The organism is Pseudomonas sp. FP2309 (assembly GCF_030687575.1).
Lineage (GTDB): Bacteria > Pseudomonadota > Gammaproteobacteria > Pseudomonadales > Pseudomonadaceae > Aquipseudomonas.
This window is the reverse complement of sequence record NZ_CP117439.1, coordinates 749,729-1,211,101: the sequence shown is the minus strand read 5'-3', so window position 1 is coordinate 1,211,101 and position 461,373 is coordinate 749,729. Positions and strand designations below refer to the sequence as shown.

Sequence of the window (461,373 nt, the reverse complement as noted above, 5' to 3'; positions counted from 1 at the left end):
GGCCTGGGCAAACTGGCGATCAACAAGGAACGCCTGCCCATCGAGTTCCAGGCCCCGGTGGAGATCCTCAGCAATCACATCTCGCTGATTCTGCGCGAACAACCTGTGGTCAACAGCCTGCTCGAACGGATCGCGGCAGTGCCCGTGTCCGAGCGCCTGGACGACCTGACCAGCCACCTGGACCAGGACCAGCAAGCGGCCGACATGATCGAGCATCGATACCACCGCTACCTGCTGATTTTCTCGACCTTGCTGGTGGTGCTGTTGCTGTACCTGGCAGTGAGCCTGCTGCGCAGCTTTGCCGAGATCAACCGGGTCAACCGTGCTTTGCAGGCCGCCAACGAAACCCTGGAGCAGCGGGTGGAGCGGCGCACCCGGCAGCTCAAGGATGCGCAAAGCGAGCTGCTGGACAGCGCGCGCCAGGCCGGCATGGCGGAGATCGCCACCAACGTGCTGCATAACGTCGGCAACGTGCTCAACAGCGTGAACATTTCCGCCGAGCTGGTCACCCGCAAACTGCGCGGCAGCAAAGCGCTGGGCCTGGGCAAGGCCATGCAACTGATCAACGAGCATCAGAGTGACCTGGGGACCTTTCTCACCGAGGATGAAAAAGGCAAGTTGCTGCCTGGCTACCTCAACCAATTGGTCGAAGCGATTGCCGTCGAACAGCAAGGCATGGCCGACGAACTGGCGCAATTGAGCAAAAGCGTCGACCACATCAAAGACATCGTTTCCACCCAGCAATCCTATGCCGGCGCGTCCGCGCTCAAGGAGCCGGTGCACATCAGCGCACTGATGGAAGACGCGCTGCGCATGAACGCCGGCGCATTGAGCCGCCACAACGTCACGGTGGTCAAGGAGTACGGGCAGGTGCCGGAAGTGCTCGCGGACAAACACCGCTTGCTGCTGATCATGGTCAACTTGATCAGCAACGCCAAATACGCCATGTCCAACCTCAGCGACCGGCCACGGCAGATGACCTTGCGCGTGCAAACGCTGGAAGACAACACCTTGCAGATCAGCGTGAAGGACGAGGGCGAAGGCATCCCGGCCGAGAATATGACCCGCATTTTTACCCACGGCTTTACCACCCGCAAAGAAGGGCACGGCTTTGGCCTGCACAGCTGCGCATTGGCCGCCGTGGAAATGAATGGCCAGCTCAGCGCCCACAGCGATGGGCCAGGCCAAGGCGCGATATTCACCTTGACGATGCCCCTCACCCTTGCCGGAAGCCCCGCATGAACCAACCTCCCAACCGGCGTATCCTGCTGATCGACGACACCCCGTCGATCCATGACGACTTCCGCAAAATCCTCACCCCCGTGGTTGAATCGAACCAGGCGCTGGATGATATGGAGGCGGCACTGTTTGGCGATACCAGCGCCCCCACCGCTCAAGCCTTTGAGCTGCACTCGGCCTATGGCGGCGAAGAGGGCCTGCAGTTGCTCACCACCGCCATGACCGAGCAACGCCCTTACGCGTTGGCCTTCGTCGACATGCGCATGCCCCAGGGCTGGGACGGTGCCAGGACCATCGAAGCGCTATGGAAGGTCGACCCGGGCCTGCAAGTGGTGGTGTGCACCGCGTACTCGGATTATTCCTGGGATGACCTGCTGCATCGCCTGCACGGCTATGACCGTTTGCTGATCCTGAAAAAACCGTTCGACAACATCGAAGTTCAACAGATGGCCAACACCCTGGCCAACAAATGGGACATGGCGCGCCGCGCCTCCCTGCAAACCATTCACCTGGAGCAATTGGTGGAGCAACGCACCCAGGCGCTGCAAGTGGAAATCAACGAGCGCAAGCACCTGGAAAGCCAACTGGTGCAGTCGGAAAAACTCGCATCCCTGGGGCAACTGGCAGCGGGCGTGGCCCATGAGATCAATAACCCGGTGGGGTTTATCTCGTCCAACCTCAGCAGCCTCGACGGCTACTTCAGCCAGTTGCAAAAAATGCTGGATGCCTACCGGCAGGCCGAGGATAGCCTCGCACCGGGCGAGCAACGTGATCAGCTCAAGGCCTTGCGCAACGAGCTGGAGGTGGACTTTCTCAAGGACGACATTCCGGTGCTGATCCGCGAATCCAAGGACGGCATCGGCCGCGTGGCGCAGATCGTCAAGGACCTGAAAAACTTCTCGCGCGTGGACAACGGCCAGACCTGGCAGTTTGCCAACCTGCAACAAGGCATCGATTCGACGCTGAACATCGTCGCCAGCGAACTCAAGTACAAGGCCGATGTGGTGAAAAACTATGCACCGTTGCCGGACATCGAGTGCCTGGCATCGCAGCTCAATCAGGTGGTGATGAACCTGGTGATCAACGCCGCCCAGGCCATGGGCCCGGAGCGCGGCACCATCACCATCAGCAATGGCGTGGAGGGCGAAAACATTTGGCTGGAAATCGCGGACGACGGCTGCGGAATAAGCCCGGAGACCGTGAAGAACATCTTCGATCCGTTCTTCACCACCAAACCGGTGGGCGAAGGAACAGGGCTGGGGTTGTCGCTCTCCTACGGCATTATCAAGAAACACCGTGGCGATATTTCCGTGAGCAGTGAGCTGGGCAAGGGCACGAAATTTCGCGTGGTGTTGCCGATTCGGCAGACGGCGGCGTAGGACACGCCGCCGCAGTCATGCTCATGCGTCGGCTTTTTTCGGGCTGGAACCAAACGCCGCAAAACGCTTGTTGAACCCGGCAATCCGCCCTTCGGCCTGAGTCTTGCGCTGCTGGCCGGTGTAGATCGGGTGCGACGCGCTGGACACGTCCAGCGGGATGTAAGGGTAGGTGTTGCCATCGCTGTGTTTATGGGTGCGATCGCTGTCGGCGGTGGAGCCGATCAGGAAAAACACATCGGCGGCGGTGTCATGGAACAGCACGGTGCGGTAGTCGGGATGGATACCAGCTTTCATAGGGCCTCCGGGGCATTGGGTGTTTTATACATGTTATACAGTAACGCAAATCATGCGCCCAAACGAGAAACGATTGCAATAAGCCAAGCGCAGTCAGGTCTATACGCCCCTGTGAAAGCCCCCGGTGCAGGCGCTCAAGCTGTTTTCAATCGGCTGACAGGCGCAGAATGCGCGCATCGACCTGAAGAGTCCGAACCCAAGGAAACCGTATGAGCCTGTCCTTGCTAAGCCGCTACGCCTTCTTCGCTGTATGCGTCATGTTCACCCTCGCCAGCCTCCCCTTTATCGAACACGAATGGCTGTGGCCCATCACCCTGGTCACCGGCGTGCTCAGCCTGATCGGCCTGTTCGACCTGCTGCAAAGCCCCCATGCGGTACGCCGCAACTACCCGATCCTGGGCAATATCCGCTACCTGGTGGAAGCCATCCGCCCGGAGATCCGCCAGTACCTGCTCGAGTCCGACAGCGACGCCCTGCCCTTCTCGCGGGCCCAGCGCTCACTGGTGTACTCGCGCGCCAAAAACGAAACCGCCGACAAACCGTTCGGCACCCTCATTGATGTGTACCAGTCGGGCTTCGAGTTCATCGGCCACTCCATGCGCCCCGCGCCGTTGAGCGATCCCAGCGCGTTTCGCGTGATGGTCGGCGGCCCGCAATGCACCCAGCCGTATTCGGCGTCGGTGTTCAACATCTCAGCGATGAGTTTCGGTTCGCTGAGCGCCAACGCGATTCGCGCGCTCAACGCCGGCGCCAAGCTGGGCAACTTTGCCCACGACACCGGCGAAGGCAGCATCAGCCCGTATCACCGCGAAAACGGCGGCGACCTCACTTGGGAACTGGGCAGCGGTTACTTCGGCTGCCGCACCCGCGACGGCCGTTTCGACCCGGAACGCTTTGCCGTGCAGGCGCAAAACCCGCAAGTGCGCATGATCGAAATCAAGATGAGCCAGGGCGCAAAGCCGGGCCACGGCGGGATTTTGCCCAAGCACAAAGTGACCCAGGAAATCGCCGACACCCGCGGTATCCCCATGGGCGAGGACTGCGTATCACCGTCGCGCCACAGCGCGTTTTCCACCCCCATCGAGCTGATGCAGTTCATCGCTCAATTGCGCGAGCTGTCCGGCGGCAAGCCGGTGGGCTTCAAGTTCTGCCTGGGTCACCCGTGGGAATTCATGGGCATCGCCAAGGCCATGCTCGAGACTGGCATCCTGCCGGACTTCATCGTGGTCGACGGCAAGGAAGGCGGCACCGGCGCTGCACCGGTGGAGTTCACCGACCACATCGGCGTACCGCTGCGTGAAGGCCTGCTGTTCGTGCACAACACGCTGGTGGGGCTGAACCTGCGCGACAAGATCAAACTGGGCGCCAGCGGCAAGATCGTCAGTGCGTTCGACATCGCCAGCGTGCTGGCCATCGGTGCCGACTGGGCCAACTCGGCGCGCGGCTTCATGTTCGCCATCGGCTGCATCCAGTCGCAAAGCTGCCACACCAATAAATGCCCGACCGGCGTCGCCACCCAGGACCCATTGCGTCAACGTGCGCTGGTGGTGCCGGACAAAGCCCAACGTGTGTTCAACTTTCACCGCAACACGCTCAAGGCCCTGGCGGAAATGCTCGCGGCGGCAGGTTTGGATCATCCCTCGCAGCTGTCGGCCAAGCACCTGGTGCGGCGCATGTCAGCCACCGAGATCAAGCTGTTCTCGCAGTTGCACCTCTTCCTCAAACCCGGTGAATTACTCACGGGGGATGTGAACGGCCAGTTCTATTCACGCATGTGGCAAATGGCGCGCGCCGACAGTTTTGAACCCGCTGAGATTGTCGCCGCTTAAAGAACGTAGACGAGGGCACGGCCAGACAGAGATATTCAGTAATAACCGCTCTTTGCAATTGCTTACAAATACCGCCAACCTGCCCCCGCCCGACGCGCGGCGTACGCCACCGCGCGCGTACGCCGGTCATGACTAAAACTATTGTTCAAGAGCCCGCTGCCATGCTGAACGGACGCGACCCACGCATCGATTTTTTTCGGGGCCTGGCGTTGATCTTCATCTTTTGGGATCACGTCCCCCACAACCCACTCGGCCAGATCACCCTGCGCAATTTCGGCTTCAGCGATGCGGCCGAAGTGTTCGTATTTCTCGCCGGCTATGCGGCGATCCTGGCCTACGGCAAGATCCTGCAACGCGAGGGGTATTGGATTACCTGCGTGAAAATCCTGCGGCGCGCCTGGGTGCTGTACGTGGTGCACATCTTCCTGCTGGCGATGCTGATGGGCATCGTGTTCTACGCCAATAACCATGTCGAAACCCGCGACCTGGTCCAGGAAATGGGCCTGACCCACTTCATCACCCACCCCCAACAGGCCCTGACGGACGAGTTGCTGCTGCGCTTCAAGCCCAACCTGATGGACCCGCTGCCGTTGTATATCGTGCTGCTGGCCGGGCTGCCGCTGGTGCTGCCGTTGCTGGTGCGCAAGACGTGGGCGGTGGTGGCGGTGTCGATGACGGTCTACCTGCTGGCGCCGAAGCTGGGCTGGAACCTGCGGGCGATTGCCGACGGCGTGTGGTACTTCAACCCGATCACCTGGCAGTTTCTATTTGTACTCGGTGGCGCGGCGGCGTTGCACAGTCAGCGCCCGCAGACAACGCAGGACCGCCCGCTGTCACGCCAGCCGTTGTTCATTGCCGCGGCCGCCTACTCCCTGGCGGCGGGCATTATCACGGTGTCCTGGCGCTGGCCGGAGATTCACGATGCGCTGATGCCCGCGCGACTGAGCGAATGGCTGTACCCCATCAGCAAGACCGACCTGTCGCCGGTACGCTTGCTGCACTTCCTGGCCCTGGCCTACGTCACCGCCAAGCAACTGCCCGGTCGCGAGTGGACACACAACTGGCTGGCACAGCAAACCTGCCGCATGGGGCGCTACTCCCTGGAAGTTTTCTGCCTGGGCGTATTGCTGGCGCCGTTGGCGGACATGGTCAATGCCATGACCGGCGATGCCTTCGCCATGCAGGTGTTCACGGCGCTGGTAGGCGCCGGCTTGATGGCGCTGTTGGCGGCCTGGCTGGAGTACAACAAACAACTGGGGCGGCCGGCCCCTGCGGCCAACCCCTGAACCGCAAAAAGCCCCGATCACGGGGCTTTTTGTCGAACGCGGGGCAGTCAGGCTTCAGCACGCACCGCAGCACCGGTTGGCTGCAACTTGAACACGTAGAACAGCACCGTCAGCATCACCAGGAAGGCCGGGCCCACATACAGCGCAATGCGTGTGTCGGGGAAGTACGCCATCAGGCCCACCACCAGCACCAGGAACGCCAGCGCCAGGTACGAGCTGACCGGGTACAGCCACATGCGATATTTAAGGGCGCTGCGCTCGGCGGGGCTCAGGCCTTTACGGAACTTGAGTTGCGCCAGCAGGATCATCACCCAGGTCCAGATCGCGCCGAAGGTGGCGATGGACGTGACCCACACGAATACCTTTTCCGGCACCAGGTAGTTGAGCAGCACACCCAGCAGCAACGCAGCGATCGACAGCAGCAGCGCACGGCGCGGTACGCCATTGCTGGAAGTGGTGGCGAACGTCGCCGGGGCCTGGCCGTTCTGCGCCAGGCTGTAGAGCATGCGCCCGGTACTGAAGATGCCACCGTTGCACGACGACAGTGCCGCAGTGATCACCACAAAGTTGATGATCCCGGCCGCCGTCTTGATGCCCAGCCGCTCGAAGGTCATCACGAACGGGCTGCCCTGGGTGCCGATTTCATTCCACGGGTAGATCGACAGGATCACGAACAGCGCGCCGACGTAGAACAGCAGAATCCGCCAGAACACCGAGCCGATTGCATTGGGGATGGTCTTTTGGGGGTTCTTCGCTTCACCGGCGGTAAGGCCGATCATCTCCACGCCCAGGTAGGCGAACATCACCATTTGCAGGGACATCAACACACCGGTCACGCCGTTGGGCATGAAGCCGCCGTGGGCCCACAGGTTGGAGATACCCAGCGCCACGCCGTCGTTGCCGAAGCCAAAGGCAATGATGCCGATGCCGCCCAGCACCATGGCGATGATGGTGACGATCTTGATCAAGGCAAACCAGAACTCGAACTCACCAAAGGCCTTGACCGCGATGAGGTTGATGCTGCCCATGCTGATCAGCGCCGCCAGGGCCCAGATCCAGCGCGGTACGTCGGGAAACCACACGCCCATGTACACGGCCACGGCGGTGATCTCCGCGACGCACGTCACCAGCCACAGGAACCAGTAGTTCCAGCCGGTCAGAAAGCCCGCCAACGGGCCGAGGTAATCCTGGGCATAACGCCCGAACGAACCGGCGACCGGGTTGTGCACCGCCATCTCGCCGAGGGCGCGCATGATCACCAGGATCGCCAGACCGCCGAGAATGTACGAGAGCATGATCGCCGGACCGGCCATTTCGATGGCCTTGGCCGAGCCGAGGAACAGGCCCACACCGATACAGGCGCCAAGGGCCATGAGACGAATGTGGCGTTCGCCCAATTCGCGTTTGAGCGGGCCGCCTTGAGCGGCCTGGTCATGGGGCAGTGGAGTGCCAACTGGCATAGGAATACAACCTCATTTTGTTATTGATATAACCACCGAGCCTTGGGCATATCAGCAGATGGGCTCATACGCCGGCTGGACCGGCCTGCCTCGTGGGCAGACTCGCCTGGCACTCGTCAGCGGCCAGGTCAGCGGGCGTGCAGTATAAAAAGCTACCGACAGGGCTTTTCACTCAATAAACAGCAAAATTTGGCGATAAGCCCCGACAAACAGACATTCGACGGCGAGTGCGCCAGCTGTCTAGACCGGCCCTCCCGGCGCAAAACGGCGCGAAGTATACATAACACGCACAATCCGGTGGCTGCCCGGCGACAAACCTCGTGGCCGCAGCAATCTGCGTCTACGCTTCAGACAAGTCCGATCAATCTGTAGGATGGATCAATCGACTATGGGCGCACTGTGGCAAAAAGATCCCACCCAGGCTGAAGCCAGCGACAGCCCGTCACAGGCGCCTTTGCCCGCGAAAACCACCCCCTCACGCCCCTGGCGACGGGTCGGCGGATTGATTGTGCTGATGGCCCTGCTCGGGCTGGGTTACGCCACGCTGCGCGAACTCCACAGCGCCCGCTGGCAGGCCCGTGAGCTCAGCCAACTGGCGTCTCGGCTTACCTACCGCGTTGAGCCCGGTGCCAGCGACAGCATCGTCTATCCCGGCGCCGGGCCGTTCGACCAGCGCCTGGGCTACAGCGCCCTTGGCGAGTTCCTGCCACGCCTGATCAAGCGCAATTACCTGATCGCCGCCCAGTCGCGTTTTTCGCCCGCACTGATGGATTACAGCCGCCACGGCCTGTTCATCCCCTACGCCGAAAAGAGCCAGGCCGGGCTGACCATCACCGACTGTCGCGCGGCGCCGTTGTATCAGTTCAACTACCCGACGCAGTTGTATGCGCGCTTCAGCGACATACCGCCGCTGATGGTCGACAGTCTGCTGTTTATCGAAAACCGCGACCTGCTCGACCCCGACCACCCCCAGGCTAACCCCGCCGTCGACTGGCCGCGCTTTGCCAAGGCCGCGGGGTCGCAAGTCGCCCGCCAACTGCACCTGCCCGGCCAAACTGCTGGCGGCAGCACCCTGGCCACGCAGTTGGAAAAATACCGCCACTCGCCGGACGGCCGCACCCTGTCGGGCGGTGAAAAGTTGCGGCAGATGTTCTCCGCCAGCGTGCGTGCCTACCGCAATGGCCCCGACACCCTGCTGGCGCGCCAGACCGTGGTGCGCGACTACCTCAACAGCGTGCCGCTGTCGGCCGTGCCGGGACATGGTGAGGTGCACGGCATGGCCGAGGGGTTACGCGTGTGGTACGGCGCAGACTTCGAGCAGGTCAACCGGGCCCTGGCCGACACCGCCCCGGCCAACGCTGCGGCGCGCGGCCTGGCGCTGCGCCAAGTGCTGTCGTTGATGATTGCCCAGCGCCGTCCTTCGTTCTACCTGGCCAGAGGCCGCGAGGCGCTGGCGCAACTGACCGACAGCCACCTGCGCCTGCTCGCGCGGAACGGCATCGTCGATGCCACCACCCTCGAGGCCGCGCTCGTTGCCCGCCTCAGCTACCGCGACTGGCAGTTGCAGCCCACCGTGCAACGGGTCGAGAGCAACAAAGGCATCAGCGTGGCCCGCAGCCAATTGGGCAGCCTGCTCAACCGTCCACTCTACGACCTGGACCGGCTCGACCTGGCCGCCACCAGCACCTTGCAGGGCGACTTGCAGGCCCGGCTCACCGCGTACCTCAAGCAACTGGCCGACCCCGCGTTTGCCGCGCAGGTCGGGCTGGTGGGCGAACGCTTACTCACGCCCGGCACCACCGCGCAGGTGCGCTACAGCTTCACCTTGTTCGAGCGGACCGCCGACGGTGCGCGGGTGCGGGTACAGACCGACAACACCGACCAACCCTTCGACATCAACGAAGGCAGCAAGCTGGAACTGGGGTCCACCGCCAAGCTGAGGGTGCTCACCACCTACCTGCAAATCATCGCTGAGTTGCATCAGCGCTACGCCCACATGACACCCGCCGCGCTGCGCAGCGTCGACATCGCCGAGCAGGACCGCCTCAGTCGCTGGGCTGTCGACTACCTGCTGCAGGCGCGTGACAAAGGCCTGGCCCCCATGCTCGACGCCGCCCTCGACCGCACCTATTCGGCCAGCCCCGGCGAGGCGTTTTTCACCGGCGGCGGCGTACATCGCTTCAATAACTTTCGCAGCCAGGACAACGGCCGCAACCCGACCCTGCGCGATGCCTTGCGCGAGTCGATCAACCTGCCGTTCATTCGCCTGATGCGCGACCTGGTGCGCTACAGCACCTACGCCGGCCCCGACAACAGTGCGCAATTGCTCAAGGACGACAATGACCCGCGTCGCCAGGAATACCTGGCTGCGTTCGCCGACCGCGAAGGCAGCACCTTCCTGCGCAAGTTCTGGAAGAAATACCAGAAGAAAGACACCCAGGCGCGCCTCGAAACCTTTCTCGACAGCCTGCGCCCGACGCCGATTCGCCTGGCCGCCGTGCATCGCTACCTGTTCCCCGATGCCGACCCGGCCACCTTCAACCACTTCGTGCGCTCACACCTGACAAGCGCCAAAAGCCAGGAAAAGCTCAGCGACAAGCGCCTGGCAACGCTCTATGACAGCTACGGCCCCGGCCGCTTCGACTTGCCCGACCAGGGCTACATCGCCAAGGTCCACCCCCTGGACCTATGGCTGCTGGGCTACCTGCTGCAACACCCGGACGCCAGCCTCAGCCAGATCATCGAGGCCAGCCGCTTCGAACGCCAGGAGGTCTATGGCTGGTTGTTCAAAAGCCGGCATCAGAGCGCCCGGGACAGCCGCATCCGCACCTTATTGGAGGTCGAGGCCTTTCTGGATATTCATCAGCGCTGGAAAGCCGTGGGCTACCCCTTCGATCACCTCGTGCCCTCGCTGGCGACCGCCATCGGCAGCTCCGGCGACCGTCCGGCGGCATTGGCCGAGCTGATGGGCATCATCCTCAACGACGGCGTGCGCTTGCCGGTGTTGCGCATCGACAGCCTGCACTTCGCCGCCGACACCCCCTACGACACCCGGCTGATCCCCGACCCGAACCGCGCGCGCCGGGTGATGCCTGCCGAAGTCGCGGCGGCACTGCGCAACGCGCTGTCGCAAGTGGTGGACGCGGGCACGGCAAAACGGGTGGCCGGCAGCTTCAAACTGGCCGACGGCACGCCGTTAGCCATGGGCGGCAAGACCGGCACCGGCGACAACCGCATCGAAGCCATCGGCGCCGGCGGGCGGGTGATTGCGTCCAAGTCGATCAACCGCACGGCGACCTTCGTGTTCTACATCGGCGAGCATCACTTCGGCACCCTCACGGCCTTTGTGCCGGGCAGCTCCGCGCAGCACTTCACCTTCACCTCGGCGTTGCCGGTGCAGGTGCTCAAAGGCATGGCGCCGCTGCTCACGCCCTACCTGCAACAGGACGGACACAGCCTGTGCCAGGCCACCAACGCGCCCTGATGCGACGGGTGTCAGCCAGGTAGCGCACGCATCTGTAATTTCGTCCAGGATCACTACTTACTCCTTGAAAACCTTAAGTTTTTGAACTTTTTTTTGCGGTACTGCCGGCTAGGCTAAAGCGCTTGTTCATCAGCCCTGGCCCCGCCCATGCCCGACCTCCAAATACCCGCCCGCCTCTGCACTCCCCTGCGCACCGCCGACGGCGACACGCCACACCCTGGCCCGCACCATGCCCTGATCCAACAGCACATCCCCGCGTGGCTCTCCAGCGCGACGCCGCACCGGGTACAGGCCCTTAGCGCCGTCACACCGATGCTTCCCGCCTGGTACCTCGGCGCCAGCCAGGTCCGACACCAGGCGCTCAAGGCCGACAACGCCGAGAGCTGGCGCCGCCAGAACACGCTGGACCGACAACTGAGCACGCTCAAGGACGTCTACGCCTTCGCCCTGCCCTTGTTGAAACGCGCGATCAAGGACACATACAGCCTGGACCTGAACGTGCAGACCACCTTCCTGCGCCTGTATCTGCCTCGGCAATTGCCGTGGTACAGCAAGGATTTTTCCAATGGCGTGACCACGCGCACGCTGTCGCTGCTGGATGCGGCGCTGCACAACTTTGCCGCCGGTGAGCGGTTTGTGACGCCCTCGTGCTACATCAGCCAACCGGACGCGCGCGGCCACTTCGAGGTGCTTGAGCTGCACCGGCGCATGCCCATCGAGCAATTCAAGCAGCTGTGTCGCGAACTGGACCTGGGCAAGCGTTACCAGCAGCACCTGACTCAACACCTGCTGGCCGACGACCTCAACGCACGATATGCCTTGAAGCAACAGGTGATCGCCAGTCAAAAGGCCGCGCTCAAGGCTGCCGCCCAACTGGCCGTGATGAAAACCGACGCCAGCGGCACCCCAGACCTCAGCCAGGCGGCCCATCACATGCTGCTGCGAGCCCTGCGCGGGGAAGGCCTGATGCAGTTCTATCAGTTGAGCATCCTGGATGCGGTGCTGACCGGCGTGCTGCTGATCGCCGCCGATCTGGAGCAGACCGCCAGCGTGTCGCGGCTGATCGCCTACCTCCCCCACGACCCGGAAAGCCCGCTGAAAGAGTACGCGTCGAGCCTCGACTTCATGCGCGACCTGACGCGCAAGTTGCGCGCCAACGCCGAATTGCCCTCCAGCGCACGCATGCCCAGGCCCACCTATCGGCAGTTCTTCAGCCAGTTTGTCGACCATGCCCAGCGCGGCTATTTTTTCGCCGGCCTGGAGCAGCGGCTGTGCAAGGTGCAGTGGCATGCGCGGCAACCGCTTGACCCGCGCCCCGGTTGGCGCGACACCCCGGTGGAACAGCCGCGCCTGCAGTTCGAGGCACGCAAGATCAGCGGCGACGCCTGGGAGCACGGCTATCAGCGCGCCGTGGATAAAATCCTCAATGACGCGCGGCACATCGTCGTGCCCACGGCCGATGCCGACAGCCAGGCACGCCAGGCCTGGTGGGATAACGTCACGCGCATGCTGGCGGATATTTTCAATGCCGCGCTGATGGTTGCCGCGCCGTTTTTGCCGTTGGTGGGCGAGCTGATGCTGGCCTATACCGCCTACCAAGTGACCGACGATCTGTTTGAAGGCATCGTCGACCTGAGCCAGGGCCAGGTCGCCGAAGCGACGCGACACGTGGTCGCGGTGTTGACCGATATGGTCCAACTCGGCGCGCAGGCCGTCGGCGGCGAGCTTGCGCAGCAACTGCTCTACCCGCGCTCAGCCTTTGTCGATGGGTTGCGGGCGGTGCGGGTCAATGGCGAACCGCGCCTGTGGAACCCGGACATTACGCCCTACTCCCTGGCGCAGAATGCCCTGCCGGTCGATTCCCAACCCAATGCCCTGGGCCTTCACGCCCACCCGGACGGGCAGGTACTGCCCATGGCAAATCGGCTTTACCGCATCGACCACAACCAAGCGAGCGACACCCGTCGCATCACCCACCCGACGCGCGCCGACGCCTATTCACCAAGGCTCGAACACAACGGCGAGGGCGTCTGGGTACATGAAGGCGAGAACCCCAGAACCTGGGACGGCGCCACCCTGCGCAGCCGCCTGGGGCACAACACTGACGGCCTCAGCGTCGAACAGGTGCGGCAGGCCTGTGAGAGCAGCGGCACCGACGACGGCGCGCTGCGCAAGCTGTTCACCCGCCTGGAGCCCCTCCCGCCGCTGTTGGCCGACAGCCTCCAACGCCTGCAACTGATGCGCGAAGTGCAGGCGTTGCCGGGGCGCCTGCGCCGTGGCGAACCCATGGGGGCGTCCTATGACTGGTCGGCGCAACTGGCAAGCGAACTGCCCGGCTGGCCGGTGGGCAAGGCCATCCAGGTGTTCGAAAACAGCACGTTGAGCGGCGACCACCGCGTCTACGGCAGCAATGCGGCCGGCGCGGCCGACCGTCTCAAACTCAGCCGCCAGGGCCTGGCCGAGGGCGCACTGGCGCCGGGCCTTGTGGATTTTCTCGACGACGCCGAACTCCAGGCCATGCTCCCAGCGCCGCTGCCATCGCTGCGCGGCGAGCGAATCGCGGCGCTGCGCGGGCAGATCGCCGAGTCCCTCGAGCCACAACTGCCGGAGCTGTTCGCGCAGCTCTACAGCACCACACAGCAGCCCCCAAGCGCCCACGGCCAGAGGCTGCGCGAACACTTCCCACAGTTGCCCAGGCCGCTGGTGGAGCGCCTGGTCCGCCGCGCATTGCCCGAGGAACGTGCGCGGCTGGACGCGCAGGCATCCGTGCCGTTGCGCCTGAGCAACCTGGCTCGCGCGCTGCAACAGGAAACCCGTGCCTGCCACGCCTACGAAGGCCTTTACGCCGACGCCATGCCCACCGCGGACAGCGAACGGATGGTGCTCAACACCCTGCGCCTGCACAGCGACGCCCTGGGCGACCTGCGCATCAGCGTGCGTGATCAGGCACCGCACGGCACGCTGCGCTGCGAGGTCGGCGCGCAGGACGCCAGCGAACGGGTCCTGCTGCTGCGTGACGGCGACGGCCGTTATCAGCGCCACAACGCCAACCTGGCGCCGCAGGATTTTTTCGAGGCGCTGCTGCAGGCTATCGCGCCCGGCAAACTGGCCTTCCAACCCGGCCAGGGCCGGGCGTTCAGACAGTGGATCAAGGCGCACCTGCAGGCGCCGGCGCAGCGCCGTCAGGTGCTGGAACCGGCGAGCCTGCGCCAGGCAGACGAACCGACCACCCAGGCCCTGTTGCAACGCCCGATGTTCGGCAGCTTCTGTCGCTTGATGCAAGGCTTGGCACTCTCAGCCGAAGACCGTGTACGTGACCTCTACCCGCACATGAGCCGGGAACACGTCGAGGCCTACGCGCGCAACCTCGATTCAACCGAAGGCGAGCAGATTCTCAGCGACCTCGAAACCGAAAAACGCAACCTGCTGCAAGGCCTGGAAACCTGGCGCGACCACCCCACCCTCGCCGCCGCCCACAGCCAGGCCGCCGGCGACGAGCGCGTGCTGCGCGGCCACATCATCGGCCTGCTGATCGAGTGCTGGGAGAGCCGCTCGCGCGCCGCGCTGCTTTCCCACGGGGTGCGTGTGCAAGGCGAATTGCTCAGCCTGGGCGGCCTCGACCTGGGGCGTTACCTGCCCAGCCTGGGCCCGTTGCGCGGCGATTTCGGACACGTCTCGCGCCTGGACCTGCGTGGCACCCACTTCAATGCGCAGACCCTGGCATTCCTCGACAACTTCCCCAACCTGTACGCGCTGGACCTGTCCGCCAACAGCCTGGAGCACGTGCCCGCATCGTTGACGCAGATGCCGCGTCTGGCGCTGCTGGACCTGGAACACAACCCGATTACCTGGAGCGCCGAGGACTATCAGCGACTGGCTCAGTGCTCGCAGTTGCGTTCGTTGAACCTGTCTCGCCACCCCCAATTGCTCAGCGCCCCGGACCTCAGCCCCTGGCCCCGATTGCGTCGCCTGCAACTGCGCCGGACCGGGATCAGCGCGTGGCCGGCCGGGCTCGACAGCCCGCGCGCGCACCTGCCGGAACTGGATTTGACGCAGACCCTGGTCAACAGCGTGCCCGCCGTGGCCGAGGACTCCCAGGCCGCCCGCATCATTGCCCGCAGTTGGCTGAACCGTCATCACCTGCCCGCCGATGACGAACAACGGTTTGTCAGCTATCGCCGGGCGGCAGGTCTGGACCCCTACCGCACGGTGCCTGTGCGCGGTTCGACGGACAGCCGCTACTGGCTGGAAGGCCTGAGCGCGGAGACCCGGGCCACTGCGCAACTGATCTGGAACGACCTGGAAAACGAACCGGGTTCGGAGGGCTTTTTCAACATGATCAGATTGCTGCAACCCGAAGGCTTCCAAACGCTGGAAGACCACGCGTTGTTCGTGCGCGGCCGCGACGATCTGCGCAAACGAGTGTGGGACGTGTTGATCGCCGCCGACCGTGATACAGGGTTCCGTGAGCGCGTCTTCAGCCTGGCGGGCGCGCCCATCAACTGTGCGGATGCCGGCGCCAACACCTTCAACCGCATCGGCGTGGAAACCCTGCTGGAGACTGTCCTGCGCGATCACAGCCTCGAAGGCCTGGCCCAGCGCGAAAACCGCTTGCTGGGCCTGGCCCGGCAAACCTGGCGCCTGGAGCGGGTCAAGGAGATTGCCCGCGAAGCTATCCGCCACCGCACCACGCCGGTCAGCGAGGGGGGTTTAGGCCAGGACTACGGCAGCGGTGCCGACCAGGTGGACGACGTGGAGGTCTATCTGGCTTATCAAACCGGGCTCAAACGCCGCCTCGACCTGCCATGGCTGTCCGAGCACATGACCTATCGCACCGTGGCAGGCGTCAGCGCACAACAGTTGAAAAGCGCGTACACCACCGTGGCCGAACGGGAAGCCGGCGCCGGTCTGGTCAACGGCCTGCTGGAACAGCCGTTCTGGATCGAGTACCTGGAGCAGGCCCATGGGCCCGCGTTCGACGCCAGACGCGAGCAGCGCGAGCAGGCGGCCAGCCACGTGGAAGACCTGCGCGACGCCCATGAGCAATGGCGCAGCGCCGAGATCACGCCCAAGCGCAAGGCGCATCTGCAACAACAAATCACGCGCCTGGCCGACGCCCTCGGTGTCGCCCCTGAGGAGATCCTGGCAGAGCACGTGCTGCCGGACGCCATGCTCAAACGGCTCTATGAAAACATTCAGGACAGGTACAACGCCCTGCCCCTCAAGTTGACGCAAGAGGCGGTGGAAAAAGCGCGCTTCGGTCCGTTGCCGGCGTGGGAGGACGCAGCCCCATAGCGTATGCGTCAGTTATGTATCGATCACATTCAAATAACTGATTTCATTGAATAATTACCTCTTGATGCGCGGCGAATTTTGAACTTTTGTTCTGCCGGTTCAGGCATAGGCTAGTGCATTAAATCCAGCCACAAAGCCAACACCCATGTCTGAACGTCCACGATTAAAAACGGTTTCCGCCACACGCCTTGACTGGCTTGATTCCACCATGGCCCTCGCAGCAAAAGGCCCGCACTACGCCTGGATCAAAGCGCAGGCGCCAGGCTGGCTGACACAAGCCAGCCTGCACCGCCTGCATTCACTCAATGACCTGCTCGCGCGACGGCCGGCCTGGTACGCCTCGGCCAGCGCCTATCAACACCAAACCCTGAAACAGCTCAATGCCGAGGCCTGGCGCCTGCAAAATGCGCTGGATGCCAAGCTTGGGCCGGTGCAGGACGTGTACGCGTTTGCCGAGCCGTTGCTCAAACGCGCGATCAAAGACCAGTACAACCTGGACCTGGACGTCAAAGCCACGTTCCTGCACATCTACACGCCCAAACAGTTGCCGTGGTACGCGCTCGAATTGTCCAAGGGCGTCACGTCACGCTCGGTGTCGCTGCTCGATGCCGCGCTGCATAACTTCGCCAGCGGGGAACGCTTCGAACAGTACTCCTGCTACATTTCCAAACCCGACTACCGCGGTCACTTCCAGATTCTGCGTCACGACCGGCACATGAGCCTTGAGCAGTTCAAAACCTTGTGCCGCGAACTGGACCTGGGCAGCCTTTATCAGCGCCACCTCGAGGACTACCTGGCACCGACCGAACCGGTCGCCCAAGCGGTGCTCAAACCTCAGGTTATCGCCAGCCAGAAGGCCGCCTTCAAAGCTGCCGCGTTCATGGCACTGGCCAAGGAGGAACTGGGCGCGGGGGCCTACGCGGTCATAACCGGTGTGCTCGATGGCACGGAAAAACGCGCGCACTTTTATCAATTGGACCTGCTCGACACACCGCTGAGCGGCATTGTGCTGATCGCGCGGAATCTGGATCAGGTGTCCAGCGTGTCGAAGCTGATCGCCTATATTCCCCACGACCCAGAAGCCCCGGTGAAGGAATACGATTCCAGTACCGCGTTCATCCAGGACCTTACGCGCAAGCTGCAACTCAACCGGCCCCTGCCCTCCAGTAAAGAAGTGCCGCCCACTACCTACCAGCAGTTTTTCAGCCAGTTCGTTCCCCACGCCCGGCGCGGCGTGTTTTTTGCCGAGCTGACCGAGCGCCTGTACCGCGTGCAATGGCATGAACGCGACACCCAGGACCCGGCGCCCGCCTGGTGCGAAGAAGCGGTCAACACGCCCAAGCTGCAATTCAAAGGGCTGCCCATCGTCGGCGAGCTGTGGGAGCAGCTGTACCAGTCGGCCTTGAATAAAATCCTCAACGATGGGCGCAGCCTGGCCGTCTCCACCGCCGAGGCTGACGACAACCAGCGCTGGGCCTGGTGGGAAAATGTGCTGAAAATCGGTGCAGACCTGCTCAACGCAGCCCTGCTGGTGGTCACGCCGTTCGTGCCGTTGCTGGGTGAGCTGATGCTGGCCTACACCGCCTATCAACTGGCCGACGAAGTGTTCGAAAGCATCGTCGACTTCAGCGAAGGCCAGGCCCTGGAAGCCACTCAACACGTGATCGCCGTGGTCACCGATGTGCTGCAACTGTCGGCCATGGCCGGCGGCGGTATTTTGGCCAAGGAGCTGCTGTTCAAACCCTCGCCATTCGTCAACCGCCTCAAGCCGGTGCAGGTCGGGGACAAGACCCGCCTATGGAACCCGGACCTGAGCCCTTACGCGCGCAACGACCTGCAACTGCCGGCGCAGGCCAAGCCCGACAAGGCCGGCCTGTACGATCATCAGGGGCAAAAGGTGGTGCGCCTGAACGATCAGCAGTTTGTGGTCGAAGAGGACACCGAGCGCAACGCGCACCGGGTCAAGCATCCCACCCGGCCCGCTGCCTACGCGCCCACTATCGAAGCCAACGGCAGCGGGGCCTGGGTGCACGAAGGCGAAGATCCCTGGACCTGGGACGACGCGCAGTTGCGCAATCGCCTGGGCCACGCAACCGACGGGCTGAGCGCCGATGAAGTGGCCAACGCCTGCGACATCAGCGACACCCAACCCGGCGCGCTGCGCAAGATGTACCTGAACCTTGAGCCCACGCCGCCACTGTTGGAAGACAGCCTCAGCCGTCTGCGCCTGGCAGACGAAGCGCGCATGCTGCCGCAACAGGTACGCAGCGGCGCCCCCACCGCGGACTGGTTTACCTGGGCGGCGCAAATCACCACCGAACGCCGCGGCTGGCCAGCCGATAAAGCCATCCGGGTGTTCAATAACGCCGAACTGACTGGCGATCATTTGACCTTTGGCAGCGCACGCGGCGATGCCCAGACGCTGGACATCAGCCACCAGGACGTCGGCGCCGGCCAGTTGGCGCAAAGACTCCACGACTTTCTGTCACCTGCGCAGCTCGAAGCCTTGCTGCCCGAGCCCTTGCCTGACACCGCCGAGGCGCGTATCCAGGCGTTGCGCGACCAGATGGCCGATGACCTGGAGCGCAACAGGATCGCCACCTTCAACCACCTCTACAGCGGCCGGCAGGTGCTCGACAGTGCGCCCGGCAGGTTGCTGCAGCAGGAGTTCCCGCAGTTGCCCGCCGAACTGGTGCAACGCCTGATGCTGCGCACCTCGCCCAGGGAAGTCTTAGCGATGACCGAGGAGCAGCACATCCCCCTGCGCGTGAAAAACCTGGCCTGGGAACTGCAAAACGAAGCCATCGCCAGCCACGCCTTCGAAGGTTTTTACAACGACGACCTGCTGAGCGCCGAGACCGAACGCATGGCCCTCAATACCTTGCGCCTGCACAGCGATGCCTTGGGTGAGCTGCGGATCACCGTGCGCGACCAATTGCCCGATGGCGACCTTCGCAGCCAGGCCGGACCGTCGGACGCCGCCGAAAAAACCCTGCTGCGCCTGGACAACGGCCGCTACACAATTGACCCGCCTGGCGGCGCCGAATACGACTTTTTCGAAGCCCTGCTGCGCGCACTGCCGGAAGGCAAGACCGACTACGTACCCGGCCAGGGGCGGCTGTTCAAGGGTTGGCTCAAGGACCGGTTGCTCTCCTCGGAGGCGCGCCGCGAGGTGCTGGAGCCCGCTGCCCTGCGCCAGGTCGACAAGCAAGAAACCCAGACCTTGCTGCAAAAACCGATGTTCGGCGCCCTGCGCAGCCTGCTGGGCGGCAACGCTACGACGCCGCAGGCCCTGGAAACCCGGATGCGCCGGCTCTGCCCGTTGCTCACCGATGCGCAGGCGCAGAGTGTGCTGCTGGAACTGCAGACTGAACCGGGGCAACGCCAGTTGAGCCAGTTGGAAAGCGAGAAAAAAGTGCTTGAGCAGCATCTGGACGCCTGGCGGAAAAAGCCCCTCTTCGACCGCGAGAACGAACCCTACTATCGGCGCTATATCAGCGACCAACTGCGCAGCAACTGGGAATCGACCTGCCCTGGGCGCATCAGCGAATCGGCGGCCAATCCGGAGAGTTCGTCGCTGGACCTGAGTTTCAGCGTGCTGACCTTGTATATCCGCAGCCTGGAGTTGCCCCCTGGATTCTTCGACCACATCACGGAACTGGACCTGAGCACCACCCGACCGCTGCACCGTGACCTGGAGTTTCTGAAAAATTTCCCCAACGTGCGCGAGCTGAACCTGTCGGAGAACGAACTGGATGGCGTGCCCACCCAGCTGCGAAGCCTGCGCCATCTGACAAACCTGGACTTGAGCGCAAACCCTGGGATTCGTTGGGACGCCGTGGATATCAAGGACCTGTACGCCTGTTCGATGCTGGAAAGCCTCAATCTGCAAGGCAATACCGAGCTGCGCGCACAACTCAATCTCAATCGGCTGCCACGCCTGCGCAGGCTGAACCTGCGCCGCACCAGCGTCGACCAATGGCCCTCCGGGTTGAACACACCACGCGACAGCCTGATGGAAATGGACCTGCTCGATACCGCAATCAACACGGTTCCGGAGTATCCCGACGACGCGCCGGCCACGCGCATCATTGCCAACAGTTGGCTGGACCGCACCACCCTGGAACCCGAGGCCCAGCAGCGGTTCAGCCGTTACCGCCAGGCCAACGGCATCGACCCCGAGCGCACACTGCCCGCCAGCGACCCGCAGGACCGCGCGTTCTGGGTGCGCGGCCGCCCGCTCAACGAACGCAGCGAGGCCGAGACGATCTGGAACGAACTGGAAGCGGCGCCTGATTCGGAGGGTTTTTTCAGAATTTTGAAGATGCTCAGGCCGCCGGAAGAGTTTCACAACGCGGCCGAAAGAACCCGCTTCGAACAAGGCCGCAAAGACCTGATCGGCCGTGCCTGGGAGTTGATGATTGCATTGCACGGCGATGCCGAGTTGCGCGACCGGCTGTTCCACGAAGCCAGCGCTCCAACCAACTGCGCGGATGCCAGCGCGACGATTTTCAACAGCATGGGGGGTGAGGTGCTGAAGAAAAAAATCCTCACCGATACGTCGCCCCAAGGCCTGGCCACACGCACCCGCCGGTTGGCGAAACTGGCCCTGCAGAGATGGCGGCTGGATGAAGTCGGTAAAATCGCCCGCAGCGAAATAGCGCACCGAACCGATCCGGTGAGCGAAGGCGGCCTGGGCCAGACGTTCGGCAGCAACCCTGGTCAAGTGGACGAGGTGGAGGTCTACCTGGCGTTTCAGACCGGACTCAAACAACGCCTCGACCTGCCCTGGGTGTCCGAGCACATGGTGTACCGGCATCTATCCGGCGTCACCGATGCGCAACTCGACACCGCGTTTGAACTGATCAGCAGCAAGGCATCAGGCAACACCTTGCTCGACGGCCTGCTCGACCAAGGGTTCTGGAATGACCTCGTGGAACAGGACCCCGCCGTGACGCGCGCGCGGGAACAGTTTCAAACAGCCTTCAGCCTGCTGCACGACGACCTGCAACCCAAACAACTGGAGTGGAGCACCACCACCTCGCTTGAACCCAAGGCACAGCTGGAAACGGAACTGATCACACTGCTCACCGAATTGAACCGGCCGGACGGCGCCAAATTGGGTATCGAGGCAAAGGATGTACTGATCGAAACACCGCTGTCGCAGGCAACCTTGAACAACTTCTACCGACTGGCGGAGCTTCCCTACCGGGAGCTCAAACGCACCTTCACACAAAACGCCCTGAACAGCATCGAAGGCTGAACAGTAACGCTGAGTGGGCAGGCTTTGTGTGGTGGGCAAGACTTCTATGGTGAGTAAGCTTATGTGGTAAGCGGGCTTGCCCCGCGCTGGGCTGCGCAGCAGCCCCAAAACCAGCCGCCGCGCACCAAGAGGAAAACCTCACCGCCTGAAGGGGGGCCGCTTCGCAGCCCAGCGCAGGGCAAGCCTGCTCACTACAACGACCCCGCCCACCACAACAACCCTGTTCACCACAGGGGAGTGGTGCTTTCCAGAGGGGTGGCCCTTTTCAGAGCGTGCGCAGCTCCTGCCTTCGATGGGCCACCTAGACTTCCGAATCCCACACCACCGTCACCACGCCCGAGTAGGTAGAGCCTGGGTACCTGAGCATGTCGCCGACGTCATCGCGCTGAACCTCAAAATGCACAGTGCCCGGTCGATCGCTGATGTAGTGCGCCGGCTGGAACAGCTCAGTGCCCGCGCCATCCAACCGCAGGGCGCGCCTGTTCGCCGGTTGCCCGTATTGATCACTGATGCCTGCGGGCAAACTGACGGCGAGGTGCACCGGCACTTCGTCACCCTCAGCGTTGCGCAGGCCACAGGTGTTGCCGATCACCAGGCCGCACTCAAGCGACATCTTGAAGCGTGAGCTGGCATGGAGGCGGAACGTCTGGTCGCGAAACAGCCTGGCGGGTTGGCGCCCGCGATTGAGCCAGGCCTGCCATCCGCCCTCAGGCAGCAACTCAACACGATTGCCCCCCGGCGGGATCTCGACCTTGAGCACATGCAGCACGTCCAGCGTAACGTCAAGGGTGAGTGCGGAATCGTTGGGCAACATCACGTCGCCCATGTCGAAGTCCTGATTGGGGCCGATGCCGTAAGTCAGCGCGCCGGTGTACACGCCGGACGACATTCCCAACGGGTTGGGCGTGCGTAATTCGTAGGCGATATCCAGGTAGTCATAGCGCAGATAGGGAATTTCATATTGGGCCGTTTTTACACAAGCGCCCTCATCCGGCGTTCGCCAAAAGAACCTGAAATTGGCGACGCCGTAAGCCGCGACACCGCTGTAGCGACAGGGTGCCGGCGGATACACCCAGCTGGAGCCCCATAACCGCCCATGGGCTTGCAAGGCATTCTCTGCCGAGGGCACCAGCTCCATCGCTGGCCGGTCGAGCACGTAATTTGAGCCAAGGCCGCTGATGCGTATTTCCACGGTCTCCTGTTCGCCCAATGAATTGACTACCGTCAACGGGCGCCATTCGGACGGGACTTTCCACAGCGCGCTCTGGCGCGGGTCGCTTGGCGCAGCGGGCAACGGACCGCTGGACACGGCACCGACCGGCACGCGGATACTGAACATGTTGTAGAGCTCGCACTGGCTCGGGTAGGTTGCGCAATAACCACTCACCGGTGTGGTGTTGGTGAAGCGGTTGAGGCTCGGGTTAGTCGGATCGGGACGGAAATTGGCCGTAATGTCCTGAACGAATGCCACGGCAGGACTGCCCCATAGCACCCCACCCAGACCCAGGCACGCCATCATCATTCTGCTTTTGCTCATGGACAACTCCAACTCAAATCCCCGTTCCCACGTCGCCCTTTACCAATAACGCGTGGCTACTGAACACACACCGGCGCAGTGCAACTGCGGCCTAGACTTCCGAATCCCACACCACGGTCACCACCCCCGCGTAGGTGGAGCCTGGGTACTCGAGCATGTCGCTGACGTCATCACGCTCAACCTCAAAATGCAGAGTGCCCGGTCGATCACTGATGTAGCGCGCCGGCTGAAACAGCTCAGTGCCCGCGCCATCCAACCGCAGTGCACGCCTGTTCGCCGGTTGCCCGTACTGATCACTGATGCCCCCTGGCAAACTGACGGCCAGTTGCACCGGCGCTTCGTCACCGTCCGCGTTGCGCAGGGCACAGGTGTTGCCGATCTCCAGGCCGCACTCAAGCGACATTTTGAAGCGTGAGCTGGCGTGGATGCGGAACGTCTGGTCGCGAAACAGCCTGGCGGGTTGGCGCCCCCGATTGAGCCAGGCCTGCCACCCCCCTTGCGGCAGCAATTCAACGCGATCGCCCCCCGGTGGAATGTCGACCTTGAGCACGTGTTGCACGTCCAGCGTGAAATTCAGGGTCAGCGCCGAGTCATTGGGCAACATCACGTCGCCCATATCGAAATCCTGATAAGGCCCAATGCTGTAGGTCAGGGTGCCGGTGTACACGCCGGACGACATGCCCAACGGGTTGGGCGTGCGTAACTCGTAGGCGATATCCGTGTAGTCATAGCGCAGGGAGGGAATTTCAAATTGGGCGGTTTTTACGCAATTGCCCTCCTGTGGCGTCATCCAGAAAAACGAGACATAGGTCCACCCGAGCCCCGACGAGTTGGCCGCCCGACAAGGCGACGGCGCAGTCCAGAATCCTTCGCGCCATAACCTGTCGTGCGCGTCGAACATCCCAACCGGCCCAGGCACCACCTCATCAACCCGTCGGTCCAGGGTGTATCGTGAGCCGATACCACTGATGCGTATTTCCACGGTTTCCTGTTCGCCAAATGCATTGACCACCGTCAATGGACGCCATTGAACAGGTACGGTCCACATGGAAGTCTGGCGCGGATCGGTGGGAACAGCGGCCAGCGGGGCACTGGATTCGAACACCACCGGCATGCGAATACTGAAGATATTCAAGTATTCGCACACGGCCGGCGCATTTGCACAATACCCACTGACCGGTGTGGTGTTGGTAAAGCGGTTCACGTTCGGGTTGGAGGGGTCGGGGCGGAAGTTGGCAGTGACCTCCTGGACGAATGCCACGGCAGGGCTGTCCCAGAGCATCGCGCTGAGTCCAAGGCACGCCACCATCAATCTACTTCTTTTCATAAATCGCTCAATTTATCCATCGCTCGCGCAGGGCTGCGTGCAGTCGAATGCGGCGACAGCCAGGTAGTGGCAACGCACATCCGACGAGGCACCGGGCGTACCTTATGGCGCCAGAAAATCAAACACGATATGCACCGTGCCGTAGTAATCCCCACCCTGATAGCCGCCGACAGGTTCGATGGCGGCGATGTCGAGCAACGCGCGCCGGCCCGCTCGGGCCTCGTCGGCATTGACCACTTCGGTGGCGTCCAGGGTCAGCGGTACGCGGTTGAACAGCACCTGCAAGTCAATGCGGTCGCGGCCGCTGAACAGGTACGGTTCAGCCCCCAGACGCGCGGCGACGCCGCCGTTGAGGTTCTTCACGTCGAAGTTTTTGCGCAGGCTGCCCAGTTGCGCCGTTGCCAGGTTCCAGGCCAGTTGTTGCTCCTGGCCCATCCAGTCGGTTTCGGACGGCAGCACATAGGCTTCATGCACTGGAATCGTCACCGATACGTCGAAGCTGTGGCGTTCCTGAAAACTCAAGGCGTGGGTGGCGGTGAGTGTCAGCGCCGCCAACCCGGCGAGTCGTGTCAGTTGCTTGAACATCGTCATCACCCGTTGCTGTTGACCGTCATCAGTTTTTTGTCGCGGCCTTCAATCATCTGGAAGCTGTATTGACGGTCGGCTTTTATCTCGAATTTCAGCTCACGCCCCGGCAGGATGTGATGCTTGGTAGTGGGCTCGCAGTCGGTGGACTTGGCCTTGGCGCAGTTGCGGAACTCGTCGAGCACCACCACGCTGTTGCCGGCGTTGCGCAACCGGTACTGCTCAGTGCTCTCGATGATCTGCGTGTCGAAACGGGTGTCTTTGGGCCGCACGAAAAACACTGTGCCGTAGCCGGCCAACACATTGACCCCGGCCGCCAGGCCTTGCTTGTAATCAGCGCGCTCCTGGTCGGTGACGGCGAAGTCATCTTCCTTCTCCGGCACCACGGGGATAAACCGCACGCGGAAATAACGCTCTTTGTCGCGCTGCCCCATGTACAGCAAGCGCGTGCCCTGGCGCCCGTTCGCCGGCACGATCATCCGTGCCGGGCTGGCCATGAGGCCGTCACGGCTGGTGGTGGCGCCTTTGTTGTCGGTCAGCGAGGCCACCGGTACTTCACGGGAAGTGCCGTCTTCGTTGTAGAGAATTTCCAGCACATTGACCTTGATGAACGCGGTGGTGGTGCCGCCGTTGAAGACGCGCTTGAGGTAGGAACTGCGGTCCCCCTCCAGGTAGTCGTACACCACGCCCACGTTGATCGCCGGTCCGGCCTGGGCCGTGAGGGAGTACAGGAACAGCCCGATCCATAACACTGCATGTTTCATTGTTGATTACGCCTCGTTGATTGAACGCGCGCCCTGGGCAACCGTGCCCACGGCAGCACTAGACTTCCGAATCCCAGACCACGGTGGCCGTGCCACGGTAGGTGCTGCCGGGTTTTTCAAGCATGTCGCCCACGTCGTCCCTGGCCACTTCAAAGTGCAAGGTGCCGGGGCGCTGGTTCACGTAATGGGTAGCCTGGATAAAATCGGTGCCCGAACCGTCCAGGCGCAGTGGCCGTTTTTTCAGCGCCTGGTCGTACCTGTCGGTCAGGCCGAACGGCAGCGTGGTGGAGATCTGCAATGGCACCTGATCACCGTCACTGTTTTGCAGGCCGCAGGTGTTACCGATGACCAACCCGCACTCGAGCATCATCTTGAAGCGGTTGCTGGCGGCGATGCTGAACGTCTGGTCGCGGAACAAACGCGTCGGGCGTCGCCCCTGGTTGAGCCAGGCTTGCCAGCCTTCCTGGGGCAGCAGTTCGATACGGTCGCCGCCCGGCGGCAGATCGACTTTGAGGATGTGCTCCACCGTCAACGTGAAGTTGAAGGTCAACACCTCGTCGTTCGGCCTGTAGATGTCACCGAAATCGAAATCCTTGTAAGGCCCGATGCCGTAAGACATTGATCCGGTGTACTGTCCCGCCCGCATTCCCAACGGATTGGGCGTGCGCAGCTCATAGGCATATTCGAGCATGCTGAAGTTGGAGGTGGGGACCCTCTCCGGCGTCGGCATGCTGCAAGGCCCCGCGCCCTCCGGGACAATCCAGAACCACAACCGCAGCGTGCTACCCGCCGCCCACATACCCGTGTATTGACAAGGGGCAGGCGGATTGGTCCAGTTCGCCGGCAGCGGGCTCCAGATATGCACGCCGGGTGGGTTGGTCGTATTGAAACGGCTGCCAACTCCGGAAATACGCATCTCCACCACCTCGCGATCACCCTGGGCGGACACCACTTCAAAACTGCGCCACTCGGACGGCACCTTGAATGTGAGGCCCTGCCGGGGGTCGGCATGGTAGGGCTCGATCGGCGCAACACTGGCAAAGGTGATATCCGTGGTGCGGATACTGAATATCCCCATCGCCTCGCACCTTGCCGGCATATGCCCGGGGCATACCCCGCTTTGCGGGGTGGTGTTGGTGAACTTGTTGATCATCGGGTTGGTGGGATCAGGGCGAAACTCCGCTGTAATGTTTTGCACTGCCGCCGAGGCGAAGTGCGTCGCCAGGTACAAGGGCACGCCTAATAACGCTGCTCGCCAACCTGTGCCCGTGTTTCGAGTGTTCATACGCATAATTCCGTTTTAGCGCCCTGCCCTGACATTCAGCCAGCCGCCTTGGGCGCAGGAGTGAGTTCAGCCAAGGTGTCCGGCGTGCAGCGCAGATCACCAATCATCAACACATCCCTTTCCTCAACGACCTTGGAAGGGTCCAGACGGAACTGGCAGAGCAATTGGTTCTGGTAACGCACCTCCAGGGTCGGCGAGCTGGCGCTCATTTCCATGGAGAAGAACCCGTCGACTTCGCTGACGCCACGGCTGGCGTGGTTGATCACGTGGTGGCCCTTGAGCGGCGCGCCCTCGTTGTCGAGCAGGCGCCCGAGCACGGTGACGGTTTTCATCACGCTGATCTTGCGATAGTCCACGCCGCCCTTGTTCAGGTGGTAGCTGGACCGCGCCGGCTGGATGTTGGCCGCTGGTGGGTGGTTGCCGTCGAAGTCGAACGCCACGGTGCTGCTCTTGTAGGCGGACACCGGCACGTAGTTGCGCCCCGGACGCAGCACGCTGCTGCCGCCACTCAAGTCGTCGGCACGCAGGGCGATTTCGTCGAGGTCGGTTTCCACATCGATGATCATGCCGGCACCGTCGCCCTGGTATTGGCTGCTCAGCAGCATCTTGCCGGCGCCCACCACCAGGGTGCTGTTGAGGTTCAGGCCACCGGTGAGGTCGTTGTTGTAGGAACTGCGCTGCACAAAGCCGTCGCCGCTGACTGCATCGGTACTGAAGCTGGCCATGCCCGACAGGCCCACGCCATAGGTGTCGGTGATAGCGGTGGCCGAGACGCTTTGCAGCGCGTGATCCTGCAGGTCCTGGCGATAGGTGACCGAGGCGTTGTTGTCGCGCCCGCCTTCACGGGCCGTGCGGCTGCCGATGCTGCCGGAGATCTGCCGGCCATCGGTGCCCAGCGCCAGGCTGAGGGTGACGTCCACCCCACGGTTGCGCTGATCGTTGGTGCCGCTGGTACCGGGGCGGTCGAACAGCGAGAAGCGCCAGTTGGCATCGCTGCCCAGCAGCGTGTCGCGGCGGCTCCAGCCCAGGTCGACGCCGGCCCCTTCCACATTGCCTTCGCTGTGGGACAGGCGCAGGTTCCAAGAGTTTTTCGCATCGACCCGGTGGTTGACCGACAGCGCGGTGTTACTGCTTTCGCCGACGAACGTGTTGCGGCGCAGACGGGTGCCGTCCGGCAGGGTTTCGTAGGTGTCGCGAGTATCAAGCCAACTGCGGTTGTGGCTGAACACCAGGTTGGTGGCGCCAAAGGTATAGAGCCCCTGCAGATCCATGCCGGTGCCGTGATCCTGGGTCTGGAACACGTTGGCGTACAGGCTCATGTTGTTGGCCGCGTTCCAGTCGATCGAGCCACCGTATTGCAGCTGCTCGCGCACTTCACGGGCCGACAGGCCAAGGATCACACGCGGGTGCACCAGGTAGTTGAGCGACGCACCCGCCGTCATCGAACCGGAGGCTTGTTCTTCCCAGTTACTGAACAGTTTGGTCTCGCGCCCGGCAAATACGTTGTAGCGCCAGCGGTCTTCAATGTTGCGCCAGTTATTGGGCTTGTACACCAGTTCCTGGGTGGTGCTGACGGTCAGGCCGTCTTCGATCAAGCGCACTTCCACCTCATAAATACCGCCGGGTAACGGGCGGGTATCGAGGGTCTGCAGGCCGGCCGGCACGGCCTGGGTGTTGATCAGCAGGCCATTGCGGTAGATCTCGACGGCGGCCTGACGGTTGGCGGTCACGTAGATCGGGTACACGCTGGGCTTGGGGTTGTTGATGGCCAGGTTGTCGGAGCTGCCGTACATCACGCCCAGTGCGGTATCGGGGCTGGCACCGAAGCTGCGCAACTGGCGGGTCAGGCCGTCGGAATTGGGGGTGAAGTGGCCCAGGCGGAAGAATCGCCCTTCCAGTTCACGCTGGGTATACAGCTCATGGATGGCGTGACGCATCGGTTCATCGTCGCCACTTTGACGCGCCAACTGCAGGTTGAACACCTGACTCCAGTTGCCCACGCTGGAACTGGCTTGCAGGCCATAGCGCCCGCCCAGGTCCTGGTTGTCACCGCCGTTGAGGTTCAACTGGTTATTGACGATCAACCCCAGGCTGCCGCCCTCGGGTTGTTCATAAAATCGCGGGGCTTCGCCGGTGTGCTCCACGTTCTGGGTAATCACCGAGAGTTGCGAGCCTTCCAGGTTGTAGAACGCCGACACCATCTGCTGAGGACAGGACTGGGTGCAGGGGCCAAGGGCCACGCCGTCTTCCAGGATCGCCTGCCAGGTGTCGCGCGTCGCCGCAGGCACTTTGCTGTCGCCGGTATCGGTGAATTCGAGCAGGGTGACCCGATCATCTCGAGACAACACGATCAGCGCCTCACCCAGCAACTGCTGGTCAAGGTCCACACGTACGGCCAGCGGCACATCGAAGAAATGGTCGGAAAACCCGGCGGGCAAACCTTGGGACTGCGAGAGCAGACTGCCGGGCGTCGACGGAGCAGGCGCCGGAGCGGCCAAGGCACTCGTACAAATCAATAGCGCAAGCGCAGCCGCGATGGGGGTCATCGGGAACATGAACGGATACTCTGAATGCCAAGATGCAGGGTTGAAAACCAGGCCGACGAGGTGGGGGCCCCCGCCGACCTGCAAACAGCTACCCGTGAGCGCAACGGCTCAGCAGGCATCCACCAACATCAAGGCCCTACGGGCAGTACCGCGTCGAACACCAACGGCATGACGCTGGTGTAAGCGCCACGCTGGTTGGCCGTCGGCTTGGCGGCTGCAATGCGCAGCTCGGCACCGACACCCGGCGTGGAGTCAGCTTCGTTAACCACTTCCTGAGGGGTACCGGTGAGGGTGACGCCATTCAGGGTCGCGGTCAGGGGGATGTTCTGAGACGCGTCACCGTTGAACAACACTGCCGGGCCGCCTTCGATGTAGGCGTGGATCGAACCGTTGGTGTTGCGCATATCGTAGATAGCACTCAGCGGCGACAGCTCACCGTTCACCAGGTTGTAGCTCATGGTCTCGTCACGGCCCCAGTTAGGATCGCGTGGCTGCACATGAAACACGGTGGTCGGAATGGTCGCCTTGAGATTGACGGTATGGCTGGCTTCGCCGGCGGCGAACGCCCCCTGCGAACTCAGTGCAATAACAGCCAATGGAGCAGCAATCGCAAACTTCTTGAACATGATCAATACCTGTAATTTTCTAGCATGAGTTGGCTCGTTGTTAAGTTGAGTTAAAAGCCTGCGGCTTTAGGTGACTTACAACGAAATACGCCGCCAGTAAGTTGAACTACTGCAACGCCAGGCAATGATCCACCAACTAAAAATTCAGGTATGCAGGCAGCTTCCCACAGGCCTGTGGCCTAAGGAAACTGGGCTTGAGAGAAAAAGATGGCATTCTGCCAAAACTAACAAAGTATCCGTAAGAACGAGACTACACACAGACAAGTTAGTGTAGCGAAGGGAAGAAACTGTCAGAACAATACCACAAGGACAACACACCGACTCAACGCTACAGCTAATAACAATCGATTGGAGCTTTAACTCTAATTACTACTTATAGTCCTGTCTTTATAGGGACGTCCACGGTTTTTTTGCCGTGGGATTGTGCGACGCACCTGTCGAAGCCGGACCTGACCGTCGGTCGCCAGCCACTACACACGCCTTAAGATATATCTTAAGTTATGTCTAAATCTTTCACGGATCAGCGAACATGCGCGACCCTTCCCACCACCACGGCAATGATCCTGACGGCTTCGAGAAACGCCCCGGCCGCGAACGCGGTGGGCGCGGGCCACGCGTGTTCGCGCCGGGCGACTTGAAATTGCTGCTGCCGGCACTGATCGCCGAACAACCGTGCCACGGCTACGACCTGATCCGCCGCATCGAAGGTCTGTTCGACGGTGCCTACACCCCAAGCCCCGGTGTGATCTACCCGACGTTGACCTTCCTGGAAGAAAGCGAATTGATCAGCGGCGACGCCGAGGGCGGGAAAAAACGCTACACAATCACCGACGCCGGACGTCTCTTCTTAGGTGAGCAAACGGTGGCGCTGGACGGTGTGCGCATGCGCATCCAACTGAGCAAACGCTCGCTGCGCGGGCATGACCGCCCGCCGCAAATCCACGAGGCGGTGCACAACCTGCGCCATGCCTTGCATTCACACCACGGGCGCTGGAGCCCGGAAGAAATCGAACGTGTCGCGGCGCTGCTCAACGGCACCGCTCAAGCTATTGCCGACGGGAAATTTTCATGAATACACAAGCCATCCACCGTGTGACCCACGAGATCAAACGCCGCCGCCTCGAGGTGCTGCGCGTGGTCGACATCACCCCGCGCATGCGCCGCATCACCCTGGGCGGCCCGGAACTGGCCGGGTTTGTCAGCCTGGGCAGTGACGACCACATCAAGCTGCTGTTCCCACAGAACGCCGCCGAACAGGCCGCGCTGGAAAGCCCGACCTTCAGCATCAAAGGCGATGGCCCGCAACCGGCCATGCGCGACTACACGCCACGACGTTTCGACCTGAGCATCGGCGAGCTGGACATCGACTTCGTATTGCACGGCGATGGCCCGGCGTCCACCTGGGCGGAACAGGCCAAACCAAGGCAACACCTGTATATAGGTGGGCCACGGGGCTCGCTGATCGTGCCGGATATCTTCGACAGCTATTTGCTGATTGGTGATGAAACCGCGCTGCCGGCCATCGGGCGTCGCCTGGAGGAACTGCCGGCCGGGCGCAAGGTGCTGGCGGTGATTGAAATTGCCGATGCGGCCGAACAGCAAGCGCTGCACAGCGCTGCCGAGGTCGAGGTGATCTGGGTGGTGCGCGGCAAAGACGACCTGCTCGCCACGGTACAAGCGCTGACCCTGCCCGGCGGCACGCTGTACAGTTTCGTCGCCACCGAAGCCAAACTGTCGCGCCAGGTGCGCCGCGTGCTGCTGGACACTCACAAGGTCAACGAAGCGTTCCTCAAGGCCGTGGGTTACTGGCGCGCCGAGGGCAGTGAGGAAGAGTGAATCAAGGGTGGGGCTTGATGATTTTGTCCAGCCCCACCAGGACCAACGCGATCAGCACGAACCCCGCCAATATGCCCCCGGCGTTCACAAACACCTGTGGATAACCCAGCGTGCCGACATCGATGAACGGGTACTGATATTGCCCGAGCAAATCACCGCGCAGCAGCGCATAGGCGAAGTACACCAGCGGGTAGATCACCCACGCGCCGATGTGCCTGAGGCGCAAGGTGCCCTTGGGCACACACCGCCACCAGTAGATCAAAAACAGCAGCGGCATCACGTCGTGGAGCAGTTCATCGGCAATGAACTGGAAACCTTCCGGTTGCCACAAATGCCGCAACAACAGGCTGTAAGCCAGGCTCACTACCAGGATGCTCACGGTGATCCCGCTGCTGACGGCGGGCGCAAGGAAAAACCGCTTCGCCCTGCCATCGCGATTCACCACGGCATAGCTCAACACCACCACCGCCAGGGTGTTGGTGAGTACGGTGAAAAAACTGAAAAAGTTGATCAGCCCGCCCAAGAGGCTCGCACCGGTGGACCAGCGCGAATAGAAGATCAAGTACTGCTGAATCGCCAACCCTATCCAACCGGCCAGTGCCGCTGCCGCTACATACCGCTTCATGGGCTCAATCCAGCGGGCGTTTGGTGCGCATCAGCTTGACGTACAACGCTTCGACTTTCTCTCGCGCCCACGGCGTTTTGCGCAGAAACGTGAGGCTCGACTTGATGCTCGGGTCGCTCTTGAAGCAGCGCACATCAATGCGCTCGGCCAGGCCTTGCCATTCGTAATGTTCCACCAGGGTGGTGAGGACGTGTTGCAGGGTCACGCCGTGGAGGGGGTCGTTGCTTGTCGCGGTCATGCCGGGCCTATGAAAAAAGTGCGCAGAAAGGCGCACACCTTACCGCCCCGCTGCCCACGTCGCCAGCGGCGTGACAAGCGGACGTTGGCGGGCTGGCTTTTTTGGGGCGCGCGGACGTCATGGTGAGCAGGCTCAGCAAAAGAGCCGGGGTTCAGCGCCTGTTTTTGCAGCGACACTCTGTCACTGTTACCGGATCGGAAATGATGCATATCGCGATTTGCGCTTTCTCTGCGCCGCCACTCCCTTTATCCTTCGCAACAACCTGAAACGTTTCATCTCCGCGGTCGACCCCATCTTGCTGAAAATTCCCACCTGCCAAGACAGCGCTGTCTTACACCGAACCGCGCACGGGTATAAATCGCCCGCCTGTGGATAACCCTGGGCTATCCACAGAAAAACCGAATTACCGCTGAACCAAGCCCGCGTCGAATCGTCATCTACAGTGAGTGAAGCGCGGGGTTACATCATTATTCCAACGTCACGGAGAAACACACTATGAGCACTGATGGTGCTTCGAGCCCGAGCCGCCTGCTGCCCAGGCTGCTAGGCGTCTTGCTGCTGATCATGGGCCTGGCCTTGTTGGCCGGGGGTATCAAGCTGGCCCTGCTCGGCGGGTCGCTGTACTACCTGCTGGCCGGGATCGGCGTCGCCCTCACCGGCATCCTGCTGCTGGCCACGCGCCGCGCGGCGCTGGGCCTGTACGCGTTGGTGCTGTTCGCGAGCACCGTGTGGGCGCTGTGGGAAGTCGGCCTGGACTGGTGGCAGTTGGTGCCGCGCCTGGCGCTGCTGTTCGCTTTGGGCATCGTCATGTTGCTGCCGTGGGTTCGCCGTCCGTTGCTGCGAGGCCAGACCGCCCCGCTGGGCACCGGCGCGCTGAGCGTGGCCGTGGTGCTGGCCGGCGCTGCCGCACTCGCCAGCCAGTTCACCAACCCCGGTGAGATCAAAGGCCAACTGGACCGCGACGCGGTACCGGGCATGGCCAATGCCGCGCCGTCCCAGGCCGATGGCGACTGGAACTCCTACGGGCGTTCATCCTTCGGCGATCGCTACTCGCCCCTGGCGCAGATCACCCCGGAAAACGCCCACAAGCTGGTACCGGCGTGGACTTATCGTACCGGCGACATCCCAGGTCCGAACGATCCGGGTGAGACGACCGCGGAAAACACCCCGCTCAAAGTCAACGGCATGCTCTACGTATGCACTCCGCACAGCCAGGTGATCGCCCTGGACCCGGACACCGGTAAGGAAATCTGGCGTTTCGACCCGAAGCTCAGCACCCAGGGTGCCGAGAACTTCAAGGGTTGGGCGCACATGACCTGCCGTGGCGTGTCGTATCACGATGACGCCGCCTACGCCTCCGAACAAAGCCCAACCGGCAGCGCCAGCCCGGCCGCCGCGCCGACTGCCTGCCCCAAGCGCATCTTCGTGCCGACCGCCGACACCCGCCTGATCGCCCTGAACGCCGACACCGGCAAGATGTGCGAAGACTTCGGCGACAAAGGTCAGGTCGACCTGCGTGCCAACATCGGCAGCTTCGCCCCGGGCGGTTACTACTCCACATCGCCACCGGCCGTGACCAAGAACCTGGTGGTGATTGGCGGCCACGTGACCGATAACGTCTCGGTGGATGAGCCAAGCGGCGTGATCCGTGCGTTCGACGTGCATACCGGCAAGCTGGTGTGGAACTGGGACAGCGGCAACCCGGACGACACCACGCCGTTGGCCGAGGGCAAGACCTACACCCGTAACTCGCCGAACATGTGGTCCATGTTCGCCGTGGACGAAAAACTCGGCATGCTCTACCTGCCGATGGGCAACCAGATGCCCGACCAATACGGCGGCGACCGTACCGACGACTCCGAGAAATACGCCGCCGGCCTGACCGCTCTGGACATCGACACCGGCCATGTGAAGTGGACCTTCCAGTTCACCCACCATGACCTGTGGGACATGGACGTGGGTGGCCAGCCGTCGCTGATCGACATCAAGACTGACGCCGGCGTGAAGCAGGCGGTGATGGCGTCGACCAAGCAAGGCAGCATCTATGTACTGGACCGTGCTACCGGCCAGCCGGTGGTGCCGATCCACGAAGTGGCGGTGCCGCAAGGCGCAGTGGCCGGCGACCGTACCTCCCCGACCCAACCGAAGTCCGACCTGAACTTCATGCCGCCGCCGCTCAAAGAGCGCGACATGTGGGGCGTAACCCCGTTCGACCAGATGCTGTGCCGTATCGATTTCAAATCCATGCGTTACGACGGTGCGTTCACCCCGCCATCGCTGCAAGGTTCGATCGTTTACCCCGGTAACTTCGGCGTGTTCGACTGGGGCGGTATTTCCGTCGACCCGGTGCGCCAGATCGCGTTTGTGAACCCCAGCTACATGGCGTTCAAATCGAAGCTGATCCCCGCCGCCGACATCGCCAAACAAGGCCCACGCGTCAGCGAAACCGAAGGCGTGCAGCCGAACAAAGGCGCGCCGTACGGCGTGATCCTCGAAGCCATGCTGTCGCCAATGGGCCTGCCGTGCCAGGCACCGGCGTGGGGTTATGTGGCGGCGGTCGACCTGACCACCCACAAAACCATCTGGATGCACAAGAACGGCACCGTGCGTGACAGCTCGCCGGTGCCGATCCCCCTGAGCATGGGCGTACCGAGCCTGGGCGGAACCTTCACCACTGCCGGTGGCGTGGCCTTCCTCAGCGGCACTCTCGACCAGTACCTGCGTGCCTACGACGTGAAAAACGGCAAGCAACTGTGGGAAGGCCGCCTGCCAGCCGGCGCGCAGACCACACCGATGACCTACACCGGCAAAGACGGCAAGCAATACGTGCTGGTCGTGGCGGGTGGTCATGGTTCCCTGGGTACCAAGCAGGGTGACTATGTGATGGCGTTCAAACTGCCGGATTAAGCAAGACCGGCAGTAAAACCAAGGCGGCTACTCTCAACAGGTAGCCGCCTTTTTTAATGGACGACGAAGATCAAACCGTGGGTGGGGCAAGTCGAATCGTCGCACCGCCCCTCCCACGGTTGAAGGCAGTGTTCATGGGATCAGTGTTCGATCACGTCTGCGCGCATCACCGCCAACCTGGCAATCAACCGATTCTGCACCGGCACCGGAACCCCTTCGCGGTCCATCGCGTTGATCAGATCTTCCACCAGTGCATTGAAGTCGCTGCGGCTCACGTTCTGGCCCTTGTGACTCTCGGCCATGCTGTCACCGGTGTAGGTACAGGGCCCACCCGCTTCGACGCAGAACTGTTCGATCAATTTGTTGCGCAGGCGCTGGATATCGATGCGCCGGAAGCGCTCGACGATGCGTTCATCGCGGGCGATGTTGAGCAGCATGCCTTCGACAATACGAGTGATGCCAGGCAGGGCGCCGAGGTCGCGGTACAGGCTGTCGTCCTGCGGCGGTTGACCGGCGCAGGCGCTGAGGAGCACCGCCAGCGCGAAGGGGAGGATGCGCATCAGAAACTCCCCTGCACAGACAGGTAAGTGCCGTTCTGGTTGTCCAGCGTGGCGATTTCACCCAGGCGTGCGTAAGCCAATACAAACGACAGGTGCTTGTTGGGAAAGTAGCCTACAAACACATCCGCCCAATCGCTTTCACCGGCAAACGACAGGTTGTCAGGCTTTTCGCGGTATTCGACCCCCAGCGCCCAGCGCGGGTTGAACAGCAAGGCCACCGAGCCTTCCTTGAGCAGGCTGCGGCTGTCCCGGCGGTCGCCGCCAAAACCGAGCAACCCGGTTTCGTTGGCGCGGCTGTAGCGCACGCTGGCGTTCACCAGCACGTTGTAGCCAAACGCAGCGCCCATGAACAAACGGCTGGCGGCGAGGTAGCCTTCGACGTCACTGTCGCGCCTGGCCCCCACCAGGCTCGGAATATCGAAGTTGGTCTGGTGTTTGTACTCCACACCCAGCGACACCTGCGGCAGGCGCTCGTAAATCACATCGCCGAATACACGCACCTTCAGCCCCAGCACATCCTGGCCCAGGTTGTCTTCGGGCAGGTTGAGCGCGTGCACCAGGCTGCCGAGGTCGAAACGTTGGCGGGCGAAAGACACTTCGACACGGTTGTCGTAGGCCAACGCCAGACCGGCGACGTCCAGCCGATAGTCCGGCAGGTTGACCGTGGTGGCGAACGCCGTCGCGCCCCATTCGTGCCGTTCGCCGTAGCCGGCCAATACCGCCCACGGCGTGATGCCGCCGCCCGCCGTGCCCTCGAGGCTGCTGGCGCCGCCGGTGGCGATCAGACGACCGTTGTCGGCCCACGCCGTGTGCAGGGTCAGGGCCGCGACGCAGCCGATCAGAAGAGAAAGTCGCACGTCAGCTACTCAATGAACCAAGGAAGTGTGCGCACTGAGGGGCAACGCCACCCAGGCTTCGAAAGCGTCGGCACTCAAGGGCCGGCTGATCAGGTAACCCTGGGCCGTGTCGCACTGCCAGCGTTCCAACAACCGCAGGCTATGGGCATACTCGACGCCCTCGGCGACGACCTTCAAACCCAGGTTGTGGCTCATCTCGATGGTGGAGCGCACGATCACTGCGTCTTCGCTGGTCTCATCGAGGTTGCGCACAAAGGATTGATCGATCTTCAACTCTTGCACCGGCAGGCGCTTGAGGTGAGCCAGGGACGAATAGCCGGTACCGAAGTCATCCACCGACAGGCTGATGCCGCAATCGCGCAACAGATGCAGAACTTTGAGGGCTTTTTCGGGCTCGCGCATCACCGCGCTTTCGGTGATCTCGAACAGCAACTGCTCAGCCGGCAAGCCATAGCGCCGCAGCAGCGCCGAGACCCGATGGGCCAGTTCATCACCGAGCAGGTCGTCCGCCGAGATATTCAGTGACAGCTGTAAATACAGGCCGCGACGGTTCCATTCGCACAGTTGACGGATGCCCTCCTCGATCACCCATTGGGTCAGCAATTGAATGCTGCCCGAGCGCTCGGCCAGAGGGATGAACTCGGCCGGTGAAACCATGCCGAACTGCGGGTGCTGCCAGCGCAGCAAGGCTTCGGCCTGGCGTACGTGGCCTTGGCGAATGTCCAGTTTGGGTTGGTAATGCAGCAGCAATTGGCCTTGGATGGGCGCGTGGCGCAGGTCGCGAATCAGGGTGATCTGGCGGCGGTGCACCAGGTCGCGGCCCTGCTCATAAACCTGCAGGCGGCCGGGCATTTTCGCAGCGTCGTTCATGGCGATGGCCGCGCGTTCAAGCACCGTGTGCGGGCTTTCGCCGTCGGCTGGGTAGGCGGCGATGCCCAGGCGGCAATCCAGCGCCAGGTCGTGGCCGTTGATGCGCTGGGGGCGCAGCAGCAACTGTTGCAGTTTGTCGGCCATGCCTACCGCTTCGTCGCTGCCCGCGCCTTCGAGCAACAGCAGGAATTCATCGGCGATCAGGTGCGCCAAGGTATCGCCGGGGCGCAACACGGCCTCCAGGCGGCGGCTGACGGCCAGCAGCAACTGGTCCACCGCATCGGGCCCCGCGGTTTCGCTGGCGACGCGCAGGTTATCGATGCCCAGGTAAATCAACGCCACCGGCCGTTGCTGGGCGATGGCGCTGCCCAGGCGCTCCATGGCCAGCGCACGGTTCGGCAGGCCAGTGAGGCGATCATGCAAGGCGTTATGCGCCAACTGCTGCTCGCGTTCGGCGATGCCGCTTTGCATGGTGTTGAACGCCTTCGCCAGCAGCCCCAGTTCATCGCTGCGCGCCAGGGCCACCGGCGTGTGGTAATCGCCCTGGCCAATGCGTTCGGCCGCCTGCGCCAACGTCTGCACCGGGCGCGACACAGTGCGCGCCAGCAACAAGGCACCGATCAACGAGGCCAGCAAAGCGACCAGCGCGATGCCGAGGATCTTTTCGTCCAACGGCACAAACGCCTGCATCGCCGCATCCAGCGGGCTTTGCAGCAAGGCCAGGACCTTGCCGTTGTCATCGCTGGCCAACACCAGGGACTGGCTGAGAAAACGCTGTTCCAGATGATCGGTGGTGGACACCCCACGGCGGGCGGTGTTGCCCTGCATCAGGGCCAGAATGCTGTCGCGCAGGACCTGGGGCTGGGTGCTGACCAACTCGCCCGGTCGATCATGATCAATCGCCAGGAACGACACTTCCAGGTTGCTCAACGAACGCAGCTCGTCGGCAAATACGCCGTCCATGCTGAAGCCCATCACCACCCGCGCAATCGGCAACGGCGCCAGCACGGGGGTTTCCACCAGCAGGTGGGGTTTGCCCTGCAGCGGCACGATCAACATGGCCTGGCGCTTGTGCCGCGCTTCGCGCAATGACTGATCGTATTGGAAGATCGATCCCTCGGGCACCTCGATCAAGGTACTGGCCAGGACATTGCCGTCCATGCCCAGCAGGATCATGTCGCTGGCGTTGATGCGCTTGCCGTGGTTGAGCAGCACCGAGCGCATCGTTGCCGAATCGCCGCTGGCCACCGCATCACGAAACCCGAAGTCGGCGGCCAACAGTTGCACGCCATCGGCCAGACGACGGCCGCGTGCGTCCAGCAAGCGTTCAAACACCCGCGAACCGACCTCCAGCTGAGCCAGCGCCTGGCCGCGCACCGCAGAGCGGGTGGCGGCCTTGACGCTGAAATACAGCGCACCGATTACCACCAGCGACAGCAAGATCAGGACACAGGCGACCCGCGCCTGGAAGCTACTGCGCAGTTTCATGGGCGGCTCGATTGAACGCATCACCAAACGCACTCGGCGTCGGCGGGATATCGGCGGAGGTGGGTTCCAGACTCAGTACCACGTTGTGGCTGAGGCCGGCGGCAGGTACGTGCAAGGTGCCGCCATCCAGGGGCTGCATGTCTTTGAGTTGCGGGTGCCATAACGTGGCGTGGTAGTCGCCGGGCGGCAGCTGCTCCAGGCGCACGCGGCCTTGAGTGTCGCTGACGCCAAAGCGCGGGTCGTCGGTCACGAAGATATAGCCGAGCATCCAGTCATGGATGTTGCAGCCAAGCACCACGATGCCAGGCTTGTCGAACAACAACGGCTCGGTGGGCGTGCCTTCGTACAGGCGCAGCTCGAAACGCTTGGCGGCGGAGAAGGAATAGACCTGATGGCGGATGTTATCGCTGTTGGGAAAGCGCACCTGGGTGCCGGTGTGCACCGCCAGGACGTGGGGCGCGAAGCGTTGACCGCGCTGGTCCATATCGGCCTTGAGCCCGCCATTGAACGCACCGGCCGGGCCCTGAAGGGTCACGACGCCATCCGCCACGGGACTGCCATCGGCCTGGCGCATCAGCACCTCAAGGGTAGCGGCCGAAGCGGGGCCCGCCACCATCAGCGCCAGCGCTGCGAGAGAGAACAGATGAAGCATTTGGGCCATGGGAGATCCGCAGCAGGTGGAAAAAGAGCGGCCAGCCTTGGCACTGCGATGTGCGTCCATCATGCCGCAATCAAGGCAAAATGCCACCATCCAATAAGGACAGGCGCTCAACCGTCGGTCGGTAAAAACCTATGCAATCGGTCAAGCTGCGTAAAGGTTATCGACCCTGCGGGAAAATTCTGTAGCGCAGCGGCGGGTTTCTAGACCGGCGCGCGCTCGCGACGCATCCACCTCTCGAACGCCATGGCATTGAGCGGTCGGCTGATGAGGTAACCCTGGGCGGTGTCGCAGTTCCACTGTTTGAGCAGCGCAAGACTGGGCTCGAACTCCACGCCTTCGGCTACCACCTTGAGCCCCAGGTTGTGGCTCATTTCGATGGTCGAACGCACGATCACGGCGTCACCGCTGGTGCTGTCGAGGTTGCGCACGAAGGACTGGTCGATCTTCAACTCCTGCACCGGCAGGCGCTGCAGTTGCGCCAGCGACGAGTAGCCAGTGCCGAAGTCATCCACCGACAGGCTGATGCCGCAATCGCGCAGTTGCTCCAGCACGCTGAGGGCCTGCTGCGGGTTGTGCATGATCGCGCTTTCGGTGATCTCGAAAATCAGCTGCCGGGCCGGCACAGCGTAGTGCGCCAGTAAGGTGGTGACGCGTATGGCCAGGTCATCATCGGCCAAGTCGTCCACCGAGATATTCACCGACAGCTGGATCAGCAGGCCACGCTGCGCCCACTCACCCATCTGGCGGATGGCCTCTTCGATGACCCACTGGGTCAGGCCCGCCATGCTGCCGGTGCGTTCGGCCAGGGGGATGAATTCGCCAGGCGACACCAGCCCCAGCATCGGATGCTGCCAACGCAGCAACGCTTCGGCCTGGCACACGTGGCCGCGCTTGAGGTCGAGCTTGGGCTGGTAACACAGGTACAACTCACCTTCGACCACGGCACGGCGCAGGTCGCGGATCAGGGTGATCTGGCGCTGGTGAGCGAGGTCGCGGTCCTGTTCGTAGATCTGCAAATAACCGGGCAAGGCAGCCGCATCGTGACGGGCGATGGCGGCGCGGCTGATCAACTCTTCCACCTGCTGACCGTGGGCGGGGTAGGCAGCAATGCCGATACTCACCTCATGGCGCACTTCGTCATGGCCAATGCGCAGGGGTTCGGTGAGCAACGCATACAGGCGGTCGGCGCGGGCCACGGCGCGGTCGACCTCGGTGTTTTCCAGCAACATCAGGAACTCACTGCCGCTGATGCGCGCCGCCGTGTCGCTGGCCAACAGGCTCATGGACAGACAGCGGCTGGCTTCGCGCATCATTTCTTCCACGCCTTCAGGGCCAAAACCTTCGTTGATGACCCGGTAGTTCTCGATGCCCAGGTACAGCAGCACCACCGGCCGCCGCGCGCTGATCGCACTGCCCAGGCGCTCCATGGCCAGGGCACGATTGGGCAAGCCGGTGAGCGGGTCATGCAGCGCGTTATGCGCCAACTGCCGCTCACGCACGGCGATCCCGCTTTGCATGCCATTGAACGCCCGGGCCAGCAGGCCGAACTCATCGTGGCCGCGCACGCGAACCGGCGTACGGTAATCGCCGGCACCGATGCGCCCGGCCGCCTCCACCAGCGCATTGAGCGGACGCGACACCCGCCGCGCCAGAAACAGCGCACCGGCCAACGACACCACCAGCACCGCCAGGGCGATCCCGAGGAACTGCCGGTCCAGCGGCGCAAAGGATTCCAGGGCAAGGTCCAGCGGGCTTTGCAGCAACACGCGCACCTCATCACCCGCGCCGGTGTTGGCCAACGGCAATACCTGGCTGAGCACGCGCTCGCCATAAAACAGATCGATCCACGCCTCGGGATTGATCGCCTTATCGCGCAACAGGCTGACGGTGGCGGCCTGATACGCGTCGGGCTGGGTACTGAACAACGGGCCGGGCTTGCCGTCCTGCACGCTGAGGAACGACACCTCCAGGTTGCTCATCGAGCGCAGTTCATTGGCGAACAGGGTGTCCATGGGGAACCCCATCACCACCCGCGCGATGGGCTGCGGGTCTAGCACTTGATCCTGTACCAACAGGTACGGCCGCCCGTTCATGGCCACAATCAGCATTTGCAAGCCACTGCGCCGAGCCTGGCGCAGTGCGTGGTCGTAGGGGAAGGGTTGACCACGCGCGAGGATCGGCAAGGTGCTGACCATCACGTTGCCCTCGAGCCCGAGCACAAACATTTCGCTGGAGCGAATGCCGCTGCCGTGTCGGCGCAACGCGGTCAGGATCTTCGCCGGGTCGCCCTCCACCACGGCCTGTTTGAACGGACCGTCCACCGTCAGCCAGTACAGGCCGTATTGCAGACGGCGCCCGCGCAGATCGAGCAGGCGTTCGAACACCTGACTGCCGGTTTTCAACTGGACCCGCGCCTGATTCTCCACCGCGCGGGTGGTGGCGGCCTTGACGGCGAAATAAGTGGCGGCAACAACGACCAGCAGCAACAGCGCCAGCACCCCGGCGATTCGGGTTTGGAACGTGTGGCGCCACGTCATGGCAGTGCCCTCTGGCAGCGTTAACCTTCTTCTGCCACTGCGTCCCTTTGCCATGTGCATTCCCTGCGGCAGCTGACTCGGCGTCAAAAAAATATCCATAAGGACTGGATATTTGGTGTTAGCAGATTAGCTGGGAGCAGGGATAAGTAAACCCGATAAATACAGGGTTTTCAGCGTCACTTTGTTGGCGACAAGCCTTTGACTGCGACCTCAGCCGCGGGCGCGCATAAAGTCGCCCCAGCGCCGTACGAGGTAGTTGTGCTCATCCATCACCGAGTTCCACACGGCAATATGGCCCATGCGCTGCTCATAGGACCCACCATCGCGCACCTCACCCTTGTCGATCAGCGGCAACCCATCGCTGCCACATAACTGCTCCCGCGCAGGCAGCCCGGCGTACCAGTAGTCCCACTCGGCGCTGCTCAGGTGATCGCGGCTGCGCGCGGGGTTGCCGATGTAGTAACCCTGGCGCGCCATCACTGCTCCGGGCCAGCCGGACAGCCACCAGTTCAGGTACGCATAGGCCGCATCCAGCACCGGGCCTTTGGCGTGGCGCGACAGTGACAGGCCGCCAAACCAGGCGCGATAACCTTCACGCGGCACCGCCAGGCGGTATTTCACCCCGGCGCGGTGCAGGCGCATCAAGGTGGGCGACCACAGGCTCTGGATATCGATGCTGGGGCTGAGCATCAATTGCGCAGCCTCTTCATCGTCGGACCAGAAGGCCGCGAAATGGCCCTCCTTCTGTTTGCGCACCAGGATGTCGGCGAGCACGTCGATCTCTTCGATGCTCATATTGCCGATGTCCCGGAACTGCGCCAGCCCCGCGCCCTGCACAGCCAGCGCGGCATCCAGCGCGCCGATCGCAGCGTCGCTTTGCAGCGCCGTACGCGCGCGCCATGCCGGGTCCAGCAGCCAGCCCCAGCTCTCGTTGCCGTGGCAAAAGCCCGCGGGCAGGCGTTCGGGACGGTAGGCGAAACTGTCGGCGTTATGAGTCAGGGGCAACATGCTGATGCGCTCGGTGACGGTACTGCCCAGGCTGCCGTCGTGCTGCACGAACAGGCGCTCGCTGGGCACGCTGCCGCTGCCCAGACGGTCGTGCGGCGACAGGCGACCACGCTTGGGCAGGTCGTTGATCTCATGCCACAACGCAATACGCCGGGTGTCGATGGGCTGGATCGCCCGCGCCGGCCACACGAAATCGACGTTGTGAAACCACTGGTCGTAGAGGTCGTAGCTGTCGGGCTGCATCACCGCGATGCGCTGGGCCTGCTCGACGTCGTGCACTTGATACACCAGGCGAATACCCAGTTCCTGCTCGGCGCGTACGCGCAAGGTTTCGAGCAAGGTGACCGAGGTGCCGAGGACACGCAGTGTGATCATGCCGCGAACCGCCGCGAGAACGCCTCGAAGGAGCGGCGCAGCAGTGCCGGGTCGAGGCCGCGCAGGATAAACACCAGGCGCGATTGGCGGTCGGTGCCCGGCCACGCAGGCAAGTGCACCGGCGCATGCAGGCAATGCTGCACGCCATGAATGACGATGGGGGCGTTACTGGCGTTCACGTTGAGCAGTCCTTTGACGCGAAGGATTCGTTCGCCGTGGCATCTTAACAGCATCGACAGCCAGACCCCGAAGCCGACCCAGTCCAACGGTTGGTCGAACGTCAGGCTGCACACTTGCGCCGCGCCATGGCTGGCGCTGGTGGTTTGATGCAGTTGCCAGCGCCTGACTTCCACCGCCGGTTCGGCACTGCGCAGGCCTTCGCCAAGCAGCAGTTGATCGCCGCTGTGGATATCCTGGGTGGCGAGGACGGGGGTTCCGGCGTTGAGCGCCTGCAGGTGCGCGCGCAACGGTGCGCAATCGCCGGCCAGGTCGGTCTTGCTCACCAGCAAACGGTCGGCCGCCGCGACCTGGGCCAGCCATTCCGGGTGCAGGCGCTCCTGCAGCGCAGCGTGACTGGCGTCGACCAGGGTGACCACCAGGCAGATATGCAAGCGGCCGCGCAATTGCACATCATTGTTGAGCGTGGCGAGAATCGGCGCCGGGTCGGCCAGGCCGGTGGTTTCGAGGATGACGCGTTTGAACGCGGGGATTTCACCGCGCTCACGGCGTTGCAACAGGCCCAGCAGTGCGTCTTTGAGTTCGCCACGGATAGAACAGCAGACACAGCCGCTGGGCAGCAGCACGGTGTCCGGCGCGACCTCCTCCACCAGCAGATGGTCGATACCGACATCGCCGAATTCGTTGATCAGCAACGCCGTGTCGCCCAGGCTTTCACCTTGCAGCAGGCGTTTGAGCAAAGTGGTTTTACCGCTGCCGAGGAAGCCGGTGATGACGTTGAGGGCAATGCTCATGGGGCGGACTCCAAGTGATCCAGCAGGCGTGGGTCGAGGGGGTCCAACGGGCGACCGAGCAGGGTTTCGGCCGCCTGCCAGAGTTGATCCAGGCCGCTGGCCAGTGCCTGTTTGCCGGTGGCGCCGATCAGCAGGTACGAGGCGCCCTGAAAGTCGTCGACCTTGAGCCGGAACACCGCCAACACCTGATTGATCGCCGCGATGCGGCGCAGGCGTTCACGGCGCCGGGGCAATTCATCGCCCAGGGGATCGCTCCAGTGCAGGTCTTCGCCGAGCAGTCCACAGAGTCCGCACATGGTTACACCTCGCTCATGGCATGACATCGCCAGAGTTCGGGCCCAGGGTCTGGCCCACAAACAGGTTGCCCCCCGGTTCGCTGGCCAGCAGCACCGCGGTGGGTGCTACTTCATCGGCCAGGCCGAAGCGGCCCAGGGGCAGTTCGGCGGCCTTGGCGCGTTTCCACGACTCGCTGATGCCACCCACCAAAGGCGTCTCGATCGGGCCGGGAGCGATGGCGTTGACCAGCACATTGTCCCCGGCCACTTCCAGAGCCAGCGACTTGGTAAAGCCGATCACCCCGGCCTTGGCCGCCGCGTAGTGGGTCAGCTCGGCACCGCCCTTGATGCCCAGTTGCGAGGCGACGTTGATGATCCGCCCCCAGCGCTGCGCAACCATGTGGGGCAAGGCGCGCTGGCTGGCGACGAACACACTGGTGAGGTCGACGCGCAGCATGTCGTTCCACATCTCGATACTCAGGTCGACGCAACGCGCCTGGGTCAGCATGCCGGCGTTGTTGACCAGGATGTCGATGCCGCCAAAGTGTTCGACACACCGGTCGATACCGGCCTGGGCCCCGTCGACCGTGCCCACGTCAGCCAGGCATTCGAAGACCTCGGCCCCCAGGTTGCGGCAGGTGATCGCCGTTTCCGCAAGGCTGGCGGCGTTGCGGTCGGCCAGCACCAGGCGTGCGCCTTCGGCGGCGTAGGCACGGGCGATGGCGGCACCGATGCCGCTGCCGGCGCCAGTGATCACGGCGCGACGGTTTTCCAGTTGAGCCATAGAAAAATCTCCTGAAGCAAACACAGTTCCAATGCGGGAGGAGGCTTGCCCCTCGCGCATTTACCTTGAGTACAGCCGTCAGTCAGGCCAGCGCACGGTGAGGCCGCCGTCGATGACGATGCTCTGCCCGGTCAAGTAGCTCGACGCCTCACTTGTCAAAAACTGCACCAGCGACGCCACTTCGTCCGCCCGCCCGACCCGGCCCAACGGAATCGCCCGCGCGGCCTTGGCCAAGCCTTCGGGGCCCAGTGAGTTCTTGGCATCCAGCGATTGCGGCGTCTCGATCAACCCCGGGATCACCGCATTACAACGAATGCCCCGTGCGGCCAACTCCACCGCCAGCGAGCGACACAGCCCCGGCACACCGGCCTTGGCGGCGGCGTAGTGCGAGTGTTCCTGCCAGCCATACACGCCACCGGCAATCGACGAAATCGCCACCAACGCGCCGCCCTCGGTCATATGCCGCGTCGCCGCGCGGAAGGTGCGCATCACCCCGGTGAGGTCGACGTTGAGCATCTCGTCCCACAGCGCATCGGTCATTTCCAGCAAGGGTGCGCGGCGCAGCAGACCGGCGTTGGCCACGGCGTAATCCAGACGCCCAAAATGCTCCACGGCGCTTTTGGCCAAGGCGTCCACCGAGGCGCTGTCGCCCACGTCCAGCGGCACCATCAGGCACTCGCCGCCGGCCTGCTCGACCAGAGCAACGGTGGCCTGCGGGTCATGGGGATCGGCCGGGTAGTACCCGCCCACCACCGCCACTCCCACACGCGCATAGGTCACGGCCAGGGCTTGGCCGATGCCGCTGGCGGCACCGGTAATCAAGGCAACTTTACGGCTCATCAATCACTCCTTACTGAATGGTTTCCGGGCGCACATGGCGGGCGGCAAACATCAGCATCCCGGACAAAAAGCACGGCACGGCGCCGAACCACAGCGCGGCGGTCTGCCAGTCGCTGCCGGCCGACAACACCTGGGTGGCACCAAAGCCTGCGACCACGGCACCGATCGGGCCCATGGCGTGGATGATCGCGCCACCGGTGGCACGGATGCTGGTAGGGAAACTTTCACTGATAAAGAACAGCGCCGCCGAGTACGGCCCGATCAGGAAGAACAGGCCCAGGCTGTACAGCCCGACCACCATCGCCATGTTGCTCGGGCCAAACAGCATCCCGGCGAACGACAGGCCGCCGAGCATCCAGCCCAGGCCGATTACGTTGCGACGGCCGATCTTGTCACCCATCCAGCCGTGACTGAGGTAGCCGCAGTAACCCACCAGGTTCGACAGCACGAGGATGATCAGCGAGTTCTCGAACGAAATATGGTGCACGCTGACAATCACCGAGGTGCCCAGCACGCTGAACACCTGGATCGCCGCCCAGTTGAGCAACAGCGCCGCGCCGATCACCAGGGTGGCGCGACGGGCCGGGCCACGAAAGGCGGCTTTGAGGCCGGCCTTGCTGTGTTCGTCGTAGTCCACGCCGTAGGTCGCGGCGACGTTTTGCGCTTCACTCACCGCGCCGGTTTTGCGCAGTTGGGTGATGCGCTCGTGGATCTGAAACTGCGGGCTCTCCTTGAGCTTGCGCGCCATGATCGCGATCACGATCGCCGGGATCGCTGCGAAGATGAAGCAGCCCTGCCAGCCAATGATCGGCAGCAACAGCGCGGTCAACCCCGCAGCGATCAACGCCCCCACCGGCCAGCCACCCTGCACCAGGCTGTAGATAAAACCGCGACGCTTGGTCAGCCGCGGATCTTCCGAGGCGCCATACAACTCGGTCAGGTAGGTGGCGTTGACGGTTTCTTCGGCATAGCCCAGGCCACCCAGCGAGCGGATAAGAATCAGCGGTGACTTGCCCCACGCGCCGCCAATGGCGGTCAGCGCCGAGCACAGTGCGGAGCCGGCCACGGTGAAAATAATCCCTTTGCGCCGCCCCAGCTTATCGACGATCGGCCCAATGGCCAGGGCGACCACGGCGGTTCCGACCGCCACCCAGGTCGCGATCTCAGCTTGCTCCACTTCGCCCCAGCCAAAGTGCCGGCCGATCTCCGGCAGCAAGGTGCCGAACAGGATGAAGTCGTACACCGCAAACACCCAGGCGAAGAACGCGATCCAGGTGGCGAAACGCACTTCCTGGGACGTCAGTTGCCGGGGTTTCCAGCCAGTCAGGTCAAGCTTGTTGTAGATGGACATAGATCGCGCCTCAAGGGTGGGGACAGAGGGTCAGGAACGGGGTTGGCGGCGGATAAAGTCGTCGGCGATTTCGTCGAAGGTGACGAAGCGCACGCCGGCATGGCTCTGGATGTGTTCGATCAACCGCTCAAGCATCAACAGCACTTGCGGGCGGCCGGACACGTCGGGGTGGATGGTCATGGTGAACACCGCGTGTTCGTGTTCGCGGTAGACCCAGTCGAACTGGTCGCGCCACATTTCTTCAAGGTGACGCGGGTTGACGAAGCCATGGCTGTTGGGGGCTTTTTTGATGAACATCATCGGCGGCAGGTCGTCCAGGTACCAGTTGGCCGGGATCTCCACCAGATCGGTTTCCTCGCCGCGCACCAAGGGTTTCATCCAGGTGTCGGGGTGCTGGCTGTAATCGATCTTGGTCCAGCTGTCGCCCTTGCGCACGTAGTAGGGGTGGAAGTCGTTGTGCATCAGGCTGTGGTCGTACTTGATGCCTTTTTTCAGCAGCAGTTCGTTGGTGACCTTGCTGAATTCCCACCAGGGCGCGACATAGCCGGTGGGGCGTTTGCCGGTGACCTGGGTGATCAGCTCGATGGATTTATCGAGGACGATTTCTTCCTGCTCGGCGGTCATGGCGATGGGGTTTTCGTGGCTGTAGCCGTGCACACCAATTTCGTGTCCGGCGTCGGCCACGGCCTTCATCTGCTCGGGGAAGGTTTCCATCGAGTGGCCGGGAATGAACCAGGTGGTGCGCAGCCCATAGCGTTCGAACAGTTTGAGCAGGCGCGGCGCACCGATTTCACCGGCGAACAGGCCACGGGAGATGTCATCCGGCGAGTCTTCACCGCCGTAGGAACCGAGCCAGCCGGCGACGGCGTCAACGTCGACGCCAAATGCACAGAGGATGTCTTTAGCCATGGTGTGTCTCCTTAATTATTAAGTACGGATTCGACGGACAAGGCCGCGCGCAACAGGCGTGCGTCCTCCCCCGTCGGGGCGCTGAGCAGCAGCCCGGTGGGCAAGCCCTGGGCATCACGGCCGCTGGGCAGGCTGACGCCGGGCATATCCAGCAAACTGCCGGGCATGGTCAGGCGCAGGGTGGCGAGGTTGGTGCTGACGAACAGTTCGTCATCGGCTTCCAGCGGCGCCAGTGCCGGGGCGACATGGGCCACGGTTGGGGTGATCAGGATGGCGCCGTCGAGCTCATCGATCAGTTGCTGTTGCAGGCGCTGGCGGACATCGAGCACGTGGATGAGCTGGCTGGCCGGCAGTGACCGCGCGGCTTCAAGACGACGGCGTACACGCGGGTCCAGTTGTTCGGCGTCGGCGCTGTCGAGCAAGGGCTGGTGCAGGGCAAAGGCTTCGAAGGCGCCGAGCCAACCGTGCTTCTTGATCAGCGCCAGGGTGGCTTGGAACGTGGGGCTTTCACGGGTTTCCACCCGCGCGCCGGCGGCTTTCAGTTGTTCCACTGCGCGCAGCAGGTTGTTGCGCACAGCGGGGTCTACCTCGGCCAGAACACCGTGTTCCAGCACCAGGTGTTGGCCCTTCACGCTGCGGGCCACATGGCGTTGGCGGCGACCATGGAGCAGGTCGTCGATGGCCAGCGCGTCACGCACGCTGCGGGTCAGCGGGCCGAGGCTGTCGAGGGTGTGGGCCAAGGGGAACACGCCGTCGCGGCTGTAGCGGCGACTGCTGCTGCGGTAGCCCACCAGGCCGTTGAGCGCCGCCGGAATTCGGATGGAACCGGCAGTGTCGGTGCCCATGGCGATCGGCACGATACCGGCCGCCACCGCCACCGCCGACCCGGACGATGAACCGCCGGGGATGCGCGGCTGGTCGGTGCCATAGGGATTGCGCGGCGTGCCGAAATGCGGGTTCAGGCCCAGGCCGGAATAAGCCAGTTCGCTGAGGTTGGTTTTGCCGACGCTGACCATCCCGGCACGGCACAACAGGCCCACGCAGGATGCATCGAGCGAGGCTGCGGGGGCATGGCGGCGGTAGGCGGCGCCGGCTGTGGTGAGGCTGCCGGCCATATCGAACAGGTCTTTCCAGGCCAGGGGCACACCGTCGAATGCACTCAGCGGCTGACCGGCGCGCCAGCGGGCGGCGGCGGCTTCGGCTTCACGGCGTGCGCGCTCGGCGGTCAGCGAAATGAACACACTGGCTGAGCGGCTCGCTTTATCCAGGGCCTGTTCAAGGGCTTGCACCGGGTCCCTGCGACCGCTGGCGAAATCCTCGGCCATTGACGTGGCGTCTGACATCGGAAAGAACCTCTTAAAACGTACATATTAATAAAATGTACATTTTACAAAGGCAGCTTTCGTGCCAGTCTGTGCGCAGGTGATTGCGCCCGACAGGGGTTTTCTGCCGAGAGCTACGGGATAGATGGTTTTGTCGGACGGAAAATAATCCTGAGACGGCAACGCCTCACGCTCTCAATGAAATAATGTATCTTTTATTAATAAGTACATTTTGGTGCAGAAAAGTAACAGTTTTCCTTCGACGGCCCCAAAAAAGTGCCACCGCCGTGGCGCAGAGTGACAGGCGCATCTATGAGAGAATCCCCGGCCACCGTCCTACTTGCCTCAGGGAACGTAATGAAAGCAGTGTCCGCCTCGGCGTCTCGTTACGCGATGATTCACCAAGTGTTGCGTAATGCGATCGCCAACGGCACCGCCCGCCACGGGCTGGTCTTGCTCGAAGCACCGCTGGCCGAACTGTTCGGCACCAGCCGTGTGCCGGTGCGCAAGGCGCTGGACCTGCTGCACGCCGAAGGCCTGATCTGCCGCTTCAATGGCCGGGGTTATCTGATCAATCCCGACGGCCTGGCCATGGAACCGCTGCGTCTGCCCCTGAGCCATGCCCACCTGGGCCTCAACGGCGAAGCTGAGTTGGTGGACACACGGCCACTGGGTGAACGCATCGTCGAGGAAATCGGCGCGGCGCTGTCCACCTGCATCGCGTTCGGCCATTACCGCCTGGATGAACAAGCCGCCGCCGAGCACTACGGCGTCAGCCGCGCGGTGGTGCGTGAAGCGCTGATGCGCCTGCGCGACCGCGGCCTGGTGGAAAAAGAGCCCTACTCCCAATGGCTGGCCGGGCCGCTGACCGCGCGGGAAGTCACCGAAGACTACGAACTGCGCGCCTGCCTGGAACCCGAAGCCCTGCGCCAGGGTGCGCCGTCGCTTGATCGCGACATGCTCCAGGCCATGTTGCAGCGGGTGCTGGAGGCCCAGGACAGCCCCGAGTGCAGCCTGGCAGTGATCGAACAGATCGAAGAAGACTTGCACCAGCACTGCCTGGCCGGCTTGCAGAACCGCAAAATCGCCGCACTGATTCGCCAGGGCCAAAGCCCGATGATCATCAGTCGGATTTTTTACCGTTTGCTGGGGATCGGCGCAGATCCGGCGATGCTTGCCGAACATCGCCTGATTCTCGAGTTGCTGCTGCATGGCGCGTTCGACGCGGCGGCGTTGAACCTGCGTGAGCATTTGCAACGCGCCAGGCAGCGGATGTTGCAGCGATTGAAAGTGCTGTCGGTGTTGCCGGAGCAGCCGTTGCCGAGCTATCTGCATAAAATCAGCTGAATTCATGCAATTTGTTGCTAACTGCCTGCCGCCATTGAAACCACCACTGCCCTGCCCCATCTAAGCTGCATACTTCCTTATGCAGGTGCCCCATGAGCGACCAGCAAGAATCCCCTGATATCGATCTCAACGACTACGCCGACCCCGAAAACGCGCAAAACCCGTCGTCCAATACCGGCCTGGCCCTGCCTGGGCAAAACCTGCCGGACAAGGTCTATATCATTCCTATCCACAACCGGCCGTTCTTCCCGGCGCAAGTGTTGCCGGTGATCGTCAATGAAGAACCGTGGGCCGAGACCCTGGAATTGGTGAGCAAGTCCGACCACCACTCCCTGGCGCTGTTTTTCATGGACACGCCGCCGGAAGACCCGCGCCACTTCGACACCTCCAGCCTGCCGCTGTACGGCACCCTGGTGAAGGTGCACCACGCCAGCCGCGAGAACGGCAAGCTGCAATTCGTGGCCCAGGGTCTGACCCGCGTGCGCATCAAAACCTGGCTCAAGCATCACCGCCCACCGTACCTGGTGGAAGTCGAATACCCGCACCAGCCCACCGAGCCGACCGACGAGGTCAAGGCCTACGGCATGGCGCTGATCAATGCGATCAAGGAACTGCTGCCGCTCAACCCGCTGTACAGCGAAGAGCTGAAGAACTACCTCAACCGCTTCAGCCCCAACGACCCGTCGCCGCTCACCGACTTCGCCGCCGCGCTGACCTCGGCCACCGGCAACGAGTTGCAGGAAGTGCTGGACTGCGTGCCCATGCTCAAGCGCATGGAAAAAGTGCTGCCGATGCTGCGCAAAGAAGTCGAAGTCGCGCGCCTGCAAAAAGAACTCTCGGCCGAGGTGAACCGCAAGATCGGTGAACACCAGCGCGAGTTTTTCCTCAAGGAACAACTCAAGGTCATCCAACAGGAACTGGGGCTGACCAAGGACGACCGCAGCGCCGACGTCGAACAATTCGAACAGCGCCTGCAAGGCAAAGTGCTGCCGGCCCAAGCGCAAAAACGTATCGATGAAGAACTGAACAAACTGTCGATTCTGGAAACCGGCTCGCCAGAGTACGCGGTCACTCGCAATTACTTGGACTGGGCCACCTCGGTGCCATGGGGCGTGTATGGCCAGGACAAACTCGACCTGAAACACGCGCGCAAGGTGCTGGATAAACACCACGCCGGTCTGGATGACATCAAGAGCCGCATCCTTGAGTTCCTCGCGGTGGGCGCCTACAAAGGCGAAGTCGCTGGTTCCATCGTGCTGCTCGTCGGCCCGCCGGGCGTGGGCAAGACCAGCGTGGGTAAATCCATCGCCGAATCCCTGGGTCGGCCGTTCTACCGTTTCAGCGTCGGCGGCATGCGCGATGAAGCCGAGATCAAGGGCCATCGCCGCACCTACATCGGCGCCCTGCCCGGCAAGCTGGTGCAAGCGCTTAAAGATGTCGAAGTGATGAATCCGGTGATCATGCTCGACGAGATCGACAAGATGGGCCAGAGCTTCCAGGGCGACCCCGCCTCGGCGCTCCTGGAAACCCTCGACCCGGAGCAGAACGTCGAATTCCTCGACCACTACCTCGACCTGCGCATGGACCTGTCCAAAGTGCTGTTCGTGTGCACCGCCAACACCCTGGACTCGATCCCCGGCCCGTTGCTGGACCGTATGGAAGTGATTCGCCTGTCGGGCTATATCACCGAAGAGAAAGTCGCCATCGCCAAACGCCACCTGTGGCCCAAGCAGCTCGAAAAAGCCGGAGTGGCGAAAACCAGCCTGACCATCAGCGACGGTGCCCTGCGCGCGTTGATCGACGGCTATGCCCGCGAAGCCGGGGTACGTCAGTTGGAGAAACAGCTGGGCAAACTGGTGCGCAAGGCGGTGGTCAAGCTGCTGGATGAGCCGAACTCGGTGATCAAAATCGGCAACAAGGACCTGGAGAGTTCTCTGGGTATGCCGGTGTTCCGCAACGAGCAAGTGCTGTCGGGTACCGGCGTGATCACGGGCCTGGCCTGGACCAGCATGGGCGGCGCGACCTTGCCGATTGAAGCCACACGCATCCACACGCTCAACCGCGGTTTCAAACTCACCGGGCAGTTGGGTGAAGTGATGAAAGAGTCCGCCGAAATTGCCTACAGCTACATCAGCTCCAACCTTAAGTCGTTTGGCGGCGATCCGAAGTTCTTCGACGAAGCCTTCGTACACTTGCACGTGCCCGAAGGCGCCACACCGAAAGACGGCCCGAGCGCCGGCGTGACCATGGCCAGTGCACTGCTGTCGTTGGCGCGTAACCAGCCGCCGAAAAAAGGCGTGGCCATGACCGGCGAACTGACGCTGACCGGGCATGTCCTGCCGATTGGCGGGGTGCGCGAAAAGGTGATTGCGGCGCGGCGCCAGAAGATCCACGAACTGATATTGCCGGAGCCCAATCGTGGCAGTTTCGAGGAACTGCCGGAGTACCTGAAAGAAGGCATGACGGTGCACTTTGCCAAGCGCTTTGCGGACGTGGCGAAGGTGCTTTTCTAACGGATCTCCAGTGCCTCTGTTGTGGTGAGAGGGCTTGCGCCGCGCTGGGGGGCGAAGCGGTCTCCTCAGAAAAACACCGCGCTCTGCCAGGCAAAGCGCGGTGACTGGTTTTGGGGCTGCTGCGCAGCCCGGCGCGGGGCACGCCCGCTCACCACAAAAAGCGCGCTCCCTCCAGCAAACCCACACCACAACAAGCATGCTCACACTTGGCCTGGCATTCCCGCCTGTCACACGTTGTCTTATCTTCGGTTATGCTCGGCCTTCGTCGTCAAACAACGGAGCCCCCATGACCGCTGCCCGCCTGCTTCTCCCCTTGAGCCTCTCCCTGCTGGCCGCATGCGCCAGCACTCCGAAGCAAAACATCACCGTGGACAACCAGGGGGCTTGCCCGCTCCAGCTTAAAACCGGGCAAAACCTGATCCTGACTCTGCCCAGCAACCCTACCACCGGTTATCGCTGGGCCATCCAGGACTCCGCCGGCGGCGTGCTGCGCGCGCTGAGCCCCGAGGTTTACAGCAGCACAGAATCCGGCGTGATCGGTGGCGGTGGCCAATCGACGTGGCGCTTCCAGGCATTCACCACCGGCCAGGGCCGTTTGCGCCTGACCTCCCAGCAACCCTGGGAGCCGGAAGCCGAACCCGTCGAGACGTTCGACTGCGCCATTACGGTGAACTGATATGCCATGGCTGATTCTGGCGTTGATGGGCGCTGCGACCTTTGTCTACGGCCTGGCCACGCATGCGGCACTGCTTTGCCTGCTGGTCAAACCCTTGCCGGTGCTGGCGCTGCTCGGCTGGTTGCATGACGCACCGCCCACTGACTATCGACGCTGGATCAGCCTGGGGCTGATTTTTTCCCTGGTGGGCGATGTATTGCTGGCTTGGCCCGGCGATCTGTTTATCTTCGGCCTTGGCGCGTTTCTGTTTGCGCACCTGGCGTACCTCAAGGCGTACTTCAGTGATTGTCGGCGCCTGGCCTTGTTGCCGCTGGCACTGGCGCTGGGTGCGGGCGCGATCCTGTTGAGCATCCTGATAGCCCATGGCCTGGGCGACTTGCTGATTCCCGTGGTGGTTTACGCCCTGGTGATCAGCGCCATGCTCTGGCGCGCCCTCGCCCGCCTGGACAGCGCGGTGCCGAAACGCTCGGCACTGCTCGCGGCGGCGGGCGCGGTGTCGTTCGTGCTTTCCGACACGCTGATTGGCATCAATCGCTTCGTGGCGGCGTTCGAGGCGGCGCCCTATCTGTTAATTGCCACGTACTGGCTGGGCCAGTGGGGCATTACCGCGTCGGCTTTCCATCAGACAACCCGCGCACACGAGGGCCAACTTGGCTAAAATGCCGGCCTTTCCCCCTTCGTCGCCGGAACAACCGTGAGCAAAGAACCCGATCGCCTATTCGCCCAGCCCCTGCCCCAGGTGCCGGACTTCGCCTTTAACGAGGACGTGGTGCGGGTGTTCCCGGACATGATCAAGCGGTCGGTGCCCGGTTATCCGACCATCGTCGAAAACCTGGGTGTCCTGGCCGCGCAGTTTGCCCAGCCGGGCAGCGTGCTCTACGACCTCGGTTCGTCCCTCGGCGCGGTGACCCAGGCGTTGCGCCGCCATGTACGCACCGACGGTTGTCGGGTGATCGCGGTGGATAACTCGGCGGCGATGGTCGAACGCTGCCGCGAATACCTCAATGGTCAGGACTCGATGTTTCAGGAGTTGCTGCCGGTTGAGGTGATCGAGGGCGATATCCTCGCGTTGCAGTTCCAGCCGGCTTCGGTAGTGGCGCTGAATTTCACCCTGCAATTCATTGCTCCGCAGGAACGCCTGGCGCTGCTCGGGCGTATCCGCCAGTCGCTGTTGCCAGGCGGTGCGCTGATCCTCTCGGAAAAGCTGCGCTTCAACGATGCGCAAGAGCACGCGCTGCTCACCGACCTGCATATCGCGTTCAAACGCGCCAACGGCTACAGCGAACTGGAAATCGCCCAGAAGCGCAGCGCCATCGAAAACGTCATGAAGCCCGACAGCCTCGAAGAACACCGCGAACGCCTGCTGGCGGCGGGGTTCTCGACGGTCGTGCCGTGGTTCCAGTGTCTTAACTTTGCCTCGTTGATTGCCTTGCCATGATTGATTTATCCCCCCTCGCCCGCCATCTGGTCGGCACTCCCCTGGCCGTGTGGGCCCAGGGCCTGCAAGCGCAGCTCGACAGCAAAATGGAGAAAGGTCATGGCGACCTGGAACGTTGGCAGAGTGCGTTGGATGCGCTGCCGAAGATTCAGCCCAGCACCGTCGACTTGCTCAATGGCCTGACCCTGGACACCGATTGCGACGACGCGACTCGCGCCCAGATGCACGGCGCGCTGATGGGCCTGAGTCCTTGGCGCAAAGGCCCGTTCCATTTGTTCGGCGTGCACGTGGACACCGAATGGCGCTCGGACTGGAAGTGGTCCCGCGTGGCGCCGCATCTGGACTTGAAGGGCAAGCGTATCCTCGATGTCGGCTGCGGCAATGGTTATTACATGTGGCGCATGCTCGGCGCCGGTGCCGACAGCGTGATTGGCGTGGACCCCAACTGGTTGTTCTTCTGCCAGTTCCAGGCGGTGCAACGCTACCTGTGCGACCCCAAGGCATGGCACCTGCCGTTCCCATTCGAGGACTTGCCGGCAAACCTCGAAGGCTTTGACACGGTGTTTTCCATGGGCGTGTTTTATCACCGCCGCTCGCCGATCGAGCATTTGCTGGCGCTCAAAGACACCCTGGTCAAGGGCGGTGAGCTGGTTCTGGAAACCTTAGTGGTCGAAGGCGATCAGCAGCAGGTGCTGGTGCCGGAAGACCGCTACGCGCAGATGCGTAATGTGTGGTTCCTGCCCTCGGTGCCGGCGTTGATGCTGTGGCTGCGCCGTGCCGGTTTCAGCGATGTGCGCTGTGTGGATGTGAGTGTGACCACGGTTGAGGAACAGCGCGGGACGGCGTGGATGAAGTATCAGTCGCTGAGTGATTTCCTCGACCCTGAGGACCACAGCAAGACCATCGAAGGGCTGCCGGCGCCGATGCGCGCGGTGATCATCGCCAGGAAGTAATCCACTCTCCAGCGTCAATGGAGATCAAAAATGTGGGAGCGGGCTTGGTCCCTCCCACACCGGTCCTGCGTGTTTTTCAGGATGCGGGCCTGGCCCGGCGGGCTTTGAAAAACTCACTCAGGACAGCCCCGCACTCCTCGGCCAACACCCCGCCCTCATACAGCACCCGATGGTTGAGAAAACCCTGGGTAAAAAACTGCCCCTGGCTCTGCACGATTCCCGCTTTGGGCTCCAATGCCCCGTACACCACTCGCGCAACACGCGAATGCACGATCAACCCCGCGCACATGCTGCACGGTTCCAAGGTGACATACAGTGTGCTGCCCACCAGCCGATAGTTGCTGATGGCCTGCGCGGCGGCGCGGATGGCGACCATTTCGGCGTGGGCGCTCGGGTCGTGGGTGCTGATCGGGCAGTTGAAGCCGCGGCCGATGATTTCACCGTCCTGTACCAGCACGGCGCCCACCGGCACTTCGCCCAGCGCTGCGCCTTCGGCGGCGAGGGCCAGGGCTTCGCGCATGAAGTCCTGGTCGCGGCTGCGGTCAATAATCGCAGCGGGGCGAATCTGGCGCATCACGCCACCTCGATGGCGGCCATCAGGCCGGTTTCCATATGGTCGATCACGTGGCAATGGAACATCCACACCCCAGGGTTATCCGCCACCAACGCCACGCGGGCGCGCTCGTTCTTGCCCAACAGGTAGGTGTCGGTAAAGTACGGGATCACCTTGTGGCGGTTCGAGGCGATCACCTTGAAGCTCATGCCGTGCAGGTGGATCGGGTGCTGGTACTGGGTCATGTTCTTCAGTTCGAAAATGTAGCTCTTGCCCTTTTCGAGCTTGGCAATCGGGCGGTCGGCGCAGGTTTTGTCGGTAATGTCCCAGGCCTTGCCGTTGATCTGCCACAGGCTCGGCGGCTTGCCGTCATCGACCGATACGGTACCGACCCACTCGAAATTGAAGTTGAGCTTTTCGGCATTGGCCAGGTCCGGCTCGGCAATCGGGTTGGCGGGCAACGCCGGCGGCCACTCGGTGGGCGCGTCGGTGTTAGCCACCGAGCGGAAGGTGCCCAGGCGCACCGGCCCGTTGCGGATCGACAACTCTTCACCCGCCGGCGGCGCCTTGATCGCCAGGCAGATGCGCATGCCGGGGCCCAGCCAGTATTCCTTGCCCAGGGGGCGCGGCTCGATGGGGTTACCGTCCAGCGCGTAGATCTGCGCTTCGACATCCGGGATGTTGAGGCGATAGGTCAGGGTGTTGTCGAGGTTGAGCAACCGCACGCGGGTGATCTGCCCGGCCGGCAGGTCGATGACTGCCTGGGACACGCCATTGATCGTCGACAGCCGCCCTGCCGTGCCGCCGCGCGCCGCCTCACGGGGAATGCTGAAGGCCACGAAGGCGCCTTCCTCGTCCACGTGCCAGCTTTTCAGGCTGAGGGTGCGTTCGTACTTGAAGCCGGTGGGTTCGCGCTCTTCGATGATCAGCGGGCCGACCAGGCCGCGGCCAAGTTCTTCACTGCTGTTCACATGGGGGTGATACCAATAGCTCCCGGCGTCGGGTACGCGGAATTTGTAGTCGAAGTATTCGCCCGGCAGCACCGGCAATTGCGAGACATAGGGCACACCGTCCATCTCCAGCGGCAGACGGATACCGTGCCAGTGGATGGTGGTGGCGACCGGCAGGTGGTTGATGAAACGCACCCGCAGCCATTCGCCCTGGCGCACACGCAGCTCGGTGCCCGGTGCCGACGGGCCGAAGGCCCAGGCGGGGGTCTTGTGGCCCGGCACCAGTTCCACGTCCAACGGTGCGGCAATCAGCTCGTAGTCGTGCCCCGCCTCGGCGTCGGCGACTTTTCCCAGCCAGTAGCGGTAGGCGCCGCCAGCGCCGGCACCGACTACGGCCAGGCCCGCAAGGCCACCCAGGATTTGTCGACGGGAAAAGGATCGGGACACAACAACCTCACGTATCAGCCGCAGGCCAGTGGCCTGCAAAGGGCAGATACGATACACCTGCATCGGCTAAACAGTAAGGCTTCGCATTGCCGCAGTGGCCCGATCAGCCCTTGGCGGCCGCCAGAATCAGGGCCTTCATCTCGGCAACCGCGCCTTTGAAGCCGACGAACAGTGCATGGGCCACCAGCGCATGGCCGATGTTCAGTTCGTTGATGCCCTTGATCGCGGCCACCGCTTCCACGTTGTGGTAATGCAGGCCATGGCCGGCGTTGACGATCAGGCCTTCGCCAAGCCCGCAGTTCACACCGTCGATGATGCGCTGCAGCTCATCGGCCACTTCAGTGGGCGTGGTGGCATCCGCGTAACGGCCGGTGTGCAGTTCGATGGCTGGCGCGCCGACGCGACGCGACGCTTCGATCTGACGTTCGTCGGCGTCAATGAACAACGACACCTCACTGCCGATCTTCGACAGGCGCTCCACGGCCGCCTTGATCCGCGCTTCCTGACCCGCCACATCCAGGCCGCCTTCGGTGGTGAGTTCCTGGCGGGTTTCCGGCACCAGGCAAATGTGCGCCGGGCGGACTCGCTCGGCGAAGGCCATCATTTCTTCGGTGACGCCCATTTCGAAGTTCATGCGGGTTTGCAGCACGTCCTTGAGCAGCAGCACGTCGCGTTCCTGGATGTGGCGGCGGTCTTCGCGCAGGTGCACGGTGATGCCATCGGCACCCGCTTCTTCGGCGTCCAGCGCGGCCTTGACCGGGTCGGGGTAACGGGTTCCCCGGGCCTGGCGCAGGGTGGCGACGTGGTCGATGTTGACGCCAAGAAGAATGCGATTGCTGGTGGTCACGGAAGCGCTCCTGAAAAGGGAAAGAAACGCCGCACAGCATACACGGGGTTGTCAGGGCTTTCGAAACAACTCGCGACTGACCAGCGGCCGTCCGCCCAAATGCACCGCCAGGGCCTGGCGCATCAGGCGCTTGGCGGCGGACAACGCGCCGGGGGCGGTCCAATCGGCGTCACTCATGGCGAGCAATTCGGTGCCTTGGAACAAGCCCGGTTGCAGCAGGTAGACCCGCTCCAGACCGGCATCCACTTGCAGACGGTACATGCCGTCGGCGGCGATGGGCTCGCCGTGCAGGTCGTTGTTCAGTTCGAAGCCGTACCCCAGGTCATCGAGCAGTCGCCATTCGAAGGCACGCAACAGCGGCTCCAGCGGACGGCCTTCGGCCAGGGCCAGCAAGGTGGCGGCGTAGTGATCGAAGACAGCTGGGTGCGGGTCCTCGGCGGGCAGCAGGCGGATCAGCAGTTCATTGAGGTAGAGGCCGCTGAACAACGCATCGCCATTGAGCCAGGCGGACGTGCCGACGCTTTCCAGGCGTCCGACGTTCTTCAGCTCGCCCTTGCCGCGAAACTCCACGTCCAGGGCCACAAAGGGCCGCGCCAACGTCCCCGCCTTGCCGCGTGCGCTGCGCAAGACCGCACGCAGACGTCCTTGAGGCGTGAGGAAATCCACCAGTGCGCTGGTTTCACGGTAGGCGCGGCTGTGCAGCACGTAGGCGAGTTGGCTGGGGGGCGGGGATTGGGACATGGGTGCTCACTGCTGGAATGCAATTTTGAAAGCTACACAAACCTAATGTCGGAGGGGGCTTGCCCCCGATGGCAGCCGGTCAGTCACTGAGTTGTTAACTGACCCACCGCCATCAGGCACAAGCCCCCTCCCACACGTTCAGCCCTGCGGTGCGTTCACGTCCTTACAGGTCGCCATAGCCCAGGGAGCGCAGTGCACGCTCATCGTCGGACCAGCCGCCTTTAACTTTCACCCACAGGTTGAGCATGATTTTGGAATCGAACAGCAATTCCATGTCCTTGCGCGCTTCGGTGCCGATACGCTTGATGCGCTCGCCCTTGTCGCCAATGATGATTTTCTTCTGGCCGTCGCGCTCGACGAGGATCAGCGCATGGATATGCAGGGTCTTGCCCTGCTGCTTGAACTCTTCGATTTCGACGGTGATCTGGTACGGCAGCTCGGCGCCCATCTGGCGCATGATTTTCTCGCGTACCAGTTCGGCGGCGAGGAAGCGGCTGCTGCGGTCGGTGATCTGGTCTTCCGGGAAGAAGTGCTCGTTCTCCGGCAGGTGCCCGGCGATCACGCGCTCCAGGGCATCCAGATTGTGACCATGCTGGGCCGAGATCGGCATGATCTGAGCGTTCGGCAGTTGTTCCTGCAACCAGCTCAGGTGCGGCATCAGCTCGGCTTTGTCTTCGATACGGTCGGTCTTGTTCAACGCGACGATCAAGGGGCCGGTCACGTACTGCACACGCTCGAGAACCATCTGGTCTTCGTCGGTCCACTTGGTGCGGTCGACCACGAAGATCACCACGTCGACGTCTTTCAACGCCGCCGAAGCGGTTTTATTCATATAACGGTTAAGGGCTTTCTCGCCGCCTTTGTGCATGCCTGGAGTGTCGACATAGACCGCTTGCACGCTGCCTTCGGTCTTGATGCCCAGCATGTTGTGGCGGGTGGTCTGCGGCTTGCGCGAGGTGATCGCCAGCTTCTGGCCGAGGATGTGATTCAGCAGCGTGGACTTGCCCACGTTCGGGCGGCCAACGATGGCAACATAGCCACAGCGTGTTGCGGTTGTATCAGTCATGGCCATTCTCCACGCCCAGGGCAATCAGTGCTGCAGCGGCCGCTACCTGTTCGGCAATACGACGGCTCACACCCTGACCTCGGCTTTTTTCATTCAGTAAGGTGATTTCACATTCCACGAAAAATACGCGGCAATGGGGCTCACCCTGGATATCCACCACTTCGTAGCGTGGCAGGTCGCACCCGCGGGACTGCAGGAATTCCTGCAGGCGGGTTTTGGGATCTTTGTTGGTGTCGACCAGCGTGAGGCTTTCGATCTCGGAGGTCAGCCACGCGGTGACGCGTTCCTTGGCGGCTTCCATGCCGGCATCCAGGTAGATGGCGCCGATCAGCGCTTCAAGGGCATCGGCCAGGATCGATTCGCGACGAAAACCACCGCTTTTCAATTCACCGGAACCCAGGCGCAGGTATTCGCCCAAGCCGAAACCACGGGCCAGCACGGCCAGGGTCTCGCCTTTTACCAGGCGTGCGCGCAACCGCGACAGCTGGCCTTCACGGGCTTGCGGGAAGCGCTCGAACAGCGCCTCACCGGCGACGAAATTGAGGATGGCGTCACCGAGAAATTCCAGGCGTTCGTTATTGCGCCCTGCAAAGCTGCGGTGTGTGAGGGCAAGGATCATCAATTCCTGATCCTTGAAGGTGTAACCGAGCTGGCGCTCGAGACGACTGAGAGAAACGGTCACTGTTTAGCCATACCTGGTTGATGCATATCGAGTTCGTGGCACCGGCGGCCATCGACGATTGACGCAGTATTCAAATTCAAATCCTGAGTGGTGCTGCATGGGGCAGGACAAACATTTGTCGCCACCCCAGAAAAGCATTCGGCGCTGTGTTCACAGCGCCGCTTGTATTACTTGATCAGCCCGACCCGCGAGAAGTTCGGCAGGTGGCTGAGTTTGGGTTCCGGCCAGCTCATCCAGACCGCGAAGGCCTTGCCGACGATATTCTGGTCGGGAACCATACCCAGCAGCTCCTTGGGAATGCTGGGATCATCCCAGTAGCGGCTGTCGTTTGAATTGTCACGGTTGTCGCCCATCATGAAATAGTGCCCGGCCGGCACCTTCCACTGGCCATCAGGCATGGCCCGGTAGCGACTCATTTCCTTACGGATTTCGTGCTCCACCGCCCCGAGTTTTTCCTGGTACAGCTCGGCGCTGCCCAGGCTGTTCGGTTCGGAACCGAGCATTTTCTCGGCAACCAACTCACCGTTGATGAACAGGCGCTTGTCGCTGGTGTAGCGAATCACATCGCCCGGCAGGCCCACCACACGCTTGATGTAGTTGACGTTCGGGTCGCTCGGGTAGCGGAACACCATCACATCACCGCGCTGCGGGTCGCCGATTTCAATGACCTTCTTGTCGATCACCGGCAGGCGAATCCCGTAGGAAAACTTATTCACCAGGATGAAATCGCCGACGTCCAGGGTAGGTTTCATCGACCCCGAAGGGATCTGGAAAGGCTCTACCAGAAACGAACGCAGCACCAGCACGATGAACAACACCGGGAAGAACGACTTGCCGTATTCAACCAGCAAAGGCTCTTTGTTCAGCTTCTCGATCACCACGCCATCGGGCTGGCTGACGCTGCCCTGATAGGACGCGATAGCCGCCCGCCGACGCGGGGCGAAGAACACCAGATCGAGCAAGGCCAGAAGACCGCAAACGGCAACGGCAATGACCAGCAACAGCGGGAAATTTAGCGACATAGGACCTAACTATCCAACCTGAGCACCGCAAGGAAGGCTTCTTGTGGAATTTCCACGTTACCCACTTGCTTCATGCGTTTTTTACCGGCCTTTTGCTTCTCAAGCAGCTTGCGCTTACGGCTTACGTCACCGCCGTAGCATTTGGCCAGTACGTTCTTTCTGAGAGCCTTGACGGAGGTCCGCGCAATGATCTGCCCGCCGATGGCGGCCTGGATCGCGACGTCGAACATCTGGCGCGGAATCAGTTCTTTCATCTTTTCGGTCAACTGGCGACCTTTGTAGTGCGCGTTGTCCTTGTGCACGATCAGTGCAAGGGCGTCCACTTTGTCGCCGTTGATCAACACATCCAGTTTCACCAGATTAGCCGATTGGTAACGGTCGAAATGGTAATCCAGCGAAGCATAGCCGCGACTGGTGGATTTGAGACGGTCGAAGAAGTCCAAGACCACTTCGTTCATCGGCAAATCGTAAGTCACTTGCACCTGGGTACCGAGGAACAGCATGTCGTGCTGCACGCCACGCTTTTCGATACACAGGGTAATGACGTTGCCCAGGTGTTCTTGCGGCACAAGAATATTGGCGCGCACGATCGGCTCGCGCATGTCTTCAATGGAAGACAGGTCTGGAAGCTTGGACGGGTTGTCGACGTAAATCGTTTCACCGGTTTTCAACGCCAACTCGAAAATAACCGTTGGCGCGGTGGTGATCAGGTCCAGGTCGTATTCGCGCTCGAGGCGCTCCTGGATGATCTCCATGTGCAGCATGCCGAGGAAGCCGCAGCGGAAGCCGAAGCCCAGGGCGTCGGAGCTTTCCGGGGTGTACTGCAACGACGAGTCATTGAGCGTGAGCTTTTGCAGGGCTTCGCGGAAGTCTTCGAAGTCGTCGGAGCTGACCGGGAACAGGCCTGCGTAGACCTGCGGCTGGATGCGTTTGAACCCCGGCAGCACGTCGACGTCCGGGGTGGAGCTCAAGGTCAGGGTGTCGCCGACCGGCGCACCGTGGATGTCCTTGATACCGGCGATGATGAAGCCTACTTCGCCGGCTTTCAGATCAGTGGTCGCGGTGTGCTTGGGGTTGAAGACACCGACGCTGTCCACCAGGTGGATCTTGCCGGTGGACTTGACCAGAATCTTGTCGCCCTTTTTCACACGGCCGTGGCGCACGCGTACCAGGGAGACAACCCCCAGATAGTTGTCGAACCAGGAGTCGATGATCAACGCTTGCAGCGGATCTTCGATGTTGCCGGTTGGGGCAGGAATGGTTTTGACCAGGCGCTCGAGGACTTCGTCGACACCCAGGCCGGTCTTGGCGCTGCACTCGACGGCGTCGGTGGCGTCAATGCCGATGATTTTTTCGATTTCTTCTTTGACGCGTTCCGGATCGGCCTGTGGCAGGTCGATCTTGTTCAGCACCGGCATCACTTCCAGGCCCTGCTCGATGGCCGTGTAGCAGTTGGCCACGGACTGGGCTTCTACGCCCTGGCCTGCGTCCACCACCAACAGCGCGCCTTCGCAGGCTGCCAGGGACCGGCTGACTTCATAGGTGAAGTCGACGTGGCCTGGGGTGTCGATGAAGTTCAGCTGGTACCGGATACCGTCTTTGGCGGTGTAGTACAGAGTAACGCTGTGGGCCTTGATGGTGATCCCGCGCTCGCGTTCGAGGTCCATGGAATCCAGTACCTGGGCTTCCATTTCACGCTCGGCAAGGCCGCCGCACATCTGGATGAATCGATCGGCCAGCGTCGACTTACCATGGTCAATGTGGGCGATGATGGAGAAATTGCGGATATGACTCAAATCACTCACGGATCAACACTCAAAAAGGCTGCAGGCAGATTGCCCGCTGAAAAATAGCCGGGAATTGTACCTGATGCTCAGGCCAGACGTCATCTTTGCTGACAGGAACAAAAATGCCCCGATCGCTCGACCGGGGCATTTTTTGTTCATAAGCGCGGTATCAACCGGCGCGGCGCAACAGCCAGAACCCGGCCAGGGCGCAGATGGCGGTGGGCACCAGCACCGCAAACAGCGGCGAGAAACCGAACACCAGACTCGACGGGCCGAGCAGGTCCTGGGCGATGCGGAAAGTGAAGCCCACCAGCACACCGGTAAACACACGCTGACCCAGGGTCACGGAGCGCAGCGGGCCGAAGATAAACGAGATAGCCATCAGCACCAGCGCAGCGGTCACTACCGGCTGCAGCACCTTGACCCAGAACGCCAGCCAGTAACGGCCATTGTTCAAGCCCTGGTCCTTAAGGTAGTGGATGTAACCCCACAACCCGGAGATCGGCAGGCTTTCGGGGATCATCACCACGGTATTCAGCAATTCGGGCTTGAGGGCGATATCCCACTCTTCGCTTGGCACATTGATCACTTCGGTGCTGGCCTTGGTGCCTTGGCCGACATTGCGGAAGTACGTGGTGGTGATATCGGTCAGTTGCCACTTTTCATCGCTGTATTGCGCACGTTTGGCGAAGCTGGACGACAACATGTGACGCTCTTTGTCGAACGTGTAGCGGGTCACACCGATCAACAGGCCGCCGGGCTGCACGGCGTTGATGTGGATAAATTCGTCACCCTGACGGTGCCACAGGCCGTGCTTGGAGCTTTGTGCATCCCCCGAACCCTGGGCCAGGGCGCGATTGGCCTGGGCGGTGGTTTCGGCCGGCGGCGCAACGTATTCACCAATCAGCACGCTGCACAGCATCAGCAGCAGCATCGGCTTCATCACCGCCCAGACGATACGCCCGATGGACACACCAGCGGCGCGCATGATGGTCAGTTCGCTGTTGCTGGCCAGGCTGCCGAGGCCGATCAGGCAGCCGATCAGCGCCGCCATCGGCATCATGTCGTACAGACGACGTGGCGCGGTGAGCGCCACATAGCTCATCACGTCCCACACGGTGTAGGTATCGCTGACGTTGCCCACTTCGTCGATGAAAGCGAACAGCGAGGCCAGGCCGAGGATAATGCCCAGTACCGCCAGGATGGCGATCAGGACGCTGCTACCAATGTAGCGATCGAGCTTAGCCACGAGCCAACTCCTTCTGGCCACGACGGCTCATCATTTTCAAACGGATAGGTTCCCAGTAGAGCAGGCCCAGACCGATCATCAGGAAGATCCCGTGCACCCACCACAGGCCCAGAGTCGGCGACAGCTTGCCTTTCTCCAGCGAGCCACGGGCGGAAATCAGGATGGTGAGGTAGGCCATATATAGCAGGATTGCCGGCAACAGCTTGAGGAAGCGGCCCTGGCGCGGATTGACGCGCGACAGCGGCACGGCCATCAAGGTCACGATAAACACCAGCAACGGCAGGGAAATACGCCATTGCAATTCGGCGATGGAACGCAGCTCCTCACTGCCGAACAGGTCTTGCGTAGGGATAGCATCACGGTCGGTGACTTCGCTGCTGACGTCCGGGCGGGCAAGCATCACGCCATAGGTGTCGTACTTGATCGCGCGGTAGTCGGCCTGGCCGGGGCTGCCGTCATAGCGATAGCCGTTTTCCAGGATCAGGTAGCGACTGCCATCCGGGCGCACTTCCTGGCGACCGGAGTCGGCCACCAGCACGGAAATACCACGATCTTTCTTATCCTGGCCCAGGCGTTTTTCGGAGATGAACACCCCGCCCAGGTTGGCGCGGTCTTCGGTGAGGGTTTCGGTGTAGGTCACCCGGGTGCCGTCATTGAGCGCCTGGAAGCGGCCCGGCTCGAGGGTGTCGAACTCCGTCATCGCGTCCTGTTTGTTCAGCACCAGCTGAAACTGCATGGCGCCCTGAGGCGCCAGGCTCAGGCTCAGCCATGCGACGATGAGGGCAACGCCGGCGGCCGGGATCATGGTCATGCCCAGCAAGCGCTGCTGGCTCATGCCGGTGGCCGAGAGCACGGTCATTTCGCTTTCAAGGTACAGGCGGCCATACGCCAGCAGGATCCCGAGGAACAGGCCCAACGGCAGAATCAGCTGCAGGAACCCCGGCAGGCGAAAGCCCATGATCAGGAACAGCGAGCCTGGGTCCAGCGCGCCGGAAGCGGCCTGGGCCAGGTATTTGACGAAACGACCACTCATGATGATGACCAACAGCACCGCACTCACGGCACTCAGGGTCAACAGGACTTCGCGGGACAGATAACGGAAGACGATCAAACCAGACACTCCAGGGTTGTCAGGCTAAGGCGGCCAAACAAGCAAGCATACCGAGTCAGCCCGTTTACAAGGGCCGGCTAAAAAGATGGCGCATTATCCTGTGATTGGCCGCGCCTGTCACTGCGCAACCTCACCCACGCGCACAAAGCGTGCGCCAAGGGTTGTCAGGCTTCGCCTGCGCGGTTCAAACTGCGGCCTTTGTCGCTGGCGGTTTACACGCCTGCCACGCTTTAAAGCCTGGGTACAAACGCCAGGCTCTCAGACCTTTATAAGGGACCCGAAAATGGAATTGGTTGTAAAAAGCGTTAGCCCTGAAACGTTGAAAACCGCCACCCTCGTGGTCGCCATCGGCGAAGGCCGCAAGCTTGGCGTTGCCGCCAAACAACTCGATGAACTGAGCGGCGGCGCCATCAGCGCAGTGCTCAAGCGCGGCGACCTGGCCGGCAAGGTCGGCCAGAGTCTGCTGCTGCAAAGCCTGCCGAATCTCAAGGCCGACCGCGTATTGCTGGTGGGCGTGGGCAAGGACGACGAACTGGGCGACCGTCCGTTCCGCAAGATCATCAGCGGCATCCTCGGCACCCTCAAGGGCCTGGGCGGCGGCGATGCCACCCTGGCACTCGATGAAATCGTGGTCAAAGGCCGCGACAGCTACGGCAAGACCCGCCTGCTGGCCGAGACCCTGGTAGACGGCGTTTACATCTTCGACCAGTTCAAGAGCCAGAAAGCCGAACCCCGCGCGCTGAAGAAAATCACCCTGCTGACCATCAAGGCTGCCCAGGCTGAAGTCCAGCGCGCCGTGAACCACGCCACCGCGATTGCCAACGGCATGTCGTTCACCCGCGACCTGGGCAACCTGCCGCCGAACATCTGCCACCCGACTTACTTGGGCGAACAGGCCAAGGCCTTGGGCAAAGAGTTCAAGGGCCTGAAAGTCGAAGTGCTGGACGAGAAAAAGATCAAAGAACTGGGCATGGGCTCGTTCTACGCCGTGGGCCAGGGCAGCGACCAGCCGCCACGCCTGATCGTGATGCAATACAACGGCGGCAAGAAGTCCGAGAAGCCTTACGCCCTGGTCGGTAAAGGCATCACCTTCGACACCGGCGGCATCAGCCTCAAGCCGGGCGCGGGCATGGACGAGATGAAATACGACATGGGCGGCGCCGCCAGCGTGTTCGGCACCCTGCGCGCCGTGCTGGAGCTCAAGCTGCCGATCAACCTGGTGTGCATCCTGGCGTGTGCCGAAAACATGCCGAGCGGCGGCGCGGCTCGCCCCGGCGACATCGTCACCACCCTGAGCGGCCAGACCGTCGAGATTCTCAACACCGACGCCGAAGGCCGCCTGGTGCTCTGCGACGCCCTGACCTACGCCGAGCGTTTCAAGCCGCAGGCGGTGATCGACATCGCCACCCTGACCGGCGCGTGCATCGTTGCACTGGGCTCCCACACCTCCGGGCTGCTGGGCAACAACGATGAACTGATCGAGCAACTGCTCAGCGCCGGCAAGGCCGCCGACGACCGCGCCTGGCAACTGCCGCTGTTCGATGAGTACCAGGAACAGCTCGACAGCCCATTCGCCGACATCGCCAACATCGGCGGGCCAAAAGCCGGCACCATCACGGCGGCCTGCTTCCTGTCGCGCTTTGCCAAGAACCTCAACTGGGCGCACCTGGACATCGCCGGCACCGCCTGGACCAGCGGCGGCAAGGACAAGGGCGCAACCGGCCGCCCGGTTCCCCTGCTGACCCAGTACCTGCTGGACCGCGCCAAAGCCTGAAACTGAAGATGCCGGGGCGGCGAGCACGCCGCTCCGGTCTCAGGAACCGCAATGACCCAAGTCGACTTCTATATATTGCCCAGCGCCGACCCGCTCGCGCGCCTGGACTTTGCCTGCAAACTCACCGAAAAAGCCTGGCGCATGGGTCACCGCATCTACCTGCATTGCAGCGATGCCGCCCAACGCGACGAGCTTGACGCCCGCCTGTGGCGCTTCAAGGGCGAAAGCTTCGTGCCCCACGGTCCTGCCGAGTCAGAACCTGAAGGCCACGTCGTGCTGGGATTGGGCGACAGCTGCGGCGATCATCACGACCTGCTGGTCAACCTGGACCTGAAAGTACCGCCTTTTGCCAAAGCCTTTGCCCGCGTGGCGGAAGTGGTGGTGGAAGATCCGGCTATTCGTCAGGCCGCGCGGGAGAGTTTCCGTTTCTACCGCGAACAGGGCTATCCTTTGCAGGATCACCGGCTACAACGACTTTGAGCACACGATGGACACTTCCAAGCCTGTAAAAAAAGACGACCACCTGCTGGACGACCTCGAGTCGATCCGCCAGTTGCTGGGTGATGACGGTTTGCAGCCGCCGCTGTTGACCGAATCGGCCGATGGCGAAGTACAGATTCCGCTGCTGTTCGACATGGTCGGCGGCAAGCCTGCCCCGGCAGTTGTCGAGCCGCCTGTCCTGAACGCGGCGCCTGTGGCCGTTGCCGCCGAAAAAACCCAGGACGCCCTGCTGCTGCACCTGGACAACGAACTGCGCGCCGCCGCGCAACTGATCATGCAAGACGTGATCGATGACTTTGCCCCGCATATCGAAACCGAGATCAAGCGCCGGATGGATGCGCGCATGGAACGGCTGATCGCCGCAGCCACAAATAACTAGCCATAAGCTGCAAGCGCGAACACTGCGACCCGCTTGCAGCTTATAGCTTGCAGCTGCCTCACCCCTTATACTTGTCGGCTTTCCTGAATAAATGCCAACTAGGGTCCCGCCGCGCATGGATAAGACCTACCAGCCGCACGCAATTGAAACTTCCTGGTACAACACCTGGGAGTCCGAGAACTATTTCGCTCCGCAAGGTGCGGGCGAGTCCTACACCATCATGATCCCGCCACCGAACGTCACTGGCAGCCTGCACATGGGCCATGGCTTCAACAATGCGATCATGGATGCGTTGATCCGTTTCCGCCGTATGCAGGGTCGCGACACCCTGTGGCAGCCGGGTACCGACCACGCCGGTATCGCCACGCAGATGCTGGTGGAGCGTCAACTCGAAGCCACCGGCCAGAGCCGCCACGACCTGGGTCGCGAGAAATTCCTGGAAAAAATCTGGGAATGGAAAGACCAGTCCGGCGGCAATATCAGCCGTCAGATCCGTCGCCTGGGCTCATCCGTTGACTGGAGCCGCGAGCGCTTCACCATGGACGACGGCCTGTCCGAAGCCGTGAAAGAAGCGTTCGTGCGCCTGCATGAAGACGGCCTGATCTACCGTGGCAAACGCCTGGTCAACTGGGACACCAAGTTGCACACGGCGATTTCCGACCTCGAAGTGGAAAACCACGACGAGAAAGGCTTCCTGTGGAATCTCAAATACCCGCTGGCCGACGGCGCCAAGACCGCCGAAGGCAACGACTACCTGATCGTCGCTACCACCCGTCCGGAAACCATGCTCGGCGATGCCGCTGTCGCGGTTAACCCGAACGACGAGCGCTATCAGGCACTGATCGGCAAGTTCGTCGAGCTGCCATTGGTGGGTCGCCGCATCCCGATCATCGCGGACGACTATTGCGATCCCGAATTCGGTACCGGTTGCGTGAAGATCACCCCGGCCCACGATTTCAACGACTACGAAGTCGGCAAGCGCCACAACCTGCCGCTGCTGAACATGTTCGACAAGAACGCCGCCGTCCTGCCGGCCTGCCAGGTGTTCAACCTGGACGGCACGCTGAACGAGAGCATCGACGGGCAGATCCCGGCCGAATACGCCGGCCTCGACCGTTTTGAAGCGCGCAAGCAGATCGTGGCCGCATTCGACGCCATTGGTTTGCTGGTCAGCGTCGACGACCACGCGCTGAAAGTGCCCAAGGGCGATCGTTCCGGCACCGTGATCGAGCCGTGGCTGACCGACCAGTGGTACGTCTCCACCAAGCCGTTGGCAGAACCTGCGATTGCTGCCGTGGAAGACGGTCGCATCCAGTTCGTGCCTAAACAGTACGAAAACATGTACTTCTCGTGGATGCGCGACATTCAGGATTGGTGCATCAGCCGTCAACTGTGGTGGGGCCACCGCATTCCGGCCTGGTACGACGAGTCGGGCAAGGTCTACGTTGGCCGCGACGAAGCCGAAGTGCGTGCCAAGCACAACCTTGGCGCGGACGTGGTGCTGCAACAGGACAACGACGTACTGGACACCTGGTTCAGCTCGGGCCTGTGGACCTTCTCCACCCTGGGCTGGCCGCAGCAGACCGAATTCCTGAAGAAATTCCACTCCACCGATGTGCTGGTCACCGGCTTCGATATCATTTTCTTCTGGGTTGCCCGGATGATCATGCTGACCATGCACCTGGTGAAGAACGAGGACGGCACGCCGCAGGTACCGTTCAAGACCGTGTACGTGCACGGCCTCGTGCGTGATGGCCAGGGTCAGAAGATGTCCAAGTCCAAGGGCAACGTGCTCGACCCGCTGGACATCATCGACGGCATCGACCTGGAAACCCTGGTGCAGAAACGCACCTCGGGCCTGATGCAGCCGAAACTGGCGAAAAAGATCGAGAAGCAGACCCGCGACGAGTTCGCCGACGGCATCGCCAGCTACGGCACCGATGCCCTGCGTTTCACCTTCTGCTCGCTGGCGTCCACCGGTCGCGACATCAAGTTCGACATGGGCCGCGTTGAAGGCTATCGCAACTTCTGCAACAAGATATGGAACGCTGCGCGCTATGTGCTCGATAAAGGCGAAGACTGCGGCCAGAACGGCGAAGCTTATGAGTTGAGCCTGGCCGACCGCTGGATCATCTCGCAACTGCAACGCACCGAAGCCGAAGTGACCCGCCAGCTCGACCAGTTCCGTTTCGACCTGGCGGCGCAGGCCTTGTACGAGTTCATCTGGAACCAGTATTGCGACTGGTACCTGGAACTGTCCAAGCCGGTGCTGTGGGACGAAAACGCGCCAATCGAACGCCAGCGCGGCACCCGCCGCACCCTGGTGCGCGTATTGGAAGTGGCGCTGCGCCTGGCGCACCCGTTCATGCCCTTCATCACCGAAGAAATCTGGCAGCGCCTGGCGCCGCTGGCCGGTATCGAAGGCAAGACCATCATGCTGCAACCTTGGCCGGTGGCCAACGAAGCGCGCATCGATGAGGCGGCCGAAAGCGATATCGAGTGGCTCAAGACCCTGATGCTTGGCACACGTAACATCCGCGCCGAGATGAACATCGGGCCAGGCAAGCCGCTGGCGGTGTTCGTGAAGAACGCCAGTGCCGAAGACCAGCGTCGCCTGGCTGAAAACGAGGCACTGCTCAAGAAGCTGGCGAAGCTGGAGTCGATCACCGTATTGGCCGAAGGCGCCGAAGCACCGTTGTCCGCCACCGCACTGGTCGGCGAGATGGAAGTGCTGGTGCCGATGGCCGGCCTGATCGACAAGGGCGCCGAACTGGCCCGCCTCGACAAGGAAATCCTGCGCCTGCAAGGCGAAGTGCAGCGGGTCGGCGGCAAGCTGTCCAACGCGGCGTTCGTCGACAAGGCGCCGGCTGAAGTGATCGAGAAAGAACGCGCCAAACTGGCCGAGGCTGAGCAGGCCCTGGGCAAGTTGGCCGAGCAACATGCGCGGATTTCCAGCCTGTAAGGCTTGAACCGTGTGAAAAAAGAGACTTTCGAGTCTCTTTTTTTTGGCCCTGTGAACCCGATCAATGTGGAAGGCATGTAGGCCCCCAACCCACATTTGACCGGGTTACCCTCAAGATGTGTGACAATGCCCACCACTTTGAGCCAACACCAGAATCAACATGACCGCCCCCACTACGCCCAAACCTGCACGCAAGAAGCCTAAAACCGCCGCCACGGCCAAACCCGTCGCGCCGCGCAAAGAGGCTACCCTGCACCCGCGCAACCGCCACACGGGGCGTTACGACTTCCCGGCGCTGATCAAGACCACGCCGGAGCTGGCGAAATTCGTGATTCTCAACCCCTACGGCAAAGAGAGCATCGACTTCGCCAGCCCCGATGCAGTACGCGTGTTCAACCGGGCGTTGCTCAAGTCGTTCTACGGTATCCAGCACTGGGACATCCCGGCTGACTACCTGTGCCCTCCGGTGCCTGGGCGCGCGGACTATGTGCACTTCCTGGCCGACCTGCTGGCCGGCGTCAATGAAGGCAAGATCCCACGGGGTTCCATCGTCAAAGTGCTGGACATCGGCATGGGCGCCAACTGCGTCTACCCGCTGATTGGCTACATGGAGTACCGCTGGAACTTCCTCGGCTCCGAAGTCGACCCAATCGCGGTGGCGGCGGCCAAGGCCATCGTGCAGTCCAATGACCTGAGCAAGGTCATCCAACTGCGTCAGCAGGACAACCCCAAGCACATCCTGTTGGGCCTGCTGGAGCCGGGTGAGCGTTTTGACCTGACCATGTGCAACCCGCCGTTCCACGCCTCCATGGACGAAGCCACCAAAGGAAGCGAGCGCAAGTGGCGCGCCCTGGGCAAGGCCGATCCCAAGCGTAAACTGCCGGTATTGAACTTCGGCGGCCAATCGGCCGAACTGTGGTGTGAAGGCGGCGAAGCGCGCTTTGTGACGCAGCTTATCGCCGAGAGTGCGCACTTTGCCCACAAGGTGTTGTGGTTCAGCACCCTGGTGTCCAAAGCGTCGAACTTGCCCGCCATCGAGATCGCCCTGAAAAAAGCCGGCGTGCTGGAAAGCCAAGTGGTGGAAATGTCCCAGGGTCAGAAGCAAAGCCGTTTCGTGGCCTGGACCTTCCAGACCAAAAACGAACAGCAGATCTGGCGCCAGCGCTGGGTGCGCGACTAACCCTGTGGCGAGGGCGCTTGCCCTCGCCACAGTAAAAACGCAGGCAACAAAAAACCGTGCCCGGATCGCTCCGGAGCACGGTTTTTTTTGCTGCGTCTTACTTGTTAACAGCGTCGGTCAGGCCTTTGGCCACAACCAGCTTGATAACTTTCTTAGCAGCGATTTCGATGGCAGCGCCAGTCGAAGGGTTACGGCCAGTACGGGCTGGACGCTCGGTCACTTTCAGTTTGCCAACACCTGGCAGAGTGATTTCGCCGCCGTTTTCCAGCTGATCAGCAACAACTTGGCTCAGTTGGTCCAGCAGAGCGCGCACGGTAGTTTTCGGTGCGTCTACTGCTTCAGCCAGGTCAGCGATCAGTTGGTCTTTAGTAATAGCCATTGTGGTGTTCCTTCCCTATCAAATTCATATGGATTGCAGAGTGCAGTGTCAGCCGTCGAGCCCGACCGTCTAGGTCTGGCACCCCAGGCCATAACCTCGGAGATCGGGGTTATAGATGCTTGAAACGGGGATTGGTTCGACCTGACAGATGCTGAATGCACGCTTAACGCCGATACGTGGCGTAAGACGGGGCAAAACTAGCACAGAGACGGGGAAATATCCGCCTCTACCTACCCAATTGGTCAGCTTTATCGCTCTAAACCGTGAAAAAAGGGCATATGCCCCGTCGGACAGTGGTCAAAACCGCCTTCGACGCGTGTCTTGGCCAATGGGTGCGGTACACTGGGCGACTTTTTGGGGAGGCCGACCGCTCCCCTTCAACCAGCCGAGAAGCCTATGCCGATCCGTCATTGCATCGTCCACCTGATCGACAAAAAACCCGACGGCACGCCCGCAGTTCTGCATGCACGCGATTCGGAGCTGTCCGAATCGGCGGCCATCGAGAACATGCTTGCCGACCTCAACGAGAGCTACAACGCCAAACAAGGCAAGGCCTGGGGTTTCTTCCATGCCGAGTCCGGCGCGCACCCGTTCAGCGGCTGGTTGAAGGAGTATTTCGACGGTGGCCAGGATTTCACCACCTTCAGCCGCACCGCGGTCGAGCACCTGCAGAAGCTGATGGAAGAGTCCAACCTCTCCACCGGCGGCCACGTACTGTTTGCCCACTACCAGCAAGGCATGACCGACTACCTGGCGATCGCCCTGCTGCACCACAGCGAAGGCGTGGCGGTGACCGACGAGCTGGACGTGACGCCCTCCCGTCACCTGGACCTGGGCCAACTGCACCTGGCGGCACGGATCAACGTGTCCGAGTGGCAGAACAACAAACAGTCCAAGCAGTACATCTCGTTTATCAAAGGCAAGAACGGCAAGAAAGTCTCGGAGTACTTCCGTGACTTTATCGGCTGCCAGGAAGGTGTCGACGGGCCGGGCGAGACCCGCACCCTGCTCAAGGCCTTCAGTGACTTCGTAGAAAGCGAAGACCTGCCGGACGAGTCGGCCCGCGAAAAAACCAAGACTCTGGTGGACTACGCCAGCAGCCAGGCCAAGCTCGGTGAGCCCATGGGCCTGGAAGAACTGTCGGGCTTGATCGATGAAGATCGACCAAAAGCGTTCTACGACCACATTCGCAACAAAGACTACGGCCTGTCGCCGGAGATCCCGGCCGATAAACGCACCCTCAACCAGTTCCGCCGCTTCACCGGCCGCGCCGAGGGCCTGTCGATCAGTTTTGAAGCGCACCTGCTGGGCGACAAGATTGAATACGACGAAGCGGCTGGCACTTTGATCATCAAGGGCCTGCCGACCCAACTGACCGACCAGCTCAAGCGCCGCAACTGATGCTTGGCGGGGTCCTGAAAAAAGTCCTGCTGGTGTTGCTGGTTGTGGTGGTGATTCAGAACTGGGGCAAGATCGAGCGGCTGTTCAACCCCTCGCAGGTGGTATCGGAGCAGGTCCGCACGTCGGCGCGGGTGGTGCTCTATGCCACCGGGTGGTGCGGCTACTGCCAGCAGATCCGCCGCTTCCTGGACCAGAAAGGCATTCCGTACCAGGCGTTCGATATCGAGAAAGACGCCCAGGCGCGCAAAGCCTATGAGGCGCTGGGCGGCGGCGGGATTCCGTTCGTGGACGTCAATGGTACGCTGATTCGCGATTACGACCCTAAGGCGATCATGGCGGCGCTGAAGTAGTCAGCGCACCACGATCATCCGCCCCAGCACCGTGTGCTGCTCAAACCCAAGCACCGCCTGCAACGCGTTCAACACCGCCTGCGGGTCTTTGCTCGGGAAACTGCCGCTGACGCGCCTGGCGCCCATGTCTTCGTTGAGCAACAGGATGCGGCCTGGGTAGTAACGGCGCAGATCCTTGATCACATCGGCCAACGGCGCCTTGTAGTAGTTAAGCCATCCCTCGCGCCAGGCCAGGCGCGATTCGCTGTCCACCGCATGCAGCGGTTCAGCCACGCCATCGGCGTAGGCCACTTGCTGGCCGGCCGTGAGCACTTGCTGCGCGCCCTGGCTCGAAGGGGTCACACCCACCCGGCCGGACAACACGGTCACCTGCGCCCCTGCCGGTTGCAGACGCACCTCGAACTGCGTGCCGAGCACCCGTGCTTCGCCGCTGTCCGCCGTCACCACAAACGATTCACCGGTGTGGGTCACGCTGAAAAAACCAGCGCCACGGCGTAACTGGATATGCCGCTCGCCATGGCTGAAATCCACCGCTATCGCGCTGTCGGCGTCCAAGGTGACCTGGGTTTTATCCGCCAGGGTGACGGTCTTCACTTCCCCCGGTGCCGTGACGTAATCAGCGCCAAAATCATCGACCCAGCGCGACGGCTGCCAGCCGACTCCCATCGACACCATCACCAACAGGCAGGCGGCCATGGCCAAGGCGCCGGACCAGCGCAGCGCACGGGAGCGCTTCGAGGTGTTCATCGCATTGAGATAGCCCTGCAACGCCAGTGCGTCTTCGTCGGCCAGGGCGCGCGCCGGTACTTCGCTCAACTCCCACAGCACCTGGGCCTGGGCATAGGCCTCGACATGGGCGGGGTCGGCACGCAGCCAACGGCTGAAGGTGGCCTGGTCGCCGCTGCTGGGCTGGTCATGCAACAGGCTCAGCCAGGCCAGCGCGGCATGTTCCTGGTCGGGCGTGGGAGTGACGTTCACGGTGCTTTCCCTGGCGTGCGTGGGGGCGATGGCTCACGAAGGCTGGCCTTGCAGGCTTCGAGGGCACGCATCATATGTTTTTCCACGGCACTTTGGGACAGGCCCATGGCCTTGGCGATTTGCGCGTACTTGCGGCCGTGGATGCGGTTGAGCAGGAAAATCTGGCGGGTGCGTTCCGGCAGGCTGCGCAAGGCGGCTTCCACATGGCGCAAATCGTTGCCCGCTTCCAGCGCGGCCTGGGGTTCGGAGCCTTGGTTGTCCTGCTGCTCGGGCAACCAGCCTTCGCTGCTGCGCGCCCGGGCGCCTTCACTGCGCAGGTGGTCGATGGCGATATTGCCAGCACAGCGCAGCAGGTAGGTACTGAGCTCTTCGACTTGCACCAGCGGCCGACGCCAGAAACGCAGGAACAGGTCCTGTACCAGGTCGGCGGCCGTGGCGCGACAGCCCACACGTCGACTCACCAAGGCTTCCATTTGCGAGCGCTGGGACAAAAATACCTGCAAAAAATGCGCACGCCCACCCGCCGCTTCAGCCTGTGGGCTGTCCTCGGATTCGGGTGGGGTCATGGTCATCATGGCAGGGGCTCAGAGGGTGGCGAACGCCGCAACGGGACTTGCCAGCAGGCCGACACCCGCCAGGATCAAGGCCAGCCGTGGCCGATACGGCAACAACAGCACCAGCAGCAGCGCGCTGAGCATCAATACCGCGCACCAGTGCACCAGGCCCAGGCCCCAGCCGGCCGCGCTCACCGCCGGCCAGATCGCAACGGTCAGCAACAACCACCCCGCCGCTCGCAACCCCAGACGTCGACGCGGCGATGGCTTGCTGCGCAGCAGTTCACCATGGTGGCGATCGGTGCCCAGGCACAACGCGGTAAACCCGGCGTAGCACATCAGCAGCGCGAGCAGCATTCAGTGCGCCTCCTGCTTGAGGTTGAGTGCGTCCGCCCGGTGCGCCTTGGACCGAGGCGCCACGCGCTGCTGCATCTTCCAGGCGGCCCAGGCGAGGAACACGCCGCTGGTCAGGCATGTCAGGTCGAAACCGGCCATGGTCCAGTCCCCCCGGGCCAGTGAAACGCCCATGTGTTGATCGGTGGTCAGGGCATTGAGCACGGGCACCGCCATGAACAGCAGCGCACCAACACTCAATTGTTCGACCCACGCTCGGCGACCCCGGCGCAGCATCGCGTGCACCAGGCTCAGGCCCCAGACGATAAAGAAGCTCTGCACTTCCCAGTCGGAACGCGCGGCGAAGCTCTCCGGCAGCAGGCGGTTAGTCCAGAAGAACGCTGCGATGGCGATCAGCAGTCCAGACATGCTGGCGATGTTGAGCACTTCCACCAGCCGCAGCTCAAACGGCATCACTGCCGTTTTTGCGTGCTTGAGTTGACGTTTGCCCAGCCAGATCACCAGCCCGGTGCCGATCATCGCCGTGCCCGCCAGGCCGCAGATAAAGTACAGCCAGCGCAATACCGGCCCGGCGAAATGGCCCATGTGCAGGCCGAAGAAGCTGCCTGCGACGAGCGTCGGCAGCGATGCTTCACCGCTGATCCGCAACAACTCACCGGTGGTGCCGTTGAATTGCACCACGCTGCCGAAGTCATGCACCACGTTGTCGGATCCGGCGCGGGACACATTGACGGAGGCGTTCACATCACTCGGATTATTCACGGCGATACGCCCCACATGCCCACCCGCCCACTGCGCCCGCGCTTGCTCGTACATCGGCAGCAGCGGCAGCAACTTGCCCGGTGAACCCTGCGCCGGCGCATTGTTGCTGGCGGGGAAAAGCTCACTGAAGAAGGCGCGGCTATTACCGTCGTAGGCGGCGAGGATCGGCGCCGGCATCACCATTGTCATAAAGATCACCAGGCTGCTGAAGGTGATCATCAGGTGAAACGGCAGCACCAGGACGCCCACCGCGTTATGCCCATCGAGCCAGGAACGCTGGCCTTTGCGGGGACGGAAGGTGAAAAAGTCCTTGAAGATTTTCTTGTGGGTGATGATGCCGGTGATCAGCGCGACGAACATAACCATCGCCGCGATAGTCGATAGCCAGCGGCCCCAGGGATAGGGCATTTGCAGCTGGAAGTGGAAGCGATAGAAGAATTCCCCGCCCATGCTTGCGCGGGCTTCTACGGCTTTCCCGCTGACGGGGTCGAGGGTTTTACGCGTGAAATCACCGCGCTTGCCGGGGTCGACCTTGTTTTGCCACATCACCGACAGGCCAGGGTTACGTCTGTCCGGCAGGGTGATAAACCAGCGCGCAGCGCTCGGCGCAACTTGCTGCAGGTAGTGTTGCGCGACGCTGAGGCTGCGCGCATCGTCCAACGGGTGGGCGACCACTTCGGGCTGCATCCAATGGCTGGTCTCATCTTTGAAATAGGCCAGGGTGCCCGTAAGAAAAATCGCGAACAGCAGCCAGCCGAAGATCAATCCGGCCCAGGTGTGCAACCAGGCCATGGATTGGCGGAATCCCTCTTTCATGTGCGCGTCATCCAAAGACCGACACCCGCCAGGGTGGCGAACGCTGCGCTGGGCAACAGCACGCCCACCCAGGCGCGCCACGCCGTACGGCAGGCAAAGCACCACAACGCCGCCAGCAGGTAGAACACAAACGAACTCATCATCCCGATGATTACCGCGTCAACGCGTGCGGCCGGCAGCCACAGCGCCAGGCAGACACTGGCCAGGGACGCCATCAGGTAACCGCCAATCACCGCGGCCAACACGCGCGAGGTCACGGCGAAACGATAGGCAAGCGGCAGTGAGGGTTTGCTCTTCATGCGGGAGGCGCCAGGTTAATCAGCCCGCGATATTAATGATAAATATTCTCATAAGCAAAAAAGAACGGATGAATCACCTGCCTTGGCGCATTGCCGAACCGGACCACGCCCCCTACAATGCGAACAATTCTTGTTCTCTGAAGCATGCCGATACTTGCGGAGTGTTTGCGTTGAGCGTGTCCAACACCGTCGAAGTTTTGTACAACGACCATCACCACTGGCTCACCGGCTGGTTGCGACGCAAACTCGGCTGCCCGGAAAGCGCCGCAGACCTGGCGCAAGACACGTTCATCCGCGTACTCACCGCCCGCGAAGCGCCCACCTTGGTCGAACCGCGCGCCTTTCTCACCACCGTCGCCAAGCGAGTGCTGTACAACTTCTACCGCCGCCAGGATCTGGAGCGCGCCTACCTCGATGCCCTGACGCAGATGCCTGAACACGTGGCGCCGTCCGAAGAAGAGCGCGCGATCATTCTGCAAACCCTGGTGGAGCTGGACCAACTGCTCGACGGTTTGCCCATCCCGGTCAAACGCGCCTTCCTGCTGGCCCAACTCGACGGGCTGACCTACGCGCAAATCGGCGCCGAGCTGGGCATTTCCATCGCCACCGTCAAACGCCACCTGCATAAAGCCGCCATGCGCTGCTACTTTGCCCTATGAACATCTCGACCCAGGTTGCCGAACAAGCCGTGCACTGGCTGATGGAAATGCAGCAAGGCGCGCTCAACCCGCGCCAGCAGGCCGCCTGGCAACATTGGCTGAATGCCCACAGCGAACACCAGCGCGCCTGGGACCACATCCAGCGCGTCAACAGCCGCCTGCGTGGCATGCCCTCGCCCCTGGCTCACGCGGCGTTGAACGCGCCGACCACCACCAGCCGACGCCAGGCGCTGAAGTTGCTGCTGATCCTTGGCGCCGGTTCCGCCGCGGCCTGGAGCCTGCGCCAGCAACATATCCTGCCGCCGTTGACCGCCGACTACCGCAGCCCGGTGGGCCAGCGGCGCAAGGTGCAATTGGCCGATGGCAGTCAATTGCAGCTCAATACCGGCAGCGCGGTGGATGTGCACTTCGACGGCCGGCAGCGGCTGATCCGCCTGCTTGAAGGCGAGATCATGCTCAGCGGCATCGCCGGCACCGCACCGCTGCACGTGCTCACCGGGCAAGGCTTGCTGAGCAGCCAGGCGGCGCGCCTGAATGTGCGTCAGTTTCGCGATCACACGCAACTGGCGGTACTCGACGGCCACGTCGACGTCATGCCCAACACCTACAGCGGCCTGCCACTGACGGTCGAGGCCGCGCGCCAGGTCAATTTCACCCGCAAAGGCTGGGACACCCCGCGCCCCACCGATGCCAACAGCGGCGCCTGGGCCGACGGCATGCTCGTGGCCGCGCACATGCGCCTGGAAGACTTCCTCGGCGAACTCGGCCGCTATCGTCGCGGGCAGCTCAATTGCGACCCGCACGTGGCCAACCTGCTGATCTCCGGCAGTTACCCGCTGGACGACAGCGAGCGCATTCTTGACCTGCTGGAAGTCAGTCTGCCGGTGAAAGTACGGCGCTTTACCCGTTACTGGGTCACCGTGCAGGCACGCGCCTGAAATTAACTTTGAACAATGTGAGCCGTTTTCCAAACCTCGCGTGACAGAGAAGGAAAGCCACCTTGACCCTTCCTTCTCAGGACCGCTCTTCATGCCCCAGCAGCCGACCCTCATCGCCCGCACCTTGCGCCAACTGTTACTGGGCGCCAGCCTCAGTTTCGCGGTACTGCCGCCTGTGATGGCGGCCGATGCCAAGCCCTATCACATTGCGCCCACCACCCTCGAGGCCGCCCTGAACCAGTTCGGCCGCGAAGCTGGCGTGTTGATTTCCTTCGGCTCCGACGTCACGGCCGGCCTGCAAAGCCGTGGGTTGTCCGGCAATTACAGCGCCGCCGAAGGCCTGCAAAAACTGCTGGAAGGCACCGGCCTGCAAGCCCGCGCCGAAGGCGACAACGCCTACAGCCTGCAGCCGGCAAACGCGCCTGCCGCGGTCGAGCTGGCCACGTCCAGCGTGGTCGGCGACTGGCTCGGCGATGCCGCGCAAACCAATGTGTTCGAACACCCCGGCGCCCGCGATGTGATCCGTCGCGAAGCATTCGAACGCCAGGGCGCCACCCAGGCCCGGGACGTGCTCAACCGCATCCCCGGCGTCAACGCCCCGGACAACAACGGCACCGGCAGCCACGACATGGCACTGAACTTCGGCATTCGCGGCCTCAACCCGCGCCTGGCCTCGCGCTCCACGGTACTGATGGACGGCATCCCGGTGCCCTTCGCGCCGTACGGCCAGCCGCAGTTGTCCTTCGCGCCGATCAGCATGGGCAACATGGATGCCGTAGACGTGGTTCGCGGCGGCGGCGCCGTGCGTTATGGCCCGCAGAACGTCGGTGGCGTGGTCAACTTTGTGACCCGTGCGATTCCGGATGCCCCCACCGTCAAAGGCGGCCTGCAGACTGAAACCAGCCCATCCTCCAGCCATGACGGCTTCAAGACCACCGGTAACCTGTTGGCCGGCGGTACGGCCGACAATGGCCTGGGTGGTGCGATTCTGTACTCCGGCACCCGTGGCGGCGACTGGCGCGAGCGCAGCGACACGCGCATCGATGATTTGATCCTCAAGGGCAAATACCAGCTCGACGACGCCAACAGCTTCAACGCCATGGCGCAGTACTACGAAGGCCAGGCCGATATGCCCGGCGGCTTGAATGTGGCGGACTACAAAGCCGACCCTTACCAGTCCACCCGGCCCTACGACAAGTTCTGGGGCCGCCGCACGATGTTCAACGTCGGCTATCGCTATGAACAGGACCGCCGCGAATTCACCGTCAACAGTTTCTTCACCAAAACCCTGCGCAGCGGCTACCTGGACCAGGGCACATTCCTCTCGCTGTCGCCCCGCGAGTATTGGGTGCGCGGCCTGGAAACCCGCTTTGCCCAAGGCTTTGACCTGGGGTCGACCAGCCATGAAGTCGGCGTGGGCTACCGCTACATCAACGAGGCCGGGCACGAACTGCGCTACCGCGCGCCAATTTCGGCAAACAACCAGCAAATCCCCACGACTGACAGCCGCAACGACCGCGACACCCGTGGCGGCACCGAAGCCAATGCGTTCTTCGTCGACGACCGTATTGATATCGGCAAGTGGACCATCACGCCGGGCATTCGCTACGAGATGATCGAGTCCCAGCAGACCAACAACCTGAGCAACGTCAAATACAAAGGCGATTACAACACCGCCCTGCCTGCCTTGAACGTGCTGTACCACCTGACGGACGACTGGAACCTCTACGCCAACACCGAAGGTTCGTTCGGCAGCGTGCAGTACAGCCAGATGCCTAACCGCGTGACCAGTGGCGAAGTGAAACCGGAGAAAGCCCGCACCTGGGAACTGGGCACGCGATACGACGACGGCACCCTGCGTGCAGAAATCGGCGCGTTCCTGATCAATTTCGACAACCAGTACGAGAGCAACCAGACCAATGACTCGGTGATCGCCCGTGGCGAGACCCGCCATCAAGGCATAGAGACCAGCGTCAACTATGCGCTCGACGGCTTGAGCCCGGCATTGGCGGGCTTTGATGTGTACGCCAGCTACGCCTACGTTGACGCGACCATCCGCGAAGACGGCCCGAACAAAGGCAACCGCGTGCCCTTCTCGTCCAAGCACAAAGGCACCCTCGGCGTGGGTTACACCGAAGGCCGCTGGAAGCTCAATCTGGACAGCAGCTACCAGAGCAGCCAGTTCGCCGATAACGCCAACACCAGGGCTGAGAGCGCCGACGGTGCCAACGGGCGCATCCCCGGCTACATGCTGTTCAGCAGCCGCGCCGCCTACGACTTCGGCCCGCAGCTGTCGGACTTGAATGTGGCGGTGGGCGTGAAGAACATCCTCAACAAGCAGTACTTCACGCGCTCGTTCGACGACAACAACAAGGGCAAATACGTGGGTGAGCCGCGCACGCTGTATGTGCAGACGTCCATCGCGTTCTGATCAGTTCCCCGCCAGGCAAGACGGGGTGCCAGCCACCAACGCGTCGATCGCACAGCGCTGGGAGCGGGCGGGCTGGCGCTGGCGCTCGGGTACTTTTTCCCACGCCCCTGAACGAAAACGGGCCTGCATCTGCAGGCCCGTTTGTAGGGAGTGAAAAAGCGGTCAGCCGTTGATCACAGCGTTTTCGTTTTCCAGGAATTCCTCTTCCAGCGCGTCTTCATTCACTTTGTTGATGGGCTGATTTTTCCCGGCAGCGCGAGGCTTGCCTTGCAGTTTGCCAAACAGATGTTCCAGCGCGTGGTCCAGCTTGGTGGCTGCGCCGTCAATCGCCTGCTCCAGGGTATCGGCCTTGTGCAGGACCGAGATCGCTTGATGGCCCTTTGGCCGTGCTTCCAGGCGGCAACTTAAATCGTGGGGACCGGGCTTGTCGCCGTTCTCATCCCGCAGGTAGACCTCAACGCGGGTCAGGTCCTCTTCATAACGTTCGAGCGTGCTCTCAATGGTAGTACGTACCCACTCCTCCAGTCGGATGCTGCTTTCAATATGGTTATCGCTATTGACTTGGATTTGCATAGTTCTTCCCTTATTTCAGCTAGCTCGCGAGAGGTCACAACTGCGGCACCGGGACGGTGAAACCATGACCTCTTGATTACACAATTGAGCAGCCAGAGGAACAATTCAACCCCTTTGCAAAGATAAATCCTACATTACAAATTAAGCCTGACGACAAGCAAAAACGCTGTTAGGGTGGGGAGTTGGTTACATCTTCTTACGCCCCGCAAACCTTACAATTGCCCCTCTGCCAAGGGGTGCAAACCGCGAAAAATCCGCGCTTCCTCCACCAGCCAGTCATGCACCGCCCGCACGCCCGGATGGTTCAGCGCGCCCGGCGCATACAGCAGCACATAGCGTTTATGGTTGGGCACAGCGAGGCCAAACGGCACGATCAAGGTGCCGCGCTCCAGTTCATCGTTGAGCAAGGTACGGCGTGCAATCGCCACGCCCATGCCGGCGATCGCCGCTTCGATGGTCAGGTGATTGCGGTTGAAGGTGTGCCCGCGGCGCACGTCGGCGTCATGGTAGCCGATGGCATTCAGGTAAAACTCCCACTCGGCATACTCATAACTCCCACGCCAGGCGGTGATGTCGTGCAGCAGCGGGAAATGCGAGAGGTCGGCCGGACCATGCAATGGAGGGCGACCGCGCAGCAGGCTCGGCGCGCACACGGGGAAGATCTGCTCATCCAACAGGGCTGTGGATAACAGGCCGGGGTAGCTGCCGTCGTTGAGATCGATCGCCAGGTCGAAGTCGCCCTCATGCAGCGCAACGCTGCTGTCCTCGGCGACCATGCGCAACTGGATGTCCGGAAAGCGCTGCTGCAAGCGCGGCAATCTAGGGGTCAGCCACTTGCCCAGAAAGGACGGAATCGAGCGCAGGCGCAAGGTGCCGCTGATCATTCCCGCGTCGAGCCGCTGCAACTGCGCATCGATGCTGCCGTAGGCCTCGCCCACCGTTGCCGCCAACCGTTGCCCCTCGGCACTCAGCTCCACACCCCGCGCCCGTCGATGGAACAGGCGCAAGCCCAATCGCTCCTCCAATTGACGTATTTGCTGGCTCACCGCCCCCGGCGTGATGTGCAGTTCTTCGGCGCAACGGGTGAACGACAGATGCCGTGCGGCGCAGGAAAACACGTGCAGCCAGACATACGTCTGGCCATGAAGAGGTCGGGGCATAGAGTTTAGTCCTGCTAAAGGGCGACTTAGGATAAGTCGTTGGTCAGCGTCGATCCACCGGTCCAATATCGCCCAATTGCGCTCGCTCTACAAAAAATGGCAGCGATTCCTACTCCATTGCTTGTGAGGCTTTAGCATGGCTATCAGTGTTTTTGATCTATTCAAGGTGGGCATCGGGCCTTCCAGCTCCCATACCGTCGGCCCGATGCGGGCGGCGGCGACCTTTGCCAGCGCCCTGAGCGACCAGCAATTGCTGGGCGACACTCGCCGGGTGGAAGTGCGTTTATACGGCTCGCTGTCCGCCACAGGCGTCGGTCACGCCACCGACCGCGCCTGCGTCATGGGCCTGATGGGCGAATGGCCAGACCGCATCGACCCCACCTCTATCGACACACGCGTCCAGCACCTGCGCGAATCAGGCCGGCTGTTGCTGGGCGGCCAACAGGACATTGCCTTCAACTGGCACACCGACCTCCTGCTGCTGGACGCAAGCCTGCCCTACCACCCCAACGCCATGTCCCTGCACGCCTATGGCGATAGCGGCTTGCTCAGCGAGCAGACGTACTACTCGGTGGGCGGCGGTTTCATCATCGACGCGGCCGAAGCCGCGTCCGGCGTCGCGCCGGACAGCGATGTGCAGTTGCCGTATGACTTTTCCAGCGCCGTCGAACTGCTGACCCTGTGCAATAAACACGGCCTGCGGGTTTCGCAACTGATGATGGCCAACGAACGTGCCTGGCGCAGCGACGAAGAAATCCGCAGCGGCCTGTTGCATATCTGGTCAGTGATGCGCGAGTGCGTGGAGCAAGGCCTGCGTGATGAAGGCATCTTGCCGGGCGGGCTGGGCGTGCCACGGCGCGCGGCGAAACTGCACCGCAGCCTGTTGGAAATCGGCAAACCGAATGTGATCACCTCGACCTTGTCGGCCATGGAATGGGTCAACCTGTTCGCCCTCGCCGTCAACGAAGAAAACGCCGCCGGCGGGCGCATGGTGACAGCGCCCACCAACGGCGCGGCGGGAATCATTCCAGCGGTGCTGCACTACTACATGAAATTCAACGCCGATGCGTGCGATGACGACGTGGTCAATTTCTTCCTCGCCGCCGCTGCCGTCGGCATCCTGTGCAAGAAAAACGCCTCGATCTCCGGCGCTGAAGTGGGTTGCCAGGGTGAAGTCGGCTCGGCCTGTGCGATGGCGGCCGCCGGGCTCGCAGACATCCTCGGCGCCACCCCGGAGCAACTGGAAAATGCCGCAGAAATTGGCCTGGAGCACAACCTTGGCCTGACCTGCGACCCGGTCGGCGGCCTGGTGCAAGTGCCGTGCATCGAGCGCAACGCCATCGCTGCGGTCAAGGCGATCAACGCCACGCAGATGGCCCTGCGCGGCGACGGCAAGCACTTCATTTCCCTGGACCGGGTGATCCGCACCATGCGCGACACTGGCGCCGACATGCATGACAAATACAAAGAGACCTCACGGGGCGGCCTCGCGGTGAACTGGGTGGAGTGCTGATCGGCTGCGCTGTCTGCGATCGTTTTGCGCGTATTGCCCTGAAACGGATCACCGATCTCAAGAACACCGCAGAACAATGGCCGCAGGAGTTTGCGCCCCTTAGCGGGCTTTCAGTCGAGCATTTATTGGCTGACACACTGTTATCGAGCGCTGGCCATCTTCCACATTGATGTCACGTCGTCGGTCAGATCGTGGTACGGCACGGCACTTGCTGTACAGCCCATGAGGCAAACGGAATTTGTAAACCCTCAAAGACGAAGTGGCCGGCGGTCAGGAGATGCGAACTAATCCCGATACCGGTCGTCAATGACTGCATGTTCTTATCAGGCGGTAACGCACCATGGACAACCCTTTTCAGATCATCACGGACACCTTCACCCCGAAATATCGGGTCAATCTGAGTATTCAACGGCTGGATGGCAGCATCATGCTCACCCTGTCCAATGCCGATGGCGTGGTGGCCAAGCGCATGATCAGCGCCGAACAACGCAACGACCCGCAACGGCTCAAGCGCCTGGTGCAGAGCATCCAATTCGGCATTGCCATCGAGCAGGGGCACAGCGCCATGGAGATCCTGGCCGTGATGACCGATGGCGACGACAATCACAAATTGTTGCAACGGCCGCCCAGCCGCACCCTGCCCTTGAGCGTCGGGCTTTAAAGCTCGCCCTTCTCGGTTTCCAGGCTCGCCTCGCCCTTGCGACGCGGGCCTTCGACCTTCACCGAGGGGAACGCCGACGAGGCGTAACGCACCACCAGAATCGCAAACGCCAGCAGCAGAATCCCACCGCACAGGTAGATGATGCCGAGGTCGGGCGGGTTGTGGTGCGACACGTTGGAGATCAACAAGCGCGTCAACGCGGTGATCGCCACGTAGATCAGAAAGCGTACCGGCATGTGGTTGGTCTTGACGAAATTGCCGGGAGTTTTCTGAAAATAAATTTAATATTTTTGCTCATATTAACTTTCCCAAAACTGAGATGCAGATGATGTTCCTGGACCTCATCGTCAACACGCTCAATCCTCAATCGCCAAGCTTGTAGAGTTTTCTCCCTCACAACATATTGAGATGTCCTAGAGCAGATCCTTCGCGCCCTGGGCGTCATCCTTTGTTTTTACGAACTCGCTCAATGACTCACATCGCACAGGCAAAGAGCTGGATTCGAACTGGAAAGCTTCCAAGGACTCCCGTCACAGCGGTTATTGACAGCAATAGTTTTTGATCTATGCTGGCGTTTAGCCTGCCATCATGCCATTTGTCAAAATGACTTATGGAGTTAAAGCTCGCGCATGGACAGCAGATCAACTCAGGAATAAGGGAATAAAATGGCTGGAGGAGAAAGAGCTGGTATTGCCGCAATTGCTGGTAAAGTTGCGAACGAAATTATTCCTTGGTTGAAATGGAACACACATCCTCCATCAGACCAAAATTTCGAATGCGTATTACCCCAGAAACATAACCCACCTAAAGCCGAGCCCGACTCAGAGCAGAAAGCACACAATCATCCTACAGACGTAGTTTATTCTTATATTGATCCGTACACAGAAAAAACAATCGCTCTTAATACAGATCTTAAAAGCTACGCGACAGGAACAATAAAACAATTTGCTATTCGAAAAGCATTAAAGTCATTGGCACACTCAATAGATTGCGCTCGTTATAGCGATGAATGGAAAACCCGGTACTCATTAACCCAAGAAGATCTTGAAATTAGAGGCATGCTATTCGTATACAATCACGATGGCGGATGGGACAGCACTTTCTACGACATTTTCTATGGAAAAAAAAGCTCAAAAAAATCTAGTACTAGCGCGGAAAGCGAACAAGACATCAATATCTTGAACATAGATCTACAGAAAGACCAGCAAATACACATACTAGAACCAAGTAGCATAAAATATATAAAAACTGTAATAGATGACTTGGAAAAACTCGACTCCAGAGGAGAGTTCAATAGAGCAAACTATCAATTCTTCTACCCAGACCTAAACCTTCACAAAGCCAAAAACCTTCCAAGCTCCAGACCAGCGACCCTCGAGTTGATATCTGCTCCTTTCATGATCATTGAGTATCAAGAAGAACATTTATTTAACGCAAAGCAAGAGGCAATCAAATCCATCGATGCTGGGTACAAAATTTACTACAAAGCGAGAATAGATGATTGGAAAGACATGTTCTTCTTGCTTGACTCCCTATCTAACTACCAGATTTTAAATAGTAACAAAAAGATATCAATACGCGCAATTGCATCTGACCAAAGCGACATGGCAAAAAATTATTTTAGGACAGCCTCCCAAGAATATATAAAGAAATGGGGCAAATCGGAAACTATAGAAAAAATAGAGTTTGAGCTCATTCCTACCGTGAGTGATTTCTTTAGTAAAGAGGAGTTGGACTGGTGACCATAGAAAAACAAAGCATATATATGCCAAATGACAAAGCAATTTGTGATGCCGTAAACAGTTCAAAAGTCAGCAATCAAAGCCTAGCAGAAATATTTTTTAAGCGTGGCATTATTATCTCACCCAAAACAGAAAGAAAAAACCTTTCATTCTATTACTCCAGAATGTTCACTGGGTATAGAGACTATGACGAATTAACGTCGAATCTTCAGTCGATCACTCAACGAGAGAAAACCACCTCAAGATTTATCACCAACACAAGTTCTGGACAAGTGCTACAAGCTGCAAATGAATTAAAAAGCATAATAAACTCTAAAGACTATCCGAAAGACGCATCTGCCACCATTGCCAAACATCAAAACGAAATCAGGCTGACAATAACCTACACCGATATAAACCCTAATAAAAGTCAACTCCAACAGACAGTCACAAAAGAATCCACCATCGTAATCACAGAAGAAAAAGGAGAACTAACACTTCGCTCCCCTTATAATGAAGACTCTGAAAAGTGGGTAAACCATCTTATCGAAATTCTCAGTAGCGACAAAGAAACACCGCCAACGATAGAAACGATTTCGCTAGAGTTCTTAGACAACCCAAAGATCAGGTCACAATTCCTCGAGGAACTGATCAAAGCAATCAAGGGATACTCATTAAAAGACGTTTCAAAAGTTTCAGTATTCAACCCGGAAAAAATCAATAAATCCTCGGGAAGCTCAGATGAACAGGAGGCTGAAAATGACGATATCGACTCTGGCACTCATGTATTTCGTGCGTCATTGAATGGGAAAGGAGTACTAAATTCAAAAGAAGTAGACTCATTACATGAAAAAGGATTTTACACGTCCCACGTAGTATGGACATGTAGTGAAGATTCAGCGACACCGGACATTTATGAAATCGAGATAAAATTTGAAGATGCTGAAAATTGCAGACGATTCTCTCAAAAAGTAAAAGGTTTTTACAGATACATGTCATTGGAAAAGTATTCCACGAACAGGTTTCCACCTTCAGGAACCATAGAGCGAGACATTCACACAAAAATAGAAACCACCGCGAGAACTTTGATTTCAAAATTCATGCAATCGACTCTTCCAATGACAAAGGAAGCGGAGGCTGAAAGTGCGTAAACTTTTCAGCATAAAAATCGATCTTGATCAACCAACAATATTTGAAAGGATAAGCAATCATAAAAACAAACAATCTGACCATGGAATCTACGACATAATCGCGACAGGAAAATTTTTAACTGGAGCATTTTGGATAAGAGAGAAAATAGTTGTTTTTAACGAATTAAACATATACGAATCTGGAGAACCAGTTACCTTCTTCAAAGTTAGTAGATGCATATTTAGCATTCAGAGCATCACGAAAAAATCTTTATTACTGACTATTGACTCATCATCAAAATCTATAAAACCATTTCTAAAAAATTTAGAAGAGGCAATTAGCTCAAAAATCTTTATTTCGCAGATTAAGATATCTCTACTCGACCTGTCCAAACACATTCAAGACTCTGACAATTCGCGAGTAAAAATCACACACTCCTACTCTTCCAATCAGACCATTACAAGACACGACAAAATATCATTTTCAATTTACAGCAATGAAAATGCGATTCTATCGGCTCAAAGATTAATACAAGGTGTCCCAGTGGAGTTTGAAAGAGTGAAGATAGAGTCTTACCAAGATGGAATCCCGGTAATTTTGGACATCAAGTCAAACTGTCTTTATAGTATTTCCATCCCAAACTCTGAGTTAGAAAAATCACTCGTAGATTTCGTGATTAAAACAGAGGTAGGTGACTAATCACCATGAAGCAGATTGATATTCAGTTAAGAATATTTAGATGAAGAGCTTTCTATCGGAAGTACATTTAGAATACTTAACGGTTTTGCTTTGAAAATTCACCCGCCATCCACGGGAATGCCCCAAACCAAGAATCCATAAAGCAAAAGATGCACAAACGCAAAACATGTTAAAAAGTCCATTACCCTAGGCAAGATACGCTGGGCACTATTTCATGTGTATTAATTCCATTTTTTGATGTGCGCTTTTCTCTCTAAAATAGACACCCAATTAGGATAGATCTCCTCGACAAATCAACTGGAAAAGCTTATTCAAAGTCATAATCTGGTACATAGTATCTGTCCAAAGTGCCAAAAATCCTTACCCCATTAGCTAGAAAATATTCGGAGTCAAGAAGTGCTTTGCAAGCTGCTAATTTCCATTGATCAAACGTAAACTGCGCACATGAATAACTGACTGAGTTATCCTTAATCTTGTCAATTTCCAAAGTTACGATATCTCTTAACTCCTGCCCAGTTTTCTTAGCAAGAGCAACCAAACCTTTTAACTTTTTCAAAGCAAGCGCTTCATATAAAATGTCAAGACTATGAACTGTCATATGACTAGAAATACGAGAAAAACCGACAGACCCCTCCGGATAATTTTTCTTATTTGGACTAAACACAATCTTTCCTTCAGGTTCGGAATATAAAGCGTCCAGCCAGTCAGAGCGAAAAAACTTGTCAAACCTGGAGTGAATTGTCTGTTCCGACTCAGTTTTAGGTACATACGTGGACTTCTTACCGTTGCACGACATACAACTTGGAATCAAGTTATAAGAAGATATTGACAGGGACGGAAAAAACTCTTTGGGAAGGTAATGATCAAGACTATCCGCCCCTCCATACAAACATATCTGGCATTTATTATCTGGAGCTAACAACTTTAACTTATCATAATAAAATCTTCCTGCAACCTTCTTAGGCACAAGTTTTTTTCTCATACAAGGAAATCAAAGAATCCTTATTCCAGCCATACGCTACAGACTCGTCTTTAAACAAATAAAATATATTATAAAACCCATGAACTCGAAAAACCTTATGAGCCCCTCTGAGAAACTTGTTTAACTTTATCTCTTCCCTAAGAAGCTCTCTATTCTTATATCTTTTTCCCTTAACACAAGCAGCAAAGACCTCATCGAATTTATATACGATTTTTTTCATCAGATATCACCCCGAGGAATAGAAGCTATTACAACCGCCCTCCCCTCTGAACCAACCTGCCCCTTGTATAATTTCATAACCCCCTTGTAGCTTTTTAAAGCTTTAGCATCCGTCCCAACAAGAGAGTAAAATCCAGAATTCCTCATATCCAGATTAAAAACATCAGATGTAATCTCGCCAACCCCTTCACCAAATGTTTCAATACTTGGCCTAGCAAAGTCTCCTCCTCCATTAACGCACCAAACGCATGAACGTGGTATTTCTTGAAGAACTACAGGAGAGTGAGTGGCAACTATTGCAATACCGTTATTAGTAGACAATACTTCAGAAAGAACTCTTATAAACGCGGCAAGCAATGGTGGGTGAAGATGGTTCTCAGGCTCATCAAACAAGCATATGGTTTTATCTTCGACTAACTCAACCACGCTTGTAACGTAATAAAGAACGGCTGCATGTCCTGAACTCAGAGATGAAAAAGCTAAGGACGCCTCTTTCTTTAGCTCGCGTTCGCTCTTATGGAAAGCCAATGTGCTCAAATTTAAATTTTTAAAATTAACATCCGCTTCTAGTACCCCCACCGCCTTTAACCAGCGATCTCTTTTTACCTCTGATCCGAGCAGGCAGTTATAAATCGAAATAGAAAACTCATCAGACATTTCTACAGCGATGTCTTTCAATTTTTTCGTTTCTTGATTATATATACCTATATATTTCTTTTTAGTCCTATCAATTTTTATCTTAGAGTCGTTAAAATCAACACAATCAAGAGGACTACCAAATACGCCGAGAGAGAAATAAAGCAACTGCCCAAAATCAAAAGCGGTTACATTATCCCCATTTATTTTCACGACCTCACCATTTCTTTTATCAATAGACGACGCAATCGTCTGCAATATATAACTTTTGCCTACCCCATTCCTCCCAATCAAAGCATGCACATTTTTCGGCGGCTTAGAATCTGGTACAACTTGAAAATCAAGAGACTCTCCAGACTCGTGACAGTACAAGAAACCATATTTCTCCAACGAAACGCCTGTTGACAAAATCTCTCTAAACTGACCTTTAATTGTTGAAACACTTACAAACCGAGACAGCGACTCAACAAAAACTCTTTCTCTATATGACCTCTCAAATATATTTTCATTATAAACAACATCTTTTAGAGCGGAGAGGTAGTCACCTACGGTTTCATGCCCAAATACACGTAATAAATTTGAATAATAGTCCGGATTTTGGCCTAGAGAGAAGAACTCATCAGAGAGCAGGCGAAAATCTTTGTCGACAACTCTATATGTGTCGTCTTCAGTACTTTGACCAAAAAAACCAACTTTAACTTCCCCTACATCTTTAATGCCATCATCGCGAGAAACGTAGGCATGAAACCCAGTAACAAAAGAGTAGTCGTTCCATCTCGTGTTTGGTGTCAGATAGACAATTAATTCACCAGAGTACTGAACAGGCTGTCCAACTATGAAGCGCATAAATCTCTCCCTAAAAAACACCCAACTCCTAGTGAATTTGAGTAATCCTCACTTATCGCTAGAACTACTCACCTAATTTTTTGTGCTTTCCGCTAGCAAAACCATGCGATTAATCAAATAACTGCTATTTCCGCCTTCATTAAGACATCGATCTTTTAGTAACCTTTTCAAGAGCTGATCCTCCTTGATAAAAAGTCTAGTCTACTTTTTCTTTTACTGATGGATATTTAGAAGACGAATATCTAACCACTAAAATCGAAATCGCAAGCAGCATCACTCCACCACACACGTAAAGGATTCCGGTATCCGGCGCATTGTGATGAGAAACATCACTTATCAGCAGTCGAATCAATGCGGTCACGCCGATATACAACAAAAATCTCAGGGGCATGTGATTAGTTTTAAAATAAATGCCCGCCATGGCTAACAATTCTAAATAGATAAAAAGCAGCAAGATATCATCAACCGTTATTTTCGGCTGTTGAAGCATACCTATAAATGTAGACACTCCAGCCCAAACGGTGATTAATCCAATAGCGAAAAGGGCGAGGTAGTGAAACGTTTCTACGAATAAATTGCCAATCGAATCAGCACCACCATGCAGCTTTTTGCGCAGGCTTTCAGCCCATTTCACTTCTTGCGTCATCGTACCCACCACTGTTCATAAATTAAGCGAATCAAGCCATCCACACTGCGTATCAGAAGCGATTCATGCTCGCCATAGCCCCGCATTAGCGTGGTTTTCAAGCATCTGGTAGCCACTACTAGGAATGTTAGTAACGTATGCCTTCGTCTTGAAGTAAATCCCGACCATGGCGCCCAGTTCCAAGTAGATGAACAGCAGCAAGATGTCATCGATCTTGATGTGTCCGTTCTCCAGCATCCCCAGAAATTCCATCACCGCCGCCCAGGCGGTGACCGCACCAATGGCAAACAGCGCCAGGTAGTGGAACGACTCCACAAACAGATTGCCCAGCGACTCGGCCAGCCCATGGACTTGCTGGCGCAGCTTTTCGGCCCAGTTGATTTTCACGAAGGTACTTCCTTAGGTCGGTTCGACCGGATAATGCGGGTTGGACGTGACGGTTGTTCTGCATGCAGAAAAAAGGCCAGAGGCGCGTATAAGATGATGGCGGGGTGACATGAGGCACTGCAAACCTGTATTTACCGGCTACATTAAAAAACTGCTACCCAAACCCCACGGTTTGGCTTACCCTTTTAGCTGTATATAAATACAGTAGTCGCAAAAGACAACTATCGTGAAGGCATGTGAGGTGGTGAATGGCCGTCGAAGTGGTATACCGCAGCAGCCGAGATCTGGAGCGTTTGTTCATGGATAAAGCCGAAGCTGACCGTCATGACAAGATGCTTGAACTCGCTGAGTTGCTCGCAGAAGTGTTGCAAAAAGCCGTGCCGTCCCTGAGCGAGCAGCAGGTGGAAGAAGCCGGGATCTACATGGCGAAGAACCGCGATGTATTTGCCAAGGCGTTCAAGAGCCAGCCGGACGCGTTGTCCGAGTTGCTGAACCCGGCGGCGGAATAAAGCCCGAATTGAACAGGCCCTGAATCACCGATTCAGGGCCTTTTTAATGTCTGCTCATCGGTAAAGCAATCGCTCGGCCAGTTCGTCCGCCACCCGCGCGGGGGAACGTTTTTCGGCTTGGGCATGGGCGTAGATTTCGGTCAGGCGCATGCCGATGTTGGACAGGTGCGCAGTGATCGTCGCCAGTTCGGCGCCGCTGTGTTTGAGGGCGACATAGATCAGACCGCCGGAGTTGATCACGTAATCCGGGGCATAGAGGATACCGCGTGCTTCCAATTGATCGGCCACTTGCAGGTTGGTCAACTGCGCGCTGGCGGAGCCGGCCACGGCAGCGCAGCGCAGCTGACCGACGCTGGTACGGTTGAACACGGCACCCAGGCCGCAGGGTGCAAGGATGTCACAGGGGGTGCTGAGCAGGGCGTCGTTGGCGATGGGGTGTGCGCCAAGCTGTTCCATGGCCAGTTGCACCTTGCCATGGTCGATGTCGCTGACCAGCAGTTCAGCCCCGGCGGCGTGCAGTTGTTCGGCCAGGGCGTAGCCCACGTTGCCCAGGCCCTGGATCGCCACGCGCAGGCCTTCGAGGTTGTCGCTGCCCAGGCGGGCCATGGCGGTGGTGCGAATACCGGCGAACACGCCCATGGCGGCATGGGGCGAAGGGTCGCCGGCAGCCGTGGTGCTGGTGACGAAGCGGGTGTGCTGGGCGATGCAATCCATGTCCGCCACCGAGGTGCCGCTGTCGATGGCGGTGATGTAGCGGCCGTCGAGTTGCTCGACACACCGTCCAAACGCTTCAAACAACGCCGCGCGGTTTTCCACGTGGGCGGGCCGCAGGATCACCGCCGTGCCGCCACCCACCGGCAGCCCGGCCAGGGCTGCTTTGTAGCTCATGCCCTGGGCCAGCCGCGCAGCATCCGCCACGGCGCTTTCGTCGTCGGGATAGGCGATATAGCGACAGCCGCCCAAGGCGGGCCCCAGGCGGCTGTTATGGATGGCGATGATCGCCTTGAGCCCCGTGACCGGGTCGACGCTCAGGTGCAGCGATTCAAGGCGGGTGCTGTGCATGAGAGCAAACATCGTCAAGCTCCCGGATCACTTTCTTGTGTCGCCAAGTATAGGCTGGCGGCAGAAAACTGCCGAAGTACGCTGGAATAAGCCGCCCGATTTTGCGGGGCTTGCGACATAAGCGCGTGGGATATCGCTCAAGGCACTGGACGAACATTCACAGCAAGGCTAAAACGGGGCATACGTCGGAGAATGCAATGAAGCCCCGCCAAGCCTTTTTCGCCTGTTTGCAACGTTCGCCCCCGGCGCTGTTCGAAGCGGCGCTCTGGATCGCCGCCGAGCACGACGCGACCGTGCAGCCGCTGGAAATCCTGCAAAACCTGAGCGCGCTGCAACAACGGGTCAGCGTGAGCATGCCGATGCTGCCGGCTGATGAGCTGGGCCAACCGCTGCTGCGGTGCATGAACGACCAGGGCTTTGCCCAGGATGATTTCACCCCACTGCGCCCCGCCGCCGCCTTGCTGGACAAAGTGTTGCAACGCAAACGCGGACAACCCCTGGCCCTGGGGCTGATTGCCATGGAACTGGCGCGACGCTTGGACATCCCCATGGTCGGCGTGAATTTCCCCGGGCATTTCCTGCTGCGGGTGCCCGGCGCCGATCACCTGCTGGACCCTTGCGGCGGCCGGCGTCTGTACCCCAGCGACTGCCGCGAACTGCTGCAACGCCAATACGGCCCCAACCTCAAGTTGCAGGCCGACCACCTGCTGACGGCCGAGCCACGCTCGATCCTGCAACGGCTGTCGCGCAACCTGCGCCAGTTGCACCTCTCCAATGACAACCCCTTGGCCGCCCTGATCGACGCCGAGCGCGTACTGGAACTGGGCCATGCCAATGCCGCCGACTACCTGGCGCGGGCCAGCCTGTACCAACGCCTGGATTGCCCCAACGCCGAACGCTTCGATCTGGAGCACGCGCTGCTGCTCAGCGAAGACCCGATCCAGCGCCTGCGCCTGGCCGAGCGGCTGGGCCACCTGCCGCCGAACTCAGTGGTGCACTGAGCACACGCTATTGGGCGCCGGAGCCTGCTGCTACGCCGCCGGTGTGTCCGGCTGGTTGGAAGGATGGGCCTGCACAAACGCCGGATGCCGCGCCGCCAGCGCCACAACCCGCTCAATACGCGGGTACGCCGTCAACGGCACCTTGAAGCGCTGCGCCGCATACACCTGCGGGATCAGAAACGCGTCCGCCAGCCCCGGCTGTTCGCCAAAGCAAAAACCGCCGTCGCCAATCAACTGCTCCACCGCGCCCAGGCCCTGGCTGATCCAATGCCCGATCCATTCCAGCACCTTTGCCTCGTCGTGCCCCCATTGGCGCAGCAGGTTTTGGGTGCTGGAGTTGTGCAGCGGATGAATATCGCAGGCGATGATCGAGGCCACCGCGCGTTCATGGGCACGGGTAACCCTGTCGCTGGAGAGCAGCGGCACCTGTGGATAACGTTCTTCCAGGTACTCGATGATCGCCGGTGACTGAATCAACAGCTCGCCGTCATCGGTGCGCAAGGCCGGCACGCGGCCTTGCGGGTTGATCGCCAGGTAAGCCGGCTGACGATTGGCGCCGTCCGCCGGTACCAACAGGTTCACAGGCACCGCCGTGAACGCCAGGCCCTTGAGGGCCAGGGCGATGCGCACTCGGTACGACGCGGTGGAACGGTAGTAGGTATAGAGTTCCATCACCCCGCCCTCTTAACGTGCCGCAGTGACAGTGCCGCGGCATTCGCCGAAGCCGATGGAGGCAAAACCTTCGCGCTTGCAGCGGGCGCGCAGGATGATTTCGTCACCGTCTTCAAGGAACCTGCGCACTTCACAGGAAGGCAGCTCGATCACCTTTTTACCGCCTTCGGTCATCTCCAGCAGGCTGCCGAACTGCCCGACCTCGGGCCCGGACAAGGTGCCGGAACCGAACAGATCACCGGCCTGCAACTGGCAACCATTGACGCTGTGATGGGCCACCAACTGCGCCACGGTCCAGTACATATGCAGGCTGTTGCTCAGGGCCAGGCGATGGGCCGGCAGCTGTTGTTCGCGCATCGCGGCGGTGGTCAGCAGCACCTCCAGTTCGATATCCAGTGCGCCAGCCGCCTGGTCACGCTTATCGAGCAGGTACGGCAGCGGTTGCGGGTCGCCCTCGGGGCGTGCCGGTTGGGCCTTGCGGAATGGCGCCAGAGCCTCGGCCGTGATCACCCACGGCGAGATGGTGGTGATGAAGCTTTTCGACAAAAACGGCCCCAGCGGCTGGTATTCCCACGCCTGAATATCCCGCGCCGACCAATCGTTGAGCAGGCAGAAACCGGCGATATGCTCGGCTGCGTCGCCGATGGCGATCGAATCGCCCATGGCATTGCCCTGGCCGATCCAGATGCCCAATTCCAGTTCGTAATCCAGGCGTGCGCAGGGGCCGAAGGTCGGTTCGGTCTGGCCGGCCGGCAGGGTCTGACCTTTGGGTCGACGCACCTCGGCACCCGAGGCACGAATGGTCGACGCTCGGCCGTGGTAGCCGATGGGCACGTACTTGTAGTTGGGCAGCAAGGGGTTGTCGGGGCGGAACAGTTTGCCGACGTTTTGTGCGTGTTCAATGCCGACGTAGAAGTCGGTGTAGTCATTGATGCGCGCCGGCACATGCAGTTGGCAATCGGCGGCACGGTGCAGCACCTGCGCCTCGCGCGCTTGCAACGGGCTCCCTTCGGCAAGCAGTGCCAGCAGGCGTTCACGCAAGGCAACCCGAGGCCCGCGGCCCAGTTCGAAAAATGCGTTCAACTGGCCGCCAGCAGTGGCTTCAACCGCGCGCCGGGCCTCACCGTCAAACGTATCCAACGCAGCGTGCAAGTCGAGGATGTAATCACCAATGGCCACGCCACTGCGCGGTGCCGAACCGTTGATGCTGAACACGCCCAGCGGCAGGTTCTGCAGCGGGAAATCCGCGTGACCATTGGCGCTGGCGACCCAGCTGCGGGCGGAAGTGGGCTGAGTCATGGGTTATCTCCGGTTCGGGTTGAAGGTGGCGGGCAGCGAGGCCCAACACGCGTCGTAAGTGGGTTGCAGTTGCGCACAGTCCAGGGCGAACCGCGTGGGGCGCAGCACTTGGCTGGTCTCGAACATGAACGCCATGGTGTTGTCGATCTTGTGCGGCACCAGGTCCGCGTTGATGGCCTTGGTGCAGGTCTCGCCGTCCGGGCCATGGGCGCTCATGCAACTGTGCAGCGAGGCGCCGCCGGGCAGGAAACCTTCGGCTTTGGCGTCGTAGGCCCCCTGGATCAGGCCCATGTATTCGTTCATCAGGTTGCGATGGAACCACGGCGGCCGGAAGGTGTTCTCGGCCACCATCCAGCGCGGCGGGAAGATCACGAAGTCGAGGTTGGCCAGGCCGTGGGTGCTGGTGGGCGAGGTCAAGACGGTGAAGATCGACGGGTCCGGATGGTCGAAGCTCACGGTGCCCAGGGTGTTGAAGCGGCGCAGGTCATATTTGTACGGCACGTTATTGCCGTGCCAGGCCACCACGTTGAGCGGCGAGTGATCGAGCTCGCAGGCCCACAGCTCACCGAGGAACTTCTGTACCAGCGTGGTCGGTTGTTGCAGGTGTTCGTAATGGGCGACCGGCGTGAGGAAGTCGCGCGGGTTGGCCAGGCCATTGCTGCCGATCGGGCCCAGGTCCGGCAGGCGCAATGGGGCGCCATGGTTCTCGGCGACGTAGCCGCGGGCCTCGGCATCGAGCAGCTCGACACGGAACTTGAGGCCACGGGGCAGCACGACGATTTCCAGCGGTTCGACGTCCAGCACGCCAAGTTCGGTGGCGATGCGCAGGCGGCCTTGCTCAGGCACGATCAACCATTCGCCGTCGGCGTTGAAGAACACGCGCTCCATGGAACGGTTGGCGCCGTAGTGATAGAGGCTGATGCCTGACGGTTTTTCCGCCGTTGAGTTGGCAGCCATGGCGACCAGACCGTCGATAAAGTCGGTCGGCTCGCTCGGAATATCCAGCGGGTTCCAGCGCAGCCGATTGGGCGTCACGGCCCCCAACGGCCCACCGGCCAGTTGCCGCTCAAGCTTGATAAACGCCGGATGGTTGGCCGACGGCTGAATGCGGTACAGCCAGGTGCGCCGGGCTTCGCTGCGCGCCATGGTGAAAGCGGTGCCGGAGAACAGCTCGGTATACAGCCCGTAGGGCGCTTTTTGCGGAGAGTTCTGGCCAACCGGCAGCGCGCCGGGCAGGGCTTCGCTGGCGAATTCATTACCAAAGCCCGACAAGTATTCGAGGTGCATGGATCATCCTCTGTACGGAAGTTGTTTTTATCGTAATTGAGTTACGCATAACGTAATTTGATCACTATCGACCGTCAAGCTATAAAGACGCCCATTCATCTCTCGGATTCTCGCCCCTCCATGGAAAAGCCCCGCGACACCGGTAAACAGAAAGTCCGCTCGGCCGAAGTGGGCACCGATATCCTCAAGGCCCTGGCCGAACTGTCGCCGGCCACTTCGTTGTCGCGCCTGGCCGACCACGTGCAGATGCCGGCGAGCAAGGTGCATCGTTACCTGCAGGCGTTGATTGCCTCGGGGTTTGCCGAACAGAACCCCGCCACCAACCATTACGGCCTGGGCCGCGAGGCGTTGCGCGTAGGCCTGGCGGCGCTGGGAAGCATGGACGTGCTCAAAGTCGGCGCCCTGCCCCTGGCCGAGCTGCGCGATGAGTTGAATGAAACCTGTTTTCTGGCGGTCTGGGGCAATCAGGGCGCAACCGTGGTGCACATAGAACCGGCGGTGCGCGCGGTCACGGTGGTGACGCAATTGGGCTCCGTATTGCCGTTGCTCAGCTCGTCCACCGGGCTGGTGTTCAGCGCGTTCCTGCCCTCGCGGGAAACCGTGGAGCTGCGTGAGCGCGAGATCCAGGCCGGCATCGCCCACGCTCTGGCGGACGACGCGACCTACGCCAGCACCTGCGAACAGATCCGCAGCCGTGGCCTGCACTTTGTCCACGGCCTGTTGATGCCGGGTGTGGACGCGTTATCGGCACCCGTGTTCAACGCCGTCGGGCAGGTCGCAGCGGTGATGACGGTGGTCGGCCCCACCTCGCTGTTCCATGCCAATGAAGATGGCCCGGCGGCGCAGCGTTTGCTGGCGGCGACCCGGTCGGTGAGTTGGCGTATGGGCTATCAGCCCTGAATCAGTCGTGCCATTGCGTCAGGGCCACGGCCAGGCGATTTTCCAGGGCGCGGATCGGCGCGGCATCGCCCAGGTAGTTGTTGCTGACCATCGAAAACACCAGGCGCCGCCCCTCGGCGTCGGTGATATAACCGCTCAACGATGACACCCCGGCCATCGAGCCGGTCTTGGCATGCAGGTTGTTTTGCGCCGGTGTACCGCGCAGGCGATAGCGCAGGCTGCCACCGCTCATGCGGTCCGGGTTGCCGGCGATCGGCAGGGCGTTGTACCAGGCGTCGAACCAAGGCTGCTTGGCCGTGGCCAGCAGCAGGTCGGTCAGGTTCTGCGCCGACAGCAGATTGCGCCGCGACAACCCCGAACCGTCCACCTGGATCAGTGTGGCCGGGTCCATCCCCTGACGTTTGATGAAGTCCGCCACGGCCGCGACACCCGCCTGCGCCGTGCCCGCATTCGCGGTCTTGCGCCCCATGGCCTTGAGCAGGGCTTCGGACATGTTGTTGTTCGAGAGTTTCAGCAGCGGCGTGATCAATGCCTGCAACGGCGCCGACTGGTGCTCTGCCAACACCGTGGCCGTGGCCGGCGTCGCGCCGCCGATCACCCGTCGGCCCGCGACCTTGATGCCCTGCTGCGCCAGCGCCTGCTCAAACAGATTCGCCACCAGTTGCGTCGGCTCCCACACGCTCACCCACTGCCGGCTGTGCTTGCCCGGCGCCAACGCGCCGGTCAGTTGCAGCAGATTGGTGCCATGCTGGCGGGTGAGGCCATAGGTATTGCCAGGGCCGCTGACCGCGTGGTTGCTCAGTTGGACATAATCGGTAGCAGGGCTCACGACGACGCTCACCGGCTGGCCGGGCGTCTGCGGCGCGTTGGCCGTGACGATCAGCGTACCGGCATCAAAATCGGCATTGGGCGACACCGTCAGTGCAGAAATCTGCGCGCCGTAATAGGTGCTTTCGTCGTCCTGGGCCCAGTCCACGCCCAGACGTTCGGCGTCGAACCAGGTGTCGTCAAACACCAGATCACCTTGCACCAGACGCACGCCCTGGCTCGCCAGCTGTGCGGCCAGTGCCTGGTAATCGGCAAACTGCGTGGTCGGGTCGCCCAGGCCGCGCAGGTAAAGATTGCCGCTCAAACGCTCGCCTTGCTGGGTGCCGTTGCTCAGCAGTTGAGTGGAAAATCGGTACTGCGGCCCCAGCACATCCATCGCCGCGGCGGTGGTCAGTAACTTGAGGTTGGAGGCCGGCACCAACCGCGTACGCGGGTTGTGCTGGTAGAGGGTGTTGCCGCTGCGGGCGTCGCGCACCATCAGCGAGACGGTGGCGCCGTCAAGGGCCGGGTCGGCCATGAGACGGTCGAGGGTGATCGGGGTGGAGGTCGGCGAGACACTCGCACACCCGCCCAGCAAAACGCTTACGCACAACAGGTGTAGCCATCGTCCAAAGTGCATCCGTCACGTTTTCCGCAAAACTGTCATTGCCGGCAACGCTAACAGCTCCCTCCCCCTGTGGCGAGCGCAGCGGTTGTGGGTGGACAGCCCGTTCGCCAGGGCGATCAACCCACCACCACAAGCCGATGATCAGAATTGCAGCGTGCTGGACAGCGACACCTGCCGCGCATCGCCAACGGACACAAAGAACCGACTTGCCGCAGAGGTGTAGTAGGTGCGGTCAAACAGGTTCTTCACGTTGAGCTGGAATTTGACCTTCTGCCCTTCGATCTTGGTGTCGTAGGTGGCGAACGCATCCGCCACGGTGTAGCCCGGCAGATTGAAGTCATTGGCCGCATCACCGGCGCGCTCGCCGACATAACGGGCACCGGCGCCCACCCGCAGTTGGTCGCCGCCAAACACGTTGCCGAAGTCATACACCGCCGACAGCGAGCCGGTGTGCTTGGCCACGTTTTGCAGGCGGTTGCCTTGCAGGGTCGGGTCCTCGTCCTTGACGTCTTGCGCGTCGGTGAAGGCGTAGCTGCCAATCACGCTCCACTGGTCGGTCAACTGCCCGCTGGCGTCCAGTTCAAGGCCTCGCGAACGCACTTGGCCGGCGATGCTGTAGACCGTATTGGCGCCGGAACCGACCGATACAAGCACATTGCGCTTGTCGATAGTGAACAGCGCCGCGCTGGCGGTGATGCGTCCCGGAATGTCGAGCTTGGCGCCCAGTTCCCACGACTTGGATTCCTCCGGCGTCAGGTCGCCGGTCAGGGTGCTGCCATCGGCCAGGGCGGCGATGGTGGAGTTGGGTTTGAACGACTCGGTGTAGCTGCCGTAGAACGACAGTTCATCGGTGTAGCGATACACCAGACCCGCGCGCGGCACCCAGGCCTGGCCATTGCCGTCGGTGTTGGCCTTGAACGGCACGCCCTTGCCGGCGTACTGGTCATACATCTGGTAACGCGCGCCAGCGACAAAGATCCACTGGTCGGTCAGGTGAATCGCATCCTGGAAGAACAGCGAGTCGCTGCGCAACAGGTCGGTCTGGGCGCTGTCGGCGGCGCTGACGGTGGTGCCCGCCACTTCGTTGCCGTACACCGGGTTGTTGTAGTTGAAGGTGGTGCGCGAGGCCTGGCGAATCAGGTCGGCGCGGTAGATCTTGCGGTACTCGTCGTCCAAACCGAAGACCAGGTCATGTTGCAGGCCCAGTACGTTGACCTTGCCTTCCAGGCTGGCCGTTGCGAACCGGTCGGTGCTGATCGCCCCCTTGGTGCCGTCCATCCTGCGGGTCAGGGTGCCGTTGGTGTTCACCGCACTGACGCGCACTTGGCTGGCGTCATAGGTTTCGCGGTTCCAGCTGTAGCCGAAGTGGGCTTTCCAGTCGTCATTCAAATCGTGGTCGGCTTCGAAACGGTACAGGTCGGAACGGCCTTCCATGTCGTTGAACGGCTCATCCAGGCGCCGGGTGGACGGGATGTCCAACGGGTGGTTGGACTTGTCGATGGCGGTACCACGGTCGAACGGCGCGAGAAACTCGCGGTGTTCATAAGCGAACAGCAACCGGGTGCTGTCGCCGTACCAGGCCAGGGACGGCGCTACCAAGGTTTCGCGATGGGTGCCGAAGTTGCGCCAGTAGTCTTCGTCTTCATGGTCGACGATCAGGCGATAGGCCAGGCCCGAATCACCGATCGGCCCGGTGGTGTCGAGGCCACCGCCACTGCCGTTCTTGCCGTCGCCAAATGTCGAGCCGCGCACGGTCAAGGACGTGGATTGGGTCAATTCGGGCTTTTTACTGACGATATTCACCACACCGCCCGGATCCTGGATGCCATACAGCAGCGAGGACGGGCCCTTGAGCACTTCGACGCGCTCAGCCGTGGCGTTCAATGCGCGGCCCTGCACCACCGGCATGCCGTCGCGCATGATCGAGCCGTTACGGTTATCGCCAAAGCCACGCAACATCACGGCGTCCTGGGTGCTGGCCAAGGTGTTGGCCTGGGTAATGCCACTGATGTTGCCCAGGGCGTCATCCAGGTTGCGCGGGGTCTGGTCGCGCAGTACCTGGGCCGGCACCACGTTGACGGTTTGCGGGGTTTCGATCAGCAGCGCACGGGAGCGCATCACCGAACTGGTGAGCGGCGGCTGGTAGCTGGTGCTGTCCTGGGTTTGGCCGACGCCGCTGATGGTGGTGGCGCCGAGGTTGAGCGCGCCATCGGTGGGTAGCGGCTCCAGGGCCAATGTGCGGGCATCGATTTGGCGGAACGTAAAGCCGGAATCGCCCAGCAGGCGTTGCAAGGCCGCCGTGGCGCTCATCTGCCCGCTGACCGCCGGGGCGTTGAGGCCGTAAGGCGCTTCATCGGTGTAGATCACGCTGATCCCGGTGACCCGGCTGAAATCGCTCAGGGCCTGGGGCAGCGGTTTGGCTGCCAGGGCAAAGTTAAACTGCGCACTTTGCTGCTCCTGCGCGTGCGCGACGCTCAGGGGCAGCAACGCCAATCCCGACACCGCCAATACCGAGGCTCCCAGCCACTGTTTAACCAAACCGCCCGCCATCGACTTCATGCTGTAAGAACCCGTGTAGAAAACGCTGTTAATGCGAATAGATCGCAGTTTCAAGCACTACACGGATGGGCCGCCGTTTTACCTCACGTCTATTTGCAAATATTTTTATTTATTGCGCCTGAATGCTGAAACCGAAGCGCGGGAAGTGCACATGCACCGTGCCGCCGCGTGGGTCGGTGCGGCGCAGGATCAGCTCTTCGCGCCCGGCAAAGAGCAACTCCCCCGCGACCGCATCGGTGCCGTAATCGGTGGCGGCAATGGCCACCTGCTGGCCGGGCTGGAAGCCATTCAAGTCCTCGAACACCTCATCCGGCAGCGCAGCCGGCGTAGCGTTGCGCGCGATCTCCAATGCCTGTTCCGCGGTCATTTGGCTGGACGTGCCGTGGCCGAACCCCAACACACGCCCCAACCACGCGCACACGGCTGGATAGGCGTCCACTAACGGTGCCGTCACAGGCGTCGCCTTGAGGAACCACAGCGGGTGAGCCATGGAAAAATCGGCAATCGACGGCTCACCAAACAGGAAGTCTCCCGGTTCACGCTGCAATTGCTGCTCCAGTCGCGCCATGATTGCCGGCCATTGGTGCTTGGCCAACTCGGCCGGTAGCCTGCTGGCGGTGCCCCCGCTGAACAGTGCGGCGCGGTCGGCCAGAAACGCCTTGACCGCTTCCGGCGGCAATTTGCCGAAGCGCACCGCCACCGACTCAGGCTGGAACACCAGGCTCACGGCGTGGGCGAACACCACGCTGTCGGCCCAGGTGGCGAAGGTTTGGGTGATCATTTCCTGGCCCAGCGGGAACAGCGCCGGCGCGAATTTTTCCTGCTCCAGACGGCGGGCGATCAGGGCGGTGTCGCAATAGATATCGGCACCCACTTGCAGCACCGGGGTCTTGCGGTAGCCGCCGGTGAGGGCAGTCAGGTCCGGCTTGGGCATCACCGGCGAGATATGCACCGAGTGCCAGGACAGGCCTTTGAAGCCCAGCAGCAGCCGCGCTTTTTCCGCGAAGGGGGACGTGGGGTAGTGGTGCAGGATTAGCTCAGACATGCTGGGGGTCCACTGGACAAATGAACCCGCAGCTTAGCCTGCAACGGGCTCAGTGGGTGTGATAGCCGCCCATCAGTCAGATCAATGAACCACTGGCCGCCAGACACTCCTTGGCGCTCTTCTTCAATTTCTTGATCAACCGCTCCTGGCGCAACGCCTCGCCTTTGCTGGCGCAGACTTCGGTGTACACCAGCGCCACCGCCGGGCTGGACAGGAAAAACCGCGCGCCCTTGCCGCTCTGGTGCGAGGCAAACCGGCGCACCGGGTCATTGCTGATGCCGCAATACAACGAGCCATTGGCGGCACGCACCAGGTAGACGTACCAGGGCTTGGGTTCAACAGGATCAGTCACGGGTAGATTCAACAGTCCGCAGGAGCGCCAAGCTTATCAACGACTGGCCTGAAATGCCTTCAAGCCTTTGTTCGCCTGGGCGCGCACAGCGTTTTTCACCAGCGGTGTCCAGCCCAGCAGCAGGCCTTTGGTGCCCAAGGCCTGGCGCGACCAGCGCCACAGGTCGAAGCTGTCGTGGTGTTCGCAGATCTTGCCGTCGCGAAACACAAACCGCGCCTGGATATCGTTGACCACGGTGTTGCCGGTGGCGCTGAACAGGTAGGTGGCCACCCAATGCGCACCGCCGCTGCGATCATCGCTGCGCACGTTGTCGAACGTCAGGGAGAAGTCCTTGGCACGGGTGGTGAGCATGCGCCACATATCGCCGGCGTCTCGCCCGCGCAGCTCACCGAAGGCCGGGTCGCTGAACACCACATCGTCGGTGTAGCAGGCGGCCATGGCCTCGGCATCCAGACGCTGGAAGGCGGTGTAGAACTCGGTGATCAGGGCGTTATGGGCATCGCTCATGGGCAGGCTCCGCTGGCGTCGTAAAGGTAGGCGCACGATAAGCCGCCCACGCCGCTAACGCCACTGACATTCGCCACGCAAATGACCCAGTCTATGGCGACCGCTGCCACGCTAGACTTTCTCGCTGCTGGCGCCTACGTACAGCGCACGGCCAGCGCCAACCCCGGCGGCGATGGCCGCCAGGCCGATCACCGCGAAAATCCAGCCCGTTGCGCCCCATCCACCGGTCCAATCGTGCACCAGGCCAACCGCCAGCGGCCCCATGGAGGCCAGGGTGTAACCGATGCCCTGGGCCATGCTCGACAGGTTCGCGGCGACATGTGAGTCCCGCGAGCGCAGCACGATCAAGGTCAGCGCCAGGCTGAACGTACCGCCCTGCCCCAGGCCGAGCACGATCGCCCAGCCCCACAAGCCGTCGAGGGGCGCATACAGGCAACCGAACAGGCCACCCAACGTCAGCAACATCACGATCACGATGGCCAGGCGCTGATCTTTGCCCCGCGTGGCCAGCCACGGTGCGGCCAGGGAACTGAGCAGTTGCACAATGATGGAACCGGACAGCGCCAGCCCGGCTTCAGTGGCACTCAGGCCACGGCCGATCAGGATCGACGGCAGCCAGCCGAACACGATGTAGGCCAGGGACGATTGCAGGCCCATATACAGGGTGACCTGCCAGGCCAGCGGATCGCGCAACAGCCCTTTCACCCGATAAGCGACTCGGTGCGCACCATGTTTTTGCCCGACCTGCGGCAACCAGAACAGCGCCGCCACCAGCGCCGGCAGCATCCAGAAGCCCAGTCCCATCGCCCAGCTATCGCCGAAGTACTCACTCAGAGGCACCGCGGCCCCCGCCGCCAGCGCCGCGCCCAGGCACAACGCCATGGTGTAGACCCCGGTCATGGCGCCCGCCTGCCCGGCGAAATCCCGCTTGACGATGCCCGGCAGCAATACCCCGATAATGCCGATACTCGCGCCGGCGATCAGGCTGCCGAGGAACAACCCCACTTCCCCCGACACACTGCGCAGGATGATCCCCGCGGCCAGCGTCAGCAGGATGCCCAACACCACCCGTTCAGCCCCAAAGCGCCGCGCCAGGATCGGTGCGGTGGGCGCGAACAAACCCAGGCACAGCACCGGCAACGTGGTCAGCAGGCCGGCCTTGGCGGCCGACAATCCCAGGCTGCTGGAGACCTCGCTGAGCAAGGGCGACAGGCTCGACAATGCCGGGCGCAGGTTCAGCGCCACCAGCACCAGGCCCAGTAACAGCAACCACGGGCGGTTTACCGTCGGCGGCGTCTGCTGCACCACGTCGTCATCGGCTTCAGCGTCGATCAGCAGTTCAGTGGTGCGTTGCGGTTCAAGGTTCATTGATCAACTGCCGGCAAAGGGATTTGGCACGTTCCGGGTCCTGCTGTTCCACGGCGTCGAGCAGGGCGATATGCAGGTCGAACACCGCCTGGCGACGTGGCGAAATGCTCAGGGTCTGGCGCAACTGCGCGGCGACGATGGCGGAAAAATAGTGGTACAGCTCACTCAACGCCGGGTTATGCGCGGCGTCGACCAGGCGTTTATGGAACACCAGGTCTGCGCTGATATAGGCCTCCAGATCACCGTGATACAGCGCGGCGCTACCCTGCAGCGCCTCACGCAGGTGCTCCAGGTCTTGCTCGGTCCGCCGCAGCGCCGCCAGACCGATGGCCTCCACTTCAAGAATCTGCCGCGTCTCCTGCGCCTGCTCCAAGGTGCAATGGGACAGCGCACGCATCGCCCCCAGCGGATCAGTCATCGAACGCAAATAGCTGCCATCGCCCTGGCGGACCTCAATCAACCCGGAAAAGGCCAACACACGGATGGCTTCACGCACGGTATTGCGGCTGATGCCGAGTTCGGCGCACAACTCGGGTTCGGTAGGCAGGCGTTCACCGACCGCCCACACGCCTGCGGCGATACGCAGACGCAGTTGCTCCACAGCCTGGTCAACCAGGGAGCGTTTGATCAGAGGGGCAATGTCTGTCATGGGTTTTGCACTTTCGTCCAATCATAGGATGAATTTTCCTACAGGCTATTCAGAGTTGCCCACAAAGACAAGGCATTGGCCGAAGGCACTGACCTGCGCAGGCTCAAGTCATACCGTGAACACAGGGCATGAGGCGCCCAAGACCTATTGAACAGACAAAAATAAACCCGGCCAGGCCGGGTTTATTGTTTCAACCATCGATCAATGCAAAATCTGGCTCAAGAACAGCTTGGTCCGATCATTCTGCGGATTGTCGAAGAAGTCATTCGGCGCCGCCTGCTCAACGATCTCGCCTTTGTCCATGAAGATCACGCGGTTGGCCACGGTGCGGGCAAAGCCCATTTCGTGGGTCACGCACAGCATGGTCATGCCGTCTTCGGCCAGGCCGATCATGGTGTCCAGCACCTCTTTCACCATTTCCGGGTCCAGCGCCGAGGTCGGTTCGTCGAACAGCATGATTTTTGGTTTCATGCACAGCGCGCGGGCAATCGCCACACGCTGTTGCTGGCCGCCGGACAGTTGCCCAGGGAACTTGTGCGCCTGCTCCGGGATGCGCACGCGCTCCAGGTAATGCATGGCGATTTCTTCGGCCTTGCGCTTGGGCATCTTGCGTACCCACATCGGCGCCAACGTGCAGTTCTGCAGGATGGTCAGGTGTGGGAACAGGTTGAAGTGCTGGAACACCATGCCGACTTCACGACGGATCGCTTCGATCTGCTTGAGGTCGTTGGTGAGCTCCACGCCATCGACCACGATGCGGCCCTGCTGGTGCTCTTCCAGGCGGTTGAGGCAGCGGATAGTGGTGGACTTGCCCGACCCCGACGGCCCGCACAGCACGATACGCTCGCCCTGCTTGACGTTGAGGTTGATGTCTTTCAACACGTGGAACTGGCCGTACCACTTGTTGACGCCCTGCATCTGGATAATGCCTTCAGGGCTCACAGGCTGTTTGATTGCTTCGCTCATTAAAAGAACTCCTAACGCTTGTGGCCTGTGTCGAGCTTGCGTTCCAGATGCATGGAATAGCGCGACATACCAAAACAGAAAATCCAGAACACCAGGGCGGCGAACACATAGCCTTCAGTGGCCATGCCCAGCCATTTCGGGTCGGCGGCAGCTTGCTTGACGCTGTTGAGCAGGTCGAACAGGCCGATGATGATCACCAGGCTCGTGTCCTTGAACAGCGCGATAAACGTGTTGACGATGCCCGGAATCACCAGCTTCAGGGCCTGCGGCAGAATCACCAGGCCCATGCTGCGCCAGTAACCCAGGCCCATCGCCGCGGCCGCTTCGTACTGACCTTTAGGAATCGCCTGCAAGCCGCCGCGTACCACTTCGGCCACGTAGGCCGACTGGAACAGGATCACGCCGATCAGCGCCCGCAGCAGCTTGTCGAAGTTCATGCCTTCGGGCAGGAACAGCGGCAGCATCACCGAGGACATGAACAGCACGGTGATCAACGGCACGCCGCGCCAGAACTCGATGAAGGTCACGCAGACCACACGAATCGCCGGCATGTTCGAACGCCGTCCCAACGCCAGCACGATGCCCAGCGGCAATGCACCGGCGATGCCGACGGTGGCGATCACCAGGGTCAGCATCAAGCCGCCCCATTGACTGGTAGCCACGTTGGTCAGCCCGAAGATGCCGCCATGCAGCAGGAAGTAGGCAACGATCGGGTACAGCACCAAAAAGCTCAGGCCGTAGATCGCCTTGTGCTGGAAACGCGAGATGAACAACGGCGCCGCGCCCACAATGGCCAGCCACACGGTGAGGTCTACACGCCAGCGCAGGTCGACGGGGAAGTAGCCGTACATGAACTGCCCGAAGCGCTGCTGAATAAACACCCAGCAGGCGCCTTCCTTGGTGCAGTCGGCGCGGGTGGTGCCCACCCAGTTCGCATCGAGGATGGCCCAATGCAGGATCGGCGGCACCACCAGGTACACCAGGTAGATCGACACCAGAGTCAGCAGGGTATTGAGCCAACTGGAAAACAGGTTGGCGCGCATCCATGCCACCGGGCCGAACACTTTGCTCGGCGGCGGCATATCCGGTTTGAAAATATGAGAACTCATGTGCGTTTCCTCACCGCTCGATCAGCGCAATGCGCTTGTTGTACCAGTTCATCAGCAGGGAAATGCTGATGCTGATCGCCAGGTACACGCTCATGGTGATGGCAATGACTTCGATGGCCTGGCCGGTCTGGTTGAGCACCGTACCGGCAAACAGCGAAACCATTTCCGGGTAACCGATACCGGCGGCCAACGACGAGTTTTTCGCCAGGTTCAGGTATTGGCTGGTCAGCGGCGGAATGATCACCCGCAAGGCTTGCGGAATGATGACCTTGCGCAGCGTCGGCCCATTGCGCAGGCCCAGGGAGCGCGCGGCTTCGGTCTGGCCGTGGCTGACGGACTTGATGCCCGAACGCACGATCTCGGCGATGAACGCCGCCGTGTATACGGTCAGTGCCAGGGTCAACGCCAGCAGTTCAGGGATCAACACCCAGCCGCCGACAAAGTTGAAGCCTTGCAGTTTTGGCATTTCCCAGTGCAGTGGCGCGCCGAAGATCAACGCGCACAAGGCCGGGATCACGATGAACAACGCCAGGCCCGCCCAGAACTTATGGAACGGAACACCGGTGGCTTCAAAGCGCTTGTTGGCCCAACGCGCCATCAGCACGGTTGCCACAATCGCTACCACCACGCTGACCACAAACGGCCAGAACCCATCGGCGGCAAGCGCCGCGGGCATGTTCAGGCCACGGCTGCTGACAAAGAAGGTATCGCCGAAGTTATGACTGTTGCGCGGCCCCGGCATGGTCAGGAACACCGCGAAGTACCAGAACAGGATTTGCAGCAGCGGCGGGATGTTGCGGAAGACTTCCACGTACACCGTCGCCAGCTTGTTGATCATCCAGTTGGGCGACAGGCGCGCCACGCCGACGATAAAGCCGAGCAAGGTGGCCAGGATCACGCCGATGAAGGTCACCAGCAAGGTGTTGAGCAAGCCGATCAGAAAGACGCGGGCATAGCTGTCCGATTCGGTGTAGTCGATCAAATGCTGCGCGATGCCAAAGCCGGCACTGCGCTCAAGAAAGTCGAAACCCGAGGTAATGCCCCGGTGCTGAAGGTTGGTCTGGGTATTGTGGAAGAGGTACCAGCCCAGCGAGACCACCGCCACAATCGTGACGATCTGGAAGAGCCACGCACGCACTTTGGGATCGCTGAAGCTGAGCTTCTGCTTTGGTGCGCCGATTTGATTTTGCATGAAGTGCCCCGGAAAGAATGGAACAGAACATCACCCGGCGGTTGGCCCACCGGGTGACAGAACCATCAGCGATCAGCGCACAGGCGGTGCGTATTGAATGCCGCCGTTGTTCCACAGCGCGTTCAGGCCGCGGTCGATTTCCAGCGGAGTGCTCTTGCCGAGGTTGCGCTCGAACACTTCGCCGTAGTTACCCACTTGCTTGACGATCTGCACGACCCAGTCTTTCTTCACTTTCAGGTCTTTGCCGTATTCGCCGTCGGCACCGAGCAGACGTGCAACGTCCGGGTTCTTGGTGGACTTGGCTTCAGCTTCTACGTTTTTAGAGGTGATACCGGCTTCTTCAGCGTTGAGCATGGCGTAGCCAACCCAGCGCACGATCGCCAGCCACTCGTCGTCGCCATTACGCACGACCGGGCCCAGCGGCTCCTTGGAAATGGTTTCCGGCAGTACCACGTAGTCCTTCGGCGAAGCCAACTTGCTGCGCTGGGCGAACAGTTGGGATTTGTCGGAGGTCAGCACGTCGCAACGACCGGATTCCAGCGACTTGGCGCTTTCATCGGAGGTGTCGAAGGTGATCGGGGTGTATTTCAGACCGTTGCCACGGAAGTAGTCGGAAACGTTCAGCTCAGTGGTGGTACCGGCCTGGATGCAGATGGTTGCACCGTCCAGTTCCTTGGCACTTTTTACGCCCAGCTTGTTGTTAACCAGGAAACCGATGCCGTCGTAGTAGGTAATGAAACCCGGGAATTTCAGGCCCATGCCCGCATCACGGGAGCTGGTCATGGTGGTGTTACGGGACAGAATGTCGACTTCGCCCGACTGAAGCGCGGTGAAACGCTCCTTGGCGTTCAACTGGCTGAACTTGACCTTGGTCGCGTCGCCGAATACAGCAGCGGCCACAGCGCGGCAAACGTCAGCGTCGATCCCCAGGATCTTGCCGCTGGCATCCGGTACCGAGAAACCCGGCAGGCCGTCACTCACGCCACATTGCACAAAGCCTTTCTTCTGCACGGCGTCCAGGGTGGCGCCAGCTTGGGCGAAACCACTGACACCCAGTACAGCGGCCGCGGAAACGATGGCCAGGGTGGATTTCAATACCTTCATTCAAACCTCCAGTTTTGCTCTTGTTGTGTCGGAGCTCGAACCCCACCGCACCCTTTTGAGGCGATCTTGACCCGTGTTGGCTTTTTTTAGGGTCAAACGGTATGGGCCGTCGCTATAAGTCCAGTTGCTATCCCATAGGCGGCTGTCACTGATAGTGTTACCGCCAAGAGAGAGACCTGACATCGCCTTGTGCATAGCAAGCGCCGTACCAGAGTGGCGGCTGAGTCGTTTCAGCCAATGGTCAAGAGCAAAAGATTCAACGTTGCGACATCTAATTAACAAATCAACCGATGGCGCACCGTTCCGACGCACCCAATCGGAGCGCACGCACATTTATGGAGCAGACATGACCGAACCCTTGATTCTCCAGCCCTCCAAGCCCGCAGACGCCTGCGTTATCTGGCTGCATGGCCTGGGTGCCGACCGCTACGACTTCCTGCCGGTGGCCGAAGCCTTACAGGAAACCCTGCTGACCACGCGTTTCGTTTTGCCCCAGGCGCCCACCCGTCCGGTGACGATCAACGGCGGCTACGAGATGCCCAGTTGGTACGACATCAAGGCCATGAGCCCGGCTCGGTCGATCAGCCTGCAAGAGCTGGAAACTTCGTCAAAAATGGTCACCAACCTGATCGAAGACCAGAAGAGGACCGGAATAGAGGCCTCGCGGATTTTTCTCGCCGGTTTTTCCCAAGGTGGCGCCGTGGTGTTCCACACCGCGTTCAAGGAACTGGAAGGTCCTCTGGGTGGCGTGATCGCCCTCTCCACCTATGCACCGACCTTCGGCGATGAACTGCAATTGTCCGCCAGCCAGCAACGCATTCCCGCCTTGTGCCTGCACGGTCAATACGATGAGGTGGTGCAGAACGCCATGGGCCGTACCGCGTATGAGCACCTCAAGAGCCGTGGTGTCACCGTGACATGGCAGGAATACCCAATGGGCCACGAAGTGTTACCCGAAGAGATACGCGATATTGGTACCTGGTTGGCCGAGCGCCTGCGCTGAAACCCCGCGTTTATGTAGCCGTATGACAGACGCACTACGCCGCGCCCGATTCTTGCATTACACTGGCCGGCGTATATTCCTTAACCAATTAATGAGATCACCGTGCTCAAAGCACTCAAGAAGATGTTCGGCAAAAGCGAGGCTGAGCCGCTCGCGCCTGTTCCCAGTGCTCCTGTCCCCTCCTCCGGCAGCCGCAACGACGGCCAACAGCCAGGCCGCACTGCATCTGCCGCCGCCCAGCCGAAGACGCCGACGGTGACACCGCCCGAACAGGCAAAACCTGACGCTCAAGCCGCTCCCAAGCCTCGCCGGGAACGCGCGCCAAAGCCGCCGGTGATCCCGTGGAAACTCGAAGACTTCGTCGTCGAGCCCCAGGAAGGCAAAACCCGCTTCCATGATTTCAAACTGGCCCCGGAACTGATGCATGCCATCCAGGACCTGGGGTTCCCGTACTGCACGCCGATCCAGGCGCAAGTATTGGGCTTCACCCTCGCCGGTAAAGACGCCATCGGTCGCGCCCAGACCGGCACCGGCAAGACGGCTGCGTTCCTGATCTCGATCATCACCCAACTGTTGCAGACACCGCCGCCGAAAGAGCGCTACATGGGTGAACCGCGCGCGCTGATCATCGCCCCCACCCGCGAGCTGGTGGTGCAGATCGCCAAGGACGCCGCCGACCTGACCAAGTACACCGGCCTTAACGTGATGACGTTCGTCGGCGGCATGGACTTCGACAAACAGCTCAAGCACCTCGAAGCCCGCCATTGCGACATTCTGGTAGCCACCCCCGGCCGCCTGCTGGACTTCAACCAGCGCGGCGACGTGCACCTGGACATGGTCGAAGTGATGGTGCTGGACGAAGCCGACCGCATGCTCGACATGGGCTTTATCCCACAAGTGCGCCAGATCATTCGCCAGACCCCGCCAAAGGCCGAGCGTCAGACCCTGCTGTTCTCCGCGACCTTCACCGAAGACGTGATGAACCTCGCCAAGCAGTGGACCACCGACCCGTCCATCGTCGAGATCGAGGCGCTGAACGTCGCCAGCGAAAACGTCGAACAGCACATCTATGCGGTGGCCGGTGCCGACAAGTACAAGCTGCTCTACAACCTGGTCAACGACAACGGTTGGGAGCGCGTGATGGTGTTCGCCAACCGCAAGGACGAAGTGCGCCGCATCGAAGAGCGCCTGGTGCGCGATGGCGTCAACGCCGCGCAACTGTCCGGCGATGTGCCGCAGCACAAGCGCATCAAGACGCTGGAAGGTTTCCGCGAAGGCAAGATCCGCGTACTGGTGGCCACCGACGTCGCCGGGCGCGGGATTCACATCGATGGCATCAGCCACGTGATCAACTTCACCCTGCCGGAAGTGCCGGACGATTACGTGCACCGTATCGGCCGGACCGGCCGTGCCGGCGCTGCGGGTGTGTCGATCAGCTTTGCGGGGGAGGATGACTCGTATCAGCTGCCGTCGATCGAGGCACTGCTGGGCCGCAAGATCAGCTGCGAGACGCCGCCGACGCATCTGTTGCGGGCTGTGGAGCGCAAGCGGCCTTAAGGTTTGCACTGCTGTCACCATGAGGGAGGGGCGTGCCCCCCCTCATTTGATTTCCCTGCCGGCTATTTCCAGCGATCCGCCGCGGCGTGATCACTGCTGCGCCCTTCCACCCAACGCGAACCTTCAGGCGTGTTCTCTTTCTTCCAGAACGGTGCCCGCGTCTTCAAATAGTCCATCACAAACGCACACGCATCGAATGCAGCCTGGCGATGGGCACTGGCGGCCGCGACGAACACAATCGGCTCGCCCGGTTCCAGCGCACCGATACGATGCAGCACCTCAAGCTTGAGCAACGGCCAGCGCTGCTCGGCTTCCACGGCAATCCTGGCCAGGGCTTTTTCGGTCATGCCGGGGTAATGCTCCAGGAACATCGCTGACACATCACGACCGTCATTGAAGTCGCGCACATACCCGACAAAACTCACCACCGCGCCCACGCCCACGTTTGCCGCATGCATCGCGTTGACTTCGGCACCCGGATCGAACGCCGCCACCTGCACACGAATAGCCATGCTCAGCCTCCGGTCACGGGCGGAAAGAATGCGACCTCGTCGCCAGCCTGCAGTGGCTCGTCGAGGTTGCACAGCTCCTGGTTGCGGGCGCACATCAGGCTGTCCTCATTGAGCACCTTGAAAGCGGGATCGGCAGCCAATGCCAGACGCACCGCGTCGACATTCGCGAAGTCGCCTTCCATCTCCAGCGAATCAAAGCCCACCGCTTCGCTGTAGCGCGCAAAAAACAGTACGTTGATGCTCATTGTTCATCCGCCTTGAAATGCCCGCTCTTGCCGCCGAGCTTCTCCAGCAGGCGAATGGTTTCGATGGTCATGCCGCGATCCACCGCCTTGCACATGTCATAGATAGTCAGTGCCGCGACGCTGGCCGCGGTCAATGCCTCCATCTCCACACCGGTCTGCCCGGACAGCTTGCAGCGCGCCACGATGCGCACAGAGTCTGCACCCTCGGCACTGAGTTCGACCTTGACGCCCGTCAACATCAACGGGTGACACAGAGGGATAAGGTCACTGGTTTTCTTCGCGGCCTGGATCCCGGCGATGCGGGCCACGGCAAATACGTCACCCTTGGGATGGGCGCCGTCGACAATCATTTGCAGGGTTTCGGGCAACATGCGCACCCGCGCTTCAGCCACCGCCTCACGGAACGTCACGGACTTGTCGGTGACGTCGACCATATGGGCGCGACCTTGGGAATCGAGATGAGTCAGCACAGAGCCTCCTTGAGGCAGCAAAAAAGCTACAAGCTGCAAGCGGCAAGTGAAAAGCTCACTGGACCCACGTGCAACTTGTAGCTTAAAGCTTGCGACTCAGAGATGCGACTCTGCGTATTCGGCCAGAATCGAGCGCGGTACCCCTTGCAGCGCGATGTGCACGCCGTTCGGGAAGTCTTTGAAGCGTTCCGTCAGGTACGTCAGCCCGGAGCTGGTCGCGGACAGGTAGGGGGTGTCGATCTGCGCCAGGTTGCCCAAGCACACCACTTTGGAACCGGCGCCGGCACGGGTGATGATGGTTTTCATCTGGTGCGGCGTCAGGTTCTGACATTCATCGATCAAAATCAGGCTCTGCTGGAAGCTGCGACCTCGGATGTAGTTGAGGGATTTGAACTGCAACGGCACTTTGCTGAGGATGTAGTCGACGCTGCCATGGGTGTTTTCGTCATCCATGTGCAAGGCTTCGAGGTTGTCGGTGATCGCCCCCAGCCACGGTTCCATTTTTTCCGCTTCGGTGCCGGGCAGAAAACCGATTTCCTGGTCCAGGCCCTGCACACTGCGGGTGGCGATGATGCGGCGATAGCGCTTGGTCACCATGGTCTGTTCGATCGCGGCGGCCAGGGCGAGGATGGTTTTCCCCGAGCCTGCGGCACCGGTGAGGTTGACCAGGTGGATATCCGGATCGAGCAGCGCATACAGCGCCAGGCTCTGATAAATGTCGCGCGGTTTCAGGCCCCAGGCTTCCTGGTGCAACAGGGGTTCCTGATGCAGGTCGAGGATCAGCAGCTTGTCGACCTGGATCTCTTTGATCCAGCCCACGAAGCCCTGCTCGTCGACGATGAATTCATTGATATGCACGGCCGGCAGGTTGTCGATCAGTTGTACCTGGTGCCAGGTGCGGCCGTGATCCTGACGGGTTTCGACCTTGCTCACGCGGTCCCAGAACGAGCCGGTCATCATGTGATAACCACGGGACAGCATCGACACGTCATCGACCAGTTGGTCGGTGCTGTAGTCCTCGGCCGCGATCCCACAGGCTCGGGCCTTGAGGCGCATATTGATGTCTTTGGTCACCAGCACCACACGCAGGTCCTTGTCGCGCGCATGCAGGTCGATCAATTGGTTGATGATTTTGTTGTCGTTGAGGTTTTCCGGCAGCAGGCTGTTGGGCTCGCTGCGCTTGCTCATCAAAATCGACAGCAAGCCCTTGGGTCCGCTCTTACCGCGCTGGATCGGCACGCCGACTTCAACATCCTCGGGTGACGCTTCACCCAATGTCTTGTCGATCAACCGGATGGCCTGGCGGCATTCGGCGGCAACGCTGTGATGCCCGCTTTTGAGTTTGTCGAGTTCCTCCAGCACGATCATCGGGATGGCGACGTGGTGTTCTTCGAAATTGAGCAGAGCGTTTGGATCGTGGATCAATACGTTGGTATCGAGCACATAAAGGATTGGCTGGTCGGAAGAAGGGGTGCGTCCATGGTCATCCATACTCGGTCACCTTTTGTGGGAGCCAGTCGACGCAATACCACGACAGTGCTGCGCCTCGATTCGACCACCGAATACACCTGAGGGACGTCAAGTGCATTGCCCACCTGAGGAGTCTGGGAAGACGCCACCTGTGTTGCAGGTTTCGGCGATCTGACTTCGTAATACCGCAAAACCCATGACAGGAAAAAGCACTTTGACGCTTTTTTGAAGTTTATTTTTCAGGATGACGAATAGCACTAGCCGCGTGCCATGCACCTCGTTAAAGTCGGAAGTCCGCCTGCATCGAAATGTTGCAAAAAATCGCCCCAGAAATGCCCTAGACCCAACAGGGCCGGGCACTTCATCTTTTTAACGAAATGCGTCCCGGCAGTCCTGCCAACCGAGCCCACTTTGCGCCGTTGCCTGCAGCAACAGCGGCAATGCCACCCGCGCCTTGTCCTGGGTGTCGTGAAACACAATCACCCCTTTGCGCCACAGCAGCATCAACGTCAGCACTCGCTGCGCCGACTCATCGGCCTTGAGCTTGCCCGGTTCATCCTGGGAATCGATGTCCCACAACGCCACCTGCAAACCCTGGGACTGGAAAAACCCCTGGCTGTCAGCGCGTCGCTGGCCATAAGGCGGACGGAACAGCGGCACGTAGTTTTCCGGCATCAGGTTTTGCACCAGCGCCGCACTACGGGTGATCGAACTCTGCCAATCCACCCAATGGCTGTGGGAGCGGTACTGCCAGCCCTGGGTGCCGACGCACTGGCCTTGGTACAACGCCTCCACGTCGGCGGCGGAACTGCGCTCCACGCGGGTCTGCAGGCTGCTGCCGAGGGCAAAGAACGTGGCGTTCATCTTCTGCTTGCGCAGGTAGTCGGCGAGCCAGTCGGTATTACCGCTGACCGGTGCCGGGCCGCCGTCGAAGGTCAGCAGGAACAGACGGTCGTTGAACTCATCGCCATTGCGCTCGTGATCGCCAAAGCGCGCGACTTCGCTGCTGATCTGCGGGAACAGCGCGGCCTTGCGCAGCAGCTCGTCCAGGTAACGCTCATGGAAGGCATGGCTGGGGGCGGCCCAGCCTATATAGAAAGAGTCTTCGCTGACCTGGAACTTACCGACCTCCTCACGCAGGTCGTCCATGTTTTCCACCAGGTAACAGAACGAGGCATCGACCTCGCAGCTCTGCTGGGCGAAGGTGTAATTTTCCAGCAGGCGCTGCCAGAGCTGGCGGCGCAGGTCGTCGATGGCGGCCCGGTTGATGATCTTCAAGCCCAGGCGCTGCTTGAGCGCCGCGTCATCCAAGGCTTCGCTGGCCAGCAGGCTGTGGCCGAACATGAGGATTTCCGCCCGTGAGGCCACATCGAACAGCGCCGGGGTGCTGAGCTTTTCAGGCCAGGTGGCGCGGTCGAGGCTGGCGACATCCACCGGCGCCGCGTGCGCGCCCAGGCTTAACAGACACGCGGACAACAACAGCGCTATTCGCACGCAGGGTCTCCCTTTCCAGAGTCGTTCGGCACTATAACGGATCGCGCCTATCACCATCATAGGTGGAGTCAAAACGCCCTACCCCCTAGAATCGCGCACACGCTACACGCCACGATTCCAGGAGCCAACTTCATGCTGACGGTGATTTCCCCCGCCAAGACCCTCGATTTCGAGACCCCGCCCGCGACCCGGCGCTTCACCCAGCCGCAATACCTCGACCACTCCCAAGAGTTGATCGAGCAATTGCGCGAGCTGAGCCCGGCGCAAATCAGCGAGCTGATGCACGTGTCCGACAAGATCGGCGGCCTCAATGCCGCGCGCTTCGGCAGTTGGACCCCGGCCTTTACTCCGGAAAATGCCAAGCAGGCGCTGCTCGCCTTCAAGGGTGACGTGTACACCGGGCTCAATGCGCAAACCTTCAGCGATGCCGACTTCAGCTACGCCCAGGACCACCTGCGCATGCTGTCGGGCCTGTACGGCCTGCTGCGCCCCCTGGACCTGATGATGGCGTACCGTCTGGAAATGGGCACCAAGCTGGCCAACGCCCGTGGCAAGGACTTGTACGCCTTCTGGGGCACCCGCATCAGCGAGTGGCTCAACCAAGCACTGGCCGAGCAAGGCGATGACGTGCTGCTCAACCTGGCCTCCAACGAGTACTTCTCGGCGGTCAAGCGCACGGCGCTGAAGGCGCGGATCATCAACACCGAGTTCAAAGACCTGAAGAACGGCCAGTACAAGATCATCAGTTTCTACGCCAAAAAGGCCCGCGGCATGATGAGCCGCTTCGTGATCGAAGAACGCATAAACGATCCAGCCAAGCTCAAACAGTTCGATGTGCAGGGCTACCGCTTCAATGCGGAGCAATCGAAGCCGGACAACCTGGTGTTTTTGCGCGACCACGCACCGGAATAAGGCCGTACCGGCCTTTTTTCAGACCATTGACATCCAAATGTGGGAGCGGGCTTGCCCGATAGCGGTATTTCAGTCACGGCTATAACGGCTGATGCGCGGCCATTGAGGGCAAGCCTCCTCGCACATTTTTGGCGGATTTTCACGCTCCGAAATGTCATTTATTTGGCGTCAAAAAATATCTTGCCGCACACCTAACAATTGTTTCACTCGACATTCGTCATTTTTTTTCGTAGTGGCACTACTTTTTTTCATGAGTAGTGGCACAAAACTATCCCCGCGCGCCAACTACCTGCAACTACTGGCCCAAATAGCAAGTGCTATCAATATAGTACTAGTGCCATCTTTGACGATATTTCAAAAAATTTCGGGGAACAGGATGAGCGGCCAGGAACTTCACTCCAAAGCGCCGCTCATACCACCGGTAACGAAATTCTCTGTTCCTGTAAGAGATGACTTACATAGCGACCCAAGGAAGTAGCGAAGTTGCCCCATCAACTTTGACTCACGGGTCACATCATCAACTGATATGAGTTGAGGGCGGCGATAAGGATTAGTTGCTATGCCCTATAAGGCCAAGGCAGCGCTTACCCAAATGTGTCGGTGCCAATGCTTAAGAGGTTGATAACAAAGGGCTAACCGCCCCTGTCAACGCTCCACGGCGCCGGCGTCAGACCCTTCCCCCCGGAAGGCTGGCTGCATTTGAGGGCAAGCCCCAATAACAAGGCCATGTTGCGCACAACTTGAGTGCAATAGTTAGTCACTCGCTATTTAACATGCCTGTACGCGGTAAGTCGGCGTCTATTCGCCCAACTTCTGCGGCATCAGTGACGCTTGCAAACATGAACTCCGGCCATCTATTGGCAGAATTAACACCGTCTTTAATGACAATGAGGTAAATGCGATGCGCATCAGCATATTTGGTTTGGGTTACGTTGGCGCAGTATGCGCCGGTTGCCTGTCTGCACGTGGCCACGACGTGGTCGGCGTAGATATTTCCAAGGAAAAGATCGACCTGATCAACGCCGGCAAATCGCCGATCGTTGAACCGGGTCTGGGCGAACTGTTGAGCCAGGGTATCGAGACTGGTCGTCTGCGCGGCACTACCAACTTCGCCGAAGCCATCCGCGATACCGACCTGTCGATGATTTGCGTCGGCACGCCGAGCAAGAAAAACGGCGATCTGGAACTCAACTACATCGAAGCGGTATGCCGCGAGATCGGTTTTGTCCTGCGTGACAAGAGCACTCGTCACACCATCGTTGTGCGCAGCACCGTATTGCCGGGCACCGTCGCCAACGTGGTGATCCCAATCCTCGAAGACTGCTCCGGCAAGAAAGCCGGCGTCGACTTCGGCGTTGCGGTCAACCCGGAATTCCTGCGTGAATCCACCGCGATCGCTGACTACGACCTGCCGCCGATGACCGTGATCGGCGAGTTCGACAAAGCGTCCGGCGACGTCCTGCAATCGCTGTACGAAGAACTCGACGCACCGATCATCCGTAAGGACATCGCCGTTGCCGAAATGATCAAGTACACCTGCAACGTGTGGCACGCCACCAAAGTGACCTTCGCCAATGAGATCGGCAACATCGCCAAGGCGGTCGGCGTCGATGGTCGTGAAGTGATGGACGTGGTCTGCCAGGACAAGACCCTTAACCTGTCGCAGTACTACATGCGCCCAGGCTTCGCGTTCGGCGGCTCGTGCCTGCCTAAAGACGTGCGTGCCCTGACCTACCGCGCCAGCTCCCTGGACGTGGAAGCGCCGCTGCTCAACTCGCTGATGCGCAGCAACGAGTCCCAGGTGCAGAACGCCTTCGACATCGTGTCCAGCCACGACAAACGCAAAGTCGCCCTGCTGGGCCTGAGCTTCAAGGCCGGCACCGATGACCTGCGCGAAAGCCCGCTGGTCGAACTGGCGGAAATGCTGATCGGCAAGGGCTTCGACCTGAGCATCTACGACAGCAACGTCGAATACGCCCGTGTCCACGGCGCAAACAAGGACTACATCGAAGGCAAGATCCCGCATGTGTCGTCCCTGCTCAACTCGGACTTCGATGACGTGATCAACAACTCCGACGTGATCATCCTCGGTAACCGTGACGAGAAATTCCGCGCCCTGGCGCAGAACGCTCCGGACGGCAAGCAAGTGATCGACCTGGTGGGCTTCATGTCCAAGGCCACCTGCGCGACCGGCCGTACCGAAGGCATTTGTTGGTAACGGAAGAGCAGCGGCAAGTTTCGAGCTTCAAGCTGCAAGTAAAGGCACCTCCACTTGCAGCTTGCGGCTTGCAACCAGCCGCTTTCACCACCTTCGGATGACGCTTATGTCCAAGTTAAAACACGTACTACTGCAATCGGCCGGCTGGCTGTTCTTCCTGAGCCTGCTGATGGGTCTCGCCCTGCTGTTGCCGGCGAGTACGTTCGACTCCGAGTCGAAGAATTTTATTTTCCTGATTGGCGCCGTGGGTATCTGGCGCTACTCGATGGGTGCTACGCATTTCTTTCGCGGCATGCTGTTTTTGTATGTGGTCTACCCGCACCTGCGCCGCAAAGTACGCAAGCTGGGCAAGGCCGCCGACCCGTCCCACGTGTTCCTGATGGTCACCAGCTTCCGCATCGACGCGCTGACCACCGCTCAGGTCTACAGCTCGGTGATCCGCGAAGCCATCGACTGCGGCTTCCCGACCACCGTGGTCTGCTCGCTGGTGGAAATGTCCGATGAGCTGCTGGTCAAGAGCCTCTGGGAAAAGATGAACCCGCCTGAACGCGTGAAGCTGGACTTCGTGCGCATCGCCGGGACCGGCAAGCGCGACGGCCTGGCCTTCGGCTTCCGTGCCATCTCCCGCCACCTGCCGGATGACCGCGCAGTAGTCGCCGTGATCGACGGCGACACCGTGCTCGCCGAGGGCGTGGTGCGCAAGACCGTGCCGTGGTTCCAACTGTTCGGCAACGTCGGTGGCCTGACCACCAACGAGTTCTGCGAAGTACGCGGCGGCTACATCATGAGCGAATGGCACAAGCTGCGTTTCGCCCAGCGCCACATCAACATGTGCTCCATGGCCCTGTCCAAGCGCGTGCTGACCATGACCGGCCGTATGTCGGTGTTCCGCGCCAGCGTCGTCACCGACCCAGGCTTTATCGCCGACGTGGAAAGCGACTCGCTGCAACACTGGCGCCTGGGCCGCTTCAAGTTCCTGACCGGCGACGACAAGTCCAGCTGGTTCAGCCTGATGCGCCTGGGTTACGACACCTTCTACGTGCCGGACGCCGCGATCAACACCGTGGAACACCCGCCGGAAAAGAGCTTTATCAAGGCCAGCCGCAAGCTGATGTTCCGCTGGTACGGCAACAACCTGCGCCAGAACTCACGCGCCCTGGGCCTGGGTGTGCGTCGCCTCGGCGTGTTCACCAGCATCGTGCTGTTCGACCAGCGTGTGTCGATGTGGACCTCCCTGCTCGGCCTGACCGTGGCAATCATCGCCACGTTCAAGTACGGCGGCGCGTTCATCCTCGCGTACCTGCTGTGGATCGGCATCACCCGCCTGATCCTGACCCTGCTGCTGTCGTGCTCCGGTCACAAGATCGGTCCGGCATACCCGGCGATTCTTTATTACAACCAGATCATGGGCGCGCTGGTGAAGATCTACGTGTTCTTCCGCCTTGATCAACAGTCCTGGACCCGCCAGGACACCAAACTGACCCGCGATTTGGCCAGCTTTCAACGTTGGTTCAACACCTGGTCGTCTCGGACCATGACCTTCTCCGCCGGCAGCATCTTCGTTGCCGTGTTGCTGATGATGGTCTGACCCTGCCAAGCCTGAATTAACTAGGAAATCGACACTATGAACAGCCAAGTAAACGCCAACGTTGTCCACGAATCCGAAGCCCAGCGCCAGCATGCCCGGGTCAAAATCCCGGCCAAGCTGCGCTTCTTCAACACCGACCGCACGCAGACCGAAGCACGGGTGATCGACCTGTCCGCCGGTGGCCTGGCGTTCACCGCCACCCAGCCACTGACCGTGGGTGAAGTGCACAAGGGCCGCCTGCAATTTGTGATCGATAACCTGGGGCTGGCGATGGACGTGGAGTTGCAGATCCGCTCCTACGACCGCCAGACCGGCCGCACCGGTTGCCAGTTCCAGAACCTCGACGCCCAGGACATTTCCACCCTGCGCCACCTGATTACTTCGCACCTGTCCGGCGACATCGTGACCATGGGTGACGTGCTGGCCACCCTGCAGCGCGACAACTTCACCAAGGCGCGCAAGGTCAAGGACGGCGGCAGCGGCATGACCCCGTTCGGTCGCCTGCGCGCCGTAGTGTTCAGCGCCGGTATCTTCATCGTCGGCCTGGCGGCGTTCGGGTTTGTCTTCAAGTCGGTGTATGGCATGTACTTCGTCAGCCACGCCCAGGCCGGCCTGGTGAGTGTGCCCGGCATGAACGTAACCATGCCGCGCGATGGCACCGTGCAAAGCCTGCTCAAAGGTGACGCGGTTGCCGCCAAAGGCGCGCCACTGGCCACCTTCAGCACCAGCATGCTCGATGTGCTCAAGGGCCACCTGGACGAAGACCAACTGCAACCGGCCAAGGTTGAAGAACTGTTCGGCAAGCAAATGACCGGCACCCTGACCTCGCCTTGCGACTGCGTCGTGGCTCAGCAACTGGTCGCCGACGGCCAGTACGCCAGCAAGGGCGACGTGATCTTCCAGTTGGTGCCACGCGGCAGCCAGGCCAACGTCGAAGCACGCTTCACCTATCGCCAGTTTGGCGACGTGCGCCCAGGCACTCCGGTGACCTTCCAGGTCGCCGACGAAGAGCAAGTGCGCACCGGCACCATCGTCAGCAGCACCAGCCTGAACAGCGCCGACTTGTCCTCCGACATCCGTGTACAGATCAAGCCTGATGCACCGCTGGACAGCACCTACGCCGGTCGCCCGGTAGAAGTGACCAGCGACCGTGGCCCATCGCTGAACTGGCTGATCGATAAAGCCATGGCTGCAGGTCTTTAATCATGAGCGCCCTTCGAACCCTGCCGGTGCCCCTGGCGCTGGCCATCGCCCTCGCCGGTTGCGCAGGCCTGCCCGACCAACGCCTGGCCAATGAAGCGCTCAAGCGTGGTGACACCGTCACCGCGCAGCAGAATTACCAGCAACTGGCAGAGCTGGGTTACAGCGAGGCCCAGGTGGGCCTGGCCGATATCCAGGTAGGCACCCGTGACCCGGCGCAAATCAAACAGGCTGAAGCCACCTACCGTGCGGCGGCGGACACCTCGCCGCGCGCCCAGGCGCGCCTGGGGCGACTGCTGGTGGCCAAGCCCGGTTCCACCGAAGCCGAACACCATGAAGCCGAAGGCCTGCTGAAAAAAGCCTTTGCCAACGGCGAAGGCAACACCTTGATCCCGCTGGCGATGCTGTACCTGCAATACCCGCACAGCTTCCCCAACGTGAACGCCCAGCAGCAGATCAGCCAGTGGCAGGCCGCCGGTTACCCGGAAGCCGGCCTGGCCCAAGTGCTGCTGTATCGCACCCAGGACACCTATGACCAGCACCTGGCTGATGTCGAGCGCATCTGCAAAGCCGCGCTGAGCACCACCGATATCTGCTACGTCGAGCTGGCAACGGTCTACCAGAAGCAAGCAGCGCCGGAAAAACAGGCCGAACTGCTCAAGCAGATGGAAGCCGGTTACAGCCGTGGCACCGTCACCGCGCAACGCGTCGACAGCGTTGCCCGCGTGCTTGGCGACGCCACCCTCGGCACCCCGGATGAAAAAACCGCCCAGGCTCTGCTGGAAAAAATCGCCCCTGGCTACCCGGCATCCTGGGTCAGCCTGGCGCAACTGCTTTACGACTTCCCCGAACTGGGCGATGTCGACCAGATGATGAAGTACCTGGACAACGGCCGCGCCGCCGATCAGCCACGCGCCGAATTGCTCCTGGGCAAGCTCTACTACGAAGGCAAGTGGGTGCCGGCAGACGCCAAGGCCGCCGAAGCGCACTTCGAAAAAGCCGTGGGCCGTGAAGTGGCCGCCGATTACTACCTCGGCCAGATCTACCGGCGTGGCTACCTGGGCAAGGTCTACCCGCAAAAGGCCCTGGACCATTTGCTGACCGCTGCGCGTAACGGCCAGAACAGCGCCGATTTCGCCATCGCCCAACTGTTTTCCCAAGGCAAGGGCACCAAGCCCGACCCATTGAACGCCTATGTCTTCAGCCAGTTGGCCAAGGCCCAGGACACCCCGGAAGCCAACGACCTGGCCGCCCAGCTCGAAGCGCCGCTGACGCCGGAACAGCGCGCTCAGGGCCAACGCCTGGTGCAACAGGAACTGGCCGCGCGCGGCACCCTGGCCCAGAGCACGTTGCAACTGCACGCCCTGGATGAAGAAGAAGACGGCGAGGAATCCCTATGAAGCTCAATCCATTCGTCAAGGCCGGCATTGGCCTGACCTTCGCCCTGCTGTGGTCGTGTCCGACCCTGGCCGCGCTGACCGAAGCCAAGAACTTCGGCCTGGAAGTCAAAATCACCGGTCAGTCCGAGGACGACCGTGACCTGGGCACGCAAAAAGGCGGTGACGTCAACGGCGTCGGTATCGACCTGCGCCCTTGGATCTACGGCGAAAGCGGCAATTGGAGCGCCTATGCCATGGGCCAGGCGGTCGCCTCCAGCGACATCATCGAGACCGACACCCTTCAGCAGTCGGCCGATGACGAGAACCAGCAGACCAGCAACAGCGACCGCAAGACCAAGAAAAACTACCTGGCGATGCGCGAGTTCTGGGTCGGCTACAGCGGCTTTACGCCGTATCCCGGCGAGATCCTCAAGCTCGGTCGCCAACGTCTGCGCAATGACGACGGCCAGTGGCGCGACACCAATATCGAAGCGCTGAACTGGACGTTCGACACCACGCTGCTCAAGGCCAATGTGGGTGTCGCCGAACGTTTCAGCGAATACCGCACCGACCTCAAGGAACTGTCGCCCAAAGACAAGGACCGCCAGCACCTCTACGCCGACGCCGCCTACCAGTGGACGCCGGGCCAGTGGATCGGCATGCGCGGTCACCACACCCATGACAACGGCAAGCTCGACTACCCGGAACCGGGCGTGGCCACCGACTCCCTGGACAAGCGCGAAAACGGCGACCTGACCTGGCTCGGCCTTGAAGCCAACAGCGACGCCTACAACTGGCGCAACACCAACACCGTCAACTACTGGGCAAGCATCACCGGCATGCGCGGCGACCGCGACACCGTCAACGCGTTGAACGCCGACGGCTCCCGCCCCACCAACGCCAAGCGCAGCGATGACGTGAGTGGCTGGGCCACCGACCTGGGCATCCGCCTGCGTCTGGACCCGCAGTGGCAAGTGGGCGCGGCCTATTCCCGCGCCAGCGCCGAGTACGAGCAGAACGGCCTGCAAAGCAACCGTTCGAACTGGACCGGCACCCAGTCTCGCGTGCACCGCTTCGGTGAAGCGTTCCGCGGCGAGATGAACAACATGCAGTCCATGAGCCTGTTCGGTTCCTGGCAGCTGCGCGAGGACTACGACGCCAGCCTGGTGTACCACAAGTTCTGGCGTGTCGACGGTAACAAGCCGGTGGGCAGCAACGGCATCGATGCGGTGCAGAACAACACCGACGACGTGACCGGCGCGATCGTGTCCAGCACCTCCCTGCCGCTCGAAGACGGCAAGAAAGACCTGGGTCAGGAGATGGACCTGGTGGTCACCAAGTACTTCAAAAAAGGCCTGTTGCCGGCGGCGCTAAGCCAGTCGGTCGACGAACCGTCGGCCCTGGTGCGCTTTCGTGCAGGTGTGTTCAAACCAGGTGATGCCTACGGCAGCCAGGTCGACTCGTACATGCATCGCGCGTTTGTCGACGTGATCTGGAAATTCTGATGGGAGCCTGCGCAATGATTCCTCAACGCTTGCTGGTGACCGCGATGCTGATGGCCAGCGCCACAGCCTTCGCCGATACCGCGCAGCAGGTCAAGGCGCCGACTATCGCCAAAGAACTGCAACAGGCCAAGACCTACACCATTTCCAGCCCGCCGACCGCGCCGCTGGAAATGGCCAAGCCGGCCCTGCCTGACTTGTCGGGCTACACCGCCGCGGCCATCGAGAAAAAGATCGTGCGCGCAAAGCCGGGCAAAATCAGCATCCGCCGCATGATGCAGGAAGACGCCCTCAAGGACTTTATCGGCGGCGATAACAAGATGGCCGAATGGGTGGTGCGCCAGCACGGCATTCCCCAGGCCATCTTCATCGACGACGGCTACATGAACCTCAAGGACCTGCTGGGCAAGGTGCCCAAGCAGTACCTGAGCGAAACCTCGCCGGGCGTGTTCCTGGCCAAGTTGCCGATCGTGGTCGGGCGCAAGGGCATCCTGGAAATCGACAAGAAGACCCAGGAGCTGCGCCTGTCCCAGCAAGCCGGTTCGTTCCTGATCAACGACGGCCAGCTGTTTGTGCGTGACACCCGGATCACCGGCTGGGACGAGAAAGCCAACGGCCCGGCGCTGTTCAAGTCGCCCAAGGAATTCCGTCCATTCCTGCTGGCCTGGGGCGGCACCGAGACTTACATCGCCAACAGCAAGATGGCCAGCTTCGGCTACGCCAACAGTAAGTCGTACGGGGTGAGTATTTCCCAGTACACGCCGAACATGGCCAAGGTGCTCAAGCGCCCGGAACCGACCGGTTGGATCATTGACTCCGAGTTCTCGGACATGTGGTACGGCTTCTACTGCTACGAGACCACCGGCTTTGTGATCAAGGGCAACACCTACAAAGACAACATCGTCTACGGCATCGACCCCCATGACCGGTCCCATGGCCTGATCATTGCGGACAACACCGTCTACGGCACCAAGAAGAAGCACGGCATCATCATTTCCCGCGAAGTGAACGACAGCTTCATCTTCAACAACCGCAGCTACGACAACAAGCTCTCGGGCCTGGTGATCGACCGTAACAGCGTGAACAACCTGATCGCCGACAACGAGATCTACCGCAACCACACCGACGGCATCACGCTCTATGAGAGCGGTGACAACCTGTTGTGGGGCAACAAAGTGATCAGCAACCGTCGCCACGGCATTCGGGTGCGTAACAGCGTGAACATCAAGCTGTACGAGAACACCGCCATGGCCAACGGCCTGACCGGCGTGTACGGCCATATCAAGGATTTGACCGACACCGACCGCGACATCGCCCTCGACCCGTTCGACGCCAAGGTCTCGCTGATCGTGGTCGGCGGCGAGCTGGCGGGTAACGGCAGCGGGCCGCTGTCCATCGATTCGCCGCTGAGCATCGAGCTGTATCGCGTGTCGATGCTTGCGCCGACCAAATCCAGCGGCATCAGCTTCTCCGGCGTGCTCGGCGAGCGTCAGGAAGAAATTCTCGACCTGCTGGTACGCCAGCAGAAAGCCGTGCTGATCGACCCTGTCGAACGCCAGACCGAAATGCAGGACTGAGGATGACCCTTATGCACCCACACATGATCAAACTGCTGAGCCTCTCGGGTCTGACCCTCGGCCTGCTCGCGGCCAGCCAGGGCGTACGCGCTGATGAAGTCGCCGGTAAATTCAAGGCACCGACTTTCACCGCCGAGCCGTGCTGCAGCCTGTGCCCCGCCGCCCACGACGCGAAGAACTACACCACGCGCTACCAGCAGAACTTCACCACCCTGGTGCAAGCCCAGGGCGACTGGCTGTTCCGTACCCAGGAAGACCTGCGCACCGAATTCGACACCTCCCCGGCCGGCTACAAGCGCATGCAACAGTTGCACGATGCGTTCAAGAGCAAGGGCGTGGAACTGGTGGTGGTGTACCAGCCGACCCGTGGCCTGGTGAACCGCAACAAGCTCAACCCGGCGGAAAAAGCCTCGTTCGATTTCGACAAGGCCCTGGGCAACTACAAAACCATGCTCGGCCGTTTCGCCAAGATGGGCTATGTGGTGCCGGACCTGTCGCCACTGACCAACGAACAACTGCCGGATGAACTGCCCGCCCACGATTTCTACTTCCGCGGCGACCAGCACTGGACCCCTTATGGCGCCCAGCGCACCGCGAAAATCGTCGCGGCCAAGGTCAAGCAGATGCCCGAATACGCCGACATTCCCAAGCGCGAATTCGAGACCAAGCGCTCCGGGCGCATGGGCAAGACCGGCACCCTGCACAACATGGCCGGGCAACTGTGCGGCACCAGTTACGCGATCCAGTACATGGACCAGTTCACCACCGAACCCAAGGGCGAAGCCGGCGACGGCGACCTGTTCGGCGACTCGGGCAACCCGCAGATCACCTTGGTGGGCACCAGCCACAGCGGCAAGAACTACAACTTCGCCGGCTTCCTGGAAGAAGAAATCGGTGCCGACATCCTCAACGTCGCCTTCCCCGGCGGTGGTTTGGAAGGCTCGATGCTGCAGTACCTGGGCAGCGATGAATTCCAGAAGAGCCCGCCAAAGATCCTGATCTGGGAGTTCTCGCCGCTGTACCGCCTGGACCAGGAGACCATCTACCGCCAGATGATGTCGCTGCTGGACAACGGCTGCGAAGGCAAAACCGCGCAGATGAGCGCCAGCACCACGCTCAAACCCGGCAAGAACGAATTGATGGTCAACAGCTCGAACAAAGACCTGCGTAATGCCAATCACCAGGTCGATATCCGCTTCGCCGATCCGTCGGTGAAAACCTTGCAAGCCACCCTCTGGTACATGAACGGGCGCCACGAGGACATCAAGATCGAGAAACCCGAAACATCCGATACAGACGGGCGTTTCGCCTTTGAACTGCGCACCGATGAAGACTGGGCCTCGCAGAACCTGCTGGCCGTGGAAGTACAGGGTCCGGAAGCGGGCCAGGCCGCGCAGAAGGTCGAAGCGAAAATTTGCACACGCAACGTATTCCCAAGCGGCGGTCAGAAGACTGCCTCACTCGGGCAATGAGGTTACTTATGCAGAAGTTATGGATTCCATCGTTACTGGGCCTTGCGATCTTCGCAGGCTCCGTCAACGCCGCCGCTCCGCTGCGTCCGCCCCAGGGCTACTTCGCACCGATCGAAGCGTTCAAGACCGGCGACTTCAAGGAAAACTGCGACACCATGCCGACGCCTTACACCGGGCCTCTGCAATTTCGCAGCAAGTACGAAGGCTCCGACAAGGCCCGTTCGACGCTGAATGTGCAGTCGGAAAAAGCCTTCCGCGACAGCACCGCCGACATCACCAAGCTGGAAAAAGACACCAGCAAGCGTGTGATGCAGTTCATGCGCGACGGCCGCCCCGAGCAGCTTGAATGCACACTGAACTGGCTGGTGTCGTGGGCCAAGGCCGATGCATTGATGTCCAAGGACTTCAACCACACCGGCAAGTCCATGCGCAAATGGGCGCTGGGCAGCATGGCCTCGGCCTATGTACGCCTGAAGTTCTCCGACTCGCACCCGCTGGCCAACCACCAGCAGGAATCGCAACTGATCGAAGCCTGGTTCAACAAACTGGCCGACCAAGTGGTGAGCGACTGGGACAACCTGCCCCTGGAAAAAACCAACAACCACTCCTACTGGGCCGCCTGGTCGGTGATGGCGACGTCCATCGCCACCAACCGTCGCGACCTGTTTGATTGGGCGGTCAAGGAATACAAAGTCGGCGTGAACCAGGTCGACGACCAGGGCTTTTTGCCCAACGAATTGAAGCGTCAGCAACGCGCCTTGTCGTACCACAACTACGCCCTGCCGCCGCTGTCGATGATCGCCAGTTTTGCCCTGGTCAACGGTGTGGACCTGCGCCAGGAAAACAACAGCGCGCTCAAGCGCCTGGGCGACAAGGTGCTGGCCGGGGTGAAAGACCCGGAAATCTTCGAACAGAAGAACGGCAAGGAGCAGGACATGAAGGACCTCAAGGAGGACATGAAATATGCCTGGCTTGAGCCGTTCTGCACCCTCTACACCTGCGCCCCGGATGTGATCGAGCGCAAGCACGGGATGCAGCCGTTCAAGACCTTCCGCCTGGGGGGTGACCTGACCAAGGTCTACGACCCGGCGCACGAAAAAGGCAACAAAGGCAGCTGATACACAGCTGATCGTTCCCACGCTCCGCGTGGGAACGCAGCCAGGGGCGCTCCGCGTCCCAAAAGCGGACGCAGAGCGTCCAGTGAGGCATTCCCACGCAGAGCGTGGGAACGATCACATCACAACCTCCCTCGCATTCGTGGGGGGTTTGGGGGGGCCGTTGGCCCTTGACTGTTGGTTAAACATGGAGAGATCGGGATGGTTTTCTCGTCCAACGTGTTCCTGTTTTTGTTCTTGCCGATCTTTCTCGGCTTGTACTACTTAAGCGGGCAACGCTATCGCAATCTGCTGCTGCTGATTGCCAGCTATGTGTTCTACGCCTGGTGGCGAGTGGACTTCCTGGCGCTGTTCGCAGCCGTCACGCTGTGGAACTACTGGATCGGTCTCAAGGTTGGCGCAGCCGGCGTGCGCACCAAGCCTGCCCAACGCTGGCTGCTGCTGGGCGTGGCAGTCGACCTGTGCATCCTCGGCTATTTCAAGTACGCCAACTTTGGCGTCGACAGCATCAACGTGATGATGAAGTCGGCAGGCCTTGAGCCGTTCATCCTCACCCACGTGCTGTTGCCGATTGGCATCTCGTTCTACATCTTCGAGTCCATCAGCTACATCATCGACGTGTACCGTGGCGACACCCCGGCTACGCGCAACCTGATCGACTTTGCAGCGTTCGTGGCGATTTTCCCGCACTTGATTGCCGGTCCGGTGTTGCGTTTTCGCGACCTGGCCGACCAGTTCAACAACCGCACCCACACCCTGGACAAGTTCTCCGAGGGCTGCACGCGGTTCATGCAGGGTTTCATCAAAAAGGTTTTCATTGCCGACACCCTCGCGGTGGTGGCCGACCATTGCTTTGCCCTGCAAAACCCCACCACCGGCGATGCCTGGCTGGGTGCGCTGGCCTACACCGCGCAGTTGTACTTCGACTTCTCCGGCTACAGCGATATGGCCATCGGCCTGGGCTTGATGATGGGTTTCCGTTTCATGGAAAACTTCAAGCAGCCGTACATCAGCCAGTCGATCACCGAGTTCTGGCGCCGCTGGCACATCAGCCTGTCCACCTGGCTGCGTGACTACCTGTACATCACCCTGGGCGGCAACCGTAAAGGCACGCTGACCACCTACCGCAACCTGTTCCTGACCATGCTGCTGGGCGGCCTGTGGCACGGTGCGAACATCACCTACATCGTGTGGGGCGCCTGGCACGGTATGTGGCTGGCGATTGAAAAAGCCATTGGCCTGAACACCGCGCCACGCAGCTTCAACGTGTTGCGCTGGGCCTTCACCTTCCTGCTGGTGGTGATGGGCTGGGTGATCTTCCGCGCCGAAAACCTGCACGTGGCCGGGCGTATGTACGGTGCGATGTTCAGCTTTGGCGAGTGGTCGCTGTCGGAACTCAACCGCGCCAATCTCACCGGCCTGCAAGTGGCAACCCTGGTGGTGGCCTACGCAACGCTGGCGTTCTTCGGCCTGCGCGACTTCTACACCAACCGCCCTGCCGAGAAGACCAAGCCGGCCGACCCGAGCCTGATCAAAGCGGTACCGGGCGACAACCCCGGCAGCATCCACCAACCAGGCTTCACCGTTGGTCAGGAAGCCGCCGTTCAACCGGCCTACTGGACCGCTGACTGGCCACGCTACGCCATGCGCGCCGCCGTGCTGCTGCTGTTCGTGGCGTCGATTCTCAAACTGTCGGCGCAGAGTTTCTCGCCGTTCCTTTACTTCCAATTCTGAGGGAGCCGACCATGACCCGTTCATTACGCGTCCTCTATATCAGCCTGTTCATGGTGCTGCTGCTGGCCCTGGGCGCCTGGTCGCTGCGCAGTTTCTTTGGCTTCAGCACCAACGCCGATGCGACCGTGCTCAACGGTCGCTGGGCCAAGGCCGTGGAAACGCACTACGACGATGAGTTCCCGATCAAGCGCCTGGGCACCAACCTGTGGGCGGCGCTGGACTACAAGCTGTTCAATGAAGGTCGCCCTGGCGTCGTGCTGGGCCGTGATCACTGGTTGTACAGCGACGAGGAATTCAACCCCGCCGTCAACGAAGACCAGAACCTGCAAGGCAACTACGCGCTGGTCGAAGGTGTGCGCCAGAAGCTCAAGGCACAAGGCATTCAGTTGGTGATGGCCATCGTGCCGGCCAAAGTGCGCCTGTACCCGGAGCACCTGGGTGAGGTGAAACCGGCGAGCATCCACGCCAACCTGTACCAGGACTTCCACGCCCGTGTGGCGGCAGACCGCATCCCTGCCCCCGACCTGCTCGGCCCGCTGCAACAGGCCAAGCTCGCCGGCAAGCAAGTGTTCCTGCGCACCGACACCCACTGGACCCCGGACGGTGCGGAAATCGCCGCCAAGCAATTGGCCAAAGCGATTGCCGAAAAGACGCCCCTGAGCGGCGAGCCACAGCGCTTTGTCACCGAGGCGGAAAAAACCGAGCCGCACAAAGGCGACCTGCGTCTGTTCCTGCCCTTGGACCCGCTGTTCGAAAACCTGATGCCGCCCAAAGAGCCGCTGCAAAAGCGCGTCACGCACCTGGCCGAAACCAAAGGCGACGATGCGCTGTTCAGCGACAGCGAAACCCCGGTGGCTCTGGTCGGTACCAGCTACAGCGCCAACCCTAACTGGAACTTCGTCGGCGCCCTCAAGCAAGCCCTGGGCAGTGACGTGATCAGCTACGCCGAAGACGGCCATGGCCCGATCCTGCCAATGCTCAGCTACCTCAAAAGCGACGACTTCAAGAACAACCCGCCACAAGTGCTGATCTGGGAATTTCCTGAACGTTATCTGCCCGTAAACAACGAAATCGGTGACGCCGACCCCGCGTGGGTTGCGCAGCTTAAACAAGCCGGTTCGCGCCAACAAAACATGGCTATCAACACCCCTGCTTTTAAAAATCAGAAATCCGAGACGCCCGACCGGGCGCAAAACTGAAAGAGAGGTAACTCACATGACTTTCACTACAACTCCTCGTCGTCTCGCCAAGACTCTGGCCATCGCTGCCGGCCTGAGCGTCGTATCGATGTCAGCCTTCGCCGGTGGTGATGCCGCCCTGTACGGCCCTGTCGCGCCAAAAGGTTCGAGCTTCGTGCGCATCTATAACGCCAGCAACCAGGAAGTCAGCGCCACCGTCGGCAACACCAACCTCAGCGAGGTTGCGCCCCTGGCCAGCAGCGACTTCAGCTTTATGCCGGGCGGCGACTACAGCGCCAAGGTCGGCAGCCAGACCGTACCGGTCAAACTCGCCGCCGACCACTACTACACCCTGGTCAACAGCGGCAGCGGTCAGCCGCAACTGATCGAAGAACCGCCGTTCAAGAACAAACAGAAATCCCTGGTACGCGTGCAGAACCTCAGCGACAAAGCCCTGACCCTCAAGACCGCCGACGGCAAGACCGACGTGGTCAAGTCGGTGGCCGCCAAGGGCCGTGGCGAACGTGAGATCAACCCGGTGAAAGTGAGCCTGGCGTTGTATGACGGTGACAAGAAAGTCGGCGATGTGAAGCCGGTTGCGTTGGAACGTGGCGAAGCGGCGGTGCTGTATGTCACGGGCTCCGGTTCGAGCCTGTCGCCAGTCTGGGTAAAACGCCCAGTGTCGACCCGCTGATCGCGCGAGTAATGAGCGACAAGCTTCAAGCTGCACCCCAAGCGCTGTTACTTGCAGCGTGTGGCTTGCAGCTTCCAACTATCTTTTAAGGAGAAACACTCATGATTCCAGTCATCCTTTCCGGTGGTAGCGGCTCACGTCTTTGGCCGCTTTCGCGCAAACAGTTCCCCAAGCAATTCCTGGCCCTGACCGGTGAGCACACGCTGTTCCAGCAAACCCTGGAGCGCTTGGTATTCGAAGGCATGGACAGCCCGATCGTGGTCTGCAACAAGGATCACCGCTTCATCGTCAACGAGCAGTTGAGCGCGCGTAAGCTCGAATGCCAACGCATCCTGATGGAGCCGTTCGGCCGCAACACCGCACCGGCCGTGGCCCTGACCGCGATGATGCTGGTCAACGAAGGCCGCGACGAGCTGATGCTGGTACTGCCTGCCGACCACGTGATCGACGACCAAAAAGCCCTGCAACGCGCGTTGGCCCTGGCCACCGTGGCTGCCGAACGTGGCGAGATGGTGTTGTTCGGTGTACCGGCAACCCGTCCGGAAACCGGTTATGGCTACATCAAGTCCACCAACGATTCGCTGCTGCCTGAAGGCGTGAGCCGCGTGCAGCAGTTCGTGGAAAAGCCCGATGAAAAACGCGCCGTCGAGTTCGTCAAAAGCGGTGGCTATTTCTGGAACAGCGGCATGTTCCTGTTCCGTGCCAGCCGCTTCCTCGAAGAGCTGAAAAAGCACGATCCGGACATCTACGACACCTGCGTGCTGACCCTGGAACGCAGCGAGCAGACGGCTGACACCGTGTCCTTCGACGACGCCACGTTCGCCTGCTGCCCGGACAACTCCATCGACTACGCCGTGATGGAAAAAACCCAACGTGCCTGCGTCGTACCGCTGAGCGCCGGTTGGAGCGACGTGGGTTGCTGGGCGTCGCTGTGGGCCGTCAACGATAAAGACGCCAACGGCAACGTGAGCAAAGGCGACGTGGTGATCCAGGACAGCCGCAACTGCATGGTGCATGGCAACGGCAAACTGGTCTCGGTGATCGGCCTGGACAACATTGTGGTGGTGGAAACCAAAGACGCGATGATGATTGCCCACAAGGACAAGGTTCAGGGCGTCAAGCAGATGGTCAACACCCTCAACGAACAGGGCCGCAGCGAAACCCAGAACCACTGTGAAGTCTATCGTCCGTGGGGTTCCTACGACTCGGTGGACATGGGCGGGCGCTTCCAGGTCAAGCACATCTCGGTCAAGCCGGGCGCGTGCCTGTCCCTGCAAATGCACCACCACCGCGCCGAACACTGGATCGTGGTCAGCGGCACCGCCGAAGTCACCTGTGACGAGAACGTGTTCCTGCTCACCGAGAACCAGTCCACCTACATCCCGATCGCCTCGGTGCACCGCCTGCGCAACCCAGGCAAGATCCCGCTGGAGATCATCGAAGTGCAATCGGGCAGCTACCTGGGCGAAGACGATATCGAGCGTTTTGAAGATATCTACGGTCGCTCCACGCCGGTTGAACGTGGCGTGTCGGTGAAAACTATCGCGCAGTAAAACAGTCGTACAAAAAGCCCTCACCCAGCCCACTGCGTCCCCTATCCGCAGTGGGTTGGGTGGGGGCTGATCGTTCCCGCGCTCTGCGTGGGAATGCCGCCCGGGACGCTTTGCGTCCCGATTCACGTCCTGTGCATGGGTGACGCGGAGCGTCACGGGATGCATTCCCACGCGGAGCGTGGGAACGATCGACATATCTACGGTCGCTCCACGCCGGTTGAACGTGACGTGTCGGTGAAAACTATCGCGCAGTAAAACAGTCGTACAAAAAGCCCTCACCCAGCCCACTGCGTCCCCTATCCGCAGTGGGTCGGGTAGGGGCTGATCGTTCCCACGCTCTGCGTGGGAATGCCGCCCGGGACGCTCTGCGTCCCGATTCACGTCCTGTGCATGGGTGACGCGGAGCGTCACGGGATGCATTCCCACGCGGAGCGTGGGAACGATCGACATATCTACGGTCGCTCCACGCCGGTTGAACGTGGCGTGTCGGTGAAAACTATCGCGCAGTAAAACAGTCGTACAAAAAGCCCTCACCCAGCCCACTGCGTCCCCTATCCGCAGTGGGTTGGGTAGGGGCTGATCGTTCCCGCGCTCTGCGTGGGAATGCCGCCCGGGACGCTCCGCGTCCCGATTCACGTCCTGTGCCTGGGTGACGCGGAGCGTCACGGGATGCATTCCCACGCGGAGCGTGGGAACGATCGACATATCTACGGTCGCTCCACGCCGGTTGAACGTGGCGTGTCGGTGAAAACTATCGGGCAGCCCACTGCGTCCCCTATCCGCAGTGGGTTGGGTAGGGGCTGATCGTTCCCACGCTCTGCGTGGGAATGCCGCCTGGGACGCTCCGCGTCCCGATTCACGTCCTGTGCACTGGTGACGCGGAGCGTCACGGGATGCATTCCCACGCGGAGCGTGGGAACGATCGTGGTGCAACCGTCATCATTGACCCCTGCCCCCATCCTGCCTATCCTCGCGCCTGTCACGACTTATTCGTGATGAGGTTTGACGGCCTCGGACACTCATAGGACCAAGCACAGCGTTATGGCGACTGTGCGTGGGGCGCTTTCGAGCGCGCCGGGTTCCTATGACCGGTCCGTCAACCTGCGTACAGTTGCCACCCATTCGTTTGACGGCGATGCGTGGCAGCTCCGATTTCCATAGGAGTTTCACCATGTCCAAACAAACCACCCGCCCCACCACGTTCGGCCGCTGCGACCGCAGTGAAGAAAATCTGTTTGCCGTACAACCCGACATCCCCATCGAACATGCGCTGGTACATGCCAGTTATGTACTGGGCACAGCCCGAGTGCTCACCCTGGCGGCTCAAGACCTGTGCACCGAACACCTGAGCTACCTGAACTGGGCCAGCCTGCAATTGGCCGAAACCGGGTTGGCGTTGGTTGAGGCATCCATTGAAGGCTTGCAGGCAGGTGCTTGTGCTCAATAAGTAAGTCTTCGCGAGCAAGCCCCCTTCCACATTTGGCCCGGGTATAGCCATGGAATACGGTCAAACAGTGGGGAGCGGGCTTGCTCGCGAAGACATCCGAAAGCACGCCGGATAGTCAACCTGTCTTCCCCACAGTAGGATGACTGATCCATTCCTGAGGCAGCCCACATGTTCTTCGGCGTTCTCCTGATCATCACCTGGCTGATCCTCCTCCTGCGCTACCCCGCCAAGGCACTGCCGGTGTCGCTGGCTGCCGCCGTGGGCCTGGGCTTAGTGGCCGTGTGGGTGGTGTGGCTGGACAACCGCGAAGCCTCGCAACTGGCGCGCCTCGAGCTGCGAATCACCTACGCCCCGCAGGAATGCCCCGCCGACCGCCCGCTGAAGCTGACCCTGAACAACGGCAATGATGTACCGCTGACCGAACTGCGCTGGCGCGTTGCCGCGTATGCACCGGGCGACACGGTCAACCTGGCCGACAACGTCTACGCCGCACCCCGCTATCGCGGCCCCGGCGAGTTGCAGGCCGGCGCCACCTGGGACGACTGTCTGCCCACCCCACCGCTGCGCCCCGGCTACCGCCCGCAAACCCTGGAATTTCGTGCCGAGCACCTGCAAGGCAGTTTCGCGGACTGACAAAGGATTGATCCATGCCCAACGTACTCATCACCGGTTGCTCCAGCGGCATCGGCCGCGCTTTGGCCGATGCCTTCAAGGGGGCGGGCTATGAGGTATGGGCCAGCGCCCGCCGCCCGGACGACGTTGCCGACCTGAGTGCCGCGGGCTTCAACGCCGTGCAGCTGGACGTCAACGACGACACCGCCCTGCAACGCCTGGCCGAACAATGGGGCGAGCTGGATGTGCTGATCAACAACGCCGGCTACGGCGCCATGGGCCCGTTGCTCGACGGCGGCACCGAGGCGATGCAGCGCCAATTCGAGACCAACGTGTTTTCCATCGTCGGCGTGACCCAGGCGTTCTTTCCCGCACTGCGTCGCAGCAAAGGCCTGGTGGTGAATATAGGCAGCGTGTCCGGCGTTTTGGTCACGCCCTTCGCCGGCGCCTACTGCGCCTCCAAAGCGGCGGTGCATGCGTTGAGCGACGCATTGCGCATGGAATTGGCGCCGTTTGGGATTCGAGTCATGGAAGTCCAGCCCGGCGCCATTAATACAAGCTTCGCGAAAAACGCCGGAGCCCAGGCCGAATTGTTGATCAACGAGCAATCGCCGTGGTGGCCGTTGCGCGAAGGTATTCGGGCACGCAGCCAGGCGTCACAGGACAAGCCGACGCCAGCCAGTGTGTTTGCGGCGGATGTGCTCAAGGCCGTGCAACAGGCTCAGCCGCCAAGGCTGTTGCGATCGGGCAATGGCAGTCGGGCGTTGCCGTGGATGGCGGCGTTGTTGCCCAAGGGGTTGCTGGAGAAGGTGCTGAAGAAACGTTTTGGTTTGAATGGGAGTTTGTAAATGATCGACTACACCGACTTTTTCGAAGAAGTAATCCAGACCCACGTCGAGATCGAGCAATGGTTTGCCGGCGTTGCGCCTGAAGGCACCCTGCAACATCTACTGGCGCGCTTCTCGCCTGAGTTCAGCATGGTCGCCCCCGCCACCGGCACGCGAGTGAATGCGGCCGGGGTCAAAGCGCTGTTCACGCGCCTGGGTGGCATGCGGCCGGGGTTGAAGATCACCTTGAGTGAAATGGCCGGGATTGACCGGCATGCGCGCGGTGCCACGGTGACTTACCGCGAACGTCAGGTAGATGACAGCGGTACACAGACGGATCGGCGGGCCACGGTGGTGTTTGAAAAGCAGGCCAGTGGCGCGCTGTTGTGGCGACATTTGCATGAGACTTTTATAGCGCAATGAAGTAACTGACAGGCCGAATCCTACAAAAAACAGCGACCCGCCTGACATCATTACAAGTAACCAATCCCCAGGCTCTTTCACCTCTATTTACTCACAGGTGAAAGGATGCACAGCGATTTCCTGCAAAGTGGTGTACCGGATGCGCACACCACGACTCGCCAGCGACTGACCAGCCTGCTGGACTTGCCCAAGCTCTATCGAACCATCGATGCCGACCCGGCTATCGTCGGGGCCGGGGTGGTGCATATCGGCAGCGATTATCGTGTAACGGTGTTACGCGAGTTTGTACCGTTATGCAGTATCAAACCCAAGCGGGTGATTTTGCGGGAGGTGGCTGGGCCGATGATGACTGCCGATGACTATGCGGAACTGACGGCAAGCTCGCCGCGTGAGTCGCAGCTATGGCGAGAGGCATCGGGGATGGCTGCCTCCTGTGGAGGGGCCGTAATTGGCTACATCATTGCCAAATCAGGAATTGCAGCAGCGCCTTTCAGCGCGGGTACCAGCCTTGCATTAAGCTACGTCGCCTACAGCGCTGCGACTGCCAGTTCCCTCCAGTGTGTCAATGGTTCATGGAGAGTCGCCAACGAATTGACCAATCCCGCCACAAACGACTATTACGACAGCCTAAGCTGGTATCAGGCAATGACCGTCGCCCTGGATGGCATTTCATTGGTCGGCGCAGGTACCACCACCTTCGCCAGCGTCAAAACAGTAATGGCCATCAAGCGTGCGACTGGGCGTAGTTCGACAGACATCTTGAGACGCATGAGTCGCCAGGAACGTGCAAAGTTAACGAGCGAAGTGCTGCGACTGCAGAACCCCCGCCATCCCCGCGAAATGATTCGCCTGAAGCAGCTCGCGGGGCAGCTACCCAAACGCTACAGCAACCCCCAATTGCGTTTGGGCATTCTCACTCAAATAAAAGACCAGATTGGAGCGACCTTGAGCGTTGGAGGCAGCACCTACTCCGGAAATATCAATCACATAGTCATTGGTCTGTATGAGGAGTTTTCCGACTATGACTTATAACGTCGACCCCTTCCGTGAATATCGAATTTGGCGCCGTTACGCCTATCGGTTCTTACCGTCATGGGGCAGTGCTCTGCTGCTGAGCCTGAACAACATAGCGATCAACATGGCACTTAGCTTGTCGTATTACGCAAAGGCCAATCAGTTACCGACTGAGTTTTCTTTCGGGACAGGTATGACACTTTGTCTGACTTTTTTAGCAGGCCAGATAATGCTATTTGAAGGCTTCCGTCACGCATTTCGAATACTGACACCCGTCGCCATCGTTAATACCTGGCTAGCGATTGGCTACCTGGTCAATCACCCGGCGACGCTGTTCAACTTATTCCCTTTGTTCACATCCATGCTTTACATCCTAGTCCTCCACTCAAAGAACCACCGCCGCTATACCAGCATGCTCAGGGTAAAGCGCCGACGAAAAATCAGGTTTAAAGCACTATTTAGCTAGACCCACCTCTTCATTTTTGCACTGCACTGACAATCACCGTGCAAGTAATCCCCGCCGCCAACAACACCCCGTCCGGCACTTCATCGATACGAATCCGCACCGGCACCCGCTGGGCCAATCTCACCCAGTTGAAGGTCGGGTTCACATCGGCAATCAGTTCGCGGCTCTCGGGGTTATCACGGTCGTAGATACCGCGCGAGATGCTTTCCACATGGCCTTTGAGGGTCTCGCCGCTCATCAATTGCATATCGGCTTTATCGCCGACCTTCACATGGGGCAACTTGGTCTCTTCAAAGTAGCCATAGACCCAGAACGAGTTCATATCCACTACCGCCATCTTGGCTTCGCCGATACGCGCATAGTCGCCGCGATGCACATTCAGGTTGGTGACATAACCGTCCACCGCCGCCACCACTTGCGTGCGTTTCAGATTCAGCTCAGCCGCTTCCAACTGCGCCAGCGCGTGCTGGTAGTCGGCCAGGGCCGCGTCGGCGATGTTGCTGGCGTCGTCGCGGTTTTCCCTGGAGATCACCAGCGCATCAAGGTCGGCGCGGCGGTGGGCATTGACCTTGCGCATCTCCCATGTGGCTTTGCGTGAGGCCACCAACGCTTGCGCCTGCTTGACGGCGATGCGGTAGTGCTCGGGGTCGATCTGCATCAGCAGGTCGCCTTTTTTTACCAACTGGTTGTCACGCACCGGCACCTCGACCACTTCACCGGTGACATCGGCGGCGACGTTGATGATGTCGGCGCGCACGCGGCCGTCGCGGGTCCAAGGCGTCTCCATGTAGTGCACCCACAATGTGCGGCCAATCCAGATCGCCAATGCCAATACCAGCAAGGTCGCGAGCAGGCTGAAAAACTTTTTCATCGGGGCAGTCTCAACGGTAGACGGTCAGCGCCAGGGCGCCGAACAGGCAAACGAACAGGCTCAGGCGCAGCAACGCCGGGTGCCAGAAAAAACGGTACAGGTCGAACCCGGCCAGGCAGCGGTCCAGCGCCCAGGCCAGTCCCGCGGCAATCAAAAACATCAGCGTCATCGTGGGCATGTAGAGGCCGTGGAACGCGATTTCACGGGGCATGGGGGGATCCTTTGAGAGCCGCCAGCGGCGATTGCGGGTCGAGCAGCGAGGTGCGGATAAAGTGCAGGTAGCTTTTCACCCGGCGCAGGGCCGAGGTGTCGAAGTGCGGGGCGAAGGGTTCGTCGGTGGCCTGCACGCGACTGATCGCATGATCGACCGCGATCAAACCCCGCTCCAGGTTGCTGGCACTGGGTTGCAGGAACAGCCGCACCAACGAGCGGCCCATCACGCGGATTGCCTGGCGCCATGGCTGGGAGTCGGCGTACGCCGGGTGCACCGGCAGGATCGCCTGTTCCTTGCGCAACTCGATGATCGCGTGGCCGACTTCCAGCACCACGAACATCCAGCGCAGCAGGTCGCGTTGCACTTGCGGCTGGCCCACGGCGAGGCCATAGGCCTGGTGCAGCAAGTCACGGGTGCGGCTTTCGAAACTCGACGTCAGGCCCTTGAGCTTGCCGCTGATCGCGTACACCACTTGCTCGCGCAGGTCTTGCTCCAGCCGGCGCCACAACCAACGGCTGTTGGGCGGCAGGATGATCGCCCCGGCCGCCGCGCACACCAGCATGCCGATGATCATCGCGATGTAGTCGTTGATAAAGGTGTACGGGTTGTAGACCGTGAGGTTGTCCGGCACCGAGCCGGTGCTGAAGAAGATCAACAGGCCCACGCCGACCCCGGCGTACTGCGGGCGTGAAGCCAGGAAAGCCCCGAGGATGATCACCGGCGCGAGCATCACGCACAGCAGTGGGAAGCCGTCGATCCAGGGGAACACGAAAAACATCTCGACAAAGCCCACCAGCGCGCCGATCAAGGTGCCGCAGGCCATCTGGAACGCCATGCGCTTGGGGTTGGGCGTGGCGGCCGACAGCCCGACGGTGGCGGCGGCAATCAGGGTCATGGTGGCGCCGCTGGGCCAGGCCGTGGCCACCCAGTAACTGCCGAGCACGATCAGGATGAATGAGGCACGAATGCCCGACGCAGCGCAAGCCAGCCAGTTGGTTTTAGGTGTGTACGCCTCGTCCCAGTCTTCCCGCGCATGGGTGTGATCGGCCAGGGAGGCGTGGGTTTGCGCGTAGTTGTGCAGGTCGTCGACGAAGCGGTAGAGCAGTTCGTAGGCCGTATGAAAATCCAACTGCTCGGTGTCGCTCGGGTTGCCCTGCTGGAACGCCGTGCGCAGGCTGCGCACCGTGGCGGGCAAGCGGTCCTTATAGGCGCTGAGTTGGTTGACCAAGCACGCCGCATCGGGGCTGGTCAGGGCGCGGCCGGAGAAGCCGTCGAGCAGTTCGGCGAGGTCTTGCAGACCAGGTTTGATTGCGGCAACCACATGATCGGCGGCATCGGTGCGCAGGCGTTCAAGCAACTGGTGCAAGGCGTTGAAGCGCGTGGTGATGCTCATGAATTCGCTGTTGAGGCGACTGAGCCGCCCGTTACGCCGCCGCATGTGCGGGTCTTCAAACACCGTGAGGCTGCGCAGCCCCTCCAGGCCGACGGCTTCAGCAATAAAGCGCACGTTGCTGGCCTCAAAATCTTCACGCTGGCTGCGCCCGCGCAAGCCGTCCGTGACGAACAGCGCGAACACACCAAAGCGCTGGTACAAGGCGTTGCGCATGGCGGCGCTGGAGGTCTGCGGCAAAATCGCCGCGCTGACCAGGGTGGAGCAGATAATCCCCAGGGAGATTTCCAGCACCCGCCACACCGCCGCCATAAAGGCGCCATCCGGATGCGCCAGCGCGGGCAAGCCCACCATCGCCGCCGTATACCCCGCCAACACAAAGCCGTAGGCGCGAAAGTTACGGTTACGCGTCGCGCCGGCGGTGCAAATGCCCACCCAGATCGCCAGCGCGCCGAGGAACAGCTCGGTGTTCTGTGCAAACAAGGCGATCAGCAACACCATCACCGCCGAGCCCGCCAGAGTGCCGAGGAAGCGATAAAAGCTCTTGGCGAACACCTGTCCGCTCTGCGGCTGCATCACGATAAACACGGTGATCATGGCGGTGCGCGGTTGTGGCAGTTCCAGGCGCATGGCCAGCCACAGGGTGAGGAACGCTGCGATCAGCACCTTGAAGATGTACACCCAGGTCACGCCGTCACTGCGTGCCCAATCGAAAAAGCCACGGCGCCATTCAAGGGAACGCAGCCAACGCAGCGGTGCAGGCAAGGGAGTCATCGTAACCTGCTCAGTGATCGAACACGGCGAGAGTCGCCGGGGTTTTGCCAGGGAGTGTCTTGGTGTCCGGGGGAACGTCTTGGCCGGCGCCGAGGCCGCCGCCCAATGCGGTGACCAGTTCGGCGTGGGCGCTGAGGCGCGCGGCCTGAACCTGTTGCTCGACCTGTTGCTGGCGAAACAGCAGGGTCTGGGCGTTGAGCACATTGAGGTAATCGGTGAGGCCGCGCTGGTAGGCGATCATCGCGATGTCGTAGGTCTTTTGCGCCGAGGCCACCGATTGCGCGGCGAAGCCTTGCTGCTTGTCCATGGACTCGCGGCGGATCAACTGGTCGCTGAGGCTCTTGAGCGCATTGACCAGAGTCTGGTTGTAGCGCGCCACGGCGATGTCATAACCGGCGCTGGCTTCACCCAACTCGGCACGCAGACGCCCACCGTCGAAAATCGGCAAGGTAATCGCCGGGCCGACGCTGTAATTGAATTTCTGCCCCGCCAGAAACGCCAGCATGCCGCCGCCGGTGGCCATGTAGCCGAGGCTGCCGACCAGATCGACGTTGGGGTAGAAACCGGCATGCGCCACATCAATCCCGCGGGCCTGGGCCGCCACTTGCCAGCGGCTGGCAACCACGTCCGGGCGCTGGCCGAGCAATTGCGCGGGCAGGGTCGACGGCAGTTTCAGTGGCGTTGCCAGAGACAGGCTCGGGCGCCGCAACTGCGCGCCCTCTCCCGGTCCCTTGCCCGCCAACGCAGCCAGTTGGTTGCGGCTCAGGGCGATTTCTTCGTCGAGGGCGTCCAGTTGGCGATGGGTTTCCGGCAGCGGCGTTTCGGCCTGGCTCACGTCGAAATGGGTACCGATACCGGCATTCAGGCGTTTGTTGGCCAGGTCGAGAATCTGCTGTTGCTGGGCCAGGGTCGCCGCGACGATATCGCGGTTGGCGTACTGCAACGACAGCTGGATGTAGGCGCGCACCACATTGTTTTGCAATTCAAGCTGGGCCTGGCGTGCTTCGGCGGCACGCATATGGGCCAGGTCGACGGCACGCTCGGTGGTGTTGCGTTCGCGGCCCCACAGGTCGAGGGCATAGCTCAGGCCCAGGGTCGAATTGTTGTCCCAGGTGTTGGCCCCGCTCAACTCGCCAGGGCCATAAAACTGATCCTTGGGCCAGTTGTGGCGCTTGAGCGTGGTATCACTGTTGATCTGCAACGACTCGGCCGACTCGGCAACCCCGGCGATGGCCCGTGCCTCACGCACCCGCGCGGCGGCCACGGCAAGGCCTGGGCTGTCGCGGGTGGCAAGCGCGACCCAGCGGTCAAGTTGCGGGTCGCCGTAGGCTTGCCACCAGTGCGCGGTGGGCCAATGGGCGTCGCTGGCGGCGCTTTGGATGGCTTCGTCGGTGGCCAGGCTATTGGCATTGAGGGCCAGGCCTTGGGGGGCGATTCCTCCGGTTCCGATACAGCCGCTGATGGCTAACGATAAAGCCCAAACACTGAGAGTCTTCAGCTCTCTGCTGATGCGACGCGGCACGGCGAACGAATTCCTGAGGTGGGTGATGCACGGGAGGTGGCGCAATTCTAGGCGGCGTCAGGGAGGACGATAAGCTGGCATTCCTGTGAATCTTTGTTACCGTTCGGGCGATAATCCATTGGTAGGGATCACTGGTCGGCGTAACTTTCTGTCACAATTTGCCATCTCCCCTGAGAACACTCCATGGACACTTTGCAAAACATGCGCGCCTTCAGTTGTGTGGCCGAAGCCGGCAGCTTCACCGCCGCCGCCGCGCAACTGGACACCACCACGGCCAACGTCTCGCGCGCGGTTTCCAATCTGGAAGCCCATCTGCAAACCCGCTTGCTCAACCGCACCACCCGGCGTATTGCCCTCACCGAAGCAGGTAAACGCTACCTGCTGCGCTGTGAACAGATCCTTGCATACGTCGAAGAAGCCGAGGCCGAAGCCAGCGACGCGCATGCGCGCCCCGCCGGGCAATTGAAAGTGCACACCATGACCGGCATCGGCCAGCATTTTGTCATCGACGCCATCGCCCGCTACCGCCGCACCCACCCGGACGTGACCTTCGACCTGACCCTGGCCAATCGCGTGCCGGACCTGCTCGACGAGGGCTACGACGTGTCCATCGTGCTCGCCAGCGAATTGCCGGACTCGGGGTTTGTGTCCCAGCGCCTGGGCATTACCTACAGCATCGCCTGTGCCTCGCCCGATTACGTCAAGGCCAAGGGCTGCGCCCATCGCCCCCATGATTTGCTCAACCACGCCTGCCTGCGCCTGGTCAGCCCGGTGATCCAGTTGGACAAGTGGACCTTCAACGGCCCCGAAGGCCAGGAAAGCGTGGCGATCAACACCTCACCGTTTCTGGTGAATTCGGCGGACGCGATGAAAACCGCGATCACCAGCGGCATGGGTATCGGCCTGCTGCCGGTGTACGCGGCCATCGAAGGCCTGCGCAACGGCACATTGGTACGCGTGATGCCCAACTACCGTTCCCAGGAACTCAACCTGTACGCCATCTACCCGTCGCGCCAATACCTGGATGCGAAGATCAAGACTTGGGTGGAATACCTGCGTGGTTCATTGCCGGAGATTCTGGCGGCGCATCAGGCAGAGTTGGCGGCTTATGAGTTGAGCGGCAGCCTGGGCGGTGTGCGTCTGTCGAACTGATCTCTACCAAACGACAGACATCAATGTGGTTCGGCGCGATCCTGACAATCTCCATCAGGAATGTTAGCGTGCTTGGCATTCTTCCGTAGTCGATGAGCCCGCCTGCAATGAAAAAGACTGTCCTGGCCTTCAGCCGCATCACCCCGCCCATGATCGAACGCCTGCAACAGGACTTCGAGGTGATCGCGCCCAACCCCAAGCTTGGCGACATCAACGCCCAATTCAACGAAGCCCTGCCCCACGCCCACGGCCTGATTGGCGTGGGTCGCAAGCTGGGCCGGGCGCAGCTCGAAGGCGCGAGCAACCTGCAGGTGGTATCCAGCGTGTCGGTGGGCTACGACAACTATGACGTGCCGTACTTCAACGAGCGCGGGATCATGCTGACCAACACCCCTGATGTGCTCACCGAAAGCACCGCCGACCTGGCCTTCGCCCTGCTCATGAGCAGCGCCCGCCGCGTTGCCGAGCTGGACGCCTGGACCAAGGCCGGCCAGTGGAAAGCCAGTGTCGGCGCGCCGTTGTTTGGGTGCGATGTGCATGGCAAGACCCTGGGCATTGTCGGCATGGGCAACATCGGCGCAGCCGTGGCCCGTCGTGGCCGGCTGGGCTTCAACATGCCGATCCTGTACAGCGGCAACAGCCGCAAGGTGGCACTGGAAAACGAGCTGGGCGCGCAGTTTCGCAGCCTGCACCAGTTGCTGGCCGAGGCGGATTTCGTCTGCCTGGTCGTGCCATTGAGCGACAAGACCCGTCATTTGATCAGCACCCGCGAGTTGGCGCTGATGAAACCCAGCGCAATCCTGATCAACATCTCCCGTGGCCCGGTGGTGGACGAGCCGGCGCTGATCCAGGCCCTGCAGAACCAGACCATTCGCGGTACCGGGCTGGACGTGTACGAGCAGGAGCCGCTGGCCGAGTCGCCGCTGTTCCAGTTGAGCAATGCCGTGACCCTGCCGCACATCGGCTCGGCCACCCACGAAACCCGTGAAGCCATGGCCAACCGCGCCCTGGACAACCTGCGCAGCGCCCTGCTGGGCCAGCGTCCGCAGGACCTGGTGAACCCGCAGGTGTGGAAGGGTTGAATTGAATGGTCCATGTGGCTAAAGCATGGGCCGCTCACGTCGATAACCTTCCATAGAAGATCGTCATCCCTGGATCCACAGAAGGTTTTTATGTCCACCACCAAAGCCCGCGCAGACTCACTCTCGCTTCTGCTCTTTACCTTGCGTAGCGGCAAGCTGATGGCCATCAACCTGCTGAAAGTCAGCGAAATCATTCCCTGCCCGCCGCTCACCCGGCTGCCGGAGTCACACCCCCACGTCAAAGGCATCGCCACCCTGCGCGGTGCCTCGTTGTCGGTGATCGACCTGAGCCGTGCCCTGGGGGAAATGCCCCTTGAAGACCCCAACGGCGGCTGCCTGATCGTCACCGACGTGAGCCGTTCCAAGCAGGGCCTGCATGTGCAGGCCGTGAGTAAAATCGTGCATTGCCTGACCACCGACATCCGCCCGCCCCCCTACGGCTCCGGTGGTAACCGCGCGTTTATCACCGGGGTAACCCAGGTCGATGGCGGGCTGGTGCAAGTGTTGGACATCGAAAAAGTTATCCACGGCATCGCCCCGGCGCCGATTGAGGCAGCGCCGACCGACCTGACCATGGAAGAGGCCGAAGTCCTGGGTAACGCACGGATTCTGGTGGTGGATGACAGCCAGGTGGCGCTGCAGCAGTCGGTGCACACACTGCGCAACCTCGGCCTGACCTGCCACACCGCACGCAGCGCCAAGGAGGCCATCGACGTGCTGCTGGAACTGCAAGGCACCGCCGCGCAGATCAACGTGGTGGTGTCGGATATCGAAATGTCCGAAATGGACGGGTACGCCCTCACCCGCACCCTGCGCGAAACCCCGGACTTTAATAACCTCTACGTGCTGCTGCACACCTCTCTGGACAGCGCGATGAACAGCGAAAAGGCGCGCCTGGCAGGTGCCGACGCGGTACTCACCAAGTTTTCCTCGCCGGAGCTCACCCGGTGCCTGGTCGTCGCCGCCAAATCGGTCGCCGAAAAAGGCCTGTAAGCGGTGCCTGAGTATTTCCAACTGCTACGCCGCGACCTGCGCGGCAGCCTGCCTGCGCCGCAATGGCCGGCCGGTACGTGCCTGGATCATTACCGCGACGAGCTGGCTCCGGCGATCCACGCGGTGTTGCGCATGACCCAGGAACAGGGCGGCGGCCGCGTGCCCAACCTGGAAACCTGGCGGCACCAGTTCGTCACCGACGCCGAGTTCGACCCCACGCTGTGCCTGGTGGCCAGCAACGGCGACGGCATTCTGGGCGTGGCCCACTGCTGGACCAGCGCATTTATCAAGAACCTCGCGGTGCACCCGTGCGCCCAGGGCCAGGGGCTGGGCCGGGCGTTGTTGCTGCACAGTTTCCAGGTGTTCAAGCAGCGCGGCGAACCCTGCGTGGACCTCAAGGTACTGGAGAGCAACCTGCGCGCCCGTCAGCTGTACGAAAGCGCGGGAATGGTGTTTGTGCTGCGCGATGTGCTCGGCGACGGCTGACAGGCACTGGCGCATAACTTGCTTTCATGACAGCCGCAACGGTGTGAAGAGGCAAAAACCCGTCACCGTTCCCGCGTGCCCTCTGACCTAGCCTGGTAACAGATCCGCCATGAATACTCATTTTTGCTGCGTCGGCTGCGGCAAATGCTGCACCGACCACCATGTGCCCCTGACCCTCGACGAAGCCCGTATGTGGGCGGCGGACGGCGGTAACGTGATCGTGCTGGTGGAGGGGTTTCTCGGCAACGGTCTGGGCTTGCCCTTGCAGCAACGCGAGCACGCCAAGCGGCGTTCGGTGGTGGTGCCCAGCGGCAGCACCGAGGCATTTGTGGCAATCACCTTTGCCGCCTATAACGCCGGGCGCTGCCGGAATCTTGACGAAGACAACCGCTGCCGCATCTATGAGCGTCGCCCGTTGGTCTGCCGCATCTACCCGATGGAAATCAACCCGCACATCCCGCTCAACCCCGGCGCGAAGGACTGCCCGCCCGAATCCTGGGAACAGGGCCCGGCGCTGATCATCGGTGGTGAGTTGGTGGACCCGCAACTGGCCGAATTGATCCGCCACTCGCGCCAGGCCGACCGCGACGATGTGCAGATCAAAGAAGCGGCGTGCGCATTGCTGGGCATTCGCACCACAGCACTCAAGGGCGATGGATTTACCGCCTACCTGCCGGACATGGCCGCATTCGCCCAGGCGGTTGAGCAGGCCACCGAGGAGCCGAGCGCAGCCCATGAGTGGGTGTTCCATGTGTCCGGGCTGGATATCGCCGAGCAGGTGCTGAATGCGGGGGCGCAGATTGCCACCGAGGTGCCGGCCAATTATGCGTTTATCCCACTGCGCGCGGCGTAAGGGGCTGCGCACTCACCTGGTAGACCCGGCCACGCCGCGCGGTTGATTGGTCATCAAGGAGCTATCGGCACCGGGTCCAGGCGGTAGGGCAGGATAATCCGCTGGTACTCACCATTGTGGATAAGTTGCTCAAGGGCGCGGTTGAGTGCATTGCGCAAGGCTGTATCGGTCTTGCGCACCGCGATCGCCACACCATCGCCCAGCAGCGACGCCGAAATGGCGGGCCCCAGGAAGTCGAAATCCTCGCCGTACGGGGTGTCGAACAGGGCTTCACGAATTTCCACGGTGCCTTGCAACGTGGCGTCGATCTCGCCTGCCACCAGGCTGCGAACCAGGTCATCATTGAGCCAGAAACTTTTGATGATCACCCCCTTTGCTGCCCAGTGCGCGCGGGCGAAGGCTTCGCGGTTGCTGCCCAGCAACACGCCAACCCGTTTACCTTTGAGCGACGTTACGTCTGGCAACAGGCCGGAGGTCCTGCGGGCCACCAGCCGCGTGGTGAAGGGATAAAGGTTATCGGAGAAGCTCACCCATTGACGCCGTTTCGACGTAGGTGCCATGCCCATGATCGCGTCGAATTGCCTGGCTTCCAGGGCGCGGAAGTCTTCGGCGATCACCTGGTCGACCCAGATACAGCGCACATTCAACTGATCGCACAGGGCATTACCCAATTCGATGTTCAGGCCTACCAACTGCCCTTGTGGGTTGCGACTCTGGAAGGGGGGGAATTGCGCAGCAACGCCAAAACGGATTTCGTGCCGGTGTGGATCACCGGCTGCCACGGCATCCATGGAGAGCAACAGCGCAAGCACTGCACAGATGTGTATCTGGGCCACGGGAAACGTCCTTTTCCGGAAAGTGCAGCCTCACCACACCCTGCGCGGTAAACCGTGGGGGGTGCTGCAAAGGCTGTGCAAGCTTTCAAGAAACGGACGTAGACCTACAATCAGAAATCTCAGCGGGCGTTGTAGGCAATAGCCGACGCAGCGCAAGGCTGTTTAACCTCAGCGTTTACCCATGGAGCGGCGGGTACCCGGTGGAGCCATGCCCGGCGACTTGGTGTGACCGTTTTTCGCGCCGTTCTTGTACCAAGGCTGAGCTGCATTTTTGGCGCCGGCCAGTTCACCCGGCTTGAACGGAAACTTGAACGCGGGGATCTCGGCTTTTTCAACGCTGTCGGCGCTGGCCGGATCGACGAGGTCGGCCGCGTCAACAGGGGGTTGTGTCGGGGAAGTCATGGAAGCTCCGAAGCGTGCAAAAAATGAGGCGGGCCCGACTTGCGGGCCGCACTGGCGCGCAGTATACCTGCGAGCTTCGGATCTTTAACCACCGCCCGTAGGAATCGTCGGCGCTTGCTGACAGCGCTGTCAGTTTGCGGTCACCGTGCTGACCGGGTTGCAGCGCTATAAAGACCGTTCACTCTCCCCTTCCCTTGTCCCGGCGTCTCACCCATGCAGATTCAACGAAAAATCGCCCTGATCGTGGGTGTCCTCGTAGTAGTGGCTGTTGCGGCGTGGGCGCTGACCCGCCCAGCCAAAGCCAAACTGGCGGCACCCACCGCGATTCCGGTGCGAGTGGTGAGCGTGGCGCAGCAGGACATCCCGCGGTTCGTCAGTGGCATCGGCACGGTACTGTCGCTGCACAGCGTGGTGATTCGCCCGCAAGTCGACGGCATTCTCACCCAACTGCGGGTCAAGGAAGGCCAGTTGGTTAAGGCCGGCGACCTGCTGGCCAGCATCGATGATCGCTCGATCCGCGCCAGCCTCGACCAGGCCAAGGCACAACTGGGCGAGAGCCAGGCGCAGCTGCAGGTGGCACTGGTCAACCTCAAGCGCTACAAGGAACTGAGCGTCGACGACGGCGTTTCCAAGCAGACCTACGATCAACAGCAAGCCTTGGTCAATCAGCTCAAGGCCACCGTCCAGGGCAACCAGGCCGCAATCGATTCGGCTCAGGTACAGCTTTCCTACACTCAGATTCGTTCGCCCGTCAGCGGTCGCGTCGGTATTCGCAACGTGGATGAGGGCAACTTCCTGCGTGCCAGCGATGCTCAGGGCCTGTTCTCCGTGACCCAGATCGACCCGATCGCCGTCGAGTTCGCCCTGCCGCAGCAAATGCTGCCTACGCTGCAACGCCTGATCGCCGCGCCCGCCCGCGCCAGCGTCGATGCCTACCTGGGCGCCGACACCGACGGCCAGACCGGCGACCTGCTCGGCGCAGGCCACTTGAGCCTGATCGACAACCAGATCAGCTCCACCACCGGCACCCTGCGCGCCAAGGCCGAGTTCACTAACGCCTCGCAACGCCTGTGGCCCGGGCAACTGGTGACCATCAAGATCCAGACCGCCCTCGACAAAAACGCTCTGGTGGTACCGCCAACGGTGGTGCAACGTGGGCTGGATTCGCACTTCGTGTACCGGGTCAACGGTGACAAAGTTGAGGTCGTGCCGGTGCAAGTCACCTACCAGGACAGCGACGCGAGCATTATCAAAGGCGTGCAGGCCGGGGATGTGCTGGTCAGTGACGGCCAGTCACGGCTCAAGGCCGGCGCGCAGGTGGAGGTGCTCAAAGAGCCGCCCCAAGTGATCCAGACCGTCGATGCCAAGGTGCAACCATGAGCCGTTCGCCGTCAGCCTGGTGCGTCGACCACCCGGTCGCGACGTTGTTGCTGACGTTCGCGCTGGTACTGCTCGGAATCATTGCCTTCCCGCGCCTGGCCATCGCGCCACTGCCGGAAGCGGAATTTCCCACGATCCAAGTCAGCGCCGCCCTGCCCGGCGCGAGCCCCGACACCATGGCCTCATCGGTGGCCACGCCGCTTGAGGTGCAGTTCAGCGCCATCCCCGGCATGACCCAGATGACCTCCAGCAGTGCCCTGGGCTCCAGCCTCCTGACGCTGCAATTCACCCTCGACAAGAGCATCGACACCGCCGCGCAAGAAGTGCAGGCGGCGATCAACACAGCGTCCGGCAAGCTGCCCGGCGACATGCCCAGCCTGCCGACCTGGAAGAAGGTCAACCCGGCGGACAGCCCGGTGCTGATCCTCAGCGTCAGTTCCGACAGCATGCCCGGCACCGAGCTGAGCGACTATGTGGAAACCCTGCTCGCGCGGCAGATCAGCCAGATCGACGGCGTTGGCCAGATCAACATCACCGGCCAGCAACGCCCGGCCATCCGGGTGCAGGCCTCACCCGACAAGCTCGCGGCCATCGGCCTGACCCTCGCCGATGTGCGCCTGGCCATCCAGCAATCGAGCCTCAACCTGGCCAAGGGTGCGATCTATGGTGAAAACAGCGTGTCGACCCTGTCGACCAACGATCAGCTGTTTCACCCCGAGGACTATGCCCAACTGATTGTGTCCTACAAGGACGGTGCACCGGTTCAACTGCGTGATATCGCCAAAGTCGTCAACGGCTCGGAAAACGCCTACGTGCAGGCCTGGTCCGGCGACACACCGGGGGTCAACCTGGTGATTTCGCGCCAGCCCGGCGCAAATATCGTCGAGACCGTCGACCGCATTCAAGCCGAACTGCCGAGGCTGCAAGGCATGCTGCCGGCCTCGGTGCAGGTCAGTGTGCTGAGCGACCGCACCAAGACCATCCGCGCCTCCCTGCATGAGGTGGAAGTGACGCTGCTGATCGCGATTTTGCTGGTGGTGGCGGTCATGGCGCTGTTCTTGCGCCAGCTGTCGGCGACGCTGATCGTGTCCAGCGTGCTGGGGGTGTCGCTGGTCGCCAGTTTTGCGCTGATGTACGTGATGGGCTTCAGCCTGAACAACCTGACCCTGGTGGCGATCGTGATCGCCGTCGGCTTCGTGGTGGACGATGCCATCGTGGTGGTGGAGAACATCCATCGTCACCTGGAAGCGGGGCTCGACAAACGCGAAGCCGCGATCAAGGGGGCCGGCGAGATTGGATTTACCGTGGTGTCCATCAGCTTCTCGCTGGTGGCGGCGTTTATTCCGCTGCTGTTCATGGGCGGCGTGGTCGGGCGTTTGTTCAAGGAATTTGCGCTGACGGCGACCTCGACCATCCTGATTTCGGTGGTGGTGTCGCTGACACTGGCACCGACCCTGGCCGCGCTGTTTATGCGCGCGCCCACGCACCCGGCCCACGACAAGCCCGGTTTCAGCGACCGCCTGCTGGCCGGTTATGCACGCAACCTGCGCCGTGCGCTGGCCCATCAACGCAGCATGGCGGCGATTTTTATCGTGACCCTGGCCCTGGCCGTGGTCGGCTATGTGTTTATTCCCAAGGGGTTCTTCCCGGTGCAGGACACCGGTTTTGTGCTTGGCACCAGCGAAGCGGCGGCCGACGTGTCGTTCCCGGACATGGTCGCCAAGCACAAGGCGCTGGCCGAGATCATTAAGGACGACCCGGCGGTGCAGGCGTTTTCCCACTCGGTGGGCGTGACCGGCAGCAACCAGACCATCGCCAACGGGCGTTTTTGGATCGCCCTCAAAGATCGTGGCGATCGCGATGTGTCGGCCAGCCAGTTTATCGACCGTATCCGCCCGAAACTGGCGAAGGTGCCTGGTATCGTGCTGTACCTGCGCGCCGGCCAGGACATCAACCTCAGCTCCGGCCCCAGCCGTGCACAGTATCAATACGTGCTCAAGAGCAACGACGGCCCGACGCTGAACACCTGGACCCAGCGCCTCACCGAAAAACTGCGCACCAACCCGGCGTTTCGCGACCTGTCCAACGACCTGCAACTGGGCGGCAGCATCACCCACATCAGCATCGACCGCCAGGCGGCGGCACGTTTCGGCCTGACCGCCACCGACGTCGACCAGGCGCTGTACGATGCCTTCGGCCAACGCCAGATCAACGAATTTCAGACCGAGATCAACCAGTACCAGGTGGTGCTGGAACTCGACACCCGGCAGCGCGGCAAGGCCGAAAGCCTGAACTACTTCTACCTGCGTTCGCCGTTGACCAATGAGATGGTGCCGCTGTCGGCCTTGGCCAAGGTCGATCCGCCGAGCGTGGGGCCATTGTCCATCAGCCACGATGGGATGTTCCCCGCCGCCAACCTGTCGTTCAACCTGGCGCCCGGCGTGGCGTTGGGCGATGCGGTGATCATGCTCAATCAGGCCAAGAACGAAATCGGCATGCCTACTACCATCATCGGCAACTTCCAGGGCGCGGCCCAGGCGTTCCAAAGCTCCTTGGCCAGCCAGCCATGGTTGATCCTCGCGGCGCTGGTGGCGGTCTACATCATTCTGGGTGTGCTGTACGAAAGCTTCGTGCACCCGCTGACGATTATTTCCACCTTGCCGTCGGCGGGCTTGGGCGCACTGATCATGCTGACCCTGATGGGCCAGGACTTTTCGATCATGGCGCTGATCGGCCTGGTGCTGCTGATCGGCATCGTCAAGAAAAACGGCATTCTGATGATCGACTTCGCCCTGGAAGCTCAGCGCGTACGCGGCTTACCGCCCGAAGAAGCAATTTATGAAGCCTGCGTGACGCGGTTCCGGCCGATCATCATGACCACCCTCGCCGCGCTGCTCGGCGCGGTGCCGCTGATGCTCGGTGCCGGCCCCGGCGCAGAAATGCGCCAGCCGCTGGGCATTGCAGTGGTCGGTGGGCTGCTGGTGAGCCAGGCGCTGACGCTGTTCACCACACCGGTCATATACTTGTGCCTCGAGAAATTTTTTCACCGGCCCAAACCCGCCGCCACGCTGGCGACCACACACTGAGGCCAAGGCACCGCCCTGGAGCAAAAGGCTCATGCGCGTACTGATTGTTGAAGATGAAGAAAAAACCGCGGACTACCTGCACCGCGGCCTGACAGAACAGGGCTACACCGTCGACGTGGCCCGCGAGGGCATCGAGGGCCTGCACCTGGCGCTGGAGAACGACTACGCGGTGATCGTGCTCGATGTGATGCTCCCCGGCCTAGACGGCTTCGGCGTGCTGCGTGCGATACGTGCACGCAAGCAGACCCCCGTGATCATGCTCACCGCCCGCGAGCGCGTGGAAGACCGCATTCGCGGCCTTCGCGAAGGAGCCGACGATTACCTCGGCAAACCGTTTTCGTTCCTGGAGCTGGTCGCGCGCCTGCAGGCCCTGACCCGCCGCAGCGGCGGCCATGAGCCAGTCCAGGTCACCGTGGCCGACCTGTGGATCGATTTGATCAGCCGCAAGGCCAGCCGCAACAACGTACGCCTGGACCTGACCGCCAAGGAGTTCTCGCTGCTCAGCGTGTTGGCGCGGCGCCAGGGTGAAATCCTTTCCAAGACGGCGATTGCAGAGATGGTCTGGGACATTAATTTCGACAGCGACGCCAACGTCGTCGAAGTGGCGATCAAACGCCTGCGCGCCAAGCTCGACGGGCCCTTCGAACACAAACTGCTGCACACCATCCGTGGCATGGGCTATGTGCTGGAGAACCGCAGTGTCGGCTAACTCCATCGCGCTGCGCCTGAGCGGCATGTTCACCCTGGTGGCGCTGTTGATCTTTGTGTTGATCGGCGGCGCCCTGTACCAGCAGGTGGACCGGGGCCTGGGCCTGTTGCCGGGGGCGGAACTGGATGCGCGCTACAGCGTGCTGGAGTCCTCGGTAAATCGCTTCGGTACGCCGGAGCATTGGGTGAAGATCAAAGCCAAGCTCAAACTGTTGGGCGAGGAAGACAAGCGTATCCGCTTCTGGGTAGTCAGCAGTGACCCAAGCTACGAATACGGTGAGCCTGACGCGCAGATCCGCGCGTTTGCCCAGGGCGCCACCGGAAAACGCGACTTGCACCTGCCCGGCCACGATTATCCGTTCAAGGTGCTGGTGAGCCAGTTTGTGGCAAAGGAGCAACGCCCGCCGCTGCGTTTTATGATTGCCATCGACACCGAGAATTTCCGCGCCACGCAACACCATCTGCTGATGGCCCTGATCGGCCTGGCCTTTGTCGGCGTGGTGCTGGCGGCGCTGCTGGGCTTCTGGGTCTCGCGCATTGGCCTCAAGCCGCTGGAAAAACTCTCGCAGGAAGCGCAGAAACTCGCCCCGCCAAAGCTCTCCGGGCGCCTGCAGCTGTCACCGTTGCCGCCGGAACTCAGGCAATTCGTCAACTCGTTCAACGCCACCCTCGACCGCGTCGAGCAGGCCTACTCTCGCCTGGAATCGTTCAATGCCGACGTGGCCCATGAACTGCGCTCGCCGCTGACCAACCTCATCGGCCAGACCCAGGTGGCGCTCACCCGTGGACGCTCGGCCGAGCATTATCTCGAGGTGCTCGAATCCAATCTGGAAGAGCTGGAGCGGCTGCGCTCGATCATCAACGACATGCTGTTCCTCGCCAGCGCCGACCAGGGCAGCAAGGCCACCAAGCTGATCGAAAGCTCGCTGGCCGATGAAGTGGCAACCACCCTCGACTATCTGGATTTCATTCTCGAAGACGCCCAGGTGCACGTGCAGGTCCAGGGTGATGCCAGGGTGCAGATCGAAAAAGCCCATTTGCGCCGCGCCCTGATCAATCTGCTGAGCAATGCGGTGCAGCACACCGCGCCAGGGCAGGCGATCAACGTAAACATTGAAGTGAAAGAGCAGCAAGTGACCATCGGCGTGACCAACCCCGGCGAAGCGATTGCCCTTGAGCACCTGCCACGGCTGTTCGAACGCTTCTATCGCGTGGACGCTTCGCGCAGCAACAGCGGGGCCAATCATGGCTTGGGCCTGGCCATCGTCAAGGCAATTGCGTTGATGCACGGCGGGGATGTATTCGTGCGCAGCGAACACGGCGGCAATACGTTTGGTATCACTCTGCCGGTCTGAGGGGCCACTGCTGCGTTTTCGGCAATAGCCCTTATCTTGTTACACGCTGCATCGCACCGCTCGCCTGCGTTAAGTTGACGCATCGATGATGCGCGACGGTTATTCGGCGGTGGACCGCGACATGGATGAGCATCGGGGGATTGTCGACCATCCGCTGGACGTGTTCTGACCCGCGATCTTTCTTTACAGCGCAGTGTTTAATTTTCATCGGGTACAACTAAACTGCCAGTATTCACACCGCTGAAGTCTGCCCCATGAGTCAACGCCGTGCCCGTACCGTACCAGCGCACCCTGAACTGCTGTTGATTCTCGGCAGCAGCTTCACCGTCGCACTGATTGTGACCATCGTCGCGGCGTTGTTGAGCCGCGAACACACAAGCACGCTGCAAGCGGCTACGCGCTCAACCACCAATATTGCCCAACTGATCAATGCCGATGTGCTGCGTAACGTCGAGCTGTACGACCTGGCCCTGAAAGGGCTGATCACGGCGCAAAAACGTGAAGACTTGTCTCAGGTTAGCGCGGACATCCAACACCTGGTGCAGTTTGATTTAGCGGGTGCCGCGCCTTTCAAGGGTGAGGTACTGTTGCTCGACGCCAAAGGCACGGTGATCGCAGACTCTTCGACCCTGCAACCCACGCCGCGCAACTTTGCCGACCGCGATTATTTCCAGGTCCACGCCACGAACGCTTTGGCCGGTTTATTTATCAGTCGTCCGTTCAAAATCCGTTGCGACTGCGACCAGGTATGGCGCATGGCGTTCAGTCGGCGTGTGTCCGGGCCCAACGGTGAATTTGCCGGCGTGGCGGTGGCGACCATGCGTCTGGCGTATTTCGACCAACTGTTCAGCACGTTGACGATCGGCAATGGCAGCAGCGTCAACCTGCTCAACAATGATGGGATCCTGCTTGCACAGCAGCCGCTGCTTGAGCGGGACATGATCAACAAGGACCTGAGCGATCGACCCAATTTCAAACGCATACTGCGTGAAGGCGATGGCAGCTTCCAGGCCGTCTCTGCCCTCTCTGGCAAGGAGCGCTTGTATACCTTCACCAACGTCGGCGAGCTGCCGCTGATCGTGGTGGTGGCCCTCTCAAGTGACGACGTTCTGGCGCCCTGGCGACGCGCCGCGCTGCTGACCAGCGGCGCCACCGGTATCCTCTGCATCGGTTTGCTGTGGCTCACCTGGATGCTGCGCCGCGAACTGCGGCGCCGCTACCGCGCCGAACGGGTGCTGTCAGAACTGGCAGCCACCGACGCCCTGACCGGGCTGGCCAACCGCCGTCTCCTTGACGAGCGCCTGCGCCTGGAATGGGACCGTGCGCAACGCTCGACGGAGCCGTTGACCGTGCTGATGATCGACGTGGACCACTTCAAGGCATTCAACGATCGCCATGGTCATCAAGGCGGCGATGAAGCCTTGCGCACGGTGGCTCAAGTGATCGGCAGCAACATCCGACGACCCGCCGATCTGGCGGCCCGCTATGGCGGGGAAGAATTTGCCGTGGTACTGCCGCATACCGACGCCAAGGGCGCCTGGGTCATTGCCGAGCATATCCGCAGCAGTGTAGAGCAGCTGCCACGGGTGGCTGGCGATGAACGGCCAATCACCGTAAGTATTGGCATGAGCACGTGGGACAAGCACGGACATACGTCGCTGGAGGCTCTGCTGCTGAGCGCCGACCGGGCGCTGTATGAGGCCAAGCACACCGGCCGCAATCGGATTGTGGGTGCGCCAACCCGGTCATGAGGCAAGCTCGCCGCAGCAAGTCATCTGAACCGCAGACATAAAAAAAGGCCACCCGAAGGCAGCCTTTAAAACTAAAGAAAGAGAGTTGTTACTTACACCGCCGCAACGGGACGCATGTAAGAGATCGGTGCGGTGCTGGCATCTTCGAAGGTCACGACTTCCCAAGCGTCCGTCTGCTCAATCAACTTGCGCAGCAGCTGGTTGTTAAGGGCGTGGCCCGACTTGAAGCCTTTGAACTCGCCTATCAGGCTATTGCCCAGCAGGTAGAGGTCACCGATTGCATCGAGGATCTTGTGCTTCACGAATTCGTCTTCGTAGCGAAGGCCGTCTTCGTTCAGTACACCATCCGCGTCGACCACAATGGCGTTTTCAACGCTGCCGCCGAGTGCGAGGTTGTGCTTGCGCAGGTACTCGATGTCACTCATGAAACCAAAGGTACGGGCGCGGCTGACTTCTTTTACGAACGAAGTGCTGGAAAAATCCACGCTTGCACTTTGGGTGCGGTCACGGAATACCGGGTGATCGAAATCGATCTCAAAGCTCACTTTAAAGCCTTCGAACGGGACGAAGGTGGCGCGCTTGTCGCCGTCTTCAACTGTCACTTCCCGCAGAATGCGAATGAACTTCTTGGCTGCGTCCTGTTCTTCCAGGCCGGCAGATTGAATCAAGAATACGAAGGGTCCAGCGCTGCCATCCATGATAGGGACTTCGGACGCGGAGAGCTCGACGTAGGCGTTATCGATGCCCAAACCGGCCATGGCCGAGAGCAAGTGCTCTACCGTGTCCACCTTGACGTCACCGTTGACCAATGTGGTCGACATAGTGGTTTCGCCAACGTTTTCCGCGCGAGCAGGAATCTGCACCGCAGGGTCCAGGTCGGCACGCACAAACACGATGCCGGTGTCGACAGGTGCAGGCTTGAGGGTCAGGTATACCTTCTCCCCGGAGTGCAGACCTACACCTGTGGCACGAATAATATTCTTCAGGGTGCGTTGTTTAATCATGGCTTGGACCGCTTCAGCGCAAATTGCGAACTGGTATCAACAAAGGCTGGCGATAATAGCAGACCAGACCTTTGCTGAACACCAATCACCTTCATAGCCCTGATACATTCCATTAATCGGCCTGACGACGCAGGAATGCCGGGATGTCCAGGTAGTCCAGATCGTCTTGCGGATTCGGGCTACGGGACGCCGCAGCACCGGCCTGAGCCTGGTTGCGCATCACGGTCGGACGGTCCAGATCACGGTAGTTCACCGACGGCAGTTCCTGGCGCGAAGGCGCTGGAGCGGCAGCCGCCTGGCTGGCGTGGCTGGCTTGGCTGTTATGCAGCGTGTTGTCGATGACCTTCACAGGCTTCTCGATTTTCGCGCCCAGACCGGTCGCAACCACGGTCACGTGCAGTTCGTCGCGCATGTCCGGGTCGATAACGGTACCGACTTTGACCATGGCGTGCTCGGAAGCGAAGGCTTCGATGATGCTACCCACGTCGGAGTACTCACCCAGGGACAGGTCAGGACCGGCGGTGATATTCACCAGAATGCCGCGTGCACCTTGCAGGTTCACATCTTCGAGCAGCGGGTTACGGATGGCCGCTTCGGTGGCTTCGCGTGCACGGTTCGGACCGCTGGCGCAGCCGGTGCCCATCATCGCCATGCCCATTTCGCTCATCACGGTACGTACGTCGGCAAAGTCGACGTTGATCATGCCTGGGCGCTTGATGATGTCGGAGATACCACGAACGGCACCGGCCAGTACATCGTCAGCCTTGGCGAACGCGGACAGCAGGCTTGCGTCCTTGCCCAGGATGGTCAGCAGCTTCTCGTTGGGGATGGTGATCAACGAGTCGACGCTTTCAGACAGCAGACGGATGCCTTCGTCGGCGATCTGCATGCGCTTGCGGCCTTCGAACGGGAACGGACGCGTCACGACGGCAACCGTCAGGATCCCCATTTCCTTGGCCACTTCGGCAATGATCGGTGCAGCACCGGTACCGGTACCGCCGCCCATGCCGGTGGTGATGAACACCATGTTGGTGCCTTGCAGCACTTCGGCAATACGCTCGCGGTCTTCCAGAGCGGCCTGACGGCCGACTTCCGGATTGGCGCCCGCGCCGAGGCCCTTGGTCACGGCTGTGCCCAATTGCAGGATGGTCCGCGCGCCGATGCTTTTCAGCGCCTGGGCATCAGTGTTGGCGCAGATGAATTCAACGCCTTCAATGTTGCTCTTGACCATATGGTTGACAGCGTTGCCGCCGCCACCGCCGACGCCGATCACTTTAATGACCGGGCTGGCGGGGATGTTGTCTACGAGTTCGAACATGTTCCCTCTCCTTTCGTTTTCTCTAGTTTTTTCGCCTACTGCTTACATCAGCTCCAAGCTTCAAGCGATAAGCCGCAAGCCTGGAGCGCCGTACTCTTGAAGCTTGCGGCTTGTCGCTTGCCGCTAACTTTGTTAGAAGTTGCCTTTTACCCATGCCTGCAACCGCTCGAACAACGGCGCTTTGGCTTCGTCGTCGCTGCGGTAGCTGTCACGGTTACTCGGGCCCGACAGGGAAATGCCGTCGGTCTGCTTTTGCAGCCCGTACAACAGCAAGCCCACACCGGTGGAATAAATCGGGTTGCGTACCACGTCACCCAGGCCTTTGACGCCATGGGGCACGCCCAGGCGGACGGGCATGTGGAAGATTTCCTCGGCCAGTTCGACCGCGCCTTCCATCTTCGAGGTACCGCCGGTCAGCACGATGCCGGCCGGGATCAAATCTTCGTAGCCGCTGCGGCGCAGTTCAGCCTGGATCAGGGTGAACAACTCGTCGTAGCGTGGCTCGACCACTTCAGCCAGGGCCTGGCGCGACAGTTCGCGCGGTGGACGATCACCCACACTCGGCACTTTGATGGTCTCACCGGCGCCGGCCAGTTTGGCCAGGGCACAGGCGTAGCGGATCTTGATTTCTTCGGCGTACTGAGTCGGTGTGCGCAACGCCATGGCGATGTCGTTGGTCACCTGGTCGCCGGCAATCGGGATCACGGCAGTGTGACGAATCGCACCCTCGGTGAAGATCGCGATGTCGGTGGTACCGCCGCCGATGTCCACCAGGCACACGCCCAGTTCCTTTTCATCGTCGGTCAGTACCGAGTAGGCCGAGGCAAGTTGCTCGAGAATGATGTCGTCGATTTCCAGGCCGCAGCGGCGCACGCATTTTTCAATGTTCTGTGCGGCGTTGACGGCACAGGTCACCACGTGGACCTTGGCTTCCAGACGCACGCCCGACATGCCCAGAGGCTCGCGAACGCCTTCCTGATTATCGATCACGTAGTCCTGCGGCAGGGTGTGCAGCACGCGCTGGTCAGCCGGGATCGCCACGGCCTGGGCAGCGTCGAGCACGCGCTCAAGGTCGGCCGAACTGACTTCACGGTCGCGGATCGCCACGATGCCGTGGGAGTTCAGGCTGCGGATGTGGTTGCCCGCAACGCCGACAAATGCCGAGTGAATCCGGCAACCGGCCATCAGCTGCGCTTCTTCGATGGCGCGCTGGATCGATTGCACGGTGGACTCGATATTCACCACCACGCCCTTCTTCAGGCCCCGGGACGGATGCGTGCCAATACCGACGATCTCGATCGTGCCGTCTTCCCCGACCTCGCCCACCAGCGCCACCACCTTGGAGGTGCCGATATCGAGACCGACGATCATTTTGCCGCTTTGCACGTTTGCCATGGGTCCTGCCTCTTCTTAATTCTTCGCGACAGCGGGTTGCGCTGCCGTGGGCGCAGCCGGTTCACGCCAGCCGACGGCAAGGCCGTTGGCGTAACGCAGGTCGACGCTCGCAATGTTCGTAATCTGTTCTTTCAAGGTCTTGTCATAGATGGCGATAAAACGGCGCATCTTTTCCACCAAGCGGTCGCGTCCCAGCAACAACTGGATGCCCGGGCCGGAACTGCCTGCCCCGGTCGTCAAAAACCAGCTGCCCCGTTCACGCAGTTCCAGGCGTGCAATGGAGAAGCCCAGTGGCCGCAGCATCTGGCTCAAGGCCTGGTACTGCTGCATCACTTGCTGCTGCGCCCGCTGCGGCCCGAACAACTGCGGCAGGTGCTCGTAGTTGGCCAACTCACGCGGCGTGAACGCCTGGCCCTGGTTGTTCAACAGCGCTTCCTCGCCCCAACGGGCCACGGGCAGTTGTTCTTCCAGGCGGATCGTCACCTGATCCGGCCACACACGGCGGACTTCGGCGTGGGCGATCCACGGCATCTGTTCCAGCTCGCGACGCATCCCCGCCAGGTCGATGGTAAAAAAGCTCGCCGCCAGGAACGGGCCGATGCGCTGTTGTACCGCTTGCTGGCTGATGTAGCTCAAATCGCCCTGCACGCTGATTTTGGTAATCGGCCGATCGGCGTACGGCAGCAGACGCTGCGCGCCTTCATACGTGCCGAAGCCCAGCACCACCAATAACACCGGCCAGAACAGCGCCTTGAGGAAACCAAAGTTGGCTTTCGGCAGGCGCGCCGACATCGGCTCTTTAGCCACCATTCGGCTGGCACCCCGTGGCACCGGCTTGCGGCTCGGTGCTTGTGGGGGCTGATGACGAAGCGATGCGCCTTTCATGTCTTAGCCTCGGGACTCGATACTGGCCGCCAGAATCGCCAGCACCAATTGCTGGAAATCCAGGCCGGCCGCGCGGGCTGCCATAGGGACCAGGCTGTGGTCGGTCATGCCCGGTGCCGTGTTGACTTCCAGGAACCAGAAATTCCCTGCGTCGTCCTGCATCACGTCCGCCCGCGCCCAACCGGCGATACCCAGCGCCTCACAGGCTTTCGCCGTGAGGTCCATCAATTCCTGTTCCTTGGTTGCGTCAAGGCCACATGGGATCCGGTACTGGGTATCGGAGGCCACATACTTGGCGTCGTAGTCGTAAAACGTGTGGGGCGTGCCCAATGCGATGGGCGGCAATACCTGGCCACGCAGGGTGGCGATGGTGTACTCGGGACCCTGGATCCACTGTTCCACCAACACTTGCGAATCGTAGGTACTTGCCGCTTTCCATGCGTCGATCAATTCGGCGGCCGAGTTCACTTTGGCCATGCCGATACTGGAGCCTTCATGGGCAGGTTTGACGATCAAAGGCAGGCCCAGTTCCTCGGCTGCGGAAATACAATCGTCTTCGCTGCACAGCACGCTGTGGCGCGGGGTTGGAATGCCCAGGCTGTGCCAAACCTGCTTGGTGCGCAACTTGTCCATCGCCAGTGCCGAGGCGAGGATGCCGCTGCCGGTGTAAGGGATCCCGGCACACTCCAGCAGGCCTTGCATGCTGCCGTCTTCACCGCCGCGGCCGTGAAGAATGATGAACGCACGGTCGATCTTTTCAGCCTGCAAGCGCGCGAGGAAGTCATCGCCCACATCGATACCGAACGCATTCACACCGGCGCTTTGCAGCGCCTCAAGCACCGCGTTGCCGGACTTGAGCGACACTTCACGCTCTGCGCTCTTGCCGCCAAACAGCACGGCCACGCGACCGAAGTCGGCTGGCGCGATGGTCGAAAACAGGGAGCCGTAGTCAGTGGTCATTTCGACTTTCCCTGTGCGGCTGCGAACAACGGGCTCGCCAGCAATTTGGGGGCAAGGCCGCCGATATCGCCGGCGCCCTGGCACAACAGAATGTCGCCGGCACGCAGCAGTGGCTTGACGATGGGCGCCAGGTCCACGCCCCGTTCGATGTAGATCGGGTCCAATTGGCCACGCTGACGGATGCTGTTGCACAGCTTGCGGCTGTCGGCTCCCGGGATCGGTTCTTCACCGGCCGGGTAAACCTCCATCAGCAGCAGCACGTTGGCATCGGCCAGTACATTGACGAAGTCGTCGTACAAATCGCGGGTGCGGCTGTAGCGGTGCGGCTGGTAGACCATCACCAAACGACGCTCCGGCCAGCCACCGCGTACGGCTTTGATCACTGCAGCCACTTCGGTCGGGTGGTGACCGTAGTCGTCCACCAACATCACGTCACCGCCGTCTACCGGCAAATGGCCGTAGACCTGGAAGCGACGGCCCACACCGGCAAAGCGCGAGAGGCCTTCGACAATGGCCTCATCGCTGACGCCTTCGTCGGAGGCAATGCAGATGGTCGCCAGGGAATTCAATACGTTGTGGTTGCCCGGCATGTTCACCGACACATCCAGCGGCTCACGGTCAGGACGCAGCACGGTGAAGAAGGTTTGCATGCCTTCCTGGCGCACATTGATAGCGCGTACGTCGGCGTCTTCGCTGAAACCGTAGGTCACGGTTGGGCGCTTGACCTGCGGCAGGATCTCGCGCACCACCGGGTCGTCCAGGCACACCACGGCCAAACCGTAGAACGGCAGGTTGTGCAGGAACTCGACGAAGGTTTTCTTCAACTTGTTGAAGTCGCCGTCGTAGGTGGCCATGTGGTCTTCGTCGATGTTGGTCACGACGGCCACCAGCGGTTGCAGGTGCAGGAAGCTGGCGTCGCTCTCATCGGCTTCGGCGATCAGGTAACGGCTGGTGCCGAGCTGGGCGTTGGTGCCGGCTGCATTCAGGCGGCCACCGATCACGAACGTCGGGTCCAGGCCACCGGCGGCGAACACCGAGGCAATCAGGCTGGTGGTGGTGGTCTTGCCGTGGGTACCGGCAACGGCGATACCGTGGCGATAGCGCATCAGCTCGGCCAGCATTTCAGCGCGTGGCACCACGGGAATACGGCGCTCAAGGGCAGTGGCAACTTCCGGGTTGGAGGTGTTCACGGCACTGGATACCACCAGCACGTCAGCGTCGGCGGCGTTTTCGGAACGGTGGCCGATAAATATCTGTGCACCGAAGGACTTCAGGCGCTCGGTAACCGGCGATTCTTTCAAGTCGGAGCCGGACACCTGGTAGCCCAGGTTGAGCAGAACTTCGGCAATACCGCACATGCCCACGCCGCCGATACCGACGAAGTGGATACGACGGATACGGCGCATCTCGGGGTGCGGCATGGCTTTCTGATTCTCAACCATGGGCCACCTCCAGGCAGATATCGACCACGGTGCGGGTTGCGTCAGGTTTGGCCAGGCGGCTTGCGGTGCTCGCCATGCTGTTGAGTCGTTCCGGTTGCATCAAAACCTCGGTCAGGCGTGCGGCCAAATCGGCGGCGCCAGTCGTTCTTTGCGGCAGCAGGAAGGCAGCGCCCTCCCCGGCCAAATATTCGGCGTTGCGGGTCTGGTGATCGTCGATCGCATGGGGCAAAGGCACCAGCAAGGACGGCAGACCGGCGGCGGCCAGTTCACTGACGGTCAGCGCACCAGCGCGACAGACCACCAGGTCGGCCCAGCCATAGGCATGGGCCATGTCTTTGATGAAAGGCTGTACGTTGGCCTCCACACCGGCTTCGCGATAACGCGTGGCGGTGATTTCATCGTGGTGCTTGCCGGCCTGATGGAAGATCTCCGGACGCAACTCCACAGGGAGTTGCGCCACGGCGTCGGGCAGCAATTTATTCAACGGTTCTGCGCCCAGGCTTCCGCCCAGGATCAGCAGATGCGCCTTGCGCCCGGTCAGGGCCTGGCGCGCGATGTCCATAAACAGCTCAGTGCGCACCGGATTGCCGGTGGTACGGCGCTTCGCCGATGCGGCAAAGGTATTCGGGAACGCTTCACACACCCGCGCGGCCAGTGGCACCAGCAGGCGGTTGGCGGTACCGGCAACGGCGTTCTGCTCGTGCACGATCACCGGCACGCCAGCGAGCCTGGCCGCCACGCCGCCAGGACCGGTCACATAACCGCCAAAGCCCAGCACGCACACCGGCTGCAACTCACGGATGACTTTGCGCGCCTGCCACACCGCTTTGAGCAACACGAACGGTGCCTTGAGCAGGGACAACTTGCCCTTGCCGCGCAGACCGGTGACGTTGATCAGGTGCAGCGCCAAGCCGGCGTTAGGCACCAGTTCGTTTTCGATGCCACGCGGTGTACCCAGCCAGTGCACGGTATACCCACGGTTCTGGAACTCCCGCGCGCAAGCCAGGGCCGGGAACACATGGCCCCCGGTGCCGCCCGCCATGATCAGCACGTTAGCGCCCATGGGTCGGCTCCTCGGCGAAGTCGCTTTCGCTGAACTCCATCTCTTCGCTGCCCAGGTGGGTTCGACTCTCCCACTCGATGCGCAGCAACAAGCCAAGACAGGCGCAGCAAATCACCAACGAACTGCCGCCGTAACTGAGGAACGGCAAGGTCAGGCCCTTGGTCGGCAGCAGGCCGACGTTCACCCCGATGTTGATCAGGAACTGGCCGATCCACAGGAACGACAAGCCATACGCCACGTAAGCGGCGAAATACTGTTTGGCCTTTTCGGCCCACAGGCCGATGTACATGCCGCGTACACACACGAACACGAACAACGCCACGGTGCACAGCGAACCCACCACGCCCAGTTCTTCGGCCAATACCGAGAACACGAAGTCGGTGTGCGCCTCGGGCAGGTAGAACTGCTTCTGCACACTGTTGCCCAGGCCCACACCCAGCCACTCGCCGCGACCAAAGGCGATCAGCGCCTGGGTCAACTGGTAGCCGGAGCCGAACTGGTCGGACCAGGGGTCGGTAAAGGTGATCAAGCGCGCCATCCGATAGGGTTGCGCCTGCACCAGAACGGTCACGGCCGCCACGGCCAACACCACCATCAAACTGAAGCGGAACAGGCCTACGCCCCCCAGGAACAACATCGCGGCAGCGGCGCCCATCATCACGACGGTGGCACCAAAATCGGGCTCCATCAGCAACAGACCGGCCATGGGCAGCAGCACGATGAAGGGCTTGAAGAAGCCCATCCAGCTTTCGCGCACTTCTTTCTGACGACGCACCAGATAACCGGCCAGGTAGATCACCACGAACACCTTGGCGATTTCAGACGGCTGCACGTTGAACGCACCGAAGCCGATCCAGCGCATCGAGCCGTTCACCTCGCGGCCGATACCCGGCAGAATCACCATGATCAGCAGGCCGAACGCACCGATCAGCATCAACCAACCCAGGCGTTGCCAGGTGGCGATGGGGATCATCATGGTAACGATGCACGTGCCCAGCCCGATGATCAGGTACACCAGGTGGCGAATCATCATGTACAGGGTGTTGCCCGACTGCACGGCAGCCACTTCGGAAGACGCCGAGGTGATCATCACCAGGCCCAGGCCCAGCAACGCGAGGCAACCGGCGAGCATCGGGAAATCGAGGTCGATACCGCGACCGGTGATGATCGGCGACGGGTACGGCTTGATGATGTTTCTCAGATCAACGCTCATGCCAAGCCCTCCACGGCGCGGGCGAACAGCTGGCCGCGCTCTTCGTAGTTCTTGAACATGTCGAAGCTGGCACACGCCGGCGACAGCAGCACCGCATCCCCCGGCTGGGCCAGGGCTTTGCACTGGGCAATGGCGTCGTCCAGCGACATGGCGTGCACTTGCGGCACGGCATCACCCAAGGCGTCGGCGATTTTGTCGGCATCACGGCCCATCAACACCACGGCGCGGCAATGCGCGGCCACCGGGGCCTTGAGGTCCTTGAAATCGGCACCTTTGCCGTCGCCACCGGCGATCAGCACCAGCTTGCCATCAATGTCGGCGCCAAGGCCTTCGATGGCGGCCAATGCGGCACCGACGTTAGTGGCCTTGGAGTCGTTGTAATAGCTGACGCCGTTCAGGTCGCGCACCCATTGGCAGCGATGTTCCAGGCCACCGAAGGTGCGCAGGCTCGACAACATGGCGTCGAACGGCAGGCCCACGGCATGCCCCAGCGCCAATGCAGCCAAGGCGTTGGACTGGTTATGGGCGCCACGGATTTTCAACTCGCGCGCAGGCATCAGATTCTGGAATTCGAAGGCCAGGTATTTCTCGCCGTTCTCTTCGCGAATGCCGAAGCCCTTGAAGTCCGGTTTGCCCAGGCCGAAGGTCCAGCAGGGCAGGCCTTCACCCATCAACGGACGGCTAAGGGCGTCCTGACGGTTGACCACCACCTGCTTGGCGCCGCGGAAGATCCGATGCTTGGCCAAATGGTAGGCGGGCAAGCCGCTGTAGCGGTCCATGTGGTCTTCGCTGACGTTCAGCACGGTGGCTACTTCAGCGCCCAGGTCGTGGGTGGTCTCGAGCTGGAAGCTCGACAGCTCCATCACGTACAGCTCGACGTCATCGCTGAGCAGATCCAGCGCCGGCGTGCCGAGATTGCCGCCCACGGCCACACGCTTGCCGGCCGCAACCGCCATCTCGCCGACCAAGGTGGTCACGGTGCTTTTTGCGTTGGAACCGCTGATGGCCACGATCGGCGCCTTCGCGTTACGGGCGAACAGGTCGATATCGCCGGACAGCTTCACGCCGCGCGCCGCCGCCGCTTGCAGGGCCGGTGTGGCCAGGGCCAGGCCGGGGCTCACGTAGAGCTCGTCGGCACGGCACAGAAACTCGACATCCAGCTCGCCACAACGCACTTCCACGTGCGGGTAGTCACGGCGCAGCGTGACCAGCTCCGGTGGATTTTCCCGCGTATCGGCCACGGCAAACGACGTGCCCCGGTTCGCCAGGAAGCGAACCAGGGACATGCCGCTCTTGCCGAGGCCGACAACGATGCGGAAGTGGTCTGAAGCGATCAGGGACACTCGTTTCTACCTCAGTTTCAGGGTGGCAAGGCCGACCAGTACCAGAATCACGGTGATGATCCAGAAACGGACAATCACGCGTGGCTCAGGCCAGCCCTTGAGTTCAAAGTGGTGGTGAATCGGCGCCATGCGGAACACGCGACGCCCGGTCAACTTGAAGGATGCCACCTGGATGACCACCGACAGGGTTTCCATCACGAACACGCCGCCCATGATGAACAACACGATTTCCTGACGAACGATCACCGCAATGGTGCCCAGGGCCGCGCCCAGCGCCAGAGCGCCGACGTCACCCATAAAGACTTGCGCCGGGTAGGTGTTGAACCACAAAAAGCCCAGGCCCGCACCAATCAGCGCACCGCAGAACACAATCAGCTCGCCCGCGCCCGGCACGTAAGGGATCAGCAGGTATTCGGCGAATTTCACGTTACCCGACAGGTAGCAGAAGATACCGAGCGCACCGCCCACCATCACCGTCGGCATGATCGCCAGGCCGTCGAGGCCGTCGGTCAGGTTCACCGCGTTGCTGGAGCCGACGATCACGAAGTAGGTCAACACCACGAAGCCAATCCCCAGGGGGATGCTGGCGTCCTTGAGCATCGGGATGATCAACGTGGTTTCCACGGCGCTTGGCGCGGTGGTGTACAGGAAGATCGCGGCGGCAAGGCCGAACACCGACTGCCAGAAGTACTTCCAGCGGCTCGGCAGGCCCTTGGAGTTCTTCTCGATCACTTTGCGGTAGTCATCCACCCAACCGATGGCGCCGAACAGCAAGGTCACCAGCAACACCACCCACACGTAGCGGTTATGCAGGTCAGCCCACAGCAAGGTGCTGATGCCGATGGACGACAGGATCAGCGCGCCGCCCATGGTCGGCGTACCGGACTTGGACAGGTGCGACTGCGGGCCGTCATTGCGCACCGATTGACCAATTTGCAGGTTCTGCAGGGTGCGGATCATCCACGGCCCTAAAAACAGCGACAAAGACAGCGCGGTCAGCACACCCAGGATCCCGCGCAGGGTCAGGTACTGAAAGACCGCGAAGCCTTTGTGGAACTGTTGCAGATACTCAGCCAGCAGCAGCAGCATTAATGTTTCTCCGTACTTGAGCCACACAAGGCTGCGACGACGTTTTCCATCACCGCGCTGCGCGATCCCTTGATCAAAATGGTTGTGTGTGTGTCGTGTTCGGCGGCCGTCAGCGCCTGAATCAGCTCGGCCTGGGTGGCGAAATGCTGCGCACCGGGGCCGAAGGCATTGACGGCATGCGCCATGTTCGTGCCGACCGCGTAGAGGGCGTCGACTTTACCGGCGGCATACGCGCCGACTTCGCGGTGGCCTTGTTCAGCCCAGTCGCCTAACTCGCCGATATCGCCCAGGACCAGCACCTTGCGCCCGTCAAACCCTTTGAGCAGGTCGACCGCGGCGTTGATGGAGGACGGGTTGGCGTTATAGGTGTCGTCGATCACGCGCATGCCGTTGGTGGCCAATTGCGCCACGGTGCGCCCTTTGACAGGCTGAACCGCACCCAGCCCTGTCGCGATGCCGAACAGCGACACGCCAAGGGCGTAAGCGGCAGCGGCAGCGGCCAAGGCGTTCGCCACGTTATGGTGACCCAACAGGTTCAGTTGCACCTGCTCACTGCCCTGCGGGGTGTGCAAGGTGAAGGACGGGCAACCACGGGCATCGACGCTGATGTCGGACGCATGGAAATCGGCCGCAGCGTTCAGCACGGCAAACGTCAAGACCTTGCGCCCGGCGGCGCGTACACGCCAGGTTTCGAAGGCCTTGTCATCCAGGTTCAATACCGCCGTGCCCGACGCTGCGAGGCCTTCAAGGATTTCACCCTTGGCTTCGACGATCTTGTCCGGGCCACCGAACTCGCCGACATGGGCGGTACCCGCGTTGTTGATGATCGCAACGTGGGGCTTGGTCAACGCCACGGTGTAGGCGATTTCGCCGATGCGCGAAGCCCCAAGCTCGATCACCGCCGCCGTGTGTTCCGGGGCCAGTTCGAGCAGGGTCAGCGGAGCGCCGAAATCATTGTTCAGGTTGCCACGGGTCGCGAGCACCGGGCCGCGTGTACGCAGTACCCCGGCGAGCAGCTCCTTGACCGTGGTCTTGCCGCTGGAACCGGTGACGGCGGCAACGGGCTTGTCGAACGCGGCACGGTTCAACGCGCCCAGTTGACCGAGGGCCAGACGGGTATCGGTGACCAGCAGTTGCGGCAACGCACAGTCCGCCACTTCACGCTCGACCAACGCGCCGACGGCACCTTTGGCGGCAACCTCGTTGAGGTAATCGTGACCGTCGAAACGCGGCCCCGTCAGGGCAACAAACAGCTGCCCGGGTTTGATCGCACGGCTGTCGATACTCACGCCGCCAAAGCTGCAATCGCTCGACAGGATGCGGGCCGACAGGGACGGTGCCAGTTCGCTGAACGTCATCGCCTTAAGCATGGGCAACCTCCCAGGCGGTCAGGGCCCGATCGGCCTCGATCAGGTCGGAGAAGGCATGGCGCTCGCCGTTGATTTCCTGGTAGTCCTCATGCCCTTTGCCGGCCAGCACCACCACATCGTCAGCGCTGGCGCCGGCGATCAATTGGGCGATGGCGGCACCGCGACCGGCAACAAACGTGGCCTTGGACACGTCTTTAAAGCCGGCGCGGATGTCGTCGAAAATCAGGCGCGGGTCTTCACTGCGCGGGTTGTCATCGGTGACGAGCACGCCATCGGCCAGGCGCTCGACGATCTCGGCCATCAACGGGCGCTTGCCGCGGTCACGATCACCGCCGCAACCGAACAGGCACAGCAGCTTGCCCTTGGCATGAGGACGCAGGGCTTCGAGGACTTTTTCCAGGGCGTCCGGGGTGTGGGCGTAATCGACCACTACCAACGGCTGCGTGCCGCCACCCAGGCGCTGCATGCGACCGGCGGGCCCTTCCAGCTTCGGCAGGACCTTGAGGATTTCGTCGAGGGCGTAATCCAGACCGAGCAGCGCGCCGATGGCGGCGAGAACGTTGCTCAGGTTGAAACGACCGAGCAGGGTACTGCGCAGGTGGTGTTCGCCCTGGGGCGTGACCAACGTGGCACGTACGCCTTCGTCATTGAATTGAGCTTGGCGGCAATACAGGTACGCGCTGGAATCCAGCAGGCTGTAACTGATCAGCCGAGCTTCGCTGTCTTGGGCAGCCAGTTGGCGGCCGAATTCGTCATCCAGGTTCACCACCCGGCACTTCAGGTCATTCCAGGCAAACAGCTTGGCCTTGGCGGCGGCGTAGGCTTCCATGGTGCCGTGGTAATCCAGATGATCGCGCGACAGGTTGGTCATCACGGCCACGTCAAACGCCAGCGCCGTGACACGGCCCTGGTCCAGGCCGTGGGAGGACACTTCCATGGCAACGGCCTTGGCACCGGCCTTTTTCAGGTCGGCCAGAGTCGCCTGCACGGCAATCGGGTTCGGCGTGGTGTGCAGGCCGCTTTGCAACGCGCCATAAAAGCCGGTGCCCAGGGTGCCGACGATGCCGCAATGCTGGCCCAACAGGTCAAGAGCCTGGGCGACCAGTTGGGTCACGCTGGTTTTGCCGTTGGTACCGGTCACGCCCACCAGGTTGAGGTGGCGGCTCGGTTCGCCATAAAAACGCCCGGCGATGTCCGACAATTGCTTAGTCAGGCCCTTGACCGGAATCAATGGCACGTCGGTGATCGGCAGCACCGTGGCGCCTTCGGCCTCATAGGCTACCGCGGCCGCACCGCGCTGCAACGCATCGGCGATATGCGCACGGCCATCGACTTTGCCGCCCGGCACGGCCAGGAACAGGTCGCCGGGGCGCACATTACGGCTGTCCAGGGTCAACTCGCGAATCAGCAGATCGCGGCCGGCGTGAGCAAAAATCTTGTTCAAACTAAGAGACATCAGCCGCGCCCTCCGTTGGCTTTGACTGCAGCAACCGGTGGTCCGGCGTTCGCTTGTTCGGTCGGCGGCAGGTTGTCCGGCGTGACGTTCATCAAGCGCAGGGTGCCGGACATCACTTTGCTGAACACCGGCGCCGAGACCAGGCCACCGAAGTAACCGGCTTTGCTCGGCTCATCGATGACAACGACGATGGCATAGCGTGGATCGCTCATCGGTCCGAAGCCGGCGAACAGCGAACGGTAGGAGTTTTCGGCGTAGCCCTTGGTACCCACCGATGTCTTACGGGCGGTACCGGACTTGCCTGCCACGTGGTACGCCGGCACCTGGGCACGGAACACACCCCGTGGTGCTTCGATCACTTGTTGCAGCATGCCTTGCATGGTCTTGGCGACATTTTCCGGAATCACCTGGGTGGCTTTCGGCGCTTCGTCGACGTGGATGAGGCTCAAGGGAACCATGCGGCCATTGTTGGCCAGCACCGAGAACGCATGGGCCAACTGGATCGCGGTCACGGACAGGCCGTAGCCGTAGGAAAGCGTGGCGGTTTCGGCTTTTTTCCAGTCGCGGTAGTTCGGCAGGTTGCCGACGCGCTCGCCCGGGAAGTCGAGGCCGGTGGGTTGGCCAAGGCCGATTTTTTGCGCCAGGTGGTAGATGGTTTCGCCGCCGATATCGAAGGCAACCTTACTCATGCCAACGTTACTGGAGTTGATCAGGATACCTGTCAGATCCAGCACCGGACCTTCGGTGCGCGATACGTCACGAATGGTGTATTTACCCAACTGCAAGGTGCCCGGATACACCTCGACCTTGTCGCTGGGTTTCCAGCGCCCGGTTTCCAGGGCAGCACTCATGGAGATGGCTTTCATGGTCGAACCCGGCTCGAACACGTCGATCATTGCGCGGTTACGCATCATCGCCGGCTGCAGGTTACGGCGGTTGTTCGGGTTGTAGGTCGGCTGGTTGACCATGGCCAGGATCTCGCCGGTCTTCACGTCCATGATCACCAGGCTTCCGGCCTTGGCGCCATTCTCGATGATCGCGTTGCGCAGCTCGCGGTTGGCCAGGTATTGCAGGCGCAGGTCAATCGACAACGCCAAGGGCTTACCGGCCTTGGCGTTTTTGGTGACTTGGACATCCTTGATCAGTCTGCCACGCCGATCCTTGATGACTTGTCGCTTGCCGGGCACCCCGGCCAGCCATTCGTCGTAGGCCAGTTCCACACCTTCGCGACCGTGGTCGTCAATGTCGGTAAAGCCGACCATGTGGGCGGTGGTTTCACCGGCCGGGTAGAAACGACGGAATTCCTCAATGCCATAGACACCGGGGACTTTAAGATCGAGCACTTGCTGGCCCTGTTCCGGGGTCAGGCCGCGAACCAGGTAGATGAATTCTTTATTGGCCTGGGCTTGCAGGCGCTCGGCCAAGGCCTTCGGGTCTTGCCCAAGGGCGGCGGCAAGGGCCGGCCAGCGATCCTTGGCCGCTTGCAGTTCCTTGGCGTTGGCCCACAGGGTGGTGACCGGCGTACTGACGGCCAGTGGCTCACCGTTACGGTCGGTGATCAGGCCGCGGTGCGCAGGAATGGGGATATGACGCAGGCTGCGGGCGTCGCCCTGGCCGATCAGGAAGTCGCGGTTGACCACTTGCAGGTCGACGATCCGCCAGGCGATCGCACCCACCATCAATGCCAGCAAGCCGAGCATCAGACGGAAACGCCATGGGTAGAGTGCACCCTCAAGTTTCATCATGGCGCCACCATGCGAACTTCGGCCGCGCCCGGGATGTGCATTTTCAGCTGTTCGGTGGCCAGCACTTCGATACGGCTATGGGCCGTCCAGGTGCTTTGCTCAAGGATCAAACGACCCCACTCCGCCTGCGCCTTGTCGCGCACGCTCAGCTCCCCGTACAGGGTGTTGAGTAACTGGCGGTTGTAGTGGGCGCTGTAGGACACCGCGATTGCGGAGACCAATACGCCGACGTACAGCAGCATCATAAAGAAGCTGCCGCCCGGCAGGGGTTTGGCGAAAAGCTTGCTCACCGCAACTTCTCCGCGACGCGCATGACGGCGCTACGGGAGCGTGGGTTGGCCTTCAGTTCAGTTTCGGAAGCGAACTGCGCTTTGCCATGGATTTTGATTTTCGGCACAAACGCTTCGAAACGTACCGGCAGGTTGCGCGGCAGGTTATCGGATTCGCCCTTGACCAGGCGGCGCATGAACAGTTTGACGATGCGGTCTTCCAGGGAGTGGAAGCTGATCACCACCAGGCGACCGCCCACTTCCAGCGCCTCAAGGGCCGCCTCAAGGCCAGCCTCCAGGTCGCCCAATTCGTTGTTGACGTGGATACGCAGCCCCTGGAACGCACGGGTTGCCGGGTTCTTACCCTTTTCCCATGCAGGGTTGGCGACCTTGAGCACCTCGGCCAGGTCGGCGGTGCGCTCGAACGGCTGGATCTCGCGACGCTCGACCACCGCGCGGGCCATACGGCCGGCGAAGCGTTCTTCGCCGTATTCCTTGAAAACGCGAGCGATTTCTTCCACCGGCGCGGTGGCGATGAACTGTGCAGCACTGACACCACGAGTGGGGTCCATGCGCATATCGAGCGGGCCGTCGTTCATGAAACTGAAGCCACGCTCAGGGTCATCGAGCTGTGGCGAGGACACGCCCAAGTCGAGCAAAACCCCGGCCACCTTGCCCGCCATGCCGCGCTCGGCCACTTCGGCGCCCAGCTCGGCAAAGCTGCGCTGCACAACGACAAAGCGGCCGTCTTCGGCCGCTAGCGCTTGCCCGGTGGCAATCGCTTGGGGGTCCTTGTCGAACCCAAGGAGCTTGCCGTCGGGCCCGAGCCGGCTGAGGATCAAGCGGCTATGCCCGCCCCTGCCGAACGTGCCATCCAAATAGCAGCCATCCGCGCGTACGGCGAGAGCCTCAACGGCTTCGTCAAGCAGTACGGTGATGTGGTTAAAGCCGCTATCAATAGTCACAGGATCAAATCACGCAGTTCATCAGGCATAGCGCCCGGTTGTTGAATAGCAGCCAGGTCTGCTGCAGAAACAGCATCCCAGGCATCTTCGTCCCATAATTGGAACTTGTTCAGTTGACCGACCAGCATCGCGCGCTTATCGAGCTTGGCGTATTCGCGCAAACGCGGCGGCACCAGGAAACGACCGCTGCCATCGAGCTCGAGGTCGACGGCATTACCAATCAGCAAACGCTGCAGACGGCGGTTTTCTTCACGCAATGAAGGCAGGGCACGCAACTTGGTTTCAATCAACTCCCACTCATCGAGGGGGTAAACACATAAACAAGGGTCAACGGCGTCAATCGTGATGATTAACTGTCCGGAACTTCGCGAAATGAGCTCGTCACGATACCGGCTCGGCATGGCGAGACGGCCTTTTGCATCGAGACTGATAGCGTTAGCTCCGCGAAACACAGATGCGTTTCTCCAATTTTTAGCGTTTTACGTTCAAAAAACCCACTTTGTGCCACTTTCCGCCACTTGCGCACACTATAGGAATGCGCCCACCACACCGTCAAGGCACGGATTCAAGGAAAAGCCTTACAGAACGGAGATTTAGGAGCGTAAAGGGAGGAGAAACCAGAGTTCCGCGATGTTTTTGACCCAGCAAGCGCAAGCAGCTCAAAGCGCTACGACTCAAAGTTAAAGTGATTTATTAAGAGTAAGATTTTTTTGGTATTACGAAGATGCATCTGCCAATGATTTGGCAGGGAGGGATTCTTGCGTTACTACCGGGTTTCTGCCCGAGACTCGAGCAGAAGGAAAAAGGTGGAGAGTCGATCTGTAAGCCGGGTTCTGTCTTGAACAGTCATTCGTCTACGATGGCCATCACTGGACATCTTTAGCAACCTACCCGGTCCCAGCGCGGGCCACGCCTTGGGACCCTATTTGGTCTTGCTCCAAGTGGGGTTTACCTAGCCACGAACTGTTGCCAGACGTGCGGTGCGCTCTTACCGCACCTTTTCACCCTTACCGGCACCGAAGTGCTTAGGCGGTTATTTTCTGTGGCACTTTCCGTAGGCTCACGCCTCCCAGGCATTACCTGGCACTTCGCCCTATGGAGCCCGGACTTTCCTCCCCCCCCTAATTTTCATAGAGGGCAGCGACTGTCCAATCGACTCTCCGCCGCGCAGGTTAACGGCACGGCGGCCTCAGGACAAGTATTAAAAGTGCAGCATTGCCATCACGCTTAGACGCAATACCGCTATAACCCCGGAACTATTCGGCGTTCTGTTTATCCAGCGCCACCTGATACAACACATTCTTGCGCACGCCGGTAATTTCCGCCGCGAGGGCCGCCGCACGCTTGAGGGGCATCTCTTTGAGCAGCAGGTCCAGGACACGCATGGCTTCGCTGCCGACCGCGTCTTCAGCTTCCGGCGCCGTCCAGCCTGCTACCAGCACCACGCATTCACCGCGCTGCTGATTACTGTCGCCCTCGACAAACGCGCGCAGTTCTTGCAGCGGCAGCCCCTTGAGGGTCTCAAAGGTTTTGGTCAACTCACGTGCCAACAACGCCAGACGCTCGCCGCCGAACACCAGCTCCATGTCCTGCAGACATTCCAGGATGCGGTGTGGCGCCTCGTAAAAGATCAATGTGCGCGGTTCTTCCTTCACAGCTTGAAGACGCGCGCGACGCCCAACCGCCTTGGCCGGCAGAAAACCTTCGAAAATAAACCGATCAGACGGCAGCCCTGCCGCCGACAGCGCAGCAATCAACGCGCACGCCCCCGGAACAGGCACTACATTGATGCCTGCAGCCCGCGCCTGGCGAACCAAGTGATAGCCGGGATCGGAGATCAGCGGCGTGCCCGCATCGGAAATCAACGCCACATCGTCACCAGCCAGCAGGCGCAGGATAAAACGACTGCCTTCTTCGCGTTCATTGTGCTCGTGACAGGCGGCGAGTGGCGTACTGATACCAAAATGCTGCATCAATCGCTGGGAGTGCCGGGTATCTTCGGCAGCGATCAACTTGACGTCACGCAACACCTTCAGCGCGCGGGCACTGATGTCGTCCAGGTTGCCAATGGGCGTCGCCACGACAAAAAGCGAGCCTGCAGTGGAATTCAAAGGACCTGGAGCAGTCAAAACGCACACCTCGATGGTTGGCAAAAGCCACATTGTAGCGCGTAGGCGCCTTGAAAATATGCCATCACGGCCGATGCCTTATCGACCGCTGAGAAATAAAAGCAACAATTGCACGACCTAAATCGACGGTTTCACGCCAGTAACATCGCGCCTGGGCCAGTGCTTGGGTACAATTCCACGCTAATTTGATCGGTATCAGGAACACTTACATGATCGCTTGCCTGCGGCTGCTCTCCGCCCTCTGCCTCGCTGCCTTACTGGCCGCTTGCGCCAGCTCGCCCTCGTCCAGCCTTGGCGACCTTCCACGGACCCCGGACGCCAGTATCGAGCAACTGCTCGAACAGGCCACTACCGCCAAAACGCCGGAAAAGGCCGCATTACTGCGCCTGAGTGCGGCTGACATGGCCTACAAACAGAACAACCCTGGCCGCTCGTCGCAAATTCTTGCGCAGGTGCCCCTGGATGCCCTCAAGCCCGCGGCGCAAGTGTTTGCCAGCACCCTGGCCGCCGAACTCGCCATGGCACGCAACCAGCCCAAGGCAGCGTTGACGGCGTTGAACCACCCGAGCCTGCAAAGCCTCAAGGAGTTGCCGCCGGAACAGCAACTGCGCACCGGCAGCGTACATGCCCGCGCTTATGAAGCCGATGGCCAGACCCTGGCCGCTGCCCGCGAGCGTGTCGCCATGGCGCCCTTGCTCACCGGCGATGCGGCCAAAAGCAACCACGACGCCATCTGGGCTTTGATTGCCGCGCTGCCTGCTGAACAGCTACAGGCCACCGGCAGCCCGGTCCTGGACGGCTGGATCACCCTGGCTCAGGCAGTCAAAGGCGCCGGCACCCTGGAACAGCAACAGGCGGCGATCGACACCTGGCGCGCGCAGAACCCGGCCCATCCGGCTGCGCTGCAACTGCCGACACCGCTGATCAAACTCAAGGAACTGGCCAGCCAGCCCCTGACCAAAATCGCACTGCTGCTGCCACAAGAAGGCCCGCTGGCCGCTGTCGGCAAAGCGTTGCGCGAAGGTTTCATGGCGGCTCACTACCAGGCTGAACAAGCTGGACAGAAGCCGCCGGTCATCGAGTTCTACGACAGCTCGCGCGTGACCTCCATCGACGACTTCTACGCCAAGGCCCAGGCCGCCGGCGTGCAGTTGGTGGTCGGCCCGCTGGAGAAGCCGCTGGTCAAACAACTCAGTGCGCGCCCTCAGTTGCCTATCACCACCCTGGCGCTGAACTACAGCGAGACTGATCAAAGCCCGGCGCAACTGTTCCAGTTCGGCCTGGCAGCAGAAGACGAAGCCCGCGAAGTCTCGCGCCGTGCCCGTGCCGATGGCCTGCACCGCGCAGCCGCGATGGTGCCGCGTGGCGAATGGGGCGAGCGTGTCTACAAGGCCTTCCGCCAGGATTGGGAAGCCAATGGCGGTACCGTGGTCGGCGTCGAGTATGTCGATCAGCCGGTCGCCCTGGCCCAGCAGATTGCCGACCTGTTCCAACTGCGTAAAAGCGAAGGTCGCGCCAAGAGCCTGCAAAACACCGTGGGCACTGACGTAGCCGCGCAACCGTCGCGTCGTCAGGACATCGAATTCATCTTCCTGGCCGTTACTCCGCAACTGGCTCAACAGATCAAGCCGACCCTGAACTTCCAATACGCCGGTGACGTACCGGTGTACGCGACCTCCCACGTGTTCAGTGCCAGCGGCGACAAGAACCAGTACCTGGACATGACCAACGTGATGTTCTGTGAAACCCCTTGGCTGCTCAACACCACCGACCCGCTGCGTAACCAGGTTGCGGCCCAATGGCCTCAGGCCAATGGCAGCCTCGGTCGCCTGTATGCGATGGGTGTCGACGCGTACCGCCTGGCACCGCGCCTGGGTCAACTCAAGGCATTGCCGGATACGCGGATAGACGGCCTTTCGGGCAACTTGGGCGTCAGTGGTAACCAGCGCGTTGATCGTCAGATGCCATGGGCGAAATTCGTCGGTGGCGAGATCCAACGCCTGCCGGACACGCCGCGCTGATGCCCGAGCGGTCCAGCGCGCAGAGCGGCAAGGATGCCGAACTGCAAGCACTGAACCACCTGCAACAACAGGGTCTGCGCCTTCTGGCGCAGAACTGGTTGTGTAAACGCGGCGAGCTTGATCTGGTCATGCTTGAAGGCGATACAGTAGTATTCGTCGAAGTCCGCTACAGAAAACACGCACAATGGGGTGGCGCGCTCGCCAGTATTGATGCGCGCAAGCGTCAAAAGTTGATACTCGCCGCGCAGTTTTTCCTGCAAAAAGAGCATCGCTGGGCCGACTTCCCCTGCCGTTTCGACGTGGTCGCCATAGAAAGCACACCGTCAGGCAAAGCCGATCTGAACTGGCTGCAAAATGCCTTCGACAGCTGATTCGCCAGGCATCTTCACCCCACACTTTTGCTCTTTGCTTTGCGGGCTGCACATTCCTGTGCCGAACAGCCGCGCTACTTAAGGTCACACAGATGGACATGCAATCCCGAATTCGCCAGCTTTTCCAGGCCAGCATCGACACCAAGCAACAGGCGATGGACGTACTTGCACCGCACATCGAGCAAGCCAGTCAGGTGATGGTCAATGCCTTGCTCAATGAAGGCAAAATGCTTTCGTGCGGCAACGGCGGTTCGGCCGGCGATGCCCAGCATTTTTCGTCCGAGCTGCTCAACCGCTTCGAACGTGAGCGTCCGAGCCTGCCGGCGATCGCCTTGACCACCGACTCGTCGACGATCACCTCGATCGCCAACGACTACAGCTATAACGAAATCTTCTCCAAGCAGATCCGCGCCCTGGGCCAACCGGGCGATGTGCTGCTGGCGATTTCAACCAGCGGCAACTCGGCGAATATTATTCAAGCGATCCAGGCCGCACATGATCGAGAAATGATTGTCGTAGCATTGACCGGACGCGATGGTGGCGGCATGGCTTCGCTGCTGTTGCCCGAAGATGTGGAGATTCGCGTTCCGGCCAACGTCACTGCACGTATTCAGGAAGTCCACCTGCTGGCGATCCACTGCCTGTGCGATCTGATCGACAGCCAACTGTTTGGGAGTGAAGAATGACCGTTAACCGCCTCGGCCTCTTGGCCATTACGTTGTGCCTCGGCATCAGCGGCTGCAGCACGGCGATCACCGCGACACGTGACACCCCTATTCAGGATGACAAGGGCACCCGCACCTTCGGCAGCAAGATCGACGACTCGCTGATCGAAACCAAGGTTGAGGTCAACATCGCCAAGGCCGCCACGGACTTGGGCAATGGCGCCTCACGCATCGTCGTGACCAGCTTCAACGGTGTGGTGCTGCTGGCCGGCCAAACGCCGCGCGCCGACCTCAAGGCCCAGGCTGAACAAGCCGCCGCCTCGGTGCAGCGAGTCAAGAAGGTGCACAACGAACTGCAGGTGATGGAGCCGATCACCCTGCTGGCCATCAGCAATGACGCCCTGCTCACCACCAAGATCAAGGCGCAGATGCTGACTGACAACGCCATTCCCGGCTCGCGCATCAAAGTCGTCACCGACAACGGTATCGTCTACCTGATGGGCTTGCTGACCCAGGCAGAAGCCACCCGCGCCGCCAACCTGGTGCAGGGCGTGTCCGGCGTACAAAAGATCGTGAAGGTGTTCGAATACATCGACTGATGTAAGCGACAGCCACAAAAAAGGGCGCCGTGCATGACTTGCACGGCGCCCTTTTTAGTGGGCGGGATTTATTGGTACTGCTGGTACGGGTTGCCCTGGAACTGGTTGTTTTGCTGAGGCGCCTGCTGCTGACCCGCCGGTTGGCCATATTGTTGACCAGGGATGGGGCCGAGGTTGACCTCGACGCGACGGTTCTGGGCGCGGCCGTTGACGTCGGCGTTGCTGGCGATGGGATTATCCGGGCCGGCGCCGCGCGCACTCAGGTTGGCACCGTTGACGCCCTGGGAGGTCAGGTAGTTGGCCACGCTCTGCGCACGACGCTGAGACAGGTCCATGTTCAACTGCCGGCTGCCGGTGCTGTCGGTGTAGCCAACGATCTGGATGGTGTTCTGGTTGAATTGCTTGAGCGAGTTGGCCAGGTTGTTCAACGGCTGATAGAAGCTGCTGGAGATCGCGTCCGAGTTGGTGGCGAAGGTGATGTTACCCGGCATGATCAGCTTGATCTGATCGCCCTGGCGCTGCACTTCAACCCCGGTGTTGGCCATGCTTTCGCGCAGCTTTTTCTCTTGCTGGTCCGCGTAGTAACCGTAGCCGGCAGCACCGGCACCGGCAACAACAGCGCCGATCAGCGCCCCCTTGCCACGGTTGTTATGGTCGATGGCCGCACCGGCCAATGCACCGGCCAGGGCGCCGAGGCCGCCGTACTTGGCGGTCTTGCTCATACCGCTGGATTCATTATTCGCCTGCCCCTGGCTGCTGCCGTCATAAGGATTAGGTGAAGCGCAGCCGGACAACAGGGCTACGGCGGTGGCGACAACAAGCAGACGACGCGGAGTGAACATTAAGGGAGCTCCTACTTTTGCATTCTGAGGTGCAAAGGACATTGGCAATGGACCTGTGCCGAGTTTGGAACGCGACAACCTGCAAAAATTCCGCAGGGGCGCCCCAAGCTGTAACAAAACATGCGGGGCTTGCGTTGCTACAGAAACCGTAGCAGACGCAGGCTGAACGCTGCCTGAGTTTTGCGACAGCACGTCACCAACTATCCCCCTCACGCGCGTACGAAAGGGTTCTCGCGCATTTCATCGCCCAGACACGTATCCGGACCGTGTCCTGTCACCACGGTCGCGCCCTCATCCAGGGTATACAGGCGCTGCTTGATAGATCGCACGATAGTGGCCTGGTCCCCGCCCCACAAATCCGTGCGTCCCACGCCACGTCGAAACAGGGTGTCGCCGGCGATCAGCAGCTTGGCATCGGCAAACCAGAAGCTCATCGAGCCAGGCGTATGGCCGGGTGTGTGCAATGCGACGCCACAGCCGCAGGCCAGCGCTTCGTCATCTTCAAGCCAGCGGTCCGGCGATGGTACCGGGGTATACGGCACGCGAAACATCTGGCACTGCATTTCAAGGTTGTCCCAAAGAAACTGATCGTCCTTGTGCAGGTGCAAGGTCGCACCGGTTTTTTCTTTCAACTGGCCTGACGCAAGGAAGTGATCAAGGTGAGCGTGGGTATGGATGATGCTCACCACCTTCAAGCCCAGGGCGTCGAGGCGCGCCAGGATCAGCTCGTGATTGCCGCCCGGGTCAACCACGATGGCTTTCTTGGTGATGGGGTCGCCGATGATGGTGCAGTTGCATTGCAGGGGGCCGACCGGGAAGGTCTCGCGGATGAGGATGGGTGCTGCGGGTTGCATGGGCGGTCCTCGGGTGCAGATGGAATGACGCGGGTGTAAAGGCGCCATTAAAACAGAACGGGCGCGCTCGCAACCACACCTCAAGCGCTAGCCAATCAGCCTCAACTCCTGCGCCCGCGCCACCGCCTGGGTGCGCCGCTCCACTCCGAGTTTGCTGTTGATATGGCTGGCGTGAGTCTTGACCGTGTGCAGGGAGATAAACAACCGGTTGCTGATTTCCTGGTTCGAGCAGCCTTGGGCGATCAGTTGCAGGACCGCCAGTTCGCGCACGCTCAGTGTCTCCTGGTTAGACGACGTCTCAACCACCGCGACCGCCGGCAGTAACGCCAACAGGCTCTGATTCGGCAGGCCATGGGGCTCTTTGCCCAATTGCTCGCGCGTCCAGTCCGGGTAGCTTTCCAGCAAACGCTGGAAGGGTTGCAACGCCCCTCCGGCGCCGGCCTCCAGGGCCTGGGCAAAGATCGGACGTGCCTTGACCTCCTGGCCGCCGTCGAGCAGCAATTGCGCCTGCTGGGTCAGCGCCATCAGGGCGATCATCTGACGCCCAGTGGTTTGGGCCTGCTGCGCCAGCACTTTTAGCCTTTGCAGTGCCGCATCGGGTTGATGGCGCACGGCATCAAGCGCGGCCTGCTGCAAGCCGATATGAAGCGGCAAGTGCGGGTGAAACTCTGGCGCGGCGGCGGCATGGTCGCCGTTGTAGGTCTGGCCCAAGCGCGTCAGCCAGGCATCGGCCAGGTCCGTGCGGCCCTGGGCCAGCCACAACTCGCATTTGATCAAGGTGATCATCGCCAGGTAGTAGATCGGCGGCACATCCCAGATATGCATCAAACGCTCGGCCTCCGCCAGCTCGGCGAAAGCTTTGGAGAATTCACCGCGTCGCCCTTCGAAGCTGGCGATCACGCAGTGGCCGATCAACACGCTGATATCTCGGCAGGCCCGCGCTTCGGCCAACCCGGCGCGCAGATTTACGATGCCGACATCGGACTGGTTGCGCACCAACAGCAAATACCCCTCGTAAAGCAACAGCCGCGCACGCACCGCATACAGACGCTGCGGCGCCAGGCCCTGCAAACGTTGCAGGCCCTGGCGCACCTCGTCGAGGGCACGCAGGATCTCGCCACGCGCCTGTAGCGCCCGCGCGCGGTCGTAATGGGCCAAGGCTTCGAACAGCGGGTTGCCGACGCGCTGCGCCAATTCCAGGGATTCGCGGTTCAAGCCACGGGCGCGCCACAGATCGCCATCGGCGATGGCCAGATTGGACAGGGTCGACAGGCATACCAGCCGCTGACCATAACGCCGCTGCGGCAAGCTCTCCAGTGCTTCGCCGCAATAGCGCTGGGTCAACTCACGATCACCGCGGCCCCGAGCAATAATCCCGCTAAGCGCCAGCCACTGCGCCAGCATCGATTTTTGTGCCGTGGCCGACGGCGCCGGCAGGAAGCGGCTGAGGTAGCCGGCCAATTCTTCTGCCGCATCCAACTGACACGCCAACCCCAACGCCCAGCTGTACAGCACGATCAGGCGCGGCGTGCTGATCAGCAGGCTGTCGGGCAGGTCCATTTTCCAGCGCAGCAGCATGCCGACGTTTTGCTCGGCCAACAGTTGTTCTTCGGACAGGTTCTGCACCAGGTTGGCCGCCACATCGAGGTGACCGGCACGCAACGCCTGCTCCACCGCCTCGTCGATCAGGCCCTGGGCATTGAACCAACGGCATGCGCGCAGGTGCAGGCTGGCCGCCGGTAACACGTTGCTGCTGGCACGCCGGCTGCGCAGCAGGTCGGAAAACAGGTGGTGATAGCGATACCAATGGCCCTGCTCGTCGAGGGGCACCAGAAACACTTGATGGGCTTGCAGGTAACGCAGGATTTCGGCGCTGTCGTGAGCATCGCGCACGGCGTCGCACAGTTCGCTGCAAAAACGCTCCTGGGGCGCGGTGTCGAACAGGAAGGCCTGCACTTCGGGGGGCAGGCAGTCGATCACTTCTTCGAGCAGGTAGTCGCGAATCAGCCCTTCCCCACCGTGCAGGTTCTGCGGCAGCGCGCCTTCGTTACCGGCTTCGGACGCCGCCAGCAACCAGAAGCGCAGGCCCGCCACCCAGCCTTCGCTGCGGCGGATCAGGTTGTCGAGGGCTTCGCCCTTCAGGGAACTGCTGTGGCGGTCCAGCACCGCCAGGGACTCGGCGTGGGTCAGGCGCAGGTCGTGTTCGTGCAACTCGAGCAAATGCCGCGACAGGCGCAAACGCGCCAGATGCCAATCCGGGCGCTGGCGACTGGTCACCAGCACCAACAGACCGTCGGGCAAATGGTTGAGAAAAAATTGCAGGCAACGGTCAAGCACCGGGCCCTGGGCCAGGTGGTAGTCATCCAGCACCAGCAACAGCGGCGCGCGGATGGACAGATGAACCGTCAACTCATCGAGCAAACCGTCGAGCCATTCTTCAAAGGCGAAGGGTTGATGACGCTGGCGCATTTTCAGCAGGCCCAGGGACTGGCCGCCGAGTTGCGGGAAGTACTGCTGCAAACCTTCGAGCAGCCGCTCAAGAAAACGGCCGGGGTCGCTGTCTCGCGGGCTCAGGCCCAGCCACAGGCTTTGCCAGTGGGCCGGCAGGCTCTGGCAGAACTCCACCGCCAGCGAACTTTTGCCGAACCCCGCCGGTGCACTGACCAGCAACAGTCGTCCTTCCAGCCCCGCGCCCAGCCGTTCGCAAAGCCGCGGTCGCAGCACGTAGCCGTCAGGCAATGGAGGCCTGTAGAAGCGAGCTTCCAGTGGCGGGATTAGCGCACTGGCAGGCCCTTGGATTCGGGACAGATCAGTCATCGCCGGGCTCTTGTAGAAGGCTGTTGTCGGCACTGCAGATGTCCGCAGACTAGCGGTAAACACGGCGGGTTTGTAGATCTTTGCAACATTTGCCTGAAAAAGAACTGAGACAAAAAATCTCATACATAAAAAAGCCCCGAACCAGTCGGGGCGTCTTTACCGAGGATGCGGCCTCGATCAGTGCAGCTTAGCGGACACCATCCTGACGTAGAGCAGCCGGCGTGAAGTCGCTGGTGGAGGCGGTGAAGCCAAAGTCATAGGCCTGTTTCTCTTCGTTCTTCATGCCCAGGGCCAGGTAGCGGCCGGACTGCAGGTCGTAGAGGGTTTCCAGGGCGTACCACGGCACTTGCTTGTCGTAGTAGTTCTCGGCATGGGCTTCGGCAACGCGCCACAGTTGGCCACGACCGTCGTAGTGATCGATCACCGCGGCTTGCCAGGTGTCTTCGTCGATGAAGAAGTCACGCTTGGCATAAATGTGACGCTGGCCTTCCTTCAAGGTGGCGACCACGTGCCAGACGCGGCGCAGCTCGTAGCGCGTCAGGTCCTGGTTGATGTGACCGGCCTTGATGATGTCGGCGTACTTGAGCTTTGGATCATCGATCTTGTAGCTGTTGGCGGCGATGTAGATTTCTTTCTTGCCTTCCAGCTTCCAGTCGTAGCGATCCGGTGCACCGTTGTACATGTCGAGGTTGTCGGACGTACGCAGGCCGTCGGCGGCGGTCCCCGGCCCGTCGTAGGACACTTGCGGCGCCCGGCGCACACGGCGCTGGCCGGCGTTGTAGACCCACGCCGAACGCGGCTCCTTCACCTGGTCCAGAGTTTCGTGCACCAACAGCACACCACCGGCCAGACGTGCTGGCGCGGTCACTTGCTGCTTGAAGTAGAACAGCACGTTGCCTGGATTTTTCGGGTCGAAGTCCTTCATCTTGTCGCGGAACACAAACTGGTCACGGAAGTACACCAGGCTGTAGGAACCGTTGGTTTGCGGCGTAGCCTGGGTCACCAGACGGGTCACGCTACCCCCGCGATAACGGGTGATGTGGTTCCAGATCACTTCCACGCCGCTTTTCGGGATGGGGAACGGCACCGCGGTTTCAAAGTTCTCCAGGCCGTTGCCGCCGGACACCAGGTTGGTGGTGGTGGCGTTCTTCTTGATGGAGGCGAATACATCGGCCGGCACCGTGGCGCCGCGATGGGTCGGGTAGACCGGCATCTTGAAGGTTTCGGGGTAGCGCTTGAACATCGCGTACTGCCCCGGTGCCAGCTTGTCTTTGTACTGCTCGACGTTCTGCGCGGTGATGGTGAATTGCGGCTGTTCACTGGCGTAAGGGTTGGCGAGGAAACCTTTGGCATCCACCGCGCCGGCGTTGGTCGGCAGCGGCGACCATTTCGGAATGGTGCCGGCCGCGTTACCGGCCATTTCCGCGCCCATTGGGGTCAGGGACGTACCCAGCTTGGCGGCTTCATCCGCCGACACTGCCGCCATGACGTTACTCGCCAGGATCGACAGCCCAAGCACACCCACGTGCAAGAGACTTTTGGTTATTTTCATGTTCTTGTTCTTCCTGAAAATAAAGTGTGCTTAGAAGTTGGCGCCGAAGCTCAGGGCGACGAAGTCTCGGTCATTCACTGTAGTGAACTCACCACCGAAGAAGTTGGTGTAAGCCAGGCTGGCGGTGTAGGTGTTCTGGTATTCAGCATCCAGACCCAGGCTGACGGCTTTACGGCCCTCTTCGAAGTTGGCACCAGGGCCAGGAGCATAACCCTTGACGTCGTGAGACCAGGCCACGTTTGGCTTGAGGTTCACACCCGCGAAGACGTCCGGGTACTCCCAGATAGCCCGGCCGCGATAGCCCCAGGAAGTGGCGGTGGTGAAGCCATCATTGTTGCAGTTGGTGCTCAGGCCGTTGGCGTTGGCCAGTCCGGCCCCTTGTGCGGTGGAGGTGTTCAACGCGTTACAGGCATTGTTCGGAAGCGTACCTGGACCAAAGACAGGGTCACGGCCGTAGCGCACGTCCGACTTGCTTTCCAAACCACCTACGTGGGTAACGCCCACCTCACCCACCAGCGTCAAGCGGCTAGCGCCCATGACCTGATCGAAGAAATGCGTAAACGTGGTCTGGAATTGGCTGATTTCTTTACGACGATAACCGTGCAAGTCCTGGCCTGGCGCCCCATTGAGCAACGAGGCATTGCCCAGCACCGGGCCACCAAGCGGCTTCACGCCAGCAAACAGAATGTCGGTGGAGTTCAACTGCACAGGCGCGTTCGGACGATAGCTCAACTCACCGCTCCATGCGGTCCCTGTAGGCAAGGTGGTGGAAAAGCTCAAGCCATACAGACGAATATCTTCCGGGTACTCAATGAAGTAGTTGGAGTTACCCGCGACTACCAGCGGCGCTAATTGTCCCACCTGCGCAGCACTGGCAAACGCCGCCCGAGAAGCGCCTTGAGCACTGAAAATCGGCGCTCGGCTGTGATAATTCATGAAGTACGCGCCGAACTCGGTGTCGAGCGGCTCGAAGTTGTAATGCATCGCGGCGCCCCACTGACCACTGTCACGTGCATCACGATCAGGACCGCGTTTTACCAGTACACCCTCATTGTTGATGTCAACACCCCGGGATGTCAGTGCAGGCAAGAATGCCGCCGGGACTGCCGAGCGTTTATTCAGCACCCTCAGGTTGTCTTTACAGCCATCGGAGACGATATCCGGCTGCGAAAAGAACGTGCCGCAGTTATCGGTAACCGTCTGGTCCCATTCCAACTGATAGAACGCTTCCGCCGACAAGTTATCGGTCAGTGTTTGCGACACATAGAACATGTTGACCGGAATCAAACCTTCCTTGATTTCAGCCCCCGGACGACGGAACGCGGACACGTCGATCGGGTTGATGGAGTTGATACCGCCACCGATGAAGGTACTTTCACCCCAGCTCACCACTTGTTTACCGAACCGCACGTTGCCTGGCTGATCGGCAATGGAGTAGTTGTGGTAGATAAACGCATCGAGAATTTGCCCGCCGGAGGACTTGGCGCCCTCTTTGCGGTTGCTGTCGCTGATGTCCTTGAACTCGCGGCTTTCATCCTTGAGTTCGAAGTCATACCAGTACTTGCCACGCACAAACACACCGGTGTCGCCGTACTTCAGTTCCAGGTCGTGGATACCCTTGAAGATCTTCGAGAACGTTTCACCGCGCTTGAAGTTCAGATGGCCGTCATCGGAAGTTTGGGAAAGGCCGTTGCCACCGTTATTGGCACCGATCAGATCCTGATTAGGCTTGGCCGTACTCCAGCTCGCCCCCACAGAAAGCGACGAGTCAAAACTCCCTTCGATTTCACCGATATTAAAACTGACGCCGAATGCGGGCCCGGCGAGCGTAGAGGCGAGACTGACGGCCAGGGGCAGTTTTGCCCGGCGCCAGAACTGGTTTACTGAGGTCATCGACGCTACTCCATGTGCATTATTGTTATGGCAGTGAGTTCTTTCTGTGATGCTTGTAACGGCCGGAATACAACGATTCCAATGCCGTCCGGCAACTGAACCTCCATGGCCCGAAGCGACGCATCCTTGAAAAACTCGTGGTGAGACTATAGCCAGCAGGGGGTACTGCTTGATCCCTCTAAAGTGTGATTTGCATCACCGACCCGTCTGCCACAGTCCTTTCGCCATGTCGACGAAGGCCGACGCGGAGAGGATGGCTGAAAATCCGTAAATCACAAGTGAAGGCGCAAGATAGAGCATTGCCGTGCCCGAGCGGGCACGGCGAAGGGCGTCAAAGGGTGGACAGGAAGGTACTGTTGTTGGCCTGCCATTCAATGATGTCGATACGGATACGTTTCTTGTCGAGCTTGCCGACGCTGGTCTTGGGAATTTCCGTAACAACGGCGATCTGACTCGGGATCGCCCACTTGCTCAAATGGCCCAATTCGACAAAAGGCTTGAGGTGCTCCTTGAGCTCGCGGGCCCCTATCACATGGCCATCATGCACCACCAACAGCGCAAACGGGCGTTCGCCCCACTGCGGGTCGGCAATGCCCACCACCGCTACTTCGCGTACCGCCGGGTGACGGCTGACCAGGTCTTCGAGGGCCAGGGAGGAGATCCATTCGCCACCGGTCTTGATCACGTCCTTGATGCGGTCGCGAATATCGATCACGCCGAAGGCATCCAGGGTGGCCACGTCACCAGTGTGCATCCAGCCGCCGGCCCACAGCTCGGCGCCCTTTTGCGGCTCGTTGTAATAACCCTCGGTCAACCACGGCGCACGCAGCACCAGCTCACCCTGGGACTCACCGTCGGCGGGCAGGAAGTTGCCCTCGCTGTCGATGATCGCCGCTTCCACCAACGGCCCCGGCACGCCGGCCTTGATGCGGTAGGTGATGCGCTCATCTTCGCTGCCCGCCAGCAGCTCTTCGTTGAGGTGGGCACAGGACACCAACGGCCCGGTCTCGGACATGCCGTACGCAGCGGTCAACTGAATGCCACGGGCCTTGGACGCTTCATACAGCGAGCGGTTGAGCGCGCTGCCGCCGATCACGATTTTCCAGCCACCGAAATCCACGCCCTGGGCCGCCTTGGCATTGAGCACCATTTGCAGGATGGTCGGCACGCAGTGGGAGAACGTGACCTTCTCTTTGCGCCACAGCTCCACCAGGTATTCCGGGTCGTAGCGACCTGGGTAAACCTGTTTCAGGCCGAGCATGGTCGCCACATACGGCAGGCCCCAGGCATGTACGTGAAACATCGGCGTGATCGGCATGTACACGTCGTTGGTGCCCAGCAGGCGCACGCTGTCGACGCTGCCCATAATGGTCGCCACACCGATGGTGTGCAGCACCAACTGGCGATGGGTGAAGTACACCCCTTTGGGGTTGCCGGTGGTGCCGGTGGTGCCGGTGGTGTAGAAGGTGGTGGCGACGGAATGTTCGTCGAAGTCCTGGAAGTCGTACCGGGGGCTGGCAGCGGCCAGCAGGTTTTCGTACTCGCCCACCAGGTTTGGCAGGTCGGCGGTCTTGGCTTCGCCGTCGGTAAGCAACAGGGTCTTGTCGACGGTGGTGAGCTGCCCCGCAATCGCTTGATAAAGCCCCACGAACTCGCTGTTGACCAGCACAAAGCGGTCCTCGGCATGGTTCATGGTGTAGAGGATCTGTTCCGGCGACAGGCGCACGTTGATGGTATGGATAACCGCGCCAATCATCGGAATCGCAAACATGCATTCCAGGTAGCGATGGCTGTCCCAGTCCATCACCGCCACGGTGTCACCGGCCTTGACCCCGGCTTCGCTCAGCACATTGGCCAGGCGCGCGACCCGTTCGATCAGCGTCGGGTAGGTGTAGCGCAATTTGTCGCGGTAGACGATTTCCCGGGTCTTTTCGTAGCGAGCGCCGGACATCAACAGGCGCTTGATCAACAACGGGTACTGGTACGCACCTTCGGCGGGAGGAATAACACGGGTCTGCAACATATGAATCCCTTTTATGACTGCACGGTCTTGGCTGAACGTCCTGCACTGTAGAGCGCTTGTGTTTCAGCCAAATCAGCCAAAGGAATGATTTGCAGAGGGCAGTAAATGCTGGCTTTGCGCCATCCACCGTTTCGCCAATTGAGCAAATAACATCAGGAACCAACCTTCACGGAAAGGCGAACCTTCTGACATTCGCCACGGATAGCAACTCTTTACTCTCTGTGACGTTGCCAATCCAGGGACTTATGGATATCGCTGGGTTGCCCTATTGCAAATTTTGAGTGAAACACCATGGCGAATTTGTTTTCTCGGACAGTTGATCTCCTCAGTCCTGACAGGAAGGAGCCGATTTATGTGTCGGCCCCTCCGACACGGCAGACGTCGCCGGCTCCGTCGCAACCGCTTACGCAAACCAGCGATTCCGCACTGACGCCATTGAGGAACTGGAGTCATCCCTTCAAGGACAAGACCAACCCATTGCTGCAACTAACCCAAATGGCCAAGGCAGTTGCGGGTTATTACCCATTGGGCCGCAATGGCCTTTGGCACGCTGGGGTGCATTTCGACAGCGGCACAGCCGGTACCTTGGATCAATCCCGCGTGCATTGTCTGGCCGACGGAGAAGTGGTGGCCTATCGCATCGACGAGCTCTCGCCGACCACGACCTACTTCGTTGAAAAGCTGTGCGTATCCAAGCCATTTTCACGCAACTTTGTGCTCGTCCGCCATCGACTCGAAGCGCCCAGGATTGAGGGAAGCCCAGACGTCCCGCCGAGCCTGGTCTTTTATAGCCTGTATATGCACCTGCAGGACTGGGCGATTTACCGGAATGATCCCTCCATCCCCCGTCAGACATTCTGGCCCGAGGGGCGGACCCGCCGGGTCAAGACGACGGTTAGGGATGTACGCGCGGGCACACCTGAGCAACGGGGCTTGAATGTGCGTAACCAGGCACAAGGCGGCAAGGTGTTGGCACTGCTGCCACGCGGCGCGGAGGTGACCGTCAGCGGTCAGGGTGAATATCGCAAGCTGGAAAACACTAACGGGCCAGACGTACTGAAAAATACCGATGGCTCACTTCTCGGTTTCCTTTCGGTTGATTATCTGGTCCCCATCGTCGGAGATGAGTATCGGGTCAAAGCGGATCCCTCACTGCGCGTCCGCGCAGAAGCGAACACCAGCAGCGCCGTCCTTATGGAGTTGCCCGATGGCACGGAAGTTACCGTCAGCGGTGAAGGCAGGTTTCGCAAGTTGGAGCGTGTTAATCAGTACGTTCATTTCAATTCGCTGGAAGGCGCCCTGGAGCCGATAGCCGACCGCATCGTAGTGCTCGATCAACCCATCGCGATCAAGGCGGGCGATTTGATCGGTCACATTGGCGAGTACCAAGACGGCAATGCCGAGCACCCGGAAAAGAAGTTGCACCTAGAAGCGTTCAGTGACGACCACGTAGAGCCATTTGTCGAGGCAAGTCGTGCCTGGGCCCAGCGACTGCCTGCTGCCAGCAAGACCTGGCTGAAATTCTCCAAAGGTTCCGCTGTGGTGACGCATCAGGAGCGTTTCAACGCCACACAGCCACCCACGCTCAGCGCCGCCAGCACACCCAGTGATGCTGATCTACTGGTGCCTAAAAGCCTGATTGATGGCCTGCCGGCAGACAAAAAGATCGTAGTCACCGCAACGCCAGATCGAAGCGCCTGCAACTGGTATCGGCTTGATGGGCTATTCCACGATGCGAACCGTGTGCTACTCGATGGTTGGGTGCGTGAAGAAGTGGGTGTCACACCTTGGGTAAGTCCGTGGTCGTGGGAAGGCTACGACGTCATCTTCAACTATGACTCTCCTCAGCAAACCCTGGCTTCCTTTTTTCGAGCGGCTGGTCGTTTCAATGAAGAACAACTCGAACGCCACGGCCCGTGGGCCGACATGTCGGATAAGGGGCCGATGAAGAGTCGTCTGTACGACATTATTGACCGTGATCGTGATGGAAAAATGACGGCTAAAGAGTTGCAGGCAGCAATTGTTTTACCGGCACACGCGCAGTCCCTGTCGCAACTGATCATCCTCTACGAAAGCGAGTGGCGCCACGCCCCCCATAAGTGGGACGCGCTGGACGAAGTACTCGGGCATAGCAGCTCGACTCCACTTTTGAACTGGTTGGCGGAGAAGGAGCGGATCAAGGAGATCAGTTGGTGGAATGAAGTGGCGGCGGAAGTGGGGTTGCCGGTGGATGGTCGGGTTTATCACTTGCATCCAATCGGTTTGGCTATGAGATTTAACGCTGAGCGTCCTAAAGAGTGCGTTCCTGATGTTTATGAACTGGAAGGAATTACTGGCACACTTACCGTTTCAAAGGAGTCCTTCCAATTTATTTTAGATAAGGAAGGGTATAGCAGGTACCCCTACGTCCCGGCAGGTGCGAGCGGAGTTACCCTCGGGTTTGGATACGACTTAGGACAGCAAACAATAGCGCAAGTCCGTAACGACCTTGCACAAATTTATAGTCAATCAGACATTGATACTCTGATAGCTGCTATTGGGAGGCAAGGTATTCAGGCGAGGGACATACTGAGCTCTTTAAATCACATTTCAATCAGTAAAGAAAACGCCATATCCCTCGCAGTAAAAATGAAAAAACGTTATGCGCAACTGGTAATCGAAGCTTATCCGGGCGCAATGAATCTGCATCCACATTGCCAGGGGGCACTGTTATCCCTTGTGGTCAACAGAGGAACATCTTTTTCTCGGCCAGATCTCGATTCTCGCTTAGAAATGAAACAAATTAGCGAAGACTTGTTAAACCTTGCCCCAGAGAAAATCCCATCCAGGCTTCGTTCGATGAAAAGGCTTTGGGAAGGAAAAGCGGGGCTTGGAGGGGTAATAATTCGTCGCGAGGAAGAAGCAAAACTTTTTGAAAGAGGTCTGACATGCGATTGCTGGCAATAGTTATAAGCGCTTTAGGCTTTTTACTTACTTCACCAACCTTTGCTGAAGGTGATTGCGACAACACCAGTATGACAACGAAAGATATTCTGCAGTGTGCAACCATTCTGTACGAAAAAACTGACAAAAACCTTAACAAGCAGTATTCAAAAATGCTTGCATCGCGTGTTTTTTTTAACAAAAAATCTCTTATCGACATTGAACGCGCATGGATCAAATATAGAGATGCGCACTGCAGAGAAGTTTACGAGTCTACTTTTCCGGGTGAAGAGGCTGAAATCGAAAAAATGGGATGCTTGATTTCTTTAACTTCATCGAGACTGGTGGAATTATTTCACTTGGATACAGGAGTTAGTAGTGACGGCTTCTACAATGCGCTTCTATTCATAAGTAGTATTTCTTCAAAAAGCAGAGACGAAATACTCTTACACATTGAAAGCTTAAAAAAGCTGCCTGAAGAAACTGATTACCACAAGAAAAATTGCGAACTAACCAGAAGTGTTTACGATGAAGATGAGAGACTCTGTCGAGCCAGACTGAAATTTCAGTCACTATAGACCTGAGGACATGATTAAAAAAGAAAAGCGCAAATATGTGGGCTGCATCATGCAGCCCTATTTAACACCTACAACTCTAGAAAAACGCCCGTTCAAATCCTGCGGTAGCAATAAAACCTTTTTCTACGGCGTTTTCTTATTTCATGCTGGTAAACGCCAGCTTCACCCCAATCGCAATCAACACCGCCCCCATCATCCGATCAAACCAGTGCCCCATCCGCGCAAACCCGGCGCGTACACGCTGCTGGCTGAACAACATGGCCACCAGGCAAAACCACAATGCCGTCGCCACCGCCAGGTACACGCCGTAACCGGCCTGCACCGCCAGCGGTGTGTGCGGGTTGATCACCACGGTAAACAGCGACAGGAAGAACAGCGTGGCCTTTGGGTTCAGGCCATTGGTCACAAAACCCGCTGTGAACGCGCCGCGCGGGGTGCGCTCGCCCGCTTCTCGGTGCAACTCGCCTTCGGCGGAAGGCTTGGCCGGTTGCGCACGCAGGGCCTTGAAGCCGATGTACAGCAGGTACGCCGCCGCCGCCCATTTGAGCGCGTTGAACAGCACGATGGACTGGGACACGATCAAGCCGATGCCGAGCAACGAGTAGCCCACGTGCAGGAAAATCGCCGAACCCACGCCCAAGGCGGTCCAGGTGCCGGCGCGGCGGCCGTGGGTCACGCTTTCGCGGACCACCACTGCGAAATCCGGGCCGGGGCTGGCGACCGCCAACAGGTGGATCAAGGCCACGGTCAAAAACTCGGCGACGTACATACTCACTCCATTAAGTAACGGATTATTTCATCTGATAGGCTCGGGAGACTACGCCTTCGAACCCTGTCGCAAAAGGTACAGTTGATGACGAACAATCGCCGCGCCGTCTTCCTTGATCACCCGTCCCTGGACCTTGGGGACCTGGATCTGAGCCGCTTACGCAACTGCTTCAGTGACCTGCAGTTGTTCTCGGATACCACGCCGACGAATGTGATTGAGCGCCTGCAAGGCGTCGAGGTGGTCATCAGCAACAAAATCGCCTTGAACACCGAAACCCTCGCGGCATGCCCGGCGCTCAAGCTGATCCTGGTGTCGGCCACCGGCACCAATAACGTCGACCTGCAAGCGGCCCGCGCCCACGGCATCACCGTGAGCAATTGCCAGGGTTACGGCACGCCGTCGGTGGCGCAGCATACGATTATGCTGCTGCTTAACCTGGCGACGCGCCTGAAGGACTATCAACGGGATGTGGCCGCCGGCAAGTGGCAGGAAGCCAGGCAGTTCTGCCTGCTGGACCATCCTATCGTCGAATTGGAAGGAAAAACCCTTGGCCTGCTGGGCCACGGCGAGCTGGGCAGTGCCGTGGCGCGCCTGGCCGAAGCCTTTGGCATGCGCGTACTGCTCGGCGCGATTCCAGGCCGCCCTGCGCGCCCGGACCGCGTGCCACTGGATGAACTGCTGGGGCAGGTCGATGCGATCACTCTGCACTGCCCGCTCAATGAATATACCCGCGACTTTATCGGCGCCCGCGAACTGGCGTTGCTCAAGCCGGGCGCGTTTGTGGTCAACACGGCGCGCGGTGGGCTTATCAACGAGCAGGCCCTGGCCGACGCCTTGCGCAGCGGACATTTGGGCGGCGCAGCGACCGATGTGCTGAGCGTGGAGCCGCCGGTGAATGGCAACCCGCTGTTGGCCGGCGATATCCCGCGGTTGATCGTCACCCCGCACAATGCCTGGGGCAGCCGTGAAGCCCGGCAGCGCATCGTCGGCCAACTGGCGGAAAACGCGCTGGGCTTTTTCAGCGGTGCACCGCTGCGCGTCGTCAGTTGATAAACTGCGCCCCTTTTCAAGGAGCAGACCATGGATCCGCGCAGTGAAGTACTGCTTCGTCAGGCAGACCTTTTTCAAGGCAACCTGTTGCTGGTGGGCTTGCCCGCCGACGACCTGCTGGGCCGCCTGCCCAACGCCCACGGCTGGTGCTGGCACGCCGGCGACCAGGCTGCGCTCGACGCACGCTTTCCTGAGCGCAGCCAATTTGGCGTGAGTGTTCCTGAGCGCGAGTTCGATGTGGCGGTGATCTTCCTGCCCAAATCCAAGGACCTCACCGACTACCTGCTCAAGGCCGTGGCCGCGCGTCTGCACGGCAAGGACCTGTACCTGGTCGGTGAAAAACGTGCCGGCATCGAGAGCGCCGCCAAGCAGATGGCGCCGTTTGCCAAGCCACGCAAGCTCGACAACGCGCGGCATTGCCAGCTGTGGCAAGTCACCGTGGGCAACGCCCCGCAAGCGGTGACGCTGGAGAGCCTGGCACAGGTCTTCGACGTTGCGCTGGCCGAAGGGCCGCTCAAAGTGGTGAGCCTGCCGGGCGTGTTCAGCCATGGCCGCCTGGATCGCGGCACCGAATTGTTGCTGGAGCATTTGGACAAACTGCCCAGCGGCCATCTGCTGGATTTCGGTTGCGGTGCCGGCGTACTGGGCGCGGCGGTCAAACGTCGCTACCCGCATAACACCGTGACCCTGCTGGATGTGGATGCGTTTGCCGCTGCCAGCAGCCGACTGACCCTGGCGGCCAATGGTCTGGAAGCCGAGGTGCTGACCGGTGATGGCATCGACGCGGCACCGATGGGGCTGAATGCAATTCTGAGCAATCCGCCGTTCCATGTCGGGGTGCACACGGATTATTTCGCCACGGAGAACTTGCTGCGAAAAGCCGCCAAACATCTGGCAAAAGGCGGCGAACTGCGCCTGGTCGCTAACAGCTTCCTGAAGTACCAGCCGCTGATCGAAGAGCACTTGGGCGTGTGCGCGATCAAGGCCGAAGGTAATGGTTTTCGCATCTACCGCGCCAAGCGCGGCTGACAGGCGTTTGAAAAAGAAGGCTTGCCGAATGGATTTTGCCTAGGCAGAATCCGCTCCGTCCTAGGGGAGTAGTCTCCCACGAGCCGAACGCTCGTCCGGCATACGTCAACATACTTGGTCAGCAGACCATGGCGTATGCGACCCAGGAGTCCGCACAGACGGACCGGGGTTTGACAAGACCTATGACACGCACACCTTACCCGGGGCGGGAAGGCTGTACGTGTCATAGCCGTGTCGACCCGCCCCTGGAAACCTACCTGATGCTGGATTCATTGCTCGTTCCCACCGCAATCGTTGCCTTGGCCGAAATCGGCGACAAGACGCAACTGCTCGCCCTCATTCTCGCTGCTCGCTTTCGCAAGCCCTGGCCGATCATCGCCGGCATCGTTGCCGCGACCCTGGCCAACCATGCGGCCGCCGGTGCCGTGGGCGCCTGGTTTGGCAGCTTCTTCTCGGATGCGGTGTTGCACTGGATCCTCGCGGCCAGCTTCTGCGCCACGGCCCTGTGGACACTGGTGCCGGACAAACTCGATGACGACGAAGCCAGCACCACGCGCAAGTTCGGGCCGTTCCTGACCACGCTGATTGCGTTCTTCCTCGCCGAAATCGGTGACAAGACGCAGATCGCCACGGTGATGTTGGCGGCGCAGTATCCGGAGCTGTGGCTGGTGATTATCGGCACCACCCTGGGCATGTTGATTGCCAACGTACCGGTGGTTCTGGCGGGGAATTTCGCGGCGGAGAAACTGCCATTGACGTTGATTCGTCGATTGGCGGCGACGGCGTTTTTCGTGCTGGCGATCGTGGCGGTTTACAAGGCCATGCAGAGCAGTGGCTGGATCTAGATCCGAAAAAGTGGGAGCGGGCTTGCCCGCTTCCACATTTGGATCTTCACAAGACCGGAATGGTCAGGATTTTTTGGCCTGCTGGTACAACGGCATCACCTTGGGAATCGCCGCCTGCAACGAGGCGATTCGGCTGTCGGACGCCGGGTGAGTACTCATGAACTCCGGCGGCGCGCCTTCCGATGCCTTGGCCATTTTGTTCCACAGCGTAATGGCCGCGTTCGGGTTGTAGCCGGCGCGGGCCGACAGCTCAAGGCCGATCAGATCGGCTTCGTTTTCATTGCTGCGGCTGTTGGGCAAGGTCATGCCGTAGTTGGCCACGGTGTCGGCCAGTGCCAGGCTGTCCTGGCCCAGACCGAACAACGCACCGGCGCCCTGCTTGGCCATCTCGATCCCGTAGGCCTTGGACATGGCTTCGCGACCGTGCTCACGCAGGGCGTGGGCAATTTCATGGCCCATCACGGCGGCCAGTTCGTCATCGGTGAGCTTGAGGTTGTCGATCAATGCGCTGTACACAAAGATCTTCCCGCCAGGCCCGCAGTTGGCGTTCATCTCGTCGCTCTTGATGAGGTTCACTTCCCATTGCCACTGCGCCGCATCGGCACGGAAGGTCGGCGCCTGGGCGATCAGCCGCTTGGCAATGGCCTGCACGCGCTTGGCGTTGGCGCTGGTCTTATCCACCATGCCTTTGCTGCTGGCTTCACCCAGGGTCTGCTGATAGGACTGAGCATACATCTGGTCGACTTCCTGACTCGACAGCATGCTGAACATGTATTGCTTGCGCTCAACCCCAACGGCGCCACCGCTGGTGGTATTAACCGACTGACACCCCGCCAGCAGCACCGCTGCCGCCAACACGCTTATGGCCAATGATTTCTTCATCAACACACTCTCCCTGAAAAGACGCCCTTAAACATGGCGCGTATCGTAGGCGCTCATTTGTATCGACGCCAGATACACCAGACGTGTAGCGGTTAATTTTCAGATACATCCCACAGTCGCCAGGCTTAAGCCGGGGTCAGACATTCCGGCCCGTTGAGCTTGGGATCATTGACCATATTGGCCAGGACTCGCTCGCGCAAGGCGATGGGCTCACTGGCCAGCAGGCCTTGCAGTACATGTAACGGCGTCTCGGGGTCGAGCCAGGCCGCCTGCCCCGCCACGTCCAGAATCAGCGGTCGACGCTGGCTCTGTGCGGCCTGAGTCACCACCGCCGTGCTCAGCCAAACCTGCTCCTGCACCGGGTACGCCTCCCAGATCGCCGCGAAAAACAACGTGGAGCCTTCCCCCGGCGTCAGCCAGTACGGACGCTTGCGCTGGGTACCACGCCACTCGTAGAAACCATTGGCGGGCAGCAGGCAGCGACGCTGGCGGAACGCCTCGCGGAACATAGGTTGTTCGGCCAGGGTTTCGGCGCGGGCGTGGGCCGGGGTGCGGGACAGGTCGGTAAGCCAGGGCGGCGTGAGGCCCCAGCGGGCGCGGGCCAGGGTGCGCTGGCCGTCGGCGGCGCGCTGGATCAGCACCGAATCGTTCGGGGAGATGTTCCACTGGGCCTGCTGATCGGCCGGAAAGCCCGGCAAGGCAGCAAAGGAGGGATTCCAGCGAAACAGGGCATAACGTCCACACATGGGGCAACACGACTCTTGGATAAACCGACCGACAGCCTAACAGACCAGCACGCCGGGAAAGCTGTCGGGTTCATCGCCGGGCAAGGGTTGTGCGCCGATATAGGCGGTGATCAGCTCGCGCGCTTCAACTGCAAGGTCGTTATCCACCTCCAGCCCCAACAGGCCGAAGATCGGCAGCTCCCCCGTCCCCCCAAGCAAATGGCGCCCCACCAGGTGCGCCTCGATGCCCTCGCTGGCGAGCATCTGTTGCAACAGCTCGCCTTCCATCAGGTTTTCCGGTTCGTAGATTCGCTGCACGGGCGTACCTGTCAGTCGTTCTCACTGCGGGTTTCGAGCATCCACTCTTCACCATGCACCTGCAGATTGAAAATAATCGGTCGACAGCACACCTGACAGTCTTCTATGTACGTCTGATCACCACCGGATAAATCCACCGAGGTCTCTACCGCCTCACCACAATAAGGACAATCGTACAGCGCAGTTTCCAGCATCGCAGTCTCCCAGGTGACTTGTGCGTATAATCGCCGGTCTATTTACAGGGCTATTCTCCGGCCGGGCCAATTACCCGGACCGCACCCTGGTATTTCCTTTACTTACCCTAGCCGTTTCCAACAAGAGAGCATGATGGGCGAATTCGATACCATCCGACCTTACAACGACAGCGAAGTCCCGGCAGTGCTGGACCGACTGTTCAGTGACAAGGCCTTTCTGGACATCCTGACCCACTTCCGCTTCCCGCGCTTTGCCGGCGCCCTGGGCTGGCTGCTCAAGCCAATGATCGCCCGCAAGCTGCGCCGTGAATTCGCCGGTGTCACCACCGTGGCGACGCTGCAGGACAAAGTCGAGTACTACGTGGACCACACCATCGACCGGGCGACCGACGGCGTGACCTACACCGGCGTCGAGCAGCTCAAGTCCGGCACCGCGTACCTGTTTCTGGCCAACCACCGCGATATCGTGATGGACCCGGCCTTCGTCAACTATGCCGTATACCACGCCGGCCTGCCGACGCCGCGCATCGCCATTGGCGACAACCTGCTGCAAAAGCCGTTTGTCAGCGACCTGATGCGCCTGAACAAGAGCTTTATCGTGCACCGCTCGATCACCGGGCGAAAGGAGAAGATGGCGGCATTCAACCTGCTGTCGGCCTACATCAACCATTCGATCCGCAATGACTGCCAGTCGATCTGGATCGCCCAGGCTGAAGGGCGCGCCAAGGATGGTGATGATCGCACCGAGTCGGCGATCCTCAAGATGTTCCACGTCAGCCGCAAGGATGAGCCGTTTGCCGAGGTGATCCAGTCACTGAACCTGACGCCGGTGTCCATCAGCTATGAGTACGACCCGTGCGACTCGGCCAAGGCGCGCGAGCTTTACATCCGCGCAACCACCGGCACCTACGTCAAGGCGCAGGGTGAAGATGACGTGAGCATCGCCCTAGGCATCACCGGTTATAAAGGCCGCGTGCACATCAACTTCGCGCCGCCGATTACCGAGCGTTTCGAAGACACTAAAGTACTGGCCGTAGAAATGGACCGGCAGATTCTCGGCGGTTATCGGCTATTCCCGGTGCACTACCTGGCCTACGCCCAGTGGAGTGACGCCGACCCGCAATTGCAGGTGCCCAAGGCTGCCGAACTGTTCCCGGCCGATGAGCTGGCCAAGGCAAAAGCGGAATGGGAGCGGCGCCTGAACGACTGTCCGGCCGAGCACCGTCCGTTCCTGGTGGTGCAATATGCAACCCCGGTACGCAACCAATATCGAGTGAAGGCCGGAATCCCGCTGTAAACACCGCTCAAAAAATGTGGGAGAACGGACTCCCACATCGTTACTTCGGTGTTATTTACAGGTGGGTGCTGAGCCAGGAAATAGCCAGCCCGAGCCCAAGGCAGGCGAAGCCGATGCGGTACGCCAGACGATGCGCCCGCTCGGTGCGCACATCCAGAAACAGCATAGGCTGGTCGATCGCGCGATTTTCGCTTTGCGCGCTCAGGTCAGCCATGGCGCGCTGTTCACGCAGGCGGGTAACGAACAGCAGCGCGGCACCCGGGAAGGCCACCGCTAAAGCAACAGCATTAATCAACAGTGCGGGCAGCGCCATCGCAAACCTCAGTGAAACAGTGTCTGGGTATCGGTTCAGATACAAACCTGAACGATAGTGGCCTCCGGCGCCAAAAATGCTCCATCCCCCCTGGACGATTAATGTATCCAGTAATTTACGGCGTCACCTGAACGTCACCTTAACAGGCCACTCTGTTGCCCTTCGAACGTTCGGGAGCTTGTCATGTTGCACGCACATAACCAGGATCGGCTGTATCTGATTGCCCAAAGCGAAGAGCAGGAGGCGCTGATCGACAGCCTGGCGTTCAACGTGCAGGACCGCCACTGGCTGGTGTATTGCGCCCTTGGAGGGCATCAACATGCCGACCTGCCGGAAGCCGACCTGTTGACGGGGGTGAGCCTGCTGGACTTCTGTATCGACACCGCGGCATGAAATATCAGGCATAAAAAAACCGGACTCAACGGAGTCCGGTTTTTTTATGCGCAGGAATTACTGCGAGCTGAGCAACGAGCCAATGCTTGGGTCTTTGAACAGACGGGTCAAGGCGTCACTCAGGACGTCGCTGACCAGTTTGGTGTTGGTTTCCTGGTTTGGCGACATACCGAAGCGCTGGTTGAGCGAAGCGCCGTAACGGCCACTGTAGCGACGGGTGCCGGCGGTGACGTCGGACTTGAACGTGGCGCCAATGGCCGCTTCCGTCACGTACAGCCCTTCTTTAGGTGACTGATATTTGAGCTCGGCCAGGGTGATGGTCAACTGCGGCGCGCCGGGGGCGTTGGCGCTCGGCGTGAAGCCCAGCAGACGCACAGCCGCTTCTGCCTGGGCTTGCAGCTTGGGCAGTACGTCCTGGCCGGTCACCGAGATGAGCGCGGTTTCCGGGTACAGGCCGCCGCGCGAGCCGAGGGTCGGCGAAGGACGGCCGTCTACGACACGTACCGACACCGGCTGACCGTGACCTACCGGCGCCAGCTGTGTGGTGAGCTTGGGTTGCGGGCTGAGTTGTTGCGGGCTGTTGGCGCAGCCAACCAGGGTCAAACTGGTCACAGTGATCAAACCGAACAACAGGCGTTGCAACATGCGCTTCTCTCCAGAAATCAGATACCGACAGGCCGGCAGTATAACGGGGCGTCCCCGCAGGGAACTAGCGTCAGTTACAACCTATGACCCGGCGCGTTGATCGCGGTTCGCTGTCACTGATATGTAACCGACGTTACATCGGCCCGTCATCCGGCCGAGGCATGCTTGGTCCCAATCTCAGGAGGTGTGTCGCCATGCAATTTCTCTGGTCACTGTTCACGCGCAAACCCGCCCTTCGTCAGTTCGCCCGGCTTGATGCGCAAGGTCGTTGCCAGGCGTTCAAGGAATGCAGCCAGCCACCGGCGGGTGAAGGCTGGGTGGAAATCGACGAGATTCGCCTGAGCTGGATGCACCACCCGCTGCCGGCCCGCGCCCGCGTAAGCCCACGCACAGCGCGGTCAACCCGCCACCAGCCGTTGGCCGCCTGACCGAACACCTAATAAAAGTCATAAAACACGCCCATTTCCCTGGCGTTCTTCGCTACAATCTCCCCCCGATTATAAGGACGTCTCCTGATCGGGCCTCGCAACATCGTTAATGCCTCGGTATTAACCCCAAGAATCGCCCACAGAGAGCCGCCCACACAGATCGAGTGAAGCTGGCGCGCTTGCTGTTTCCTTTGCAAACCACCCGCCTTTACCGAATCTGCCAGAGCTGCCATTACGCTCGGCCACTTGTGTTGTTTGCCCGTTTTGCCGCTTGTCGGCAAAGGTATTACGGGCCAGGTGCCAGGCTGGGGCAGCCCTTTTTTGAGGTTCACGTCTTCAAAAGAGCGTGAAAAAACGGGTTTTCACAACTTCACAAGAGTGTGGCGAGCAAATGAATAGTTTGGCGTTTGTACAAGCACCATCAGCGTCTGGAACAGCCCAACCACACAGGACCGAGTACTCCTCAACAACCGGAGCTTGAGCCTGTCCGCTACGGATTGATTGCACGAATCGCACGCTTTGACCATAAGTCGAATTGCCACAGCCGCCCATGAATGCGTTCATAGGCAGATCAGGCTGGCAGGAAGCGTGCGCTGAAGTTGCAAAGAATTGCGAAACGGACATGGCGATCCTGGCCATGGGTTATCTGGGGCAACACGTGAACCGCCCCGTCACTCCTGGCAGCCATGCCGTCAATTTGGTGCTGCAGATTTTGGAGACGCGTTAAATGGCGCATAACGAAGCAGTCGACGTAGTTCTGGTAGGGGCCGGCATCATGAGTGCCACCCTGGCCGTACTGCTCAAAGAGCTCGACCCTGGCCTCAAGCTGGAAGTCGTTGAGCTGATGGACTCGGGTGCCGCGGAAAGTTCCAACCCGTGGAACAACGCCGGTACCGGCCACGCCGGGCTGTGTGAGCTTAACTACACCCCGCAGGCCGCTGATGGCTCCATCGACATCAAGAAAGCCGTGCACATCAACACCCAATTCGAGGTGTCGAAGCAGTTCTGGGCATACCTGACCAAAAAGGGCACCTTCGGCTCGTCCAAATCCTTCATCAGCCCGGTGCCGCACCTGAGCTTCGTGCAGGGCGAAAAAGGTGTGTCGTTCCTTAAGAAGCGCTTTGAAATCCTCAGCCAGCACCATGCGTTTTCGGACATGCACTACACCGAAGACCGCGCAGAGATGGCCGAGTGGATGCCGTTGATGATGCCGGGCCGCCCGCTCGACGAAAAAATCGCCGCGACCCGGGTAATGAACGGCACTGACGTCAACTTCGGCGCCCTGACCAACCAACTGCTCGGCCACCTGACCAGTTCGCCGGATGCCCAGGTCAAGTACTGCAAACGCGTGACCGGCCTCAAGCGCAACGGTGCCGGCTGGACCGTGAGCATCAAGGACGTCAACAGCGGCAATAGCCGTGAAGTGGATGCCAAGTTCGTTTTCCTCGGCGCCGGCGGTGCGGCCCTGCCGCTGCTGCAAGCCTCGGGCATCGAAGAGAGCAAAGGCTTTGGCGGCTTCCCGGTCAGCGGCCAGTGGCTGCGGTGCGACAACCCGGAAGTGGTCAAGCATCACCAGGCCAAGGTCTACAGCCAGGCCGCCGTGGGCTCGCCACCGATGTCGGTGCCCCACCTGGACACCCGCGTAGTCGATGGCAAGAAATCCCTGCTGTTTGGCCCCTACGCCGGTTTCACCACCAAGTTCCTCAAGTACGGCTCGTTCCTCGACCTGCCGATGTCGATTCGCGCCGGCAACATCGGCCCGATGCTGGCCGTGGCCCGCGACAACATGGACCTGACCAAGTACCTGGTCAGCGAAGTGCGCCAATCCATGGAACAGCGCCTGGAATCACTGCGTCGCTTCTACCCAGAGGCAAAAGCCGAGGACTGGCGTCTGGAAGTGGCCGGCCAACGGGTGCAGATCATCAAGAAAGACCCGAAGAAGGGCGGCGTGCTGCAATTTGGTACCGAGCTGGTGGCGGCCAAAGACGGCACCCTGGCCGCCCTGCTCGGCGCGTCCCCAGGCGCTTCGGTAACGGTATCGATCATGCTGGAACTGATCGAGCGCTGCTTTCCGGCCAAAGCGGCCGGCGAGTGGGCGGCCAAATTGCACGAGATCTTCCCGGCCCGCGAAAAAGTCCTGGAAACCGATGCAGAGCTGTATCGCACGATTAACGCTCAGAACAACATCAGCCTGGAACTGGTTGCGCAAAGCAACGAGGCCGAAAGCTACGCTTGAGGCCCGGCGCACCCAATAAAAAACGCCCCTCGGGGCGTTTTTTGTGGACTGGATAATCAGCCGCGAGCTTTTTCGATCAGTTCGATGTACTCGTCGGCGTTACGCTGGTCCCTGATCAGATCCACGAAGGTCTGGCCATGCTCGTCTTTGCCATCCAAATCCAGACCGGCTTCCTTGAAAAACCCCAGGAAGCGCCCGAAGTCGTCGATACGCAGGCCGCGGTAGGCCTTGATCAGTTTGTGCAGGGACGGTGAAATTGCGTCGACCGGTTCGAAGTCCAGGAACAACTTGATCTGATCGTCGCCGATCTCGTCGCCAATCACCTGTTTCTTATCTTTACGCATTACCGACTCCAGCCTGCAGACATTTACACGGGGTTTGAAGTCTACCTGCGGGGCGCGGACTGCGGAAGTCGCGCCGACGTCGCCCGATTACTTGGCGCGCACTGCTCCAGTATGCAAATCCGCCCATATATGCCCGTTGGCGTAACTGAGGAACTGCACATACACCGTGTCATTGCGCAGCAGGTCGACGATCACGCGGTACTGGGCAGTGGGATAAGACAAGGTGAGCGTCCTGCTCTTGTCATCGAACGCCGGTTTTTTCAGGCTTTTGCTTTCGGCATCAAAATTGAGCACCACCTGGTTGATGGTCGCGCCCTTGTTCAGGGATTTGCCCTTGAGACGGATCATCAACGGCGAGGTCACCGGGATCGGTTGCTGGTTGGATTGGCGCTGGTTCCCCACCACCACCGTGTACTCGGTGACTTGCAGCAATTGCTGCTGGTCGGGGGTTTCGGTGCGCAGGGTCAGGTCGTCGGGCGGCAGGAATTGGCCGTGCATCGGCGCCGGGGCGGCCGCCAGGGGCAAACTGAGGATCAGCGCCAGGGCGGCGCAGGTGCGTATCAACAGGCTCATGGGCCGCTCCGCAGGAGATGGCCCAGCACTGTAGCTCAATCGAACTGGGCAAGCATCCAGCGTTGATAGTCGGCAACGCCGGCATCGCCTTCGCGGGGCGCCCAAGTGGCCAGCTCACCCTCGCCGACCGGACGATAGGGCCCGGCCTTGCATTCGAACATCACCGTATCGGGCGCAAGCACTACCAGGCCATGGAAGACGCCCGGCGGCAGATCGACGCCCGAGCACTCGCCACCAGCCTGCATCACGCGCTTAGCGATCACTTCACCGGCGTCACTGAACACCAACAACCCCAGGCGCCCCTGGAGCACCAACAAGGTTTCTGCCTTATCCGCGCTCAGGTGCCGATGAGGCGGCACATAGGTGCCAGGTTGCAGGCCGACTGCCAGGCGATGGCACGGCTCGTCCATCTGGTGGAAGTTATGGTGATGCCGGCCACGAGGGCTGGCACCCGCTTTCTCGGCCAACTCGGCAAACAGTGTCTGATCAAGAAAGCGGGTCATGGCTTACATCCCTTTGACGGCGTAGATCCCATTGGCGTTGCGCCAGTAGCCTTTGTAGTCCATGCCGTAACCGAAGATATACCGGTCGATGCACGGCAGGCCGACGTAATCGGCTTTCAGGTCCGGACGGGCCTTGCGGTCGTGGTCTTTGTCGATCAATACGGCGGTGTGCACCTTACGTGCACCGGCGTGTTTACAGAAGTCGATGATCGCGCCCAAGGTGTGACCTTCGTCGAGGATGTCGTCGATGATCAGCACGTCGCGGTCAATGAACGAGACTTCCGGCTTGGCTTTCCAGAACAGATCGCCGCCGGTGGTTTCGTTGCGATAGCGCGTAGCGTGCAGGTAGGACGCTTCCAGCGGGAATTGCAGGTGGGTCAGCAATTTGCCGGCGAAGATCAGGCCGCCATTCATCACACAGAACACCACCGGGTTGGTGTCGGCCATTTCACGGCTGATGTGGGCGCCGACCTTGGCGATCGCTTCTTCGACTTGCGCTTCGGTGTACAGGCAGTCAGCCTCGCGCATGATTTGACGGATATGCTCGAGATCAGCGGACATGGCGCTCTCCAAGGGGGTGCTGTGGCAAGAAAAGCGGGCGAAGGTACGCTTCTCGTGCGCTCCGAGCAAGCCTTAATGGACTAACGTGCTAGATGTCTATAGGACAACACCCTCGGATAGATTAATCTAGGCCGGTTTTTTTGCCCGCCGCCGGAGCCTTTCCCATGCCCACTCGCGAGATCCGCCACCCGCTGATCCGACACAAGCTCGGCCTTATGCGCCGCGCCGACATTAGCACGAAGAATTTCCGTGAGCTTGCTCAGGAAGTCGGAGCGTTGCTCACTTACGAAGCCACCAAGGATTTGCCCCTGGAGAACTATGAGATCCCCGGTTGGGCCGGTCCCGTCCAGGTCGAGAAAATCGCCGGTAAAAAGATCACGGTGGTACCGATCCTGCGCGCCGGTATCGGCATGCTTGAGGGCGTACTCAGCCTGATCCCCGGCGCCAAGGTCAGCGCCGTTGGCGTGGCCCGTAACGAAGAGACCTTGCAGGCCCACACCTACCTGGAAAAACTCGTCCCGGAAATCGACGAGCGCCTGGCCATGATCATCGACCCGATGCTTGCCACCGGCAGTTCCATGGTCGCCACCATCGACCTGCTGAAGAAAGCCGGTTGCAAGGACATCCGTGCCATGGTGCTGGTGGCCGCGCCCGAAGGCATCGCCGCCGTCGAGAAAGCGCACCCGGACGTGCAGATCTACACCGCGTCCATCGATGAGCGCCTGAACGAACACGGCTACATCATCCCTGGCCTGGGCGATGCCGGTGACAAGATCTTCGGCACCAAGCAGAAGGACGCGTGAACATGCAGGATGAATTCAACGACCCGCTTTGGCGCCAGATCCTGTCTGGCGCACAAATGCTCTTCGTAGCATTTGGCGCGCTGGTGTTGATGCCGCTGATCACCGGCCTTGATCCAAACGTCGCACTGTTTACCGCAGGCCTGGGCACGCTGTTGTTCCAGGTGGTGACAGGACGCCAGGTGCCAGTGTTCCTGGCGTCGAGCTTTGCGTTTATCACCCCGATCATCCTCGCCAAGGGTCAGTTCGGCCTGGCGGCGACCATGGGCGGGGTGATGGCGGCCGGTTTCGTTTATACGTTTCTGGGCCTGGCGGTGAAGGTCAAAGGCACCGGGTTTATCGACCGGTTGCTGCCGCCCGTGGTCATCGGGCCGGTGATCATTTCCATCGGCCTGGCCATGGCGCCGATTGCCGCGAACATGGCGATGGGCAAATCGGGGGATGGCGCCGAGCTGATCCATTACCAGACGGCGATGATGATCTCGATGCCGGCACTGCTTACCACGTTGATCGTGGCGGTGTTCGGCAAAGGCATTTTCCGCCTGGTGCCGATCATCTCCGGCGTGCTGGTGGGTTTTGCCATGGCGTTTTACTTTGGCGTGGTCGACACGGCGAAGATCGCCGCCGCCCCCTGGTTCGCCCTGCCCCACTTCACCGCGCCAGAGTTCAACTGGCAGGCGATCCTGTTTATCGTTCCGGTGGCCCTGGCCCCGGCGATCGAGCATATCGGCGGTGTGATTGCGGTGGGCAGCGTGACCGGCCGCGACTACCTGAAGAAGCCCGGCCTGCATCGCACGCTATTGGGTGACGGGATTGCGACCACGGCTGCCGGCCTGTTTGGCGGCCCGCCGAACACCACCTACGCCGAAGTGACGGGCGCGGTGATGCTGACCAAGAACTACAACCCAAAAATCATGACCTGGGCGGCAGTGTTTGCCATCAGCCTGGCATTTATCGGCAAGTTCGGCGCGCTGCTGCAGAGCATTCCGGTGCCGGTGATGGGCGGGATTCTGTGCCTGTTGTTCGGCTCGATTGCGGCCGTGGGCATGAACACGCTGATCCGTCACAAGATCGACCTGGGTGAGGCGCGCAATCTGGTGATTGTATCGGTGACCCTGGTGTTCGGGATTGGCGGCGTGCTGGTCGGTACCGGTACTGGCCCGGATGACTTCGGCCTCAAGGGCATCGCCCTGTGCGCAGTGGTAGCGATTGGCTTGAACCTGCTGCTACCGGGCAATGATGGCTGGAAGAACAAGAAGCCGGATGAGCCACTGCTCTGACACACGGTAGAACCCAATGTGGGAAGGGCTTGCCCCCTCCCACATTTTTTTATCCTCAGTCTGGCTTAGAGCTCGCCGAGCCCCTCGATCAACGCCTGATTCTGCTCCCGCGTACCGATGCTGATCCGCAGGAACTGGGCAATCCGCTCCTGCTTGAAGTGGCGCACGATCACACCCTGCTCACGCAATTTGGCCGCCAGACCAGCAGCGTCGTGCCGTGGGTGACGAGCAAAGATGAAGTTGGCCGCCGACGGCAGCACCTCAAACCCCTTGGCTTCCAGTTGCGCGACAAGCGTGTTCCGGCTGTCGATCACCTGCTGGCAGGTTTTCTCGAAATACTCACGGTCCTCGAACGCCGCCGCCGCGCCGACAATCGCCAGGCGATCCAGCGGATAGGAGTTGAAGCTGTTCTTGACCCGCTCCAGCGCCTCGATCAGGTCCGGGTGGCCCACGGCCAGGCCCACACGCAAACCGGCCAGTGAGCGCGACTTGGACAGGGTCTGGGTCACCAGCAGGTTCGGGTAGCGGTCCACCAGGCTGATGGCGGTTTCGCCGCCGAAGTCGATATAGGCTTCATCGACCACCACCACCGAGTCCGGGCTGGCCTTGAGAATCTGCTCCACCGCGTCCAGTGCCAGCACGCAGCCGGTCGGTGCGTTGGGGTTGGGGAAAATGATCCCGCCGTTAGGCCTGGCGTAGTCCGCGACACGGATCTGGAACTGCTCATCCAGCGGCACCGGCTCGGACTGGATGCCGTAGAGGCCGCAGTACACCGGATAGAAGCTGTAGCTGATGTCCGGGAACAAAAGCGGCAAATCGTGCTGGAACAGACCGTGGAAGATATGCGCCAACACTTCATCGGAACCGTTGCCGAGGAACACCTTGCCGGCATCGATCGCGTAATACTTGGCCACCGCTTGCTTGAGCAGGTCGCTGTTGGGGTCCGGGTACAGGCGCAAGTTATCGTTCAACTCGGCCTGCATCGCGGCCAGCGCCTTGGGCGACGGGCCATAGGGGTTTTCATTGGTGTTGAGCTTGACCAGTTTGGTCAGCTTCGGCTGCTCGCCAGGCACGTAAGGCACGAGGTCCTTGACGAAGGCGCTCCAGAATTTGCTCATATCTCAGTTACCTTGCTTGTCGTCAAGAATGCGATATTCCGCGCTGCGGGCGTGGGCGCTCAGGGATTCACCACGGGCCAGTACCGAAGCGGTCTTGCCCAGCTCGGAAGCGCCCTGGGGCGAGCAGAAGATGATCGACGAACGCTTCTGGAAGTCATACACCCCCAGCGGCGACGAGAAACGCGCCGTGCCGGAGGTCGGCAGCACATGGTTGGGGCCCGCACAGTAGTCTCCCAGGGCTTCGCTGGTATGACGGCCCATGAAGATGGCGCCGGCATGGCGAATCGACGGCAGCCAGGCTTGTGGGTCCGCCACGGACAACTCCAGGTGCTCCGGCGCGATACGGTTGGCGACTTCGATGGCCTGTTCCATGTCGCGGACCAGAATCAACGCGCCACGGCCATTGATCGACTTCTCGATAATCTCGGCGCGGTCCATGGTCGGCAGCAATTTGTCGATGCTGGCGGCGACTTTGTCGAGGAACTCGGCATCCGGACTGACCAGGATCGCCTGGGCATCTTCGTCGTGCTCAGCCTGGGAGAACAGGTCCATGGCGATCCAGTCGGGGTCGGTCTGGCCGTCACACACCACGAGGATTTCCGAGGGGCCGGCGATCATGTCGATGCCGACCTGGCCAAAGACGTGGCGCTTGGCGGTGGCCACGTAGATATTGCCAGGACCGACGACTTTGTCGACCTTCGGCACGCTTTCGGTGCCATAGGCCAGGGCCGCCACGGCCTGGGCGCCGCCGATGGTGAACACCCGATCAACGCCCGCAATGCAGGCCGCCGCCAGCACCAATTCGTTGATTTCACCACGCGGGGTCGGTACCACCATGACCACTTCGGTCACACCGGCCACTTTTGCCGGAATCGCGTTCATCAGCACCGACGATGGGTACGACGCCTTGCCACCGGGCACATACAGACCGGCGCGGTCCAGCGGCGTGACCTTCTGGCCCAGCACGGTGCCGTCGGCTTCGGTGTAGCTCCAGGAATCCTGTTTCTGCTTTTCGTGATAGCTGCGCACGCGCGTAGCCGCCACTTCCAGGGCTTCACGCTGGGGCGCAGTGATGCGCGTCAGGGCCAACTCCAGGCGTTCGCGAGGCAGGATCAGGTCCGACATGGATGCCACGTCCAGGCCATCGAACTGGCGGGTGAAGTCCACCAGCGCCGCGTCACCGCGCTCACGCACGGACTTGATGATGTCGAGGACTCGCCCGTTGACCGAGTCGTCAGACACGCTTTCCCAGCTCAGCAGATGATCCAGATGATGGGCGAAATCCGGGTCGGCAGCGTTGAGTCGGGCAATTGCAGTGGACGTGGTCATAGCGAGGGCCTCAATAGAATTGGCAAAAAACTCAGGCGCCCGAAGGCGCGATTCGTTATTGAACGTCAGCGCACCTTCCCTGCAGTCGTTTCCGCTTGGGCACCCGAGAATTCTGGCTATGAGGCGGATAGACGGGCGCAGCCTTTCGGCTACGCAGGTGGGTCAACCGCGGTGTCGAGACTCCACTGCGGTGCGCAGGGTGTCGATCAACGCCTGGATACGGGCGTGCTGCATCTTCATCGATGCCTTGTTGACGATCAGGCGGGAACTGATGTCGGCAATAAAGTCTTGAGGTTCGAGACCGTTGGCACGCAAGGTGTTGCCGGTGTCGACCACGTCGATGATCTTGTCGGCCAGGCCGATCAGCGGCGCCAGCTCCATCGAGCCGTAGAGCTTGATGATATCGACCTGACGACCTTGCTCGGCATAGTAGCGCTTGGCGACGTTGACAAACTTGGTGGCCACGCGCAGGCGCCCTTTGGGCTCAACATCACCGACACGGCCGGCCGTCATCAGCTTGCACAGAGCAATACGCAGATCCAGCGGTTCGTAGAGGCCCTGGCCGCCGTATTCCATCAGTACGTCTTTACCGGCGACACCCAGGTCGGCGGCGCCATGTTCAACGTAGGTCGGCACGTCGGTAGCCCGCACGATCAACAGGCGAACGTCGTCCTGGGTCGTAGGGATGATCAGCTTGCGGCTCTTGTCCGGATTCTCGGTCGGCACGATGCCCGCTTCAGCCAGAAGCGGCAAAGTGTCGTCAAGGATGCGGCCCTTGGACAGTGCGATGGTCAACATGGGGAACGTCAGTCCTTCATCAGGCGATTGCTGTCCGGTCGCAGATGGCGCCAGACACAGATCGAGGCCATCACAGCCTCGATTTGAAACAAATTCAGCATACCGCTCAGCTAACAGCGAACACCGTGCGGCGAGCGAGCTTGCCCGCCCACCACACGGTGTTGGCAACCCGGGGATTAGCCCGGTACGCGGCGGATTTTTGCGCCGAGCATCTGCAGTTTTTCTTCGATGCACTCGTAACCACGGTCGATGTGGTAAATGCGATCGATCAGGGTGTCGCCTTCGGCGATCAACGCCGAAATAACCAGGCTGGCCGAAGCGCGCAGGTCGGTGGCCATCACTGGCGCGCCCTTGAGCTTCTCGGTGCCGGTGACGATGGCTGTGTTGCCTTCAACCTGGATCTTCGCGCCCATGCGGTGCAGTTCATACACGTGCATGAAACGGTTTTCGAAGATGGTCTCGATCACGGCGCCGGTGCCTTCAGCAATGGCGTTCAGGGAGATGAACTGCGCTTGCATGTCGGTTGGGAAGGCCGGGTACGGAGCGGTACGCACGTTGACGGCTTTTGGACGCTTGCCGTGCATGTTCAGCTCGATCCAGTCTTCGCCAGTGGTGATTTCAGCACCGGCTTCGCGCAGTTTTTCCAGGACCGCTTCCAGGATGGTCGGATCGGTGTCCTTGACCTTGACGCGGCCACCGGTAACGGCGGCGGCAACCAGATAGGTCCCGGTCTCGATACGGTCTGGCATGACCTTGTAGGTTGCAGAGTGCAGACGCTCTACACCGTCAATGGTGATGGTGTCGGTGCCAGCACCGGAGACTTTAGCGCCCATGGCGTTGAGGAAGTTGGCCAGATCGACCACTTCCGGCTCGCGCGCGGCGTTCTGCAGCACGCTGCGGCCTTTGGCCAGGGCTGCGGCCATCATGATGTTCTCGGTACCGGTCACGCTGACGGTATCAAAGAAGAAGTTCGCGCCACGCAGGCCGCCTTCCGGCGCCTTGGCCTTGATGTAGCCGCCTTCGACGTCAATGACCGCGCCCATGGCTTCGAGGCCACGGATGTGCAGGTCCACCGGACGCGAGCCGATGGCGCAACCACCAGGCAATGCCACTTCGGCTTCGCCGAAACGAGCAACCATCGGGCCCAGCACCAGGATCGACGCACGCATGGTTTTCACCAGTTCGTACGGCGCGATCAGGGTTTTGATGGTGCGTGGGTCGATTTCGACGGCCAGTTTCTCGTCGATGACCGGCTCAATGCCCATGCGGCCGAACAGCTCGATCATGGTGGTGATGTCGTGCAGGTGCGGCAGGTTGGCCACAGTCACCGGGCCATCGCACAGCAGGGTCGCTGCCAGGATCGGCAAGGCAGAGTTTTTCGCACCGGAAATGCGGATCTCGCCATCAAGGCGGGCACCGCCGGTAATAATCAATTTATCCATAAGAATCTCGACGCCTTGGGGGCTCAGGTGCGCTCGGCCCAGGCCGCGCGGCTGAAAAATTTCATAGTGACCGCATGGATGCTGCCATCGGTGATCCATGGGTTCAAATGGGCATAGATCTGCTGTTGACGCTTGACCGGGCTCAACGCCGCCAGTTCGTCGCTAATCACGTTCAGCTGGAAATTGCAGCCTTCGCCTTCAACTTCTACAGTCGTTTCCGGCAGCTTTCCTTCAAGGAAGCTCTTAACTTCTAGGGCCTGCATGCTCAACCTCTATCGGCGCCCAGTGCGCACGGGTCGCACATCATACAAAAAAGCCCCGCGCCTGCGAACCCCGCATAGCAGGACTCTGACGGGGGGCCTCATTGTTAATGTGTATTAAGGATGCGCCAACAGTTCGGTCAAACCGGAAACCTCGGCAATTTCGCGCATGTCTTCGGGCAGCGCGCGGATGCTGACCGTCTTTTTAGCCGCCTCGGCATCACGCATGAAGCACAACAATAACGACAAACCGACGCTGCTGGACTTGGTCACCGCCGAGCAATCCAGCACTAACGTCGGCCCGTTGCTGGCCTTGATCAGGGCCTGGCCCTGCTTGCGCAGGTCAGGCCCGGTGCGGTAGTCGAGCACGCCACTGAGGAACAACTCACCGGCGTCGCCAAGACGAACAGCCGATTCGGTCATTGCGCAGGCTTCCCGGCAGCTTTATCGGTTTCTTCCTTGGCCTTGGCAACCTCGCCAGCCCAACCATTGATGGTTTTATCCAGATCGTTGCCATTACGCTGCATGGCGTCGGCGAACTGATCACGGAAGAGCTTGCCGATGTTGATACCATTGATGATCACATTACGCAGTTTCCACTCGCCGTTGATTTTCTCCAGCGTGTACTGCACAGGGTAAATGGCGCCGTTGTTGCCCTTGACACTCATGTTGACGCTGGTGCGATCACCGGACTCATCACCGGCGGGAGCGACGGTAATGCCCTGGTTGTTGTACTCGAGCAAGGCGTTGCCATAGAACTGGAACAGGCCTTTTTTGAAGTTCTCCTGGAACGTCTGCATTTGCGCAGGCGTGGCCTTGCGCGAGTATTTGACCGTCATGATGCTGCGCGAAATGCCTTCGGCATCCACGACCGGGCCAACAATGGTGTTGAGCGCGTCATAGAACTGACTTGGATCTTGCTTGTACTTTTCCTTGTTGGCAGTCAGGTCAGCCAGCATCTTGGTGGTCGTGTCCTGCACCAGTTCGTGCGCAGAACCTGCCGCGTTGGCCATCAATGGCAGTGCAGCAAGCAGTACCAGCAGGCCACGTCGCAAGGTAGAGATCATGAACAGATTCCTCATTTGGCGTCTTTATTGACCGTATTGAGCAAAAATTTTCCGATCAGGTCCTCGAGCACCAGCGACGACTGCGTGTCGTGGATGGTCGAGCCATCCTTGAGCAGGGCTGTTTCCCCGCCCACGCTGATACCGATGTATTTCTCGCCCAGCAGACCCGCAGTGAGGATAGATGCCGTCGAGTCAGTCGGCAGATTATCTACCTTCTTGTCCAACTGCATCGTCACTCGACCGGTGAAGCTGTCGCGATCCAGATCGATTGCCGTGACCTTGCCGATGGTCACACCGGCCATGGTCACCTTGGCTCTGACAGTCAAACCGGCGATATTGTCGAAGTACGCGTAAAGTTTATAAGTATCGGCGGTGGGGCTGGCCGAAAGGCCGCTGACTCGCAGGGCCAGCAACAGTAAAGCCAGGATGCCAGCCAGCAAGAAAAGGCCGACACCGATTTCCACAGTGCGGTTTTGCATCAGAAATCTCCAAACATCAAGGCGGTCAAAATGAAGTCAAGGCCCAGTACCGCCAGCGAGGCGTACACAACGGTCTTGGTGGTGGCGCGACTGATCCCTTCTGAGGTGGGCTCACAGTCGTAGCCTTGGAATACGGCGATCCAGGTCACTACAAAGGCAAAAACGATGCTCTTTATGATGCCGTTGAGCACGTCACCGCTGAAGGTCACGCTGTTTTGCATGTTGGCCCAGTAGGAGCCGTCGTAGACGCCCAGCCAGTCCACCGCCACCCACGAACCGCCCCAGATACCCACCACGCTGAAGATCATCGCCAGCAATGGCAGGGAAATGAAACCGGCCCACAGGCGCGGGGCAACAATGTATTTGAGCGGGTCCACGCCGATCATTTCCAGGCTGGACAACTGTTCGGTGGACTTCATGTTGCCGATTTCGGCGGTCAGTGCGGACCCCGCACGCCCGGCGAACAGCAACGCGGTCACTACCGGGCCCAGCTCACGCAGCAGCGTCAGGGCGACCATCTGCCCTACCGCCTGCTCCGAACCATAGCTGGACAGGATATTGAAGCCCTGCAACGCCAACACCATACCGATGAACATTCCGGAGACCACGATGATCACCAGGGACATCACGCCCACCGAATGCAGTTGCTTGAGCAGCAGGCCAAAACCGCCGCCGATGCCTCCGCGGCCGAGCAATGCGTGAAACAGGAAAATGGTCGAACGACCGAGCACTTCGACGATGTCGATGCCGGAGCGACCGAAAAGGCGAACCTTCTCGATTAGAGATGTCTTGCGCATCAGCGCTTCCCCAGAAGATCTGAGCGGTAATCCGCTGCCGGAAAGTGAAAAGGCACGGGGCCGTCGGGATCGCCGGTCATGAATTGGCGGATACGCGGGTTATCGGCGTTCATCAGCTCTTCAGGCGTGCCCTGCCCCAGAACCTGGCCATCGCCCACTACATACAGGTAATCGGCAATGCTCGCGGTTTCTGCAAGGTCGTGGGACACCACGATGCTGGTAATGCCCAACGCATCGTTGAGCAGGCGGATCAGGCGCACCAATACGCCCATGGCGATCGGGTCCTGGCCAACGAAGGGCTCGTCATACATAAGGATCTGCGGGTCGAGAGCGATGGCGCGCGCCAGGGCCACGCGACGCTTCATGCCGCCAGACAGCTCATCGGGCATCAGGTCAATGGCACCACGAAGACCTACGGCCTGCAGTTTCAGCAACACAATGTCGCGAATCATTTCATCAGACAGCTGGGTATGCACCCGCAGCGGAAACGCCACGTTCTCGAACACATCGAGATCGGTGAACAGCGCACCACTCTGGAACAGAACGCCCATATGCTTGCGCGCATCGAACAGATCGCTGCGCGACAGCGTCGGCAGGTTCTGGCCGTTGACCCACACTTCGCCGGCACTGGGGCGCAATTGCATGCCCATCAGGCGCAACAGGGTGGTCTTGCCGCAACCGGACGGCCCCATGATGCCCGTGACCTTGCCACGGGGAATGCGAATATCGACGTTATTGAAGATGCTGCGCGTCCCGCGCTTGAAGGTCAGTCCCTTCAGCTCGACCGCGTAGGCGTTATCGGCACTCATCTAAACTCCTTGGGATGCAGCCTCTCACTCAGACACCATGTATGCGACAAACGTTTGCAACGGTTACGCAACAGATAGCCACATGGGCTGGGCGGACCGAACTGGCGGCGAACTATATCACTGCTGGCACAAGCCGCCCAAGGCCGGAACAGCGGTTGTTCAGATCCAGGACAGGGAAAAAACGTTGCAGGGCATGAATCTCAGTCACCGACTGAGTAAAGCCTGACGAACTTGCGTGAGGGAATTGATCATTACCGCTATAATCGCCGCCTTTTCGTCAGGCTATACGATTTCAGACATGAGCCAATCCAGCGACCTTATTCAATCCGCACAACGCACCATCCGCCTCGAACTGGAAGCCGTAGAAGGCTTGCTGGCCCATATCGACGCAGATTTCGTACGCGCCTGCGAGATGATTCTGGCCAGCAAGGGCCGCGTTGTCGTGGTCGGCATGGGCAAGTCAGGTCACGTCGGCAACAAGATCGCCGCCACCCTGGCCAGTACCGGGACCACCGCGTTTTTCGTGCATCCGGCCGAGGCCAGCCATGGCGATATGGGCATGATCACCAAGGAGGACATCATTCTTGCGCTGTCCAACTCCGGCACCACCAACGAGATCGTGACCCTGCTGCCGCTGATCAAGCGCCTGGGAATCCAGATGATCAGTATCACCGGCAACCCGGAGTCGACGCTGGCCAAGGCCGCCGAAGTCAATCTGAACGTGCACGTGGCCCACGAGGCCTGCCCGCTGAACCTGGCTCCCACATCCTCCACCACCGCGGCCCTGGTCATGGGCGACGCCCTGGCTGTGGCGCTACTGGAGGCCCGCGGCTTCACTGCCGAAGATTTTGCGTTTTCCCACCCCGGTGGTGCCCTGGGTCGCCGCCTGTTGCTGAAAGTGGAAAATGTCATGCATTCGGGCGATGAATTGCCCCACGTCCAGCGCGGTACCCCGCTGAAGGACGCGCTGATGGAAATGACCCGCAAAGGTCTGGGCATGACGGTGATCCTGGAATCCGACGGCCGTTTGGCCGGGGTGTTCACCGACGGTGACTTGCGTCGCACCCTGGACCGCACCATCGACATCCGCACAGCGACCATCGATGCGGTAATGACCCCTCACGGCAAGACTGCACGCCCTGAAATGCTCGCAGCCGAAGCATTGAAGATCATGGAAGACCACAAAATCGGCGCGCTGGTGGTGGTCGACAACCAAGACCGCCCGGTTGGCGCCCTGAACATGCACGACTTGTTGCGTGCGGGAGTGATGTAAATGACCAGCGACCTGCTGCAACGCGGCAAACACATCAAACTGGCGATTTTCGACGTAGACGGCGTGCTGACCGACGGTCGCCTGTACTTTCTCGAAGATGGCAGCGAATTCAAGACGTTCAACACTCTCGATGGCCAAGGCATCAAAATGCTGATGGCGGCGGGCGTGCAAACGGCGATTATCAGCGGCCGAAAAACTCCCGTTGTGGAACGCCGCGCACAAAACCTCGGTATTCCTCACCTGTATCAAGGCCGCGAGGATAAACTGGTGGTTCTGGACGAGCTACTTGGCCAACTCAATCTAAGCTACGAGCAGGTCGCCTATCTGGGCGATGATCTGCCGGACTTGCCGGTCATTCGCCGAGTGGGCCTGGGCATGGCAGTCGCCAATGCGGCGGAGTTTGTTCGCGAACACGCCCATGGCATCACCACCGCCCGTGGCGGCGAAGGTGCTGCACGCGAGTTCTGCGAGTTGATCCTGCGTGCCCAGGGCAGCCTTGAAGCGGCCCACGCCGCCTACCTATAGAGCGTTTTATGCTGAGCAAAAAGATTCGCAACTTCCTGTTATTCGGGGTCATCGCCGCGCTGTTTCTGGCGGTGGGCTACTGGAATATCAGCCCGGAGCGCTTCCTCGACCAGCCTGCCGCGCAGGTCGACGAAGGCGCTATCGACTATTACGCCACCAACGCCTATAGCGTGCAGTTCCTGCCCGACGGCAAAGTGCAGTACGAAATGACCTCGGACAAAGTCGAGCATGTGAAGGCCAGCGAGGTCACGCTGCTGACCAACCCGGACCTCAACCTGTATCGCGGCACCGAATTTCCGTGGCATGTCACCAGCAAGCGTGGCGAGGTGAACCCGGACGGCACCGAAGTCGAGCTGATCGACTCGGTGCGCGTTGCGCGCACTGACGCCAAGAACCGCGACACGGTGATTACTTCCAGCCGCATGACCGTATTCCCACAGAAGCAATATGCGCAGACCGAGCAAGACGTTAGAATCGACGGCGCTGGCGGAGTATCGACTGGCAAGGGAATGAAAGCGTATTTGAAAGAAAGCAGGATACACCTGCTATCGAACGTAAGAGGACAGTATGAGGCTCGTTAAAACTCTCCCTATTTTGCTCGGTTTGGGCGCAGCACTGGGAAGCGTGAGCGCCTGGGCTCTGCCGAACGATAGCCAGCAACCGATCCACATCTCGGCTGACGACGCGCAGCTCGATGACAAACAAGGCGTCGCCACCTACACCGGCGGCGTGATCATCACCCAGGGTTCGATGAAGATCACCGGCAACACGGTGACGCTGACGCGCACTGCGGCGGGCGATATTGATGTGGTGACCTCGGTCGGCAACCTGGCTTACTTCGAACAGAAGCAGGCAGCGACCGATACCGGCCCGATGAAGGGCTACGGCAAGACCATCCAGTATCACGCGCAACAGAATCGCATCGTGCTGATCGACCAGGCCAAGGTACTGAGCCCCGATGGAAACTCCACGGAAGGCGAGAAGATCACCTATGACACTGTGAAACAGATCGCCAACGCCGGGCGCGCCAATGGCAACAAGGTGACTGCACCACGCCCCCGTATCGACATGGTTATCCAGCCGAAGAAGAAGGCCGAGTAATGGCAACCCTGAAAGCCCAGCATCTGGCCAAGGCCTATAAAAGCCGTCAGGTCGTGCGCGACGTGAGCCTGTCGATCGACAGCGGCCAGATCGTCGGCTTGCTCGGCCCCAACGGCGCCGGCAAGACCACCTGCTTCTATATGATTGTCGGCCTGGTTCAGGCGGACCAGGGTCGCGTGCTGATCGACGACTTGGACGTCAGCCATCAACCGATGCACGGCCGCGCCCGTGCCGGTATCGGCTATCTCCCACAAGAAGCGTCGATCTTCCGCAAACTGTCGGTTGCCGACAACATCATGGCCATCCTCGAGACCCGCAAGGAACTCGACCGAGATGGCCGTCGCAAGGAACTGGAAAGCCTGCTGCAGGAGTTCCACATCAACCACATCCGCGACAACCTGGGCATGAGCCTGTCGGGCGGCGAGCGTCGCCGCGTGGAGATCGCCCGCGCCCTGGCGACCGCACCCAAGTTCATCCTGCTGGACGAGCCGTTTGCCGGCGTTGACCCCATTTCGGTTGGAGACATCAAGCAGATCATCCATCACCTCAAGGCCAAGGGTATCGGTGTGCTGATCACCGACCACAACGTGCGCGAGACCCTCGATATCTGCGAAACCGCTTACATCGTCAACGATGGCCAGCTGATCGCCGAAGGCGACTCCGCAACCATCCTGGCCAACGAACTGGTCAAGGAAGTGTACCTGGGTCACGAGTTCCGCCTGTAAATCCACCGGCTATTGAAGGTGGTGGCAGGTAGCTTGCCTTAAGCGCGGACATTAATAGAAAACCTCCGGATTTTTATTGTTACCGCGCTCTAGGCAAAGCCCTCGATATCAGGCATATAATTTGCTTATGTTTGGCGCTCACGCGCCCTGTCGTGGATGGCGCATTGCGCCGGCGAATAAGGTGTTAAGCCCCTGCCATGAAACCATCGCTAGTCCTGAGAATGGGCCAGCAGCTGACGATGACACCGCAGCTGCAACAGGCCATCCGCCTGCTCCAATTGTCGACGCTGGACCTGCAACAGGAAATCCAGGAGGCCCTGGAGTCCAATCCGATGCTCGAACGCCAGGAAGAAGGCGACGACTTCGATAATGCAGACCCGCTGGCCGACAACATCGAGCAAAAACCCAATTCCGACGTTCAGGAACCCTCTTACCAGGAAACGGCCCCGACGGTGGACAACCTCGAGGAAGGCGAATGGAACGAGCGCATTCCCAACGAACTCCCGGTGGACACTGCCTGGGAAGACGTCTACCAGACCAGCGCCAGCAGCCTGCCCAGCAACGACGATGACGAGTGGGACTTCACCACCCGCACCTCCGTCGGCGAGAGCCTGCAGAGCCATCTGTTGTGGCAATTGAACCTGGCACCGATGTCCGACACCGATCGTCTGATCGCTGTCACCCTGATCGATTGCATTAACAACCAGGGCTATCTGGACGAGACACTCGAAGAAATACTAGAGGCCTTCGATCCGGAGCTGGACATCGAGCTGGACGAAATCGAAGCCGTGCTGCACCGCATCCAGCAGTTCGAGCCTGCCGGTATCGGCGCCCGCACCTTGAGCGAATGCCTGCTGCTGCAACTGCGCCAGTTGCCCGCCAAGACGCCTTGGCTGGCCGAAGCCCAACGACTGGTCACTGACTACATCGACCTGCTGGGCAGCCGCGACTACAGCCAGTTGATGCGCCGCATGAAACTCAAGGAAGACGAACTGCGCCAGGTTATCGAGCTGGTGCAAAGCCTCAACCCACGCCCGGGCTCGCAGATCGAATCCAGCGAAGCCGAATACGTTGTACCCGATGTGATTGTGCGCAAAGACAACGAACGCTGGCTGGTAGAGCTGAACCAGGAGTCGGTGCCACGTCTGCGGGTCAACCCGCAATATGCCGGTTTCGTGCGTCGCGCCGACACCAGTGCCGACAACACCTTCATGCGCAACCAGTTGCAGGAAGCGCGCTGGTTTATCAAGAGCCTGCAAAGCCGCAACGAAACCCTGATGAAAGTCGCCACCCAGATCGTCGAGCACCAGCGCGGCTTCCTGGAATATGGCGACGAGGCAATGAAACCCCTGGTGCTGCATGACATCGCAGAAGCGGTGGGCATGCACGAATCAACGATTTCACGGGTAACGACGCAAAAATTCATGCATACCCCACGGGGTATCTATGAGTTGAAATACTTTTTCTCCAGCCATGTAAGCACCTCCGAAGGCGGCGAATGCTCGTCCACAGCGATCCGCGCGATCATCAAAAAACTGGTTGCCGCGGAAAATCAGAAAAAGCCGTTGAGTGACAGCAAGATCGCTGGTTTACTGGAGGCACAAGGCATTCAGGTCGCCCGTCGAACCGTCGCCAAGTACCGCGAATCCCTTGGGATCGCGCCTTCCAGCGAGCGTAAGCGTTTGATGTGACGGGCGGGCCACAGCGTTCCAGTGGTGGGTATTCCTGCCCACCGCTTTATGCACTGGCAACGAAGGAGAAGCTGTATGCAAGTCAACATCAGTGGACACCATGTAGAAGTCACCCCTCCACTACGCGACTACGTAGAGCAGAAGCTTAGGAAGCTTGAGGGCCATTTCGACAAGATCACCAACGTGCAGGTCATCATGAAGGTCGACAAGCTTCAGCAGAAAATCGAAGCGACACTTCAGATACCCGGCGGCGAAGTGGTAGCCAATGCCGAGCATGAAGACATGTATGCATCAATCGACTTGCTCACAGACAAGCTTGACCGCCAACTCAAAAAGCATAAGGAAAAGAATCTGAGCCTGCTTCAGGGCACAGGTCGTTAACTCCCCCCCCATGATCCGACTTGAAACCATCCTGACCCCCGGCCGTTCCCTCGTGAACGCGCCGGGCGGCAGCAAGAAGAAAGCCCTCGAACAAATTGCCAACCTGATCGCACGCGAAGTGCCGGATCTGGAGATGCAAGATGTCTTCGAGGCCCTGATTGCCCGTGAAAAACTCGGTTCCACCGGTTTTGGCAACGGCATCGCGATTCCTCACTGCCGCCTCAAAGGCTGCGAGTCCCCCGTAAGCGCCCTGCTGCACTTGGACGCCCCTATCGATTTCGACGCCATCGATGGCGCCCCGGTCGACCTGCTGTTCGTTCTGCTGGTCCCGGAAGCTGCCACCGATGCACACCTGGAACTGCTTCGGCAGATCGCCAGCATGCTCGACCGCAAGGAAGTACGCGACAAACTGCGCAGCGCCAACAGCAATGGGGCGCTGTATCAAGTTGTCCTGGATGAACAAAGCGGGCAGTAATCATGCGTTTGATCATCGTCAGCGGCCGCTCCGGCTCGGGTAAAAGCACCGCCCTCAATGTTCTTGAGGACAGCGGTTTCTATTGCATCGACAACCTGCCGGCCGGCCTGCTGCCTGAGCTGGCAGAACGCGCTTTGATCCACACCGAACTCGCACAACCGCTGGTTGCTGTTTCGATTGACGCCCGTAACCTGCCCAGCCATCTTTCGCGCTTCCCGGAACTGCTTGAGGAAGTGCGCGCCAAACACATTCATTGCGACGTGCTGTACCTGGATGCCGACGAGGAGACGTTGCTCAAGCGCTTCTCAGAGACCCGTCGTCGCCACCCCCTCAGCAGCCCGCATCGTTCCCTCGCCGAAGCCATCGAAGACGAAACCAAGCTACTGGGGCCGATCATTGATCTGGCCGACCTCAAGATCAACACCACCAGCCTCAACCTGTATCAGTTACGCGACGCCATCAAGCTGCGCCTGCTGAACCAGCCGGAGCCGGGCACGGCGTTTCTCGTCGAATCTTTTGGCTTCAAGCGCGGCATGCCGGTGGACGCCGACCTGGTGTTCGACGTGCGCTGCCTGCCCAATCCTTATTGGAAGCCCGAGCTACGTGACCAGTCCGGGCTGGATCAGCCCGTGGCCGATTATCTGGCCGCACAGCCGGATGTGGAGGAGATGTTCCAGGACATCTCCAGCTACCTGCTCAAATGGTTGCCGCGCTTTGCCGCGAGTAACCGCGCCTATGTCACCATTGCCATCGGCTGCACCGGTGGTCACCACCGATCGGTATACCTGACCGAGCGCCTGGGCCAGGTGCTGCAACAAACCCTCAAGAACGTCCAGGTTCGCCACCGCGACCTCAGCTGAAAGGAACACCCCCGCGATGCCCGCTCGTGAAATTCAAATCATCAACAAGCTGGGTTTACACGCCCGGGCCTCGGCCAAATTCGTCGGCGTCGCCGGGCAGTTCCCTTGCCAAATCCGCGCTGGGCGCACACCAGAGAGCATGGTCGATGGCAAAAGCATCATGGCGATGATGATGCTGGCGGCCGGCAAAGGCACCACGATTCATTTGAAGACCGAAGGCGAGCAAGAGCAGGAAGCGATGGACGCCCTAGTGGCGCTGATCAATAACTACTTTGATGAGGGTGAGTAAGCTCACCCTTTGAGACAGGCGTGAAGCCGCAACGGCTTCACCCCAATGCGGTATCCATCACCATCATCAAACAAAACCCGATGCACAGGCCCAGACTGGCGAGCTTTTCGTGACCATTGCGCCGCGATTCCGGGATCACCTCATGGGTCACCACCAACAACATTGCGCCCGCGGCCAATGCCAGACCCAACGGCAACAGCACCTCGGCCAGGGTCACCAACCAGGCACAAAGCACAGCGAATACAGGCTCTACCAAACCGGATGCCGCACCGATCAGGAACGCCTTGACCCGCGACATCCCCGCCCCAGCCAACACCAACGCAATCACCAGACCTTCGGGCACATCCTGCAGGGCAATCCCCATGGCCAGGCTGTCGGCATCCGGCATTACGCCACCGGCGGAGACGCCCACCGCCATGCCCTCCGGAATGTTGTGGGCAATGATGGCGAACACAAACAACCAGATGCGCGGTGGGATCACCGGTTTATCCGGTGTGCCCACAAGCATTTCCGGGCTGGCGCCGGAGACCTTGCGATCGACCAGGTACAACCCGAAAGCGCCCAGCATGATGCCAAAGCTGATCAGCCCGCCAGCGCCCCAGGACGAGAGCCCCAGGCTCTCAGCCGCAGCAATACCCGGCACAACCAGCGAAAAGGCCGTCGCCGCCAGCATCACTCCGGCACCAAACCCCAGCAGCGTGTCGCTCAGGGCGACCGGCATTCGCCGAATCACCAATACCGGAACCGCGCCCAACGCCGTGCCGAGCGCGCAAATTGCGCCGCCCTGCAAGGCGCGCAGGATGCGCGGTTCGAGATCAAGCCAGGCCAGCCCGTGGGCCACCAGCAATGCAATACCTGCCAATAACAGCAGCGAGCCAAACGCATAACGAAACAATCGCACGCTGCTGATCGCCAATGTGTCAGTGCCCATAGTCGACCTTAGATCTTGTTATGAAGGTGAATGTCAGGCCAAGGCGGCCTGATAGCGTGCAGCAACTTCCGGCCAGTTAATGACACTGTAGAAGGCATTGATGTATTCGGGGCGTCGGTTCTGATAGCGCAGGTAGTAGGCGTGTTCCCAGACGTCAAGGCCAAGGATCGGCGTGTTGCCGTTCATCAGCGGGCTGTCCTGGTTACCGCTGCTTTCCACCACCAGCGTCTTCTGTGGCGTAACGCTCAGCCAGGCCCAGCCACTGCCGAAACGAGTCAATGCGGCCTTGGTGAAGGCTTCCTTGAAACTGTCAAAACCACCCAACTGCTCTTCAATAGCCTTGCCGATCGCGCCGTCGGGCTTGCCTCCTCCTTCAGGCGACATCACGGCCCAGAAAAGCGAGTGGTTGGCATGACCACCCCCTTGGTTGATCACCGCCGCACGGAGTTTTTCCGGCAGTTGCTGAACGCTGGACACCAGTTTCTCTATCGGCCAACCGGCGAACTCGGTGCCTTCGATAGCGGCGTTGAGGTTATTGATGTAGGTCTGGTGATGCTTGGTGTAATGAATCTCCATGGTTTGCGCATCGATATGCGGCTCCAGGGCATCGTAGGCGTAGGGCAAGGCAGGCAAGGTGTAAGTCATATCAATGTGCTCCGTAGTGTGGAGTGATCGGTTGCGCCGCAGTACCGCCCAGCAAGCGATGAGTACGCGGGTACTCGCCGTGATCGCTGATGAAATTCAACAGTTCGACGTAGGTCTTGCTGCTTTGGCGCAGCGCTGCTTCACGCAATTGCGGGCTCAGGCGAGCGTCCTGCATGGTCTGCAGCAGACGCTGATGAATGGCACAGAGGTATTCGGCGCTTTCCTCGGGCTGGTTCAGGCGCAGGTGCAGGTCCGCCAGGTTGTGATGGGAAATGACACACGCCGCCACGGCTTCGTCGGCATCCGCCCAGCGTTCGAACAACACCTGAGCCAGCGCCAGTGCCTGCAAATAGGCCTCGCGGGCATCGACCAACTCGCCTTGCATAAAGCAGCGATTGGCCCGTTCGATCGTGCGTTTCCAGTGCTCCATGATGCACCTCCAAGGCAGAGTCGGATTACACGCCGCCGGCCGTGAGCTTTTCCGGATCCAGCAGGGCTTCCAGTTGGCTGCGGGGCAGATCGGTGTATTCAAGGGCCACATCAATGACTGGGCGGCCCTGCTGATAGGCCTTCTTGGCGATTTCAGCGGCCTTTTGGTACCCAATGATCGGGTTGAGTGCGGTGACGAGAATCGGGTTGCGCGACAGCGCTTCCTTAAGCTTGTCCTCGTTGACCTTGAAGCTGGCGATGGCCTTGTCTGCCAACAAGCGGCTGGAATTGGCCAGCAATTCAAGGCTACTGAGCAGGTTTTGGGCGATGATCGGCAGCATCACGTTGAGCTCGAAGTTACCCGACTGCCCGGCGACCGTGATCACCGTGTCATTGCCGATGACTTGGGCGGCGACCATGGCCGTGGCTTCCGGGATCACTGGATTGACCTTGCCTGGCATGATCGACGAGCCGGGCTGCAACCCTTCCAGCTCGATTTCGCCGAGGCCGGCGAGCGGCCCGGAGTTCATCCAACGCAGGTCGTTGGCGATTTTCATCAACGACACGGCGGTCGCTTTCAGCTGGCCGGAGACGGCGACGGCGGTGTCCTGGGAACCGATCAGCGCAAACAGGTTTTTGCCCGGTGTGAATTTCACGCCGGTGAGGCTGCTCAATTGCTGGCTGAAACGGGCTGCGAATTCGGGGTGAGCATTGATCCCGGTGCCCACGGCCGTGCCGCCCTGGGCCAAGGCCTGCAGGCTTGGCAGCAAGTCTTGCAAATGCCCAATATTGGCCTTGAGCTGTTGCGCCCAGCCATTGAGCACTTGGCTCATACGTACTGGCATGGCGTCCATCAGGTGCGTGCGGCCGGTCTTGATGAACGGATGAACTTCTTCAGCCTTCTGTTCGATCACCTGTACCAGGTGCAACAGAGCCGGCAGTGTTTGCTCATGCAACACCAACGCCGCGCTGACGTGGATGGTGGTCGGGATGATGTCGTTGCTGCTCTGCCCGCAGTTCACATGGTCGTTTGGGTTGACCGCCTCGCCCAGCAAACGGCTGGCCAGTGTGGCAATCACTTCGTTGGCATTCATGTTGGAACTGGTGCCGGAGCCGGTCTGGAAGATATCCACCGGGAAGTGCGGCATGAAATCGCCTTCCAGCAGGCCTTGGGCGGCGTCGACGATGGCCTTGCCCTGCGCCTCGCTGATCTGCTTGAGGTCGACGTTGACCTTGGCGGCGGCGGTCTTGGCCAGGATCAATGCGCGAATGAACTGCGCCGGCATGCGTTGATGGCTGATCGGAAAGTTGTTCACCGCACGCTGGGTTTGGGCGCCATACAGGGCCTCGGCAGGTACTTGCAGTTCGCCCATGCTGTCGCGTTCGATACGGGTGTTACTCATCGGAGGATCCTTGCACCAGGTCAGAAACAGAAAGGGAAGGCAGCAACTCGCACGTCGCCAATTGCCAGGCAAAGGTCTGCCAGCGCTTGAGGCGGCAGGCACAGTGGGAGAGTTGCTCCAGGTCACGCAGCGGGCGCCAGGCTTGGTCCATGCACATGGAACGCCAATGCCAGGGCAGCGCGATGTCGCTGGCGGTGTCGATCAACAAGCGGAATGACGTTTCTGCGATCGTCCACGGATGGGTCGCGGTGCAACACGCCAGGTATCGTCCCTCGTTGAGATAATGTTCGATCAGACGAGGCTCATTGGGATCCAGTCCGCAGCGAATCTGACGACTCATCCAGCGCCAGCTTTCCAGATACGGATCCTCATGCAGGACAGAACTCATGATCCACACTCATTCGGTAATGATATTTATTATTAAATGATATTGAGAATCAACGCAACGTCAACGTATCTCCCTTGCCTACCACGCAGACATAAAAAAGGCGCGCTATCCAAGGGATAGCGCGCCTTTCTCTAAGCGACAGGCCTGTCAGCTGCCAGCGACGGTCATTCGCTCGATCAGCACCGAACCTGTGCGAATGTTGCTGCGCAACTCCAAATCATTACCCACCGCCACGATCTGTTTGAACATGTCGCGCATATTGCCCGCGATGGTCACTTCCTGGACGGCGAATTGAATTTCGCCGTTTTCCACCCAGAAGCCCGCCGCGCCACGGGAATAATCACCAGTGACCATATTCAGGCCATGGCCCATCAATTCGGTCACCAGCAGGCCACGCCCCATACGCCGCAACAGTGCCGCCTGGTCTTCATCGCCATGGGTAACGAACAGGTTATGCACGCCGCCTGCGTTAGCCGTGCTTGGCAGGCCCAGTTTGCGACCGGCGTAGGTGCCCAGCACGTAAGACACCAACTCGCCGTTCTCGACGAACGGCTTGGCATACGTGGCCAGGCCATCACCGTCAAAGGCCGAACTGCCCATCGCACGCATCAAGTGTGGGCGCTCATCAATGGTCAACCACTCAGGAAACAGCTTCTGGCCGATAGCGCCTTCGAGGAACGATGACTTGCGATACAGGTTGCCACCGGAAATCGCCCCCAGAAAACTGCCGAACAAACCGCCGGCCAGCTCCGCCGAAAACAGCACCGGCACTTCACAGGTCGGAACCGGGCGCGCGCCCAGACGGCTCGCGGCACGCTGCGCAGCACGCTGGCCGATGCTCACCGGATCGGCCAGCAATTCGCCCTGGCGGCTTACGTCATACCAGTAATCACGCTGCATCTGGCCATCGGACTCGGCGATCATCACGCAGCTCAAGCTGTGGCGGGTGGACGCATATCCGCCAATAAAGCCATGGCTGTTACCGTAAACACGGCACCCCTGATGAGTGCTCAATGTGGTGCCATCAGCGTTCTTGATGCGGGCATCGGCATCGAACGCCGCGGCCTCGCAGGTCAGCGCCAGTTCGATGGCCTGCTCGGGAGTAATATCCCAGGCGTGGAATAAATCGAAGTCCTTCAAGTCCTTGGCCATCAGCGCCTTGTCAGCCAGACCTGAGCTTTCATCCTCGGAGGTGTGCTTGGCAATGGCCAGGGCAGCGGCCACGGTTTCACGAATCGCTTCCGGCCCACTGGCGGAGGTACTGGCCGAACCTTTGCGCTGGCCCGAGTACAAGGTGATGCCAAACCCTTGGTCGCGGTTGAACTCAACGGTTTCGACTTCCCGCTGACGCACCGACGTCGACAGCCCTTGTTCCAGCGACACCGCGACTTCACAGGCACTGGCCCCCTGGCGCTTGGCCTCGGCAAGGATCTGCTCGACTTGTTCCTGCAGTGCCGGTAACGCTTGAGGACCGACGCTTTGGGCTGCACTCATGGTTTTCTCCACTCAAATTCTGCTTTCGGTTAAGGCCATCGAGCGACCGGGCCGGACAAGCGGCCCCCGACTGGTTATCATGGCGGCGTTTCTTTGCGGACTGCCACCATGGTTGATTCTTACGACGACTCCCTCGATGGGGAGAAAAGCAAAACCCAGGTCAAACGTGAGCTGCATGCTCTGGTCGACTTGGGCGAGCGTCTTACAACGCTCAAAAAAGACTTGATTGCAAAACTGCCATTGACCGACGAAATGCGCCGGGCGCTTGCCGATGCACCCAAGCACACGGCAAACATCGCGCGTAAACGGCACATCATGTTCATCGGCAAGCTGATGCGCGATCAGGATACTGACGCCATTCTGGCCTTGCTCGATCAAACCGATGCCTCCACTCGCCAGTACAACGAACGCTTCCATAACCTGGAGCGTTGGCGTGACCGCCTGATCTCTGGCGATGACGCGGTGCTGGAGAAATTCGTGCTGGACTACCCGGCCGCGGACCGCCAGCAATTGCGCTCCTTGATCCGTCAGGCCCAGCACGAGCAGGCGCATAACAAGGCGCCAGCCACCAGCCGTAAAATCTTCAAGTACATCCGTGAGCTGGACGAGACTCAACGCGGCCTGCGTTGATGCCCTTCCCCGGGTGGCAAACATTGCCACCCGAAGCTCCACCCCTTACGACCCCGTGCCACCCACGGTGATCGCATCGATTTTCAGCGTTGGCTGGCCGACACCGACCGGCACCGACTGCCCATCTTTCCCGCATGTGCCCACGCCGCTGTCCAGCGACAGGTCGTTGCCGACCATCGACACCTTGCTCATGGCTTCCGGCCCGTTCCCAATCAACGTTGCCCCTTTGACCGGCGCGGTAATCTTGCCGTCTTCGATCAGGTACGCCTCACTGGTGGAGAACACGAACTTACCGCTGGTGATATCCACCTGCCCGCCACCGAGGTTGGCGCAGTAGATGCCGCGTTTCACCGAGGCGATGATTTCTGCCGGGTCACTTTCGCCACCGAGCATGTAGGTGTTGGTCATGCGCGGCATCGGCAGGTGCGCATAGGACTCGCGACGACCGTTACCGGTGCGCGCCACACCCATCAGGCGGGCATTGAGCTTGTCCTGCATATAGCCTTTGAGCACACCGTTTTCAATCAGCGTGGTGCATTCGGTGGGTGTGCCTTCGTCATCGACGCTCAGCGAGCCACGGCGACCGGCCAGTGTGCCGTCGTCGACGATGGTGCACAGCTTGGACGCGACCATTTCGCCCATGCGCCCGCTATAGGCAGAACTGCCTTTGCGGTTGAAGTCGCCTTCCAGACCATGCCCGACAGCCTCATGCAGCAACACCCCGGACCAGCCCGACCCCAGTACCACCGGCAAGGTGCCGGCGGGCGCGGGAATGGCCTCCAGGTTCACCAGCGCCTGACGCAACGCCTCACGGGCATAGCCCATGGCGCGGTCCTCAGTAAGGAAATAACGGTAATCGGTACGCCCGCCGCCGCCATGGCCACCCCGCTCGCGGCGGCCGTTCTGCTCAACGATCACGCTTACGTTGAAGCGCACCAGTGGCCGCACATCCGCCGCCAGACCACCGTCGGTGGAGGCCACCAGGATGCGCTCCCACACGCCGGCCATGCTCACAGTGACCTGCTGGATACGCGGGTCGAGGGCGCGGGTCGCCGCATCGACACGCTTGAGCAGCTCGACCTTTTCCGCACGGCTGATCACTTCCAGGGGGTTATCCGGCGCGTACAACTGGGCCACATCCTGCGTGCTGAACGCCTGCACCGTACCGTTCTGGCCGGCACGGGAGATCGAGCGCGCCGCCCGAGCGGCCAGACCCAACGCCTCCAGAGTGATCGCATTGCTGTAGGCAAACCCGGTTTTTTCGCCGGATTGCGCACGCACGCCGACACCCTGGTCGAGGTTGAAGCTGCCTTCCTTGACGATGCCATCTTCAAGGGCCCAGGACTCGGAAATCTGCCCCTGGAAATACAGGTCGGCGGCGTCGATACCCGGCCCGGCGAGATCGCCCAGCACGGTTTGCAAGCTTTCGATGGTCACGCCACCGGGTGCCAGGAGGTGTTCACTGACTGAGGACAACAACTCGCTCATAGGTTTGGCCTTAAATTCATCGTTCCGAAGCAGGTCGCTGTGCGCCCTGCGAGAAAAAGCGCCGATGGTTGACCACCGGCATGCGCGCCCGTATCGACGCCTGTTCACTGCTATCGCGTTCGGCCAATAACACCGCGGCGCCTTGATCCTGTTGTGCCAGTACTCGCCCCCATGGATCGACAATCGCCGCGTGACCATGGGTTTCCCGTGGACCCGGATGCACACCGCCCTGGGCGGCCGCCAGCACATAGCACTGGGTTTCGATGGCCCGCGCGCGTATCAGCACATCCCAGTGCGCGGCGCCGGTGACTGCGGTAAAGGCCGAGGGCGCGGTAATCAATTCAGCCCCCGCCGCACGCAGCTCGCTGTATAACTCGGGGAAGCGCAGGTCGTAACAGACCGTCAGACCCAAGCGGCCGACCGGTGTATCCGCCACGACCACATTGCTCCCGAAAGCATAGTCATCGGATTCACGATAGCGACCCCGCGCATCCGCCACATCCACGTCGAACAAATGCAGCTTGTCGTAACGGGCAATGATTTCGCCGCGATCATCGACCAGCAGCGAGCAGGCATTGGACTTGGCGTGCGGTTGACCCTCCGGCGGCAGCGGCAATGTGCCGGCGACTATCCATAAGGTGAGGTCGCGGGCGGTCTGTTTCAACCATGGCAGGATCGGGCCTTCGCCAAGCGCCTCGGCACGGCCAATGTCCGCCACGTCGCGGCGGCCCATAGCGGCGAAATTTTCCGGCAACACCGCGAGCTTCGCGCCGCCCGCCGCCGCTTGCTCCAGCAGGCGCCGAGCCTCGGCAAGGTTGGCCAGCACATCGCTCTGGCTGACCATCTGGATTACCGCAAAGGACATGGGCCGACACTCCGAAATGGGCATGCGGCCATGCTACTCCACACGCTGTCAGTTTGGTTTTTCAAATGGCTTATCGAAGGTGATCTTCGGGTCCTTCCACGGCCCTTCCACCTTGTATTGCACGCTGGCAAAACGCGATACGCGGTCGCCGATCAGCTTGTCGATCAGGAACAGCGCTCCACCAATGGCCGGAGCCCCCACGATCAGCGCGGCGATAGGCAGGTTATTGGTCACCGGCAACGTCACCAACAGCTTGGCATCCACACGATCAGCCACAAGGTCCAGGGTGCCATTGAGTTCGAGATTGCTTGACGGCCCGGTCAGGGTGATCGGCTCGCGGGTCACGAAAACGCCATTGCTGGCAGCGAGCAGACCTTTGACCCGGTCATAGCTCAAGCCTTTGCCAAGCAGGTCCGAAAAGTCCAGGCGCAGCCTGCGTCCGATGGAGTTGAAGTTGAGCAGGCCGAATACCCGTAACGCCTGGGCGCCACCTTCGACCTCAACGAACTGGCCTTTGCGAAAGGCTGCATCCAGGCTGCCGGAGAAGCGCTTTGGCCCGACCCACGCCGGTGAACCCGGCCAACGTCCATCCACATCCAGGTGGAAGTCTTCGCTGGTCACGGTGGGCGCATAGCCCCAGCCCTTGAGCACATCGCCGATGTTCTTGCCGTCCAGCCGCCCCTTGTACCAACTGCTGCTGTCGCCCGGCGAGCCTTCCCAGCCACCGGCGCCTTTGAGCTGCATGCCTTTGAGGCCCAAGTCCAGGTCACTGAACGCCAGGCCCTTGGTGGTCGGTCGAATTCTCAGTGACCAGGCGCCCACCAGGTCAGGTCCCTGGAACAACTGATCAATCGCGATATCCAGCGCTGGAATATCCTTGGGATCGATGCTGGCCAGCGGGTCCGGCGCGTTTTCATCCGCCTGTACGGTCGGGTCCACGGCCGGCAATTTTACGTATTGCAGGTTGATGCCGATCGGCGTGCCCTTGGCATCCGGCACATTCACACGCCCCTTGGCCTGCTGACTGTCGAGCTGCATGCTCCACGCGGCGGGTTTGCGGTCCAGCTGCAAACTCACCTGATCGAACTGGGTACCCAAGCCAGTGAGTCTGCCTATCTTGAAGTCGGCGCTGCTCAACAGCTGCTTGGCGCTGCCGCCCGGATCATTGCCGGCATACTGGTTGACCAGCTTGCGCCACGGGTCGATATCCAGTTCCGACAACACGCCTCGGATACGCAGGCCCTTGGCAGCCGGCAGCACGGCGTCGCCCTCGCCAAGGAACAGCTCACCACGACCTTCGCTGAATTTGTCCGGTGGCGCGGCAAAGGTGAAGTTCGCCAGCTCACCGTAACCGAACCAATAACGACGCTCAGCACCCTGCAAGGTCATGCGGAATACGCTGTCACGGCCCTGGCTGGCCGGCATGCCGAACGGCGCCGGCAAATCCAGCGCCACACCTTTGAGGTTGGAGCTGACCATCAGTTGACTATCCGCACCGGCCAGGTTCAGTTGCAACTGGTACGGAATATCGCCCGACACCGGCAACGGCTGGGTGATGTTCAACCAGTCGGTCAACCGTTTGACCGTGACCTGCCCTTTGGCGGCGACCCGGGTACTGATATTGCCTGGCTTGCCGTCGGCGAAGATCTGCGCGGTGATCGGCCGGTCGAACGCCTGGGCCGTGATTTTCTCGCCACTCAACCCCTTGGTGCTGTCGAAGCGGAAGTCGCCCTTGAGCTGCGTCAGTTCCAGCGTCGGCTCCGCCAATTGCAGGCGTGCCTTGTCCGTCTGGAAGTCCACCACGATCTTGGGCTCGATGCCCTTGGCCAACGGAATATCCAGGTCCAGCTTGCCTTGCAGGTCGCCCTCGCCTTTCCAGCCGGCAAAGGTCGAGGTCGTACCGATCGGCGCGTCCTGAAGGATCTTCAGGCCATCGCCCAGCCCACCAGCAAAGCTCCCGGTGAGCAGCAGATGGCTGTCCTTGCCCGTCGGCGCGTGGGGAATATTGACGTAGATGTCCTTGACCTTGGTGTCGAGCAATTGGCCCTTGCTGGCCAGGATGCGTACACCGCTCTCCTCGACAAACACTTCGCCATTGACCTTGCTCACATGGGGCCAGCCCGGCTGAAAGGCCAGTTCGGCATCATGCACCTTGAAGAACAGACTGATATTGCGCGAAGCCGGCACCGCATCGTGATTCAGCGAGCCCTGGTACTGGAAGAAACCTTGATCCACCGCGCCTTTGAGAATCGCGGTGCGCAACCACTCATCCAACGCCGGACTCAGCACGGCGGGCAGGTATTTGGGGGTAAAACGTCCATCACCTTCGATCATGCCGACCCGCAGGTCCATGTAGTCTTCCCTGGCGTCGTCGAAACTCAGGCGAATGAGGAAGTCGGCGGCAATCTTGCCCTCTTCCCCCAGCACCTTGATATACGGCGCGATCAAGGTGAAGCCCTGCTTGTCCAGCTTCCACGTCAGGCGCGCATTGGCCTGAAGGTATTGCCAGGGCTTGGCGAAAATCGGGTCCAGGTGCAAGGAGAAATCCTTGCTGTCCATGCGCAGTTCGCCATGGCCAAGGTCGCCGCTGATACTGCCGGAGACATTACGTGCTGCCGGGGCGCCGAAGTAGGCATCAAAGCCTACGCGCTCCAGATTGGCGGCAAAGCTGACTTTGTTATCGGTGGTGTCCTGCGGGCGGAAATCCACCAGCACATTTCGCAGCAGACCAGTGGCTTTGAGGTGTTCGACGGTTTTGGCAAAACCTTCCGGCAGCGGCGCCAGGGCGTTGAGCAGTGGCGTGATGGGCGTCAAGTCGAGACGATCGGCCTGCAGCTTCCAGACCTCCTGGTCTTTGTCGGTTGCCAGGCTTTGCTGCAATTGCAGGCGTGATTCCCAACGGGTGTCATTCAGGGTCATCGCAAGCGAATCGAACAGTACCTTCAGCCCACTTTCGCTGCGTTGCAGATATGCGGTGAGGGCCAGGTTTTCAATGTGCACCGGCTTACGCTCGGCGTAACTGCCCTGGACCTGCGGCGAATTCAAACGCACCACGGCGCTTTGCACGGCGCCGCGGCCCCAATTCATCCAGAACTCACCACCCGCCTTGAACTGCGTGAGCTTCCATTGCTGGGTCAGTCTGGCAGGAATCCACTTGGCCCAGTCACTTTGCGGCACGCTGAGGTAAGCCTGGACTTCAGCGTCTTTCCACTGGCTGGCACGAATGCGGCTGCGCAGGCTCACAGCGAGGGGCTGGCCGTCGGGCAGGGTCAGGCGTACGTCGAGACGCTGGCGGGTCATGCCGGTATGCAGGCTCAGGCCCACATAGGTGAGGGTCAGCGGAGCCTGATCAAGCGGCTGCAAGGTGACCTGGCTGTCGAGCAGCGACACGCGCTTGACCATTTGCATGCGCGTGAGCAGTTGCTCGGGGTCCAATGGCTGATCGTCCTGAATCGGCAGCCCTTGCAGTGCCCAATGGCCGTCTTTGTCTTCCTTGGCGCTCAGTTGCAGGCCACTGACTTGCAGGTGAGCCAGGCGCACTTCACGCGCCATCAGGCTGGCCCAGATATCCGGCACCACTTCCACCTGGTCCAGGCGCAAGGCATTGCTGCCCTCACCCACCATCACGTCATGGGCCAGCAGCACCGGTGCGAAGCCGCTCCAGCGTCCCTCCAGGCTGCCGATGTGCATAGGCATGCCCAGCGCCGTCTGGGCCTTGGTTTCGACTTGCGCACGGTATTCGGCCACCAGCGGCGTCAATTCGCGTCCCAGGCTTACGTAGACCGCCGCCAATACCAGCAGCAAGGCGCACAGGCCCAGGCCCCAACGGGTCAAAGCGGCAAAAAAGCGTATCAGACGCTCCATGTCAGGCGACCCTCAAGGCAGTAGGCGGACGGCAGCTCAAGGGCTGTCGATATCAAAAATGACACGCGATTGGGGATCAGAGCAGCACCACGTCGTATTGTTCCTGGGAGTACATGGTTTCTACCTGGAAGCGAATGGTACGTCCGATAAACCCCTCCAACTCGGCAACGTTACCGGACTCTTCATCAAGCAGGCGATCGACCACTTTTTGGTTGGCAAGCACTCTATAACCTTCGGCCTGGTAAGCCCGCGCCTCTCGTAAGATTTCCCGGAAAATCTCGTAGCAAACCGTTTCCGGGGTCTTCAACTTACCGCGCCCCTGGCAACTGCTGCAGGGCTCGCACAGTACTTGCTCCAGGCTTTCGCGGGTACGTTTGCGGGTCATCTGCACCAGCCCCAACTCGGTGATGCCGATGATATTGGTCTTGGCGTGATCGCGTTCCAGTTGCTTCTCGAGGGTGCGCAGGACCTGGCGCTGGTGTTCCTCATCTTCCATGTCGATGAAGTCGATAATGATGATGCCGCCCAGGTTGCGCAGGCGCAGCTGGCGGGCAATCGCGGTGGCCGCTTCAAGGTTGGTCTTGAAGATGGTTTCTTCAAGGTTGCGATGCCCTACGAACGCGCCGGTGTTGACGTCAATGGTGGTCATCGCCTCGGCCGGGTCCACCACCAGATAGCCACCGGACTTGAGCGGTACCTTGCGGTCCAGGGCCTTCTGGATTTCGTCTTCGACGCCATACAGGTCAAAGATCGGGCGCTCGCCGGGGTAGTGCTCCAGGCGGTCGGCAATTTCCGGCATCAGCTCGGCAACAAATTGCGTGGTGCGCTGGAAGGTTTCCCGCGAATCGATGCGGATTTTCTCAATCTTGGGACTGACCAGATCGCGCAGCGTACGCAGGGCCAGACCCAAGTCTTCATAGATGACACTCGGCGCGCCGATCGTCTGGATCTGCGCGCCGATCTGGTCCCACAGACGGCGCAGGTAGCGGATGTCCATCAGAATCTCATCGGCACCGGCGCCTTCAGCGGCGGTGCGCAGGATAAAACCGCCCGCTTCCTTGATACCCTCGGCGGCCACACAGTCGCTGACCACCTTCTTCAGGCGCTCGCGCTCGGCCTCGTCTTCAATTTTCAGGGAGATGCCGACGTGGGCAGTCCGCGGCATGTACACCAGGTAACGCGACGGAATCGACAGTTGCGTGGTCAGGCGTGCGCCTTTGGAACCGATGGGGTCCTTGGTGACCTGCACCACCAGGCTCTGCCCCTCATGCACCAACGCACTGATGCTCTCTACCGCCGGGCCTTCACGCAGGGAAATTTCCGAAGCATGGATAAACGCGGCGCGATCCAGGCCGATGTCGACGAACGCCGCCTGCATGCCTGGCAATACACGCACCACTTTGCCTTTATAGATGTTGCCGACGATCCCGCGTTTCTGGGTACGCTCGACATGCACTTCTTGCAGAACACCGTTCTCTACCACCGCCACGCGCGATTCCATCGGCGTGATATTGATCAGAATCTCTTCACTCATGGCTGGGTCTCGTTCAGGCGTTTTCACAATAGTGACCGATCGCTTAAGGCTGGGCGCTGGCGTCACGCGTTCAGCGCGCGGTAAGGTTTTGCCAACAGGGTATGCCGAATTGGGAGAGCAGTTGCGCGGTTTCGCACACCGGCAGGCCTACCACGGCGGAATAGCTGCCATTGAGCCCGGCCACGAACACCGATCCAAGCCCTTGAATAGCATAGCCGCCCGCCTTGTCCTGGGGTTCGCCACTGTGCCAGTAGGCTGTAGCCTCCTCGACAGAAATCCCGCGAAAAAGTACACGACTGCTTACACATCTCGTTTCGCAGCGCAGCCCATCGGTGACGGCAATCGCAGTGAGCACCTCATGTTCGCGCCCCGCCAGTGCCATCAACATAGCCAGGGCGTCGTCCTGGTCCACTGGTTTACCGAGAATCTGGCCGTCGATAATCACGGCAGTGTCGGCACCCAGCACACAGACGCCGCAAGCCTGGTCAAGCGCGGCGAAACCCGCCGTCGCCTTGCCGTATGCAAGACGCTCGACGTAGGCAACAGCCGATTCATTCGCAAGGGGTGTTTCATCGATAGTGGCGCTGACCACGGTGAAAGGCACACCGATCTGGGTCAGCAGTTCACGCCGCCTCGGAGAGCCCGAGGCCAGATAAAGCGAAGTCATTGCAGCCTCTCCCTGTTGGGTTCGATAACCAGGCAGAGCCTCGCAATCCATTCAATTGATTTTGTAACGACGACGCAGCCCGCGCAGGCCGAAACTGATCCACGGCCACAGCAGCGCACTGACCAGCGCCGGCAACACCAGCGCCAGGGTTGGCTGGCGGTTGCCGGTCAAGGCACTGAGCCACAGCTGTACCAATTGCGCCAGGCCGAAGATGACCAAAATCACCAGGCATTGCTGCCACATCGGGAACATGCGCAAGCGTTGCTGCAACGACAGTACCAGGAAGGTGATCAGGGTCAGGATCAACGCGTTCTGGCCTAGCAAGGTGCCATACAGCACATCTTCCGCCAAGCCCAGGAACATGGCCGTGACCATGCCGACTTTATGCGGCAGGTTCAGCGACCAGAACGCCAGCAACAGGGCCAGCCACAATGGGCGCAGGATTTCCATGAATTGCGGCAGCGGCGAAACGCTGAGCAGCAAGCCGATAGCGAACGTCAGCCAGATGATCCAACCGTTGCGCGGATGAGTACCGGCCATTATTCCTCCCTCTGCCGTGTTGCCGCCGGCGCTGCCGCCGCAGGTTTGACGACAGGCGCCGTGGCAGCAGGCGTGGTGGTCGGCGGCTTAGTAGCCGCTGGTTTTACCGGATGAGTGTTGTGGGCAGCCGGCTTGACCGGCGTGGCGACAGCCGCCGCCGGTGCAGGCGTGGTCGCCGGGACCGCCGGGGTCGTTGGCATTGGCTTGGGCACGATCGCCGGAATGATAGGCGCTGTGCCGTTCTTTCTGTCTTCTGCTTCCTGAGCCTTAGCGGCGTCGTTGGCGCGTTCTTCCGGGGTGCGGCTGTCGCTGAACACCAGCAGCAGGTAGCGGCTGCGGTTCAGGGCGGCAGTAGGCACGGCGCGCACAATGGCGAAGGGCTGGCCGGAATCGTGGATCACTTCCTTGACCGTCGCCACCGGGTAACCTGCCGGGAAGCGCTGCCCCAGGCCGGAGCTGACCAGCAGATCGCCCTCCTTGATGTCTGCAGTGTCGGCGACGTGACGCAGTTCCAGGCGCTCGGGGTTGCCGGTACCGCTGGCAATCGCGCGCAGGCCGTTACGGTTGACCTGTACTGGAATGCTGTGGGTCGTGTCCGTCAGCAGCAGTACCCGCGAGGTGTAGGGCATCAACTCGACCACCTGCCCCATCAGGCCTCTGGCGTCCAGAACGGGCTGGCCAAGGACCACACCGTCACGCTCACCTTTGTTGATGATGATGCGATGGGTGAACGGGTTGGGATCCATGCCGATCAATTCGGCCACTTCGACCTTTTCATTGACCAGCGCAGAAGAATTGAGCAATTCGCGCAGCCGAACGTTCTGCTCGGTGAGGGCCGCCAGCTTTTGCATGCGCCCCTGCAGCAGCAGGTTTTCGGTCTTGAGTTTTTCGTTTTCGGCGACAAGCTCAGTGCGGCTGCCGAACTGGCTGGCCACGCCCTGGAACAGACGTTGCGGCAGGTCGGTGATCCAGTAAGTCTGCATCAATACCAGCGACATCTGGCTACGCACGGGCTTGAGCAGTGCAAAGCGGGCATCGACCACCATCAGCGCGACCGAAAGCACGACCAGCACCAATAAGCGCACGCCCAATGAGGGGCCTTTGGCGAAAAGCGGTTTAATAAGCCGCTCCTCCCAGGCAAATGTTCTCTTTATTCATACGGCATCTAACCGGCCTGGATGCAGATTGAAGAAGATAAACGCCAACAGGCAGCACTGCAAAGTGCTGCCTGTTGGCGAAACATGGCGCCGCCAACGATCTTATTCGCTGGAGAGCAGGTCCATGGTGTGTTTATCCATCATTTCCAGTGCACGACCACCGCCACGGGCAACGCAGGTCAGCGGGTCTTCGGCCACGATCACCGGCAGGCCGGTTTCCTGGGCCAGCAGCTTGTCGAGGTCGCGCAGCAAGGCGCCACCACCGGTCAGCACCAATCCACGCTCGGCGATATCGGAAGCCAGTTCCGGCGGCGACTGCTCCAGGGCGCTCTTCACAGCCTGAACGATGGTGGCCAGGGACTCTTGCAGAGCTTCCAGCACTTCATTGGAGTTCAGGGTGAACGCACGTGGAACGCCTTCGGCCAGGTTGCGACCGCGAACATCGACTTCGCGAACTTCGCCGCCCGGGTAAGCAGTACCAATTTCCTGCTTGATGCGCTCGGCGGTGGATTCACCGATCAGGCTGCCGTAGTTACGACGCACATAAGTGATGATCGCTTCGTCGAAGCGGTCGCCGCCCACGCGCACGGATTCGGCATACACCACACCGTTCAGGGAAATCAGGGCGATTTCAGTGGTACCACCACCGATATCCACCACCATCGAACCGCGCGCTTCTTCAACCGGCAGGCCGGCACCGATCGCAGCAGCCATTGGCTCTTCGATCAGGAACACTTCACGGGCACCGGCACCAAGGGCCGATTCACGGATAGCGCGACGCTCCACCTGGGTGGACTTGCAGGGAACGCAGATCAGCACACGAGGGCTGGGCTGCAGGAAACTGTTTTCGTGAACCTTGTTGATAAAGTACTGCAGCATCTTCTCGCAGACGCTGAAGTCGGCAATCACGCCGTCTTTCATCGGACGAATGGCGGCAATATTGCCTGGTGTACGGCCGAGCATGCGCTTGGCCTCGGTGCCGACGGCAACGACACTTTTCTGATTACCATGGGTCCGAATGGCCACAACCGATGGCTCATTCAGAACGATACCGCGCTCGCGCACGTAAATAAGGGTGTTGGCAGTGCCCAGGTCAATGGAAAGATCGCTGGAAAACATGCCACGCAGTTTCTTGAACATGGGAAAGGGACCCTAGGCAACGCGTGGGTAAAAAAGTGCGGCAAACTCTAACAACGACAGGGATTTTGGGCAAGGCGCCAATGTGCTAAATTGGCCGACTTTCTGTGCACCTAACCCCACAATCGCGGCCGTAAGACCGTAGAAATGCGGTAGTGTTCCGACAATCTAACACACGGACAGCCTCCGTTCTGTTTTCCACTGGAGATTCCCATGGCGCTTGAACGCTCCGACGTGGAAAAAATCGCTCATCTGGCCTCTCTTGGCCTGAATGAAGCCGATCTTCCACAGACCACCGCAGCCCTGAACAGCATTCTCGGGCTGGTTGACCAAATGCAGGCGGTCAATACCGACGGCATCGAGCCTCTGGCTCACCCGTTGGAAGCCAGCCAGCGCCTGCGCGCAGACGTCGTGACCGAACGTAATAATCGCGAGGCCTACCAGTCCATCGCGCCAGCGGTCGAAAACGGCCTGTACCTGGTTCCGAAAGTCATCGACTAAAGGGAAAGAGCCTTTCATGCATCACATGACTCTGGCCGAGATCGCCCGCGGTCTCGCCGACAAAAAGTTTTCTTCCGAAGAGCTAACCAAGACCCTGCTGGCGCGTATCGCCGAGCACGACCCCAAGGTCAACAGCTTCATCAGCCTCACCGAAGAGCTGGCCTTGAGCCAGGCCAAGGCCGCCGACGCACGTCGCGCCAACGGTGAAAACGGCGCCCTGCTGGGCGCACCGATCGCCCACAAAGACCTGTTCTGCACCCAGGGCGTTCGCACCAGCTGCGGCTCGAAGATGCTCGACAACTTCAAGGCGCCCTATGACGCCACCGTGGTGTCCAAGCTGGCTGCTGCCGGGGCCGTGACCCTGGGCAAGACCAACATGGACGAATTCGCCATGGGCTCGGCCAACGAGTCGAGCTATTACGGCGCAGTGAAAAACCCATGGAACCTGGCACACGTGCCCGGCGGTTCGTCCGGCGGTTCGGCCGCGGCGGTTGCAGCGCGCTTCCTGCCTGCCGCCACGGCCACCGACACCGGTGGTTCCATCCGCCAGCCCGCCGCCTTCACCAACCTCACCGGCCTGAAGCCGACCTACGGTCGCGTTTCCCGCTGGGGCATGATCGCCTACGCCTCCAGCCTCGATCAGGGCGGCCCTCTGGCCCGCACCGCTGAAGACTGCGCGATTTTGTTACAAGGCATGGCAGGTTTCGACACACAGGACTCCACCAGCATCGATGAACCGGTGCCGGACTACAGCGCCAGTCTTAACGCCTCGATCAAGGGCCTGCGTATCGGCGTGCCGAAGGAGTACTTCAGCGCAGGCCTCGACCCGCGTATCGCCGAACTGGTGCACAACAGTGTCAAGACGCTGGAAAACCTCGGCGCCGTGATCAAGGAAATCAGCCTGCCGAACAACCAGCACGCGATTCCTGCCTACTACGTGATCGCGCCGGCGGAAGCCTCCTCCAACCTGTCGCGTTTTGACGGCGTGCGTTTCGGTTATCGCTGCGAGAACCCGAAAGACCTCACCGACCTGTACAAACGCTCCCGTGGCGAAGGCTTCGGCGCCGAAGTGCAGCGCCGCATCATGGTCGGCGCCTATGCGCTCTCGGCCGGTTACTACGATGCGTACTACCTCAAGGCGCAGAAAATCCGTCGCCTGATCAAGAACGACTTCATGGCAGCCTTTGAAGACGTCGACGTGATCCTCGGCCCAACCACGCCGAACCCGGCCTGGAAAATCGGCGCCAAGACCGGCGACCCGATCGCCGAGTACCTGGAAGACCTGTACACCATCACCGCCAACCTCGCGGGCCTGCCGGGCTTGTCCATGCCCGCCGGTTTCGTCGATGGCCTGCCGGTCGGCGTGCAACTGCTTGCCCCGTATTTCCAGGAAGGCCGCCTGCTCAATGTGGCGCACCAGTACCAGTTGAACACCGACTGGCACACTCGCACCCCTACCGGCTTCTGAGGAGAACACTATGCAATGGGAAGTTGTGATCGGGCTGGAGATTCATACCCAGCTCGCCACCCAATCGAAGATTTTCTCCGGTAGCGCCACCACGTTCGGCGCAGAGCCCAACACCCAGGCCAGCCTGGTAGACCTGGGCATGCCCGGCGTGCTGCCGGTGCTGAACCAGGAAGCGGTGCGCATGGCAGTGATGTTTGGCCTGGCGATTGACGCCGAGATCGGCCAGCACAACGTGTTCGCGCGCAAGAACTACTTCTATCCGGACCTGCCCAAGGGCTACCAGATCAGCCAGATGGAACTGCCGATCGTCGGCAAGGGCCACCTGGACATCCCGCTGGAAGACGGCACCATCAAGCGCGTCGGCGTGACCCGTGCTCACCTGGAAGAAGACGCCGGCAAGAGCCTGCACGAAGAGTTCCCAGGAGCCACCGGTATCGACCTGAACCGCGCCGGCACGCCGCTGCTGGAGATCGTGTCCGAGCCGGACATGCGCAGCGCCAAGGAAGCCGTGGCCTACGTCAAGACCATCCACGCACTGGTGCGCTACCTGGGCATCTGCGACGGCAACATGGCCGAAGGCTCGCTGCGTTGCGACTGCAACGTGTCGGTACGCCCCAAAGGCCAGGCCGAGTACGGCACCCGCTGCGAGATCAAGAACGTCAACTCGTTCCGTTTCATCGAGAAGGCGATCAACACCGAGGTACGTCGCCAGATCGAACTGATCGAAGACGGTGGCAAGGTGATCCAGCAAACGCGCCTGTACGACCCGAACAAAGACGAAACCCGCGCGATGCGCAGCAAGGAGGAAGCCAACGACTACCGTTACTTCCCCGACCCGGACCTGTTGCCGGTGGTGCTCGAGGACTCGTTCCTCAACGACATCCGCGCCACCCTGCCGGAATTGCCGCAGCAGAAACGCGAGCGTTTCCAGGCGCAGTTCGGCCTGTCGATCTACGATGCCAGCGTATTGGCCTCCAGCCGTGAACAAGCCAACTACTTCGAAAAAGTCGTGAGCATTGCCGGCGACGCCAAGCTGGCGGCCAACTGGGTGATGGTTGAGCTGGGCAGCCTGTTGAACAAACAGGGCCTGGAAATCGACGAGGCACCGGTGACCGCCGAGCAACTGGGCGGCATGCTGCTGCGCATCAAGGACAACACCATCTCCGGCAAAATCGCCAAGACCGTGTTCGAGGCGATGGCGGCGGGCGAAGGCTCCGCTGACGAGATCATCGAAAAGCGTGGCCTCAAGCAAGTCACCGACAGCGGCGCCATCTCGGCCGTCCTCGATGAGATGCTGGCAGCCAACGCCGAGCAGGTCGAACAGTACCGTGCGGCGGACGAGGCCAAGCGCGGCAAGATGTTCGGCTTCTTCGTCGGCCAGGCGATGAAAGCCTCCAAAGGCAAGGCCAACCCGCAACAGGTAAACGAACTGCTGAAAAGCAAGCTCGAAGGCTGATAACAACGGCCTGTCGCAGTGACCGGTTTGTGTGGGAGCGCGCTCCCACACACGCCGGTCCTGGATTAATTTCGGGGATCTCTGAATGAAGCGTCTACTCGGCCTCCTGGCCCTGTCTTCCCTGCTGACCGGTTGCGCCAGCGGCCTCATCGATCCCAATGGCTACGACGAAACCGGCACCGCCTCCTACTACGGCGCCCGTCACCACGGCAAAAAAACCGCCAGCGGTGAACCCTTCAACCAAAACGCCCTGACCGCCGCCCACCGGCAACTGCCGTTCGGCACCCAGGTCAAGGTGACGAATCTCGACAACGACAAATCCGTGGTGGTCCGCATCAATGATCGCGGCCCGCATACTCGTGGGCGCTTGATTGATCTTTCGCGCGAAGCAGCCGAGCGACTGGGCATGCTGCGCAGCGGCACCGCGCGGGTTCGCGTGCAAGCCTTAAGTCACTGACCCCCATCCCCTCTCAAAGGAGCCTTGGCTATCTTCGGATTAACCGCCCTCTCGCCCTGGAGCCTGCTCGAACTGGCCAGCGGCCTGTTGTTATTGATCGCCGGTGCCGAGATCCTGGTACGCGCCGCCGTTCGCCTGGCGGCCAGTCTCAAGGTGCGGCCATTGATCATCGGTCTGACCATCGTGGCCTTCGGCAGCAGCGCGCCGCAGATGACCGTCAGTTTGCAGGCGACCCTGGCCGGCAATACCGACATCGCCGTGGGCAGCGTGATCGGCAGCAGCATCTTCAATATCCTGGTGACCCTGGGCCTGTCGGCGTTGATCATTCCCCTGCGCGTTTCGCGGCAACTGGTGCGCCTGGATATCCCGGTGATGATCCTCGCGAGCCTGTTGGTGTTCAACCTGGCGGCCAATGAAGAGCTGACACCTGCCGATGGACTTTTCCTACTGATCGCCTTGCTGGCCTATCTCGGCGTGCTGCACTACCAGACCCGTCACTCGCGCCGCCCGCGCACCCTGCACACCGTCGCCCAGGCGCCGTGGCTGAGCAGTGTGCTGCTGATGCTCGGCGGTTTTTTGATTCTGGTGCTGGCCGGGCACTTGCTGCTGGGCGCGGCGGTGGAGGTGGCGAGCGACCTGGGCTTGTCGGAACGCATCATCGGCCTGACGCTGATCGGCGTCGGCACGTCCCTGCCCTGCCTGGCCACCTCGCTGATCGCCGCCCTGCGTGGCCAGCGGGACATTGCCGTGGGCAACGTGATCGGCAGCAACCTGTTCAACCTGCTCGGCGTACTGGGGCTGACCGCCCTGTTGGCGCCGTCGCCGTTATCGGTATCGCCCAACGCCCTGGACTTCGACCTGCCGGTGATGCTCGGGGTGGTGGTGTTGTGCCTGCCGGTGTTTTATACCGGCTACCGCGTCACCCGCGCTGAAGGCCTGGTGCTGCTGGGGCTGTACCTGGCGTATGGGCTGCACGTGATGTCATTCACCACCGGCATGCCCTTGGCCAACCAGCTTGAACAATTGATGCTGTATTACGTCCTGCCGGCGCTGGTGGTGTTCCTGGTGTTCACCTCGCTGCGCGCCTGGCGCCGCCAACATAAGAGGGAATCGCAATGACCGATCAGAAAAAGCCCGGGGTTGAAATGCGTCGCCAGGTCATGGGCGATGCGTTCGTCGACCGCGCCCTGGGCAATGCCACCGAGTTCACCCAGCCGTTACAGGATTTCGTCAACGAACATGCCTGGGGCAGCGTGTGGAACCGCGAAGGTTTGCCGCTCAAGACCCGCAGCCTGATCACCCTCGCCGCCCTCACCGCGCTCAAGTGCCCACAAGAGCTTAAGGGCCACGTGCGCGGCGCGCTGAACAATGGCTGCACCGTGGAGGAGATTCGCGAAGCGCTGCTGCATTGCGCAGTGTATGCGGGCGTGCCGGCGGCGATCGATGCGTTTCGTGCCGCTCAGGAAGTGATCGATACCTACCAGAAAGAAGGCTAGATCCAGCCACCCGCCTGCAGCACAAAAATACCGATATTCGTGGTCACCGCCGCCATCAGGGTGGTGATCACAATAATCGCCGCCGCCAGCTCGTGATTGCCCTCGGCCGCCCTGGCCATCACGAAGCTAGCGGCGGCCGTCGGCGCGCCGAAATACAGGAACAGAATCCCCAGTTCAGGCCCGCGAAAGCCCAGCAGCCAGGCACCCAAAGTGGCGACCACCGGCAACCAGACCATCTTCATCAAGCTCGCGCTCAACGCCATGTTGCCGCTTTTGCGCAGCGCCGCCAGGGACAGGGTGCCGCCGATGCAGATCAATGCCAACGGCAAGGTGGTGTCGGCCAGGTACTGCATGGATTTTTCCAGCCAGCCGGGCAGGCCAATCTGAAAATACGCGAACGGCGCCGCCACGATCACGCTGATGATCAATGGGTTGGCCGCCACGCTTTTGAAAATGCTCCACGGATCGGACTTGATCACCGGGCTGTACACCGCCAGCACGATGGTCGACAGCGTGTTGTAAAAGAGGATCACCAGTGCGGCGAGGATTGCACCCAATGAGATGCCGTAGTCGCCGTACATGCTGGCCGCGAGCGCCAGGCCGATCACTCCGTTATTGCCGCGAAATGCGCCTTGGGTATAAATGCCGCGGTCTTCACGCTTGCTACGAAAGATCGCCCAGCCCCAGGCCAGGGCAAAACTGACCAGCGTGGCGATGGAAAAGTAGATCAGCAACCCCGGCTTGAGCGCCGAGTGCAGGTCGGCATGCAGGATGCCCAGGAACAGCAGCGCCGGCATGGTGACGTTGAACACCAGGGACGAAGCCGTATGGATAAAGTTGTCGTTGATCCAGTTGATGCGCTTGAGCAGCACACCCAGAAACAGCATGGCAAACACCGGCGCGGTGATGGTGAGGGTGGTGAGGAAGATAGCCAGCATGCCGGGGAGAACCTTGGTGAGCGTCGTTAGGAGGCTAATGATAAGCCACTACGCCCCGTTTAGTCTGGTCCCCATCCCTGCAGTGAGCGGGCTTGCCTCGCGCTGGGCTGCGCAGGGCAAGCCTGCTCACAATCAGGTAATCGGCGCCGGGTTGAACAACGTGATGTCGTTATGCAGTTTGTGATGCTCCGCCCACGTTTGTTTCTTGCCGCTGGCCACGTCCAGGTAGAAGTGAAACAACTCCCAGCCCAGCTCTTCGATGCTCGCGCGGCCGGTGGCGATACGCCCGGCGTCGATGTCGATGAGGTCCGGCCAGCGTTGTGCCAATTCCGTACGGGTCGACACCTTCACCACCGGCGCCATCGCCAGCCCGTAAGGCGTGCCGCGGCCGGTGGTGAACACATGCAGGTTCATCCCTGCCGCCAGTTGCAACGTACCGCACACAAAGTCGCTGGCCGGCGTCGCACAGAAAATCAGGCCCTTGCCCTTGAAGCGCTCGCCGGGGCCCAGTACGCCGTTGATCGCGCTGCTGCCGGATTTGACGATGGAGCCCAAGGACTTTTCGACAATATTCGACAACCCGCCCTTTTTGTTGCCCGGCGTGGTGTTGGCGCTGCGATCCGCCTCGCCTTTGGCCAGGTAACGGTCATACCAGTCCATTTCCCTGACAAGCTCTTGGGCAACTTCCTTACTTTCGGCGCGCGATGTCAGCAGGTAGATGGCATCGCGTACTTCAGTCACTTCGGAAAACATCACCGTGGCGCCGGCTCGCAGCAACAGGTCGGAAGCGTAGCCCAGCGCAGGGTTGGCGGTGATGCCGGAAAACGCATCACTGCCGCCGCATTGCATGCCCAGGATCAGCTCGGACGCCGGTACGGTTTCCCGGCGGCGCTGGTCGAGTTTCTTCAGGCGGGTTTCGGCCAGCGCCATGATCTGCTCGATCATTTCGGTGAAGCCGTGGCTGGAATCCTGCAGCCGATACAACCACGGCTCGCTCAAGTCAACGGAGCTGTCGTTGTCATGCATCACCTGCCCGGCCTGCAATTTTTCGCAGCCCAGGCTGATCACCAGGGCTTCACCGCCCAGGTTCGGATTACGTGCCAGGTTGCGCACGGTGCGGATCGGAATGTAAGCGTCAGTGGCCGTGATCGCCACCCCGCAGCCGTAGCTGTGGGTCAGCGCCACCACGTCATCGACGTGGGGGTACTTGGGCAGCAACTCGTCCTTGATGCGCTTGACGGCGTGGTCCAGCACCCCGGTGACGCACTGCACTGTGGTGGTGATCCCGAGGATATTGCGCGTGCCCACGGTGCCATCAGCGTTGCGATAGCCCTCGAACGTAAAACCTTCCAACGGTGCCTGAGCCTGAGGCACCTCGGTAGACAGCGGCAAGCTGTCCAGCGGCGGCGCAGTGGGCATGCGCAGTTGATCTTCCTGGACCCAACTGCCGCGCGGAATCGGCTTCAATGCGTAACCGATGGTCTGGCCGTAGCGAATAATCTGACCGCCTTCGGGGATATCTTCCAGGGTCACTTTATGGCTCTGGGGGATGAAATCCACGGTCACCAGGCCGTCGGGGAACTCAGTCCCGGCTGGCACGCCCTGGTCATTGACCACGATCACCACGTTGTCGCGCTCGTGCAAACGAATGGAGCGCGGCGAGTCGGCATGTTCAATCAACTGCATCACGGTGCCTCTCAGGAATGCGCTTGGGTTAGGTTGGTCAACTCTGGCCCCTTGCTTGGCGGCTCTTTGAGTACTACGCGTTTGATCGGGCCGACGATGACCAGGTAGCTGAACACCGCCACCAGCGCGTTGGCGCCGACGAACACCAGCGCCCATTTGAACGAGCCGGTGGTGCTGATGATGTAGCCGATCACAATCGGTGTGGTGATGGAAGCGAGGTTACCGAAGGTGTTGAACAGGCCGCCACTGAGGCCGGCGATTTGTTTCGGCGAAGTGTCGGACACCACCGCCCAACCCAGCGCGCCAACGCCCTTGCCGAAGAAGGCCAAGGCCATGAAGCCCACCACCATCCATTCAACATCGACGTAGTTGCACGCGATGATGCTGCTCGACACCAACAGGCCGGCGATGATCGGCGCCTTGCGGGCGAACGTCAGGGAATGGCCTTTGCGCAGCAGGTAGTCGGAAATTACCCCGCCGAGCACACCGCCGATAAAGCCGCAGATCGCCGGCAACGAGGCAATGAACCCAGCCTTGAGGATGGTCATGCCACGGTCCTGCACCAGGTACACCGGGAACCAGGTCAGGAAAAAGTAGGTGATGCCGTTGATGCAGTACTGGCCCAGGTACACGCCGAGCATCATGCGATTGGTCAGCAACTGGCGAATGTAATCCCACTTCGGACCGTCAGTTTTCTTACCCTTGCCTTTGTCCTGGTCCATATCGACCATCGCGCCATTGGCCGCGATATGGTTGAACTCGGCCTCGTTGATCATCGGATGCTGGCGCGGACTGTGGATAACTTTCAGCCAAACCAGCGAGAACACGATGCCGATCACACCCATCACGATAAACACGTGCTGCCAGCCGAAGCGATAGACGATCCAACCCATCAGCGGCGCGAACAGCACCGTGGCGAAGTACTGCGCCGAATTGAAGATCGCCGAGGCCGTACCGCGTTCAGCGGTGGGGAACCAGGCGGCGACAATACGCGCGTTACCGGGGAAGGATGGCGCTTCGGCCAGGCCTACCATGAAGCGCAGCATAAACAGCGCAACGACTGCGGTGGAAACACCGAACTCACCGACATAACCTTGCAGCACGGTGAACAGTGACCAGGTGAAGATGCTCAGGGCGTAGACTTTTTTCGAGCCGAAGCGATCGAGTAGCCAGCCACCGGGAATTTGCCCGGCCACGTAGGCCCAACCGAATGCGGAGAAGATGTAACCGAGGGTGACCGCGTCAATGCCGAGGTCTTTTTGCAGGCTGGAGCCCGCGATGGCGATAGTGGCCCGGTCGGCGTAGTTGATCGTGGTCACCAAAAAAAGCATGAGCAGGATCAAATAGCGGACGTGGGTCGGCTTGGTCGCTTGCATGTAGCTGTACTCCCACTAATTATTTTTTTTGCGGGTAATGATGTGCGGTGTTGAGTGCGCAACCGCCGCCTGTTGGGGGCGGTTGCACGGGGTGCTGCGTGTTACGAACCGATGTAGCTGGTTTTCACCACGGTGTAGAACTCTTGCGCATAGCGACCTTGCTCACGCGAACCGTAGGATGAGCCCTTACGGCCACCGAATGGAACGTGATAGTCCACACCGGCGGTCGGCAGGTTGACCATTACCATCCCGGCCTGTGAGTGGCGCTTGAAGTGGTTGGCGTACTTCAGGGACGTGGTGGCGATGCCCGCCGACAGACCGAATTCGGTGTCATTGGCCATGGCCAGCGCCGCTTCGTAGTCCGCCACGCGCACCACGTTGGCCACCGGGCCGAAGATCTCTTCACGGCTGATGCGCATGGCGGCTTCGCTGTCGGCAAACAGCGTCGGCGCCAGGAAGTAGCCTTCGGTGTCACACGTGACCAAACCGCCACCGCTGACCAGCCGCGCGCCTTCGCTTTGGCCGAGGTCGATGTACTTCATGTCCTGGTCCAGTTGGGCTTGGGAAACCACCGGGCCAATGTCGGTACCACTTTTCAGCGCGTGGCCCACCTTGATCGACTTCATGCGCTCAGCCATGGCTGCGACGAACTGGTCGTGGATGCCGGCGGTGACAATCAGACGGCTGGACGCCGTGCAGCGCTGACCGGTGGAATAGAACGCGCTCTGCACCGATAACTCGACCGCCTGCTTGAGGTCAGCGTCGTCGAGAATGATCTGCGGGTTCTTGCCGCCCATTTCCAGCTGCACTTTGGCTTGACGCGACACGCAACTGACGGCGATCTGCCGACCCACACCGACCGAACCGGTGAAGCTGATGCCGTCGACTTTCGGGCTGTTGACCAGCACGTCGCCGACCACACGGCCGCTGCCCATCACCAGGTTGAACACGCCCGCAGGGAAACCGGCGCGGGAGATGATCTCAGCCAGGGCCCAGGCGCAGCCCGGTACCAACTCAGCGGGCTTGATCACCACGCAGTTGCCATAGGCCAGGGCCGGGGCGATCTTCCACGCGGGGATCGCGATCGGGAAGTTCCACGGGGTGATCAAGCCAACCACACCGAGGGCTTCGCGGGTCACCTCGACATTCACGCCCGGACGCACCGACGGCACGTAATCACCGGACAGGCGCAGGCACTCACCGGCAAAGAACTTGAAGATGTTACCGGCGCGGGTCACTTCGCCGATGGCTTCAGGCAGGGTCTTACCCTCTTCACGGGCCAACAGCGTGCCGAGTTCTTCGCGGCGCGCAAGGATTTCGCTGCCGACTTTATCCAACGCGTCATGGCGCGCCTGGATCCCGGAGGTAGACCAGGCCGGGAATGCGGCGCGGGCCGCGTCGATGGCGGCGTTGACTTGAGCGACGTCAGCCTTGGCGTATTCGCCAATGACATCAGACAACTCCGACGGGTTGAGGTTGACGCAATAGTCGGCACCGGCCACCCATTGGCCGTTGATGTAGTTTTCAAAACGCTGGGCTTGGGACACGAATCTTCTCCTGACGCAAAAGGCCGCTGATTACTCAGCGGCCTTATTGATGGGTTATTGCGGGCCTTGCTTGTCGATCAGCGCAGCCAGGGCTTCGTATTCTTCCGGCAGCAGATCGGTCAGCGGCGTGCGCACCGGACCTGCGTCATAGCCGACGATTTTTGCGCCTGCCTTGACGATGCTCACGGCATAGCCGGCCTTGCGGTTACGGATGTCCAGATAGGGCAGGAAGAAATCGTCGATGATCTTGGCGACGGTGGCGTGATCGTCCTTGGCAATGGCGTGGTAGAAGTCCATCGCGGTTTTCGGGATGAAGTTGAACACCGCCGAGGAGTACACCGGTACGCCCAGGGCCTTGTAGGCAGCGGCGTAAACCTCTGCAGTCGGCAGGCCGCCGAGGTAGCTGAAACGGTCGCCCAAACGGCGGCGGATCGACACCATCAACTCGATGTCACCCAGGCCATCCTTGTAGCCGATCAGGTTTGGGCAACGCTCGGCCAGGCGTTCCAGCAGCGGTGCGGTCAGGCGACACACGTTGCGGTTGTAGACCACCACACCGATCTTTACCGATTTGCACACGGCCTCAACGTGGGCGGCAACCCCGTCCTGGCTGGCTTCGGTGAGGTAGTGCGGCAACAACAGCAAGCCTTTGGCACCCAGGCGTTCGGCTTCCTGAGCGTATTCGATCGCCTGACGGGTCGAACCGCCGACACCGGCGAGAATCGGCACGCTGGTGGCGCAGGTATCAACAGCGGTCTTGATCACTTGGGAATATTCGCTGGCGGCCAGGGAGAAAAACTCACCAGTGCCGCCCGCGGCGAACAAGGCAGTGGCGCCGTAGGGGGCGAGCCACTCAAGACGCTTGATGTAGCCCGCTTGGTGAAAGTCACCCTGGGCGTTGAAATCGGTCACGGGGAAAGACAACAGACCGTGGGAGAGGATGGACTTCAGTTCTTGTGGATTCATTATTCGAACACCCTGGGTAAAGACTTTCTGGCGAAAGGTTGTTGTTGGTTTTAATGATGTCGTACGTCATCGTACAACTATAAAAGAATTCGTCAACTGCAATTCATCGTCCGTGACCTGCCGTGGGTGTTGAAACAAGGATTCTTGACGTAGGAAATTTATCCTCTATGCTCGCCATAGCTGTATATATGTACAGCAAAAAGGAAGATTCCTACGACATAGCAAGGAGCTAACATGTCAGGTCTTGAGCTCGCAGCACCCGAAAAAACCCCAACGATTCTGCGCTTCGAAGGCAGCGAACACACCGCGATCGGCGACGACACGCTGCTGCGCTTCGTTAAAGATGCCGCGCCGATTCCCGCACGTGACGTCCAACTGCACCTGCCCAACGGGCTTGCGCTGACCTACGGTCAGGTGATTGCTCTGGGCGGTGACTTTTATGGCATTCCCGGCCGGCCCATCAGCGATGGCGCCTCTGCGGCCGAGCGCGTGCAACGTTTCACCGCGGCCTTCAATACGCTCGCCGTACTGCCGGCGTCGCGGGAAGAGGCCGGCAAGATCCTCGCGGTAATGCAGAAGGAGATCAACGCGGTCAACGGGACCATCAAGGCTGGCAAACAACCCCATGAGGCCTATGACGCGCTTGGCGATACGTTGTCCGAAGAGTGGAACCGCATCACCGGCGGTGGCAGTGCGGTGTCGGCACTGTTTCCGCTGGGGCGCTACCTGAAACTCGCAGCAGACAACGCCGACCACTTCGGCGAATGGGCGTTGTCGGCCTACCTGGCAGGGCATACGGCGGCGCTGCAGCAGGCCGCCGTGGCCCATCAAACCGGCACAGACCAGGCGCTGGAACTGGCGTATGCCATGAACAGCTTCGCTGATCACTTTTTGACCGATCTGTTTTCCGCCGGGCACCTGCGGGTACCGCGCAAGCAACTGGCTGCCGTGGTGACACCCGACGAATTGGGTTCGCTGATCAGTCGCTTCATGCACGACGAAGACAGCACATTCGGGCTCAAGGTGCGCAATGCCATGGGGGATGAGTGGCATGCCTATGGAGATAAACGCTACTTCGATGCCAGTGACGCGGCGAATCGGACGCAGGTCAAACGCGCCGTTCAGGCTTCGGCGGACGAAATCTTCGACACGTTTATCAGCGGTGCGGCGCCCTCCCCGGCCCACTTCAAGGCACCTTTATACGTGCCGGATTTGAACGCGGCCCAGAACCCGGCGAACAACTTTTCGCCACTGTTCAGGCTGGAGGGGGACAAGGTACTCCGACGCAAAGACGTAAATGACCTTAACGACAAGCACTGGACCGCTGACTGGTGGGGGTGGAGTACGTATTTGCTGCTTAAGGACTACACACCCAATCAACCTGTCTGACTGATCGTTCCCAGACGACGCGTGGGAACGGCGAACCCGGGCAATTCAACCGCGCTGCGCTTGCGCCTCTTCATGGGCGTGGCGCAGCCGCTCACGGCTGTTGGTCAGGTGCAAACGCATCGCCGCCCGTGCCGCGTCCGAATCCTGGCGAGCAATCGCCTCATAAATTTCTTCGTGTTCGCGGCTCAGACGGCTCATGTAGTGCTGTTGATCATCGTGGGCCAGACGCGCCGAATTCAGACGCGTCCGCGGAATGATACTGGTGCCCAGGTGCGTCATGATGTCGGTGAAGTAGCGGTTGCCGGTGGACAGGGCAATTTCCAGGTGGAAGGCAAAATCCGAGGCCACCGCATCGCCGGCGTGGGCCGCGCTTTCGTTCAACGCATCGAGCGCGGCGCGCATCGCCGCCAGTTGTGCATCGCTGCGACGCAGTGCAGCGAGGCCGGCGGACTCCACTTCCAGGCTGATACGCAGCTCCAGAATGGCCAGCACATCGCGCAAGGTAACGACCGTCGCCGGGTCGATGCGAAAGCCGCTGGGGCTTGGCGTGTCGAGCACGAACGTGCCGATACCGTGACGGGTTTCCACCTGCCCGGCCGCCTGCAAACGCGAGATGGCTTCGCGCACCACCGTGCGGCTGACGCCATGGGCCTCCATGATCGCCGACTCAGTGGGCAACTTGTCGCCCCGCTTGAGCTCGCCGTCGCGGATCTGTTCGGACAACACCGTGACCAATTCCTGGGCAAGGCTGCGGCGCTTGCGGGGAAGACGAGGGGCGGTGTTGGCGTTTTCCATGAGGGGTCATCTATCTCGGCGGACTAAGGCAGCATCATAGCCCATGGCGGTTGTACGATCACCGTTCAGTCGCGACTTTCATCCATATCCTGCGCGCAAAAAAATGCCCCGACGCAGGTCGGGGCATTTTTTCCGGTTCGCCCAAGGGCTGAACCGCTTACTTCACCACTTTGAGGCTTGGCCGTCCGCTTGGACGCGGCGGTTCGGCATCCGGTGGCGGCACATCGCTACCGTCCTCGCTTTCGACCGCTTCGTCCTCCTCGAAAGGCGACTCCAGATCGAACACCATGCCCTGACCATTTTCCCGGGCGTAAATCCCGAGGATGGCACCAATGGGCACGAACAGCGTATGTGGCACACCGCCGAAACGCCCTTCGAAGCTCACAGCTTCATTGTCCATGTGCAGGTGGCGCACAGCACTCGGAGATACGTTCAACACGATCTGCCCGTCACTGGCAAACCCCTGCGGCACGTCAACCTTGGGAAATTCAGAGTTGACCAGCATGTGCGGGGTGCAATCGTTGTCCACAATCCACTCATAGAGCGCGCGGACCAAGTAGGGTCGACTGGAGTTCATCAGCGGCTCCTTAAGCCTTAGCGCATATCGCGTTCGACACCAGACAGACTCGCCTGGAAAGCCTCACGCGCAAACTGGCGCTCCATGTAATCAAGCAGCGGCTTGGCTGGCCGCGGCAGTTCAATGCCCATAATCGGCAAGCGCCAGAGTATGGGTAATAGGCAGCAATCCACCAAACTTTGTTCCTCGCTGAGGAAAAAAGGCTTGTCGGCGAACAGCGGCGAAACGCCGGTGAGGCTCTCGCGCAATTCCTTGCGCGCCACCACACGGGCGGCTTCTTTGCTGCGCGAATCCAGAATCACATCCACCAGCCCACACCAGTCACGCTGAATCCGATGGATCAGCAGGCGGCTGTTGGCACGCGCCACCGGATACACCGGCAGCAAAGGCGGATGAGGGTAACGCTCATCCAGGTATTCCATCACCACGGTCGACTCCCACAACGCCAGGTCACGATCGACCAGGGTGGGCAAGCTGCCGTAAGGGTTCACTTCGATCAGTTTTGGCGGATGACGGCCCGCCTCCACAGTGATGATCTCGGCGCTGACACCCTTCTCTGCGAGCACGATGCGTACTCGGTGGGAATAGTGGTCGGCGGGGTCGGAGTAACAGGCCAACCGATTGGTCACGCCCATGGCGGTCCTCCTCGCTTGTTGAAATTATCGAAAGCTCAAAAACGAGCGCGCCCAGAGAGCATCTCTGTAGGACCTGATGACCGGGTCGCTACGGGTCAGAGATGCCGCTGGGCGCGCAAGATTAACAGCAATTGCTTACGGTTGGATCAATGCACATCCTTCCAGTATTCGCGTTTAAGCAGATAGGCGAATACAAAGAAGAAAGCCAGGTACAGCAAGACATACGTACCGATGCGCTGGTGCTGCAATTTGACCGGGTTGGCCGAGTAGGCCAGGAAGGTCACGAGGTTCTTGACCTTCTCGTCGAACTGCTCTTCGTTCAGCGCACCGCTCTTAGGCACGATGGTCAGTTGGTCGCACGCTTCGTGAGTCAGAGGCGTACCGGTCAACGGATCATATTGTTTCTTGCCGTTCTCAACGACCTGAACCTGCTTGCATCCTACCACTTGGCGACCCTGCAGGCCGACCAGAACGTTAGGCATACCGACGTTCGGGAACACTTTGTTGTTCACACCCCACGGGCGAGCCGGGTCTTCGTAGAAGGACTTGAGGTAGCCGTAGAGCCAGTCAGTGCCACGCACGCGCGCTACCAGCGTCAGGTCAGGCGGCGCAGCCCCGAACCAAGCCTTGGCGTCTGCTGGCTTCATGCCGATGTTCATGTGGTCGCCAATCTTGGCGCCCGTGAACACAAGCTTCTCCAGCATCAACTCGTGGGGGATACCCAGGTCGTCGGCAACACGCTCATAGCGTTGGAACTTGGCGCTGTGGCAACCCATGCAGTAGTTGGCGAACGTGCGTGCGCCGTCCTGCAGGGCTGCTTTATCAGACACGTCGATATCGACTTTTTCCAATTCCGGGCCGCCGTGCTCGGCAGCCAATGACAGTAGCGGCAGCGCCGCAAGCATCAATGCAACGAATAATTTTTTCATCAGCCAGTCACCCTTTCCGGAACCGGTTTGGTCTTCTCTAGCCGGGTGTAGAACGGCATCAGAATGAAGTAGGCGAAATACAGGAAGGTGCAGACCTGCGACAGCAACGTACGCTCAGGCGTTGGCGCCAGTACGCCGAGTACGCCCAGGATCACGAACGAAATGCAGAACACCCACAGCCAGATCTTGCTCAGCCAGCCTTTGTAGCGCATCGACTTGACCGGGCTGCGGTCGAGCCAAGGCAGTACGAACAGCACGGCAATGGCCGCGCCCATGGCGATGACGCCCATAAGCTTGTCGGGGATCGCCCGCAAGATGGCGTAGAACGGTGTGAAGTACCAGACCGGGGCAATGTGCTCAGGTGTCTTGAACGCGTTGGCTTGCTCGAAGTTAGGCTTCTCGAGGAAATAACCGCCCATCTCCGGGAAAAAGAACACGATCGAGCAGAACACGAACAGGAACACGACCACGCCGACGATGTCTTTGACGGTGTAGTACGGGTGGAACGGAATGCCATCCAGCGGGATGCCGTTTTCGTCCTTGTGCTTCTTGATGTCAACGCCATCCGGGTTGTTGGAACCCACCTCGTGCAGCGCGAGGATGTGCAACACCACCAGGCCCAGAATCACGATCGGCAGAGCCACCACGTGCAAGGCGAAGAAGCGGTTCAAGGTGATGCCGGAGATCAGGTAGTCACCACGGATCCACTGGGTCAGGTCATTACCGATGACCGGAATCGCACCAAACAGCGAGATGATCACCTGGGCGCCCCAGTACGACATCTGGCCCCATGGCAGCAGGTAACCCATGAACGCTTCGGCCATCAGCGCCAGATAGATCAGCATGCCGAAGACCCATACCAGCTCTCGCGGTTTCTGGTACGAACCGTACAGCAGGCCGCGGAACATGTGCATATAGACCACGATGAAGAACGCCGAAGCACCGGTGGAGTGCAGCAGACGCAGGATCGAGCCGTACTCGACGTCACGCATGATGTATTCGACCGAGGCGAACGCCTCTTCCGCCGAGGGTGTATAGCTCATCGTCAGCCAGACGCCGGTGACGATCTGGTTGACCAGCACCAGCAGTGCCAGGGAGCCAAAGAAATAGAAGAAGTTGAAGTTCTTCGGGGCGTAGTACTTGCTGAGATGGTCTTCCCACATTTTAGTGGCGGGGAAGCGCGCATCGACCCAATCCATGAACTTGCTCATCACGCGTTCTCCTTATCGAGGCCAATGACAATAAGGTCGTCAGTTTCGTAGGTATGCGGCGGTACGGGCAGGTTCAACGGCGCGGGTTGGGACTTGTAGACGCGTCCGGCCAGGTCGTAGTGGGAACCGTGGCACGGGCAGAAATAACCACCGACCCAGTCCTTGCCCAGATCGACGGGAGCTACTTCCGGGCGGAAGGTAGGCGAGCAACCCAAGTGGGTACACAGACCGACCAGCAACAGAATCTCTGGCTTGATCGAACGTGCTTCGTTTTTGGCGTAGGCGGGTTGGTCGGATTTCTCAGATTTGGGGTCAGACAACTGGCCTTCGATCTTTTTCAGATTTCCCAGGATTTCCTCTGTACGACGAACAATGAACACCGGCTGGCCGCGCCACTCAGCAATCATCTGCTGGCCTGGCTCGATTTTGCTGACATTCACCTTCACCGGTGCACCTGCGGCTTTCGCCTTGGCACTGGGAAACCATGACCCCACGAACGGGACCGCAGCCCCCACCGCTCCTGCAGCACCCACCACGGATGTGGCTGCTACCAAGAAGCGACGCCGGCCTGCATTCACGCCGTCATTGCTCATTCAGTCCTCTCCCATCAGCTTTTTTGGCCTGTTAAATCAGGCGTCTACTAAGTGTTGAATCTTTACTTATAAAAATTTTGCCGAATGGTAATGAAAAGCCCCACGTATGACAAGGGAATTGCCCAGGGCTCAGCCTCCAGGCCTTGTAGTATAGGGGGTCTACGGATGTGGCAAGTTGTCACGGCGAAAAATGTGCATAAATCGCAGGCAATAAAAAACGCCCAGCTCCGTGAGGAGGCTGGGCGTTTTTGTGGAACGTAAAGCGAATTAACGCTTCGAGTACTGCGGACGCTTACGCGCTTTACGCAGACCGACTTTCTTACGTTCAACTTCACGGGCATCGCGAGTCACGAAGCCAGCTTTGCGCAGAGCGCCACGCAGGGTTTCGTCGTACTGCATCAGAGCGCGAGTGATACCGTGGCGGATTGCGCCAGCTTGACCACTTACACCGCCACCGATAACGGTGACGTAGATGTCGAACTTTTCAACAGTCTCGGTCAATTCCAGCGGCTGACGAACTACCATGCGGGCAGTTTCGCGGCCGAAGAAGTTGTCCAGGGTGCGGTTGTTGATCGAGATGTTACCAGTGCCCGGACGCAGGAAAACGCGTGCGGTTGCGGTTTTGCGACGGCCAGTGCCGTAATTTTGAGTCGCCGACATAATGAACTATTCCGTTAAAACTTCAGTTCTTGGGGCTGCTGAGCAGCATGAGGGTGTACAGCGCCCGCATAGACTTTCAGCTTGCGAAACATATCGCGACCCAGTGGGCCCTTAGGCAGCATGCCTTTGACCGCGATTTCGATCGGGGCTTCAGGCTTCTTGGAGATCAGGCCTTCAAAGTTGGAAGACTTGATACCGCCTGGGAAACCGGAGTGACGGTAGTACATTTTGTCTTGCGCTTTGTTGCCGGTAACACGTACCTGCTCAGCGTTGATGATCACGATGTAGTCACCGGTGTCAACGTGAGGGGTGTATTCAGGCTTGTGCTTGCCACGCAGACGGCTGGCGACTTCAGTGGCCAGACGACCCAGGGTCTGACCAGCGGCGTCGACGACAAACCAGTCGCGCTGAACTGTTTCCGGTTTTGCAGTAAAAGTTGTCATTCTTTAATAGCCTCAGGGGCCGCCCTGTAAATTAGACGGCGGATCTTACTGAATAGTGCGTACTTTGACAAGTCAAAGGCAGCCGGATACAGACGCTATCGGGGGCTCGGGTCGGCGCGTCCGTTCAACGGCAAGATTCTTCGGCAGGCGGCGCATCACTTCCACTGCAGAAAGAGGTGGGCAATTATGCAGATTGCGAAAAAAAATTCAACCTGCTTTTATGATTGTTTTCCCTGAAGGAGTACCCGATGGATTATCGACAGCTGGGCCGTACAGATCTGAACGTGAGCGCGATAGCCTTGGGCACCATGACCTGGGGCGAGCAGAACAGCGAGGCAGAGGCCTTCGCGCAGATCGAACGGGCCAAGGCCGCGGGGATCAACTTCCTCGATACGGCGGAAATGTACCCGGTGCCGCCCAAGGCCGACACCTACGCGACCACCGAGCGTTATATCGGCAATTACTTCAAAAGCCGTGGCGACCGTGCCGACTGGATCCTCGCCAGCAAGATCGCAGGCCCCGGCAATACCATCGATTACATCCGCGACGGCCACCTGCGCCACAACCGCAAGCACATCATTGAAGCCCTCGACGCCAGCCTCAAGCGCCTGCAGACCGACTGGATCGACCTGTATCAACTGCACTGGCCGGAACGCAGCACCAACTTTTTTGGCCAGTTGAGCTACAAGCACAAGGACGAAGACGACCTCACACCGCTTGAAGAAACCCTTGAAGCGCTGGATGAACAGGTCAAGGCTGGCAAGATCCGCCACATCGGCCTGTCCAACGAAACCCCGTGGGGCACCATGAAATTCCTGGCCCTGGCCGAAGCCCGTGGCTGGAGCCGCGCGGTGTCGATCCAGAACCCTTACAACCTGCTCAACCGCAGTTTCGAAGTGGGCCTGGCGGAAGTCGCGATTCGGGAACAATGCGGCCTGCTGGCCTACTCGCCCCTGGCGTTCGGCATGCTCAGTGGCAAATACGAAGGTGGCGCACGCCCGGCCAAGGCGCGCCTGACGGAGTACAGCCGCTTCAGCCGCTATTTCAACCCACAATCGGAAGCGGCGTGCAGCCGTTACGTGGCCCTGGCGCGCGAACATGGCCTGGACCCGGCGCAGATGGCCCTGGCGTTCGTGACGCAGCAGCCGTTCGTGACCAGCAACATTATCGGGGCCACATCGCTTGAACAGTTGGACAGCAACATCGCCAGTGCTGATCTGAAATTGTCGAAAGAGGTGCTGGAAGGGATTGAGGCGATTCAGAAGGATCATCCAAACCCAGCACCCTGATCAATCCATAGACCGTCTTCGCGAACACGCCCGCTCTCACATTTGGCTGTATTCTCAATCAAAACGTGGGGGCGGGCTCGCGAAGAGGCCTCAGCAGCACAGCCCCCCTAGAGCGCCCGCGCAATAATCTCCTTCATGATCTCGTTGGTGCCCGCATAAATGCGCTGCACCCGCGCATCCGCCCAGGCCCGCGCAATCGGGTATTCCCACATAAAGCCGTAACCGCCGTGCAACTGCACGCACTCGTCGAGCACCTTGCACTGCAGGTCGGTAGCCCAGTACTTGGCCATCGCAGCCGTAGGCACGTCCAGCTTGCCCTCCAGGTGCAATGCCAGGCACTTGTCGACGAATACCCGACCGATCTGAATCTCGGTGGCCATTTCCGCCAGTTTGAAACGGGTGTTCTGGAAATCGGCGATCGCCTTGCCGAAGGCCTTGCGTTCACGGGTGTACTCGAGCGTCCACTGCAACGCCGCTTCGGCTGAGGCCAGTGCGCCGATCGCCACGGTCAAACGCTCCTGGGGCAGTTCCTGCATCAGGTAGGCAAAGCCCATGCCCGCCTGGCCCAACAGGTTTTCCTTGGGCACACGCACATCCTGGAAGAACAACTCCGAGGTGTCCTGGGCCTTCATACCGACCTTCTCCAGACGCTTGCCCTTGGCGAAGCCCGGCGTATCGGCCTCCACCAGAAACAGGCTGGTGCCCTTGGCGCCGGCCTTGGGATCGGTCTTGGCCACCACGATTACCAACTCGGCAAGATAACCGTTGGTAATGAAGGTCTTGGAGCCGTTGATCACATATTCATCGCCGTCCAGCACGGCAGTGGTCTTGACCCCTTGCAGATCGGAACCCGCGCCTGGCTCGGTCATCGCAATGGCCGTGACCATCTCGCCACTAATCAATTGGGGCAGGTATTTGTGCTTCAGCGCCTCACTGCCGTAATGCAGAATATACGGCGCGACGATATCCGAATGCAGGGAGAACCCGATGCCGGTGAGACCCAGCCGGCCGATCTCTTCGATCACCACCGTGCTGTAGAGAAAATCCGCGCCCAGCCCACCGTATTCCTCCGGCAGATGGGAGCAGAGCATCCCCGCCTCCCCCGCTTTGCGCCACAGATCACGGTCGATGTAACCCTGTTTTTCCCATTGCCCATGGAACGGCGCGGCGTCTTTTTCGAGGAAGGTGCGCACGCTCTCGCGAAAGAGTTCGTGCTCCGGACTGAACAAAGTTCTGGGAATCATGGGTCACCTGCATGGATTGTCGGACAAAGACGAACCCACAGAGCCTATGCCGCGAAAGCCTTACGGGACACTGGACACATGCGACAAAAAATAAGACGATCCAGCCGTCTGGTGACCACTTTCCCCTATAAGAATAAATGAAATTATGTCTAACCAAATCTCCACGCCCCTGCGGCGCGTCAGCATTTTGGCCATTGATCGGGTATTCGCGTCCACCCTCATGCAAGCCAAGGATTTCTTCCACCTCGCCAGCCTGCGCTACGGCAAACAACAGGGCCTTGGCCTTACGCCGGCGTTTGCAACGCGCCTGGTGAGCCCCGATGGACAATCGGTGCGCAGCTTCAGCGATGTGATCATGCCGGTGGACGGCGGCCTGGAAGACGCCGACATCATCGTGCTGCCGGCTTTCTGGGATGACTTCGATGCTCTATGCACCCGCTATCCTCAAGTGCTGCCGTGGCTGCGCGAACAACACGCGCGCGGCGCCGTGCTCTGCGGTGAAGCCACCGGGGTGTTCTGGCTGGCCGAAGCCGGACTGCTCGATGGCAAGGAGGCGACCACCTATTGGCGTTTCTTCAATGCCTTCAGCGAACGCTTTCCCAAGGTCCAGCTTAACCAGGACAAGCACCTGACCGACGCCGACAACCTGTATTGCGCCGGCGGCACCACTTCGGCGTGCGACCTCTACATTTACCTGATCGAGCGCTTCTGCGGCGCCAATATCGCCCAGGCCGTCGCCCGCGACATTCTTTATGAAGTGCAGCGCAGTTACTCGCCGGGGCGTATCGGGTTCGGCGGACAGAAACTGCATCAGGACGTGATCATCCTGCAGATCCAGCAGTGGCTCGAAGAGCACTTTGCCGACAAGTTCCGCTTCGAGGACGTCGCCCGGGAACATGGCATGAGCATCCGCAACTTCATGCGCCGCTTCCAGACCGCCACCGGCGACAAACCGCTGCATTACCTGCAACGCCTGCGTATCGAAACGGCCAAGGGCCTGCTCTCGGGCAGCCGCAAGAGCATCAAAACCATCAGTTATGAGGTGGGTTACGACGATGCGAGTTTCTTTGCGCGATTGTTCAGGCAGCACACGGACTTGTCGCCGAACCAGTATCGGCAGCAGTTCCAGCAGGCGGCTTAAAATAAGACTTTACTCACGATAAATGTGGGAGAGGATTGCCCCCTCCCACATTTTTATTGTGTCGGCCTTAAGGCTTATGCCCACGCGACAGGAATTCGTGGGACTGCATCTCCAGCAAACGGCTGAGAGTGCGCTGGAATTCAAAGTTCAAGCGACCGCCAGTGTAGAGGTCCTTGAGCTCGACCTCAGCCGAGATGATCAGCTTGACGTTACGGTCGTAGAACTCGTCGACCATGTTGATAAAGCGCCGCGCGATGTCGTCGGTGGTGACGTTCATCTGTTCCACGCCGCTCAAAATCACCGCGTGGAAGATCTTGCCCAGTTCGATGTAATCGTTCTGGCTGCGCGGGCCGTCACACAGTTGGCGGAACTCGAACCAGGCCACGTCATCGCAGGTGCGCAACGCGATGATCTCGCGGTTCTCGATCATCAGCTTGTCGTTTTCCACCGCCTGGGTGCATTCCGGCGTCAGCGCGCGAAAGCTCTTTTTCAGGCTTTCGTGGGCCGCTTCGTTCAGCGGGAAGTGGAACAACTCCGCCTGTTCAAGGTGACGCAAGCGGTAGTCGACGCCGCTGTCGACGTTGACGATCTCGGTGTTCTGCTTGATCAGCGCGATGGCCGGCAGGAAGCGCGCACGTTGCAGGCCATCCTTGTACAAGCCGTCGGGCACGATGTTCGAGGTGGCAACCAGGGTCACGCCGTTCTTGAACAGTTCTTCCATCAGGGTGCCAAGGATCATGGCGTCGGTGATGTCGGAGACGAAAAACTCATCGAAGCAGATCACCCGTGCTTCGTCGGAGAAACGCTTGGCGATGATGGTCAGCGGGTTTTTCTCGCCCGGCAGGGTTTTCATCTCTTCGTGCACGCGCTTCATAAAGCGGTGGAAGTGGGTGCGGACCTTTTCCTTGAACGGTAGCGCTTCGAAGAAAGTGTCGACCAGGTAGGTCTTGCCACGGCCCACACCGCCCCAGAAATACAGGCCTTTAACCGGCGTGCGGTCTTTCTTGCCAAACAGCTTGCCGAGCATCCCTGGCTTGCTTTGCGAGGCCGCGACCAGGTCGTCGTACAGACGCTGCAAATGACGCACCGCCGTTTCCTGGGCCGCGTCGTGGAAGAACTCAGGGCGTTTCAGATCAGCTTGATATCGTTCTAGGGGCGTCATAATTTCGTTAGCAAGGCAACAAAAACGGGCCGTCACTGTAACGACGGCCCTGGTTAATGGCAATCAACCCTTGGTCGGGTTAATCCTCGAGTGGGGTCAGCGCAACGCGCAAAGCGGCAATGGCTGCATCGCGCGACGCCTCGTCGGCGAACGCGGCGCTGTCGGCCACTGCCGCACCGTCCAGCCACACGCTGAAGCTCAGGGCGTCAGCGCGAACGTCCAGCGCGTCACCGTTTTGCAGTTGCTTGGTGACCGCGCCTGCCGCTTTGCCATCGGCAAAGTTGCGCGACAGCAGCAGTTGTTCTCCATCGGCGGCCAACAGGCGGAAGCGGAAGCTGCCGTCGTCTTCGCGAAAGCTCACAAAGCGCGCGGCTTTCGCGGCTTTCTTCTTAGTGGCGAGCGGCGCCGCAGCCTGGTTGACGAACGAACGCAGACCCACCGCTTCGCGCAACTCGGCCAGGAATGGCGCGGCCACGGCGCGGGCTTTTTTGGCACCGACCAACAGCAGGTCTTCCATGTCCGAGGGGCGTGCCATCAGTTGGTGGTACCGCTCACGGGCTTCACCCAACTGACCATCGAGCAGTTGGAACAGACGGTTCTTCGCCTCCCCCCAACCCAGGCCTTGCAACAGTTCGGCACGGAATTCCGCCTCCTGGGCCTTGCTGGCAAACGCCTGGTACAAGGTGAACAGGTGCGAGTTATCCGGGTCTTTGGCTTCGCCGGGCGCACGCGAGTCGGTGACGATCCGCGAGATAGCGTCTTTCATGTCCTTGGCGCTGGTGAACAACGGGATGGTGTTGTCGTAGCTCTTGGACATCTTGCGGCCGTCCAGGCCCGGCAAGGTGGCGACGCTTTCTTCGATCAACGCCTCAGGCATGGTGAAGAACTCTTTACCGTTGCCGAACAGGTGGTTGAAACGCTGGCCGATGTCGCGGGCCATTTCCACGTGTTGGATCTGGTCGCGGCCCACCGGCACCTTGTGCGCGTTGAACATCAGGATGTCCGCTGCCATCAACACCGGGTAGCTGTACAAGCCCATGGTGATGCCCGCATCCGGGTCTTCGCCGTTTTCCACGTTCTTGTCCACCGACGCCTTGTAGGCGTGGGCGCGGTTGAGCAGGCCCTTGGCCGCCACGCACGTCAGCAGCCAGGTCAGCTCGGGGATCTCCGGGATGTCGGACTGGCGATAGAAGGTCACCCGGTTCACATCCAGGCCACCGGCCAGCCAGGTCGCGGCGATTTCCATGCGCGAGCGCTGGATGCGCTGCGGGTCGTCGCACTTGATCAGGGCGTGGTAGTCGGCCAGGAAGTAGAAGGAATCGGCATTGGCGTCCTGGCTGGCGAGGATCGCCGGGCGAATCGCACCGGCGTAGTTGCCCAGGTGCGGCGTGCCGGTGGTGGTGATGCCGGTGAGGATACGGGTACGAGTCGTCATGGGTAATCGCTTATCAGACTGCTATCAATTCGAGAGGCGTGGCAGCACCAGATCCTTGAGATCGGTGAGCTTGCCATGAAAAAAGTGCCCGCATTCTGCCACTTTCAGCAGCTCATGGGGGCGATTCAAGGCGGCGGACCAGTCATAGACGAGTTGCGGCTCGACCACTTCGTCGGTTTCCGGCTGGATCAGCGTCAATGGGCAGCCCTGGGGCAGCACATCCGTCTCGCGCAGGCGCATCACGGCCGCGGCGACCATGAACAGGTGCGCAAGCTTTTCGCCCTTGGCTTCCAGTCGGCCACCGAGGCTGGCGGCGACATAGCCACCGAAGGAAAAACCCAGCAAGGTGATGGGCAGGCCGGGGTGTTTTTCCCGCAGCCAGGTGGCCGCCGCTTCGGCGTCGTCGACTTCACCGGTGCCCATGTCATGGCTACCGGCGCTCGCACCGACACCACGGTAGTTGAAACGCAAAGTAATCAAACCCGCATCGCGGGCGGTGCGCTGCAGGGTCGAAACGACTTTATTGAGCATGGTCCCGCCCTGCACCGGATTAGGGTGGCAGATCAGCGCCAGGCCACGTGGCTCGGGCTGATCCAGGTACAAGGCTTCCAATTGACCCACCGGGCCATCGATCAAAACGGGGGTTTCACGCATGAGCAAGGATGAACTCCGTGACCTCTCAAAGGGTCGACTCGTCTAGCTAAAAGTCTGTGCATGGCATCATTGCGAGCTTAATCGCGGTATACAGCGCAGGTTTGAGCCGTTAACGTAAAGCAAAGCCGTTTATAGAGGAAGGACTCGTGGAACACTCGCTCTTAGTTTGGTTGTTGCCGACTCTTGCCCTGGTTGCCGGTGTCGCCATCGGATTCCTGGTTGCTCGCCTGCTGCCGAATGCCGCGCCTAACCGCACGCAGCGTCAGTTGGATGACATTCAGGAACGTTTTGACAGTTATCAGAACGAGGTTGTTACCCACTTCAACAGCACCGCGAACCTGGTCAAGAAGCTCACCCAGAGCTACCAGGAAGTACAGGATCACCTCGCCGATGGCGCTAACCGCCTGGCCCTCGACGACATCACCCGCCAGCGCCTGCTGGCAGCGCTGCATTCCGATGCGCCGCAAACACCCCGCGAACGCCTGACCCCACCCCGGGAAAACCAGGAACCACCACGGGACTACGCGCCAAAAACGCCGAACGCCCCTGGCATGCTGGATGAGCATTACGGCTTGAAGAAGTAAGTTTTTTCAAGCGACACAAAAAGCCCGGCTGATCGATGATCAGCCGGGCTTTTTTTGGGCTGCTGGCAACAAAGATCCAATGATCTGCACGCAGCCTTAAGCCAATTGTTGCTCCTGCAGCCAACCACCGTCGATGCGCACATGCCGCCCATGGAAGCGCTTGAGGCTGCTGCGGTGCCCGACACTGACGATGCTCAGCCCCGGCAATTCATCGATCAACGCTTGATACAGCGTCGCCTCATCCTCTTCGTCCATGGCCGATGTGGCTTCGTCCATGTACAGCCATTGCGGTGCGAACAACAACGCACGGGCAAACGCCAGGCGCTGTTGCTCGCCCGGTGAGAGCATACGTTGCCAGTGATTGGCTTCGTCCAGGCGTGTGACCAGATGCGGCAAGCGGCAGTTTTCCAGGACCTGTGCATAACGTTCTGCCGAGTAGACGCTGTCGTCCTGTGGATAACTCAACACGGCCTTGAGCGTGCCAATCGGCAAATACGGCTTCTGTGGCAGGAACAAGTAGCGTGACGCCGGCAAGCGGATACGTCCGTGCCCCGCCGGCCACAAATGCCCCATTGCCCGAAGCAGCGTGCTTTTACCGCTGCCGGACCGCCCACTGAGCATCAGGCGTTCACCCGGCTCCACGCTCATGTTGGCGTCCGTCAGCAAGTGGCGACCATCGGCCAGGTTCAAGCCCAATCCCTGCACCACCAGGCGCTCACCCTGTGCATTCACATCGATGGACACCGGGCGTTGCTCGTTTTCGGTCATGGCCTGCTGAAAGCTCAATAGACGATCACTGGTCGCGCGCCAGCCGGCAAGGTCCGAGTAGGCGCTGATAAACCAACTGAAGTTGCCCTGAACATTGCCGAATGCCGAGTTGATTTGCATCAGTTCGCCTAACTCGACCTTGCCGGAAAAGTAACGAGGTGCAGCGATGATGAACGCGAAGACGGTCGCAATCTGTTCGTAGCCGGCGGTAAAAAACGTCAGGCGCTTGGACACCTTCATGATGTCCCAGTAGTTATTCCAGACCTTGCCGAAGCGCGTAGTCAAACGCTGCTGCTCATTCGGCTCGCCGTTGTACAGGGCGATGCTCTCGGCATTCTCGCGCACCCGTATCATGGAGAAACGCAGGTCGGCTTCAAAACGCTGTTGCTGGTTGCTCAGGCCAATCAAACGACGACCGATCAGGTGCGTCAGCCAACTGCCGACTGCGGCGTAGAGCAATGCACACCAAAACATGTAACCGGGGATGGTAATGCCGAACACCTCAATGCCGCCCGACACGCCCCACAGAATGATGGAGAAGGACACCAGGCTGACGACATTGCGCAGCAGCCCAAGGCCCAGGCTCAACGTGCTCGAGGTAAAACTGTTGAGGTCTTCGGAGATCCGTTGGTCCGGGTTATCGGTGTAGCCACCCTGTTCCAGATGGTAGTAGTTCTTGTGTCCAAGCCAGCGCGCAAAGTGCTTTTCGGTGAGCCAGGCGCGCCAGCGAATGGTCAGCATCTGGGTCAGGTACAGGCGGTACACCGCGCCGAGAATGGCGACTGCCGCAATGCCGCAGAAATAGCCGATCAACTGCCAGAAAGCCGCAGTGTCCTTGTTCTCCAGCGCGTTGTAGAAATCCTTGTACCAATGGTTCATCCATACCGAAATCGCCACGCTGAACAGCGACAGACCGATCACGGCGATCAGCAGCAACCAGGCCTTGCCCTTCTCTTCACTGCGCCAATAGGGCGTGATCATCGCCCAGGTTCGACGGAAGAATTGCCCACGCACCGCGTCGTTGACCGCGGAGTACTCAGCGTTCTGATTCATCGTTCAGGCTCGGTAAGGAAGAGGTGACAGGCGTATGAACCGATCATAGAGGATCGGTTCACGGCTCCGTACGGCCTGAAGCGGGTTGTTCAGCTTAGGTTCAGCGACGTACCGGACGCTTCTGCAGCTTGCGTTGCAGGGTGCGGCGGTGCATGCCCAGGGCGCGGGCGGTGGCGGAGATATTGCCTTCGTGCTCGGTCAGTACGCGCTGGATGTGCTCCCACTGCAGGCGATCGACCGACATTGGATTTTCCGGCACCAGGGTGTCGAGGTCGGCATGCTCGGAGAGTAACGCAGCCAGCACGTCGTCGGCGTCCGCCGGCTTGCACAGGTAGTTGCAGGCGCCGCGCTTGATGGCCTCGACGGCAGTGGCGATGCTGGAGTATCCAGTGAGGATGACCACGCGCATTTCCGGGTCCAGCTCCAACAGCTTGGGCAGCAGCACCAGGCCGGAGTCGCCATCCATTTTCAGGTCGAGCGCGGCGTAGTCCGGCAGGTCGGCCTGGGCGATGGTCAGGCCTTCCTCGGCCGAACCTGCGGTGCTCACGCGAAAACCGCGACGGCTCATGGCGCGGGCCATCACGCGGGTAAAGGTGGCGTCGTCATCTACCAGCAACAGGTGCGGCAGTTCTTCGCCTTCGACTTGGATCTCGTCACTCATCGATATCTCCTCGTGCGACACGGGGCAGGCGCAGCTCGGTGAGCGTGCCGCCTTCCTCGTGACTATAGAGCTTCACTGAGCCGCCCGCGCGGGTCACGCTGGCCTTGCTCAAAAACAGGCCGAGGCCGAAGCCTTTGCCCTTGGTGGTAAAGAAGGGTTTACCGATCTGCTCGGCAATGGCCAGCGGCACGCCCGCGCCGTGGTCACGAATGCTGATGGTCACGTGTTCCAGATCCCAATCCAGCTGTACGCCCAAGCCCTCGGGGCAGGCGTCGGCGGCATTGTTCAGCAGGTTGAGCAACGCCTGGGTCAGGTCCGGTGGCGGCGCCATGCGCGGTACGCTGCCCTGCCCCAGCAGATGAAAACGGTAGCTGGCTTCGGGGCGCATCAGGTGCCAACGGTTCAAGGCCTCGTCGAGCCACTGGGTGACGTCCTGCATCTCGACCGCCAGGCGGCGATTGGCTTCGGCGGCGCGCACCAGTTGCTGCAAGGTCTGCTTGCACTGCTTGACCTGCTCGCGCAGTACGCCGAGATCCTCTTGCAGTGCAGGGTCGTGGTGGTCCTGCGTCATTTCGTTGAGCAAAACACTCATGGTGGCCAGCGGTGTGCCCAACTCATGGGCGGCACCAGCGGCCTGGGTCGCGACGGCCAGCAATTGCTGGTCACGCAGGCCCTCTTCGCGGCGAATGGCGCGCAATTCTTCCTGGCGACGCAGTTCTTCAGCCATGCGCGCGGCGAAGAAGGTGATCACCGCAGCAGACAGCGCGAAGCTCAGCCACATTCCATAGATCTGCAGGTTTTCCCGGGCGATGGGGAAGGTTTGCAATGGATAGAACTGCGCCAGCAACAGGGTGTAGAGGGTCAGGGCGATGCCCGACAGCACCACCGAGTAGCGCCACGGCAATGTCACCGCAGCAATGGTCAGGGGCACCAGATAATAAGAAACGAACGGGTTGGTGGAACCACCCGAGAAATACAACAACACACTGTGGATAAACAGGTCGCACGCCAATTGCAGGGCGTACTCCAGTTCGGTCACCGGCCACGTGGTGCGCAAGCGGATCGCAGTAAACGCGCACAACACGATGGAAAAACCCAGGGTCACACCCAGTTGCAGCCAGGGCAGCGGCAGCAGGTCGAACCAATAGGCAAGCCCGACTGAACCCGCCTGTGCGGCCAGTACCAGGGTGCGAATGAACGTCAGGCGCCAGAGGTTCTGGCGGGTGGCGGAAGTCAGTTTTACGGCGGCGAGCATGAGCTCTCCCGGTGGGCGCTGCTAGCAGATCGGCAGGAGTATAAACGAAGCAGGCCGGCCGGCACGGCGCGTGTGGCTCTTTGCCGCAGGCCGGGTAAATGACCGTCCGTCGGCGCCAGCACACTTTGTAGGTGATGTGTAAACCCGAAGAACCTGACACCACCGTCTACAGTCATACCGATACGCACAACCCCAAGGAGCTTCCATGTCTCGTTTCACTCGCAGCGCAGCCATCATCACCCTCGGCGTCGGCGCCCTGGCCAGCCTTCCGGCACTTGCCGCCGACGAACTGCATTACAACCAGATCTCCCTGCGCGCCGAAGTCAGCCAGGAAGTGGCCCGCGACAAGATGATCGTCACCCTTTACACCGAGTCCCAAAACAGCGACCCGGCCAAGCTTGCCGCGGAAATCACCACCACCATGAACAAGGCCCTGGGCCAGGCCCGTGAAGTCAAGGATGTCACCCTTCGCCAGGGCAGCCGTAACAGCTACCCGATCTACGATGACAAGAACCAGAAGATCACCGGCTGGCGCGAACGTGCCGAACTGCGCCTCGAAAGCGCGGACTTCCCGGCGCTTTCCAAACTCACCGGCGAACTGCTCAACACCCTGAAAATGGAAAACATGGACTTTGCCATCGCCGACACCACGCGCAAGGCCAGCGAAGATGCCCTGCTCAAGGACGCCGTCGCTGCATTCAAAGCCCGTGCGCAACTGGCCACCGATGCGCTGGGCGGCAAGGGCTACAAGATCGTCAACTTGAACTTCAACACCAACGGTTATCCGCAACCGTACGCCCGTGGCGGGATGATGATGAAAGCCGCCATGATGGATTCAGCGCCGGCGCCGGAAGTCGAGGCCGGTACCAGCCAAGTCAGCATGAGTGCCGACGGGGTGATTGAAGTGCTGCAATAAGCCTCTCGACGCACACGAAACGGCGCGGCCTGCAAAGGCATGCGCCGTTTTTTTTGCGACACAGACCCGCCGAGTGGCCGAGTCGAGGCAGGAGCAATCGGAAGGCGACATGCTGACACGTCACGCCGTCAACCTGCTCATAGCCATAACTAAGCAGGTAAATCCGGAGCCGCGATAAGGGGGCGAGCGTCCTCACGTAGGCTTTTTCCAAAACACGGTAAGCCCTCGTCTAATACCGGCATCTCGCACCGAGACGCGCACATTGAACGGGAACTGCCAAACCTTATAGAACCACCTACTTTCGCACCCCATAAAGGCGTCAACCGCACGCCTCGCTTCATTACGCCCCCGCGTAATTGATTTGCTGTAAAGCGGCCCATGCGTTTGGAAAGACGAATAATTTTTTGAACTCCACGTCAACATCGAGTCGATCATGAATATCAATGCTCCTCTTCATTCGCCCTCGTTAACCCCCCCACCTTCCGTTCACACTCGTCACGCTCGTTCGATCAGTGCTTCATCTTCCCCACAAAACAAATGGCCAGGAGAGGAGAGCGACGCAGAGTCAAAAAATATAGCGCTTGGACAAAAGCCGGCTGCAGGCACTTTCGCAGATCCTGAACGTGACGCCCTGACGACTACCATTTATGGGTCAGCGACCGCTTCTCTGCCAGACCCGAACTACACGCTTACGGAGCGAGCACAGCGCATCGACGCCTATGCCAATCGCGTAAAGACGCAGATCGGGCAAATAGAAAATGGAAGCGAAGGCGAACGAAACATTAAATTCCAGCGCGTGCGCCTGTTCATGGAACCCGCTGGGTACTTCAGTGGCGGCTTATTGTCCGCGGGATACGATCCGCACGAGAAGTTCACGGTCACGTTCAGTTCATATACAGGCAAGGGCAAACCCGAGGTATTGACCGACAGCCAGAAGCGCACCTACTGCGCGTGGGAGATTGCGGCGGGCGCTCTCGAACACGATAAAGTCGAACGTGGGGGGCCGATCAACTTCCAGGAAATGGAAATTGAGTCAAAGGACCGGGGCAAAATCAATAATCTGGAGTCCGTCGGCAAAAAGCTACAAGATCATTGGGAAAAAGAAATAGCCGGACCGATGCGGCACGCTTCCGGAGCACTGGCGAAGCGCTCGGGGAAAGCGGATGCCTATGTACTGAAGGGCATCTTGCAGAACCTGTCCAAGGACAGCGACAGCTTCAAACTATTAAGTCCCGACGCCCAAACAGCGATCAAGCGTACGCTTGAGCACAATGGGCAAGTTATCATCCCGAACGTTTATGGCTACCCCCTGGAAGGGTACGCATTTATTCCTTACACCCCCTATGAAGGTGATTATCACAACAGACCTAATAAGGGTCTGATGATCGATTTAAAGAACGGCACCGTCCATGAAATAAGAGGGGACGATGAGTTCGCCGAGTGGGCGAAAGCCAATCGCGACACCCTGCAAAAACGCTTCAACGCGAGTAACAGACAAGGCGGCTCGGATGCACATTGGCCCAAGACCGGCGAAGTGCTCGATAGTTTGATTGACGGCAATCGGGCCAGTTATCCGGGCTATCAAAACTTCCTCAAGGACCAGGCCATACCGGTTCGCCAAACATTCAACTACACGCGGTCGCGGGCGAGCGGTTATCGTCTCAAGTACGGCAATCTTAATGACGGTATTGCCGTGCAATACCAAGAGCTGAACGTCAACAATTCGGCATGGAACGACCAAACCCAAGTATTTGGCTCTTCACAGCAAAGCTGGAAGAAGGCGAAAGCGCTCTGGGGCGATACCTTCGGTTACCTTCCTGTCGTGGGCAACGTCGGTAATATTGTCTTCGGCGTGCATGACGGACTCTATGGCAAAACCGCTCAGGATCGTATTGGAGGCAATGCCGCAGCAGTTATATCGGGCCTGCAATTGGCGCATGAATTGGCGACGCTCGGGGCAGAAGGCGGTCTCGGTGAATTTTCCGACCCTTCTCCTATTACCAAGAATTACAGCTGGCGACTCAACGTCGAGACCAACGACTTTGAGTTGGTGCGATCACCCGATTTTTCATATATCCCGGAGAACGGTTCCCTTACGCCAGAAGAAACCCCGGCCAATAGCGGCATCATCGCCAAGCCCGATGAGGCGGACGGATGGAAAAACAAAGGGAATGCGGCTAACTCTAAGTTAACGTCGAGCGACGACCTTCAGAATGAAGTCCAGCCGCAACAACCTGGTGGCAACCGGTTGCGCCCCAGCCAGGCAGGGGATATCAGCAAACATGCGGTGCGCAACGGTGAGAAGCTCATTGAGCACGCGACGCCCAACAGCAAAGGCATTTATCAGGCCAAGGGCGAAAAACGCTGGTTTATCCGATATGTCGACGATACGGGTGTGAAAAAAGTGTATGAAATCAGAAGTGATTTCAAACTTAGCGATAACCATGTCCAGATCATTGATCCCCACACCAGAAAGCCCGTGCTGACCGTGTATGCCAACGGCGAAGGGCAATGGTCCAGCGGCAAGGTTCAGGGTGGCTGGCCTTGGAATCGTGCTCCGTCGGCCCCTCCCACGGAGGCCACCAAGATACCGCCAAAGTTTTCAGATGGCTTCGATGCGCTGGGTGATCCCACAGCAAGCGGCGCCGCCAGTTTTGATGAAGTGTTTAACTACAACAGCAATACGGCTTACCAGCAATCGGTCAACAACTTCGAAGAGGGGAACGTCCTTAAGCGCAAACTCAATGTGTCCTGGACCGTTCAGGAAGACAACTTCGAGGTTTATCCCAGTGAAAAGGCACAGACGAATGAGCACAGTACAACGCCCTACTCGCAGAATTTCCTAAAGGACTTAAACCGTGATCGCTATACCGTCCGCGTAAAACAACCTGACGGGTACACAACGCTGGAGTTGAATGCCTCAGGAGACGCAGAGGGTGAGACGCTGAGCAAGCGCCTCAAGCAGTTCGAAGACGCCATTCCCGACCCGCTCTTGCGCTCGCGCATCTCCGAAGTGGCTCATCAGGGCAGTGTCGCGCCGACGTCGGTCGAGTTGAAAATGAACCAATTGCAGGAACATGTGGGCTTCAAGGGCAAGGACACCCATTACGTCATTACCTATGATCCCGACACTCACACTGCGCAGGTTGAATTTGACGCCAAAATGACACTGCTCAATCTGGACAAGGACGCCACTGAAATACCCAACATGGAAGTCAACGCGCAACGCACCTTCCAGATTGGTGAAGGCAACGCCCTGAACGACGAGGCCAACCCTTACATCATCAGTAACAAGGCCCCCTTCACCATGACCGCGTCGAATGTCGTGGATGTGAAATAACACCGGCGCCTTTCTGATAAGACGTAACGGCGGTAACCTCGGTGACCGCCGTTTTCGTTTGGGCAGCGTCGATATACCTGCCACTTCAGGGGTCTCCATGGAAAGAATCGTCTTAAAACCACTCCTCCTCGCCGCCGGTCTGCTGGCCGTTATGCCGATGGCCCAGGCGGCCAGCACCCTGGTCTATTGCTCCGAGGCCAGCCCCGCCGGCTTCGACCCCAGCCAGTACACCAGCGGCACCGACTTTGATGCCTCCGCCGAAACCGTCTTCAACCGCCTCACACAGTTCAAGCGCGGCAGTACCGAAGTCGAGCCCGGCCTGGCGACCCGTTGGGAAGTGTCGCAGGATGGCCTGACGTATACCTTCCATTTGCGCGATGGCGTTGTCTTTCACACCACCGACTTCTTCACGCCGACCCGCGATTTTAATGCCGATGACGTGCTGTTCACCTTCAACCGCCTGTTGGACGCTGAAAGCCCGTTCCGCAAGGCGTACCCGTCCGAGTCGCCCTACTTCACCGACATGGGCTTGAACACCACGATCAAAAGCGTCGAAAAACTCGACGATCACACCGTGCGCTTCAACCTGAACAACGTCGATGCCTCGTTCGTGCAGAACCTGGCCATGAGCTTCGCCTCGATCCAGTCCGCCGAATACGCCGCGCTGTTGCTCAAGGAGGGCAAGGCAGAAGATATCAACCAAAAGCCGGTGGGCACCGGGCCGTTTGTTTTCAAGCGCTACCAGAAGGACTCGCAGATTCGTTACGCGGCCAATAAACAATATTGGAACCCCGAGGACGTGAAGCTCGACAACCTGATCTTCGCCATCACCCCGGATGCCGCGTCGCGCCTGCAAAAACTCAAGGCCGGCGAATGCCAGGTCAGCGGCTACCCGCGCCCCGCCGATATCGAAGTGATGAAACAAGATCCCAACCTGCGCGTATTGCAGCAAGCGGGGTTCAACCTGGGCTTCCTGGCCTACAACGTGACCCACCCGCCGCTGGACCAGCTCAAGGTGCGCCAGGCCCTGGACATGGCCATCGACAAGCCCGCGATCATCAAGGCCGTGTACCAGAGCGCCGGGCAATTGGCGCAGAACGCCCTGCCGCCGGCGCAGTGGTCTTATGACCCGAATATCAAAGATGCCCCTTACGATCCGACCAAGGCGCGGGCGCTACTAAAAGAAGCAGGGGTTGCACCGGGCACGACCATCAACCTGTGGGCGATGACCGTACAACGCGCGTCGAACCCCAATGCGCGCATGTCGGCCCAGATGATCCAGCAGGACTGGGAAAAGGTCGGCATCAAGGCCAACATCGTCAGCTATGAATGGGGCGAATACATCAAGCGCGCCAAAAATGGCGAGCACGACGCCATGATTTACGGCTGGACCGGCGATAACGGTGACCCGGATAACTGGCTCGGCGTGCTCTACAGTTGTGCTGCGGTCAAGGGCAGTAACTACGCCAAATGGTGTAACCCGGCCTACGACAAGTTGGTGCTGCAGGCCAAGGTCAGCAGCGACCGCGAACAGCGCATCAAGTGGTATCAACAGGCGCAAAAAATCCTTAAGGAACAAGTGCCTATAACGCCTATTGCGAACTCGACGGTTTTCCAGCCCATGCGCAAGGAAGTGCGGGATTTCAAGATCAGCCCGTTTGGTCTGACGCCGTTCTATGGCGTGAGTCTGGATAAGTAACAGGAACGCCCCAACCGAGTGCGCCAGACGCTTCGGTTGGGCTTTTTTGGTGCGCCAATTGCACCGAAAAAACCCTCAAAATATGCGCAATTATGTCGAAACTTTCATAATTGCGACATTCGTGTACGTTCGTACCACTCTTTGAGCCTTGCAACGGTTCAGCGTCTTGCAATGGGTATGGCGCCTGCATAAGTATCCGCAGGCCGACTCACGAGGTCGCCCTCACCACCAAAAATGACAACAAATCATGAGGCCAACATGCTTAAACACGCAGTCCTTCCGTTATTAGTGAGCGCTGGCCTTATGGCCGCAGCCCCCGTAGCCCTGGCGGCAACTAACCTGGTGTTCTGCTCCGAAGGGAGCCCGGCCGGTTTTGATCCAGGCCAGTACACCACCGGAACAGACTTCGATGCCTCGGCCGAAACCATGTTCAACCGTCTGAGCCAGTTCGAACGTGGCGGCACCGCCGTTGTTCCTGGCCTGGCCACCAGCTGGGACGTGTCCCCGGATGGCCTGACCTACACCTTCCACCTGCGCGAAGGCGTCAAGTTCCACACCACCCCGTACTTCAAGCCAACTCGTGAATTCTCGGCTGACGACGTACTGTTCACCTTCAATCGGATGATCAATAAAGACGATCCTTTCCGTAAGGCCTACCCCACCGAGTTCCCGTACTTCACGGACATGGGGATGGACACCAACATCAAGAACATCGAGAAGGTCGATGCCCACACCGTCAAGTTCACCCTTGGCACCGTGGACGCCGCTTTCATCCAGAACCTGGCCATGAGCTTCGCGTCGATCCAATCGGCCGAATATGCCGCCCAGCTTCTGAAAAACGGTACGCCGCAAGACATCAACCAGAAGCCGATCGGCACTGGTCCGTTCGTGTTCAAGAGCTACCAGAAAGATTCCAACATTCGTTACACCGGCAACAAGGACTACTGGAAACCTGAAGACGTCAAGATCGACAACCTGATCTTCGCTATCACCACCGACCCGTCGGTGCGTATCCAGAAGCTGAAGAAAAACGAATGCCAGATCACCCTGTTCCCACGTCCGGCCGACCTGAAAGCACTGGGTGAAGACAAGGACCTGAAGCTGCCGCACCAAGCCGGTTTCAACCTGGGTTATGTGGCTTACAACGTGATGGACCAAGTCAAAGGCGACGACAAGCCCAACCCACTGGCTGACCTGCGCGTTCGCCAAGCGTTGGACATGGCGGTGAACAAGCAGCAGATCATCGATTCCGTGTACCAGGGCGCGGGCCAACTGGCCGTCAATGCCATGCCGCCGACCCAATGGTCCTACGACACCACCATCAAGGACGCCAAGTACGATCCTGAAAAAGCCAAGGCACTGCTCAAGGAAGCCGGCGTGAAGGAAGGCACCGAGATCGTTCTGTGGGCCATGCCGGTCCAACGTCCGTATAACCCGAACGCCAAGCTGATGGCTGAGATGCTGCAGAACGACTGGTCCAAGATCGGTCTGAAGGTCAAGATCACCAGCTACGAGTGGGGCGAGTACATCAAGCGCTCCAAAGGCGGCGAGAACCAGGCCATGATCATTGGCTGGAGCGGCGACAATGGTGACCCGGACAACTGGCTGAACGTGCTGTTCGGTTGCGATTCGCTGAACGGCAACAACTTCTCCAAGTGGTGTGACAAGAAATTCGACGGCATCGTGAAAGAAGCCAAGGCCACTTCGGATGTCGCCAAACGCACCGAGCTGTACAAGCAGGCGCAACATATCCTCAAAGATGCAGTCCCGATGACACCTATCGCGCACTCGACGGTGTATCAACCCATGCGCAACACCGTGCAGGACTTCAAGATCAGCCCGTTTGGCCTGAACTCCTTCTACGGCGTGAGCGTAAGCGGCAAGTAAGGATCAATGGCGGCGACGTTTCCCAACGTCGCCGTTATTACATCCGCCTGACCTTGGGAAACGGACCACGCTCGAAGTCGCTGCTTCCTACAGCAACGAACTGCGATGCATGGCTCCTTTGCCTACAGGATCAATCTAATTTGGCGCATTTACTCTGACGTCCACGGCCCATAACGTCGTAGGACAGCAGAGGTACCAATTTAGGAAAGGCACTTGCTGTACGTGGGATCAGTGATGTCTCCATGGTCGAAAGCCGGGGGGGATTGCTCACTGATGACAACTACAAACAAGGATCGGGATCGTCATGCGCCATACCACCGTTCTATCCGCTATTTTTGGCACCAGCCTGCTGGCCGTGGCCACGATGGGCCAAGCCGCCGAAAAGAAGAGCCTGGTGTTCTGCTCCGAAGGCAGCCCGGCAGGTTTTGATACCGCGCAATACACCACCGCCACCGACAACGACGCGGCTGAGCCGCTGTACAACCGCCTGGTCGAGTTTGAAAAAGGCGCGACCAATGTCGTGCCGGGCCTGGCAACCAAGTGGGATGTTTCCGAAGACGGCCTGACCTACACCTTCCACCTGCGTGAAGGGGTGAAATTCCACAGCAACAAGGAATTCAAGCCGACCCGTGACTTCAACGCCGACGACGTGCTGTTCACCTTCAACCGCATGCTGGACCCCGACCATCCGTTCCGTAAGGCCTACCCCACCGAGTTTCCATACTTCAACGGGATGAGCCTGAACAAGAACATCGCCAAGGTCGAAAAAACCGGCCCCTACACCGTGGTGATGACCCTGAACACGGTGGACGCCGCGTTCGTGCAGAACATCGCCATGAGCTTCGCGGCGATCCTGTCGGCCGAATACGCCGAGCAGTTGCTTAAAAGCGGCAAGCCCAGCGACATCAACCAGAAGCCGATCGGTACTGGTCCGTTTGTGTTCCAGCGTTACCAAAAAGACTCGCAGATCCGTTACGTGGGCAACAAGCAGTACTGGGACCCGAGCCGGGTGCAGCTCGATCAGCTGATTTTCGCCATCAACACCGACGCGTCGGTGCGGGTGCAAAAGCTCAAGGCCGGCGAATGCCAGGTGACCCTGCACCCGCGTCCGGCGGATGTCGACGCGCTCAAGGCCGACCCCAACCTGCAATTGCTGACCAAGCCAGGCTTCAACCTCGGCTACATCGCCTATAACGTGCGCCACAAACCGTTCGACCAGCTCGAAGTGCGTCAGGCGCTGGACATGGCGGTGAACAAGCAAAGCATCCTCAACGCCGTGTATCAGGGTGCGGGGCAACTGGCGGTCAACGCCATGCCGCCGACCCAGTGGTCCTACGACGACACCATCAAGGACGCCGCCTATAACCCGGAAAAAGCCAAGGAATTGCTCAAGGCTGCCGGCGTCAAGGAAGGCACCGAGATCACCCTGTGGGCGATGCCGGTGCAACGGCCGTACAACCCCAACGCCAAGCTGATGGCCGAAATGCTGCAGAACGATTGGGCCAAGATCGGCCTGAAAGTGAAGATCGTCAGCTACGAGTGGGGCGAATACATCAAGCGCACCAAGAACGGTGAGCATGACGTCAGCCTCATCGGCTGGACCGGCGACAACGGTGACCCGGACAACTGGCTGGGCACCCTCTACAGCTGCGACGCCATCGGCGGGAACAACTACTCCATGTGGTGTGACCCGGCGTACGACAAGCTGATCAAGCAAGCCAAGGTCGTCACCGACCGTGAACAACGGACTGCTCTGTACAAACAGGCGCAGCAATTGCTCAAGCAGCAAGTGCCGATCACGCCTGTCGCCCACTCGACGGTCAACCAGCCGTTAAGCACCAAAGTCGAAGGGTTCAAAGTCAGCCCCTTCGGCCGCAACGTGTTCTCGGGCGTCAGTATCAACCCATAAGAAAATAACCGGATTGCAGGAGAGCGACGTTGGCTCTCCAGCAAACGCGCAGCCATTTATTAGGATTTTTCCTACGGCAAACGTTTGCATAGCTTGAAAAGAGTTACACACCCAATAGCCGGATCACCAAAAAAGACCGGCATTAAAAAGAGAACCAAAGGAGCTTCACACATGAAACTGAGCAGCAAAGCGCTTCTGGCCCTGGCCATCAGCAGCATCACGGCAACCGCCTATGCTGAACCCGCCAGCCAGGACTTCGTTCCGACCACACTGGCCGGCACCAGCGCGCAAAGCGAGGCCAAGGGCTTTATCGACGGTCAAAGCCTGGGCGGTACCACGCGTAACTGGTACTCCAGCGAACAACGGTTCCGTGGTCAAAAATTCAGCTATACAAAACATAATCAAACCCTTCAGGACTCGCGCCGCGAGAACTGGGTGCAAGGCACCATCCTGAACTATTCCTCAGGCTTTACCCAAGGCACCGTTGGCGTTGCGACCGAAGTTGCCGCCTACAACGCCATCGTGCTGGATGCCAGCCGGCGTGACATCAAGAACGGCTCCAACCGTACCCTGGCCGACTCCGACGGCGATGCCGTTAACCAGTGGAGCAAGCTGGGCCTGGCCAACGTGAAGTTCCGTGTCTCGAACACCACCTTGACCGCCGGTCGCCAGAACTTCAGCAGCGGCATCGTCGACACCATCGGCAACCGTGCCCTGCCTTCGAGCTTCGAGGGTGTGAGCTTCAACAGCGAAGAGCTGAGCAACCTGTCGTTCCAGGGCGGTATCTTCGATCGCGTTTCGCCGCGTACCGAACAAAGCCTGTCGAAATTCCGTTCCGAGTACGGCAATGGCCAGGAAACCGACAAGGTCAAAACCCTGGGCTTCAACTACCAGCCGTTCAAGAGCCTGAAGACCAGCGTGTTCGCGGCTAACGTCGAAGACTTCTGGAACCAGTACTACTTCGGTGCCACCCACGAATTGGGTGATGCACAGACCCTGGCACTGACCACTGGCCTGAACTACTACAAGACCACCGACACCGGCAGCAAGAAGATGGGCAACATCGACAACGATACGTACTCGTTGTCCCTGGGTCTGACCCACCAGGCTCATAGCCTGACCTTCTCGTACCAGGAAGTGAACGGTGACGAGTACTTCGACTACCTGCACGAAACCAACGGCATCTACCTGGCCAACTCCCTGACCTCTGACTTCAACAGCCCGAACGAGAAGTCCTTCCAGATCGCCTACGGCATCAACATGGCCGAATACGGTGTGCCAGGCCTGAAGTTCAACGTTTACTCGGCTCGCGGCTGGGGCATCGACGGTACTCACTACAACGGTACCGCCTACGGTACCGCGGGTGAAAGCCGCAGCGACCTGCGCCTGATGGACGGCGAGAAACACCAGGAATACGGCGTTGGTACGTCCTACGCGATTCAGAGCGGCCCACTCAAGGCCACTACCATCCGTGGCACCTACGTGACTCACCGCGCCAGCGCGCAACAAGCTGACGGCAACATCAAAGAGTTCCGTCTGGTCACCACCATCCCGTTCAACATTCTTTAATTAGCGCCAGGTAAACGGCGGGCTCAGGACGAGCCCGCCGTCTACGTTTTTACTGGTCCCATCGATTGCAGAGGGTTCCGAATGAAAATGCTCCCGCTACAAGCCGCCATGGCTGCCGCGCTGTTGAGCGTGGCGATCGGCGTTTCGGCCAAACCACTGGTGGTCTGCACCGAAGCCAGCCCGGAAGGTTTTGACCCGGTCCTGTACACCACGGCCGTGACCGCTGACGCCGCCGCCGAAACCATGTTCAACCGTCTGGTGGACTTCAAGCCCGGCACCACCGAAGTCGTTCCCGCGCTGGCCAAAGACCTGCCCGAGATCAGCGCCGATGGCCTGACTTACACCTTTCACCTGCGTGACGACATCAAGTTCCACACCACCGACTATTTCAAACCCACGCGCAACCTGAATGCCGACGACGTGCTTTGGAGCTTCCAGCGCCAGTTGGACCCGAAACACCCGTGGCACAACAAGTCCAACGTGGGCTACCCGTACTTCGAAAGCATGGGCTTCAAGGAACTGCTCAAGAGCGTAACCAAGACCGACGATCACACCGTCGTCTTTACCCTGACCCGTCCTGAAGCACCGTTCCTGGCCGACCTGGCCATGGCGTTTTCCTCGATCCACTCCGCCGAATACGCCGATCAGTTGCTCAAGTCCGGCAAGACCGATGACTTGAACGCCAAGCCGATCGGCACCGGGCCGTTTATCTTCACCCGCTACGCCAAAGACGCCCAGGTGCGCTTCAAGGCCAACCCGGAGTACTTCCGTGGCAAGCCGCCGGCCGATCCGCTGATCCTGGCGATTACCACCGACAACAACGTGCGCCTGCAGAAGCTCAAAGCCAACGAGTGCCAGATCGCGCTGTACCCCAAGCCCGATGACGTGCCGAGCATGAAGGCCGACCCGAACCTGAAAGTCGCGGAACTGGCGGCGATGACCACCGCCTATACCGCCCTGAACACCACCCACAAGTACATGAGCGACGCGCGGGTGCGCCACGCGATCAACATCGCGTTCGACAAAAAAGGCTATAACGAGTCCCTATACGGCAAAGGCAACGCGGTCGACGCCACCGGCCCGTATCCGCCGACCCTGCTGGGCTTCAACGATAAGCTGAAAAACCCTGAGCGCGACCTGGACAAGGCCCGTGCCCTGCTCAAGGAAGCCGGCGTACCGGAAGGCACCGAGTTCACCCTGTTCACCCGTAACGGCGGCGGCCCGACCAACCCTAACCCGATGCTTGGCGCCCAGCGCATGCAAGCGGACCTGGCGCAGATCGGCCTGAAGGTCAACATCAAGGTCATGGAATGGGGCGAAATGCTCAAGCGCGCCAAAGCCGGCGAGCACGACATGGTGTCTGCCGGCTGGGCCGGTGACAACGGCGACCCGGATAACTTCCTCACGCCAAACCTGAGTTGCGATGCTGCCAAAAACGGCGAAAACTACGCACGCTGGTGTAACAAAGAGTTTCAGGACTTGATCGACAAGGCGCGTGCCGATGCTGAACCCCAGGAACGCGCCGCACTCTATCAACAAGCACTGGATGTTTTCGCCAAGGACCAACCATGGATTCCCATGGCTTACCCGAAAATGTTCACCGCCATGCGTAAAAACGTCGAGGGTTATACCCAAAGCCCTCTGACCACTAATAACTTCGCCACCACCCAGGTGAAGTAAATAAGAGAAACGCTCGGCGCCGCCCACAGAGGCGGCGCCGAACCTGCCTAACCGGCTGATTGAGGTACACACCAAGATGTTTAGTTTTATTGCCCGCCGACTGGGGTTATTGATCCCCACGTTTTTCGGCATCACGTTGCTCACGTTTGCGTTGATACGCATGATCCCTGGCGACCCCGTCGAAGTGATGATGGGCGAGCGGCGCGTCGACCCCGAGATGCACGCACAGGCAATGGAACGCCTCGGCCTTAACAAGCCGCTGTATGCGCAATACCTGGATTACGTCGGCAAGCTCGCCCAAGGCGACCTTGGCGAATCGCTGCGCACGCGCACCAGCGTGTGGACCGAATTCACCGCCCTCTTCCCCGCGACCCTGGAACTGTCCATGGCCGCGCTGCTGTTCGCCGGCATCCTGGGCCTGTTGGCCGGGGTGATCGCGGCCCTGAAGCGAGGATCTCTGTTCGACCATGGGGTGATGGGTATCTCCCTGGCGGGGTACTCGATGCCGATCTTCTGGTGGGGCCTGATCCTGATCATGTTCTTCTCGGTCAGCCTGGGCTGGACCCCGGTTTCCGGGCGCATCGACCTGCTCTACGACATCGAGCCGCGCACCGGCTTCATGCTGATCGACACCCTGCTGGCTGACGAGCCGGACGCATTCTGGGACGCACTGCACCACCTGATCCTGCCGGCCATCGTGCTCGGCACTATCCCGCTGGCGGTGATTGCGCGGATGACCCGTTCATCCATGCTCGAAGTGCTGCGCGAAGACTACATCCGCACCGCCAAGGCCAAAGGCCTGTCGCCGGCACGCGTGGTGTTCGTACACGGCCTGCGTAACGCACTGATCCCGGTGCTCACCGTGGTCGGCCTGCAAGTCGGCACCCTGTTGGCCGGTGCGGTCCTCACCGAAACCATCTTCTCGTGGCCCGGCATCGGCAAATGGCTGATCGAAGCCATTGGCGCGCGTGACTACCCGGTGGTGCAGAACGGCATTCTGCTGATCGCCTGCCTGGTGATCCTGGTGAACTTCGTGGTGGATATCCTCTACGGCTTCGCCAACCCCCGCATCCGTCACCAGCGTTGAGATCATGACTATGACCACACCTACACAAGCGTCAGCAGTCGATCAAAGCCTGCTGTACCCGTCCCCGTACAAAGAATTCTGGCAAGCCTTCTCCAAGAACAAAGGCGCGGTTGCCGGCCTGGCGTTCATGTTGCTGATCGTGTTCTGCGCGATCTTCGCGCCGTGGGTTGCCCCCCATAACCCCAGCGAGCAGTACCGCGACTTCCTGCTGACCCCGCCGTCGTGGCTCGAAGGCGGGCAGATCCAGTTCCTGCTCGGCACCGACGAGCTGGGCCGTGACCTGCTGTCGCGCCTGATCCAGGGCTCACGCCTGTCGTTGCTGATCGGTTTGTCGTCGGTGGTGATGTCGCTGATCCCGGGCATCCTGCTGGGTCTGTTCGCCGGGTTCTTCCCGCGCCTGCTCGGCCCGACCATCATGCGCCTGATGGACATCATGCTGGCCCTGCCATCGCTGCTGCTGGCCGTTGCCATCGTCGCGATCCTCGGCCCTGGCCTGATCAACACCGTGATCGCCATTGCGATCGTCTCGCTGCCGTCCTACGTGCGTCTGACCCGTGCTGCGGTGATGGGCGAACTGAACCGCGACTACGTGACCGCCGCGCGCCTGGCCGGTGCCGGCCTGCCACGCCTGATGTTCATCACCGTGCTGCCCAACTGCATGGCGCCGCTGATTGTCCAGGCCACCCTGAGCTTCTCTTCGGCGATCCTTGATGCTGCGGCCCTGGGCTTCCTTGGCCTTGGCGTACAACCGCCAACCCCGGAGTGGGGCACCATGCTGGCATCGGCCCGTGACTACATCGAACGCGCCTGGTGGGTGGTGAGCCTGCCTGGTTTGACCATTTTGCTCAGCGTGCTGGCAATCAACTTGATGGGCGACGGTTTGCGCGATGCGCTGGACCCGAAACTCAAGAACGCCGCCTGAGGAGATTCCCATGTCACTGTTAGAAATCAAGAATCTCAATGTTCGCTTCGGCGACAAGACCGCCGTGCCGGTGGTCGATGGCCTCGACATTTCTGTCGACAAAGGCGAAGTGCTGGCGATCGTTGGCGAGTCGGGCTCGGGTAAATCCGTGACCATGATGGCGCTGATGGGCCTGATCGAGCACCCCGGCATCGTCACCGCCGACGCGCTGAACTTCGACGGCAAGGACATGCTCAAGCTGAGCAACCGCCAACGCCGCCAGATCGTCGGCAAAGACCTGGCGATGGTGTTCCAGGACCCGATGACCGCGCTGAACCCCAGCTACACCGTGGGGTTCCAGATTGAAGAAGTGCTGCGCCTGCACCTGAAAATGTCCGGCAAGCAAGCGCGCAAGCGTGCCATCGAACTGTTGGAAAAGGTGGAAATCCCAGGCGCTGCCAGCCGTATGGACGCCTACCCGCACCAACTGTCCGGCGGCATGAGCCAACGCGTTGCAATCGCCATGGCCATTGCCGGCGAGCCGAAACTGCTGATCGCCGATGAACCGACCACCGCGTTGGACGTCACGATTCAGGCGCAGATCATGGACCTGCTGTTGGCTCTGCAAAAAGAGCAGAACATGGGCCTGGTGCTGATCACCCACGACCTCGCGGTGGTGGCCGAAACCGCCCAGCGCGTGTGCGTGATGTACGCCGGCCAGGCCGTGGAAGTCGGCCAGGTGCCGCAACTGTTCGATATTCCGGCACACCCTTACAGCGAAGCGCTGCTCAAGGCGATCCCGGAACACAGCCTCGGCGCCACGCGTCTGGCCACACTGCCCGGCATCGTGCCGGGTCGTTATGACCGCCCGCAGGGTTGCCTGCTGTCGCCGCGTTGCCCGTACGTGCAGGAATCCTGCCGTGCCCAGCGCCCCGGCCTTGATCCCAAAACCAACAGCCTCGCGCGCTGCTTCTACCCCTTGAACCAGGAGGTGGCGTAATGGCCGTCGTTCTTACCGCCCGCGACCTCACCCGTCACTACGAAGTGTCCCGTGGCCTGTTCAAGGGCCACGCCTTGGTGCGCGCGCTTAATGGCGTGTCCTTCGAACTGGAAGCCGGCAAGACCCTGGCGGTCGTCGGCGAATCCGGGTGCGGCAAATCCACCCTGGCCCGTGCGCTGACGCTGATCGAAGAACCGTCCTCCGGCTCGCTGAAAATCGCCGGCCAGGAAGTGGCTGGCGCCGACAAGGCCCAGCGCAAGCAACTGCGCAAAGACGTGCAGATGGTGTTCCAAAGCCCGTACGCCTCGTTGAACCCACGGCAAAAGGTCGGTGACCAACTCGGCGAGCCGCTGCTGATCAACACCAACCTGTCCGCCGCCGAACGCCGCGAAAAAGTGCAGGCAATGATGAAGCAAGTGGGCCTGCGCCCCGAGCATTATCAGCGCTACCCGCATATGTTCTCCGGCGGCCAGCGCCAGCGCATCGCCCTGGCTCGCGCCATGATGCTGCAACCTAAAGTGCTGGTGGCGGACGAACCCACCTCGGCACTCGACGTGTCGATCCAGGCCCAGGTGCTCAACCTGTTCATGGATTTGCAGCAGGAATTCAACACCGCCTACGTGTTCATCTCCCACAACCTCGCGGTGGTGCAACACGTCGCCGATGACGTGATGGTGATGTACCTCGGCCGCCCGGTTGAGGTCGGCCCCAAGGAAGACATCTACGCCCGCCCGCTGCATCCCTATACCCAGGCGCTGCTGTCGGCGACACCGACCATTCATCCGGATCCGAACAAACCGAAGATCAAAATCGTCGGCGAGTTGCCTAACCCCCTGAACCCGCCGCCCGGTTGCGCTTTCCACAAGCGCTGCCCGTATGCGACGGCACGCTGCAGCACCGAGGAGCCGCAACTGCGCACCTTGGACAACCGCCAGGTGGCTTGCCACTACGCGGAGCAATTCGTCGCCTGATCTCGTTCCCACGCTCTGCGTGGGAATGCAGCACGGGACGCTCTGCGTCCAAAGCGTGACGCAGAGCGTCACAAGAGGCATTCCCACGCAGAGCGTGGGAACGATCAATGCGTTCTACAGCCCTTCCCGTCAGGTTGCGCATCAGCCTGGCGGGAGGGGTTTTCTTTTTGGCGACTTGGATACCGGATTCGCACCCATCCCATGGCTGCTTGAGACCAAAAAAAAGTGGGAGGGGATCACCCCTCCCACTTTTTTGTTCAGTCGCGCTCAGAAATCAGTGGTGTTCGCGCGTCGCACGGAATTTCACATCCGGCCAGCGCTCTTCCATCAGCGCCAGGTTGACCCGTGTCGGGGCCAGGTAGGTCAGGTGACCGCCACCATCGACCGCCAGGTTTTCCACGGCCTTGTTGGAAAACTCTTCCAACTTCTTCTTATCGCTGCAATCGATCCAGCGCGCGGAGTACACGGTGATCGGCTCGTAGGAGCATTCAACCTTGTATTCCTCTTTCAGGCGGCTGGCGACCACATCGAACTGCAGCACACCGACGGCGCCGAGGATGATGTCGTTGCTGCGCTCGGGGAAGAACACCTGGGTGGCGCCCTCTTCCGCCAACTGTTGCAAGCCCTGGCGCAATTGTTTGGACTTGAGCGGGTCACGCAGGCGTACGCGGCGGAACAGCTCCGGGGCGAAGTGCGGGATACCGGTAAAGCCCAGGGCCTCGCCTTCGGTGAAGGTGTCGCCGATCTGGATGGTGCCGTGGTTGTGCAGGCCGATGATGTCGCCGGCGTAGGCTTCTTCGAGCTGTTCACGCTCGGAGGAGAAGAACGTCAGGGCATCGCCGATGCGCACGTCCTTGCCGGTGCGCACGTGGCGCATCTTCATGCCCTTTTCGTAGCGGCCGGAGCAGATACGCATAAACGCGATACGGTCGCGGTGCTTGGGGTCCATGTTCGCCTGGATCTTGAACACGAAACCGGTGAACTTTTCTTCGACCGGCTCCACCGTACGTTCGTTGGCCACACGCGCCAGCGGGCGCGGAGCCCAGTCGACCACGGCATCGAGGACGTGGTCGACACCGAAGTTGCCCAACGCGGTACCGAAGAACACCGGGGTCAGTTGGCCGTCGAGGAATTCCTGCTGGTTGAACTCATGGCAGGCACCCTGCACCAGTTCCAACTGGTCGACAAAACGGTCGTACTCGTCACCCAGATGGGCGCGGGCTTCATCCGAGTCGAGCTTCTCGATGATTTTCACATCGGTGCGTTCATGCCCGTGGCCGGCGGTGTAGACAATGATGTAGTCGTCGGCCAGGTGGTACACGCCCTTGAAGTCGCGGTAGCAACCAATCGGCCAGGTGATCGGCGCGGCCTTGATCTTCAGGACGGCTTCGATCTCATCCAACAGCTCGATAGGGTCGCGAATGTCGCGGTCGAGTTTGTTGATGAAGCTGACGATCGGCGTGTCACGCAGGCGGCACACGTCCATCAGCGCGATGGTCCGTGGCTCAACGCCCTTACCGCCGTCGAGGACCATCAAGGCCGAGTCCACCGCAGTCAGGGTGCGGTAGGTGTCTTCGGAGAAGTCTTCGTGGCCTGGGGTGTCGAGCAGGTTGACCATGTGGTCGCGATACGGGAATTGCATGACCGACGTGGTAATGGAGATACCCCGTTGTTTTTCCATCTCCATCCAGTCGGATGTCGCATGGCGGTCGGATTTGCGCGACTTCACCGTGCCGGCCACTGCGATTGCCTTGCCCATCAGCAACAGCTTCTCGGTGATGGTGGTCTTACCGGCATCGGGGTGGGAAATAATGGCGAAAGTGCGGCGTTTCGCGACTTCGGCGGCCTGGTGGGTCATGGGAAATCGCCTGGCAGGTGAGTCAAAAAAGGGCGGCGAGTATAGCGCAAACCCCAGGCGCCGGACCACCGTTCACCCGATTGGGGGTGGCTAAATGCTCCCAAGTGTGGAACCTTTTAAAAGGTAGAGACGTCCACTCCCCTGCTACCGCACTCGGAACAGGGGCTGATAAATCAGCAAGTTAGCCTGACGAGGCTGCGCTCATGGCTCGATACATACCGCATTGCCGGTATCGACGAGCTGCTTTTCGCGAACCCAATCGCCGACAGCCAGGAATGGCACTGCCGCCGGAGAATGTGTTCGCCGACAAAAGAAAAAAGGAGTCCGCCTGTGGCTATTCGCTATGGCAAAGGGCTGATAGGAGGCGTGGTTGTCGTCGCGCTCCTGGCCCTGCTGGTCCACTGGATCGGCATCAACACGATCGAACTGTACCGCGACGATTTGTTGTTTTACCTGCAAGCACACCTGATCCTCGTTCTAGTCTCCATGCTGGCCGCCCTTGTTGTAGGGATTCCCGCCGGTATCCTGCTCAGCCGACCGAATATGGTCGGGCGCGCAGAACGCTTCATGCAGATCTTCAACATCGGCAACACCGTCCCGCCCCTGGCCGTACTGGCCATCGCTCTCGGCGTTCTTGGCATCGGCAGTGGCCCGGCCATCTTCGCGCTGTTCCTCGCCTCCCTCCTGCCCATCGTGCGTAACACCTACGAAGGCCTGAAAAACGTGCAGGGTTCCCTCAAGGAAGCCGCCACCGGCATCGGCATGACCCCGCGTCAGGTGCTGTTTCGCGTGGAATTGCCCAACGCCGTGCCGATCATCATCGGCGGCGTGCGCGTGGCCCTGGCGATCAACGTCGGTACCGCACCGCTGGCGTTCCTGATTGGTGCCAACAGCCTGGGCAGCCTGATCTTCCCCGGCATCGCCCTGAACAATCAGCCGCAACTGCTGCTCGGCGCCGCGTGCACCGCGTTGCTGGCGTTGCTGCTCGACGGTCTGGTGACCATGGCCAGCCGCCTCTGGCTGGAACGCGGGTTGCGTCCGTCCTAAGGCTTGGCCGCGTTTAAGGCCTGAAACAGGAATACACATGAAAAAACTGACCTTGATATTGAGCTGCGTCCTGCTGTTTGCAGGTATCGCGCAAGCCGCCGAAAAACCGGTAATCCGCATCGGCGCCCGGGTGTTCACCGAACAGACCCTGCTGGCCGAAATCACCTCCCAGTACCTGCGCACCAAGGGCTACGACACCCAGGTGACCGGCGGCCTGGGCAGCAACCTGGCGCGCAGTGCCCAGGAAAGCGGGCAACTGGACATGCTCTGGGAATACACCGGTGTGTCGCTGGTGGCCTACAACCATATCGACGAGAAGCTCGACAGCGAACAGTCCTACGCTCGAGTGAAAGAACTCGATGCGAAAAAAGGCCTGGTCTGGCTCGCTCCGTCGCGTTTCAGCAACACTTACGCCCTGGCGCTGCCCGAGAAAGTGGCCAAGGAACATCCTGAGATCAACAGCATCAGCGACCTCACCACAGCCATGGCGCAAGACACCAAGGAACACCGTCTGGTGGCCCTGGACACCGAGTTCGCCAATCGCTCCGACGGCCTGGCCGGCATGGTCAAGCGATACGACATGAACCTCACCCGCGAAAACACTCGGCAGATGGACGCCGGACTGGTGTACACCGCGCTGCGTAACGGGCAAGTGTTCGCCGGCCTGGTCTACACCACCGACGGTCGCTTGAATGCCTTCAAATTGAAGCTGCTGGCAGACGACAAACACTACTTCCCGGACTACACCGCCGCCCCCGTGATCCGCCAGGAATACCTCGACAAGCATCCGCAGCTGGCCGCCGAGCTCAAGCCGCTGGCCAATCTGTTCGACGACGAAACCATGCGCCAGTTGAACGCGCGGGTCGACGTCGGCCATGAAAGCCCGTCCGCTGTCGCCGCAGACTTCCTGCGCCAACATCCGATCAACTAACGAGGAGAAGACATGGAATTTCTGAACGCCTTTTCCCATCTTGATTGGGCCCAAGTTCTGCACCTGACCTGGCAGCACATCACCCTGGTCGGCATCGCCGTGATCCTGGCGATTTTCATCGGCGTGCCCCTGGGCATCCTGATGACGCGCTACCCGACCCTGGCGGGCCCGTTGCAGGCCAGCGCCACGGTGCTGCTGACCGTGCCGTCCATCGCGCTGTTCGGCCTGCTGCTGCCGTTCTACTCCAAGTTCGGCCAAGGCCTGGGGCCGATGCCGGCGATCACCGCCGTGTTCCTCTACTCCCTGTTGCCAATCATGCGTAACACCTACCTGGCGCTTACCGGCGTAGAGCCGGGCATTCGCGAGGCGGCCAAGGGCATTGGCATGACCTTCGGCCAGCGCCTGCGCATGGTCGAGCTGCCCATCGCCGTGCCGGTGATCCTCGCCGGTGTGCGCACCGCCGTGGTGATGAACATCGGCGTGATGACCATCGCCGCCACCATCGGCGCCGGTGGCCTGGGTGTACTTATTCTGGCTTCCATCAGCCGCAGCGACATGTCGATGCTGATCGTCGGCGCCGTGCTGGTCAGTCTCCTGGCCATCTTCGCCGACTTGCTTCTGCAGTGGTTGCAACGCTCGCTGACTCCAAAAGGATTACTCAAATGATCGAACTTCAAAACCTGTCCAAGACTTTTCAAAGCAACGGCAAAACCGTGACTGCCGTTAACGACGTAAGCCTGACCGTCAATGAAGGCGAAATTTGCGTGTTCCTCGGTCCCTCGGGCTGCGGCAAAAGCACCACGCTGAAAATGATCAACCGCCTGATCAAGCCCACCTCGGGCAAGATCCTGATCAACGGCGAAGACACCACCGACCTCGACGAAGTGACCCTGCGTCGCAACATCGGCTACGTGATCCAGCAGATCGGTCTGTTCCCCAACATGACCATCGAGGAAAACATCGTGGTGGTGCCCAAACTGCTGGGCTGGGACAAACAGAAATGCCACGACCGCGCCCGCGAGCTGATGAGCATGATCAAGCTCGAACCCAAGCAGTACCTGCACCGCTACCCGCGTGAATTGTCCGGTGGCCAGCAACAGCGTATCGGCGTGATCCGCGCCCTGGCGGCCGATGCGCCGTTGTTGCTGATGGACGAGCCGTTCGGCGCGGTCGACCCGATCAACCGCGAGATGATCCAGAACGAGTTCTTCGAGATGCAACGCGCGCTGAACAAGACCGTGATCATGGTCAGCCACGACATCGACGAAGCGATCAAGCTGGGTGACAAGATTGCGATTTTCCGCGCCGGCAAGCTGCTGCAGATCGATCACCCCGACACGCTGCTGGCGCACCCGGCGGACGAGTTCGTCAGCAACTTCGTGGGCCAGGACAGCACCCTCAAGCGCCTGCTGCTGGTGAAGGCCGAAGACGCGGCGGACAACGCCCCGTCGGTAAGCCCGGAAACCCCGGTAGCCGATGCCCTGGAACTGATGGACGAAACCGACCGCCGCTACGTGGTGGTCACCTGCGCCGAGAACAAGGCGCTGGGCTATGTACGACGCCGTGACCTGCACCGTCAGACCGGTACTTGCAGCCAGTACCTGCGCGAGTTCAACGCCACCGCGGCGTATGACGAGCACTTGCGCATCCTGCTGTCGCGCATGTACGAGTTCAACCGCTCGTGGCTGCCGGTGATGGATGCCGAGCGGGTGTTCCTGGGCGAAGTGACCCAGGAGTCGATCGCCGAGTACCTGAGCTCCGGTAAGTCCCGTGGGGGCAAGACCAGCATCGTCTCGCCCGCCGAAACCGCCCTCGCCTGATCTGACACGACGCCGTTCAAAATGTGGAAGGGGGCATGCCCCTCCCACATTGGGCCTCCCGTGTGTCAGGGAAATACCGTCGATTTGCCCCATCGGGGGAACATCAATCCGTCACACCGGTCGGTTACATAAGTAGCTGCACGCGGCCGCGCGACGAACGCGTGCAAAAACGCGACATTTTTAGTTGATCCCACGCCCATCAAGCCCTAAAGTTCGCGCCGAACGTCCATGCTGGAAACGATCCATCCGGCTCAAGTACTGACGACGAGACAGCAAGGCCAAGGGAAGCGGTAATTCCCATGGCCTTTTTGCTTTCGGCGACATGCCTTGGGAAGTAGGCGAACCAAAGTGGGGATACGGAGGACGTTCATTTGCACCCATTGCTAATTTCAGTTTGCCCTTAGGAGTTCCCAGCATGTCGATCAACGTCGAAGACTATTTCGCACGCGCCACTTTTGACAAAATGAAGGCGTTTGCCGACAAGCAAGAAACCCCGTTCGTGGTAATCGACACCGCGATGATCAGCCAGGCCTACGATGACCTGCGCGCCGGTTTCGAATTCGCCAAGGTGTATTACGCCGTCAAGGCCAACCCGGCCGTCGAGATCATCGACCTGCTCAAAGACAAAGGTTCGAGCTTCGACATCGCTTCGATCTATGAGCTGGACAAGGTCATGGACCGTGGCGTCAGCGCCGACCGTATCAGCTACGGCAACACCATCAAGAAATCCAAGGACATCCGCTACTTCTACGAGAAAGGCGTGCGCCTGTTCTCCACCGACTCCGAAGCCGACCTGCGCAACATCGCCAAGGCCGCACCGGGTTCGAAAGTGTATGTGCGTATCCTCACCGAAGGCTCGACCACGGCTGACTGGCCTTTGTCGCGCAAATTCGGCTGCCAGACCGACATGGCCATGGACCTGCTGATCCTGGCCCGTGACCTGGGCCTGGTGCCTTACGGCATTTCCTTCCACGTCGGCTCGCAACAGCGCGATATCAGCGTGTGGGACGCGGCGATCGCCAAGGTCAAAGTGATCTTCGAACGCCTGAAGGAAGAAGACGGCATCCACCTCAAGCTGATCAACATGGGCGGCGGCTTCCCGGCCAACTACATCACCCGCACCAACAGCCTGGAAACCTACGCCGAAGAAATCATTCGCTTCCTCAAGGAAGACTTCGGCGACGACCTGCCGGAAATCATCCTGGAGCCGGGCCGTTCGTTGATCGCCAACGCCGGTATCCTGGTCAGCGAAGTGGTGCTGGTCGCGCGTAAATCCCGCACCGCCGTCGAGCGTTGGGTGTACACGGACGTGGGCAAGTTCTCCGGCCTGATCGAAACCATGGACGAAGCCATCAAGTTCCCGATCTGGACCGAGAAAAAAGGCGAGATGGAAGAAGTGGTTATCGCCGGTCCTACCTGTGACAGCGCCGACATCATGTACGAAAACTACAAGTACGGCCTGCCGCTGAACCTGGCGATCGGTGACCGTTTGTATTGGTTGTCCACCGGTGCCTACACCACCAGCTACAGCGCAGTTGAATTCAACGGTTTCCCACCGTTGAAGTCGTTCTACGTGTAAGTAAGCGGCTCATAAAAAACCCATGACGTGTCATGGGTTTTTTTATGCCTCAGCAAAGGCTGGCAGCGCGCGCTTGATACGCCTCGGCCATCGCCCGAATCTGCGGATCGTTGGCCGAGGCGAGCGTCTGTTGCGCCACCCGCAAGAACTTCACATTGCCGCGAACGAGCGCCTGACGCAGCCACGCCAGCGCCGCCTCGGTCTGGCCGCTGTCCGCCAACACCGCCGCATAACTGAACTGCCCACGAAAATCCCCGCCCTCGGCGGAGCGGCGATACCAGTGCTCGGCCGCCTCCGGATCCCTCGGGCACCATTGGCCCTCTTCCAGATAACGCCCCAGCAGATTCATCGACTTGGCATGGCCCTGCTCCGCCGCCCGGCGATACAAGCTCAGGGCTTGCGGCTGATCTTCGGCGACACCGCGACCGGTCGCCAGTAAGTTCGCATAGTTGTACTGCGCCCAATCCAGCCCCGCCTCCGCGGCCAGTCGATAGTGCCGCGCAGCCGCCGCCGCATCCGGCGGGCAACCCCAGCCATGTTCCAGACAACGCCCGGCCATATTTCGCGCCATGAGTTGACCACCGTTGGCGGCGATGTGAAACCAGCGCAACGCCAAGGCTTCGTCGCGGGCGATGCCACGTCCATCGAGCAGGATTTGCCCAAGCAGCGCCTGGGCATCCACCACACCTTCCTTGGCTGCCAGCAGGATCGCCTGGGCGGCGCGTACCGGCGAGTCGTCGAGCATGGCTTGCAGTTGCTCGACGTTCAGCACTTCCTGGCGACGCAACAAGAAGCTCATTCAGACCTCGACCCAGCGACGCAGCAGGTTGTGGTAGGTGCCGGTGAGTTGGATCAGGGCCGGGTGGTCGGGTACGTCCGCCGTCAGTTGGCGGATGGCACCATCCATCTCGAACAACAAGGTGCGCTGGCTGTCTTCGCGCACCAGGCTTTGGGTCCAGAAGAACGAGGCGTAGCGCGCGCCACGGGTCACGGCGTTGACTTTGTGCAGGCTGGAACCGGGGTACAACACCATGTCGCCTGCGGGCAGTTTGACCCGCTGCAGGCCGAAGGTGTCCTGGATCTCCAGTTCGCCGCCGTCATATTCGTGGGGATCGCTGAAGAACAGCGTGGAAGACAGATCAGTGCGCACTCGCTCGTGACTGCCTTTGGGCTGGCGCACGGCATTGTCGATATGAAAATCAAAACTGCCGCCCGCGGTGTAGCAGTTGAGCAGCGGCGGAAAGACTTTGTGCGGTAATGCCGCCGACATGAACAGCGGGTTTTGCCACAAACGCTCAAGCATCGCCGCGCCGATTTCCTTGGCCAACGGGTGGCCTTCGGGCAATTGCAGGTTGTGCTTGGCTTTGGCGGACTGGTGCCCGGCGGTGATTTTGCCGTCGGCCCAATCGGCACCTTCCAGCGCCTGGCGGATGCGCTGCACTTCCTCGCGAGAGAACAGGCCGGGAATGTGCAGCAACATGGGGCAATACCTGTCAGCAAAGGGGCGCCAATGGTATTGATTCTTATCCCCCCTGTAAAACGCCGGAGACGAACGAGATCGTAAAATCCGTAAGCAAAAAGTGTAAAGAATGTAAATTCAGTGCAATTAGCAATGTATCGCAATTGATATGAATACTTGTTCACCCTATATTCCGCGGCCTCACATCCTTGGGGAAAGGACACGTCATGTCGCGCACCACGCTCAAAACAACTGCCGGTTCACCACGTTTACTGGCCTCGGCCATCGGCGTCGCCCTCGGTGCCAGCTCTGCGGCCCATATGGCGCAAGCGGCCGAAGACACTGAACAAAAAGGCCAGCGTGACAGCATCTCCCTGGGTGCGACCAGCATCACTGGGGAAGAGCAGGACACCACGGCCTACCAGGTCGAAAAAGCCTCATCACAGAAATACACCGCGCCACTGGTGGACACACCGCGCTCGGTCACCGTCGTGCCGCAACAAGTGCTCAAGGACACCGCCGCCACCTCGCTGCAGGACGCCTTGCGCACAGTACCGGGCATCACCTTCGGCGCCGGCGAAGGCGGCAACCCCCAGGGCGATCGCCCGTTCATCCGTGGCTTTGACGCCCAAGGCGACACTTACCTGGACGGCGTGCGCGACACCGGCGGCCAGAGCCGTGAGATTTTCGACATTGAGTCGATCGAAGTCAGCAAAGGCCCGAACTCCTCGTTTGGCGGTCGCGGTTCGGCCGGCGGCAGCCTCAACCTGGTGAGCAAGACCCCACAGGCGCGGGATTTCACCAACGGCGGCTTCACCTACGGTTCCGACCAGACCCGCCGCTACGTGCTCGATGTGAACCGCCAGTTCCTCGACGACAGCGCCGCGTTCCGCCTCAACCTGATGAGCCACGAGCAAAACGTCGCCGGCCGCGATGCGGTGAATTACGACCGTTGGGGTGTGGCTCCGTCGTTGACCTTTGGCCTGGGCACCCCGACCCGCGTCAACCTCAGCTACTACCACCTGGAAAGCAACGACCTGCCGGACTCGGGGATCCCGTATGGCTACGGCTCATCGACCGCCACCGCCCATGTGCATGACAAACCCACCGACGGCGGCGACAGCAATAACTTCTACGGCCTCAAGGACCGTGACTTCCGCAAGACCCGCGCCGACATCAGCACCTTCTCGATCGAGCATGACCTGAACGACAGCATGACCCTGAAGAACACCCTGCGTCATGGCAGCACCGGGCAGGACTACGTCCTGACCCAGCCTGATGACAGTCAGCGTAACGTCAACCGTTTTGGCACCGTCTGGCGTCGCGCCAACACTCGCGTCTCCACCACCACGACCACCACCAACCAGACGGATCTGTTCGGCAGTTTCCAGGCGCTGGGTTTCAAGCACAGTTACTCCACAGGCCTGGAATTTACCGGTGAAGAAACCCGCGTGAGCAGCTACACCGTCAGCCCGAACACCAACCCGATCTGCACCGTGGCCAAGGGCAGCCTGGGCGGCCAGTGCACCTCGCTGAGCAACCCGAACCCGGATGACGCCTGGACCGGCAGCGTCGCGCGCAACTACAACGGCACCAACACCAAGGCCACCAGCCGCGCGGCCTACGTGTTCGACACCATCGAACTCGACCCGAAATGGCTGCTGAACGTCGGCCTGCGCTACGACACCTTCGACACCGTCGCCAACACCAACGCCACCGCCGGGCGCACCAAGCTCAAGGAAGACAGCCAATTCTTCAACTGGCAGGCCGGCCTCGTCTGGAAACCAATGGAAAACGGCAGCCTCTACGCCTCCTACGCCACCTCAGCCACCCCGGCCGGTGGTCTGGTAGGCGAAGGCGCCGACGGCAACCCACTGTCAGCCGGCGCGGCGTCCAGCGACCTGCAACCGGAAGAAACGGTTAACTACGAACTGGGCACCAAGTGGGACCTGTTCCACGATCGCCTCTCGCTGACCGCCGCGGTGTTCCGCACCGAGAAGAAAAACACGCGCATCCTGGTCGACGCCCTCACCTACCAGAACGCCGGTGAATCCCAGGTCGACGGCCTGGAGTTGTCGGCCAGCGGCAAAATCACCGATCAGTGGCAAGTCTTCGCCGGTTACAGCTACCTGGACAGTGAACTGGTCAAGGCTGGCCGTAACGGCCGCAACGGGGTAATCAGCGCCGGCTCCAACGAGGGCAATCAAATGCCCAACACGCCGAAGAACACTTTCAGCCTGTGGACCACCTACGCGATCACCCCCAAGCTGACCGTGGGTGGCGGCGCGTTCTATGTCGACGACGTTTACGGCGATGCCGGTAACACCGTGTATGTACCGTCTTACACACGCTACGACGCCATGGCCAGCTACAAGCTCAGCAAAAACATCGACCTGCAATTGAACGTGCAGAACCTGACCGACAAGGTCTACTACGACAAGGCCTACGCTTCGCACTTCGCCAACCAGGCGGCAGGCCGCACAGCGCTGTTGACTACCAGCTTCCACTACTGACCAACAGCCGCAGCCAAAAGCCCCACGCATCGGATGCGTGGGGCTTTTGCGTGTAAAAAAGAAGGTTTCTCGACAAGCCACGGCATAATGCGCGCCGTGCCCTACATACCCGGATAGACGAGGCGGTCAGACGTGTTCAAGAAAACCCTGTTCCAGTTGCACTGGTTCTTCGGCATCACTGCCGGGCTGGTGCTGGCCTTGATGGGGATCACCGGGGCTGCGGTCTCGTTTCAGGATGAAATACTGCGCGCGCTCAACCCCAGCGTCCTGAGCGTCGAAAAACGCGACGCCGGCGTGCTGCCCCCCGCCGAACTGGTGCGCACCCTCGAAGCCACCGAAGGCAAGACCGTGTCCATGCTGTGGGTGGAGAGCGAAAGCGGCAACGCCGCGCGCGTGTTCTTCACCCCGCCGCCGGGTGAGCGCCGTGGCCAGATGCGCTACTTCGACCCGTACACCGGCCGCTATATGGGCGACGCCGTGGGTCAGGATTTCTTCGGCTTTGTCCTGCAACTGCACCGCTTCCTCGCCATGGGCGAAACCGGCCGGCAGATCACCGGCGCCTGCACGCTGATCCTGGTGTTCTTCTGCCTGTCCGGCTTGTATCTGCGCTGGCCGCGCCAAGTGGCGAATTGGCGCGTGTGGCTGACCCTGGACTGGCGCAAAAAGGGCCGCAGTTTCAACTGGGATTTACACTCGGTGTTCGGCACTTGGTGCCTGCTGGCGTACCTGCTGGCAGCGCTGACCGGCCTGTCCTGGTCCTACGATTGGTACAGCCGGGGCCTGACCAAACTGCTGTCCGATGCGCCGCAAAACGAGCGCATGCGCAAGCGCGGCCCGCCGCCCGCAGGCCCGGCCCCGGTGGCCAACTATGACGCGATCTGGAGCAGCATCTACAGCAACGCTGGCCCTGGCTTGAGCGCCTACAACATCCGCATGCCGGCGGTTGCCGGGCAGCCCGCCACCGTCTATTACCTGCTGAAAAACTCGCCCCATGACCGCGCGCTGAACCAGATCAACCTGGACCCGGCCACCGGTGAGGTCAAATCCCACGAGCAGTACGCCAGCAAAAGCTTCAAGGCGCAGGTGCTGACCAGCCTCTACGCACTGCACACCGGCAGCTATTTCGGCCTGATCGGGCGGATTATCCTCACCATCAGCTCCGTGCTGATGCCGCTGTTCTTTATCACCGGCTGGCTGTTGTACCTGGACCGTCGCCGCAAAAAACGCCAGGTGCGCGACGCCCGCAACGGCCTCGCGGCCAACCATAACGATGCCTCGGCCTGGCTGATCGGCTTTGCCAGCCAGAGCGGTTTTGCCGAACAACTGGCCTGGCAAACCGCCGGGCAATTGCAGGCGGCCGGGCTGGCGGTGAAGGTGCAGTCGCTGGCCAACGTCACGCAGGACGAACTGCGCCAGTCGCAGCACGCGCTGTTTGTGGTGAGCACGTTCGGCGACGGCGAGGCCCCCGACAGCGCCCGAGGTTTCGAGCGCAGCGTGCTGGCGCAGGAGCTGTCCCTCAAAGGCATGAACTACGCGGTGCTGGCCCTGGGTGACCGTCAGTACCCACACTTCTGCGGCTTTGCCCGGCGCTTGCATTTCTGGCTGACCAACCAAGGCGGCACACCGTTGTTCGCCCCGGTGGAAGTGGACAGCGGCGACAGCGTCGCCCTGCAGCACTGGCAGCAACAGCTGGGCCAACTGACCGGCCACGCGCCCACCGCGGCCTGGCCCACGGCGCAGTACGAGCACTGGATGCTCAGCCGGCGCAGCCTGCTCAACCCCGGCAGCAGCGGCTCTGGCGTCTACCTGCTCGGCCTGACCGCGCCCGCGCCGCACACCTGGCAGGCCGGCGATCTGGTCGAAGTGCTGCCACGCAATGCTCCCCAGGCCATCGAGCACTTCCTCGACGGCATGGGCCTGATGGGCAGTGAAGGCGTGCTGGTCGACGGCCTGGCCCAGCCGCTCAACAGGGCCCTGGCCGGCCGCCAGCTACCCGACAACCGCAGCCACATGGTCGGCCTGCATGCCCAGGCACTGGTGGATGCACTGGTGCCCCTCGGCATGCGCGAATACTCCATCGCCTCGATCGCCAGCGACGGCGCGCTGGAACTGATCGTGCGCCAGGAGCGCCACCCCGACGGCAGCCTGGGCCTGGGTTCGGGCTGGCTCACCGAATACGCGGCCATCGGCTCGGGCATCAGCCTGCGCCTGCGCCGCAACAGTGGTTTTCATCTGCCGGACGCGCCGGTGCCGTTGATTCTGCTGGGTAACGGCACCGGCCTCGCCGGGCTGCGCAGCTTGCTCAAGGCACGCATTGCCGACGGCCAGCAGCGTAACTGGCTGCTGTTCGGCGAACGCAACATCGCCCACGACTACCTGTGCCAGGACGAACTGCAAGGCTGGCTGGCCAGCGGTGATCTGGCCTTGCTGGACCTGGCGTTCTCGCGGGACCAGGAAGAGAAAATCTACGTACAGGATCGTCTGCGCGAATCGGCCAACGTCCTGCGTAAATGGCTGGCCGATGGCGCGGCGATTTATGTGTGCGGGAGCCTGCAAGGGATGGCGGCCGGTGTGGATCAGGTGCTGCATGAAGTGCTGGGCACTGAGACGGTGGAGCGTTTGATTGAGCAAGGCCGGTATCGCCGGGATGTGTACTGACTCGCCGAGCAACCGTCAAAGCAAGCATCGATCCAGCTGTGGGAGCGGACCTGCTCCCACAGCCCCCTGCCAAATCAGACCGGCTGTAGTTTTTGCTCGAACACGGAGACCCCATCCAGGTCGCGCAAGATCACGCTCAACTCCGCCGTCTGCCCATCAATGTTCACCTCACCAAAAAACTGAAACCCGGCAAACGGCGAGGTGTTCTGCGCCGGCGGTGCCTTCTCGAACACCACTTCAGGGCCAAAGGTTTTGTCCAGCGCATTGGGCCCGAAGCTTCCCGCATTCAGCGGCCCGGCGACGAATTCCCAGAACGGTTCGAAATCCTGGAAGGCTGCACGGTCAGGGTGGTAGTGATGCGCGGCGCAGTAGTGCACATCCGCCGTCAGCCACACGTGGTTGCGCACCTGTTGCGCCCTTAAAAAGCTCAGCAGCTCGGCCATTTCCAACTCGCGACCTTGCGGCGCGCCGGGGTCGTTGTTGGCAATGGCCTCCCAACGCGCCACACCGGGGCTCACCTCGCCGTCGGGCACGCCCAGGCCGATGGGCATGTCGGCAGCGATGACCTTCCATTGCGCTTTCGAGCCCGCGAGTTCGCGCTTGAGCCAGTCCAGTTGCTCACGCCCCAGGAAGGGTTTGGCGCCGCCCAGATTGTCGTCATTGCCGCCGCGATAGCTGCGCATGTCGAGCACGAATACGTCCAGCAACGGGCCGTAACTGAGCTTGCGATAAATCCGCCCGCCGCCGTCGGCTCGCTGCAAGCGCATCGGTGCATATTCGAGCCAGGCCTGGCGTGCGCGGCCGACCAAGGCATTGATGTCTTGGGTCTGGTAACGCTCATCGAGCTGCTTGCTCGGCGACCAGTTATTCACCACTTCATGGTCGTCCCACTGCCAGATCTGCGGCACTTGGGCATTGAAGCGACGCACGTTTTCATCCAGCAGGTTGTAGCGGTAATTGCCGCGATACTCATCGAGGGTTTCCGCGACCTTGCTCTTGGCCTCGGTGGTGATATTGCGCCAGATGCGCCCGCCTTCGGTGGCAAGCTGCGCCGGTACCGGGCCGTCGGCGTAGATGGTGTCGCCGCTATGGATAAAGAAGTCCGGCAGGCGCAGGCGCATGGCTTCATAGATGCGCATGCCACCGATGTCCGGGTTGATGCCAAAACCTTGGCCGACGGTGTCGCCGCTCCACACAAAACGAATGTCGCGGCGTTGCTGCGGCACACTGCGCAAGTGCCCGAACCAGGGTTCGCTGGCGATGCCGGTCTGGGCGTCTTCGAAATGCACGCGGTAAAAGATCGCCTGGTCGGCGGGCAGGCCGCTGAGCTCGACGCGGGCGGTGAAGTCGCTGCGGGCGTCGGCCAACGGCGAGACGAATCGACGTGGGTTGCTGAACACGCTACGCGTGTCCCACTCCACCACCATCCGCGCGGGGCGGTCGCTGCGGCTCCAGACCATGGCGCGGTCGCCCAGCAGGTCGCCCGATTGCACGCCATCGGTGAGTTGCGGCCGGTCCTTGACCGACGCGATCACCGCCGGGGCCAGGCCCGGCAGTAACAGGCCGGCGCCGACGACTTGCATCACACGGCGACGGCCAGGATCGAAGTGGCTCATGCAGGTGCCCTCTCAAGCATCAAAAGGGCACTACAGCATGCGCTTATGACACCGGTGCGACAGCCAGGTCCACAGCCTCCGGCCGCTTGATCAGCGCATAGACCAAACCGGTCACCAGACTGCCGGCCACAATCGCCAGCAAATACAACAGCGCATGGTTGATCGCATTCGGAATCACCAACACAAACAGGCCGCCATGGGGCGCCGCCAGGACGCAGCCGAAGTACATCGACAAGGCGCCGGTCAACGCGCCACCGGCGATGCAGGCCGGGATCACGCGCAACGGGTCTTTGGCGGCGAACGGGATCGCGCCTTCGGAAATAAAGCACAGCCCGAGAATCATCGCGGCCTTGCCGGCTTCGCGCTCGGTCTGGGCAAACTTACGCCGCGCCAGGAACGTGGCGATGCCCATGCCGATCGGCGGCACCATGCCGGCGGCCATGGTCGCAGCCATCGGCGCGCCGCTGGAGGCTGCCAGCAACCCCACCGAAAACGCATAGGCCGCCTTGTTGATCGGCCCGCCCAGGTCCACACACATCATGCCGCCCAGCAGGATGCCCAGCAGCACCGCGTTGGTGGTGCCCATGGTGCTGAGAAAGTCGGTCAGCCCGGTGAGCATGCGCGCCACAGGCGGGCCGACCAGGTAGATCATCGCCAGGCCGGTGAACAGGCTCGCCAGCAACGGGATGATCAGGATCGGCTTAAGCGCCTCCATGCTTTGCGGCAAACGCACCGCGCGGGTGATCAACTTGACGGCGTAGCCAGCCAGGAAACCGGCAAAGATACCGCCGATGAACCCCGCGCCCAAGGTGCCGGCCAACAGGCCGCCGATCATGCCCGGCGCGATGCCGGGGCGGTCGGCAATCGAGTACGCGATATAACCCGCCAGCAGCGGCACCATCAACGTAAAGGCGCTGTTGCCGACAGATTTCAACGCGGCCGCCAACGTGCCTTGCTGTTCAAATGCATGAATACCGAACGCAAACGACAAGGCGATCAACAGCCCGCCCGCCACCACCATCGGCAGCATGAACGACACCCCGGTGAGCAGGTGTTTGTACACACCGGTTTTTTCTGGCTTGGCCACGGCACCGCTGGCGGCGCTTTCCACCGCCCCTTCGGCCAGGGCTTTGTTGAGGGTCGCCTCGGACTGCTTGAGCGCAACGCCAGTACCGCAGCGGTAAATCTTCTTGCCGGCGAAGCGCTCAGTGGCCACTTCGATATCGGCGGCCAGCAACACCACATCCGCGTTGGCAATGGCCTCGGGACTCAATGGTGTACGGGCGCCTACCGAGCCTTGGGTCTCGACCTGCAAGTCGTAACCCAGGCGCTTGGCGGTTTGTTGCAAGGCTTCGGCCGCCATGAACGTGTGGGCGACGCCGGTCGGGCAGGCCGTGATCGCCACGATACGCGGGGCATTTTTTGTCGCCAGCGGGGCTTGGCTGGCCACATACACCTGGGCCTCTTCGGCGCCCCGGCGCAAGATCGCTTCGACATCCGCCAGCGCCACGGCCGGGGTGCTCTGGAACACGCGTTTGCCGACAAAACGCTGCATGTCCACCGGGGTGCTGCTCACCAGCAATACCCACTCGGCGGCCTCGAGGGTCGCTTGGGACAACGCACGCTCGGGATGCTGCACGTCCACCACTTCGACGCTGGTGCTCCAGCCCTGGCGTTGCGCGGCGGCGTCCAACAAGCGGGCGCACAGCACACTGGTGACCATGCCGTTGGGGCAGGCAGTAACAATGGCTAACTTCATCACAATCCCTCTTATTGTTCGGTCAGCGTGCGCACAGCGACGCCGCTTTCGAGACGCGCCAACTGCGCGTCATCGCTGATACCAAAACCGATCTGCGTGACCGCCATCGCCGCAATCGCAGTCGCGCGGCGCAGGGTCTGTTCGGGTGCTTCGCCGCTGAGCAGGCCGTGGAGCATGCCGGCCAGCAACGAGTCACCGGCGCCGACAGTGCTGGCCACCGTCACCTTTGGCGGCGTGGCATGCAGGGTTGCACCTGGGCTGTACCAGCTCACGCCGGCCGCCCCGTCGGAGACCACCACATGTTCCACGCCCTGTTGATGCAGTTGGCTGATGGCGTCGGTGGCGTTATGCAGCGCTTCGGCCAGTTCTTCAGTGTTGGGTTTGACCATCCATGGGCCCGCCTTCAACCCGGCGCGCAGCGCTTCGCCGCTGGTGTCCAGAGCGACCTTCAGGCCAAGGCTTTTCAGGGTCTGCAGCAGTGCCTGGAACCATTGCGGGCTGACGCCGCGCGGCAGGCTGCCGGCCACCACCACTGCATCGAACTCGGCAGCGATGCCAGCGAGCGATTCGAGCAACTGTGCCTGCGCCGCCTCACTCACCAGCGGCCCCGGCGCATTGATGTCGGTGATGCGCCCGTCCTGCTCGGCGATCTTGATATTGCTGCGGGTTTCACCGGGGACACGAATAAACGCGTCGCCAAACCCGCGACTGGCGATGAGCGCGTCGAACGCTTCGGGGTTCGCCTCACCCAGAAAACCACCCACGCTCACCTGATGGCCCAGGTCCGCCAAGACCTGCGCCACGTTCACGCCTTTGCCCGCGGCATGGGTCAGCAAGGTTTCGCTACGGTTGACTTCACCCAGTTGCAGGTGCGCCAGACGTACCGTGAGGTCCAACGCCGGGTTCAGCGTCAGGGTCAGAATCCTTGCCATTTACAAGGCCTCCACAAGGGCACGCACTTCGGCGGGGGAACCCACCGCCAGTGCTTTTTGCGCCAGGCCCTGGGCCTGGCTCAGACTGAATTCACGCACCCGCGCCTTCACTTCAGGAATGCTGCGGGCCGACACGCTCAACTCATCCACACCCAGGCCGACCAGCACCGGCACCGCCAACGGGTCCGCCGCCAGCTCGCCGCACACACCAACCCATTTGCCATGGGCATGGGCCGCGCGCACGGTGATGTCGATCAGTTGCAATACCGCCGGGTGCAGGCCGTCGGCCTGGGCCGACAGGGTCGGGTGACCACGGTCGATGGCCAGGGTGTACTGGGTCAGGTCGTTGGTACCGACGCTGAAGAAGTCGACTTCCCTGGCCAGCACCGGCGCCAGCAGCGCGGCCGAAGGCACTTCGATCATGATCCCCAGTTGCAGGTCAGCCACCGGAATTTCCAGGCGCAGGCGCTCGGTCATGTCCCGGGCCGCGCGCCACTCCTCCACGCTGCCGACCATGGGGAACATGATGCGCAGCGGGCGGTTGTCCGCCGAACGCAGCAGCGCGCGCAGTTGGGCTTCCATGATCTGCGGGCGTTGCAAGGTCAGGCGAATGCCGCGCACGCCGAGGAAGGGGTTTTCTTCCTCGGCAATCGGCCAGTACGGCAAGGGTTTATCGCCGCCCACGTCGAGGGTCCGCACCACCAGCGGACGCCCGCCGAGGCCGTCGAGGACGCGGCGGTATTCGGCTTCCTGGGTGGCTTCGTCCGGGGCCTGGGGGTGGGCCATGAAAATCAGTTCGGTACGCAGCAAGCCGATGCCTTCGGCGCCCTGCTCCACCGCACCGGCCACACCGGCGCTTTCGCCGATGTTGGCGAACACTTCCACGGCGTGACCGTCACGGGTCAGGGCCGGTTCGTGGCGTTGCGCGGACGCGGCCTGCAGGCGTTGTTCGCGGGTGTCGCGCTCGACGGTGGCGCGTTGCAGGGTCGCGGCATCGGGGTCCACATGCAGGCGGCCGCGCTGGCCATCGAGCAGCAAGGGTGTACCCGAGGCCAGCAGCAATACTGCCGAACCGGCACCCACCAGCGCAGGGATACCCAGGGCACGCGCAACAATGGCGCTGTGTGCGGTGGCGCCGCCACGGGCGGTGAGGATGCCGGCGACACGCGCCGGGTCGAGGCGGGCGACGTCGGACGGACCGACTTCGTCCATCACCAGGATGTAAGGCTCGCTGGGCTCCTGGGCGCTTTCGACGCCGCACAGTTGCGCCAGCACACGACGACCGACATCACGCAGGTCGGCGGCACGCTCGGCGAGCAACGCATCCTGCAACGACTCCTGCTGTTTGGCGGCGGCTTCGATCACGCTCATCCACGCCGCTTCGGCGCTTTCGCCTTGCTTGAGGCGGGTGTCGACGTCGTCGGTCAGTTCCGGGTCGTCGAGCATTTCCTGGTGGGTGATGAAAATCTCGCGGATCGCCTTGGCCGGATTGCGCTCGATCAGGCCCTGGATATCCCGGCGCACATCTGCCAGGGCAGCTTGCAGGCGCTGGCGCTCGGTGGCCGAGGACTCACCGCGCAGGGGGTAGTCGAAGACGTGCTGGACCTGGATGTGCGCAGGGCCGATGGCAATGCCCGGCGCGGCGGCGATGGCCTGCACCTGGCTGCCGGCCGGCGGCGCGCTGAGTACCGGCTCGGTATCGAGCACCTCGGGCTGGGCCGCTGCGGTCGGCAGCGGCTCGACTTCTTCGCCCAACCCCTCTTCTACCGACGCCAGCAGCGCGGGCAGTGCATCACCGGCAATCGTTGGCTCGGCGATAAACTCCAGCACCTGGCCGCGACGCGCGCCCAGGCTGAGCAACTTGCTCAGGCTTTTGACCGACACGGCGCCGGCCGGGCCATCAATGATGCGCACGCGAATATCGCCGTCAAAACTTTTCGCCAATTGCGCGAGAATCTTCGCCGGCCGTGCATGCAGGCCGTGGGCGTTGGCCAGGGTGATACGCGCGCTCGGCCAGTCTGGCGGCAGTTCGCCGCCGAGCACTTCGAGCACCGCGCGGCTGCTGGTGGCGCGGCCCAGTTCCTGGCCACGGCCTTCAATCAACAGGGCGCACAGGCGCTCCAACAACGCCTGATGCGCTTCGCCCAGGCTGGCCAGGCAGAACAGGCCATTGAGTGGCTGGCCGAGGTAACGCATGGGTTTGTCCGGTGTGACGAACGCAAGGCCGGGGCGCTTGACCGTCTGTTCACTGTGCAACCACCACAGGCCATCGCCCAAGGGCAATGCGTCCACCTGCTGCAACACCGCGGCAAACCCGTTGCTCACACAGTCGGCCTGACGCAGAAGGCGTGCACCGCGCCACACCAATTCCTCGAAGTCGTCGGCGGACACGCCCAGGCTGATCATCTGCGCGTCGAGTGCCAGCTCCTGTGGCGCGCCTTGCAGCAGTTTCAACAGCGCCTCGGCGGTCGCGGCACGGCGCAGGGCCTGACCCAGGTCGGTCTCACCGAGGGCACGGGTGAGCAGTTGCAGCAGGCGCAAATGTTCGTCGGATTGGGCCGCAATGCCGATTGCCAGGTAGACGATCTGACCGTCGCCCCAGTCCACCCCCTCGGGGAACTGCAACAGGCGCACGCCCGTCGAGAACACTTGGTCGCGGGTTTCAGGGGTGCCGTGGGGGATGGCAATACCTTGGCCGAGAAAGGTCGAGCCTTGGGCTTCACGGGCTTGCAAACCGCTGAGATACCCTTCGGCGACCAGGCCATCGGCCACCAGTTTGTCAGCGAGCAGGTGCAAGGCAGCAGATTTATCCACAGCCACCTGGCCAATGGATATCTGCTCTACAGTGAGCTCAAGCATGCCGTTCTCCTAGTTAGTGCAAGGTGTGCACTAGGTATTGTTTTGAATAAAACCGTGTAATGGCGTTCAGTAATAACTGACTGAGCAGTCAATGGCAGTCACTACTCAGTGGCGAACGTCGTAAAAATACGCTGGCTGAAACGTTTAATCTAGACTTTGTGGCAGATTACGCGTTAATTGAGCATCATTGAAGAACCACTCGGCGCTTGAGCTGGGACATGGGTCGTAAGCTGGAATCGGTTACGATTGCAAAAAATGTCGGGGCAAGCTCCAAAAAACAAGGAAATCCCGGTTTGAAACTCAGTGATATAGCACGCCTGGCCGGTGTATCCGTCACCACTGCCAGCTATGTGATCAATGGCAAGGCCGAACAGCAGCGCATCAGCAACGCCACCGTTGAACGGGTGCGTGCCGTGGTCGAGGCCCATGGTTTTACTCCCAACCCCCAGGCCGCAGGGCTGCGCAGTCGGCACACGCGCACCTTGGGTTTTATCCTGCCGGACCTGGAAAACCCCAGTTACGCACGTATTGCCAAGCTATTGGAACAGGGCGCGCGCGCGCGCGGCTATCAATTGCTGATCGCCAGCTCCGACGACAAGGCGGACAGCGAGCGCCAACTGCTGCAACTGTTTCGCGCGCGGCGCTGCGATGCGTTGTTCGTGGCCAGCTGCCTGCCCGCCGGCGACGACAGTTATTGCGAGTTGCAAGCCAAGGGTCTGCCGGTGATCGCCATCGACCGGGTGATGGAGCCGGGGCAGTTCTGTTCGGTGGTCAGCGATGACCGCCAGGCTTGCCAGCAATTGACCAGCAGCCTGCTGCAACCGCTGCCCAAGCAAATCGTGCTGATTGGCGCACGCCCCGAACTGAGCATCAGCGGGGAACGTGCCGCTGGTTTCCGTGAAGCCTTGCAGGGGTTCACTGGTGAGGTGATCGTCGAACACGGCGAGGCCTTCAGTCGCGACTGCGGTCGGCAACTGATGGAGCACCTCCTTCAGCAATTGGGGCATTTGCCCGACGCGCTGGTGACTACGTCCTACGTGCTGTTGCAGGGCGTGTTCGACGCGCTGCATGACTTCCCGCTCAAGTCGCGCCCACTGCGCCTGGGCACCTTTGGTGACACCCAGCTGCTGGACTTCCTGCCGCTGCCGGTCAACGCCATGGCGCAGCAACATCAGTTGATCGCCGATACCGCCCTGCGCCTGGCCCTGGCGGCCATTGAAGAAGAGCACTACCAGCCGGGCGTGCACGCCATCGGCCGGACCTTCAAGCAGCGCATTGTCGAGGCGTAAGGCGTGGAGCTGATCGACACCCACACCCACCTGGACTTTCCGGACTTCGATACCGACCGCCGCGAAGTCCTCGCCCGCAGTCGCGAAGTGGGTGTGCGACGTATGGTGGTATTGGGGGTGTATCAGCAAAATTGGCAGCGTGTGTGGGACCTGGTGCAGGCCGATGAGGGTTTGTTCGCCGCCTTTGGCCTGCACCCGGTGTACCTCGAAGAGCACCGTCCTGCCGACCTGACGGCACTGGGCGACTGGCTCAATCGCCTGCGTGGCCACCGGCAACTGTGCGCAGTGGGTGAGATCGGCCTGGATTACTTCCTTGAACACCTGGACCGTGAGCGCCAGCAAACCCTGTTCGAGGCCCAGTTGCAGTTGGCGCTGGATTTCCAACTGCCGGCACTGCTGCACGTGCGCCGCAGTCATGCGGCGGTTATCGCCACTCTCAAGCGCATCCGCCTGCCCCGAGGCGGTATCATCCACGCCTTCGCCGGCAGCCGCGAAGAAGCCCGCGAATACATCAAGCTGGGCTTCAAACTCGGCCTGGGCGGCGCCGCCACCTGGCCCCAGGCACTGCGTATGCACAAGGTGCTGGCGCAACTGCCGCTGGACGCGGTGGTACTGGAAACCGACTCACCGGATATGGCACCCGCCATGTATGCAGGCCAACGCAATAGCCCGTTGCATCTGCCAGCGATCTGCACGGCGCTGGCCGAACACATGGGCACCCACCCGTCATTGCTGGCCGAGGCGAGCACACGCAACGCGTGCGAGCTGTTCAATTGGTAAGGCTGGCGTGACCGCGCGCAGCTTCAAGGTCAGCCGTTGCTGGTGACGGGCGCAGCGCAACACCAGAAAATGCACCAGCACCACGACCAGTGAAATATTGAGCTGCCCCAGCATACTGATCAGCCCCACCCACTCCGCCACCAGCGCCACGATCAGCACCACGCAGGTCAGCACCACCATGCTCGGGCGCACCATCGCCCAGTGGTCCAGGGCCTTGAAATGGCGCAACTGCCGCGGACACGTGAGCGCCAGGACCCGCTGGCAATAAGGACAATCAAAGGGCTCTTCAATGGCGATGGCATTCACCTGCCAAGGCTTGAGTTCAAACGTGATATCGCAATGGGCGCAATGCCCTTTGATGCCAATGGCCTTGGTCATCGTCGTGCCTCCCTTGGATTGAGAGAAACAAATTCTCACATTCGCGCGGGCAAAAAAGACCCACGGGAAAAACCAGATCGGCACTACGCCAACGGACGATCCATCCTACTGCTGCGCCTTACACACGGAACGCCCCGATCAATTGCTTCAACTCGATCACTTGTATCGACAGCTGCCGACTCGCCGCCTCGGTCTGATCAGCGCCTTGGGCGGCGTGCTCGCCGGCGCGATTGATCTGGACGATATTTTGGTCGATGTCGTGGGCGACGGCCGTCTGTTGCTCCACGGCGGCGGCGATCTGTTGGTTCTGATCGACGATCATGCCAACGGCGCCGAGGATATTTTCCAGGGCCTGTTGGACTTTTTCCGACTGCCCCACGGTGCCACTCGCCATTTCATGGCTGGTGCCCATGGCGTGTACGGCCGCGCCCACGCCAGTGTGCAAGCGGCTGATCATCTGTTCGATTTCTTCGGTGGACTGCTGTGTGCGCCGTGCCAGGGTGCGCACCTCGTCGGCCACCACCGCGAACCCACGCCCCTGCTCGCCGGCCCGCGCCGCCTCGATCGCGGCATTGAGCGCCAGCAGGTTGGTTTGTTCGGCAATACTTTTGATCACTTCCAACACGCTGCTGATGGACTGGCTGTCGGTGGCCAACTGGTTGATCACTTGCACCGACAGGTCAATCTCCGAGGCCAGCCGCGCGATGCTGCTCTGCTGGGACTGCACCAGCCCACGCCCGCTGACGGTTTCATCGTTGACGCTATGGGCACTGCTCACCGCCGCAGCGGCATTGCGCGCGACTTCCTGGGCGGTAGAGGACATCTGATTCATGGCCGTCGCCACCTGTTCGATCTGCATACGCTGACCGGACACGGCCTGGTTACTCATGGCCGACACCGTTTGCACTTGGCCGGCCTGCCATTCGACCTGGCTGACCGTGTGTCCGACGCGCTCGATCAGATCATGGATTTTGCCCACGGTACCGTTGAACACCTGCCCCAAGTCACCCAACTCATCACGGCTTTGCGCGACGAACGTGACGGTCATGTCGCCCGCCGCCACCTTGTCCATCATCACCGCCAGATGCCGCAGCGTGGTGCGTGTGGAGGCATAGAAGCCGGCATACAGATAAAAAATCAGTAAAAACACCGCCGTCAACGCCGAGACCAACAGCACCATGTGCAAGCGGTTCTGCGCCAGGCGCTGTTCCAGTTGGTGTCCTAAAAACGTCAGGGTAGCCTCATCCAGCTGATAGGTCTGGCCCATCAATTGGCTGACAGCGTTGTAGAAATCCTGCCAGGGTGCATCGAGGGTTTCGGCCATGACCACCTGTTCTTCGAACAACTCGCTGCCTTGTTTGAGGCTGGCGTTACTGGCCTTTGCCAGACTGTCGAGCGCGTCGTGGGCGGTTTTGCTGGAGCCCAACGCGTCCTGCAACTTCAGGCCGTATTCGGCCTGGAGCTTTTCCAGTTGCTGAAGCAACTCGTCAAAGCGTGTACTGGACGATGAGTTGAGAAAGCCCTGGCCCAGAGAATAGGCACCCATGGCCCGCCCTTCGCCCAGGGTCTGGGTCACTTGCGGGGTGACACCTGTGATCAGTTCGCTGAGCTGACGCAGGTCGCTTTGGGGGTCGCGGCTCAAGCCGGACTGGCTGGCGATGATCTGGCTGAGCATCTGTGCCTTGTTGAGCAGCTTGCCGATCAGCGCACTTTTGCTGAGCAGTGAGGTTTCCTGTTGCTGGGCTTTGAAGGCGGCGATCAATTCGTCGCGCTTGCCGTCGAAGACGGCGATCTGCTCTGGGTCAGTGGCCATGGCGCTCAGCCCCTGCAGGCGACCGAGCACGCTTTTTTCCAGGGCGCCGATCTGGCCCTCCAGGTCACCGGCCTTGCCGGATTGACCGAGGGTCGCGTTGATCTGCACCTGATTGTTGAGGGTTTCCAGGTCTCGGCGCAGGGCCAGGCTGCTGCCGAGCAGGTCGAGGCTTTGCAGCTCAATCCGAGTGCCCTGGAATTCGCGCCAGGAATCGCGCACCAGGTAATAGTTGGTCGCCAGCATCGGCAGCAGGAACAGTACGCTGATCAAGCTGAACTTCATGCCGAAACTCAGGCGGTTCATCAACGCGACGGCGGGATAGAGCAAGCTCTTCACAGGTCAACTCCCTTTCTTTATTTTTATTGAGGCGCAGGGCGACGGCACAAAGCCACTATTTGGCGCTCTGTCTGTATAGCTCAATTTGAAAGGGAGTTTTGTAACTTAAGGTTAACGAGAGCCTGTGCCAAGGGCTGCAAAGCAGCCCTCACAGAAGGGGTTAAGGCAACACCGTCCAGATGGCGAACCCGGCGTACCACAACACTGCAGCACGCAGCAGCAGTTCCCATAGGCGATCCAGGCTGTTGATACCGTCTGCGCCCACAACGGGCGGCGGGATCTCGGCCGCCACCAGCCCAACCTTTTCCACCAATTGGGCGGCACTGATGTCCCAGCTCAGCAATTCGTGGAGCATTACGCGGCTGACCGCGACGAAGTTGCCCACCAAGGCAAAGCTGGCGGCCAGCAAGCGCACCGGCAACCAGTCAAACGCATGCCGCAGTTGCCCGGCGCGCTCGGCCACCAGGGGGTTCTGGCTGTGTTCACTGGCCAGCGCCAACAGGCGATAAGCCAGGGCGGCGACCGGACCCAGCAGGAAGTACCAGAAAATCACCGCGAAAAAACTTTGGTAGGCCTGCCACAGCAAATGGCCCTGAACACGTTCCAAAAGCTGCTCGCCGTTGTCGGCGCTGAGCTTCAGGTCGCGCTCGGCCACATGTTCGGCGGCCTGTAAATCACCGCGACGCCAAGCGTCGCGAAACGGACCGAGCCCAGCCAGCAGGTCGCCACGCCCCAGGCTGTAGATCACCACCAACAGGTGCACCGGCAGCGCCAACAGGCCATAAGCCACCGGCTCCAACACCAGCAGCAACAGCGCCAACAGCGTCACCGGCAACAGCACCAGGACGGTCAGAACCAACCACGGCTGCTTGCCCATGCGCGGGCTCGATTCCAGTTTGGCCAATTCGCGCAGCCAACCGCCATCACGCTGCAATCGCTGGCGCAGGGCAGAGAATTTCTCGATCCACACCGCCAGCACCAACACCAGAAAACTCATCGTACGTGTCCTCCATCCTGCAGGGCGCTGCGAAAGCGCGTCCAATCAAAAGCGGGACCGGGATCGGTCTTGCGTCCCGGGGCAATATCGCTGTGACCACAAATACGCTGCGCGGTGATGTCAGGGTAGGCTTCGAGCAATTGGCGGGCCAGCTCGATCAGCGACGCATATTGGGCGTCGGTGAACGGCAGGTCGTCAGTGCCTTCCAGCTCAATACCCAGGGAAAAGTCATTGCACGTTTCCCGCCCTTCGAACCATGAGACTCCGGCATGCCAGGCGCGGTCGCGGCAGGAGACAAACTGCGTCACCGCGCCATCGCGCTCAATCAGAAAATGCGCAGACACCCGTAAGTCGGCGATCCCCTCAAAGTAAGGGTGTTCCGTGACATCCAGGCGATTCTGGAAAAACGCCTGCACCTTGCCCGTGGCGAACTGCGCCGGTGGCAGGCTGATGTTGTGCACCACCAACAGCGAGATTTCGCCGGCGGGGCGCTCGTTGAAGTTGGGTGATGGGCAATGGCGAATGCCCTGGCACCAACCACTGGCGGGGTCCAACTGCATACCGAATCCTTGAGCGTGACTAAGTGTGTCCAGTATGCCGCGTTCGACCCCGTGGTTGCGATCACTTGCCGCGATTGAGTTGACGCAACCTGCCAATAACGGCCGTCAACGCACGCTCGAACAGCGGCCCATCGTCCAGGGCATGTAACGCGCCACGCTTGAACGCCTGCGCCAGTTGGCCAGCATTTTTCTCCGCGACCTTGAGGCCTGTGCGGCCAACGAAAATATAGGTATTGGCCGCAGGGATGATCGCCAACAGCTTGCAGCGCAGGGTGTCTGCGTGGTCTTGCTGGAACACGACCCACCCATCGATGCGCAGTTGGCGTGCCTTGAGCAGGTCAGGATCATCGTCCGACAAGCCGTCAAGGGAGTCGGGCGGTAGCGCGCTGAACACAAAGGGCTCGCGCACTTCGACCAACCCATCAACGCCTTCGGGTGTTTGGACATGCAAGGCCTGCAAGCGCACAAAAAAATCATGGGTGCTGAACGGGTCGAACGCGGCACCTGTCAAGCCGTCGCGCAAGGACTTGAGCAAGCCCGGTAACTGCTCCAGCAAATGCAGGCCGGCTTCGGTGTCTTGCGGCAGGCCGACGCTCCAGATCAGCTCGTCCATGGTGCGCAGCCCCGCTTGCCATTGGACCGACTGCTCGCCGTGCTTGAGGCAAGTGAGGAGCAACACCTGGCTCCAGGCCTGCTGCAGGAACTGCACCACCGCACGCGGTAATACCTTGCCCAGCAGGCGACGATTGAGCACCTCGGCCACTTGCTGGCGGGCTGCTTCGGTCAGTACGCGCCCGGCTTCGGCATCGCGGGTGTGCTGTTCCAGCAGCTCACTGCGCCGTCGCTCATCGGCGGTAAACCCACAGAATTCAGCGAGCAACTGGGAAAAAATCCGTGGATCTTCGACAAACTCATCGAGCAAACGCTGCACCACCCGCTCGATGTGCTGGTACAGGCCGTCGTGCTGATAATCATTGACGGGGCTCCAGCCCAGGGCCGTCGCCGCAATTTCATTGAACAGGCGCCGCGCCGGGTGACTGGCGCGACTGAAAAAGCTCTTGTCCTGCAATGCAACTTTCAATAGCGGGATCTGCAAGCGTGCAATCAACGGCTTGAAGGCATCGGGTACAGCACGGTCATCAAGAATGAATTCAAACAGCAGCGCGATCAGGTTGATCACGTCTTCGTCCGCCTCCTCCAACACCCGCGACTTGCCGCTCTTGACGCTGACACGGGTGAGCAACTGTTCAAGCTGGCTGCACAGGTCGAAATCGTCCTCGGCGTCAGGCTCGGGCACGTACTGCTGCAAATGGGACAGCAGCCGCAAGAGGTCACGGGTGGCGATGGGCTGGGGGTCAGCACTGGCTTCCAGGGTGGGGACCACACTGCCGCGTACCGGTTTGAGCAAGGCCTGCAAGGCGCCAAACGCTTGCTGACCGTTTTCATCGACGGGTTGTTCGGCTGGAGACGCGGCCTCTTCGCGTGGCTGATCACGGGCAGCACGCCCGCCGGGTCGACGGGAGGGTGGTGCTTTGAGTTCGGGCAGCACGCCTGTCGCTATCAGCAACTGATTGGCTTCGCCGTACAGGTGGTCGGCGTCAGTGAGCACGTATTTTTCAAACAGCTTGAGCATGATCAGTTTGACGCGGATCTCCACGCCCAGACTGCGACCCGCCCGCAGGAAACATTCGCACAGCAGCGCCGGCCCCAGAGGGTTCTCACGGTCATCCAGGCGATTGCCCAGTAAGGCACTCAAGCGTGCGGTGAGTTGCGACAACGCCAAACCGTCGCGGTGGCGTACCCGGTCAAGCATGGCCTGGAGCGCCACGGCTTTTTCCCGTTCATCCCTGCAGGTGCCTGGCACCGCGTCATAGGACAAAACCGGCGCCAGTTGCAGCTCGGCGCGCCCGGCCTGGTCCAGCCTGGCAAAGGCGTCGAACAGGCCTTCCATGAACACGCGCTCGAAATTCTTGCGCTTGAGGCGCAGGTCTCGCATGGCCTCGAAGAAAATATGCTGATCTACGTTATTGCGAGCTTTGTCGGCCATTTCGAACAACGTGTCATCGGCGTTATCGAACAGCTCTTGCAGGCCCTGCTGCAACTGTTGTGCGGCCTTGTCGCGAACCTGCAGCAATACCATCGGCAGACGAGCGAGCGGCGATGGCGTGACGTGCGCCTTTTTGATTGGCACCACCTTTCCGTCATTGTGCATCCTGGCCTCCTGAAACGGCGGTATTGATTTGGGGAAAAATCGGGTACAGGCCCGCTGGGGCGCTGCGAACAACCGGTTACCACCAGCACGTCAAAGCTATGACGCCAATTGCAAGGCGCGAGATTATCTTGCAAATGAGGGGGGTTGCGCCAGCAAACTCTGACATCACGCGGTAAATGAGTGGTGAGTCTGGGTTCGCACGCACACTGCCCCTATAATCGGGACACTTTGTTTGTGGAGCCTGTTATGCCGAACCTCCGTCTTGCCGACCTCACCGCCGAAATCGAAGCCAACGTGCGCCGCGCACTGCTCGAAGACATCGGCAGCGGCGACATCACCGCACAGTTGATCCCCGCCGAACGGCTGGCCACGGCTACCATCATTACCCGTGACAACGCAGTTATCGCCGGTACGGCCTGGGTGGACGCGGTGTTCCGCCAACTTGACCCACGCGTCGCCGTGCACTGGCAGGTGGCCGACGGCGAGCGCGTCAGCCCCAATCAAACGCTGTTCCTCCTCGAAGGCCCGGCACGCTCGCTGCTCAGTGGCGAACGCTCTGCGCTGAATTTCCTGCAACTGCTGTCCGGGGTGGCCACGCGCGCCCAATTCCTGGCGGACTTTGTCGCCAGCACTCAGGTCAAGCTGCTGGACACCCGCAAAACCCTGCCCGGCCTGCGCCTGGCGCAGAAGTACGCCGTCACTTGCGGTGGCTGCCATAACCATCGCATCGGTCTGTATGACGCGTTTCTGATCAAGGAAAACCATATCGCCGCGTGTGGCGGTATCGCCCAGGCCATCACCGCCGCCCACGAGATCGCACCCGGCAAGCCGGTGGAAATCGAAGTGGAAAGTCTGAGTGAACTGCGTGAAGCACTGGCGGCGGGCGCCGATATCATCATGCTCGACGAGTTGAGCCTGGAAGACATGCGTGAAGCGGTGCGCCTGAACGGCGGCAAGGCGAAGCTGGAAGCCAGCGGCGGGATCAATGAAACCACCCTGCTTCCCATCGCTGAAACCGGGGTGGACTACATCTCCATCGGCGCGATGACCAAAGATGTGAAGGCGGTGGATTTGTCGATGCGACTGAGCATCTGAGCCGAATATTCCGGGCTTATGTGGTGAACGGGCTTGTCCCGCTCACCACAAAGGTACGTTCGCATCAAACGACCAGGTTATTCATCTCGCAGTATTCTTCCCATTCGACACCCAGCACTTCGGCAGCCTCTTTGTGCAGGGCCAGCCGTGCCGCTTCGAACGCCTCAGGTGTCGAGGTGTACTTGAGGGTCAGCTCCCAGGGCTGAAGGCCCTGGCTCTCGGCCTCGTCCTCGAATGCCCACTGGATCTGGTCGCGCTGGTCATCGGCGCTCAGGTCCTTGATCTCTTCTTTAAGCTGCGGCGTGTCCTCAAGGTACTTCTTGAGCGCTTCTTCGTGCCGGGCCTGCTGGGTCATTTCAGTCGTGGTCATGTCTGTTCTCTTAGATCAAGGAATGGGGATGCATCTGGGTCATCAAGGTTGCGCAGATACAAAAGAACAGGCACCTATGCCGGTTCGTCTGGCCTTCAGAACCATTCTGGGATCATCTGAAAACGTTGCATTTGTAGCAGTGTTGCCCTTGTGCCCGAGACAGGAATCGAACCTGCGACCTTCGCGTTACGAGTGCGCTGCTCTACCAACTGAGCTACACGGGCGGTGGGCTAAAGCTAGCACCGCATTGGGCGTCCGGCAACTTGCACGCCTCAGCGAGCAATGACGCCCTGGGCCCAGAAGCGTGGCTGCAGGTGCCGACTCTCGCCACTCAGGTACTGCTGCTGGGCCTGACTGATATGGGGCACGTCGCGCAGGGCGATGTACACCAGCAGACCAACGGCCAACACACTCAACCCTGTCCATGCGCGCCACGCCAACGGTTGCGTCGCGGTCACCGGCGTGCGCCATACATGCAGCGCCATCAGCCATCCCACCACCAGCGCCAGCCACACTTGGGAGTTGGGCATCACGATCACACCATCGACCATCGCCTGGACCAGCGCACCGACCAACCCCGCAAACAGGCATAAGCGCAACAGGTCTGCGCGCGCGCCGGACTGCGCCCGCTCGCGCAACACCGCAACCGTGGCCCAGCCGGCACGCCACGCCAAAAACGTCACGCACAGGGCCGATGGCACACCCCATTCGCTGGCCCACTGCAGCATCGCCTGATGGGGATGGGCGGCAATCCTGTTGGCAAGATCGGCAAAATGCATCGGCCCGAAACCCAACCATGGGCGTTCCACGAGCATATGCCACGCCTGCCACCAGATCGGGCCGCGCCCCGACAGCGAGGTGGTGAGGCGTTCACTGGCAGCGTTGGCGAGCTCAATCCCCAGGTAATCCGCCAGCAGCGTAAATATCAGCCCATACAGCAACAACCCGCCCAGCATGGCCGCCAACTGCCAACCGAGCCAGCGCCGCCCCCAAGGACCAAGCACCGCCAATACGACGCCAGCCACGCCCATGCCGAGCCAGGTACCGCGCGTGCCGCCCCCGATTGCGATCAGCCACCACCCGCACAACAGCGCGAAGGTAGCCGCTCGCACAGTGCGGGAGACGGTCGGCATCAGCAGGGGCAACGCCAGCAACGGCAGGGTGAAGGTCTGGAACTGACCGTAGAAACGCTTGTTGGAAAACCCCGACAGCAGCAGATCAGGGTCCAGCGTGCGTGCGCCACTGGTGAACGCCAGCGCACCGGCATACAGGTATTGAATCAATTTGATCAGGCACAGCAGCGCCACAATCAGCATCAAGCCTCGATCCAAGGGCTCGCCTCCCCGCCGACGGAGCAAGGCAAATGCCAGGGAGATGGCCGCACAACTGACAAACAGCGCCACTTCGGTAAGTGCCCACAACGGTTGATGGGCCAGCACCGAAGACACAAGGCCCAGCCCCACAATCAGTGCCAGCCCCCAGGCCGTCACACGATCCACCTGGGGTTCGGCAGGGGCCACCGACAGCGCGTAAAGCACCGCGCACAGCGCGATGGCGATCTGCATGACGCGTTGCAGGTCGTGCCCACTGAACGGCGCGCAAATCCCGACCGTGAGCAGGCACGCCACGACTACCAGGAAAACACCGCCTCGCTGCGCTACGGATAACCCCATCGGCCCCTCTGCGTCCCTGTGGATGGCTCAGCCGTTACGCACCGTCGGCGCCGCAACCTTTGCCGACGTACTTGGCTTCAGCGCTGGTGGTACACGTCCAGCCAGTGGTGGCGCTGCGTGTCAGGCTGATGGTCTTGCCCAGCACCGGCGCCGGTGCGTCGAGGATTTCACACCGGATGGCGCCCGCGCCCGTGGCCACATCCCCGGTCACATCGATCTTGCAATTGGCGGTGGGGCTGGTACCACCGATCAACGCCAGCGTCGGCACGCTGCCCTGGTTGATCGTGTCTTCATAGCTCGCCTTCAAGGCGCTGATTTCAGCCAGGCCGGCGGTGAACTTGGCCTTGGCCTGGTGCGTGGTGTACATGGGCAGGCCGATGGTGGCCAAAATGCCGATGATTGCCACGACGATCAACAATTCGATCAAGGTAAAGCCTTTCTGACGCATCACATTCACTCTCCAGAATAGAACTCATGACAAGGCGCATCCTGCGCCCCGTGGTGTACAGCGGCGCCAGTGTACTCACCCGCAGGGGGTCGATCGCGCGCAAGACGCACATTCTGACATTTTATCGGCTCACATCATCGCGCCCGAGTCCGTCACCTGACTACGCTATAAATCTTCGACGACCTGTGTGCGGAACTGTGACATGAGCAATGCTTCGACGACATACGCCTGGGAAGGCATCAACCGCAAAGGACGCCGGGTGTCCGGGCAAACCGCCGGGCACAACCCGACCGTGGTCAAGGCGCAGTTGCGTCAGCAAGGCATTAGCCCTGGACGAGTGCGCCAAAAATCTCCGGTGCTGCCGAGCCTGGGCCCAGCGATCAAATCAGCCGATATCACCCTGTTTACGCGCCAACTGGCCACGCTGCTCAAAGCGGGGATCGCCCTTTTGCAGGCCTTCGACATCATCAGTGAAGGCTTTGACAATCGCCCTGCGCGCGAACTGGTGCAAAGCCTGAAGCAACAGATCGCCGCCGGTACCAGCCTGGCCGTCGCGCTGCGCAAACACCCACGCTATTTCGATGACTTGTACTGCAACCTGGTCGCTGCCGGCGAGCAGGCCGGGGCACTCGACTCCCTCCTCGAGCGCGTGGCGATCCACCGGGAGAAGAGCGAGCTGCTCAAGGCTCGGATCAAGAAGGCCATGACCTACCCCATTGCTGTACTGGTGATCGCCAGCGTTGTGACTGCCGTGCTGCTGATCCATGTGGTGCCGCAATTCCAGACTTTGTTCGCCGGGGTCAACGGCGAACTGCCAGGGTTTACCTTGCATGTCATCGCTCTGTCAGCGTTTATGCAGCAGGCTTGGTGGATATTGGCGCTGGGCCTGGGGACAGGCACGGTGGGGCTGCGCCATGCGTATCAAACCTCGCCGGGTTTTCGCTATTGGCTGGATGCCGGTTTGTTGAAAGCGCCGCTGGCAGGCAAACTGCTGACAAAATCCGCCGTAGCCCGCTTCGCCCGCACCCTTTCCACGACCTTTGCCGCCGGTGTCCCATTGGTGCAGGCGTTGGATTGCGTGGCGGGTGCGGCGGGAAACGGTCCGTTCAAACAGGCAATCGAGCGTATGCGTCGCGATGTATCTACCGGCATGCAGTTGAATCAATCCATGCTCGCCAACGGCCTGTTCCCTGGCATGGCGATCCAGATGACCGCGATCGGCGAAGAGTCGGGCACGCTGGAACGCATGCTGGAAAAAGTCGCCCACCACTATGAAACCGATGTGGACAACCTGGTCGACAACCTCACCAGCCTGATGGAGCCGTTGATCATGGTGATACTGGGGGGCATTGTCGGAGCACTGGTGATCGCCATGTACCTGCCGGTGTTCCAGCTGGGGAGCGCATTTTGAGCCTGCTGTTAAGCGAGTACCCGTGGGCCTTTGTCGCGATCGCGTCAGTGCTGGGGCTGATCGTCGGCAGCTTTCTCAATGTGCTGGTCTGGCGTTTGCCAAAAATACTCGAACGCGAATGGCGCGCCCAGGCCCATGAAGTGCTCGGTTTGCCCGCCGAGCCCCTGGGACCGACCTACAACCTGATGCACCCGAACTCCTGCTGCCCCCACTGTGGGCATGCAATACGCCCCTGGGAAAATATCCCCGTGTTCAGTTACCTGCTGCTCAGGGGCCGCTGCGCCCACTGCCAGGGGTCAATTGGTGCGCGCTACCCATTGACCGAACTGGGGTGCGGCCTGATCTCGGCACTGGTGGCCTGGCACTTCGGCTTCGGCTGGCAGGCCGCAGCGGTGCTGGTGGTGAGCTGGGGATTGCTGGCAATGAGCTTGATCGATATCGACCATCAGTTGCTGCCGGATGTGCTGGTGCTACCGCTGCTATGGCTGGGGCTGATCGTCAATGCTTTTGGGTTACTGACGACACTGCCCGATGCGCTGTGGGGAGCGGTGCTTGGATACATGAGCCTGTGGAGCGTTTTCTGGCTCTTCAAGCTGATCACCGGCAAGGACGGCATGGGCCACGGCGACTTTAAGCTACTGGCCCTGCTCGGGGCCTGGGGTGGCTGGCAGATAGTCCCCATGACACTGTTGATGGCCTCGCTGGTCGGGGTGATCATCGGCCTGATCCTGATGCGCCTGCGCAACGCCCAAGCGTCGACGCCCATGCCCTTTGGGCCGTATCTGGCAATTGCCGGCTGGATTGCATTGCTCTGGGGTGGTCAAATAACCGACTTCTATTTGCAGTCTGTCGGTTTCAGATGACCACTTCTGTTGCAACACCTTGGGTTCTTGGCCTCACCGGCGGCATCGGCAGCGGTAAAAGCGCCGCGGCTCAACACTTCATCGACCTGGGCATCGACCTCGTCGACGCCGACCACGCCGCGCGCTGGGTGGTCGAACCGGGCCGACCGGCACTTGCGCGCATCGCCGAGCACTTCGGTGCAGGCGTGCTGCAGCCTGACGGCCAGTTGGACCGCGCCGCGTTGCGCAAGCTGATCTTTGAAGTCCCCGAAAAGCGCCTATGGCTGGAAGGTCTGTTGCACCCACTGATCGGCGAAGAGATTCGCAGCCATCTGGCGCGTGCACGCTCGCCATACGCGATCCTGGTGTCGCCGTTACTGATCGAGTCCGGCCAGTACAGCATGACCCAGCGCATTCTGGTGATCGATGTGCCGCAATCGCTGCAGATACAGCGTACCCTGCAGCGCGACGGCATCAGCGAACAGCAGGTCCAAGCGATTCTCAACGCCCAATGCAGCCGTGAAGACCGCCTGAACCATGCCGATGACGTGCTGGTCAACGACAAAGACCTCGGCTGGCTGCACAGCGAGGTCGAGCGACTGCACCACTTTTATCTTACTTTGCGTGGAGGCCGATCATGAGCCAACCCTTGACCGTCGACTGCCCAACCTGCGGTGCACCCGTGGAATGGAAACCCGACAACCTCAACCGGCCGTTCTGCTCGGACCGTTGCAAACTCATCGACCTGGGTGCCTGGGCCGCTGAAGAACATAAAATTCCCGTGGCTCCGGATGCTGAAGACGAGCTGTTTTCCGAAGACCTGCCGCCGCGCCACTAAGGCCGCATAAAGGCATATTCCTGCTGGTCGTCGAGGTTCTCTGCAAGGTATTGCAGCTCGTCGGCCAGGTCTTCAAAGCTGCGCACGCCCTTGCTCTGCTGCACGACGGCGCTGAGCATCGCGCGCAGGGTCAAGCCAGGGTCAAAACCAATTTCCTGTGCCGCATCCTGGCTTCTGCGTAGCTCCTGCCGTGCCCATTCATACACACTCATGATCCGCGCTCCTCGCATTACTCATATTAGTTTTGCGCAGCATGGGCTCGCCACGACACACTGGATTTGATCTGGATCAAGGCTGCGAATCGTCGTCCTTCCAGGGCGCCGAGAGGTAGCGTGTACGGTTAAATGTCTCCAGCCATTCCGGGCAGAACACCACCAGAGCGCTGATCACCGTGCCGTTGATAAACGCCTCGGGGAAGATGATCAGCCAGAGGTAGCCGACGAAGTCTTCCAGCCATTGCGGCATGGCAAAACGCCCGTCGAACCACAGCAAGCCCAACCCCAGCAACAGGCAGAGCAAAGCCGACAACGCGGCGGCAAAAAAACCGGAACAGAAGATATACACAAAGGGATTGCGTGGTCGCGCCCGCTCTACCAGCAGTGCGCAGGCCTCGGTGACCAGCACCGGCAGCACGACTAGCAGCAGACCGTTGATGCCAAGGGCGGCCATGTCCTGACGTCCGAGCAACATCAGCCCCAACTGGGCAGCAAAACCGCCGACGATCGCCAGCGGCCAATCCAGCAGCAGGGTCACGGCGGTCATGCCAATAAAATGGTAGGAAACGCCGGTATCGAAATCGCGCCGCACCAACCACAACATAAACAACGCGAACACCGTACCGAACAGCAGATGCTGACGCCGCCGGTCGGCAAATACCTCAACCCAGGGCGAGCGCAGGATCGCCCAAATCACCACTGGCGCATACAACAGCCAGCCGATGCCAAGCGTCATTGGCGCCAGCACCGCGGCGCTGATCACGGCGCCGCCCGCTCCAACGCCTGGCGCAGGTCAGCGGCAGAGCCGTATTCGCGCTGGCCAACCAACTTGCCGTTCGCCAGTTGCAACCACAGCACTTTATCCACAGGCCCTGGGTAGCGAGGCGCAATACGTGCGTCACGGTCCAGCATCACCCGGTAGTTGTAAGCCCGCATGGCAGGCACGGCGAACAACGTGGCGACCAATCGGGGCATGCGCTGAATGTCCGCAACGAACACCGCATGTCGTGCTTCAAGATAGCCCTTGGGCTGCCCCTGCAATGCTGCGTCGACTTGCTTGGCGGCATCCATGCTACGGGCGACCAACAGGATCTGCGCCTGGTCATTCAAGGTGTAGGCCTGATCGTACTGATCCAGCAAGGTCCAGGGGGCCACGCGCTCGCCTACTTCGACAGCCTGCGCCAACAGGGGCAACACGCTGAGCGCTATTAATGCAAAATACCTCACCACACACTCCTCAGATCAAGGCTCGCTCACTTGGCGTGAGTATGACTGCAGTGATCGACCTTTCAAGCCCTATACAACTAAGGCCGGTAGCCAGCGTCGTTCAGTGACGGCGTGAATGCCGATGAAGCAGCGCGAACCAGGTGGAAAATCCCACGCAACTGAAGGAAATGCCCCCGCCTCTGTTTTTATCATCACATTTGAACGCTAAGCTGCTGGCTATGGATGACTCAGACTACCTGCGCCTGCTCACCGTAGCGGCCGAACAAGCCAACGCGTTCCTGTCCAATGCCCGCAAATGGGAGCGTGAGCGTTGGGTCTGCCAGCGCCTGTTACAGGGCTTGAATGTGTCTTATCGCGCCGAAGAGTTTCACCCGGCGGGGCAAGAGCCACCGGATGTGCTGTTCCGCGATGCCAGTTTCGAGGTGTTTTTCGTGCTGGATGAAGGCCGGCGGCTGAACGACGAATGGCGCGACGAGTTGCTACGCCGGCGCAATGCCTTCTCCCTTAGCCAACTGGTGCGGCGCGAAGCCAAGCCGCGGCGCATCCCCGCCCATGAGTTCCTGCTGCGCCTGGCGCCCACCTTGCGTAAAAAAGCGCACAACTATAAAGAGCGCGGGATGGACCTGGGCGAACTGGATATCGTCGCCTTCGCCAGCCTCAAGCGCGAAGTGCTCGACCTCAACAGTCACTTTCCACCGCCCACCGAATACCTGCGTCAGGGCTGGCGCTCGCTGTCACTGGTGGGGCCGACGTTTGCGCGGGTGCTGTTTGCCCACCCGGACGCACCCGATTTCTTGCGCAACAACCTGGGCCGCAGCATAGTGTTCGACGTGGGTATCAGCCTCTGATCCCGCGGACTGTAACGTGGCGCCCTTTTGCAACGTCTACCTGACGAGGCCTTATATGACCAGCCGCCTGAACCCCGACGACCAACAGCATGTCGAAGAGTACCTGCAACTCTCCCAAAACCGAGTCGAGCGCAAGCCTTTCAGGCCTTGGCTGCTCCTCGGTGTGGTGCTGACGGTGGTGATCGGGCTTGGCCTGCTGAGTCGCCTTTTGAGTTACCTGACGCTATGAGCCGCCTGGCGCTCGCGGGGGTAACTGCTCCGATTTCTTTTAGCCTTGCGAGATATCCCCATGACCCATCGTATTATTATCGTCGGCGGCGGTGCCGGCGGCCTGGAGTTGGCTACCCGCCTGGGTAAGGCCCTGGGCAAGCGCGGCACCGCCAGCATCACGCTGGTGGACACCAACCTGACCCATATCTGGAAGCCCCTGCTGCACGAAGTGGCCGCCGGCTCGCTGAACTCTTCGGAAGACGAACTCAATTACGTCGCCCAAGCCAAATGGAACCACTTCGAGTTCCAGCTGGGACGCATGAGCGGGCTCGACCGTGAACAGAAAAAAATTCAGCTGGCCGCCACCCTCGACGAAGAAGGCCGCGAACTGGTGCCTGCCCGCGTGCTGGGCTATGACAGCCTGGTGATCGCGGTCGGCAGCACCACCAACGATTTCGGCACCGAGGGCGCGGCGCAGCACTGCCTGTTTCTAGACACCCGCAAACAGGCCGAGCGCTTTCACCAGCAGTTACTCAACCACTACCTGCGCGCCCATGCCGGGCAGACAGACGTGGTGGAAAAGATCAGTGTCGCCATCGTCGGCGCCGGCGCAACCGGTGTCGAACTGGCCGCAGAACTGCATAACGCCGCCCATGAACTGGCCGCTTATGGTCTGGACCGCATCAAGCCGGAAAACATGCACATCACCCTGATCGAAGCCGGCCCACGGGTGCTGCCGGCCTTGCCGGAGCGTATCGGCGGGCCTGTGCATAAAACCCTGGAGAAACTTGGCGTCACCGTGCTGACCAACGCTGCGGTGAGTGAAGTCACCGCCGATGCTTTGATCACCAGCAGCGGCCAGGTGATTCCCGCCAGCTTGAAGGTATGGGCCGCCGGGATTCGCGCACCGGGCTTCCTCAAGGATATCGATGGACTGGAAACCAACCGCATCAATCAGTTGCAGGTGCTGCAGACCCTGCAAACCACCCGCGACGAGAATATCTTTGCCTTCGGCGATTGCGCCGCCTGCCCACAACCCGGAACCGACCGCAACGTGCCGCCCCGGGCCCAGGCCGCTCACCAGCAGGCGTCGTTGCTGGCCAAGTCGCTCAAGTTGCGGATCGAAGGCAAGGAGCTGCCGACCTACAAGTACACCGACTACGGCTCGCTGATCTCGCTGTCGCGCTTCTCGGCGGTGGGCAACTTGATGGGCAACCTGACGGGCAGCGTAATGCTGGAGGGCTGGTTGGCGCGGATGTTCTATGTGTCGCTGTACCGCATGCACCAAATGGCGCTGTACGGCTTCTTCCGCACGGCCATGCTGATGCTGGGCAGCAAGATTGGACGAGGCACTGAGCCACGCCTCAAATTGCATTAACACCACAACCTGATGCGGGAAGTGGGCTTGCTCGCTCCCGCATATGCTGCGGTACCACAAAAATCGCGGATAAAAAAAATCCCCGTATCTTTCGATACGAGGATTTTTAATATGGTCGGGGTAAGGGGATTCGAACTCCTGACATCCTGCTCCCAAAGCAGGCGCGCTACCGGACTGCGCTATACCCCGGAAAAAAAAGGCGACCTTTCAGTCGCCTTCTTCGATCAGCGCTTTTGGCCTCTGATCTTAAGATTCGATTCCAGCGTTAACTGGTCTCAAAAATGGTGGGTCGTGTGGGATTCGAACCTACGACCAATTGGTTAAAAGCCAACTGCTCTACCAACTGAGCTAACGACCCAAATATGGTCGGGGTAGGGGGATTCGAACTCCCGACATCCTGCTCCCAAAGCAGGCGCGCTACCGGACTGCGCTATACCCCGGTTTGAAATTGGCTCCGTGACCAGGACTCGAACCTGGGACCCAATGATTAACAGTCATTTGCTCTACCGACTGAGCTATCACGGAACTACATATTTCAAAGTACAACTTTTACTGCGGTGTAACCTTTCTCTTCGACCCTGTCCGTATCGCTACGTTAGCGTCTCTGAGGCGCGCTATTCTACAATCTTAAAAACCCCTGTCAACCCTTTAAATTGCTTTTAAGACAATGATTTGCGCTTCTTTCTGATTTCTTCTTAGGGAGAAGAAACCCGCGGGCTGACGTTGCTGCGGGGCGCACTTTACAAGCCTTTGCCTTACAGTTCAACGCCCTATCGAAAAAAAAGGCCCCGCGATGCGGGGCCTTCTCTTATTAGCTTGCTGTGTGAGCTCAGTGGAAGACGATTTCGTCGTTTTCCACCGTGGCTTCGACGCTCGTGCCCGGCATAAAGCTGCCCGACAGGATCAGTTGCGCCAGCGGGTTCTCGATCCAGCGCTGGATCGCACGCTTCAAAGGCCGTGCGCCATACACCGGGTCGTAACCGACCGCGATCAGCTTGTCCAACGCCTCGCGGCTCAGCTCCAGCGACAGCTCGCGCTCGGCCAGACGACCACGCAGACGGCCCAACTGGATCTCGGTAATACCCGCGATCTGATCCCGCGCCAATGGTTCGAAGATCACCACTTCGTCGACCCGGTTGATAAATTCCGGACGGAAGTGCGAGGTCAGCGCATCCATGACTGCAGCGCGCTGGGCCTCACGATCCCCCACCAGTTCCTGGATCTGCGCCGAGCCCAGGTTGGAGGTCATCACGATCACTGTATTGCGGAAGTCCACCGTACGCCCGTGGCTGTCGGTCAGGCGACCATCTTCCAGCACCTGCAGCAGGATGTTGAACACATCCGGATGAGCTTTCTCGACCTCATCCAACAGGATCACCGAGTAAGGCTTACGCCGCACGGCTTCGGTCAGGTAACCGCCTTCCTCGTAGCCGACATAGCCGGGTGGCGCGCCGATCAATCGAGCCACCGAATGTTTCTCCATGAACTCGGACATATCAATCCGCACCATGGCCTCTTCGGTGTCAAACAGGAACTCGGCCAAGGCCTTGCACAGTTCGGTCTTACCCACACCAGTCGGGCCGAGGAACATAAACGAGCCACTGGGACGGTTCGGGTCGGACAAACCCGCCCGCGAGCGGCGTACCGCGTTGGACACCGCCACAACGGCCTCTTCCTGGCCGATCACGCGCTGGTGCAACAGGTGCTCCATTTTCAGCAGCTTGTCGCGCTCACCTTCGAGCATTTTCGACACTGGAATGCCGGTCCACTTGGAGACGACTTCGGCGATTTCTTCCTCGGTCACCTTGCTGCGCAACAGCTGATTTTCAGGCTTGCCGTGCTGGTCGACCATCTGCAGGCTGCGTTCCAGGTCCGGGATAACCCCGTACTGCAACTCGGCCATGCGGTTCAGATCACCTTTACGGCGCGCAGCTTCCAACTCCTGGCGCGACTGCTCGATCTTTTGCTGGATCTGAGCGGAGCCTTGCACTTCAGCTTTTTCCGAGGTCCAGATTTCTTCGAGGTCGGAATACTCACGTTCCAGACGCAGGATTTCTTCCTGGAGTTTTTCCAGGCGTTTCTTCGCCGCTTCGTCCTCTTCTTTCTTGAGGGCCTGGGATTCGACTTTCAGTTGAATCAGGCGACGGTCCAGGCGATCGAGCACCTCCGGCTTGGAATCGATTTCCATACGAATGCGGCTGGCCGCTTCATCGATCAGATCGATAGCCTTGTCCGGCAGTTGCCGGTCGGTGATGTAGCGATGGCTCAATTTGGCCGCCGCAATGATCGCGCCGTCCGTGATGGCCACTTTATGGTGGACCTCATAGCGCTCTTTCAGGCCACGCAGGATCGCAATGGTGTCCTCTTCGCTCGGCTCTTCCACCAACACCTTCTGGAAACGCCGCTCAAGGGCTGCGTCCTTTTCAATGTACTGGCGGTATTCGTTAAGCGTGGTCGCACCGACGCAATGCAACTCGCCCCGCGCCAGGGCCGGCTTGAGCATGTTGCCGGCGTCCATGGAGCCCTCGCCTTTACCGGCACCGACCATGGTGTGCAATTCGTCGATAAACAGGATGATCTGCCCTTCCTGCTTCGACAGTTCATTAAGCAGGGATTTCAGACGCTCTTCGAACTCGCCACGGAACTTGGCGCCGGCGATCAACGCCCCCATGTCCAGGGACAGCAGGCGCTTGCCTTTGAGCCCATCCGGCACTTCACCATTAATGATGCGCTGGGCCAGGCCTTCGGCAATCGCGGTTTTACCCACGCCAGGCTCGCCGATCAGCACCGGGTTGTTCTTGGTGCGGCGCTGCAGGACCTGGATAGTGCGACGAATCTCGTCGTCACGACCGATCACCGGGTCAAGCTTGCCGTCTTCGGCGCGTTTGGTCAGGTCGACGGTGTACTTGTCCAGCGCCTGGCGCGACTCCTCATGATTGGGATCATTGACCGCATCGCCGCCACGCAGGTTGTTGATGGCGTTCTCCAGGGCTTTTTTGCTTACACCCTGGCCCAGCAACAACTTGCCGAGCTTGCTGTTTTCGTCCATGGCGGCGAGCAGCACCAGTTCGCTTGAAATGAACTGGTCGCCCTTCTGCTGGGCCAGGCGGTCTGCTTGATTCAGCAGGCGCGCCAGGTCCTGGGACATATTCACGTCGCCGGTCGGGTTTTGGATTTTCGGCAGTTGGTCGAGCTCTTTGCTCAACTCCTTGCGCAGGCTGTTGACGTCAAAGCCCACCTGCATCAGCAAGGGTTTGATAGACCCACCTTGCTGTTCCAGAAGTGCCTGCATCAAGTGCGCAGGCTCAATGGCCGGGTGGTCGAGGCCCACCGCCAAGGATTGGGAGTCTGATAAGGCCAACTGTAATTTGCTGGTTAAACGATCAATACGCATTAGTCACCTTCCTTTTGAGCAGGCCGGAGCTATAAACACATCCTGAATGAAGAAACCTGCCAGATACCCCTATAGATGGGGTGGATTCTGGAGGATTCAAGCGGGCAATGCTTGATATGGATCAGGGGAGTCTAGCGCTCGAGCCAGATAAGGGAGGCAAATCGACCGGTGCGCGGATTGCGCCGGTAAGAAAAGAAGCGAGGATCGGTCACGGTACACAAACCGCCACCGTAGACCGCCGTGACACCCCGAGCTGCCAGGCGCAGACGCGCCAGCTTATAGATGTCGGCCATGAACTTGCCGTCGTTGCGACTGGGCACAAACGCTTCGGCAGCTGCCGGCAATTGCTGCATGAAGGCACCGCGCACTTCCGGCCCCACTTCAAAGGCCTGCGGACCAATCGCCGGGCCGAGCCAGACCAGTACATCGGCAGGCGCGGTGTCCAGGCTTTCAAACGCCGCCTCCAACACGCCTGCCGCCAGCCCACGCCAACCGGCATGGGCTGCCGCGACGCGGGTACCGGCACGGTTGCAGAACAACGCAGGCAGACAATCGGCAGTCATCGCGGTGCAGGCGATGCCTGGGGTGCTCGTCCAACTGGCATCGGCTTCAGCGATGCAATCAGGATTGGCCTCGACCACGTTAACGCCATGAACCTGGCGCAACCAGGCTGGCCGAATACCAAACGCATCGGTAAGGCGACGGCGGTTTTCAAGGACGGCCTCGAGGCTGTCCTCAACATGATCACCCAGATTAAGGCTGTCGAACGGCGCCAGACTGACGCCGCCTGCACGGGTGGTGACGCAGGCCTTTACCCGAGCCGGCGCGGGCCAGTCAGGTATCAGCCAGTCACTCATCCGACAAATGCCTCGCGATCCTGCTTTAGCAACGACAGCAACCAGACAAAATCATCCGGCAACGGCGATTCCCAGCTCATGCGCTGACCGCTCGTCGGATGATCCAGCTCCAGGAAGCGTGCATGCAGCGCCTGGCGCGGGAACGTCTTGAGCGATTCGACCATGGTCTGGCTGGCCGCGGGTGGAATGCGGAAGCGACCACCGTAGGCAGGATCGCCGACCAACGGGAAGTTGATGTGGGCCATGTGCACACGAATCTGGTGGGTACGGCCGGTTTCCAGCTTGACCCGTACATGGGTGTGTGAGCGGAAACGCTCCAACACTCGGTAATGGCTGACGGCCTGCTTGCCGCCCTCCATCACCGCCATGCGCTGGCGTTGCTGGCCGTGGCGACCGATCGGCGCGTTGATCTTGCCACCGGCCACCACGACGCCGATCACGATGCACTCGTAGATCCGGCTGACGCTGCGGCTCTGCAATTGCGTAACCAGTTGCGTCTGCGCCTGAATGGTCTTGGCCACCACCATCAAGCCGGTGGTGTCCTTGTCCAGACGGTGCACGATGCCGCAACGCGGCACGTTGATGATGTCGGGAATATGGTGCAGCAGAGCATTGAGCAAAGTGCCATCAGCGTGCCCGGCCGCCGGGTGAACCACCAGGCCTGCGGGTTTATTGATGACCAGGATGTCGTCGTCTTCATAGACGATATCCAGCTCGATGTCCTGGGCGACCCATTCTCCCTGGGCTTCCTGCTCGGCAGTCAGCTCAAGAATCGCACCGCCATGAACTATGTCTCGCGGGCGGATAACCGCTCCATCCACAGTCAGGCGGCCGTCTTTGATCCAGGCGGAAAGGCGCGAGCGCGAGTGCTCAGCGAATAATTGTGCGGCGACTTGATCGAGGCGTTGGCCGCCCAATTCGGACGGCACCTCTGCGCGAAGTTCAATTTTATCGGACATGCTCAGACTAGGCGTGGCACAGCCTTTGGTTTCGGCTGCGCGCTTGTGGTTAAATACGGCGTCTTTTGCCCCGAGGCTTTCAACGGGGCGCTCATCATAACAGGACGGCCCCGCCCAAGACAGCGGCCGTCATAGGGACGCAAGCCGCCATGCAAGTGAAACACCTGCTGCTGATCGCCATCCTCGCCATGACTGCTGCTTGCTCGTCAACAAAGGAAGTCGTCGACGAAAACCTGAGCGAAGTCGAGTTGTACCAACTGGCTCAGAAAGACTTGGACAACAATAGCTACACCAGCGCCACAGCGAAGCTGAAAGCACTGGAGTCGCGCTATCCGTTCGGCCGCTACGCCGACCAGGCCCAACTCGAGCTGATCTACGCCAACTACAAGAACGCCGAGCCGGAAGCTGCCAAGTCCGCCGCCGAGCGTTTCATCCGTCTGCACCCACAGCATCCGAACGTCGACTACGCCTACTACATGAAGGGCCTGACCTCGTTCGACCAGGATGTTGGCCTGCTGGCGCGATTCCTGCCGCTGGACATGACCAAGCGTGACCCGGGCGCTGCCCGCGACTCCTATAACGAGTTCGCGCAGTTGACCAGCCGTTACCCCAACAGCCGCTACGCCCCGGACGCCAAGCAGCGCATGATTTACCTGCGCAACCTGCTGGCCTCTTACGAAATCCACGTAGCGCACTACTACCTGACCCGTCAGGCCTACGTAGCCGCCGCCAACCGTGGCCGCTATGTGGTGGAGAACTTCCAGGAAACCCCTTCGGTGGGTGACGGCCTGGCCGTCATGACCGAGGCCTACCAGCGTCTGCACCTGGACGAACTGGCCAGCACCAGCCTGGAAACCCTCAAGCTCAACTACCCGGATCACCCCAGCCTGAAAGACGGCCAGTTCGTGCCTCAGGTTGACGAAGCGGACAACCGTTCGTGGCTGAGCAAGTACACCCTGGGCCTGATCGAATCCCGCCCACCGTTGCCGCCGGGCGAAACCCGCGCCAACCAGGACGTGCAGAAGCAGTACCAGGACGCCAAGGATGCCATTCCTTCGGACCTCAAGCCCCACGACGAGAACGGCGACGTGATCGAAGAAGAAGCCCCACAGGCGCTGGGCGACAATCAGGACCGCTCGTGGTTCAGCTACATGACCTTCGGCGTGTTCGACTGATCCGTTGACGCAACGCAAAAGGGAGCCCTTCGGGGCTCCCTTTTTTGTGGGTACGTGTTATTGCGCTGTGCGCCTGTCGCGTCCTTGGCTAAACTGCCGCATTCCTTGTCGAGAAACTACCTGCCATGCTTCGTCTTCTGTTCTGGATTGCCGTTATTGCTGCCGCGGTATGGTTGTGGCGTAAATTCAAAAGCCCGGTCGCCAAACAGCAGCGTACCCGCGAGCCCGGCGCAGCGCTGATGGTACGCTGCGCTCACTGCGGCGTGCACCTGCCGCAGGACCGCGCGCTCAGCGTGCGCCAGGAGTGGTACTGCAGCCAGGCGCATTTGGAGCAAGGGCCAAAGTCTATCCAGCGTTGATCCGACCTTCGGGCGCGTAAGGCACCGGGTCGATGATCGGTGCACGGTTCAGCAACAAGTCGGCAAACAACTGGCAGGACGCCGGTGCCAACACCAAGCCGTTGCGGTAGTGCCCGCAGTTGAGCCACAACCCTTGATAACCCGGCACCTGACCGATATAGGGAATGCCTTCCGGCGAGCCTGGCCGCAAACCGGCCCAGTGCCCGACCACCTCAGCGTCTGCCAGGGCCGGAATCAGCTCCACCGCTGAAGCCTTCAGACTCTCCAACGCACTTGCTGTCGGCGTCTTGTCGAACCCCTGATGTTCCAGGGTGCTGCCGATCAGGATATGCCCGTCGCGCCGAGGGATTGCATAACGCCCCTTGGCCAGCACCATGCTCGACAGGAAGTTCGAAGCACACTTGTACAGGATCATCTGCCCCTTGACCGGCTCCACCGGCAGCACAAGCCCCAGAGTGCCAAGCAACTCACCGCTCCACGCTCCCGCCGCCAATACGACATGATCACCCTGGACCGGCCCTTCCGTCGTCTTCACACCGACGACATTGCCATCATCCAGAATAAAACCGTTCACTTGGCACTGTTCGTGGACGGTCACGCCAGGTAGCGCCAACAGCGCCGCCTTGAGGGATTTGACCAGGCGCGGGTTGCGCACGTTGGCCACGTCCGCCATATAGACGGCCTGAGAGTACCCGCCGCCCAGCGCCGGCACGGCATCATGGGCGACAGACACCTCGACCTTGCTCAGAGGTCGGCTTTCACGGGCGGCCCAGGCCAACGCCTCGGCTTCGTCGTCCAGGTCCAGCCAGTAAAGGCCGGTGGTGTGAACCTCCGGATCGACGCCCGTGGCGGCAAACAGCCGTTCAGCCAATTGCGGATAAAAATCCTGGGACCAATGGGCCAGCGCAGTCACCGCCGGGCTGTAGCGCCATGGATACAGCGGCGAAACAATGCCACCTCCGGCCCAGGATGACTCCTGCCCCACACCCGCGCGCTCCAGCAGCACCACCGCCTGACCTTGGGTTGCCAGGTTGTACGCCGTCAACAAACCGATGACTCCGCCACCGACGATCACAACTTGCTGTTGCTTAACCATCATTTGATCCAGCCGATAAATAGGAACGGGCACACCCGGCGCCCAATCGTCCAGCACTCTCATCATTGCCCCCAGCACATCTGGCGCGACATATCAGACGCCGCGCCCGGATTGCTACGCGCCCCGGCACTGGTCAGGCTGAAGTCACCGCAGGCATCGCCGGCCATACCTGCATCGGCAATCGGCGCGGCAATCAGATGGAAGTCCTGAGGGTTCAATGCAGCGGTGATTCTATAGCGATCATTGCCCGCGCTGACGCCACTGGCGTCAATATAAGTACCGTTGCGCGTATAAAAGCGCTCCAAGTGCTGGGCCTGCTCAGTCAGCAGCGCGACAATTTGCGCACGATAGACCTTATTCACGTAGCCGGCGTACCTGGGGTAAGCGATCCCGGCCAGAAACGCGATAATCGCCACGGCGATCAGTAACTCGATCAGGGTGAAACCCAGGCTGTCCTTGCCCATTTCGCTACTCCTTATTGAAGTTGCCGCCATGCCACTCGCCGAAATCGCGAGCCGCCCTCCTCTTCTACCCTCGCATACACGGTCTCCAACACTGCGCGCGACCGCCCACTGAGCCCGACGGCTGTCACGCGATATAACTCGACCGTCGCCTGTGGTGGAAAATTCGCCATGCCGGTACCAGCCCCCAGGGATTGAACACCGTAAACCCCGAAGTCGAAGGCAATCCAAGTGACTGCCGACGTTGGATTCGTCCCGGCACCAATCACTGAAAAGGCTTCGTCAGGCGGCGCACAGCGCGTGATCGACTGGCACCTCGGCATTGCCGCCCCCGTTCGCTGCACGTCCCGCTCTCCCAACCTCAAGCCACTCTCGGCACTCTGGTGTGACCTGTTGCGATGCCAGAGGCTGCCCGTAACTTTTTGCTGGGTCACCGCCTCCTGCATCGACGACACGCCAATCAACGACAACAGCAGCACAAAGACCAGGCTGATCAGCAAAACCATGCCCGCCTGCCGAGCAGAAAAGCCTTCAACGAGCATCATGAACGCCCTATCCCAGACGATTTCGCAGCGCTGCGACGACGCTGTAGGTTTGGTCTTTGACACGCCGCGCAGGGTCTTGCAGCGTCATGCGAATGCGCACGCTGCGGATCAAGCCTTCGTCTGCCGGGCTGGCGTCGTAGCGCACCACCTCGGCCGAGTCCGACTTAGCGGCCACACCGAAACTGATATCGAATGCAAGAACGTTGTCCACCAGCACCGACTTGGCGGGCGCAGCGGGGGTGCTCACCTTCAACTGACCGGTCTCGAAGATGTAGGTCAGTTGGCGTATCGCAAAACGAATCTGCCCAGGCATCGGTGTCGGCGAACTCCCAGCATAGGCGTGGGCGCTGCGGACGCAGTCGGACAGTACCGTCCAATCAGGCTTGCCACCCTGCCCGCCGATATCCGCAGTGACCAGCGTCAGCGAAGTCGATCCAGCGCCAGCACTCCAGGTCACGGGCCGATAAAACGCCGGCGGGGCGTTCTCGATAAAGGTCGGGGCCAAACACCCCAGCATTCCGACCTGCCGAATATCCTGGATCATTTTGCTCAGCACGAAGCGTGCATCGTCCTGCAGCAACATGGCCGCCTGCTGACTGGCGTGAGTCGCTCGGGAACTGATCAACACCTGACTCGCCCCAAGCAACAGCACCAGCCCTAAAGCCAGGGCGAGCAACACTTCCAGCAGACTGAAACCTCGAACCCGGTACGTCATTGCGTCACTCCAGGCTCGGCGGCAATACGACTGGTCAGGGTGAACGTTTGCCGCGCACCGGGGGTATTAGTGCCCCTGTCGTCGTCCCAACTGATGCTGACGGTGATTTCGTCGGCATGCATCGCCACCGCGCCTTTGGCGCTCTCTCCGGCGAAGCCTAGGAGATTGGCCTCGAAATCGTGCAGGTCGAGGTCACGCACGCTTGACGTGGCGGTACTGGCCGGAACTCGCTGAGTTCTCCCCCACTGGTAATCGGCGCCGGAATTGGCGCGGACGCGGTCAAGCATGTCGTAGGCAATGAAACTGGCCTGGCTGGTCATTCTCGAGCTGTCGGTGTACTTGAGCGCGTTGAGCTGAAGCACCGCTGAACCTAAAAGCCCCACGCTTAGAACCAGCAACGCCACCAGCACCTCTATCAGCGTCGCTCCGATCTGGTGTCGGGGCAATGGGCAGGCAAAACAAGTGTTGAGGCTGGCAAGCATTACCGTCGTCATCCGTGTCGAGGGCCAAAAAAACAGGCAAAGCCTGCTGTGCGACCCAAGACTAGCGTCGGTTTTTCGCCCGCGCTGTTCGCGGAACAAAGGGAAATACTTTGGACATGAAGGCCATCATTCAGCGCCTCAATCCAGGCGCTATACCTTTGACTGCGACGAATTTTGACCTGCGTCCACGGAGGGACAATCCATGCGCCAACGAGGCTTCACGTTGCTGGAACTGCTGCTGGGGCTGGTGTTGAGTGGCATTCTGGCGCATCTGGCAGTGCCCGGCTTCAAGCAGATGCTGGAGTCGCAACAACGACAGAGCGCAGCACAATCACTGGCGAGCGGACTGCGACTGGCCCGCACTGAAGCCATCGCGCGCAACAGAGCGGTGATCATTCATGCGCTCAATGATGATTGGAGCCAGGGCTGGCGGGTGATCGTGGATATCAGCGGGCGCGGTGACCAGGACGATGACAACCCAGTGGTGCTGGAGCATCAGCGCAGCAGTCGCGTACCGATAGTCGGCAATGGGCCGGTCAAGAGCCAGGTGCGTTTCAGTGGGTTGGGCGAGCCGGTATTTGCAGGTGGCGGCTTCCGGGCGGGGACGGTGCATGTGTGCGCGACGGACACGGCGCAGAGTGTCCACCAGATAGTGCTGGCACCCAGTGGGCGCATCAGCCTGCGCAGCGATAACGCGGAGCAGGCCTTATGCCGCACAGACGCCGACGCTCTGGCACTCAGAGCAGCGAACGAACCCGCAGCTCCTTGGGCATGGAGAACGTGATGTTCTCTTCACGACCGGCCAATTCATCGGCGCCGGTAGCACCCCAGGCATGCAACTGCTGGATGACGCCACGCACCAGCACTTCCGGGGCCGAAGCACCTGCCGTGATGCCTATGCGCTGAACGCCATCGAACCAGCTGCGCTGCATGTCTTCGGCGCCGTCGATCAGGTACGCCGGTGTCGCCATGCGCTCCGCCAGCTCACGCAGGCGGTTGGAGTTGGAGCTGTTAGGGCTGCCGACCACCAACACCACATCGCACTCATCAGCCAGTTGCTTGACCGCATCCTGGCGGTTTTGCGTGGCGTAGCAGATGTCGTCTTTACGCGGTCCACCGATCGCCGGAAAGCGTGTGCGCAGCGCATCGATTACGCGGCTGGTGTCGTCCATGGACAAGGTGGTCTGGGTCACGAAGGCCAGACGATCCGGGTTGTGCACCTGGAGGTTCGCGACGTCTTTTTCGTCTTCCACCAGGTAGATCGCACCGCCATTACTGGCGTCGTACTGGCCCATGGTGCCTTCCACTTCGGGGTGACCGGCATGGCCGATCAGGATGCACTCTCGGCCGTCGCGACTGTAGCGCGCCACTTCGATATGCACCTTGGTGACCAGCGGGCACGTCGCATCAAAGACTTTCAGGCCACGGCCCGCCGCTTCGGTACGCACGGCCTGGGAAACACCGTGGGCACTGAAGATAACGATAACGTCGTCCGGCACCTGGTCCAGCTCTTCGACAAAGATGGCACCGCGCGCGCGCAGGTCCTCGACCACAAACTTGTTGTGCACCACTTCATGACGCACATAGATCGGCGGGCCGAAGACTTCCAGGGCACGGTTGACGATTTCGATCGCCCGGTCCACGCCGGCGCAGAAGCCACGGGGGTTGGCGAGTTTGATTTGCATGCTGTGCCTCGTGTCTTTGTGGGAGCTGCAAGCCAGCTCCCACACAAGCCGGTACTGTTCGTCAGATCGCTTTAACGTCGATGATTTCAACGTCAAACGTCAAGGTTTTACCGGACAACGGGTGATTGAAGTCGATGGTCACCTGGGTGTCATCGAAGTTTTTGACGACACCCGGCAGCTCGGTATTCGCCGCATCGTTGAAGATCACCAACAGGCCTTCAGACAGGTCCATGTCCTGGAACTGCGAACGCGGGATGATCTGTACGTTTTGCGGGTTGGGCTGGCCAAACGCGTTTTCCGGCAGGATCTGCAGGGTGCGCTTGTCGCCCGCCTTGAAACCGAAGAGCGCGGCTTCGAACCCCGGCAGCAGGTTGCCATCGCCGACCTTGAAGGTCGCTGGGGCTTTGTCGAACGTGCTGTCGACCGTGTCGCCATTCTCCAGGCGCAGTGCGAAATGCAAGGTGACTTCCGTGTTCTGGCCGATGCGTTGCTCAACCAATACCTGATCAGTCATTGACGGTCTCTCCGGTTTTCTTACTTTTGAACATATCCAGCGCCAGCATGATTGCACCGACGGTGATTGCGCTGTCAGCAAAATTGAACGCCGGGAAGTAATGGCGGTTCTGCCAATGCACCAGAATGAAGTCGATCACGTGGCCCAGGGCAATGCGGTCGTACAGGTTACCCAGCGCACCGCCCAGCACCAGCGCCAGGGCGATGGCCAGCCAGGTGTCATCACGGCCCAGGCGCTTGAGCCAGACCACCAATACCGCGCTGACCACCAGCGCGATAACGGCGAACAGCCAGCGCTGCCAGCCACCGCCATCAGCGAGGAAGCTGAACGCGGCGCCGGTGTTGTAGGCCAGGGTCCAGCTGAAGTAATCCGGGATCACCACGATTTGCTGGAACATTTGCAGGGAGCCCTCGAAGTGAGCCTTGCTGACCTGGTCAATGACCAGCACCAGCACACTCAGCACGAGCCAGCCCAGACGTCCGAAACGACCGGCATTAGGCATAGTGGCGAACCTCGCCGTCACCGCTGATGTTGTCGACGCAACGCCCGCAGATTTCCGGATGCTCGGGGTTCACGCCAACGTCTTCACGGCAGTGCCAGCAGCGGGCGCACTTAGGGAAGGCTGACTTGACCACTTTGAGCTTGAGGCCCGGTACTTCGGTGACCACCGCATCCGCCGGTGCCTGGGCGAATGGCGCCAGGCTCGCGGTGGAGGTGATCAGCACGAAGCGCAGTTCATTGCTCAGCTTGGCCAGGTCAGCGGTCAGGCCTTCTTCGGCAAACAGGGTGACTTCGGCCTGCAGGTTGCCACCGACGGCCTTGGCCGCACGCTGGACTTCCAGTTCCTTGTTCACCGCGACCTTGACGGCCATCACGCCTTCCCAGTACTCGCGACCCAGTTCGAAGTCGGCCGGCAATTCGGTCAGGCCTTCGTACCAGGTATTGAGCATCACCGATTCGTTACGCTCGCCCGGCAGGTATTCCCACAGTTCGTCGGCGGTGAACGCCAGGATCGGTGCGATCCAGCGCACCAGCGCCTCAGAGATGTGATAAAGCGCGGTCTGCGCGGAACGGCGCGCCTTGCTGTTGGCTGCGGTGGTGTACTGGCGATCCTTGATGATATCGAGGTAGAAACCACCCAACTCCTGCACACAGAAGTTGTGGATCTTCGAGTAGACGTTCCAGAAACGGTATTCGCCGTAGTGCTCCTGCAACTCGCGCTGCAGCAACAGGGTGCGGTCCACGGCCCAACGGTCCAGGGCGAGCATGTCTTCGGCCGGCAGGATGTCGGTGGCCGGGTTAAAGCCGGTCAGATTCGACAGCAGGAAGCGTGCGGTATTACGGATACGACGATAGGCATCGGCGCTGCGGGCCAGGATCTGGTCCGATACGGCGATTTCGCCCGAGTAGTCGGTAGACGCGACCCACAGACGCATGATGTCAGCGCCCAGCGTGTCGTTGATCTTCTTCGGCTCGATCACGTTTTTCAGCGATTTGGACATCTTGCGGCCCGTCTCGTCGACGGTAAAACCGTGAGTCAAGAGTTCGCGGTACGGTGCGTGGTCGTCGATGGCGCAACCGGTCAGCAACGAGGAGTGGAACCAGCCGCGGTGCTGGTCCGAACCTTCCAGGTACAGGTCGGCACGCGGGCCGGTCTCGTGGCCCATCGGGTGCGAGCCGCGCAGTACGTGCCAGTGGGTGGTGCCCGAGTCAAACCAGACGTCGAGGGTGTCGCTGATCTTGTCGTACTGCGGTGCTTCGTCGCCCAGCAATTCGGCGGCGTCCAGCTTGAACCAGGCTTCGATGCCTTCCTGCTCGACGCGTTGGGCCACGACTTCCATCAACTCGACGGTACGTGGGTGCAGCTCGCCGCTTTCCTTGTTCAGGAAGAACGGGATCGGCACGCCCCAGTTACGCTGGCGGGAGATGCACCAGTCGGGACGGTTGGCGATCATCGAGTGCAGGCGCGCCTGGCCCCAGGCCGGTACGAACTTGGTGTCTTCGATGGCCTTGAGCGAGCGGACACGCAGGGTCTCGCCGCTGGCCGGTTCTTTGTCCATGCCGATAAACCACTGCGCGGTGGCGCGATAGATCAGCGGGGTCTTGTGGCGCCAGCAGTGCATGTAGCTGTGCTTGATGGTGTCGGTCTGCATCAGCGCACCGACTTCACGCAGTTTGTCGATGATCGGCTGGTCGGCTTTGAAGATGAACTGACCGCCGAAGAACTCCAGCGATGGCACGTAGACGCCATTGCTTTGAACCGGGTTGATGATGTCATCGTTGACCAGGCCGTACTTCTTGCAGATCACGAAGTCGTCCACGCCATAGGCGGGCGAGCAGTGAACCACGCCGGTACCCGAACCCAGCTCGACGTAGTCGGCCAGGTAAACCGGCGACAGACGGTCGTAGAACGGGTGACGGAAGTTGATCAGTTCCAGTGCCGCGCCAGTGGTGGTGGCGATCACCGAGCCTTGCAGCTCGTAACGCGCCAGGCACGCCTCGACCATTTCTTCGGCCAGCACCAGCAGGCGGTCGCCCACGTCGACCAGGGCGTAGGTGAACTCAGGGTGCACGTTCAGCGCCTGGTTGGCGGGGATGGTCCACGGGGTGGTGGTCCAGATCACGATGGCGGCCGGCTTGGCCAGGCTTGCCAGGCCGAACGCCTGGGCCAGCTTGGCGTCGTCGGCGATCGGGAAGGCCACGTCGATGGTCGACGACTTCTTGTCTTCGTACTCGACTTCCGCTTCAGCCAGGGCCGAACCGCAGTCGAAGCACCAGTTCACGGGCTTGAGGCCCTTGAACACGAAACCGCCTTTGACGATTTCGGCCAAAGCGCGGATTTCACCGGCCTCGTTCTTGAAATTCATGGTCTTGTACGGGTTGTCCCAGTCGCCCAGCACACCCAGGCGGATGAACTCGGACTTCTGCCCTTCGATCTGCTCGGTGGCGTAGGCACGGCACAGTTCGCGGGTTTTATCAGCGCCCAGGTTCTTGCCGTAGGTGACTTCGACCTTGTGTTCGATCGGCAGGCCGTGGCAGTCCCAACCCGGAACATAGGGCGCGTCGAAGCCCGAAAGGGTTTTCGAACGCAGGATCATGTCCTTGAGGATCTTGTTCAGCGCATGACCGATGTGAATCGTGCCGTTGGCATAAGGAGGGCCGTCGTGCAGGACGAATTTCGGACGATCCTTGCCAATTTCGCGCAACTTTCCGTACAGGCCAATACTGTCCCAGCGCTGCAGGATCTGCGGTTCGCGCTGTGGCAGGCCGGCCTTCATTGGGAAGGCGGTGTCCGGAAGGTTTAGCGTGGCTTTATAGTCGGTCATTTAAGGCTCTTCGGTTAGCGATGGGCGCTAGGTGCGGCTAGTGCACGGGCGGCGGCGACATCCGCATTGATCGCCGTTTTCAACGCCTCAAGGGAGGCGAAACGCTGCTCTTCACGCAGCTTCTGGTGGAAAACCACCGTCAAACGCCGGTCATATAAATCACCGGCAAAATCCAAAAGGTGAACTTCCAGGTGGGCCTTGCCATCACCTGCAACCGTTGGCCTGACGCCTATGTTGGCGACTCCCGGCCACGACTGGCCGTCGATGTCGACGCTCACCAGGTAAACCCCGGTCAGCGGCACACGACGGCGCTTGAGTTGCACGTTGGCGGTTGGCGTGCCCAATTGGCGCGCCAGCTTCTGGCCGTGCAATACCCGCCCGGCAATGCGGAACGGGCGGCCGAGCAAGCGCTCGGCACAGGCAAAGTCGGCAGCGGCCAGGGCGTTACGCACCTGGGTACTGCTCACGCGCAGACCGTCCAGTTCAACGGTTTGCGCGGCTTCGACGGTAAACCCCTGGGTGACACCGGCGCGTTGCAGGAATTCGAAATCCCCAACCCGGTCGCAGCCAAAACGGAAGTCGTCACCGACCTCCAAATGTTGTACGCCCAGGCCATCGACCAGGATACGGTCGACGAACTCGGCGGCGCTGAGGCTTTGCAGGTGCTGGTTGAAAGCCAGGCAGAGCACGCGGTCTACACCTTCTTCAGCCAGCAGTTGCAGCTTGTCGCGCAGGCGGGCCAGACGGGCCGGCGCCGTTTCCGGGGTGAAATATTCCCGCGGCTGCGGCTCAAAAATCACCACGCAGCTAGGTACGCTCAACTCGACCGCACGCTCGCGCAGCCGGGCCAGAATAGCCTGGTGACCACGGTGAACACCGTCAAAGTTGCCAATAGTGGCGACGCAGCCCCGATGCTCGGGGCGCAGGTTGTGGAGACCTCGAACCAGCTGCATAACGCGCTTCTTGCTCATAAAGTGGTCGATTATAACCACACCCGGCCCCGGACGACAGGCAACAGCGCAGGGCAAATGGATCGAATCGATAAAACTGCCGCTTTATCGCGGCAAACTCTCTAACCCAGCGACTTGCGATTGAAGTCCCGCAGGCGGAACCCCTGAAGCAGCAACATCCCGAAGTACACCACCACGCCGGCGACGACCAGTACGCCCAGACGCATGAAGCGCTCCAGCATGTGGCCCTCGTCCCAGGCGGGCATCAGGTGCATCAGGCCGAGCAACACGGCCAACATCATGCCCACCGCCACCAGCAGTTTCAGGGCAAACAGGCCCCAGCCCGGCTGCGGCTGGTACATCTGCTGCTTGCGCAACTGATAAAACAGCAGACCCGCGTTGATACACGCGCCGGCACTGATCGCCAAGGCCAGACCGGCGTGGGCCAGCGGACCGATGAACACCAGGTTGAGCAGTTGCGTGACGATCAGGGTGAAAATCGCGATTTTGACCGGCGTGCGGATGTTCTGCTGCGCGTAAAAACCTGGCGCCAGCACTTTGATCACGATGATCCCGAGCAGTCCGACGGAATAGGCGACCAGCGCGTGCTGCGTCATCAATGCATCATGGGCGTCGAACTGCCCGTACTGGAACAGCGACACCGTCAGCGGTTCGGCCAGGATCCCCAGGGCCAGGGCACACGGCAACACCAGAACGAAGCACAGGCGCAGGCCCCAATCGAGGATGCGCGAATATTCCTGGCGGTCCTTGCTCGCGTAGGTGCGCGCCAGGGTCGGCAGCAAAATGGTGCCGAGGGCCACGCCGAGCACGCCCGAAGGCAACTCCATCAGTCGATCGGCGTAGTACATCCACGACACCGAGCCCGACACCAGCAGCGAGGCAAACGCGGTGTTGATGATCAGGGAGATTTGGCTCACCGACACACCCAGGATCGCCGGCAGCATGTTGCGCATGACCCGCCAGACGCCGGTATCCTTGAGGTTCAGGCGCGGCAGCACCAGCATGCCGATCTTTTTCAGGTGTGGCAGTTGGTAAAGCAGTTGCGCCAGGCCACCGGCCAACACGGCCCAGCCCAGGGCCATCACCGGTGGATCGAAGTACGGCGTGAGGAACAGCGCAAAGATAATCATGCTGACGTTCAGCAGGGTCGGCACGAACGCCGGCACCGAAAAACGGTTCCAGGTATTGAGAATCGCCCCGGCCAGGGAGGACAGGGAAATCAGCAATATATAAGGAAAGGTCACCCGCAACAGATCGGTGGTCAGCGCAAACTTTTCCGGTGTATTGGCAAAGCCCGGGGCCGTGGCCCAGATCACCCACGGTGCGGCGAGCATGCCGATGAGGGTCACCAGCATCAATACCAGGGTCAGCAGGCCCGACACGTAGGCAATGAAGGTGCGGGTCGCCTCCTCTCCCTGCTGGGTCTTGTACTCGGCCAGAATCGGCACGAACGCCTGGGAAAATGCCCCCTCGGCAAAGATGCGCCGCAGCAGATTGGGCAATTTAAACGCGATAAAGAAGGCATCCGTGGCCATGCTGGCGCCAAAAATGCGCGCCAGCAGGGTGTCACGCACGAACCCCAAAACCCGCGAGATCATTGTGATAGAGCTGACGGCGGCCAACGATTTGAGCAGATTCATTGAAAGAGTTTGCGCCTATAGATAAAGAGCAGGCGAACAACGCGCCCACTTATGCGATACTGCGCGCCTGCAACAGCACAGAGCCAAAGCTCGCGAGTTTACAGGTCAAGCGCCGGAAATAAATCACCCGCCTCTTCAGATCGACCACTCAGCAGTTCGCATCAGCCGCCCTTGACAACACATCAAGTCATCGGCATGATTCGCGGCCTATTTTGTTTGCTATTTCCTAAAAAGTCTTTCGAGGAGCTCGACGGTGGCCAACACACCTTCCGCCAAAAAACGTGCAAAACAGGCTGAGAAGCGTCGCAGCCACAACGCCAGCCTGCGTTCCATGGTTCGTACCTACATCAAGAATGTAGTAAAAGCCATCGACACCAAAGACGCTGAAAAAGCTCAAGCAGCTTACGTTCTGGCTGTGCCAGTTATCGACCGTATGGCCGATAAAGGCATCATCCACAAGAACAAGGCCGCTCGTCATAAGAGCCGCCTGAATGGCCACATCAAGGCTCTGAGCGTTGCTGCTGCAGCCTAAGTGGTAACAACTGCAACGCGACCCAGGTTGCGAAACAGTTAAGAAATGCCCCGCACCGAAAGGTCCGGGGCATTTTTGTTTGGGCTCTGAAAGTACCAGCCTCTTCTAAGATGGCCGCCCGCCACAGAAAACAGGCAAAAAAAACGCCCCGAACAGGTCGGGGCGTTTTTGCTACCGCTTGATCAAAACATCGATCAATGGTGATGACCACCTTCACCGTGGACGTGGCCGTGAGCCACTTCTTCCTGGGAAGCGTCGCGAATGGCAACGATCTTAACCTGGAAGTTCAGGCGCTGACCTGCCAGAGGGTGGTTGCCGTCGACAGTCACGTCGTCGCCGTCCAGATCACGGATGGTGACGATCTGCATTTGGCCGTCCGGCGCGGAAGCGTGGAACTGCATACCCACTTCCAGCTCGTCGACGCCTTCGAACATGCTGCGGCTCAAAGTGCTGACCAGTTCAGCAGAGTATTCGCCGTAGGCATCTTCAGGTTCTACGGCAACAGTCAGTTCATCACCAACCACTTTGCCTTCCAGGGCCTTTTCCAGGCCTGGGATGATATTGCCTGCGCCTTGCAGGTAGACCAGCGGCGCGCCGCCGGCGGAGCTGTCGATGACCTCACCAGCGTCGTTGGTCAGGGTATAGTCGATGGAGACAGCCTTGTTAGCGGCGATCGTCATGGGGCGAGACCTTTTGCATAAGAATGAAGAACGGACAAGTCTAAACAAGGATTTGCCCGAAAGCGAACGGAACCCGGACAGACGGGGCCGATCAACGGTCACGATCGTCGGTTTTCATCAGGATGCAGATAAGCACTGGGTGGCCGAGCTGTCCTGTGGCCATACCCAGCACTTGCGCCACCAGCCGCCGTGGCAGTCTCGCGCCTGGGTGCTCGACCCCGCACAACGCCAGGAAAAAATAGGCCAGCCCTTTAACTGCGGCTGGTGTACGCAAGCGCGTGAATAGCGATAACCTTGGCGACTGATTCCCGGTAGGCACTCAGCCATAGAGTGCCACCGAAGCCATGCACCTCCAGAGAATTCGCATGCAGACTTTTTTTATCGCGCCCACCGATTTTGGTGTGGGTCTGACCTCCATCAGCCTTGGGCTGGTGCGTACCCTTGAGCGGGCCGGACTGAAAGTCGGTTTTTTCAAGCCGATTGCCCAGCCACACCCGGGCGATACCGGCCCCGAACGCTCCACCGAACTGGTGGCACGCACCCACGGCCTGAAACCTCCACAGCCCCTGGGCCTGGCCCACGTTGAGCGGATGCTCGGCGACGGCCAGCTCGATGAACTGCTCGAAGAAATCATCACGCTGTACCAGCAGGCGGCCGTCGGCAAGGACGTGCTGATCGTCGAAGGCATGGTGCCCACCCGCAACGCCAGCTACGCGGCACGGGTCAACCTGCACCTGGCAAAGAGCCTGGATGCGGAAGTGATTTTGGTCTCGGCGCCGGAAAACGAAGTGCTCACCGAACTCTCCGGCCGTGTGGAATTGCAGGCCCAACTGTTCGGCGGTCCAAAAGACCCGAAAGTACTCGGCGTGATCCTCAACAAGGTGCGCACCGAAGAAAGCATGGAAGCGTTCTCCGCACGCCTTAAAGAGCATTCGCCCCTGCTGCGCAGTGGTGATTTCCGCCTGCTTGGCTGCATTCCTTATCAACCGGAACTCAACGCACCGCGCACCCGCGACGTGGCCGACCTGATGGGCGCGCAGATCCTCAATGCCGGTGACTACGAAACCCGGCGCATGACCAAAATCATCATCTGTGCCCGCACCATGCGCAATACCGTGGAGCTGCTCAAGCCCGGCGTGCTGGTGGTAACCCCCGGCGACCGCGACGACATCATCCTCGCCGTCAGCCTCGCCGCGATCAACGGCGTGCCCCTGGCCGGCCTGCTGCTGACCAGCGACACCCTGCCCGACCCGCGCATCATGGACCTGTGCCGCGGCGCGTTCCAAGCGGGCTTGCCGGTGCTGTCGGTGAGCACCGGCTCGTACGAGACCGCCAATCTGCTCAACAACCTGAACAAGGAAATCCCCATCGATGACCGCGAGCGTGCCGAGATCATCACCGATTTCGTCGCCAGCCACCTCGATGCGCGCTGGCTGCACCAGCGTTGCGGCACGCCACGGGAAATGCGTCTGTCGCCGGCGGTCTTCCGCTACCAATTGATCCAACGTGCCCAGGCCGCCAACAAGCGCATCGTGCTGCCCGAAGGCAGCGAGCCGTTGACCGTGCAAGCCGCCGCCATTTGCCAGGCCCGTGGCATCGCACGCTGCGTGTTGTTGGCCAAGCCTGCAGATGTGGAAGCGGTCGCTCGCGCCCAGGGCATTGAATTGCCCGAAGGACTGGAGATTCTCGACCCGGACCTGATCCGCCAGCGCTATGTCGAGCCAATGGTCGCGCTGCGCAAGAGCAAGAGCCTCAACGCGCCGATGGCCGAGCAGCAACTGGAAGACACCGTGGTGATCGCCACCATGATGCTCGCGCTGGATGAGGTCGATGGACTGGTGTCCGGGGTTATCCACTCCACCGCCAATACCATCCGCCCTGCCCTGCAACTGATCAAGACCGCGCCGGGCTGCACCCTGGTGTCGTCGGTGTTCTTCATGCTGTTCCCCGAGCAGGTGCTGGTATACGGCGACTGCGTGATGAACCCGCACCCGAGCGCGGCGGAGCTGGCAGAAATCGCCCTGCAAAGCGCCGACTCGGCAGCGGCGTTCGGCATCATCCCGCGCGTGGCGATGATCAGCTATTCCAGCGGCGACTCGGCCAGCGGCGAGGAAGTGGAAAAAGTCCGCGAAGCCACGCTGCTGGCCCATGAACAGCAAAGCTCGCTGCTGATCGACGGCCCGCTGCAATACGACGCCGCCGCCAACGAAAACGTCGCGCGGCAGTTGGCGCCCAACAGCCAGGTGGCGGGCAAGGCCACCGTGTTCGTGTTCCCCGACCTGAACACCGGCAACACCACTCACAAAGCCGTGCAACGCAGCGCCGACTGCGTCAGCCTCGGGCCGATGCTCCAGGGCCTGCGTAAACCGGTCAACGACCTGCCGCGTGGCGCCCAGGTGGACGACATCGTGTACACCATCGCGCTGACTGCGATCCAAGCCGCCAACCGACCTATGGATATCTAAATGCTGGCTTTTCTACCTGCCGCCGTGCGCGGCGTGATCGCGTCGTTGCTGTTGGCGCTGAACACGATCCTGCTGTGCTCGTTCCTGTTTATTGTCGCGTTGTTTAAAGCGTTGCCGTTTGCCAAGCGCTTCAGCGAATGGCTGATGAACCACACCCACGAAGCCTGGGTCACCAACAACAAGGGCTGGATGAACCTGGTGCAACGCACGCGCTGGCACCTCAAGGGGCTTGAGGGCCTGGACTATCAGCACTCGTACCTGGTGACCAGCAACCACCAGAGCTGGGTCGACATCATGGTATTGCAATACGTGCTCAATCGGCGCATCCGCCCGCTGAAGTTTTTTCTCAAGCAGGAACTGATCTGGGTCCCGGTGATTGGCCTGGCGTGGTGGGCGCTGGGCTTTCCGTTCATGAAGCGCTACACCAAGGCCTACCTGGAGAAACACCCCGAGAAGAAAGGCAAAGACCTGGAAACCACGCGCAAGACCTGTGCGAAGTTTCGCGACAACCCGGTGGGCATTTTCAACTTTGCCGAAGGCACGCGGTTCACCCCTGGCAAGCATGCGCAGCAGAAATCGCCCTTTCGCTACCTGCTTAAGCCCAAGGCCGGTGGAATCGCGTTTGTGCTGGATGCCATGGGCGAGCAACTGAAGTCACTGGTCAACGTGACCATCCACTACCCTGCCGGGCGCCCAGGTTATTGGGATTTGCTGTGCGGCAAGGTGAAAGACGTGGTGGTGCAGTTTGAAGAAGTGCAGATCCCGGCCGAGTTCATTGGCAAAAATTATGAGCAGGATGGGGAATATCGGCTGGCGTTCCAGGGGTGGATTAACCGGCTGTGGGAAGACAAGGATGCGTTGCTGGACAGCCTGCACACGCAATACCCCGGCAGTCGCTGATCACCCCGCCCACATTTGAGCGAGTTACTTTCAAACTCCCGCAAAAAAGCCCGCCACCGAATAATCAGTGGCGGGCTCTCATCTTGTAGCTTGTAGCTTAAATCTTGCCGCTGACCCGCAACAGTTCCAGCACTTGCTTGACGCATTCGTCCAGCGACAGGGCCTGGGTGTCGAGCACCAGATCGGCAGTCAACGGCACGTCGTACGGGAAGGACTCGCCAGGAATGTTATCCCCGCCGGCCGCATACAAGCCTTGCGGGTCACGTTCGGCACACACCAGCGGCGACGCTTGCACGTACACGGTCAGCAGACGGTCGCTGCCAATCAGCGCCTTGGCCTGTTCACGGCCTTCGGCATCCGGGGCGACGAACGCCGCCAGCGTCAGCAGGCCGGCTTCGTTGAACTGGCGCGCCACGTGAGCGGCACGACGCCAGTTCTCGGTACGTCCGGCACGGTCCTGCGGCAGTCCCTTGTTCAGGTCGTGACGCAGGTTCTGGCCATCGAGTACGAACACGGCACGGCCCATGTCAAACAGCTTGCGCTCGACCGCATAGGCCAGGGTGCTCTTGCCGGCGCCCGACAGGCCGCTGAACAACACGGTGGCGGGTTGCTGGCCGAAGCGCAGCGCGCGCTCCTCGGTCGCCACATGGGCCAATTTGCCATGCTGCGCCGCGCCGCCGTGGGTCACCGGCGGTGCGATGATCATACCGGCGGCAACGGTGCCATTGGTCAAACGGTCGATGACGATAAACGCACCGGTGGTGCGGTTGCTGTCGTAACCGTCCAGCGCGATGGCGGCGTCGAGGCTGACCTTGACGCGGCCGATCTCGTTCAGTTGCAACGCACTCGCCGGGCCTTCGGCCAGGGTGTTCACGTCGACCCGGTGCACGATGCTGGTGATGGAACCCGGCACGTAGCTGGTGGCGCGCTTGATGTCGTATTTCTTGCCCGGCAGCATCGGTTCTTCGGCCATCCACACCAGCATGGCGTCGAACGCATCGGTCACTTGCGGCACATTGTCGGCATGCACCAACAGGTCACCGCGGGAGATGTCGATCTCGTCTTCCATGGTCAAGGTCACGGCCTGACCTGGACCGGCGTGCTCCAGTTCACCGTCGAAGGTGACGATGGATTTGACCCGGCTGCTCTTGCCCGACGGCAGCACCACAACTTCGTCGCCCTTATGCACGATGCCGCTGGCCAGGGTGCCGGCGAAACCACGGAAGTTCAGGTTCGGGCGGTTGACGTACTGCACCGGGAAACGCAGGTCGGTGTAGTTGCGGTCGTTGGCGATTTCGACGGTCTCGAGGATCTCCATCAGCGACTGCCCGGTGTACCAAGGCGAACGTTCGCTCTTGTTCACCACGTTGTCGCCCTTGAGCGCCGACATCGGCACGAACGCCATGGTGCTCGGCTTGAATGCGATACCGTCGGCGAACTTCAGGTAGTCGGCCTTGATCGCCTCGAAAACGCTTTGGTCGAAGCCATTGATGTCCATCTTGTTGATGGCAATCACGATGTGTTTGATGCCCAGCAACGAGGCGATATAGCTGTGGCGACGGGTCTGGGTCTGCACGCCGTAGCGCGCGTCGATCAGGATGATTGCCAGGTCACAGGTGGAGGCACCGGTGGCCATGTTGCGGGTGTACTGCTCATGGCCGGGGGTGTCGGCGATGATGAACTTGCGCTTGGCGGTAGAGAAGTAGCGGTAGGCAACATCGATGGTGATGCCCTGCTCACGCTCGGCCTGCAGGCCGTCGACCAGCAAGGCCAGGTCGATGTCGTCACCGGTGGTGCCGGACTTCTTCGAATCGCGGGTGATGGCTTCCAGGTGATCTTCGTAGATCATCTTGGAGTCGTGCAGCAGGCGCCCGATCAGGGTGCTCTTGCCATCGTCGACGTTGCCGCAGGTCAGGAAGCGCAGCATCTCTTTGCGCTCGTGCTGGCCCAGGTAGGCGAGGATGTCCTCGCTGATCAAATCAGATTGATGCGACATGACAGCCCCTTAGAAATAACCTTGACGTTTTTTATCTTCCATCGAGCCTGCGCCATCGTGGTCGATGACCCGGCCCTGGCGCTCGGAAGTTCGCGTCAGGAGCATTTCCTGAATGATGTCCGTCAGCGTCTCGGCGTCGGACTCCACGGCGCCCGTCAACGGGTAGCAGCCAAGGGTGCGGAAACGTACTTTCTTTTTGACGATCCGGGCTTTGTCTTCATCGGACAGGTGCTCGAGGATGCGGTCGTCGTCGATCATGATCAACGTGCCGTTCTTCTCGATCACGTCGCGCTCGGCGGCGAAGTACAGCGGAACGATGGGGATGCCTTCCAGGTAGATGTACTGCCAGATATCCAGCTCGGTCCAGTTGGACAGCGGGAACACACGGATCGACTCGCCCTTGTTGACGTTGCCGTTGTAGACGTTCCACAGCTCGGGACGCTGGTTTTTCGGGTCCCAGCGGTGCTTGCTGTCGCGGAACGAGTACACGCGCTCTTTGGCGCGGGACTTCTCTTCATCACGACGGGCACCGCCGAACGCGGCGTCGAAACCATGTTTGTCCAAGGCCTGTTTGAGGCCTTCGGTTTTCATGATGTCGGTGTGCTTGGCGCTGCCGTGGGTGAACGGGTTGATGCCCTGCGCAACCCCATCCGGGTTGACGTGGGTGATCAGGTCCAGGCCCAGTTCCTCGACCATCTTGTCGCGGAACTTGTACATTTCCTGGAATTTCCAGCGGGTGTCGACGTGCATCACCGGGAATGGCAGCTTGCCCGGGAAGAAGGCCTTGCGTGCCAGATGCAGCATCACGGCGGAGTCTTTACCGATCGAGTAGAGCATCACCGGGTTGTCGAACTCGGCGGCGACCTCGCGGATGATGTGGATGCTTTCCGCCTCCAGCTGTTTCAGATGCGTCAGTTTGTCGACCATGGTTACTCACGGAAAAACGATCTTATGGACGGCCAGCGGGCCGTGTTCGAGCGAGGCATGCTAGCACAGCACCTGCTTCTATTCAGGGAGCTGGCTAGATCGAAACGGTATATGAATATGCCTCCAGGTTTGGCCTTTCCCGCTCCCGCTTTTGCTTTCGCTGTGGCGGTTATATCGGGTTGGGGCAATCAATGAACAGATGCTCCAACGCGAAGCGTCGCGCCAGGTAATCGCCCAGCGCCTGCACGCCGTAGCGCTCGGTGGCGTGATGGCCGGCAGCGATAAAGCTGATGTCATTTTCACGAGCGCTATGGAAGGTTTGCTCGGAGGCTTCACCACTGATGAACAGATCGACGCCCGCGGCGATCGCGTTATCGATGTAGCCCTGGCCACCACCGGTGCACCAACCGACGCGGCGAATCATCTCGCTGCCTTCGATCAGCAGCGGCTCACGCCCCATCACATCCTGCACGCGGCGCGCGAAGTCACGCGGCGACAGCGGTTCGGCGAGGGAGCCGACCAGGCCGACGATTTTAGGGTTGCTCGGGTCCAGCGGGCCTTCGACGGTGATGTCCAACTGGCGGGCCAACTGCACGTTATTGCCGACGTCGGGATGCAGGTCCAGGGGCAAGTGGTAGGCCAGCAAGCTGATGTCGTGCTTGAGCAATGTCTTCAAGCGACGCTGCTTCATGCCGGTGATGCAGGGGTTTTCGCCTTTCCAGAAGTAGCCGTGGTGCACCAGGATCAAATCGGCCTGGGCTTCGACGGCGGCATCAAGCAGGGCCTGGCTGGCGGTCACGCCGCTGACGATGCGCATCACCTGGGGACGCCCCTCGACTTGCAGGCCATTGGGGCAGTAATCGGCAATTTTTGCACTGGCGAGGTAGCGGTCCGCTTCCTCGACAAGGGTGGTAAGGGAGACGGCCATAAAAGACTCCTAAATATCCCGTTCCGAGGCGCTCGCAGCCTCGTATAATGCGCGACATTATGGGCGCTCTCCCGCCCCCTGCAACCTGTCAGGACTTACTTGATGCTCAAGGCACTGCGTTTTTTTGGATGGCCATTGTTGGCTGGCGTGCTGATCGCGATGCTGATTATTCAGCGTTTCCCCCAGTGGGTGGGCTTACCAAGCCTTGATGTGAACCTGCAACAGGCACCGCAAACCAGCGCGGTGGTGCAAGGCCCGGTGACGTACGCAGACGCGGTGGTCATCGCCGCGCCTGCAGTGGTCAACCTGTACACCACCAAAGTCATCAACAAACCGGCGCATCCGCTGTTTGAAGACCCGCAGTTCCGTCGTTATTTCGGCGACAACGGGCCCAAGCAACGGCGCATGGAGTCCAGCCTGGGTTCCGGGGTGATCATGAGCCCCGAAGGCTACATCCTGACCAACAACCACGTGACCACCGGCGCCGACCAGATCGTCGTGGCCCTGCGTGACGGTCGCGAGACCCTCGCCCGCGTGGTCGGCAGCGACCCGGAAACCGACCTCGCCGTGCTGAAGATCGATCTCAAGAACCTGCCCTCGATTACCCTCGGCCGTTCCGATGGGCTGCGCGTAGGTGACGTCGCGTTGGCCATCGGCAACCCGTTCGGGGTGGGCCAGACCGTGACCATGGGCATCATCAGCGCAACCGGGCGTAACCAATTGGGGCTGAACAGCTACGAAGATTTCATCCAGACCGACGCCGCCATCAACCCAGGCAACTCCGGCGGTGCGCTGGTGGATGCCAATGGCAACCTGACGGGCATCAACACGGCGATTTTCTCCAAGTCCGGCGGCTCCCAGGGCATCGGTTTTGCGATCCCGGTGAAGCTGGCGATGGAAGTGATGAAGTCAATCATCGAGCACGGCCAGGTGATTCGCGGCTGGCTGGGGATCGAAGTGCAGCCGTTGACCAAGGAGCTGGCCGAGTCATTCGGCCTGACCGGGCGCCCCGGCATTGTGGTCGCGGGGATCTTCCGCGATGGTCCGGCGCAGAAAGCCGGCCTGCAGTTGGGTGACGTGATCCTCAGCATCAACGGCGAACCGGCTGGCGATGGTCGCAAATCGATGAACCAGGTGGCGCGGATCAAGCCGACGGATAAAGTGACGATCATGGTCATGCGCAACGGTAAAGAGATCAAGTTGTCGGCCGAGATCGGCCTGCGTCCGCCGCCTGCGCCGGTGAAAGAGGAAGAATAAGCGCCTCACCCAGGTGCCTGTTCGCGGGCACCTGAAGATGAATATTTAAAAGCAAGCCATTCTCATTAGACATGTTATATTGTTTCAATATCGCTATTGGAACGCTCTATCATGCCGTCTCGAAGAATCGCCCCCCTGGCTGGCCTGGCCCTGGGGTTGCTGCTCGACCCCGCCTTTGCCGAAGAAAATACCCTGGAGCTGGATGCCATCAGCGTCACCACCGACGCCTATGAATCCGCTACCGGCCCCATCAAAGGCTACCGTGCCACGCGCTCCGCCAGCGCGACAAAAACCGACACGGCCCTGCGCGACATCCCACAATCCATCAGCGTCATTCCCGCGACCGTTCTCAAGGACCTGGGCAGCACCAACGTGGAGCGAGCCCTGGAATTTGCCGGTGGCGTATCCAAGCAAAACAACTTCGGCGGCCTGACGCTCTACGAATACAGCGTGCGCGGTTTCACCACCTCGGAGTTCTACCAGGACGGTTTCAGCGCCAACCGTGGCTACCCCAGCACGCCGGACGCCGCCAACATCGAACGCATCGAAGTGCTCAAGGGCCCGGCGGCCAGTCTGTATGGGCGTGGCGACCCTGGCGGCACGGTGAACATCGTCACTAAAAAGCCCCAACCCGACGCCTTCACCACCCTGCAGACCAGCGCCGGCAGTTGGGACCGCTATCGCACCGCCCTCGACGTCAACACCCCGCTGGACAGCGACGGCCGCGTACTGTCGCGGGTCAACCTGGCGGTGGAAGACAACAACAGCTTTCGCGATCACGTCCAGAGCAAGCGCGTATTCGTAGCGCCTTCCTTCAGTTGGCAGTTGGACCCGGACACCAGCCTGTTGGTGGAAACTGAATTCGTGCGCCACAGCTCCACCTTTGATCGCGGCATCGTCGACGCGCCAGGTTTGTCGCGTTCAACCTTCCTGGGCGAGCCCAACGACGGCGACATCGACAACCACAACAACCGCATCCAGGCGACCCTCGAACACCACCTCAACGACGCCTGGAAACTGCGCCTGGCCAGCCATTACAAACAAGGCAGCCTGTGGGGCGACGCCTCGGAGAACCGGCCGCTCAGCGCCGACGGCCATACCCTCAGCCGCCGCTACCGCGAACGCTCCATGGGCTGGCACGACAGCATCACCCAATTGGAGCTGCGCGGTCTTTTTGACGTCGGCAGTTGGCAACATGAACTGCTGGTGGGCACCGAATACGAGGATTACCGCAAGAAGGAGCGCGTCACCGCCATTGCCGGCAGCGCCTATGCCATCGACATTTACAACCCGGTCTACGGCCAGCCCAAACCCACCGGCACACGTTCCGGGACTGACTTTTTCGAACAGACCAAGAGCCACGCACTGAACCTGCAAGACCAGATCATCTTCACCGACCGCCTGCGCGGCATGGTCGGCGCGCGTTTCGAGCATTTCGAGCAAAGCGTCGATGACTTCACCCGCAACACCTCACCGAGCCGGCAGACCCACGACGCCCTCACCCAGCGCGCGGGCCTGCTGTACCAACTCACGCCCGAAGTCGGCGTGTTCGCCAACGCCTCCACCTCGTTCAAACCCAACAGCGGTCTGGACGCCACCGGCAACACTTTCAAGCCTGAAGAAGGCGTGGGTTATGAAGTGGGGATCAAGAGCGAGTTGTTCGACGACCGACTGAGCGCCACCCTCGCGGCGTTCCATATCGATAAGGAAAACGTGCTGGCGCTGGACCCGGCCACCAACACCAACCGCGCCATGGGCAAGGCCCGCAGCAGGGGTGTGGACCTGCAACTGACCGGGCAGCTCACCGACGCGGTACGGGTGATCGGAGCGTTGGCCTACATCGACGCCGAAGTGACCAAGGGTGACAAGACGATCCCCACGGGAAGCCGCATTCTCGGCGTGGCCAAGCGCAGCGGCAGTCTGTTGGGGGTGTATGAGTTTCAGGACGGCGCGTTGCGCGGGTCAGACGTAGGCGCGGCGTTCACCTATGTCGGCGACCGCTCCGGTGAAGCCGGCGGCAGTTTTGAACTGCCCGCCTACCACACCGTCGATGTGCTGGCCCACTACAAGGCCACCGAAAACGTGACCGTGGGCCTGAACCTCAACAACCTGTTTGATGAAAAGTACTACGAGCGGTCCTACAGCAACTACTGGGTCAGCCCCGGTGAACCGCGCAACTTCACCGTGAGTTTGAGCCTGAGCCTATAGGGACAACGGCGCTCTTTCGCACAAGGTATTGAGCGCCGCCGCCCACTGCGGGTCGTCATTCAAGCACGGCACCAACACCAGCTCCTCGCCCCCCGCCTCGCGGAATTGCTCCCGGCCGCGATCGCCGATTTCTTCCAGAGTCTCGATGCAATCGGCGACGAACGCGGGGCACATCACCAGCAGCTTTTTCACGCCTTGCTGGGCAAGCGCGTCAAGGCGCGCTTCGGTGTAGGGTTCGATCCACTTCGCACGGCCCAGGCGCGACTGGAACGCCACCGACCACTTACCGTCCGGCAAGCCCAAGCGCTCGGCAACATCGCGTGCGACGCTGAAGCATTGCGCTCGATAGCATTGGGTGAGCACCTGCGGCGAGGCGTTCTTGCAGCAGTCGGCATCTTTGAAGCAATGCTGGCCGGTGGGGTCGAGCTTGGTGAGATGGCGCTCGGGCAGCCCATGGAAACTCAGCAACAGGTGGTCGTAGTCCTGCTCGATATAAGCCCGTGCACTCTGCGCCAGGGCATCGAGGTATTCCGGCTGATCGTAGAACGGTTGCAGGATCGAGAATTTCACATTGAGTTTCTTGTCGCGCACCACACGGCGGGCTTCATCGATCACGGTGGTCACGGTGCTGTCGGCAAATTGCGGGTACAGCGGCGCCAGCGTGACGTTCTGAATACCCTGAGCGGCCAGGCGCGTAAGGGTCGTTTCCAGAGAAGGTTCGCCGTAACGCATGGCCAACTCCACCGGTCCCTGGGTCCACTGCGCGGTCATCTGCTGTTGCAGGCGACGGCTGAGCACCACCAGCGGCGAGCCTTCATCCCACCAGATCGACGCATAGGCATGGGCCGACTGTTCGGGGCGCTTGATCAGGATCAGCGACACCAGCAAGCGCCGTACCGGCCATGGCAGGTCGATGACATAAGGGTCCATCAAAAACTGATTGAGGTAGCTGCGCACATCGGCCACCGAAGTGGACGCCGGTGAACCCAGGTTGACCAGTAACAACGCGTGATCCGTCATGCAACATCCTATCTCTAGAGGCGGCTGGACAAGTCGTCCAAAGCCGCAGGCAACTCAGTGAACTGGAAGGTGAAACCGGCGGCCAACAAACGTTCGGGCACCGCCTTCTGCCCGCCCAGCAACAGCCCCGACAACTCACCCAGGCCCACCTTCAGCGCAAAGGCCGGCATAGGCATAAATGCGGGGCGGTGCAACGCCTGCCCCAGGGCTTTGGCAAACTCGCGATTGCGCACCGGGTGTGGCGCGCACGCATTATAAGGACCACTGGCGTCAGGCTTGTGCAGAAGAAAATCAATCAGGGCGATTTGATCCTTGATGTGCACCCATGGCATCCACTGTCGACCATTGCCGATCGGCCCGCCCAGCGCCAGTTTGAACGGCAGCAACAGCCGCGACAAAAAGCCGCCCTCGGCCGCCAGCACCAGGCCGGTGCGCACCAGTACCACGCGGATGCCCAGGGCCTCGGCGCGCTGGGCGGTTTCTTCCCAGGCGATACACAACTGGCTGGGGAAATCGTCCTGCACCGGGCCACTGGCCTCGGTCAATTCACGCTCGCCACCGTCGCCATACCAGCCCACCGCAGAGCCGGAAACCAGCACCGCCGGTTTTTGCTCCAGACCCTCAAGCCAGGCCAGCAAGGTTTCCGTCAGGCTGATACGACTGCTCCACAACAGCGCCTTGCGCTTGTGGGTCCAGGGCCGGTCTGCAATCGGCGCACCCGCCAGATTGACCACCGCATCCACGGCGCCGATCACCTCTTCCAGACGCGCAACCCCCAGCACCTGCGCGCCGCACAGGGCTGCAACGCGTTCGGGGCGGCGACTCCAAACGGTCAGACGATGGCCTTGAGCAAGCCAGTGTTGGCAGAGTTGGCGACCGATCAAGCCGGTACCGCCGGTCAGCAAAATGTGCATGGGATCTTCCTCATGTAACGTTCGCCGCCGATCACTGGTCTATTTTATAAACAGGGATCAATTTTTAATCGGGCGCGACGCTGGTTTAACCCTCAGCTTTAACCTTAGGTCACGCCACACGTTCAGGCACGCCAAAACTTATACCAAAAAACAAGATTGTACAGCTATTGGTGTCGGCGTAGTCTGTACCCAACGGTAAAACGAGGCCTCCCATGACTGTCCCCATCGCGATCATCGGTACCGGCATCGCCGGTCTGTCCGCCGCTCGAGCGTTACGAGACGCTGGGCACGCCGTGCAACTGTTCGATAAAAGCCGCGGCAGCGGTGGCCGCATGTCCAGCAAACGCAGCGATGCCGGCGCGCTGGACATGGGCGCTCAATACTTCACCGCCCGCGACCGGCGCTTCGTCAACGAAGTGCAACGCTGGCAAAGCCATGGCTGGGCCGAACAGTGGAAGCCACAGCTGTACAACTTCAAGTCCGGCCAACTCACCCCCTCCCCCGATGAACAGATCCGCTGGGTCGGCACGCCGCGCATGAGTGCGATCACCCGTGCGCTGCTCGACGACCTGCCGGTGGAGTTCGGTTGCCGCATCACCGAGGTATTCCAAGGCACCCGGCACTGGAACCTGCTTGATGCCGACGGCGGCAACCACGGCCCCTTCAGTCATGTGGTGATTGCCACGCCGGCGCCCCAGGCGACACCCCTGTTGGCCGCCGCACCTAAATTGGCGAGCGCCGCCGCCGGGGTGAAGATGGATCCCACCTGGGCCATCGCGCTGGCGTTCGACACGCCGCTGGATACCCCCATGGAAGGTTGCTTCGTGCAAGACAGCCCCCTCGACTGGCTGGCGCGCAACCGCAGCAAACCTGGGCGTGACAGCAGCCTCGACACCTGGGTGCTGCACGCCACCAGCGCCTGGAGCAAAGCGCATCTGGACCTGCCCCGAGAGGCGGTGATCGAACACCTGCACGGCGCCTTCGCCGAACTACTGCACAGCGCCATGCCGGCGCCGTCTTTCAGCCTCGCGCACCGCTGGCTCTACGCACGACCGTCAAGCGCCCATGAATTCGGCGTACTCGCCGATGCCGACCTGGGCCTGTATGTCTGCGGTGACTGGTGCCTGTCCGGCCGAGTCGAAGGTGCCTGGCTCAGCGGCCAGGAAGCGGCGCGACGCCTGATCGAGCATCTGCAATGAACCGCATCAACCCCGCCAAATTGCTGCTGTCGAAGTGGACAGCGGCCCAGCCTCAGCACAAGGAAAAACACTTCCTTGTCACCGAGCTGTTTCGCGATGACGAAGGCACCGTGCTGGAAATCGAACTACAAGCGGTCATGACCCGCCGTGGCGAGCGCTTGCCGTGGCAAACCCTGCAGGACGCCGACGCCTGGAAAATCGGCTGGAAATAGCCCGCCCGCAAAAAGCTGTACAAATAATTTGACTTGTACAGCTTCAAACCTATGATGAGATTTAGTTGTACAGCGTATTTAGTTTGTACAGGAATCTTGCAGAGGTTTGCTTATGTCCAACCCCGCGAAACCGAAGATCGGCATCAGCGCCTGCCTGCTGGGCGAAAACGTGCGTTTCAACGGCGGCCACAAGCAGTCACTCCTGTGCACCCAGACCCTGGCCGACTATTTCGACTATGTGCCGTTATGCCCTGAAGTTGCGATCGGCCTGGGCATCCCCCGCGAGACCATCCGCCTGGTGGGCGACGCGGCCGACCCGCAAGCCGTCGGCACCGTGCATCGCGACCTCAACGTGACCCGGCCGCTGGATGAGTACGGGCGGCAGATGGCGCGTGAACACACCGACCTGTGCGGCTACATCTTCATGCAAAAGTCGCCGTCCTGCGGCCTGGAGCGGGTCAAGGTGTACCGCGAAAATGGAGCGCCGGTGGACGGCGGTGGGCGCGGCATCTATGCCCGGGCCTTCTGCGCCCGGCACCCGAATCTGCCGGTCGAAGAAGACGGCAGACTGAACGATCCGGTGCTGCGCGAAAATTTCCTGACCCGCGTGTTCGTCTACGCCAGCTGGCAGCGTTTATTGGCCGAGGGCCTGACGCGCCATCGCCTGCTGGCCTTTCACTCGCGCTACAAATACCTGTTGATGGCCCACAGCCCGGTGCATTACAAGCGCCTGGGCCACCTGTTGGGCAGCATGGAAAAAACCACCGACCTTGAAGCGCTGTCCAACGGTTATTTCAGTGAACTGATGACCGGCCTGACCAAGTGCGCCACCCGCGGCACTCACAGCAACGTGCTGCAGCACATCAGCGGCTACCTCAAGCAGGTCATCAGCGCCGACGACAAACAGGAAATGCAGACCGTCATCGGCCAGTACCGCCACGGCATTGTGCCGCTGGTGGTGCCGCTGACGCTGCTCAAGCACCACTTTCGCCAACATCCGGATCGCTACATCGCGCAGCAGGCCTACCTGCAACCGCACCCGGAAAACCTCAGCCTGCGCAATGCGATTTAAACCATGAAACCTGCCCTGCTGGACGAACCCGGCGAAGACATCACCCAGGCTCTCGAAGACGGCTGGTTGCCGATCCGCGAGGTGGCGCGACAGACCGGCGTCAATGCCGTGACCCTGCGCGCCTGGGAGCGCCGTTATGGCTTGATCGTGCCCCAGCGCACACCCAAGGGACATCGATTGTTCAGCGCCGACCACGTGCAACGTATCCACACCATCCTCACTTGGCTCAATCGCGGCGTACCGGTCAGCCAGGTGAAAAACCTGATCGACTCCGCCCAGGCGAGCCCCGACGACGCCGTCGAAAGTGAATGGCATGTTATGCGTCAGAATCTGGTGCAAGCCATCAGTGAGTTGGCCGAGCGCCGGGTCGACGATGCCTTTAACCAGGCCATGGCGCTGTACCCGCCGCGCACTCTGTGCGAGCAACTGATGCTGCCGCTGATCAAAGAACTGGAACTGCGTTGGCAGGGCCAGTTTGGCGCACAGATGGAACGGGTGTTTTTCCTGTCCTGGCTGCGCAGCAAGTTCGGCGCACGCATCTACCACAACAATCGCCAGTTGCACGGTGCACCACTGTTGCTGGTCAACCAGTCGGACCTGCCGCTGGAGCCGCACCTGTGGCTCAGCGCCTGGCTGGCCAGCAGCGCCGACTGCCCGGTGGAGGTGTTCGATTGGCCGCTGCCCACCGGCGAACTGGCCCTGGCGGTGGAGCACCTGCAACCACGCGCAGTGCTGCTGTATTCGAGCAAGGCCCTGAACCTCCCCGCGCTGAACAAACTGCTGGGGGGCATCGATTGCGCAAAATTGATCGTCGGACCGACGGTATGCATCCACCAGGCCGAGTTGGCGGTATTAACCCGTGACATCCCCGCATTGTTCGTCGCCGAGGACCCATTGTCGGCCCACCAGTTACTGCTCCAGCGTGGACTTCTGTAAATGCACCTGATCTGGCTGCGCACCGACCTGCGCCTTCACGACAACACTGCCCTGGCCGCCGCGAGCCAGCGCGGACCGGTGGCCGCCGTGTACCTGATCACGCCCGAGCAGTGGCTGGCCCACGACGATGCACCGTGCAAAGTGGACTTCTGGCTGCGCAACCTGCAGACGTTGAGCCAGGCGCTGACCACCTTGAACATACCGCTGCTGATCCGCACGGCACCGACCTGGGATCAAGCGCCCGGCGTGCTCAGCCAGCTGTGCCGCGAGCTGTCGGTGGAGTCGGTACACGTCAACGAGGAATACGGCATCCACGAAAGCCGACGCGACGCGGCGGTGGCCGAGGCCGTGCAGGACTGCGGCGTGACCTTCCACCGCTACCTGGACCAACTGTTCTTTCAACCGGGCAGCGTGCTGACCAAAACCGGCACCTACTTCCAGGTGTTCAGCCAGTTCCGCAAGGTCTGTTACGCGCGCCTGCACAGCGCCCTGCCGCCCATTGTCGCCACCCCAAAGGCCCAGGCAGTCCTGCAGTTGAAAAGCGACCTGGTACCGAATACGGTCGATGGTTTCGCCCCGCCCAGCGATACACTGCGTGCCCTCTGGCCCGCCGGCGAAGACGAAGCCCGACGCCGCCTCGACGCGTTCGCCGACCAGCAAATCAGCTACTACAAGGACGAGCGCGACTTCCCTGCCAAGCCCGGCACCAGCCAGCTGTCGGCGTACCTTGCCGCAGGCGTGGTGTCGCCGCGCCAATGCCTGCACGCGGCCTTGCAAGCCAACGGGGGCGAGTTCGACAGTGGCGACGTCGGCGCCATCACCTGGATCAACGAACTGCTCTGGCGCGAGTTCTATAAGCACATTCTGGTGGGCTACCCACGGGTGTCGCGCCACCGTGCGTTCCGCCCCGAGACTGAAGCCGTGGCCTGGCGCGATGCGCCCAAGGACCTGGCAGCCTGGCAAGAAGCCCGCACCGGCCTGCCGATCATCGACGCCGCGATGCGCCAATTGCTGGAAACCGGTTGGATGCACAACCGCCTGCGCATGGTGGTGGCGATGTTCCTCACCAAGAACCTGTTGATCGACTGGCGTGAAGGCGAGCGCTTCTTTATGCGCCACTTGATCGACGGTGACCTGGCGGCCAACAACGGCGGCTGGCAGTGGAGTTCGTCCACCGGCACCGACTCGGCACCGTACTTCCGTATTTTCAGCCCCTTGAGCCAGTCGGAAAAATTCGACAGCGAAGGTGTGTTCATCAAGCACTGGTTGCCGGAACTGGCCGCGCTGAACAAAAAAGAAGTGCACAACCCCGACGCCGTCGGCGGTTTGTTTGGCGTGGCGGACTACCCGCGCGCCATCGTCGACCTGAAAAAATCCCGCGAACGCGCACTGGCCGCGTTCCGCAGCCTGCCGTCGCGTCAGGAGGTGGCCGAGCATGAGTGACTTCCTGCGCCGCTTCGCCCACACCTTTGCCACGCTGGACAAGCACAACCTGCACCTGCTCGACAGCCTGTACAGCAAAGACATCACCTTCACCGACCCACTGCACGAAGTGCACGGTCTGACGGCGCTGCACGCCTACTTTGAATCGCTGTACAGCAACGTCAGCCAATTACGCTTCGACTTTCACGGCTTCGACCAAGTGGCGGAAGGGGAAGGCTACCTGCGCTGGAAAATGAGCTTCTGCCACCCGCGACTGGCCAAGGGCAAGGTCATCAGGGTGGAAGGCTGCTCGCACTTGATGTGGCGCGACAAGGTGTATCGCCACCGTGATTATTTTGATGCCGGCGCCATGCTGTACGAACACCTGCCTGTCCTGGGCCGCGTCGTCAGCTGGTTGAAAAGGAGAGTGGGATGAACGCAGTGCAGCCTCGACGTTATTGGCTGACCGGCGCCAGCAGTGGCATCGGTGCCGCCCTGGCCGTGGAACTGCTCGACAGCGGTGCCCATGTGGCCCTGAGTTCGCGCACCCAGGCGCCGCTGGACGCCCTCGCCCAACGTTATCCCGGCCAGGTGCTGGTGGTGGCCGGCGACCTGACCAACAGCCAGACCGTGCGCGAAATCGGCGAACGTATCACTCAGGTCTGGGGCTCGCTGGACACGGTGATCCTCAATGCCGGCACCTGTGAATACGTTGACGCGCGGCAGTTCGATGCCTCGATCATCGAGCACGTGGTGCGCACCAACCTGCTCGCCAGCAGCTACTGCATCGAGGCGGCCCTGCCGTTGTTGCGCGCCGGGGTTACCCCGCATTTAGTGGGCGTGGCCAGCGCCGTCACGTACCTGCCGATGCCCCGCGCCGAAGCCTATGGGGCGTCCAAGGCAGGTCTGCGGTATCTGTTCGAATCCCTGCGCATCGGCCTGTCGCCGGAGAACATCGACGTCACGGTGATCAGCCCAGGCTTCGTCGACACCCCGCTCACCGAGCGCAATGACTTCCCGATGCCCCTGAGCTGGCCGGCCGATAAAGCCGCACGGCATATCTTCGCCAAGCTGGATAAACGCCCGCTGGAAATCGCCTTCCCGGCGCTGTTCATCGCCACCTTGTGGCCGCTGTCGAAGTTGCCGAACCGCGCCCAACTGATCATCGGCAAACGCATGCTGCGCAGCCAGCCACCGAAAAAGGACGACCTGTGAAGATCGCCATCATCGGCAGCGGCATCGCCGGGCTGACCAGTGCTTACCTGCTCAGCCGCCAGCACGAAATCACGCTGTTCGAAGCGGGTGACCGCATCGGCGGGCATACCCACACGGTCGACGTCTCGGTTGACGGCAAGCACTACACCGTGGACACCGGTTTTATCGTGTTCAACGACTGGACCTACCCCAACTTCATTCGCCTGCTGGGGCAGATCGGCGTGACGTTCAAGCCCACCGAAATGAGCTTTTCGGTGCATGACGAAAACACCCGGTTCGAGTACAACGGCAACAACCTCAACAGCTTGTTTGCACAGCGGCGCAATATTCTGTCCCCTGGGTTCTGGGGCATGTTGCGCGACATCCTGCGCTTCAACCGTCAGGCGCCGCTGGACCTGCAAGAACAGCGCATAAGCCCCGAGATGACCCTGGGCGATTACCTCAAGGCCGGCGGCTACGGCGAGCGGTTCGTCCGGCACTACATCGTGCCGATGGGCGCGGCGATCTGGTCGATGTCCCTGGCAGACATGCTGGGCTTTCCGTTGCAGTTCTTTGTGCGCTTCTTCAAGAACCACGGGTTGCTCTCGGTGAACAACCGCCCGCAATGGTGCGTGATCAAAGGCGGCTCCAGTCGTTATATCGAACCGCTGACCCGCAGCTTTCGCGAACACATCCGCCTCAATTGCGCGGTACATGGCGTCGAGCGTGATGCAGACGGCGTGGTTATCCACAGCGCAGCCGGCACCGAGGCGTTCGATAAGGTGGTGTTCGCCTGCCACAGCGACCAGGCCCTGGCGCTGTTGGGCGATCCCAGCCAGGCCGAACAGGAGATCCTCGGCGCCCTGCCCTACGCCGACAACGATGTGGTACTGCACACCGACACCCGACTGCTGCCCGACCGCAAACTGGCCTGGGCCAGTTGGAACTATCGCCTGAGCGGCGCCACGCAGACCCAGGCGGCCGTCACCTATGACATGAATATCCTGCAAGGCATCGACAGCGAGACCACGTTTTGTGTGAGCCTCAACCAGACAGCCATGATCAACCCGCTGAAGATCCTGGCGCGCTACACCTACGCCCATCCGCAATACAGCCTGGCCGCGGTGGCCGCGCAGAACCGCTGGCAGGAACTGGCCGGCACTCGTCACACCTTTTATTGCGGAGCCTACTGGGCCAATGGTTTTCATGAGGACGGCGTGGTCAGCGCCTTGCGCGTAGCCCAGGCCTTTGGTGAAACCCTGTGAACAGCGCCCTGTACAGCGGCTGGATCGCCCATCGCCGGTTTGCGCCCAGGGCCCACGCCTTTCGCTACCGCATCGGCCTGCTGTACCTGGATTTGAGCGAAGAAGAGCAAGTACTCGGGCTGTCGCCCCTGGCCGGACGCAGCCGCCTGGCCCCCTTCGGCTTTCGCCAGCAGGACTACCTGCGTGAATTGACGCGCCACGGCATGAGCTTGAGCGATGCCGTGCGCCAGGAAGTCGGCAAGGCTCTGGGGCGTACACCCCAGGGCGTTATCTGCCTGCTAACCCAGGCCCGCAGTTGGGGCCTGGCTTTTAATCCCGTGAGTTTCTTCTACTGCTTCGAGGCCGACGGAAAACTGGCCGCGATCCTGTGTGAAGTGACCAACACCCCGTGGCGCGAGCGTTATCACTACGTGCTGCCGGCCCAACCCTTGAGCGCCGATGAGCACCAACACTTCGCCGTGGCCAAGGCCTTTCATGTGTCGCCGTTTTTACCCCGCGACCTGGAATACCGCATGAGCTTCAGCCCACCCGCCGCCAGGCTCGGCGTGCACATGGCCGACTGGCAGGGCGAAGTAAAAGTCTTCGACGCCACCCTGAGCCTGCAAAAGCACGCGCTGAACCGCGCCAGCCTGCACGGTTACCTGTGGCATTTCCCGTGGATGACCGCCAAGACCTGCCTGGCGATTTACTGGCAGGCCCTGCGCCTATTGCTCAAACGCACACCGATTTTTTCCCACCGCGCCGCCGATGGCGCCTCTCGCACAGCAGTTGGGTACACCAAGGATCGCCGCCATGAAATCCCCTAGCTTATCGGTCAAGGCTAACCGCCTGAACGTCAATGGCATGACCACCGCGCTGCTGCGCAAGGGCGTGCTGCGTCAACTCAGCCAATTGCGCCACGGCCAACTCGTGGTGATCGAGGATGGCGAACGGCAGGTCTTCGGCGCACGGGAAGCGCACCTGCTGGGAGAAATCCAAATCCTCGATCCGGCCGTGTGGGGCCTGGTGGCGGCAAACGGTTCCATCGGCGCCGGCGAGGCATTTATCCACGGCTACTGGACCAGCCCGGACCTGACCGCGGTGGTGCGTGTGATGGTCAGCAACCTGGATGTCCTCGATGCGATGGAAGGTGGCCTGGCGCGCCTGGCGCGGCCGTTCACCCAAGGGCTGCACTGGCTCAACCGCAACACGCGCAAGGGCTCGCAGAAAAACATTGCGGCCCACTACGACCTGGGCAACGACCTGTTCGAAGAATTCCTCGACCCGACCATGATGTACTCGGCGGCGCAATTTCTGTCGCCGGACGACACGCTGGAACAGGCGCAACTGAACAAACTGGAGCGCATCTGCCAGAAGCTTGCGCTAAAGCCCACCGACCACCTGCTGGAAATCGGCACCGGCTGGGGCAGCATGGCGCTGTATGCCGCGCAGCACTATGGCTGCAAGGTCACCACCACGACCTTGTCCAAGGAGCAATTCGCCTACACCGAACAGCGCGTCCAGGCCCTGGGTTTGCAAGACCAGGTCACCTTGCTGCTGAGCGACTATCGCGACCTTACCGGCCAGTACGACAAGCTGGTGTCGATCGAGATGATCGAAGCGGTGGGCCATCGGTTTCTGCCGACCTATTTCAAACAATGCGCGCACCTGCTCAAGCGTGACGGCCTGATGCTGCTGCAAGCCATCACCATTCGTGAACAGCGCTACGAACAGGCCAAAAACAGCGTCGACTTTATCCAGCGCTACATTTTCCCCGGCGGCGCACTGCCCAGCGTGCAGAACATGCTGCACATCGTCAGCCGCGACACCGACATGAACCTGTTGCACATGGAAGACTTCGGCCTGCATTACGCGCGAACGTTGCGTCTGTGGCATGAGAACTTTCGCCGCGCACACAGCCGTCTGACGGAATTGGGCTACGACGAATACTTCCTGCGGCTGTGGGAGTTTTACCTGTGCTACTGCGAAGGCGGCTTCATGGAGCGCACCATCGGCACCGCCCAGTTGTTGCTGGCCAAGCCGTCAGCCATTAACCCTCCGTTGCTCGGGCGCTTCAATGCTTAAAACCCTGGCCAATGCCGCGCTGTTCCAGTGCGCGTGGTTTGCCTGTGTGCTGGGCGGCGACAGCCCATGGCTGCTGGTCGGGCTGGCCGTACTGGCCGTTCACCTGCTGTGGATAAGTTCGTGGGCCGACGAAGGCCTGCTGATCATCAGCGTCGCGCTGGCAGGCACGCTGGTGGACACGGTGTTGCGTACCGTCGGAGTGTTCCAGTTCAGCGAGCCAGGGCCGTTGATTCCCTTTTGGCTGATGCTGCTGTGGGCCGTACTGGCGACCACATTGCGTCATTGCCTGGCCTGGAGCGCCCGGCCCTGGTGGCGCGCCGCCCTGCTTGGGGCGGTGGGCGGGCCGTTGTCGTATTACGCGGGGAGCCAATTGGCGGGGGTGCAGTTCGGCTATGCCCTGGGCCCGACGATGGCCGGGTTGGCGGTGCTGTGGGCGGGGCTTTTTGTCGGGCTGCACCGCTTGGCACGCTAACGTCCGTCAGAGCATTCATACGCCTATCACCGGCTTGCCTTACACTGCGCGCCTATGACCAATATCCCTCACACTCAAATCACCGAGCCCGCCGTCACCTGTTCAACGTGCGCCGCGTGCTGCTGCCAGCTGGAAGTGATGCTGATCACCGACACTGGCGTGCCGGAGCGCTATATCGATACTGACGATTGGGGCGGCGAAGTGATGCTGCGCCTGGACGACGGCTGGTGCGCGGCGCTGGATCGGGACACGATGATGTGTACGATCTATGAGCGTCGACCGCTGATCTGCCGGGAGTTCGAGATGGGCGCGCCGGAGTGCCTGATCGAGCGCGAAGGGATTGCGACCGCGTATCGCTGATACCAGACAGGTCAGCAACCGGCTGCTGTGGTGAGCGGCTTGCCCCGCGCGAGGCAAGCTCGCTCACCACAGCGTTGTGCATCAGAGATACGGTTACAACGGCATGGTGTAGTGCAGCGAGTAGCTCTCTACCCCGTCGTTGTTGCTGCTGATCCCGGCATTGGAATAGTGCGTGGCGCGAATGCCCACTTCATGTCCGCCGGTAAACCGCAAGCCGAAACCCAGGCGGTCTTCGAACTGAAAGGCCTGGCCGATGTTGTTGTCTTCCAGTTTGGTACGCGAGAACACCGCGACGCCGATCCCGGCCTCAATGTAGGGTTTGACCGACTGCCCGGCAAACTCATACACAAATACCGGCGAGAACGACAGGCTGCTGGCGCTGGCGCGCTCATCCCCATCCCAGTAGGTGTAGGCACCGCTCCAGTAGCCGGTCAACCGGCCCACATCGCTCTGCCACCAGCTTTTGTCCCAATCGGACGTCAGCCCCAACCGGTACGTCATGGTGGAGTCGCTGGTGCTGCCCACGCCAAATTCCAGGCCGGCAGCCTGGGCCGAAACCGAGTGTCCCACCACTACGGCCGCAAATGCGGCCAAACAGAACAAGCGCTTCATAAGAAACAGTCCTTTGAAAACGAGTATGTATGATTTTTTTACAGACAATCTCGCTATAGAAGCTGACTCACAGCCAGAAGTTCAGCGAATTTTCACGAAATTTTCACGCGCCAAAGCTTCGCACAACTCCGGGATGTTTCCATAGTGTCGGTAGGATATTTCTTAAGTGACACGCATCACCGCTGGTCCAGAACCGTGCAGGCTCAGGATTGCCATCGGCCAACAGGTCGCGTTCGCCGAGCAAACGCTTGAGCTGACGGGCCACGGCGGCGCCAGTGTCGATAAGAATAATGCTGGGGGGCAGCATCTGCGCCAGGAGCGGCTTGAGGAAAGGATAATGCGTGCAACCGAGAATGATGGTGTCGCAACCGGCGCTGAGCAGAGGGTCGATGTAGCCCTGCAATAACTGACGCAGGGCCGGGCTGCTCAGGTCGCCGGTTTCAATCAGCTCCACCAGTCCAGGGCACGGCTGGGTGATCACGCTTACATCGGTGGCGAAACGGTCGAGCAAGGCGGCGAATTTGGCGCTTTGCAGGGTACCGGTGGTGGCCAGCACCCCGACCACGCCACTGCGGGTCGCCGCCGCCGCAGGTTTGACGGCAGGCTCCATGCCCACCAAGGGCCAGTCGGGGTAGTCCTGGCGCAAATCGGCCACGGCCGCGACGGTGGCGGTGTTGCAGGCAATCACGAATGCCTTGGCGCCTTGGGCACGCAAAAACTGCGCGACGCAACGCGAACGCTCACGAATAAAGGCCGGGGTTTTCTCGCCATAAGGGATATGCCCGCAATCGGCGACATACAGCAGTGATTCGTGGGGCAATAGCCGCTGGATTTCATCGAGCACCGACAAACCGCCGACACCGGAATCGAACACACCAATCGGTGCATCCTTAACCATGCTGCGTCCCGCAGACGCTGCAACCGGGGTCGCGCTTGACGCGCAATTCGCGAAAGCGTGTGGTCAAGGCATCAATCAGCAACAAGCGCCCCACCAGCGGCTCACCGAAACCTGCCAGCAGTTTCAACGCCTCCAGGGCCTGCAGGCTGCCGACCAGCCCCACCAACGGGCCTACCACGCCGGCTTCGCTGCAGGTCAGTTCCGCGTCACTGCCGTGCCCATATAAGCAGTGGTAACACGGGCTGTCGGCGCGACGCGGGTCGAAGACCGACAATTGCCCCTCAAGGCGAATCGCCGCACCGCTGATCAACGGCGTGGCGGTCGCTACACACGCGGCGTTGACGGCCTCACGGGTGGAAAAGTTGTCGCTGCAATCGAGCACCACGTCCACGGCCTGCACGGCCGCCGCCAGCGAGTCGGCGTCCAGCGCGGTGCGATGGGGGATAAAGGTGATGTCGGGGTTGATCGCCGTCAGGCGGCGCAGGGCCGAATCGACCTTGGTCTGCCCGATGCTGTCGGTGTCATGGATGATCTGGCGTTGCAGGTTGGTCAGGTCGACGGTGTCGAAATCGGCCAAATGCAACTCGCCCACCCCGGCAGCAGCCAGATACAACGCAACCGGCGCGCCCAGACCACCCAGGCCAACGATCAATGCGCGAGCGTTTTTCAGGCGTAATTGGCCGTCGATGTCGACATGCTGCAACAGAATCTGTCGGCTATAGCGCAACAGCTCCTGATCGGTCAGCACGGGCGACGTCCCAAGGTGATGCGCTCATGGCCACCCAGATCAATTCGGCTGTGCACCTGCTCAAAGCCCTCGCCCAGTAACAGGTCACGCACAGCGTGGGCCTGGTCGTAGCCATGCTCGAGCAACAGCCAGCCGCCGGCATTCAAGTGGGCCGGGGCCTCTCGGCTGATCAAGCGCAGGTCATCCAGGCCATCGTGGCCGGCCACCAGCGCGCTGGCCGGTTCAAAACGAACATCGCCCGCCACCAGGTGCGGATCGTTGTCTGCAATGTAGGGCGGGTTACTGATGATCAAGTCGTAGGTGTGGCCGCCCAGGGCAGTGAACCAATGACTGTTGAGCACCGTGACGTTGTGCAAGTGCAGGCGCTGACGATTGCGCTCGGCCAGGGCCACGGCTTCCAGCACACGGTCGACTGCCGTGACCTGCCAGGTCGGGCGCTCGCTGGCCAGGGCCAACGCGATGGCGCCGCTGCCGGTGCCCAGGTCAAGCACGCTGGTGGCCGTGGCGGGTAACAATTCCAGGGCCGCTTCCACCAGCAACTCGGTGTCCGGGCGTGGGATCAGCGTGTGCGGCGCGACTTCCAGGTCGAGTTTCCAGAAGCCTTGCTGACCGAGAATGTACGCCACCGGCTCGCCGGCACGGCGACGTTGCAGGTAGCCGGCAAAGGTCAGCGCATCTTCGCTGCTGACGATTTTTTCGGGCCAGGTGTGCAAATAGCTACGGGATTTCCCCAGGGCCGCCGCCAGCAACAATTCAGCGTCCAGACGCGCAGTGGGCGAGTCCGGCAGGTCGGCGGCGCGCAACAGACTGGCGATGATGGTCATTTATTCACCTATCGCCGCCAATTGATCGGCCTGGTATTCGGCGAGCAACGGCTCGATCACCGCATCAACGCCCCCGGCGAGGATCTCGTCGAGGGAGTAAAGGGTGAGGTTGACCCGGTGGTCGGTGACCCGGCCCTGGGCAAAGTTGTAGGTGCGAATGCGCTCGGAACGGTCGCCCGAGCCCACCAGCAATTTACGCTCGCTGGCAATCGCATTGGCCGCCGCGCTGGTCTGCTGGTCATTGAGTTTGGCCGACAGCCAGGACATCGCCCGCGCACGGTTCTTGTGCTGCGAACGCTCTTCCTGGCACTCCACCACGATGCCGGACGGCAAGTGCGTGATGCGGATCGCCGAGTCGGTTTTGTTGACGTGCTGACCACCGGCGCCCGACGAGCGGTAGGTATCCACCCGCAGGTCGGCCGGGTTGATCTCGATGGCTTCCTGCTCGTCCGGCTCGGGCAACACGGCCACGGTACACGCAGACGTGTGGATGCGGCCCTGGGACTCGGTCGCCGGGACCCGCTGCACGCGGTGGGCGCCGGATTCGAATTTCAGCTTGCCGTAGACATTCTCGCCTTCGACCCGCGCGATGACTTCTTTATAGCCGCCGTGCTCGCCTTCGTTCTCGGACAGGATCTCCACGCGCCAGCCACGCCGTTCGGCATAGCGCGAATACATGCGGAACAGGTCGCCGGAGAAAATCGCCGCCTCGTCACCGCCGGTACCGGCGCGGATCTCGAGGAACACGTTGCGTCCGTCGTTGGGGTCCTTGGGCAGCAGCATGCGTTGCAGGTCGCCTTCCAGCGCGATCAGTTTGTCTTTGGCTTCGCGGACTTCTTCCACGGCCATTTCGCGCATGTCCGGGTCGCTGTCTTTGAGCAACGCCTGGGCACCTTCAAGGTCGCCCTGGGTTTTCAGCCATTGGCCGTAGGTGGTGACAATTGGCTCAACTTCCGCGTATTCCTTGGAATAGGTGCGGAACTTGGTCTGATCGGAGATGACTTCGCCATCGCCGAGCAAGGCGGTCAGTTCTTCGAAACGGTCCTGGAGCACGTCCAGTTTATTGAGCAGTGACGCTTTCATTGCGGTTTTTTATCCGAAGAGCTTTCTGACGCGCCCTCACCGAGGGCAAAGAGTTCCTGGGCCATGGCCAGCGCATCGAGGCGGCCTTCGGCAGTGAGCTTTTTCAATTGTACGCTGGGCGCGTGGAGCAGCTTGTTGGTGAGGCCGCGGGCCAGTTGCATCAGCACCTCCTCGGCGCTGCTGCCGTTGGCCAACAAGCGCTGGGCCTTGAGCAACTCCTCGTCGCGCAGGCGTTCGCCCTGCTGACGATACGCCTTGAGCACGTCCACCGCTGCCAGTTCACGCAGGCGCACCATAAAATCTTCGGCGCCAATGCTGACCATCTCTTCGGCCGCCTGGGCGGCACCCTGGCGGCTCTTGAGGTTCTCAGCGACCACTTCGTGCAGATCGTCGACGCTATAGAGGTAAACGTCGTCCAACTCGCCGACTTCAGGCTCGATATCCCTTGGAACGGCGATATCCACCATAAAGATCGGTTTGTGCTTGCGCAGCTTCAGCGCACTCTCCACCGCGCCCTTGCCCAGGATCGGCAACTGGCTAGCGGTGGAACTGATGACGATGTCGCTGCGCACTAACTCGGCCGGGATATCAGCCAACAGCACCGCGTGCGCGCCGAACTGCTCGGCCAGGATGCTGGCGCGCTCCAGGGTACGGTTGGCCACCACGATACGCTTGACCCCCAGGTCGTGCAGGTGGCGGGCCACGAGGGTGATGGTTTCACCAGCGCCGATCAGCAGCGCCTGGCTGCGCTGCAAGTCGCTGAAAATCTGCTTGGCCAGGCTGACGGCAGCGAACGCCACCGACACCGGGTTTTCGCCGATCGCGGTATCGGTGCGCACTTGTTTGGCGGAATTGAAGGTCGCCTGGAACAGGCGGCCCAACAATGGACCGACGGTACCGGCCTCACGCGCCACCGCGTAAGCCGACTTCATCTGCCCAAGAATCTGCGGCTCGCCCAGCACCAGCGAATCGAGACCGGACGCCACGCGCATCATGTGACGAACTGCCGCATGATCTTCGTGCACATAAGCACTCGCACGCAGGTCATCGAGGCTTAAATGGTGGTAATCCGCCAGCCAGCGCAAGACAACATCCGCTGAAAGATGCTCCTGCTCTATATAAAGCTCGCTGCGATTGCAGGTCGAAAGGATTGCAGCTTCGCGGCTGTCGGTGAGCCGGCAGAGCTGCTGCAAGGCCTCAACCAACTGCTCTGGCGTAAACGCCACGCGCTCGCGCACGTCTACGGAGGCAGTCTTGTGGTTAATACCGAGTGCGAGGAAGGCCATTCAATATCGCTGATGATGTCGGGAAGCCGACAATTGTCCTACTTCGATAGATTCAGAACAACCACCGTCGTCTATTGTCCTAATGCCTTGTGTCTATAAAGGCATCCATTGAGACTCGGTTATGTTTGGCCGAAGGCTTGTGTCATGATGATCCGACCGCAGGTTAGTCGTCCTCTTCCTATATGAATAGATCTTCCGCGTTGCTCCTTGCTTTTGTCTTTCTCAGCGGCTGCCAGGCCTTGGCCCCGGTGTCGCCGGACGGTACCCCGCCGGTGGAAGACAGCACCCCCGCCCCTGAAAAGCCCAAGGTTTATTCCTCGTTCAGTGAAGAAACGATCTTCAGCCTGCTGAGTGCCGAACTGGCCGGCCAGCGCAATCGCTTCGATATTGCGCTGGATAACTACGTGACCCAGGCCATCAACACCCAGGATCCGGGGATTTCCGAGCGGGCGTTTCGCATCGCCGAGTACCTGGGGGCCGATCAGGCCGCACTGGATACCTCGCTGATCTGGGCGAAAAACGCGCCGGACGATCTGGAAGCGCAGCGGGCAGCCGCCATTCAACTGGCGCGCGCCGGGCGGTATGACGACTCTATGGTCTATATGGAGAAGGTGTTGCAGGGCAAGGGCGACACCCATTTCGATTTTCTTGCGCTGTCGGCCGCCGACACCGACCAGGACACACGCAACGGGCTCATGAAGAGTTTCGACCGCCTGCTGCAAAAACATCCAAAGAACAGCCAGCTGATTTTCGGCAAGGCGTTGTTGCTGCAACAGGACGACGAAGCCCAGGCCGCGCTCAAGCTGCTTGAGCAGAACCCGCCGGATGAGGGCGAGATCGCGCCGATCCTGCTGCGCGCGCGCCTGCTGCAAAACCTCAATCGCGGCAAGGAAGCGATTCCTCTGCTGGAAAAAAGCATCAAGAAATACCCGGACGACAAGCGCCTGCGCCTGACCTATGCGCGCATGCTGGTGGAGCAGGACCGCATGGAGGACGCCAAAGTGCAGTTCGCCAATCTGGTCCAGCAGTACCCGGATGACGACGAGCTGCGCTATTCCCTGGCACTGGTATGCCTGGAAGCCAAGGCCTGGGACGAGGCCAAGGGCTATCTGGAAGAGCTGATCCAGCGCGAGAGCCACGTGGACTCGGCGCACCTGAACCTGGGCCGTATCGCCGAAGAACGTAACGACCCACAGGCCGCCCTGCTCGAATACGCCCAGGTCGGCCCGGGTAACGACTACCTCCCGGCGCAGTTGCGCCAAGCCGATATTCTGATGAGCAACGGTCGCACCGACGAGGCCGAAAAACGCCTGGCCGCCGCCCGCGATGCCGAGCCGGATTACGCGATCCAGTTGTACCTGATCCAGGCCGAGACCTTGTCGGCCAACAATCAGGGTGAGCGCGCGTGGAAACTGCTGCAGCAAGCCTTGCTGCAATTCCCCGATGACTTGAACCTGCTGTACACCCGCGCCATGCAGGCGGAAAAACGCAACGACCTGGCGCAGATGGAAAAAGACCTGCGCCTGATCATCAAGCGCGATCCGGACAACGCCATGGCCCTTAACGCCTTGGGTTACACCTTGTCCGACCGCACCACGCGGTACGACGAAGCCAAGGTGCTGATCGAGCAGGCCCACAAGCTCAACCCCGAAGACCCGGCCGTCCTCGACAGCCTGGGCTGGGTGAATTACCGCCTGGGCAACCTGGACGAAGCCGAACGGTTGCTGCGCCAGGCGCTGGAGCGCTTCCCCGATCAGGAAGTGGCGGCCCACCTGGGCGAAGTGCTGTGGGCCAACGGCAAGCAGCGCGAAGCACGCCAAATCTGGGAAAAATTCCTCAAGGAACAACCCGAAAGCCCTATTCTGCGCGGCACCATCAAGCGCCTGACCGGATCCGAGACCCTTTAAGCTTATGTTCTTGCGCCACGTTGTAGTGTTCAGTCTTATCGCCCTGCTCGCTGGTTGCGCGGGCATCGGCAGCCGAGAATCCGTTGAAGGCCAGGGCAATCCGGCGCAATGGAAACAGCACAAGGACCAGCTCAGCAGCATCGACGGCTGGCAGATCGAAGGCAAAGTCGGGGTGCGCGCGCCGAAAGACTCCGGCAGCGGCACCCTGTTCTGGCTGCAACGCCAGGACTACTACGATATTCGCTTGTCGGGCCCACTGGGTCGCGGCGCAGCACGCCTGACCGGGCGCCCGGGGCAAGTCAGCCTCGAAGTGGCCAATCAGGGGCGCTACGAAGCCACCTCGCCGGAAGCGCTGCTCGAAGAACAAATCGGCTGGAAGCTGCCGGTGTCGCATCTGGTGTGGTGGGTGCGTGGCTTGCCCGCGCCAGACAGCAAGAGTCGCCTGAGCCTCAATGGCGACAGCCGCCTGGCCACGCTGGAGCAGGACGGCTGGCAGGTCGAATACCTCAGCTACGTACAACAAAGCGGTTACTGGCTGCCCGAGCGCATCAAACTGCATGGCACCGACCTTGACGTCACGCTGGTGATCAAGGACTGGCAACCGCGCAAACTGGGGCAATAACGTGACCACAGAACGCCTGACCCTGCCCTCCCCCGCAAAACTCAACTTGATGCTGCACATTCTCGGGCGCCGCGAAGACGGCTACCACGAGTTGCAGACGCTGTTTCAATTTCTCGACTACGGCGATGAACTGACCTTCGCCGTGCGCGATGACGGTGTGATCAAGCTGCACACCGAATTCGAAGGCGTGCCCCACGACAGCAATCTGATTGTCAGGGCGGCAAAAAAACTTCAGGAACAATCGGGCTGTTCCCAGGGCATCGATATCTGGATCGATAAAATCCTGCCCATGGGCGGCGGAATCGGTGGTGGCAGCTCGAATGCCGCGACGACCTTGCTGGGTCTCAATCACTTATGGCAACTGGGTTGGGACCATGATCGCCTGGCAGCGCTGGGCCTGACGCTGGGCGCCGACGTCCCGGTTTTCGTGCACGGGCACGCCGCTTTTGCTGAGGGTGTGGGGGAGAAACTCACCCCGGAATACCCCGAAGAGCCGTGGTATGTCGTACTTGTCCCGCAAGTATCTGTAAGTACAGCAGAAATTTTTTCAGATCCGTTGTTGACACGTAACTCTTCTCCCATTAAAGTGCGCCCCGTTCCCAAGGGAAACAGTCGAAATGACTGCTTACCGGTTGTAGCAAGGCGTTATCCAGAAGTACGTAACGCTTTGAATTTGTTAGGTAAATTTACCGAAGCAAAATTAACCGGAACTGGAAGTTGTGTGTTTGGGGGCTTCCCAAACAAAGCTGAAGCTGATAAAGTCTCGGCCCTTCTTACAGAGACCCTTACAGGGTTTGTAGCAAAGGGAAGCAACGTTTCGATGTTGCATCGCAAGCTGCAAAGTCTGCTCTAAAAGGAATCGAGTACTGGGTACTCGTTGCAACAGATACAGGGGCGTCGCCAAGCGGTAAGGCAGCAGGTTTTGATCCTGCCATGCGTTGGTTCGAATCCAGCCGCCCCTGCCATTTTCTAATACTCATCCAGGTTACCCTCAGCCTCTAGGTACTGCGCGTGTCCAAGATGATGGTCTTTACGGGGAACGCCAACCCCGATCTGGCTCGACGTGTCGTACGTCAGCTGCATATCCCTCTCGGTGACATCTCTGTCGGTAAATTCTCCGACGGCGAAATTACAGCCGAGATCAATGAAAACGTTCGCGGTAAAGACGTCTTCATTATTCAGCCGACCTGCGCTCCGACCAACGATAACCTGATGGAACTCGTCGTGATGGCTGATGCCTTCCGCCGCTCCTCAGCGACTCGAATCACAGCTGTAATCCCTTACTTTGGTTATGCCCGTCAGGATCGCCGTCCGCGTTCCGCACGTGTAGCTATCAGCGCGAAAGTCGTTGCTGACATGCTGACCGTGGTAGGTATCGACCGTGTTCTCACGGTTGACCTGCACGCTGACCAAATCCAGGGGTTCTTTGATATTCCGGTAGATAACATCTACGGCTCCCCAGTATTGGTGGACGACATCGAAGACCAGCGCTTTGAAAACCTGATGATCGTGTCCCCGGACATTGGTGGCGTCGTGCGTGCACGTGCGGTTGCCAAGTCCCTGGGCGTGGACCTCGGGATCATCGATAAACGCCGTGAAAAAGCCAATCACTCTGAAGTGATGCATATCATCGGTGATGTCGAAGGGCGTACCTGTATTCTGGTTGATGACATGGTCGACACCGCCGGCACCCTGTGCCACGCGGCAAAAGCCTTGAAAGAGCACGGTGCAGCAAAAGTCTTCGCCTACTGCACACACCCTGTGCTGTCGGGCCGAGCGATCGAGAACATCGAGAATTCCGTGCTGGACGAACTGGTGGTGACTAACACCATCCCGTTGTCCGCCGCCGCTCAAGCCTGTGCGCGTATCCGTCAACTGGATATCGCACCGGTAGTTGCAGAAGCGGTTCGCCGCATCAGCAACGAAGAATCGATCAGCGCGATGTTCCGCTAAGGGTCAAACCTTTCGGAACACCTCACTGACGAAAAGCGCCCCGCCCCAACACTCTGTTGGGGCGGGGCTTTTTTGCCCATATCGCCTTTAGCGCTGGTCGCAAACGCTGGGGCGAATGTGGTTATTTTGGAGATACAACATGAACGATTTTACTCTGAATGCTGAAGTGCGTTCCGACCTGGGGAAAGGTGCGAGCCGCCGCCTGCGTCGTCTCGCAAGCCTGGTTCCAGCTGTAGTTTACGGTGGCGAAAAAGCCCCTGAATCCATCAGCATGCTGGCTAAAGAAGTTGCCAAACTGCTCGAAAACGATGCTGCCTACAGCCACGTTATCGAACTGAACGTTGGCGGCAAAAAGCAGAACGTTATCATCAAGGCTCTGCAGCGCCACCCGTCCAAGGGCCACGTACTGCACGCTGACTTCGTACGCGTTGTAGCCGGTCAGAAACTGACCGCTATCGTGCCTGTGCACTTCGTTGGCGAAGAAGCTCCAGTCAAGAAAGGTGGCGTTGTTTCTCACACCACTACCGAGCTGGAAGTAAGCTGCCTGCCGAAAGACCTGCCTGAGTTCATCGAAGTCGACCTGTCGGCTGCTGAAATCGGCACCATCATCCACCTGTCCGACCTCAAGGCCCCTAAAGGCGTTGAGTTCGTTGCACTGGCTCACAACGACGACAAGGCTGTTGCCAACGTCCACGCGCCACGTGTTGTAGCAGAAGATGAAGCCGGCGAAACCGCTGCAGAGTAATACACTCTGCAACGAAGGAGCTTGAGGAAACATCGCGGACCGAAACATAGCGAGAAAGCGGGCAACAACGCGAAGTTTATCTCTGGATAAGTGAGCTCCTGTCGTCCCCTTTCGCCGCACGCTGGTGTAGCGATGTTATCCACAACTCCAAAGGAAGGGCCCCTGTCGTGACTGCCATTAAACTGATCGTTGGCCTGGGAAATCCAGGCGCCGAATACGAACAGACCCGGCATAACGCGGGGGCCCTTTTTGTTGAGCGCATCGCCCACGCCCAAGGTATAAACCTTGCGGCCGATCGCAAATATTTTGGCCTGACCGGGCGCTTCTCGCACCAGGGTCAGGATGTTCGTCTGCTGATTCCCACCACCTACATGAACCGCAGCGGCCAGGCTGTCGCGGCACTTGCGGGCTTCTTCCGGATCAAACCCGAGGAAATCCTGGTGGCCCATGACGAACTGGACCTGCCACCTGGCGTTGCCAAGCTCAAGCTGGGCGGCGGGCATGGCGGGCACAACGGGCTGCGCGACATCATCGCGCAGTTGGGGAATCAGAATAATTTTTACCGTCTGCGGCTCGGCATTGGCCACCCAGGCGTCGCCAGTATGGTTTCAAATTTCGTCCTGGGTCGTGCGCCACGCGCCGAACAGGAAAAACTCGATGCCAGCATCGACTTTGCCCTCGGCGTGCTGCCGGATATCTTCGCCGGGGAATGGAACCGCGCGATGAAAAACCTGCACAGCCAGAAGGCCTGACTTTTTTCCGAGGGGAAACACCATGGGATTCAATTGCGGCATCGTCGGCCTGCCCAACGTCGGCAAATCCACCTTGTTCAACGCTTTGACCAAGTCCGGTATTGCGGCGGAGAACTTCCCCTTCTGCACCATCGAACCCAACAGCGGTATCGTGCCGATGCCGGACCCACGCCTTGAAGCGCTGGCGGCCATCGTCAATCCCAAGCGTATCCTGCCGACCACCATGGAATTCGTCGACATCGCAGGCCTGGTTGCCGGCGCATCGAAAGGTGAAGGACTGGGCAACAAGTTCCTGGCCAACATCCGCGAAACAGATGCCATTGCCCACGTGGTTCGCTGCTTTGAAGACGAGAACGTGATTCACGTCTCCAACAGCGTCGACCCGAAACGCGACATCGAGATCATCGACCTGGAACTGATCTTCGCAGACCTCGACAGCTGCGAAAAGCAACTGCAGAAAGTCGCGCGTAACGCCAAGGGTGGCGACAAGGACGCCGTGGTCCAAAAAGGCCTGCTGGAGCAGTTGATCGCTCACTTCACCGAAGGCAAGCCTGCGCGCAGCCTGATGAAAAGCATGGGCGCTGACGAGAAGGCCGTGATCAAGGGCTTCCACCTGCTGACCACCAAGCCTGTAATGTACATCGCCAACGTCGCTGAAGACGGTTTTGAGAACAACCCGCTGCTGGATGTGGTCAAGGCCATCGCCGACGAAGAAGGCGCCATCGTGGTTCCGGTGTGCAACAAGATCGAAGCGGAAATCGCCGAGCTTGATGACGGCGAAGAGAAGGACATGTTCCTGGAGGCCCTGGGCCTGGAAGAACCTGGCCTGAACCGCGTGATCCGCGCCGGCTACGAAATGCTCAACCTGCAGACCTACTTCACTGCCGGTGTCGAAGAAGTCCGCGCCTGGACCGTCAAGGTGGGTGCCACCGCGCCGCAAGCGGCCGGCGTGATCCACACCGACTTCGAAAAAGGCTTTATCCGCGCCGAAGTGATCGCCTATAACGACTTCATCCAGTTCAAGGGTGAGGCCGGTGCCAAGGAAGCCGGTAAATGGCGCCTGGAAGGCAAGGAATACATCGTCAAGGATGGCGACGTCATGCATTTCCGTTTCAACGTGTAAATAACACCCGCGGTTTACCCCGCATTTAAAAAGCCGATGCCTTGCATCGGCTTTTTTATGGGTAATTGTTTAACACCTCGCCTTAGCAATTAGGCACAACAAAATATAAAGCTGTCTAACTTCTCCTACATCATTCGCGTAAGTTCCTACTTCAAGGTCCGCGCGAGAAACCTATAATTTTCACGCCGGTGAAGGCGTGGCTGATCACGGCTTTCTCAATAGCAAAAATAATGGAGCACCCCGTCGATGTCGAATGCCTGTCATGGGGAAGTTGAAACGGATACGTCGTTCCTGAAAGACCCAGACATTGAAAATACGCTTCACAGCACCGCGAAACTCAACATAGATATTTTATTACTGGGAGAAACCGGTACCGGCAAGGACACGTTGGCCCAACGGGTTCATCGCTTATCGGGACGCCGCGGTAACTTCGTTGCCGTGAACTGCGCGGCGATCCCCGAAAGCCTTGCGGAAAGCCAGTTGTTTGGAGTCAACAGCGGCGCCTTTACGGGGGCGGTGCAGTCGCGGGCAGGCGTGGTAGAAGCCGCTCATCTGGGCACACTTTACCTCGATGAGATCGACAGCATGCCTTTGAACCTGCAGGCCAAACTGCTGCGGGTACTGGAATCTCGTGGCGTGGAGCGCCTGGGCTCAACCCGTTTCATCCCGGTGGATATGCGCGTCATTGCCTCAGCCCAGCAGTCGCTGCACCAGATGGTCGAATCGGGCACCTTCAGGCGTGACCTGTACTTTAGACTGAACATCGTCAGTCTCCAGCTTCCCGCCCTGCGCGACCAACGCGAGCGGATTATCCCGTTGTTCATCAACATGGTCCGGCAGGAAGCCGAACACTTCCAATGCCCTGCCCCAACCCCACCTGCCCAGTTGTTGCAACAACTGCTCTGCCATTCCTGGCAGGGAAACCTTCGTGAGCTACGTTCGACCGCCAAACGCTTCGTATTGGGCCTGGCGCCGCTCACAGTGCCGGTAAGCGACACACACGGTAGCGAATTAGGCCTCAAGACGCGCCTGCAACAAATTGAAAAAGCCCTGATTGAAGAATCACTGCAGCGCAATGACCACTGTGTCGATAGCGTGGCGATTGAGTTGGGGGTGGTAAAGCGCACGCTCTATTACCGAATGAAACAACTCGAAATATAACGCCGCAGCACACATCGAAATAAATTTAAATATTTATCGCGCAATAAAATGGAACGCTTCATTTGCAACAAACCACCTAAAGCCCGAGCAACTACGAATTCGCTCAACATGCACAGATAGCGGATGAATTGCTATCGGTCTTTATTTAAACTTTGAAAGGTGTTCTATGATCTCTAATCTTGGTGGTAGCGCTGGTAACCAAGCTCAGCTGGATGCAATCAACGCGGAAAAAGAACGCAAAGTGGTTGAAGAAGCTAAAAAAACAGCTGAGCAGGAACTGACCACTGCTAAAGCGGGCCGCACTAAATCCTTGCGATTCGCATAAGTAAAACAACCTCCCCGCCCCGTAAGGACTGGGGAGGTTTTTACGCTCACTGCAAGTACAGCACCTGATTCATTCGATGGAGGTTCACATGGATATCACCCATACCGGGTTGCGCAAAAACATGTCCATCGCTGCCCACGCCGACATGCCAGACGCGAACAACGCGGTTTCTGACATTAGTTTTTTCAACGCCCAGCTCAACCCCGCCGAACCGTCCGGTAACGGCGTTGCGCCCGTCACGGCCTCTGCTGCATCGCCCTGGGACGCCACTGAGTCGCAAACCCTATCCAGACGCGTATCCAAAGGGTTTCGGGAGGCCAGCCAGAACAAGAAGACCAAAGACGCGAACGAGTTTCCCCAGGCGCTCGCCGAGGCGCATATAGAAGTGATGTCACGCGTCAAGGTCATTGGCGCAATTGCAAAAGGCATCGACAAAATTTCAAACCTGGGGTAGCTGCATGTATCGCCACCTGATAGCCCTAGTGTTTCTGTCGTCGGCGTTGATGCTGACTGGCTGTGGTGAAAGCGTAGAGCTTCATCGCAACATCTCTGAGCAAGAAGCTAACGAAGTCATTGCAGAGCTGGCCAACAAACAGATTCGCGCTCAGAAAATCCCGGGTAAAGACGGCGTTGCCGTTCGCGTGAAGGCCAGTGACATAAGTCGAGCGGTTCGTACTCTGGACGCTGCGGGGCTGCCCAGGCTGGCCCGTTCAACATTGGGTGATGTATTTCGCAAGGAAGGCGTCATCTCCACACCACTGGAAGAGCGTGCGCGTTACATCTACGCACTGTCCCAGGAGTTGGAGTCGACCCTATCGAATATAGACGGTGTGATCGTCGCCCGTGTGCACGTGGTGCTCCCTGAGCGAGTCGCGCCAGGCGAGCCGGTACAGCCGGCGTCCGCCTCGGTATTCATCAAACATGACCCGCGCCTGGACCCGGACAAAATCAACCCGCGCGTGCGCAGGATGGTGGCCAGCAGCATCCCCGGCATGGCTTCAGCCATCGACAATACCGTCAAGCTGACCGTGATTTTCGTACCGGCCACTGCCTATAAGGAAGAGCAACAGCTTGTCTATTTCGGCCCCTTCCTGGTGCCGGAGCATGACCTTGGGTTTTGGCGTGCCAGCGTTTTATTACCTCTGATCGCCCTCATCCTGGGCGGCGCTGGCTGGCGGCTCTGGCGCCGCTGGAAGTTGTCCAACCTTGCAGAGCCTGCAATGGCACAGGCTCATGAGTGACGATCTGAGTTGGGTAAAATGGTGGGCCTTCCCGTGGAAAAATGCCCACATCGATTGGCTCACCCAAACGGGCTTTGTTGAAGCAGCAGCACTTTCACGCAGCCATCATCGCCGCGTGAGCGACCTGTTCGGCATTGAGCCCGGGCTGCCCCCGGCCGCTTCTTCGGCATTGTTACAACTCGTGCTGAGCAGCACGCAGCAACGGGACCTTGTGCTCATCCTTATCAATGAGGTGTACAAGGCGCCCCATGACGAGCGGCTGAATCAGGAACAGCTGCTTTGGTGCCAGCGCCTGGCCAAGGCGCTGCCACCTGGCCCGGCGTCGACGAACATCGACGATCCCTTGCAATATCTGCGCGCTTGGGTCGCTCCTGATATCTGGCAGCGACTGCGCTTGTGCTTTGCGCGTCCAAGGGTGCTCGAGCTGGAGCTGCATCCCAAACCGGCGGACCCCCACGGCCGCCTGGATACCCTCTGGCAAGCCACTGTCTGGCGTGCGACCTCTCCCACCGTCGATAACACCCTGCGCGCCTCCCAGGAGAATTCCCAGCATGTTTTGCGCCCACAAGATTGAACTGAAGACCCAGCCCCAAGAGTTGCCGACGGCGCTGATTCCCAGGCAAATGCTTGCTGAACACGCCCAGGCGCAACACTTGCTTGATCACGCTCAAACCCAAGCGCAAGTACTCATCCGCCAAGCCCAGGAGCAATGCGAGCAGATGCTCGAACGGGCCAGTGAAGCGTTCTGGCAGCGTGCCAACGCCCAACTGCATCGTTGGGAGTCTGAGCGCGAGATGATGATCAACCATCTGGAATACGCCGCGACCTCCGTCGTTAATACCGCCATTCGAACCCTTCTCGATGAGACCGTACCCGCCCAACGCCTCAGCGCACTGCTCAATAAGCTGGTGGCGGCCCAACTGCCTGCGGTCGAGGCGAACCTGATGTGCAACCCACAGGACCGCGAGCACGTCGAGCTATGGCTCAATCTGCACTGCAGTGTGCCCTGGACGCTTCAAGTTGAGGACGGGCTCGCCGCCCAGTCACTGCTGCTTGAGACAGACGAAGGTGGGTTTCATATCAACTGGTCTCATACCCTCGACAATCTGGTGACGATCCCGCCCAGGGCAAAGACCAGGTAACAACTTTTATCGGTGAAAGCCTTTCTTCTTTTAATAAGTCAGTCGGTCGATGGAACTGGCCATCACTCAGGCACCACACAGGAGCAGAACCCCACCGGAGATCAAGCGATGAATACCGACTCACGCATATCCAACAGTCTCTACAGAGAGCAAATACGTTCCGAAAAAAGGCTCGAGCAGATCGGTACCGAGGTCAGGTACAGCGAAGACAGCGCAGAGTTTGCACGGCTCTTCGAACAACTCAATGAGGAAAAGTCCGCCCTTGTGACCAACCTCGCGGTGAACTCGACCTATCTCAGCTACAAACACGAAACGCTTAAATCCGCCATCAATGTCGTCTAGCGCCTGGCAGCCAACGCCGGCTGCCTGGGCGAGTGGCCCACGAGCACACACTCCGCCGAAGCCCTGGTCTCAACTCGATCAGCCCAGCCTGACGAGTTCCCCGCGCCCACGGCCCTGGCGCACGTCAAACGCCACGCCCGGCGGGCGCAACGCCAGCCCTGGGATGGCATGAATACTCCCAAGCACTTTCCAACCACCGCGATACCTGGCGCAGCGTAACTGCGCGCAGAACAAGGCCGGGCGGGAATCTGCGCCCACCTCATTTCGTAAGCTACGGCACTGAAACAGAGAACCTGTCATGTATAGCAAAATTAACAAGCACACCGGCTTGCGTTTAAACCCGCCCCCCGCGCCAACAAAAAGCCCTCACTGGCGCTGCCTGCTCGCCCTGCCCTTTTTGTTGGCGCCGCTGCACAGCGCGCTTGCCGCCATTCCCGCCGAATGGAAAAACACCGCCTATGCCTATGAAGCCGAGCATAAGCCCCTGCAAGAAGTGCTGGAAGACTTCGCTCAAACCTTTGGGATACAACTGCAGATCGACGGCCTGCTGGACGGCAGCGTAAATGGCAAGATACGCGCCAATACCCCCCAGACGATGCTCGACAGGCTGGCGGTAGAGCACCGTTTCCAGTGGTTCCTGTACAACAAAACGCTCTATATCAGCACGCTGGATCTGCAGGAATCCGCGCGGCTGGAGGTGTCCGCCGAGACCGTTGCCGACCTCAAGAGGGCGCTGACCGACATCGGTCTGCTCGATAGCCGTTTCGGCTGGGGCGAATTGCCGGATGAAGGGGTAGTGCTGGTGTCTGGCCCCAAGCGTTACATCGACCAGATCAAGCAGTTCAGCAGCCAGCGTAAAACGCCCGACGAAAAACAGAGTGTGCTCAGCTACCCGCTGAAATTCGCCAACGCGGGAGACCGACAGATAGACTATCGCGGCGAAAAACTCACCCTCCCTGGCGTCGCCAGCATGCTGCGTGGACTATTGGAGCCTCGGGCCACGTCCTCCCTCTCCACCCTCAACCCGCGCCCCTCCTCATCCCAACCCTCTCCCATCACGCCGAACTTTCCCCGGCTGAGCAACCCTATGCTGGGGCAAATGCTCGGCCAGACGACGAACCCTCGAGAGTCGGGAACGGGAGCGACATTGACCCCCAGGGCTCCGGTTTCTGCGGGCAAAATCCGCGTCGAGGCCGATGTGCGCAACAACGCCGTGCTTATCTATGATGTTCCGGAACGCCAGGCGATGTACCGCGAGCTGATTGCCCAGCTCGACGTGGCGCGCAAAATGGTGGAAATCGATGCAATCATCCTCGACATAGAGCGCGAACAACTGCGGGAATTCGGGATCAACTGGGGCAGTCGTCATTTCAGCAGTGACATGAGGCTGGCACCGGGCAGCTCTTCGCAGCTTTCGATCGAAAACCGTGACCGGTTCTTTGCCAGGATACGTGCACTGGAGCAACGCGGACTGGCGACCATGGTCTCCAACCCCTCAGTGCTCACCTTGGAAAACCAGCCGTCCGTGATTGACTTCAACCGCACCCAATACCTGACGGCGGGTACAGAGGTCGCCACCGTGCTGCCCATCACAGTAGGCACCAGCCTGCAAGTCGTGCCCAGGGTGATTACCACCCGTGGCACTCATCAGGTGCACCTTCAGGTGGATATCGAAGACGGGAACTTCGACGAATCCAACCCTGACCGCCTGGGGCCCGATGTACGCCGCGGCAACGTCAGCACCCAGGCGGTCATGGCGGAAAAGCGCTCACTGGTGGTGGGTGGGTTTCATGTCACCGAAAGCATCGACAAGCGCAACAAGATTCCCCTTCTAGGGGATATACCGTTGCTGGGCAAGGCGTTGTTCTCTTCCAGCGAACGCCAGAACAATCGTCGCGAACGCCTGTTCATCCTGACCCCACGCGTGATTGGTGATCAAGCCGACCCTTCGCGCTACTTGCCACAGGACGATCAGGTCGAGCTTCAGGCCGCGCTCAAGCCATTGGCCAGGCGTTATGCCGAACACGAGCCGGTGATCAAGCGCAGTGACATCACCAGCACCCTGGCTCATCTGGTGACGGGGCAGGTGCCCCAGGCATTCAAGGCGGCCCCCATGCCGCTGGGGCTGGAGACCTTGTGCAGCACCCGCGAACTACTGGCCATGAATACCGAACACAGCCAGTGGTACGCCGGCCCGCAGTTCAACGTGGCCGTGGTCGTGCTGCGCAATCAGTTCAAGCGCAACGTGCGCATCGACGAAAAAGAATGCAGCAATTCGCAAACCCTGGCTGTGACCGTATGGCCGCGTGCCTGGCTCAAACCAGGTGAAGAAGCCGAGGTGTTCATCGCCATGCGCCCGATCGTCAAAGATGAACACCTGAGCGTACCCCGCCCCTCCTTGATCACTCCCGTTCAGAAGGCCACCCCATGAAACACCGCTCGTTGTGCCTCACCTTGATCAGCACAGTACTGCTCATCACCGGCTGCAGCCCCACTTGCAAAGGGGACTCCTGCTCACGCCCGCAAGCGACCAAAGATACCATCGTGATCTGGTGGCCACCGCAGATGCGAGTCGAGCCCGGCCCATCCGGCGAGCGCGCGGACTACCAGACGATCTCGCTGGAACGATGAGCGCTCAGTAGCGCTTCAATAGCCAACGCCCCTGGCTATCGGGTGAGCGCCGCTGCCGCTCACCTGCTCTCGACCCTGGGTATCCGAGCCTGACACAACGCGGACAGGGCGTTGATCAGCGTAACTCCAGCTCCGGCAACTCCAAGGTTTCACGCTTGGCCTCATCATCTAGCTCGCGCAACGTACGATAGATCAACGCTACAGCCTGCAAAGTCTCGCGGGGGATACCGGCCCCCAGTTTGTGCGTGTAGAGGGTACGGGCCAACCAGACACACTGAATCACCGGCACCTCGGCCGCCTTGGCCTGCCGGATCAATTCGCGGGCCTCATCGTCCGTGCCTTTGTTGACCAGCACAGGCAGCGGTGTGTTGCCGGGCCGGTAGTACAGGGCCACGGCAAAGTGCGTCGGGTTGACGACCAGCATGTCGGCCTCTTCCAACTTGGGCAGTTTGACCTTGGGTTCTTCCTGAGCCAATTGATAGGCCAACGAGCGGCGCTGGCTCTTTACATGCGGGTCGCCCTCCATGTCCTTGTATTCTTTGACGACCTCGACCTGGGTCATGCGCATGCTCTTGGCGAAAAAATGCTTTTGCATCGCCAGGTCAATGAGCGCCAGCACCAGCAGCAACCCCAGGCAGACATGCAGCAAATGGCGGAACAGCGTGATCAGCGCGACGATATACGTTTGCAGGTCACTGTTGGCCAGGTTGATCAGCGTGCCCAATGACGGCCTGATCACGACGTACAAAACCACACCCAGGAGCACTGCCTTGGCAATGCTCATCAGCAGATCCGTGATCGCTTTGGCCGAGAACATCTGCTTGAGTTGCTTGAGCGGGTTGAGGCGGTTGAAATCGAGCTTCAACGTCTCTGGAGCGAACAGAAATCCAAACTGCATCCAGCCGCTGATCAGCTTCATGAGGATCGCCGTTCCGGCCATTAACAGCGCAAACGAGAAAAACACCTTAAGCCCTTCGAACAGCACTTCTTCCAACGCCCGTGCGAAGGGCTGCGCCATGCTCGACACGGACAGTGCAATCAGTTGCTCAAAGCGTTGCATACTTGTTTCGGCAGTGAATAACGCAATCTCACTGATGGCCGTGAGCACCAGCAACTTGCCGACATCCTTGCTTTGCGAAACCTGACCTTTCTTGCGTTGATCGCGCAACTTTTTGGCGGACGCCGGGTGTTTCTTTTCCCCCGAATCACTCATGGCATCGAGACCTGAAACATCAGCCCGAGTAAGTGTTTGAGGTCGCCCAGCAGGGTCAGGCGCCCGACGATCAAGTCCTGCAGCAATGCAAAGTACAGCAACAGAACCGCAATACCCGCGAGGCTCTTGACCGGTGGCGCCAGGGTGCTCACCTGCAGTTGCTGACTGTAAACCCCCAGCAGTGCGATACCGAACTCCAGGAACAGGAGCACCGCAACAAAAGGTGCAACGTAAAGCATCATGTGGTTGAAGGTATCGCTGAGTATGCCCAGGAAAATGCCGAACCCATTGATGGCTGGCAGCGGCACCCAGGCCGTGGCCGGCCACAGCCGGTAACTGTCCCAGATCACTTGCGTGAGAACGCTCAGGCCAAGCACGGCGATCAGCAAGTAAATCACCAACTGCTTGAACAGGTGCCCAACGGGCGTTGCGTCCGGCCCCAGTGAAGGGTTGAGTTGCCCCCCCGCCAAGGCGCCACGCTGGTTGTCCAACAGTGCGCCGACTGACTCGAACATCCAGAAAGGCATCGCCAACAGGACACCCAGCAAACTGCCCAGGGCCGCCTCCTTGAGTATCAACCCGAGGATCATCAGCGCAGAGTAGTCCTGGCCCGCCAATACCGCGTGGATACCTGGCGCAGGAATGAACGCCAGGACCATCACGATGGCGTGCCGGGACAGGCCGCGAACATGCTGAAAACAGAACGCCGGCACCAGAATGGCGCAGGGATAGATACGCGCCATGGCGATCAGCAGGCTGGGCAAAAGCTCGAGATAAAGCGTCACGTGCAGGCCCTCAGTTGAGGGCCGAGCGGGCGATCATGTCGAACATCAGGTTGATCAGTTGAATCAACTCCACACCGATCCAGCGTCCCGTCAATATCAGTGTGACCCCCACGGCAACCAGCTTGATGCCGAAGGGCAGCGTCTGGTCCTGTATCTGCATCAGGGCTTGAACCAGCGACGTCAGCACGCCAACAATCACCGCCACGATCAACGGCGGTGCCGACAGCACCACCACCAACAACATGCCTTGCTTGAACAGCACGATCGGTTCCATGGGGCACTCAAAGGTAAGAAAGGAAAAGGCTGTCGAGCAATCGCGACCATCCGGAAACCATGACGAACAACAACAGCTTGAGTGGCAAGGAAATGGTCATCGGCGACACCATCTGCATACCCAGCGCCAATAGCAGGTTGGACACAATCAGATCGATGACGATGAACGGAATGTAGATCAGGAAACCGATCTCGAACCCGGCCTGTAACTGCGACACCACAAATGCCGGAATCAACAGGATCAAGTCTTCGCGCTGGGTACCTTGCGCCATCTCAGGCGGCCACATACGCACGCTGTTTTCCTGCAGATGGGTCAACACATCCGGATCAGTGTTGCGCTTCATGAATTCGCGTAACGGTTGCATGGCCCCCAGGCCGGTCTCTTGCATCGTCTGCACGCTGTTCATGTTCAGGGGCGTGCCCTGGAGGTTTTCGGCGATCTGATAGCCCACGGGCGCCATGACAAAGAGCGTTGCCGCCAGCGCTATGCCATTGATCGCCATGCTGGGAGGCACCTGCTGAACACCGATAGCGTTGCGGGTAATCATCAGCACAATGACAATCTTCAAGAAAGCCGTGCAGACCACCAACAGCATCGGCAGCAACGACAGCGCACCGAAAAACAGCGCCAGGACAACGGGGTCGACGCCCTGGAATATCATCGGGAGAACACCACGCGCGACAACTGCAAGCCGAGCCGACCGTTGACTTCCACCAACTGCCCCTGCCCAATCGGCCGGTCTCCGTAATACAGGCCGGCGATACCAGGGGCATAGCCGGTGATGCCCAGCACAGCTCCGGGCGCCAGATTGCGCAGTTCGCCCAGGGTCAGGTTCAAGACGCCACAGCGCACGGTCAGCGCCATACTCAAGTCATCAAAGGGTTCCCGGCCAAAGACATCCTCCATCGGCTGATCGACCTCTTCTTCTGCATATTCCTGTATTACAAACTCTTCGTTCACGCACGTTTCCTTTATCGCAATAAGGTTCAGGCACCACCGCCCGGATTCATCATCAATACGCCCTTGCAACCGATGACTGCCGATATGCAAGTGGCCATGGCCCTGTACATCGAAAAAGGGCTGCTCGAGTACCAACACATCACCCGCACGCAAGCCGCGCACTTGCGCAACAGGCAGGCTCAAGCGGCCCAGGGACGCCGCTATGACCAACGGAAAAGCCACAGGCAGCGGATCGCCCGCAGGCTCCCAGGCGCCGGCCGCATACGCAGCCAGCAAGCTCTCCGGAGCCATCCACAGGTAACCTGCGACCCTGGAAGGCCCCAGCGTCACCGTAAAACGACAACCAAAATTCAGTTTCCTGGGCGCGGACAGCAAACGCAGATACCCAAACAGCGCCAACACCTGCGGGCTAAGGTGATGCTGGAACAGCTCCCAGAACCAGGATGTGGGGTCGTTGCCGGCCTCTGCCAGGGTCACCGGGCATTCACCCATCAGACTGAACATCGCCTCCGGATCGGAGAACGCGAGCACACCCAGGGCGCTCTCGAAACACAACGGACTTGCATCGGCAGGGGCGCAGCCGGGCTCGAGCGTAAACGTGCCTTGCTGATCACCCAGCGCAAACGGCATGCGTAAGCCGCGCCCAAGCCGATGCAGTGCCGCCACCCTTGTTGCTTCAACCAAGGGCAGTGTTAACGCGGACAGGATCATGCCGGGGTCACGCACACATCGACAGCCTGCCCCAACGCTTCGCTCAGCCTGTTTTGAAGGCTTGTTCTCACCGCGCCGAGCCATCGTGTCGCGTGCTGTTCTTCAGCGTGCAGGCCGATGTTCCATACGCCCGATTGCCTCTGGACACACGCGTTGATTCGCCCTTTTCCTCGCAGGTAAAGCACCGCCAGCAGGGGCCATTGCACGCTTGCCTGTATTCGCGGCGCCAACTGCTCGGCCAGCCCCTCGATCATCAACCTGTTCGCCAACGACTTCGGCGCAGGAGCGCAGGAAACATAGCCGCCCACGCCACCGGGATTGACCAGCAGCCGGGCGAACACGCGCATATAGTCCAAGGACGGCGCACCGCCAATGCCGGGGTCATCATCTCCGCCATACCCGCGCGCACCCGGCCGCTCGGACTTGCCTTCAGATATTTTCCTCATGTCTCTTCCTGCTGCACTAACCGGGATAATTCCAAAAGCTTCTCGACCTCACGCAAGCGTTGGGTGACCTGCTTTTGCGCAGTGTCGACACGGGCCACCTGCTGCTCTTGCTGTCCGTGCAACCCACGCACCTGCGCTTCTTCGCGCAACGTGCTGGCGGACAACGAGCGTTCCTGCGTATTCCACGATTTGAGTTCCTGAAAAGAGATCACTTGCCCTTGATGCTTGCTCAAGAGCTGCGCCCCTTGCTGGGCTTCCTGCAGTCGCGTTTGCTCAAGAACCTGCTGCGCCTGCTCGACTTGCAATTGCAGCGCTCGCTGATGCCTTTTAGCCTCACCCAGGACGCGCTCGGCACGGTCCGCTCGATGCTTGCGCAGGCGCCGCAGGGTTTCCAACTCAGAAAGGGACATAGGCCGTCAGCTCCGTCAGTTGTTCCAGGGTCGTCTCTATTGCCGAGGGCCCGCGCAAGTCCTGACGCAGAAAACCATCCACCGCCGCGCGACTGTCCACCGCCAGGTCGGTCAGCGCGTCACTGCCGGCCTGATACTCACCCAGCTTGAGCATCAACTCGATCTGCTGGTACGCCGACAACAGGCGCCGCAGTGCGGTACCAGCATTAATATGCTCAGGCGTCGCGACATTGCTCAGAATTCGCGAAAGGCTGGCCAGAACGTCAACCGCCGGGTAGTGACCCCGCTCAGCCAGTTTGCGCGACAGAACAATATGACCATCCAGCAGCGAGCGGACTTCATCCGCCACCGGGTCACTCATGGAATCCTGCTCGATAAGCACGGTGTAGATCGCGGTGATCACGCCGTCGCGAGTCAACCCGGCGCGCTCCACCAACCGCGGCAGCAAGCTGTATACCGAAGGCGGCAAGCCGCCACGCCCCAAAGGCTCACCGGCCGCCAGACCGATTTCCCGCTGGGCGCGCGCAAATCGGGTCAAGGAGTCGATCAATAGCAGCACCCGCTTACCTTCACGGCGATAGCCCTCGGCCAGCGCCGTCGCAGTGAACGCTGCGCGGGCTCGCTCCATGCTGGACCGGTCGGACGTCGCGCACACCAGTACGGCCTTGGCCCGCAATTGCTCATCCAGCTCATGGTCGAGAAACTCACGCAGCTCCCGGCCGCGCTCGCCGATCAGGCCGAACACAATCACGTCGCACTCGACGTTCCGGGCAATTTCCGCCAGCAAGGTGGTCTTGCCACAGCCCGCACCAGCAAACAGCCCCACACGCTGGCCCTCGCCAAGCGTCAACAACCCATCGATTGAGCGCACCCCGGTCGCCAGGGCCCGATGGATCCTCGGCCGGTCGGTCGGCAACGGGGCCTCGCATAACACCATGCTGGCATCGGGGCTCTCGGTCTCGACAAACGCGCTGGGGCCAACGCCCGTAATCGGTCGCCCGAAGCCATCCAGCACCTGCCCCAACAACTCATCACTGACCCGCACCTGATGCGACACGCCCAGACGCTGCACACCAGCGCCCACGCGTACCCCTTCAAGATTGCCCAAGGCGCTGAGGACGGCGTCCTGCTGATCGAACCCGATGATCTCGGCCAGCATGTATTCGTCGACAGACTTTTCAACCTGGCACAGATCACCGATACGCGCGCCGGGCAACCGGCATTGCAGCAACATGCCGTTGACGCGCTGGACTCGACCGCGCATCGTCACCGGTAAAAGGTTGCTCAGTGACTGGGTCTGGCGCCGCTCCCAGGCCTCGAGGCGCGCCCGCAGTTCTTCACTCACCAATGCACCTCATAACGCTGCGCGCCATCGAAGACCACCTTGGTATTGTCGATCAGCACTAACCGCAAACTTTCCACCTCGTCACCGACAAACAGCCGACTGCCATCTTCCAGAACCACATGGCCGTTCGGCCCGCCGACGATCTGCACAATCTTGAACGGCAGCGTCCCATCGCGCGTACGCACGCGACTGATCACCGGCACGGCGTTGTCGAACAACTCACCAAAACGGTTGAGCATCCGCGACACCAGCTCCACATCGTCCACAGAAACCGCGCCGTTGAGCACGATCTGGCCGTTGATCACTTCCAGGCTGACCCTTTGGCTCAATTCACGCTCGGCGAGCATCTTCAGCAATTGCTCCCGCACTTCATACGCAGAGGCCAATAGCGGTTTGGCTGCCCCGGGCGCCATCAAGGAGGCCTGGGCATCCCGCTCGCCCGGGGAAATCATGCCGACGACCGCAACGATCACCGCAACCACCAGCACTGCACTGATCAGGCGTTTTTGCTGCACGTGGGAAAGGGACGACAACGGTAACGCCCGCGGCGCCTCATGGGTCCGTTGCGTTGGAGTGGAGGCAGGCCCTTCAGGCCATGGCTGATCGGCCAGGGCGACAGACAGACGAATGGCCCCGACTGAAAACGGCATGTTCAGGCTCAGGCTCGCGATCTGCGCCAGCACCTGCCCCCCGGCGTCATGCAGCAGCCCGGCTTCGGCCTGCACTGACCAATTCGAACCGATCAACCGCAACCGCGCGTGCTGCTCGGCAATGCCGGGATCATTCAGCACCAGGTCCGCGTCAGGCTGAGCACCAATGCTCCAGGTCTCACCAAACAGCGGCAACGCGGCCCCCTGACGCAGACCATTGAGCACTCGCAGCTCAAACATCAGCGAGCCCTCCCGCGCGCGGCATCGCCCAAGGGGATCATGCCGCCGTACCGCGCATCAGTTGATCCTGACTCAGATCAAAACGCCCCAGCACTTTTACCTTGGATGAACTCCCCAATTCCGCAAAGGACAACACCGGTACATGGTTGAACTCCTCCAGCAACAAGGTGCGCAATGGACTGCGCAGGTCCTGCGCAACCAACATCACACTTTTACGTTTGGCACGTAAGGTAAAGGCCTGGTTGAGAAGGTTGATCAACGCGGCACTGGTTTCGCTATCCAGTGCGAAGAACACCCCGGTCTGGGTCTGGCGCAAGGCATCGCGCAAGACGTTCTCGCTATGGGGAGACAACAACCAGGCATGCAGACCATCTTCTTCGCTGTACTGGTGGAAGATCTGCGCCTTGAGGGCAATGCGCGCATAATCGGCGAGTGCGTCAGGCTCGCGCTCATGCTGGCCGTACTCGACCATCGCTTCAACAATCAGCCGCACGGCTCGAAGCGGCACGCCTTCACTGGCCAACCGTTGCAACACCGCTGAAAACCGCGAGAGCGGCATGATGCGCTGCAACTCCTGCACCAGTTCCGACTGGTTGTGCTCAAGCCAACTGAGGATCGCCTTGCTCTCCTGAATCCCCAGGAACTGCGGCCCGCTAAGCATCATGGCCTGCCTCATGCGTTCGATGATCAGGCTCGTCGCGGTAAAGCGTTCCAACTGTGGGTCATCCAGCAGAGGATCATCGGCCGGCAACCAGAGCCAACCCTCTTCGTCACGCTCGGCCAGCCCCGGTATTGCGTGCGCAGGCTCTACGGTGAAGGCCTTGCGGTCAACGGCCAGATGGGTGACGACCGAGGCCTTGATCATCGGTACTTCATGCACGCAAAAGCGCATTTCGTCGGCGGCCAGTGCCTCATCGAGTTCGACCTCGAACGGCGGCAACGTCAGGCCGATATTGGCGACCAGCGAATTTCGTGCCTGGCGAATCCCGTGAATAAGATCCGTCACCTCAGGTGTGCCCCGCAAAGCCGAGGGAAACTGCAATAGATAAGGCCGCGATGGATCGAACCCACGCAGATCCTCTTCGCCGTTCTCTTCGGGGCGGACGGCGTGAGCGTCTTCATCCTCGGCCGGGGCCTTGCCCTGACGCTGACGCATCAAGTAATACCCCAAGGCACCGGTTGCCGCGGAGATCAGGATAAACACCAGGGTCGGCATGCCGGGCACCACTGCAAATGCGAGCATCCCTACCGACGCAATCATCCAGCTCTTAGGCTCGCTGGTCATTTGGCGGGCAATTTCGGCGCCCATGTTAGTGATGCCCTTGCCCCCGGCCGGCGCCACACGCGTGATGATCATGCCGGCCGTAAGGGAGATCAGCAGCGCCGGAATCTGCGCAATCAGGCCGTCGCCGATGGTCAGCACCGAATACAGTTGGATCGATTCGGCGGCGCTCAGATCGTGTTGAAACATTCCCGTGGTAAAACCGCCCAGCAGGTTGACCACCACGATAATCAAACCGGCGATGGCGTCGCCCTTGACGAACTTCATGGCCCCGTCCATGGCGCCGAACAGCTGGCTCTCACGCGATAACTGGTCGCGCTTTTCCCGCGCTTGGATGCCGTCGATAAGGCCGGCGCGCAAGTCGCTGTCGATGGACATCTGTTTGCCCGGCATCGCATCCAGGCTGAACCTTGCGGCTACCTCGGCGACCCGCTCCGAGCCCTTGGTGATCACCAGAAAATTGACCAGGGTCAGAATCAGGAAGATCACCATCCCCACCGCCAGGTTGCCCCCCACCACGAAATTGCCGAACGCCTCGACGATGTCGCCGGCGTCCTGTTCCAGCAGGATCAGGCGCGTAGTCGCGATCGACAGCGCCAGACGAAACATGGTGGTCAGCAGCAAGATCGAAGGAAACGAAGAGAACGCCAGGGGCCCCGGCAAATACAGCGCCAGCACGATCAATAGGCAGGAGATGCAGATGTTGACCGCGATAAGAATATCCACCAGCCAGGTGGGCAGCGGCACGATAAAGATAAACACAATGCCCAGGACAACCACGGCCCCGAGTACTTCGGCACGCTGCGCCGCTTTTAGCAGCACATTGTTGAGGGTAGACAGCACGGTCACACCGACGTCCCCAGACTACCGGCAAAGCGTATGGGGCCGCGCTCAACCCGGTCCAGCTCTCCCATGACCGCCAAAAAGCTATCCAGGGCGCTCTGACGCACTCGACTGTCCGGCCATAACGCCAGGGGCAACTGCCGAATCAGAGGGAAAAGCGCGTTAAGCAGTACCACCTGCTGGGTATCCGGCGCGCTGCCCAGATCATGCCCAAGCCGCAGGACTTCACCCGCATCAATCCCGCTGCCGGCGTAGCCCAGCAGGCGCTGCAACAGGCTCACGGCGTCACCATCCAAACCTAGACGCCCATTCAGCGCCTCGCAATCGGCCAACACACTGCTCAACTGACCACAACTTTGCAGGGCCAGCAGCAAGGTGCGCAGTCGAGGGGTCGCCATTGAAGAAACCCACACCGCGATGTCGTCAGCCAAGGCTTTACGCATGCTGCCGAGCCGCGCGGAAAACGTATCGCCACCGTATACACCCAGCAGCGCCTGCATCATCGTCGCCAGGGATTGGCGCGTGGCCACGCTGGCGTAGTAGAGCGCACGCAGCGCCTGGCGCTCTTGCGCATCACCGCCGGCCTCCAGCAACGCCGTGGCGAATTTAAGGCCCGCCTGGATTTCCCCTTTGAAGCCGATGCTCATCGTGGCAATGGCATCCCGCGCCTTGGCCGCTTCAGACGAGCGCGCCTCACTGTCCGCCTGGACCTCCAGATACCGGAGCACCACGAACGCACGCGCCGGGTCCCCCTCGACAAGCTCCAGCAACCTGTCGGCGCTGGGATTGTGCTGCAACTGCTGCCTGAAACGCCGAGAAATAGCCGCGAACGACTCCTGGGCCGGATGGCCAAGCTGATCATAAAGTTGCGCAAGTTGATCGACAGGCGGAACGCGTATCGACGTCGCCCGCAGCACTCGGTTATTGGCCACCACTTCCTGGTCGAAGAGCTGGGCAAGCTCCTCGACCTTGGCCGGCTCTGGCGTAGAGACGCGCGCAACAGCGGATTGATCCAGGCGTTGGGATGATGGCAAATCGTTAAGAACTTCGACTTTCATGAGCATGCCAAGACGGGAAGAGTGTGTCCCTATGTGGCAATGCCCGCCGATACGGTTCCATCAAAGTTTATCCGTCGATGGTCTTGAAAAGACCGACACAAATCATCGATGCCTTTTGCAAGAAGTTGCACAAAAACGCTCTATTTCAATATATTTTTTTATATAAATCAGTAAGTTGAAGGTTTTTTCCATTTGGCATAGCCAGTGCTAAAGGGGTTCTCGTCGAAAACTTTTCGACAGTGTCTACCCTGAGGAAAACACCGTGAATATCCCTATTGATGCTTTAGCGCACCTTGTTGGCGGCTCGCCTCAATTCATGCTCGAACTGACGGACGACCAACAAAAAAAGCTCCGCCGCTTTATTCACAAACGCGTGCTTAACCACGAGGATGCAGACGACATCCTGCAACTGACGTACCTGGAGGCATGGCGTAACAGGGAACGTTTCAGTGGCCAGGCCGCCCTCAGCACCTGGATGTGCGGCATCGCGCAAAACCTGATCCGCAACCACTTCAGACGCCTGTATGCCAAGCCGGTGCATTGCGAATTCGACGAGTCGCTGTGGCACGGCCAGGAAGAAAACAAAAACCTGGACTGGGAGTTCGAAATCAACCGCCGCCTGGAAAATACCCTGAGCGCCATTGACCACCTACCTGCGGAAATGCGCAAAACGCTGTACGCCTCACTGGAAACCGATGGCAGCTACCAGGACACTGCCGACGTGCTGGACATCCCCATAGGCACCGTTCGCTCACGCCTGTCGCGGGCACGCGAACAACTCAAGCGTGTCACTCACAACTCGATATACCCATAAGCAAAACCAAGTGTTGGGCGGCAGGGATATTGCCCAACTCGATCACGACTTTTGCGTACGCGGCTGCGAGACCGCAGCGACCCGAAGCCCCCCCCCGGCAATCATCCTCATATTGCCCGCCCCCACGCCTGCGCGCAGACCATCGACTGCCTGCCTCCATGCATCTCTCGTGACGACGGGTTCAACCCCTGAGGCGAGCGAGTAAGCTCGCGTTGGGCTATGCAGCCCCCAAAAACCGGCGTTTTCGGTTAAACAGTTGAAAGCGCAGATAAAAATTAAAAATAAACGCTTGACGCATTCCCGTTCTGCGCGAATAATGCGCGCCACTTGGCTACATAGCTCAGTTGGTTAGAGCATAGCATTCATAATGCTGGGGTCCGGGGTTCAAGTCCCTGTGTAGCCACCAAGTACTAAAAACGGCTTACCGAAAGGTAGGCCGTTTTTTTATGTCCGCAAAAAAGTCATCCCCCAGCGTTGCTCCAGACTGCTGTTAGTATCCCCCACTCCCCAACACTCAAAGGACTCAGTGTTCGATGCCCCGCCCCCACCTGATCGCCACCCTCGCACTCTGCGCACTGCCTCTCTTGGTACACGCGAATGAAGGTAAAAGCCCGATCGAAGGCGCCACGCTGGCCAGCATCGCGCTCCCCTTCCTGACGGTTTTCGCCACGCTGGGCACTACCAGCCATCCCGTCGAGATGCTCAAGTCCGCCAAAAGCGACGCGCTGGCCTTTGTCGGCTCGGACGGCGACATCCGCACCGCGCACTTTGAACTGGCCGTACGCACGTATCACACGGCCTACCCGGCGCCGCACATGAGTGACATGCAATTGGCCCAGGCGATTGCGGTGACGCATTGACAGATCCGCTCAAAAGCAAGGTGGCAAGCGTCGCGGCCAGTTACGCTGCGCGCTCAAGGGCGACCGGGTGATTATTTACCGCAAGGCGGTGCTGTTCCTCAAAGGCACGATTTACCTGTAAAAAAACAGTCCCCGGCCCAACAGATCATTCTCAAAACGAACGGAGTTCAGCGCGTGTTTTCGATTTCCCGCCGGCAGTGGTCGGTCATAGCCACAGCCCTCGTCCTAACGGCCTGCCACTCCCCGGTCAGCGAACAACCACCGGCACCGGAGCTGGGTTCAGGCTATCGCACGGACCTCACCACGCAACATGCCGAACGCCACATGGCCGCTGCCGCCAACCCACTGGCAGCCGAGGCCGGGCGTGAAATGTTGCGTCAAGGCGGCTCGGCCATTGATGCGGCGATTGCCATGCAGGCGGTACTGACCCTGGTGGAGCCGCAATCGTCCGGTATCGGTGGCGGCGCGTTCATCATGCTGTGGGACGGCAAAAAAGTGCATGCCTATGACGGTCGCGAAACCGCACCGGCCGGGGCGACCGAGCGGTTGTTCCTGAAACCCGACGGCACGCCGATGGCCTTCACCGATGCGCAGATTGGCGGGCGCTCGGTGGGCACACCCGGCGTGCTGCGAGCGTTGCAAATGGCCCACAAGAAGAGCGGCCGCCTGCAATGGGCCAAACTGTTTGAACCGGCGATCCGCCTGTCCGAGCAGGGTTTTGCGGTTTCTCCACGCTTGCACAGCCTGATTGCGGCGGACCGCTTTATTCCCAAGTCACCCGAAATGGCAGCCTACTTCCTGAATGCCGATGGCACGCCCAAAGCCACGGGCACGCTGTTGAAAAACCCGGCGCTGGCGGCCGTATTCAAACGCATCGCCAAGGAGGGGCCGGACGCGCTGTATCAGGGCCCGATTGCCGATGAAATCGCACGCAAGGTGCAGGGCCATCGCAATGCGGGCAGCCTGTCCCAAACGGACCTTAAGGGGTACGTCGCCAAGGAGCGCGAGCCGCTGTGCACCGATTACAAACGCTGGAGAGTCTGCGGCATGCCGCCACCGTCGTCGGGAGGCATTGCGGTTGCGCAGATCCTCGGCACGTTGCAGGCGCTGGAAGGCCGTGACCCGCGTCTGGCCATCGCCCCGATGACGCCGATCAAAAGCGCCTCAGTTGCCGGCCTGGAACCGGTGCCCGAAGCCGTGCACCTGATCGCCGAAGCCGGTCGCCTGGCCTTTGCCGACCGTGCGCTGTATGTGGCCGATACGGACTTTACGCCAGTGCCGGTGGCCGGCCTTGTGGCGCCAGATTACCTGGCCAGGCGCGCCTCGCTGATCGGCGAGCGCAGCATGGGCGTCGCAAAGCCGGGCCAACCTGCGGGCATTCAAGTGGCCTACGCGCCCGACCGTTCGCCGCTGCGCATCTCCACCTCGCAAGTGGTGGCGGTGGATGATTTGGGTGGCGCGGTGTCGATGACCACCACGGTGGAGGCTGCGTTCGGTTCACATGTGATGGTGCAAGGCTTTTTGCTGAACAACCAGATGACCGACTTTTCCTTTATCCCCGAAGAAAATGGCCAGCCGGTGGCCAACCGCGTGCAACCGGGCAAACGCCCGCGCTCGTCGATGGCGCCCACGTTGGTGTTCGACCGCCAGAGCGGTGAATTGCTGGCCACGTTAGGCTCGCCGGGCGGCTCGCAGATCATTGAGTACGTGAGCAAATCCCTGGTGGCGATGCTGGACTGGAACCTCGACCCGCAAGCCGCCATCAGCCTGCCCAACTTCGGTAGCCGCAATGGCGCGACCGAATTGGAAGCCGGCCTGTTCAGCCCAGGGTTGAAACAGGCGCTCAGGGACAAGGGTCACCGGCTCAGCGACATTGATATGACCAGCGGAATTCAGGCGATTGTTCGCACGCCAAATGCTCAGGGCAACGTGACGCTGAGCGGCGGTGCGGACCCTCGACGTGAAGGCGAAGCGCTCGGCGACTGAGCACTTGCAGAGGGCGCCAGGGCCGATCAGCGACTGATCTTCAGGCCCTTGCGCCCCGCATGCCGCTGCAGCGCCAGTTCGATCAAACGGCTGACCAACTCGCTGTAGCTCATTCCCGCCGCCTGCCACAACTTGGGGTACATGCTGATACGGGTAAAACCGGGCAGTGAGTTGATCTCGTTGATCAGTACTTCACCGTCATCGGTCAGGAACACGTCGACCCGCGCCAGACCTGCACACCCGAGCACCTCAAACGCCTCAATGGCCAACTGGCGAATCCGCTCGCTGGCCTCATGGCTGATAGCCGCCGGCACCACCACTTGAGCCGCCTGTTCGTCGATGTACTTGCTGTCGTAGGAATAGAAGCCGCTGCTCACCACGATCTCGCCGCAACCGCTGGCGATGGGGTCTTCATTGCCCAGCACCGCGCATTCAATTTCCCGGCCGCGCACGGCGGACTCCACCAGCACTTTTTTATCGAAGCCCAACGCCAGCTCAACGGCGGCGTGGTATTCAGCCTCGTTTTCGACCTTGCTGACACCCACCGAAGACCCCTGGTTGGCCGGTTTGACGAACATCGGCAGGCCAAGGGTGTTCACGGCAGCTTCAAAGGGGGTGCGCGCGGCGTTGCGGCGGGTCAGCGTGATGAACGGCGTGACGCCAATGCCTGCATCGCGCAGCAGGCGTTTGCTGACATCTTTGTCCATGCACACCGCCGAGCCGAGCACGTCGGAGCCGACGAAAGGCAAATCCGCCATGCGCAGCAAGCCTTGCAGGCAGCCGTCTTCGCCGAGCGTGCCGTGGACGATAGGGAAGATCACATCGATATGTTCCAGCACGCCCTGGCTGGAGGTTTCCACCACTTGCCGGTTGGCCTTGCCGGGCACGACTGCCAATTCGCGGTTGGACTGATTAAGGGCAATGAGCGCCGGGTTTTCCTGGTTGATCAGGAAGTTCGAGGTGTCGTTGAGGTGCCAGTGGCCGGCCTTGTCGATGCCGATCAGGATCGGCTCGAAGCGCGAACGGTCCAGCGCATCGACGATATTGCGCGCCGATTGCAGCGAGACTTCGTGTTCGGCCGAACGGCCACCAAAAATAATACCGACGCGCACCTTGCTCATGACCCGACCTCACTATTGAACGTAAGGCTTCTTACCACGGCCCCTCAGCGATTCGCCACCAGATGTGCGCCGAACAGCACATAGCAAGTGCCGGCAAAGCGGTCGATCCACTTGCGCGAACGGCTGTAAAGGTTGGCCATGCGCTGGCTGGAAAACACCAGCGCCACGCAGGCATACCAACTGAACGACAACGTGGCCATGGTGATCACGGCCAGGGTCAGCAACATCGGCGAAGGCGACAGCGGCATGGTGGACGCAAAGACGGTGGCGACGAACAACGCCGCCTTGGGATTCGACAGGTTGCCCAGTAACCCCAGGCGCCAGGCAGAGAACAGCGAACGCCGGGGCTCATCCGGCAACAGGCCTTGGCTCATGGCGGGGGCCGAGCGCTTGAACAGCTTCAAGCCCAGGTAAATCAGGTAGCAACCGCCGATGATTTTGAACGCCAGGTACAACATCGGCGCGGCGGTAAACAGCGACTTGATGCCCAGGCCCGCCGCCAGTCCCCACATGATGGTGCCAATGGCCGCGCCCGCTGAGGCCATCACGCCATGGCGGCGCGAACAGCTCGCAGCCAGTTGCGCCGTGTTGAAAAAGTTGGGCCCGGGCGTGACCACCGCGACGCTCCAGAGCAGGGCCAGGGAGACCAGCGGCGCCACATAGGCGGGGTTGAATAGTTGCATGGGGCTGCTCCATCAGGGCCAGGCACGAGCCAGGATAATAGGCCTCGCCCACCGCCTGCACAATCGTACAAGACCCCGGCAGACAAGGCCTGCAGACTGGGTTAACGTGTTTCCACTTCTTTTTGTGACAAGTCACCATGGGCAACCTGACCCACACCCTCGACTGGCTGCACCGCGCGCCCCATACCAGTGGCGTGGACCGTATCGAAGCGTACTTTTCCGGTTTCGCCTTCGATCCGCATCGCCACGACACCTACGCCATCGGGCGCACTTTGTTCGGCGTGCAGAGCTTTCACTACCGCGGCGCCATGACCCACAGCCTGCCCGGCGCGACCATGGTGATTCATCCGGATGAGACCCACGACGGCCATGCCGGCAGCGAGGAAGGCTTCAAGTACCGGATGATCTACGTCGAACCGGCGTTGATCCAGCAGATCCTCGGCGGTAAGCCGCTGCCGTTTATCCCCGCCGGTCTGTCCACCGACCCGAGGCTGTTTCGCGCCAGTGAAGTGCTGCTGCAAAGCCTGGATTGCCCCATCGACCCGTTGCAGGAACAGGACGCCATGTTCGACCTGGCCCAGGCGCTCAGTGATGCCTCGGGAGCGATCATCACCCGCAAGACCTTCGATTACGTCGCCGCCGAACGCGCCCGGGAATTTATCCACAGCGCCCTGGGCCGCAGCATCACCCTCGACGAAATGGCCAACCATGCAGGTCGCGACCGCTGGGCCCTGTCGCGGGATTTTCGTGTGCTGTTCGGCACCAGCCCCTACCGCTACCTGACCATGCGCCGGCTGGACCTGGTGCGAAGCCTGTTGGCTCAGGGTGTGTCATTGGTGGATGCGGCGATGACCGCCGGCTTCACCGACCAGAGCCACATGACCCGGCAATTTCGCAGCACTTACGGCATGCCACCGTCGCGCTGGGTGAAGATGCTCGGGCGCTGAGTGGCCAAGCCGAACGACCATCCTCCTGCAAACTTGCGCGGGCCAGGCTTAGAGTTGACGCCCGACCAGCGGCTGGCCGATGGTGAGAAAATTGCCGCCGGCGACATGGTGCAAGGTGCGCAACTCATCGTGGCCTTCGAAATGCCAGTGACCTTCGCTGAACACGCGCTCGTCGGCATAGGCCGCGACCACTTCGCCCAGGAACAGGTCATAGGTGTGCTGGTTGTGAGGCTCGGGCAGCAGGCGGCATTCCAGCCAGGCGACACACCCCTCCAGCAACGGCGCGTCGGTGTGTTCCCCGTTGAAGGTATGCAGGTCATAAGTAGCGAATTTGTCGATTTCGGCACCGCCCGTGTTGCCCACCGTTTGCACCACATCTGCCTGGGCGGCGCAGGGCACCTGGAGCACGAAGGTCCCGGCGCCTTCGAGCAGTTGGCGGGTCCAGGTGGCCTTGTCCAGCACCACCGCGACCTTCGGCGGTTCGAAGTCCAGCGGCATGGCCCACGCGGCGGCCATGATGTTGCGCCGGCCATCATGTGCCGTGCTCACTAATACAGTGGGGCCGTGATTGAGCAAGCGGTAGGCCTTGGACAGTGGAACGGGGCGGCAGTGGGCAGGGCGCATGGAGTGGCTGCTCGTCAATGAAAAAACCTACGATACCTCAAGCACGCGCCCTTCGGGCTCAGGTATGCTTTTCGAGCAGGAAACAAAAAGAAACAATTTCCTAAAATCTGTTCGATAAGGAGTCCCGCTTGGAGTTATCGACTGCTGCATGGGTAGTTCAAGACACCCGCCTTATGGGCTGCGTACTGCTGGCCATCGCCAGCATCATCGTGCTGATCAGCGCGACCAAGCTACCGCCGTTTCTGTCGATCCTGATTGGCACGTTTATCGCCGGTGTGGGCGCGGGGCTGCCCCCGGAAGAAGTGGCCAGGGCCTTCAGCAAGGGCGCCGGGGCGATCCTGGGTGAAGCAGGGATCATCATCGCTCTGGGCGCGATGCTGGGTGCGCTGATGGCCGAATCCGGCGCGGCCGATCGCATTGCCACGACCTTGCTCGGGCTCGGTAAGGGCAAGTTACTGCCGTGGGTGATGGCGCTGGTGGCAATGGTGATCGGCCTGCCGCTGTTCTTCGAAGTGGGCCTGGTGATGATGGTGCCGATCATCTTTGTGATGGCCAAACGGTCGAACCAACCGCTGCTGAAAATTGCCATTCCGGCCCTGGCGGGCATGACCACCCTGCACGCCTTGATGCCGCCGCACCCTGGACCGTTGATTGCGGTCGGCGCACTGCACGCCGACCTGGGCCTGACCATGTTGCTGGGCTTTTGCCTGGCGGTGCCGGCGGTGATTCTCGCGGGGCCGATCTATGGCAATTGGCTGTCCAAACGCTTGCACGTGGATGAACCGGCGGACATCGGCGCACTGTTCAGCGCCCCGCCAAAGGCCCCTCGCCAGCCGAGCTTTGGCGTGTCGCTGCTGATCATTCTGTTGCCAGTGATTTTGATGCTCGGCAGCACCTTGGCCAAAGTCGCGCTGCCTTCGCAAAGCACGGTCGGCCACACGTTGAAATTTCTCGGCGAACCACTGATCGCCCTCGGCCTGGCCGTGATCGCCGCAGTGGCCTGTCTGGGATGGGCCGCCGGCATGCCGCGCGCCGATGTCGGCAATACGCTGCGCAAAGCCCTCGCCCCCATTGCCGTGCTGCTGCTGACGATCGGCGCCGGCGGTGGCCTCAAGCAAACCCTGCTGGATGCCGGCGTCAGCCAGACCATCAGCAAGGTCGCCGAAGGCGCCCACATGCCCTACCTGCTGCTGGCCTGGCTGATCGCCGTGGCGTTGCGCCAGGCCACCGGTTCGGCAACGGTCGCCACGACCACGACGGCGGGTATTCTCGCGCCGATGATGGCGGGTTTGGCGGCCACGCAAAGCTCACTGGTGGCACTGGCGATTGGCGCCGGCTCGGTGTTCTTCTGTCATGTCAACGACGCCGGGTTCTGGATGGTGCGTGAATACTTTGGCTTGCAGCTCAAACATACCATCTGGGTCTGGTCGGTGTTGCAAACGATTGTGTCGATCGTCGGTTTGGTGGGGACGTTGCTGCTCTGGCACTTCCTGACCTGACGAGGACTAGGTCGCCAAGGTGTGGCGCTTACCAAACAGCGCCACACTCCCCACCCCAACTGCGCCCATCACCACGCAGTAGCCCACACAGATCCACGGGCTGGTCGGCATCAGCGCAATCAGCATCAGCGGCGTGGTGCTCGCCCACAGCGCATAGGCGATGTTGTAGGTGAAGGAAATCCCCGACACCCGCACCGGCGCAGGAAACAGCCCGACCATCACCGACGGCACCGCGCCCACCACGCCGCAACTCAGTCCCGCCACGGCGTACGCCGCGCCCAGCCACACGCCACCATTGATCAGGCTGGCATACAGCAGCGCTATCCCCATGGGCAGCAACAGGCTGTAGACCTGTACCGCGCGCCACGCGCCGATACGGTCCACCAGCAGACCGGCGAGGACGCAGCCAATGTTCAGGAAGACAATGCCCAAGGCGCTCAGGGCGAAGGTGTCGCTGGGGCTCATGCCGAAGGTTTTTTGCATCATGGTCGGGGTGATCACAACGAGCACCACCACGGCGGACGTGAGCACGCAGGTGAGGATCATGGCCGGCAGCAGCACCGCGCGGTGGTCGCGCAGTACCGTGCGCAGCGGCAGTTCGGCGGCGGCCTGGCGGCGCGCCTGCATCTCGAGGAACACTGGGGTTTCGCTGAGCCAGCGACGCAGCCATACGCCGATAACGCCGAACACACCGCCCAGCAGGAAGGGCAAGCGCCAGGCGTAATCGAGAATTTCGGCCGGGGTGAAGACTTGCGCGAGCAGCGTGGCGGTCAGCGCCCCCAACAGGTAGCCGAAAGTCAGGCCGGCTTGCAGGAAGCCCAGGGCATAACCGCGGTGATGACGTGGGGCATGCTCGGCGACAAACGTCCAGGCGCTGGGCACTTCGCCGCCCACCGCCGCGCCTTGCAGCACGCGCAGCACCAGCAGGATCAACGGTGCGAAATAGCCGATTTGCGCGTAGGTCGGCATGATGCCGATCAGCAGGCACGGCAGCGCCATCATCAGGATGCTCAGGCTGAACACGCGCTTGCGTCCCAGGTGGTCGGCAAAATGCGCCATCAGGATGCCGCCCAGCGGGCGCGCCAGGTAGCCGGTGACAAAGATGCCGAAGCTTTGCAGCAGGCGCAGCCACTCAGGCATTTGCGGCGGGAAGAACAGTTGGCTGAGGGTCAGCGCAAAAAACACGAAGATAATGAAGTCGTAGATTTCCAGGGCGCCGCCCAGAGCGGCCAGGCCCAGGGTTTTGTAGTCGGAGCGGGAAAAGCGCTGCGCCTGTGGGGAAAAGGTGGCAGTCATGTGCAAGCTCGGCAGACAGACAAAATGGCGTGCAGGTTATGAGCTGAGCCGGGGGATGGCAATCGCTGCAGATATATTTGTTTTCCTCATGGATCGATGAAAATAACTGCATTCCCATATCAATCCCCGAGGAGGAACATGCGCGAAAACTGCCGCCCCCCCTAATAAATACAAGAGGTACGACTCGTGGCCGATGCTATCGAAGAAAGCCGCTATGCCCGATTTGCCCTGCGCTGCTCCAACTTCGCCGAGCGTTGGTTCCCTGACTCCTGGGTGTTCGCCGCCCTTGCGGTGATCATTGTCGCTGTGGCGACCCTGGGCATGGGCGCAGCCCCCACCGAGGCAGCCAAGGCGTTTGGCGATGGGTTTTGGAGCCTGATCCCGTTCACCATGCAGATGGCCTTTGTGGTGATCGGCGGTTACGTGGTCGCCAGTTCGCCACCGGCGGTGAGGCTGATTGACCGCCTGGCACGTATCCCAAAAAACGGCCGCTCGGCCGTCGCGTGGGTGGCGTTGATTTCCATGGTCGCCTCCTTGCTCAACTGGGGCCTGTCCCTGGTGTTTGGCGGCTTGCTGGTAAGGGCACTGGCCCGTCGTACGGATTTGCGCATGGATTACCGCGCGGCCGGCGCCGCGGCTTATCTGGGGCTGGGCGCCGTATGGGCGCTGGGGCTGTCGTCGTCCGCCGCGCAATTGCAGGCCAACCCGGCCAGCTTGCCTGCATCGATTTTGTCGATCACCGGGATGATCCCGTTTACCGAAACCATCTTCCTGTGGCAATCAGGCGTGCTGTTGCTGGCGCTGATCGTGGTGTCGCTGATTATCGCCTATGCCACCGCGCCCGGCCCCAACAGCGCGCGTGATGCCAAGGCCTGCGGGGTCGATCCGGCCTTCAACCTGCCAAAACTGCAAGCACCGAGCCGCCCTGGAGAATGGCTGGAGCACAGCCCGTTGCTGACGATTTTGTTGGCGCTGCTGGCGGCCGGCTGGCTGTTCCATGAGTTCTCGACCAAGCCGGCGATCAGCGCCATCTCGGGGCTCAATACCTATAACTTCCTGTTCATCATGGTCGGCGCGCTGCTGCACTGGCGCCCGCGCAGTTTCCTGGATGCCGTGGCCCGCGCGGTGCCCACCACCACCGGCGTGCTGATCCAGTTCCCGCTGTACGGCTCGATCGCCGCGCTGATGACCGTGGTCAAGGGCGGCGACGGCCAGACCCTGGCGCACCATATCTCGACCTTCTTCACCTCCATCGCCTCCCATGACACCTACGCGTTGCTGATGGGGGTGTACTCAGCGGTGCTGGGCTTCTTTATCCCGTCGGGCGGCGGCAAGTGGATCATCGAGGCGCCTTACGTGATGCAGGTGGCCAACGACCTGCAATACCACCTGGGCTGGTCGGTGCAGATCTACAACGCAGCCGAGGCACTGCCCAACCTGATCAACCCGTTCTATATGCTGCCGTTGCTGGGAGTGTTGGGGCTCAAGGCACGGGACCTGATCGGCTTCTCGTTTGTGCAGTTGCTGGTGCACACGCCGCTGGTGCTGTTTTTGTTGTGGGCACTGGGGACGACGCTGAAGTACCTACCGCCCGTGATGCCTTAGAAGCAGCGAAAAGCCGCAGGGTGTCGGCTTCAAGCGTGCCGCTTGAAGCTTGCGACCTGCGGCTGCCTTAATTCCGTCACATTGCATTGCTACCGTCCTGCGAAATATCTTGCAACATATCGCCAAGGACTCCGCCGCAATGAGTGATAAGCCCGAAGACCGCCCTTCCGCCGACTCCATCACCCCGCCACCGGTAGACAGCAGCCGCCGGCGCTTCCTGGGCGGCGCGGCGGTGCTGGGGGTGGGCGCGACGTTAAGCGCTTGCGGCAATCCCAGCCAGACGCCGGGCAAACCGGAGCCGCGGGCACTCACCCCGCAAGAGCTGGATAAAGCCTTGCGCGACCAGGTGAAAACCGTGGTGGTGATCTACGCCGAGAACCGCAGCTTCAACAATTTGTTTGCAGACTTTCCGGGCGTCGAGAAACCGCTGTCGGCGTTGTCCGCTGCCGAGACTCAGCAACGCGACCGCGATGGCAGCGTCTTGCCAGCCCTGCCGCCGGCCTGGGGCGGCGTGCTGCAAGTCGGCCCGCAAACGGTGGATGGCGTGACCTACGCCAGCGAAGTGCAATTTCAAGACAACTTGCCCAACGCCCCCTACGCCCTCAAAGGCCCGAATGGCGAAGACCTGCCTCTGAGTCTGGTCACCCGTGACCTGTGGCACGTGTTCTATCAGAACCAAATGCAGATCAATGGCGGCAAGAACGACGGTTTTGTCGCCTGGGCGGACGCCGGTGGCTTGGTGATGGGGCATTACGCCCAGAGCCGCTATGCCCTGCGCCTGTGGGACGTGGCCAAGGAATTCGTGCTCTGCGATAACTTCTTTCAGGGTGCGTTCGGCGGCTCGTTTCTTAACCATCAATACCTGATCAGCGCCACCGCGCCGGTGTATCCGAATGCCGCGCAGTCAGTGGCCAAGGCGCAGATCGCCACGCTGCAAAGCGATGACCCGACCGACACACGCCTCAAGCCCCTGGGCACATCCCCGGCCAGCGCCATGAGCGGCCCACCGCAGTTCGGCCCCAGCGCGCTGACCCCGGACGGTTACGCCGTAAACACCCTGGCCCCGCCCTACTGGCCGACCTGGATCCGCGACCCGCAAAACCCGGATTACGCCAAGGCCGACCTGCCCAACGTGCTGGTGCCGCAGACCCACGAACACATCGGCGACAAGCTGTCGAAGAAAAACGTCGACTGGGCCTGGTACGCCGGCGCCTGGCAGGCGACGCTGGAGCAGTTCAAGGACTCGGGCGGCATCCCAAAGATCCCGAACTTCCAGTACCACCACCAGCCGTTCAATTACTTCAAGCAACAGGGTCCCGAGAACCGCACGGAGCGCGACAAACGCTTGCGTGATGGCGGCTTGGGCGATGAGTCCAGCACCAATAAATTCTTTGCCGATGCCCAGGCGGGCAAGTTGCCGGCCGTGACCTTCTACAAGCCTCAGGGCAACCTGAACATGCACGCCGGTTATGCCGATGTGGCCTCGGGCGATCGCCACATCGCCCGCGCCTTGAAGGTGCTGCAAGAAAGCCCGCAATGGAAAAATATGGTGGTGCTGGTCACGGTCGACGAAAACGGCGGTTGGTGGGACCACGTAGCGCCCCCTAAAGGTGATCGCTGGGGCCCAGGTTCGCGCGTGCCTGCGCTGGTGGTGTCGCCGTTTGTGCGCAAAGGCATGGTGGACCACACGGTGTATGACACCGCGTCGATCCTGCGCTTTATCACCCGAGTCTTTCAGCTTGAAACCCTGGACGGCCTCAAGCAGCGCGATGACGCGATGATCGCCCGCGGCCAGCAACCCATGGGCGATTTGAGCAATGCATTGCAGTTCAACGTGTAGGACGCTTATCCAATAGCGACATGCCTGGCGATTTCGCACGCGTTTTTCCTGGTCAACCGCTACTGTGTGCCAGTGGCTTTCAACCCGCGCAGACGGGCTTTCGCTGACAAGGAATTAACTATGTTCAAACCGACCAAGCTGTCCCTGGCCCTGGCCGCGCTGATGACCAGCGCGGTCGTACAGGCCGACCTCGAGGTGCCGCTGGGCAGCACGCAACGTGTCACCCAGCTGTTCGCTTACCCCAATAATTGCAACGTGATTTGCTTTCGGCCATGGACGCTGGAGCAGACCGCTGAGCACTATCTGAACCAGAGCCTGCAGCGTGACGGTTACAGCCGGGCCAAGGTCAGCGTCAAGCGCCACGACGACCAGGTAACGGCGACCTTCAGCGGCGTGCCGGACAGTTATGGTCACCCCCTGACAACGCTACTCAATACCGCCGACCTGGCTTATCAGGGCGCCAGCAAGCTCAACAGCGACGGGAAATGGGCCTTCAACTGGTACCTGTTCTTGCCGTTGGGCATGGCGCTGGAGAACCGCAAAAGCATTGAGTTGATGCACTTTCCGCCGGACTACTCACTGACCCAGGCCCAGGACTATCTGGAGTCGAAAACCACGGATCGCTGGGCCGACTTGCTCACCACCAACGGCGTGCCGGCCACCGAAACCCCGGCTTACCAGACCATGATCGACATCGCGCCGATTGCTGCGCCCGCTACCGCGGGTAAAGACCTGGAAGGCGTCTACAGCTATTTCACCGATTACCAGACGCGCATGGTCAAGGAGTTGAGCCTGCTGCCCAACGGCTCCCTGCCTATGGTCGCGTTCGGCGCGCCGGTCCGTAACTGGATCAAGCAGCAATACGGGCAGTCCGTGGCGGTGCTCGGGCTGGCACAGATCAGCCCGGCCGAGGGCAGGCGTGTTTCGGTACTGGGCTCCAACCACCCCAGCTACATCTGGTATGCAGCAGACCCAGAGAGCTATGGCGGCGACGAGCAGAAGGCCGACGAGGCCGGGTTGAAGGTCATGGGCCAGGACTTGAGTGCGGCCTGCTGGCAGGCCGGGATGGGCCAGAAACCGGCGAGCGACCCCAATGTATTGCTCAAGGCCTGCATGAATACTTGGCAGGTCACGCGCAAGGAACAAACCTGTGAGCTGTTCTACACCTCGGTGCGCAATCTGAGCGCCGAACAGGCCAACGCCAAATGCGCCACACCGACGATCAAAACTCAGTTGAAGCAGTTGAAGAGCGCCGCGCCAGCCCCTGCCATCATGGCTCCGGTACTGTAGGCGCACAAAACCCGGTCGGTTTCTACTGTCATATATGACAGTAGAAATCCCATCACACTTGATGCGAGCCTTGAGCTGTACCCATCCGCTGCAAGACTGGAAGTCAGCCATCACCCGCAGGTCGATGCAGCCTACCAAGGAGAGTTATGAAAACTCAGGCCATGGATAAGGCTAAGAACGCTGTGAGTGAATGCCTTTACCCGTTCCAGCTCGGCTCGGGCTACCCCACCACACAACAGTTTGCGTTGGTGCAAACGCCAGACGGCAAGGGCGCCGGCATCCAGGCACGCGTCGCGTTTGACAGCCGCGTGCGTATCGCCAAGGTGTCTGGCTACGCCCTGAGTGAGCGGCGCTTGCACACCTTGCAACTGTCGTCACGCATCCACTTGTATGATTGTTGGTTCAGCGGGATGTTCTTGCATTCCTGCACCCCTAACGTGTTCCTCGACCTGCATTACCTGGAAGTCTGGACGCTGCGCGAAATATGCGTCGGTGACCTGTTGACGATGGATTACGCCAACACCGAGGACGTGCTGTTCCGGCAGTTCGCTTGCCAATGTGGCGAGCTGAACTGCCGAGGGTGGATCACCGGCAGCCAGGAGCCTTTGAACGCCGAAGGGCAGGCGTTCATCGCCCAGTGGCGGCTGCGCAAACGCCCTTAGGCTTCGCCCAACGGGCGCAGGCGGTACTGCGGCGGCAACTGTTCGAACCCACTGATGGTGGTGTTCAAACTTTTCCAGCGGCCATCCTTGATGCCGTAGATGCAGCCATGGATCGACAGGTTCTGCCCCCGGTGCCAGGCGTTTTGCACAATGCTGGTATGACCGACGTTGGCCACCTGCTGAATCACGTTCAGTTCGCACATGCGGTCCACGCGCTCCTCTTCAGTGGGCAGTTGGGCCAGCACGTCACGGTTTTCGTAGTACAGGTCGCGGATGGTGCGCAGCCAGCCATCGATCAGGCCGAACTGGCGATCCTGCATCGAAGCACGCACACCGCCGCAGCCGTAGTGGCCGGTGACGAGGATGTGCTTAACCTTGAGCACGTCGACCGCGTACTGGATCACCGACAGGCAGTTAAGGTCAGTGTGCAGCACCACGTTGGCCACGTTGCGGTGCACGAACAAGTCACCGGGCAGCATGCCGACGATCTCGTTGGCCGGAACGCGCGCGTCGGAGCAACCGATCCACAGGTATTCCGGGGTTTGCTGGCGGGCGAGCTTGGCGAAGAATTCGGGATCTTCCTGTTTGATCGCATCCGCCCAGCGTTCGTTGTTATCAAGCAGGTCTTGTAATTCGTTCATCAGGGAAAGCCTCAGGAATGATGCGCAGGTGTGTGACTGTCGCGCCTTCGTCCAGGTCACGCCGAGCGTTAATTAGCTTGAATCTTTGGGTCGCCGTGCCTGTCCACACACTATAAGCCCCACAGTATGAGGATTGGCCATGACTGAATCACGACGTCCCTACGGTGCCGAACAGCCCGAACCGATCGATGACAACGAGGACCGCATGGGCTCGATGCGCGAGCTGGACTTTGACGAGCCCGACCAGACTGCGGAAATCGGCGATGAACTGCCGCGACGCGAGCGCGACCATCTGATGCCCGACGAGCGGGTGCGTGAGGCCGGGCTGACGGGCGCCTCGACCGATGATCATGAGTCGACCGACGACGATATGAGCCCGGAAACGCTCATCCATGAGGACGGCGCGCGGGATGCGCGGGAGGAAGGTGAGGAAAACGCCGCGGACTACGACTTGCGCGTTGTCGGTGAAAACGATATTGGCGGCGGCAATGGGTTGGATGAGGCGGAGTTGGCTGATCTGGATCCACTCAACGGCAAGCGCTGACACTACGTGCTTCCAGTGTGGCGAGGACAAGTGCCCGCCACATCGGTTCTGTGTGGTTAATCGACGAGCGTGCAGGCCATGACGACCGCATCTTCGCGACCACCGACTGCCGGGTAATAATCCCGGCGACGGCCAATCTCGTTGAAACCGTAGCGCTCGTAAAGGCGGAACGCGCCCGTATTGCTGTCGCGCACTTCCAGGAAGCACTCGCGGGCATTGGCGGCATACGCCCGGGACATCAGATGCTCCAGCAGCGCCAGGCCCAGGCCACGGCCCTGATTTTCCGGTTTGACGGTGATGTTCAGCAAATGCGCTTCGTCGAGGATGATCTGCACCACGCCGTGGCCGACTTGCTGCTCGCCTTCGAACATCAGCCAGATCTGGTACTTGCCCAGCCCGTCCAGGAAGATGCCGCGGGTCCAGGGGTGACTGAACGCCGCGTATTCGATTTTCAGCACGGCGTCGAGGTCGGCCTCGGTCATCGGGCGGAAGGATAAAGCCTCACTCATCGGTTGTTTTCCAGCGCGCCATCAGCCGGCGCATGGCTTGCCAGACATCAGCCTTACGCTGTGGCTCTTCCATTAATAGTTCCAGACCCGGCAGGGCCCATACCGAACCCAGGCCTTCGACCTGAAGTTCGCGGTACCAGGCTTCGGCGTTGGCTTCGCCTGCAAACCGCACGGCGGGCAGGCCGATAAGCCACAGGCACACACAGGGTTCGTCTTCCAGGCGTGCCGAGACAAAACCCTGGACAAAATCACGCGCCGCTTCCGGGCCCTGGTCCATGGTGCCGCGCACCAGTAACGGCCAGCGCACCGGGTCACCGACGATTTGCGGGCTGTCGGGCAGGCCGGCGGCGCGCAGCATGTCTTTGAGTAACATGTAGGCCGGATCGCGGGTCTGGAAGCGCTCGCCGGTGGGCAGTTCCACCAGCAGCAGGCAACGCCCGGCCCGCAGCAATTGCAAGGCAAAGCGCGGCGGTGGCACCACCACGGCCTTGGCCACCGGGGCCGCGACTTCGGCGGCGACAGGCTTGGCCATGGGCGTCGGGCGCGGGACTTCAACCTTGACCCGCTCGACCGCCGCACGCACCTGGGGCTCAGGCTTGACCACCGCCACCGGAGCAGCCGCTTCCTCGCCCGAGGTCTCGAACGCCTCATAGGGCTCAAGCGCCTCCAACAGCTCAGGCCGCGAGGGCGCGGCGAAGGGCAGTTCGGTGCGGGGCAACCAGTTGACCACCTGCATGGCGGCCAAGTAAGCGCGGCGTCGGGACTCGATAAGCACAGCTCGGTCACTTGTGGATAAGTTAAGAGCGGGGATTCTACCGCTGTTCGGTAACAATCGCCCACTGCGCACTGACCGGCTGTGGATAAATCCCGCGCCTGATGCAGTACAATCGCGACTTTTAATCGCCAACCAGCCGGCCATTCCCATGATCGAACCCAAGCGCGTCCTGCGCGCCCTCGCCGAACACTGGGCCTTACTTGAGCCACTGTGCGAACACTTCGACCAAGGCACCCTGAGCCTTGGCGAGCTGCGCGCTCAATTGGCCGCCCAACAATTGGACAGCACGCCCCAGGACATCACCAGCCTGTTGGACGTGTGGATTCGCCTGGATATCCTGGTACCTGTGGCCAAGAGCCCGAATCGTTTCGAGCTCAATGCGCAGATCCACGACTTCCTGGCCTATCTTCGCAAGGAGCACCGGCTTGGCCTGTGCCTGGAAATCGAAGCCTACCTGCGCCACCTCGAGCGTCTGGCCGGCTATATCCAGGACGCCTTCGACATCCGTGATGGCCACGACCTGGCCCGCCAACTGCGCCTGCTGGATATGCGCGTGCGGGATGTGCTGAAAAAGCTCGCCAACGACGAACAGGCCCTCGTGGCGGTGGCCGACCGGGCCAAGACCAGCGACCGGCAGATCCCGTTGCGCCAGCGTTACGCCGAAGTCCTTGCGACCTGGGACGAATACGTCGAACCGATGATTCAACTGGTGAACGCCGACGGCGCCTTCGAACAAGGCGTGCGCAAGGTCGAAAACGTGCTGCTGCGCCTGCTCACCGAGCAACAGCGCCTCGGCCACCTGGTGGACGACGATATGCTGCTGCGCACACACGCGCGCATCCTCGAGATGCAGACCAGCGCCCAACTGACCTTGCGTCATGCGCGCGAACTGCTGCTGCCGTTGCGTGAAGAAGCGCGTCGGCACAACGCCGTGACCCGTGGCGCGGCGCTGGCCCTGTCGGCCATCCGCCGCAAAGGCCTGGACGCGGTGCCGCAGGCGGCGATGCCGATGTTCACCCGGCCGCAAAGCACGTTCCTCGGCAGTGCCAGTCAGGTCGAGGCCTATGTGTATGCCCTGGCCAACTTCGAGCCCAAGCCGGCACGTTTCCCCAAGGCGCATAAATCCCACAAGGGCGAAGCCCAGCGTGCACCGCGTACGGTCAAGGAAATGCTCGAACGCTGCGAGGACGCCTTGCCGATGCCGGACCTGATGACCTGGCTGCTGGAGCAGGAACCGGACGGCGCCACCGACGAATTGCTGTACTGGTTCTCGCGCCTCTCGCGGGAAAAACGCTTTAAGCGCGAACGCCTGGAACGCCGCGATTACCTCACACACGAGCATCAGGTCAGCCTGCGCTCATTCGCCCTGCTCCCGGCCAAGTCTGACGTGGCCGAGCACTCTGCGAGTACACCCAATGCATCTTGATCTATCCGAACTGTCCCAACTGGCGCCGATCTTTCGCGAGCTGTTCAAGGGTTACCACGTCAGCCGCCGCGACCCGGAGCTGTACGCGCAACTGTCGAACTTCCAGGACCAGTACCGCACGCTGTTCAAGGCCCTGGGCTTTGAGCTGGTGTGCGACACGCGGGGTTTCTACTATTTCGTGCCGGATTCGGCCATCGCCAGCGCGCAGGTGAACAAAACCGCGCAACGCCTGGCGCTCTTCACCTTCATCATCGTCGAGCACCTGGCCGACCAGGGTCGCGACCCGATCGCCGTGCTTGACGGTGGCAGCCTGGGCCGCGATGAGTTGCCATCGCTGCTGGATAAATACCGCGACCTGTTTATCCAGGCCGAAGTACAGACCCAGGAAGAACTCGAAGAAAAAATCATGCGCCGTATGACCCAACTGGGTTTTGCCAGCGAAGACAACGGCATCTATCGCTTCCTCCCGCCGATGCACCGCTTCCTCGACGTGTGCCTGTCGGTGCAGCAGGACCGCGACCTGGCGGCCAGCGTGCACAGCGTGCTGCCACTGCCGGCACCGGTGATCATCGACGAAGACAGCGATGAAAAACTGCTGAAGACCGATGACCCGCTGGACCTGAGTGACTTTGCCGACGAAAGCGAAGAAGACGCCCTGGCTCGCGCCATTGCCGAAGAACAGGAGACCGATGCATGAGTCAGGAACGCTACGGCATCCGCCGCTTCGCCCTATTGAACACCGCCGGTTACAGCCTGGGCCTGTTCCCGCTGGAAGAACCACTGTCGGTGTATGGCGCCAACAACCTGGGTAAATCCGCGTCGATCAACGCCTTGCAGTTTCCGATTCTGGCGCGCATGTCGGACATGAGTTTCGGCAAGTACACCCTGGAACAATCGCGACGCTTCTACTTCGCCACCGACACCAGCTACATCCTGGTAGAAGTCTCCCTGCCCCACGGCCCCCACGTCATCGGCGTGGTCGGGCGCGGGCCAGGCGGCGGTTTCGGTCACCAGTTCTTTGCCTACGCCGGCAAACTCGACCTGGCTCACTACCAGAAAAACGACACCTGCCTGCGTCAGAAAGAGCTGTTCACCAACCTTGAGCGCGAGGGCCTGAAAGCCTACGAACTCAAGCCCGACGAGCTGCGCCGCTTGCTGGTGGGCGGCCACACATCGATCCCGCTGGACCTGACGCTGATCCCGCTGCGCTCCACCAGCGAACAGAGCCTGAAGACCTTCCGCGCGCTGTTCATCAACCTGCTGCACATGCGTGAAATCACGGCGGCCAAGCTCAAGCAACTGTTCCTGGATGCGTTCGAACACAGCCTGCGTTCGGGCAGCGTGGATTACATTGCAGCGTGCGAAGAAGCCTTCCGCGATGTACGACGCATGGAGCAGGACTACAACTCCCTGGTCGCCGCCGGCCCGCTGGTCGAAGCCCTGGCCAACGGCGTCAGGCAGCGCGACATCTTGCGCGGCAAATTGCATCGCCTGTCGCCACTGCTGGACTCATTGCTCGGCACCTGGTCGGACTACGCCAGTGCGCGCAAGGAAGAACTGACCGTCCAGGCCGAGCACTACCGCAACGAGCAGGACGCGCTGCAGAACGACCAGCGTGGCGGAACCCAGGAGCTGATGCGCCTGGAGCGTGAAATCAGTGGCATCCAGCGTTGGTTGGGCGAGCTGTCGGTGCTCAAGCATCGCTTTGCCCTGGTCGATGACGTCAAGGTGCTGGAGCAGCAACTGCTCGCGGCCAAGGATGCTCACGATGAACTGGCGGGCGCTTTGGCGCAGTCGCGCCAGTTCAGCGCCGAGGACCTGGACGAGCGTCTGCGCGATCTGGAAAAACGCCTGAAGTCGGTCAAGCAGCAACTGGATCACGCGGACAACAACAGCTACGCCAAACTGCGCGAAGAGTTTTCGCAACAGGATGTCGAGCGCCTGATGCGCTTGTTCAACAGCTCGTTGTTCAGCCTGCCGTTGGGCGAGCATGGCATCACGCTGGACGAGGACGGTCAGTGGGTAAAATCCCTGGAGCATATCCTCGATGGCTTCAAGGGTGAGCGCTTTGAAGTGCCGGGGCTGTCCATCGACATCTCCCACATCGAGCCGCCAGCGTTGCAAGCCTTGGCGGACCGCGCCGCGTTGCGCGACCAAAAGGAACGCCTGGAAAAAGAACTCAAGCAGCTCAAGACGCAGCAGGCCGTCGCCTCCGACCGCGCGGCGAGCAAGACCCAGACCGAAGCGCTGTACCAGCAGGTGCTGGACGCGCAGAAGGCTCTGGAAGATTTCCGCCGCGCGCAAACCCTGAGCGCGGAAGAAGGCGAGAAACTGGAAAACCTGGCGCAGATGGAGGCGGCGCAGGATGAGTTGAAACGCTCCAGCGATGCCTTCACCGAGCGCGTCCAGCAGCTGTCGGCCAAGCTGCAACTGGTCGGTCGCCAGATCGCTGATATGGAAGCCAAGCAACGCACGCTGGATGACGCCTTGCGCCGTCGTCAGCTGCTGCCGGCAGACCTGCCGTTCGGCACGCCGTTCATGGACCCGGTCGACGATTCCATGGACAACCTGCTGCCGCTGCTCAATGACTATCAGGACAGTTGGCAGGGCTTGCTGCGCGCCGATGGCCAGATCGAAGCGCTGTACGCCCAGGTGCGCCTCAAGGGTGTGGCCAAGTTCGACAGCGAGGATGACGTTGAGCGTCGCCTGCAACTGCTGATCAACGCCTATGCACACCGCACTGATGAGGCACTGACGCTCGGCAAGGCACGCCGCGCGGCTGTCACCGATATCGCGCGCACCTTGCGCAATATCCGCAGCGACTACGACAGCCTGGAACACCAGTTGGCGTTGTTCAACCGCGAGATCAACAAACGTCAGGTGTCCAACCTGCAGAGCTTCCGTATCGTGCTGGCTCCAAACAAGGAAGCCCTCAGGCATATCGACCAGATCATCCACAGTGCCGGTCAGTATGAAGAAGGCGAAACCCTGTCGGTGTTTGACTTAAGCCAAAGCGCCGAGCAAGACAACAAGAACGAGGAAGCCAAGGAGTACCTCGCCCGCCTGGTGGCCGCCAACCATAACCAACTGGGCCTCAAGGACCTGTTCGAGTTGGCCTTCGAGATCACCAAGGTGCATGGCCAGCCGGTGATTCACACGGACATCGATGGTGCAGCGTCCAACGGCACCACCATGACCATCAAGGCGCTGACCAACATGTATTTGTTGCTGCACTTGATGGACCGCGACCAGGCCGGGCGCGTACGTTTGCCGTATTACCTCGACGAGGCGGCGGACATCGATGAGAAGAACCAGGCTGCGTTGCTGGAAACCAGCTTGCAGCTAGGCTTTGTGCCGATTCTGGCGAGCGTGAAGCCGCAAGTGTCCGCCCAAGTGGCGATCGACCTCGAAGGCGGCAGTGGGCCGAACGGCATCTATATCGATGAGGCGGACTGGAAGTACATCCGTCGTCGCGATGTCGTAAAAGCTACCGTGAATGTGCAGGCGGATGAGCCGGAACTCGATGAGGTCTGAGTTTTTTCTCTGAAACGCAAAAGGCCGCGATCCTATGGATCGCGGCCTTTTTTGTTGGCTGGGTTTTGTGGTGCTTTCGGGTGCCTTATCGCGGGCAAGCCCGCGCTGGGCGCGCCTGGGTTTATTTACCCAGTGAAATCTTGGGCGCCCAGGTCAGCCACTCATCTTCAAATTTGTCGAACAACGGGAACGTCTGCTGCGGCCGTGCGGCGCTGCCCATCCGTTCACCGTCCGGGGTGGCGAAGGCGATGCCCCCGGCGACCAGGGTCTCCAGAGACTCAGTGCGCACAGTCGCGCCCTTGAACAGGCCGAAGTCCAGACCGAAGCCGCTGGTGTTCCAGAAACGGCTGCCCCCGCGCACCAGGGGCGCGTATTTGGGCTCGATCAGGATGTGGATCAATACACGGTCAGCGGTCTGTCCCAACTCATAGCCCGTGACCTTGCCCACGGTGACTTCCCGGTAGGTGACCGGCACGCCTTCTTTCAGCGAGCCACGACGGGCGGCGCTGAGGGTGAGGCTCAGGCCTGCTTCCTGGTGGACGGCTTCAGGTGGCTGGTCCAGCGCGACGAAACTCTTTTGCGGGCCTGCGTTTTTCGCCGCCGGCTGTACCTCAATATATTGCCCGGTAACCAGGGTTTCCAGGTTTGAGGTTTTCATCAGGCCCAGCTCGGGCTTGACCACCCAGAACTGACTGCCGACACGCGCAATGCGATCAGCAACCTGGGTGATACGCGCGCTGAGCAACACCGACTGCATGTCGGCACTCAGGTCGACGCTCTCGATCTTGCCGACGTCCAGGCCTTTGAAACGCACGGGCGTGCCGGGGCGCATGCCATCAGCGCGGTCGACCTTAATGGTCACCAAGGTGCCGTGCTGATTGGCCGCTTCGCGATCAGGGAACAGGCGGAAGCGTGGAATGCGTTTTTTCAGCGGTACGTTCGGTTGCGGGGTCTCGAAGGCAATACCGCCGGCCATCAAACTGGCCAGGGACTCACTCTTGACCTGGATGCCGCCCGTCAGGCCGCCGGTCAGGGTGACACCGCTGGCGTTCCAGAAACGCGTCGAACCGTTGACCAGATTTTCGTATTCTTTCTCGATGTGTACGCCGATCACCAGTTGCTTGTTTTTGCGCGAGAACTGGTAACTCTGCACCGAACCGACTTTGACCTGCTTGTAGAGAATCGGACTGCCGACATCCAGGGAGCCGAGGTTATCGGTGAACAGCACCATATGCAGGCCAGGGGAGCGCAAATCCAACGGCGGCGCCTTGGCACGGGCGACAAATTCACGTTGCGGAGCACTGCCTTTGTCGCCAGGGCGAATGGCGATGTAGTTACCTTTTACCAAGGCTTCCAGGCCGGTGATGCCTGCCAGGGAGATGGACGGTTTGACCACCCAGAACTGAGTGTCCTGCACCAGATAATCTTCGGCCAAGGGGTCGAGGGTCAACTCGGCGTTGGCGCTGGACAGGTCTGGATCAATCTTCAGGGTTTTCAGGCTGCCGACCTGAATACCTTTGTACATGACCGGTGTGCGCCCGGCTTGCAGGCCTTCGAAATCAGTGAGCTTGACTTTGACACGAATGCCAGCGGCAGCGGCGTCGAAGTCTTCATATAGACGGAAGGGCAGGCTCGGATCGGTTGGCGGGCTGTCCTTGCGATTTTCCGGCGTGGCGAAGGCAATACCACCGGCGACAATGCTGGAAAGGGACTCGCTGCGCACCTTTACGCCGGAGAGGTTGGCGTCAATGCTGATGCCGCTGGCATTCCAGAAACGTGTGTGTTTGCGCACCAGGCTGGCATACGTGGGCTCGATGTAGACCTTGATTTCGACCGTGCTCTGGTCCTCGGACAGCAGGTAGCTTTTGACCTGGCCGACTTGGATCTGCTTATAGAACACCGGGCTGCCACGGTTGAGCGAGCCGAGACGGTCGGCCTTGATCGTCAGGTGCAGGCCGGGCTTGGCGTCGGATAACGGTGGCTCTTCGGAAAGTGCCTTGAATTTGCGTGTGGGTTCACCATCGCCAGGGCTGGCGGCGATGTAGTTACCCGAGACCAGGGTTTCCAAACCGGTGATGCCAGCGAGGGTGACACTGGGTTTGACCAACCAGAAGCGCGTATTGGTCTTAAGGTATTGATCGACGTCCTTGTTCATCTCGATGGTGGCGATCACCCCGCGATTGTTTCCCTCGTCGTCCAGAGCGAGTGCCTTGACCTTACCCACAGGCATGCCTTTGTAGACCACCTCAGTCTTGTTGACCTGGATCCCTTCGCCGCTTTCAAAGCGTACTTGGATCTCGATGCCCTGCTGGGAATAGGCGCGCCATCCCAACCAGCCGCCGATGATCAGGGCAATCAGGGGTAATACCCAAATGGCTGACCAGTTGGAGGCTGGGCGGGTTTTAGCTTTAGGTAGGTCACTCATGGTCGTCATCCGACTCCGTGTTATCCCAAATCAGTCGGGGATCGAAAGTTACAGCGGCAAGCATCGTCAATATCACCACACTGGCGAACGCCGCAGCGCCGAGGTTGGCCTCGATACTTGCAAGTCGTCCAAAGTTAACGACCGCCACCAGGATGGCGATCACGAAGATATCCAACATGGACCAGCGCCCAATGAATTCGATAAAGCGGTACATCACAATGCGCTGTTGCGCAGAAAGCGGTTGGTGACGCTGCACCGAAAACAGTAGCAGACCAATGCCCACGAGCTTAAAGGTCGGCACCAGAATACTGGCGATGAATACCACGGCGGCGATGGGGTACATCCCATGCTGCACCAACTCTATGACGCCCGCCATGATCGTACTGGGAGAGCCCTGGCCGAGGGTGTTGATCGTCATGATCGGCAACAGGTTGGCAGGGATGTACAAAATCGCCGCGGTGACCAGCAAGGCCCACGTTCGCGCGAGGCTGTTGGGGCGACGGGCGTGGATCAACGCACCGCAACGGGTGCAGATTTGCTCATCGGTGTCCGGTTCCTGCTTGTTCAACTCGTGGCATTCGGTACAGATCAGAATACCCGCATCAATCGCCCGCATGATCATCGTCCCCTGACAGTGCTTGCCAGATCTGGTGCGGCGACATTACCACTTCAAGCAGAACCTGAACCATTAATAGACTGACGAAGCAGACCAGACCGAGACCAATCGTAATTGAGGCCATATCGGCTAGTTTTACGATCGCCACCAGCACGCCCATCAGATAGACCTCCAACATCCCCCAATCCTTCATATAGTGGTAGATGCGGTACAGCAACAGTCCGTAGCTGCGGCCAATCTTCCATCTAATACTGAGCAACACGGCTAGTTGGCAGAGCAACTTGAGCAAGGGAATACCCATGCTGCACAGAAACACTACCGCGGCGACTCCCTGCATACCGGTATCGAACAAGCCGACAACGCCACTCCATACGGTGTCCTCTGAGGACTGCCCGAGTAGATTGAGTTGCATGATGGGTAGAAAGTTCGCAGGGATGTATAGCAGCAGTGCAGCAAGTACCAACGCGAGACTGCGCTCAACGACGTTGTGGCGGTGAGCGTAGAGTTCGTAACCGCAACGCGGGCACTGGGCTTTTTCGCCGAGGGCAAGCACGGGTTTGCGCATCAGCAAATCACACTCGTGGCATGCCACCAGGTCTGCCAGTGGTAAATCCGACATCTCGAGGGCATCCACCGGATCGGACATAAATAGGGCTCTGGCTCTAAAAAAGGTTAGGTGCCTATTCTAGTGGTCTGGTTCAGAAATAACTGTGCAAATTTGTCGGTCACTAAAGGGTCGTTGCTTTCCGAGCGCCCAAAACAAAACCCCTGTCTGCGTGAGCAAACAGGGGTTCTGGAATTTAATCTTGACGATGACCTACTCTCACATGGGGAAACCCCACACTACCATCGGCGATGCATCGTTTCACTACTGAGTTCGGGATGGGATCAGGTGGTTCCAATGCTCTATGGTCGTCAAGAAATTCGGGTACTGACTCGTGACCAAACGGCCTCGCTTCAGCAAATTGGGTATGTGACAGCTTTCGGTGTTTTGCGATCTACAAACTTTCGGTTCGTCTCGTCTTCACACACCGCAATCTGATGCCTTTTCAGGTTCTCAAATTGCTTGGGTGTTATATGGTCAAGCCTCACGGGCAATTAGTATTGGTTAGCTCAACGCCTCACAGCGCTTACACACCCAACCTATCAACGTCGTAGTCTTCGACGGCCCTTCAGGGAACTCAAGGTTCCAGTGAGATCTCATCTTGAGGCTAGTTTCCCGCTTAGATGCTTTCAGCGGTTATCTATTCCGAACATAGCTACCCGGCAATGCCACTGGCGTGACAACCGGAACACCAGAGGTTCGTCCACTCCGGTCCTCTCGTACTAGGAGCAGCCCCTCTCAAATCTCAAACGTCCACGGCAGATAGGGACCGAACTGTCTCACGACGTTCTAAACCCAGCTCGCGTACCACTTTAAATGGCGAACAGCCATACCCTTGGGACCGGCTTCAGCCCCAGGATGTGATGAGCCGACATCGAGGTGCCAAACACCGCCGTCGATATGAACTCTTGGGCGGTATCAGCCTGTTATCCCCGGAGTACCTTTTATCCGTTGAGCGATGGCCCTTCCATACAGAACCACCGGATCACTAAGACCTACTTTCGTACCTGCTCGACGTGTCTGTCTCGCAGTCAAGCGCGCTTTTGCCTTTATACTCTACGACCGATTTCCGACCGGTCTGAGCGCACCTTCGTACTCCTCCGTTACTCTTTAGGAGGAGACCGCCCCAGTCAAACTACCCACCATACACTGTCCTCGATCCGGATAACGGACCTGAGTTAGAACCTCAAAGTTGCCAGGGTGGTATTTCAAGGTTGGCTCCACGCGAACTGGCGTCCACGCTTCAAAGCCTCCCACCTATCCTACACAAGCAAATTCAAAGTCCAGTGCAAAGCTATAGTAAAGGTTCACGGGGTCTTTCCGTCTAGCCGCGGATACACTGCATCTTCACAGCGATTTCAATTTCACTGAGTCTCGGGTGGAGACAGCGCCGCCATCGTTACGCCATTCGTGCAGGTCGGAACTTACCCGACAAGGAATTTCGCTACCTTAGGACCGTTATAGTTACGGCCGCCGTTTACCGGGGCTTCGATCAAGAGCTTCGCGTTAGCTAACCCCATCAATTAACCTTCCGGCACCGGGCAGGCGTCACACCCTATACGTCCACTTTCGTGTTTGCAGAGTGCTGTGTTTTTAATAAACAGTCGCAGCGGCCTGGTATCTTCGACCGGCATGAGCTTACGGAGCAAGTCCTTCACCCTCACCGGCGCACCTTCTCCCGAAGTTACGGTGCCATTTTGCCTAGTTCCTTCACCCGAGTTCTCTCAAGCGCCTTGGTATTCTCTACCCAACCACCTGTGTCGGTTTGGGGTACGGTTCCTGGTTACCTGAAGCTTAGAAGCTTTTCTTGGAAGCATGGCATCAACCACTTCGTTAACTAAAAGTTAACTCGTCATCAGCTCTCGGCCTTAGAATCCCGGATTTACCTAAGATTCCAGCCTACCACCTTAAACTTGGACAACCAACGCCAAGCTGGCCTAGCCTTCTCCGTCCCTCCATCGCAATAACCAGAAGTACAGGAATATTAACCTGTTTTCCATCGACTACGCTTTTCAGCCTCGCCTTAGGGACCGACTAACCCTGCGTCGATTAACGTTGCGCAGGAAACCTTGGTCTTTCGGCGTGGGTGTTTTTCACACCCATTGTCGTTACTCATGTCAGCATTCGCACTTCTGATACCTCCAGCAAGCTTCTCAACTCACCTTCACAGGCTTACAGAACGCTCCTCTACCGCATCACTTACGTGATACCCGTAGCTTCGGTGTATGGTTTGAGCCCCGTTACATCTTCCGCGCAGGCCGACTCGACTAGTGAGCTATTACGCTTTCTTTAAAGGGTGGCTGCTTCTAAGCCAACCTCCTAGCTGTCTAAGCCTTCCCACATCGTTTCCCACTTAACCATAACTTTGGGACCTTAGCTGACGGTCTGGGTTGTTTCCCTTTTCACGACGGACGTTAGCACCCGCCGTGTGTCTCCCATGCTCGGCACTTGTAGGTATTCGGAGTTTGCATCGGTTTGGTAAGTCGGGATGACCCCCTAGCCGAAACAGTGCTCTACCCCCTACAGTGATACATGAGGCGCTACCTAAATAGCTTTCGAGGAGAACCAGCTATCTCCGAGCTTGATTAGCCTTTCACTCCGATCCACAGGTCATCCGCTAACTTTTCAACGGTAGTCGGTTCGGTCCTCCAGTTAGTGTTACCCAACCTTCAACCTGCCCATGGATAGATCGCCCGGTTTCGGGTCTATTCCCAGCGACTAGACGCCCTATTAAGACTCGCTTTCGCTACGCCTCCCCTATTCGGTTAAGCTCGCCACTGAAAATAAGTCGCTGACCCATTATACAAAAGGTACGCAGTCACCCAACAAAGTGGGCTCCCACTGCTTGTACGCATACGGTTTCAGGATCTATTTCACTCCCCTCTCCGGGGTTCTTTTCGCCTTTCCCTCACGGTACTAGTTCACTATCGGTCAGTCAGTAGTATTTAGCCTTGGAGGATGGTCCCCCCATATTCAGACAAAGTTTCTCGTGCTCCGTCCTACTCGATTTCATGACTAAGAGATTTTCGCGTACAGGGCTATCACCCACTATGGCCGCACTTTCCAGAGCGTTCCGCTAATCTCAAAGCCACTTAAGGGCTAGTCCCCGTTCGCTCGCCACTACTAAGGGAATCTCGGTTGATTTCTTTTCCTCAGGGTACTTAGATGTTTCAGTTCCCCTGGTTCGCCTCTTGCACCTATGTATTCAGTACAAGATAACCATCTTATGATGGCTGGGTTCCCCCATTCAGACATCTCCGGATCAAAGTCTGTTTGCCGACTCCCCGAAGCTTTTCGCAGGCTACCACGTCTTTCATCGCCTCTGACTGCCAAGGCATCCACCGTATGCGCTTCTTCACTTGACCATATAACCCCAAGCAATCTGGTTATACTGTGAAGACAACATTCGCCGAAAATTTGTAATGAATCACAAATTTTACCTTAGCCTGATCCGTTACCAGTGAAAGTAACGTTCAGTCTATCTTTCTATCACATACCCAAATTTTTAAAGAACGATCTAATCAAAGACTAGAAATCAATATTCAGAATCGAATATTCATTTCTAAACTCTAACGAAATAAGCCGCCTAAACGCATACCTATCGTCTTCTTCAATGAATCAAGCAATTCGTGTGGGAACTTATGGAGCAGCTGATGTCGTCGATTAAGGAGGTGATCCAGCCGCAGGTTCCCCTACGGCTACCTTGTTACGACTTCACCCCAGTCATGAATCACACCGTGGTAACCGTCCTCCCGAAGGTTAGACTAGCTACTTCTGGTGCAACCCACTCCCATGGTGTGACGGGCGGTGTGTACAAGGCCCGGGAACGTATTCACCGCGACATTCTGATTCGCGATTACTAGCGATTCCGACTTCACGCAGTCGAGTTGCAGACTGCGATCCGGACTACGATCGGTTTTGTGGGATTAGCTCCACCTCGCGGCTTGGCAACCCTCTGTACCGACCATTGTAGCACGTGTGTAGCCCAGGCCGTAAGGGCCATGATGACTTGACGTCATCCCCACCTTCCTCCGGTTTGTCACCGGCAGTCTCCTTAGAGTGCCCACCATTACGTGCTGGTAACTAAGGACAAGGGTTGCGCTCGTTACGGGACTTAACCCAACATCTCACGACACGAGCTGACGACAGCCATGCAGCACCTGTCTCAATGTTCCCGAAGGCACCAATCTATCTCTAGAAAGTTCATTGGATGTCAAGGCCTGGTAAGGTTCTTCGCGTTGCTTCGAATTAAACCACATGCTCCACCGCTTGTGCGGGCCCCCGTCAATTCATTTGAGTTTTAACCTTGCGGCCGTACTCCCCAGGCGGTCAACTTAATGCGTTAGCTGCGCCACTAAGAGCTCAAGGCTCCCAACGGCTAGTTGACATCGTTTACGGCGTGGACTACCAGGGTATCTAATCCTGTTTGCTCCCCACGCTTTCGCACCTCAGTGTCAGTGTTGGTCCAGGTGGTCGCCTTCGCCACTGGTGTTCCTTCCTATATCTACGCATTTCACCGCTACACAGGAAATTCCACCACCCTCTACCACACTCTAGTCAGTCAGTTTTGAATGCAGTTCCCAGGTTGAGCCCGGGATTTCACATCCAACTTAACAAACCACCTACGCGCGCTTTACGCCCAGTAATTCCGATTAACGCTTGCACCCTCTGTATTACCGCGGCTGCTGGCACAGAGTTAGCCGGTGCTTATTCTGTCGGTAACGTCAAAACAATCACGTATTAGGTAACTGCCCTTCCTCCCAACTTAAAGTGCTTTACAATCCGAAGACCTTCTTCACACACGCGGCATGGCTGGATCAGGCTTTCGCCCATTGTCCAATATTCCCCACTGCTGCCTCCCGTAGGAGTCTGGACCGTGTCTCAGTTCCAGTGTGACTGATCATCCTCTCAGACCAGTTACGGATCGTCGCCTTGGTGAGCCATTACCTCACCAACTAGCTAATCCGACCTAGGCTCATCTGATAGCGCAAGGCCCGAAGGTCCCCTGCTTTCTCCCGTAGGACGTATGCGGTATTAGCGTCCGTTTCCGAACGTTATCCCCCACTACCAGGCAGATTCCTAGGCATTACTCACCCGTCCGCCGCTCTCAAGAGAAGCAAGCTTCTCTCTACCGCTCGACTTGCATGTGTTAGGCCTGCCGCCAGCGTTCAATCTGAGCCATGATCAAACTCTTCAGTTCAAACATCTTTGGGTTTTTAAGAAACCCTAAACTTGGCTCAGCAATCGTTGGTTACATCTTTGATTTCTCGCGGAGTAACTTGTGATGCTGATAATCTTGTTGACTATCAGTCTGACTCCACAAGCACCCACACGAATTGCTTGATTCAGTTGTTAAAGAGCGGTTGGTTAAGAGCTTTCGTCTCAACCGAGGCGCGCATTCTACAGCAGCCTCACTTGCTGTCAAGTGATTATTTTCAGAAGCTTTCGAAGATTTCTTCAACAACTTCAACCACTTGCGCTTCAGATCTCTCTTCAGCGGGAGGCGAATTCTACAGCGTTACACGCTGCTGTCAACACCTCTTTTTCAACTTCCTTTTGGCTTCGATGAACTGAAGCACCTTACTGCCGAAAACCGCTTAACTCATTGTTTACCAAAGAGTTTTCCGTTTCGACCGCGCCGGAAGTGGGGCGAATTATAGGCTTCCAGAATCTGGCGTCAACCTTCTTTTTCATATTTCTGTCATGTGGGTCAAAAAAGCCCCATAACGCGAAAAACCGGCCCCACAGGGACCGGCTTCTCAGTTGCCGAGCCTTATAGGCTAGGAAAGGCGAACTGCGACGCCTCATGGCTGGCACGCTGGGGCCAACGCTGGGTAATCGCCTTACGACGGGTATAGAAACGTACTCCATCCGGCCCATAAGCATGCAAGTCACCAAACAATGAACGCTTCCAGCCGCCAAAACTGTGATACGCCACTGGCACCGGCAATGGAACATTCACCCCGACCATGCCAACTTCAATCTCGTCACAGAACAGACGCGCCGCTTCACCGTCGCGGGTGAAGATGCAGGTACCGTTGCCATATTCGTGATCGTTGATCAGTTGCATCGCAGCTTCCAGGCTCTCCACCCGCACCACGCACAATACCGGCCCGAATATCTCTTCTTTATAGATGCGCATCTCAGGCGTCACACGATCAAACAAGCTACCGCCGAGGAAGAACCCCTCTTCATGTCCGGCAACACTCAAACCACGACCATCAACAACCAACTCTGCGCCCGCCGACACACCTTCTTCTATATAGCCACTGACCTTAGCCCGTGCCTGCCCCGTCACCAATGGCCCCATATCCAGGCCGCACGAAGTACCCGCGCCGATCTTCAGCGCCTTGACCTGCGGCACCAGCTTGGCGATCAACGCGTCCGCCACCTGGTCGCCCACGCATACAGCTACCGAGATCGCCATGCAGCGCTCACCGCAAGAACCATATGCTGCGCCCATCAAGGCACTGACTGCATTGTCCAGGTCCGCATCCGGCATCAGCACCGCATGGTTCTTCGCACCACCCAACGCCTGCACGCGTTTGCCACGCTTGGTCGCCTCAGCATAGATATACTCGGCAATCGGCGTCGAACCCACAAAGCTCAGCGCTTTGACTTCGGGCGCTTCGATCAAGGCATCCACCGCTCCCTTGTCTCCGTGCACCACACTCAGCACACCTTTGGGCAGGCCAGCCTCCTGCAGCAACTGCGCGATCAATAATGTTGAGCTCGGATCACGCTCGGAGGGTTTGAGGATGAAGCAGTTACCGCACACGATCGCCAGTGGATACATCCACAACGGCACCATCGCAGGGAAGTTGAACGGTGTAATACCGGCCACTACGCCCAATGGCTGAAAGTCCGACCAGGCATCAATGTTCGGCCCAACGTTACGGCTGTATTCACCTTTGAGAATTTCTGGCGCCGAGCACGCGTACTCCACGTTCTCGATCCCGCGCTTTAACTCACCCGCGGCGTCTTCCAACGTCTTGCCATGCTCTTCGCTGATGAGTTGCGAGATACGCGCCTCGTTCTGCTCCAGCAACTGCTTGAAACGAAACATCACCTGAGCACGCTTGGCCGCTGGCGTATTACGCCAGGCTGGGAAAGCCTCCTTGGCCGAGTCGATTGCACGCTGGATGGTTTCACGACTGGCCAATGGCACTTGATGAATGACCTGCCCAGTGGACGGGTTGTACACGTCGGCACTACGACCGTTATCGTTGACCAACTCACCGTTAATCAAATGCTGGATAAGGCTCATGCAGGGCTCCTGAAAAGTTGTTCTATATAGAAAGAGAAATCAGTCGATCTTGTTCAGCACTTCGCCGACCGCATCAAACAGGCGATCCAGGTCCTGCGCCTTGCTGTTGAAGGTTGGCCCGAACTGCAAGGTGTCGCCGCCAAAACGCACGTAGAACCCAGCTTTCCACAAGGCCATACCGGCCTCAAATGGACGCACGATGGCATCGCCGTCACGGGCGGCAATCTGGATTGCACCAGCCAGGCCGTAGTTACGAATGTCGATCACGTTCTTACTGCCTTTCAAACCATGCAGCGCATTCTCAAAGTGCGGGGCGACTTCAGCGACGCTCTGCACCAGGTTTTCTTTCTGCAACAGGTCCAACGCTGCGAGGCCTGCCGCGCACGCCACCGGGTGCGCCGAATAGGTGTAGCCGTGGGGGAATTCCACCGCGTACTCCGGCGTCGCCTGGTTCATGAAGGTCTGATAAATCTCGCTGCTGGCAATCACCGCGCCCATGGGAATCGCCCCGTTGGTGACTTGCTTGGCGATGCACATCAGGTCCGGGGTCACGCCGAAACTGTCGGCACCGAACATCGAACCGGTACGGCCGAAACCGGTGATAACTTCGTCAAACACCAACAGGATGTTGTGCTGATCGCAAATTTCACGCAGTCGTTTGAGGTAGCCCTGTGGCGGCACCAGCACGCCCGCGGAACCGGCCATCGGTTCGACAAACACCGCAGCGATATTCGACGCGTCATGCAGCTCGATCAGCTTGAGCAACTCCTCGGCCAAAGCGATACCGCCCTGCTCCGGCATCCCGCGGGAAAACGCATTGCTCGCCAGCAAGGTGTGCGGCAGATGATCAACATCCATCATCGCCTGACCAAACATCTTACGGTTACCGTTAACGCCGCCCAAGCTGGTGCCGGCGATGTTCACACCATGGTAGCCACGGGCACGGCCGATCATCTTGGTCTTGGTGGCCTGGCCTTTCAGGCGCCAATAGGCACGCACCATTTTCACAGCGGTATCGGCGCATTCGGAACCTGAGTCGGTGAAGAACACGTGGTTCAGGTTACCAGGGGTCAGGTCGGTAATTTTTTCCGCCAACTGGAAGGACAATGGATGACCGTATTGAAAGCCTGGAGAGTAGTCCAAAGTGCCCAGTTGCTTGGCCACGGCCTCCTGGATTTCCTTACGCGTATGCCCGGCGCCGCAAGTCCACAGGCCCGACAACGAGTCGTACACCTTGCGTCCCTTGTCATCGGTCAACCAGCTGCCTTCGGCGGCCACGATCAGACGCGGATCACGCTGAAAGTTACGGTTGGCGGTGTAAGGCATCCAGTGCGCGTCCAACTTCAGTTGGCTGGCCAGGGACGATGGGGCGTTTTCGGGCATGTTCATCAGCAAAACCTCGCAGGGCAAACGGCAGCGTCGGGATTGAAAAGCGTTCTTGCAGCTAAATTGCCACGACGATAAAGTCTGTGAAATTCAACTCTTCTAACCTTCAGTCAGGCCGTCACTAAACTATGAACAGCCGTCGACCCGATCCCCTGGCGCAAGTCAGCGACTTTGATATCCGCCTTTTGCGCATCTTTCGCAGCGTGGTGGAGTGCGGCGGCTTCTCGGCGGCCGAGACCGTTCTCGGCATCGGCCGCTCAGCCATCAGCCAGCAGATGAGTGACCTGGAGCAGCGCCTCGGCCTAAGACTCTGCCAGCGCGGCCGCGCCGGGTTCTCCCTGACCGAAGAAGGCCGCGAGGTCTACCAATCAGCCCTGCAGCTATTAAGTGCGCTGGAAAGTTTCCGCACCGAGGTCAACGGTCTGCACCAACACTTGCGCGGCGAACTGATCATCGGCCTGACTGACAACCTGGTCACCCTGCCCCACATGCGCATCACCCACGCCCTGGCGCAATTGAAGGAACGGGGCCCGGACGTGCAGATCCAGATCCGCATGATCGCGCCCAATGAAGTCGAACAAGGTGTGCTCGACGGTCGCCTGCATGTTGGCGTGGTGCCCCAGGCCAGCGCGCTCTCGGGGTTGGAGTACCAACCGCTGTACAGCGAACGCTCCCTGCTCTACTGCGCGGTCGGCCACCCACTGTTCTATGCCGACGACAAGCAACTGGACGACGCGCGCATCGACAGCCAGGACGCCATCGCCCCCACCTTCCGCCTGCCCGCCGAAATCCAGGCTCGCTACCAGGCGCTCAACTGCACCGCCAGCGCGTCGGACCGCGAAGGCATGGCGTTTCTGATCCTCACCGGGCGCTACATCGGCTACCTGCCCGACCACTACGCCAGCCTGTGGGTGCAACAAGGCCGACTGCGCGCGCTGAAACCGACTACACGCTTTTACGATTTAAGCCTGGCATCGGTCACGCGCAAGGGTCGTCGCCCTCATTTGGTGCTGGAAAGTTTCCTGGAAAGTTTGGCCGCAACCCGCTAACTCGCGGCTTACGCAAAAAGCTGAGCAATTGGACAGTTTTTTGCAGGAGCACAAGGACCTAGAACCGTCCGCCTCGAGTTTGCCCACCATGCCACCAGAATCTTCCAGCCCCAGCGACCTGATCTACGGCCTCAACGACCGTCCTAAACCCGCGCCGGCCTTCTTGGCCGCCCTGCAACATGTGCTGGCGGCGTTCGTAGGCATCATCACGCCACCGCTGATCATTGGCTCCACCCTGGGGCTGACTGCGCATTTGCCCTACCTGATCAGCATGGCGTTGATGGTCTCCGGTGTCGGCACCTTCATTCAGGCACGCAGGCCGTTTGGAATAGGCGCGGGAATGATCTGCCTGCAAGGCACCAGCTTTGCGTTTCTCGGCGCCGTTCTGTCGGCGGGTTTCCTGGTAAAGCAACGCGGCGGCAGCCCGGAAGACATCATGGCGATGATCTTCGGCGTGTGCTTTTTCGGCGCGGTGGTGCAGATCGTACTCAGCCGTTTCATCGGCCAACTGCGCCGTGTGATTACGCCGCTGGTGACCGGCATCGTGATTACGTTGATCGGTATCAGCCTGATCAAAGTTGGCATCACTGACCTGGGCGGCGGCTTCAATGCCCCTGATTTCGGCGCACCCACCAATCTGGCGCTGGGCCTGTTCGTGGTGTTGACGATCATCCTCCTCAATCGCTCGAACACGCCGTGGGTACGCCTGTCGGCCATCATCATCGGCCTGGCCCTCGGCAGCGTGGCCGCCTGGTTCAGTGGCAAACTGGTACCGCAGGCCCTGCCCGATCTGCCTCTGGTCAGCCTGCCGATCCCGTTTCGCTTCGGGTTCAGTTTCGACTGGAGCGCTTTCCTCCCCATCGCGCTGATTTACCTGATCAGCAGCATCGAAACCGTCGGCGACCTCACTGCCAACTGCATGATCGCGCGCCAGCCCATCAGCGGCCCCGCTTATATAAGCAGGCTCAAGGGCGGCGTACTGGGTGACGGCGTAAGTTGCATGATCGCCGCGACCTTCAGCGCCTTCCCCAACACCACCTTTGCCCAGAACAACGGCGTGATCCAACTCACCGGCGTGGCCAGTCGTTACGTCGGCTTGTATATCGGCGCCGTGCTGTTTTGCCTCGGTCTGTTTCCGTTGATTGGCGCAGTACTGCAGCAAATTCCCAAGCCGGTCCTGGGCGGCGCGACCCTGGTAATGTTTGGCAGCGTGGCCGCCGCCGGCGTGCGCATCCTCGCCCAGGCACCGCTGGATCGACGCAGCATGCTGATTATCGCGACCTCATTCGGCGTAGGCCTCGGTATCGCCGCGCAACCGAACCTGTTGCACCTGATGCCGACGCTGGTGCAGAACCTGTTCGACTCGGCCATCACCAGCGGCGGCTTGACCGCCATTGTGTTGTGCCTGTTATTGCCGGAGACCAAGGCTGCCCGCACTGACGCAATCCACGCGCCGGAAAGCGACACTCTGGAAACGCTTTGACGCTTTTATTGCATCGGGACTTGTCTGAGGCTTGAGGGTGGGTTATCTGTGCACACGTCGTCTCTATCGATCAGCACGGTATTCTCCATGAGCCTCGAAGTTCCTGCCCACAGCAACCACGCCGGTAAGCCCGCCAGTCGCATTCGGCAAAAGAACGAACAAGCGATTCTCCAGGCTGCTGAAGATGAGTTCGCGCGCCATGGCTACAAGGGCACCAGCATGAACACCATTGCTGCCAGCGCCGGGCTGCCCAAGGCCAACTTGCACTACTACTTCACTAACAAGCTGGGCCTGTATATCGCAGTGCTGAGCAATATCCTCGAACTGTGGGACAGCACCTTCAACACGCTGACCGCCGAGGACGACCCCGCCGTGGCCCTCACCCGTTACATCCGCACCAAGATGGAGTTCTCGCGGCGCCAGCCTCAAGCGTCGCGGATCTTCGCCATGGAGATCATCAGCGGTGGCGAATGCCTCACCGAATATTTCAGCCAGGACTACCGCGCCTGGTTCAGCGGCCGTGCCGCCGTGTTCCAGGCCTGGATCGACGCAGGCAAGATGGACCCCGTCGACCCCGTCCACCTGATTTTCCTGCTCTGGGGCAGCACCCAGCACTATGCCGACTTCGCCACCCAGATCTGCCGCGTCACCGGTCGCAGCAAGCTGACCAAGCAAGATATGGAAGACGCCGGTACCAACCTGATCCACATCATTCTCAAAGGCTGTGGCATCAAGCCGGCCCTCTAGACGAAGCAACTTATGCCTTTCACGCTTACCGGCCTGTGCGAGTTTCGCGAAGAAATACGCAAAAGCCGCTTTATCACCCTGGCCACACCGATCACCAGCACCCAGGACGCCCAGGCGTTTTTCGAACACCACAGCGACTTGAACGCCACGCATAATTGCTGGGCCTGGAAGCTGGCCGACCAGTACCGCAGCAATGACGACGGCGAGCCTGGCGGCACCGCAGGCCGGCCGATTCTGGCGGCCATTGAAGCCCAAGGGTTTGATCAGGTCGCCGTGCTAGTGATTCGCTGGTACGGCGGCATCCAACTGGGTACCGGCGGCCTTGCCCGCGCTTATGGTGGCGGTGCGAACAAGTGCCTGCAAAACGCCGAGCGTATCGAACTGATCAGTCGCGTGCCATTGAGCTGCGGCTGTAGTTTCTCGGAGCTGAACCTGGTGAAGCTGCGCGTCGCCGAACTGGGCGGACTGGTGGTCGAAGAAACCTTCACCGCCAACGGTGTCGAACTGCAATTGGCCCTGGGCCAAGCGCAAATCGACACCCTGCAAACCCAACTGGCCGACCTGAGCCGTGGGCGCATCCTGCTGCAACGTTGAAACTGCTACTGTTGCCCACCGCCCACCCTGAACCGCGACGTTAAAGGAAGCTTTTCATGCCTACGCCAAAAACCGCATTGATCATCGGCGCTTCACGTGGCCTGGGCCTTGGCCTGGTCAAGCAATTGCTTCAAGACGGCTGGGACGTGACCGCCACCGTGCGTGATCCAAACAAGGCCGACGCCCTTGAAGCCTTGGGCCCGACGCAGATCGAGAAGCTTGACATGGACGATCAGCAAGCCGTGATCGCCCTGGCCCAACGCTTGAAAGACCACACCTTCGACCTGCTGTTCGTCAACGCCGGCGTCAAGGGCCCGGCCAATCAGGAGCCTGGCCACGCCACCCTGGCGGAAGTCGGCCAACTGTTCTTCACCAATGCCGTAGCGCCGATCAACCTGGCGCAACGTTTTGTCGGGCAGATACGCAAGGACAGCGGTGTACTGGCGTTCATGAGCTCGGTACTGGGCAGCGTGACCATCCCCGACGGCTCCGACCTGGCTCTGTACAAGGCCAGCAAAGCCGCGCTCAATTCCATGACCAACAGTTTCATCACCCAATTGGGCGACCATAAACTCACCGTGCTGTCACTGCACCCGGGCTGGGTCAAGACCGACATGGGCGGCGAAAACGCGCACATCGATGTCGACACCAGCGTGCGTGGCCTGGTGGATCAAGTGAATGCCTACACCGGCAAAGGCGGCCATCACTTCGTGGACTACAAAGGCGATACGATCGCCTGGTAAGCAACCACGAGCGTTATCGACCGATTGCCGTCGATAACGCTGCGCGCGTAGACTGCCCCCTCGCCCTCCAAGGCGACCCTGGATCAGCAGACAGGGCAACACTGAGCTGGCAAACCTGAACCCATCATTCAGAGGAGCCGGCCAATGCCCGCGACCCGTATCTGGTTAAAAAACCCCCTCGCGATTTTCACGGCCAATGGCCTCGACGCCCGTGGCGGCCTGGTGCTGCAGGACGGCGTGATTCGCGAACTGCTCGCCCTCGGGCAAGCCCCCACGCAACCCTGTACCCAGGTGTTCGATGCTCGCGAGCATGTGGTCCTTCCGGGGTTGATCAACACCCACCATCATTTCTATCAGACCCTTACCCGCGCCTGGGCGCCGGTGGTCAACCAACCCTTGTTCCCCTGGCTGAAAACCCTGTACCCGGTATGGGCGCGGCTGACGCCCGAGAAGCTGGCCCTGGCGACTAAAGTGGCCCTGGCCGAATTACTGCTCTCTGGCTGCACCACCGCCGCCGATCACCACTATCTGTTCCCCGACGGCCTGGAAAATGCCATCGATGTGCAAGTCGCCAGCGTGCGCGAACTGGGCATGCGCGCCATGCTCACCCGAGGTTCCATGAGCCTGGGCGAAGCCGACGGTGGCCTGCCGCCGCAGCAGACCGTGCAACAGGGCCAGGTTATCCTCGATGACAGCCAACGCCTGATCCGCGCATACCACGAGCGTGACGATGGTGCGCAGATTCAGATTGCCCTGGCGCCCTGCTCGCCTTTCTCGGTCACCCCCGAAATCATGCGCGCCAGTGCCGATCTGGCCGCAGACCTGGATGTGCGCCTGCACACCCATCTGGCCGAGACCCTCGACGAAGAAGACTTCTGCCTGCAACGCTTTGGCCTGCGTACCGTGGATTACCTCGACAGCGTCGGCTGGCTCGGCCCGCGTACCTGGCTGGCCCACGGTATCCACTTCAACCCGGATGAAATTGCACGTCTCGGCAGGGCCGGTACCGGTATCTGCCATTGCCCAAGCTCAAACATGCGCCTGGCCTCCGGTATCTGCCCGACCCTGGATTTGCTCGCCGCGGGCGCACCGATCGGCCTGGGCGTGGACGGCTCCGCGTCCAACGATGCGTCCAACATGATCCTCGAAACGCGCCAGGCTCTATACATCCAGCGCCTGCGTTACGGCGCAGAAAAAATCACCCCCGAAGGCGTGCTCGGCTGGGCCACCCAAGGTTCGGCGCAGTTGCTGGGGCGTACGGATATCGGTGAGTTGGCCGTTGGCAAACAGGCTGACCTGGCGCTGTTCAAACTCGATGAACTGCGTTTTTCCGGCAGCCATGATCCGATTTCCGCGTTGCTGCTGTGCGGCGCGGATCGTGCGGACCGGGTGATGATCGGCGGCATATGGCGGGTCATCGACGGGCAGGTCGAAGGCCTGGATCTGAAAGGCTTGATCGCCGATCATAGTCAGGCCGCCCGCCAGTTGATCGCCGGAACCTGAGCCCACTAAAGTTTGGGCATAATTCCTATTTCAGAATTTTGCGTTGAGGAATGCTTGCTGCCCATGCCGTTCAGCCCTAACTGTTTCAGGCTGTTTAACCTCGCCACGGGGCATGGGCCAAGTGCTAATCTCTTACCTTTTAAGTGCCCCAAGGACATTGATGACCAATCATCAAGCTAAAGCTGAAACCCCTAGAGCCGCCGCGATTCTGGCTCGCTTCCTATCGTCGGAATCCGCTGGCGGTCTTGTGCTGATGGGCGCTGCACTCGCAGCCCTGATTGTGGCCAACTCGCCTCTCTCGCAAGGTTATTTCGCAGCCCTGCACAGTGTGTGGTTGGGCATGTCTATCGAGCACTGGGTCAATGATGGCCTGATGGCGATCTTCTTCCTGATGGTCGGACTCGAGATCAAAAGAGAGGTTCTGGCAGGCGGGCTCTCCACTTGGGGACAGCGCGCCTTGCCTGGGTTTGGTGCTGTAGGCGGCATGATTGTGCCCGCGCTGATCTACGTCGCCATCAACTGGGGTAACTCGCAGACCTTGAAGGGCTGGGCTATTCCTGCCGCTACCGACATCGCATTCGCCCTGGGCGTGCTGTCGCTACTAGGTAAGCGAGTCCCGACTTCGCTTAAGGTTTTTCTCGCCGCACTGGCGATCATTGACGACCTGGGGGCAGTGGTCATCATCGCCTTTTTCTACACCACTGGTCTTTCCATGCCGATGCTACTGGCATCGCTCGCGACCCTGGGGATTTTGATCGCAATGAACCGACTGGGGGTCAAACGATTGTTCCCGTACTTGCTGGTCGGTGGTGTGCTGTGGTTCTTCGTGCTGCAGTCGGGGGTGCATGCCACCCTTGCGGGTGTTGCCGTTGCACTGTGTGTCCCAATGGGTAAGCCGGAAGAGGAAGCCAGATCTCCACTGCTCTTCCTGGAAGAGAAGTTGCACATGTGGGTAGCGTTCGCTGTGGTGCCGATTTTCGGCTTCGCCAATGCTGGTGTTTCACTTGCCGGCATTTCCATGGAAAACCTGGTCGATCCGGTTCCGCTGGGTGTGGCGCTCGGCTTGTTGGTGGGTAAGCAGGTTGGCATTTTCCTATTGGCTGCTCTGGCCATTCGTATGGGCTTGGCCAAGCTCCCGGAAGGCAGCAGTTGGGCACAGCTTTACGGTGTTGCGCTCTTGTGTGGCATCGGCTTCACCATGAGTCTATTCATCGGAAACCTGGCGTTTGCTGGATCAGCTCACCTGATCGATGAGGTAAAAGTCGGTGTATTGATCGGTTCGACCCTGGCTGCAATCGGTGGTGTCCTGATTTTGCGACGCAGCGCTGCGCCTGCCGCCGCGCCCACTACGATTTCCAGTTAAGCGTAAGCGAGCCGGCCACAGGCTTTGTCCCTGATAGACATCCTGTGGCCGGAACATCGTCTGGTGAAATCGGTCATCGTGCTTTACGCCAACGCTACCGAGATGTCTTCTTAACCGCGAATCGGCACCCACAACTCGAGTTCAGGCAGACGACGTTGAGGCTTTACCAAAGATCGTGGTGAAGCCTTTGACGATAAGTACCGCAAGCATGCCTACGAACGCACCTACCAAGCAGTGGATACCTAGGGTTGCGACCGTTTCCCACGCCCCTGCCGCTTCGACCGCCCTCTCGGCAACATGCTGCATCGGCGCAATGCCTTCTGTGATAAACGCTCCGCCGACCAAAAACATCGCAACAGTCCCAATCCATGAAAGTGCTTTCATGAGCTTTGGTGCAGCGGACAGCAGCCATCCCCCGACGGTCCTCACCACAGAACCCCATGTACCGGTAGCTTTAGATTTTTGGAGAATAAGGCCTGCATCATCCAAGCGCACGATCCCCGCGACCAATCCGTAAACGCCCACTGTCATGACCACCGCGATCAGCGCTAACGTCAAAACCTGCTGGAGCATCGGGGCATCAGTCACGATATTCAGGGTAATAACGATGATCTCGGCGCTCAGAATGAAGTCCGTTCGTATAGCCCCTGCAATCTTGCGCTTTTCATATGCTGCAAGCTCTTCAGGTGTCTTGGGCTTGGGTTTCTTCGGTTGCCCAGTGCCATCGTCTCTACCAGTCGTGAGCTTGTCCTTGATAGCTTCAAACCCCTCGTAACAGAGATACGCGCCCCCAATCATGAGCAGCCAATGAACGGCCGCAGGCAACAGTGCATTCAACACCAAGGCACAAGGCACCAGGATTGCCTTGTTTCTCAACGACCCCTTGAATACAGCCCATACCACCGGCAGCTCTCGGTCTGCTTTCATGCCGGTAACCTGCTCAGCATTCACAGCAAGGTCGTCGCTCAGGACACTGGCCGATTTCTTTGCAGCGACTTTGCTCATGAGCGAGATGTCGTCCAGCAGTGTGGCAATGTCATCCAATAGTGCGAACAAGCTGCTGCCAGCCATCTAAGGCTCCTTGAGTTGATTAATTCTGTTCCCCGTCACCTCAGGCATACCGGGCCAATGCCCCCGTATACCGCCCCTGCGCAGGCGCAGGATTGCCCTGTCGTCATCGGGTTACGGGAAGCACCTTTCTAGACCATGGGCACATCCTGCCGTTCATCCTTGAATAGCCGTAGGCCTCAAGCAGTTCGCTGCCGACCTTGCGCGAATAAAACGAATACTCTCCTGCCGGTCAGGTTTTACCGATTATTTCAGCCATGCCCTGTAGAATGCCGCCATTGCACCTGATGAGATTTTAGCTATGTACGATTGGCTCAACGCCCTGCCCAAGGCTGAACTGCACCTGCACCTGGAAGGCTCGCTGGAGCCTGAGTTGCTGTTCGCCCTGGCCGAGCGCAACAAAATTGCGTTGCCCTGGAACGACGTCGAAACCCTGCGCAAGGCTTATGCCTTCAACAACCTGCAAGAGTTTCTCGACCTGTATTACAAAGGCGCCGATGTGCTGCGCACGTCCCAGGATTTCTACGACCTGACCTGGGCCTACCTGCTGCGCTGCAAAGAACAGAACGTGATCCACACCGAACCGTTCTTCGACCCGCAAACCCACACCGACCGTGGCGTGCCGTTCGAAGTGGTGCTTAATGGCATCGCGGCTGCGCTCAAAGACGGCGAACAGCAGCTGGGGATCACCAGCGGTTTGATCCTCAGCTTCCTGCGCCACCTGAGCGAAGACGAAGCGCAGAAAACCCTCGACCAGGCACTGCCCTTCCGTGATGCATTCGTGGCCGTGGGCCTGGACAGTTCGGAAATGGGCCACCCGCCGAGCAAATTCCAGCGCGTGTTCGACCGCGCCCGGCATGAAGGCTTCCTTACCGTAGCCCACGCTGGGGAAGAAGGCCCGCCGGAATACATCTGGGAAGCCATCGACCTGCTGAAAATCCAGCGTATCGACCATGGCGTTCGCGCCATTGAAGATGAACGTCTGATGCAGCGCATCATTGACGAACAGATCCCGCTGACCGTATGCCCGCTGTCCAACACCAAACTTTGCGTGTTCGACGACATGGCCCAGCACAATATCCTCGACATGCTCGAGCGTGGCGTAAAAGTGACAGTGAACTCCGATGACCCCGCGTACTTCGGCGGTTATGTCACCGAAAACTTCCATGCCCTGTATACCTCCCTGGGCATGACCCAGGACCAGGCCAAACGCCTGGCGCAAAACAGCCTGGATGCGCGACTCGTAAAACCCTGAGGCAATAGACCGGAACGGGCCGCAGTAACGTGCGGCCCGCGCCTATAGCCTGGCCAACCCGACGATCTGCTCCAGCCCAATGTCGGTGACCATTACCGCTTGGGACTCATTGACCAGACTGATCCAGTTCGACTGCAGGAACAATTGCAGCAACCCCGCACCAAGCGCACCGCCCAGATGCGGTTGCTGCTGACTCCAGTCAAAACAATCGCACACCAATGGCGGCACCAGCGCCTGGACATAGATACCCAGGCGCGCCAAGTGCTGCGCGCCCTTGACCGTCACGTCGATGCGACTCTCTTGGCGTTCGACCCACCCCGCGACCATCATCCGCTCATACAGCCCCGCCGCCAGTTCGCCGCCAAGGTGGCCGTGGCACAGACGCGCCTTGCGTAAAGAGGGAGGCGCCGATACGACCGGTGATGACACCTCCGGCGTGCTGCGTACCGCACTGGCCAGGGTCGTACTGGCCAGGGCGTCGATGGCGGCGCTGACATCGGCGGCCGCCACGCGAAACAGCCGCTTGCCACATCGCGCCTCGATCCGCAGCAAACCACTGCCCGTCAACCGGGCCAGATGCGCATTGGCCGAGGCCGCCGACAACCCGGCAACTGTCGCCAACTCCTGGGACGACTTGGCCGAACCGTCCATTAAGGACCAGAGCATGGCGGTACGTTTTGGCTCAGCGAGCAAGCTCGCGATCTGACTGATGCACGGTGCTTCTTCCATCTGTTCACTCCCTGTCGAGCTATTTTGGTACTGCAGTTGGGGCCAAAGTATAGGTGCCCCAACTGCCGGTTCCGTGGCGTCTGACACCAGGGATAGGGACAGGATGTGAGTGAATTTTCCTGAGATGTTGGAGGTTATTGCCCAACGCCCACACAAGCCGGCAACTGCGCGGTCAAGGTCGCACAGCGAGCCACGAGCATTTCCCGCAGCAACTTGACGGGTTTACTCAACTGAGCACGATGGGCACACAGCAGATTGAGCGGTGTCGGCTCCCCGCGCAGCTCCGGCAGGATCAAACGCAAGCGTCCGGCCAGCACATCGGTGCTCACATCCAACCAGGACTTATAGGCAATCCCCACACCCGCCACCGCCCAACGCCGAACCACGTCCGCATCGTCGCTGAAACGGTCGCCGGACACCGTCAGGCTGACTTCTCGCCTGCCGTCGTGGAACGTCCAGTGGTCGTGGACGCGGCTGGCCAGCATATACAGCAGGCAATTATGCTGGGCCAATTGCTCCAGATGCCGGGGCTCGCCATGGCGCGCGAGGTAACTGGGGGCGGCACACAGTACGCGAACGTTGCTCGGCGCCACCGATAACGCGATCAGGCTGGAGTCCTCAGGCTCTCCGTAGCGCAGCGCGATATCCACCGGCTGGCGGAACAGGTCGGCGATACGATCGCCAAGCAACAGGCGCACGTTGAGCTGGGGATGCTGCTGCTGAAATTCGTCCAGCCACGGCAACAACTGGTTGCGGCCAAAATCCGAGGGCGCCGACAGTTGCAGCACACCGCTGACGTGGTCCTGGCCGCTGGCCAATAAACGTCGCCCCTCATCCAGTGAACTCAGCGCGGCGCGGGCGTACTCCAAAAAGCCTTCGCCCTCCGCCGTCAGCCGCAGGCTGCGCGTGGAGCGTGCCAGCAAGCGCGTCCCCAGTTGCTGTTCGATGCGTTTGAGTGCGGCGCTGGCTACGGCCGGCGACAGGTCCATCACTCGCGCCGCAGCTGACAAACTGCCCAGGTCGGCAGCACGCACAAACAACTGCAAATCATCAAAACGCAGCATCCGCGCCTCCATTATCAAAATTCCGTTGAAACAGAGTGCTGTTTTAGCCGCTTTTATCGCGGGCGGAAATAGCCAATGATCTGCCCAACCTGCCCATTACGTGCCTGGAGTTGAATATGTCCACTGCCTTTAACGTCATTGCCACACTGATCGCCAAGCCTGGCCAACAAGCGACCCTGGAGCGATTGCTGCGCGGCCTGCTGGAACCGACTCGCCTCGAAGCCGGTTGCCAGCAGTACGACCTTTACCAGGACCAGCAACATCCCGAGACCTTCTACATGCTCGAACGCTGGAGCGACGACGCGGCGCTGGCCGACCACGACAGGAGCGCGCATATCCAGAGTTTTCGCGCTCAGGCGGCTGACGTGATCGAACACTTCGAACTCAAGCGCCTGACATTTCTTGCCTGATCACTGTCCTTTTACGGAGCCACCATGAAAGCCATCGCCTACTACGCATCCCTGCCGATCAACGACGAAAAATCTCTGCAAGACATCGAACTGCCGGAGCCGGTCGCCGGCCCGCGCGATTTGCTGGTGGACGTCAAAGCCATCTCGGTCAACCCCGTGGACACCAAGGTGCGCCAGAATGTCGCTCCGGAAAACGGCACCGCCAAAGTGCTGGGCTGGGACGTGGCCGGCGTGGTCAAGGCCGTCGGCAGCGACGTGAGCCTGTTCAAGGTCGGCGACAAAGTGTTCTACGCCGGCTCCCTGATACGCCCAGGTGGCAACAGCGAGCTGCACACCGTGGACGAGCGCATCGTCGGCCATATGCCCAAGAGCCTGGGTTTTGCCGAAGCCGCCGCACTGCCGCTGACCGCCATTACGGCCTGGGAACTGCTGTTCGAGCGCCTGCAGGTGCGCGAAGGCCAACAGGACGAAGGCCAGAGCCTGCTGATTGTCGGCGCCGCCGGTGGCGTGGGCTCGATCTTGACCCAATTGGCCAGCCAGCTCACCGCCTTGAAAGTGATCGGCACCGCTTCGCGCCCGGAAACCCAGGAATGGGCCAAGGCGCTCGGCGCCGACCTGGTGATCGACCACAGCCAACCGCTGAGCGAAGCCTTGAAACAGGCCGGCCACCCTCAAGTGACTCACGTCGCCAGCCTGACCCAGACCGATCAGCATCTGGACCAGTTGGTAGAGGCGCTGCAACCCCAGGGCAAGCTGGCATTGATTGATGACCCCAAGGTGCTGGACGTGAGCAAACTCAAACGCAAGAGCCTGTCGCTGCATTGGGAGTTCATGTACACGCGCTCGATGTTCGAAACGCCGGACATGATCGAACAGCACAACCTGCTCAATCGCGTGGCTGAGCTGATCGATGCCGGCACCTTGAGAACCACGGTGGGCGAGCACTTCGGTGTGATCAATGCGACGAACCTGCGCCGCGCCCATGCACTGCTGGAAAGCGGTAAGGCCAAGGGCAAAATCGTACTGGAAGGCTTCTGAAAATAACGTCTGTCAGTGTCGTCTGTTATTGATGTAAGTAACGGACGACACCGCTAGTCAGAGAGTTGACCTTTGTCATATTTGCCAGCGTATTCAGGTTTATATTGGCCGCCTTTGCCACGATTCTTTTACGTGAGGAAGTCAGCAATGAAGATCCTGATAAAAGCGTTAGCAAAATCGCAGTGGGAGGTCCGTCTGGACCAGAAAACCATCATTTTCCACACCGAGGCCGAGGCTCGCGCCTTTGCCAATACCCTGCAAGCGCGCATCCAGGCGCCGCATCGTTTTCCGATCAGCCAGCAACAATCCGCCGCTGGCTGACCCGTCCTTCAGACCTGCGCTTGCAGGGCCCTGGCCCGTTGCAGGCGCTGGGTCATCACGGCCACCGTCACCGCCAATACACCGCACAGGCTGATGACCATCGCCATCGGCATGGCTGTGCCATCGTGCAGCATCCCGACCAAAGACGCCGCCCCCGCCGCCACACCGAACTGGATGCACCCGAGCAATGCCGAGGCACTGCCGGCCCTGGCGCCCTGCCCGCTCATGGCGCAGGCAGAGGTGTTGGGCAAAATGCAGCCCAGACTGGCGATGCAGATAAACAGCGGCACCAACAACGGCCACAGTGCATCCGTGCGCAATGCCGTGATGCCCAGCAACGTCAGGCCCGCCAGCAGATACACCCACACCGAACGCGACAGCAAAAACGCCGGGCCACGCTTGGCCAGCAGACGGGCGTTGAGTTGCGCCACCAGGATAAAACCGGCGGCATTGGAGCCAAATACCCAGCCGTAATGCTCGGCGGGCACGCCGTAGAGTTTGATAAACACGAACGGCGAGCCGGCAATGTAGGCGAACATCCCGGCAATCGACAGCGCGCCGGTGAGGGCATAGCCGAGGTAAACCCGGTCCGACAGCAGTCCGAAGTAGCGGCGCAGCGAGCCTGACAAGGGCTGGCGCGGCTGGTGGGCCGGGAAGGTTTCCGGCAGGCCGAACGCCACGGCGACGGCGGCCATCACGCTGAAGAGGGTCAACGCCAGGAAGATCGACTGCCAGCCCCACAACCCAACCATCACCCCGCCGGCCAGCGGCGCGAGGATCGGCGCCAGGCCGGTCACCAGCATCAATTGGGAAAACACCTTGGCCGAGCCCACCGCATCACACTTGTCGCTGACCACGGCGCGGGAAATCACCATGCCCGCACAACCACCCAGTGCCTGTACGAAACGCGCGCCGATCAGCCAGTCCAGAGACGGTGCATAGGCGCAGGCGAAAGAGGCCAGGGTGAATAAGGTCACGCCACTGAGCAGCGGCCCGCGGCGGCCGAAACGGTCTGCCAGTGGTCCATAAATCAATTGGCCAATGGCAAGCCCTGCGAAGTACACCGCCAGGGTCAGCTGGATATGCTTTTCATCGGTGGCGAACGCCGTGGCCATCGCCGGGAAGCCCGGCAAGTAAAAATCGATCGCCAGCGGCGCGAAGGCGCTTAAGGCGCCCAGAATCAGAATTATGCGAAGGTTCATCAGGCACCCAAGTGAGTCGGCAGCCCGACAGTCTAGCCGGGGCTGGGTGCCTTGAACATTAAGATAGCTCGCTAACTATCAAAATCAGGCGAGCTTGGCGCTGTAACCTTCTTCGCAAATCAGGCGGATCACCTCCTCGGCAGACAAACGGCTCTCCACACCGACTTCCCTGGCGGCCAGATCAACCTTGACGCTGGCGGCCGGGTCCTGGCTTTGCACGGCCTGGGTCACCGCCTTGACGCAATGGCCGCAGGTCATCCCTTCTACGCTGAATACTTGCATGACATGACTCCTTTAATGAGGTTAAAACCAGTTTCGACCTTGCCACGATGGCAAGGTCAAGTTCTGAAAACATCGGCCGGGCTGGTATTCGGTGGCACTGTCGGCCAAGCTTGAGCCCTCTTTGATTCAAACTTGGAGCATTCACCATGCGCTGGTCGTTTTTTGGCCTTGTCGGCCTGATGAGTTTGTCTGCCATTGCCCCACAGGCCGGCGCCGCTGAAGACTATGCCGTGCTGATCATTTCCCGGGAGCGCCTGGAGGTGCCGACCAATTGTGAGATTGGTCTGTACCTCAATGACCAACTGGCAGGCCGGCTGTTCCAGGAACAAGCGACGTCATTCAACCTGGCGCCCGGTAACGTATCGTTGCGCCTCAAGCTGCTGCCGGGCCAATCGCCGGGCTGTCTGCCCGGCCTGCTCGCACCGCCTGCGCAGAACATCACACTCAAAGCGGGGGATGTGCGCAAGTTGCGTATCGCCCAGGGCCAGGACGGTATGTACCTCAAGCCCGCCGCACTGGAATACTGAAGGCACTTGACCTTACCCATAGGGCAAGGTTGATCCTAAGGGCCACTTCTCCTGGAGGACTGCCCCATGAATGGATCGACCACCTTCGACCTGCCCATCAGCGGCATGACCTGCGCCAGCTGTGCCGGGCGTGTCGAGCGCGCTCTGGGCAAAGTGCCGGGGGTGCAAAGCGTCAGTGTCAACCTGGCCAACGAACGGGCGCATGTTCAAGTGCTCGGCCAGATCGACCCGGCTGTCTTGATCGCCGCCGTCGACAAGGCCGGCTACACCGCCACCCTGCCCCAAAGCGAAACCGCCACCGACGCCAACCAGGCCCAGCGCCTGCACCGTGAACGTTGGGCACTGCTGCTGGCCATCGCGCTGGCGCTGCCGTTGGTACTGCCCATGCTGGTACAGCCCTTCGGCCTGCATTGGATGCTGCCCGCCTGGGTGCAATTCGCCCTGGCCACCCCCGTGCAGTTCATCTTCGGTGCACGCTTCTATATCGCCGCCTGGAAGGCCGTGCGCGCCGGCGCCGGCAACATGGACCTGCTGGTGGCCATCGGCACCAGTGCCGGCTACGGGCTGAGCCTGTATGAGTGGCTCACCGCCCCCGCCGGCAGCATGCCGCACCTGTACTTCGAAGCCTCGGCCGTGGTGATCGCGCTGGTGCTGCTGGGTAAATACCTGGAAAGCCGCGCCAAACGCCAGACCGCCAGCGCCATCCGTGCGCTGGAGGCCCTGCGTCCGGAACGGGCGATTCGTGTGCGGGATGGTCGTGAGGAAGACGTCGCCATCCATACCCTGAAGCTCGACGACCGGGTGCTGGTCAAACCCGGCGAGCGTTTCCCGGTAGACGGTGAAGTGATAGAAGGCCAAAGCCACGCCGACGAGGCGCTGATCAGCGGCGAAAGCCTGCCGGTGCCCAAACAACCCGGCGACAAAGTCACCGGCGGCGCCATCAATGGCGAAGGCCGCCTGCTGGTGCGTACCACCGCCCTGGGCGCCGAAAGCGTATTGGCGCGAATCATCCGCCTGGTCGAAGACGCCCAGGCGGCCAAGGCGCCGATCCAGAAACTGGTGGATAAAGTCAGCCAGGTCTTCGTGCCCACCGTGTTGGTGCTGGCGTTGATCACATTGCTGGGCTGGTGGCTGTATGGCGCATCCTTGGAGACCGCGATCATCAATGCCGTGGCGGTGCTGGTAATCGCCTGCCCCTGCGCCCTGGGCCTGGCGACGCCGACTGCGATCATGGCCGGTACCGGCGTCGCCGCCCGCTACGGCATCCTGATCAAGGACGCCGAAGCTTTGGAGCGCGCCCATGCAGTCAGCACCGTGGTGTTCGACAAGACCGGCACCCTCACCTCCGGCACGCCAAAAATCGCCCACCTGACCGCTGTCGATGGTCACGCGTCTGTGCTGCTGCAACAGGCCGGCGCGCTGCAACGCGGCAGCGAGCACCCGCTGGCCAAGGCCGTGCTGGATGCCTGCCGCGAACGGGGCCTGACGGTAGCGGATGTCAGCGCCAGCCAATCCCTGACCGGGCGCGGCATCGCAGGCACCCTCGACGGCCGTCAACTGGCCCTGGGCAACCGCCGCCTGCTCGAAGACAGCGGCTTGAGTGCGGGCGACCTGACAGGCTCAGCCCAAGAGTGGGAGGCCGAAGGCCGCACCTTGTCCTGGCTGATTGAAACAGGCGCGCACCCCAAGGTGCTCGGGCTGTTCGCCTTTGGCGACACCCTCAAGCCCGGTGCGCTGGAGGCGGTTGAACAACTCAAAGCCCGAGGTATCGGCAGCCATTTGCTCACCGGCGACAATCGCGGCAGCGCCCGCGTGGTGGCGCACGCCCTGGGCATAGCGGATGTTCACGCCGAAGTACTGCCCGCCGATAAAGCCGCCACCGTCGCTGAACTGAAAAAAACCGGGGTCGTGGCCATGGTCGGCGACGGCATTAACGACGCCCCGGCCCTGGCCGCCGCGGACATCGGCATCGCCATGGGCGGTGGTACCGACGTGGCAATGCACGCGGCCGGGATCACTTTGATGCGTGGCGACCCGCGCCTGGTGCCTGCGGCGCTGGAGATCAGCCGCAAGACCTACGCCAAAATCCGCCAGAACCTGTTCTGGGCCTTTGTGTATAACCTGATCGGTATTCCCCTGGCCGCGTTCGGCCTGCTGAATCAGGTGTTGGCCGGCGCCGCCATGGCGTTGTCCAGCGTCAGTGTGGTGAGCAATGCCTTGTTGTTAAAAACCTGGAAACCAAAGGACGTGGAGGATCAACGCCCATGAACATCGGCCAAGCCGCGCGCCAGAGCGGGCTGAGCGCAAAGATGATTCGTTACTACGAGTCCATCGGCCTGCTCAAGGCAGCACACCGCACAGACAGCGGCTACCGCGTGTACGGCCCGGAAGATCTGCACACGCTGGCGTTTATCAAACGCTCGCGAGATTTGGGGTTTTCACTGGAGGAAGTCGGCAAGCTGCTGACCCTGTGGCAAGACCGGCAACGGGCCAGCGCTGATGTAAAAGCCCTGGCGCGCCAACACATCGATGAGCTGAACCAGAAGATTCTGGAGCTGGGGCAACTGCGCGACACGCTGCAGGACCTGGTGGAGCACTGCCAGGGGGATGAGCGACCGGATTGCCCGATCCTCAAGGAGTTGGCTTCAGGCACTTGCTGTACATGACAGGGGTTGCACAAGGCAACCGAAGGCTCATGTGGTGAGCAGGCTCACCACAACAAGCCCCTTTCCATTTCAGCCCGTCACTGCATCCAGGGCGGCGGCGGTTCTTCGGCCGTCTTGGTGGTCGGTGCATCATCCGCCGCTCGAATCGCCTGCTTGCGCTCTTCATCCAACCGCGCCGCTTCGATCTCGCGGATCACGCCGCCCACATCGGCCAGCTCTTCCGGCTCGTCGAACTCGCCGGTCAATACGCTGGCCGGGTGCAAGGTGCCGGCTTCGTAGAGTGCCCACATTTCCTTGGCGTACTTGGTCTTCTTCAATTCCGGGGCGAAGCGACCGAAGTAGGAAGCCATGTTGCCCACATCCCGCTCAAGCATGCTGAATGCGTGGTTGTTACCCGCCGCATCCACCGCCTGGGGCAGGTCGATGATCACAGGGCCGGTCGGCGTGAGCAGCACGTTGAACTCGGACAAGTCGCCGTGCACCAGGCCGGTACACAGCATCAGCACGATCTGGGAAATCAGGAAGGCGTGGTATTCGCGCGCCTGGTCCGGCTCCAGTACCACGTCGTTCAGACGCGGCGCCGCATCGCCGTACTCGTCGGCCACCAGTTCCATCAGCAGCACGCCTTCAAGGAAGTCGAACGGCTGGGGCACGCGAACGCCCGCACCGGCGAGGCGGAACAACGCTGCAACTTCAGCGTTCTGCCAGGCGTCTTCGGTTTCTTTCTTACCGAACTTGGAACCCTTGGCCATGGCCCGGGCCTGGCGGCTGTTACGGACCTTACGGCCTTCCTGGTATTCAGACGCCTGACGAAAACTTCGTTTATTCGCCTCCTTGTAAACCTTGGCGCAACGCAATTCGTTGCCGCAGCGCACCACATAAACAGCTGCTTCTTTACCACTCATGAGTGGGCGCAGCACTTCGTCGACCAGACCGTCTTCGATCAGGGGTTCAATGCGTTTAGGAGTCTTCATCAGCTTTTATTGTGGGTCCTTTATTACCAAATACGCGTATGGCACTCGTTATACGGCAATCGGCTCGCCGGTGGGAGGGGCTACCGACCTCTGACCACTCAAGAATGCATCCTATATGCCAGTTTCGGCCGGAATCAACGTTCAATAATCGCCGTCACGCCTTGGCCGCCCGCGGCGCAGATCGAAATCAGCCCGCGCCCCTTGCCCGCCGCATCCAGCAATTTAGCCAGATTAGCGACGATGCGCCCGCCGGTGGCAGCAAAAGGGTGCCCGGCGGCCAGGGAACTGCCCTTCACATTCAGCCGGCTGCGGTCGATGGCGCCCAGTGGC

The 461,373-nt window shown here is 60.4% G+C and carries 416 protein-coding genes, 7 tRNA genes, 3 rRNA genes, 1 other RNA gene, 3 pseudogenes and 1 riboswitch (2 of these 431 only partly in view); of the genes and pseudogenes, 196 read left to right on the top strand and 234 right to left on the bottom strand.

Features of this window, described 5'->3' with window-relative positions; all coding sequences use genetic code 11:
* Positions 1-1,242: the 3' portion of a DAHL domain-containing protein gene (locus PSH59_RS05375; protein WP_305394491.1), read on the top strand. It extends 573 nt beyond the left edge of the window; only the last 1,242 of its 1,815 coding nucleotides appear in the window; its start codon lies beyond the left edge, outside the window; it ends in the stop codon at positions 1,240-1,242.
* On the top strand, positions 1,239-2,618 hold the full coding sequence (locus tag PSH59_RS05370; RefSeq protein ID WP_305394490.1) for an ATP-binding protein: 1,380 nt from the start codon (positions 1,239-1,241) through the stop codon (positions 2,616-2,618). Before PSH59_RS05375 ends, PSH59_RS05370 begins: the two co-directional genes overlap by 4 nt.
* A 21-nt stretch (positions 2,619-2,639) precedes the next feature.
* Here PSH59_RS05370 and PSH59_RS05365 read toward each other — a convergent pair whose 3' ends face one another.
* Positions 2,640-2,912: a type B 50S ribosomal protein L31 gene (locus tag PSH59_RS05365; RefSeq protein WP_305394489.1), complete on the bottom strand. Its 273-nt coding sequence runs from the start codon at positions 2,910-2,912 to the stop codon at positions 2,640-2,642.
* Positions 2,913-3,121: 209 nt separating this feature from the next.
* On the opposite strand from PSH59_RS05365, the gene PSH59_RS05360 reads away from it, so the two are divergent.
* Entirely contained in the window at positions 3,122-4,741 is a 1,620-nt protein-coding gene (locus PSH59_RS05360) for an FMN-binding glutamate synthase family protein (protein WP_248075602.1), read from the top strand.
* 161 nt (positions 4,742-4,902) lie between these two features.
* Positions 4,903-6,027 (top strand): OpgC family protein, encoded by a 1,125-nt coding sequence (locus PSH59_RS05355; protein ID WP_305394488.1) that lies wholly within the window; start codon positions 4,903-4,905, stop codon positions 6,025-6,027.
* Between the two features lie 47 nt (positions 6,028-6,074).
* Here the strand turns inward: PSH59_RS05355 and PSH59_RS05350 are convergent, their stop codons facing one another.
* Entirely contained in the window at positions 6,075-7,487 is a 1,413-nt protein-coding gene (locus PSH59_RS05350; protein WP_305394487.1) for an amino acid permease, read from the bottom strand.
* 388 nt (positions 7,488-7,875) lie between these two features.
* Between PSH59_RS05350 and PSH59_RS05345 the strand changes: the two genes are divergently transcribed.
* From PSH59_RS05345 to PSH59_RS05335, 3 genes are all read left to right on the top strand, one after another.
* Complete coding sequence (locus tag PSH59_RS05345; protein WP_305394486.1) at positions 7,876-10,971, top strand: transglycosylase domain-containing protein; 3,096 nt, start codon at positions 7,876-7,878, stop codon at positions 10,969-10,971.
* 147 nt (positions 10,972-11,118) lie between these two features.
* Positions 11,119-16,266, top strand: coding sequence for an NEL-type E3 ubiquitin ligase domain-containing protein (locus PSH59_RS05340; RefSeq protein WP_305394485.1), 5,148 nt, complete (start codon positions 11,119-11,121; stop codon positions 16,264-16,266).
* 208 nt (positions 16,267-16,474) lie between these two features.
* Positions 16,475-21,529: an NEL-type E3 ubiquitin ligase domain-containing protein gene (locus tag PSH59_RS05335; protein ID WP_305394484.1), complete on the top strand. Its 5,055-nt coding sequence runs from the start codon at positions 16,475-16,477 to the stop codon at positions 21,527-21,529.
* 301 nt (positions 21,530-21,830) lie between these two features.
* Here PSH59_RS05335 and PSH59_RS05330 read toward each other — a convergent pair whose 3' ends face one another.
* The 7 genes from PSH59_RS05330 to PSH59_RS05300 form a co-directional block, all read right to left on the bottom strand.
* Entirely contained in the window at positions 21,831-23,066 is a 1,236-nt protein-coding gene (locus tag PSH59_RS05330) for a hypothetical protein (RefSeq protein ID WP_305394483.1), read from the bottom strand.
* A gap of 91 nt (positions 23,067-23,157) precedes the next feature.
* Positions 23,158-24,393 (bottom strand): hypothetical protein, encoded by a 1,236-nt coding sequence (locus tag PSH59_RS05325; protein WP_305394482.1) that lies wholly within the window; start codon positions 24,391-24,393, stop codon positions 23,158-23,160.
* A gap of 102 nt (positions 24,394-24,495) precedes the next feature.
* On the bottom strand, positions 24,496-24,978 hold the full coding sequence (locus PSH59_RS05320) for a CS1 type fimbrial major subunit (RefSeq protein ID WP_248075591.1): 483 nt from the start codon (positions 24,976-24,978) through the stop codon (positions 24,496-24,498).
* Positions 24,979-24,983: 5 nt separating this feature from the next.
* Positions 24,984-25,742 (bottom strand): molecular chaperone, encoded by a 759-nt coding sequence (locus PSH59_RS05315; protein ID WP_305394481.1) that lies wholly within the window; start codon positions 25,740-25,742, stop codon positions 24,984-24,986.
* 58 nt (positions 25,743-25,800) lie between these two features.
* Positions 25,801-27,027 carry a hypothetical protein gene (locus PSH59_RS05310; protein ID WP_305394480.1) on the bottom strand — a complete coding sequence of 409 codons (1,227 nt, stop codon included), beginning with the start codon at positions 27,025-27,027 and terminating at the stop codon, positions 25,801-25,803.
* Between the two features lie 35 nt (positions 27,028-27,062).
* The gene (locus PSH59_RS05305; RefSeq protein ID WP_305394479.1) at positions 27,063-29,582 is read right to left on the bottom strand and encodes a CS1-pili formation C-terminal domain-containing protein; all 2,520 of its coding nucleotides are present in this window, start codon (positions 29,580-29,582) and stop codon (positions 27,063-27,065) included.
* A gap of 119 nt (positions 29,583-29,701) precedes the next feature.
* Positions 29,702-30,199, bottom strand: a complete 498-nt coding sequence (locus tag PSH59_RS05300) for a CS1 type fimbrial major subunit (protein ID WP_305394478.1) — start codon at positions 30,197-30,199, stop codon at positions 29,702-29,704.
* 529 nt (positions 30,200-30,728) lie between these two features.
* Here PSH59_RS05300 and PSH59_RS05295 point away from each other — a divergent pair.
* On the top strand, positions 30,729-31,271 hold the full coding sequence (locus tag PSH59_RS05295) for a PadR family transcriptional regulator (RefSeq protein ID WP_305394477.1): 543 nt from the start codon (positions 30,729-30,731) through the stop codon (positions 31,269-31,271).
* The gene (locus PSH59_RS05290) at positions 31,268-32,035 is read left to right on the top strand and encodes a siderophore-interacting protein (protein ID WP_305394476.1); all 768 of its coding nucleotides are present in this window, start codon (positions 31,268-31,270) and stop codon (positions 32,033-32,035) included. Before PSH59_RS05295 ends, PSH59_RS05290 begins: the two co-directional genes overlap by 4 nt.
* 1 nt (position 32,036) lies before the next feature.
* On the opposite strand, the gene PSH59_RS05285 is transcribed toward PSH59_RS05290, so the two are convergent.
* Both PSH59_RS05285 and PSH59_RS05280 read right to left on the bottom strand, forming a co-directional pair.
* Complete coding sequence (locus PSH59_RS05285; protein WP_305394475.1) at positions 32,037-32,660, bottom strand: Pr6Pr family membrane protein; 624 nt, start codon at positions 32,658-32,660, stop codon at positions 32,037-32,039.
* A 4-nt stretch (positions 32,661-32,664) separates the two neighbouring features.
* On the bottom strand, positions 32,665-32,898 hold the full coding sequence (locus tag PSH59_RS05280; RefSeq protein WP_248075576.1) for a VF530 family DNA-binding protein: 234 nt from the start codon (positions 32,896-32,898) through the stop codon (positions 32,665-32,667).
* Between the two features lie 495 nt (positions 32,899-33,393).
* Between PSH59_RS05280 and PSH59_RS05275 the strand changes: the two genes are divergently transcribed.
* Positions 33,394-35,805 (top strand): glucose/quinate/shikimate family membrane-bound PQQ-dependent dehydrogenase, encoded by a 2,412-nt coding sequence (locus PSH59_RS05275; RefSeq protein ID WP_305394474.1) that lies wholly within the window; start codon positions 33,394-33,396, stop codon positions 35,803-35,805.
* Positions 35,806-35,945: 140 nt separating this feature from the next.
* On the opposite strand, the gene PSH59_RS05270 is transcribed toward PSH59_RS05275, so the two are convergent.
* From PSH59_RS05270 to PSH59_RS05210, 13 genes are all read right to left on the bottom strand, one after another.
* On the bottom strand, positions 35,946-36,365 hold the full coding sequence (locus PSH59_RS05270) for a group 1 truncated hemoglobin (protein ID WP_305394473.1): 420 nt from the start codon (positions 36,363-36,365) through the stop codon (positions 35,946-35,948).
* A complete protein-coding gene (locus PSH59_RS05265; RefSeq protein WP_305394472.1) occupies positions 36,365-37,222 on the bottom strand; it encodes a DUF3034 family protein in 858 nt (285 codons plus the stop codon). Before PSH59_RS05265 ends, PSH59_RS05270 begins: the two co-directional genes overlap by 1 nt.
* A 9-nt stretch (positions 37,223-37,231) precedes the next feature.
* Positions 37,232-39,580 carry an EAL domain-containing protein gene (locus PSH59_RS05260; protein WP_305394471.1) on the bottom strand — a complete coding sequence of 783 codons (2,349 nt, stop codon included), beginning with the start codon at positions 39,578-39,580 and terminating at the stop codon, positions 37,232-37,234.
* Complete coding sequence (locus tag PSH59_RS05255; RefSeq protein WP_370694392.1) at positions 39,564-40,241, bottom strand: methylamine utilization protein; 678 nt, start codon at positions 40,239-40,241, stop codon at positions 39,564-39,566. Before PSH59_RS05255 ends, PSH59_RS05260 begins: the two co-directional genes overlap by 17 nt.
* Positions 40,242-40,441: 200 nt before the next feature.
* Entirely contained in the window at positions 40,442-42,778 is a 2,337-nt protein-coding gene (locus PSH59_RS05250) for a bifunctional diguanylate cyclase/phosphodiesterase (RefSeq protein WP_305394470.1), read from the bottom strand.
* A 210-nt stretch (positions 42,779-42,988) separates the two neighbouring features.
* Positions 42,989-44,161, bottom strand: a complete 1,173-nt coding sequence (locus PSH59_RS05245) for a PotD/PotF family extracellular solute-binding protein (RefSeq protein ID WP_305394469.1) — start codon at positions 44,159-44,161, stop codon at positions 42,989-42,991.
* Positions 44,158-45,132 (bottom strand): GTP-binding protein, encoded by a 975-nt coding sequence (locus PSH59_RS05240; RefSeq protein ID WP_305394468.1) that lies wholly within the window; start codon positions 45,130-45,132, stop codon positions 44,158-44,160. The genes PSH59_RS05245 and PSH59_RS05240 overlap by 4 nt, the downstream gene beginning before the upstream one ends.
* Positions 45,129-45,428, bottom strand: a complete 300-nt coding sequence (locus tag PSH59_RS05235; protein ID WP_305394467.1) for a hypothetical protein — start codon at positions 45,426-45,428, stop codon at positions 45,129-45,131. The genes PSH59_RS05240 and PSH59_RS05235 overlap by 4 nt, the downstream gene beginning before the upstream one ends.
* A gap of 13 nt (positions 45,429-45,441) precedes the next feature.
* Positions 45,442-46,191 carry an SDR family NAD(P)-dependent oxidoreductase gene (locus PSH59_RS05230; RefSeq protein ID WP_305394466.1) on the bottom strand — a complete coding sequence of 250 codons (750 nt, stop codon included), beginning with the start codon at positions 46,189-46,191 and terminating at the stop codon, positions 45,442-45,444.
* A gap of 78 nt (positions 46,192-46,269) precedes the next feature.
* A complete protein-coding gene (locus PSH59_RS05225; RefSeq protein WP_305394465.1) occupies positions 46,270-47,031 on the bottom strand; it encodes an SDR family NAD(P)-dependent oxidoreductase in 762 nt (253 codons plus the stop codon).
* Between the two features lie 10 nt (positions 47,032-47,041).
* Complete coding sequence (locus PSH59_RS05220) at positions 47,042-48,382, bottom strand: MFS transporter (protein ID WP_248075559.1); 1,341 nt, start codon at positions 48,380-48,382, stop codon at positions 47,042-47,044.
* 30 nt (positions 48,383-48,412) lie between these two features.
* A complete protein-coding gene (locus PSH59_RS05215; protein WP_053254585.1) occupies positions 48,413-49,291 on the bottom strand; it encodes a polysaccharide deacetylase in 879 nt (292 codons plus the stop codon).
* A gap of 11 nt (positions 49,292-49,302) precedes the next feature.
* Positions 49,303-50,634 (bottom strand): amidase, encoded by a 1,332-nt coding sequence (locus PSH59_RS05210; protein WP_305394464.1) that lies wholly within the window; start codon positions 50,632-50,634, stop codon positions 49,303-49,305.
* Between the two features lie 336 nt (positions 50,635-50,970).
* Here PSH59_RS05210 and PSH59_RS05205 point away from each other — a divergent pair, with 336 nt between their 5' ends.
* The 6 genes from PSH59_RS05205 to cmoB all read left to right on the top strand — a co-directional run bounded on the left by PSH59_RS05205 (position 50,971) and on the right by cmoB (position 57,540).
* Positions 50,971-51,960 (top strand): GntR family transcriptional regulator, encoded by a 990-nt coding sequence (locus PSH59_RS05205; RefSeq protein WP_305394463.1) that lies wholly within the window; start codon positions 50,971-50,973, stop codon positions 51,958-51,960.
* Between the two features lie 92 nt (positions 51,961-52,052).
* On the top strand, positions 52,053-54,473 hold the full coding sequence (lon, locus tag PSH59_RS05200; RefSeq protein WP_305394462.1) for an endopeptidase La: 2,421 nt from the start codon (positions 52,053-52,055) through the stop codon (positions 54,471-54,473).
* Between the two features lie 286 nt (positions 54,474-54,759).
* Entirely contained in the window at positions 54,760-55,149 is a 390-nt protein-coding gene (locus PSH59_RS05195; protein ID WP_305394461.1) for a protease inhibitor I42 family protein, read from the top strand.
* A 1-nt stretch (position 55,150) separates the two neighbouring features.
* Entirely contained in the window at positions 55,151-55,807 is a 657-nt protein-coding gene (locus PSH59_RS05190; RefSeq protein WP_305394460.1) for a lysoplasmalogenase, read from the top strand.
* 36 nt (positions 55,808-55,843) lie between these two features.
* The gene (gene cmoA / locus PSH59_RS05185; protein WP_248075548.1) at positions 55,844-56,587 is read left to right on the top strand and encodes a carboxy-S-adenosyl-L-methionine synthase CmoA; all 744 of its coding nucleotides are present in this window, start codon (positions 55,844-55,846) and stop codon (positions 56,585-56,587) included.
* On the top strand, positions 56,584-57,540 hold the full coding sequence (cmoB, locus tag PSH59_RS05180) for a tRNA 5-methoxyuridine(34)/uridine 5-oxyacetic acid(34) synthase CmoB (protein WP_305394459.1): 957 nt from the start codon (positions 56,584-56,586) through the stop codon (positions 57,538-57,540). The genes cmoA and cmoB overlap by 4 nt, the downstream gene beginning before the upstream one ends.
* Before the next feature lie 76 nt (positions 57,541-57,616).
* Here cmoB and tadA read toward each other — a convergent pair whose 3' ends face one another.
* The 10 genes from tadA to lptF all read right to left on the bottom strand — a co-directional run bounded on the left by tadA (position 57,617) and on the right by lptF (position 67,995).
* A complete protein-coding gene (gene tadA, locus PSH59_RS05175; RefSeq protein ID WP_248075544.1) occupies positions 57,617-58,114 on the bottom strand; it encodes a tRNA adenosine(34) deaminase TadA in 498 nt (165 codons plus the stop codon).
* On the bottom strand, positions 58,114-59,490 hold the full coding sequence (locus PSH59_RS05170; protein ID WP_248075542.1) for a multicopper oxidase family protein: 1,377 nt from the start codon (positions 59,488-59,490) through the stop codon (positions 58,114-58,116). Before PSH59_RS05170 ends, tadA begins: the two co-directional genes overlap by 1 nt.
* Before the next feature lie 103 nt (positions 59,491-59,593).
* Complete coding sequence (gene pdxJ, locus PSH59_RS05165) at positions 59,594-60,337, bottom strand: pyridoxine 5'-phosphate synthase (protein WP_305394458.1); 744 nt, start codon at positions 60,335-60,337, stop codon at positions 59,594-59,596.
* 51 nt (positions 60,338-60,388) lie between these two features.
* On the bottom strand, positions 60,389-61,078 hold the full coding sequence (gene recO / locus PSH59_RS05160; protein WP_248075538.1) for a DNA repair protein RecO: 690 nt from the start codon (positions 61,076-61,078) through the stop codon (positions 60,389-60,391).
* Between the two features lie 163 nt (positions 61,079-61,241).
* Entirely contained in the window at positions 61,242-62,144 is a 903-nt protein-coding gene (gene era / locus PSH59_RS05155; RefSeq protein WP_248075536.1) for a GTPase Era, read from the bottom strand.
* The gene (gene rnc, locus PSH59_RS05150) at positions 62,137-62,826 is read right to left on the bottom strand and encodes a ribonuclease III (protein ID WP_248075534.1); all 690 of its coding nucleotides are present in this window, start codon (positions 62,824-62,826) and stop codon (positions 62,137-62,139) included. The genes era and rnc overlap by 8 nt, the downstream gene beginning before the upstream one ends.
* Positions 62,827-62,993: 167 nt before the next feature.
* The gene (gene lepB / locus PSH59_RS05145) at positions 62,994-63,848 is read right to left on the bottom strand and encodes a signal peptidase I (protein WP_305394457.1); all 855 of its coding nucleotides are present in this window, start codon (positions 63,846-63,848) and stop codon (positions 62,994-62,996) included.
* 5 nt (positions 63,849-63,853) lie between these two features.
* A complete protein-coding gene (gene lepA / locus PSH59_RS05140; RefSeq protein WP_248075530.1) occupies positions 63,854-65,653 on the bottom strand; it encodes a translation elongation factor 4 in 1,800 nt (599 codons plus the stop codon).
* A 151-nt stretch (positions 65,654-65,804) separates the two neighbouring features.
* Positions 65,805-66,884, bottom strand: coding sequence for an LPS export ABC transporter permease LptG (gene lptG / locus PSH59_RS05135; protein WP_248075528.1), 1,080 nt, complete (start codon positions 66,882-66,884; stop codon positions 65,805-65,807).
* Positions 66,877-67,995: an LPS export ABC transporter permease LptF gene (gene lptF, locus PSH59_RS05130; RefSeq protein WP_248075526.1), complete on the bottom strand. Its 1,119-nt coding sequence runs from the start codon at positions 67,993-67,995 to the stop codon at positions 66,877-66,879. The genes lptG and lptF overlap by 8 nt, the downstream gene beginning before the upstream one ends.
* A 283-nt stretch (positions 67,996-68,278) precedes the next feature.
* Between lptF and PSH59_RS05125 the strand changes: the two genes are divergently transcribed.
* The 5 genes from PSH59_RS05125 to rlmF all read left to right on the top strand — a co-directional run bounded on the left by PSH59_RS05125 (position 68,279) and on the right by rlmF (position 74,791).
* The gene (locus PSH59_RS05125) at positions 68,279-69,769 is read left to right on the top strand and encodes a leucyl aminopeptidase (protein WP_305394456.1); all 1,491 of its coding nucleotides are present in this window, start codon (positions 68,279-68,281) and stop codon (positions 69,767-69,769) included.
* Positions 69,770-69,820: 51 nt separating this feature from the next.
* Complete coding sequence (locus tag PSH59_RS05120; protein WP_248075523.1) at positions 69,821-70,249, top strand: DNA polymerase III subunit chi; 429 nt, start codon at positions 69,821-69,823, stop codon at positions 70,247-70,249.
* A gap of 7 nt (positions 70,250-70,256) precedes the next feature.
* Positions 70,257-70,649, top strand: coding sequence for a DNA polymerase III subunit chi (locus PSH59_RS05115; protein ID WP_305394455.1), 393 nt, complete (start codon positions 70,257-70,259; stop codon positions 70,647-70,649).
* A 115-nt stretch (positions 70,650-70,764) separates the two neighbouring features.
* Positions 70,765-73,611 (top strand): valine--tRNA ligase, encoded by a 2,847-nt coding sequence (locus PSH59_RS05110; RefSeq protein WP_305394454.1) that lies wholly within the window; start codon positions 70,765-70,767, stop codon positions 73,609-73,611.
* A 160-nt stretch (positions 73,612-73,771) separates the two neighbouring features.
* The gene (rlmF, locus tag PSH59_RS05105; RefSeq protein ID WP_248075514.1) at positions 73,772-74,791 is read left to right on the top strand and encodes a 23S rRNA (adenine(1618)-N(6))-methyltransferase RlmF; all 1,020 of its coding nucleotides are present in this window, start codon (positions 73,772-73,774) and stop codon (positions 74,789-74,791) included.
* Between the two features lie 97 nt (positions 74,792-74,888).
* Here the strand turns inward: rlmF and PSH59_RS05100 are convergent, their stop codons facing one another.
* Positions 74,889-75,170, bottom strand: a complete 282-nt coding sequence (locus tag PSH59_RS05100) for an HU family DNA-binding protein (RefSeq protein ID WP_003188840.1) — start codon at positions 75,168-75,170, stop codon at positions 74,889-74,891.
* A 396-nt stretch (positions 75,171-75,566) separates the two neighbouring features.
* On the opposite strand from PSH59_RS05100, the gene yejK reads away from it, so the two are divergent.
* Entirely contained in the window at positions 75,567-76,571 is a 1,005-nt protein-coding gene (gene yejK / locus PSH59_RS05095; protein ID WP_003171997.1) for a nucleoid-associated protein YejK, read from the top strand.
* The gene (locus tag PSH59_RS05090) at positions 76,571-76,921 is read left to right on the top strand and encodes a glutaredoxin family protein (protein ID WP_305394453.1); all 351 of its coding nucleotides are present in this window, start codon (positions 76,571-76,573) and stop codon (positions 76,919-76,921) included. Before yejK ends, PSH59_RS05090 begins: the two co-directional genes overlap by 1 nt.
* On the opposite strand, the gene PSH59_RS05085 is transcribed toward PSH59_RS05090, so the two are convergent.
* The 5 genes from PSH59_RS05085 to PSH59_RS05065 are packed head-to-tail and all read right to left on the bottom strand — an operon-like array spanning position 76,922 to position 80,684.
* Entirely contained in the window at positions 76,922-77,899 is a 978-nt protein-coding gene (locus PSH59_RS05085) for a FecR family protein (RefSeq protein WP_305394452.1), read from the bottom strand. It abuts the gene before it with no gap.
* On the bottom strand, positions 77,896-78,471 hold the full coding sequence (locus PSH59_RS05080) for an RNA polymerase sigma factor (RefSeq protein WP_248076022.1): 576 nt from the start codon (positions 78,469-78,471) through the stop codon (positions 77,896-77,898). Before PSH59_RS05080 ends, PSH59_RS05085 begins: the two co-directional genes overlap by 4 nt.
* A gap of 12 nt (positions 78,472-78,483) precedes the next feature.
* Positions 78,484-78,810 carry a DUF3325 domain-containing protein gene (locus PSH59_RS05075; protein WP_305394451.1) on the bottom strand — a complete coding sequence of 109 codons (327 nt, stop codon included), beginning with the start codon at positions 78,808-78,810 and terminating at the stop codon, positions 78,484-78,486.
* Entirely contained in the window at positions 78,811-80,385 is a 1,575-nt protein-coding gene (locus tag PSH59_RS05070) for a PepSY domain-containing protein (protein ID WP_305394450.1), read from the bottom strand.
* Positions 80,382-80,684 (bottom strand): DUF3649 domain-containing protein, encoded by a 303-nt coding sequence (locus PSH59_RS05065; protein ID WP_305394449.1) that lies wholly within the window; start codon positions 80,682-80,684, stop codon positions 80,382-80,384. Before PSH59_RS05065 ends, PSH59_RS05070 begins: the two co-directional genes overlap by 4 nt.
* A 170-nt stretch (positions 80,685-80,854) precedes the next feature.
* Between PSH59_RS05065 and PSH59_RS05060 the strand changes: the two genes are divergently transcribed.
* The 3 genes from PSH59_RS05060 (at position 80,855) to fecA (ending at position 84,712) form a co-directional block, all read left to right on the top strand.
* Positions 80,855-81,343 (top strand): sigma-70 family RNA polymerase sigma factor, encoded by a 489-nt coding sequence (locus PSH59_RS05060; RefSeq protein WP_305394448.1) that lies wholly within the window; start codon positions 80,855-80,857, stop codon positions 81,341-81,343.
* Positions 81,340-82,281: a FecR domain-containing protein gene (locus PSH59_RS05055; protein WP_248075506.1), complete on the top strand. Its 942-nt coding sequence runs from the start codon at positions 81,340-81,342 to the stop codon at positions 82,279-82,281. The genes PSH59_RS05060 and PSH59_RS05055 overlap by 4 nt, the downstream gene beginning before the upstream one ends.
* A 91-nt stretch (positions 82,282-82,372) precedes the next feature.
* Complete coding sequence (fecA, locus tag PSH59_RS05050; RefSeq protein WP_305394447.1) at positions 82,373-84,712, top strand: TonB-dependent Fe(3+) dicitrate receptor FecA; 2,340 nt, start codon at positions 82,373-82,375, stop codon at positions 84,710-84,712.
* Between the two features lie 162 nt (positions 84,713-84,874).
* Here the strand turns inward: fecA and PSH59_RS05045 are convergent, their stop codons facing one another.
* Together PSH59_RS05045 and PSH59_RS05040 are read right to left on the bottom strand one after the other, a co-directional pair.
* Positions 84,875-85,285, bottom strand: coding sequence for an HPF/RaiA family ribosome-associated protein (locus tag PSH59_RS05045; RefSeq protein WP_017526248.1), 411 nt, complete (start codon positions 85,283-85,285; stop codon positions 84,875-84,877).
* Between the two features lie 212 nt (positions 85,286-85,497).
* The gene (locus PSH59_RS05040) at positions 85,498-86,445 is read right to left on the bottom strand and encodes a LysR substrate-binding domain-containing protein (protein ID WP_248075503.1); all 948 of its coding nucleotides are present in this window, start codon (positions 86,443-86,445) and stop codon (positions 85,498-85,500) included.
* Between the two features lie 136 nt (positions 86,446-86,581).
* On the opposite strand from PSH59_RS05040, the gene PSH59_RS05035 reads away from it, so the two are divergent.
* Entirely contained in the window at positions 86,582-87,958 is a 1,377-nt protein-coding gene (locus PSH59_RS05035) for an L-serine ammonia-lyase (protein WP_305394446.1), read from the top strand.
* Between the two features lie 340 nt (positions 87,959-88,298).
* On the top strand, positions 88,299-88,619 hold the full coding sequence (locus PSH59_RS05030) for a DUF3509 domain-containing protein (protein ID WP_248075500.1): 321 nt from the start codon (positions 88,299-88,301) through the stop codon (positions 88,617-88,619).
* On the opposite strand, the pseudogene PSH59_RS05025 reads toward PSH59_RS05030, so the two are convergent.
* Positions 88,616-88,879 (bottom strand): annotated as a pseudogene (locus PSH59_RS05025) (phosphate-starvation-inducible PsiE family protein); the annotation flags it as partial. The gene PSH59_RS05030 and the pseudogene PSH59_RS05025 overlap by 4 nt on opposite strands.
* A gap of 405 nt (positions 88,880-89,284) precedes the next feature.
* On the opposite strand from PSH59_RS05025, the gene PSH59_RS05020 reads away from it, so the two are divergent.
* Genes PSH59_RS05020 through PSH59_RS05010 form a run of 3 tightly spaced genes read left to right on the top strand, consistent with a single transcriptional unit; the run spans position 89,285 to position 92,170 of the window.
* Positions 89,285-90,361: a hypothetical protein gene (locus PSH59_RS05020; protein WP_305394445.1), complete on the top strand. Its 1,077-nt coding sequence runs from the start codon at positions 89,285-89,287 to the stop codon at positions 90,359-90,361.
* On the top strand, positions 90,358-91,491 hold the full coding sequence (locus tag PSH59_RS05015) for a hypothetical protein (RefSeq protein ID WP_305394444.1): 1,134 nt from the start codon (positions 90,358-90,360) through the stop codon (positions 91,489-91,491). Before PSH59_RS05020 ends, PSH59_RS05015 begins: the two co-directional genes overlap by 4 nt.
* Positions 91,484-92,170 (top strand): hypothetical protein, encoded by a 687-nt coding sequence (locus PSH59_RS05010; RefSeq protein WP_305394443.1) that lies wholly within the window; start codon positions 91,484-91,486, stop codon positions 92,168-92,170. Before PSH59_RS05015 ends, PSH59_RS05010 begins: the two co-directional genes overlap by 8 nt.
* Positions 92,171-92,477: 307 nt before the next feature.
* Here the strand turns inward: PSH59_RS05010 and PSH59_RS05005 are convergent, their stop codons facing one another.
* The 4 genes and pseudogenes from PSH59_RS05005 to PSH59_RS04990 form a co-directional block, all read right to left on the bottom strand.
* On the bottom strand, positions 92,478-93,137 hold the full coding sequence (locus PSH59_RS05005; protein WP_305394442.1) for an HNH endonuclease: 660 nt from the start codon (positions 93,135-93,137) through the stop codon (positions 92,478-92,480).
* Between the two features lie 234 nt (positions 93,138-93,371).
* The gene (locus PSH59_RS05000) at positions 93,372-94,853 is read right to left on the bottom strand and encodes an AAA family ATPase (RefSeq protein WP_305394441.1); all 1,482 of its coding nucleotides are present in this window, start codon (positions 94,851-94,853) and stop codon (positions 93,372-93,374) included.
* Positions 94,854-95,049: 196 nt separating this feature from the next.
* Entirely contained in the window at positions 95,050-95,499 is a 450-nt protein-coding gene (locus PSH59_RS04995) for a phosphate-starvation-inducible protein PsiE (protein ID WP_305394440.1), read from the bottom strand.
* A 144-nt stretch (positions 95,500-95,643) separates the two neighbouring features.
* Positions 95,644-95,886, bottom strand: a pseudogene (locus PSH59_RS04990) (phosphate-starvation-inducible PsiE family protein); the annotation flags it as partial.
* Between the two features lie 248 nt (positions 95,887-96,134).
* Here PSH59_RS04990 and PSH59_RS04985 point away from each other — a divergent pair.
* A complete protein-coding gene (locus tag PSH59_RS04985) occupies positions 96,135-96,395 on the top strand; it encodes a YebG family protein (RefSeq protein ID WP_003188807.1) in 261 nt (86 codons plus the stop codon).
* A 54-nt stretch (positions 96,396-96,449) separates the two neighbouring features.
* On the opposite strand, the gene PSH59_RS04980 is transcribed toward PSH59_RS04985, so the two are convergent.
* Positions 96,450-97,469: a Glu/Leu/Phe/Val dehydrogenase dimerization domain-containing protein gene (locus PSH59_RS04980; RefSeq protein ID WP_248075498.1), complete on the bottom strand. Its 1,020-nt coding sequence runs from the start codon at positions 97,467-97,469 to the stop codon at positions 96,450-96,452.
* A 185-nt stretch (positions 97,470-97,654) separates the two neighbouring features.
* Here PSH59_RS04980 and PSH59_RS04975 point away from each other — a divergent pair, with 185 nt between their 5' ends.
* Complete coding sequence (locus PSH59_RS04975; RefSeq protein WP_305394439.1) at positions 97,655-98,458, top strand: SirB1 family protein; 804 nt, start codon at positions 97,655-97,657, stop codon at positions 98,456-98,458.
* A gap of 30 nt (positions 98,459-98,488) precedes the next feature.
* Here the strand turns inward: PSH59_RS04975 and maiA are convergent, their stop codons facing one another.
* The 3 genes from maiA to hmgA are packed head-to-tail and all read right to left on the bottom strand — an operon-like array spanning position 98,489 to position 101,716.
* The gene (maiA, locus tag PSH59_RS04970) at positions 98,489-99,130 is read right to left on the bottom strand and encodes a maleylacetoacetate isomerase (RefSeq protein WP_305394438.1); all 642 of its coding nucleotides are present in this window, start codon (positions 99,128-99,130) and stop codon (positions 98,489-98,491) included.
* 12 nt (positions 99,131-99,142) lie between these two features.
* Entirely contained in the window at positions 99,143-100,429 is a 1,287-nt protein-coding gene (fahA, locus tag PSH59_RS04965) for a fumarylacetoacetase (protein ID WP_305394437.1), read from the bottom strand.
* Between the two features lie 3 nt (positions 100,430-100,432).
* Positions 100,433-101,716 carry a homogentisate 1,2-dioxygenase gene (gene hmgA / locus PSH59_RS04960; RefSeq protein WP_305394436.1) on the bottom strand — a complete coding sequence of 428 codons (1,284 nt, stop codon included), beginning with the start codon at positions 101,714-101,716 and terminating at the stop codon, positions 100,433-100,435.
* A 120-nt stretch (positions 101,717-101,836) separates the two neighbouring features.
* Between hmgA and PSH59_RS04955 the strand changes: the two genes are divergently transcribed.
* On the top strand, positions 101,837-102,616 hold the full coding sequence (locus tag PSH59_RS04955) for an IclR family transcriptional regulator (protein WP_305394435.1): 780 nt from the start codon (positions 101,837-101,839) through the stop codon (positions 102,614-102,616).
* 1 nt (position 102,617) lies between these two features.
* Here the strand turns inward: PSH59_RS04955 and dacB are convergent, their stop codons facing one another.
* The 11 genes from dacB to PSH59_RS04900 form a co-directional block, all read right to left on the bottom strand.
* Positions 102,618-104,063 carry a D-alanyl-D-alanine carboxypeptidase/D-alanyl-D-alanine-endopeptidase gene (gene dacB / locus PSH59_RS04950; protein WP_305394434.1) on the bottom strand — a complete coding sequence of 482 codons (1,446 nt, stop codon included), beginning with the start codon at positions 104,061-104,063 and terminating at the stop codon, positions 102,618-102,620.
* 129 nt (positions 104,064-104,192) lie between these two features.
* Positions 104,193-106,610 (bottom strand): TonB-dependent receptor, encoded by a 2,418-nt coding sequence (locus PSH59_RS04945; RefSeq protein WP_305394433.1) that lies wholly within the window; start codon positions 106,608-106,610, stop codon positions 104,193-104,195.
* A 109-nt stretch (positions 106,611-106,719) separates the two neighbouring features.
* A complete protein-coding gene (locus tag PSH59_RS04940; RefSeq protein WP_305394432.1) occupies positions 106,720-107,655 on the bottom strand; it encodes a glutathione S-transferase family protein in 936 nt (311 codons plus the stop codon).
* 76 nt (positions 107,656-107,731) lie between these two features.
* A complete protein-coding gene (locus tag PSH59_RS04935) occupies positions 107,732-108,007 on the bottom strand; it encodes a GIY-YIG nuclease family protein (RefSeq protein ID WP_248075478.1) in 276 nt (91 codons plus the stop codon).
* Between the two features lie 36 nt (positions 108,008-108,043).
* A complete protein-coding gene (locus PSH59_RS04930; protein WP_305394431.1) occupies positions 108,044-108,514 on the bottom strand; it encodes a nuclear transport factor 2 family protein in 471 nt (156 codons plus the stop codon).
* Positions 108,515-108,625: 111 nt separating this feature from the next.
* Positions 108,626-109,882 carry a CynX/NimT family MFS transporter gene (locus PSH59_RS04925; protein WP_305394430.1) on the bottom strand — a complete coding sequence of 419 codons (1,257 nt, stop codon included), beginning with the start codon at positions 109,880-109,882 and terminating at the stop codon, positions 108,626-108,628.
* Positions 109,872-110,531: a FadR/GntR family transcriptional regulator gene (locus tag PSH59_RS04920; RefSeq protein ID WP_305394429.1), complete on the bottom strand. Its 660-nt coding sequence runs from the start codon at positions 110,529-110,531 to the stop codon at positions 109,872-109,874. The genes PSH59_RS04925 and PSH59_RS04920 overlap by 11 nt, the downstream gene beginning before the upstream one ends.
* 201 nt (positions 110,532-110,732) lie before the next feature.
* Positions 110,733-111,497, bottom strand: coding sequence for an amino acid ABC transporter ATP-binding protein (locus PSH59_RS04915; protein ID WP_003171943.1), 765 nt, complete (start codon positions 111,495-111,497; stop codon positions 110,733-110,735).
* Between the two features lie 11 nt (positions 111,498-111,508).
* Entirely contained in the window at positions 111,509-112,606 is a 1,098-nt protein-coding gene (locus PSH59_RS04910) for an amino acid ABC transporter permease (protein ID WP_248075471.1), read from the bottom strand.
* A gap of 10 nt (positions 112,607-112,616) precedes the next feature.
* Positions 112,617-113,798 (bottom strand): amino acid ABC transporter permease, encoded by a 1,182-nt coding sequence (locus PSH59_RS04905; protein WP_248075469.1) that lies wholly within the window; start codon positions 113,796-113,798, stop codon positions 112,617-112,619.
* A gap of 72 nt (positions 113,799-113,870) precedes the next feature.
* A complete protein-coding gene (locus PSH59_RS04900) occupies positions 113,871-114,902 on the bottom strand; it encodes an amino acid ABC transporter substrate-binding protein (protein ID WP_017526224.1) in 1,032 nt (343 codons plus the stop codon).
* A 346-nt stretch (positions 114,903-115,248) separates the two neighbouring features.
* On the opposite strand from PSH59_RS04900, the gene PSH59_RS04895 reads away from it, so the two are divergent.
* Together PSH59_RS04895 and rhlB are read left to right on the top strand one after the other, a co-directional pair.
* Positions 115,249-115,905 (top strand): alpha/beta hydrolase, encoded by a 657-nt coding sequence (locus PSH59_RS04895; protein ID WP_248075467.1) that lies wholly within the window; start codon positions 115,249-115,251, stop codon positions 115,903-115,905.
* 96 nt (positions 115,906-116,001) lie between these two features.
* The gene (rhlB, locus tag PSH59_RS04890; protein ID WP_248076021.1) at positions 116,002-117,462 is read left to right on the top strand and encodes an ATP-dependent RNA helicase RhlB; all 1,461 of its coding nucleotides are present in this window, start codon (positions 116,002-116,004) and stop codon (positions 117,460-117,462) included.
* 62 nt (positions 117,463-117,524) lie between these two features.
* On the opposite strand, the gene moaE is transcribed toward rhlB, so the two are convergent.
* The 5 genes from moaE to PSH59_RS04865 all read right to left on the bottom strand — a co-directional run bounded on the left by moaE (position 117,525) and on the right by PSH59_RS04865 (position 121,653).
* Positions 117,525-117,974: a molybdopterin synthase catalytic subunit MoaE gene (gene moaE, locus PSH59_RS04885; protein ID WP_305394428.1), complete on the bottom strand. Its 450-nt coding sequence runs from the start codon at positions 117,972-117,974 to the stop codon at positions 117,525-117,527.
* Between the two features lie 2 nt (positions 117,975-117,976).
* Positions 117,977-118,219 carry a MoaD/ThiS family protein gene (locus tag PSH59_RS04880; protein WP_248075462.1) on the bottom strand — a complete coding sequence of 81 codons (243 nt, stop codon included), beginning with the start codon at positions 118,217-118,219 and terminating at the stop codon, positions 117,977-117,979.
* Positions 118,216-118,689 (bottom strand): cyclic pyranopterin monophosphate synthase MoaC, encoded by a 474-nt coding sequence (moaC, locus tag PSH59_RS04875; RefSeq protein ID WP_248075460.1) that lies wholly within the window; start codon positions 118,687-118,689, stop codon positions 118,216-118,218. The genes PSH59_RS04880 and moaC overlap by 4 nt, the downstream gene beginning before the upstream one ends.
* A 96-nt stretch (positions 118,690-118,785) precedes the next feature.
* Positions 118,786-120,180: a PhoH family protein gene (locus PSH59_RS04870; protein ID WP_032877681.1), complete on the bottom strand. Its 1,395-nt coding sequence runs from the start codon at positions 120,178-120,180 to the stop codon at positions 118,786-118,788.
* Positions 120,181-120,528: 348 nt separating this feature from the next.
* Positions 120,529-121,653 (bottom strand): polysaccharide deacetylase family protein, encoded by a 1,125-nt coding sequence (locus PSH59_RS04865; protein WP_305394427.1) that lies wholly within the window; start codon positions 121,651-121,653, stop codon positions 120,529-120,531.
* A 132-nt stretch (positions 121,654-121,785) separates the two neighbouring features.
* Between PSH59_RS04865 and yaaA the strand changes: the two genes are divergently transcribed.
* The 19 genes from yaaA (at position 121,786) to PSH59_RS04770 (ending at position 144,564) form a co-directional block, all read left to right on the top strand.
* Positions 121,786-122,565, top strand: a complete 780-nt coding sequence (gene yaaA / locus PSH59_RS04860; protein WP_305394426.1) for a peroxide stress protein YaaA — start codon at positions 121,786-121,788, stop codon at positions 122,563-122,565.
* 901 nt (positions 122,566-123,466) lie between these two features.
* Positions 123,467-124,783: a nucleotide sugar dehydrogenase gene (locus PSH59_RS04855; RefSeq protein WP_248075454.1), complete on the top strand. Its 1,317-nt coding sequence runs from the start codon at positions 123,467-123,469 to the stop codon at positions 124,781-124,783.
* Positions 124,784-124,889: 106 nt separating this feature from the next.
* Positions 124,890-126,371 (top strand): glycosyltransferase family 2 protein, encoded by a 1,482-nt coding sequence (gene alg8 / locus PSH59_RS04850; RefSeq protein WP_248075452.1) that lies wholly within the window; start codon positions 124,890-124,892, stop codon positions 126,369-126,371.
* Positions 126,372-126,407: 36 nt separating this feature from the next.
* Positions 126,408-127,574: an alginate biosynthesis protein Alg44 gene (locus tag PSH59_RS04845; protein WP_248075450.1), complete on the top strand. Its 1,167-nt coding sequence runs from the start codon at positions 126,408-126,410 to the stop codon at positions 127,572-127,574.
* Positions 127,575-127,576: 2 nt separating this feature from the next.
* On the top strand, positions 127,577-128,971 hold the full coding sequence (gene algK / locus PSH59_RS04840) for an alginate biosynthesis TPR repeat lipoprotein AlgK (RefSeq protein ID WP_305394425.1): 1,395 nt from the start codon (positions 127,577-127,579) through the stop codon (positions 128,969-128,971).
* Positions 128,968-130,455, top strand: a complete 1,488-nt coding sequence (locus tag PSH59_RS04835) for an alginate export family protein (RefSeq protein WP_305394424.1) — start codon at positions 128,968-128,970, stop codon at positions 130,453-130,455. The genes algK and PSH59_RS04835 overlap by 4 nt, the downstream gene beginning before the upstream one ends.
* Positions 130,455-132,029: a mannuronan 5-epimerase AlgG gene (gene algG / locus PSH59_RS04830; RefSeq protein ID WP_248075444.1), complete on the top strand. Its 1,575-nt coding sequence runs from the start codon at positions 130,455-130,457 to the stop codon at positions 132,027-132,029. The genes PSH59_RS04835 and algG overlap by 1 nt, the downstream gene beginning before the upstream one ends.
* Positions 132,030-132,040: 11 nt before the next feature.
* Complete coding sequence (locus tag PSH59_RS04825) at positions 132,041-133,501, top strand: alginate O-acetyltransferase (protein ID WP_248075443.1); 1,461 nt, start codon at positions 132,041-132,043, stop codon at positions 133,499-133,501.
* An 8-nt stretch (positions 133,502-133,509) separates the two neighbouring features.
* Positions 133,510-134,619 carry a mannuronate-specific alginate lyase gene (locus PSH59_RS04820; protein ID WP_248075441.1) on the top strand — a complete coding sequence of 370 codons (1,110 nt, stop codon included), beginning with the start codon at positions 133,510-133,512 and terminating at the stop codon, positions 134,617-134,619.
* 198 nt (positions 134,620-134,817) lie between these two features.
* On the top strand, positions 134,818-136,350 hold the full coding sequence (locus tag PSH59_RS04815) for an MBOAT family protein (RefSeq protein ID WP_305394423.1): 1,533 nt from the start codon (positions 134,818-134,820) through the stop codon (positions 136,348-136,350).
* 11 nt (positions 136,351-136,361) lie between these two features.
* A complete protein-coding gene (locus PSH59_RS04810; RefSeq protein ID WP_305394422.1) occupies positions 136,362-137,549 on the top strand; it encodes an alginate O-acetyltransferase in 1,188 nt (395 codons plus the stop codon).
* A 16-nt stretch (positions 137,550-137,565) separates the two neighbouring features.
* Positions 137,566-138,222 (top strand): alginate O-acetyltransferase AlgF, encoded by a 657-nt coding sequence (locus PSH59_RS04805; protein WP_305394421.1) that lies wholly within the window; start codon positions 137,566-137,568, stop codon positions 138,220-138,222.
* Between the two features lie 101 nt (positions 138,223-138,323).
* Positions 138,324-139,775: a mannose-1-phosphate guanylyltransferase/mannose-6-phosphate isomerase gene (locus tag PSH59_RS04800; RefSeq protein ID WP_248075433.1), complete on the top strand. Its 1,452-nt coding sequence runs from the start codon at positions 138,324-138,326 to the stop codon at positions 139,773-139,775.
* 1,171 nt (positions 139,776-140,946) lie between these two features.
* Positions 140,947-141,222, top strand: coding sequence for a DUF3077 domain-containing protein (locus PSH59_RS04795; RefSeq protein WP_305394420.1), 276 nt, complete (start codon positions 140,947-140,949; stop codon positions 141,220-141,222).
* 168 nt (positions 141,223-141,390) lie between these two features.
* On the top strand, positions 141,391-141,855 hold the full coding sequence (locus PSH59_RS04790) for a multidrug transporter (protein WP_248075429.1): 465 nt from the start codon (positions 141,391-141,393) through the stop codon (positions 141,853-141,855).
* Between the two features lie 14 nt (positions 141,856-141,869).
* The gene (locus PSH59_RS04785; RefSeq protein WP_305394419.1) at positions 141,870-142,682 is read left to right on the top strand and encodes an SDR family oxidoreductase; all 813 of its coding nucleotides are present in this window, start codon (positions 141,870-141,872) and stop codon (positions 142,680-142,682) included.
* Positions 142,683-143,084: a DUF4440 domain-containing protein gene (locus PSH59_RS04780; protein ID WP_305394418.1), complete on the top strand. Its 402-nt coding sequence runs from the start codon at positions 142,683-142,685 to the stop codon at positions 143,082-143,084.
* A 105-nt stretch (positions 143,085-143,189) separates the two neighbouring features.
* Entirely contained in the window at positions 143,190-144,116 is a 927-nt protein-coding gene (locus PSH59_RS04775) for an NAD synthetase (RefSeq protein ID WP_305394417.1), read from the top strand.
* Positions 144,106-144,564, top strand: a complete 459-nt coding sequence (locus PSH59_RS04770) for a hypothetical protein (protein ID WP_305394416.1) — start codon at positions 144,106-144,108, stop codon at positions 144,562-144,564. The genes PSH59_RS04775 and PSH59_RS04770 overlap by 11 nt, the downstream gene beginning before the upstream one ends.
* 10 nt (positions 144,565-144,574) lie before the next feature.
* Here the strand turns inward: PSH59_RS04770 and PSH59_RS04765 are convergent, their stop codons facing one another.
* Genes PSH59_RS04765 through PSH59_RS04750 form a run of 4 tightly spaced genes read right to left on the bottom strand, consistent with a single transcriptional unit; the run spans position 144,575 to position 149,335 of the window.
* Positions 144,575-145,435: an HlyD family secretion protein gene (locus PSH59_RS04765; RefSeq protein ID WP_305394415.1), complete on the bottom strand. Its 861-nt coding sequence runs from the start codon at positions 145,433-145,435 to the stop codon at positions 144,575-144,577.
* A 10-nt stretch (positions 145,436-145,445) separates the two neighbouring features.
* Entirely contained in the window at positions 145,446-145,646 is a 201-nt protein-coding gene (locus tag PSH59_RS04760) for a DUF1656 domain-containing protein (RefSeq protein ID WP_248075417.1), read from the bottom strand.
* A complete protein-coding gene (locus tag PSH59_RS04755) occupies positions 145,636-147,813 on the bottom strand; it encodes an FUSC family protein (protein WP_305394414.1) in 2,178 nt (725 codons plus the stop codon). Before PSH59_RS04755 ends, PSH59_RS04760 begins: the two co-directional genes overlap by 11 nt.
* Positions 147,814-147,823: 10 nt before the next feature.
* Positions 147,824-149,335: an efflux transporter outer membrane subunit gene (locus PSH59_RS04750; RefSeq protein WP_305394413.1), complete on the bottom strand. Its 1,512-nt coding sequence runs from the start codon at positions 149,333-149,335 to the stop codon at positions 147,824-147,826.
* 183 nt (positions 149,336-149,518) lie between these two features.
* Between PSH59_RS04750 and PSH59_RS04745 the strand changes: the two genes are divergently transcribed.
* From PSH59_RS04745 to PSH59_RS04725, 5 genes are all read left to right on the top strand, one after another.
* A complete protein-coding gene (locus PSH59_RS04745) occupies positions 149,519-150,487 on the top strand; it encodes a LysR family transcriptional regulator (protein ID WP_248075412.1) in 969 nt (322 codons plus the stop codon).
* A 107-nt stretch (positions 150,488-150,594) separates the two neighbouring features.
* Positions 150,595-151,569 carry a D-glycerate dehydrogenase gene (locus tag PSH59_RS04740; protein ID WP_305394412.1) on the top strand — a complete coding sequence of 325 codons (975 nt, stop codon included), beginning with the start codon at positions 150,595-150,597 and terminating at the stop codon, positions 151,567-151,569.
* 90 nt (positions 151,570-151,659) lie between these two features.
* Positions 151,660-152,562 (top strand): chemotaxis protein CheV, encoded by a 903-nt coding sequence (locus tag PSH59_RS04735; RefSeq protein WP_248075407.1) that lies wholly within the window; start codon positions 151,660-151,662, stop codon positions 152,560-152,562.
* A gap of 3 nt (positions 152,563-152,565) precedes the next feature.
* Positions 152,566-153,048, top strand: coding sequence for an N-acetyltransferase (locus PSH59_RS04730; RefSeq protein WP_248075404.1), 483 nt, complete (start codon positions 152,566-152,568; stop codon positions 153,046-153,048).
* A gap of 109 nt (positions 153,049-153,157) precedes the next feature.
* Positions 153,158-153,901 carry a YkgJ family cysteine cluster protein gene (locus PSH59_RS04725; protein ID WP_305394411.1) on the top strand — a complete coding sequence of 248 codons (744 nt, stop codon included), beginning with the start codon at positions 153,158-153,160 and terminating at the stop codon, positions 153,899-153,901.
* Positions 153,902-153,954: 53 nt separating this feature from the next.
* On the opposite strand, the gene PSH59_RS04720 is transcribed toward PSH59_RS04725, so the two are convergent.
* Positions 153,955-154,737, bottom strand: a complete 783-nt coding sequence (locus tag PSH59_RS04720; RefSeq protein ID WP_305394410.1) for a transporter substrate-binding domain-containing protein — start codon at positions 154,735-154,737, stop codon at positions 153,955-153,957.
* Positions 154,738-154,905: 168 nt separating this feature from the next.
* Complete coding sequence (locus PSH59_RS04715) at positions 154,906-155,139, bottom strand: hypothetical protein (RefSeq protein WP_248075393.1); 234 nt, start codon at positions 155,137-155,139, stop codon at positions 154,906-154,908.
* Positions 155,140-155,352: 213 nt separating this feature from the next.
* Here PSH59_RS04715 and PSH59_RS04710 point away from each other — a divergent pair, with 213 nt between their 5' ends.
* The 5 genes from PSH59_RS04710 to PSH59_RS04690 all read left to right on the top strand — a co-directional run bounded on the left by PSH59_RS04710 (position 155,353) and on the right by PSH59_RS04690 (position 163,419).
* Entirely contained in the window at positions 155,353-156,519 is a 1,167-nt protein-coding gene (locus PSH59_RS04710) for an efflux RND transporter periplasmic adaptor subunit (RefSeq protein WP_248075391.1), read from the top strand.
* Positions 156,516-159,605 carry a multidrug efflux RND transporter permease subunit gene (locus PSH59_RS04705; protein ID WP_305394409.1) on the top strand — a complete coding sequence of 1,030 codons (3,090 nt, stop codon included), beginning with the start codon at positions 156,516-156,518 and terminating at the stop codon, positions 159,603-159,605. The genes PSH59_RS04710 and PSH59_RS04705 overlap by 4 nt, the downstream gene beginning before the upstream one ends.
* Before the next feature lie 31 nt (positions 159,606-159,636).
* Entirely contained in the window at positions 159,637-160,314 is a 678-nt protein-coding gene (locus PSH59_RS04700) for a heavy metal response regulator transcription factor (RefSeq protein WP_248075385.1), read from the top strand.
* On the top strand, positions 160,304-161,668 hold the full coding sequence (locus tag PSH59_RS04695; protein ID WP_305394408.1) for a heavy metal sensor histidine kinase: 1,365 nt from the start codon (positions 160,304-160,306) through the stop codon (positions 161,666-161,668). The genes PSH59_RS04700 and PSH59_RS04695 overlap by 11 nt, the downstream gene beginning before the upstream one ends.
* 254 nt (positions 161,669-161,922) lie before the next feature.
* Positions 161,923-163,419, top strand: a complete 1,497-nt coding sequence (locus PSH59_RS04690; RefSeq protein WP_305394407.1) for a sensor domain-containing diguanylate cyclase — start codon at positions 161,923-161,925, stop codon at positions 163,417-163,419.
* 92 nt (positions 163,420-163,511) lie between these two features.
* Here PSH59_RS04690 and lpxC read toward each other — a convergent pair whose 3' ends face one another.
* From lpxC to rsmI, 18 genes are all read right to left on the bottom strand, one after another.
* A complete protein-coding gene (gene lpxC, locus PSH59_RS04685; protein ID WP_065900836.1) occupies positions 163,512-164,423 on the bottom strand; it encodes a UDP-3-O-acyl-N-acetylglucosamine deacetylase in 912 nt (303 codons plus the stop codon).
* A gap of 112 nt (positions 164,424-164,535) precedes the next feature.
* On the bottom strand, positions 164,536-165,741 hold the full coding sequence (ftsZ, locus tag PSH59_RS04680; protein WP_017526184.1) for a cell division protein FtsZ: 1,206 nt from the start codon (positions 165,739-165,741) through the stop codon (positions 164,536-164,538).
* Between the two features lie 132 nt (positions 165,742-165,873).
* The gene (ftsA, locus tag PSH59_RS04675) at positions 165,874-167,136 is read right to left on the bottom strand and encodes a cell division protein FtsA (RefSeq protein ID WP_025855584.1); all 1,263 of its coding nucleotides are present in this window, start codon (positions 167,134-167,136) and stop codon (positions 165,874-165,876) included.
* A gap of 15 nt (positions 167,137-167,151) precedes the next feature.
* Positions 167,152-168,021, bottom strand: a complete 870-nt coding sequence (locus PSH59_RS04670) for a cell division protein FtsQ/DivIB (RefSeq protein WP_248075379.1) — start codon at positions 168,019-168,021, stop codon at positions 167,152-167,154.
* Between the two features lie 3 nt (positions 168,022-168,024).
* The gene (locus PSH59_RS04665; protein WP_305394406.1) at positions 168,025-168,981 is read right to left on the bottom strand and encodes a D-alanine--D-alanine ligase; all 957 of its coding nucleotides are present in this window, start codon (positions 168,979-168,981) and stop codon (positions 168,025-168,027) included.
* Positions 168,978-170,423: a UDP-N-acetylmuramate--L-alanine ligase gene (murC, locus tag PSH59_RS04660; protein ID WP_248075375.1), complete on the bottom strand. Its 1,446-nt coding sequence runs from the start codon at positions 170,421-170,423 to the stop codon at positions 168,978-168,980. Before murC ends, PSH59_RS04665 begins: the two co-directional genes overlap by 4 nt.
* Positions 170,416-171,486 carry an undecaprenyldiphospho-muramoylpentapeptide beta-N-acetylglucosaminyltransferase gene (murG, locus tag PSH59_RS04655; RefSeq protein WP_305394405.1) on the bottom strand — a complete coding sequence of 357 codons (1,071 nt, stop codon included), beginning with the start codon at positions 171,484-171,486 and terminating at the stop codon, positions 170,416-170,418. The genes murC and murG overlap by 8 nt, the downstream gene beginning before the upstream one ends.
* Positions 171,476-172,699: a putative lipid II flippase FtsW gene (ftsW, locus tag PSH59_RS04650; protein ID WP_370694391.1), complete on the bottom strand. Its 1,224-nt coding sequence runs from the start codon at positions 172,697-172,699 to the stop codon at positions 171,476-171,478. Before ftsW ends, murG begins: the two co-directional genes overlap by 11 nt.
* Positions 172,696-174,042, bottom strand: a complete 1,347-nt coding sequence (gene murD, locus PSH59_RS04645) for a UDP-N-acetylmuramoyl-L-alanine--D-glutamate ligase (RefSeq protein WP_305394404.1) — start codon at positions 174,040-174,042, stop codon at positions 172,696-172,698. Before murD ends, ftsW begins: the two co-directional genes overlap by 4 nt.
* Before the next feature lie 6 nt (positions 174,043-174,048).
* A complete protein-coding gene (mraY, locus tag PSH59_RS04640; RefSeq protein ID WP_003171875.1) occupies positions 174,049-175,131 on the bottom strand; it encodes a phospho-N-acetylmuramoyl-pentapeptide-transferase in 1,083 nt (360 codons plus the stop codon).
* Complete coding sequence (gene murF / locus PSH59_RS04635) at positions 175,131-176,501, bottom strand: UDP-N-acetylmuramoyl-tripeptide--D-alanyl-D-alanine ligase (protein ID WP_305394403.1); 1,371 nt, start codon at positions 176,499-176,501, stop codon at positions 175,131-175,133. Before murF ends, mraY begins: the two co-directional genes overlap by 1 nt.
* Positions 176,494-177,957 (bottom strand): UDP-N-acetylmuramoyl-L-alanyl-D-glutamate--2,6-diaminopimelate ligase, encoded by a 1,464-nt coding sequence (gene murE / locus PSH59_RS04630; protein WP_305394402.1) that lies wholly within the window; start codon positions 177,955-177,957, stop codon positions 176,494-176,496. The genes murF and murE overlap by 8 nt, the downstream gene beginning before the upstream one ends.
* Positions 177,957-179,699, bottom strand: a complete 1,743-nt coding sequence (locus PSH59_RS04625) for a penicillin-binding protein 2 (RefSeq protein ID WP_248076005.1) — start codon at positions 179,697-179,699, stop codon at positions 177,957-177,959. The genes murE and PSH59_RS04625 overlap by 1 nt, the downstream gene beginning before the upstream one ends.
* Entirely contained in the window at positions 179,699-179,992 is a 294-nt protein-coding gene (gene ftsL, locus PSH59_RS04620; protein WP_017738702.1) for a cell division protein FtsL, read from the bottom strand. Before ftsL ends, PSH59_RS04625 begins: the two co-directional genes overlap by 1 nt.
* Positions 179,989-180,936: a 16S rRNA (cytosine(1402)-N(4))-methyltransferase RsmH gene (gene rsmH / locus PSH59_RS04615; RefSeq protein ID WP_370694390.1), complete on the bottom strand. Its 948-nt coding sequence runs from the start codon at positions 180,934-180,936 to the stop codon at positions 179,989-179,991. Before rsmH ends, ftsL begins: the two co-directional genes overlap by 4 nt.
* Complete coding sequence (gene mraZ / locus PSH59_RS04610) at positions 180,933-181,388, bottom strand: division/cell wall cluster transcriptional repressor MraZ (protein ID WP_003171868.1); 456 nt, start codon at positions 181,386-181,388, stop codon at positions 180,933-180,935. The genes rsmH and mraZ overlap by 4 nt, the downstream gene beginning before the upstream one ends.
* Positions 181,389-181,742: 354 nt before the next feature.
* Positions 181,743-182,096, bottom strand: an RNA gene (gene rnpB / locus PSH59_RS04605) — RNase P RNA component class A.
* Between the two features lie 96 nt (positions 182,097-182,192).
* Positions 182,193-183,098 carry a 16S rRNA (cytidine(1402)-2'-O)-methyltransferase gene (gene rsmI, locus PSH59_RS04600; protein WP_248075364.1) on the bottom strand — a complete coding sequence of 302 codons (906 nt, stop codon included), beginning with the start codon at positions 183,096-183,098 and terminating at the stop codon, positions 182,193-182,195.
* Between the two features lie 176 nt (positions 183,099-183,274).
* On the opposite strand from rsmI, the gene PSH59_RS04595 reads away from it, so the two are divergent.
* The 4 genes from PSH59_RS04595 (at position 183,275) to PSH59_RS04580 (ending at position 186,721) form a co-directional block, all read left to right on the top strand.
* Positions 183,275-185,086: a penicillin-binding protein activator gene (locus tag PSH59_RS04595; RefSeq protein ID WP_305394401.1), complete on the top strand. Its 1,812-nt coding sequence runs from the start codon at positions 183,275-183,277 to the stop codon at positions 185,084-185,086.
* On the top strand, positions 185,086-185,457 hold the full coding sequence (locus PSH59_RS04590) for a YraN family protein (protein ID WP_305395269.1): 372 nt from the start codon (positions 185,086-185,088) through the stop codon (positions 185,455-185,457). Before PSH59_RS04595 ends, PSH59_RS04590 begins: the two co-directional genes overlap by 1 nt.
* Before the next feature lie 92 nt (positions 185,458-185,549).
* Entirely contained in the window at positions 185,550-186,143 is a 594-nt protein-coding gene (locus tag PSH59_RS04585; RefSeq protein WP_007904374.1) for a phosphoheptose isomerase, read from the top strand.
* The gene (locus PSH59_RS04580) at positions 186,140-186,721 is read left to right on the top strand and encodes a BON domain-containing protein (protein WP_248075360.1); all 582 of its coding nucleotides are present in this window, start codon (positions 186,140-186,142) and stop codon (positions 186,719-186,721) included. The genes PSH59_RS04585 and PSH59_RS04580 overlap by 4 nt, the downstream gene beginning before the upstream one ends.
* Positions 186,722-186,789: 68 nt before the next feature.
* On the opposite strand, the gene PSH59_RS04575 is transcribed toward PSH59_RS04580, so the two are convergent.
* The 6 genes from PSH59_RS04575 to PSH59_RS04550 form a co-directional block, all read right to left on the bottom strand.
* Entirely contained in the window at positions 186,790-187,563 is a 774-nt protein-coding gene (locus PSH59_RS04575) for an OmpA family protein (RefSeq protein ID WP_248075358.1), read from the bottom strand.
* A 209-nt stretch (positions 187,564-187,772) separates the two neighbouring features.
* The gene (locus tag PSH59_RS04570; RefSeq protein WP_305394400.1) at positions 187,773-188,417 is read right to left on the bottom strand and encodes an MBL fold metallo-hydrolase; all 645 of its coding nucleotides are present in this window, start codon (positions 188,415-188,417) and stop codon (positions 187,773-187,775) included.
* Between the two features lie 87 nt (positions 188,418-188,504).
* Complete coding sequence (locus tag PSH59_RS04565) at positions 188,505-191,234, bottom strand: LuxR C-terminal-related transcriptional regulator (protein WP_305394399.1); 2,730 nt, start codon at positions 191,232-191,234, stop codon at positions 188,505-188,507.
* 187 nt (positions 191,235-191,421) lie between these two features.
* Positions 191,422-192,786: a DUF1329 domain-containing protein gene (locus PSH59_RS04560; protein ID WP_248075352.1), complete on the bottom strand. Its 1,365-nt coding sequence runs from the start codon at positions 192,784-192,786 to the stop codon at positions 191,422-191,424.
* Between the two features lie 30 nt (positions 192,787-192,816).
* Positions 192,817-194,679, bottom strand: a complete 1,863-nt coding sequence (locus PSH59_RS04555; RefSeq protein ID WP_305394398.1) for a DUF1302 domain-containing protein — start codon at positions 194,677-194,679, stop codon at positions 192,817-192,819.
* Between the two features lie 331 nt (positions 194,680-195,010).
* On the bottom strand, positions 195,011-196,702 hold the full coding sequence (locus PSH59_RS04550) for a fatty acid--CoA ligase (RefSeq protein WP_305394397.1): 1,692 nt from the start codon (positions 196,700-196,702) through the stop codon (positions 195,011-195,013).
* 291 nt (positions 196,703-196,993) lie between these two features.
* Here PSH59_RS04550 and PSH59_RS04545 point away from each other — a divergent pair, with 291 nt between their 5' ends.
* Both PSH59_RS04545 and PSH59_RS04540 read left to right on the top strand, forming a co-directional pair.
* Complete coding sequence (locus tag PSH59_RS04545) at positions 196,994-199,648, top strand: pesticin C-terminus-like muramidase (protein WP_305394396.1); 2,655 nt, start codon at positions 196,994-196,996, stop codon at positions 199,646-199,648.
* Entirely contained in the window at positions 199,630-200,202 is a 573-nt protein-coding gene (locus PSH59_RS04540; RefSeq protein WP_305394395.1) for a lysozyme inhibitor LprI family protein, read from the top strand. The genes PSH59_RS04545 and PSH59_RS04540 overlap by 19 nt, the downstream gene beginning before the upstream one ends.
* A 136-nt stretch (positions 200,203-200,338) precedes the next feature.
* Here the strand turns inward: PSH59_RS04540 and PSH59_RS04535 are convergent, their stop codons facing one another.
* Entirely contained in the window at positions 200,339-200,971 is a 633-nt protein-coding gene (locus PSH59_RS04535) for a LysE family translocator (RefSeq protein WP_305394394.1), read from the bottom strand.
* Positions 200,972-201,055: 84 nt separating this feature from the next.
* Between PSH59_RS04535 and PSH59_RS04530 the strand changes: the two genes are divergently transcribed.
* The 3 genes from PSH59_RS04530 to PSH59_RS04520 all read left to right on the top strand — a co-directional run bounded on the left by PSH59_RS04530 (position 201,056) and on the right by PSH59_RS04520 (position 203,895).
* Positions 201,056-202,021 carry a 2-hydroxyacid dehydrogenase gene (locus PSH59_RS04530; RefSeq protein ID WP_305394393.1) on the top strand — a complete coding sequence of 322 codons (966 nt, stop codon included), beginning with the start codon at positions 201,056-201,058 and terminating at the stop codon, positions 202,019-202,021.
* 30 nt (positions 202,022-202,051) lie between these two features.
* Positions 202,052-203,050 (top strand): class I SAM-dependent methyltransferase, encoded by a 999-nt coding sequence (locus tag PSH59_RS04525; RefSeq protein ID WP_248075337.1) that lies wholly within the window; start codon positions 202,052-202,054, stop codon positions 203,048-203,050.
* Between the two features lie 51 nt (positions 203,051-203,101).
* A riboswitch (yybP-ykoY riboswitch) is annotated at positions 203,102-203,221 on the top strand.
* 89 nt (positions 203,222-203,310) lie between these two features.
* Positions 203,311-203,895: a TMEM165/GDT1 family protein gene (locus PSH59_RS04520; protein ID WP_005784895.1), complete on the top strand. Its 585-nt coding sequence runs from the start codon at positions 203,311-203,313 to the stop codon at positions 203,893-203,895.
* 63 nt (positions 203,896-203,958) lie between these two features.
* On the opposite strand, the gene PSH59_RS04515 is transcribed toward PSH59_RS04520, so the two are convergent.
* From PSH59_RS04515 to PSH59_RS04500, 4 genes are all read right to left on the bottom strand, one after another.
* Positions 203,959-204,777: a M48 family metallopeptidase gene (locus PSH59_RS04515; RefSeq protein ID WP_248075334.1), complete on the bottom strand. Its 819-nt coding sequence runs from the start codon at positions 204,775-204,777 to the stop codon at positions 203,959-203,961.
* 125 nt (positions 204,778-204,902) lie between these two features.
* The gene (locus tag PSH59_RS04510; RefSeq protein WP_248075333.1) at positions 204,903-205,523 is read right to left on the bottom strand and encodes an SOS response-associated peptidase; all 621 of its coding nucleotides are present in this window, start codon (positions 205,521-205,523) and stop codon (positions 204,903-204,905) included.
* Positions 205,524-205,559: 36 nt separating this feature from the next.
* Positions 205,560-205,820: a putative signal transducing protein gene (locus PSH59_RS04505; protein WP_248075331.1), complete on the bottom strand. Its 261-nt coding sequence runs from the start codon at positions 205,818-205,820 to the stop codon at positions 205,560-205,562.
* Positions 205,821-205,831: 11 nt separating this feature from the next.
* On the bottom strand, positions 205,832-206,014 hold the full coding sequence (locus tag PSH59_RS04500; protein ID WP_305394392.1) for a CPXCG motif-containing cysteine-rich protein: 183 nt from the start codon (positions 206,012-206,014) through the stop codon (positions 205,832-205,834).
* Positions 206,015-206,147: 133 nt separating this feature from the next.
* Here PSH59_RS04500 and PSH59_RS04495 point away from each other — a divergent pair, with 133 nt between their 5' ends.
* Entirely contained in the window at positions 206,148-207,311 is a 1,164-nt protein-coding gene (locus PSH59_RS04495) for a 1-acyl-sn-glycerol-3-phosphate acyltransferase (protein ID WP_248075327.1), read from the top strand.
* A gap of 55 nt (positions 207,312-207,366) precedes the next feature.
* On the opposite strand, the gene PSH59_RS04490 is transcribed toward PSH59_RS04495, so the two are convergent.
* On the bottom strand, positions 207,367-207,624 hold the full coding sequence (locus PSH59_RS04490) for a hypothetical protein (protein ID WP_248075325.1): 258 nt from the start codon (positions 207,622-207,624) through the stop codon (positions 207,367-207,369).
* A 183-nt stretch (positions 207,625-207,807) separates the two neighbouring features.
* Between PSH59_RS04490 and PSH59_RS04485 the strand changes: the two genes are divergently transcribed.
* Positions 207,808-208,017, top strand: coding sequence for a hypothetical protein (locus PSH59_RS04485; protein ID WP_248075323.1), 210 nt, complete (start codon positions 207,808-207,810; stop codon positions 208,015-208,017).
* Positions 208,018-208,074: 57 nt separating this feature from the next.
* Here PSH59_RS04485 and PSH59_RS04480 read toward each other — a convergent pair whose 3' ends face one another.
* Positions 208,075-208,662: a YajG family lipoprotein gene (locus PSH59_RS04480; protein WP_032886297.1), complete on the bottom strand. Its 588-nt coding sequence runs from the start codon at positions 208,660-208,662 to the stop codon at positions 208,075-208,077.
* Positions 208,663-208,856: 194 nt separating this feature from the next.
* Between PSH59_RS04480 and PSH59_RS04475 the strand changes: the two genes are divergently transcribed.
* Positions 208,857-209,090, top strand: coding sequence for a hypothetical protein (locus PSH59_RS04475; protein ID WP_305394391.1), 234 nt, complete (start codon positions 208,857-208,859; stop codon positions 209,088-209,090).
* Positions 209,091-209,817: 727 nt separating this feature from the next.
* Entirely contained in the window at positions 209,818-211,326 is a 1,509-nt protein-coding gene (mqo, locus tag PSH59_RS04470; protein ID WP_248075319.1) for a malate dehydrogenase (quinone), read from the top strand.
* Positions 211,327-211,382: 56 nt separating this feature from the next.
* Here the strand turns inward: mqo and PSH59_RS04465 are convergent, their stop codons facing one another.
* From PSH59_RS04465 to PSH59_RS04450, 4 genes are all read right to left on the bottom strand, one after another.
* Complete coding sequence (locus PSH59_RS04465; protein WP_305394390.1) at positions 211,383-211,670, bottom strand: PA4642 family protein; 288 nt, start codon at positions 211,668-211,670, stop codon at positions 211,383-211,385.
* An 87-nt stretch (positions 211,671-211,757) separates the two neighbouring features.
* Positions 211,758-212,243, bottom strand: a complete 486-nt coding sequence (locus tag PSH59_RS04460) for a hypothetical protein (RefSeq protein ID WP_248075308.1) — start codon at positions 212,241-212,243, stop codon at positions 211,758-211,760.
* A 35-nt stretch (positions 212,244-212,278) separates the two neighbouring features.
* Positions 212,279-212,746, bottom strand: coding sequence for a WbuC family cupin fold metalloprotein (locus PSH59_RS04455; protein ID WP_305394389.1), 468 nt, complete (start codon positions 212,744-212,746; stop codon positions 212,279-212,281).
* A gap of 3 nt (positions 212,747-212,749) precedes the next feature.
* Positions 212,750-213,307 (bottom strand): hypoxanthine-guanine phosphoribosyltransferase, encoded by a 558-nt coding sequence (locus tag PSH59_RS04450; RefSeq protein ID WP_017526146.1) that lies wholly within the window; start codon positions 213,305-213,307, stop codon positions 212,750-212,752.
* A 164-nt stretch (positions 213,308-213,471) separates the two neighbouring features.
* Between PSH59_RS04450 and upp the strand changes: the two genes are divergently transcribed.
* Positions 213,472-214,110 (top strand): uracil phosphoribosyltransferase, encoded by a 639-nt coding sequence (upp, locus tag PSH59_RS04445; protein WP_135287439.1) that lies wholly within the window; start codon positions 213,472-213,474, stop codon positions 214,108-214,110.
* Between the two features lie 2 nt (positions 214,111-214,112).
* Positions 214,113-215,387 carry a uracil-xanthine permease family protein gene (locus PSH59_RS04440; RefSeq protein ID WP_017526144.1) on the top strand — a complete coding sequence of 425 codons (1,275 nt, stop codon included), beginning with the start codon at positions 214,113-214,115 and terminating at the stop codon, positions 215,385-215,387.
* Between the two features lie 65 nt (positions 215,388-215,452).
* Here PSH59_RS04440 and hisC read toward each other — a convergent pair whose 3' ends face one another.
* The 10 genes from hisC to PSH59_RS04390 form a co-directional block, all read right to left on the bottom strand.
* The gene (hisC, locus tag PSH59_RS04435; RefSeq protein ID WP_305394388.1) at positions 215,453-216,505 is read right to left on the bottom strand and encodes a histidinol-phosphate transaminase; all 1,053 of its coding nucleotides are present in this window, start codon (positions 216,503-216,505) and stop codon (positions 215,453-215,455) included.
* Positions 216,506-216,508: 3 nt separating this feature from the next.
* Positions 216,509-217,834: a histidinol dehydrogenase gene (hisD, locus tag PSH59_RS04430; RefSeq protein WP_305394387.1), complete on the bottom strand. Its 1,326-nt coding sequence runs from the start codon at positions 217,832-217,834 to the stop codon at positions 216,509-216,511.
* Between the two features lie 162 nt (positions 217,835-217,996).
* Complete coding sequence (gene hisG / locus PSH59_RS04425; protein ID WP_003171824.1) at positions 217,997-218,632, bottom strand: ATP phosphoribosyltransferase; 636 nt, start codon at positions 218,630-218,632, stop codon at positions 217,997-217,999.
* Positions 218,633-218,808: 176 nt separating this feature from the next.
* The gene (gene murA, locus PSH59_RS04420; RefSeq protein ID WP_017526140.1) at positions 218,809-220,074 is read right to left on the bottom strand and encodes a UDP-N-acetylglucosamine 1-carboxyvinyltransferase; all 1,266 of its coding nucleotides are present in this window, start codon (positions 220,072-220,074) and stop codon (positions 218,809-218,811) included.
* Between the two features lie 23 nt (positions 220,075-220,097).
* Positions 220,098-220,337, bottom strand: a complete 240-nt coding sequence (locus PSH59_RS04415) for a BolA family protein (protein WP_003188597.1) — start codon at positions 220,335-220,337, stop codon at positions 220,098-220,100.
* Positions 220,338-220,451: 114 nt separating this feature from the next.
* The gene (locus PSH59_RS04410) at positions 220,452-220,757 is read right to left on the bottom strand and encodes a lipid asymmetry maintenance protein MlaB (protein ID WP_248075300.1); all 306 of its coding nucleotides are present in this window, start codon (positions 220,755-220,757) and stop codon (positions 220,452-220,454) included.
* Positions 220,754-221,401, bottom strand: a complete 648-nt coding sequence (locus PSH59_RS04405; RefSeq protein WP_248075298.1) for a phospholipid-binding protein MlaC — start codon at positions 221,399-221,401, stop codon at positions 220,754-220,756. The genes PSH59_RS04410 and PSH59_RS04405 overlap by 4 nt, the downstream gene beginning before the upstream one ends.
* Before the next feature lie 11 nt (positions 221,402-221,412).
* Positions 221,413-221,880, bottom strand: coding sequence for an outer membrane lipid asymmetry maintenance protein MlaD (gene mlaD / locus PSH59_RS04400; RefSeq protein WP_017845975.1), 468 nt, complete (start codon positions 221,878-221,880; stop codon positions 221,413-221,415).
* Positions 221,880-222,677 carry a lipid asymmetry maintenance ABC transporter permease subunit MlaE gene (mlaE, locus tag PSH59_RS04395; protein ID WP_248075295.1) on the bottom strand — a complete coding sequence of 266 codons (798 nt, stop codon included), beginning with the start codon at positions 222,675-222,677 and terminating at the stop codon, positions 221,880-221,882. The genes mlaD and mlaE overlap by 1 nt, the downstream gene beginning before the upstream one ends.
* A complete protein-coding gene (locus PSH59_RS04390; protein ID WP_003171811.1) occupies positions 222,677-223,486 on the bottom strand; it encodes an ATP-binding cassette domain-containing protein in 810 nt (269 codons plus the stop codon). Before PSH59_RS04390 ends, mlaE begins: the two co-directional genes overlap by 1 nt.
* A gap of 298 nt (positions 223,487-223,784) precedes the next feature.
* Between PSH59_RS04390 and PSH59_RS04385 the strand changes: the two genes are divergently transcribed.
* The 10 genes from PSH59_RS04385 (at position 223,785) to PSH59_RS04340 (ending at position 230,806) form a co-directional block, all read left to right on the top strand.
* Positions 223,785-224,759, top strand: a complete 975-nt coding sequence (locus PSH59_RS04385) for a KpsF/GutQ family sugar-phosphate isomerase (protein ID WP_248075294.1) — start codon at positions 223,785-223,787, stop codon at positions 224,757-224,759.
* Complete coding sequence (locus tag PSH59_RS04380) at positions 224,760-225,284, top strand: HAD family hydrolase (protein WP_305394386.1); 525 nt, start codon at positions 224,760-224,762, stop codon at positions 225,282-225,284. It begins immediately after the preceding gene.
* Positions 225,285-225,292: 8 nt separating this feature from the next.
* Positions 225,293-225,865, top strand: a complete 573-nt coding sequence (gene lptC, locus PSH59_RS04375) for an LPS export ABC transporter periplasmic protein LptC (protein WP_248075291.1) — start codon at positions 225,293-225,295, stop codon at positions 225,863-225,865.
* Complete coding sequence (lptA, locus tag PSH59_RS04370) at positions 225,852-226,385, top strand: lipopolysaccharide transport periplasmic protein LptA (protein WP_305394385.1); 534 nt, start codon at positions 225,852-225,854, stop codon at positions 226,383-226,385. Before lptC ends, lptA begins: the two co-directional genes overlap by 14 nt.
* Complete coding sequence (gene lptB, locus PSH59_RS04365) at positions 226,385-227,110, top strand: LPS export ABC transporter ATP-binding protein (protein WP_003171806.1); 726 nt, start codon at positions 226,385-226,387, stop codon at positions 227,108-227,110. Before lptA ends, lptB begins: the two co-directional genes overlap by 1 nt.
* Positions 227,111-227,307: 197 nt before the next feature.
* Positions 227,308-228,801: an RNA polymerase factor sigma-54 gene (locus PSH59_RS04360; RefSeq protein WP_248075287.1), complete on the top strand. Its 1,494-nt coding sequence runs from the start codon at positions 227,308-227,310 to the stop codon at positions 228,799-228,801.
* Positions 228,802-228,876: 75 nt separating this feature from the next.
* Positions 228,877-229,182, top strand: a complete 306-nt coding sequence (hpf, locus tag PSH59_RS04355) for a ribosome hibernation-promoting factor, HPF/YfiA family (protein WP_027604812.1) — start codon at positions 228,877-228,879, stop codon at positions 229,180-229,182.
* A 10-nt stretch (positions 229,183-229,192) separates the two neighbouring features.
* Complete coding sequence (gene ptsN, locus PSH59_RS04350; protein WP_248075285.1) at positions 229,193-229,657, top strand: PTS IIA-like nitrogen regulatory protein PtsN; 465 nt, start codon at positions 229,193-229,195, stop codon at positions 229,655-229,657.
* Positions 229,658-229,659: 2 nt separating this feature from the next.
* Positions 229,660-230,517, top strand: coding sequence for an RNase adapter RapZ (gene rapZ / locus PSH59_RS04345; protein WP_248075282.1), 858 nt, complete (start codon positions 229,660-229,662; stop codon positions 230,515-230,517).
* Between the two features lie 16 nt (positions 230,518-230,533).
* Positions 230,534-230,806, top strand: a complete 273-nt coding sequence (locus PSH59_RS04340) for an HPr family phosphocarrier protein (RefSeq protein ID WP_248075280.1) — start codon at positions 230,534-230,536, stop codon at positions 230,804-230,806.
* A gap of 37 nt (positions 230,807-230,843) precedes the next feature.
* Here PSH59_RS04340 and PSH59_RS04335 read toward each other — a convergent pair whose 3' ends face one another.
* The 6 genes from PSH59_RS04335 to pmbA form a co-directional block, all read right to left on the bottom strand.
* Positions 230,844-231,737, bottom strand: a complete 894-nt coding sequence (locus PSH59_RS04335; protein ID WP_305394384.1) for a ZIP family metal transporter — start codon at positions 231,735-231,737, stop codon at positions 230,844-230,846.
* 33 nt (positions 231,738-231,770) lie between these two features.
* The gene (locus PSH59_RS04330; protein ID WP_248075276.1) at positions 231,771-232,382 is read right to left on the bottom strand and encodes a superoxide dismutase; all 612 of its coding nucleotides are present in this window, start codon (positions 232,380-232,382) and stop codon (positions 231,771-231,773) included.
* Between the two features lies 1 nt (position 232,383).
* Positions 232,384-232,812 (bottom strand): hypothetical protein, encoded by a 429-nt coding sequence (locus PSH59_RS04325; protein WP_248075274.1) that lies wholly within the window; start codon positions 232,810-232,812, stop codon positions 232,384-232,386.
* A 25-nt stretch (positions 232,813-232,837) separates the two neighbouring features.
* Positions 232,838-234,214 (bottom strand): aspartate ammonia-lyase, encoded by a 1,377-nt coding sequence (locus PSH59_RS04320; RefSeq protein ID WP_305394383.1) that lies wholly within the window; start codon positions 234,212-234,214, stop codon positions 232,838-232,840.
* Entirely contained in the window at positions 234,207-234,602 is a 396-nt protein-coding gene (locus PSH59_RS04315; protein WP_305394382.1) for a FagA protein, read from the bottom strand. The genes PSH59_RS04320 and PSH59_RS04315 overlap by 8 nt, the downstream gene beginning before the upstream one ends.
* 147 nt (positions 234,603-234,749) lie before the next feature.
* Positions 234,750-236,096, bottom strand: coding sequence for a metalloprotease PmbA (gene pmbA, locus PSH59_RS04310; protein WP_248075268.1), 1,347 nt, complete (start codon positions 236,094-236,096; stop codon positions 234,750-234,752).
* A gap of 108 nt (positions 236,097-236,204) precedes the next feature.
* Between pmbA and yjgA the strand changes: the two genes are divergently transcribed.
* The gene (yjgA, locus tag PSH59_RS04305) at positions 236,205-236,726 is read left to right on the top strand and encodes a ribosome biogenesis factor YjgA (protein ID WP_248075266.1); all 522 of its coding nucleotides are present in this window, start codon (positions 236,205-236,207) and stop codon (positions 236,724-236,726) included.
* Between the two features lie 45 nt (positions 236,727-236,771).
* Here the strand turns inward: yjgA and tldD are convergent, their stop codons facing one another.
* The 8 genes from tldD to mreB form a co-directional block, all read right to left on the bottom strand.
* Positions 236,772-238,214, bottom strand: a complete 1,443-nt coding sequence (tldD, locus tag PSH59_RS04300; protein WP_010170608.1) for a metalloprotease TldD — start codon at positions 238,212-238,214, stop codon at positions 236,772-236,774.
* 16 nt (positions 238,215-238,230) lie between these two features.
* Positions 238,231-239,079, bottom strand: coding sequence for a carbon-nitrogen hydrolase family protein (locus PSH59_RS04295; protein ID WP_305394381.1), 849 nt, complete (start codon positions 239,077-239,079; stop codon positions 238,231-238,233).
* A gap of 48 nt (positions 239,080-239,127) precedes the next feature.
* The gene (locus PSH59_RS04290) at positions 239,128-242,943 is read right to left on the bottom strand and encodes a YhdP family protein (protein WP_305394380.1); all 3,816 of its coding nucleotides are present in this window, start codon (positions 242,941-242,943) and stop codon (positions 239,128-239,130) included.
* A gap of 76 nt (positions 242,944-243,019) precedes the next feature.
* Positions 243,020-244,477, bottom strand: coding sequence for a ribonuclease G (gene rng / locus PSH59_RS04285; protein WP_248075252.1), 1,458 nt, complete (start codon positions 244,475-244,477; stop codon positions 243,020-243,022).
* 70 nt (positions 244,478-244,547) lie between these two features.
* Positions 244,548-245,144, bottom strand: coding sequence for a nucleoside triphosphate pyrophosphatase (locus PSH59_RS04280; RefSeq protein ID WP_305394379.1), 597 nt, complete (start codon positions 245,142-245,144; stop codon positions 244,548-244,550).
* 51 nt (positions 245,145-245,195) lie between these two features.
* Positions 245,196-245,684, bottom strand: a complete 489-nt coding sequence (gene mreD, locus PSH59_RS04275; protein WP_248075248.1) for a rod shape-determining protein MreD — start codon at positions 245,682-245,684, stop codon at positions 245,196-245,198.
* Positions 245,684-246,775 (bottom strand): rod shape-determining protein MreC, encoded by a 1,092-nt coding sequence (gene mreC, locus PSH59_RS04270; RefSeq protein WP_305394378.1) that lies wholly within the window; start codon positions 246,773-246,775, stop codon positions 245,684-245,686. Before mreC ends, mreD begins: the two co-directional genes overlap by 1 nt.
* Positions 246,776-246,943: 168 nt before the next feature.
* Positions 246,944-247,981 (bottom strand): rod shape-determining protein MreB, encoded by a 1,038-nt coding sequence (gene mreB / locus PSH59_RS04265; protein WP_002555108.1) that lies wholly within the window; start codon positions 247,979-247,981, stop codon positions 246,944-246,946.
* Positions 247,982-248,191: 210 nt separating this feature from the next.
* Here mreB and gatC point away from each other — a divergent pair, with 210 nt between their 5' ends.
* From gatC to PSH59_RS04235, 6 genes are all read left to right on the top strand, one after another.
* Entirely contained in the window at positions 248,192-248,479 is a 288-nt protein-coding gene (gene gatC, locus PSH59_RS04260) for an Asp-tRNA(Asn)/Glu-tRNA(Gln) amidotransferase subunit GatC (RefSeq protein ID WP_003171764.1), read from the top strand.
* Between the two features lie 16 nt (positions 248,480-248,495).
* Positions 248,496-249,947 carry an Asp-tRNA(Asn)/Glu-tRNA(Gln) amidotransferase subunit GatA gene (gene gatA / locus PSH59_RS04255; RefSeq protein WP_305394377.1) on the top strand — a complete coding sequence of 484 codons (1,452 nt, stop codon included), beginning with the start codon at positions 248,496-248,498 and terminating at the stop codon, positions 249,945-249,947.
* Positions 249,948-249,957: 10 nt separating this feature from the next.
* Positions 249,958-251,403, top strand: coding sequence for an Asp-tRNA(Asn)/Glu-tRNA(Gln) amidotransferase subunit GatB (gene gatB, locus PSH59_RS04250; protein ID WP_305394376.1), 1,446 nt, complete (start codon positions 249,958-249,960; stop codon positions 251,401-251,403).
* 85 nt (positions 251,404-251,488) lie between these two features.
* Positions 251,489-251,860, top strand: coding sequence for a septal ring lytic transglycosylase RlpA family protein (locus PSH59_RS04245; RefSeq protein WP_248075240.1), 372 nt, complete (start codon positions 251,489-251,491; stop codon positions 251,858-251,860).
* A 72-nt stretch (positions 251,861-251,932) separates the two neighbouring features.
* Positions 251,933-252,979, top strand: a complete 1,047-nt coding sequence (locus PSH59_RS04240) for a calcium/sodium antiporter (protein WP_305395268.1) — start codon at positions 251,933-251,935, stop codon at positions 252,977-252,979.
* Positions 252,976-253,356, top strand: a complete 381-nt coding sequence (locus PSH59_RS04235) for a carboxymuconolactone decarboxylase family protein (protein WP_065877292.1) — start codon at positions 252,976-252,978, stop codon at positions 253,354-253,356. Before PSH59_RS04240 ends, PSH59_RS04235 begins: the two co-directional genes overlap by 4 nt.
* On the opposite strand, the gene PSH59_RS04230 is transcribed toward PSH59_RS04235, so the two are convergent.
* From PSH59_RS04230 to kdgD, 5 genes are all read right to left on the bottom strand, one after another.
* A complete protein-coding gene (locus PSH59_RS04230; RefSeq protein ID WP_305394375.1) occupies positions 253,353-254,294 on the bottom strand; it encodes an AEC family transporter in 942 nt (313 codons plus the stop codon). The two genes, PSH59_RS04235 and PSH59_RS04230, sit on opposite strands and share 4 nt — an antisense overlap.
* 132 nt (positions 254,295-254,426) lie before the next feature.
* Positions 254,427-255,980 (bottom strand): galactarate dehydratase, encoded by a 1,554-nt coding sequence (gene garD / locus PSH59_RS04225; RefSeq protein WP_248075986.1) that lies wholly within the window; start codon positions 255,978-255,980, stop codon positions 254,427-254,429.
* 11 nt (positions 255,981-255,991) lie between these two features.
* The gene (locus tag PSH59_RS04220; RefSeq protein WP_248075236.1) at positions 255,992-257,356 is read right to left on the bottom strand and encodes an MFS transporter; all 1,365 of its coding nucleotides are present in this window, start codon (positions 257,354-257,356) and stop codon (positions 255,992-255,994) included.
* A gap of 101 nt (positions 257,357-257,457) precedes the next feature.
* Positions 257,458-258,903, bottom strand: a complete 1,446-nt coding sequence (locus tag PSH59_RS04215) for an aldehyde dehydrogenase family protein (RefSeq protein ID WP_305394374.1) — start codon at positions 258,901-258,903, stop codon at positions 257,458-257,460.
* A gap of 54 nt (positions 258,904-258,957) precedes the next feature.
* Positions 258,958-259,869 (bottom strand): 5-dehydro-4-deoxyglucarate dehydratase, encoded by a 912-nt coding sequence (kdgD, locus tag PSH59_RS04210; RefSeq protein WP_027604837.1) that lies wholly within the window; start codon positions 259,867-259,869, stop codon positions 258,958-258,960.
* A 234-nt stretch (positions 259,870-260,103) separates the two neighbouring features.
* On the opposite strand from kdgD, the gene PSH59_RS04205 reads away from it, so the two are divergent.
* Complete coding sequence (locus tag PSH59_RS04205; protein ID WP_305394373.1) at positions 260,104-261,258, top strand: phospholipase; 1,155 nt, start codon at positions 260,104-260,106, stop codon at positions 261,256-261,258.
* 45 nt (positions 261,259-261,303) lie between these two features.
* Here the strand turns inward: PSH59_RS04205 and PSH59_RS04200 are convergent, their stop codons facing one another.
* The 8 genes from PSH59_RS04200 to rplM form a co-directional block, all read right to left on the bottom strand.
* Positions 261,304-262,053 carry a FadR/GntR family transcriptional regulator gene (locus PSH59_RS04200; RefSeq protein WP_248075231.1) on the bottom strand — a complete coding sequence of 250 codons (750 nt, stop codon included), beginning with the start codon at positions 262,051-262,053 and terminating at the stop codon, positions 261,304-261,306.
* Positions 262,054-262,210: 157 nt separating this feature from the next.
* Positions 262,211-262,630 carry a ClpXP protease specificity-enhancing factor gene (locus tag PSH59_RS04195; RefSeq protein ID WP_305394372.1) on the bottom strand — a complete coding sequence of 140 codons (420 nt, stop codon included), beginning with the start codon at positions 262,628-262,630 and terminating at the stop codon, positions 262,211-262,213.
* Between the two features lie 17 nt (positions 262,631-262,647).
* Positions 262,648-263,265: a glutathione S-transferase N-terminal domain-containing protein gene (locus tag PSH59_RS04190; protein WP_248075227.1), complete on the bottom strand. Its 618-nt coding sequence runs from the start codon at positions 263,263-263,265 to the stop codon at positions 262,648-262,650.
* Positions 263,266-263,411: 146 nt separating this feature from the next.
* Positions 263,412-264,194 (bottom strand): cytochrome c1, encoded by a 783-nt coding sequence (locus tag PSH59_RS04185; RefSeq protein WP_305394371.1) that lies wholly within the window; start codon positions 264,192-264,194, stop codon positions 263,412-263,414.
* On the bottom strand, positions 264,194-265,405 hold the full coding sequence (locus PSH59_RS04180) for a cytochrome bc complex cytochrome b subunit (protein ID WP_032877803.1): 1,212 nt from the start codon (positions 265,403-265,405) through the stop codon (positions 264,194-264,196). The genes PSH59_RS04185 and PSH59_RS04180 overlap by 1 nt, the downstream gene beginning before the upstream one ends.
* Positions 265,405-265,998, bottom strand: a complete 594-nt coding sequence (gene petA, locus PSH59_RS04175) for a ubiquinol-cytochrome c reductase iron-sulfur subunit (RefSeq protein ID WP_034095877.1) — start codon at positions 265,996-265,998, stop codon at positions 265,405-265,407. The genes PSH59_RS04180 and petA overlap by 1 nt, the downstream gene beginning before the upstream one ends.
* A 267-nt stretch (positions 265,999-266,265) precedes the next feature.
* Positions 266,266-266,658, bottom strand: a complete 393-nt coding sequence (gene rpsI, locus PSH59_RS04170; RefSeq protein ID WP_003171743.1) for a 30S ribosomal protein S9 — start codon at positions 266,656-266,658, stop codon at positions 266,266-266,268.
* A 14-nt stretch (positions 266,659-266,672) separates the two neighbouring features.
* Positions 266,673-267,101: a 50S ribosomal protein L13 gene (gene rplM / locus PSH59_RS04165; protein WP_003171742.1), complete on the bottom strand. Its 429-nt coding sequence runs from the start codon at positions 267,099-267,101 to the stop codon at positions 266,673-266,675.
* 248 nt (positions 267,102-267,349) lie between these two features.
* Here rplM and PSH59_RS04160 point away from each other — a divergent pair, with 248 nt between their 5' ends.
* Positions 267,350-268,390, top strand: coding sequence for an NADP(H)-dependent aldo-keto reductase (locus PSH59_RS04160; RefSeq protein WP_248075223.1), 1,041 nt, complete (start codon positions 267,350-267,352; stop codon positions 268,388-268,390).
* A gap of 107 nt (positions 268,391-268,497) precedes the next feature.
* Here the strand turns inward: PSH59_RS04160 and PSH59_RS04155 are convergent, their stop codons facing one another.
* Positions 268,498-269,634 carry an acyl-CoA dehydrogenase family protein gene (locus tag PSH59_RS04155; protein ID WP_248075221.1) on the bottom strand — a complete coding sequence of 379 codons (1,137 nt, stop codon included), beginning with the start codon at positions 269,632-269,634 and terminating at the stop codon, positions 268,498-268,500.
* 220 nt (positions 269,635-269,854) lie between these two features.
* Here PSH59_RS04155 and PSH59_RS04150 point away from each other — a divergent pair, with 220 nt between their 5' ends.
* On the top strand, positions 269,855-270,775 hold the full coding sequence (locus PSH59_RS04150; RefSeq protein ID WP_248075983.1) for a GlxA family transcriptional regulator: 921 nt from the start codon (positions 269,855-269,857) through the stop codon (positions 270,773-270,775).
* Between the two features lie 67 nt (positions 270,776-270,842).
* On the opposite strand, the gene zapE is transcribed toward PSH59_RS04150, so the two are convergent.
* The 3 genes from zapE to PSH59_RS04135 form a co-directional block, all read right to left on the bottom strand.
* Positions 270,843-271,937, bottom strand: a complete 1,095-nt coding sequence (gene zapE, locus PSH59_RS04145) for a cell division protein ZapE (RefSeq protein ID WP_248075219.1) — start codon at positions 271,935-271,937, stop codon at positions 270,843-270,845.
* 79 nt (positions 271,938-272,016) lie between these two features.
* Entirely contained in the window at positions 272,017-273,372 is a 1,356-nt protein-coding gene (locus tag PSH59_RS04140) for a tryptophan--tRNA ligase (protein WP_305394370.1), read from the bottom strand.
* A gap of 24 nt (positions 273,373-273,396) precedes the next feature.
* The gene (locus PSH59_RS04135; RefSeq protein WP_248075215.1) at positions 273,397-274,026 is read right to left on the bottom strand and encodes an alpha/beta hydrolase; all 630 of its coding nucleotides are present in this window, start codon (positions 274,024-274,026) and stop codon (positions 273,397-273,399) included.
* Positions 274,027-274,172: 146 nt separating this feature from the next.
* Here PSH59_RS04135 and PSH59_RS04130 point away from each other — a divergent pair, with 146 nt between their 5' ends.
* Positions 274,173-274,610 (top strand): YhcB family protein, encoded by a 438-nt coding sequence (locus PSH59_RS04130; protein ID WP_032886236.1) that lies wholly within the window; start codon positions 274,173-274,175, stop codon positions 274,608-274,610.
* Between the two features lie 96 nt (positions 274,611-274,706).
* Here PSH59_RS04130 and PSH59_RS04125 read toward each other — a convergent pair whose 3' ends face one another.
* The 3 genes from PSH59_RS04125 to PSH59_RS04115 form a co-directional block, all read right to left on the bottom strand.
* The gene (locus tag PSH59_RS04125) at positions 274,707-276,431 is read right to left on the bottom strand and encodes an ABC transporter ATP-binding protein/permease (protein WP_305394369.1); all 1,725 of its coding nucleotides are present in this window, start codon (positions 276,429-276,431) and stop codon (positions 274,707-274,709) included.
* A gap of 100 nt (positions 276,432-276,531) precedes the next feature.
* Positions 276,532-277,092, bottom strand: coding sequence for a response regulator transcription factor (locus PSH59_RS04120; RefSeq protein ID WP_003171731.1), 561 nt, complete (start codon positions 277,090-277,092; stop codon positions 276,532-276,534).
* Entirely contained in the window at positions 277,085-278,347 is a 1,263-nt protein-coding gene (locus PSH59_RS04115; protein WP_248075211.1) for an ATP-binding protein, read from the bottom strand. Before PSH59_RS04115 ends, PSH59_RS04120 begins: the two co-directional genes overlap by 8 nt.
* A gap of 205 nt (positions 278,348-278,552) precedes the next feature.
* Between PSH59_RS04115 and PSH59_RS04110 the strand changes: the two genes are divergently transcribed.
* From PSH59_RS04110 to PSH59_RS04060, 11 genes are all read left to right on the top strand, one after another.
* Positions 278,553-279,263: an SIMPL domain-containing protein gene (locus tag PSH59_RS04110; RefSeq protein WP_305394368.1), complete on the top strand. Its 711-nt coding sequence runs from the start codon at positions 278,553-278,555 to the stop codon at positions 279,261-279,263.
* A gap of 433 nt (positions 279,264-279,696) precedes the next feature.
* On the top strand, positions 279,697-282,603 hold the full coding sequence (locus tag PSH59_RS04105) for a hypothetical protein (protein ID WP_305394367.1): 2,907 nt from the start codon (positions 279,697-279,699) through the stop codon (positions 282,601-282,603).
* Between the two features lie 97 nt (positions 282,604-282,700).
* Positions 282,701-284,302: an ABC transporter substrate-binding protein gene (locus tag PSH59_RS04100; protein ID WP_248075205.1), complete on the top strand. Its 1,602-nt coding sequence runs from the start codon at positions 282,701-282,703 to the stop codon at positions 284,300-284,302.
* A gap of 258 nt (positions 284,303-284,560) precedes the next feature.
* Positions 284,561-286,189 (top strand): ABC transporter substrate-binding protein, encoded by a 1,629-nt coding sequence (locus tag PSH59_RS04095; RefSeq protein WP_305394366.1) that lies wholly within the window; start codon positions 284,561-284,563, stop codon positions 286,187-286,189.
* Positions 286,190-286,553: 364 nt separating this feature from the next.
* Positions 286,554-288,098: an ABC transporter substrate-binding protein gene (locus PSH59_RS04090; protein WP_370694413.1), complete on the top strand. Its 1,545-nt coding sequence runs from the start codon at positions 286,554-286,556 to the stop codon at positions 288,096-288,098.
* 171 nt (positions 288,099-288,269) lie between these two features.
* The gene (locus PSH59_RS04085; protein WP_186688235.1) at positions 288,270-289,667 is read left to right on the top strand and encodes an OprD family porin; all 1,398 of its coding nucleotides are present in this window, start codon (positions 288,270-288,272) and stop codon (positions 289,665-289,667) included.
* 81 nt (positions 289,668-289,748) lie between these two features.
* Positions 289,749-291,347, top strand: coding sequence for an ABC transporter substrate-binding protein (locus PSH59_RS04080; protein WP_305394364.1), 1,599 nt, complete (start codon positions 289,749-289,751; stop codon positions 291,345-291,347).
* Positions 291,348-291,423: 76 nt separating this feature from the next.
* The gene (locus tag PSH59_RS04075; protein WP_003171721.1) at positions 291,424-292,434 is read left to right on the top strand and encodes an ABC transporter permease subunit; all 1,011 of its coding nucleotides are present in this window, start codon (positions 291,424-291,426) and stop codon (positions 292,432-292,434) included.
* Between the two features lie 10 nt (positions 292,435-292,444).
* The gene (locus PSH59_RS04070) at positions 292,445-293,356 is read left to right on the top strand and encodes an ABC transporter permease subunit (RefSeq protein WP_004372295.1); all 912 of its coding nucleotides are present in this window, start codon (positions 292,445-292,447) and stop codon (positions 293,354-293,356) included.
* Between the two features lie 10 nt (positions 293,357-293,366).
* Complete coding sequence (locus PSH59_RS04065; RefSeq protein WP_058423035.1) at positions 293,367-294,335, top strand: ABC transporter ATP-binding protein; 969 nt, start codon at positions 293,367-293,369, stop codon at positions 294,333-294,335.
* Positions 294,335-295,306, top strand: coding sequence for a peptide ABC transporter ATP-binding protein (locus tag PSH59_RS04060; RefSeq protein ID WP_248075197.1), 972 nt, complete (start codon positions 294,335-294,337; stop codon positions 295,304-295,306). The genes PSH59_RS04065 and PSH59_RS04060 overlap by 1 nt, the downstream gene beginning before the upstream one ends.
* A 274-nt stretch (positions 295,307-295,580) precedes the next feature.
* On the opposite strand, the gene PSH59_RS04055 is transcribed toward PSH59_RS04060, so the two are convergent.
* A complete protein-coding gene (locus PSH59_RS04055) occupies positions 295,581-297,164 on the bottom strand; it encodes a peptide chain release factor 3 (RefSeq protein WP_248075196.1) in 1,584 nt (527 codons plus the stop codon).
* A 330-nt stretch (positions 297,165-297,494) separates the two neighbouring features.
* Between PSH59_RS04055 and PSH59_RS04050 the strand changes: the two genes are divergently transcribed.
* The 5 genes from PSH59_RS04050 to PSH59_RS04030 all read left to right on the top strand — a co-directional run bounded on the left by PSH59_RS04050 (position 297,495) and on the right by PSH59_RS04030 (position 302,541).
* Positions 297,495-298,211, top strand: coding sequence for an ABC transporter permease (locus tag PSH59_RS04050; RefSeq protein WP_027604862.1), 717 nt, complete (start codon positions 297,495-297,497; stop codon positions 298,209-298,211).
* Between the two features lie 37 nt (positions 298,212-298,248).
* Positions 298,249-299,142 (top strand): glycine betaine ABC transporter substrate-binding protein, encoded by an 894-nt coding sequence (locus tag PSH59_RS04045; RefSeq protein WP_248075195.1) that lies wholly within the window; start codon positions 298,249-298,251, stop codon positions 299,140-299,142.
* 12 nt (positions 299,143-299,154) lie between these two features.
* Positions 299,155-299,808 carry an ABC transporter permease gene (locus tag PSH59_RS04040; RefSeq protein WP_078731538.1) on the top strand — a complete coding sequence of 218 codons (654 nt, stop codon included), beginning with the start codon at positions 299,155-299,157 and terminating at the stop codon, positions 299,806-299,808.
* On the top strand, positions 299,805-300,962 hold the full coding sequence (locus PSH59_RS04035) for a betaine/proline/choline family ABC transporter ATP-binding protein (RefSeq protein ID WP_248075194.1): 1,158 nt from the start codon (positions 299,805-299,807) through the stop codon (positions 300,960-300,962). Before PSH59_RS04040 ends, PSH59_RS04035 begins: the two co-directional genes overlap by 4 nt.
* A gap of 415 nt (positions 300,963-301,377) precedes the next feature.
* The gene (locus PSH59_RS04030; protein WP_014716890.1) at positions 301,378-302,541 is read left to right on the top strand and encodes a type III PLP-dependent enzyme; all 1,164 of its coding nucleotides are present in this window, start codon (positions 301,378-301,380) and stop codon (positions 302,539-302,541) included.
* 49 nt (positions 302,542-302,590) lie between these two features.
* On the opposite strand, the gene PSH59_RS04025 is transcribed toward PSH59_RS04030, so the two are convergent.
* Positions 302,591-303,340 (bottom strand): tetratricopeptide repeat protein, encoded by a 750-nt coding sequence (locus tag PSH59_RS04025; RefSeq protein WP_305394363.1) that lies wholly within the window; start codon positions 303,338-303,340, stop codon positions 302,591-302,593.
* Positions 303,341-304,021, bottom strand: a complete 681-nt coding sequence (locus tag PSH59_RS04020) for a Fe2+-dependent dioxygenase (RefSeq protein ID WP_305394362.1) — start codon at positions 304,019-304,021, stop codon at positions 303,341-303,343.
* Between the two features lie 206 nt (positions 304,022-304,227).
* Between PSH59_RS04020 and PSH59_RS04015 the strand changes: the two genes are divergently transcribed.
* Entirely contained in the window at positions 304,228-306,513 is a 2,286-nt protein-coding gene (locus PSH59_RS04015) for a TonB-dependent siderophore receptor (RefSeq protein WP_305394361.1), read from the top strand.
* Positions 306,514-306,645: 132 nt separating this feature from the next.
* Positions 306,646-309,171, top strand: a complete 2,526-nt coding sequence (locus PSH59_RS04010) for a sulfite reductase flavoprotein subunit alpha (RefSeq protein WP_305394360.1) — start codon at positions 306,646-306,648, stop codon at positions 309,169-309,171.
* 74 nt (positions 309,172-309,245) lie between these two features.
* Here the strand turns inward: PSH59_RS04010 and PSH59_RS04005 are convergent, their stop codons facing one another.
* From PSH59_RS04005 to ptsP, 4 genes are read right to left on the bottom strand one after another with little or no spacing between them, the layout of a single operon-like run.
* Entirely contained in the window at positions 309,246-310,787 is a 1,542-nt protein-coding gene (locus PSH59_RS04005) for an alkaline phosphatase (protein WP_248075187.1), read from the bottom strand.
* A gap of 43 nt (positions 310,788-310,830) precedes the next feature.
* Positions 310,831-312,546 carry a PTS fructose-like transporter subunit IIB gene (locus tag PSH59_RS04000; RefSeq protein WP_248075185.1) on the bottom strand — a complete coding sequence of 572 codons (1,716 nt, stop codon included), beginning with the start codon at positions 312,544-312,546 and terminating at the stop codon, positions 310,831-310,833.
* A gap of 11 nt (positions 312,547-312,557) precedes the next feature.
* Entirely contained in the window at positions 312,558-313,478 is a 921-nt protein-coding gene (pfkB, locus tag PSH59_RS03995; protein ID WP_305394359.1) for a 1-phosphofructokinase, read from the bottom strand.
* A complete protein-coding gene (ptsP, locus tag PSH59_RS03990; protein WP_305394358.1) occupies positions 313,479-316,337 on the bottom strand; it encodes a phosphoenolpyruvate--protein phosphotransferase in 2,859 nt (952 codons plus the stop codon). It abuts the gene before it with no gap.
* A gap of 293 nt (positions 316,338-316,630) precedes the next feature.
* Between ptsP and cra the strand changes: the two genes are divergently transcribed.
* Positions 316,631-317,626: a catabolite repressor/activator gene (gene cra, locus PSH59_RS03985; protein ID WP_248075179.1), complete on the top strand. Its 996-nt coding sequence runs from the start codon at positions 316,631-316,633 to the stop codon at positions 317,624-317,626.
* 3 nt (positions 317,627-317,629) lie between these two features.
* Positions 317,630-318,406 (top strand): TatD family hydrolase, encoded by a 777-nt coding sequence (locus PSH59_RS03980; RefSeq protein ID WP_305394357.1) that lies wholly within the window; start codon positions 317,630-317,632, stop codon positions 318,404-318,406.
* Here the strand turns inward: PSH59_RS03980 and PSH59_RS03975 are convergent.
* From PSH59_RS03975 to PSH59_RS03955, 5 genes are all read right to left on the bottom strand, one after another.
* Entirely contained in the window at positions 318,353-318,784 is a 432-nt protein-coding gene (locus PSH59_RS03975) for a hypothetical protein (protein WP_305394356.1), read from the bottom strand. The genes PSH59_RS03980 and PSH59_RS03975 overlap by 54 nt on opposite strands.
* A 118-nt stretch (positions 318,785-318,902) precedes the next feature.
* Positions 318,903-319,607: a methyl-accepting chemotaxis protein gene (locus PSH59_RS26225; protein WP_370694412.1), complete on the bottom strand. Its 705-nt coding sequence runs from the start codon at positions 319,605-319,607 to the stop codon at positions 318,903-318,905.
* A gap of 1,486 nt (positions 319,608-321,093) precedes the next feature.
* Positions 321,094-321,930, bottom strand: coding sequence for a regulatory signaling modulator protein AmpE (gene ampE / locus PSH59_RS03965; RefSeq protein WP_305394354.1), 837 nt, complete (start codon positions 321,928-321,930; stop codon positions 321,094-321,096).
* Positions 321,927-322,490, bottom strand: coding sequence for a 1,6-anhydro-N-acetylmuramyl-L-alanine amidase AmpD (gene ampD, locus PSH59_RS03960; RefSeq protein ID WP_248075170.1), 564 nt, complete (start codon positions 322,488-322,490; stop codon positions 321,927-321,929). The genes ampE and ampD overlap by 4 nt, the downstream gene beginning before the upstream one ends.
* Positions 322,491-322,551: 61 nt before the next feature.
* Positions 322,552-324,702, bottom strand: a complete 2,151-nt coding sequence (locus tag PSH59_RS03955; protein ID WP_305394353.1) for a DUF1631 domain-containing protein — start codon at positions 324,700-324,702, stop codon at positions 322,552-322,554.
* Between the two features lie 246 nt (positions 324,703-324,948).
* Between PSH59_RS03955 and nadC the strand changes: the two genes are divergently transcribed.
* Positions 324,949-325,797, top strand: a complete 849-nt coding sequence (nadC, locus tag PSH59_RS03950; RefSeq protein ID WP_248075166.1) for a carboxylating nicotinate-nucleotide diphosphorylase — start codon at positions 324,949-324,951, stop codon at positions 325,795-325,797.
* A gap of 64 nt (positions 325,798-325,861) precedes the next feature.
* Here the strand turns inward: nadC and PSH59_RS03945 are convergent, their stop codons facing one another.
* From PSH59_RS03945 to PSH59_RS03930, 4 genes are all read right to left on the bottom strand, one after another.
* Positions 325,862-326,167, bottom strand: coding sequence for a DUF6388 family protein (locus tag PSH59_RS03945; RefSeq protein WP_248075164.1), 306 nt, complete (start codon positions 326,165-326,167; stop codon positions 325,862-325,864).
* 151 nt (positions 326,168-326,318) lie between these two features.
* Positions 326,319-326,391: transfer RNA gene (locus tag PSH59_RS03940), tRNA-Thr, on the bottom strand.
* A 48-nt stretch (positions 326,392-326,439) separates the two neighbouring features.
* Positions 326,440-327,840, bottom strand: coding sequence for an O-antigen ligase (locus tag PSH59_RS03935; protein ID WP_248075162.1), 1,401 nt, complete (start codon positions 327,838-327,840; stop codon positions 326,440-326,442).
* A gap of 34 nt (positions 327,841-327,874) precedes the next feature.
* Positions 327,875-328,288, bottom strand: a complete 414-nt coding sequence (locus PSH59_RS03930) for a pilin (protein ID WP_305395267.1) — start codon at positions 328,286-328,288, stop codon at positions 327,875-327,877.
* 202 nt (positions 328,289-328,490) lie between these two features.
* On the opposite strand from PSH59_RS03930, the gene PSH59_RS03925 reads away from it, so the two are divergent.
* The 4 genes from PSH59_RS03925 to yacG are packed head-to-tail and all read left to right on the top strand — an operon-like array spanning position 328,491 to position 331,379.
* Positions 328,491-329,699, top strand: coding sequence for a type II secretion system F family protein (locus PSH59_RS03925; protein ID WP_248075158.1), 1,209 nt, complete (start codon positions 328,491-328,493; stop codon positions 329,697-329,699).
* Positions 329,696-330,562 carry an A24 family peptidase gene (locus PSH59_RS03920; RefSeq protein WP_248075156.1) on the top strand — a complete coding sequence of 289 codons (867 nt, stop codon included), beginning with the start codon at positions 329,696-329,698 and terminating at the stop codon, positions 330,560-330,562. The genes PSH59_RS03925 and PSH59_RS03920 overlap by 4 nt, the downstream gene beginning before the upstream one ends.
* On the top strand, positions 330,559-331,182 hold the full coding sequence (coaE, locus tag PSH59_RS03915; RefSeq protein ID WP_305394352.1) for a dephospho-CoA kinase: 624 nt from the start codon (positions 330,559-330,561) through the stop codon (positions 331,180-331,182). Before PSH59_RS03920 ends, coaE begins: the two co-directional genes overlap by 4 nt.
* Positions 331,179-331,379, top strand: a complete 201-nt coding sequence (gene yacG, locus PSH59_RS03910) for a DNA gyrase inhibitor YacG (protein WP_065887991.1) — start codon at positions 331,179-331,181, stop codon at positions 331,377-331,379. Before coaE ends, yacG begins: the two co-directional genes overlap by 4 nt.
* Here the strand turns inward: yacG and PSH59_RS03905 are convergent.
* The 3 genes from PSH59_RS03905 to PSH59_RS03895 form a co-directional block, all read right to left on the bottom strand.
* On the bottom strand, positions 331,376-331,591 hold the full coding sequence (locus PSH59_RS03905) for a hypothetical protein (RefSeq protein WP_003171680.1): 216 nt from the start codon (positions 331,589-331,591) through the stop codon (positions 331,376-331,378). The two genes, yacG and PSH59_RS03905, sit on opposite strands and share 4 nt — an antisense overlap.
* Positions 331,592-331,667: 76 nt before the next feature.
* Positions 331,668-332,357, bottom strand: a complete 690-nt coding sequence (locus PSH59_RS03900; protein ID WP_305394351.1) for an energy-coupling factor ABC transporter permease — start codon at positions 332,355-332,357, stop codon at positions 331,668-331,670.
* Positions 332,354-332,821, bottom strand: a complete 468-nt coding sequence (locus tag PSH59_RS03895) for an FAD/FMN-containing dehydrogenase (protein WP_248075149.1) — start codon at positions 332,819-332,821, stop codon at positions 332,354-332,356. Before PSH59_RS03895 ends, PSH59_RS03900 begins: the two co-directional genes overlap by 4 nt.
* 218 nt (positions 332,822-333,039) lie before the next feature.
* Between PSH59_RS03895 and PSH59_RS03890 the strand changes: the two genes are divergently transcribed.
* From PSH59_RS03890 to PSH59_RS03880, 3 genes are read left to right on the top strand one after another with little or no spacing between them, the layout of a single operon-like run.
* Positions 333,040-333,669: a DUF1780 domain-containing protein gene (locus PSH59_RS03890; protein ID WP_248075147.1), complete on the top strand. Its 630-nt coding sequence runs from the start codon at positions 333,040-333,042 to the stop codon at positions 333,667-333,669.
* 55 nt (positions 333,670-333,724) lie between these two features.
* Positions 333,725-333,898: a DUF3094 family protein gene (locus tag PSH59_RS03885; RefSeq protein ID WP_248075146.1), complete on the top strand. Its 174-nt coding sequence runs from the start codon at positions 333,725-333,727 to the stop codon at positions 333,896-333,898.
* 60 nt (positions 333,899-333,958) lie between these two features.
* Complete coding sequence (locus PSH59_RS03880) at positions 333,959-335,257, top strand: NAD(P)/FAD-dependent oxidoreductase (RefSeq protein WP_305394350.1); 1,299 nt, start codon at positions 333,959-333,961, stop codon at positions 335,255-335,257.
* Positions 335,258-335,369: 112 nt separating this feature from the next.
* Here the strand turns inward: PSH59_RS03880 and PSH59_RS03875 are convergent.
* From PSH59_RS03875 to rluD, 7 genes are all read right to left on the bottom strand, one after another.
* Positions 335,370-335,446: transfer RNA gene (locus tag PSH59_RS03875), tRNA-Pro, on the bottom strand.
* Positions 335,447-335,539: 93 nt separating this feature from the next.
* A tRNA-Lys gene (locus PSH59_RS03870) sits at positions 335,540-335,615 on the bottom strand.
* Between the two features lie 5 nt (positions 335,616-335,620).
* A tRNA-Pro gene (locus PSH59_RS03865) sits at positions 335,621-335,697 on the bottom strand.
* A 9-nt stretch (positions 335,698-335,706) separates the two neighbouring features.
* A tRNA-Asn gene (locus tag PSH59_RS03860) sits at positions 335,707-335,782 on the bottom strand.
* 304 nt (positions 335,783-336,086) lie between these two features.
* Positions 336,087-338,651 carry an ATP-dependent chaperone ClpB gene (clpB, locus tag PSH59_RS03855; protein ID WP_248075142.1) on the bottom strand — a complete coding sequence of 855 codons (2,565 nt, stop codon included), beginning with the start codon at positions 338,649-338,651 and terminating at the stop codon, positions 336,087-336,089.
* Between the two features lie 131 nt (positions 338,652-338,782).
* Positions 338,783-339,508: a peptidoglycan editing factor PgeF gene (gene pgeF / locus PSH59_RS03850; protein ID WP_248075140.1), complete on the bottom strand. Its 726-nt coding sequence runs from the start codon at positions 339,506-339,508 to the stop codon at positions 338,783-338,785.
* Positions 339,505-340,467: a 23S rRNA pseudouridine(1911/1915/1917) synthase RluD gene (gene rluD / locus PSH59_RS03845; protein WP_003171668.1), complete on the bottom strand. Its 963-nt coding sequence runs from the start codon at positions 340,465-340,467 to the stop codon at positions 339,505-339,507. The genes pgeF and rluD overlap by 4 nt, the downstream gene beginning before the upstream one ends.
* A gap of 149 nt (positions 340,468-340,616) precedes the next feature.
* Here rluD and PSH59_RS03840 point away from each other — a divergent pair, with 149 nt between their 5' ends.
* Entirely contained in the window at positions 340,617-341,642 is a 1,026-nt protein-coding gene (locus PSH59_RS03840) for an outer membrane protein assembly factor BamD (protein WP_248075138.1), read from the top strand.
* Positions 341,643-341,767: 125 nt separating this feature from the next.
* Positions 341,768-342,001, top strand: a complete 234-nt coding sequence (locus tag PSH59_RS03835; protein ID WP_248075136.1) for a PP0621 family protein — start codon at positions 341,768-341,770, stop codon at positions 341,999-342,001.
* On the opposite strand, the gene thiO is transcribed toward PSH59_RS03835, so the two are convergent.
* The 5 genes from thiO to pilV all read right to left on the bottom strand — a co-directional run bounded on the left by thiO (position 341,988) and on the right by pilV (position 345,300).
* Positions 341,988-343,097, bottom strand: a complete 1,110-nt coding sequence (thiO, locus tag PSH59_RS03830) for a glycine oxidase ThiO (RefSeq protein ID WP_305394349.1) — start codon at positions 343,095-343,097, stop codon at positions 341,988-341,990. The genes PSH59_RS03835 and thiO overlap by 14 nt on opposite strands.
* A 62-nt stretch (positions 343,098-343,159) precedes the next feature.
* Positions 343,160-343,561 carry a type IV pilin protein gene (locus PSH59_RS03825; protein ID WP_248075132.1) on the bottom strand — a complete coding sequence of 134 codons (402 nt, stop codon included), beginning with the start codon at positions 343,559-343,561 and terminating at the stop codon, positions 343,160-343,162.
* 11 nt (positions 343,562-343,572) lie between these two features.
* Entirely contained in the window at positions 343,573-344,103 is a 531-nt protein-coding gene (locus tag PSH59_RS03820) for a PilX N-terminal domain-containing pilus assembly protein (protein ID WP_248075130.1), read from the bottom strand.
* 7 nt (positions 344,104-344,110) lie between these two features.
* Positions 344,111-344,818, bottom strand: a complete 708-nt coding sequence (locus PSH59_RS03815) for a prepilin-type N-terminal cleavage/methylation domain-containing protein (protein WP_305394348.1) — start codon at positions 344,816-344,818, stop codon at positions 344,111-344,113.
* Positions 344,815-345,300, bottom strand: coding sequence for a type IV pilus modification protein PilV (pilV, locus tag PSH59_RS03810; protein ID WP_248075126.1), 486 nt, complete (start codon positions 345,298-345,300; stop codon positions 344,815-344,817). Before pilV ends, PSH59_RS03815 begins: the two co-directional genes overlap by 4 nt.
* Positions 345,301-345,502: 202 nt before the next feature.
* Between pilV and PSH59_RS03805 the strand changes: the two genes are divergently transcribed.
* Positions 345,503-346,084 (top strand): GspH/FimT family protein, encoded by a 582-nt coding sequence (locus tag PSH59_RS03805; protein ID WP_248075124.1) that lies wholly within the window; start codon positions 345,503-345,505, stop codon positions 346,082-346,084.
* Here PSH59_RS03805 and ispH read toward each other — a convergent pair.
* The 6 genes from ispH to murJ all read right to left on the bottom strand — a co-directional run bounded on the left by ispH (position 346,038) and on the right by murJ (position 353,436).
* On the bottom strand, positions 346,038-346,985 hold the full coding sequence (ispH, locus tag PSH59_RS03800) for a 4-hydroxy-3-methylbut-2-enyl diphosphate reductase (RefSeq protein ID WP_099583983.1): 948 nt from the start codon (positions 346,983-346,985) through the stop codon (positions 346,038-346,040). The genes PSH59_RS03805 and ispH overlap by 47 nt on opposite strands.
* 61 nt (positions 346,986-347,046) lie before the next feature.
* Positions 347,047-347,499 carry an FKBP-type peptidyl-prolyl cis-trans isomerase gene (gene fkpB / locus PSH59_RS03795; RefSeq protein WP_248075121.1) on the bottom strand — a complete coding sequence of 151 codons (453 nt, stop codon included), beginning with the start codon at positions 347,497-347,499 and terminating at the stop codon, positions 347,047-347,049.
* Positions 347,492-348,001 carry a signal peptidase II gene (gene lspA / locus PSH59_RS03790; protein WP_248075119.1) on the bottom strand — a complete coding sequence of 170 codons (510 nt, stop codon included), beginning with the start codon at positions 347,999-348,001 and terminating at the stop codon, positions 347,492-347,494. Before lspA ends, fkpB begins: the two co-directional genes overlap by 8 nt.
* A complete protein-coding gene (gene ileS, locus PSH59_RS03785; RefSeq protein ID WP_248075117.1) occupies positions 347,994-350,825 on the bottom strand; it encodes an isoleucine--tRNA ligase in 2,832 nt (943 codons plus the stop codon). The genes lspA and ileS overlap by 8 nt, the downstream gene beginning before the upstream one ends.
* A 14-nt stretch (positions 350,826-350,839) precedes the next feature.
* Complete coding sequence (gene ribF / locus PSH59_RS03780) at positions 350,840-351,778, bottom strand: bifunctional riboflavin kinase/FAD synthetase (protein ID WP_305394347.1); 939 nt, start codon at positions 351,776-351,778, stop codon at positions 350,840-350,842.
* A 119-nt stretch (positions 351,779-351,897) separates the two neighbouring features.
* Positions 351,898-353,436, bottom strand: coding sequence for a murein biosynthesis integral membrane protein MurJ (gene murJ, locus PSH59_RS03775; protein ID WP_305394346.1), 1,539 nt, complete (start codon positions 353,434-353,436; stop codon positions 351,898-351,900).
* Between the two features lie 253 nt (positions 353,437-353,689).
* Between murJ and rpsT the strand changes: the two genes are divergently transcribed.
* Positions 353,690-353,968: a 30S ribosomal protein S20 gene (rpsT, locus tag PSH59_RS03770; protein WP_016976313.1), complete on the top strand. Its 279-nt coding sequence runs from the start codon at positions 353,690-353,692 to the stop codon at positions 353,966-353,968.
* Positions 353,969-354,162: 194 nt separating this feature from the next.
* Here the strand turns inward: rpsT and PSH59_RS03765 are convergent, their stop codons facing one another.
* On the bottom strand, positions 354,163-354,648 hold the full coding sequence (locus PSH59_RS03765; RefSeq protein ID WP_048724224.1) for a peptidylprolyl isomerase: 486 nt from the start codon (positions 354,646-354,648) through the stop codon (positions 354,163-354,165).
* Between PSH59_RS03765 and PSH59_RS03760 the strand changes: the two genes are divergently transcribed.
* The 3 genes from PSH59_RS03760 (at position 354,617) to PSH59_RS03750 (ending at position 358,013) form a co-directional block, all read left to right on the top strand.
* Entirely contained in the window at positions 354,617-354,934 is a 318-nt protein-coding gene (locus PSH59_RS03760; RefSeq protein WP_348983782.1) for a DUF3565 domain-containing protein, read from the top strand. The genes PSH59_RS03765 and PSH59_RS03760 overlap by 32 nt on opposite strands.
* A 79-nt stretch (positions 354,935-355,013) precedes the next feature.
* Positions 355,014-357,113, top strand: a complete 2,100-nt coding sequence (gene pta, locus PSH59_RS03755; protein WP_248075104.1) for a phosphate acetyltransferase — start codon at positions 355,014-355,016, stop codon at positions 357,111-357,113.
* The gene (locus tag PSH59_RS03750) at positions 357,114-358,013 is read left to right on the top strand and encodes an acyltransferase (protein ID WP_305394345.1); all 900 of its coding nucleotides are present in this window, start codon (positions 357,114-357,116) and stop codon (positions 358,011-358,013) included.
* 97 nt (positions 358,014-358,110) lie between these two features.
* On the opposite strand, the gene cysN is transcribed toward PSH59_RS03750, so the two are convergent.
* The 3 genes from cysN to PSH59_RS03735 all read right to left on the bottom strand — a co-directional run bounded on the left by cysN (position 358,111) and on the right by PSH59_RS03735 (position 361,864).
* Positions 358,111-360,009, bottom strand: coding sequence for a sulfate adenylyltransferase subunit CysN (gene cysN, locus PSH59_RS03745; RefSeq protein ID WP_305394344.1), 1,899 nt, complete (start codon positions 360,007-360,009; stop codon positions 358,111-358,113).
* Positions 360,010-360,018: 9 nt separating this feature from the next.
* Positions 360,019-360,936 carry a sulfate adenylyltransferase subunit CysD gene (gene cysD / locus PSH59_RS03740; protein WP_248075097.1) on the bottom strand — a complete coding sequence of 306 codons (918 nt, stop codon included), beginning with the start codon at positions 360,934-360,936 and terminating at the stop codon, positions 360,019-360,021.
* A 169-nt stretch (positions 360,937-361,105) separates the two neighbouring features.
* Positions 361,106-361,864, bottom strand: coding sequence for a Nif3-like dinuclear metal center hexameric protein (locus tag PSH59_RS03735; protein WP_248075096.1), 759 nt, complete (start codon positions 361,862-361,864; stop codon positions 361,106-361,108).
* A gap of 102 nt (positions 361,865-361,966) precedes the next feature.
* Between PSH59_RS03735 and algW the strand changes: the two genes are divergently transcribed.
* Together algW and PSH59_RS03725 are read left to right on the top strand one after the other, a co-directional pair.
* Positions 361,967-363,121, top strand: coding sequence for a Do family serine endopeptidase AlgW (gene algW, locus PSH59_RS03730; protein WP_248075094.1), 1,155 nt, complete (start codon positions 361,967-361,969; stop codon positions 363,119-363,121).
* A gap of 111 nt (positions 363,122-363,232) precedes the next feature.
* Positions 363,233-365,329, top strand: a complete 2,097-nt coding sequence (locus PSH59_RS03725) for a TonB-dependent siderophore receptor (RefSeq protein ID WP_305394343.1) — start codon at positions 363,233-363,235, stop codon at positions 365,327-365,329.
* Here PSH59_RS03725 and hemH read toward each other — a convergent pair.
* Positions 365,324-366,349, bottom strand: a complete 1,026-nt coding sequence (gene hemH / locus PSH59_RS03720; RefSeq protein ID WP_248075091.1) for a ferrochelatase — start codon at positions 366,347-366,349, stop codon at positions 365,324-365,326. The two genes, PSH59_RS03725 and hemH, sit on opposite strands and share 6 nt — an antisense overlap.
* A 14-nt stretch (positions 366,350-366,363) precedes the next feature.
* Positions 366,364-367,263, bottom strand: coding sequence for a TIGR01777 family oxidoreductase (locus PSH59_RS03715; RefSeq protein ID WP_248075089.1), 900 nt, complete (start codon positions 367,261-367,263; stop codon positions 366,364-366,366).
* A 212-nt stretch (positions 367,264-367,475) separates the two neighbouring features.
* On the opposite strand from PSH59_RS03715, the gene PSH59_RS03710 reads away from it, so the two are divergent.
* The 12 genes from PSH59_RS03710 to PSH59_RS03655 all read left to right on the top strand — a co-directional run bounded on the left by PSH59_RS03710 (position 367,476) and on the right by PSH59_RS03655 (position 377,459).
* Positions 367,476-368,462 (top strand): NAD(P)/FAD-dependent oxidoreductase, encoded by a 987-nt coding sequence (locus PSH59_RS03710; protein ID WP_305394342.1) that lies wholly within the window; start codon positions 367,476-367,478, stop codon positions 368,460-368,462.
* Positions 368,459-368,674 carry a TIGR02450 family Trp-rich protein gene (locus PSH59_RS03705; RefSeq protein WP_305394341.1) on the top strand — a complete coding sequence of 72 codons (216 nt, stop codon included), beginning with the start codon at positions 368,459-368,461 and terminating at the stop codon, positions 368,672-368,674. Before PSH59_RS03710 ends, PSH59_RS03705 begins: the two co-directional genes overlap by 4 nt.
* A gap of 112 nt (positions 368,675-368,786) precedes the next feature.
* A complete protein-coding gene (locus PSH59_RS03700) occupies positions 368,787-369,746 on the top strand; it encodes a DUF523 and DUF1722 domain-containing protein (protein WP_305394340.1) in 960 nt (319 codons plus the stop codon).
* A 3-nt stretch (positions 369,747-369,749) separates the two neighbouring features.
* Entirely contained in the window at positions 369,750-370,682 is a 933-nt protein-coding gene (locus tag PSH59_RS03695) for a MerR family transcriptional regulator (protein WP_248075080.1), read from the top strand.
* Complete coding sequence (gene phrB / locus PSH59_RS03690) at positions 370,683-372,125, top strand: deoxyribodipyrimidine photo-lyase (protein ID WP_305394339.1); 1,443 nt, start codon at positions 370,683-370,685, stop codon at positions 372,123-372,125.
* A complete protein-coding gene (locus tag PSH59_RS03685; RefSeq protein WP_305394338.1) occupies positions 372,118-372,540 on the top strand; it encodes a nuclear transport factor 2 family protein in 423 nt (140 codons plus the stop codon). Before phrB ends, PSH59_RS03685 begins: the two co-directional genes overlap by 8 nt.
* On the top strand, positions 372,537-373,319 hold the full coding sequence (locus tag PSH59_RS03680; RefSeq protein WP_248075074.1) for an SDR family oxidoreductase: 783 nt from the start codon (positions 372,537-372,539) through the stop codon (positions 373,317-373,319). The genes PSH59_RS03685 and PSH59_RS03680 overlap by 4 nt, the downstream gene beginning before the upstream one ends.
* Complete coding sequence (locus PSH59_RS03675; RefSeq protein WP_305394337.1) at positions 373,316-374,563, top strand: NAD(P)/FAD-dependent oxidoreductase; 1,248 nt, start codon at positions 373,316-373,318, stop codon at positions 374,561-374,563. Before PSH59_RS03680 ends, PSH59_RS03675 begins: the two co-directional genes overlap by 4 nt.
* Positions 374,560-375,369: a DUF1365 domain-containing protein gene (locus PSH59_RS03670; protein ID WP_305394336.1), complete on the top strand. Its 810-nt coding sequence runs from the start codon at positions 374,560-374,562 to the stop codon at positions 375,367-375,369. The genes PSH59_RS03675 and PSH59_RS03670 overlap by 4 nt, the downstream gene beginning before the upstream one ends.
* On the top strand, positions 375,356-376,627 hold the full coding sequence (locus PSH59_RS03665) for a cyclopropane-fatty-acyl-phospholipid synthase family protein (protein WP_248075068.1): 1,272 nt from the start codon (positions 375,356-375,358) through the stop codon (positions 376,625-376,627). Before PSH59_RS03670 ends, PSH59_RS03665 begins: the two co-directional genes overlap by 14 nt.
* Entirely contained in the window at positions 376,620-377,099 is a 480-nt protein-coding gene (locus PSH59_RS03660; RefSeq protein ID WP_248075066.1) for a DUF2878 domain-containing protein, read from the top strand. Before PSH59_RS03665 ends, PSH59_RS03660 begins: the two co-directional genes overlap by 8 nt.
* 54 nt (positions 377,100-377,153) lie before the next feature.
* Complete coding sequence (locus PSH59_RS03655) at positions 377,154-377,459, top strand: YkgJ family cysteine cluster protein (RefSeq protein WP_248075064.1); 306 nt, start codon at positions 377,154-377,156, stop codon at positions 377,457-377,459.
* Between the two features lie 93 nt (positions 377,460-377,552).
* Here PSH59_RS03655 and PSH59_RS03650 read toward each other — a convergent pair whose 3' ends face one another.
* The 6 genes from PSH59_RS03650 to hemA all read right to left on the bottom strand — a co-directional run bounded on the left by PSH59_RS03650 (position 377,553) and on the right by hemA (position 382,910).
* Positions 377,553-378,071 carry an acyloxyacyl hydrolase gene (locus tag PSH59_RS03650; RefSeq protein WP_248075062.1) on the bottom strand — a complete coding sequence of 173 codons (519 nt, stop codon included), beginning with the start codon at positions 378,069-378,071 and terminating at the stop codon, positions 377,553-377,555.
* Between the two features lie 103 nt (positions 378,072-378,174).
* The gene (gene murI / locus PSH59_RS03645; protein WP_305394335.1) at positions 378,175-378,969 is read right to left on the bottom strand and encodes a glutamate racemase; all 795 of its coding nucleotides are present in this window, start codon (positions 378,967-378,969) and stop codon (positions 378,175-378,177) included.
* On the bottom strand, positions 378,962-379,717 hold the full coding sequence (locus tag PSH59_RS03640) for a molybdopterin-synthase adenylyltransferase MoeB (protein ID WP_248075058.1): 756 nt from the start codon (positions 379,715-379,717) through the stop codon (positions 378,962-378,964). The genes murI and PSH59_RS03640 overlap by 8 nt, the downstream gene beginning before the upstream one ends.
* Entirely contained in the window at positions 379,711-380,541 is an 831-nt protein-coding gene (gene prmC, locus PSH59_RS03635; RefSeq protein ID WP_248075056.1) for a peptide chain release factor N(5)-glutamine methyltransferase, read from the bottom strand. Before prmC ends, PSH59_RS03640 begins: the two co-directional genes overlap by 7 nt.
* The gene (gene prfA / locus PSH59_RS03630) at positions 380,542-381,624 is read right to left on the bottom strand and encodes a peptide chain release factor 1 (RefSeq protein ID WP_248075054.1); all 1,083 of its coding nucleotides are present in this window, start codon (positions 381,622-381,624) and stop codon (positions 380,542-380,544) included.
* Positions 381,621-382,910 carry a glutamyl-tRNA reductase gene (hemA, locus tag PSH59_RS03625; RefSeq protein ID WP_248075052.1) on the bottom strand — a complete coding sequence of 430 codons (1,290 nt, stop codon included), beginning with the start codon at positions 382,908-382,910 and terminating at the stop codon, positions 381,621-381,623. The genes prfA and hemA overlap by 4 nt, the downstream gene beginning before the upstream one ends.
* A gap of 182 nt (positions 382,911-383,092) precedes the next feature.
* Between hemA and PSH59_RS03620 the strand changes: the two genes are divergently transcribed.
* From PSH59_RS03620 to hrpT, 17 genes are all read left to right on the top strand, one after another.
* The gene (locus PSH59_RS03620) at positions 383,093-384,817 is read left to right on the top strand and encodes a tetratricopeptide repeat protein (protein ID WP_248075050.1); all 1,725 of its coding nucleotides are present in this window, start codon (positions 383,093-383,095) and stop codon (positions 384,815-384,817) included.
* Between the two features lie 4 nt (positions 384,818-384,821).
* Positions 384,822-385,439, top strand: a complete 618-nt coding sequence (gene lolB / locus PSH59_RS03615) for a lipoprotein insertase outer membrane protein LolB (protein WP_305394334.1) — start codon at positions 384,822-384,824, stop codon at positions 385,437-385,439.
* A 49-nt stretch (positions 385,440-385,488) separates the two neighbouring features.
* Positions 385,489-386,292, top strand: coding sequence for a 4-(cytidine 5'-diphospho)-2-C-methyl-D-erythritol kinase (ispE, locus tag PSH59_RS03610; protein WP_248075969.1), 804 nt, complete (start codon positions 385,489-385,491; stop codon positions 386,290-386,292).
* A gap of 37 nt (positions 386,293-386,329) precedes the next feature.
* A tRNA-Gln gene (locus tag PSH59_RS03605) sits at positions 386,330-386,404 on the top strand.
* A 46-nt stretch (positions 386,405-386,450) separates the two neighbouring features.
* A complete protein-coding gene (locus PSH59_RS03600) occupies positions 386,451-387,392 on the top strand; it encodes a ribose-phosphate pyrophosphokinase (RefSeq protein ID WP_003171603.1) in 942 nt (313 codons plus the stop codon).
* Positions 387,393-387,531: 139 nt separating this feature from the next.
* The gene (locus PSH59_RS03595) at positions 387,532-388,137 is read left to right on the top strand and encodes a 50S ribosomal protein L25/general stress protein Ctc (protein ID WP_032886113.1); all 606 of its coding nucleotides are present in this window, start codon (positions 387,532-387,534) and stop codon (positions 388,135-388,137) included.
* A gap of 167 nt (positions 388,138-388,304) precedes the next feature.
* Complete coding sequence (pth, locus tag PSH59_RS03590) at positions 388,305-388,889, top strand: aminoacyl-tRNA hydrolase (protein ID WP_248075046.1); 585 nt, start codon at positions 388,305-388,307, stop codon at positions 388,887-388,889.
* A 22-nt stretch (positions 388,890-388,911) separates the two neighbouring features.
* Positions 388,912-390,012: a redox-regulated ATPase YchF gene (ychF, locus tag PSH59_RS03585; protein ID WP_248075044.1), complete on the top strand. Its 1,101-nt coding sequence runs from the start codon at positions 388,912-388,914 to the stop codon at positions 390,010-390,012.
* A 246-nt stretch (positions 390,013-390,258) separates the two neighbouring features.
* Positions 390,259-391,173, top strand: coding sequence for a sigma 54-interacting transcriptional regulator (locus PSH59_RS03580; protein WP_248075042.1), 915 nt, complete (start codon positions 390,259-390,261; stop codon positions 391,171-391,173).
* 166 nt (positions 391,174-391,339) lie between these two features.
* The gene (locus PSH59_RS03575) at positions 391,340-391,498 is read left to right on the top strand and encodes a hypothetical protein (RefSeq protein WP_248075040.1); all 159 of its coding nucleotides are present in this window, start codon (positions 391,340-391,342) and stop codon (positions 391,496-391,498) included.
* 88 nt (positions 391,499-391,586) lie between these two features.
* Positions 391,587-391,952, top strand: a complete 366-nt coding sequence (locus PSH59_RS03570) for a hypothetical protein (RefSeq protein ID WP_248075038.1) — start codon at positions 391,587-391,589, stop codon at positions 391,950-391,952.
* A gap of 4 nt (positions 391,953-391,956) precedes the next feature.
* Positions 391,957-392,739 carry a type III secretion system inner membrane ring lipoprotein SctJ gene (gene sctJ, locus PSH59_RS03565; RefSeq protein WP_248075036.1) on the top strand — a complete coding sequence of 261 codons (783 nt, stop codon included), beginning with the start codon at positions 391,957-391,959 and terminating at the stop codon, positions 392,737-392,739.
* Positions 392,732-393,313, top strand: a complete 582-nt coding sequence (locus PSH59_RS03560) for a type III secretion protein (RefSeq protein WP_305394333.1) — start codon at positions 392,732-392,734, stop codon at positions 393,311-393,313. Before sctJ ends, PSH59_RS03560 begins: the two co-directional genes overlap by 8 nt.
* Positions 393,291-393,881 (top strand): type III secretion system stator protein SctL, encoded by a 591-nt coding sequence (gene sctL, locus PSH59_RS03555; RefSeq protein ID WP_305394332.1) that lies wholly within the window; start codon positions 393,291-393,293, stop codon positions 393,879-393,881. Before PSH59_RS03560 ends, sctL begins: the two co-directional genes overlap by 23 nt.
* 108 nt (positions 393,882-393,989) lie before the next feature.
* A complete protein-coding gene (locus PSH59_RS03550) occupies positions 393,990-394,223 on the top strand; it encodes a hypothetical protein (RefSeq protein WP_305394331.1) in 234 nt (77 codons plus the stop codon).
* Between the two features lie 298 nt (positions 394,224-394,521).
* The gene (sctC, locus tag PSH59_RS03545) at positions 394,522-396,654 is read left to right on the top strand and encodes a type III secretion system outer membrane ring subunit SctC (RefSeq protein ID WP_305394330.1); all 2,133 of its coding nucleotides are present in this window, start codon (positions 394,522-394,524) and stop codon (positions 396,652-396,654) included.
* Entirely contained in the window at positions 396,651-396,854 is a 204-nt protein-coding gene (gene hrpT, locus PSH59_RS03540; RefSeq protein WP_305394329.1) for an HrpT family type III secretion system protein, read from the top strand. The genes sctC and hrpT overlap by 4 nt, the downstream gene beginning before the upstream one ends.
* A gap of 115 nt (positions 396,855-396,969) precedes the next feature.
* On the opposite strand, the gene sctU is transcribed toward hrpT, so the two are convergent.
* Genes sctU through PSH59_RS03485 form a run of 11 tightly spaced genes read right to left on the bottom strand, consistent with a single transcriptional unit; the run spans position 396,970 to position 407,071 of the window.
* Positions 396,970-398,067, bottom strand: coding sequence for a type III secretion system export apparatus subunit SctU (sctU, locus tag PSH59_RS03535; protein WP_305394328.1), 1,098 nt, complete (start codon positions 398,065-398,067; stop codon positions 396,970-396,972).
* The gene (gene sctT / locus PSH59_RS03530) at positions 398,064-398,852 is read right to left on the bottom strand and encodes a type III secretion system export apparatus subunit SctT (protein WP_305394327.1); all 789 of its coding nucleotides are present in this window, start codon (positions 398,850-398,852) and stop codon (positions 398,064-398,066) included. Before sctT ends, sctU begins: the two co-directional genes overlap by 4 nt.
* A gap of 10 nt (positions 398,853-398,862) precedes the next feature.
* The gene (gene sctS / locus PSH59_RS03525; RefSeq protein WP_017529928.1) at positions 398,863-399,126 is read right to left on the bottom strand and encodes a type III secretion system export apparatus subunit SctS; all 264 of its coding nucleotides are present in this window, start codon (positions 399,124-399,126) and stop codon (positions 398,863-398,865) included.
* Between the two features lie 7 nt (positions 399,127-399,133).
* A complete protein-coding gene (sctR, locus tag PSH59_RS03520) occupies positions 399,134-399,787 on the bottom strand; it encodes a type III secretion system export apparatus subunit SctR (protein WP_305394326.1) in 654 nt (217 codons plus the stop codon).
* The gene (locus PSH59_RS03515; protein WP_305394325.1) at positions 399,784-400,797 is read right to left on the bottom strand and encodes a FliM/FliN family flagellar motor switch protein; all 1,014 of its coding nucleotides are present in this window, start codon (positions 400,795-400,797) and stop codon (positions 399,784-399,786) included. The genes sctR and PSH59_RS03515 overlap by 4 nt, the downstream gene beginning before the upstream one ends.
* Positions 400,794-401,243 (bottom strand): type III secretion system HrpP C-terminal domain-containing protein, encoded by a 450-nt coding sequence (locus tag PSH59_RS03510; protein WP_305394324.1) that lies wholly within the window; start codon positions 401,241-401,243, stop codon positions 400,794-400,796. Before PSH59_RS03510 ends, PSH59_RS03515 begins: the two co-directional genes overlap by 4 nt.
* The gene (locus tag PSH59_RS03505; RefSeq protein ID WP_305394323.1) at positions 401,240-401,653 is read right to left on the bottom strand and encodes a YscO family type III secretion system apparatus protein; all 414 of its coding nucleotides are present in this window, start codon (positions 401,651-401,653) and stop codon (positions 401,240-401,242) included. The genes PSH59_RS03510 and PSH59_RS03505 overlap by 4 nt, the downstream gene beginning before the upstream one ends.
* Positions 401,640-402,998 (bottom strand): FliI/YscN family ATPase, encoded by a 1,359-nt coding sequence (locus PSH59_RS03500; RefSeq protein WP_305394322.1) that lies wholly within the window; start codon positions 402,996-402,998, stop codon positions 401,640-401,642. Before PSH59_RS03500 ends, PSH59_RS03505 begins: the two co-directional genes overlap by 14 nt.
* A complete protein-coding gene (locus tag PSH59_RS03495) occupies positions 402,995-403,888 on the bottom strand; it encodes an FHA domain-containing protein (protein ID WP_305394321.1) in 894 nt (297 codons plus the stop codon). Before PSH59_RS03495 ends, PSH59_RS03500 begins: the two co-directional genes overlap by 4 nt.
* 37 nt (positions 403,889-403,925) lie before the next feature.
* Positions 403,926-406,019, bottom strand: coding sequence for a type III secretion system export apparatus subunit SctV (sctV, locus tag PSH59_RS03490; protein ID WP_305394320.1), 2,094 nt, complete (start codon positions 406,017-406,019; stop codon positions 403,926-403,928).
* Positions 406,016-407,071 (bottom strand): TyeA family type III secretion system gatekeeper subunit, encoded by a 1,056-nt coding sequence (locus PSH59_RS03485; protein ID WP_305394319.1) that lies wholly within the window; start codon positions 407,069-407,071, stop codon positions 406,016-406,018. The genes sctV and PSH59_RS03485 overlap by 4 nt, the downstream gene beginning before the upstream one ends.
* 262 nt (positions 407,072-407,333) lie before the next feature.
* On the opposite strand from PSH59_RS03485, the gene PSH59_RS03480 reads away from it, so the two are divergent.
* From PSH59_RS03480 to ggt, 5 genes and pseudogenes are all read left to right on the top strand, one after another.
* A complete protein-coding gene (locus tag PSH59_RS03480; RefSeq protein ID WP_248075024.1) occupies positions 407,334-407,885 on the top strand; it encodes an RNA polymerase sigma factor in 552 nt (183 codons plus the stop codon).
* Positions 407,886-408,214: 329 nt separating this feature from the next.
* Positions 408,215-408,291: transfer RNA gene (locus PSH59_RS03475), tRNA-Met, on the top strand.
* 127 nt (positions 408,292-408,418) lie between these two features.
* Positions 408,419-408,745 carry a DUF2388 domain-containing protein gene (locus PSH59_RS03470; protein WP_248075023.1) on the top strand — a complete coding sequence of 109 codons (327 nt, stop codon included), beginning with the start codon at positions 408,419-408,421 and terminating at the stop codon, positions 408,743-408,745.
* Positions 408,746-408,758: 13 nt separating this feature from the next.
* Positions 408,759-408,866: pseudogene (locus PSH59_RS26220) on the top strand (isomerase); the annotation flags it as partial.
* A gap of 53 nt (positions 408,867-408,919) precedes the next feature.
* The gene (ggt, locus tag PSH59_RS03465; RefSeq protein WP_305394318.1) at positions 408,920-410,731 is read left to right on the top strand and encodes a gamma-glutamyltransferase; all 1,812 of its coding nucleotides are present in this window, start codon (positions 408,920-408,922) and stop codon (positions 410,729-410,731) included.
* A 26-nt stretch (positions 410,732-410,757) separates the two neighbouring features.
* On the opposite strand, the gene ddlA is transcribed toward ggt, so the two are convergent.
* Positions 410,758-411,852 (bottom strand): D-alanine--D-alanine ligase, encoded by a 1,095-nt coding sequence (gene ddlA, locus PSH59_RS03460; RefSeq protein ID WP_305394317.1) that lies wholly within the window; start codon positions 411,850-411,852, stop codon positions 410,758-410,760.
* A 44-nt stretch (positions 411,853-411,896) separates the two neighbouring features.
* The gene (locus PSH59_RS03455; protein WP_305394316.1) at positions 411,897-412,535 is read right to left on the bottom strand and encodes a LysE family transporter; all 639 of its coding nucleotides are present in this window, start codon (positions 412,533-412,535) and stop codon (positions 411,897-411,899) included.
* A 137-nt stretch (positions 412,536-412,672) separates the two neighbouring features.
* On the opposite strand from PSH59_RS03455, the gene PSH59_RS03450 reads away from it, so the two are divergent.
* The gene (locus PSH59_RS03450) at positions 412,673-413,482 is read left to right on the top strand and encodes an AraC family transcriptional regulator (protein WP_305394315.1); all 810 of its coding nucleotides are present in this window, start codon (positions 412,673-412,675) and stop codon (positions 413,480-413,482) included.
* A gap of 48 nt (positions 413,483-413,530) precedes the next feature.
* On the opposite strand, the gene PSH59_RS03445 is transcribed toward PSH59_RS03450, so the two are convergent.
* Positions 413,531-414,106 carry a flavin reductase family protein gene (locus tag PSH59_RS03445; protein WP_305394314.1) on the bottom strand — a complete coding sequence of 192 codons (576 nt, stop codon included), beginning with the start codon at positions 414,104-414,106 and terminating at the stop codon, positions 413,531-413,533.
* A gap of 128 nt (positions 414,107-414,234) precedes the next feature.
* Between PSH59_RS03445 and PSH59_RS03440 the strand changes: the two genes are divergently transcribed.
* A complete protein-coding gene (locus PSH59_RS03440) occupies positions 414,235-415,605 on the top strand; it encodes a gluconate:H+ symporter (RefSeq protein WP_305394313.1) in 1,371 nt (456 codons plus the stop codon).
* 6 nt (positions 415,606-415,611) lie between these two features.
* On the opposite strand, the gene PSH59_RS03435 is transcribed toward PSH59_RS03440, so the two are convergent.
* On the bottom strand, positions 415,612-416,901 hold the full coding sequence (locus PSH59_RS03435) for an MFS transporter (RefSeq protein ID WP_305394312.1): 1,290 nt from the start codon (positions 416,899-416,901) through the stop codon (positions 415,612-415,614).
* A gap of 186 nt (positions 416,902-417,087) precedes the next feature.
* Between PSH59_RS03435 and PSH59_RS03430 the strand changes: the two genes are divergently transcribed.
* From PSH59_RS03430 to PSH59_RS03415, 4 genes are all read left to right on the top strand, one after another.
* Positions 417,088-418,506, top strand: a complete 1,419-nt coding sequence (locus PSH59_RS03430) for a short-chain fatty acid transporter (protein WP_248075007.1) — start codon at positions 417,088-417,090, stop codon at positions 418,504-418,506.
* 139 nt (positions 418,507-418,645) lie between these two features.
* The gene (acpA, locus tag PSH59_RS03425) at positions 418,646-420,346 is read left to right on the top strand and encodes an acid phosphatase (RefSeq protein WP_305394311.1); all 1,701 of its coding nucleotides are present in this window, start codon (positions 418,646-418,648) and stop codon (positions 420,344-420,346) included.
* A 120-nt stretch (positions 420,347-420,466) separates the two neighbouring features.
* Positions 420,467-421,636: a hypothetical protein gene (locus PSH59_RS03420; protein ID WP_248075004.1), complete on the top strand. Its 1,170-nt coding sequence runs from the start codon at positions 420,467-420,469 to the stop codon at positions 421,634-421,636.
* A 146-nt stretch (positions 421,637-421,782) separates the two neighbouring features.
* A complete protein-coding gene (locus tag PSH59_RS03415; RefSeq protein WP_248075002.1) occupies positions 421,783-422,298 on the top strand; it encodes an SET domain-containing protein-lysine N-methyltransferase in 516 nt (171 codons plus the stop codon).
* Here PSH59_RS03415 and can read toward each other — a convergent pair.
* Positions 422,295-422,939: a carbonate dehydratase gene (gene can / locus PSH59_RS03410; protein ID WP_159958797.1), complete on the bottom strand. Its 645-nt coding sequence runs from the start codon at positions 422,937-422,939 to the stop codon at positions 422,295-422,297. The genes PSH59_RS03415 and can overlap by 4 nt on opposite strands.
* A gap of 139 nt (positions 422,940-423,078) precedes the next feature.
* Here can and PSH59_RS03405 point away from each other — a divergent pair, with 139 nt between their 5' ends.
* Positions 423,079-423,483, top strand: coding sequence for a serine kinase/phosphatase (locus tag PSH59_RS03405; protein ID WP_248075000.1), 405 nt, complete (start codon positions 423,079-423,081; stop codon positions 423,481-423,483).
* Between the two features lie 56 nt (positions 423,484-423,539).
* On the opposite strand, the gene rimI is transcribed toward PSH59_RS03405, so the two are convergent.
* Entirely contained in the window at positions 423,540-423,992 is a 453-nt protein-coding gene (rimI, locus tag PSH59_RS03400) for a ribosomal protein S18-alanine N-acetyltransferase (RefSeq protein WP_003188286.1), read from the bottom strand.
* Positions 423,985-424,728 (bottom strand): energy transducer TonB, encoded by a 744-nt coding sequence (locus PSH59_RS03395; protein ID WP_305395266.1) that lies wholly within the window; start codon positions 424,726-424,728, stop codon positions 423,985-423,987. The genes rimI and PSH59_RS03395 overlap by 8 nt, the downstream gene beginning before the upstream one ends.
* Before the next feature lie 187 nt (positions 424,729-424,915).
* Here PSH59_RS03395 and mksB point away from each other — a divergent pair, with 187 nt between their 5' ends.
* Genes mksB through mksF form a run of 3 tightly spaced genes read left to right on the top strand, consistent with a single transcriptional unit; the run spans position 424,916 to position 429,727 of the window.
* The gene (mksB, locus tag PSH59_RS03390) at positions 424,916-426,193 is read left to right on the top strand and encodes an Mks condensin complex protein MksB (RefSeq protein WP_248074999.1); all 1,278 of its coding nucleotides are present in this window, start codon (positions 424,916-424,918) and stop codon (positions 426,191-426,193) included.
* On the top strand, positions 426,183-426,890 hold the full coding sequence (gene mksE / locus PSH59_RS03385; protein WP_248074997.1) for an Mks condensin complex protein MksE: 708 nt from the start codon (positions 426,183-426,185) through the stop codon (positions 426,888-426,890). Before mksB ends, mksE begins: the two co-directional genes overlap by 11 nt.
* Positions 426,887-429,727 (top strand): Mks condensin complex protein MksF, encoded by a 2,841-nt coding sequence (gene mksF, locus PSH59_RS03380; RefSeq protein ID WP_305394310.1) that lies wholly within the window; start codon positions 426,887-426,889, stop codon positions 429,725-429,727. Before mksE ends, mksF begins: the two co-directional genes overlap by 4 nt.
* Before the next feature lie 121 nt (positions 429,728-429,848).
* On the opposite strand, the gene PSH59_RS03375 is transcribed toward mksF, so the two are convergent.
* The 8 genes from PSH59_RS03375 to PSH59_RS03340 all read right to left on the bottom strand — a co-directional run bounded on the left by PSH59_RS03375 (position 429,849) and on the right by PSH59_RS03340 (position 442,028).
* Complete coding sequence (locus PSH59_RS03375; protein ID WP_248074993.1) at positions 429,849-432,152, bottom strand: PqiB family protein; 2,304 nt, start codon at positions 432,150-432,152, stop codon at positions 429,849-429,851.
* Positions 432,145-432,768, bottom strand: coding sequence for a paraquat-inducible protein A (locus PSH59_RS03370; RefSeq protein ID WP_248074991.1), 624 nt, complete (start codon positions 432,766-432,768; stop codon positions 432,145-432,147). The genes PSH59_RS03375 and PSH59_RS03370 overlap by 8 nt, the downstream gene beginning before the upstream one ends.
* Positions 432,755-433,414, bottom strand: a complete 660-nt coding sequence (locus PSH59_RS03365; RefSeq protein WP_305394309.1) for a paraquat-inducible protein A — start codon at positions 433,412-433,414, stop codon at positions 432,755-432,757. Before PSH59_RS03365 ends, PSH59_RS03370 begins: the two co-directional genes overlap by 14 nt.
* Positions 433,415-433,572: 158 nt before the next feature.
* A 5S ribosomal RNA gene (gene rrf, locus PSH59_RS03360) occupies positions 433,573-433,688 on the bottom strand.
* A gap of 157 nt (positions 433,689-433,845) precedes the next feature.
* Positions 433,846-436,737, bottom strand: a 23S ribosomal RNA gene (locus PSH59_RS03355).
* A gap of 299 nt (positions 436,738-437,036) precedes the next feature.
* A 16S ribosomal RNA gene (locus PSH59_RS03350) occupies positions 437,037-438,572 on the bottom strand.
* The 16S, 23S and 5S rRNA genes sit together here, the layout of an rRNA operon.
* A gap of 573 nt (positions 438,573-439,145) precedes the next feature.
* On the bottom strand, positions 439,146-440,639 hold the full coding sequence (locus PSH59_RS03345) for a CoA-acylating methylmalonate-semialdehyde dehydrogenase (protein ID WP_248077708.1): 1,494 nt from the start codon (positions 440,637-440,639) through the stop codon (positions 439,146-439,148).
* Between the two features lie 39 nt (positions 440,640-440,678).
* Positions 440,679-442,028, bottom strand: coding sequence for an aspartate aminotransferase family protein (locus PSH59_RS03340; RefSeq protein ID WP_305394308.1), 1,350 nt, complete (start codon positions 442,026-442,028; stop codon positions 440,679-440,681).
* Positions 442,029-442,153: 125 nt separating this feature from the next.
* Here PSH59_RS03340 and PSH59_RS03335 point away from each other — a divergent pair, with 125 nt between their 5' ends.
* The 7 genes from PSH59_RS03335 to nhaA all read left to right on the top strand — a co-directional run bounded on the left by PSH59_RS03335 (position 442,154) and on the right by nhaA (position 449,507).
* On the top strand, positions 442,154-443,074 hold the full coding sequence (locus tag PSH59_RS03335) for a LysR family transcriptional regulator (protein ID WP_305394307.1): 921 nt from the start codon (positions 442,154-442,156) through the stop codon (positions 443,072-443,074).
* Positions 443,075-443,162: 88 nt separating this feature from the next.
* A complete protein-coding gene (locus tag PSH59_RS03330) occupies positions 443,163-444,557 on the top strand; it encodes a uracil-xanthine permease family protein (protein ID WP_305394306.1) in 1,395 nt (464 codons plus the stop codon).
* Between the two features lie 87 nt (positions 444,558-444,644).
* Entirely contained in the window at positions 444,645-445,304 is a 660-nt protein-coding gene (locus tag PSH59_RS03325) for a TetR/AcrR family transcriptional regulator (protein WP_248077703.1), read from the top strand.
* A gap of 12 nt (positions 445,305-445,316) precedes the next feature.
* On the top strand, positions 445,317-445,898 hold the full coding sequence (locus PSH59_RS03320) for a YigZ family protein (RefSeq protein WP_305394305.1): 582 nt from the start codon (positions 445,317-445,319) through the stop codon (positions 445,896-445,898).
* Between the two features lie 56 nt (positions 445,899-445,954).
* Positions 445,955-446,641 carry an SDR family oxidoreductase gene (locus PSH59_RS03315; RefSeq protein ID WP_305394304.1) on the top strand — a complete coding sequence of 229 codons (687 nt, stop codon included), beginning with the start codon at positions 445,955-445,957 and terminating at the stop codon, positions 446,639-446,641.
* Positions 446,642-446,785: 144 nt separating this feature from the next.
* Positions 446,786-448,144 (top strand): 8-oxoguanine deaminase, encoded by a 1,359-nt coding sequence (locus PSH59_RS03310; protein WP_305394303.1) that lies wholly within the window; start codon positions 446,786-446,788, stop codon positions 448,142-448,144.
* Positions 448,145-448,304: 160 nt separating this feature from the next.
* Positions 448,305-449,507, top strand: coding sequence for a Na+/H+ antiporter NhaA (nhaA, locus tag PSH59_RS03305; RefSeq protein WP_248077694.1), 1,203 nt, complete (start codon positions 448,305-448,307; stop codon positions 449,505-449,507).
* Positions 449,508-449,648: 141 nt separating this feature from the next.
* On the opposite strand, the gene PSH59_RS03300 is transcribed toward nhaA, so the two are convergent.
* On the bottom strand, positions 449,649-450,578 hold the full coding sequence (locus PSH59_RS03300; RefSeq protein ID WP_248077692.1) for a DUF808 domain-containing protein: 930 nt from the start codon (positions 450,576-450,578) through the stop codon (positions 449,649-449,651).
* Positions 450,579-450,876: 298 nt separating this feature from the next.
* Here PSH59_RS03300 and PSH59_RS03295 point away from each other — a divergent pair, with 298 nt between their 5' ends.
* Positions 450,877-451,830 carry an adenosine deaminase gene (locus PSH59_RS03295; protein WP_032887105.1) on the top strand — a complete coding sequence of 318 codons (954 nt, stop codon included), beginning with the start codon at positions 450,877-450,879 and terminating at the stop codon, positions 451,828-451,830.
* A gap of 42 nt (positions 451,831-451,872) precedes the next feature.
* On the opposite strand, the gene PSH59_RS03290 is transcribed toward PSH59_RS03295, so the two are convergent.
* Entirely contained in the window at positions 451,873-452,559 is a 687-nt protein-coding gene (locus PSH59_RS03290) for a helix-turn-helix transcriptional regulator (RefSeq protein ID WP_248077689.1), read from the bottom strand.
* Between the two features lie 134 nt (positions 452,560-452,693).
* A complete protein-coding gene (locus PSH59_RS03285) occupies positions 452,694-453,623 on the bottom strand; it encodes a LysR family transcriptional regulator (RefSeq protein WP_305394302.1) in 930 nt (309 codons plus the stop codon).
* 116 nt (positions 453,624-453,739) lie between these two features.
* On the opposite strand from PSH59_RS03285, the gene PSH59_RS03280 reads away from it, so the two are divergent.
* The 3 genes from PSH59_RS03280 (at position 453,740) to PSH59_RS03270 (ending at position 455,392) form a co-directional block, all read left to right on the top strand.
* The gene (locus PSH59_RS03280; RefSeq protein ID WP_248077686.1) at positions 453,740-454,033 is read left to right on the top strand and encodes a putative quinol monooxygenase; all 294 of its coding nucleotides are present in this window, start codon (positions 453,740-453,742) and stop codon (positions 454,031-454,033) included.
* A 24-nt stretch (positions 454,034-454,057) separates the two neighbouring features.
* Positions 454,058-455,071, top strand: a complete 1,014-nt coding sequence (locus tag PSH59_RS03275) for a zinc-binding alcohol dehydrogenase family protein (RefSeq protein WP_305394301.1) — start codon at positions 454,058-454,060, stop codon at positions 455,069-455,071.
* Positions 455,072-455,218: 147 nt separating this feature from the next.
* Positions 455,219-455,392, top strand: a complete 174-nt coding sequence (locus tag PSH59_RS03270; protein ID WP_248077684.1) for a hypothetical protein — start codon at positions 455,219-455,221, stop codon at positions 455,390-455,392.
* Positions 455,393-455,400: 8 nt separating this feature from the next.
* Here PSH59_RS03270 and PSH59_RS03265 read toward each other — a convergent pair whose 3' ends face one another.
* Complete coding sequence (locus tag PSH59_RS03265) at positions 455,401-456,594, bottom strand: Bcr/CflA family multidrug efflux MFS transporter (protein ID WP_248077682.1); 1,194 nt, start codon at positions 456,592-456,594, stop codon at positions 455,401-455,403.
* Between the two features lie 84 nt (positions 456,595-456,678).
* Entirely contained in the window at positions 456,679-456,876 is a 198-nt protein-coding gene (locus PSH59_RS03260) for a heavy-metal-associated domain-containing protein (RefSeq protein WP_305394300.1), read from the bottom strand.
* Positions 456,877-457,022: 146 nt separating this feature from the next.
* Between PSH59_RS03260 and PSH59_RS03255 the strand changes: the two genes are divergently transcribed.
* The 3 genes from PSH59_RS03255 (at position 457,023) to cueR (ending at position 460,069) form a co-directional block, all read left to right on the top strand.
* A complete protein-coding gene (locus PSH59_RS03255; protein ID WP_248077680.1) occupies positions 457,023-457,403 on the top strand; it encodes a hypothetical protein in 381 nt (126 codons plus the stop codon).
* Positions 457,404-457,469: 66 nt separating this feature from the next.
* Complete coding sequence (locus tag PSH59_RS03250) at positions 457,470-459,671, top strand: cation-translocating P-type ATPase (RefSeq protein ID WP_305394299.1); 2,202 nt, start codon at positions 457,470-457,472, stop codon at positions 459,669-459,671.
* Positions 459,668-460,069 carry a Cu(I)-responsive transcriptional regulator gene (gene cueR, locus PSH59_RS03245; protein ID WP_248077678.1) on the top strand — a complete coding sequence of 134 codons (402 nt, stop codon included), beginning with the start codon at positions 459,668-459,670 and terminating at the stop codon, positions 460,067-460,069. The genes PSH59_RS03250 and cueR overlap by 4 nt, the downstream gene beginning before the upstream one ends.
* 77 nt (positions 460,070-460,146) lie before the next feature.
* On the opposite strand, the gene PSH59_RS03240 is transcribed toward cueR, so the two are convergent.
* Entirely contained in the window at positions 460,147-461,043 is an 897-nt protein-coding gene (locus PSH59_RS03240) for a PA4780 family RIO1-like protein kinase (RefSeq protein WP_248077677.1), read from the bottom strand.
* 134 nt (positions 461,044-461,177) lie between these two features.
* A protein-coding gene (locus PSH59_RS03235) for an acetyl-CoA C-acetyltransferase (protein ID WP_305394298.1) crosses the window boundary here: on the bottom strand, positions 461,178-461,373 show its 3' portion. It continues 1,082 nt past the right edge of the window; only the last 196 of its 1,278 coding nucleotides appear in the window; its start codon lies beyond the right edge, outside the window; the stop codon is at positions 461,178-461,180.

What these genes read in the sequence shown, in the direction of transcription:
- lspA (WP_248075119.1), bottom strand. Translation starts at nt 348,001, where the DNA reads ATGCCTAATGCCGGTCGTTTCGGACGTCTGGGCTGGCTCGTGCTGAGT.
- PSH59_RS04490 (WP_248075325.1), bottom strand. Translation starts at nt 207,624, where the DNA reads ATGGCGCTGCCCGCACTGTTGATTAATGCTGTTGCTTTAGCGGTGGCC.
- sctC (WP_305394330.1), top strand. Translation starts at nt 394,522, where the DNA reads ATGTATAGCAAAATTAACAAGCACACCGGCTTGCGTTTAAACCCGCCC.
- PSH59_RS05080 (WP_248076022.1), bottom strand. Translation starts at nt 78,471, where the DNA reads ATGACCATGACCCCACCCGAATCCGAGGACAGCCCACAGGCTGAAGCG.
- PSH59_RS04000 (WP_248075185.1), bottom strand. Translation starts at nt 312,546, where the DNA reads ATGAAGTTAGCCATTGTTACTGCCTGCCCCAACGGCATGGTCACCAGT.
- mksB (WP_248074999.1), top strand. Translation starts at nt 424,916, where the DNA reads ATGATCGAACCCAAGCGCGTCCTGCGCGCCCTCGCCGAACACTGGGCC.
- PSH59_RS03450 (WP_305394315.1), top strand. Translation starts at nt 412,673, where the DNA reads ATGGGCAACCTGACCCACACCCTCGACTGGCTGCACCGCGCGCCCCAT.
- PSH59_RS04065 (WP_058423035.1), top strand. Translation starts at nt 293,367, where the DNA reads ATGTCACTGTTAGAAATCAAGAATCTCAATGTTCGCTTCGGCGACAAG.
- moaE (WP_305394428.1), bottom strand. Translation starts at nt 117,974, where the DNA reads ATGGCTATTCGTGTGCAGGTGGCGGCGTTCGATCCGGGTGCCGAAGTC.
- PSH59_RS04325 (WP_248075274.1), bottom strand. Translation starts at nt 232,812, where the DNA reads ATGGAGCACTGGAAACGCACGATCGAACGGGCCAATCGCTGCTTTATG.
- PSH59_RS04770 (WP_305394416.1), top strand. Translation starts at nt 144,106, where the DNA reads ATGACTTATAACGTCGACCCCTTCCGTGAATATCGAATTTGGCGCCGT.
- PSH59_RS03935 (WP_248075162.1), bottom strand. Translation starts at nt 327,840, where the DNA reads ATGGGGTTATCCGTAGCGCAGCGAGGCGGTGTTTTCCTGGTAGTCGTG.
- PSH59_RS05270 (WP_305394473.1), bottom strand. Translation starts at nt 36,365, where the DNA reads ATGCGCATCCTCCCCTTCGCGCTGGCGGTGCTCCTCAGCGCCTGCGCC.
- PSH59_RS03485 (WP_305394319.1), bottom strand. Translation starts at nt 407,071, where the DNA reads ATGAAAGTCGAAGTTCTTAACGATTTGCCATCATCCCAACGCCTGGAT.
- murC (WP_248075375.1), bottom strand. Translation starts at nt 170,423, where the DNA reads ATGGTTGAGAATCAGAAAGCCATGCCGCACCCCGAGATGCGCCGTATC.
- PSH59_RS04340 (WP_248075280.1), top strand. Translation starts at nt 230,534, where the DNA reads ATGCCCGCTCGTGAAATTCAAATCATCAACAAGCTGGGTTTACACGCC.
- dacB (WP_305394434.1), bottom strand. Translation starts at nt 104,063, where the DNA reads ATGCACTTTGGACGATGGCTACACCTGTTGTGCGTAAGCGTTTTGCTG.
- PSH59_RS04665 (WP_305394406.1), bottom strand. Translation starts at nt 168,981, where the DNA reads ATGACCACTGACTACGGCTCCCTGTTTTCGACCATCGCGCCAGCCGAC.
- ptsP (WP_305394358.1), bottom strand. Translation starts at nt 316,337, where the DNA reads ATGCTTGAGCTCACTGTAGAGCAGATATCCATTGGCCAGGTGGCTGTG.
- murJ (WP_305394346.1), bottom strand. Translation starts at nt 353,436, where the DNA reads ATGAATCTGCTCAAATCGTTGGCCGCCGTCAGCTCTATCACAATGATC.
- PSH59_RS03270 (WP_248077684.1), top strand. Translation starts at nt 455,219, where the DNA reads ATGAAGATCCTGATAAAAGCGTTAGCAAAATCGCAGTGGGAGGTCCGT.
- hemH (WP_248075091.1), bottom strand. Translation starts at nt 366,349, where the DNA reads ATGACGGATCACGCGTTGTTACTGGTCAACCTGGGTTCACCGGCGTCC.
- PSH59_RS04155 (WP_248075221.1), bottom strand. Translation starts at nt 269,634, where the DNA reads ATGATTCCCAGAACTTTGTTCAGTCCGGAGCACGAACTCTTTCGCGAG.
- PSH59_RS03655 (WP_248075064.1), top strand. Translation starts at nt 377,154, where the DNA reads ATGACCAATATCCCTCACACTCAAATCACCGAGCCCGCCGTCACCTGT.
- PSH59_RS04120 (WP_003171731.1), bottom strand. Translation starts at nt 277,092, where the DNA reads ATGAGTGACGAGATCCAAGTCGAAGGCGAAGAACTGCCGCACCTGTTG.
- PSH59_RS05240 (WP_305394468.1), bottom strand. Translation starts at nt 45,132, where the DNA reads ATGAGCATTGCCCTCAACGTCATCACCGGCTTCCTCGGCAGCGGTAAA.
- PSH59_RS05280 (WP_248075576.1), bottom strand. Translation starts at nt 32,898, where the DNA reads ATGACCGCGACAAGCAACGACCCCCTCCACGGCGTGACCCTGCAACAC.
- PSH59_RS04380 (WP_305394386.1), top strand. Translation starts at nt 224,760, where the DNA reads ATGACCAGCGACCTGCTGCAACGCGGCAAACACATCAAACTGGCGATT.
- PSH59_RS04290 (WP_305394380.1), bottom strand. Translation starts at nt 242,943, where the DNA reads ATGGAGCGTCTGATACGCTTTTTTGCCGCTTTGACCCGTTGGGGCCTG.
- PSH59_RS03495 (WP_305394321.1), bottom strand. Translation starts at nt 403,888, where the DNA reads ATGTTTGAGCTGCGAGTGCTCAATGGTCTGCGTCAGGGGGCCGCGTTG.
- murA (WP_017526140.1), bottom strand. Translation starts at nt 220,074, where the DNA reads ATGGATAAATTGATTATTACCGGCGGTGCCCGCCTTGATGGCGAGATC.
- PSH59_RS05040 (WP_248075503.1), bottom strand. Translation starts at nt 86,445, where the DNA reads ATGCCCCGACCTCTTCATGGCCAGACGTATGTCTGGCTGCACGTGTTT.
- PSH59_RS03320 (WP_305394305.1), top strand. Translation starts at nt 445,317, where the DNA reads ATGCCTTTCACGCTTACCGGCCTGTGCGAGTTTCGCGAAGAAATACGC.
- PSH59_RS04190 (WP_248075227.1), bottom strand. Translation starts at nt 263,265, where the DNA reads ATGGGCGTGACCAATCGGTTGGCCTGTTACTCCGACCCCGCCGACCAC.
- PSH59_RS03570 (WP_248075038.1), top strand. Translation starts at nt 391,587, where the DNA reads ATGGATATCACCCATACCGGGTTGCGCAAAAACATGTCCATCGCTGCC.
- PSH59_RS04075 (WP_003171721.1), top strand. Translation starts at nt 291,424, where the DNA reads ATGTTTAGTTTTATTGCCCGCCGACTGGGGTTATTGATCCCCACGTTT.
- PSH59_RS04880 (WP_248075462.1), bottom strand. Translation starts at nt 118,219, where the DNA reads ATGAGCATCAACGTACTGTTTTTTGCGCGCTACAGCGAAGCGGTGGGC.
- PSH59_RS03330 (WP_305394306.1), top strand. Translation starts at nt 443,163, where the DNA reads ATGCCACCAGAATCTTCCAGCCCCAGCGACCTGATCTACGGCCTCAAC.
- PSH59_RS05320 (WP_248075591.1), bottom strand. Translation starts at nt 24,978, where the DNA reads ATGTTCAAGCAACTGACACGACTCGCCGGGTTGGCGGCGCTGACACTC.
- PSH59_RS04545 (WP_305394396.1), top strand. Translation starts at nt 196,994, where the DNA reads ATGGCGAATTTGTTTTCTCGGACAGTTGATCTCCTCAGTCCTGACAGG.
- PSH59_RS03595 (WP_032886113.1), top strand. Translation starts at nt 387,532, where the DNA reads ATGAACGATTTTACTCTGAATGCTGAAGTGCGTTCCGACCTGGGGAAA.
- PSH59_RS04280 (WP_305394379.1), bottom strand. Translation starts at nt 245,144, where the DNA reads ATGACTTCGCTTTATCTGGCCTCGGGCTCTCCGAGGCGGCGTGAACTG.
- rluD (WP_003171668.1), bottom strand. Translation starts at nt 340,467, where the DNA reads ATGTCCGATAAAATTGAACTTCGCGCAGAGGTGCCGTCCGAATTGGGC.
- PSH59_RS03700 (WP_305394340.1), top strand. Translation starts at nt 368,787, where the DNA reads ATGTCCAACCCCGCGAAACCGAAGATCGGCATCAGCGCCTGCCTGCTG.
- PSH59_RS04025 (WP_305394363.1), bottom strand. Translation starts at nt 303,340, where the DNA reads ATGAGCTTCTTGTTGCGTCGCCAGGAAGTGCTGAACGTCGAGCAACTG.
- PSH59_RS04055 (WP_248075196.1), bottom strand. Translation starts at nt 297,164, where the DNA reads ATGACCCACCAGGCCGCCGAAGTCGCGAAACGCCGCACTTTCGCCATT.
- ptsN (WP_248075285.1), top strand. Translation starts at nt 229,193, where the DNA reads ATGATCCGACTTGAAACCATCCTGACCCCCGGCCGTTCCCTCGTGAAC.
- PSH59_RS04815 (WP_305394423.1), top strand. Translation starts at nt 134,818, where the DNA reads ATGGTTTTCTCGTCCAACGTGTTCCTGTTTTTGTTCTTGCCGATCTTT.
- PSH59_RS04995 (WP_305394440.1), bottom strand. Translation starts at nt 95,499, where the DNA reads ATGACGCAAGAAGTGAAATGGGCTGAAAGCCTGCGCAAAAAGCTGCAT.
- PSH59_RS05045 (WP_017526248.1), bottom strand. Translation starts at nt 85,285, where the DNA reads ATGCAAATCCAAGTCAATAGCGATAACCATATTGAAAGCAGCATCCGA.
- PSH59_RS04570 (WP_305394400.1), bottom strand. Translation starts at nt 188,417, where the DNA reads ATGCAACCCGCAGCACCCATCCTCATCCGCGAGACCTTCCCGGTCGGC.
- PSH59_RS03665 (WP_248075068.1), top strand. Translation starts at nt 375,356, where the DNA reads ATGAAATCCCCTAGCTTATCGGTCAAGGCTAACCGCCTGAACGTCAAT.
- mlaE (WP_248075295.1), bottom strand. Translation starts at nt 222,677, where the DNA reads ATGCGCAAGACATCTCTAATCGAGAAGGTTCGCCTTTTCGGTCGCTCC.
- ftsA (WP_025855584.1), bottom strand. Translation starts at nt 167,136, where the DNA reads ATGGCAAACGTGCAAAGCGGCAAAATGATCGTCGGTCTCGATATCGGC.
- PSH59_RS04230 (WP_305394375.1), bottom strand. Translation starts at nt 254,294, where the DNA reads ATGCTGGCTATCTTCCTCACCACCCTCACCATCACCGCGCCGGTGTTT.
- PSH59_RS04510 (WP_248075333.1), bottom strand. Translation starts at nt 205,523, where the DNA reads ATGTGTGGACGTTATGCCCTGTTTCGCTGGAATCCCTCCTTTGCTGCC.
- PSH59_RS05300 (WP_305394478.1), bottom strand. Translation starts at nt 30,199, where the DNA reads ATGTTCAAGAAGTTTGCGATTGCTGCTCCATTGGCTGTTATTGCACTG.
- PSH59_RS04135 (WP_248075215.1), bottom strand. Translation starts at nt 274,026, where the DNA reads ATGCGTGAAACCCCCGTTTTGATCGATGGCCCGGTGGGTCAATTGGAA.
- PSH59_RS04870 (WP_032877681.1), bottom strand. Translation starts at nt 120,180, where the DNA reads ATGGATGACCATGGACGCACCCCTTCTTCCGACCAGCCAATCCTTTAT.
- fecA (WP_305394447.1), top strand. Translation starts at nt 82,373, where the DNA reads ATGCCCCAGCAGCCGACCCTCATCGCCCGCACCTTGCGCCAACTGTTA.
- murF (WP_305394403.1), bottom strand. Translation starts at nt 176,501, where the DNA reads ATGCTTAAGGCGATGACGTTCAGCGAACTGGCACCGTCCCTGTCGGCC.
- PSH59_RS04700 (WP_248075385.1), top strand. Translation starts at nt 159,637, where the DNA reads ATGCGCGTACTGATTGTTGAAGATGAAGAAAAAACCGCGGACTACCTG.
- PSH59_RS04515 (WP_248075334.1), bottom strand. Translation starts at nt 204,777, where the DNA reads ATGAAGAAATCATTGGCCATAAGCGTGTTGGCGGCAGCGGTGCTGCTG.
- PSH59_RS05315 (WP_305394481.1), bottom strand. Translation starts at nt 25,742, where the DNA reads ATGAAACATGCAGTGTTATGGATCGGGCTGTTCCTGTACTCCCTCACG.
- PSH59_RS04015 (WP_305394361.1), top strand. Translation starts at nt 304,228, where the DNA reads ATGTCGCGCACCACGCTCAAAACAACTGCCGGTTCACCACGTTTACTG.
- PSH59_RS05125 (WP_305394456.1), top strand. Translation starts at nt 68,279, where the DNA reads ATGGAATTGGTTGTAAAAAGCGTTAGCCCTGAAACGTTGAAAACCGCC.
- PSH59_RS04805 (WP_305394421.1), top strand. Translation starts at nt 137,566, where the DNA reads ATGACTTTCACTACAACTCCTCGTCGTCTCGCCAAGACTCTGGCCATC.
- rimI (WP_003188286.1), bottom strand. Translation starts at nt 423,992, where the DNA reads ATGAGTGAGGCTTTATCCTTCCGCCCGATGACCGAGGCCGACCTCGAC.
- PSH59_RS04595 (WP_305394401.1), top strand. Translation starts at nt 183,275, where the DNA reads ATGATCGCTTGCCTGCGGCTGCTCTCCGCCCTCTGCCTCGCTGCCTTA.
- PSH59_RS03820 (WP_248075130.1), bottom strand. Translation starts at nt 344,103, where the DNA reads ATGATGCTCGTTGAAGGCTTTTCTGCTCGGCAGGCGGGCATGGTTTTG.
- PSH59_RS03725 (WP_305394343.1), top strand. Translation starts at nt 363,233, where the DNA reads ATGCCGTCTCGAAGAATCGCCCCCCTGGCTGGCCTGGCCCTGGGGTTG.
- nhaA (WP_248077694.1), top strand. Translation starts at nt 448,305, where the DNA reads ATGACCAATCATCAAGCTAAAGCTGAAACCCCTAGAGCCGCCGCGATT.
- nadC (WP_248075166.1), top strand. Translation starts at nt 324,949, where the DNA reads ATGCCGAACCTCCGTCTTGCCGACCTCACCGCCGAAATCGAAGCCAAC.
- ampE (WP_305394354.1), bottom strand. Translation starts at nt 321,930, where the DNA reads ATGAGTTTTCTGGTGTTGGTGCTGGCGGTGTGGATCGAGAAATTCTCT.
- murG (WP_305394405.1), bottom strand. Translation starts at nt 171,486, where the DNA reads ATGGGCGCTAACGTGCTGATCATGGCGGGCGGCACCGGGGGCCATGTG.
- PSH59_RS04580 (WP_248075360.1), top strand. Translation starts at nt 186,140, where the DNA reads ATGACCGTTAACCGCCTCGGCCTCTTGGCCATTACGTTGTGCCTCGGC.
- PSH59_RS05235 (WP_305394467.1), bottom strand. Translation starts at nt 45,428, where the DNA reads ATGTGCGGACTCTGTGGACTGCTCGGCGAAGACCTGCACTGGAGCGAT.
- PSH59_RS04835 (WP_305394424.1), top strand. Translation starts at nt 128,968, where the DNA reads ATGAAGCTCAATCCATTCGTCAAGGCCGGCATTGGCCTGACCTTCGCC.
- PSH59_RS04335 (WP_305394384.1), bottom strand. Translation starts at nt 231,737, where the DNA reads ATGGGCACTGACACATTGGCGATCAGCAGCGTGCGATTGTTTCGTTAT.
- PSH59_RS04525 (WP_248075337.1), top strand. Translation starts at nt 202,052, where the DNA reads ATGGATCCGCGCAGTGAAGTACTGCTTCGTCAGGCAGACCTTTTTCAA.
- PSH59_RS05090 (WP_305394453.1), top strand. Translation starts at nt 76,571, where the DNA reads ATGCTTGGCGGGGTCCTGAAAAAAGTCCTGCTGGTGTTGCTGGTTGTG.
- PSH59_RS03315 (WP_305394304.1), top strand. Translation starts at nt 445,955, where the DNA reads ATGCCTACGCCAAAAACCGCATTGATCATCGGCGCTTCACGTGGCCTG.
- PSH59_RS04755 (WP_305394414.1), bottom strand. Translation starts at nt 147,813, where the DNA reads ATGACTCCCTTGCCTGCACCGCTGCGTTGGCTGCGTTCCCTTGAATGG.
- PSH59_RS05350 (WP_305394487.1), bottom strand. Translation starts at nt 7,487, where the DNA reads ATGCCAGTTGGCACTCCACTGCCCCATGACCAGGCCGCTCAAGGCGGC.
- PSH59_RS05355 (WP_305394488.1), top strand. Translation starts at nt 4,903, where the DNA reads ATGCTGAACGGACGCGACCCACGCATCGATTTTTTTCGGGGCCTGGCG.
- PSH59_RS04555 (WP_305394398.1), bottom strand. Translation starts at nt 194,679, where the DNA reads ATGACCTCAGTAAACCAGTTCTGGCGCCGGGCAAAACTGCCCCTGGCC.
- murI (WP_305394335.1), bottom strand. Translation starts at nt 378,969, where the DNA reads ATGGTTAAGGATGCACCGATTGGTGTGTTCGATTCCGGTGTCGGCGGT.
- PSH59_RS05255 (WP_370694392.1), bottom strand. Translation starts at nt 40,241, where the DNA reads ATGGCCCAAATGCTTCATCTGTTCTCTCTCGCAGCGCTGGCGCTGATG.
- PSH59_RS03510 (WP_305394324.1), bottom strand. Translation starts at nt 401,243, where the DNA reads ATGAGGAAAATATCTGAAGGCAAGTCCGAGCGGCCGGGTGCGCGCGGG.
- lptC (WP_248075291.1), top strand. Translation starts at nt 225,293, where the DNA reads ATGCTGAGCAAAAAGATTCGCAACTTCCTGTTATTCGGGGTCATCGCC.
- pgeF (WP_248075140.1), bottom strand. Translation starts at nt 339,508, where the DNA reads ATGAGTGACTGGCTGATACCTGACTGGCCCGCGCCGGCTCGGGTAAAG.
- era (WP_248075536.1), bottom strand. Translation starts at nt 62,144, where the DNA reads ATGACTGATACAACCGCAACACGCTGTGGCTATGTTGCCATCGTTGGC.
- PSH59_RS03300 (WP_248077692.1), bottom strand. Translation starts at nt 450,578, where the DNA reads ATGGCTGGCAGCAGCTTGTTCGCACTATTGGATGACATTGCCACACTG.
- garD (WP_248075986.1), bottom strand. Translation starts at nt 255,980, where the DNA reads ATGCAGTTGATTGAACATGCCGACTCGCCGCGCTCCATTCGTTTGCAC.
- PSH59_RS03280 (WP_248077686.1), top strand. Translation starts at nt 453,740, where the DNA reads ATGTCCACTGCCTTTAACGTCATTGCCACACTGATCGCCAAGCCTGGC.
- gatC (WP_003171764.1), top strand. Translation starts at nt 248,192, where the DNA reads ATGGCGCTTGAACGCTCCGACGTGGAAAAAATCGCTCATCTGGCCTCT.
- PSH59_RS04295 (WP_305394381.1), bottom strand. Translation starts at nt 239,079, where the DNA reads ATGTCCTTTGCGGTAATCCAGATGGTCAGCCAGAGCGATGTGCTGGCC.
- PSH59_RS03325 (WP_248077703.1), top strand. Translation starts at nt 444,645, where the DNA reads ATGAGCCTCGAAGTTCCTGCCCACAGCAACCACGCCGGTAAGCCCGCC.
- PSH59_RS05210 (WP_305394464.1), bottom strand. Translation starts at nt 50,634, where the DNA reads ATGTCAGACGCCACGTCAATGGCCGAGGATTTCGCCAGCGGTCGCAGG.
- yejK (WP_003171997.1), top strand. Translation starts at nt 75,567, where the DNA reads ATGCCGATCCGTCATTGCATCGTCCACCTGATCGACAAAAAACCCGAC.
- PSH59_RS04480 (WP_032886297.1), bottom strand. Translation starts at nt 208,662, where the DNA reads ATGTTGCAACGCCTGTTGTTCGGTTTGATCACTGTGACCAGTTTGACC.
- ddlA (WP_305394317.1), bottom strand. Translation starts at nt 411,852, where the DNA reads ATGAGCAAGGTGCGCGTCGGTATTATTTTTGGTGGCCGTTCGGCCGAA.
- PSH59_RS03265 (WP_248077682.1), bottom strand. Translation starts at nt 456,594, where the DNA reads ATGAACCTTCGCATAATTCTGATTCTGGGCGCCTTAAGCGCCTTCGCG.
- PSH59_RS05330 (WP_305394483.1), bottom strand. Translation starts at nt 23,066, where the DNA reads ATGAGCAAAAGCAGAATGATGATGGCGTGCCTGGGTCTGGGTGGGGTG.
- lptA (WP_305394385.1), top strand. Translation starts at nt 225,852, where the DNA reads ATGAGGCTCGTTAAAACTCTCCCTATTTTGCTCGGTTTGGGCGCAGCA.
- mraY (WP_003171875.1), bottom strand. Translation starts at nt 175,131, where the DNA reads ATGCTGCTGCTGCTGGCTGAGTATCTGCAACAGTTCCACAAAGGCTTC.
- PSH59_RS04790 (WP_248075429.1), top strand. Translation starts at nt 141,391, where the DNA reads ATGTTCTTCGGCGTTCTCCTGATCATCACCTGGCTGATCCTCCTCCTG.
- kdgD (WP_027604837.1), bottom strand. Translation starts at nt 259,869, where the DNA reads ATGAATCCACAAGAACTGAAGTCCATCCTCTCCCACGGTCTGTTGTCT.
- tadA (WP_248075544.1), bottom strand. Translation starts at nt 58,114, where the DNA reads ATGCGCCAGATTCGCCCCGCTGCGATTATTGACCGCAGCCGCGACCAG.
- PSH59_RS04940 (WP_305394432.1), bottom strand. Translation starts at nt 107,655, where the DNA reads ATGTCTGAGCTAATCCTGCACCACTACCCCACGTCCCCCTTCGCGGAA.
- thiO (WP_305394349.1), bottom strand. Translation starts at nt 343,097, where the DNA reads ATGGTTAAGCAACAGCAAGTTGTGATCGTCGGTGGCGGAGTCATCGGT.
- gatB (WP_305394376.1), top strand. Translation starts at nt 249,958, where the DNA reads ATGCAATGGGAAGTTGTGATCGGGCTGGAGATTCATACCCAGCTCGCC.
- PSH59_RS04220 (WP_248075236.1), bottom strand. Translation starts at nt 257,356, where the DNA reads ATGCAAGCGACCAAGCCGACCCACGTCCGCTATTTGATCCTGCTCATG.
- PSH59_RS04410 (WP_248075300.1), bottom strand. Translation starts at nt 220,757, where the DNA reads ATGACCGAATCGGCTGTTCGTCTTGGCGACGCCGGTGAGTTGTTCCTC.
- petA (WP_034095877.1), bottom strand. Translation starts at nt 265,998, where the DNA reads ATGAGCAATGACGGCGTGAATGCAGGCCGGCGTCGCTTCTTGGTAGCA.
- PSH59_RS05305 (WP_305394479.1), bottom strand. Translation starts at nt 29,582, where the DNA reads ATGTTCCCGATGACCCCCATCGCGGCTGCGCTTGCGCTATTGATTTGT.
- PSH59_RS04765 (WP_305394415.1), bottom strand. Translation starts at nt 145,435, where the DNA reads ATGAAAAAGTTTTTCAGCCTGCTCGCGACCTTGCTGGTATTGGCATTG.
- mreB (WP_002555108.1), bottom strand. Translation starts at nt 247,981, where the DNA reads ATGTTCAAGAAACTGCGTGGCATGTTTTCCAGCGATCTTTCCATTGAC.
- PSH59_RS04670 (WP_248075379.1), bottom strand. Translation starts at nt 168,021, where the DNA reads ATGAAAGGCGCATCGCTTCGTCATCAGCCCCCACAAGCACCGAGCCGC.
- PSH59_RS03515 (WP_305394325.1), bottom strand. Translation starts at nt 400,797, where the DNA reads ATGATCCTGTCCGCGTTAACACTGCCCTTGGTTGAAGCAACAAGGGTG.
- PSH59_RS05000 (WP_305394441.1), bottom strand. Translation starts at nt 94,853, where the DNA reads ATGCGCTTCATAGTTGGACAGCCTGTTCAGTACTCTGGTGAATTAATT.
- hisG (WP_003171824.1), bottom strand. Translation starts at nt 218,632, where the DNA reads ATGTTGACCATCGCACTGTCCAAGGGCCGCATCCTTGACGACACTTTG.
- PSH59_RS05215 (WP_053254585.1), bottom strand. Translation starts at nt 49,291, where the DNA reads ATGGCTAAAGACATCCTCTGTGCATTTGGCGTCGACGTTGACGCCGTC.
- PSH59_RS04080 (WP_305394364.1), top strand. Translation starts at nt 289,749, where the DNA reads ATGAAAATGCTCCCGCTACAAGCCGCCATGGCTGCCGCGCTGTTGAGC.
- PSH59_RS03815 (WP_305394348.1), bottom strand. Translation starts at nt 344,818, where the DNA reads ATGACGTACCGGGTTCGAGGTTTCAGTCTGCTGGAAGTGTTGCTCGCC.
- ileS (WP_248075117.1), bottom strand. Translation starts at nt 350,825, where the DNA reads ATGACCGACTATAAAGCCACGCTAAACCTTCCGGACACCGCCTTCCCA.
- PSH59_RS04705 (WP_305394409.1), top strand. Translation starts at nt 156,516, where the DNA reads ATGAGCCGTTCGCCGTCAGCCTGGTGCGTCGACCACCCGGTCGCGACG.
- PSH59_RS05220 (WP_248075559.1), bottom strand. Translation starts at nt 48,382, where the DNA reads ATGTCCATCTACAACAAGCTTGACCTGACTGGCTGGAAACCCCGGCAA.
- PSH59_RS03420 (WP_248075004.1), top strand. Translation starts at nt 420,467, where the DNA reads ATGTTCAAACCGACCAAGCTGTCCCTGGCCCTGGCCGCGCTGATGACC.
- PSH59_RS05275 (WP_305394474.1), top strand. Translation starts at nt 33,394, where the DNA reads ATGAGCACTGATGGTGCTTCGAGCCCGAGCCGCCTGCTGCCCAGGCTG.
- PSH59_RS04810 (WP_305394422.1), top strand. Translation starts at nt 136,362, where the DNA reads ATGACCCGTTCATTACGCGTCCTCTATATCAGCCTGTTCATGGTGCTG.
- PSH59_RS04440 (WP_017526144.1), top strand. Translation starts at nt 214,113, where the DNA reads ATGCAGGATGAATTCAACGACCCGCTTTGGCGCCAGATCCTGTCTGGC.
- PSH59_RS03735 (WP_248075096.1), bottom strand. Translation starts at nt 361,864, where the DNA reads ATGGCCGTCTCCCTTACCACCCTTGTCGAGGAAGCGGACCGCTACCTC.
- PSH59_RS04540 (WP_305394395.1), top strand. Translation starts at nt 199,630, where the DNA reads ATGCGATTGCTGGCAATAGTTATAAGCGCTTTAGGCTTTTTACTTACT.
- PSH59_RS04035 (WP_248075194.1), top strand. Translation starts at nt 299,805, where the DNA reads ATGATCGAACTTCAAAACCTGTCCAAGACTTTTCAAAGCAACGGCAAA.
- PSH59_RS05115 (WP_305394455.1), top strand. Translation starts at nt 70,257, where the DNA reads ATGGACACTTCCAAGCCTGTAAAAAAAGACGACCACCTGCTGGACGAC.
- PSH59_RS03335 (WP_305394307.1), top strand. Translation starts at nt 442,154, where the DNA reads ATGAACAGCCGTCGACCCGATCCCCTGGCGCAAGTCAGCGACTTTGAT.
- PSH59_RS03925 (WP_248075158.1), top strand. Translation starts at nt 328,491, where the DNA reads ATGAGCAATGCTTCGACGACATACGCCTGGGAAGGCATCAACCGCAAA.
- PSH59_RS05070 (WP_305394450.1), bottom strand. Translation starts at nt 80,385, where the DNA reads ATGAAAGAGGGATTCCGCCAATCCATGGCCTGGTTGCACACCTGGGCC.
- PSH59_RS05360 (WP_248075602.1), top strand. Translation starts at nt 3,122, where the DNA reads ATGAGCCTGTCCTTGCTAAGCCGCTACGCCTTCTTCGCTGTATGCGTC.
- PSH59_RS04585 (WP_007904374.1), top strand. Translation starts at nt 185,550, where the DNA reads ATGGACATGCAATCCCGAATTCGCCAGCTTTTCCAGGCCAGCATCGAC.
- PSH59_RS03680 (WP_248075074.1), top strand. Translation starts at nt 372,537, where the DNA reads ATGAACGCAGTGCAGCCTCGACGTTATTGGCTGACCGGCGCCAGCAGT.
- PSH59_RS04045 (WP_248075195.1), top strand. Translation starts at nt 298,249, where the DNA reads ATGAAAAAACTGACCTTGATATTGAGCTGCGTCCTGCTGTTTGCAGGT.
- PSH59_RS04820 (WP_248075441.1), top strand. Translation starts at nt 133,510, where the DNA reads ATGCAGAAGTTATGGATTCCATCGTTACTGGGCCTTGCGATCTTCGCA.
- PSH59_RS04315 (WP_305394382.1), bottom strand. Translation starts at nt 234,602, where the DNA reads ATGAGTTCTGTCCTGCATGAGGATCCGTATCTGGAAAGCTGGCGCTGG.
- PSH59_RS05065 (WP_305394449.1), bottom strand. Translation starts at nt 80,684, where the DNA reads ATGAAGAGCAAACCCTCACTGCCGCTTGCCTATCGTTTCGCCGTGACC.
- PSH59_RS04205 (WP_305394373.1), top strand. Translation starts at nt 260,104, where the DNA reads ATGTCAGGTCTTGAGCTCGCAGCACCCGAAAAAACCCCAACGATTCTG.
- PSH59_RS03260 (WP_305394300.1), bottom strand. Translation starts at nt 456,876, where the DNA reads ATGCAAGTATTCAGCGTAGAAGGGATGACCTGCGGCCATTGCGTCAAG.
- PSH59_RS03880 (WP_305394350.1), top strand. Translation starts at nt 333,959, where the DNA reads ATGACCCATCGTATTATTATCGTCGGCGGCGGTGCCGGCGGCCTGGAG.
- PSH59_RS26225 (WP_370694412.1), bottom strand. Translation starts at nt 319,607, where the DNA reads ATGTCCTCTACCGCCCAGGAAGTCGCGCGCAATGCCGCTGCGGCGGTG.
- PSH59_RS04715 (WP_248075393.1), bottom strand. Translation starts at nt 155,139, where the DNA reads ATGACTTCCCCGACACAACCCCCTGTTGACGCGGCCGACCTCGTCGAT.
- sctS (WP_017529928.1), bottom strand. Translation starts at nt 399,126, where the DNA reads ATGGAACCGATCGTGCTGTTCAAGCAAGGCATGTTGTTGGTGGTGGTG.
- yaaA (WP_305394426.1), top strand. Translation starts at nt 121,786, where the DNA reads ATGCTGACGGTGATTTCCCCCGCCAAGACCCTCGATTTCGAGACCCCG.
- phrB (WP_305394339.1), top strand. Translation starts at nt 370,683, where the DNA reads ATGCACCTGATCTGGCTGCGCACCGACCTGCGCCTTCACGACAACACT.
- PSH59_RS04800 (WP_248075433.1), top strand. Translation starts at nt 138,324, where the DNA reads ATGATTCCAGTCATCCTTTCCGGTGGTAGCGGCTCACGTCTTTGGCCG.
- PSH59_RS03930 (WP_305395267.1), bottom strand. Translation starts at nt 328,288, where the DNA reads ATGCGTCAGAAAGGCTTTACCTTGATCGAATTGTTGATCGTCGTGGCA.
- PSH59_RS03255 (WP_248077680.1), top strand. Translation starts at nt 457,023, where the DNA reads ATGCGCTGGTCGTTTTTTGGCCTTGTCGGCCTGATGAGTTTGTCTGCC.
- PSH59_RS04795 (WP_305394420.1), top strand. Translation starts at nt 140,947, where the DNA reads ATGTCCAAACAAACCACCCGCCCCACCACGTTCGGCCGCTGCGACCGC.
- PSH59_RS04855 (WP_248075454.1), top strand. Translation starts at nt 123,467, where the DNA reads ATGCGCATCAGCATATTTGGTTTGGGTTACGTTGGCGCAGTATGCGCC.
- PSH59_RS04780 (WP_305394418.1), top strand. Translation starts at nt 142,683, where the DNA reads ATGATCGACTACACCGACTTTTTCGAAGAAGTAATCCAGACCCACGTC.
- sctR (WP_305394326.1), bottom strand. Translation starts at nt 399,787, where the DNA reads ATGATATTCCAGGGCGTCGACCCCGTTGTCCTGGCGCTGTTTTTCGGT.
- PSH59_RS04710 (WP_248075391.1), top strand. Translation starts at nt 155,353, where the DNA reads ATGCAGATTCAACGAAAAATCGCCCTGATCGTGGGTGTCCTCGTAGTA.
- sctU (WP_305394328.1), bottom strand. Translation starts at nt 398,067, where the DNA reads ATGAGTGATTCGGGGGAAAAGAAACACCCGGCGTCCGCCAAAAAGTTG.
- PSH59_RS03835 (WP_248075136.1), top strand. Translation starts at nt 341,768, where the DNA reads ATGCTTCGTCTTCTGTTCTGGATTGCCGTTATTGCTGCCGCGGTATGG.
- PSH59_RS04690 (WP_305394407.1), top strand. Translation starts at nt 161,923, where the DNA reads ATGAGTCAACGCCGTGCCCGTACCGTACCAGCGCACCCTGAACTGCTG.
- sctJ (WP_248075036.1), top strand. Translation starts at nt 391,957, where the DNA reads ATGTATCGCCACCTGATAGCCCTAGTGTTTCTGTCGTCGGCGTTGATG.
- rplM (WP_003171742.1), bottom strand. Translation starts at nt 267,101, where the DNA reads ATGACAACTTTTACTGCAAAACCGGAAACAGTTCAGCGCGACTGGTTT.
- algG (WP_248075444.1), top strand. Translation starts at nt 130,455, where the DNA reads ATGGGAGCCTGCGCAATGATTCCTCAACGCTTGCTGGTGACCGCGATG.
- PSH59_RS03840 (WP_248075138.1), top strand. Translation starts at nt 340,617, where the DNA reads ATGCAAGTGAAACACCTGCTGCTGATCGCCATCCTCGCCATGACTGCT.
- PSH59_RS03760 (WP_348983782.1), top strand. Translation starts at nt 354,617, where the DNA reads ATGGAGACAGCCTTGTTAGCGGCGATCGTCATGGGGCGAGACCTTTTG.
- cmoB (WP_305394459.1), top strand. Translation starts at nt 56,584, where the DNA reads ATGATTGATTTATCCCCCCTCGCCCGCCATCTGGTCGGCACTCCCCTG.
- PSH59_RS04125 (WP_305394369.1), bottom strand. Translation starts at nt 276,431, where the DNA reads ATGAATCAGAACGCTGAGTACTCCGCGGTCAACGACGCGGTGCGTGGG.
- maiA (WP_305394438.1), bottom strand. Translation starts at nt 99,130, where the DNA reads ATGGAACTCTATACCTACTACCGTTCCACCGCGTCGTACCGAGTGCGC.
- pta (WP_248075104.1), top strand. Translation starts at nt 355,014, where the DNA reads ATGCAGACTTTTTTTATCGCGCCCACCGATTTTGGTGTGGGTCTGACC.
- mreD (WP_248075248.1), bottom strand. Translation starts at nt 245,684, where the DNA reads ATGGCCGGTACTCATCCGCGCAACGGTTGGATCATCTGGCTGACGTTC.
- PSH59_RS04900 (WP_017526224.1), bottom strand. Translation starts at nt 114,902, where the DNA reads ATGAAGGTATTGAAATCCACCCTGGCCATCGTTTCCGCGGCCGCTGTA.
- PSH59_RS03375 (WP_248074993.1), bottom strand. Translation starts at nt 432,152, where the DNA reads ATGAGTGACCTACCTAAAGCTAAAACCCGCCCAGCCTCCAACTGGTCA.
- hpf (WP_027604812.1), top strand. Translation starts at nt 228,877, where the DNA reads ATGCAAGTCAACATCAGTGGACACCATGTAGAAGTCACCCCTCCACTA.
- PSH59_RS04180 (WP_032877803.1), bottom strand. Translation starts at nt 265,405, where the DNA reads ATGAGCAAGTTCATGGATTGGGTCGATGCGCGCTTCCCCGCCACTAAA.
- PSH59_RS05035 (WP_305394446.1), top strand. Translation starts at nt 86,582, where the DNA reads ATGGCTATCAGTGTTTTTGATCTATTCAAGGTGGGCATCGGGCCTTCC.
- PSH59_RS04005 (WP_248075187.1), bottom strand. Translation starts at nt 310,787, where the DNA reads ATGAGCCACTTCGATCCTGGCCGTCGCCGTGTGATGCAAGTCGTCGGC.
- hrpT (WP_305394329.1), top strand. Translation starts at nt 396,651, where the DNA reads ATGAAACACCGCTCGTTGTGCCTCACCTTGATCAGCACAGTACTGCTC.
- PSH59_RS03415 (WP_248075002.1), top strand. Translation starts at nt 421,783, where the DNA reads ATGAAAACTCAGGCCATGGATAAGGCTAAGAACGCTGTGAGTGAATGC.
- PSH59_RS04185 (WP_305394371.1), bottom strand. Translation starts at nt 264,194, where the DNA reads ATGAAAAAATTATTCGTTGCATTGATGCTTGCGGCGCTGCCGCTACTG.
- prmC (WP_248075056.1), bottom strand. Translation starts at nt 380,541, where the DNA reads ATGACCATCATCGCCAGTCTGTTGCGCGCCGCCGACCTGCCGGACTCG.
- PSH59_RS04530 (WP_305394393.1), top strand. Translation starts at nt 201,056, where the DNA reads ATGACGAACAATCGCCGCGCCGTCTTCCTTGATCACCCGTCCCTGGAC.
- algW (WP_248075094.1), top strand. Translation starts at nt 361,967, where the DNA reads ATGCTCAAGGCACTGCGTTTTTTTGGATGGCCATTGTTGGCTGGCGTG.
- ychF (WP_248075044.1), top strand. Translation starts at nt 388,912, where the DNA reads ATGGGATTCAATTGCGGCATCGTCGGCCTGCCCAACGTCGGCAAATCC.
- PSH59_RS04450 (WP_017526146.1), bottom strand. Translation starts at nt 213,307, where the DNA reads ATGTCCGCTGATCTCGAGCATATCCGTCAAATCATGCGCGAGGCTGAC.
- PSH59_RS04920 (WP_305394429.1), bottom strand. Translation starts at nt 110,531, where the DNA reads ATGACAGACATTGCCCCTCTGATCAAACGCTCCCTGGTTGACCAGGCT.
- PSH59_RS04775 (WP_305394417.1), top strand. Translation starts at nt 143,190, where the DNA reads ATGCACAGCGATTTCCTGCAAAGTGGTGTACCGGATGCGCACACCACG.
- PSH59_RS05250 (WP_305394470.1), bottom strand. Translation starts at nt 42,778, where the DNA reads ATGACGTGGCGCCACACGTTCCAAACCCGAATCGCCGGGGTGCTGGCG.
- PSH59_RS03345 (WP_248077708.1), bottom strand. Translation starts at nt 440,639, where the DNA reads ATGAGCCTTATCCAGCATTTGATTAACGGTGAGTTGGTCAACGATAAC.
- PSH59_RS03505 (WP_305394323.1), bottom strand. Translation starts at nt 401,653, where the DNA reads ATGTCCCTTTCTGAGTTGGAAACCCTGCGGCGCCTGCGCAAGCATCGA.
- PSH59_RS05055 (WP_248075506.1), top strand. Translation starts at nt 81,340, where the DNA reads ATGAACATCTCGACCCAGGTTGCCGAACAAGCCGTGCACTGGCTGATG.
- acpA (WP_305394311.1), top strand. Translation starts at nt 418,646, where the DNA reads ATGAGTGATAAGCCCGAAGACCGCCCTTCCGCCGACTCCATCACCCCG.
- can (WP_159958797.1), bottom strand. Translation starts at nt 422,939, where the DNA reads ATGAACGAATTACAAGACCTGCTTGATAACAACGAACGCTGGGCGGAT.
- PSH59_RS03250 (WP_305394299.1), top strand. Translation starts at nt 457,470, where the DNA reads ATGAATGGATCGACCACCTTCGACCTGCCCATCAGCGGCATGACCTGC.
- PSH59_RS03805 (WP_248075124.1), top strand. Translation starts at nt 345,503, where the DNA reads ATGCGCCAACGAGGCTTCACGTTGCTGGAACTGCTGCTGGGGCTGGTG.
- PSH59_RS04160 (WP_248075223.1), top strand. Translation starts at nt 267,350, where the DNA reads ATGGATTATCGACAGCTGGGCCGTACAGATCTGAACGTGAGCGCGATA.
- ampD (WP_248075170.1), bottom strand. Translation starts at nt 322,490, where the DNA reads ATGCAGTTGGACCCCGCCAGTGGTTGGTGCCAGGGCATTCGCCATTGC.
- lpxC (WP_065900836.1), bottom strand. Translation starts at nt 164,423, where the DNA reads ATGATTAAACAACGCACCCTGAAGAATATTATTCGTGCCACAGGTGTA.
- PSH59_RS04520 (WP_005784895.1), top strand. Translation starts at nt 203,311, where the DNA reads ATGCTGGATTCATTGCTCGTTCCCACCGCAATCGTTGCCTTGGCCGAA.
- rsmI (WP_248075364.1), bottom strand. Translation starts at nt 183,098, where the DNA reads ATGTGGCTTTTGCCAACCATCGAGGTGTGCGTTTTGACTGCTCCAGGT.
- PSH59_RS04465 (WP_305394390.1), bottom strand. Translation starts at nt 211,670, where the DNA reads ATGCGTAAAGATAAGAAACAGGTGATTGGCGACGAGATCGGCGACGAT.
- PSH59_RS05335 (WP_305394484.1), top strand. Translation starts at nt 16,475, where the DNA reads ATGGCCCTCGCAGCAAAAGGCCCGCACTACGCCTGGATCAAAGCGCAG.
- PSH59_RS03765 (WP_048724224.1), bottom strand. Translation starts at nt 354,648, where the DNA reads ATGACGATCGCCGCTAACAAGGCTGTCTCCATCGACTATACCCTGACC.
- PSH59_RS04475 (WP_305394391.1), top strand. Translation starts at nt 208,857, where the DNA reads ATGCAATTTCTCTGGTCACTGTTCACGCGCAAACCCGCCCTTCGTCAG.
- PSH59_RS03285 (WP_305394302.1), bottom strand. Translation starts at nt 453,623, where the DNA reads ATGCTGCGTTTTGATGATTTGCAGTTGTTTGTGCGTGCTGCCGACCTG.
- PSH59_RS05020 (WP_305394445.1), top strand. Translation starts at nt 89,285, where the DNA reads ATGGCTGGAGGAGAAAGAGCTGGTATTGCCGCAATTGCTGGTAAAGTT.
- PSH59_RS04575 (WP_248075358.1), bottom strand. Translation starts at nt 187,563, where the DNA reads ATGTTCACTCCGCGTCGTCTGCTTGTTGTCGCCACCGCCGTAGCCCTG.
- PSH59_RS04925 (WP_305394430.1), bottom strand. Translation starts at nt 109,882, where the DNA reads ATGAACCTTGAACCGCAACGCACCACTGAACTGCTGATCGACGCTGAA.
- PSH59_RS04825 (WP_248075443.1), top strand. Translation starts at nt 132,041, where the DNA reads ATGCACCCACACATGATCAAACTGCTGAGCCTCTCGGGTCTGACCCTC.
- PSH59_RS04955 (WP_305394435.1), top strand. Translation starts at nt 101,837, where the DNA reads ATGGAAAAGCCCCGCGACACCGGTAAACAGAAAGTCCGCTCGGCCGAA.
- PSH59_RS05290 (WP_305394476.1), top strand. Translation starts at nt 31,268, where the DNA reads ATGAATACACAAGCCATCCACCGTGTGACCCACGAGATCAAACGCCGC.
- PSH59_RS04760 (WP_248075417.1), bottom strand. Translation starts at nt 145,646, where the DNA reads ATGCCCCGTGAAATCGCGTTCCACGGCCTCTACATGCCCACGATGACG.
- PSH59_RS04725 (WP_305394411.1), top strand. Translation starts at nt 153,158, where the DNA reads ATGAATACTCATTTTTGCTGCGTCGGCTGCGGCAAATGCTGCACCGAC.
- PSH59_RS04320 (WP_305394383.1), bottom strand. Translation starts at nt 234,214, where the DNA reads ATGAGTAACACCCGTATCGAACGCGACAGCATGGGCGAACTGCAAGTA.
- PSH59_RS05345 (WP_305394486.1), top strand. Translation starts at nt 7,876, where the DNA reads ATGGGCGCACTGTGGCAAAAAGATCCCACCCAGGCTGAAGCCAGCGAC.
- PSH59_RS03750 (WP_305394345.1), top strand. Translation starts at nt 357,114, where the DNA reads ATGCTGGCTTTTCTACCTGCCGCCGTGCGCGGCGTGATCGCGTCGTTG.
- PSH59_RS05310 (WP_305394480.1), bottom strand. Translation starts at nt 27,027, where the DNA reads ATGAACACTCGAAACACGGGCACAGGTTGGCGAGCAGCGTTATTAGGC.
- PSH59_RS03290 (WP_248077689.1), bottom strand. Translation starts at nt 452,559, where the DNA reads ATGGAAGAAGCACCGTGCATCAGTCAGATCGCGAGCTTGCTCGCTGAG.
- PSH59_RS04485 (WP_248075323.1), top strand. Translation starts at nt 207,808, where the DNA reads ATGTTGCACGCACATAACCAGGATCGGCTGTATCTGATTGCCCAAAGC.
- PSH59_RS04910 (WP_248075471.1), bottom strand. Translation starts at nt 112,606, where the DNA reads ATGAGTTCTCATATTTTCAAACCGGATATGCCGCCGCCGAGCAAAGTG.
- PSH59_RS05195 (WP_305394461.1), top strand. Translation starts at nt 54,760, where the DNA reads ATGACCGCTGCCCGCCTGCTTCTCCCCTTGAGCCTCTCCCTGCTGGCC.
- lptB (WP_003171806.1), top strand. Translation starts at nt 226,385, where the DNA reads ATGGCAACCCTGAAAGCCCAGCATCTGGCCAAGGCCTATAAAAGCCGT.
- PSH59_RS05370 (WP_305394490.1), top strand. Translation starts at nt 1,239, where the DNA reads ATGAACCAACCTCCCAACCGGCGTATCCTGCTGATCGACGACACCCCG.
- PSH59_RS03975 (WP_305394356.1), bottom strand. Translation starts at nt 318,784, where the DNA reads ATGACCAAGGCCATTGGCATCAAAGGGCATTGCGCCCATTGCGATATC.
- coaE (WP_305394352.1), top strand. Translation starts at nt 330,559, where the DNA reads ATGACCACTTCTGTTGCAACACCTTGGGTTCTTGGCCTCACCGGCGGC.
- PSH59_RS04945 (WP_305394433.1), bottom strand. Translation starts at nt 106,610, where the DNA reads ATGAAGTCGATGGCGGGCGGTTTGGTTAAACAGTGGCTGGGAGCCTCG.
- PSH59_RS04245 (WP_248075240.1), top strand. Translation starts at nt 251,489, where the DNA reads ATGAAGCGTCTACTCGGCCTCCTGGCCCTGTCTTCCCTGCTGACCGGT.
- rapZ (WP_248075282.1), top strand. Translation starts at nt 229,660, where the DNA reads ATGCGTTTGATCATCGTCAGCGGCCGCTCCGGCTCGGGTAAAAGCACC.
- PSH59_RS04405 (WP_248075298.1), bottom strand. Translation starts at nt 221,401, where the DNA reads ATGATCTCTACCTTGCGACGTGGCCTGCTGGTACTGCTTGCTGCACTG.
- upp (WP_135287439.1), top strand. Translation starts at nt 213,472, where the DNA reads ATGCCCACTCGCGAGATCCGCCACCCGCTGATCCGACACAAGCTCGGC.
- ispE (WP_248075969.1), top strand. Translation starts at nt 385,489, where the DNA reads ATGCTGCACATTCTCGGGCGCCGCGAAGACGGCTACCACGAGTTGCAG.
- PSH59_RS03825 (WP_248075132.1), bottom strand. Translation starts at nt 343,561, where the DNA reads ATGGGCAAGGACAGCCTGGGTTTCACCCTGATCGAGTTACTGATCGCC.
- PSH59_RS04140 (WP_305394370.1), bottom strand. Translation starts at nt 273,372, where the DNA reads ATGACGACTCGTACCCGTATCCTCACCGGCATCACCACCACCGGCACG.
- PSH59_RS04090 (WP_370694413.1), top strand. Translation starts at nt 286,554, where the DNA reads ATGGGCCAAGCCGCCGAAAAGAAGAGCCTGGTGTTCTGCTCCGAAGGC.
- PSH59_RS04975 (WP_305394439.1), top strand. Translation starts at nt 97,655, where the DNA reads ATGAAGCCCCGCCAAGCCTTTTTCGCCTGTTTGCAACGTTCGCCCCCG.
- gatA (WP_305394377.1), top strand. Translation starts at nt 248,496, where the DNA reads ATGCATCACATGACTCTGGCCGAGATCGCCCGCGGTCTCGCCGACAAA.
- PSH59_RS03240 (WP_248077677.1), bottom strand. Translation starts at nt 461,043, where the DNA reads ATGAAGACTCCTAAACGCATTGAACCCCTGATCGAAGACGGTCTGGTC.
- PSH59_RS03405 (WP_248075000.1), top strand. Translation starts at nt 423,079, where the DNA reads ATGACTGAATCACGACGTCCCTACGGTGCCGAACAGCCCGAACCGATC.
- hisD (WP_305394387.1), bottom strand. Translation starts at nt 217,834, where the DNA reads ATGACCACGTCCACTGCAATTGCCCGACTCAACGCTGCCGACCCGGAT.
- PSH59_RS03705 (WP_305394341.1), top strand. Translation starts at nt 368,459, where the DNA reads ATGAACCGCATCAACCCCGCCAAATTGCTGCTGTCGAAGTGGACAGCG.
- PSH59_RS04495 (WP_248075327.1), top strand. Translation starts at nt 206,148, where the DNA reads ATGGGCGAATTCGATACCATCCGACCTTACAACGACAGCGAAGTCCCG.
- PSH59_RS04455 (WP_305394389.1), bottom strand. Translation starts at nt 212,746, where the DNA reads ATGACCCGCTTTCTTGATCAGACACTGTTTGCCGAGTTGGCCGAGAAA.
- PSH59_RS04565 (WP_305394399.1), bottom strand. Translation starts at nt 191,234, where the DNA reads ATGACTGATCTGTCCCGAATCCAAGGGCCTGCCAGTGCGCTAATCCCG.
- PSH59_RS03710 (WP_305394342.1), top strand. Translation starts at nt 367,476, where the DNA reads ATGACTGTCCCCATCGCGATCATCGGTACCGGCATCGCCGGTCTGTCC.
- PSH59_RS04030 (WP_014716890.1), top strand. Translation starts at nt 301,378, where the DNA reads ATGTCGATCAACGTCGAAGACTATTTCGCACGCGCCACTTTTGACAAA.
- PSH59_RS04070 (WP_004372295.1), top strand. Translation starts at nt 292,445, where the DNA reads ATGACCACACCTACACAAGCGTCAGCAGTCGATCAAAGCCTGCTGTAC.
- rpsI (WP_003171743.1), bottom strand. Translation starts at nt 266,658, where the DNA reads ATGTCGGCGACTCAAAATTACGGCACTGGCCGTCGCAAAACCGCAACC.
- PSH59_RS04745 (WP_248075412.1), top strand. Translation starts at nt 149,519, where the DNA reads ATGGACACTTTGCAAAACATGCGCGCCTTCAGTTGTGTGGCCGAAGCC.
- mqo (WP_248075319.1), top strand. Translation starts at nt 209,818, where the DNA reads ATGGCGCATAACGAAGCAGTCGACGTAGTTCTGGTAGGGGCCGGCATC.
- rng (WP_248075252.1), bottom strand. Translation starts at nt 244,477, where the DNA reads ATGAGTGAAGAGATTCTGATCAATATCACGCCGATGGAATCGCGCGTG.
- PSH59_RS05205 (WP_305394463.1), top strand. Translation starts at nt 50,971, where the DNA reads ATGAAAGCAGTGTCCGCCTCGGCGTCTCGTTACGCGATGATTCACCAA.
- PSH59_RS03580 (WP_248075042.1), top strand. Translation starts at nt 390,259, where the DNA reads ATGTCGAATGCCTGTCATGGGGAAGTTGAAACGGATACGTCGTTCCTG.
- PSH59_RS03455 (WP_305394316.1), bottom strand. Translation starts at nt 412,535, where the DNA reads ATGCAACTATTCAACCCCGCCTATGTGGCGCCGCTGGTCTCCCTGGCC.
- yacG (WP_065887991.1), top strand. Translation starts at nt 331,179, where the DNA reads ATGAGCCAACCCTTGACCGTCGACTGCCCAACCTGCGGTGCACCCGTG.
- ispH (WP_099583983.1), bottom strand. Translation starts at nt 346,985, where the DNA reads ATGCAAATCAAACTCGCCAACCCCCGTGGCTTCTGCGCCGGCGTGGAC.
- PSH59_RS03695 (WP_248075080.1), top strand. Translation starts at nt 369,750, where the DNA reads ATGAAACCTGCCCTGCTGGACGAACCCGGCGAAGACATCACCCAGGCT.
- PSH59_RS04985 (WP_003188807.1), top strand. Translation starts at nt 96,135, where the DNA reads ATGGCCGTCGAAGTGGTATACCGCAGCAGCCGAGATCTGGAGCGTTTG.
- PSH59_RS05295 (WP_305394477.1), top strand. Translation starts at nt 30,729, where the DNA reads ATGCGCGACCCTTCCCACCACCACGGCAATGATCCTGACGGCTTCGAG.
- PSH59_RS04095 (WP_305394366.1), top strand. Translation starts at nt 284,561, where the DNA reads ATGCTTAAACACGCAGTCCTTCCGTTATTAGTGAGCGCTGGCCTTATG.
- ftsZ (WP_017526184.1), bottom strand. Translation starts at nt 165,741, where the DNA reads ATGTTCGAACTCGTAGACAACATCCCCGCCAGCCCGGTCATTAAAGTG.
- PSH59_RS04105 (WP_305394367.1), top strand. Translation starts at nt 279,697, where the DNA reads ATGAATATCAATGCTCCTCTTCATTCGCCCTCGTTAACCCCCCCACCT.
- PSH59_RS03715 (WP_248075089.1), bottom strand. Translation starts at nt 367,263, where the DNA reads ATGCACATTTTGCTGACCGGCGGTACCGGCTTGATCGGTCGCCAACTC.
- PSH59_RS03550 (WP_305394331.1), top strand. Translation starts at nt 393,990, where the DNA reads ATGAATACCGACTCACGCATATCCAACAGTCTCTACAGAGAGCAAATA.
- PSH59_RS04785 (WP_305394419.1), top strand. Translation starts at nt 141,870, where the DNA reads ATGCCCAACGTACTCATCACCGGTTGCTCCAGCGGCATCGGCCGCGCT.
- mksF (WP_305394310.1), top strand. Translation starts at nt 426,887, where the DNA reads ATGAGTCAGGAACGCTACGGCATCCGCCGCTTCGCCCTATTGAACACC.
- PSH59_RS04360 (WP_248075287.1), top strand. Translation starts at nt 227,308, where the DNA reads ATGAAACCATCGCTAGTCCTGAGAATGGGCCAGCAGCTGACGATGACA.
- PSH59_RS04735 (WP_248075407.1), top strand. Translation starts at nt 151,660, where the DNA reads ATGTCCACCACCAAAGCCCGCGCAGACTCACTCTCGCTTCTGCTCTTT.
- PSH59_RS05110 (WP_305394454.1), top strand. Translation starts at nt 70,765, where the DNA reads ATGGATAAGACCTACCAGCCGCACGCAATTGAAACTTCCTGGTACAAC.
- PSH59_RS03395 (WP_305395266.1), bottom strand. Translation starts at nt 424,728, where the DNA reads ATGCAGGTGGTCAACTGGTTGCCCCGCACCGAACTGCCCTTCGCCGCG.
- cueR (WP_248077678.1), top strand. Translation starts at nt 459,668, where the DNA reads ATGAACATCGGCCAAGCCGCGCGCCAGAGCGGGCTGAGCGCAAAGATG.
- PSH59_RS04905 (WP_248075469.1), bottom strand. Translation starts at nt 113,798, where the DNA reads ATGCAAAATCAAATCGGCGCACCAAAGCAGAAGCTCAGCTTCAGCGAT.
- hmgA (WP_305394436.1), bottom strand. Translation starts at nt 101,716, where the DNA reads ATGCACCTCGAATACTTGTCGGGCTTTGGTAATGAATTCGCCAGCGAA.
- PSH59_RS04060 (WP_248075197.1), top strand. Translation starts at nt 294,335, where the DNA reads ATGGCCGTCGTTCTTACCGCCCGCGACCTCACCCGTCACTACGAAGTG.
- PSH59_RS03955 (WP_305394353.1), bottom strand. Translation starts at nt 324,702, where the DNA reads ATGCACAATGACGGAAAGGTGGTGCCAATCAAAAAGGCGCACGTCACG.
- PSH59_RS04895 (WP_248075467.1), top strand. Translation starts at nt 115,249, where the DNA reads ATGACCGAACCCTTGATTCTCCAGCCCTCCAAGCCCGCAGACGCCTGC.
- PSH59_RS04845 (WP_248075450.1), top strand. Translation starts at nt 126,408, where the DNA reads ATGAACAGCCAAGTAAACGCCAACGTTGTCCACGAATCCGAAGCCCAG.
- PSH59_RS05285 (WP_305394475.1), bottom strand. Translation starts at nt 32,660, where the DNA reads ATGAAGCGGTATGTAGCGGCAGCGGCACTGGCCGGTTGGATAGGGTTG.
- PSH59_RS05340 (WP_305394485.1), top strand. Translation starts at nt 11,119, where the DNA reads ATGCCCGACCTCCAAATACCCGCCCGCCTCTGCACTCCCCTGCGCACC.
- PSH59_RS03890 (WP_248075147.1), top strand. Translation starts at nt 333,040, where the DNA reads ATGGATGACTCAGACTACCTGCGCCTGCTCACCGTAGCGGCCGAACAA.
- PSH59_RS03685 (WP_305394338.1), top strand. Translation starts at nt 372,118, where the DNA reads ATGAGTGACTTCCTGCGCCGCTTCGCCCACACCTTTGCCACGCTGGAC.
- ftsW (WP_370694391.1), bottom strand. Translation starts at nt 172,699, where the DNA reads ATGAGCGTTGATCTGAGAAACATCATCAAGCCGTACCCGTCGCCGATC.
- PSH59_RS04460 (WP_248075308.1), bottom strand. Translation starts at nt 212,243, where the DNA reads ATGAGCCTGTTGATACGCACCTGCGCCGCCCTGGCGCTGATCCTCAGT.
- PSH59_RS03575 (WP_248075040.1), top strand. Translation starts at nt 391,340, where the DNA reads ATGATCTCTAATCTTGGTGGTAGCGCTGGTAACCAAGCTCAGCTGGAT.
- PSH59_RS04235 (WP_065877292.1), top strand. Translation starts at nt 252,976, where the DNA reads ATGACCGATCAGAAAAAGCCCGGGGTTGAAATGCGTCGCCAGGTCATG.
- PSH59_RS05100 (WP_003188840.1), bottom strand. Translation starts at nt 75,170, where the DNA reads ATGGCTATTACTAAAGACCAACTGATCGCTGACCTGGCTGAAGCAGTA.
- PSH59_RS03905 (WP_003171680.1), bottom strand. Translation starts at nt 331,591, where the DNA reads ATGAGTGTGTATGAATGGGCACGGCAGGAGCTACGCAGAAGCCAGGAT.
- yjgA (WP_248075266.1), top strand. Translation starts at nt 236,205, where the DNA reads ATGGTTGATTCTTACGACGACTCCCTCGATGGGGAGAAAAGCAAAACC.
- mksE (WP_248074997.1), top strand. Translation starts at nt 426,183, where the DNA reads ATGCATCTTGATCTATCCGAACTGTCCCAACTGGCGCCGATCTTTCGC.
- ribF (WP_305394347.1), bottom strand. Translation starts at nt 351,778, where the DNA reads ATGCAGCTGGTTCGAGGTCTCCACAACCTGCGCCCCGAGCATCGGGGC.
- PSH59_RS04560 (WP_248075352.1), bottom strand. Translation starts at nt 192,786, where the DNA reads ATGAAAATAACCAAAAGTCTCTTGCACGTGGGTGTGCTTGGGCTGTCG.
- PSH59_RS03650 (WP_248075062.1), bottom strand. Translation starts at nt 378,071, where the DNA reads ATGAAGCGCTTGTTCTGTTTGGCCGCATTTGCGGCCGTAGTGGTGGGA.
- PSH59_RS04150 (WP_248075983.1), top strand. Translation starts at nt 269,855, where the DNA reads ATGCAAGCCAAGGATTTCTTCCACCTCGCCAGCCTGCGCTACGGCAAA.
- PSH59_RS04590 (WP_305395269.1), top strand. Translation starts at nt 185,086, where the DNA reads ATGCCCGAGCGGTCCAGCGCGCAGAGCGGCAAGGATGCCGAACTGCAA.
- PSH59_RS04195 (WP_305394372.1), bottom strand. Translation starts at nt 262,630, where the DNA reads ATGAACTCCAGTCGACCCTACTTGGTCCGCGCGCTCTATGAGTGGATT.
- pfkB (WP_305394359.1), bottom strand. Translation starts at nt 313,478, where the DNA reads ATGGCAAGGATTCTGACCCTGACGCTGAACCCGGCGTTGGACCTCACG.
- murE (WP_305394402.1), bottom strand. Translation starts at nt 177,957, where the DNA reads ATGTCTCTTAGTTTGAACAAGATTTTTGCTCACGCCGGCCGCGATCTG.
- cysN (WP_305394344.1), bottom strand. Translation starts at nt 360,009, where the DNA reads ATGTCGCATCAATCTGATTTGATCAGCGAGGACATCCTCGCCTACCTG.
- PSH59_RS04550 (WP_305394397.1), bottom strand. Translation starts at nt 196,702, where the DNA reads ATGTTGCAGACCCGTGTTATTCCTCCCGCCGAAGGTGCGTACCAGTAC.
- PSH59_RS03275 (WP_305394301.1), top strand. Translation starts at nt 454,058, where the DNA reads ATGAAAGCCATCGCCTACTACGCATCCCTGCCGATCAACGACGAAAAA.
- PSH59_RS04915 (WP_003171943.1), bottom strand. Translation starts at nt 111,497, where the DNA reads ATGAGCGAAGCAATCAAACAGCCTGTGAGCCCTGAAGGCATTATCCAG.
- rlmF (WP_248075514.1), top strand. Translation starts at nt 73,772, where the DNA reads ATGACCGCCCCCACTACGCCCAAACCTGCACGCAAGAAGCCTAAAACC.
- PSH59_RS03660 (WP_248075066.1), top strand. Translation starts at nt 376,620, where the DNA reads ATGCTTAAAACCCTGGCCAATGCCGCGCTGTTCCAGTGCGCGTGGTTT.
- PSH59_RS03885 (WP_248075146.1), top strand. Translation starts at nt 333,725, where the DNA reads ATGACCAGCCGCCTGAACCCCGACGACCAACAGCATGTCGAAGAGTAC.
- PSH59_RS04020 (WP_305394362.1), bottom strand. Translation starts at nt 304,021, where the DNA reads ATGTTGCTGCACATTCCCGGCCTGTTCTCTCGCGAGGAAGTGCAGCGC.
- PSH59_RS04330 (WP_248075276.1), bottom strand. Translation starts at nt 232,382, where the DNA reads ATGACTTACACCTTGCCTGCCTTGCCCTACGCCTACGATGCCCTGGAG.
- fahA (WP_305394437.1), bottom strand. Translation starts at nt 100,429, where the DNA reads ATGACTCAGCCCACTTCCGCCCGCAGCTGGGTCGCCAGCGCCAATGGT.
- PSH59_RS05365 (WP_305394489.1), bottom strand. Translation starts at nt 2,912, where the DNA reads ATGAAAGCTGGTATCCATCCCGACTACCGCACCGTGCTGTTCCATGAC.
- alg8 (WP_248075452.1), top strand. Translation starts at nt 124,890, where the DNA reads ATGTCCAAGTTAAAACACGTACTACTGCAATCGGCCGGCTGGCTGTTC.
- tldD (WP_010170608.1), bottom strand. Translation starts at nt 238,214, where the DNA reads ATGAGCGAGTTGTTGTCCTCAGTCAGTGAACACCTCCTGGCACCCGGT.
- PSH59_RS03310 (WP_305394303.1), top strand. Translation starts at nt 446,786, where the DNA reads ATGCCCGCGACCCGTATCTGGTTAAAAAACCCCCTCGCGATTTTCACG.
- sctL (WP_305394332.1), top strand. Translation starts at nt 393,291, where the DNA reads ATGTTTTGCGCCCACAAGATTGAACTGAAGACCCAGCCCCAAGAGTTG.
- cysD (WP_248075097.1), bottom strand. Translation starts at nt 360,936, where the DNA reads ATGGTCGACAAACTGACGCATCTGAAACAGCTGGAGGCGGAAAGCATC.
- PSH59_RS05230 (WP_305394466.1), bottom strand. Translation starts at nt 46,191, where the DNA reads ATGGCTCAACTGGAAAACCGTCGCGCCGTGATCACTGGCGCCGGCAGC.
- mlaD (WP_017845975.1), bottom strand. Translation starts at nt 221,880, where the DNA reads ATGCAAAACCGCACTGTGGAAATCGGTGTCGGCCTTTTCTTGCTGGCT.
- PSH59_RS04625 (WP_248076005.1), bottom strand. Translation starts at nt 179,699, where the DNA reads ATGAAACTTGAGGGTGCACTCTACCCATGGCGTTTCCGTCTGATGCTC.
- PSH59_RS03295 (WP_032887105.1), top strand. Translation starts at nt 450,877, where the DNA reads ATGTACGATTGGCTCAACGCCCTGCCCAAGGCTGAACTGCACCTGCAC.
- PSH59_RS03370 (WP_248074991.1), bottom strand. Translation starts at nt 432,768, where the DNA reads ATGCGGGCGATTGATGCGGGTATTCTGATCTGTACCGAATGCCACGAG.
- clpB (WP_248075142.1), bottom strand. Translation starts at nt 338,651, where the DNA reads ATGCGTATTGATCGTTTAACCAGCAAATTACAGTTGGCCTTATCAGAC.
- fkpB (WP_248075121.1), bottom strand. Translation starts at nt 347,499, where the DNA reads ATGACTGATCAGGTATTGGTTGAGCAACGCATCGGCCAGAACACGGAA.
- PSH59_RS04980 (WP_248075498.1), bottom strand. Translation starts at nt 97,469, where the DNA reads ATGTTTGCTCTCATGCACAGCACCCGCCTTGAATCGCTGCACCTGAGC.
- PSH59_RS04390 (WP_003171811.1), bottom strand. Translation starts at nt 223,486, where the DNA reads ATGAGTGCCGATAACGCCTACGCGGTCGAGCTGAAGGGACTGACCTTC.
- PSH59_RS05245 (WP_305394469.1), bottom strand. Translation starts at nt 44,161, where the DNA reads ATGATCACACTGCGTGTCCTCGGCACCTCGGTCACCTTGCTCGAAACC.
- PSH59_RS04100 (WP_248075205.1), top strand. Translation starts at nt 282,701, where the DNA reads ATGGAAAGAATCGTCTTAAAACCACTCCTCCTCGCCGCCGGTCTGCTG.
- PSH59_RS03365 (WP_305394309.1), bottom strand. Translation starts at nt 433,414, where the DNA reads ATGTCCGATCCGGTGGATGCCCTCGAGATGTCGGATTTACCACTGGCA.
- lon (WP_305394462.1), top strand. Translation starts at nt 52,053, where the DNA reads ATGAGCGACCAGCAAGAATCCCCTGATATCGATCTCAACGACTACGCC.
- hemA (WP_248075052.1), bottom strand. Translation starts at nt 382,910, where the DNA reads ATGGCCTTCCTCGCACTCGGTATTAACCACAAGACTGCCTCCGTAGAC.
- PSH59_RS04415 (WP_003188597.1), bottom strand. Translation starts at nt 220,337, where the DNA reads ATGCAGGCCCTAGAAGTTAAGAGCTTCCTTGAAGGAAAGCTGCCGGAA.
- PSH59_RS05190 (WP_305394460.1), top strand. Translation starts at nt 55,151, where the DNA reads ATGCCATGGCTGATTCTGGCGTTGATGGGCGCTGCGACCTTTGTCTAC.
- PSH59_RS05030 (WP_248075500.1), top strand. Translation starts at nt 88,299, where the DNA reads ATGGACAACCCTTTTCAGATCATCACGGACACCTTCACCCCGAAATAT.
- pmbA (WP_248075268.1), bottom strand. Translation starts at nt 236,096, where the DNA reads ATGAGTGCAGCCCAAAGCGTCGGTCCTCAAGCGTTACCGGCACTGCAG.
- PSH59_RS04385 (WP_248075294.1), top strand. Translation starts at nt 223,785, where the DNA reads ATGAGCCAATCCAGCGACCTTATTCAATCCGCACAACGCACCATCCGC.
- PSH59_RS05325 (WP_305394482.1), bottom strand. Translation starts at nt 24,393, where the DNA reads ATGAAAAGAAGTAGATTGATGGTGGCGTGCCTTGGACTCAGCGCGATG.
- PSH59_RS03470 (WP_248075023.1), top strand. Translation starts at nt 408,419, where the DNA reads ATGCCCCGCCCCCACCTGATCGCCACCCTCGCACTCTGCGCACTGCCT.
- lepB (WP_305394457.1), bottom strand. Translation starts at nt 63,848, where the DNA reads ATGTCGCTAAATTTCCCGCTGTTGCTGGTCATTGCCGTTGCCGTTTGC.
- PSH59_RS03435 (WP_305394312.1), bottom strand. Translation starts at nt 416,901, where the DNA reads ATGACTGCCACCTTTTCCCCACAGGCGCAGCGCTTTTCCCGCTCCGAC.
- pilV (WP_248075126.1), bottom strand. Translation starts at nt 345,300, where the DNA reads ATGCTTGCCAGCCTCAACACTTGTTTTGCCTGCCCATTGCCCCGACAC.
- PSH59_RS04535 (WP_305394394.1), bottom strand. Translation starts at nt 200,971, where the DNA reads ATGTACGTCGCCGAGTTTTTGACCGTGGCCTTGATCCACCTGTTGGCG.
- zapE (WP_248075219.1), bottom strand. Translation starts at nt 271,937, where the DNA reads ATGACGCCCCTAGAACGATATCAAGCTGATCTGAAACGCCCTGAGTTC.
- algK (WP_305394425.1), top strand. Translation starts at nt 127,577, where the DNA reads ATGAGCGCCCTTCGAACCCTGCCGGTGCCCCTGGCGCTGGCCATCGCC.
- PSH59_RS03560 (WP_305394333.1), top strand. Translation starts at nt 392,732, where the DNA reads ATGAGTGACGATCTGAGTTGGGTAAAATGGTGGGCCTTCCCGTGGAAA.
- PSH59_RS04110 (WP_305394368.1), top strand. Translation starts at nt 278,553, where the DNA reads ATGTCTCGTTTCACTCGCAGCGCAGCCATCATCACCCTCGGCGTCGGC.
- PSH59_RS03445 (WP_305394314.1), bottom strand. Translation starts at nt 414,106, where the DNA reads ATGCGCCCTGCCCACTGCCGCCCCGTTCCACTGTCCAAGGCCTACCGC.
- PSH59_RS04200 (WP_248075231.1), bottom strand. Translation starts at nt 262,053, where the DNA reads ATGGAAAACGCCAACACCGCCCCTCGTCTTCCCCGCAAGCGCCGCAGC.
- recO (WP_248075538.1), bottom strand. Translation starts at nt 61,078, where the DNA reads ATGTCCCAATCCCCGCCCCCCAGCCAACTCGCCTACGTGCTGCACAGC.
- PSH59_RS03340 (WP_305394308.1), bottom strand. Translation starts at nt 442,028, where the DNA reads ATGAACATGCCCGAAAACGCCCCATCGTCCCTGGCCAGCCAACTGAAG.
- PSH59_RS03620 (WP_248075050.1), top strand. Translation starts at nt 383,093, where the DNA reads ATGAATAGATCTTCCGCGTTGCTCCTTGCTTTTGTCTTTCTCAGCGGC.
- PSH59_RS05075 (WP_305394451.1), bottom strand. Translation starts at nt 78,810, where the DNA reads ATGCTGCTCGCGCTGCTGATGTGCTACGCCGGGTTTACCGCGTTGTGC.
- PSH59_RS05225 (WP_305394465.1), bottom strand. Translation starts at nt 47,031, where the DNA reads ATGAGCCGTAAAGTTGCCTTGATTACCGGTGCCGCCAGCGGCATCGGC.
- PSH59_RS03945 (WP_248075164.1), bottom strand. Translation starts at nt 326,167, where the DNA reads ATGACCACGACTGAAATGACCCAGCAGGCCCGGCACGAAGAAGCGCTC.
- PSH59_RS04115 (WP_248075211.1), bottom strand. Translation starts at nt 278,347, where the DNA reads ATGCTCGCCGCCGTAAAACTGACTTCCGCCACCCGCCAGAACCTCTGG.
- PSH59_RS04500 (WP_305394392.1), bottom strand. Translation starts at nt 206,014, where the DNA reads ATGCTGGAAACTGCGCTGTACGATTGTCCTTATTGTGGTGAGGCGGTA.
- PSH59_RS05120 (WP_248075523.1), top strand. Translation starts at nt 69,821, where the DNA reads ATGACCCAAGTCGACTTCTATATATTGCCCAGCGCCGACCCGCTCGCG.
- PSH59_RS04040 (WP_078731538.1), top strand. Translation starts at nt 299,155, where the DNA reads ATGGAATTTCTGAACGCCTTTTCCCATCTTGATTGGGCCCAAGTTCTG.
- hisC (WP_305394388.1), bottom strand. Translation starts at nt 216,505, where the DNA reads ATGAGCAAATTCTGGAGCGCCTTCGTCAAGGACCTCGTGCCTTACGTG.
- PSH59_RS04085 (WP_186688235.1), top strand. Translation starts at nt 288,270, where the DNA reads ATGAAACTGAGCAGCAAAGCGCTTCTGGCCCTGGCCATCAGCAGCATC.
- PSH59_RS04740 (WP_305394412.1), top strand. Translation starts at nt 150,595, where the DNA reads ATGAAAAAGACTGTCCTGGCCTTCAGCCGCATCACCCCGCCCATGATC.
- lolB (WP_305394334.1), top strand. Translation starts at nt 384,822, where the DNA reads ATGTTCTTGCGCCACGTTGTAGTGTTCAGTCTTATCGCCCTGCTCGCT.
- PSH59_RS04930 (WP_305394431.1), bottom strand. Translation starts at nt 108,514, where the DNA reads ATGAGCGATGCCCATAACGCCCTGATCACCGAGTTCTACACCGCCTTC.
- PSH59_RS05260 (WP_305394471.1), bottom strand. Translation starts at nt 39,580, where the DNA reads ATGAAACTGCGCAGTAGCTTCCAGGCGCGGGTCGCCTGTGTCCTGATC.
- prfA (WP_248075054.1), bottom strand. Translation starts at nt 381,624, where the DNA reads ATGAAAGCGTCACTGCTCAATAAACTGGACGTGCTCCAGGACCGTTTC.